A 461,373-nucleotide genomic window follows, 5' to 3' on the forward strand; every position below is an offset into this window, starting at 1 on the left:
TTGTCACGCACCGTACTCACACCATACCCGATGAGAATGGCCGGTACAATGGTAGCTTTAAAAACTTTGGATTTATAAAAAGGCGCCTTTTCTTTCGGGGCGAAAAGAGGGTCCTGGTATTTCTGAAGCGTATCGGTTTGCTGGGCCTGCAGGTTGGTGCAGCAAAACAGGATTATAAACAAAACAGAAAGCCACCAGCGGTAAAGATGTTGCATAAGCAGGTCTGAGAATTAATCGGTAGTATTATCCTTAAAGCGTGAATTTCCGGAAATGGTTACTGCCAAAAAGGAGGAAAGCCGAAATTGCATAAAATTCCGAAATGCCCGTAATGCTAATCACTTGACTTTCTCTGAAAATTACATGAAAGAGCCGCAACTGGTATAGTTTACCTGGCGCAAGTATTAAGCAAAGCGTCACTTGGGCCTGAAGAACAAAAGCAAGTCTCCAGACTTGCGTAACAGGGGGAGTTCAGAAATCCGATTTTTGTCCATTATAAGTAAATAAACAAATTTATTTTAAACTACTACCATTGTCATTCAGTTAGAAATTGATGGAATTGAAGCACAGAAATCACAAGTTTTTTAAAGAATGACAGCAAGGAAAATCCTAACCGGTGATACTAAATTGTTCACTTACATCCTTTTAAAACCCCTTCCAGTTATTGCTCACCTATTATATAAAAAGAGGCTGCCTTAGTTTTGAGACAGCCCCCTTTCATTTCTGATTCAGGTACAATTATTTTTCAATCACTAACTTCTTAATCCAGGTTTTGCTGCCGTCGGTTAATTGCAGCAGGTAGATCCCGTTTCGCAAGCTTCTTAATTGCAGTTCTTCGTTAATGATCCCTTGGGCATTTGCCAGTAAGCGCTTCTTGTAGAAAGGCCTGCCAATGGAATCAAAGATCGTCAGGTTAACGGCATGGGTTCCCTGCTGGCGGAATTCCAGTTTGGTTTTTCCGGCCGAAGGGTTCGGGTAAAGCCTGAAGCCTTCCGGCTGTTCTGGTAGGGAAGCGGGCTGATAATTATAAGCGGCAGAAGTATCGGAAATGCATAAGGCATTCCAGACGATTACCTGGTACATTCCATATTCTTTCGGTTTAATTCCCGGTGCATTGGCAGTTAAAGCCTTGCCGTTCAACAGCCACTGGTAAGCTGTACCGTTTACCGAACTTCCCAGGCTGTCCAGGTTTATCAGGTTGATAACCGGTTTAGCCGGTGCTGCCAGGATGGTAACGGTAGTAGAAGCCGAAGCCAGACAGCCATTCATGGTGTAAGTATAAACCAAAGGATGCTTACCAGCACCGGCTGCCGTTAAGTTAAAGTTGTTGCCAGTTAAAGCATTGCTTCCTGACCAGGTACCGCCGGCCGGCGAACCCCTTAAGGTCAGCATGCTTTCTGAAATACAAACGGTAGTGTCTTTTACGGCTGCAATTACCGGGTTCGGTTTTACGATTATCCTAACCGAATGAGTACTGGAGCAGCCGGTGGCAAAATCGGTAACCGTTAACACTTTAATTAAAGTGTCTGCCAGAGGATTGAAGTTGGTAAAAATAAAGGTTGGGTTCGAAAGCTGGCTGTTGCTCAAACCATTTGCCGGTGACCAAATATAGCCATAACCCGGTGTCGGTGAACTGCCCAGAGTAATCGTTTCGCCGGAACACATAATCTGGTCAGAGCCGGCGGAAGCAACCGGAGTTGGTTTAACTGTGATTTCGATTGAATCTTTTACCGTACAGCCATTACTGGTGAAGGTATAAACCAGCTTATGCAATCCGGCTCCGGCTGTTAGTGGATCGAAGGTATTTCCGCTCACGTGCGGACTTCCGCTCCAGGTACCGCCCGCAGGCGTTGGTGTAAGCTGGTAGAGCCCGGAGTTCGCGCAAACAGAAGCGTTAGCTCCGGCTGAAACTACCGGTACCGGTTTCACAATGATTTGTACCGTATCGGTGCTGCTACAGTTGGTAGCCAAGTTCGTTTTAGTTAGCACTTTTAGTAAGGTATCCGCCTGAACGGTATGATTTGATTGGGTAAAAGTCGGGTTGGAAATAAACGGACTAGTTAACCCGGCTGCTGGTGACCACCTGTAAGAAAAGCCCGGTACGCCGGAAGTTCCTAGTGCAACTGGCTCACCTGAACAAACCAGGGTGTCGTGACCGGCAAAAGCAGCAGGAGCAGGAAGAACCGTAAGTTTAACCGAATCTGTAACCGAACAGCCGTTCAGATTAAAGGTATATGCCAGCCTGTTTATTCCGGGAGTCGCCGCTGCCGGATCGAAAGCAGTGCCTGAAATGCCGGCACTACCGGTCCAGGTTCCACCCAAAGGCCTGCCGTTCAGTTGGTAAATACCTGCATTGGCGCAAAGCGAAGCATCTGGTCCTGCATTTACTACCGGCAGCGGATTTACCGTGATTTGTACCTGGCTGGTAGATGTACAACCGGTGGAAGTGTTCGTTACCGTCAGGGTTTTTACAAAAGTAGCAGGAGAGGTTAGATTACTGTTTGTAAATACCGGTTGCGCTGCCGCCGGGTTATCGAGGAAGGTTCCCGGCGACCATTGGTAAGTATAACCAGCCACGGCCGGAACTCCCAAAGTAACCGAACTTCCTGCACAAATGGTGGTGTCGCGGCCTGCACTTGCCAACGGCGTAGGAGTAACAGTTATAAAGGTAGAATCGGAGCGGGTACAGCCATTTTGCTGAATATTGTAAACTAACTTATGTCTGCCCAAACCGGCCATAAAGGGATCGAACAAACCAGTGGCGATTATCCCGTTTCCCGTCCAGGTGCCGCCCGCCGGACTGGCAGAAAGCTGCATCGGCAACCGGTCGGCGCAAACCGACTGGCTGGCTGGCAGCGTGATCGGAGCGACACCCTTCACTACTATTTTCAGGTAACTGGTACTAGTACAGCCATTCACCAGATCGGTTACGTGCAGCACTTTCACCACCGTATCGTTCTGGGCATTCGGGTTTATGCCGGTAAACACCGGATTCGCGATAAGCGGATTGCTTAATCCGGCCACTGGCGTCCAGGCGTAGCTGAAGCCGGCATTCGGCGTCATTCCGATCTGTACTGAACTTCCGGAACAAATGGTTTGGTTCCCACCGGTTAGGGCAGGAGGCGAAGGCATTACTTTCACTTTGCGGGTTTCAGTAGCCGTACAACCATTCTGGGTTAAGGTATAGGTAATGGTATGGTTGCCGGAAAGCGCCGGAATGAACGTATTTCCGAAAACAAGTCCTCCGGAGAAGGTGCCGCCGGCTACAGCAGGAGTCAGAGTAATGGATTGGGTAGAAGCACAGTAAACGCTATCCAAACCGGCAAAAAAAGTATTCGGCCGCGGCTTCACGATAACTTTCAAAATAGCTGGTAAGCTCTCGCAACCGGTAGTGGTCTGGGTTAGGTAATAATTGGTAGTATCGGTAAGTTGCGGCGGGGTAAAAGTAATGCCAGAATGCACCAGCTGCTTTAATTGTGCATCGGCGTACCAGCGGAGATTGGAACCTGTAGCCCGAAGTGGTGCGATTGTTTCTCCATGGCAGTATTCTGGCGGCTTTACAAACTGTGGCGGGTTAGGAATGGCATTGACCGATAAAGGCATAGTTACCGGACTTGTATATGCAGGAGAAGTTGCAATAACGCGGATCTTGTACAGGCTGCTTTTTTTACTGTTAGCCGGCAACGTAATGGTAAAGGTATCGGAAACGGCCGTGGCTTTCGAGCCAACAATAATAGGATTCAGGAAATTGAAATTACCCGCCGAATCGCTAAGCTGTGCCTGCAGCACATTGGCCGCGTTAAACTGGCCAAAAATTTCGAAAGGCAGTTTGAACTGATTGCCGGCACAGAATATACTTAAAGCCGGAGGAATCAGCACCACCGAACGAACGGAGTTGCTTTTCACGCAAATGGTAAAGTCGCCGTTGGTTATTTCCTGGTTATAAGCATACACTCGCACGTAATAGGTTCGCCCTACAATGGTTCCGGCAAATTTTATCACTTCATTTCCCCCGGCAATGGCCGTATCGCGGCACATTACCGAATTTGGGGCGTTGCACGAGCCTGAAAGCAGTTCAGCTACCAGGTCGGCATCGCCGGCATTGGTTACGGTTATGGTATTTTCCGGACCTAAAGCAGTGAACTTGTACCACACATCTGTAGCCGCTGTTCCGCTGCAGCCTCTTAAAGATTCCGTGGCATTTAAAACAGTGCCGGCAACCGGATTGCAAACTGTATCTGCTGCCAGCGTAATTGCGTTCACGCAATGGTCATTAATTGGCGGCAAAGGTCTTTCCTGCACACAGATGCTGAAGTTGCCGCTGCCGTAACCCGGACCTTGATTGTACACCCGCACAAAATAGGTCTGGCCTACGGTTAAGCCGTTCACATCCAGGTTTTCTGTTAAGCTTATGCCCGTATTATCGGTACAGGTTATAGGCGTTATGCTGCCGCAGGTTCCGTTAAACAGTTCTACTACCGGGTCGAAGCCGATGGCACCTTTTACCTGCACCCGGTGGCTCTGGCTGGTAGCCGTAAATTTATACCAGGCATTGTCGTCGGCGGTGCCGGAACAACCCTGTAAATTTGGTTCAGCAAAAGAGCCGGTAGTGGTGCCGTTCACCGCATTGCAAACGTTTGGCGCATTAACCGGAAGCGTAACGGCTCCGCCGCAGGTGCTGTTGATTACTTCCGGAATGCTGGTAACACAAATGCTAAATTCCCCGCTTCCATTATTCCTGAACAGGTAATTGACTACCCGTAAATAATAAATCTGGCCGGGATTTAATTTATAAAAATTCTTCGTGAAAACCGTGTCCTCATTCCAATCCGGGCAACCCATCGATTTCAGGGCGCCGCAGGTATCCTGGTACATTTCTACACCCGGCCGGAAAGTTGCAGTCGCGGAAGCTGAAATCGTAACGTTCCGGCTGGCTGGCGCGGTAAATTTATACCAGACATCCTGGTCGGACATAGTGGTGTAGCAGGTCTTAGGAGTTGCAACGGCCATAGCTAAATTGCCCTTCACCGGCGTGCATACCGCATTAACCGGCAGTGAGATGGCGCCTGCACATTCATCGTTGGAAGGGTAAACAGCCGGTTCGATCAATAAGCGGAACGAACCACAAACCGGATCGTTCGGACCGGCCCATTTATCGACAACAATGTAATAATCTCCGTTGGTGGTAAAGGTAAAGTTCGCGCTGGCGGTAGTATCCGAGCCGGTGGTAAGTGGTAAATGGGCGGTTGTAAAAGGGCAAGCTTTATTAATCCTGATCACCTTCCAGCGTTCGGGGCCTGCTATGGTAATTTTGTAAGTAACCGGCGCATTGGCAATGCTCAGTTTGTAAACCATATCTTCCCCGAATCCATAATTGGAAGGAATTGCAGGATTGGTTCGGGAATCCAGGGTAAGAACACCATAATCGTTGCCTTTGCCGCAGGTGCTCTGCAGGCCGCTGTTAAAAGGAACAGCAGGAATAGGAACCGCATTGGCACAGGTAGAACCGGGAGGTTGCGGCGCTGCGCCGTCGGTAAGGCAAATAGTAAAATTGCCTGAAATTCCGAACCCTACCCGCTGCTCGAACACCATTATAAAGTAGGTTTGCCCCACTACCAGGTTGTTCGCATTTATTATTTTGGTTCCTGAAGGGTTAACTGAAGTTTCGCACTTAAAAGCGGTAAAATTGGTGCAGGTTCCGGTTAAAATGCTTACTCCCGGCCAATAACCGGCAGAGCCCTGAACGGTTATGGAATGATTTGTACTGGTGGCTACAAACTTATACCAGACATCATCATCGTTTTCATCGAAATAATAGTATGGTGAACTGCAGATACCGGCCCCGGGGTTTCTTCTTGCCCCGGCAGAGTTGCCGCTTACGGGCATACACACCGATCCGGAAGAAAGCAATATGGCGTTTGCACAGGCATCATTCACCGGCGGCGTTATCGGGTTTACGGTTAAATTAAATTCGCCGCATTCACCTGGATTAGCCTGGTTAATTTGTTCATAGTCTTCCACCACCACATAATAAGTGCCGTTGGCCGTAAAATTATAGACCTCACTAACGGTAGAATCCCGGTCCGCCGTTAAAGTTGACGGCTCACGATAATTAAATTCGAAATATTCTCCTTCTACACAGTTTGATGGAGAGAAGGCCGGGCTTGGACAACCGGCATAAACACCTACTAATTTTTGAGTGCCTGTACTGGTAAGGGAAAGCTTATACATAGCCGGGGCGTTGGTAACCTCCATTTTAAAAACCAGGTCTCTAAATGGCTTATACCGTAACCTGCAGTTTCCATTATAATCGTTGTTGGCATTACAGGTGGTAAAAGTGCCGCTGTTAAAGGGGTAAGAATTTATCGGAATGGCATTGCTGCAAAGATCCCCCTGAACCGGAGCCTGCTCTTCCTGCACGTAAACCGTAAACTTATCGTAATAAATACCCTGTTGTTGCTCAAAGACCCGGAAGTAGTAGGTATTGCCCGGTATCAGGTTGGAGGTATGGATCTCCCCCGTATTTGGCCAGAAAGTAGGGGTAGCGCAAACCAGCGAGTTCAGGCTTCCGCAGGTACCGTTATATAATTCCAGGCTGGGTATAAATGAAGACATTTCTGCAGCCTGCCCGTTTACGTCCAGGCCGGTTACTTTAATAAACTGGTAAGCCGAGGTAGCCGTAAATTTGAACCACACATCGTCGTTGGGGAAGGTATACCCTACAGAACCGGTACAAGCCGGCAAAGACTGGGTAGCGCCGGAAGTGGTGGCGAATTGCGGCACCGGCGTGGCATTTACCGGCTGAACCGGCAAGGTTATAGCTCCGCTACATTCATCATTTTCAATGTATTCGGTTACACAAATAGAAAACCTGCCGCTACCCCAGCTCGACCGGCTATCATACACGCGCAGGTAATACGTCTGGCCAATAATTAAGCTATCTGCATTTATATCGTAGATTCCAACGCCAGAATAACTTGCCTCAAGATTGGAAAGATTGTTACAGGTGCCGGAAAATAATTGAACAACATCATCATAACTCCCCATTGAGCCCGGCTCCAGAACAATTTTATGTTTCGTGCTTTTTGCAACAAAACTGAACCAGACATCATCGTCGGCTACTGTAGGCTTGTTTCTATTAACCGGGGGAAACGTAATTCCGGGCATTGATTGGGTGGCATAAGCCGAAGTGGCGTTGTAAGGTATGCAGGTTTTTCCTACGGTTAAGCTAATGGCATTTATGCATTCGTCGTTTATCGGTGGTTTTGGAATGGGTAAAATGCTTAAATTAAAGTTGCCGCAGGCGCTGCCGCTCCCAAATTTATCGACCACGAAATAATAAGTGCCGTTGGAATTTAAGGTTATCGTACTGCTGTCGTTGCTTATCGGGCTGTCACCTACAAAGTTACCCGGAGCAACTGCAGGGGTAGGGCAATCCTGGAAAACAGATACCGCATATCTTTCACCCGGGCTAACATTTTGGTCCAGCTTTACCAAATACGAAACCGGGGCATTGGTAACAACCAGCTTGTACACCATTTCTTCCCCCGTAATGACATAATTTAAAAAATTGCCCCGGTAAAAATCGCCTTTGCCGCAAGTAGTCTGCACCCCGCTGGTAAACGGAATGGCCGGAATATCAACCGCGTTCTCACAAAGCGCCCCGTCTGGCAGGGTCCGGTTTTTTACGCAAATGGTAAAGGGCTGACTGGTGGTGACATTGCCGGTAGTATATACCCGGATGAAATAGGTTTTGCCCGGCACCAGCGGTGCCAATTCCATCGTATGACTTGAACCTATCGTAATCTTGCATTTCAAACTGGTCAAGCTATTGCAGCTGTTGCCGGAGAATGCTTCTACGGAAGCGCCGGATGATCCGGTGGTAACCACTGTCACGTCGTGGGCAAGCCCGGTGGCCGTAAATTTATACCAAACGTCTTTTGCGGTCCCGGAAAAGCCGCCGCAGGGTGGCAGGGATTGCGTAGCGTTCAGCAGGTTGCCGGAAACAGTCGAGCAGGTATTTCCCGGAAAGAGTTCTTCCGCTCCCTCGCAATAATCATTATTCGGATCCGAAACGCAGATGGTGAAAGTGGAAGTTCCGGCACCGGCTTTGTAATGATAAACCCGCACATAATAGGTGTTCCCGATAATCAGGTTGGCGGGCTGCGCGGTTTCGGCTTGTCCGTTCGAAGCTACATCGGTACAAACCAGGGAATTCAGGTTGCCGCAACTGCCGGAAAATACTTCCAGCACCGCATCGTAACCGGCGCTGGGGGTAACTTTTACGGCGTGCTGTTTTCGGGTAGCCACAAATTTAAACCAGACATCATCGTCGGCCACCCCGCCGGTGCCGCAAGCCAGCATCGATTGGGTGGCGCCGACAGAGCCGCCGCTTACCGGGGTGCAGGCCTGGTTGGGTGTTATTAAAAAAGCCCCGGAGCAGTTGTCGTTGGCCGGCACGGCCTGAGCTGCTGCCTTCATTGAAAAAATTAAAGGTATAAGGAATACCAGTAAAATGCTCTGCCAATATTTGTACTTTTTTCCAGTGAGGGGTAGCGCTTTTTTCATGCTTCGTGTTTTGCGTTTGCAGAAAGAGTTTCTCAAAATAGCAGACAGCGGGAATTGCTAAACGGTTGTATGGCGTTCCTGAAAAATTATTTAACCATTCATAAAAGAAAATACTTTATTTTCCAGCTTTGGCTGTAAAACCATACCGTTTAGGTTCTCGGCGAACATTTACGAACCCGGACTTTTTATTTGCAATTTTATTTTCTGACCAGTGAAAACTTCATGTTGATTTTAGAGCCTGCAAAGTCTAAAAGAGCTGCTCACTGATAAAGAAAGCAGTCCATTAGATTTTAATTCAGGTACAATTATTTTTCAATCACTAACTTCTTAATCCAGGTTTTGCTGCCGTCGGTTAATTGCAGCAGGTAGATCCCGTTTCGCAAGCTTCTTAATTGCAGTTCTTCGTTAATGATCCCTTGGGCATTTGCCAGTAAGCGTTTCTTGTAGAAAGGCCGGCCAATGGAATCAAAGATCGTCAGGTTAACGGCCTGGGTTCCCGGCTGCCGGAATTCCAGCTTGGTTTTACCAGCCGAAGGGTTCGGGTAAAGCCTGAAGCCTTCCGGTTGTAGGGGTAGGTCAACGGGCTGGTAATGATAAGCGGCAGATGTATCGGAAATACATAAGGCATTCCAGACTATTACCCGGTACATGCCATATTCTTTCGGTTTTATTCCCGGCGCATTGGCAGTTAAAGCCTTGCCGTTCAACAGCCACTGGTAAGTTGTACCGGTTACCGAACTTCCCAGGCTGTCCAGGTTTATCAGGTTGATAACCGGTTTAGCCGGTACTGCCTGAATGGTAACGGTAGTAGTTGTCGAAGCCGGGCAGCCGTTCTGGTTAAAAGTATAAACCAGCGGATGTTTACCCGCACCGGCAGCCGTTAAGTTAAAGCTGTTGCCATTCAAAGCATTGCTTCCCGACCAGGTACCGCCAGACGGCGATCCGCTTAGCGTCAGCATCCCGGCCGAAATACAAACGGTAGTGTCTTTTACCGCTGCAATTACCGGGTTCGGTTTTACGATTATCCTAACCGAATCGGTACTGGAGCAGCCGGTGGCAAAATCGGTAACCCTTAACACTTTAATCAGAGTATCTGCCAGTGGATTGAAGTTGGTATGCGTAAAGGTTGGGTTCGAAAGCTGGTTGTTGCTCAAGCCTGTTGCCGGTGACCAAATATAGCCATAACCCGGAGTTGGTGAACTGCCTAATGTAATGGTTGCGCCGGAACATATAATCTGGTCAGAGCCGGCCAAAGCTACCGGAGTTGGTTTAACCATAATTTCGATTGAATCTTTCACCGTGCAGCCATTACTGATGAAGGTATAAACCAGCTTATGTAATCCGGCTCCGGCTGTTAAAGGATCGAACGTATTTCCGGTCACGTGCGGACTACCGTTCCAGGTGCCACCAGCAGGCGTTGGTGTAAGCTGATAGAGCCCGGAGTTCGCGCAAACAGAAGCATTAGCTCCGGCCGAAACTACCGGTACCGGTTTCACAATGATTTGTACAGTATCGGTGCTGCTGCAATTGGTAGCCAGGTTCGTTACGGTAAGCACTTTAATTACGGTATCTGCCTGAACGGTATGATTTGATTGGGTAAAAGTCGGGTTGGAAATATTCACATTGTTCAGGCCGTTTGCTGGTAACCAGCTGTAAGAAAAGCCGGGTAACCCTGCTGAACCAAGCTGAATTGTTTCCCCGGAGCAAATTGTGGCATCGGCGCCAGCATTTGCCACCGGTGCAGGCCGGACTGTAACGAGCAGAGAATCGGTAACGGTACAGCCATTCGCCGAAAAAGTATAAGCTAAGTGGTGAAGCCCAATAGTTGCCACAGCCGGGTCAAAAACGGAACCGTTTACCGCCGGGCTGCCGGACCAGCTGCCGCCTGATGGCGTTGGAGCTAACGGAACAGGACCTGCATTCGAGCAAACCGTTAGGTCACTTCCCGCCGAAACTACCGGCATCGGTTTTACAATGATGGTAACCGAATCGCGGCTTATGCAACCGGTAGCAAAATTGGTAGCCGTCAGCACTTTCACAAGCGTATCGTTCTGAACGGTATGGTTAGGCAATGAAAAAGCAGGGTTGGAAATAAACGGATTGCTTAAACCGGTTACCGGCGACCATTGGTAAGCAACTCCCGAAACCGGGGCAGTTCCTAATGCAATTCCTTCACCGGAACAGATCGTTGAATCTTTTCCGGCAAAGGCCATTGGTGCAGCCAATACCGTAATATTCACCGAATCCGTAACCGCGCACCCATTCAGATCAAACGTGTAAGCCAACCTGTTTATCCCGACAGGGGCCATAGCCGGATCGAAAGCAGTACCTGAAATGCTGGCGCTTCCGGTCCAGGTTCCGCCTAAAGGCCTGCCGTTCAGCTGGTAAATTCCTGCATTGGCGCAAAGCGAAACATCGGGTCCGGCATTTACCACTGGCAACGGATTTACCGTGATCTGTACCTGGCTGGTAGATGTACAACCGGTGGAAGTGTTCGTTACGGTCAGAGTTTTTACAAACGTAGTTGGAATGCTAACAGCAATAGACTGGAATACCGGTTGGGCCGCCGCTGGGTTATCGAGGAAGGTTCCCGGCGACCATTGGTAAGCATAGCCTGCAACCACCGGAACTCCCAAAGTAACCGAATTGCCTGCACAAATGGTGGTATCGCGGCCTGCACGGGCCAACGGCGTAGGAGTAACAGTTACAAAGGTAGAATCGGAGCGGGTACAGCCATTTTGCTGAATGGTATAGATCAATTTATGTCTGCCTAAACCTGCCATGAACGGATCGAACAAACCAGTGGCGCTTATTCCGTTTCCTGACCAGTTACCGCCCACCGGACTGGTAGAAAGCTGCATCGGTAACCTATCGGCGCAAACCGACTGGCTGGCAGGAAGCGTGATCGGGGCAACGCCTTTCACTACTATTTTCAGGTAACTGGTACTGGTACAGCCATTCACCAGGTCGGTTACGTGCAGCACTTTTACCACCGTATCGTTCTGGGCATTCGGGTTTACACCGGTAAACACCGGATTGGCGATAAGCGGATTACTTAAACCGGCAACCGGGGTCCAGGCGTAGCTGAAGCCGGCACTCGGCGTCATCCCGATCTGCACCGAACTGCCGGAACAAATTGTCTGGTTCCCGCCGGTCAGGGCAGGGGGTGAAGGTTTCACTTTCACTTTCCGGGTTTCGGTAGCGGTACAACCATTCTGGGTTAAAGTGTAAGTAATGGTGTGGTTGCCCGAAAGTGCCGGTATAAACGTATTTCCGAAAACCAGTCCTCCGGAGAACGTGCCCCCGGCTACCGTAGGGGTAAGGGTGATGGGTTGGGTAGAAGCACAGTAAACACTATCTAAACCGGCAAAAAAAGTGTTCGGCCGCGGCTTCACAATTACTTTTATTATAGCTGGCAAGCTTTCGCAACCGGTAGTGGTCTGAGTAAGGTAATAGGTAGTGGTATCGGTGAGTTGCGGCGGCGTAAATGTAAGGCCCGAATGCAGCAGTTGGTTTAATTGCGCATCGGCGTACCACCGAATATTGGAACCCGTAGCCCGGAGCGGAGCAATGGTTTCTCCCAGACAATATTCCGGCGGCGCAACATAACTAGGGGCATTCGGGATGGCATTTATCGTGACCGGAACCTGTACCGGACTGGTATAAGCCGGCGAAGTACCTATGATCCGGATCTTATACAGGCTGCTTTTCTTACTATTAGCCGGCAACGTTATATCCAGGGTATCGGAAACTGCCGTAGCAATGCTTCCAACTATTACCGGAGAGGAACTGAAATTACCGGCTGAGTCGCTGAGTTGTGCCTGGAACGTATTGGCAAAAGTAAACAACCCGAAAACCTGGAAAGGCAACCTGAATTTCTCGCCGGCGCAGAATACACTCAGGGCTGGAGCAACCGGAATAACCGACCGCACCGAATTCGTTTTCACGCAGATCGTAAAATCACCGTTCGTAATGGCCTGGTTGTACGCATACACCCGTACATAATAAGTATTCCCTACGGTAGCCCCCGCAAACTTAATTATTTCATTGCCGCTGGCAACAGCAGTATCGCGGCACATAACGGAATTTGGTGCCGAACAAGAATTGGAGAGCAACTCAGTTACCAGGTCGGCGTCGCCGGTATTCGTTACGGTTATGGTATTTTCCGGACCCAGGGCCGTGAATTTGTACCACACATCCGTAGCCGCCGTGCCGCTGCAACCTCTTAAAGATTCCGTAGCATTTAAAACAGTACCGGTAACCGGGTTACAAATAGTATCTGCCGCTAAGGTTATAGCGTTCACGCATTGGTCGTTGATGGGCGGAAGTGGCCTTTCCTGCACGCAGATACTGAAGTTGCCACTGCCGTATTCCGGTAACTGGTGATACACCCGTACGAAATAGGTCTGGCCGATGGTTAAGCCGTTAACATCCAGGTTCTCCGTTAAGCCCACTGTCGTATTATCTGCACAAGCTACCGGCGTAAAGGTACCGCAGGAACCGGTAAACATTTCCACTACCGGGTCGAAGCCGATGGCACCTTTTACCTGCACCCGGTGGTTAGCCTGGGTTGCCGTAAATTTATACCAGGCATTGTCGTCGGCGGTGCCGGAACAGCCCTGTAAACCCGGTTCGGCAAAAGAACCGGTGGTGGTGCCATTCACCGCATTGCAAACATTCGGGGCATTAACCGGAAGCGTAACGGCCCCGGAACAAATGCTGTTGGCCACGATTGGATAATCGGTTACGCAAACTTCAAAATCAGGATCCCGGGTTATATACGTTGCGTTATTCAAAACCCTGAAATAATACGTTTGGCCGGGTACAAGCTTAAAGTAATTCAGGGTAAGGGTGCTATCCATATTCCAATCCGGGCAACCCATCGATCTTAAGGCGCCACAGGTATCCTGGAACATTTCTATCTGGGGCTGGATGCTGGTTTTAGCCGATACAGAAATACGAACGTTTCGGGAAGCCGGGGCGATGAATTTATACCAGGCATCCTTATACCGGTCAAAGGAACCACAATAGGTAGGCTTAGAGACCGTTGCCAGCGCCAGGCTGCCTCTGGTAGGAGAACAGGTGGTAGTTACCGGCAGCAGAATAGCCCCACTACATTCATCATTCGGAAAATAAACGGGCTGATCGATCTTAATGCGGAATACATCACAAACCGGATCATTTGGAGCTGCCCATTTATCGGTAATAATGTAATAAGTGCCGTTTCTGGTAAAAGTATAATTGGCATTTGCCGAAGTATCGGGGCCGGTTGCCAGGGCATCGAAAACGCCGTTAAAAAGATCGATCGGGCAGGCGTCGTAGATCCGCATAACCTTCCAGCCGGTAGGAGAAGAAAGCGTGAAATTATAAGTTACCGGGGCATTCGTAATAGTAAATTTGAAGACCATATCTTCTCCGTAACCATAAAAACCAGGTTGCCCCTGATAACTGCTTACTAAAGAACCGAAGAACCCATAGTTGTTTCCTTTGCCGCAGGTAGTTTGCAGGCCGCTGTTATACGGGAGGCTCGGAATGTTGACCGCATTTTCACAAACTGATCCCATCGGGCGGGGTGCCCCATCCGTAACGCAAATGGTAAAGTTGCCGGTGGTGCCATAACCTGGTCGTTGGTCGAATACGTTTACATGATAAGTGGTACCTGGAACGAGGTTTTCCGCCTGAATGATCCGCGTTCCTCCCGGGTTAAATCCCGGATCGCAATAAAGCGGCGTTAAACCAGTACAACTTCCCCGATACAATTGCCCCCCTGCCCAGAATCCGCCACCCGTTCCTTTAATGGTAATGGTATGGGAGGGGCTGGTAGCTACAAACTTATACCAAACATCATCGTCGGTAAAACCAGGCCTCACCGAACCACAGGTTACGGAACCCGGAAGATTACTGGCCCCGGCGGTGGTACCAAAAACCGGGGTGCAACCCGCTCCGGTTTGCAATAGAACAGCGTTGGCACAGTTATCATTTACCGGAGCAGATACTGGCGTTACCTTAAGGTTAAAGGTGCCGCAGGTACCCGTTGCATTAGAGGCAAAATCTTTAGAGTCTTCAACCACAATATAATAATTGCCGTTCTGGGTAAAGGCAAAGATCTCATGAATAATAGAATCATTGTCACTCAGGTTCGTTATAGCAGCGTACTTCGATCCTTGAAAATACCTTCCGGAAAAGCAATTGCCGCGTGGTGCCGACGGGTTGGGGCAACCGGAAAATACCGCCAGGCTTTTTACGGTACTTTGGCTGGAAAGCGAAATTTGATAAGAAACCGGTGCATTCGTGATCTCCAGCTTAAATACCATTTCCTCATCTAAACTGCCGCCGCTACCACCGCATAAAGTGTTGTAATCATTACCGGAACCGCAGGTAGTTTGGGTACCGCTGTTAAAAGGAATACTACTGATTGGAATCGCGTTGCTGCACATTGCACCCGGAACAGGCGCTAACTTTTCCTGAACGTAAATGGTGAATTTATCATAGGAAATATCATCAGAGGTGTCGAATACCCTTAGGTAATAAGTGTTTCCCGGTATCAGGTTAGTGGTATTTATTTCACCTATTGTAAGCCAGTTGAGGGAGGCACATATAAGGGAATTCAGCGAGCTGCAGGAACCATCGAAGAGTTCCAGGTTTGGCCGGAAATTAAACTGACCAACCTGCCCGTTTTTATCTAACCCAACTACTTTAATGAGCTGGTAAGCGGAAGTAGCGGTAAATTTAAACCAGACATCATCGTTCGGGAATACAAAGCTGCCGTTGCCCCCGCAGGCCGGCAGCGACTGGGTGGAAACGGCACTGGTAGCCAATAGCGGAGTAGGGGTTGCGTTTAAAGGTTGTACCGGCAGGGCAATGGCGCCGGCGCATTCGTCGTTCTCTATCAGTTCGCTTACGCAAATGGAAAAACTACCGCTTTGCCATCCCACATTCCGGTCGTAAACCCGGATGTAATACGTTTGCCCGACCACCAGATTGGTAGCATCGATATCGAACATAATGCCGCTGGAACTATACTTGGTTTTTAAGGAAGTAAGATTGCTGCAGGAACCGGAAAATAACTCCATCACCCCGTTAAATTGGAAGGCGTTAACGCCATCCAGCACAATTTTATGGTGCGGGCTTTTCGCAACAAAACTAAACCAGACATCATCGTCGGCTACGGTAGGGTGGCGTAACGGCGAAGGGAATCTTACCCCTGGCAGCGATTGGGTGGCGTAGGCAGAAGTTCCGTTAAAAGGTATGCAGGTTTTACCCACCGTTAAGCTAATGGCATTGATGCATTCGTCATTTACCGGAGCTTTTGTGTTGGGTAGGATCTCTAGATTAAATTCGCCGCAGGGGGTTGTATTTTTTACCCGGTCTACCACAAAATAATAAATGCCATTGGTTTTCAGGGTAACCGTGCTGCTATCTACGGTTAAAGGGCTGTCTCCTACAAAGTTTATGGGACCAAAAGCAGGGTTGGGGCAATCTTTAAAAACCGCCACGCCCAGGGCATCTGCTCCGGCATTCAGTTTGTTTAATTTTACCAGGTAAGAAACCGGCGCATTGGTAACATTCATTTTAAAGATCATCTCTTCCCCGGTAAACTGGGGCTCCAGAAAGTGGCCGCTGAAATAATCGCCTTTTCCGCAGGTAGTTTGCGTACCACTGTTAAAGGGGACAGCCGGAATGTCGATGGCATTTCCGCAGGAGGCGCCCGCCGGTAAGGTCCGCTCTTTTACGCAAATGGTAAAGGGTCTGCTGGAAATAACGCTGGAAGTTGTAAAGGCCCGGATGTAATAAGTCTGCCCCGGAACCATGGACCCTAGTTCCATGGTATAGCCGTTCGTATTGATGGAGGTCCGGCATTTGATCGAGCTTAAGCTGTTGCAGAAATTGCCGGAAAATACTTCCATGGCCAGGTTAAAGGAATTTCCCGGCTGAATCGTAATATCATGCGCAAGCCCGGTGGCAATGAATTTATACCAGATATCGCTTACCGCACCTGTACCGCCACAAGCTGGAAGCGATTGCGTGGAATTTATAAGGTTGCCGTTTACCGGGTTGCAGGAATTGGCCGGAATTAATTCGGTCGCCCCGTCGCAGAAATCATTTACCGGATCGGAAATACAGATGGTAAAGCTGCCCGACCCGGATCCGGATTTATAGTGGTAAACCCGGATGTAATAAGTATTTCCCGGTACCAGGTTGGCAGGTTGGGTCATTTCAATTTGCCCGGTTGTGGCTTCATCGGTACAGGAAATAGAATTCAGGTTGGTACAGCTTCCGGAAAACAATTCCAATACCGCATCGAAGCCGGCGCTGCCGGTAACTTTAATGGCATGTTGTTTTTTAGTGGCTACAAACTTAAACCAGACATCATCGTCGGCCACGCCACCTGCCCCGCAAGCCAGTAAGGATTGGGTAGCTCCCGTTGAATTGCCGTTTACCGGGGTGCAGGCCTGGTTGGGCGTTAATAAAATAGCGCCTGCACAATCATCGTTGGCAGGAATGGTTTGCGCCGCAGCCTGAACCGATAAAATAAACGGTATTAAAAAAGCTAGTAATAAGGGGCCGCATTTCTTGGTGTGAACAGATAGGGTGAGTAGCAGTGCTTTCATGCAGTTTTATTTTAGACCAGGGATAAGTAGATCCTCTCAAAACAAGCAGACAAGCAAAACAACCGGATGGTTGTATGGCATTATAACTTTTATAACCCTTTCCGGAGGAATTTTGCTTTTAAATTTCCTCTTGCTTCTTTGGAAGAAATTTTGCCTAACTTTTTTTAAGCGTGCAGGTAAATATAACAATAGTGTTGTGAAATACCACCCTGTTAAGAAAATGGAATGCCACTGCCTGCCTTGAACTTCCGTAAAAGCTGCCGCGCATACGTTTAAAAAAAATAAAGGTTTATGAAAAGAATGGCTTAAACTTGTGAACGCATATTTCTTTTTATTTAACCTGATAAAATGTTACCATGGAAGTACTTAAAAGAAATAACGTTACCGTAACGGGCAGGGGAGAAACGCCAATGCTGTTTGCGCATGGCTACGGCTGTGACCAGAACATGTGGCGCTATATCACGCCGGCCTTCGAAAACAACTACAAGATCATCCTCTTCGACCATGTTGGCTTCGGAAATTCCGATGTATCGGATTACACTACCCAAAAATACCACTCCCTGCAAGGCTATGCCGACGATATGCTGGAGATCTGCCGGGCTTTAAACCTGAAAGATGTTATTTTTGTCGGCCATTCGGTCAGCGCTATTATTGGCGTACTGGCTGCCATTAAAGCCCCGGAAATTTTCCAGAAACTGGTACTCATCGGCCCGTCGCCGCGCTACATAAACGACCCGGGTTATACCGGCGGCTTCGGTCGCGAACAAATAACCGGCCTGCTCGAATCCCTGGACAGCAATTACCTGGCCTGGGCCGCGGCCATAGCGCCCCTGATCATGGGCAACGCCGGCCGCCCGGAACTGAGCGAAGAACTGGCAGCCAGCTTCTGCCGGAGCCACCCCGAAATAGCCCGCAATTTTGCCTACCTCACGTTCCTTTCCGATAACCGCGCCGACCTGCAAAAACTTCAGACCAAATCGCTGATCCTGCAGTGCCAGGAAGATGTGATCGCGCCAATGGAAGTAGGGCAGTACATGCACCAGAACCTAAAGGACAGTGATTTGGTGGTATTGAATGCCACCGGGCATTGCCCGAATTTAAGCGCGCCGGAAGAAACCATTGCTGCCATGAAAGCATTTTTACAGGCCGAAACGGTAGCTAAATAAGAGAAAAAGTACGTTCAGGTCCTATTCTGAAAATGGAGGAAAGGTGTTGCGATGAACAAAAAGGAATTAAAGAAGGCGAATGGCGATGTATTTTTCCAGGCGGAGCGCAAGGCCGGTAATTCCTATATTCAGGTAAACTGGATCGGTATTCAGTCCTTAGAAACCATTATGATGGGGGCAGGGCAGCTGCTGAACATGCTCCGGGAATTACCCTGCTCGGCCATTCTGAACAACAACCTGGAGTTGATTGGCCCCTGGGAAGATGGCGCTTTTTACCTGGGCAGCAGCTGGGCGCCCAAAGCCCGGAACCTGGGCGTAGAATATTTTGCGCACGTTTTAGCACCCGGCATTTACGGCAAAAGGTCCTTTCAGCGGTTCGATCAACTCGCCCGGCACCAGTTCCGGATCGAGACCTTTGAAACAAACAAGGAAGCCGAAACCTGGCTACAGGAGTAATTTTGTAGGCTATCTTTTCAATATCCTGGTCCTGGAGAGCGCCAGTAAAACAGCTTGTCGCGGTTAGCAGAAACGCAAATGCTATGGTTTACTGCTCAAAAACTGCTCGGTTTATTCACTCTTTTCAATTCATTACTTGCGTTTGGTATAGCTCACCGATTCGTCAGTTAAAGCAGACGGCAATGAAGGGGTGCTATTGAAGTTTAGCGTTAGGGCATTCATTTTAATCAGCTTTTAAATCCTTTCATAAAGCTCAGTCAGTGGTTGTTTATGCTGGATATGGTTTTATTCTTTGATGTTAAATTGCCAGGTTCTTCCTCTCACTGTTGTTACGTGTTTTTACTATAACCGTCAGGGTAAGCCAATTTATTTGGTCATCCCGGGCAAAAGTGAGCGCGAGGGGAGCGCGAAACCTGCGAGCGTAGCTCTGAGGGAGCGTATAAGGCCAGAGGTTAAAGTTTAATCGGTAAAACAAATCTAGCTACGTTCGCTTTGTCATAGAAGTATTTAAAAGTTTCTTCGACAAGCTCAGAATGACCTGAATTCTTCTTAGCCTTACAGCTATGGATCTTTTACCATTAACAATATTTTAGCCTGCTTTTACCAGACTAGTAATTCTTTATGAGGCTCTTGGAAATCCTTACAGCAGAAAAAGCTATAGAACACGCCTGAAAAAGTAAGCCCCACTCAATTCCCGGAAAATATTTCTTCGACCTTGCAACAAATTATCCCTTCAGCCAATCTTACTTTCAGAAAACGAAATATACCGGAGGCTGCAGCTCCGGTATATTTCTGAACCTTATTATTTAAGCTACAACTATGAAAAAGAATACTTTAAACATGGCCGGAGCGCTGCGGAGCGGAGTCGCTATGCTGGCTTTCCTGGTAACCGCTTCCTTGTCGGGTTGCGAAAGAGGCTGCGGCGATATTGAGCCCACACCCGATATTTTACCTTGCGAAACCCTGGTTACCGTAGAATCGGCTTCCTGTGCGAGCGGCGCTTTTCAAAACCAATGGCTGAAACTCGATAACGGGGAGTGGCTGCAGCCATTCGAAAACCAGACCCATATTACCGGCATTCAGCCCGGCCAGCGTTACCGGATCGGCTACGAAGTTATGAAACGCGACAAACGCTACGACGGCCAGGTAGTTTGCTTAGCCCTGCCGCCGGCCGGAAAAGCTATCCGTATACTGTGCATGACGCCGGTAGATGATACGGGTGCCGGTTGCGATACCTACGTAACGGCCCGGAAAGTAAACTGCAGCGTAGGCGCCTGGCAGGATACCTGGCTGCAACTCGATAACGGCCGGTACCTGCAGCCCTGGCACAACGGTACCGGCGTAGCCCAACTAAGCGAAGGAGCCCGCTACAAGATCGGCTACAGCCAAATGGCCAAAGATTCCCGTTACGACAACGTGGTTGTTTGTGCAGCAATGCCTACCGATACCATGGCCTGGCACCCGACCGTAGTTTCGGTAAACTGCCTGGAAGCAGTTACTGCCGCCGGCGCTACCGGAAAGTAATAAATTCCGGAAATCAGTAACCGGATTGTCTGAACACGATTTTAGGGATTATTAAGATGAACAGGATTCGATTCCGAAAGGAAATAATTCGAATTCAGAAGCGAGGCTTGCTCAAAAACGAGGAGATTGCGGAAGACCGGTGAAAGCTTTGAAATGAAAGCTGAGCTTAAATCAGCAGTTTCGGCTACCTTTTAATTTCTCTTCTTGTTCTTTCCGCTCCGAGCTTTGATCTGTAGTAACTCTTACGGCGAAAAATCATGTAAATCAATTTAATCCTTAAAATCGTGTTCAGAAAAAAACGCCTGCACCTATTGCAGGCGTTTTCTTTTCGACCGAAGCGCTTACCTGATCATTTGCCGCCGATTTTACCTTCAATCCCTTTGTTAAAGGCTTTGATAAAAGCGTTCCGGAGTAAGTTCTTAAACGTTTTCCAGTTGTCGGTATCCGGGTGGTTTACGTTGCCTTCTATGGGAACCACGGTCGCGATCTGGCCAACTTTTTTATCGGGGTTATTTTTGTCTTTTTCTTTGTTTTCCAGTACCCGGCCCAGTAATCCGATCACGGCTTCTTTGGCCGCGCTAAGAACGCCGCCTTCTTCTTTGTCTTTCTTCCAGTTAAGCACTTTCACGTTCTCGAAGAAGGGTTTAAAGTAGCCTTTCAGATAGCCGTTGGTTATCTCCATTTCGGTGTACATGTCCATATTGCCGGCTTCTACGTCGAACTTACCATACTCTTTAATGAAGCCGTTCAGACTGGTCAGGTTCACGCCGGTAAGCGAAGCGTTCAGGTTCAGGTCCGGGATTTTCTTTAAGGGATTTACCTGCATATCGCCTTTTAATTTGCCGCCGCCAATGGAAGTTCCGGAAAATACGACGCTGGCCGGAAGCTTTTTGGCCACTTTTTCTACGTTGGCCAGGTTGAAAGCTGTAAGCTGCAGGTTCTGCACGTGAAATTTAACGTCCGGACTGGCAGAAAAATCCATGTACGCCACGCGGCCGTTATTTACCGTCAGGCGGTTGATGGTAATGGGCATTAAGTCTTTTACGGTTTTGGTCCAGTGCTCGCGGGTGGGTTCATGGGCCGGGGCTGCGCCTTCCACCACGTTAATTACCGGGTTTTCCAGAACAACTTCTCCCACCAGACGCCCTTTAAACAAAGATTTCCATTCAATGGAAAGATCGGTGCACTTGATCCGGAGGAAGGGGTAGTTTTTGTTGCCTTTTTCTTCAATTAAATAAAGGCTGTCGAGAGAGTAAGCGCCGCGGTAAAGGGCAATGTCCACATCGGTCACGTAACCGGTATAGCCCGGAAGTTCATCCAGCGTCTTATTTACGTAATGCTTTACAAGGGTAGGAAGGAACAGCCGGAAAATAACCAGCAACAGCACGATCGTCAGCAGGATTTTGGTGGTATTGCTTAGCGTTTTAAACATCGGAAACAGATGAATTAAATTAAAACCAGCATAAATGCAGTTCTATACGCGAAGCAGCGATAAATTGATTATGAAGGTAGTATTCCCGCTGTTTAGCGAAGCGCAGCTTGCAGGAAGGAAATAAAAATCCCGCCAATTCCAAGGTTGATTCATTCTATCTAACGACTATCCCCTTGAGGGGATTATAGGGGTGTTAAAACGTTATTTGATAAAATCAGCAGGTGTAAACACCCCTCATACTCCCCTCAAAGGGAGAATCAGCCAGAATGAAATAGTCCTACCGCAAGTCCGGGAATTACCAGAATTTGGGGATTTTAATTTAAAGAACCCTATCGGATGAAGATTTTTTACCGGAAAAACCTCGCATGCTGAAGCAGCTTTCCGTTTTAAAGGCGGTAAACTATTTGGTGCCTTCCAGTTCAAACGTAACGCCTTCCACCGTTTTGGTTTGCTTTTCGATGGGTCGGTCTAAAATGATTTTCAGGCCCTTGCGGGTTTGTTCCAGTTCCATGGAAGCATAGTTGCCGGAGGCGTCGGTAAAGCTGGTTTCGAAGAGCTGCGTGGTATCCTGCGGGCCGGCTAATTTGTACACGTAGCGGTATTTATCCAGACCCGTAAGGTACATTTCGTAAACCAGCGATTTGCCTTTTACTTCGGTAAGTACTTCGCTCCGGATCTTATCGGTTTTCTCCAGTCCTTCGCAACCGGTTATCATCGAAAAAACAAAAGTAAGGAGCAGGAGGGATTTAAAGGTTTTCAGCATTGGTTTGGGTTTAATGAATATCCGTATTTTTCGTTTGGTGCATAAAGTTCTAATTTACCCAAAAAAGCCGGATTCTCCGGAAATGGTTGTCTTTTAATATGCAGAAGAAAGCGAACATTATATACATACCACCAGCCAGCTTTGCACCAGAACTTGTTCGGGGAGTTTTCACCCATAAATTGAAATTTAGGTCAACGCTAAGCAGAATCTGCCTAAATTAGGAGCCCGGTAGCTGGTTAAACTTTTCTAATAAATCAGCTCTTTACCCGTTTTAGTTTAAAAATCTTTGCTCTCATAAATGGAAATTCTTATCCTGATCCTGCTTACCATGCTGAACGGCTTTTTCGCCCTTTCCGAACTGGCCATTATCTCCGTTAACAAGAACAGGATCGCCCAGAAAGCAAAACAGGGCAGCAAAAGCGCGAATACGATTGTAGAATTACTCCAGTCGCCGGAAAATTTTCTGTCGGCGATCCAGGTAGGCATCACCCTGATCGGGATTATTTCCGGTGCTTACGGCGGGGCCGCCCTTTCCGACGACATGGAGCAGTGGCTTTCCGGGAACAGCTATCTGGCGCCTTATGCCGGCACCCTTTCCATCGTACTGGTAATTGGCCTTATTACCTATTTTTCCATCGTGATCGGGGAGCTTATTCCCAAAACCATTGCCCTGAGCAATGCCGACAATATAGCCCTGGTTGTAGCGCCAACCATAAAAGTCTTCACCAAATTTACCAAACCGCTGGTACGGCTGCTTTCCGGTTCTACCACGCTTTTTATTAAAGTAATAGGCATTAAAGAGCCAACGGAAGAAAAGATGTCGGAAGAGGAGTTGCGGCAGATCATTAAAACGGCCGGCAAGCAGGGACTGCTTGCCAACGAAGCGATCCAGTTACACCAGAACATTTTTACCTACGCCGAACAACGGGCCAAGAATTTACGCACCCACCGCATGGACGTAGAATTTATTGACATTAACCAGCCGGTGGAGGAGATAAAAGAAATCATAAAACGAAGCGCGCATTCCAAATTTCCGGTAGGGGACGGGAGTTTCGACAACATCATCGGCATCCTGACGGCGAAGCGGTTTTATGAGTTTCTGGCGGAAGAAAGCGATAAGCCGCTCATGAGCATTTTGCAGGCGCCGATCTATATTCCCGAAACCATGCGCGCCAATGCCGTGCTGAACATTTTCCGGAACCAGAAGCAGTATTTAGGCATTGTGATCGATGAATTCGGCTCCATAGAAGGCATTATTACCCTCCACGACATTCTGGAAGCCATTGTAGGCGACCTGCCGGACCTGGACGAACACGACGAGCCGGACATTGTGGTCCGCGAAGACGGCTCGCTGCTGATTAACGGCACCATGGAAATTTACGAGCTGAACCGCCACCTGAAGCAGGAGGTTTTTCCGAGAGATTCCGATAATTACGTAACCATTGCCGGTTTTATTTCCTACACCCTGGGCAAGCTTCCGTCGGTGGGCGATAAACTGGTAATTAACGGTTATGCCCTGGAAATTATGGATATGGACGCCCACCGGGTAGATAAGATTTTGCTGAAGCAAGTAGAAGAGGCGGAGGGGCAGTAACAAATCATCGCGCAAGTTTAGCGAAGCGCAACTTGCGGGATTTTAAACTGGAGAAAGTTTTACTTTCTATTATTCTACAAGAGTAGCCGCAATATCGTCTGCCAGTTTCAGAGAATTATCGTAACTATTATTCGACAGAACCACAATCGTTTTTTGCAGATCGGCAAATCGCATAATGATGCATAAATAGCCCGGCCAGCTTCCGGTATGATAGACAAGCCGCTCGGTTTTCTGCCCGTCATTTAAAATAAACCCATACCCGTAATAGGAAGGCTGACCATTATTAAGCCTGTGCGGGGTGAACGCTTTTGCTAAATTTTGTTTACTGATCAGCGTGGGTTTTAGTAATTCATTTTCCCAGAGAATTAGATCCCGCGTGCAGGAATTTACTGTTCCATCGCCGGTAATAGCATCCTGGTAGATTACCTGCTGAAATTCTTTGGTGCTGTCGGGTACCACGTACCTGTTCAAACTATTGGAATATACGTAACCATAAGCATAATTCTCGATTTTCTCATTTTTGGATCTTCGGGTGTTGTAAACCCGGGTATGCTCCATTCCGAGTGGTTTAAAGATGGCCGACTCTAAAAAGCCTGCATAGCTAAGTCCGGAAGCCTTTTCAATGATTACCGAAAGAACCAGATAACCGGTATTGCTATACATAAAGCTTTCATTGGGCTGCGCGAGCACTTTGGGTTTATGCTTTTTCAGGAGTTCAATTACATCGTAGTTGGTTGCGAATTTCGATTTATCCCAGACCTTTGAAAGGAGTTTATCATAATCCGGTAACCCGGAGGTATGCGTAAGCAGATTTTCTATGGTGATGTTTTTATAAGGGAAATCAGGAATAAATTGCTGGACCGGATCCGTTAATTTTAGTTTTCCCTGTTGCTCAAGCAAAAGAATGGCTACTGCCGTGAATTGTTTGCTGCAGGAGGCCAGTTCATAAAGAGTGGTATCATTCAGGCTATTTTTTAAATGAAGATCGGAATAACCGAAATGCTTCTGATAAACCGACCGGCCGCTATCTAGCACCATTACGCTGCCGTTAAATTTATGGGTTTTACTTTTCCGGTACTTTTGCTTTACGAGGGAATCTATGCCAGCTTCCAGTAAAGCTGCACTTACAGGGTTAACCGGTCTTTTCTTTCGGTAGACAAATGGCGGAGAGGTAAAGCCCATGCCTTCAATTTTGCCCTTTTCATTAAAAAAGAAATACATAAACAGCCGCGCTGCAGGATCTTTTTCCATGCGCAACTTGGCGGTATACTCATATTTGGAGGAATAGGTAACCGTGTCGATTTCAGCCTTTCCGTATTTCTTGAACAAAGGCTCGAATTCATTCTTCAGGCTTTTTTCCGGAATAATCACTTTACCCAGCAGCATCCAGGGGGCTTTCATGGCTTTGTAGTTGTGGTTGTTATATCCGTCCAGCACCTGCCGGATAGCGCTTAACCGCACTTCCTTTTCATTCGTTTGAGCTTTAACCTTATAAAGGGAAAGAAAGAAAAACAGCGCCAGTAAAATAAATTTTGCCATATACCTGATTTGGATACAGGTAAAGCTAACATAATTCTCCGGATCTCCCAACAAGCTACAGCAGCGTGGTGGCTTGTTGGGTTTTTAGCCGGTTTGTAATGGCAGAAGCATTGGCTGGTTCAGGAAAGTGCGGAGCAGTTACACGGAGAGTGGCATTACCTGGCAGGCAGCTCTATTTGCCTTGCAGGCAAGGTATTTACAATCTTATTAAGGGGGGCATAAGTTGCGCTTCGCTGAACTTGCGGGATGGAAGCCACGTCCTTTAAACAGTAAACCAACTTATCTGATTAAAAGGCGTACCTTACATCAATACCAGAAATCCCTTCTCTAACGGCATCCTAAAAAATCCTTCGGAGCTGTTTTTCAGACCTCTTTCTGCCTTACTTCTTAACCAAATTACTGTTTTGGCCGGTTGGTCAATCTCTGAACTTTCCTTTTTAAAAAAATACGTATGATCTTAACTCCCGAAAATTTAGTGCCCAACAAAGAAAATGAAGGGAGATTCCAGAGCCTGATGGAAGCCAGTTTAGACCCTCTGGTTACCATTAGTTTAGACGGTAAGATCATGGATTTTAATGTAGCGCTGACCAATATTACCGGCGTAACCAGAGAGAATTTGACCGGCTCCGATTTCTTCGGCTATTTTATTGAACCGCTCAATGCCCGCGAAATTTACCAGAAGGTTTTTGCCGAAGGCTCCGTTACCGATTCTCCGCTTACCATCCGCCATACCGATGGCAAACTGACCGATGTGCTTTTTAACGGCGCCGTTTACCGCGACGACAAGGGCACCGTACTGGGCGCCGTAATTGTAACCCGCGACATTGCCGAACAAAAATGGGCTACCGAATTACGCATTGTAAACAAAGAGCTGGCTTTTCAGAACAACGAAAAAGAAAAACGGGCTCAGGAATTAAGCATTGCCAATACGGAACTGGTCTTCCAGAACGAAGAAAAAGAAAAAAGAGCCGATGAATTAAGCATTGCCAACAAAGAACTTGCTTTTCAGAACGACGAAAAAGAAAAGCGCGCGGCCGAACTGGTAATTGCCAACAAGGAACTCGATTTTCAGAAAGGCGAAAAAATTAAAAGGGCCGCCGAACTTCGCGTAGCCAATTACGCGCGGGGCCTGATCGAAGCCAGCCGCGACCCTTTAATGACCATAAGCCCGGAAGGAAAAATTACCGACATGAACCAGGCTACGGCCAACGTGATCGGGATTGCGCGGCAAGACCTGATCGGTTCGGATTTCTTTAATTACTTTACCGAACCCGCCATGGCGCAACAGGTTTACCTGGAAGTATTCGCCCAGGGGGCGGTAGCCGATCTGCCCTTAACGCTATGCCGCAACGACGGAAAACTGACCGATGTATTGTTCAACGGTTCGGTTTATAAAAACGACGAAGGCAAGGTAATTGGCGTAGTGGTGGTGGCCCGCGACGTAACCGAACAAAAACGCATTGCCACCGAACTGGTAGAAGCCAAAACTGCCGCAGAACAGGCTTACAAAATTGCCGAAGAAGCCAAAGCCAAAGCGGAAGATGCGGTAAAAACCAAGCAGCAATTCCTTTCCAATATGAGCCACGAGATCCGGACGCCGATGAACGCCATTGTCGGGTTTACGAAAGTGGTTCTGAAAACCGAACTCACCGAAAAGCAGAAGGAATACTTAACTGCTATTAAAAATAGCGGCGACGCCCTGATCGTGCTCATAAACGACATCCTGGACCTGGCCAAAGTAGATGCCGGCAAAATGACCTTCGAGCAGATCCCGTTTAAATTGGCAACTTCGCTTTCTTCCATGCTGCATTTATTCGAAACCAAGATCCTGGAAAAGAATTTAAAGCTGGAAAAGCAATACGATCCGCGCATTCCGGAAGTGCTCATCGGCGACCCGGTGCGTTTGCACCAGATCATTTTAAACCTGGTGAGCAACGCCGTGAAATTCACTTCCGAAGGGAAAATTACGGTGCAGGTAAAAATGGTATCGGAAGACGCCGAAAAAGCGACCGTTAAATTCTCCGTATCGGATACCGGCATTGGCATTAAAGCCGAAAAACTCGGTCATATTTTCGACGATTTTCAGCAGGCCACCAGCGGCACTTCCCGCATATACGGCGGAACCGGCCTGGGCCTGGCCATTGTAAAGAACCTGGTAGAACCCCAGGGCGGCACCTTAACCGTAGAAAGCAAACCGGACGAGGGCTCTACCTTCAGTTTCGAGCTTACTTTCCAGAAAACCCAGGAAAAAGCGGAGCTCGAACTGATCCCGGAAATGGAACTGGAAGCCGAATTTAAAGATGCGCGCATTCTGGTGGTGGAAGACATTGCCCTGAACCAGCTATTAATGAAAACGCTGCTCGAAGATTTCGGCTTTAAAATGGACGTAGCCGGAAACGGCCGTATCGCGCTGGAAATGCTGAAGGATTGCGATTACGACATTATTCTGATGGACCTGCAGATGCCGGAAATGAACGGTTTTGAAGCCACCGACTATATCCGGAACACCCTGAATTGCCACGTGCCCATTATTGCCCTTACTGCCGACGTAACGACGGTAGACGTGGAAAAATGCAGGGCCGTGGGCATGAACGATTACATCTCGAAACCGGTAGACGATAAACTGCTTTACAGCAAAATAGTTAAGTTTCTGAAGCAGGCGGGCAGGCAAAAGAAAGCGGGCATAACGTACAAGGATGACCTGCCAACACAGCAGCCGAAATGCGTGAATTTCGATTACCTGAAACGGATCACCAAGAATAATACGCGCATGATGGAAATGATCGGATTGTACCTGGAAGAAATTCCGCAACTGGTACAATCCATGCAGCAAGCCATTGCCGGTAAAGACTGGGAAAACCTGAAACTCGCCACCCACTCCCTCATTCCCACGTTTGCAACCATGGGCATAAACCCGGAGTTCGAAGACATGGCCAAAGCCATTCAGGCGCTGGCCGGCAACCTGATCGCCGAAAATGCGGGGCAGGAGGTAAGCGACGAAACCATGGGCATGCTCACTTCTTTGTACCAGAAAATAGAAACAGTATGCCTGAAGGCCGCAAAAGAGCTGGAAGAAGAAATGCTGAAGCTGGCCGAATTGGTTTAAAGCTGAAGGTACGTTAATAGTAAAATCCCGCAAGTTCAGTTTCTGAAGTTGCGGGATTTTTTGTTTACTCATTTTATGATTCCCAGGAATCCCGCAAGTTTAGCGAAGCGCAACTTGTGGGCCCCCTTCGGTAAGTTTGTAAATACCTTGCCTGCAAGGCAAACAAACCGCTATCTATGAAATCGGTAGCTTTTTACACAAAAATACTGCTGGGTTTGTGCAGACGCAATGCTTCCGCCTTTACAAACTGGCTAAATAAAAATCCCATAAGTTGCGGCTGTTCCTAAACTTGCAGGAGGGGTACAAATAAGCCATTCTTAAGAAGAATAAGCCCGCCTAATTACAGGTTTTAAGTTGAAAAAACAGTTTTGCACCGGCATCAAAAAGTTTATTAGGAATATTGCTGTTAACTTGCACCGGGTTATAAACAGGTTTGCCTGAATTTTTGCGGATATGAATGTAAGGAAACGGAATAATATTTCGGTAAACGGAAAGGGGAAGCAGCCGATGCTGTTTGCGCATGGCTATGGCTGCGACCAGAATATGTGGCGTTTCATCACCCCGGCTTTCGAAGACGAATACAGGATCGTGCTTTTCGACCATGTGGGCTTTGGTGAATCGGAAGCCGACGATTATGCTGCCGAAAAATACAATTCTTTGCAAGCGTATGCCGACGATGTATTGGAGATCTGTGAAGCGCTGGAATTGCAGGATGTTGTGTACGTAGGCCATTCGGTAAGCGCCATGATCGGCATGCTGGCTGCCATTAAGAGACCAGGTATCTTCAGCCAGTTAGTTTTAGTAGCTCCCTCGCCTTGCTACATTAACTACGACGGCTACCGGGGCGGTTTTTCAGAAGCCGAAATAACCGGTATGCTCGAAGCCCTCGACAGCGATTTCTTTAGCTGGTCCTCGAATATCGCGCCGCTTATAATGGGCAGTTCCGGTTTGCCTGAGCTTACCGATGAACTGACCGAGAGCTTTTGCCGAAGTAATCTCGCGATTGCGAAGAATTTTGCCCGCATCATGTTTCTGGCCGATAACCGCCGGGAACTAACCAACGTCCGGACGCCTTCGCTGATTTTGCAATGCTCCGAAGATGCGGTTGCTCCCTTGGAAGTAGGGGAGTACATGCACCGCAATATGCCCGCCAGCAAACTGCAGCTCCTGGCAATGAACGGCCACAGCCCCCACCTGACCGCCCCCCAGGAAACCATAACGGCCATAAAAGCTTTTTTGGAAAAAGGGTAGGGGTATATTAAAGAAAAGCGCCATGCTTCCGCTTTTACAAACCGGCTAAAACACCCTCCAGGTTAAAGTTGACTCCTGAATCCGGGCGTTAGAAACTTACCGGTTTAATTTCCAGGATTTGATTTTTAAATTTGTAAGCGTAAATTGTTTAATTAAATTTAACGATACTTTAAACAAAATCCGGGAAATTCCATTTATATAAAAAGAGCGGCAAGTAAGACCAGGGTAAGCCTCCGTACGACCGGACCAGTTTAAAAGGAAGTAAAGATTAATGTAATACCATGTTGCATGACGCGGAGGAAATAATAGCAAAGCAGGCAGATGAGCTTTACCAGGACGGGGTAATTCTTATTCAGCTTTTCAAAGACCTGAACGTCCTGCAACTAACGTTTAAAGTTCAGCCAGATCCGGCTCAGTTCCGGCATGCCTATCAGCTTGCCATTGGTACTGCCATAGGAAAAGGCGTGAAAGGCTGGCTTACCGATGCGCGCCAAATTACCCGGATGCTTCCCGAAAACCAAGTTTGGCTGAAACAGCAAATGGCGCCCCTGCTGCAGGCCGGTTTACAGAAGTTTGCGATCCTGATGACCCCGGAATGTTTCGTAATGACCAATCCCGACAAAGTATACAACAAACCAACTTCAGGTCCCGAGAATCCAACTGCCGATAAAATCAAAGTGCATTTCGATCGGGAAGAAGCCTTTAAGTGGTTGGTGCAGTAGATCCGTTCAACCTGCGCTTAAACTATGATTTTTATAACCAGCCGTAAGCACTATGATATCATTGGTTGCTACAGTTTAACAGAGTGATGTAGTGCCGAAACTTGGCTAGTTGGTTCTACCTGATTACAAGTCTGATTTAACAAATAAAGATATAAGATTAGATAGATTAACCAGCTATTTAAATTAGTCGTAGGAATGTAGAGAATTAATCAATATTTCACAATGGCTGATTATAAAGCTGAAAAAATAAAGGTTCCGAAATTTGAGGAAAGCCAAGGTTTCTATACTACAAAAGAGCGGAGTTTATTAATGGCTAAAATTAAGAGTAAAAACACTAAACCCGAATTAGCTTTAAGGAAAGGATTATGGAAAGCAGGTTTTCGTTATAGAATTAATTACTCAAAGCTGCCTGGAAAGCCTGATATAGCGAGTAAAAAATACAAAATTGCAATTTTCGTTGATGGGGAGTTTTGGCACGGCTATAATTGGCAAAAAGAGAAAGAAAGCATTAAAGCCAATAGCGGTTATTGGATTCCTAAGATTCAACGGAACATGCAGCGTGACCAAGAAAACAATGAAAAACTTAAATTGCTAGGGTATAAAGTATTTCGCTTTTGGGAGCATGAAATACGGATGAACCTTAATGGCTGCATAATTCAAATTGTCGATTTTATCCGGAAAGTAGATAAGTAATTTATTTCCCTGAAGCAATTTCAATTTTCAGGCTTGGGTCCGTTTCGTATTTATCAATTATAGAGTTGTAATTTTCAATCAGTTTTTCGATGTGAGCCTGCCGAGAATTCCTATCAAACCAGCTTCTCTCGTGGATATTAGACACAATGAACTGGTAAAAATCAATAATATCTATCCGGTCTTTGATGTTTAAGTCTTCGGCAATTCCTTCTGCAATCAGTACGCCGCTCTCTAAAGTTACGATCAAAGGCTTGCGATTGGCATTTAAGTTTTCGCGGCATTTTAGCATCAGGTTTTCAGTGGGCCTTGTCGTAACGTGAATACTTACTTCTCCGATATCGAAATCGCCGGTTCTGCCAGCATCTTGGTCGTTATTGCTGGAGCAGTTATGAATTACTGTTTCATCTCCTTTAATAAGTTCTAGCTTAGCCCCAACCAAGTGTTGAAGCATTATACCCAAATACTTTACGCCCACAACCTGGCGTTGCCTTTCTATAGCCTGTGTAGTGAGGTTTTGGATAATAGATTTAATGCTTTGTGAAGCATCCAGATTTAAGGAAAAAGGAGCAGCATCAAAATAATTCTGAACTTTTTCAACCCAAAATGCTTCTATTTCTTCCCAATTTATTTTATTGCCAGATTCGTGCGCCGCGTTCAGAAAAGCGATATAAGCCCTCATATTCTCAATGCTTCCTCTGCTGGTTCTGGCACCTTCGCTTGCTAAAATACGCTCTATACCTTGCTCTTTTAAAATCTTTTTTAAGTTCGGGCCGCCCAGTCCTTTAACCTGACCGCCTCTTTCGGTCAAAAAATCTTCAGCTTTTAATGGGAAATCTAGATTTTTAAACGCCTTAGTAAGTTGAACAGCAACGCTTAAAGGCCCCTTGGTATTAAAATTGTTGTTTTTATAAAATTCTTCAAGAAGCTCTTTCATAGGATATTTGCGAATTAATTGTTCGTTCAGTATATGGGTTTGAAGTTGTATTATGCGCTAATATCCGCTCAAAAATTTTTTTGGATAAATAATGCACTACCGGTACTGCCACGCCATCGCCTACAAGGTGGTATGCATCATTATATTTAATGGGAAGCTGATAAGTATCAGGCAGACCCATTAACCGTGCTCCTTCCCTCGGTGAAAGCAGCCTTGATCTAACCTGATTGCCTTCCACTAGCAATATTATCTGCCGTGAAGAGCCGCCGCCAGGAGTTCTCAAACATCCGGAAACCTGGTCGAAACGAACTTCAGCTCTTTGCTGGCTTTTTCCGTATTTATCTTTGCGCGTTCTCCGGTAAATGCCTCCTACAGTTTTTTGGCCAGAAAACATAGCGTTTTTCACTTTGGCCAAATTCACTGGCGACATTAATTTTAGCAATGCTTGAGTTTCTTCGGGGGTATGCCAAGTGACGCCAATCGGTTCATCTTCAATTATATCAATAAAGTTTTTCTCCCGTTTTTCCGGATATGGAATATGCCACCAAACCCAGTTTTGTTTAATTGCAGATGGTAATTTTTTATATGATGCAACCAAATTCTCAGGGTGCCATAAACCGTTAAAATAACTTGTAGCAAGTTCTTTCGGAATGACAATGTCTTCCCGAATACCAATGACAAAAAGCCGCTTTCGGGATTGTGGAACGAACAATTGAGCATCGATTACAATTGCCCCGAACTTGTAATTTAAGCTTGCAAATGCGGTGGCTATAGCAGTAAAATCGCTTCCTTTGTTTGATGTGATTGCGCCCGTAACGTTTTCTAAAACCACTATTTTAGGAGCACGATTTTCTGAGGCCAAGTTTGTCATTAAAGACCAAAAATGCCAAAATGTGCCAGACCTGGTTTTGGTTTCATTATCGGGTGTACCTATTCCGTTCCCGTTTCCGGCTAAAGAAAGATCTTGGCAAGGGGAAGATGCCCAGGAAAGATCAGCGCATCCAGGCAGTTGGCTAACATCAATATTCGCAATATCGCCAATTACCAGATCTTCACTGCCCCAATTCTGTTGATATGCTCTGCCTTTCATTTCATCGAAATCGTTCGCGAAACTACAATTCCAGGTATTTCCTAATCCTGCACGAGCCATACCGCCACCAGCGAAAAATTCATAGAAAGTAGGCAAAATCAGCTATTTTAAAGATAAATAAATTTAGTTTACTATATAGCTTAGCCTAGGAGTAGGCTTGCTATTATCTACGTAAATTTAAAAAGAGTTTTCCAACTTGTCTACCTTCTAAGAATATTTAAAGCTATAAGCCTTTCCCCCCTGCAATCAATCACCCCCAAAACTGACATCCGTCATATTTCCCCCCAAGGCCCTGAAGTAATTTTGTAATGTTAGCTGAAGGCTCCTCCGGGCCCGCAAAACGGTACTTACAAGTCCCGAAAAACCCCGGAAACAAGGCCCAGGCAGCAACGAACCACAAAAACAGCTTCGGCCATGAACATTATCTTTCTCTTAATCTGCGTCAGCTTAACGGTAGCGATCATTTTCCTGGTCGCGTTTCTGTGGGCCGTGCGCTCCGGCCAGTACGAAGACGATTACACGCCTTCCGTGCGCATGCTTTTCGATCAGGAATTAACCAAACGCAATACTACTATTAAAGCAACCTCTAACACTAAAGCAGACACCGCACATGTTAACTGAAGTTTTAAAACCCAAACCGGGGGTTTTAGGCGGCAAGATCGGAGACAAGATCAACACGCTCGAAACCTTCTATTACGACAATAAGATTGTCCGTAATTTTGCCTGGGCCACCATATTCTGGGGCCTGGCCGGTATGCTCATCGGCGTGATCATTGCCTTCCAGCTCGCACGTCCGGAATTCAACATGGGCAACCAGTACACCACCTTCGGCCGGATCCGTCCGCTGCACACCAACGCCGTAATTTTCGCCTTCGTGGGGAACGGTATTTTCATGGGTGTTTACTACTCGCTGCAGCGTTTGCTGAAAGCCCGGATGTATTCCGATGTGCTGAGCAAGATCCACTTCTGGGGCTGGCAGCTGATCATCGTTGCGGCCGTAATTACCCTGCCGCTGGGCTTTACCAGTTCCAAAGAGTACGCGGAACTTGAGTGGCCTATCGATATTGCTATTACGCTTATTTGGGTGGTTTTCGGCTGGAACATGTTCGGTACCATTGCCAAACGCCGCGAGCGCCACATGTACGTAGGGGTTTGGTTTTACATCGCTACCTTCTTAACAGTTGCCGTTTTACACATCGTTAACTCTTATGCCATTCCGGTTGACTTCCTGAAAAGCTACTCCGGTTACGCCGGGGTGCAGGATGCGCTGGTGCAGTGGTGGTATGGCCACAATGCGGTGGCGTTCTTCTTAACCACGCCGTACCTGGGCATGATGTACTACTTCCTGCCGAAAGCCGCTAACCGTCCGGTATATTCTTACCGCTTATCCATTATCCACTTCTGGTCGCTGATCTTCATCTACATCTGGGCTGGTCCGCACCACTTATTATACACCGCCTTGCCAGATTGGGCTCAAAGCTTAGGCGTAGTGTTCTCCGTAATGCTGATCGCTCCGAGCTGGGGTGGTATGATCAACGGACTGTTAACGCTGCGCGGCGCCTGGGATAGAGTTCGCGAAGAACCGGTGCTGAAGTTCATGGTAGTAGCGGTTACCGCTTACGGTATGGCTACCTTCGAAGGTCCGATGCTTTCCCTGAAAAACGTAAACGCCATTGCGCACTTTACCGACTGGATCGTAGCGCACGTACACGTTGGCGCCCTTGGCTGGAACGGTTTCTTAACCTTCGGGATCCTGTACTGGTTAGTACCGCGCATTTTCCAGACCAACCTGTACTCTAAAAAACTGGCGAACGCGCACTTCTGGTTAGGTACCCTGGGTATCATTTTCTACGCCGTGCCAATGTACTGGGCCGGTTTCACCCAGGGCTTAATGTGGAAACAGTTCGGCGAAGGCGGTATGCTGCAATACGCCAACTTCCTGGAAACCGTGCTGCAAATTGTACCGATGTATTACCTGCGTGGTATTGGCGGTATTCTGTACCTGAGCGGTGCGTTCCTGATGCTCTACAACATCTACAAAACTGCCAAAGCCGGTTCTTTAGTAGCCGACGAAGAAGCCGAAGCGGCACCGTTAATGCCGGCCACCGTAGGCCAGCACCACGACAGCCACTGGCACCGCATCATCGAGCGCAAGCCGTTCAGAATGGCCGTTTGGGCCACCGTAGCCATCTTAATTGGTGGTCTGGTAGAAATGGTGCCAACGTTCCTGATCGACTCTAACGTTCCGACCATTGCCAGCGTGAAGCCTTATACTTCCCTGGAATTACAGGGCCGCGACTTATACATCAAAGAAGGTTGCGTGAACTGCCACACCCAGATGATCCGTCCGTTCCGTTCCGAAACCGAGCGCTACGGCGAGTACTCTAAAGCAGGCGAATTCGTGTATGACCGTCCGTTCCTGTGGGGCTCTAAACGTACCGGGCCAGATTTGCACCGCGTAGGGCAGAAGTACCCGAACAGCTGGCACTACAACCACATGCTCGATCCAACCAGCATGTCTCCAGGCTCTATCATGCCGGCTTACCCATGGTTGTTTGAGCAGGATCTGGACATTGAAGACACCCCGGCCAAGATCAAAGCCATGCAAAGTATGGGGGTTCCTTATCCGGAAGGTTACGCCGAAAAAGCCAACGATGACCTGATGAAGCAAGCCAAAGGCATTTCTGCGGACCTGGCCAAAGAAGGCATCGAAGTGAAACCGGAGAAAGAGATCGTAGCCCTGATCGCTTACCTGCAACGCCTGGGTACCGATATTAAAGTGAAAGAAGACCAAGTTCGATAGATCGATTATTCGATTGTTCGATACTCGATTGTTCGACAAAAGAAAAACTCCCCCGGTCTGTGCCCTCACAGACCAGAGCAGGGAAGCCCGAAAAAGGGTAGGGTTAAGCCCCAAAAAGTCGAACATACGAACCACGAAAATTCGAACATTCGAAAATAAAGTCGAACAATCGAATATCGAACAATCTAAAAATCCAAAAAAATGTATAAAAACGTCTTACAGAGCATCACTGGTATCGAGATTTTTCCGGTGATCTCCTTTGTCATATTCTTCGCTTTTTTCCTGGGGTTGCTGCTCTACGTGGTATTCTCCGATAAAAAGCACCTGGCGGCCATGTCGGAGCTGCCCTTACGAAACGAAAACCAACCTCAACTGGCAAACGAACTACTCCAATGAAAACGTTAAAGAAATTACTTTTAGCAGCTGCCGCCGTAGCGTTTTTCGGAGCTTCCGAAGCCTGGGCCCAGCAGGTAGATGGCAAGGCCATTTTCGAAGCCAACTGTAAAGCCTGCCACAGCATTACCGAAGACGTGGTTGGTCCGGCCCTGAAAGACGTGGACAAGCGCCGCGACCAGAAGTGGATCAACAGCTTTGTGAAGAACTCCCAGAAAATGGTGCAGGCCGGCGATAAAGACGCGGTTGCCCTTTTCGAGAAATTCAACAAAGTGCCGATGCCGTCTTTCGAAAGCGCTTTGAAAGATGCCGACATAGAAGCGGTAGTAGCTTACATCAAAACTGAAAGCGAAGCCCCGGCTAAAGCGGAAGTAGTAGCCCCGCCAACCACGCCGGCCGACCCTAAGACCGGTACCGGAAACGAGGTAAAAAGCGGCTTCAATTTTAAATCGCTGCCGGCCCACATTTTCATTGGAATCGTAATTGCGGTTTTCCTGCTTGCACTGGTAGTAATCGTCCTGATCATGACCTTTGTTTCTGCTTTACCGGTTCTGGGAAGCTTTTATAATCGTCCGGAAAACCAGAACCTGGCCATGGCCAAAGTTGTTGGCCTGTTGCGCGGAGAAACGAAATCTATTGTTGGCGAACACAAAGATATCCTGATCGAAGACCATAGCTACGACGGCATCCACGAATTCGACAACGACCTGCCGCCTTGGTGGAAATACAGTTTCTACGCTACCATTATTTTCGGCATAGCTTACCTGCTGCACTACCACGTATTTTATACCGGTAAATTGCAGGATGCCGAATACCAGGTAGAAATGGAACAGGCTGCCCTGTTAAGTGCCAACGAAGTAAGCGATCCGAACGCCAAAACCGACTTCAAAGTGCTGACCGAAGCTTCTGCCATCGAAAGCGGTAAAACGATCTACGCCCAGAACTGCGCTGCCTGTCACGGCAAAGCCGGCGAAGGCACCGTAGGCCCGAACCTGACCGACGAATTCTGGCTGCACGGCGGCGACGTGAACGACATTTTCCACACCATCAAGTTTGGAGTAACCAGTAAAGGCATGGTAGCCTGGGATAAGAAGCTGAACAAAGACCAGATCCTGGAAGTTTCCAGCTACATCCTGAGCCTGCAGGGCAGCAAACCCGCCAACGGCAAAGCTCCGCAAGGCGAGAAATACGAACCGAAGAAGTAAGTTTCGATTTGCGATTTAAGAATTACGATTTAGAAGAAAACTGCCAGATGGAAACGCCTGGCAGTTTTTTATTTAAAAGACTCTGGAAGTGCGAAAAAAAATTCCCCTCCAAATGGGGACTAAAATTCCTGCAATTTGAAGTTACTCCTTAACGCTTCAAAAATTACGCTCTTTCGGATTTGTAATCCGAAAGTAAGGGGCAGCGGATTTGTAATCCGCATTCCTGGCAGGATGAAAAAGTCTATGTGAAGGCGGATTACAAATCCGCTGCTCAAAAGTTCCGGATTACAAATCCGGAACAGCAGTTAACAGCAGGAAATCCTCTTCCTAACCCTTCAAAACGGGACCCAAACCTGCCGCACCCATGTCTTCCAATCACCTCCATCAAAAACATGACGAAAAGCATTTTTTCGATTGACCGGCAACATTCAATTTCCGGCTGAAGGATCAGAACTTTGTAAGGGAATCAGGTAAGTGATTGGTTAGCCAAAAGCATTACTGAAAAAGGAAGTTTAATGGTTTTGCCAAAATAAAAGACTTCCGTGTCCTGATCCGAATTTCTCAGTTCTTAATTAAAAACTCGCTGCCGGCGCGCACAACCGGAAAGTGATTATGAGCAACCAGGTTAACGATACCGAAGCCTACCGCGACACGATCTCGACGGTAGACAAAGACGGAAAAAGGGTATGGGTTTACCCTAAAAAACCGAAAGGCAAACTATACAATTACCGCAAGCTGGTGAGCTATGGCTTTCTGGCTTTGCTTTTTATTGGCCCCTTCCTGAAAATAAACGGTTTACCGGTACTCATGCTGAATCTGGTGGAGCGCAAGTTCATTATTTTCGGTATGATCTTCTGGCCCCAGGATTTCTTTATTCTGGTGCTGGGTTTCCTGGCCTTTGTAGTTTTTATCATTCTGTTTACCATTGTGTACGGACGCGTTTTTTGCGGCTGGATCTGCCCGCAAACCATTTTTCTGGAAATGGTTTTCCGCCGGATCGAATACTGGATTGAAGGCGACAACAACAAGCAAAAAGCGCTGAACCGCCAGGAGTGGAACTTCGAAAAGATCTGGAAGAAAACTGCCAAGCACAGCATTTTCCTGGCTATTTCTTTCCTCATTGCAAACACCCTGCTTGCCTATATTATTGGCGTAGAAAAGCTGCAGCAGATCGTAACCGATAATCCGGCCAACCACTTAGGTGGTTTAGCTTCCATGGCTGTTTTTACGGGTGTTTTTTATTGGGTTTTTGCCAGCTTTAGAGAGCAGGTTTGTACCATTGTGTGCCCTTATGGCCGTTTGCAGGGCGTGATGCTCGATAAGAAAAGCATTGTAGTAGCCTACGACTACGAACGCGGCGAACCGCGCGGCAAACTGCATAAAAACCAGGCCCGTACCGAAGGCGATTGCATAGACTGCAACCAATGCGTACAAGTCTGCCCAACCGGCATCGACATCCGGAACGGTACCCAGCTGGAGTGTATCAACTGCACGGCCTGTATCGATGCGTGTAACAGTATTATGGACCTGATCAACAAGCCGCATGGTTTGATCCGCTACGCTTCGGAAGAAGAGATTGCCGAGAAAAAGAAATTCCAGTTTACTACCCGCATGCGCGCCTATACGGCTATTCTGGTAATTTTGATGGGCGCATTTGTAACGCTGCTGGTTACCCGTAAAAACATAGATGCCACCATTCTGCGCACGCCGGGCATGATGTACCAGAAGACAGCCAACGGCAACATCAGCAACCTTTACAACATTTCGCTCATCAATAAAACGAACCAAGCTTATCCGGTTACCCTGAAATTGCTGGAGCCGCAAGGCGAAATCAGGATGGTGCGCAGCAGTCTAACCTTACCGGAACAGGGTATTACCGAAGGCGTTTTCTTTGCCGAAATTCCAAAAGGTGAACTGCACAAGATGAACACCGAGATCAAGATCGGTGTGTTCACCGGTGACCAGCTCATTACTACTAAGACTACTAAATTCCTGGGGCCGGGGAATTAAATTGTTAAATGGCATAATGGTTAAATTGTTGATTGCTGATTGAGTTTTTGAAGGTTATAGCATAGCATTCTCTTTGTCTGAATCAGAATTTTCAGGATTTTGGAATTTTCAGAATTGATAGTGTTTAAGATTTTCTTGCTAATGCATGAAGTAAGATTTTAATTCTTCTCAATTGAATCAGATTAATTGATGAAAGCGTGAATTCCATTAATTCAGATCAGTATATTCTGTTAATTCTTTAATTCTGAAAATTCTGATTCTGATTCAGACAAATAATGACCAAATGCACTATCCGGCCTGACCAATTCCATTTCCCGGCGAAGCTTTTCGTCGGAAATTTGTACCAGTTACAATTGCAGATTTCAATCAACAATGAATAATCAGCAATTAAAAAAATGACAATTCATTTAACCGCACAAAAATGAATACCACACAAACATCTCCCAGTAAAACCAGCTGGTGGCCTAAGTTCATCATTCTGGGCTACATTCTCTTCATTGCCTACATCGGCAACTTTGTAAGAATGGCCATGAGCTCCGACGTGGATCTGGTGAGCAAAGATTATTACAAACAGGAAATTGCCTACCAGCAGCACATCAACACGGTTACCAATACCAAAGCAAATAACGCCGAAATTCAGGTTACTTTAGCCGAAGCGGCCGGGCAATTGGTAATTGCTTTTCCGGAATTTTACCAGGGCCGGAAGGTAAACGGCAAGGTCAGTTTTTTCCGTCCTTCCGATGCCAAACTCGATTTCGAAACAACCCTGAATTTAAACGAAGCCCGCCAGCAATTTCTCCCGGTAGATAAACTGGAACGCGGCCTCTGGAAAGTGCGGGTAAACAGCGAAGTGAACGGCAAAAACTACTTCACCGAACAAACCATCACGCTGAAATAGGTAAGGCATTGGTATCTGGACATTAGTATCAGGACTAAATTAGGTAAGGTTCTTAAATCCGGCAGATTGCAGATTATAACTGGAACCACCTTTCAAAATAGGAGGATATTCTCAGTCTTGATCCTCTAATACAGAAGTTTGAAAATTCCGGAGGAAATGAAATTCATCTTCAAATCTCCAAATCTTCAAATTTCCAAATCAAAGAACAGCACATTAGCACATTAAAAAATTAGCACATTAAAATGATTTGGGCAGGATTTTTATTCGGCATTTTAGGAAGCTTCCATTGCGTAGGGATGTGCGGCCCGATTGCGATGGCGTTGCCGATTGGCAGGGGTGCAGGCTGGCAGTTTATCGCCGGCCGCCTCCTGTACAATGGCGGCCGCATTCTAACATATGCGCTCCTGGGCGGGCTGGCCGGTCTGTTCGGAAAGTCGCTGCAGGTGGCCGGTTTTCAGCAAACAATTTCCATCGTTTCCGGGTTACTGATTCTGGCGCTGGTGGTGCTGCCGCATTTCGGCGGAATTAAGTTTACCACCTTAATTGGTTTCGATAAAGTGCTGAAAAAAGTACAGGGTTTAATGGCCAGACAATTTCAGAAAAACAGCACCACTTCTATGGGCATTATTGGCATGCTGAACGGAATTTTACCTTGCGGTTTCGTGTACATTGCCCTGGCCGGTGCGGTAAGCGTGCCTTCGGTTGGCGGCAGCATGCTGTACATGGCTTTGTTCGGACTGGGAACGTTCCCGCTCATGTTCCTGCTTTCGCTATCCGGTAAACTGGTAAAACCGAACTTCCGGCATTTCTTCAAAAAAGCGGTTCCGTATGCTGCTACGTGTATGGCCGTGCTTTTTATTCTTCGGGGCCTGAATCTGGGAATTCCTTACCTGAGCCCGCAGGTGGTGAAGGCCGCCGGGAAAACCGAAATGGCCTGCTGCCACAAGCCCACAAAATAGATTAACCAAGCTCTTATTACTATTAACAAACTATCCTTAACAAACTACTGCAAATTTTTACTTCGTTCCTATGAAAAAGCTGCTCATTCTCACCGACCTGTCCGACCAAAGCATTAACACGTACCGCTACGGTCTGCAACTGGCCCAGGCTTCCGGCACCCAGATCATGTTGCTTTTCTGCACCGGCGAAACCTCGCTAACCACTACCGGGCAACTTACCTACCTGCAAAGATTACGCAGCTATGCCGACCGTTTTGCCAACCCAAGCGGCAGGCACATGAAATGCGAATACCAGATCGGCTGCACCGTTACGGCCGGCGAACCGGTTAAAGCCATCGGCAACCTGGTTGAGAACTGGCAACCCGACCTGCTGCTTGCCGATGACGGTTACCTGAAAAATCTGACTTCCCAGACGCCGGTACCGCTGCAAACCTTATTTCCGTGCCCGGCCATTCTGGTGCCGGCCGATGCTGTTTATAAAAAAATTAAGCAAGTAGTTTTTGCTACCGATTTTGGCGACCAGGATCCGGAAGTGGCGGAAGGCATTTGTAAGGTTGCCCGCAGCCTGGGCGCTCAGGTAACGTTCCTGCATTTTTATCCGAAAGCAGACCGCACGAAACTGGCAACCTTAACCCAACAGGCCGAAGCTTTAAAAGCGCAGCTAACCGACGTAAAAGTGCGGTTCCGCCTGATTGAAGAAGATGATCTGCTGGAAGGCCTGAACGAATATGCCGAAAATAACCGCGCCGATCTTTTTGTGCTGGCCACCCAGGATACGCATTTGCTGCAGCAGTATTTTCAGGTTACCTACCGCAAAACCCAGGCTTTTAACACCCGGGTTCCGCTTCTGAACCTGTACCAGGAACGGCAATCGCCTTGCTCGGCAGGCTGCAGTTTCTGCCACAGCCACGAAGAACACGAACAAAAGACTGCCGTGGCGGTTTAAACAGCATAGAACAGAAGGAAAAAAGCCGGCAGCTGCCGGCTTTTTTGTTTTCCCGCTAATATGATTTTTCTTCTGGTTGAAAGCTTCTGGAGTTTTGTGTGCGTATTCAGGCTATGCTACTTTATTGCGTCATCCCGAACGAAGTTGAGGGAACTATCGCATACCGAACCCGAACAATAGACATTTATCTCTACGCTCAAATGCCATAGTAGTATGCAAAAGTTTAGCTCCGCTGAATCTTCAATTTCTTCGGCTTCGCTACCCATGACATAATTAGGATTGGCAGAAATAGTCACCCAGGTCTGTGGCGCACCGACCTGCGCACTGCTAGTGCTCGACCAAATTAATTATTAAAATTAGCTTGACGGGGATCTGCTTGACTGGATTTGTAATCCCGTCTTAACCGAGCCTTGGGATTTGTTATCCCACTTTCAAAAAGTTAACCTGGTAATGCACTGTTAGAAAAAGCAGGAATGGATACGGCAGGATGGTGTCCGGTGAGGACACCGGACACGGTAAACTTTTTATGTCATTTTCACTTTCAGAAATTTTAAACCAAAATTTTTCCCTACTCGCAATGACAGCTCTTTCTCCAGGGGCTTCCAGTAATTGATGCTGGACATTTAAAAACATTTCACCGCATTTTTCCGGCGTTTCACCTAAAGTTTGATCACTTCAGCTGTAAATGTATAAAGTACCTTGCTTTGCATAGTACCTAATATTACCTTTGTGACTTTCAAAAAAAATGAGTTCTTATTCCGGAGGTCAGCTTTTGTTTGTCTAACCGCGTCTTAAATTTGCACTATGAAAAAAATTAAACTCATCCTTTGCCTTTTTTCCTGCCTGGGAATAGCGTTTACCGGCTTTGCACAAAGCTCAACTCCGCAAACCGGAAGCCTGAAAGGCAAAATCCAGGAAAGCGGTACCAGAGAGCCGGTCAGTTTTGCGACGGTAGCTCTTTTAACCCTTCCTGACTCTGCCGCGGCCGGCGGTGTTTCGGCCGATGAGCAGGGGAATTTCATTTTTCCGAAATTACCCTACGGCAAATACATCCTGAAAATCTCCATGGTAGGCTATGCCACTAAACGGATCCCGAACCTGCAGCTTTCCGAAAATAAACCGGCACTGGACTTGGGAACCATTCAGATGCTTTCCAATACCAAAACCCTTTCGGGTGTGGAAATCGTCGGGCAGAAGAACCTGGTGGAATACGGCCTGGACAAGCAGGTGCTGAACGTGGCCAAAGACCTTTCTTCGGTAGGAGGGACCGCTTCGGATGCCCTGAAAAATGCGCCTTCTGTAGCCGTGGATATCGACGGGAACGTAAGTGTGCGCGGCAGTTCGAACATAACGGTATTGGTAGACGGTAAAAATACCGGCCAGAGCGCGCAGACCATTTTAAGCCAGACGCCGGCCAGTGCCATTGAAAGAATAGAAGTAATTACCAACCCTTCAGCCAAATACGACGCCGAAGGCATGGGCGGGATCATTAATATTATTCTGAAGAAAGACGGCAAAAAAGGCCTCAATGGCAACGCAGCCCTGAACCTGGGAACCTACGATAACCACAACGCCAGCCTGAACCTGAATTATCGTTATAAGAAATTCAACTTCTTTACCGGCTACGACGGCATGCAGAACTCCCGCCGGGGTATTTACGAACTGGACCGCAGCACTACTTACCAGGCTTCAGGTAGCACTACCGAAAGCACCACGTATTTAGAGCAACGCCAAAAAGGCCGTCGTCAGTCTCAGACGCATATTCCAAAGCTGGGCTTCGATTATAATTTCTCCGAAAAAGAATCGATTACCCTGTCGGCTAAATTGTTCGGCAATTCCTGGAACGAGCGGGAAACCGTAAACAATTTCCTGCAGAATGATACCCGGCCGGAAGATATTAGCTATACCCGTCTGGGAAACACTGAAAATGGCATAGATGTAATAGATTATGCGTTTAGCTACCGCCGGGCTTTCGCCCTGAAAGGGCAGGAGGTAACTGCCAGCGCCGTGTACACCACCATTAACGGCCATTTCGATCGTTTCTACCACCAATTCAATACCGATGCCAACTGGAACAATGTTGGAGGCGACAGCCGGGAAAATTTTCTGCAGGAATTTAACGTGAAGCCCTTCTTTGCGCAGGCCGATTATGTGCACCCGATCGGGGAGAAAGGCAAAGTGGAAACCGGGGCGAAGCGTTCGCAGCGGGTATTGAATACCGAATTCCGGGGCGAAGAATTTGACTATGATAAAAATGAATTCGTGCTGAACGAGCTCACTTCAAATAAATTCGGTTACTCCGAATTCGTGAACGCCGGTTATGTAAACTACGGCAATACCTGGAAAAAGCTTAGTTATCAGGTTGGGGTTCGGGCCGAACAAACCGAAATAATTGTAACCGACAAAGGCAACGATAAGAAGTACAGGAACCCATATTTCAACCTGTTCCCAAGCGCTTTTCTGAGCCAGGAAATTAACGAAAACCTGAAGCTGCAACTCAATTACAGCCGCCGCATAAACCGCCCGAATTACGAAGCCCTGAACCCGTTTGTAAACTACTCCGACCCTTTGAATATCTGGTACGGCAACCCGTTCCTGAAACCGGAATACATCGATTCGTACGAAGGCAGTTACCTGAAATTCTGGAATTCGGGCTCGCTTACTGCCACCGGTTTTTACCGGCAGGTGCACAACGTGATCCAGCAGGTGCGCCAGGTGGTAAACGCCGATGTGGCCAACAATACCTACGTAAACCTGAACGACGGTTCTTCCTACGGCCTGGAAATGAGCGGTTCGCAGGCGCTGGCCAAATGGTTTAAACTCAGCGGCAATGCCTCGGCTTTTAATTACAAAGTTTCCGGAACGCCGCTCGGGGTGGAAGCCAACAGCAGCAAGTTCAGCTGGCTCGGTCGTCTGAATGCCAACGTTACGTTGCCGAAAAATATATCGGCCCAGGTTTCGGTGAATTACCGCAGTCCGCAGGCGTTAGCGCAGGGTACCCGGGCAGCCATTTACAACACCGATTTTTCGATTAAAAAAGATGTGCTGAACAAAAAAGGCTCCGTTACTTTCCGTGTAAGCGACATTTTCAATACCCTTAAATGGGATACCAATATTAAAGGCAAAGGCCTGGTGTATGACCTGCACATGAAACGCCAGACCCGCATTGCTACTTTAGGTTTTGCGTACCGTTTCGGCGAACAGGAAAAACGCCGCCGCACCGAAGCCGGTAACTCCCTGGAAGGCATGTTCTAAGGCCGCACTTTTTAGCGCTAAAAAGCTACTGTTATCAACTTAAAGCCCGGAAATCCTCCGGGCTTTTTTGTTGGAGCTTCTTAACATCTGGTCTCATCCGGAAGATTTACCTGAAATTTTTCAGCGCTTTGGTTGTTAGTGAGAATATTTTTTAAAAGGCTTGTTTTCAACAGGTTAAATTGATAATTTAAAAACCTGATCCTATTCCTCCTTTAGATCCGGCAGTGTTTTTAAATTTCTGGCATCAGGTTTGAATACTCAGGAATAACAGCTTGAAATTTTTTTTTCGGACGGTATTAAACCTTTTGGTTCGGAAAACATCAAAGAGCTGAATTTCAAAAACAAACGAAGAAATTTTAAAGCAAAGCAAGATGAAAAAGTTAGCATTAGCCCTGGTATTTGGAGCATTGTCGGTGGGTGCGGTTTCTGCCCAGACTACTGAGAAAAAAGCGAAGGTAAAAACCGAACGTAACGAAACGAAAATAAAACGGGAAGGCGCCGTTGCCGGTAAACACAACCGTGGCAATAAAGAAATGAAATCGCCGGAAGAGCGGGCCGACCGCCAGACCAAGGTAATGGTTGAGAAATTAGGTTTAACCAACGACCAGGCTTCCAGAATTAAGGAACTGAACCTCCGCAAAGCCCAGCAAATGCAGGCCCTGAAAGCCAAATATGGCGAACAGCGCAAAGGCATGGGAGCTGAAATGCAGGACATAAAAAATACCTGGCACCAGGACCTAAAAAATGTTTTATCGGCGGAACAATACGCAAAATTCCAGGCGCAGCAGGAAGAGCGCAAAGCTAAAATGAAGGCGCGCCGCGAAGCCGGTAAAGGCAAGAAGGAATTCAGAAAAGATTATCAGAAAAGTTAAGTAGTAAAAGTTAATTATTATAGTGTTTAGGGTGAATAAACCTGGTCTTATGGGCTAGGTTTATTTTTTTTATGATTATTAAGGCAAGCAATTTAATAAGTTTCTTGCCTACAGTATCATAACCCGTCATCTCGACGGCAGGAGAGATCTCATCAAGTTGGCAGTGCCGCGTGCTTTTGGGACTACAATTGCTACTGTTTTTTTTAAGGTAGTTGTCTGCCCTTTAACTTTTTTCAGTATGTTTTTATAGCACACTTCTGGTTCTTTTCTACCTGGAATTGTAACGTTCTTCTAATTGATACAAAACCACCCCTGCCCTTCCTTGAAAAGGAGGGGAGCTATGTTCTGCAAACCCGTTAGCCGCTGAATCTCTGTATAAAAATTACTCCGATAGGTAATTTCTGCCCATTATAGATGAATATCCTTGATTTAAAACCCCAATCCTGAAAATTCTGTAAATTCTGTAAATCCTGATTCAGACAAAGACGCTAATCAAACCCGAAGGAAAAGCAGGAATTGAGCGGGTAAATGCCTAATTTTGGTACGATGTATACGAGAGAACAAGCTTCCCAGCTCCGGCAGGCCTTCTGGACCGCCTTTGGTCAGTACATGGCGCCGGTGCTTTCGGCCGAAGGGCTGAAGGTGAACTGGCCGAATTACAAGACCGGTTTTAAAAATGTGTATTTCCGGATGCAGGCCGATAAAAAAACGGCTTCGATTGCTATTGAAATCACGCACCCGGACCCGGAATTGCAGGAAATGTTCTTTGAGCAGTTTCAGGCTTTGAAAACTCTTTTGCACGAAACCCTGGAAGAAGAATGGACCTGGGAATTACACGCCACCGACGAATACGGAAAAACGATCAGCCGCATTTACAAGGAAATTGGTCCGGTAAGCATTTTCAATAAGGAGGACTGGCCGCAACTGATCTCCTTTTTCAAGCCCCGCATTATTGCCCTGGATGCCTTCTGGACTGACGCGCAATACAGTTTCGAAGAACTCCGGTAGCCGGCATAACCACCTTATTCTCAAAATTGCTGGTTTAAGTTTATAACTTAAACCAATGATAACCTGAAGTTTTAAACTTCAGTGAGGCGATAGCCTCAAAGGAGTATTTTCTGCAAGGATTAACAATTTGCCAGAAGGAAGCGGCTCTGAAGTAGCAGGAATAATCTAACCGTTTAGTTTAACTTCGGAAAGTCGAAATCTGAAACGCCGTTATAAGAAGGTGCTCACCAGGTATCGGACGAACCATTTTCGGAGGAACCAGGTTTGCGGAAGCCGGTGCGGGAATTGAAAGGGGTACCGCGGCCTTCGAGGTGGTTGTAAAGGTCCTGCTGAAATTTAAGCTGGTCTAAAGCAAGGAATTCCTTCCACAGCAGCTGATCCCGCTCCGACATGCGGTCGGTGAGCTGCTCCAGTTGCAGGCCCTTGGCTTCCTTTACCAGGTCCTGCAGGTAAGGGTCCGACTCGAGCATGGTTTTGATCTTTAAGCGGAAATAATCGTTCAGTTCCTGGTAGCGCGCTGCATCCCAAGGTATTTGCCCTGGATTTTCCATAGAATTTGCCGTGGTTTTCTGGTTGTACGGAAAAGGCGCTTATTTAGTCAGGAAATTGGCTTTTTTAAGCGGTTCCAGCAAAACAGTAAGGCCGTTGAGTTTAATTTCGTAAAGAGTGGCCAGTTGCATGCCCAGTTTTCCGGACGGGAAGCCTTTCCGCTGAAACCACTCCAGGTACGATACCGGCAGGTCGCAAAGCAGCACATCTTTGTATTTGCCGAAAGGCATTTTGTTCCGGACCAGCTGAAGCAGAATACCGGTATCGGGTTGCATGCTACTCAAAGATTTAAGGGGTTTACTTTTTTGAATTACCAAACTTACCCGCGAATTCTTAAATTAGCAAACGGCCGGTTTTGTTAAGTTTTCAGGCCGGAAAATAAATCTGGATTTACCTTTCAGAAACTGAATTTATGCTTGTGCCGCCCTCGCCGCTTTATTCCCGCATGATCGAAGGAAAGTCCTCGGTGGCTTTGCCGGTTAATTCCTCGCATATCAACCATTCTACCAATACGGTTTTCCAGCGGCAAAATATTCATCAGGGCTATTGTTTGAAGTACGTGTGGTCGGGCCAGGAAAATTACCGGATAAACGGTAGCCAACATGCCGTAAAAACCGGTCAGTTTCTGGTAGTGGAACACGGCAGCGCGTGCGGGGTGGAAATTAAGGCCGATAAACCCGTAGAAGGTTTTTGCCTTTACCTGAATACCGAGCTGGTGCGCGATGTCTGGACAACCTTGCACCGGAAGCCCGACCACCTGCCCGAAGGCAAGGACCTGATAGCATTGCCAGCCTTTTACCAAAGCGTTTTCCAGACGGGCCATCATGTTCTGGGGGAGAAAATTGCCCAAATTGCGGGGTATATTAAGGCCGGAAAACTGCCTGCCGAGAACCTTACAGAGGAAATTTTTTATGAACTGGCATCGGGATTATGCGGGTTACAAAACGAGAAACTGCAGCAATTGAGCAACATTCCGGCCCGGAAGAAAGCCACCCGGGAGGAGCTTTACCGCCGCTTATTACTGGTGCGTGATTATGTGCACGATAACGCGGCAGCAGAATTAACCCTGGCTGAATTAGCCCACCTGGCCAGCCTTTCGGAATTTCATTTTTTGCGCACGTTCAAAGCAGTTTTCGGCGAATCGCCCTACCGTTATTTGTTGCGTTTGCGTCTGCAGCAAGCAAGAGAACAACTGCTCTCCAACAATTTAAGCGTAAGCGAAGTAGCCTTTCATTGCGGCTTTAAAGAAGTGCAGGCGTTCAGTAAGATTTTTCGGAAAATGTACGGCGTAAGTCCTTCGGCATTCAGGCAAAAATTAGCAATTTAATACCGTTCCGAATCCTTTTTATAGTTTAGGTTTATACCAAAATCCGCCTCTATGAAAAAAAATATCCTTTATCTTTTAGCTGCTGCCGGCATTTTGTTTTCAACCGAAGCCTCTGCTCAGATTTTAAAGCGGCGCGCGTTTTTAGGCGTGCAGGTTTCTGGCGTTTCCGATTCCCTTGCCAAAGCTCATAAACTGAAAAACGCCCATGGGGCACTTGTCCGGGGCGTAATTCCCAATTCTACCGCGGAAGCGTTAAAGCTTCAGCCCAACGATGTGATCCTGCAGGTAAATAAAACTGATATCCAGAACTTTATGGATGTGCCGCGGTTGGCCAAAGCCTTTCAGCCCGGCGATGCAGTTGCCCTCACGCTGAACCGCAAAGGCAAAACCGTGAAAGTGAAAGGCAAGGTGCAGCCCATGCCGTACGAAACGGCCCCAGCCAACGCCGAAGTGCGCTACGGCGAAGTGCCGCTGGCGAATAACGGTTATGCCCGCTCCATTGTGAAGAAGCCGAAAGGCAGCGGCAAATTCCCGACCGTATTTTTCATTCAGGGCTATAGCTGCAGCAGCCTCGATAACCTGCCGGAAAAAGACACGCAACGGCAGCTGATGGATGCCCTTGTGGCGCGCGGGTATGCTGTTTACCGCATGGAAAAACCCGGCATCGGCGACTCCAAGGGCGTGAAACCCTGTACCGAAATTGGCTACAAAGAAGAACTGGCGGCTTTTGCTTCCGGCCTCGACCAGCTGAAACGCTACGATTTTGTAGACCGCGACAACGTATTTCTGTTCGGCCATTCTTTAGGGGCCAATACGGCTCCGATAATTGCCGCCAACGATAAAGTGAAAGGCATTATTACCTACGGCGCGGCCGGCAAACCCTGGCTCGAATACCTGATAGAAGTTTTCCGCGACCAAAGACCCATTACGGGAACCGATTACGTGGAAGTGGATGAAGACATGAAAACCCTCTTGCCGCTGGTGTACGAATTCATGGTGCTGAAAAAAACGCCAACCGAATTGTCCCAGAACCCGGTTTACAGAGAATACTTGGAAAAGCACCTGGATTACGACGGCAAAGACCACCTTTTCGGCCGGCATTATACCTTTCTGCAGGAACTGCACGACATTCCGGGCAATAAATCCTGGAAAGATGCGGCGGCTCATACCCTGGCCATTTACGGCGAGGCAGACGTGCAGGCCATAAACGAGGTCGGCGCAAAAATGATAGCTGACGTGGTTAACAGCTATTATCCGGGCAAAGGTACCTACGAGTTCCTGCCCCGAACCGATCACGGGTTTGTGGAAGTAGGCACCAAAAAGGACTATCAGCAGATCATGGCCGGGGGTAAAGCTTCCGCCTACGCGGCCTCCCATTTCAACATGAAACTCGTTGACCTGATCGATAACTGGATGAAAGAAAAAATGCGAAAGTCGTAGGTTTTTTTTGCCATCTCTTTTCAGGTTAAAAGTCGATTGGTATAATTTAACAATTGGTTATTGCATTTCCCTCATGGAGCTCATACTGTAGAGAATAATCTTTTATTCGGTCATCTCGACGCCAGGAGAGATCTCAGGAATAAGGTAGTAAAGCCAGAATTAAAGGTACTACCATCTTGATGAGATCTCTCCTGGCGTCGAGATGACCAATAAAGAGGTTAGGATCATTTTATATACGGGTTCAGGCTATAATGCAACCTGCAGTTTTCTCTGCAAGATTAGCCCATTAGAAATGCCAGAGGTGTGTTTGTAACCGGATGAGGAAAGTAGACGCAATTTTATTCGTTTACGCCTTCTTGAAATTACTAACTTCAGTTCAAAGGTAAGTCCAAGTTGAAAACTTAGACCAGCATTTGACCAGCTAAAAGGATAATGAAACAAACCTGTCCTAAACCGTTTTCAGTCTCCCAGTTCCCGGAAAATTTCTTCTTCCTTGCGCTCCATTTCCTGCATTTCCGGCGCAAGTGGTTGAGCCAAGGCTTCCTGCAGGTCTTTTTCCTCGATCTGCTGCTGCACTTCACGGGCCTGTTTTACCAGTTCCTGAAAAAGCCGCCGTTGCTCGGCGCGTTGCGGCAGGAATTCCGGATGCCACTGCACCCCGATAATGTAATCCTGGTTTACGTTCTCGATTGCCTGTACCACCTTGTTGTGTTCCGTGGCTACGATCTCGATATTTTTTCCGGGTTCTTTTACCGCCTGGTGGTGCAGGGCATTCACTTTAAGTTGCTGCATGCCCAGGATCTCGGCTAGTTTGCTGCCGGGTTTTATGTTCACGGTTTTCACTGGAAACACGCTGGATGGGTTCGGGTCTTCGAGGTAAAAGGTGTTTATGTCCTGGTAAAGCGAACCCCGGAAATAAACGTTCAGCAGTTGGGCACCGCGGCAGATTCCCATTACCGGCAGGTCTTTTTTTACTGCCTGGTCAATTAATTGAAATTCCAGGTGGTCGCGGTCGCGGTCTATGGTCCAGACTTTTTTCCGGCTGAAGGCTTTGCGCACGAAAAACAAAACCGGAAAGTAAAGCCAGCGGGTAAAACGGCTGATGCGCTGGAAAAGGTTCTTTTTCGGGTTCTTCAGGGTTTTGTTCAGGTATTCCTCCAACACGTGCGATTGCTGGTAGGTGGTAGGGTCTACGTCCGCGCCGCCGCCTATAATGAGCGCCTGCAGGCCGTCGGCGATGCGGGGGCGGGAAGGGGTGATGCGCACGGGTTTGCCGCCGGCCAGCCGGACCGCCAGCGCCGTAAAAAGCCAGGCAATCGTGCCGCCCCGGTCCGGTCCGGTTACGCCGATGGTGGGTTTCTCCCGGTCTATTCGTATTTCCTTTTTTAAGAAAGCCACTGTGCTGTTTGTTTAGCCCATTTATGTTCAAACCCGATCAGGGTATCATCTTTCATTTTCCGGTAAGCATTACGCATTTCTGCCAGCAAGGCCGGGTTATTTGCCAGTTCTTCAATTACCACCCAGTTGTTCCATTCCAGAGCCAACGACCAGTCGGGCTGGGAAATCCGGCAGTTGGGTAAGCGGTAATGAAAGGTTCTACGGGGTTTTACTTTCCCAAGATTTGCGTACCGCTTTATTAACTCCGGTTTTAAGGCGGCAAAAAGCGGGTAAAGGTCCAGCGGGCGGTTCCGGTCGGGATTGTAGCGGTGGTAATCTGAGATCAGGGTATCCAGCTCTGGTTGGTAGTCGGGGTGGAGCACGTGCCGCACATATTCTTCCGGAAAAGGATTGATGAAAGCCGTTAACTTCTGCCGCATAAAATCGGTATGGCCAACTTCGAGTAGCCAGGGGTAAAGCACCAGGAATGCCTGCAGGTACCGGCGAATGGTTTCGGCATCGGTATCGGGTACTTCCACGTTAATGTGCGTACCGAAGGCGTTGGTTGGGAACGCTTCGGTGCCCTCGGCGTGGTGCTCGAACAAGGCTTCCCGTAGCGGTTCGAACTGGGCAATGTCGGTAATGGAAATGGGCGGGGAGGCAACTTCGTACGGAAAGAATTTGGTCATCAGGTTTTCGAGCACGGTTTCCAGAATGGCTTCCAGGTTCGTGTTGCCGAAGTGAATGTCTTCCAGTTTCAGGCCGAGTTTTTCGAAGAAGTGCCGGTAGGTTTTATTCGTTAAAAGCTGAAGGTCTATTTCCACGTTAAAATCGCCCAGGCGGGTTCCCACCACGCGTTGAGAAAACCGCTGTTCCACTTCCCGGCGGCCGCCGTAAAGCTCCTGAATTATCCCGGCCGACTCTTCGATTCCGACGTGGGCAAATTCCAGTTCGAAACCAACCTTCCGCAATTCTCCCTGGGCATTCTGAAGAACCGGCGGCTGTTTAAAGTGCGTCATAAAAAGTATCCGTTTTAGCAGGAACCAATGGGAACGTTAGACAAGAAAATAGAACGGGAAATTGGTAACGACGTTGCCGCGGAGCCCCGGTTGTTTCTACGGATTTTTCTGGCTGAACCTGAAAGTTTCCGCATAGTAGGTACTATTTCCTTTTCATACTTTTTTATGGTAGCGTTATAGTGTTTACTGACGTTAAGCAAAAAATTAAAAGGCTATGGTTTCAGCCAAAAAACTACCGGGGCCAGGCTTTTGCTTTCCAACTTTCATTGCCGGTTCCGTCAGCTAAAGCAGACGGCAATGAATTAAATTAAAATCTTATGTAATCTCAGTTATCAGGAGTTATTCTATAAATACACCTGTCATCCTGAGCGCCAGCGAAGGACCTTGTTGGCCAACAGCAGAGAAGCAAAATGTAACAGGATTGCTTCCCGCCAACTAGTTGTTTCAGAGCTACGATCGCAACTTTCGCGCTCCCTCGCGCTCACTTGTGCTCAACATGACAGCTATTTTTGAGTTTGCTTCTAAGCATCGGGCAAATTCAACTTAAAACAATGCGATTGTTACTCTTTAAGAAACTTATGGGTTAAAAGTACTGAAATCACAAGGTTCTTCCGCAATGACAGAAAAGAGATGGCTATAGTTAGAAAAACTAACCTTGTCCACTTAGTTAATTCTTAGCATCCTTAAACGCAACAGCGGCCTGGTACAAGTTTAAAAAATCATTTTTAGAGCGTTCGGCCGTTTCATCATTCCAACCCAATTTTTCCTGAAAAATGGAAAGTACGTCCGGCAATATGCCTTCGATTTTTTCCCTTTCAAAGTATAGCATTCCGGTGCGGCGGATCAGGAAGTCGGCTAAATTGGTAGCGCCTTCGGCAGTAACGGCGTACCAGATCTCGGCTTTGAGTAGCGCAATTTCAGTGTTTGCTCCCTGACTTTTAAATTTCCGGGCTTTCTCTAAAACCAGGTTGGTATTGGAGCCATAGTTCTGAATAAGTATGGGAATTCTTTCAGGTGGTAGTCCGTTTGTATTAGCCAGTTGCAGGCAGGTTGCTTCAAATTGCTTCATCTCTTTTAAATTGTGAAAGTCTCCGCCGGATAGTGTCAGGTTTTTGGTTTGTGACTTTTTCTTAAGCTGAGGGAATTTTAAGGCACGGGCTTTGTCTACTACATTTTCGGCCAGGTGGCGGTAGCCGGTCAGTTTGCCGCCAGCAACGGAGATCAGGCCGGATGCAGAAACGTAGATCTCATCTTTGCGGGAAATTTCCGAAGGTTTTTTGCCAGGATCGTAGAGCAAAGCTCTTACGCCGGCCCAGCTGGAAACCACGTCGCTTAGGTTAAGGTTGGCTTTCGGGAACATCTGGTTGATGGCCTGTAACACGTAAGCGGCATCTTCGCGGTTTACTTCCGGTTGTTCCAGGTTTCCGGTGAACGGCGTATCGGTAGTGCCCAGGTAGGTAATTTGGTTCCGGGGAACTGCAAACAGCATACGGCCGCCGGGAATATCGAAGTACACGGATTGATGCAAGGGCAATCGGTTTCTGGGAACTACCAGGTGGATGCCTTTGGTATGATATAAACCGGGACCTTTCACGGCCTGGTCCTGGGCCATGAGTTCCGTAACCCAGGGACCGGTGGCGTTGATAAAACAGGTGGCATTTACCGCATAGGTTTGTCCCGAAAGCTGGTCCTGTAAAATGGCGCCGTTCAGTTGTTTATCTGTATTGTAGGAAAAGGAAGTTAGCGCCGTATAATTCAGGCAGGTAGCCCCGTGGGCTTGGGCCGTTTTCAGCACTTCCAGGGTAAGCCGGGCATCGTCGGTGCGGTACTCGTAGAAGTAACCGGCACCTTTTAGATATTCCGGGTTCAGTAAGGGTTCCAGTTGCAGCGTTTCTTTTTTACCCAGCATCCGGTGGCGTTCAGTGGGAGAGACTTTTCCCAGGAAATCATAAAGACTGAGCCCTAAGGCGGTAGCCAGGTACCCGTAAGATGTATTTTTGAGCACGGGAAGCAGCATGGGCTCCGGCGTAACCAGGTGCGGGGCATTGTGGTGCAGGATCTTCCGTTCGCGGGCAACGGAACGAACCAGGCCGAATTCAAAATTCTTCAGGTAGCGAAGGCCACCGTGGATCAGTTTGGTGGAGCGGCTGCTGGTTCCGGCGGCAAAATCCTGCTTTTCTACCAACAGCACTTTCAGGTTCCGGGAAGCAGCATCCAGAGCAATACCTGCCCCCATAATGCCGCCTCCAATCACGATCACATCGAATTTTTCGGCAGGTAATTCCTGAAGAATTTGATTCCGGTTCAGGGTGGAAATGCCGGGAGGTTGTTGCATAAACGCTTTTAAAAAGTCCTTAAAAAGCAAGAGAGGAAGTTGTAGCTTCCTCTCTTTGTAAATAGTATGCAGGCAATATTATCTGCCCCCGCGCGGACCTCTGTCGGTTTTATCGTGGCCTTCCAACTTAACCAGTTTGTTGTAGAGGCCCAGCAGTAAGAACGGTGCCGGCCACTGGCCTACAAATAAAGCCTCTTCATCTTTTTTCATGATCTTTAAAGTGGCAGAAATAGCCATGGAACCTAATGCTGCCCATAAAAACAGGTCGGACGGTAACTTAGCCGTATAATGCTCGATCGTTGCCGCTACCGGTCCTTCTTTGTGCTCAGGGTTCATGCTATCCGCCTGGTTCTTTAAATCGTTAACAGAGTTTGCCATATTTTTTCAGGTTAATGTTAAACACTCCTGCAATACGGCGGGGTAGGTGTTATTGTTTTCTGAATTGTCTGATCCGCGGAAAAAATTTGATTAATCTTTACAAGGTGGTTGGACTATGGTTTATCGGGGGTGATCTGTTAGTAGGGGCTGGTAGTAAAAGTTTTTCTGGAAAATTCTGGCGCAAGTGTTAAGAGAAAGCGTCACCTAGGCTTAAGAACAGAAGGAAGTCTCCAGACTTCCGTGCCTTGGACCCCACCCAACAGCTAAAGCAGGGGAGGGCTTTTTTGATAAGTGAATTTATTATTCAGTTTACGCCAGTCTGGAGACTGGCTTTTGTCTTTTAAGCGCAAGTGTCGCTTTCGCATAACACTTGCGCCAGAATACCGGAAATAGAAATTTATTCAATATTTTTTTCCACTTCCTAAACTAAGTAGAAGGACTTAAATAACGGCATAACTGAAAGGTTAGAGTAAATTGTGTAACAAGTAAATCTGCTCACTTACTTATTCTGAATTATAGCTTTCTGCATATTTTTAATCCAGATACTAATATCCAGATACTAATGTCTTCTTAAATCAGGAAGTTATTCAGGGCCCGGTTAAAGCGTTCGGCTTGTTCGGTTTGGGGGTAGTGGCCGCACCGGTTAAAAAGCTGAAGTTGGGCATTGGGTAATTGGGCAGTGCCGGATCTGGCAATGGCTGCAGGGGTGGTGTGGTGTAGATACCGGTTTGGAATGAAGGGGTCCTGTTCGCCGAAAATTACCAGGGAATCGGTATGGATCTGGGGCAAAAAGTCGAAGACCGGTTCCGCCAACATGCCGCTTACCGATTTTCGCTGGGCGTTATTATCGGATGAGCCGGCGCCACCAACGTTCAAGGTGTGGCCGTAACTGGCGCTTAATTCCAGGAGCTGCCTTTCGTGGGCGGTAAATTGCTCAAAACCGGCCGGCGCTACTAATACCATTTTTTCCATGACGGCAGCTAGCCGAAGGGCCAGAATGATCCCGATCTGACCACCCATGGAGTGTCCTATCAACGAAAACGTCCGGATCTTCAGTAAGCTGAGGAAATCTGAAAGGATGGTGGCGTAATCGTGCATCCGGTAATTGAACGGGTGCACGTTGCTCTGTCCGTGGCCAGGCAGATCGGGAGCGATGCACCGGAAGGTTGGGCTCAGGGCCGGAATGGTTTGGGACCAGATCAGGGCATTATCGCCGAGGCCATGCAGAAATAGCAGTACCGGGGCGTTGGTGGGGCCGGAATCGAGGTAGGAAATGCAGGAATTGCCCGATAAGGTAGCAAGACGGTAGGCAGGAGTGTTTTTGAAACCGGGCATAGGGTTAGATAAAGCAAAGAGCCTTAACCAAAATGATCAAGGCTCTCCAAAGTTATTACACTTTTAAGTTAAAGAACAATTGCGGAAGGTTTTATTGTAAGAGCGTGTTTAAAATTCATCCCTTGCGCTGCAAATTTCCATTACCGGAACCTGCGTTCGTCTTTTTCTCGCACCATAGCGCTGCTATGCTGCTCCAAAAAGCTTTCTTCAGAACCCGGTACTGAAAACTTTCGCTTGCAAAAATGAAATTTAAACATGCTCCAGGTTGGCAGGAAGGAATATCTGAAAAATTACTTTTTATCGCGCTCTTTCAGCCAGGTGGCAACGGCCGGCGCCAGCTCTTTCTGGGACCGCGACCCTACAAAGACCCCGATGTGGCCGCCTTTGAATTTGTACAGCGTGGCATCTTTGGAGCCGATCAGGTCGTTCAGCGGGATAGAAGCTGCCGGCGGCACCAGGTTATCTTCTTCGGCATAAATGTTAAGCACCGGCATGGTAATGTTCTTCAGGTTAACGGTGTACCCGCCGATCTGTAAGGTGCCTTTTATCAGTTTATTCTGCTGATAAAGATCCTTCAGGAACTGGCGGTAGCATTCCCCGGCCTGGTCCGGACTGTCGGAGATCCATTTTTCCATGCGCAGGAAGTTCAGGATCTTTTCTTCGTTGTCCATCAGGTTAATGGCGGAAATAAATTTGGCATTCCGGCTCATAGGTTTCAGCTGGGCAAAACCGGAATTCAGGAAATCGCCGGGAACGTTGCCGTAGGTATCCACGATCTTGTCGATGTCCATATCCTTGGCCCAGCGGAAAAGCAGGCCGTCGTTCGTAGAGAAATCTACCGGCGTTACCAGCGTGATCAGGTTTTTAACTTTTTCCGGGTAAATGGCAGAATAGATCAGGCTTAAAGTGCCGCCCTGGCAAATGCCCATCAGGTTTACTTTCGGCTGACCGCTTTGCTCACAAACAAAATCCACGGCTTCGTTCATGTACCCGTTCACGTAATCGTCCAGGGTCAGGTATTTGTCCGCAGCAGTCGGGTAACCCCAGTCGATCATGTAGATATCCAGGCCAAGGTCCAGCAGGTTTTTAATGTAGCTGCGGTCCGGCTGAATGTCCATCATATCCTGGCGGTTTACGAGCGCATACGTTACCAGCACCGGCGTTTTGATAGTAGCCGGTTCGTTGCGGGAGTATCGGTAGATCTGCACCTTGTCCTGTTTCCAGACCAGTTCTTTGGGCGTGGTAGCTACGTCTATCTGTTCAATATTCTGGAGCGTTTCGTAGCCTTTGGCCAGCTTGGTTGCCATTTCGGCGTACTCGCGAACGGCGTTAGAATGGTTTACCTTTATCATGATGTTAGCTTTTTATATAGTGAACCTTATTTCCTGGCAGTAGCTTTGGCGGCTTTGTGGTGCTCCGTTGTTTCTTCGGTCTCCACTTTTTTCTGCAATTCCTTTACTGTTTTCTGCAGCGCCCGAAGTTCTTTGCGTAATTCATAGTTGTTACGGTACACTTCTTCCAGCTGGGAGCGCAATACCACCGGGTAAGGTTCCAGCATGGCTTCCATCTGGTTTTCAAACCCTTTTCTCAGGTCCAGGCTCAGCGAGATCAGTTCACCCTGCAGGCGCGAAAATTCGTCGGTAGCAAATAATTCAATAAATATCTTTTCGTTTACAGCCGACCAGTCGCCGTAGAATTCCTGGAAATTGGCGTATTCCTTATTTTCTTCGTGGCGGGTGCGCAGCAATTCCATTACCTCGTTCCAGGCTTTGCCGGCATTGGTGTAGATCAGGTATTGCATTTCGGTTTGCTTCACGCCGAAGTTCACCAGCTTTTCCTGGATCTCGAACATAGCGTCGAGCTGCTGCTGTTCGTTGCCCGGCGCCGACATGCGTACCAGAGGCAACATGTACTGGCGGAAGTTGTTGTAAAAGCTCCGGTACATTTCGGTTGTATAGCCGGTTCCGGAAGGCATCAGGCCTTCCAGCAGGTCGCGTTCCTTGCCGAAAGCATTCAGGAAAGAATCGCCCATCTGGCGGTTGGTGTGGTACCAGTTGGTTATGTATTTGGCCGATTGTTCGAATAATTGGGTCAGGTTCTGAGCAGGGGCGAAGCCGAACATCTGGTCAATCACGGCCTTATATGCCGCCGGATCGAACATTTTTGTCATATTTTCGGCATCGAAACCCGGCTTATTTATCTGCTGAAAGAAAGGCTGCCACATCTGGTACAGGCGGTTGTATAATTCGGTGCTTTGCAGCATGCTTTCGAACGCGCCTTTTGCCGTGCCCGGATTCATAAACTTTGGCAGGTCTGCCATTGATCTGGTTAATCCGCTAAAGAAGTTGCCGTAAGCATTCATCCAGTTCTGCGGGCCTTGACCGTTGGAATGTTCCGTGGTAAAGCTGTTCTGGGTTTTCAGGAAGTTCTCGTACAGGCTGCGGGAAGTTTCCATCATGCGCATGGCCACTTCGTTCTGCATCTTAAACCAGTTCTGGAAAAAGCTGCTGGCCGAAGTATTGTTTGCGGCGTTTTTGTCTTCCCGGCCATCGGCAGGAGTTACCGGCTGGCCCATGAAGGTGTTCAGGAGGTTTTTCTGATTTTCGAGCCACTCTTTGTAGAGTTCGCTGCCTTTTTCCATCATTTCGCCGCCGAGCATTGTGCCCTGCATTTTTTCGTTCAACTCCGTCCAGTTCTTGGTCATTTTGGTCTGCGCTTCCATCCAATTGTCGAAGAATGTATTCTTATTTTCCATATGATTTTGGTAAATGATTTATGCGGTTTTAAAAGAAAAACCAACTCAGATTGTTATGGCAAAGGTAAAGATAATTGCCCGCATAAGATCCTGTAAAACATGCAGTTCACTAAGCTATAGCGTATGTTCGCCAATTTCCTAACATCTTTCTGAAGCGAAAAGGCTAACATAGGGTTGTGAAAAGGAAGCAAGGTAAGTGCCTGGTTTCAAATGAACTCCTAACCAAAGCCATTATGATTCAAGAGTTAACCAAAGTAAAGGTTGAGCCCGGAGCGGTTTACACCCATATTCTTTCTTTCAGTCAGCACGACGTGAACCGTTTTGCCGAAGTTACCGGCGACCGGAACCCGATTCACCTGGACGCGGAGTATGCGGCCGGTACCATGTTCAAACGCCCGATCATGCACGGTTTTCTGGGCAGCAGCGTTTTCTCAAAAGTTTTCGGGACTTTATTTCCCGGAGAAGGTACCGTTTACCTGAAGCAAAGCATGGCCTTTGTGAAACCGATGTTCGTGGATACGCTCTACGAAGCGGTATTTACCGTGAAAGAGGTGCAGGGCGAGAAGCACCGGGCAATTATTGAAACGGTAGTAGTAGAGAAAAAATCGGGCGAGGCTACTATTAAGGGCGAAGCACTGGTGATGAACCTTGCTGCCATTAATTAAGGATTTTGTCTGAACTATGATTTATAGGATTAATATGATTTTTCGCTGGTAGTATTACTCCGTCGGCGGAGCGGATTAAAGAAAGGGAAGTTGCCGGTTAGCTGAAACTGCTACTACAAGTGTATTTTCTTTTTCTTTTAACCATAGATCCCGTTTCGCCTGAAATCGCTTTAATGCTTTTTCGAAATAAAAATCCTGTCCTTCCTATAAATCCCAAAAATCGTGTTCAGACAAACGGACTTGGGTCAGACCAATTAATAATTAATGTTACGCAAGCAGAGAAAAGTCCCCCTCCAAAGGGTAGGGCCATTTCATTCTACAGGATTCTCCCCTTGAGGGGAGCTAGAGGGGTGTTAACTACCGGTTCTTCCTTGTAGAAACAGCCCTACTGAGGCTGTCGCCTCACTGAAGTTACAAACTTCAGGCTATTTGTAGGTCCAAGTTACCGCTTCGCTTAAACTTGAACCAGTATTTTTGAGAATGAAATGGCCCTGCTCCAAAGGGGGACCACAAAAAACTTGGGTAAGACCAATAAATAATAAAGACGCTGCCGGGAAACCGGCGGCGTTTTTATTTAAGGCATGGGAATAGGCTTTGGGAATTTACCGTAGCTCACCCGGAAAGGCTTACTCGTAAAAATATTCGGAATGGCCCTGGTCTTTTAATCGCTGCAGCACCTGCTTTTGCATTTCCTGGAGGTCTTTGGTTAAAAAGGCATCTTTAGGAAGCATAAAGCTTGGGATCTCGTTTACCAGGTTGCTTAGTTTTCCCAGGTACACGTACATTTGCTGGTTCAGGAACCGGGTTGCTTCCTTTTCCAGCAGTTCACTGTCTTCCACTACTTTTATTTCCAGGGAAGTTACCCTTTTCAATTCGTTTTCGGTAAGCCGGTGCATATCCTCTAACGTATTTTTATAACTTTCCAGGGTTGCCGTAAATGTTTCCAGATTAAGCACTTTGCCGTTAGCCATCGTTTGCTGATTTTTTTTGTGTGTAACCCGGGTACTCCCGAACGCTGTCTGCTGAACTGAAAACGTAGCCGGTTTTGCTCAAATGCCGGTAGATCGGGAAGAGCTTGCCTGCAGGTTTTAGAGGGTTTTCTTACAGTACTGTTTTTTCCAGCAGTAGGTTTAAATTAAACTGTTTCAGGGCCTTTGCAATTAAATTACCCGTAGTTACCGGTTCAAAACTCCTGGCCGGGCCGTAATAAAGGATCACTTCATTTTTGCCGGAAACAGGTTTAAGGTCCCGGAGCCTGCCTTTCAGCATGAGGGTACCTTCGTATACGCCGAAACTTAATTTTATGCTGACCCTTTTTACCGGCCTCCGGGATTTCTGCATGGCCAGTACAACCGGTTCAATGATGAAAGATTGGACTTCCTGGCTGCCGGCAGCATTTTTGGCGACAATTTCATGCTCGAAAAGCTTTTCCACTTCCCGGATCAGGCGGAAATTATAATGGTTTATAAATCTGGCTTCGTAAGGTTTGGTAGGGAATTGCGTTAACATCGGCTCAGGATTTGGTCCTATAATACAACCAATTAAAGCCTTACAGGTTTCAGGTTCCTTCCAGGTTTTTATCCATTTCGGGTACCATTTATAATTTAAACGGAAAGCCGGAATAATTCCCTATGGCTTTAGTTATACTTCATTCAGCCAGGCCGAAGCGGTTTCTATGTCGATAAAAAGTAATACCTGAATATCCAGACCGGTAAATTGCAGGCTATCGAGCACCGTATGCTGGGTTTCCAGGTTTGGCGAAAGCACCCAGGCCAGGTATTTGCAGCCATGAGCAATCAGGTCTTCAACGTATTCGTCCCGGATCCATTCCGGGGTTTCGGGCCAGGCGCCGGTAACGTGGGTGTTGTCGTTCAGGATCTTATAGCAGTGGACCTCGTTCAGGGCAAGCAATACTTTCGCACAGCCGTCTATCAGGTAATCGCGGTTTATGTAACCGATCCAGTCCACATACAGCCGGTCGTTTTCCGAATCGAATTCGATCTTTATATAAGGTTCGGAAAATAATATTTTGCTGGCCACATTATCCATAATTCTGATCAAAAATTACTGCCCGGTAAGTTCCCTTTCCCTTTTTTAAGGGCAATTACCTGTTTGTACGTTTGTTTGTATATGCTATGTTTAGTTATACGGTAGTTTGCCGATTTCTACTGTAATTATAAGGTGGAAAGAAGGGAAGCCTGGAAATCAGCAATGCTTAAAATCTTACAATAGGCTTTCCTGGATACAAAGAGCCCGGGAAATTTAGTAATAAGCTAGTTGAACAACAAGCCCGTAACAGTCGATGGGAAGCTGATAAGAAAGAACAGGGAACGGTTTAAAAAGAAAAGTAAAAGTTGGAAAAAAGGGAAGCAGTAGCGCTTTATAGATACCGCCGCAAACCTGCCAACTGAGGCTCCGCAAAAATTGAAAGGCTATGATTTCAGCCAGAAAAACTATCTGGTACAAGCTTTATTCATTGACGTCTGCTTTAGCTGACGGCTTAAAGGAATTTTAATTGCGGCTTTAGCCAAACCTTTTACTTCCAACCTTAGGTTGAATCCATTTAAGAGGCTTCCCTGCTATCCGTCAGCTAAAGCAGACGGCAATGAATAAGGATCTGCAAACGGTAAGCACAGCGCTGAAAACCTGAAATGATCGAGATTTCGGAGCAAATAAGCGCAATACGCCCACTTCCTGACTTGATCGCATTCAAACTGAAGGTTTAAGAATTAGGTAAAAAAGCTATTTCCTTGGCAAAATTAGCTCATTTCCATATTTCCATATTTTCAAATCAAAGAAACAGCACATTAGCACATTAAAAAAAATCAGCACATTAATCAGTCCTCATCCTCGTAATCGAGCCCTTTAAATTTATTATACGCCTGCTGCAATTCCGAAAAAGCGTGCATATTTCCTTCCTGCCGGGAAATTTTTAAACCCTTCTGGTAAACTTCTTCGGCTTTTTCCGGTAAACCCAGGTCGTTGTACAGCTTTGCCGCGTGGTAATACGTACCAACGTAATTCGGATGTTCGGCCAGCAACAGCTCGTAATATCTCCGCGATTCGTTCATGTCCAGCTTCAGGTATTCGGTAGCCAGAGCATAAATTGTGAAGGCATCGGCCGGATCTTCCCGGTAAAATTCCAAAAGTTGCGTTAAACGGCTGGCGTTCATTTCCATTTTTTTAAATAATTACTAACTTCGCCCCAAAGTTAAACCTTATAAGCAAATAGATCGAAAAATGAAGATTTTAGTTTGCATCAGCAACGTTCCGGATACTACCACTAAAATAACCTTCACGCCCGACAATAAGCAGTTCAACACTGCCGGCGTGCAGTTTGTAATAAACCCTTACGACGAATACGCGTTAACCCGTGCTATTGAGCTGAAAGAAGCCCAAGGCGGCACAGTTACCGTGCTCAACGTAGGCGAAGCCGATACCGAAGCCAACATCCGCAAGGCGCTGGCAATCGGCGCCGACGACGCCATCCGCGTAAACGCCAAACCAACCGACGCTTTCTTTGTTGCTACTCAGATAGCTAACATTGCCAAACAGGAAAACTACGACCTGATCCTGATGGGGAAAGAATCGGTAGACTATAACGGTTTCCAGGTACACGGCATGGTAGCCGAAATGCTGGGTATTCCGTCTATTACGCCGGGCGTAAAGCTTGATGTAAATGGCAATACGGCTACGGTTCAGCGGGAAATTGAAGGCGGGCATGAGATCATCGATGCGCAATTACCGATCGTGGTTTCGGCGCAGCAGCCTATGTGCGAGCCCCGCATCCCGAACATGCGCGGCATTATGACGGCCCGTACCAAGCCGTTGAAAGTAGTTGAGCCAACCGGCAGCGCTACCAAAACTGAGATCGACGCGTTCTCGCTGCCGCCGCAGAAAACCGGCGTGAAGATGATTTCTCCGGAAAATGCCGGCGAATTAATTACCTTATTAAGAAACGAAGCTAAAGTTATATAATATATGTCAGTTTTAGTTGTAATTGAATGTGCGAACGGCGAAGTTAAAAAGTCGAGCTTAGAGGCGGCCACCTACGGCAGCAAAGTAGCACAGCAGATGGGAACCACGGCTACTGCTATAGCCATTGGCGATATTTCCGAAGAAAACCTGAAGCACTTAGGCGCGCAGGGCATTAAAAAAGTACTTTTCGATAACGATGCCCGCCTGAAGAATTTTGTGAACCTGGCCTACGTAAAAGTAATTGCTGCAGCCGCACAAAAAGAAGATTCCAAAGTAATTATCCTTTCCAATACCAATATCGGGGCGGCCATCGGTTCGCGCCTGGCGGTACGTTTAGAGGCCAGCCTGGCTACGAACGTAGTGGCGTTGCCAGAAATTTCCGGCAGCACCTTTAAAGTGAAGCGCGGCGTTTATTCCGGTAAAGCGTTTGCCGAAGTAAACCTGACTTCCGACCGTAAAATTATTGCCGTTAAGAAAAATACGATTGAAGTAGGCCACGAAGCCGGCGAAGCTTCGGTAGAGAATTTCTCTGCCTCGCTTACCGATGCCGATTTTGCTGCCGCTCCGAAAGAAGTGATCCAGCAGACCGGTGATATTTTATTACCGGAAGCCGACATCGTAGTGTCAGGTGGCCGTGGTCTGAAAGGCCCGGAAAACTGGCACCTGGTAGAAGACCTGGCGAAGGCTTTGGGCGCTGCTACAGCCTGCTCCAAGCCGGTTGCCGACGTAGACTGGCGTCCGCACCACGAGCACGTAGGCCAGACCGGTATCACCGTTTCTCCGAACCTTTATATCGCCATCGGCATTTCGGGCGCCATTCAGCACCTGGCCGGGGTTAACTCTTCTAAAGTAATTGTCGTTATTAACAAAGATCCGGAAGCGCCGTTCTTTAAGGCTGCCGATTACGGTATCGTGGGCGATGCCTTCGAGGTGGTTCCGAAGTTAATTGAAGCGGCTAAACAATTACATTAGTAGAAGCGAATAAAGAAAAACTGTGAAAAAAATTCAGCTGGAAATTTTAGGCCTTTCGTCGAGCCAGAGTCAATCGGGTTCGTTTGCCTTGGTGTTGGGAGAAAAAGACGGAAACCGCCGGTTACCGATCATTATCGGCATGTTTGAAGCGCAAAGCATTGCCATTCAGATAGAGAAAATAAACCCGAACCGGCCGCTCACCCACGATCTGTTCAAGTCTTTTGCCGAGCAAGTAGGGGTAGTGGTTCAGGAAGTTATGATCTCGGACCTGAAAGAAGGGGTGTTTTATTCGAAGATCGTGTGCACCGACGGTGTAAAGCAATTCGACCTCGATGCCCGCCCTTCCGACGCCATTGCCATTGGTTTACGTTTTAACGTGCCTATTTACACGGTAGAAAGCGTACTTTCCGAAGCCGGCATTATCCTGAGCGACCTGGAAGACGAAGACGAGGAAACGGGAGAGGAAAGCACCGAAACCAAAGCGGAATCGAAACCTGCTTCAAGCAAGAAGGAAAAGATAAACGAAGTTTCGGTAGAAGATCTGAACAAGATGCTGACCGACGCCTTGGAAAAGGAAGACTACGAACGCGCCGCCAAGATCCGCGACGAGCTGAATAAACGCGGTTAATTTATCGCTATTGAATTGATATGAAAAAGTCAGGCTGTATAGCCTGACTTTTTTGTTTGAGAAAGGATTAGGGCCAGAAATGAATAGAATAGTATGCTATAAGTATCTGGACAGAAATAACCGCATAATTTGAAAAGAACTTTTATTGTGTAATCTTCTGAAATAAAGCTGTTTATATTTTTTTAATCCAGGTACTAATATCCAGATACCAATGTCTTTTTACTTAGTATAGCAGGATATGCATTTTGCCTCTATTATTCCAGCACAATTTTTTTGGTAAATACCTGTCCCGAAGTGCTATTTAATTTAAGGAGGTAGATGCCTTTATTCAGACCGGAAGTTGAAAGCGTAGTTTTGGGCTGATCTAAAGCTATTTCCTGAACTAATTTGCCCTGTACGTTATACAGTTTCGCTTTAGCATTACGGTAGGTTGGGAAATCGATGGTTATTTGCCCCCTTGCCGGATTTGGATAGATGGAAACAGGCAGGCTTTCGGAGTCGTTTTTAACGCTTAAGGCAATGCTGCAAAGGTTGGTTAACAGTATAGGAGAGGAAGCATTAGCGGTTGTACCATTTCCCAATTGCCCGCTGCCATTAAAACCGCAGGCACTGATTGTGCCATCTGCTTTTAAGAAAAGGGAATGATCCCAGCCTGATTCTATTGCAACAACATTCGTTAAGCCGGGTACCTGCACAGCGGTGGTTTTTTGCACGGTAGTGCCATCGCCTAATTGTCCGGATGCATTGTTGCCGACCGCCCAGGCGTTTCCGTTGTTTTTAAGGAAAAGCGAATGCTGGCGGCCGGCATTAATTTTTATGATACCGGTTAAACCGCTTACCTGTACTGGCGTATTGCGTTGCGTAGTGCTGCCATCTCCTAACTGACCGTTGGAATTGGTGCCGCAACCCCAAACGGTGCCATTGCTTTTCAGAAATAGGGAATGTGTGAGAATGCCTACTGAACCCGGGCTGGCCGAAATAGCCGTAATACCGCTTAAGGATGTAACCTGAACCGGAGTCCTTCTTTTAACCGTGGTACCATCGCCTAACTCTCCGTAAATATTACTACCACATGCCCAAACCGTACCGTCGTTCTTTAAAAACAGCGAATGAAGACCGCCGGCTGCAATGGCTGTAATACCGCTTAAGGAAGGAATCTGAAAAGGAGTTGTTTTATCTGTTGTGGTACCATCGCCCAGCGCTCCGTTGCCATTGTCGCCGCAGGCCCATACTGTGCCATCGTTTTTCAGGAATAGCGAATGGGATAAGCCAGCCGAAATAGCTACCACGCCGGTAAGCGTACTAACCTGGGCCAGCGTTTTGCGATTGGTGGTTGTGCCATCGCCTAACTGGCCGTCTAAATTGCGCCCGGTACCCCAAACTGTACCATCGCCTTTTAAATATAGCGTAAAATCATCGGAGGCGGCTGCTGCTATCACGTTACTTATGCCGCTTACAGTAATGGGGGTAGAAGTAGTGTTGGGAGTTGGCCCCACCCCAAATTGCCCGGAACCATTATTGCCGGTGGCTACAGGTACTTTATTATTGCAAACGTATATCGTATGTCCTGACCCCGCTGCTATGGACTGGGCATTTGTCCGGAAACTTACGCTTATAAATGTTAGACCTGAAAGTAATAAGGAATTGTATAACGTTATTCTCATAAGGGTAGGGGTTAGGATATGGTCAAATAACAAGCTATCAGGTATGAATTTTGCCAGTTGGCAAACTTTACTCCCAATGGAAAAGAGCGTTTATGCAGGTTAATTTACATATTATGTTTTAATTCTACAAAAACTAACCACATATTAGTATTGAAATAAATAAACCAGGTTATTAAAGCCCTGTCGAATTGATATAAAAAATCAGGCTATTTCCCCAACCTGGCTTTTTGTATGAACACGATATTAAGAATCGTTTGCAGATGCGGCGTAAAGCAATTCGACCTCGATGCCCGCCCTTCCGACGCCATTGCCATTAATTTACGCTTTAACGTGCCTAATTACACAGTAGAGAGCGTACTTTCCGAAGCCGGCATTATCCTGAGCGATCTGGAGGATGAAGACGAGGAAACGGGAGAGGAAAGCACCGAAACCAAAGCGGAATCGAAACCGGCTTCAAGCAAGAAGGAAAAAATAATCGAGGTTTCGGTAGAAGATCTGAACAAGATGCTGACCGATGCCTTGGAAAAGGAAGACTACGAACGCGCCGCCAAGATCCGCGACGAGCTGAATAAACGCGGTTAATTAATCGTTATTGAATTGATATAAAAAAGTCAGGCTGCAAGGCCTGACTTTTTTGGTTAGTTTTTTTGAATTATCTTCTTTGAGCACACCATAAAGTATGTTCTCTTGAAATTGCATTCTCTGAATCTAATACAAATTCAGAAAGCTTTTCCTCTGTATTAACCCTACCAAAAGAAACTAATATAAAATTTAATTCTTGTGCAGCAGTAGTATAAGCCTGTTTTAACTCTTGATGTTGTTTTAATTGTAACCAACTTAAAGCTGATGCAGAAACGGTTGTAAAAAAACCAACAAGGTTCCAATTGCTTCCAGGATATTTAATTAAGAAAGCAACACAAATTAATGAAATTGCTTGGCAGGAGATAATTAAAATAAACCATCTATTATATCGTAATTTATTAAATTCTGCTTTTTCAGCATACCAATTCCTTTGATCCTCTATTCTATTTTTAACATAATATTGTTTTCTCTCAAGCATATTAAGACGCCTGATTTCCATCATTTTATCTGTCACAACTGGCAATGTAATAACTTTAGCGTTTAGGTTTTCATTTAAATCCTTAAATTCTGAACTTAAATCCTTTATTCGTTTTACGAAAACCTCTTTAGCTTTTTCGTCTTCTAAAGCAATTTCAAAACTTTCAGAACATGTAATGAACCTCCAAGTTAAAGTTTTACAGGATTCAGCCAAAGCCCTTCCTTGGTACCAAATATCTTCGTATTTCTTCGTTCGAATTATTAAAGTTAAAATAAGGCCAATTAAAAGGAATAACCCTGAAATGGTATATGTAATTAATTTAGGTTGAATAGATTGGTAATTATAAACTGCTAAGGAAGCAGCAATAATCATTGTAATTAAATCAAAAGCAATAATATTCTTATATGTTGATTGAGAATCTAACGATGCTTTATCAGAGGCTTGATATAGGCCAGGAAAATCTTTTAATTCCATTTGTTAATTTAATCCCAATGATTGATAAACACTTTCCGGATATATTCTACCACCATTTGATGAATTTGATTTTTTGCCTTTAAATTCTTTTGGAAAATTATCAAGTGCATATTTGATAATTTTCATTTTGAAAGGAATATGAACCGTATAAGTGTCCCTAATAATTGGTGGGCAAGTCTTATTATTTTGCAGCTTACTTCCATCCAAATTCACAGCAATAATTGGAAGTCCTAAATCTTGCGCTACCTCAATTTCCCATCGCACATATTTATATAAATTTTTTGTAGACTCACCTATTAATACAACTACTTGACAAGCATTGGCAAAACGTTTTTTTAATTTTCCTTTAATATAGTATTCATTATTAGCATTGCTTGTAAGTGTATATTCTGAATGGGCGTCTTCAAAATTGAAATCAATATGTTCAAGAGCCTTCCAACCTTTCATCCGTGCATATGCCCATTTATCTTTGTCTCCATCAAAAATTATGTAAGTTTTATCTTTATAGCTCATATTATTTATGAATTGTTCTGATGCTTGCTTTATTAATTTTGGCAATATAATAAAAAGTATATGGAATTTATGTTTAATGTTAAGTGGTTTTACGCATTAAAACGAGGCAAACCCAACAAAAAAAGTCAGGCCGATAACCCAGCCTGACTTTTTTGCCTGAACACGATTTTTTTGATTTTAAGGATATGAATCAATTTGAAATTTAAATAAAATCTTGTCTATCGTTTAAATCCTTAAAATCGTGTTCAGACAAAAACGTTACCCAGACCCAATAAAAAAGTCAGGCCGGAAACCCAGCCTGACTTTTTTACTTCAAACCATAGCGTTTTAATCTACAGATTTGCCGGGACAATATTTGAAATCAGTTCCTGCTTAATACCAGGACAGGTGTTCTGGCGTAAACAAACTGCCCCTTTTTGCTTTTTAATCTGATGCCTAAATCTATTTCTTTATTAGGGAGTTCGTTAATAATATTACTGGATTGCACTAATTGGTAAGATAAAGATGGGGTTGAGGCCATTAATAGGGAATTTGCTACGGCTGTGTTATCGGTTATATTAAATAATTCTAATTCAGCAGTATCCCCAACAACCTCTGTCGCCATTGCACTGTACAATTTAATAGAGGTCAAACCGGAATAATTGGTTTTATTAAATTTTATGAGATGAGTATATTTTGGGCTAAGTTCAAATTGGGTTTTGTTGGATGGCCAATACTCAAAAGGGAAATTTAACCGAACCTCTTTGTCCAGATTCGGGATAACTTCTTCATTTTTGCATGAAGACATTAAAACTGATACGCCAATACATAGAAAAAGGCCAATTTTTTTAATCATAGAGTTAAATTTAAAAGGTTATGCTGTTTTAGAATTTTGGTGAAAAATGATCAATCGGAATTATAAGTTAAAAGCCAAATCTGCGAAACAAGGGTAGCACTACTAAAACTATTTAACAGAGGATCTTTCATAATATTGTTCAACCTGAATATAATGACCATTTTTTTTAACAAAAAAGTCAGGCCACTTCCGCAACCTGACTTTTTACCTCAAAATAATAGGGTTTTTAGGAAGAACTGACAAAACCTTTTCTTCCCAATTATTTACTTCTGCAACCACTTCACCAACTCATCAAGCACCTGGTTGTTTATCTGGTGGCCCATTTCAAATTCATGATACGTAGGCTGAATTCCTAAACTTTGAATATACGCAGAAGCTTCGCGGGCATAGTGTACAGGCAACGTGCCATCCTGTTTGCCGTGGGCAATAAACACTTTCAGGTTTTTCAGCTCTTTGCCGGGTTTAACCGAAGGCCGTATTTCCGTTAGCAGGCGGCCGCTCAGGGAAATGATGCCGGTAACTTCGGTAGGGTGGGTCAGTCCGATGCTGTAGCTCATGATGCCGCCCTGGCTGAAACCGCCCAGATATACTTCGTCCAGCTTGTATTTCTGCTTTACCTGCCGGACAAATTGCAGGATCAGTTCGCGGCTTTGGGCTTCCTGGCTGGCATTGAATACCGGTTTGCCGGTAGAAAAATCGACTTCGTACCAGGCGTAACGGCCGGCGCCTAACGAAAACGGACCGCGCGGAGAAATTACCAGCAGGTCGTCAGGGAGGTGCGGGGCTAAACCGAAAAGGTCCTGTTCGTTGCTGCCTACGCCGTGCAAAAGAATGAGCGCCCGGCGTTTCCCGGATTCCTTTTTAGCCGGCCGTTCCAGGTAATGCAAAGCCAGTTTTTCTTCGGCTTGTGAAGGGGCTGAAGGTTGTTCGTTTAGGGAGGTCATAGCAGTTTCTGGTTTCACCTGACAGCTGAAAACGGTCAGGAGTAATAATAATAAGGTCGTCATATAAAAGTTGTTCCGGCGCATACGTTTACCCGATCTTTACCGAAGTCATGGTAAGCGAGCCGCCCACGGCTTTATCGTTGAAGAACGAAATATCGTCTTTGCTGCCTTGTAAACCTAAGGTGTAAAGCAGCGGCCAGTAATGTTCCGGAGTTGGAATGGCCAGCAGCGCTTCCTTGCCCAGGCTTTCGTATTTGATCAGCTTGTCGTGGTGGCCTTTGCGGATGAGGTCTTTGAAGGTGCCGTTAATTTGTTTGGCCCAATCGTACCCGTATTCCGCATCGTTCAGCCGGTCCCAGGCAACCATGCCCAGGTTATGCACCATATTACCGCTACCCACAATCAGTACACCTTTCTTCCGGAGCCCATAAAGTTCTTTAGCCAGGTCGTAATGGTATTGCGGGCCTTTGGTATAGTCGATGCTGAGCTGGAGCACCGGAATATTGGCTTTCGGGTACATGTGCCGGATCACCGTCCAGGCGCCGTGGTCCAGGCCCCAGTCGTGGTCTTCCACAACTTGGGTAGATTTTATAAGCGAAGCCGTTTCTTTGGCAATGCTAGGGCTACCCGGTGCCGGATATTGCACGGCAAATAATTCCTTCGGGAAACCGCCGAAATCGTGAATGGTTTTCGGGAAATCCATGGCCGTAATGCGGGTGCCTTTGCTTAACCAATGCGCCGAAACGACCAATACGGCTTTGGGCGTAGGAATTTCTTTCCCTAACTGGGTCCATTTTCGGCTGAATTCGGTGTCTTCAATCCCGTTCATAGGCGAACCGTGACCGATGAACAAGACCGGCATCAGGCTTTCCTGTTCCGATAAAACCGAGGTGAATTTATTGAAAGCTGAAAGCGTAGTAATGCCCATTGCGCCAACCGCCAGACTGCTGATGAATTTTCTCCGTTCCATAATTTTATTCCTTTAAGGTTGAATTACAAATCTGATCTTCAACTGGTTAATTGGTTATAAAATACACCAAGTTGCAGCTCTGAAATTCGTAATGTTACAAAGTTACCTTATTAAAAAAGGAATCGGATTGACAAATGATAAGAAATTGAGGCGTAATTATGAGCAGGTATTGTAAAAAAAGTTGTCATCCTGAGCAACAGCGAAGGACCTCGTCGGCGTTAAGTAGAAATGAAAATTCTGGCACCAGTTTTTGGTCCTTAGAGGGTATTGTTTTGGTACGGTGTAGTTAGTATTTCTGCTAAAAGCCAACGAGGTCCTTCGCTCGCGCTCAGGATGACAGCTGTAATTAGATGACAGGTGTAATTATTAGTTGCAAGCAGCTTTAGGTTTAAGAAGCGATCTGTTTACGGATGCGACTTAAGGTTTCCGGCGTAACGCCAAGGTAAGAGGCAATGAGTTGCAATGGCATGCGGTGTAACAAGGCCGGGTATTGCTCTAATAGCCGACGATATTTTTCTTCGGCGGTCAGGCCGATGGTGCTTTCCAGACGGCGTTGCAGGGCGATGTAGGCGTTCTGGTATAAAAGGCGGGTGTAGGTTTCGTACTTGGGTAACGTGGCTAATAATTGCTGGTGGCTGTTCCGGTCAATAAGCAGGAGCTGGCAATCTTCCAGGGCTTCGATGGTAAGTTTAGAGGGTTCCTGGGTAAAAAAGCTGTACAGATCCGCGATCCACCAGCCTTCAAAAGCGAACTGGATCACGTTTTGTGCGCCTTTGGCCGTGGTGCTGTACGAAAACAAAGCGCCTTTTTCGACAAAGGCCAGCCGGTTGCAAACTTCTCCTTCCCGGAGCAGAAATTGTTTCTTCTTAAGCTCTCCGGGAACAAAGAAGCGCCGGCAGATTTCCAGTTCTGCTTCGTCAGCACTTACTTTTTCCCGGAAAGATCTTAAAAGCAATTCAGCCATAACCAAATTTAGAACGTGTAAGTTAACAATTCGGGCAAACGCTACCAAAATCACACAAAAAAGTCAGGCCCTTTCCAGAACCTGACTTTTCTGCCTAAAATTATATCGTTTTCTACTGCTGGGGCAGCTTGCTCATATCCATAAAAAGCGCATTCCAGCGGTGGCCGTCCGGGTCGGCAAAGCCGCAACCATACATCCAGCCCTGGTGCTCGGCCGGCTGACCGAAAATGGTGCCGCCTGCTTCTCTGGCTTTGCGGGCAATTTCATCAACTTCTTCGCGGCTTTCGGCATCAAACGAAAGCAGGATCTCAGAACCTCTGGCCGTATCAGCAACCTCATGACCGGTAAAAGCCCGGAAGTTCGGCTCGGTAAAAAGCATTACCATCATTTTCTTTTCCCCGATAATCAATCCGGCTGCCTGGTCACTGTCGCCGTGGCGCGGATCGAAGGTAAAGCCCAAAGCGGTAAAAAATGCTTTGGAGCGATTAATGTCTTTTACCGGCAGGTTTATCCAGAGTTCTTTTGTCATCGTGTTTATGTTAATTTTATGAGTTCAGGTGCGCAATAATGCAGCCTGTTTTTTTAGCTTAAGTATTTCAGCGCTCAATTTAAGAATTAGTTTTTAGCGCGGCATGAAATATTTCCGAATCTTCAAGCCTGAAACGCTATACCAGCAAGCAAAAAAGTCAGGCTGCTTTCACCACCTGACTTTCTCCGCTAAAAAGATACCGATTTAAAACCTACAGCTTATCGATATCGCCGCCTTCTTCTTCAATCCGTTTGGCCGCGCGCATTAAACTGTTGGCGAAAATAAAGTCGTTCAGTTCTTTTACGTTGGTGTCCATAATGTTGTCTTTCGTGCCTTCCCAGAGCTTTAATCCGTTGTGCAGGAACATGATGTGGTCGCCAATTTCGATTACCGAGTTCATGTCGTGGGTTACGATGATAGTAGTAATGTTGTACTCCTTGGTGATCTCGTAGATGAGTTCGTCGATCTTAATAGAAGTTAGCGGGTCGAGTCCGGAGTTGGGTTCGTCGCAGAAAAGGTAGGTACAATTGGGTGCGATGGCGCGGGCAATACCCACCCGTTTCTTCATACCCCCCGAAAGCTCCGAAGGCATTTTCTTGTGTGCCGCTTCCAGACCAACCCGTTTCAGGCAGAACTCCACCCGATCCAGGCGCTCTTCCTTGGTCATATCCGGTGTAAGCATTTTCAGGGGGAATTCCACGTTTTCCTGCACGTTCATGGAGTCGAACAGGGCGCTGCCCTGAAAAAGCATCCCGATCTTCCGGCGGATCTCCTGCTTCAAATCGAGGCGGTTGTTGGTGAAAACTTTACCATCGTAGGTTATGCTTCCCAGGTCGGGCTTTACTAACCCTACAATGCATTGTAAAAGCACGCTTTTTCCGGTTCCGGAAGCGCCAAGCAGGAGGGTGGTTTTTCCGGTTTCAAAAACCCCGTCAATGCCCTTCAGTACTTGCACTCCGTTAAAAGATTTATGAATATTATGTATTTCGATCATTTTTAGTAATTAGTGATTAATGATTAGTGATTAGTATTTCTAGATCAATGATTTAAAGTGGGGTTCCGGAGAACTATTCACTAATCATTAATCACTAATCACTAAAGTAAAACTTGCGCGCATACGTAGTCGGCCAGTAAGATAGCGATGATGCTGTTGGTTACGGCTTTCGTACTGGCTTCGCCTACTTCTAACGCACCTCCCCGGGTATAAAATCCCTGATAGGAAGAAATAGAAGAGATCAGGAAGGCAAATACCACCGATTTGATCAGGGCAAAAGTGATATTGTAGGGAATAAAAGCGTCGCGAAGGCCTTCGATGTATTCCTGGGGAGTAAGCGCATTGGTAAACGTTCCGGCCACGTAACCGCCCAGAATGGAAAGCGTCATGGCTAAAATTACAAGCAGCGGGAACATGGCTATGGCCGCCAGAATTTTCGGGAATACCAGGTAAGAAGTTGAGTTGATCCCCATAACTTCCAGGGCATCTATTTGTTCGGTAATGCGCATGGTGCCCAGGCCGCCGGCAATGTTGGAGCCCACTTTTCCGGCCAGTACAATGGAGGTAATGGTTGGCGCCAGTTCCAGGATCGTCATTTCGCGCACCATAAAGCCGATGGTGGAGCGGGGAATGAGCGCATTGGTCAGGTTATAGGCGATCTGCACGCAGGTTACCGCCCCGATAAACGTCGAAACGATGGCCACAATAGAAACCGAACTGATGCCGATCAGTACGGCTTCGTCGATAAAACGGCGGGAAAGTATTTTGATCGATTCGCTACGGATGAACTGGGAAGAAAGAAATAATAAATAATTACCGAGGGTCTTCATTTAGAAGTGAATTGCTGTGTTAAAATATTGTATTCTAAGAAATGCCTATATTACGGTGAAAATTGGTAAAACAGTTTAAATATGCAAAAATATATATTGGTTACCGGCGGCACGAAAGGCATTGGCCGCGCCATCATCGAAAAATTTGCAGCCGAAGGCTTCCATATAATCACCTGTGCCCGCGGTGAACAGGACCTGGAAGACCTTAAAATCGCCATCGAGCGGGACCATACTTTTTCAAAAGTGCATTACCTGCCGGCCGATCTGGGCAAAGCCGCCGACCGTGGTAAATTCCTGAAGTACGTTCAGAAACTAAACGTAAAGGTAGAGGTTCTGGTAAACAATACCGGCATTTTTATTCCGGGCAAAATTTACGAGGAAGCTCCTGATGTGTTGCCCGCTATGATGGAAACCAACCTCTACAGTGCGTACTACATTACCAAAGGGCTGGTGCCGGACATGATTCGGAGGAAAAGCGGCCATATTTTCAATATTTGCTCTACGGCCAGCATCATGGCTTACCCCAATGGCGGCTCCTACAGCATCACCAAATTCGCCATGTACGGCATGACTAAATGCCTCCGGGAAGAATTAAAAGAGTTCGGAATTAAGGTTACCGCCGTACTGCCGGGGGCCACCTTAACTGCCAGCTGGGAAGGGGTAGACTTACCGCCGGAACGCTTCATGCGCTCCGAAGACATCGGCGATCTGATCTATTCAGCTTACTGTCTGTCGAAGAATTCGGTAGTGGAAGAACTCCTGATCAGGCCCCAATTAGGCGATATAAATTAAAAATAAGCTTTAAGTTTGATCTTAGGTAAGGTGCGGTAAACGGCTGATTTAAAATGGTTAATGGTAGTTAATTGGAAGTAAAAATGAAAGCCTAATATTTTTAGCATTTCGTTTTGCTAACCGAAAAGCTACCGTTTGCCTTCTCTTCAATTAGCTTTCAATATTTTACCTTTGCCCTCACCGGACCGGTAGATTTCCGCCGGCTGGTTCAGGTAGTAAACGTTGCCGTTACTTTCGATGTTGGCAGAAAGTCTTACGCTGGCCTGTACTTTTGCATACCCATTTCCGCCCATTTGCAGGCTGACAGTCTGGCATTTCAGTTCGGCAGCTTCCAGTTTTCCCAGGCTCATTACGTAACCGTTTAAATGTTGGTTAGCGCCTTTTAAGCTGATGTTGCCGTATTCGTACATGTCCAGCCAGACGCTCGTGGAATTAAGGGTAAGATCCAGGTCGCCGGCACCGGTCAGGTGCAGAAAAATGGTGTCGGCGGGTAAGGTGTTTTCAGAGCTTACGGTTGCCTCCCCGTCGTGAAAAACGTTGAGCAGGCTCTTTACGTGCACCCGGACTTCCAGGGGTTTGTGGTAGCTTCTTACCCAGTTGCATTTGTTTATATTGCTTAACCAGAGCTCCCCGTCTTTTACTTCGGTCAGAATATTTTTCTGCAGGTTGTCACCGGCCTTTACCTCTGCATAATGAACCGTATCGGCCACGATGGTTACTTTCAGGTTATCGAAAACTTTAATGGTGCGGAAAGAAGAAAGGGGACGGGTTTCGGTAACAATGCGGCCGGTACTTTTCAGGCAATCGAAGGCATTTTCTTTCTGGCAACCGCCCAGAGAAACGGTAGCAAAAAGGTACGAAAAAGCAAAAAGCTTCCGGAAATCCATAGAAGATGTACTATATAATGCAGCGCTATTTTTTTTATCCTGCCTGAGTTTCTAACTTCACCCCAAATTTAAGCAGATAAAAATATGGAACTGGAAGGAAAGTTAATCATAATAACCGGCGTGAGCAAAGGCATTGGGTTGGCAACGGCCCAAACGCTGCTGGAAAACGGCGCCGTGGTAGCAGGATGGGGCCGAAACAAACCCCAGTTCGAACACCCCAATTTTCACTTTTTTCAAACCAATGTACAAAGCCAGGAATCGGTAGAGAACGCTTTTCAGGAAACCACCGCCAGATTGGGATCTGAAATTGCCGGCCTCATTAATAATGCCGGATTTGGCATTGCCGGAAAATTTGAAGAGCAAAAAGTAGAAGACTGGCAGGCCATGTTCCGTACGAACGTAGACGGCATTTTCTTTTGCACGCGGCTGGTTTTGCCAGGCATGAAAAAACAAGGCTACGGCCACATTATCAATATTTCTTCCATTGCCGGCACTACTGGTATCGAGGAAATGAGCGGGTATTGTGCCACTAAGCACGCTGTACGGGGTATTTCCCAGAGTTTGTACAAAGAAGTCCGCAATTATGGGGTGAAGGTTACCTGCATTTATCCGGGTTCGGTGCAAACCAATTTCTTCGATAACATCGACTCGGTAACGGCCAACGAGAATATGATGCAACCATCCGATATCGCCTCTACTATTCTGCACGTGCTGCAATCGCCGCCCAATTACCATCACGTAGATATCGAAGTGCGTCCCCTGATGCCCAAAGGCCGGCAAAAACAGTAGGGAAAACCGCCGGAAAACTCGTAATTTCGCTTTTTGAATGATGGGTTACAGGTTCCGAATACTGGAAACCGTAATCCGGCGTTTCAAGCATAGATTTAGAAAATTTCTAATTCTTAATTTCTAATTTTTAATTAGTTAAGTGTCTGTTGAAGTAAAAAATCTGACCAAAATATACGGTACCCAACGCGCCGTAGATGATATCAGTTTCACTGTGAAAAGTGGAGAAATTGTCGGCTTTCTGGGGCCGAACGGAGCGGGTAAATCCACTACCATGAAGATCGCCACCTGCTACGTGCCGCCGACTTCCGGCCTGGTAAAAGTGAGCGGTTTCGATGTAGAAGAGAACCCGGTGGAAGTGCGTAAACACGTAGGCTACCTGCCCGAGCATAACCCGCTTTACCTGGACATGTACGTGCCCGAATACCTCGAATTTATCGGTTCCCTGCATAATCTGAGCGGCTCGGCTTTAAATAACCGTATAAAGGAGATGATCGGCCTGGTAGGATTGGAGCGCGAAAGAACCAAAAAGATCGGCGCTTTATCGAAAGGTTACCGGCAGCGGGTAGGTCTGGCACAAGCCCTCATCCACAACCCCGATGTACTTATTCTGGACGAACCCACTACCGGCCTTGACCCGAACCAGATCCAGGAGATCCGCAACGTGATCCGGAATGTAGGCCGTGAAAAAACGGTAATCTTTTCCACGCACATCATGCAGGAAGTAGCCGCCATTTGCGACCGCGTGGTGATCATTAACCGCGGAAAACTGGTAGCCGACAGCCAGGTAGCTGACCTCGAAGCCAACACCAAAGGCCAGCGCGTAACCATTGCCGAATTCGAAAACCCGGCCGACGAACGCCTGCTGAAAAACCTTCCTCAGGTAAAAGAAGTGAAAAAGCTCGAAGGCAACAGTTACCGCATCGTTTCCGACCAGAAAGACGATCCGCGTTCCGCCATTTCCCGACTCGCCCTTGAACAGAACTGGGGCCTCATCGGCCTCCGCCAGGAAGAAAACTCCCTCGAAAAGATCTTCCAGCAACTTACGAAATAGTGATTAGTGATTAAGGATTAGTGATTAGTAATCACTAATTTTTAAAATCACGGATCGCTCTTGATTTAAATTTAAAAAGTAAAAAGATGATAAGTTTTAAGAAAAGGCCTTGAGGAATTTACTAATCACTAATCATTAATCACTAATCACTAAACAGTTAATGTTTTCAATCCTTCGTAAAGAAATAAACAGCTTTCTGAATTCGCTGATCGCCTATATCGTGATCGGGGTGTTTCTGGTGGTTACCGGGCTGTACATGTGGTTCTTTCCGCAAAGCAACGTGCTCGATTACGGGTACGCCGACCTGCAGCCGCTTTTCAGCATTGCGCCCTGGGTGTTCCTGTTTTTGATCCCGGCCATTACCATGCGGTCTTTTGCCGAAGAGCGCAAGGCCGGCACCATCGAGTTGCTGTTAACCCGTCCGCTTACCGACTTGCAGATCATTCTGGGTAAATATTTTGCCTGTTTGCTGCTGGTTATTTTCGCCCTTTTGCCTACGCTTATTTATTACGTTTCGGTTTATTTTCTGGGCGATCCGGAAGGCAACATCGATTCAGCGGGCGTAGCCGGTTCCTACATCGGCCTGGTTTTCCTGGCGGCGGTGTTTACTTCTATCGGTATTTTCGCCTCCAGCATCAGCAAAGACCAGATCATTTCTTTTATCGTGGCCGTGCTGCTTTGCTTTATTGTGTACACCGGTTTCGATATGCTCGCTTCCATCGATGTATGGGGCAAGCTTTCTTACTTTATTTCGTACCTCGGCATCCAGTTTCATTACGAAACCATCAGCAAAGGCCTCATCGATTCGCGCGATGTACTGTACTTTGTAAGCGTGAGCGCCCTGATGATCTTAGCCACTAAACTTGTATTGGAGAGCAGAAAATGGTAGGGGAGAATCCAAAAAAAGTACGCAACCGGAAATGGCACGAGATCGTGCGTTTCCTCATTTTAGCCGGCATCGTTATTTTCCTGAACGTGCTGGCTTCCCAGTTTTTCTTCCGCCTGGACTTAACCGAAGATAAACGTTACAGCATTGCCCCGGCCACCAAAAAACTGCTGAGCAACCTCGACGATGTGGTGTTCGTGGAAGTTTACCTGGAAGGTGAATTCCCGGCGGGTTTTAAACGGCTGCAAAGCGCCATTAAAGAAAAGCTGGATGAATTCCGGATCTATTCCGGTCAGAACATCCAGTACAAATTCACCAACCCGAGCGCCAATCCCGACCAGAAAGCCCGCAACGAGTTTTACCTGCAGCTGGCTAAAAAAGGCCTGCAGCCAACCAACCTGAACGCCGTGGAAGGCGACAAGCGCGTGGAGAAGATCATTTTCCCGGGTGCCATCGTTTCGTTCCGGGGCAAGGAAATTCCGGTACTGTTGTTAAAAGGCAACCAGGCCGCAAGCCCGGAGCAGCGCCTGAACCAGTCGGTGGAAGGGGTGGAGTATGAGCTTGCTTCGGCTATCCGGAAACTGACGGTGAAAGACCAGAAAAAGATCGCTTTCCTGGAAGGCCACGGCGAACTGAACGTGCTGGAAGTTTCGGACATGATGAACGCCCTGAGCGAATACTACGATGTGGACCGGGTAGACCTGACCCAGCGGAATTCCCTGGACGGCTACGATGCCATTGTCCTGGCCCGGCCAACCCAGCGTTTCGGCGAACCCGATAAATTCAAGATCGATCAGTTTATTGTAAAAGGCGGTAAAGCCTTGTTTTTAATTGATCAGATGCAGGTTAACCTGGACAGCATCGGCGAGAAAGGCACTTTTTCCTTTCCTTACAATACCAACCTCGATGACCTGTTCTTCCGTTTTGGTTTCCGCGTAAATGCCGACTTAATTCAGGATATGAATTCCGGTTACATCCCTATGGTGGTTGGTATTGTAGGCGATAAGCCGCAAACCCAGATGATGCCGTGGCGGTACTTCCCGCTCATCAACAACTTCAGCAAAAGCCCGATCACCAAAAACCTAGATGCCATTTACACAAAATTCGTAAGTACCATCGATACGGTGAAAGCACCTGGTATTCAGAAAGTGCCCCTCATGTACACTTCGCGGTATTCGCGGGTTTTGCCGGCGCCGGTTCGCCTGAATTTTAACGAGGCCCGCCTGGAAGTAAACCCGAGATTGTTCAATAAAGAAAATATTCCGGTAGCCTATTTACTGGAAGGCTCTTTCCGTTCGTTATACAAAAACCGCCTGGCACCGGAAAAACAGCAGCAGGTTGGCTTCGTGGAAACTGGCAAACCGGGCAAGATCGTGGTGGTTTCCGACGGCGACCTGATCCGCAACGAGGTGAACAAAAAGACCAATACGCCTTATGAACTCGGATACGACCGCTTTGCCGGGGTGAAATTTGCCAACAAAGAGTTTGCCCTCAATGCCATGGATTATATGCTCGACGAAAGCGGCCTGATCTCGGTCCGCACCAAGGAGATCGTGCTGCGTCCGCTGGACCGTTTGCAGCTGAAAGAAGAGCGCACCCGCTGGCAATTGATCAACATCGTGCTGCCGCTGGTGGCCTTAGTGCTTTATGGCTTAACCCGTTTTTACCTGCGCAAGCGGAAATACGAAAAATCAGTTTAATTTTTTATGAGATCCCGGAATACCCTTTTATTAGTAGTACTGTTGGTTTTAGTTGGCGCCGCCGCGTATTTTTTCTCCAACAAAGGCAGCGATAAATCTACCCTGAATGTTGAAGAATCGGATTTTTCGGTTTCCGATACGGCTTCGGTTGATAAAATTTTTATTTCTTATAAAAGCGGCGAAAACCACCTGCTGGAAAGAAAACCGGATAATACCTGGATACTCGATAAAAAGTTTGAAACCCAGAAAAGACAGGTGAACATCTTGCTGGAAACCCTGAAGCGGATGGAAGTAAAACGCCCGGCCGACAAAGCTTCCCGCAACAATGTGATCCGCGATTTTGCCACCTTAGGCCGTAAAGTGGAAATTTACCAGCACGGCAAACTGGCCAAGACTTTTTATGTGGGGCAGAATACCGATAACGACCTGGGAACATATTTCATTATGGCAGGTTCAGAAGACCCTTACGTGCTTCATATTCCCGGCTTTAATGGTTTTATTAGCTCCCGCTTCGATATTTCGGAGCTGTACTGGCGCAGTGTGCCGGTTTTCCGGAGCACCCCGCAAACCCTGCAGGAACTTTCTATTGAATACACCGGCAGTGCCGCCGATAACCTGAACATCCGCAAGGAGGGAAACCAGTTCGCTGTTGCTGGCCTGCAACAACCAAACCAGGAAGACGTAAAAGCCTATCTGGAAAATTTTAAGTTCGTGAACGGCGAATATTATATTCCGGACCCGATGAAGAAATTAGCCGATTCGCTGGCCCTGAAAACCCCGGTGGCAAAAATTATGGTTAAGGATGCGGTACCGGCCCATTCACGTTCCTTCAGTTTATTTTTAAGGCCGGATGAAATAGACCGTTTTGTAGCCTTGGATGACCGTTCACGCGATATTATATCCGTTCAAACCTACGTTTTCGACCGTTTACTTATTAGACGGGAAGCTTTTGGAAAAAAATAGGTTTTAACTGTAAATTCGGTAGGAAAAAAGGCTTTTCTTCCTAACTTTGCTTTAACTAAGATAAGACCCAGGGAATGAAATTTATTGTATCTTCTTCAGCTTTACTTAAGCAGCTACAGAGTATAAACGGCGTAGTGGCTAATAATCCGGTAGTTCCCATTCTGGAAAACTTCCTTTTCGATGTAACCGACGGTTTGCTTACCATTACGGCCTCCGACCTGGAAACATCCATGATCACGGAAATTCCCGTAGAAGCCAAAGAAAATGGCCGCATAGCTGCTCCCGCCCGCATTCTGCTCGATACCCTTAAGAACCTGCCCGACCAGCCGGTTACTTTCACCATCGATGAAGAAACCTACACCATAGAGATCAGCTCTTCGAACGGCCGCTACAAGCTTTCCGGCGAAAATGCTACCGATTTCCCGAAAGTGCCGGTGGTGCGCGGCGGCAACGCCATCGAAATTCCTTCGAACGCCCTGGCCCGCGCTATTAACAAAACCATCTTTGCGGTGAGCACTGATGAGCTTCGTCCGGCCATGACGGGTATTTTCGTACAACTGAACGAAGGCAACATTACGTTTGTAGCCACCGACGGTCACCGCTTGCTGCGCTACCGCCGCAACGATGTTTCTACCGGCGAGCAGACTTCCATCATTGTGCCGCGAAAAGCCTTTAACTTACTCAAAGCTACGCTGCCGGCCGAGCCAACCTCGGTAAAAGTGGAGTTCAACAATTCCAATGCGTTCTTCAGCTTCGATAATATCCGGATGATCTGCCGCCTGATCGATGAGCGTTTCCCGGACTACGAAAACGTAATTCCGCAGCACAACCCGAACAAGTTATTGATCGATCGTTATGACCTGCTGAGCTCCGTAAAACGTATTTCCATCTATTCAAACAAAACCACGCACCAGGTACGCCTGAAAATCACCGGTTCCGAACTGGTAATTTCTGCCGAAGATCTGGACTTCTCGAACGAAGCAAGCGAGCGTTTAAGCTGTCAGTACGAAGGAGAAGACATGGAGATCGGTTTCAATGCCAAGTTCCTCATCGAAATGCTGAACAACATTGATTCCGACGAAGTAAGCATGGAGCTTTCCACGCCAAACCGCGCCGGCCTCCTAATGCCAGCCGGTATGGATGACAACGAAAACATCCTGATGCTGGTAATGCCGGTAATGCTGAACAACTACGTATAAAAACGGTAGGTTTAGAATATAAAAAAGGCCTTTGGAGAAATCCAAAGGCCTTTTTTGTTTGCGGTAATGTAGGATCGGAAATGTAGAGACGCCCAAATTGGGCGTCTCTACGGTATTGGTACGGTATTGATACGGCATCGCGATTTCCCAATTCACGCATTTCAACGGTGCGTATCCGCATCCGTTTTATCATCTCCGGGCGTAGGCAGGTTCCAATGATAACGAAGCGCTAAAATGCGTAAAGTAAAACTTACCGTTAATGCAATGATCGCCACCCAGCCGCCGGTCCCCCAATTAAAATGATCTCCCAAAACTACTATAAGAGACCCCAAAAGCGCCGCCGAGGCATAAATCTCTTTTTCCAGAATAAAAGGGACCCTGGTAAGCAGGATATCGCGCATCACGCCGCCGCCTACGGCAGTGGTAATACCTAAAAGAATGGCTACTTCGGCATTATAGCCATACGCCAGCGCCTTTTGGGCTCCCGTTACCGCAAACATCGATAAACCAACGGCATCGAAAAGCAATACCGGGCGTTTAAGCCGCTGTACTACAGAATAGAAACCTACCGTTAAACCGGCAGCGCTTATGGCCACAACCAGGTATTGCCAGTTCGTTAAACCTGCAGGGGGAATTACCCCAATACAAAGATCACGAATGATCCCTCCACCGCAGGCCACCACAAAAGCAACGGCACAGATGCCGAACAGGTCCAGGTTGCGTCTTCTGGCGGCCGTGGCCCCGCTAATGGCAAAGGCAAAAGTACCGGACATTTCCAAAACGAAATACAGGGAATGTAGCTTTTCCATTCAGATAACCAGAAACAATTTAATCGAACCAGGCGGCAGCAGCGGTAAGCATGGCCTGCAAGCCGGTTTTTAAGGTCGGGTGTAATACCGGGGCGAATTTAGGGGAATGATTGCTGGGAATAGAATTTAGTTTGTTATTCTTTATGGCTTCCCGGTATGTTTCGGGGTCCGTTCCGCCCACAAACCAGAATACGTAGGGCACCTGCCAGTTCCGGCCAAATATGCTGAAGTCTTCGCTGGCCGAAGCAGGTTTGGTTTCGTAGGCCCTGTCGCCGAACTGGGCCTGAAAGGCTGCTGCTACTTTCGCCGTGGCCGCAGCATCATTTTCGGTTATCGGGTAGCTGTCCAGCATGGTGAATTCCGGGTCGCGCGGCGCATTGGAGGCTGCGCATTCGGCGCAACAGATCCGTTTTACGGCTGAAAGGATATGGTCTTTCACCCCATCGTTAAACGTGCGGATATTTAATTTCAGGGTAGCGTCTTCGGGAATGATGTTCTCTTTGGTGCCGGCCTGCAATGCGCCGATAGTAAGTACAGCCGTTTCCGTCGGGGCTACTTCGCGGGAAATAATGGTTTGCAGCCGCATGGTGGTGGCAGCCGCCATAATTACGGGGTCGATGGAGGTTTGGGGCGAAGAACCGTGGGCACCCCGGCCAAAAATTTTAACTTTAATACTATTGCCGGCCGATAAAATAGGACCGCTCCGGTAGCCGACCCTCCCCGCTTCGCCCACCATTACGTGCTGGCCCAGAATAATATCCGGCTTTGGAAAACGGTCCATCATGCCATCGTTTATCATGCTTTGCGCCCCGAGGGCAACTTCTTCGCCGGGCTGAAAAACGGCCATTAAGGTTCCTTTCCATAAGTCTTTGTGTTCGGAAAGTAACCTGGTTATACCCATCATCCAGGTTACGTGCAGGTCGTGCCCGCAAACGTGCGACACCCCGACTTCCACGCCTTCGGCATCCCGGGCCACTTTCGTACTGGCATAAGGCAGGCCGGTATCTTCTTTAACCGGAAGCGCATCCATGTCGGCCCGGAGCATGACCACCGGTCCTTCGCCATTCTTCATAAGGCCCACCACTCCGGTTACCCCCACACCGGTCGTGACTTCGAACTGGTATTTGGCTAAGTGATCGGCCGCAATTTTAGATGTCCGGAATTCTTCCATCGACAGTTCCGGGTTTTGGTGAATGTCTTTATAGATCTCTTCCAGTTCGGGAAGCAACTGGTCTATAAAACTATCCAGTTTATCGAGGAAGGCTTTGATCTGAGAATTTTCCATAGCAAGGGCGTTATTTCAAATTAAAAATGATACTTCTGATTAAGCAGCCGCATTCTCTGGCCTGCCTTTCGGGATTGTTTTTAGAATGGCAACGATAGCGGCAACAATCATTAATACGTTAAACAGCAGCGCAATACCGGCCGCATAGCGCACATTTATATTATCGGTCCGGCCCAGAAAGATATCTGCCAGTGGCGGTATACCCTCCATTTTACCAAGCCCGTAGAAGATGGCAGCCGAAATGGCAACGCCAAATGCAGCCCCCAGGGACGAAGCCATTTTATAAATGCCCGATGCCGAACCGGCCTTATTTTCCGGAACGTTGCTAAGCGCGGCATCGGTAGAGGGCGTGGCATAAAAACCCAGCCCGATCCCAAACAAGGTAAACCCGATAAAGGAAACGATGATGTATTGCTTAGCAAGAAGGAAGGTCAGGCTGGTGAGGAGAATGCCCAGGCCGGTAATAAAACAGCCCAGCAGCATGGGCTTTCGGGGCCCCATTTTCTGAAGTAATTTTTCACCTACCCGAATGGTACTGAGTACCGCTACTAAATAACCGACCGTAATTAACCCTGATTGCAGGGAAGACAAGCCGGCTTCGGTTTGAACGAGCGCCAAAGATACCAGCAGCGTTCCGGCAGCTCCGTTGAGCAGGAAGTTAGATAGGGTAGCCCCCGAAAATGTCTGGTTACTGAAGAGCGACAGATCTACAAAACCGTTCGCACTCTTTTTTTCTATCCGGAGAAAGATAAACGTGAAAATGATAAAAAAAGCAATACCCGTAAGAACCGCGGGACTTAACCAGCCTAGAGTGGCACCTTGCCCAATTACAATATTAATGGCCAGCATGGCCACAATAAACGCGAAAAGTCCTGCCCAGTCGAAAGCTTTTTTGTCTGTTACCGTTAGTTTACTTTCCGGCGTTCCTTTTATTAACAGAAAGCTAACTATAGCCACAATTATAGACAGCACAAAGATCCAGCGCCAGCCCAACGTGGAAGCTACCAGGCCGCCAAATAAGGGGCTGAAGCCGGAGCCACCCCACGAACCGATCGACCAGAAGCTGATCGCCCGCTGCCGCGCTTTACCATCGTAATAAGCTTTCATCAGGGCCAGGGTTGCCGGCATAATACATGCTGCCGAAAGCCCTTGCAGGATGCGCCCGGCTAACAGAAATCCAGCAGTGCCCGAAGGCGAAATGACAATAAGAAAAGAACCGATGATATTGAGCAGCAAACCAATATAAGTCATTTTAACCCGGCCGATCCTATCCGCTAAGCCCCCGGCTACCACAATAAAAATCCCGGAAAACAGCGCGGTAATGCTCACCGCCAGGCTGTTCAGATCGGGGCTGATCTGCAAGTCTTCCTGCATTGCCGGAGCAATGTTCAGGGTAGTTTGTGCAAAAAGCCAGAAAGTAATAACGGCTAAGACAATTCCTAAAATAAGTTTGTCCGTCCCCTGGTAGGGTGTAGCTTTGGCTTGGGTTTGAACGGCAGATGACATTTTCACAGCATTATATGTTATTTGAACGTAAATGGCTTCAAATGAATAATGAAAAAGCAAAATAAATTACCTGTTTTATGCTGCCTTCCCCACTTACTGCCCAATTTTTCCCCTTCAGAAATTCCGCCTAAGCCTTTTATAAAGGGAAAGCCCTAGGTTCATCAATCAGATACCTAAAACCAGTTCGGTTATATTTAGACCAATTTGCCAATATGCTATCTTTCAGGCTGCCCTCTATCTTCCTTGTGCACGAAGAAACCCGGCCATTGGAGGCGTGACTCTAAGAAGCGGGATATTAAGTAAAAAGACATTGGTATCTGGATATTAGTATCTAGACTAAAAATATGCAAGAATCTATAATTCATAGGCTTACAAAATTGTTTTTTCTTTTCAGTACTCGACCAAATTAATTATTAGAATTTGCTTGACGGGGTGCTTGACGGGATTTGTAATCACTACTGTACGAAAAGCCACCAATTTATCTGATTGTCAATAGGTTAGCTTATATTGTAAAATTATATATTACACAGAATTAGCCCTTTATGAACATAAAAAATTTGTATATTATTAATTAAAACAGTCCTAGGAGGCTCTAAACCAACATTCAAAGATTCAAATCATTAATAGCAACATGTTGATTACCAGTGCATTTGATAGCTTTTCGTACAGTAGTGATTTGTAATCCCGTCTTAACCGAGCCGTGGGATTTGTAATCCCACTTTCTGAAAGTTATGTTGGTAATGCACTAGCTATGCGGTTAATTTAGTCCTGCTACTTAAATGCTACTGTGCTAAATAACCGCCGTCTATCGGGTAATAAGAACCGGTTACAAAAGAGGCTTTCGGCGAAGCCAGCCAAAGCAGCAGTTCCGCTATTTCTTCTGCTTCGCCTAAACGCCCGATGGGGTGCAGTTTAACCAGCTCTTTTATCGCGGCTTCATCTACCGATTTGGTAACCAGCGGCGTATTTATATAACCGGGCCCGATGGCATTGATGCGGATCTTTTTATCGGCATATTCCAGGGCAGATGCTCTGGTAAGCCCCACTACGCCGTGCTTTGCCGACGTATAAGCCGGTGAAAGCCTGGCACCGGCCATGCCCAGAATGGAAGATACGTTTACAATGCTGCCGCCCCGCTCCAGCATGGCAGGGATCTGATACCGCATGCCATAGAACACCCCCGATAAATTAATGTCAATTACTTTTTGCCAGGCATCTATTGGGTATTCGCCGGTTAAGCTTAAGGCGCCGCCAATACCGGCATTGTTTATAGCAATATCCAGTACGCCGTACTGCTTCATGGTTTGGCTTACCAACGCTTCATTATCTTCCGGTCGGTAGGAGTCGGCTTTTATAAAGAATGCTTCTCCGCCATCTTTTTTAATTTCTTCTACGGCACTGTTGCCATGGGCTTCATTTACATCGGAAATCACCACGCGGGCACCTTCTTGGGCAAATAATTTTGCTGCTGCTTTTCCAATGCCGGAACCGGCACCCGTAATAATGGCTACTTTGTTTTCTAACTGTTTCATGCCTTTAGATTTAAATTGAGGGAATATTTTTTTAAGATTTCCAATATGAATTCGTTCAGGCCCGTTTCCAGGTTAAATAAGAGTTAACAGTTTTACCGCCGGAAACAATGGGCGTCGCCGTGCATAAATGCAGGAGGTCGTCTTCAATTTTCACTAACCGGGGCTGGGTTTGCCCGGTCCAGTTTGGGAATAAGGAAACGAACATAGAAAGGCTAAGGCGCTGCTTTTCTTCATCAACATGGAAGGGGCCGGAGTAGGCAATGTAAGTAGAGGCTTCCGCTTTATATTCTTCGACCGTACCATTGAACCAGTCGCCGGAAGCGAAATTTTTACTAGCGGGATGCATATGTTGCGCCTACATATAGCCATCCTGGGTGTACATGATAATGCCTTTCGGTTTTTCACTCATGGGGTAGAACGGGGCAGAGCCGTCAACGGGCTTTTCGAGGTAGGAGACTAGTTTCCAGACACCGATCAATTGCTCTCTTAAGGTTTTGGCCATACGTAGTATTTATTAATTTCCTGTATGCTTTAAAAGATTTACGTGTGCTTGTCTTCCCCTTTCTTCTCCACCAGCCAGGCTTCCGCATCCTCCACCGCATTATGCGTGGAAAGGCCGAGAACCGGCTCCGCCTTAAAAGCCCTTATCGGTCCGTTAAGGTGCAGCTTGCCGGAATGCTCCACTTCTTCGTTTACTTGTTCGCTGATGCCCGTCAGGTACAATCTGCCGTTCGCGGCCTCTAACTGGGAGGCATATTCGGACAGAACTGAAACCAGAGTGGCTCCCAGATGTTTCCGGCCCCGAAGGCGTAGAATTACTACGGGGTTTTGAACGCCTGCGGGTTTGGGAAGCACATGCCCCAGGGTTCTCGCGCCCGCAAAAAACAAATCGCCATATATATTAAGCACCGTTACCTGATTCTCTTTCAGCTCTTTGGGCGCCTGGTGTTCTTCTATCGCACCGTCTTTTCGCCTTCTGAGCTGTACTAAAGTAATTTCAGTAGAAGATTGGGTTACGTAGAGGAACGCAGAAAGGAGTACGCCGATTCCCACTGCCGAAGGGATGGGCAGGATGAGGGTAGCTCCAAAGGTAACGATCATGGCCAGGTAAGATGGCCAGGATTTCCAACCCGAATTCCAGGTAGACTCGATATCGGAAAGCTTGATGCTCCGGCTACCGGCCAGAATGAGCATGGCCCCCAGGGAAGGCATGGCTGTATAGGCAACTATTCCGGAAAAAACGACTACTACCAGGGTCATGGCAATGCCTGATAAGATGGAAGCCCACCGGGTTTGTGCCTTGGCCAGTACATTTATGGCAGTAGTGCCCAACGAACCGCCTACCGGTAGGCCGTGAATAAAACCGCTGGCAATGTTGGCGGCGCCCTGGGCCACAAAATCGCGGGAGGGACTTTTGCGGGGACCACTCTTGTTAGGTACGTTCTGGCTTACGCCGGCGCCCTGGATCAGAATAACGAGGGCCACCGCTAAGGCTCCGGTAATTATATCGATACTGATGTCGGAAATAGGGGGCAACACCGGCTCTGGAAAACCGCCGCCAATATCGCCGATATCCTGCACCACCTTTACATCTCCCAGACCCAGAAAATAAACCAGCAGCGAGGGGACAGCGATGGCAATTAAAGCGAAAAATTTTTTAACCGGGGTTTTCTGCAAAAGGATGGCAAGCAGCATAGTTAAGGCTGCCATTCCTAAAGTCGGTAAATGTACCTGATTGATGTTCCAGAGCAAATTGAAGATTCGGAAAATGCTGTTCGCCCCTTTTGGTTCATACCCGGTGACTGTAGGCAGCTGGCTCATGATCAGCAAGACCGATATACCCGTGAGAAAGCCGGTCATCACCGAAAAGGAAACAAAGCGGATAAGCCGGCCCTGACCTAAGAGGCCAAGCACCGCCTGAAAAACCCCGATGAGCACGACCAGCAGCACGAACATCTTCCCCCGTTCTTCCTCCGGAAAAGCGCCGGTCGTCTGGCCTGCCATGATCGCTGAGGCGCTCGTGGCGGTTATCATCATGAGTTGCGTACTGGAAAAAAGCCCCCCAACAATCGGTCCCGCAATGCAGGCGTAAAGGCCGTATAAGGGATTTATGCCTGCCAGCAAGCCGTTGGCCATGCCATCGGGCAGACTGCTAACGGTGGTGGTAAGGCCGGCAATGCTATCCTGTTGCAGTTTGTTGCGTGGCGGTACTTTCCTGGATACATTTTGTACCGCATCCCGCAAAACAGATAACCCGGGCAGGTTAAACTCATCGTCCGGGGCCGATTTCTTGTCGACAGTAGTCCCTTCTTCCATTACACAACCTGGTTTTTAGCCCCGTACTGTTTTTGGACGCCGGCCTTATTTAACTGACCATTTATTCCTCAAAATGTTTCGCTGAAGGCTATAAGCTTACGAGCCAGATCATTTTTCTGAACGTTCTGAGTACGTTGGATTACATTGCCGGAATACCTTCCTGGCCGGGGCTAATTTACAGACTGTGCCTTAGGAGTTTTTTCGATTTTCTATTTCCGGCAGCTTATTTCTTTACATGCGTTTTTACCCATTTTTCAAAGGCCTCCATAAAGCTTCTCAGAAATTCTTTGGTAGAATCGTTGGTGAGGTTGCCATTTTCGTCGAATAATTCCCCGGCATTCCCGATGTAGGCTTCGGGTTGGGCCATGGTTGGTACATTCACAAAAGTCAGCGATTGGCGGAGGTGGTGATTGGCGCCGAATCCGCTGATGTCGCCAATGGAAACGCTTACCACTGCGCCGGGTTTTCCGTCCCAGGCGTTTTGGCCGTAAGGGCGCGACCCTACATCGATGGCATTTTTTAATACGCCCGGTACCGAACGGTTGTATTCCGGGGTCAGGAAAAGCAGGCCATCCGCCGCATGGATTTTTTCCCGCAAGGCTGTCCATTCCTTCGGTGGGGTGTCTTCCAGGTCTTCGTTGAACATGGGCAGATCCCCGATATTTACCAGTTCCAGCGATAACGATTCGGGGGCCAAGGCCATTAAGGCTTTGGCAGTTTTCAGGTTATAAGACCCTTTGCGAAGGCTTCCTACAAAAACGGCAATTTTATATTTTTCCATTGGTATATGTTTCGTTTACATTTTGAATGTTGAGCGGTATACTTTCAGCCTGACTTTTCCGGACCTATTTCCTACTGTTTACAGTACGATAACTTCTGTGCTGCAGGTTTAGAAAACGGTTTGTTCAGGGAAAAAGACAGGTACGTTTTCAATAGCTTTTACTGCACGCTCAGTCCGCCGTCTATTACCTGGGTGGTACCGGTTATGAAACGGCTGTCGTCGCTTGCCAGGAACAAAACCAGTTGGGCGATCTCTTCGGGTTTGGCATACCTGCCCAAAGGAATGGTTTTTTCCAGTTCTTTTTTGGCTGCTTCGGCCTGGCCCGGTGCAAAGCCTTCCTCCAGGGAACGCATCATCCGATTATCGACGGGGGAGGGGTGCACCGAATTCACTCTGATCTTCCGGGGCGCTGCTTCTACGGCTATGGCCCGCATAATGCCCACTACCGCGTGTTTACTCGTGATATAGGCGCTAACGTTCGGGCTACCGTTAATGCCCGCCACCGAAGAGGTGTTAATAATACTGCCGCCATCATTCATTTGCGGTAATACGTACTTTATGCCTAGCCAGGCGCCTTTTACGTTTACGGCAATTACCTTGTCGAACATCTCTTCAGGATAATCGGTAATCGGTTTTACCACGCCTTCGATGCCGGCATTATTGAAAAACACATCGATCTTGCCGAAAGCTTTTACCGTAGCCTCTACATACCGCTGTACATCTTCGGATTTTGTTACATCCGCGGCGCAATACTGAACGTTCTTGCCTCCCAGTTCTGCCACAGCTTTATGCAGGGCGTCTTCCTTCAGATCGACCAGCATTACCCTGGCTCCTTCGTCTAAAAAAAGCCTGGCGGTGGTCTGGCCGATGCTGCCGGCGCCACCGGTTATGATGGCAACTTTGTTTTCTAATTTCTTCATTTTGGCAAAGGTTAGAAGTGAAATGCGTACCTGAGTGACTGATTTATAGGTCAATCAACAGCTTGCAGCAGAATTTCTGAAAGTTTAAAATCACTTCCCGGCCTTTTAAGTAGCCTTATCTTTTCAACTGCCCGATCCCATTGTCCTAAACCAATGTGAGCTGCTTACAGCTGTTTAGGTACAAATAATACCCATAATCATTATATAAAATAGTTCAAACGGAAAATCAGATTCCGGGTTATTGAGGAGCTTTGCGGGTTTGCCGGGATACGGGTAATTTTAAGCAAACATTGGGTGGTTATCCTTTTAAGACAGTGGCTGGCAGCAATCAGGAAAGTAGAAAGCAATAATTTTAAAGTTGTTCTCTTCCCGTCAGCGTTAAAGGGCACCTTTTTCAGCTGGTTTTCGAACCAAAAACAGTACCGTTCCAAGCTGAATCTGCTTTTCCAGTCTTGCTGCCTTTCCAATCTTGCAGGCAAGCACCTTAACGCTTACCGGTCAAAAGTGACTTTAAACAATGCGTACAAAGGCAGCGCAAAAACTGTTGACTAAAGATTGAACATAATATTTAGAGGAGCCAATGGCGTTTTCAACTACTACTTGACCAATTTAATTTTTTAGAAAGTGGGATTCACGGCTCGGTTAAAACGGAATTACAAATCCCGTCAGGCAGATTCCCGTCAATCAAATTCTAGAAAGTAAATTGGTCGAGCACTACTACGGTTGTCATTCTGGAAGAACTTTGTGATTCCTATGCTCTGAACTCACATGTTTCTTTCAGGATTACAGAAAAGGAATGGATATGATTATGTAAACCAAGCTCGTCCACTTGCTTACTTTTATTAATATAATTCCATTTATTTCGCAAATTCCCTGGTTACCGGAACCTGTACCCTGCATTGATCGGCTATAACTTCGTTTTATCTTTTGAAATAAGCCATTCTGCCGTCTGGGTCTGGGACAGGGCGTATTTTTTTAGCTTTTCAAATTCTGTTTTGTTGATTTTAGAGTAGTCCTTCAGGTCGCCTTTTTTATAATCGTATAAACTTTCTTCCCCGCCAAAACGGTAGACATACAACCATTTGTCATTTAGGCAGCCAATTTTGTCGTCTGAAGAAAAATAAATGGCTTCCCGCTCTTGCTTTAACACATTTGTGCCAAGCGTGTTATTCACGTAGTTACCATTTAGAATGCCCATCAGGGTAGGGAAAATATCGATCTGGCCTATCAGGTTGTCGAAGGTTTTAGGCGTGCCCAATAATTTTGGGGCGTACAAAATAAGCGGAATATGATGATAGGAGAGCACCAGGTCGTAGGGGTTTTCTCCCACAACCAAACCATGGTCTGCCACAAAAACAAAGATGGTATTTTCAAACCATTTCGTCTTTTCGGCTTCCTTTAAAAACTTCCCGATAGACCAGTCGGCATAGGAAACGGCTTTCAGATCTTTTTGAGGGATAGGCGATTTGAAATAATCGGGTAGGATATAAGGATCGTGGTTAGAACAGGTAAGAACGGTTGCAAAAAAAGGGTGGTTTGCGTCGAACTGATCTAATTTATCCTTTGCGTAGGAAAACAAATAATCGTCGGGTACGCCAAAGGGGCCAACGGTTTTCTGAGACGGATAATCCTCGGCAGAATAAAGCTCATCGAAGTGATTATTAGGAATAAAAGCGCCCAGGTTATCGAAGCCTTCGGAGTGGGTACTAAAAAATAAATTACTGTAACCGTGTTGTTTGAGCGCCTGGGGCAGTCCGCTGAAAGTACGAATCGGGGCAGTACTCATTGGCCGGATCCTTCTCAAGGCCGGATAGGAATATAAGGTAGAAAAAATACCGTTGTTGGTATGGATCCCGGCGCTATAGGCATTCCGGAAAAACCAGGATACCCGGGTAAGACTGTCGAGCGTCGGAGTTAAATTATTTTTGTTGCCAAAGCTGCCCATGTAGTTGGCGCTCATGCTTTCCATAAGCACCAGTACCACATTGGGCTTTTTCATCAGAGAATCGCTTTTTACCGCTCTGGCAACGGGGGAAATATTAAAAAGCGGTTCCTTAATTTGCAGATATTTTGTGGTTTGGTTTAGGGCCAGCTCATCGTCCAATAATTTTACTTTGGTATTATAACTTTTCAGTAAAGTAAAAATGGGATTAAGCCCGATCTGATTTAATACTGGATCGTTGCAGTAAAAAGCATCACCCGGCCTGATCGGGTGGGAAATTTTGCCGCGCATACCCAGGAAGGCCAACATGGCAAATAAAAGAAAATAAAGGGCATAAATTAATTTCTGGTGATTCTTATTGTCGGAAAACCCGTTCTGAAAAATGAGCTTTTTGCGGCTGTATCGGAAAATGAAGTACCCGCTTAGGCCGGAAACCAGCAACGCTGCAATTAGAAAAGATAGGTTTGCCGGGTTCCCGGTTACCATATCTAAAACAATGTCCAGGTTGCCCAACCATTGTAAAGATGCTTCAGAAAGCCTGTTTTTAAAGAAATGGAAATACGGAATATCGGCAATGGTGGTAAAAACCAGCACCGGAATGGTTATGGTCAATAAAAGGATAATGAACCTCGCAATAAAATTTCCTACAACTTCATACGGCCCGGAGGTACAATAAACCCGGAGGTACAATAAAACTAAAGGTAGCGTAAGCAGATACGATAAAATTACGGTATCGAATTGAAGTCCAATTACCAGCGATTTTAAAGTTACGGCATTAAGCAATTCAATTTCGGGTCCCGCAGTATACAAAAGAAGCGTTAATCTTAAGGCGCCAAAAAGCACTAAACTTACCAGGTAAACGGGAAGTAAAAAGGAAACAAAAGGAGGGAGCGCCGTGAGGGAAGTTTTTTTATTCGGAAGTAAGGTCATTTTTAATGCTGGAACTTCAGCTATTTACAGAAAGGTATTTTTATGCCAGGAAAGTAACCGCTGCCGGAAACAATTAATTCACGAAGTAAACGCTATTTGCCGACATAATTAGTTTGAGTTAAGTAAGTGGCCAAATTTAATTACAAAATTTATTCTACCCTTTTCTGTCATTCTGGAAGAATTATGTAATTTCTGTACTTCACTTTCCTCAATTTCTTATTGAATGATAATGGTAGTAGTTTAAAATAAATTCGTCTCCTTACTTAAAAATAAATGAAGTTACGAAACCTTTTGAGGTCCCCTTTGGAGGCAGGGTTGTTTCATTTTAATAAAAATTCTCCTTGGCCTGTGTCTCACAGGCCAAAGCACTATCGTTAAAAGTCGAGTCTACTTTCCCCAGCCCTTCAGTAGCCCTTTTTGAGGCTGTCGCCTCCCTGAAGTTACAAACTTCAGATTATATATAGGTCAAAGTTATAAACTTTGACCAGCATTTTTGAGAATGAAACGGCCCTGCCTCCAAAGGGGGACTTTTCTCTTGCCTGTGCACCGTTTCTTATTACCTAGAAATGCAGTGAGCTTTCAGCTACCGGCTGGTCTTTGGAGTTTTTTAAGGTTATTTCCGGCTTTTGGCCAGCACCGCTTCATAGATCCCGATCCACTCTTCCACGGTCATTTTGGTTGCCAGTTCAGCAATTAGTTCATACGGGATCTGCTCTACTTTCTTGAACCGGATGCAGCTTTTACCCATATCCAGCTTGGTTTTTACGTGCTTGGGATATTCCGATGTAAACCATTCCAGTAATTCGGGGCTCGAATAGATGCCCATATGGTAGATCGCAATAAAATTCTTTTGGGAAGCCACACCTATAAAAGGCAGCGGGTCTTTCGGGTTGCAATGGTAACCGGCCGGATAAATGGAATGCGGTACGCCATAGCCTAGCATGCCATAACCCATAGATTCTGTAAAGCCGTCGGGCAGATTCTCGAGAAGAATACTTCTTAATTTACGCATTGCCTCTTTTCTATCGGCGGGCAAAGTTTCCAGGTATTCCAAAGCGTTAGGAGCGGTAGATTGCATAAATGATCAGGTTTAAAATTGCAGCTTTGAAATTACGGATTTGGTTCTATATTTAACAAGCTGAGCTATAAAATTGGTATGGTTTTCATTTTAAAAACCCTTGTCTGGCCAGTTATTAAAGAAGAAGCCTTCCGCATTGCAGCAGAAGGCTTCTTCTTTTACACCAAAATGGTAGCGTTTCTATCGGGTGGAAAGGTTAATGTAGATCGGTAAATGATCGGAATAACCGCCCAGGTATTTTTTACCGGCGTACGTGCGGAACGGGGTGCCTTTGAATTTTCCTTCCTGCTCCAAAATGCGGTCTTCCTGGTAAATGGTTGCCGAATTTGGTACATAATGCAGTCCTTTTTTGGTAAGCAGGCTTTTGGATAGCATCATCTGATCGATCATATCCCAATTGCCTTTGTAGTTGTAGCTGCCTTTCTTTTGCTCTGCAAATGGTGCGAACGCATTATAAAGCTGACGAGCCGGCTCAGGCTGGGTGTTGTTTACGGCATTCAGCGTTTCGGCAATCGCTTTGCTGTCCGGGGTGTCGTTAAAATCGCCCATGAGCAATACTTTGGCTTTCGGATTGCGGATCATTTCGGCATCAACTGTGCGGCGCACCAGGTCGGCAACCGCCTGGCGTTTCGGATCGCTTTCTTCTGCGCCGCCGCGTTTCGAAGGCCAGTGGTTTACCAGCACCGTAACCGTGTCGCCGGCCAGAATGCCTTTTACCTGCAGAATGTCGCGGGTTTTATCTTTGGAATTTGGCAGGGTAACCGGAATGGCTTTTTGCTCCAGCACTTTAAAAACATCGGCTTTGTAAAGCAGCGCCACGTCTATGCTCCGCTCATCCGGCCCTTCAAAATGGATAACTTCGTAGTTCCGGTCCGATAAAACGGGTTGGGCTGCCAGGTCCACGAGCACTTTGCGGTTTTCGATCTCGCACACGCCCAGGAGTTCCGGACCGTCGGCATCGCCTAAATTTTGGATAACCGAAGCCATGTTGGCCAGTTTTTTCTTGTAGCGTTCCGGGGTCCATTGCAGGTCGCTGGTCGGCAGGAATTCCTGGTCGTCTTTATTCGGGTCGTCTTCGGTATCGAACAGGTTTTCGAGATTATAAAAAGCTACTGACACTTCTTTCGGCGCCTGGGCAGCCGATTTAGCGGTAGGCGATTTCTGGCATCCGGCCAGGGCAGCAGCCAGGATCAGGCTGGCTGCAAATTTTACTGGGTATTTCATCCGTAATTTTGTTTCGAGGTGCTAATATGCGAAATTTACCCCGGAATAAACAAACCCTTACGCATATGAAAAAATCAGAGATATATTTCAGCATTGCTTTAGACGAAAACCACGTACCGGAAGCCATTAGCTGGCGCGCCACCGATGCCGGCGAAAAGATCCACTTTGCCAAAGCCATTAACATCGCCCTCTGGGACCGCCAGGAACCCGGAACCATGAAGATCGACCTCTGGACGAAGGATATGCCGGTTAATGAAATGAAACGCTTTTACATCGATACGATCGGGGCCATGGCCGAAAGTCTGAAAACGGCTACGAACGACGAAGTAATGGTAACAAAAATGCGCGCGCTGTGCGAGGAACTGGTACAGCACGTAAACCAGCAGCCTGAGTAGTAATCAGCGGTGAGTTAATAAATAGCGATTTGGTTTTATTAACTGGCGTTTAGCAATTTTGTTGAGGTCCCCCTTTGGTGGGGGTAGGGGGAGGACAGGAGAATTATCTGATCATGTTTTAAATAACGTAAAAATCCTCCCCCTACCCCCTCCAAAGGGGGACTTTTCTCTTATTGACGTAAAATCAGTTATTAAGCAAAACGCTACGGTTTTAAAACAAAAAAGCCCTGCTTTCCGGCAGGGCTTTTTTGTTTATATCGGTTTAGATTAGCGGCTGGCCATCTGATTTCCGGCAGATAGGGTCGCATCATCGTCGTTATCTGCCAGGTTGTCTTTCTCAACCTTGGCGGTTGGCTGGGACAGGTAGCCGCCCATGGCATAATCTTTATCTAATTTATAGTAGTTCGGGCGGTTGCCGTAGTATTTGGAATATTGTTCCGTGCTTAACAGGTTTTCCAGTTCCTTATCCCGGTCTTTGCAAACGCCTTTGCAGTCGTTGTCGATCTGATTCGGGTCGCCGCCTTTGGCTTCAATGGCCATCATACGGGTAACTTTATCCAGGTTAATGGCGCGTAAGGTGCGGGCCTGGTAATTGTTCAGTTTTAATTCCCGGATCATCTGATCGGTGAGGTAATTTGCCCGCTGACTGGCAGAAAGCATTTTTTTAGGTGCAGGTGCTGCTTTGGTTTCCCCCGATTTTTTATCAGCGGCTACGGTAGCAGAATTATTATTGGCTTTTTTATTCGTTCCGATCCCGGCTTCCACAGCAATCGTGTGCAAAGCAGAAGCGAAAACCAGACTTGACATTACCAGCATCTTTTTCATAAAACCCTTTCTTTACTGTTGATTCGTATGCGTTTTTCCTATAACTGAGCTTTTCCCAAAAAAGTTTAATTCCTTTTTTAACGAAGTACCATTTTTCCGTACAAAGCCGGAATGAAGGTGAAACATAATCAATTATACGGCCACCGGCGGCAAAAGTATAGTAAAAGGCTATGTTGTTACCAGAAAAACGAACCAAGATGAAATTTAGTACTGGTTATTCTCCAATATTTTAGCCCCTGCAGAGCATTTATACAAACCAATTATTCAGCAAAGGCTGGGCCTCCCGGAAGATCTTCCCTTTAATAATTACTTTATCAATAGTATCCGAACCGAAGGCATAAGGCATGTAAGCATAGCTCGGGATTTCCTGGGTAATGAACACGTTGCCTACTTTGCCCTTAGCGATGCTGCCGTGCGTTTTTTCCAGTCCCATGGCGTAAGCAGAATTAATGGTTACCGCGTTTATGGCTTCTTCCGGCAGCATTTTAAGTTTAATACAGGCCAAAGAAAGAATAAGCGGAATGCTGCCCGAAGGACAACTACCTGGATTATAGTCGGAGGCCAGGGCCAACGGCAAACCGGCTTCAATCATTTTACGGGCAGGCTGGTACGGTAATCCTAAAAAGAAAGCCGCGCCCGGCAAAAGGGTAGGCATGGTTTCGGAAGTTTTTAAAGCGGCAATCTCCGCTTCGCCAACGTGCTCTAAATGGTCTACGCTAATGGCATTGTTGGCAACCCCTACCTGAATTCCGCCGGAGGCCGATAGCTGGTTCGCATGGATTTTCGGACGAAGGCCGTACGCCAGACCGGCTTTCAGGATCCGGTCCGTTTCTTCGGGCGTAAAAAAGCCTTTGTCACAGAAAACGTCGCAATAATCGGCCAGACCTTCCGCTGCCACCTGAGGGATCATTTCGTTTACGATCAGGTCGATATACTCTTTGCGGTCCTGGTATTCTTTCGGAATGGCGTGTGCGCCTAAAAAAGTAGCTTTAATTTCGATCAGGTTCAGGGCTTTCAGGCGTTTCACTACCCGCAGGATCTTCAGCTCATCCTTTACCGTGAGGCCATAGCCGCTCTTGATCTCAATGGCGCCCGTACCCAAATTAATCACTTCGTGCAGGCGGATCATAGCACTCTGGTAAAGTTCTTCTTCCGAAGTTTCCTGTAACCTCTTGGCCGAATTCAGGATTCCGCCGCCGGCAGCTGCAATCTCTTCGTACGTTTTGCCCTTAATGCGATCCACAAATTCCTGTTCCCGGCTTCCGGCATAAACCAAATGCGTGTGCGAATCGGCAAAGCAGGGAAACACCATCCGGCCCGAAACATCCATTTCATCGATGCCATTGTAAAAACGGCTGTCGAGTTGCCGGTATTCTTCCATGGTGCCGAATTCGGCAATTAACCCGTTCCGAATAATAAGAAAGGCATTTTTTATAGTTGGTAACTGAGCCATATCCGCACCAGCCACCCAGCGGCGGGGTGTGGTTTCGGTTTGTACCAGTTCTTTTATATTGGTAAGGATCAGGTTCATTCTTTTTTAGTGATTAATGATTAGTGAATAGTGATTAGTAATTGTCTTATAAATACACCTGTCATCCTGAGCGCCAGCGAAGAACCTCGTTGGCTCCCAGTAGAAGCACCAGAAATACCGGTAATACTAAACGCCGACAAGATGTTTCGCTACCGCTCAACATGACATCTTTTTTATTTAGATAGATTATTGATGTTAAGGAATTCAAATTTAGCTTAAGTGAAAACAAAAACGGTATAGTTTTCTATAAAAAACTATACCGTTCCATAGTAAGGATCGAGATAATATCATCCAGTAGATCAGGAAAAACTAATCACTAATCATTATTCACTAATCACTAATTTAAAACTTATTCTTCCACATCATGCTTTCAACCGGTACTTCGGTTCGCTCGTTGTATTTGGCATTGGATTTTGTGTTGTACAGGTTCTCGATGCCGCCTTTCACTTCGAAATAAATAAGCTGGCCGATCGGCATGCCGTAATAAATGCGTACCGGTTGGGTAACCGAAATTTCCAGGGTCCAGGTGTTGCAGAAGCCCACGTCGCCTTTACCGGCGGTAGCATGAATATCGATACCTAACCGGCCTACGCTCGATTTTCCTTCCAGGAAAGGCACGTGCGCGTGGCTTTCGGTGTATTCGTGCGTAACGCCTAAATAAAGGGTATTCGGTTGCAGCACAAAACCTTCTTCCGGAATTTCGAAAACCTCAATCTTGTTGTGTTTGCGGGCATCGAGTACGTGATCATTGTAAGTAGCCAGGTACTTGCCTAAATGCACGTCGTAGGAATTAGTGCCCAGGCAGCTCCGGTCGAAAGGTTCTACCACAATGGTGCCTTTTTCCATTTCGGCCAGTATTTGCTTATCGGTTAAAATCATAGGGAGGGTTATTGAAAATAGCAGGCCATAAAAGCCAGAAAGTAAAGTGCAAAAATACAAAAGCCAGCTGATTTCGCTGGCTTTTTAAAAATTTAAACTACCCGTACCCGGGCTTTTTTTACCAGCACCCATTGGTCGCCGTTCAGTACAATGGTGCCGGGGGTGTCGTTTTGCAGGCGGGTTCCGGAAGTTAGATCTCCTTCGATCTCGCAAACCGGCAGTAAGTACAATTCCGGGTTCTCGAGGGCAAGCTTCTGCTGAGCCGGATTGTCTACAAATTCGAATTGCCCTTTCTTCTGGTTACTTTCACTGAGTTCCAGGGTAAATAAAGAGCGGCCGGGCACAAAGCTCCGGTTCAGTTCGTCGTTCCAGAAAAAACCGTGGCGGTCCGGTTTGGAAAGGAAGTACGTTACGGCAGCGTTATCAATATCAGCTGAAAATTCCTCCGGAGCTTCATCCCCGGAGGTGCCAACGGCTAAAGAATGACTGGCATAAGCCCGGGAATCTTCTTCGTCGTTATCTAATTCATCTTCCGTTTCTACTTCCGGATAATTCGTTGCTGGAGTATTTCTTTCTGAAATGGCCGTTACCCCAGCAGCTTTAGCAACCGGTTCAGCGACTTTTACTTCCGGTTCCAGAAAAGCGGTTTTCGGCAGGTCGTAAGGTTTTGGGTGGGTAGAAGCTAATTTTTGTTCCAGTACCGCGTTTTTGTGCAGCAATTCATCCATCTGGGCGTAAAGGCCTTCCACTTCGCGGGTTAAATTATCGAGCTGTTTTTTCGTGGCCGGGTCCGGCGCGCCGCTTTGAGCAGGCGTTACAATGGCTGCTTTTACCGGCTGGCTGCCGTCGCGTTTCTGATAATTGTTTACCACAAACGATCTTAAGCCAGGAATATCCTTGAATTTAGTTGAAGCGGCCAGTGCCAAAGCGCCTAAACTGAATAACAGGCTCATCCAGCTAAGCCAGTCGCGGCGCGGTTTGTTTTCCTGGAAAACTTCTTCCGGCGTAGCATCGGTATTGATCACGGCCTGGCTGGAGTCGGCAGCGGCATCGCCGGCCACGGTGGTGGTGCGGGCGTTTTTCTTTTTTACGATCGGGTCGGCGCTTTCCGGAATAACAGAATCGGAAGCAAAGATGCCGCGCGGTTTGCCGGCTGCATCCACAAACTGGGCAATGCCTTTCTTGTTGATCTGCTGCAGCGAACGGATCAGCTGGATCTTGTCATCTTTGGTCAGGCTGCTGATGAAGAATTCGAAATCCTTGTTGATCAGGATGTCGTTCAGGCCTTTCTCAAACGTAGCCAGGTCGTGCTTTCCTTTGCCGAATTTGTTTTTGAATCTTTCCGAAACGTCGTTATAGTTCAGGAACAGGGTCTTGAACTTGGCGTTTCCTTCAAAATCGTCGAAGGTTTTTCGGGATTTGAAGTCGGCTTGCGTAGGCGGGAATTTCTTGCGTGGGTATTTCCGGTCGTACACAAATTCAATGGTCCGGAAATTTACCTTATCTACAGTCTGGTCGAAAAGGGCTTTGTTTTTTTCGTTTATGTTCTGGTCCTGAGCCGAAGCCGTGTTCACCAGTAGGGTCAGGAAAGTAAAAAGCAGTACTAACTTATTCATCGGGTAATTAAGCAATAAAGTTTGCGGGCGCTTGTTTGTTTTCGGGTAGATCTTCTAAAGTATGCTCTCTGAAAAACGGTAGCTTTTTAATTAAAAAACCGAAAGCTTAGGCATTCAGGTGGTGGATCTCGGCCAGGGCCGCACGGTTTGCCGCCAGGTATTCATCGGCAACGGCATCGGAAATGGCCGTAGAAACGAACAGTGTTTCGTATTGCGAAGGGGCCAGGTAAATGCCTTTTTGCAGCATACTGTTAAAATATTTACCAAATAAAGTCAGGTCGGAAGTTTTTGCCGAAGTAAAATCGGTAACCGGTTGCGGGGTAAAGAAAATGCTGAACATAGAGCCTACCTGGTTGATGGTGTAGTTCAGCCCAAGTTCCTGCAGATTTGCTTTCATGCCGTTCACCATTTTATCGGAAATGCGGTTCAGTTCCGGATAAAGCGTTGCGGCGTTTTCGTTCAGGTGACGGAGCATCGCCAGACCGGCCGCCATCGCGATCGGGTTTCCGGACAAAGTACCTGCCTGGTAAACCGGACCGGCCGGCGCCACAAAATCCATAATTTCCCGGCGACCGCCATACGCACCTACCGGCATGCCGCCGCCAATAATTTTACCCATGGTGGTCATATCCGGCATCACGCCGAACAGTTCCTGGGCGCCGCCGCGGCTTAACCGGAAACCCGTCATTACCTCGTCGAAGATTAGTACAATGCCCTCTTTGGTACACAGATCGCGCAAGCCCTGCAGGAAACCTTCGGCCGGCGGAACCAGACCCATATTGCCCACCACCGGTTCAATAATAATGGCAGCTACCTGGTTTTTGGCCAGATCTACGGCGGTTTTTACCGCTTCCAGGTCGTTAAAAGCAACCGTGATCGTATCCTGGGCTACGCCCTTAGTAACGCCTGGGCTATCCGGTACGCCCAAGGTAATGGCGCCGCTGCCGGCCGAGATCAGGAAAGAATCGCCATGGCCGTGATAGCAGCCTTCAAACTTGATGATCTTGTCGCGGCCGGTAAAACCTCTGGCTACGCGAATAGCCGACATAGTAGCTTCCGTACCGGAATTCACCATGCGCACTTTCTCTACCGAAGGCACCATGTCAATGATCAGCTCAGCCATTTCCACTTCGCGGCGGGTTGGAGCGCCAAAGGAAAAGGAGTTCGGCAACGCCTCTCGGATCGCTTCTTCAATAAAATCCGGCGCGTGTCCCAGGATCATCGGTCCCCAGGAATTGATCATGTCCACGTAGCGGTTATTGTCTTCGTCGGTCAGGTAAGCGCCTTTGGCCGATTTCATAAAAATAGGATGCCCGCCAACTGCCTTGAAAGCCCGAACCGGTGAGTTTACGCCACCCGGCAGCAGCTCCTGAGCCCGTTGAAACAAAGAATCGGAAGTAGAAATAGTATGTTTTTGCATGAAAATTCAGGTAATAATTGAAAACCAATCAGAACCCGAAATTAGTACTAAAAAACCGGATGGAAAATAAGGGCCTTCAACTTTGTAATAATTCCGGCATTTAAATTAAGTTTTTTGGAAGGCTTATGCCCGGGAAGCTCTAAAGATAGGACTGTTTCATTTTCATTATCGCTGGTTCAAGTTTGAGCGAAGCGGGAACTTGGACCTATCAATAGCCTGAAGTTTATAACTTCAGTGAGGCGACAGCCTCAAACGGGACTGTTTTTGCAAAGGCAAATCGGTAGCCTTAAGGTATTCTGGGTTGCTTTTCAATTTTTGGCAGCCATATTGTCTGAACACGATTTTAAGGATTAAAAAGACAGACAGGATTTTATTTCAGGAAAGAATTAATTCGAATGCAGGAGGTGAGTAAGTTCAAAAATAGAATATTGCTATTTAAGCTCTAAGAATATTTTAAAATCTCTTTTGAGTTTCATTTACTTCAGAAGTTTCTCCTGACCTGTATTTTCCCAGTTTCTTCTTCTGCTACAAAACCGTAATTCTTTTGGTGAAAAATCAGGGGAATCATTTAATCATATAAATCATAGTTTAGACAAAAAAATGGCCCGCCAAAATGACGAGCCATAAGAAAAGATTATAACCTTAGTGCCGTTATTTAACCACCTGATTCACCAATACCAACTGCCGGTTATCGAGTTTCAGGATAGGGACGAACTGGTTATCGTTGGCGGTGCCGTAACCAAAACCCGGAGTGAGGGCGCCGGAAACCGTACCCATTTGCGGTAAAAAAGTATTGAATTTCGGGCCGTAAGCGTGTAAGAGGTTGCCGAAATCGTACAGCATCTCAAACCCGGAATAAGCGTAACTCGAAGGCGGTATATTGAAATCGGTCAGATATTCCCGGCGGAAATTCCGGACGGCCGGCGATCCCGGATTCCGGTAGCCCGGGTAAATAAAGTGGATCTCCAGGTCGTCGAGTTGCGCTAAGCTGATTTGCGGAAGCTCGAGCCAGCTTGCTTTGGCCATTACCGGCAGCTTCGGATTCTGGCTTTCTACCTGGCTAATGGTAGCAAAAGCGGCCGGCAGGTTTTCCGAAACCATGAGCAGGTGCCCGAAGGGTTTCAGGTCCACATTCTGGTAAATGGCCATCACGTTCGGGTTCTTTACGGTATTGATCTTTTTATAGAGCTTTACCGTTCCTCCGCGCGCTTCGAATTGTCTGCGGTAAGCGCGGGCAAAAAGCGTATCGTCTTTGGTGTTTTCGAAAAGGATGGCAGCAATTTTCGGCTCGAAACTATCGTAAGCGAAATCCGCTGCTTTCTGGGCCTGGGTGGTTATAGAACTCTGGTACAAAAACAGGTTCGGGGTGTTCTTTACCAGTTCAATATCGTCGGAAAGCGGGTTGACTACGTTTACCTTGTTTTTCTGGGCAAAGTCAGCCGCCTGTTTTGCCGTAGCTTTATACACCGGCCCGATCACCAGGTCCATGCTTTTCAGCTCGGGCAGGCGAAGCGTTTTACCCACCGTTGCGGTATCGGAAGAAGCTTCGTAAGCAAACAGGTTTACTTTAATGTTGTTTTTGGCAAGCGAATCCTGGGCCAGTTTCATGCCGGCGTACAGGTCCGCGGCAAACTGGTTTTTGCGACGGGTAGAAGCATCGGCATCTAAAGAAAAAGGCAGCAGCACGGCTACGTTGTATTCGTCTTTTTTACGCCCGGTGGCCAGTTTTGCCGGATCGAAAACCGACCGGTCGAGGTTGAATTTCCGGGTCAGGTTTTCCAGCGTAGTGCGGTCTTCTTCGGCGTACCAGCCGGTAGCCAGTTTTTCGGCATACACCCGCGCCAGTACTGCATCGTCGGGGAACTGTAGCAGCAGGGTTTTGAAACGGTTCTTATCACCCAGTAAACTTAAGTAGGAACGTTCCAAAGCTTCGGCATCGGCCCGGATAAAATCGGACTTTACGATCTGCAGGTTGGTTAAGGCTTTTTCGTAGTTTTTCTGATCGAAGGCAATTTTAGCAATCAGGTAATAGGCTTCTTCAATATTTCCCCAGTCCGGCGCCGTGCTGATGAGCTGCTGCAGCATGGCACTTGCTTCCTGAACTTTATTAGCCTGCAAAGCCGCTACCGCATACAAATAACTCGCTTCGGCCTTCCGCGCTCCGGTACCGCCCGGATTGGTAAGCGGCAGGAATTCGGCCATGGCCAGGTCGTATTTCTTCTGGTCGAGCAGCATCCGGCCGTTCTGGTAGCGGGTATCTTCCGGCGCAGTTTGCGCCCAAACCGGACTGCCATTCAGTAAAAGTGCTGCAAATGCGGCAGAATAAAGGAATTTCTTCATATTAAACTTCTTGCAACTCTCAGCTCCAAAATTGCGTGAACAAATGGTATAGTTTTCGGCTCAAAAACCCTGATACTTTTACAAAAATACTAAATAATGATCGGGCCGGGCATAATAATTCCGGAATCGGGAACCAAGTGAAACGAAAAATTTGGAAACAAAGCTATTCGAAACCGCTTCATTTCCAAATTTTCTAATTTCCACATTAGCACATTAAAAAATTAGCACATTAAAATGCTTATTCCCACTCAATGGTTGCCGGTGGTTTGGAGCTGATGTCGTACACCACGCGGTTCACGCCTTTTACTTTGTTGATGATCTCGTTCGAAACATCAGCCAGGAAGTCGTAAGGCAGGTGCGCCCAGTCGGCAGTCATGCCATCTACGCTGGTTACGGCCCGTAACGCTACTACGCGCTCGTAAGTTCTTTCGTCGCCCATAACGCCCACGCTTTGTACCGGCAGCAGCATGGCGCCGGCTTGCCAAACTTCGTTGTATAGGCCGGACTTTTTCAGGTTTGAAATAAACACATGGTCTACTTCCTGTAAAATAGCTACTTTATCCGGGGTGATGTCGCCCAGGATTCGGATCGCTAAACCAGGGCCAGGGAACGGATGACGGTTCAGGATATTTTCGTCGATGTGCAGGGTTTTGCCCACTAAACGAACCTCGTCTTTAAACAAGGTTTTCAGCGGTTCCACCACTTTCAGTTTCATGTAATCCGGCAGGCCGCCTACGTTGTGGTGCGATTTAATGGTTACCGAAGGACCGTTCACCGAAACTGACTCGATCACGTCCGGGTAAATGGTGCCTTGGGCGAGCCATTTGGCGTTTTCAATGCCGTGCGCTTCGGCGTCGAAAACATCGATAAACGTTTTACCGATGGCTTTGCGCTTTGCTTCCGGATCGGAAAGGCCGGCAAGGGCATCGTAGAAACGTTGTTTGGCATCTACGCCTTTCACGTTCAGGCCCATGTGCATGTAGCTGTCCAGCACGCTTTCGAATTCGTCTTTCCGGAGCAGGCCGTTGTCTACAAAAATGCAGTGCAGGTTCGGGCCGATGGCCTGGTGAATGAGCATGGCCGCCACGCTGGAATCCACGCCGCCGCTTAAGCCCAGAATTACTTTATCGTTGCCGAGCTGGCTTTTCAGGTCGTCTACGGTGCTTTGTACGAACTGGTCCGGGGTCCAGTCCTGGGAGCAGCCGCAAATGTGTACTACGAAATTGCGGAGCAGGGTTTTTCCTTCGGCCGAGTGGGTTACTTCCGGGTGGAACTGGATGCCGTAGGTTTCTTCGTCCTGAATTTTGTAAGCGGCAACCTTTACGTTCTCGGTAGACGCCAGGATCTCAAAATTATCCGGAATTTCTTTAATGGTATCGCCGTGGCTCATCCAGACCGTAGAACCGATGGTGATCTCTTTCATCAGTTTGTCGGAGCCGTGCACTTCAGAAAGGCGGGCGCGGCCGTATTCCCGGATGGTGGAAGGAAGCACCTCACCGCCTTGCTCGTGAGCCAGCAGCTGGGCGCCGTAGCAAACGCCTAATACCGGCATGTGGCCAAGAATATTGCCTAAATACGGGTTCGGGTGGTCGGCATCGCGCACCGAGCAGGGGCTGCCGGAAAGAATTACGCCTTTCACTTTCGGAGAGATAGGCGGGATCTTGTTGTAGGGGTGGATTTCGCAGTAAACGTTGAGTTCGCGGACGCGGCGGGCAATGAGCTGGGTATATTGCGAGCCGAAATCGAGGATAAGAATTTTTTCTGGCATGCGCAAAGGTAATAGAAGCGGTTGGTTATTGCCAAAAGTAGTTTAATATTTTATTTCAATTAGGGTAGAAGGCTGTTTGGTTTTTCTATGGGAAAAGCTTACCGTTTAGCCGGCAATAGCCCTGAATAGGTAGGTATCAGCCTGGCTGTAAACGTAAATATCCGGTTATATCCGGATATTTACGTTTAATTAACACGATTAAAGTTGATTTAAAGCCTGGAAAAGCAATTTCGTAAAAGTTGAGCCAGCCTTAAAAGTAAAGGCTGGTAGCCTTATTCCGGAATTTTTGGCTTGTGCCAATTTTATTTTGAGAAAATAAAAGATCTCAGGCAATAAATTTCACCCTTGTTTTAATTACAGATCGCAAGGAGGGTGGTTTTTTTAACAGAATAAGGCCAGGGATTTTGATAATTAGGTGATGCCTGTTATCTTGCTTTTGGCAAAGCCACGGCCCTGCTTATTCAATTTAAAGAAAAAAGGCCCTTGCCCGGCTAAGAATAACTACGGGTATAGTGCAGATAAGCGTAGTAGTGTTGTTTATACAGTAGTTAGCAGTAAGCTCAACCAAGAAAAGTGATTATCTAAAAAGTATGCTTAAGGAAATAATCGATAATTATGAAAGCTTTGGAGATGCTTTAATAACTGAAGTTCGATATAAATCAGATTACGATTATACCGGCCAACCGGAAGGAAGCACTGATTTGGTAGAAATTAAAATAAGTTGTTTTAATAAAAACCGAGACTACGAAAGAGAATCAATCCAAATCATTTGCAATGATATTGTACATTTTAATTTCAAAAAGTACGGAGGAATGGTTAATCAGGCCTTATTGAAAGAAGACGACGGAGTATTCACATTAGATTTTTACCCAAATCTCAAATCAAATTCACAGAGTGATGGATTAGTTCTTCAAGAAAATTTATCCTCTGAATGTATTATAAAATGTAGATTGGTTGAATTCAAAACTTAAAAAAAACCTACAGCTAACCACACCTATACGGCAGCTTCGCCGCCGCATAGCTTAGTACGTTAGCCATAAGTAGAAATTAAAATGGATAATATCATTTCAGGAATTAGAGTTAGCCAAAGAGTGGTATTAGTGACCACTAAGGAAACAGGAATTACTTTATCTTCCAGTAAAATGCTATCTGAAAATTGGGTTGAAAAATTTACTGTTAGTCTAGATGATTCAGAGAAAATAGAGAGAGTTCGTATTTCAGATGTATTGATAAAAGAAAAAGTATCTGTCCAAGATTACTTTAAAAGATTAATCAGAGATATACAATCACCTGACGAAAGAACAAGAGAATATGCCTCAGAAGTACTCTGTAACTTTATTGAATTCAATTCTGCAGGTTTTGACTTGAATTTACTTAAATCAGGAGTAGAATCAATAGTGAAGCAACTAAGAACGGAAAAGAATTCGGATGTTGAGTTAAAACTGGCAGAAGGCCTTTTTGAGTTTGTATGGTATGGGCAATTACAAATGGAAGAAGAGATAAGCCTTTTGGAAAGATTAACTGAAATTGACTCCTTTCACATTTGGAACTACATGAATGATGAAGATTATATGAAAATTTCAAAGGTGAAACAGTATATAGAAATGAATAAAAACAAGTGGCAGTCCAGGTATGATAACATTTACAAAAAATAAAATACCTGTGGCTAACCAAAGCTAAAACACACTAAAGCGTGCTTTAGCCCAGACGTTAGCCATAATAAAATGAATATTAAAAATTCTCATTGGGACAACTCAAAAATTACAAAAGTTATCTCATTAATAATTTATTGTAGCTGGTGGGTTTACGCGTTTGATTTCCTGTATAATAAGGATTATGATAATAATTATGCTGAAGCAACTGCTTCAATGGAAGTAGGCTTGATGTCTCTTTTTATAATAGTAGCTTATACTATAGGATTTTTAATTGCAGCAATAAAGGAAAGAAAAAGCAAGAAGTTGTATTGGAACATAATTTCCATACTTATTATACTTCTTATTCCTGTTGGAGGTATATTCTTATTTGAGAACTTATAAAAGAAAAATTACTTTAGGCTAACCACACCTATACGGCAGCTACGCCGCCGTATAGCCCAGTCCGTTGGAAAAAACTTAAAATTAAATACAAATGAAATTTAAAGGCTTTTTCATCCTTTCTCTGGTGCTACTTGTAAATTGTTCAAAAAAGGATTCAGGTAGCGATTTAATCAACTTAAAAGAGAAAGCCTTAAATTCAAGAAGAAAAATTACTCAAGCTTGGCAAAATGATTCTATTGGATGTGCAGGAATTAGAGGGGAAATTTTAGAAAATGAAAGCTTCCCTTTTGATTCTATAATAGGTTTAAGAACAAACCAAATATCAATGAATTTTGGAAAGCCAAACTTTATGGATAATAAAAGAAACCGTATGTTTTACTTTATTGATTGTAAATACGCTCCTCCATATTTTAACCTTGCTGATAATGAAGGAAAATTAACTAAACGGATTATTAATACTGAAGCCCAAGTATTTTACTTAGAATTCGATACGGATAGCATTATAATTGATAAGGGCGGAATGGTACCTTAATAAAAGCAATTTCCAACAAAAGCTAAAGGACATTAAAACGTGTCTTAGCCCAGACGTTGTGCGTAATTCTAAAAGACTTATTTGAATAAATATAAATTACCTTGACAGAAGGAAGACAGAGAAAATTAGATTTTTTAGCTAAAACAGGAATGTTTTCCATTGCTGGTTTCTTTTTGGCTGCCCTACCCATAATCGGTATTATTGGAATTCAACAATTACTAAATCTTATTGGCATAGAGTGCTCTATAGCGTGGGGTCTTATTTGGGTTCTAACATTCATTGGCTGTGTACTTAGCCCTATTGTTTTTATTCGTTTTATTCAACGGACAACATTAGATAATGAAGCAATTGGGAAACGATTATTAGTATTTAATATTTTGGAATACACCTTTATTCAAACCAGCTTAGGTTATTTTTTCACAAATGGACAAACCCTTTGTTATTTAAGCGACGGACAAAGCGGATTAGAATTTGTTTTCACAGGTTGGCTTGCTATTCCAATTTTGCTGATTTTAAGTTATATTTTTAATCAAGTTAGAGCAGCTAGAAAAAAGCAGGAAGAACTAGAATATCAGAATTAACAAAGAAACACTAAACACAAAAGCACCTATACGGCAGCTTCGCAGTCGCCTACCCGAGTCCGTTATAGCGCATTTATAAAATAAAAAAATTGATCGGCAGATAAGCTAAATCAGAAACGGCGGCAATTTCAAAAAGCTGCCGATCTTAATCAAATGCATTCTGCCAGCCGAATGGCTTCAGCCAGGAATTGACACAAAATGCGGGTAAACTGGAAAACTTCGACGATGTGAGGGTAATTCAGCGGCACCTGAAGCATAAAAGAAGCGAATTAGCCTGCGAGGCGGATGAAAAAGCTACCAGGCCTGCAGGCTTAATGCTCGCTGACCCGGACAGGAGTGTAATTTTAACTGATCAGCATTGGTGAAATTTAAAAACAAATTGCTGCCAATAAAAAAATACTGGAAAATAAGGCAGGTAAGCTGCATTAGCCCTTCAGCGGTTATGTAGTATAAAAGTTTATGGTGAAATTAGCGGGCAAAGAAACCTTTATATTTCATTCCAGGCAGATACATTGGCTTAACATTCAGTCAAAATATCTTACCCTACATAAACGCTGCTTTCTATAGATGAACAAAATGAAATTATTACTTCAGTGGACAGTTATTATTCCGGTATTAGCCTGGATGCTGTTTTTTTCCGGACTTATTCACGATAGTACTATTTTCCAGATCATAGCGAGCGTGCTGCTTGTTTTCAGCGTGATGTCGGCCGTGCATCATTCCGAAATTATTGCTGAAAGAGTAGGGGAACCTTACGGAACCATCATTCTGGCCATTTCGATAACCGTTATTGAAGTTTCCATTATTGTATCGCTTATGATGTCGGAAGGGCAGGAAGCTGTTTCGCTGGCCCGGGATACGGTTTATGCGGCTACCATGCTTATTCTAAACGGCATTGTCGGGCTTTGCCTGCTGATTGGGGGGCTGAAGCATTATGAGCAGAATTTCTCGAAGCCTTCGGTTACTATCGCCTTGGTTTCGTTAATATCCATTGTGGTTTTTACCCTGGTTTTTCCCACTTTCACGCAAAGCGTGGCAGGGTCTTATTATTCGGTGCCGCAACTCGTATTTGCTTCTATTGCCTGTCTGGTAATTTATTCCACCTTTTTATTCGCCCAGACCAAGCGCTACCGGCAATATTTTCTTACCATCGGCGACGATGAAGATGAAGATACCGTGGAACCGTTACCGATCAGCAACAACATGTTTTTTACCAGCCTGGTGTTTTTGATCGTTTGTTTGGGTATTGTAGTGCTTTTGGCCAAAACGCTTTCCCCAACTATCGAAAGTATCATTACCGGATTCCATCTGCCAAAAGCCTTGGTGGGGGTAATTATTGCCGCAATCATTTTACTCCCCGAAGGGATTGCTGCTATTATTGCGGCCAAAAAGAACCGGCTTCAAACCAGTATAAACCTTTCGCTGGGATCAGCCCTAGCCAGTATCGGGTTAACCATTCCGAGCGTAGCGGCAGTCTGCATTATATATGACATCCGGATCATTTTAGGGCTGGACATTAAATCGATTATCCTGTTAGGCCTTTCGGTATTTACGGTAATGCTCTCGTTAAGCGGTGGTAAAACCAATATTGTTTACGGCGTCGTGCTGCTGGTAAACCTGTTCGCGTTTATTTTCCTGATGATCTATCCGTGAAATCGTATTGAATCGTAGAGACGTTGCACTGCAACGTCTTTGCTGAAGCGTTGCAATGAGGATGTTTCATTGGAGATGTTGCAATGAGGATGTTGCATTGGAGACGTTGCATTGCAACGTCTCTACAAATACCATAAAAAAAACAACCACCTCATTGTTAGTCGTTTACTTGCAGCACGACTTTTTTCTTGCAAAAACCTAACGTTTCGCTTGCATTTCATCTAAAAGCTTTCGTATCTTTGCAACGGCAAATCGGAACGACCAGCTCCTGCTGAACTCCCCCAGGACCGGAAGGTAGCAAGGGTAGGTGGTTGAGCGGTGCGATTCTCGGTTTGCCACTTTTTTTTGCCCTTTCCTGTAGGAATTCCTTTTCCTAAAAACTTTCTCCTTTTTTCCGGTTTCCTCAATTTTAAACGTAAATTCGCGTCCGGAAAACTACTTATTTTCAAGCTTATGAAATTTTTTGTTGATACCGCGAACCTGAACGAGATCCGCGAAGCACACGATTTAGGCGTACTCGATGGCGTAACCACCAACCCGAGCCTGATGGCCAAAGAAGGCATTAAGGGCTACGATGCGGTAATGGCGCACTACAAAGCAATTTGCGAAATCGTTGACGGCGACATCAGCGCTGAGGTAATTGCTACCGACTACGAAGGCATGATCAGCGAGGGCGAAAACCTGGCGCAACTGCACCCGAACATCGTGGTTAAAGTGCCGATGACCAAAGACGGCGTGAAAGCGATCCGTTATTTCAGCCAGAAAGGTATCAAAACAAACTGCACGCTGGTATTCTCGGCCGGTCAGGCGTTATTAGCTGCGAAAGCGGGCGCTACTTATGTATCGCCGTTCGTAGGCCGCCTCGACGATGTTGCTACCGATGGTTTGCAGCTCATCGAGCAGATTGTTGGCATTTATGCGAATTACGGTTACCAGACCCAGGTACTGGCTGCTTCGGTGCGCCACGTAATGCACCTGGTACAGTGTGCCGAGATCGGCGCCGATGTGGTTACCTGCCCGCTGAACGTAATCACCGGCCTGTTGAACCACCCGCTTACCGACATCGGCTTAGCCAAATTCCTGGCTGACCACAAGAAAGTAAACGCATAGTTAGTGAATAGTGATTAATGATTAGTGATTAGTAGATTTATGATCTGGTACGGGTTATTTTTAAAATTTGACTGACGGAAATCAAAGACTATAAAATTATTGATCTTTTTACTAATCATTAATCACTAATCATTAATCACTAAATAAAATGTACATCATCAAAGTTAAGGGGAAGGCGAAGATTCCGGATTATATCCAGTTGCGCGATGAGAATTTCGTGCTGATCGCTTATTTCCGGGCCGACCGGCCGCTGAAGAACCTGGACCGCTACGGACTGGATGGCAAGGAAAACGAGCTGGCCGCTTTGATCGAATCACTGGCCTTCGGGAAACTGCAGAAGCTGGAGCTTTAAATTCCGGAGCTTTAAATTTTTGTTCCGGCAAGAGCCCGCGTGTTCATCGGACTTTCATCTATATTGTTTTCCTTGGCAGTCCTGTTTGCTGAGGCCTTTTTAAATTTTATTTGCCGGAAAACGGTAGCTTTTTAGGTTAAAAACCTTACCTTAATTTCTGGTAAGTAGCAAGACTAGAATAGCCGCATAATCTGAAAAGGAAAATGCAGCATGTATAATCTTGAATCAGACAGGCTTATGCGTTTTTGGTCTAGATACTAATATCCAGATACCATTGTCACTTTACCTAGTACCGAGTGAGAGTTTCCGGAGTCTCACTTTTTATTTTTTACAGTAATTTAAATGAGCAGCGAATTTTCAGCGAACCCAGTAGTAAGCCTGCGCGGTGTAATTATCATGCAGGATGTGCAGACAGTGCTGGACCGGGTAACTTTCGAGATCGAGAAAGGGGAATTTGTTTATCTGGTAGGTCGGACCGGCAGCGGAAAAAGTTCTTTGCTCAAAACCCTTTACGCCGATCTGCCCCTTGCCGGCGGGCAAATGAGTGTGGTTGGTTTTAACCTGAATAAACTTCCCCGGCAAAAGGTACCGTTTTTAAGAAGAAAAGTCGGTATTGTTTTCCAGGATTTTCAGTTGCTCTTCGACCGCACAGTTGCCGAAAACCTGATCTTTGTTTTAAAAGCTACCGGCTGGAAAGACAAGAAAAAAATAAAGCAACGGATCTCCGAAGTACTTATGCGGGTGGGGCTTGATGCTGCCGCCGGAAAAATGCCGCATCAGCTTTCGGGCGGGGAGCAGCAGCGCATTGTAATTGCCCGGGCTTTACTCAACGAGCCGCTTATTTTATTTGCCGATGAACCGACCGGAAACCTCGACCCGGAAGTAACCCGCAGCATCATGCAGTTATTCCTGGAAATTAACCGTTCCGGCACCGCCGTATTAATGGCCACCCACAACTACGAACTCATAAACGAATTCCCGAAAAGGATCCTGAAATGCGAAAAAGGCCGGATCTTCGATTCTGCCAAAGAGGAATTTAGCTTGCGGAATGGTTTCTGAACTTTCCATACTGATCCCGGTCTACAACTACGACGTTACCGAACTGGCCCTTTCGCTGCTGAAGCAATGCCGGCAGGTTACGAGTAACTTCGAGATCTGCTTGTACGACGATGGCTCAGAGGAGAAGTTCAGGAAAAAACACCGGCCCCTGAACAGTTACGATGAGATCCGGTACCTGGAATTACGCTATAATATTGGCCGGGCTTCGATCCGCAACCGCCTGGCTGCCGATGCAGTTTATAAAAACCTGCTATTCCTGGACAATGACAGCGCCCTTCCGGATGAGGAATTTATAAGCCGGTATTGGAATAACCCCGAAAAGGCCGATGTGCTGATCGGGGGGACTATTTACGAGGCTGAACAACCCTCGGACCTTTTTATGCTTCGCTGGCGCTACGGCAAAGCACGGGAAGAGAAAACGGCCGCCGTAAGGAACAAGCAGCCTTACCGGAGCCTTACGCTCAACAATATGCTTATCCGTAAAGATGTGTACGAGACTCACCCGCTTTACACCGGACTGGAAGGGTACGGACACGAGGATACCCGTTTTGGCTGGGAGCTGCAGAAAGCCGGGGTAAGCGTAAAGCACATCGATAACCCGGTAATTCATATGGGGCTGGAGCCGGGCGTGGACTTTATTAAGAAAACGAAACAGGCCGTAAAGAACCTGCACAAATTATACCTGGAAATGGGCGATCTGCCGGACAGCAGTTTGTTGAAAGCCTATCGCATGCTTGCCCGAGCCAAAGCGCGGAAAGCGTTTTTACTGGCTTTCAGACCCTTTAAAGCTACCGTTTTAACCAACCTCAAATCTGACGATCCGAACCTGACTTACTTCGATTTGTATAAGCTTTACCTTTTTACCAAACAGGCACTGAGCCATTCCAAGTAAAGAGACATTGGTATCCGTATATTAGAATCTGGTACCCGACCAGGTTAATTTTTAGTAAGTGGGATTACAAATCCCACAGTTCGGTTAAACGGAATTACAAATTCCGGCAAGCAAATACTAAAAACTAAGTTGGTCGAGCACAAGACTAAAAACGCATCAGGTTCTATAATTCAATATGAAACACGATGCAATTTCCTTTCAAATTATCAGGTTAGTTTTGTCTTGCTCCTACATACCAGGATTCCCATGCTATAAAATTTAGAACTCTTTCAGAAAGATCGGGACATTTTCAATCTTCATTTCAGGTAAGTAACGCTGCCACGCTATAATGCCAGTTCATTTTGTTAATGCTGGTTGTTAATGCTGGCGAAGTTGCAGGCAGATCTAAACCAGAAAGGGGCAAAAGACCGACTGTTCCCGCTTTCTGGTTTAGATTCAGTTTTTCAAGTAAAGGCTCCCGCTTTTGGAATGCCGTTATTTGTCCAGCAAAAGGTTAAGGGTTTTAACTTCCCGCGTGGTTTGCAGCCGGATAATGTAGAGACCTTTCTGCAGGTGCTTTCCGGATATTTCCGCCGAAACCTGCTGGCCTGCCAGCGTGGTGCCTTCCTTCAGGATATTAATCTGTTTGCCGTACAGGTTGTATAAGGCCAGGGTATAAGAACCGTTTTCCGTGGCTACGAAATTAACGCTTGCATTATCGCTGAAAGGGTTCGGGTAGGCGTTCAGCAACAGTTGCTGCTGCGTGCCTGTTCCGGCAAGGCGGGCTGATGCGTTTGCCGAAGCCAGTTGGCTGATTTCCGAAGCGCTAAGGGCTGTGTTGTATATTCGTATTTCATCCAGGGCTCCTTTAAATGCGCTGGTGCCATTGCTCTGTGCTCCGAGTGCAACCGGCAGCGTATTCTGGTTGATGAGCATAGGAGTTAGAACCTTACTTCTATCCAGTACGCCGTTCACATAAAGTTTGATGGTGGTTCCGTCGTAAGTGGCGGCTAGGTGAACCCAGGTGTTGCCGTCGGTAGGTATGGTAGCAAGCGAATTCAGGCGGAAGTTATCGGCCTCGGAAAGTTGGTTTATCCGGAAGAATACCTTATCGGTGCTGGTAATAGCCAGTTCATAGCCGTCTGTCTGGCCACTTAAGCCTTTCTTTATTAGCACCTGCGAACTGCCCGATCTTGCTGGTTTTACCCAGGCGGCCAGCGTGATGGCATTTCTGATCTCCAGGCTGGCGCGGGATGGGGCAGTGGCAAACTGACCGGTACCGCTTAATTGCAGGGCCAAGCCGTTCATGCCCGTTGTCCAGAGCGAACTGCCGTTCAGGAGCGCGTGGTTGGTATAGTCGGATGCATCGGATAGGGTAAGGCCTTGGCCTTCATCGGCTTTCCAGTAGGCTGCAAGGGTTGCGGTAGGGCTGCTTAGGGCAGTAGAAAAGCTCCGGGTAAGCGACCAGCTGCTGAGGCCTCCCTGATTTTCGGCTCTTACGCGCCAGTAGTAAGTAGTATTATATAGCAGGCCCGATACCTTCAGGCTGTTCCCGGAAACGCCGCGTTCATCGTAGATTGTTGCTGTGAAAGAAGGATCGGAGGCAAGCTGTACCCGGTAAGCCGTGACAGTGGAGGCTTGCTGCCAGCTAAGCAATACCTGAACCGGCTGTCCGGAAGCGTTGTTGGCAGGTGAAATTAAGACTGGTGCAGCAGGCGGTGCGGGTAATGGTTTGTCTATTCCTAAAACACCCACCACTTCGGTTTCGGTAGAGGCCAGTATTACGGTTTCGGATTTGTAGTTTTCTTTGGCGCTTGTGGCATAATTGTATACGCCCCCAATCAGGAGCATGGGGTGGGTAAAGGAAATGTTTGCCATCGGCGATTCGCGATACAGAATATCCCCGCCATTCTCTACAGAGGAATATATGATCTTCATCCGCTGGTTTGCTTCGTTCAGGATTACAATCGGGCGGGTGCCGGTTTCGGATATTTCATACAGATTGTCCCAGGCGCCGGTGGGCCGGCGGATCAGGAGTGCCAGCCGGGGGTAACCTGCTTTGTCGTAACTGGTCTTCACGGCGCAATAAAGCGTGCCGTCTTTTCCGAGTGCCAGGTTCAGGTGATCGTCGGCCATACCTCCACCGGCTACGTAAAGCGCCGACTGGGAGGCCGGAACTTCATCAGGTGCCCATGTAAGCGGTGAGTCTCCGTCGGTGTGGGTGCGGAAACCGAAACGCTTGGTATTCTGGTTCGACCAGAAAACGCCTACCTGGCCTGCGCCGGGCATGGCGATAATACCGCACAGATCATCTTTGTTGATCCCGGTTTCCAACGTAACCGGAGCGCTCCAGGTCGTATAAGGGGAGTCGCTCCAGCGCACATTTATCTTCCCCAATTCGTCTTCATAAGCATCGGAAGCAAGCCACATTCGTCCGTTCCCATCTATGTCGATTGTGGAGGTTTCTACACTCTTGTCCAGGTCTATTGATACTCTTTTGGGGTTCAGCCGCCAGGGCTTGTAGGTGTTTCTTACTGAATCGTATTCCACTGAAAAAAGGCGGGAAGACGTGCCTTTAAAAACCAGGATGTGGGTTACATCGCCGACTACTTTGCAATCGGCTTTGCCATAATCGCTGGTGGCAAGCTGCAGTACGCTGGTCCAGGTATTGCCATCGAGGCGGTAAAGGTTTATCCCGCTTTCGGTAGAGAGCACCGTCCAGTGCTTTCCTTTGTGCGACCAGACTTTAGATTGCGGCTTATCTTTGGTATTCGCTGTAACAGCTACCGTGCTCAAGGGGGTTACGGTACTAAACTGCGCACCGGCCCTAAATATTACCAGCCAAGTCAATAGATAAAAGAGTAAATGTATTTTTTTCATTTGTTTAAGAATTAGAGCGTTTCTGGAAAAATAAAAAAAATTATATTTGAAGGAGGAGCTTTTATATTATATGGCGGCGCTTTTTAAAGGTTTAAAAATTTAAATAAATAATTGGAAACGCGGATAAGGGCTGGTTATCGGCAGGTAGAGGGAGCGGGAGGATTTATTCTTATATCGTTTCTTTGGTTTGTTGCTCCTGACAAATATTCAAATCAGTTTTCGCTATATTCAGAATAATATTTTGAGATTAATACAAGTTCGGCAAGCCCCTGAATTGCAATTTTGTATCAAATAGATTTCATTGACGTGCATAAGCTTCCTCTAATGAAAGGAGAATCCCGGAAAGCATCGTTCTTTCTTCGGGGATCTTTTTATACCAGTTCTTATAAAGATTGTTCCATTTCTGTAATTACCTTGATCGCTGGTGCGAGCCTCCGGCTCGTATCGGAATTATTTGATCAGGTATTGAAAGTGATACGAGCCGGAGGCTCGCACCAGCATAAGTATTTAATGGAATTGGCTTGTGGCGATTTGGTATTACAAGCTGGCAAACGCTAACAGCGGGAATAAAAAAAACTCCGGCTCATTTCTGAACCGGAGTTTTTTGTTTAATTCTATAGCGATTTTATTTTCGGTCTTTCGTGCCGTCTACTTTATCTTCGGCTTTCTTGTAGAGATCTTTGGTTTCAGAGCCTACTTTTTTGGCAGCATCGCCGGTTTTTTCAGCGCCGGTCTTCGCAGCGTCTTTCACGTTGGAGCCTACTTTTTCGGCGGTGTTGCCGACTTTGGAAGCGCCTTCTTTACCGGCATCCTTTGCGTTGGAACCAACGCTTTCGGCCGTATTACCTACTTTACTGGCGTTTTTCATGGCCAGGTATTTGGTTTTGGCCTTGGCTATTTCGTATTTGTCTTTAGAAGAAAGTTCGTTCTGGATCGCGTTTTTACGGTCGTCCAATTCGTTCCAGGTTACTTCAACGGCTTTCCAGTCTTCGTTAGAGTAGTTCTTTTTATTGGCTTCCACCTGTTTTACGAAGTTTTCATAAGCGGCCCGGATGTTGGCAGCGGTCAGTGTATTGAGGTCGGCCGCATTTTCATTAATGTTCAGGAGCTGCGGCCGCAAGGTATTTACTTTGCCGTAAGAAGCGTACGTAGACCGGCGATGGGTCCAGGTGCTGTCGTAGCGGGCTTTCATATCTTCAATCTCGGCCCGGCGGGCTTCATCGTAATTGGAGGCGTATTTATCTACAGCTGCCACCCTTTCGTTGTAGGCCGTTTCGCGGTCTGCAATTTCTTTGTACCAGTCGCGGTCGTTAGCATATACAACGGCTGTGTCGCGTTCGGCTTCTTCCACATACGTGCGGAAATTATTGTAAGCTTCTTCGCTTACATCGGCGGTTGCATTCCCGACAGATTCTACCTTGTTTTCGGTGGTTTCACGTTCCGTTGTGGTACAGGCAGTACCTCCGAAGATCAGGCCGGAAGCTAAAAGTAAAGCCAGGGTGTTCACTCGCAAATCACTTTTCATAGTTTGTTTCTTTAGGTTAAGAATGGGGAGTTGCCTCCTATATAAAAGTGTGCTAAATAACGGTGATTCAGAGGCTTTGTTTCGGATTTGGGGACAGTAGAAGCAAGAAAGTTAGCGCAGACCGGAGGTTTTTACGGTATAATGCTACGGTTTATTAAAAATAATGCAATTAAAGAATACGGCTCCTGATGGTTTGCCACAAACGCGTGGCATCGGGCGAAGCCTTCAGAAATAAAATTAAGAAGCCGTATAAAACCACAATGGCAGCCGAACGCATTACAATGTCCAGCCACACATCTGGCAGCACCGGGATCATTGTTGACAGGGCAAACGCCAGGGTGGCAATTCCTAAAAGAAGTAAGGATTGCCAGCCAAAAGGCTGAATTTTATAAACGTACCAGACAAAGCCCAGCCGGAGAAGGTTGATGGCAAAATACGTAAGCATGGAAGCGAAGGCTGCTCCGTTAATGCCATAGATCGGGATAAAGATGTAGTTGGTGAAAATGGTTAAGGCGGCCAGAAGCACGGAAAAAAGCAGGTCGTAACGGTATTTAGGCGAGGTTAATAAAATGCTGCCGTTAATGCCCGTAGCCATATCGAAGAGGCGGGCCAGTCCCATGAAAAAGAAAACGTATTTGCCGCCGGCGTAATCCTTGGGCAGGATCGAAAAAATGTTGTCGATGTTGGCCCAGATGCCGATGAAAACCAGGCTGCAGATAACCAGGTTCACGGAAGTAACCCGTTTGTAAATGACGTCCATGGCTTTCATGTCGTTGTTTTTCCAGTAATCGGAAACCTGGGGCACCACTATTTTGAGCATGGAACGGCCGGGCACGGCAATGGCGCTGGTCACGATCACGGCCACCCGGTAAATACCCACTTCGCTCAGACTCAGGTAATCGAGGATCATAAGCGAATCGACGGTATTGATTATAGTTGCGGAAATATTGCCGGTAAACGCAAACAAACCATAGGCGATTATTTCACCAATCGGCCGGATGGAAAAAGCCTGGCGGCTGGGCCGGATAAAGAACTGTTTCAGGAATACAATGTAGACCAGCAGCACCAGCGAGGTAATTGAATTCACCCCGATAAACAAGAGAACAAACTGCTTGAAATCGATCCAGCCCAAGGCATAAACCGTTACCGAAAGCGAAATAAGCAGGCGCAACAGAAAATCCTGCACAAAGGAAGGCACTACCGTTTTATAAAGCGATTTCAGGTAGGCTTCCTGCAACATGTACAGCAACGTAAAGAATGCCAGTACCACAATGTAGTAATAATACTCCAGCAGCAGGTCGGCGTTCTTATCGGCGTAATGCGCCAGGATCTTTGGCTTGAGCAGAATAAAGAGCCCTGTCACGAGCAGGAAGCCGAGCATGGGAACCGAAAGCAGCAGGAAAAGAAAGCCGTGGTGTTGTTTTTCTTTGTTGCGGAAATGCGGAAAGAACCGTATGCTCATGTTCCCGAAACCAAGGGCCGAAAACTGGGCGAACATGGTAGCCAGCGAAACCAGCAGCGTAGTAAGGCCAACCTGTTCGGTGGTAAGGAAATTGGGCATGAGCAGAATGGTATTCACATAACCCAGCGCCATGCCGGCGTATGATATTACCGTATTCTGTATTCCCTGCTTTTGAATGATCCCCACGGATGGTCCTGAACTGTTAAGGCTGCAAATTACGGGAAATTTCCTGCCTTTTCCGAAGCACTTTTTAATCCTTCTCCGGCAGCCTTTCGGCATAGGTCTGGCAGATAGCAGCCCCGGTTTTAAAAATTGTACCCATTTGGTTAAGCTCCTGCATAATGCTTTCAAAAACTGTTAGTCCGTTATGGATATTCAGTTCAGAGAAATTTTCGTTGTGCCAGAGCAAACCAAATACACCGCCGAACTTTTGTATTTCCTGCAGCATGGGCCGGATCGTTTCCAGTACTTGCTCCGGCAGTATTTGCATGTAATTCGGGTGCCAGAGCGTAGCATCCATCAGGTGGAGCGGGATTTCCAGGAAAGGGTAGGGTTTCAGATTAATAAAATCGAAGAGCCGGAAAGGAAAACAGTATGCGTTGCGAAAGCCAAAGTGTTCAGCAAAACCAAGCGTGCTGTCGTAGTGCAGATCGGCAGACGTTAAAGCTTGCGGCGTTTTTTCCGGATCGAAGCACAGGTAATGAAATCGGTTGCCTTTTACCGACGGGTTTAGTTTAGCAGCTTCTGCTTTTAATTGATCCGAATTTTCCGAACTCCCGAAGCTGCCGTGTACAGAATTTTCAAATCCGGCGGCCGCCAGTTCTTTTATTAGTTTCTGGTATTTTGGATGCCTGATATCGTAATCGGCGTTGGGGTGACCGTTGTATTTGCCGGGTTGCGCGAGCCAGAAAAACGTGGAAGTTGCCCCGTACTTTTTTACCGTTCCGGCTACCGTTTTCAGGTTATGCCAGTGATCCTGTTCCAAAGCTTTCTGAATAACCAATTGAGCGGTTCGGAAGTAGTTTCCTTTTTGGGCCTGCTTCAATCCTTCCACCTTCCAGGCGCTTTCCAGCCGGTCTACGTCGTGCGATAAAAAGGTAGTAAAACCCGTTGGAGCATTTTCGTACTTTTTTAGCGAAATACCATACGCTTTTTCCAGCGCGGTTTTCAGGATCCCGAAATAGTAATTCACTACCGGAACGGTTACGAACTGGTGCTTGTATTGCAAACTGGCTTGGAAGGGAAATCGGTTGAACCGGTCGCGTTCTTTGGAGTAGAATTCCTGCCAACCGCTGAGAAAATAAAAAGCCGAGGCAATCAAATCCGCATGAATTTCTAACTGGTCATCGTTTTCCGAAAGCAGAGGTAAAGCAGGTTCCTGAAATAGAACCGGAAGCCGGGTACCTTCAAATTCGATCCAGGAAAGCTGCTCCGGAAACGGTACCTTCTGAGCGAAAAAAGGAAAGCCGCCCGCTGAGATTTTTAATTTCCCCTGGCCGTTGCTGCCATACAAAACTTCCAGCTTTTCCGCTTCCGGATAAAGGGAGCAAAAGTGCAGCCAGACGTAATCGAAAATGATGTTCGGGGTAAGCATAAGATATTCCTTCGGCTAAAAACCCGGTACTATAAAGTAAATTAAAAGTACCGGGTTCAAAGCCGAAAGATTAGCATTTTATTTCAGAACTGCTACAGGAGTTTTTTAAAGTGTTTAATGTGTGGTTATCTCCTAATTACTTAATCCTGAGCAGTAGCGAAGGACCTTGTTTGCTCCCGGAGAAAGCCAGAATAAATGGTCGTACTATTCGCCGACGAGTTGTTTCGCTATCGCTCAACATGACACCCTTTTTTATGAGACAGCTTCCTTATAAATTCTCCTCCGATCTGTAATTTGATCCCTTAAACGATAAACTCCGGATGGATCAGGTTTTCTAGGGTGAAGATCTCGTCCCACTTTTTTTGCGTTACCAACCGGCGCTGCACCACGGCAATATCGTGCACGGACTTACCGGTAGTAAGGGCTTCCCGGGCTATTTCGGCGGCGGTTTCGTAGCCCAGGATCGGGTTGAGCTGGGTAACGATGCCGATGCTTCGCTCCACCATTTCGTGCGTGTGTTTGGCATTGGCGGTTATACCGGTTACGCATTTTTCCCGTAGGGTATTGCAGGCATTGGTCATGTAAGAAATTGAACTGAACAAGGCAAAGGAAATTACCGGTTCCATTACGTTCAGTTGTAACTGTCCGGCTTCGGCGGCCATGGTTACCGTTAAGTCGGCGCCAATTACGTAGAATGCGGTCTGGTTTACCACTTCCGGAATTACCGGGTTTACCTTGCCGGGCATAATGGATGAGCCCGGTTGCATGGGCGGCAGGTTAATTTCAAACAAGCCGCACCGCGGGCCGGACGAAAGAAGCCGGAGGTCGTTGCAGATCTTCGATATTTTTACGGCAGTCCGTTTCAATACACCCGAAAGCTGCACGTAAGCGCCGGTGTCGCAAGTGGCTTCGATCAGGTCTTGCGCGAGCATCAAATTCATGCCGGTGATCTGGCGGAGGTGCTCGGTAACCAGTTCACCATAACCTTGAGGTGCGTTTACTTTCGTGCCAATGGCGGTGGCCCCCATGTTTATTTCCGCGATCAGCCGGCGGCTGTCTTCTATGCGGTGGAGTTCCTCCTGCAGGGTAATGGCAAAGGCGGTGAACTCATCGCCCATGCTCATGGGTACGGCATCCTGAAGCTGGGTGCGCCCCATTTTCAGCACTTTCCGGAAAGCTACGCCGCGCTCGGCAAAGGCATCGGCCAGCAAACTCAGGCTGTTGCTGTAAGAAGTTAGTTTTTTGATCAGCGCGATCCGGAAAGCAGTAGGGTAGGCATCATTCGTAGACTGGGAAAAGTTTACGTGGTTGTTCGGATGACAGAATTCGTATTGCCCTTTATTCTTGCCCATCATTTCGAGCGCGACGTTGGCAATTACCTCGTTGGCGTTCATGTTTACCGAGGTGCCTGCGCCGCCCTGGATCATATCGGTCAGGAACTGGTCGTCGAACTCGCCGGCAATTACGCGGTCACAGGCTTTAATGATGTGTTCGGCAATTTCAGGGTCTATTACCCCCAAGTCGCGGTTGGCCATGGCGGCCGCTTTTTTTACGTAGCCGAGCGCCTGTACGAATATGGGTTCGGTTTTAATGGGAATGCCGGTAATGTTAAAATTCTCGAGGGCGCGAAGGGTCTGGATGCCGTAATAAACATGCTGCGGGATTTCGCGTTCGCCAAGAAAATCGTGCTCAATGCGGGATGGAATCATAATAAAATGCTGGTTGCCAATTAGCCGTTAACGAAGAGGAAATTTTATGGTTTAAAACTATGAATAATTAAGTGCAATAGAAAATGAGGGTTTATTGATGTTAATTTCATAAAACAAAAAGTGGAAATTGTTAGCTTCCGGAAGTGCCGGCTTAAATGAATTACCAGCCGGAAAATAAATTTCAAATGAAATTTAAGGATGCGGGCATAAAAAAATCCCGGACGTTTGCTCCGGGATTTTTTTATGCATTATCGTACTATTTCAAACCAGCCTTTGTATTGCCTGCCATCCGGAAGTTTCAGGTAATAGTAATAGGTGCCGTCGGACAGATCTTTACCGGACCACTTGTTTTTGTAATCTTTTGTGCTGTAAACTTCTTTTCCCCAGCGGTTGAAAACCCTTAACTCATTTCCCGGATAAAGGTGAATATTTTCAACGGTGAAGAAATCATTTTTATCGTCGTTGTTAGGGGTTACGATGTTGTAAACCACAATATCATTTACAAAATTTACACAGTTTATATTGGACCAGGAAGTGAAACCACTGGTACCAATCGCCCTGATTCGGTAGCATTGCTTAAAGCCTTCACCGGCAATGTTTCTCAGGGTGAAAAGCGAATCTGAAGCTGGTGCGGTAGTTATCTTTTCGAACGTTCCGTTATCGGCCTTTCCATAGATCTCGTAAGCGCTTACGCCGTTTTGGCCCCAGCCCCGGTAAGTATTCCAGGTAAGCGTTGCCGTTTTACTTTTTTCATCAGCCTTGGCAATAAGCTTTATTGTATTGTGGTTAACCGAAGCACGTACCTGGGTTCCGCACTCGTTTTCACTTTCCAGTTTGTATTCATATATTTTTGAACTGGTTTCTAGTCCGGAATCGGTGTAAGATTGCTGGTTATTTGGTACCGAAGCTATTTTCCGGTATGGGTTTGTTGTGCCAGCTTCCCGGCGGAAGATTTCAACCGATTTGGTATTTACCCCGTTGCCGGTAAACGATAAGTTTAATTCAATATCCTTGTCATTAGTAGCTGTAGTAGATACAAAAACAAGTTTCGGTACAGAAACATCGAAATAAGCCTGAAGGGTAAACCGGTTGCCAATACAGTTGCCGGCCGAAGTTTCGGTTACTTCAATTTGCTTGTTTCTGGTATCATCGAAGTCGACAAAAATGGTGTTGGTGCCATTGCCCGAGGTTATCGTGCCGCCGCTTACCTGCCAGGCATATGTAGATCCGGGAAGTCCGCTTACGGAATATTGGTGGCTGTTCCGGTTGTTCTGACAAATAATAGTGGGGCCGTTTATTACCAGATTGCCGGGTAGGGGAGTTGCCGTTATGCTTTTAGAAATTAAGCGGCCCGGGCAACCGAAGCTGTTCGTTTCCACTACCGTCAGGGTATAGGTTCCGGCAGCCGGCAGATCGATTTTTACTTCGTTATCGGTATCGTTTAATACGCTTCCATTAAAGTTCCAGGCGTAAGTTGATCCGTTTCCTCCGGCCAGGGTGTAGGTATTTTGTTGAGAAAAGGCACATGCGCTTGCCGGTCCGGCAATAGAAAGAACAGTGTCCGGGGACGGATTAATGGTTACATAAAGGGTGTCGGAAACGCCGAAGCAATAAGCCAGGTTAGTAGTGCTGGTTTCGGTAACAATCAGCTTTCCGGTACCAGGTGCGTGCCAGTTTACCGTTACGCCGGTAGAGGAAGGATTAGGAGAGGTAATGGTTCCGCCAAAAGCCTGGTAGGTATAAAAAGAACCATTGGTAACGATCGGGGTCTGGTACCGGATATTCTTTGCTTCATAAAAACAAAGCTGCCGCGGCCCGACTGGTTTCTGGGTAATAAGCAACTGATTTATGATCACATCGAAAATAAGGGTATCGGAAGAGCAACCAAAACTATTTAAGGCGTAAGTTTTTACTTTACCGGTTCCGGTAGGGCCCCAGTTCACGGTAATGGCAGGTGTTCCCTGGCCGGAGGCAATTGTACCTCCTTCCACGATCCATTGGTAGGCCGTTAAACGGGGATTTTTTATATGATAATCCACTCCTAAAACCCCGGGGCAAACGGATGGGCTGCCGGCGATGCTGTCCATAACCGGTTTGGGGTTCACCCTGATAATTACCGAATCGGCTACCGAACAGCTGGTTGCTGTTGAAGTGGCGATTATAAATAATTTTACGTCTATCGGACTGGGGCCAAAGTTAGTTCCGGTAAAAATTGGGGTAGCCGTATTGGTGCCGGATAATCCGGCATTAGGAGCCCAGGAGTAAGTGTAGCCGGGAATAGCTGGCGTACCAATCTGAACTGATTTTCCGCCGCAAATGGTTTTATCCGGACCGGCATCTACGGTTACTGCCGGGTTTACAGTTACTTTAACCGAATCGGTAGTAGTACAACCGAAAAAAGTAGAAGTAACGGTATATGTTCGGGTAATTGGCACTGGCGTTAGGTTGGTTAGTCTTACCATTGGGTTGGCTATACCCGGATCAGACAAGCCAACTGAAGGGGTCCAATTATAGGTATAACCGGCGGTGACTGTTGTGCCTAAGCGGATGCTGTCTCCCGAGCAAAGCGTTACATCGTTTCCGGCGTTGGAAACTGGCAGCGGATTAACCAGAATATTTACCGTGTCGGCACTGGTACAACCTTGCGGATTTGTTACAGTCAGAACATAGGTAGCAGTAATCGGAATGTTGGAAGTATTGGTTAAAGTAAGGGTTGGGTTGGCTATAATGGCACTGGTTAAGCCAGCGGAAGGTATCCAGGAATAAGTATTACCTGCTACCGGGTTAGCGCCAAGAGTAACAGGCTGGCCGGAACAAACCACCTTATTAGTACCTGCTTCTGCTTTAGGCAACGGATTAACGGTTACGGTAACCGTATCCCTGTAAAAACAGCCGAAATATGTAACAGTTAAGATATAATCCCGGGTAATTGGGGTAGAGGTATTATTAACCAGCGTTAGGGTAGGATTTGATAGGGATGGGTCTGAAAGACCTATTGCTGGCGCCCAGCTATACGTATAGCCATTTGTTGCAGAGGTGCCTAAAACGGCACTTCCACCCGAACAGATTGAAACGTCGGCTCCGGCTTCCGGTGTTGCAGTCGGCTGCACAATTACAGTATAAGTAGAGGTAGAACTGCAGCCATGTTGATTGGTAGTGGTAAGGGTATAAACCTGCGTGATGGGTGAATTAGTGTGATTCTGCAAAATGAAAATCGGATTTGAAACAGTAGAGCTGGATAAACCGATTGCCGGGGACCAGCTGTATATTTCTCCGGGCACTGATGGATAACCAATTCCAACTGGATGTTTATTAGCGTTACATAGTGCTACTATAACATTCCCTTTTGGGTTTTGACTTGGATTGACTACTACCGTTACCTGGTCAGTACTTGTGCAGCCAGACCTGGTTGATGTTAACGTATAGGTTTGGCTAATTGGATTGGTGGTATTGTTTATTATGGTAACAATTGGGCTTGAAATATTAGCATTGGAAAGTCCGGTTGCAGGCGTCCAGGAATAGGTATGTCCAGGATCCGGGGATTTCCCGATTGAAGTAAGCTGGCCGGCGCAAACAGCTTTATCAGGACCGGCATCCGATATAGTTGCCGGATTTACGCTAACTGTGACATTATGAGATCTAAAACAACCAGATGCGTTCGTAACACCTACAGAAAATTGGTGAGTTTCTACAAAATTTGTATTATTTGTTATAGAAATAGTAGGATTAGGAATATTTGGGTTAGATAATGCAGTTGCTGGAGTCCAAGGTGAAGAAATAATCCATGAATACGTAAATGTTGAATCAGCCTGTGGGCCGATGGTTAAGGGTACACCCGAGCAGGTAACCGGGGAAAGCCAATTTCCGCCTGCTGTAAATGGCAGCGAATTAACGGTTACGGTTACCTGATCGGTAGTGCTGCAGCCATTAAAAAATGTGGTAAGCGTGTAAGAACGGGTATAAGCAGGGCTTTGAAAATTAGATTCCGTAAAAACCGGATTGGCAAAGTTGGGGTTCGATAAACCGGTGGCCGGCGACCATAAATAGGAGTAACCCGGAGTAGGACTCGCTCCCAGCTGAATATTACCGCCGGCACAAATTGCCACATCCGGTCCGGCATTTGCTATGGGTACAGGCCGGGGAGTAAAAACAACCGAATCTGTAGAAGAACAACCAGGCACATTGGTAACTCTCACGGAATACGTTCCCGGATTGGTAACGGTAATGCTTTGAGTGGTTTGTCCGGTGTTCCAGAGATAGGTGGCGGAAGGGCTTGCAGTTAAGGTTACCGGGCTTCCGGCGCAAACACTCTGATTGCCGGTTATCTGTACCTTTGCAATGGCATCCCTTGAAACCGGAATATATTCACTGCGGTAAACTTCACCTGTTTTTTCAAAAGTAAGGGTATTGAAATTTAAAATGGTGCCAGTTGATTGCCAGGTAGTAATAGCATTATGTTGCCGTTTGTAAAATACAAGAGAATCGGTGGAGCAGGTAACGGTTGCAGGCTTGTAATGCACGGAATAACCGCTGCTTGCGGAAGAAGGAAAAACGCCGAAATAGCTGTTTATTCCGGAAGGGTTTGGAATGCCGGTTGTAGAATTTGGGGCGCTGTTTACCCGGTAGATATGTATGCCGGTAAGATTTCCGCTCATATTCTTTACCAGTAAGGTGTCGCTGTTAAGGCCCGGGAGTTTCAGGGTGGTATTGGTCCAGGAAGCAGGGTAAATGTACGTGCTGGCATCGCCGATCGGAGCGCCGGAAGTACGCCATGGTGAACTTGAAAAACTGGTTAAATTACCGGAAATATTTAAGGAAGATTGATCGGTGGCGGTATTACCAGAACCTTCATCAAGTTTATAATACCCTACCAGCCCGGGCATATTGGGGGGGAGTTTCCGGCACATATTTTCCCTGATTTCCTGGGCTGTGCGAGCGGTATTCCAGAGCCGGACTTCATCGATTTCGCCATTGAAAAAATGATCGTTTACCAATTCATAATTCCCGATAGAAAGTGTTGCAGTATTACTTAAATCAGCAGAGATAACTGAGAAAGATGCACTATTTTCAAGAATACCATCAATCCAGATTTCCCAATGGGAAGAATTGTAAATTCCGGCTACATGGTGCCAGTTCCCATCGTTTACAGGAGTGGCAGATAAGCCTGAAGCTTTATATAAGTTATTCCCATCGCGGCCATATAAACCTGCTTTTCCACCGGAAATTAATAACTGAAAGCCATGGTCTGCAGGATTATTATATTTCGTGCAGATCATTTGTAATTTTGAATCAGTGGTTTTAATCCAGGCTTCCACTGTAAGTTTATTGGTAATATTCCGGTTATGGGTTCCCAGGTTTATATAACTGCTGAACCCGTTAAATTGAAGCGATTTTCCGGAGCCTGTTTGAGATTGAGAAAATAAGTCTGAAAATGGAAAAGTAAAAAAAAGTAGGAGCGTGAAAAAGTTCTTCATTATACCTTGTTGGATAAATAACAAAGGTAAAGAAAGTTTTTAAAGATCGGCTAAGGCTTTTAAAGCAAGTTCATCACTTTTTCCTTCGGTTTCGGTACCGATGGTAGCGTTGTAGTAGGCGGCTTTTTTGTATACTTCCGGCCGCTGCATTTTGTATTCCTGAAGCGCCTTAAACAGCGTATCTGAATTGGCAGCGTACAAAATCAAGCCTTGTTTTACATAGCCATAATAATCGAAGGTAAAATTGCTTTCGCCGAAGCGGTAATAAATGCCGGGAATGTTAAGTAGAGCTGCTTCCAAATGAATAGAAGAATCGGCGGCAATAATTACATCCTGGTTTTTCAGGAATTCGAATACGGTTTCGGTTTTTGGATCGGAAACGGTAGCGTTCCGGCCTAATTCATTTACAAAAGTAAAGTCACGCGTATCGCCGGGGTGGGACCGGAACGTGAAATGAAGCTCCGGAAAATGGCGGGTGAGGCTGGTTAGGGTTTCCTTTAACCCTTCGTAATGATCGAGGGTGTTTCCGGCAATGCCGATGTTTTCGGCCTTTGGTTTAAAGTTGCGGTATTGCAGGAATTTATCTGCTTTCGGCATGCCAATGAATTTTACTTCCCCGGAAATAGGGCCGCATTGTTTGTATTTGTTTAGCGCATCCTGCCCTTCGAGCAAACTTAAACTGAATTCCAGCGGCGGGAAGGCCGTGCTCACGCTGGCGTGCTGAATGTAGATGGTCGGGATGTTGAGGGTATCGGCGGCCAGGAGCATGGCCCGGGAATCGTCGTTGTGATCGTTGGCGAAAACTACGGCTTTGGGGCGGTACTTTTTCAGGTGTTTTAAGTACTGTTCGTAAAAACCGATTGAAATAAAAATAAGATCGAAAAACCGGAGTGCCTTGCGGCCATGTATTTTATACAAACCAATGAAAACCGGGAAGAAAAGCCAGAGGGTATGAAACAACTTCCACCGCAGGCTCAGCCGGTTTACCTGTTGGTTGTAGCGACCGATCTGCTTGTTTTGGCCGGCTACAAATACCGTTTCCGGGAGGTTTTCTTTCAGGAATTGCAGGGCATCGTAATTGTTCTGACTGACCACATATAGCCAGATTTTCCCGTGAAGGTCTTCGTTTTTTGGGGCTGCGCTGAAAAGATTTGATAGCAATCTGCCCCCGGTATACAAAGCCACCTTCAGAAAACGACGGAAAAAATTGTTGGGGGAAATTTTGTTCAGGGCATCCGCTGGTAAGGCCGAAAAGATAGGCTGAAACCGGATATGCAAAATATTGGCATAGCGCTGCACCGTTTTCTGAAACATAACTTATAAATTCTCCCAGGTAAGCGGCGTGCCGGCCTTCAGGTTTTGTTTAGCAGTTTTACTCAGCACCTTTTCCCAGAATTTTGGAGCCAACCCATCGCCCGGACGAATTATCCGGAGGTTTTCGGCAGTAAGCTTTTCGCCGGCGGCAATGTCTTTAGCAATGTAAATGGAACGCTTAAAAATGCGGCTTTTTTCTTCGGCTTTCTGCACGCAATACTGTACCGTTCCCATGGCCTGCCAGGCTCTTTCCGTTTCGGTAACCAGGGCTTGCAGTTCGGCCTGTTCCAGCGAGAAAGCAGAATCTACGCCGCCGTCGGCCCGGTTTAAGGTAAAATGTTTTTCTATAACGCAGGCGCCTAACGCCACTGCCGCAACCGATACCCCAATGCCCATGGTATGATCCGAAAGACCGACCGGGCAGTTATAAAGCGTTTGCATGTGCGGAATAGTGTTCAGGTTGGTGTTTTCGGGCGTGGCCGGATAGGTGCTTGTGCATTTGAGCAGCACCAGATTCTTGCAGCCATTATCGCGCAACACCTGCACCGATTCGGCAATGTCGGCCAGCGACGATACCCCGGTAGACATGATCACGGGTTTGCCGGTAGCAGCTACTTTTTTCAGCAAAGGCCAGTCGGTATTTTCGAAAGAGGCAATCTTGTAAAGCGGTACTTCCAATTCTTCCAGAAAGTCTACGGCAGTTTCGTCAAAGGGCGAACTAAAGGCGATAATGCCTTTGGCCCGGGCATGTTCGAAGATCGGTTTATGCCATTCCCAGGGCGTATAGGCTTCTTTATACAGATCGTAAAGTTCCCGGCCATTCCATAACGAATTTTCATCGGTAATGGTGAAAGCGCCTTTCAGCGTCATGGTATCGGCGGTGTAAGTTTGCAGTTTAATGGCATGGGCGCCGGCGGCGGCGGCGGCATCTACAATGGCCAATGCCCGTTCAAGCGACTGGTTGTGGTTGCCCGACATTTCCGCGATGATAAACGGTTTCTGTCCCTGGCCAATGGTATGGTTTCCGATCTGGAAAGTATTCATAAGGTTGCTTTTTACCTGTAAAAGGTTTACCGGCCCGAAGGTAAGGATTTAGAAAGAAATTTGATAAAAGTACCAGGGATTGAAATAAACCTTCCTTTTTAAAGCTACTTCTGATTTAAAAGTTCCCAGATAAAAGCGTACATGTTTGCTTTTTCGTTAACCCCGGAATACATGGTGTTTGCCCCCTGGTGCCCGGCCTTTTTTTCGGTCCGGAGCAGGATCGGGTTTTTCTGGGCCGGTCGGTTCTGCAACCGGGCGGCAAATTTATAGGAATGCAGCGGCACTACCCGGTCGTCATTATCGGAAGTCATGATCAGCATTGCCGGATAATTTACTTCTTCCTGGATGTTGTGGTAAGGGGAGTATTTATACAGCCTCCGGAATTCGGAGCTATCGCTGGCGGTTCCGTATTCATCGGCCCAGAACCGACCGGCCGTAAACTTTTCGAACCGGATCATATCCAGAGGCGCTACCACCGGCACTACCGCTTTAAATAAAGCTGGCCGCTGGATAGCTGCTGCAGCCACCACCAAACCTCCGTTCGAAGCTCCGGTAGCCGCCAGTTTAGAAGAACTGGTATAACCTGCATTAATCAAATGTTCGGCAGAGGAAATAAAATCGTTAAAAGAAGTTTGTTTATTTCGACCCCGGCCCTTTATTGCCCATTCTACTCCTAAATCGCCGCCGCCCCGGATGTTGGCGAAGGCAAAAACGCCGCCTTGTTTTACGAAGTAAACAATGGCCGGATCGAAGGACGGCGTTTCCAGGGCGCCAAAGCCCCCGTAAGCAGAAAGAATGGTGGGGTTATTGCCGTTGAGTGCCAGACCTTTTTTGTGAACCAGCAGCATCGGGATATTTACGCCGTCTTTGGCAGGAGCTTCTATCTGTTTAACTTCCAGATCGTCGATCGTATAATTTACCCGGGTTTGATCAGTTACTTTAAGTTTGTAGGTGTTTACGTTGAAGCTATAAACCAAAGGAGGGAAAAGGTACGAAGTCAGGTGGAAGAGGAATTCTTCATCATCTGCATTTCCACTGAAACCATCTACCGAAGTTCCGAGTGGAAGCTCCAGGTTATACAAAATATCGCCTTTGTAATTGAAAACTGAAACCAATGGGCGCTGGTTGGCCTGGTAAGTAGCAATTATCTTATCTTTCAGGGGAATTACATCTTCTAAAACCGCCTTCGAAAATTTAGGCGCGATGCTTCGCCATTTTAACGGATTGGCCGGGTCTATTTCCAGGATACTACCATCCTTATCTTTTTGAGCAGCCAATGCAATCAGTTTTCCCTCGTGGCTGTCCAGGATCTGAACGCCGTACCGCAGGTTGGTTAGCAGCGGTTTGAGGGCTGGTTGTTCCGCCTCGTAATCGAGGTAGAAAATATTGATTTTGCCGCCTTCTTCGTTTATTTCCTTAATTATCAGGAATCTTTCGTCGGAAGTTACATTAAACCGGAAATTCAGTTTAGGGTTGTTTCTTTCAAAGATCAGCTGATCGTCTTTCTGTTCGGTGCCGATTTTATGGTAGTAGATCTTTTGACCAAGCGTTTGGCTTAAATTGTCGGCCTGGGGGAAGGAGGAGTAAAAGAAGCCATCGTTTTTCCAGGCAATATTGGAAAACTTAATCCCTTTCAGGTGATCCTTTTTAAAGGCGCCGTTCTTTAGGGATACTACTTTAATTTCCGTCCAATCTGAGCCGTTCAGATTAAATTGAAGTGCCAGGTATTCGGAATTTTTTGAAACCGCGTAATTTCTGATGGTTATTTTATTCCGGGTATCGGTATCCATCACATTCGGGTCTACCAGAAGTCTTGGTTCTACCTGAAAGGATTCTTTGTAGTAAAGTGCCGGGGTGCCATGGGTACTGTTGTAGGCCATGGTAAAGTAATATTTACCGTGCTTTTTGGGATGATCGAAGCGGGCAAAGGAATACTTATCGATCAGCAGGAAGGTATTATGTTTGGTTTGCCACTTGTTTAAGAGGGGAAGCGCAATTTCGTTTTGGGCATTAACCCAGTTATTAACCTTCGGGCTGTTAAAGTTCTCCAGCCATTGGTAATCGTCGGTAACGGCAAATTTGTTGAAGTAGGTATCTTTTACGGGAGCCTTTTCCGTTACCGGATATGGAATGGTTTGGGAATGAGCAGCTGAAATGGATAAAATTATGCAGAGACTATAAGTAAGATTCTTAAGCATTAGAAAGTTAAAAATACCGGATCGTAACCGGAAAGCTTGTTTTAATAGAATTCAAAAGGCAAAGATAAACCTTTTGTTCTATGTTTTTAAAGCTTTGTTAAGAACTTATAAGCTTTCAATTTTGCATCGATCCCCAAATTTTTAAACCCGGCTTTTTCAAAGGCCCGTACCGAAGCCACATTCTCCGGCTGTACGTAGCCAATGGCTTCGGTAATTTCAGGGAAATACTTTTTCAGCTCCGGCAAACCAACCTGGAGCACCCGGTGGCCAAGCCCTTTCCCCCGGAATTCCGCCCCGATCTGGTAGCTTATCAGGGCAATGTCTTCCTTTAAGTCGAAGCGGAGCAGGGCGGCCGGTTTATGCTGGATTTCTGCCAGCAGGAGCAGAGCCTGGGGGTTAGTTAATTTGCCGGAAAGCCATTTCAGGTGCGTTTCGTAGGGGATTGGCTCTGCGTTAAAGGAAAATTTTCTTGCCTCCGGATCGTTGGCCCATTCGAAAAGCAGTTCGGCATCTTCAGTTTTAACTTTCCGGAACCGGAGGCCGGCCTGTAAAGCCAACCCGGAAAACAGATTTTGAAGGTTGGTTTCGGCCTGTCCGTTAAAGATTTCCTGTTGCTTCCGGATTAGTGTTTTAGCCAAGTGTTTGCTTCCGGAACCGGTTAAAACTTCATGGATTTTTTCAGCCGGTAAGGCCAGGTTTTCGGTAATCAAATAGCGGTAAAGGTCTGCCTGGTTCTCGGCGGTTTTTTCGACGAAAAGCATACCATTTACCGCACAATACTCATAAGCCACCGAGCTTGCCGAACAAAGCGCTACTGCGCATTCGGCCATTAATTCCGCCATGGCTTCGGCGTCCAGGTTTTTACGCCAGAAGGCATACGGATTTCCGGAAATAAATTTCTGAAGCGATTCGGAATTCTGGTATGCGCTGCCGGTTACAATTTCAAGCCTTAATTCAGGCTTAATTTCATGCAGTTTTTGGGCGTATTTTAAAGTGTAATTTTCCGGATCGGCACCGCCAAAACAAAGAAGCATTTTCGGTTCTTTTCTGCCTGGTTTTACCAACGTTTTTTGCGCTTCGCGAAAAGGCTTGCGAAGCAGGGCGTATGCCGGACCCAGGCACAGTTTGGTGTACGGCGCCACAGAATAGGCTTCCTTCTTCAAACCACCGGCAATATTGATAATCGCATCAGCTACAAAATAGCGGTCGTGCAGGTCGTCGAGGCAAACCAGGATGTTACCTTTAGCTTTTAATATTTGCTGGTACCCGGTTGAGAATTGGTACCCATCCAGCACAATAATTTCCTGACCGGAAAAGGAATTGCTTATCGTTTCGGCTTCCGCTAAAAGTTGGTTTTCGTTTTCGGTAGCTGCCAGTTTTTCTATCGGTTTACATACCGATTGGAGCTGATTTAGCAAGGCTTCCGAAGGTTGCTGAATCGCGAAGGTACATTCAAAATCGGCCTGTAATAATTCGGCCAGAGCCAGGGACCGGATTACGTGGCCTAAACCGATTTTACTGTTGCCGTCGGCGCGGAAAAAAAGGCGGGGTTTGGCCATAATCCAATGCTGCTGAACTTAGGGTTGAAGGTGCTAAAAATTCCGGGCAGACACAAGAAGTATCTTGTTAAATTCAGGACGGAACAGCCGGGTTGCCCTTAGCTGGTTAATTTTTTCTGTTCTATCTGCGCATTAATAGCCACTAATTCCGGATGCTGGTCGAGCAGTGTAATTATTTCCCGGCCGGTAAGCTTATCCGCCTGGTAATCTTCGATTAAAGCTTGCAGCAACTCAAAATCTTCCGGCGTATCTAACGTAATGCGGTAGTTGCTCTTATCTTCTGAATGAAGGTAATGGTAGAATTGAATGTCGCCGGTCCGGTTCTGATGGATGTAAGGCGTTACGTGCTCGAGATCTTCCGGACGGGTAGCCTCAAAAAAGGCGCGCTCCAGCAATGCATAAGAGAATATCTCGAAATCGAAACCCCGCGGAAAAGTGCGTTCAAGGGCGTTGGATAAATAGAGGGATGGGTTCCTGGTTTTTAAATAGATTTCGATACCATTTTTAACCAGTTCCGGCGCAATTAAGGGGCAATCGGAGGTTACCCGTACTACAATATCGAGTTCGTTTTCTTTGGCACAGCCATAGTACCGGCTCAGCACGTTTTGCTCATCGCCCCGATAGTAGGCTATGTCCTGCGCTTTGCAGAATTCAATTACCGGATCGTCGGAGGCATTGGTAGTGGTGGCTATATAAACGGGAAAGCCAGATTGTTTGAGGCGCTCCAAGTGGTAATGCAAAACGGACTTGCCCCCAATTGCTTTCAGCACTTTTCCCGGCAGGCGCGTGCTGGTCATCCGGGCCTGCGAAATAATACCGACTTTCAAATCCCGGTCCGGAAATTTTAAATTATTCACCCTGATATTCTTTTACTTTAATTGCTGCCGATGTGTCCTGAAAGATTTTTGCTTAACTAGCTTTTGCTTTGAACGAATGAGATCACTTTTTCTATTACATATTCCTGTTCTTCAACGGTCAGGCTAGGGTACATGGGCAGGCTCAGGCACATTTCGTAATAGGCTTCGGCCAGTGGAAAATCATCTTTCCGGAAACCAAGGTCCTGGTAGTAAGGCATTAAATGAACCGGAATGTAATGCACCTGGGCAAAGATATTTTTGGTGCGGAGGTAATCGTAAAGTTCCTTCCGGTTCTCCACCTGAATTACATAAAGATGATACGCATGAATCTGGTTTGCTGAGGAATTCTGTACGTATGCCGCCGGGTTCAGGATCTTTACGTTCTCCAGGTTTTTAAAGGCCAGGTCGTAGCGTTCGGCAATTTCCTGCCGGCGCTGTAAACCTTCATCCGCGCGGGTAAGTTGCGAAATGCCCAAAGCGGTAAGCATATCCGGCATCCGGTAATTGTAGCCTAGTTCCTGCATTTCCATGTACCAGCCGCCGTGGTTTTCGCGCATTTTGGCGGGGTCGCGGGTAATGCCATGGGTGCGAAGCAGCAACAGCTTTTCGTAAAGGGCAGGATCGTTGGTGGTGATCATGCCGCCTTCGCCGGTAGCAATATGTTTTACCGGGTGGAAGGAAAAGATGGCCAGATCGGCATACACGCCGTTGCCGCATTTCTGTTTGTTGCCGTTGGAGTCAGTAAAGTATCCGCCGGGAGCGTGGCAGGCATCTTCAATGATCCATAAACCATATTCATCTGCCAGGTTACGGAAGGCTTCCAGGTTTACCGGCATGCCGGCAAAATCGACGGGAATAAGGCCGGTGTAATATCCTTTTGGCTGACTTTCCAATTTCTGGCGTACCTTTTCAATATCGAGCAAACCGGTTTCCGGATCGATGTCGGCAAATTCTACCTCGCCGCCGCAATAGCGCACGCAATTGGCCGAAGCCGCAAACGTAATGGGGGTAGTAATAACGCGGGAATTTTCGTTTACCTCCAGGGCGAGCGCGCAAAGATGCAGGGCTGCCGTTCCGTTGGCAACGGCTACGGCATATTTCGCCCCGACATAGGCGGCAAACTTCTCCTCGAACTCCGCTACTTTCGGGCCCTGGGTCAGAAAATCCGATTGCAGCGTTTCCACCACCGCATTTATATCTTCCTGGGTAATGTGCTGCCGGCCGTAGGGAATGGGTTTCATCTTTAATAGTGATTAGTGAATAATGATTAGTGATTAGTAAGGGAATTAATGATTTGTGATTTTTCGGGTTAATAAATTACTTCCTGGAGTTGGGAATTTTTTAAAAAATTAACTAATCACTAATCATTATTCACTAATCACTAAACTGTAAAGTTCGGGTCTACGTGGAGGCGGATCTGTTCGCGGATCTGCTCTGGGGTAAGCCAGTCGTGGTTGGTGCCGGAGTTGTATTTAAAACCGGGTTCCACCATTTTACCTTTAAAGGCTTCCATGTATTCTTCTGCTGTCCATTTATTAGGCATTTGCGGAACAATTACATAATACTTATCCAGTTCAATCGTGCTTAAAGAATCGGTTTCGGTGATCATTTCTTCGTGCAGTTTTTCGCCCGGACGGATTCCTACAATTTCCTGGTCGCAGTTCGGGCCAATGGCCGTGGCAACATCGGTGATTTTGTAGGAAGGGATTTTAGGTACAAAGATCTCGCCACCCCAGGCATGTTCCAGGGCATATAATACCAGATCAACGCCTTCTTCCAGCGAAATATTGAAGCGGGTCATATCGGGGTGTGTGATCGGAAGCACGCCATCTTTCCGCTTATTTAAAAAGAAGGGAACTACGGATCCCCTTGATCCGATCACGTTCCCGTAACGCACCACCGAGAATTTCAAGGTGCGTGAACCTTTCATATTATTGGCAGCAACAAAAAGCTTGTCTGAACAAAGCTTGGTGGCACCGTACAGATTTATGGGGGCTGCAGCCTTATCGGTAGAAAGGGCCACTACTTCGGATACCCCACAATCCAAAGCGGCATTGATCACATTTTCGGCGCCGAAGATATTGGTCTTGATGCACTCCATCGGGTTATATTCGGCCGCAGGCACCTGCTTTAAAGCAGCAGCATGCACTATTATATCAATGCCTTCGCAGGCCCGGCGCATCCGCTCGGCATCGCGCACGTCGCCAATAAAATACCGGATCGCCTTGTACTTTTGGTGCGGGAAAATCTGGGCCATCTCAAACTGCTTCAGTTCGTCGCGGGAATAAATAACCAGGCGCTTAATATCCGGATATAGCTGTAAGATGGTTTCTACAAACTTTTTACCAAAGGAGCCGGTACCGCCGGTTACTAATATAGATTTATGATTGAGATCTAAATTCATGTTTAAATAATAAGGAAACGGCAGATCTGAACCTGTTCGTTGAGCTGGTTTTTTTGAATAATCTGCTTAGCTTTAAAAGATGGCAAGTTAATAAAAACTCTTAGAAAGGAATAGAGCCGGAATTTTAAAACCCTAAATTTACTGCCTCGAAATCAGTCCAAGGGTAAAGCCAATGCCACTAAAAAAGTTTGTTTTCAGTTTTCTGTCCGGAATAAATTATTTTCACCGGAATGCTTCCATCTTTCATCACCCGGAAAAACAGGTGTTGCTTCCTGCTGAATTTATAGATTTTAATAGTACCGAACAGGCTTTTTTAGAACGGTGTGCAGCCTCATTTAATTATGATTCGGATTTTTCCCGAGGGTACCGGCAGAAAGAGGTATCGCTTACCAGGCTCGCTGATGTTTCTTTACTGGCAAATTCCGGTGGCCTAGTGCTGCATAATACTTTTCCGGATAAACTCGTTACGGAGTCGGTTTTCGATCTGCGTCGGATGGCTAATTCGCCGGGCTGGCGCATGCCGGCTTTTATGCTTGCGAAGCGGAAGAAAGGAGTTTATACTTCCATCTTTCATTTACCCTGGGCGGCTACGAGCAATTACCACTGGTTTTTTGATTGTCTTCCGCGGCTTTATGCCTTGCTGCAGACCGTTAAAGAGCCCATTACACTGGTAATGCCGGAATTTGTGCCGCTTTTTCAGCAGGAAACCTTAGCGTTCTTATTGCACGATTTTTCGAATTTCAAGCTGGCTACTATCAGGAAGCACGAGAAATGGCGCTGCGAAACGTTTTATTTCCCTTCGTTCGTAGCCGATCATTACAGCGGATATTTGCCTCAACCCATTGGTCAGTTCCTGCGGGAAAAGTTGTGGGAAGGGTACAAAACCGAAGAGAAAGTGCCGCAGCGGAAGATCTTCATCAGTCGGAGCAAAGCAACAAAACGCAGGATTACAAATGAGGCTGATCTATTGCCAATATTGGAAAAGCTTGGTTTTGAAGTAGTTTTTCCGGAATACCTGACCTACCGCGACCAGGTGCTTCTGTTTTATGAAAGCCGGAATATTGTTGCTCCCCATGGTGCCGGTTTAACCAATATTTTTTTCTCGCAAAAAGCTACCGTTCTGGAGCTTCACCCACAGGATATTATGAAATCGCACTACTTTATGCTTTGCAAGGGTTTGGGCTTCGATTACCATTACCTGCTGGGAAGTGAGGCTGATTCTAAGCTGGATTTTACAGTTCCGGTGGAGGAATTTGAACAGAAGCTGGTAGAGATGCTGGAAAGTAATTAAGGTGCCTATAAGCAATTAACTAAAACCAAAAACGGTAGCTTTTCTCTCTGAAAAGCTACCGTTTTTATTTCGTCCGGATCAGGTCGGCCAGTTTCCCGGTAAGAGCTTTGCGTGAATAATGTTGGTAATTGATATTCGGCAGATCGAGATTATAGTTTACTTTCCAGTTGCGGCTCAGGGTATCGAGGTGGTCGAGCATGAGGTCGTAGGCGCTATAATGGAAAACCCGGCCTGCCCCGCATTCATCTATAATGCGGTCTGCGTCGGAACCCACCGGGCCAATGCAGATGATCTGTTTATTCGAAGCCAGATATTCAAACAGTTTACCCGGTAAAATGCAGAAGTTATTTTCTACGTCCGGAATAGCCATAAGCAAAGCCGTTGACCGCATCAGGTACTGAATAGATTCCACGTGCGGCACAAACGGCACGTATTCGACCAGATGCACCAGGTTGGCGTCTTCCACCTGTTTTTGCACTTCCGCCGAGACTTTGCCTACGAACCGGAGACTGAATTTAATTTCCGGATAGCGGCGGGCGTTTTCGGCAAAGGCCTGCAGAAAGGCTACAATGTTATAGGTGTCGGTAATGGTACCGGTATAGGTCAGGCAGAAGCGGTCGTTGGGCGGCTCGGAAGGGAACTGGAAATCTGCTTCGTCGAAACCGTTGGGCAGCACCATTATTTTATCCGAATCGATATTTACCGGTTTATTCAGGAACAGGCGTTTGGTGTCGGCGCTGGTTACCAGCAGGGCATCGGCTTTCTGAATTACTTCCCGTTCGTACTTTTCATCCAGCTTTTTAGCTAAAAAAGTATGGTTTAGATCCTTGTAATAATAAATATCCGTCCAAGGGTCGCGTAGGTCGGCGATCCAGCGTAAGCCGTATTTTTTCTGCAGTTCCAGGCCAATTAACTGGGTGGAGTGGGGCGGGGAAGAAGTAATAACGGCATCGAATTTTTCGGTTTCAAGGAGTTCGGCGCATTTTTTAAGGGCGTGCTTGTTCCAGCCAACCCTGGCATCGGGAATAAACAGGTTACCCCGCAAAAACTTAAACAATTTCTGCACCAGGCCGGTTTTTTTCTCGTTCGCAAAACCGCCGTAAGGAATCTCTTTTTTGCCCGTCAGTTTTTTATAATACTCGAAGGGTTCGCTGGTAGCGGTGCGGAAAACGCGCACATTCTCAGGAACTTCCGCCAGTAAAGAATTGTCGAATAAAGGATAGGCCCCTTCGTGTTCGCTAACGGTTACCACGGTAGGCTCTACGTTGAATTCAGGCAGGTGTTTTACAAATTTGAGGCAGCGCTGCACGCCCGCCCCACCCGAAGGCGGCCAGTAATACGTAATAAACAGTACCTTAAGCAAGGGCTGCTGATTTGTTTTTCCCGGAGGAAAAGTATTCTTATCTGTCGGAAAATTCTGTAGCATATTTGGAACGAATATACGTACCGATTTTTAAAAAAGGGCAGCACTTTCCCGATTAAATGCTTATTTTTGTTCTTTAAACTGAAACAAACGATGTTCGATAATTTAAGTACCAAGCTAGACCGTGCTTTTAAAACCCTGAAAGGCCAGGGCAGCATTACCGAGATTAACGTTGCCCAGACCATTAAGGAAGTGCGCCGCGCGCTCGTAGATGCCGACGTAAACTATAAAGTAGCCAAAACGGTAACCGATAAGATCAAGGACGAGGCCATGGGCCGCGACGTACTGATCGCGGTTTCGCCGGGCCAGTTAATGGTGAAGATCGTGCACGAAGAGCTGACCGAACTGATGGGCGGCGAAAAACAGGATATCAATATAAAAGGCGATCCGGCCATTATTTTAATTGCCGGTCTGCAGGGTTCCGGTAAAACCACCTTTACGGGTAAACTGGCCAACTTCCTGAAAAAGCAGAACCGCCAGGTATTGGTTGCTGCCTGCGACGTGTACCGTCCGGCGGCGATCGACCAGCTGAAAGTGCTGGCCGGCCAGGTAGGCGTAGATGTATATTCGAACCTGGAAGAAAAGAACCCGGTTAAAATTGCCCAGGAAGCCATTGCGCACGCCAAGCAAACCGGTAAAAAAGTTGTGATCATCGATACCGCCGGTCGTCTGGCCGTGGACGAAGCGATGATGAACGAAATTGCCGAGATCAAACGCGCCATTAACCCAACCGAAACCCTTTTCGTGGTTGATTCCATGACGGGCCAGGATGCGGTAAATACTGCCAAAACCTTCAACGAACGCATTAACTTCGACGGGGTAGTACTGACCAAATTAGATGGTGACTCCCGCGGTGGAGCTGCTTTATCTATTAGAGCCGTTGTGGAGAAACCGATCAAGTTTATTTCGACCGGTGAGAAAATGGAAGCCCTTGACCTGTTCTATCCTGACCGGATGGCCCAGCGTATTCTGGGTATGGGTGACGTGATCTCCTTAGTAGAACGGGCTCAGCAAACGTTCGACGAAGAAGAAGCTCGTCGCATTAACCAGAAGATCCGCAAAAACCAGTTCAACTTCGACGACTTCCTGTCTCAGCTGGAGCAGATCAAGAAAATGGGTGATATCAAAGACCTGGTAAGCATGATCCCGGGTGTAGGTAAAGCCATGAAAGACGTGGAGATCGATGAAAATGCTTTCAAACCGATCGAAGCCATTATCAAATCCATGACCAAAGACGAGCGTGCCAACCCGGATATTATCAGCGGCAGCCGTCGCCGGAGAATTGCCCAGGGTTCGGGAACCAGCATTCAGCAGGTAAACAACCTGATGAAGCAGTTCAACGACATGCGGAAAATGATGCGTTCGATGAACAAATTTGCCGGCAAACCGGGCGCCTTGGCGAAGCTGAAAGGCATGGCCGGAGGACGATAATTCTTGATTTGAAAATTTGAAGATTTGGAAATTTGAAAATGAATTTCCTTTAAACAAAAAAGCTGCACTTCTTATGAGGTGCAGCTTTTTTGTTTTTACGGGAGTGTTTTTGAATGGTAAGTTTGTACGAAAGGTAAGAACCCACCCTCTAACCCCTCCGAGGAGGGGAGTATCAGCTATAGTAATTAGGAGCTATCTCATAAATACCTAAACCAGTTTCTTAAATTGTACGTGGCAAATAGATTTCTTCGTAGCGTAGGATTTAAACCCTACGCTACGAAGAAATTTTAATTTATCAGATAGCTCCTAATCAAAAAAATCCTGAAGATCAAATTCCCCTCCTCGGAGGGGTAGGGGTGGGTTCTACGTTTCCGAAGCTTTCAGGCCTTAATTATAAAGAAAGCACTCAATCTGATGAAAATTTATTAAACCTTTCTCCCTAATTAATTTGCCGTACTTTTCCGCCCCGATCCCTACCGTTCAGCCCTGCTTCAGCAACCGGTCGTACATGGTAATGGAACCGGCTACAGCTACGTTCAGGCAGTTATCGCCGGGAAGCTGCACCAGTTTATGGCATTTCTGCAGGGCTTCTTTCGTTAAACCGTGATCTTCAGCTCCTAATAAATACACACATCGTGCCGGGTGCTGGAACTGCTCGATCTTCACCGCATTTTCCGCCAGCTCTATTCCCACTAACTGACAACCGTAGGGTAAATGCCGGAAAAAGTCTTCGAAGGTTTCGTAGTAATAAAACGGAATTGATTTGTAGGCGTTCAGGCTGTCGGTTTTTTGTTTAGGAACCCGTTTGCCGATGGTAAAAATAAAGCTGGCATTCAGAATAGAAGCTGAACGCCAGAGGGTACCTACATTGGTTTCGTGCTTGGGGTCCAGTACGCCTATTCCGAAATATCCTTTACTTAAATCCTTACTTTCCAAACTCCTTAGTACTCGGTTTTATCGGCTTTTGCTTCCCAGGCTTTGAATCCGGCATGTGCTTCTTCGGCCATAAACTGGATCATGGGAATACTCCGTTCGGTCATGGGTTTGTCCAGCTCATCATAAATAAACTGATCGTCGAAACCGATTTGGGCGGCATCGGCTTTGGTGTTGCCGTAGTAAACCACTTTCGGGCGGGCCCAGTAAATGGCACCCAGGCACATCGGGCAGGGTTCGCAGCTGGTATACAATTCGCAATCGTCGAGCTGGAAAGTGCCCAGTTCTTTGCAGGCTTTCCGGATGGCATCTACTTCGGCGTGCGCGGTAGGGTCGTGGGAAGAAGTTACGTTATTGTAGCCGCGGGCAATTATTTTACCATCTTTCACAATTACACAGCCAAAGGGGCCGCCAAAACCGGCTTCCATTTTTTCCACCGAAAGCTTAATGGCTTCCAGCATGAATTCTTTGTTCGGATTCATATTTCAAATTTAATAAGCCTGCTAAGTTAATAAAGCCTTCCGGATTTCAGCTGGTTTTTTAATACCATTTTTGTAAAGCGCCTTTAACAATTAAGGTTCCTTGCTGTTTTATGAGGTAGAAGTGCAGAAGCAAGTAAGTATTTTTGTGGGCAGTCTTACTAGCTTCAGGCATAAAAGGGAGGCCTGTGAAAGGGTATGCCTTGGTGATTTAATTGCTTCTTATGAAATAGCCCGATGGAAATTACCTGCTGGCAGATAATTGACTAAAGGCCGGGAAAGGAATGACCTGATCCCGGATTTATAATGCTTCTCCAACGTTTGAATCAGCCGGTGCTTTATGAAAACTATTACAATCCGGTTAACCTGCTTTTAAAAAGCAATTCCTATCAGCTTAGGCAGAACTGGAAGTTTATTTTCTGGTGGTTTAGGATGAAGGCCGTTTTCTTCCGGAAATTTAGTTGTAATTTTAACTTTTCTTCTTTTATGAACCCGATTTCCGACCCGATGGGTGAGGCCCTGGAGGCTTATATAAATGGCAATTCCAAAGCCACTATTAAAGTTATTTCCAACATTACCGAAGACGATATTATTTCCGTAGGCTATTTGTTCCGGAGTTTTGACCAGATGCCGGAACTGGAACAGCAAGCTCTGAAATTTTGCAAAGGCAGGGTGCTGGATATTGGCGCGGGCGCCGGCAGTCATGCGTTGTGGCTGCAGGAAAATGGGCTGGAGGTAGATGCGTTTGACATTTCCCCGAAAGCCGTTGCCGTAATGAAAAACCGGGGGCTCCGGAACAGCTTCGAAGCGGATTTCTGGCAATTTCAGCCATCCGAAAAATACGACACCATTTTGCTGCTGATGAACGGGGTTGGTCTGGCCGGAACGTTGGAGAAATTGCCGGAATTCCTGAACCTGCTAAAAAGTTGGTTAAATCCCGGCGGCCAGATCCTGCTGGAATCGTCGGATATTCTGTATATGTTCGAAGAGGAAGACGGTTCGGTATTGCTGAACCTGAATAGCGGCTATTACGGCGAAGTAGAATACCAGATGGCTTTCAACCGGAAAACCGGCCCGGCATTTCCGTGGCTTTTTATCGATTACGCATTACTGCATGATTACGCTACCCAAGCCGGCTTTGAGGTGAATTCCCTATTTGAAGGGGAACACGGCGAATACCTGGCAAAGCTTTCCGCTTAGGGAATAAAGCTTTCTGCTTTAAAAAACAGGCTGATAATTAAAGGAGATTCAGGGCTGGGAAAGGCTGTACATGTTGTCCGGCAGGTTACCGATACAGCCATAAATTAAAGTTCACAGAAGTACAGATCAACCAGGCTATCGTCGGAGATCAGTACGCTGGAAGGAAGCCGGCGGGTAAAATCATTCAGGCCGATTACCGAAAACAATTCATTCAGCGCCTGACTTACCCCGATCAAAACCACCCCGATCCGGTTCTGTTGTAAATTGCGGATAGTGGACACAAATGACTTCAGGCTACTAGGGGAAACATCCTCCAGGCCTTCGCAATCTACCATTACTTCTTTGGTATCTAGCAGTAAAGCTTCAAGTAAAATATCCTGCACGGTAACGGCATTTTCTGTGTCCAGTTTTCCGTTAAGGGCTACGATGTAGCTGTTTTTTTGAAGTCGGGTGAAGATCTGCATAAACAAGAGGCTGAGAATATGAAATGTAAATCGTTTTAAAAATCAGTAAAAGCCAATGATATTGTCAGTAAATGTTTGCCAGTTTATCTGGTCACCGAAGAGTATACGGATTTAACGCAAAAAGTAGATTTTCCTGCATTAATATTACTTAAAAGTTCGTAAGCGAATTTTTTAAAATGGTTAAACAGCCAATATAACCTGTGAACTTAACTAAATAATCGGTTAATGAATTCTGCTTTATAACAGCAGGGAATAGGTTTAGAATACCGGTGGTTAAACACAAAAAAAGCAACCCTGCTCGGGTTGCTTTTTTTTAATTATAATCAGGTAAAAAGCCTTTAAGCTTTCTGGTACATTACTTCTCTGATAGCTTTAACGGTGCGTTCTACGTTTGGAAGCGAGGCTTCGATCAGGGTTGGCGCGTATGGAAGCGGCACATCCTGGCAGGTAACCCGGATCACAGGAGCATCGAGGTAATCGAAGGCATTCCGTTGCACATTGTAGGTAATTTCCGAAGAGATGGAGGCCAGCGGCCAGGCTTCTTCCACTACTACCAGGCGGTTGGTCTTTCTTACCGATTTCATTATCGTTTCAAAGTCGATCGGACGAACGGTACGGAGGTCGATCACTTCGGCAGAGATATTTTCTTTCTGCAGTTCTTCGGCAGCGCCTAAGGCCACTTTCATCATTTTCCCGAAAGAAACAATAGTAACGTCTTCGCCTTCGCGTTTTACGTCGGCTACGCCAATTGGAATTAAATATTCTTCTTCCGGCACTTCGCCTTTGTCGCCGTACATCAGCTCCGATTCCATAAAGATAACCGGATCTTCGTCGCGGATAGAAGACTTCAGCAAGCCTTTGGCATCGTAAGGGTTAGAGGGAACCACTACTTTTAAACCCGGGCAGTTGGCATACCAGTTCTCGAAGTTTTGCGAGTGCTGGGAAGAAAGCATACCGGCATTACCAGTCGGACCGCGGAATACCATCGGGCAGGAATATTGGCCACCCGACATGGACATCATTTTGGCTGCCGAGTTGATAATCTGGTCGATAGCTACCAGGGAAAAGTTAAAGGTCATGAATTCAATGATCGGGCGCAGACCGTTCATGGCGGCGCCGACCCCGATACCGGCAAAACCAAGCTCAGCGATCGGCGTATCGATCACGCGCTTCGCTCCGAATTCATCGAGCATGCCCTGGCTTACTTTATAAGCACCATTATATTCAGCAACTTCTTCACCCATTAGAAAAACCCGCGGGTCGCGGCGCATTTCTTCGCTCATGGCTTCGCGAAGGGCTTCACGGAATTGTATCGTACGCATTTTATTTTCTTAAATTCTAACGAATGGTAAAATTACGATAACTCTTCCAAAATACAACCCTTAAAACCGATAATAAACCGGCATTTTCAACTTCTCACTCCTGGGCCTGGGGCCGGAACAGGAAAAAAGCGGGGGAATTTACTTTAAAGCTTCGCGAAAGGTCGGCGTACCAACAAAGTTGCGGAACTCCGGATCGTCGATGGCTTTGGCGGTGAGGCTTTTTTCCTGGCGGGTTGCCTGGTGCAGATGACTGGCAAGGGCTTCCGGTTGGTTCGTTCGGGCAGCCAGAACGGCCAGGCTGTAATGCGCCAGGGCATCGTTCGGTTTCAGGACCAGGGCTTCTTCGTAGAAGGTTTGTGCCTGTTCGTAATTGCCTTTCAGCAGGTAAATCAGGCCTTTGTTCATCAGGCTTTGGTAACTGGTTCCGGCATAAGCCAGGCTTACTACGGCCTCATCTAACCGGCCGGTTTCTATTTCCAGCGCGGCTTTATCGGCAAATACCTGCTGCAGTACCGGCACCGGGCCACCCAGTTTCAGGGCGTAATCGTAGCTTTGTAGGGCTTCCGGGTAGTTGCCGAGCAGATACTGGGCCGAACCCAGGTTGTAGAAAAGCTGAGCGGTGGGATTGCGGTGACTGGCATAGGTCAGGTTTACAATGGCTTCGCGGAGCATCTTATCGCGGGTAGTAGGTTTTACGGCCTGCTGTGCCATTTGAACATACGTTACGCCCAGGTTGTTGAAGGCCTGCCATTTCATGGTGTTTTCGGCGGCCGCCTGGTAAATGGCCAGCTTTTCGGAAAGCAACGGCGTAAGGGTAGCGGCATAGCGCAATTCTTCTTCTGTTAACTTATCGGCATCGATGCGGTTTTCTACTATTTTTCGCGAAAGCAGGTAAATTTCCGAATCTTTTTTCTGGGGCACGTTATACGTTATCCGAACATCGGCGTAGCGCAAGGCCGGGTAGATGTAAAGCTGCAGGTAATCGTAAGAATCCAGTTTGGAGAGTTGTTTTTCTTTATCGCGGAAACTTCCGGGGCCGTTTATAATATCCAGGATCTGGTTTACCTGCTCGGGCGAAAGCGCCGATAGCTGCACCTGTTTCAGGAAGCGTTCCCAGTTACGGACCACCGGCTGTACCTTAAATTTTACCGACTGGTTGGTGTTGGTGTAGGAATTTACATCGAGCTGGTGGCGCATGTATTTTTCAAATGTTTGCGCCCGCTTCCTGGCTAGCTTCGGGTCTTTCGAGTCGGCTTCTTCCGGCGAATGCCCGGTGGTAATTTCCACGGCCTGGATCTTGTAATTACTTTGCAGCAGTTCTTTCAGCACGTCCATGTTGGTTCCTAAATAATCGCGGAGTTCAGCTTTGCCTTCGTCGAAAAAGAAGGTAAGCAGTTCCGGTTCCGAAACGCCTTTCCGGTACGTGTCCGGCGCCAGCGAAACCGCGTTGGCTTTAACCGTTAGCCTGGAGGTAGTAATCACTCCTGGCGCAATTTCCCGGACTTTTCCGCGTTTTACCCTACCATTTGGTTTTACGGCTTCCGCCTGAGCCACTAGTTTTCCGGAGGCTTTTTCAGGAGTATAGGGAAAAGAAAGTTGGCGGTTTATGGTTGGGGTGCCGTTCTCGTAAATGAATTCGCCGGGAGCAAAGCGGAGCCGGGTAACGGGTTCGGTTTGTTTTTTACCGTACTGGTACGCTACCACCACATTATAAACCGGTTTTTTGCCGGTTACTTCCGCCGGGACTTTCACTTTTAAGTCGAAGGGAACAACGTTGCCGTTTACGGCCAGTACGGTCGGTTCTACGGAAATTTCCTGTCTGGCTTCGCCGGTTTTAATCATGCGGGAAAGCGTGCAGCCGGAAACGGAGAATAAAAAAAACGTACTAAGCAGGATGGAAAAAAGAAATGATTTGCGGGAATGAAGATTGTGCATAACCTGTTTTTTAGAACGCCGTATTTTTATAAATAATAAATCAGGCTGAGCCTACTTACAGAATTTTCCTGAATTGGTTTATGGATAATGCGAAAAATTTGTTAATTTAGAAGTTAAAAATAGTTAGGGAATGAAACGGTTGCAATATTTTATCGAATCTCAGGCTTTTGGCGTTTGCACCGCGTTGGGGGAAAAATTAGGCTTCGCTACCAGCAGCATCCGCTTGTCTTTCATTTATTTATCTTTTCTAACGTTCGGTTCGCCGGTAATCGTGTACCTGATCCTGGCTTTCTGGCTGAACCTTCGCAAAAGCCTCCGTCGCGAAAGGAGTACGGTCTGGGATTTTTAGTTTTTGATCTTAAAAAATCTGTCATTAAAAGGATCAGCGAAGAACCTTGCCGGCTTTTTGTATTTCTGATTTTTTCGGGGTACGCTTTTTATCCGGGTGGCTTAATTATAATCCGTTGACTGAAGTCAACGGCAATAGATATAATGGTATAAGTTAATCTGGAAGTAAGTTTTGGCTTGAGAGCTACCTGGTAATAATTAAAAAATGTGATAATTAGTTAAGGTTAGCCGCAAATAAAGCCTATCCATTGCCGTTGACTTCAGTCAACGGAACTTTCATTTTTCCTTTAGCTGACAACAACCACCCCCAACCCCTCCTTGGAAAGGAGGGGAGCTTTCATGTTCCATAGCAGATAGTTCTGCTTATTTTCCAGATACTAAATCGCTGAAACGTTTTTTGCCTTCGGCAAAGTAGGCCCATACCAGACTTCGCGGGTATATTCCATGAAGTTTCGACAAGGGTTTTTTGGTTGTTTGCAGTACCCTTTTTTGCCGCCAGTATAGCCGTTTCCGGTAGACTTCCTGGTGGGCTTTATAAATGGCTTTGGCATCTGCGGTTTGGCCGGAAACCAGGAATTTTACTGCCGATATCCAGTCCAGTAAGATCCGGATGAACATGGTGGAAAAATAATCTTCGTCGGCCAGGTTTTTAACCAGCAGGGCTAAGCCGTTGCGGTAATTCAGGAACGTTTTGCGCGGATTGGATTTGTGCAGCGTGCCGCCGCCTACGTGGTAAACTTCGCTTTGGCCGCAATAAAATATTTTCCGGTTTTTGTTCTGCAGGCGCCAGCACAGGTCAATTTCTTCCATGTGGGCAAAAAAAGCCGGCTCCAGGCCACCCAGATCATGAAAATCTGCTGCCCTTACGAACATGCAGGCACCCGTAGCCCAGAAAATTTCGGAGGTATCGTTGTACTGGCCTTTGTCTTCTTCCAGGGAATCGAAAATGCGGCCGCGGCAGAAGGGGTAGCCGAACACGTCGAACAGGCCGCCGCCGGCGCCGGCATATTCCAGCAAATGCGGTTCGTGGTACGATTTGATTTTGGGCTGACAGGCGGCAATATCCGGATTCTCCTGCATGAGGGCATGGATCGGTACTACCCAGCCGGGCGTTACCAACACATCCGAATTCAACAGGACGTAATATTCCGTATCTACCTGTTTCAGCGCCTGATTGTAACCTTCGCAAAAGCCAAAATTCTGACTTAACTCAATTAGCCGGACTTGCGGAAAGTGACTTTTAAGAAATGTTACCGAATCGTCGGAAGAAGCGTTGTCGGCCACAATTACCTCGCAACCCGGACTGTTGGCAATAACCGAAGGCAGGAATTGTTCGAGGTATTCGCGGCCGTTCCAGTTCAGGATTACAATTCCAACCGATTTGTCTGAATTATAAGCCAAAGTTGCTTGGGTCAAATCCTGGGATGTTCGGCATCAGGCCTTCGGTTTGTTTGCGAAGTTCTTCCTGGCCTTTTTCGCCGGCCTCGTCCATGGCTTTGTTTACCGCAGCTACTACCAGGTCGGAGATCATTTCGGCGTTTTCTTTCTTAAGCAGGGTTTCGTCAATTTCGATGCTGAGCAGTTTGCGCTGTCCGTTTGCCTTTGCTTTCACCATGCCGGCGCCGGATTCAGCTTCTACCGTAATGTTTTTCAGGTTATCCTGCGCTTCTTTCATTTTGGCCTGGAGCTCTTTCATTTTCCCCATCATGCCCATCATGTCGAACATAGTTTTTTCTTTTAGATTGTTCGAATTTTCGAATGTTCGAATTTTCGAATTTTTGAGTTAAAATTTAGATAGATACTGCCGTTTCCTTTAAGGTTCTCACATATCAAAAGTCGAAAATTCGAACATTCGAACCTACCGAAGCAACGTCAGGGTTCCGGTTCTTTCGATGCGTTTGCCCTGTTCGTCTATTGTACGCAATTTATAAGCATAAGCACCGATCGGGGCTTCTTTGCCGTTCATTTTGCCGTCCCAGCCTTTTTTCGGGTCGTTGCTTTCGAAAACTACCTGGCCCCAGCGGTTCAAAATTACCAAACTAAAGTTATTCTGAAAACGCCCTTTTACTTCAAAAATATCGTTCAGACCGTCGTTATTCGGCGAAAAAGCGGTTGGGATAAATATTTTTACGTCCTGAACAATGGTTTGGGTGTTGGAGTAGCTTAGTTCCCCGGCCGCGCCTTCTACTTTTATACGGTAGCGCAGGATCTGGTCGGTATCGCTTAATTTCTGGTCGTTTAAGGAAAAAGTGCCGGTAACCAATTGACTGCTTTCCGGGCTGAAATTCTCGTCCAACAGTTCCAGCGTGTAGGTTAATTGAGGGCTGCTGAAACCTACGTATTCGGTCCAGTTCAGGGTAACCGTTCGCTTCAGTTTGTCGTGTTTGGCAGTTAAAATCACCGGGCAGCTTTCGTTGCTTTCGGGGGAAAGGTTGCCACAATTATCGGTATACGTTACCTTGTAGCACACCGGGCCGGAAGCCAGGTTTTTATCCGTATCGGTGAAAAAAATGGCGTTGCTTTTCTGAGTTTGTACATACCCGCCACCGTTCCGGTTTTTGAATACAGTTTGCTCTTTTAGGGCCGTATTGGCCGTTAAGGTTAACGTGCCTTGCAGGGAATTATCCGGATTGAAGCTGGTAATCAGAGTGGCCATCCCTGGAATATCCGTAGAAACTACCGTGGCGCAGGCAGTATTGGAAAGCGAAAAAGCGTTTGCGCCTTCTAAAACTGCCAGCTCGTAGCAGTATTCCTGGCCACAGGTTACTTCACTGTCTTCGTAGGTGGTTTGGTTTGCCGGTAAATTGAAGATGGTGGAATTAGAACCTTCCTGACGGCGAAGCTGGTACGAATAGCTGCCGCCTCCGGGTGTATTACCGGAATATGAAGGCCAGGAAACTATGTTCTTTTTATTCCCCGCAACCACCTGAATCGGCTGGCTGCAGATCACCGGAATATTGGGATTGGGGTGCTGGCTTCGGCCACAGGCATCGAAAACCCGCACCCGGAAACAGTTGGCAACAGCGGTATTCAGGTTACTTAATACGACAGTTTCGGTAGCATTTCCATTAAAGTTAAGCCGGGTTTTTTCGGTGAAAATGCTACCATTTTGCCCTTCTAAACTATAGGTGTAACCGCTTTGTAAACCCATGATTTTAATTTCGATCCTGCCGCTGGCAGCAGTTTCCAGCAGATCAACGCTGCTGATGGTGGGCATAGCCGGAGCTGGAGTTGCCGTTACGGATTTTGTGGAGGAAAATCCGCAATTGCCGGCTGTATGGGTTCCGGTTACGATAATATTGTAAGTACCACCCGGGCTCTCAAAATATTTACTTTGGTTCACAGTTATCGGTTCGGGGCTCTTGTTGCCAACGGCTACGGTATAGGTGTCGTAATTCGTATCGGTTAGGGTAACCAGCACGGAATCAGGTCCGCATTGGGTGGCGGTGAAGGTTGGCTGGGGAGCTGGCTTAACCAAAAAGGTGCGCCGCATCTGAGGCTCCTGGGGATCACAGGTGGCAGTGTAAAGCTGCCCCACCACATAAAGTCCGGGAGTAGAGGGAACTTGGTAAAGTCTTCCGGGGGTATTTAGATCGGTCGGGCCAAAGATAATTGGTCCGCTGAAAGAGGCCGGTTCAAACTTGTAAAATGCCAGCGTGGTTTCTGTTCCGTTGCAGGAAAAATTCTGGAATTCCACCGTTTGCCCGGCGCACAGTTCTGTTACTTCCACGCCATTTACAATTGCTTTAAACCAGCCCTTATTCTGAGCAAAGCCATGCACCCAAAATAGGAGGAAAAGGAAGGTAAAAAGCAGCCGGCGCATTCTATTTAAAATGTGAGATTGAAGTGACGGATAAAGTTTACCGATTCTTTAATATCGTAATGCAGAATCCGGTCTTTAGTAACGAAGGAAACTTTATGGCGGTATGCTTCCAGCACGGAATTTAATTTCTCCGAAGTCTTCAGCGGTTTCCGGAATTCGATGGCTTGCGCGGCATTAAATAATTCTATGGCTAAAATGCTTTCCAGGTTTTTCACCACGCGGTAAGCTTTGGTGGCACCGTTCGAACCCATGCTTACATGGTCTTCCTGGCCGTTGGAAGAAACAATTGAATCTACCGATGCCGGCGTGCACAATTGTTTGTTCTGGCTTACAATGGAAGCGGCAGTGTATTGCGGGATCATAAAACCGGAATTTAAACCGGTTTCCGTTACCAGGAATTCAGGCAGGTCGCGCTGTCCGGAAATTAACTGGTAAGTTCTCCGTTCCGAAATATTACCCAGTTCGGCCAAAGCAATACATAAAAGATCCAGGGCAATTGCCAGCGGCTGACCGTGGAAATTTCCGCCGGAGATAATGAGGTCTTCCTCCGGGAAAACGTTCGGGTTATCGGTTACGGAATTGATCTCGGTGGTAATTACGTCACAGGTATAGCGTAACGCATCTTTGCTGGCGCCGTGCACCTGAGGAATGCAGCGGAACGAATACGGGTCCTGTACGTGCTTTTTCGGACTGGCAATAAGTTCGCTGCCTTCCAGCAGTTCCCGGAACCGCTCTGCCGTTTGCAACTGTCCGGCATGCGGACGAACTTTATGAATTAAGTGGTTGAACGGATCCAATCTTCCGGCAAAAGCTTCCAGGGAAATCGCCCCGATCACGTCGGCCATGTTGGAAAGGTGATTAGCCTGCAGGCAGCACCAAACACCATAAGCGCTCATAAATTGCGTTCCATTCAGCAAGGCTAATCCTTCTTTCGCTTTTAAAGCAATCGGTTTCCAGCTGAACATGTCCAGAATGTCTTCGCCTTTTAAGCGGTAGCCCTGGTAATTTACTTCGCCCATTCCCAAAAGCGGCAAACACAAATGCGCCAATGGCGCCAGATCGCCGGAAGCGCCCAGGGAACCCTGCTGATACACTATGGGATAAATGCCACGGTTATAAAATTGAATTAAGCGCTCTACCGTTTCCAGTTGCACCGCGCTGTGCCCATAAGCCAGACTCTGAATTTTGAGCAGCAGCATGATCTTTACCACTTCCTGCGGCACTTCTTCGCCGGCCCCGCACGCGTGGCTCATCACCAGGTTCACCTGCAATTGCTCCAGATTTTCCGCCGAAATACTCACTTTATAAAGCGAACCGAATCCAGTATTGATGCCATAAATAGGCGCATCGGAGCTCTCAATTTTCCGGTAAAGGTATTCGTGGCAGGAAACAATCTTTTGCTTTGCCTCATCCGAAAGCGCCAGGGCTTTTCCTTCGGTAATAATAGCGTTTATGTCTTCTAAAGTAAGTTCGGCAGTAGATATATGATGGACCATTGATTAATGTGCTAATTCTTTAATTTGCTAATGAGATAATTGTCTCAATATATGTTTAACCACCCCCGAACCCCTCCTTGAAAAAAGGAGGGGAGCTTTTTTTCGTAAGTGTAATTTATTTAAATTAATATTTAATTCACGTTTCCCGAAAGCTCCCCTCCTTGATAAGGAGGGGTTGTGGGTGGTAGATTTCCAGGCAGAGAAATGTCATTACTTACTTGGAATTTGCTTCTAGATAATATTTATATTTCCTGAGATCATAAGGAATTTCTTTATTCAGGAGCTTTGCCAGAAATTCTAATCTTTTTTCATTCAGTTCATAGCAATTGAACAGTAGAAAATCATCTTTATATTCTTCTTCAGGTATTAATTTGAGTAAATCTACCAGTTGAACACTTTCTAAAAGAATTTCACCTGTCATGAATTGATCCCTTTCTTTCTCAAAGAACCTAATGTAGCGTTCAACTTCTGAAAACGGATGAATATTCACAGACTTCTTTACTTCAACTTCACCAAAATCTCCTCCAATTTCAGACTTTCCTGTTCACCAGTCTGCATGTTTTTCAGGTTAAGTAGGCCGGTTTCCATTTCCTGGGAACCGATCAGGAGCACGAACGGAATGTTGTTGTTGTCGGCGTAGGTCATTTGCTTTTTCAGTTTGGCGGCTTCCGGGTAAAGTTCGGCGGCAATGCCGGCTTCGCGGAGCTTTTGCAGGATTGGCAGGGAGTAAATCTCGGCGGCTTTATCGAAGTTCGAAATTAAAACTTTTGTGCCCGAAGCTACGGTTTTATCGAACAACTGCAGCTCTTCCATTACATCGTAAATGCGGTCTACGCCGAAAGAGAAACCCACGCCGGAAACGCCCGGTAAACCGAACATGCCTGTAAGGTTATCGTAACGACCGCCGCCGGAAATGCTGCCCATCTGCACCTTATTTACCTTCACTTCGAAGATGCAACCGGTGTAGTAGGAGAGGCCACGGGCAAGCGTGGTATCCAGTTCTACTTTCGCAGTTTGAATGTTGAAATGCTGCAGGTAACTGAAAACTTCCCGGAGTTCGGTCAGGCCTCGCAATCCTTCGGCGCTGTCTACCAGTACTGGATCAAGCTGCTCTAAAATGCTATCGTTTTCGCCGGATAAACTCAGCAGCGGACGCAATCTCTCAATAGACTTTTCTGCAATACCGCGCTCGATCAGTTCTTTTTCCACGCCTTCCTGCCCGATTTTATCGAGCTTATCGATAGCCACGCAGATTTCGCCTTCGCGGCCTTTTTCGCCGATGGCTTCGGCGATGCCGGTCAGAATGCCGCGGTGGTTTATTTTAATGGTGAAATCAGTCAACCCCAAGGTTGTTAAAACCTCATCGATCATCAGCACAATTTCGGCTTCGCACAGCAGGGAGTTGGTACCTACTACGTCGGCATCGCACTGGTAAAATTCGCGGTAGCGGCCTTTTTGCGGTCGGTCTGCCCGCCAAACCGGCTGGATCTGATAACGCTTGAACGGAAAGGTAATTTCGTTGCGGTTCATTACCACGTAGCGGGCAAAAGGCACGGTCAGGTCGTAACGAAGGGCTTTTTCGGAGATCTTGCGGGTGGTTTTTTTATAGCCGTCTTCCAGGTCGTTGAGCGTAACTTTGTTCAGGAAATCGCCGGAATTCAGCACTTTAAAGATCAGCTGGTCACCTTCATCGCCGTATTTTCCGGTCAGCACGCTCAGGTTTTCCATAGTAGGCGTTTCCAGCGGCTGAAACCCGAAACGCTCGAATGTATTTTTAATTACCGAAAAGATATAATTGCGTTTTTGCAGCACTTTCGGCCCAAAATCGCGCATTCCCTTCGGTAAAGCTGGTTTTTCTTTGCTCATTCTAAAAACAATTTGCCGGCGAAGGTACGAAATCTGCTTTTAAATTCTGCCATTTCAAAATGTTGGTGATTCTGGTATACCTTTATGTCTAAAAAGTCGTAGTTTGCTTTCTGAACACGATTTCAGAGATTCGGATGATAGACAGGATTTTTTATCAGAAATGCGTGATCGGGAATGCGTGCGGACAGGTCGCGACCTGTCCCTACTGAACCTTTAAAAAATGTACGGGCGACCCTCGTGGTCGCCCCAAACGCACCACGACAAAAACCAAAACAAAAATATGAAAAACAACCAACCAGACGAATTCATGCAGGCCGCCATTGCGGAAGCAAAGCAAGGATTAAATGAAGGCGGCATCCCCATCGGCTCCGTAATTGTGCGGGACGGAAAAATTGTAGGCCGTGGCCACAACCGCCGGGTGCAGCACAACGACCCCATGGCGCACGCCGAAATCGACTGCCTTCAGAACGCAGGCCGCATTGGCAACTACAAAGACACGACTTTGTATTCTACCTTAATGCCCTGCTATTTATGCGCTGGTGCGGTGGTACAGTTCGGTATCAAAAAAGTTATTGTTGGCGAAAATAAAACCTTCCCGGGCGCGGAAGAATTTATGAAGCAGCACGGCGTGGAAATCGTGAACCTGCAGAACGAAGAATGCATCAGCCTGATGGAAAATTTCATTGAAGAAAGGCCCGAGCTCTGGAACGAGGATATCGGGGAGTAAGCTAAAGAAGTTTCGGGTTGAATAATTATGATAAGTAAATAATGCGGCTATTGAATGGCCGCATTTTTCATTCCCTAAATATTTTGGCTTAAATACAAGATAATCTATTATAATCATATAGAAAACGCTACCTTAAGAGCCGAAAAAACCAGAACTATAAATATGGAAACCGCTCAATTGATCTATCCGGAGGTGCGTAACTACGTAGCCGGCCGCTTTGTCTCTACCAATACCGATACCCTGGAAGTTGTAAGTCCCTTAGACGGGGCGCTGCTTTCCACCATGCCGCTTTCCGGCATGAACGAACTCGACGAAGCCGTGAAGGCGGCTCAAGCGGCATTTCCTGCCTGGTCAGCCATGCCCTTAAAAGAAAGGGTGCAAATATTCTACCGCTACAAAACCCTGCTTGAACAAAACCTGGAAGAACTTACCGAACTGGTGCACCGCGAAAACGGAAAGACCATGGGAGAGGCTCGCGCCGAAGTAGAGAAAAGCATTGAACTCACAGAGTTTGCCTGTTCCTTACCGCAACTGGTAGCCGGGGAAATCCTGGAAGTAAGTGCCGGGGTGGAATGCCGCCTGGAGAAAAAACCGTTAGGCGTAGTGGCCAGCATCGCCCCGTTCAATTTCCCGAACATGGTGCCGCACTGGACCATCCCGAACGCCCTTGCTTTAGGAAATTGCATGATCCTGAAACCTTCCGAAAAAGTGCCGATCTCCGCCAGCCGCATTGCTGAATTATTAACCGAAGCCGGTTTGCCGGCCGGCGTTTTCAACGTGGTGAACGGCGGTCAGGAAATCGTGGAAGCCATTTGCGACCATCCGGATATTCAGGCGGTTTCGTTTGTGGGTTCCACCAAAGTCGCCAAGATCGTTTACCGTCGCGCTACTAATAACCTGAAGCGATGCGTTGCCTTGGGCGGCGCTAAAAACCACTTAATTGTGCTGCCGGATGCCAACGTAGCCTTAACAGCAGCAGGCGTGGCTGCATCGATGTCGGGTTGCGCCGGACAGCGCTGCATGGCCGGTTCTGCCATGGTGGGCGTAGGGCCGGTAGATCCTATCATTGCTAAAATTGTAGAAGAAGCGAAGAAAATTATTCCGGGTCAGAACTTGGGTTCGGTAATTTCCAGAGAATCAAAAGAACGGATCGAAAAGTATATCTCCGAAGCAGAAGCTGCCGGTGCCAAAGTGCTGGTAGATGGCCGGAATGCCGTGGTACAAGGAAAAGAGAACGGCTACTATGTTGGCCCGACCATCATCGATTTTGTAACGCCGGATATGGCCATTGCCAAAGAAGAAGTTTTCGGTCCGGTACTGGCCATTATCCGCGCGAAAACGCTGGATGATGCCCTGCAGATAGAAAACACTTCCAATTACGGCAATGCGGCGGCGGTATTTACCCAAAGCGGCGGCCTGGCCCGGTACGTAATGGAAAATGCCAGCGCCGGCATGATCGGCGTAAACGTTGGCGTTCCTGTTCCTCGGGAGCCTTTCTCCTTTGGTGGCTGGAATGAATCAAAATTCGGTACTTGTGATATTACCGGCAAAAGCTCGATTGAATTCTGGACCCAAATGAAGAAAACTACCACCAAGTGGAATCCGGAAGCGGGGATAAACTGGATGAGTTAATTCGATTTGAAGATTTGGAAATTTGGAAATTTGGAAATATTTTGATCAAGACCAGTAGCGTAGGTTTAAACCCTATGCTACTGGTGAGTTTGAAAACCACTTGCTCTTTCGGATTTGAAATCCGAAAGTTTTGAGCGCCGGATCTGTGATCCGGTTTTCAGCTTGAATCAGCAATTCAAAATTTTAGCAACGTAAAGCGGATTACAAATCCGCAACTCTAGGCATCCATATTACAAATCCGGATGAGCTTTGAAGAAGGGTTTTGTAAAAGGTGTGAAAAAAAGAAAACGCTACCCTTTTCACGCAAAAACTCCAGCCAATTAACAATTAAACCATTTAACAATTAAACAATTTAAAAATGGAAAAGGTACTGACTTCCGAAAAGGAAGAGATCATCGATAATAATTTAAAATACACCTTATTCTCCTGGCAAAAACAAGCAGGAATAAAACCCCTGGTAATTGACCGGGCGGAAGGGGTATATATCTGGGATAAATCCGGCAAACGAATCCTCGATTTTTCTTCGCAACTGGTAAACGTAAATATCGGGCATGGGCACCCGGCCGTTGCCGATGCGGTGTTGAAGCAGATGCAGGAAGTAAGTTACGTGTATCCGGGCATGGTAACCAAAGCGCGCGGCGAACTGGCTAAAAAGCTGGCCGCGGTAGCTCCCGGAATCCTGACCAAGACCTTCTTTACGCTGGGTGGTGCAGAAGCCATTGAAAATGCAATAAAAATGGCTCGCCTGGTAACCGGCCGGCACAAGATCGTAACGCTATATCAGAGTTACCATGGGGCAACCTACGGGGCCATGACGGCTGGCGGCGATCCGCGCAAACTGCCATCCGACAGCCAGCAAATGCCGAATGTGGTGCACGTGGAAAATCCGTATTTTTATCGCGACCCGTGGCATTCTGCAACGCCGGAAGAATGCGGGGAACGGGCTGCTGAGCATTTCGAAAGGGTAGTGGGCTATGAAGGTCCGGGCAATATTGCGGCTGTAATTATGGAAGGCGAGTCCGGTTCTTCGGGCTGCATTAAATACCCGCAAGGCTATCTGAAAAAAGTAAAAACCATTTGCGAAAAACACGGCATCTTATTTATTGCCGATGAAGTGATGAGCGGTTTCGGCCGGACGGGCAAGTGGTTCGGTATTCAGCACCACGACGTAGAGCCGGATATGCTTTGCTTTGCCAAGGGCGTTACCTCCGGTTATTTACCACTTGGCGGACTGATGGTTACCGGGGAAATCGCCCGAAACTTCGACGATAAGCCGCTGCCTTTAGGGTTAACCTATTCGGCGCATCCGGTTTCGTGCGCGGCCGGCTCGGCCGTAATGGATGTTTACGAAAACGAAGGCCTTATCGAAAATGCCGCCCGAATGGGTGAATACCTGGAAAGCCGCGTGGAAGAACTCATGCAGCAGCACCCAAGTATCGGCGATTTCCGGAATACCGGTTTGCTGGGTTGCCTGGAACTGGTAAAGAACCGCGAAACGAAAGAACCGATGGCTCCCTGGAATGCGAACGCTGCCGAAATGGCCATTATGAATCAGGTACAGGCAAAGCTTTCGGAGCTTGGTATGTACACCATGGTGCGCTGGAATTTTATTTTTATTGCGCCGCCGCTAACCATAACCGAAGCCCAGATAGACGAAGGTTTGGAAATGATTTCCGAAGCCCTGAAAATTGCTGACGCTTACTGCTACTAAACAGGGTTTTGTACTTTACTGATGGGGTATTGTAACTATTGTGCTGATTCAGCGGTAGAAAGGTAATGACTTATGCTGAATTATATGAAAAAAAATAGACTCAACCAGATCGTATTAAGTGTGGTTTTTGGCTTTTCGGTTATCCTTTCGGCCTGCACCGAAAAAGATGATCCCGACCCTGACCCGGAAAATCACGCTACTTTTGCCATCGATTCCCCCCGTGAAGGAGACCTGCTTACTAGTAACAATACGTTAACAATTTCCGGCATGATAAGGGGAGAACAGGAATTGGGCGGCTACTCTATTATTATCCGGCGAAAATCGGACAGCCTGGTTATTTTTGAACGGACCCAGGTTGCACACCACACGGCATTGCCCTTTAATGAGCAATACACTACCGGTAAAGTAATTGCCCCTTCCGACCTTGAGCTGGAAGTGATTGCAAACCTGGGCAGCAATGGCCAAACAAGCAGTAAAAAAATAAACATAAGGGCTATACCATAAAAGCTTCAGGCCTTAATTATTATTATGCATATAAAGGCGAAAAAGGTTTGGGTAGGTTGCAGTTATGGTAGCATTCCGGAGCCTGTTTAAAAATTTCTCAGCATGATAATGTTCTCAAGGAAATCCTCTGTACTTTTACAGAGGATTTTTAATACCTGTGAAAATACCTGCCGTCATATTACTCACGATAGCTATTCTGCTGCAACCCCTCAGCAAAATGTTTATTGTAATGGATTACCAGGTAAATAAAAATTACATTGCCCAGGTGCTTTGCGAAAACCGATCTAAACCTAAGTCAGGTTGTAACGGAAAGTGCCACCTGGCTAAAGAGCTTAAAAAGGCCGACCAGACTGAAGAGAAGCACCCCATCCCGTTAAAAGATAAACTGGAAGTGCTTCATTTCTGCCAGCCAACTTCCGCATTTGCTTTTACCATTTTAATTTTTCCTGAAAAGGAATATCCGCATTATTTCAGCTCCGGGGTGTCGCCTCCGGTTTTCGGTATTTTTCATCCCCCCAGGTTTTTGGTTTAAAATCTATAGCGTTGAGGTTGCTTCCGGCAGCCTTAAACCTGCATGCCTGTTTTTTCCGGCAGCAGGACTTTTTTTCTATTCAATTTTTAAACCAAGAAAAACCTGATCACAATGAAAAACTTCAGACTAAAAACGGCTTTTGCTGCTTCTCTTTTAATTTTTTCCGCTGCCATTACTTCCTGCAAAGACGACGATGATACCACCATTAAGCCGACAACGAATGACATTACCCTTACCACTCCTGCCGATGGCGCTGTTGTAAATGCGGGCCAAACCGTAACCATTACCGGAAACATCACCGGTGAAAAAGAGCTCCATGGGTATAATGTCATAATCCGCCAGAAAGCAGATAGCAAGGTGTTGTTCACCAAAGAGAACCATGCCCATAGTACCAGCATTGCTATTAACGAATCATGGGCAGTAGATACGGTTGCCAAATACAAGGAATTGGAAATGGAAATTATTGCCACCCTCGACCACAGCGGCAATACCCTGACTAAAAAAACGGTTCTGCATGCGCTGCCTGCCGGAGAGCATAACCACGCTACCATTACCATTACAGCCCCGACCGAGGGTGGTATGGTATCGGCCGGTCAGGTTCTGAACGTAACCGGCAAAGTGGAAGGCATCAGCTCGCTGCACGGCTACAACATGGTTATCCGGAGCAAAGCCGATAATCAAATAGTGCACACCTTCCCGGAAAATCATGATCATTTTAAGACCATAAACGTATCCGGAACGTGGACGGTACCGGCCGTAACCGGGCATACCGAGTACGAGCTGGAAATTGTTGCCAAGTTAGATCATGACGGCACTACAATAACAAAGAAAGTCTATTTTTATGCCATGCCATAAATTAGCAAGAAAGCCCGGTCGTACTGGCCGGGCTTTTTTCTTCGGGTCAGATCAACAAAAACACGCACCAAAATTTTAATGATATGCTGAAAAAGATTGCGCTCCTCGGCCTTTTCGGCCTTCTAATAGCCGGCGCTCAGGTGGCTAAGGCCTGCGATGCCTGCGGCTGCGGGGTAGGCAGTTACCAGTTCGGGATTCTGCCGCAGCAAAGCAAGAATTTTGTAGGCATTCGGTACCAGCAGAAATCCGATAAAACCACGCCCATACATGCAGATCTGCAATCGGAAGAGTCTTTCCGGACCACCGAGATCTGGGGAAGGTTTTACCCGCTGAAAAAAGTGCAGGTGCTGGCTTTATTGCCCTATAATTTCAACGAGCAGAAAACGCTGGAAAAAACCACCCGCGTGCAAGGCCTGGGCGATGCGCTGGTACTGGTAAATTACAACCTGGTAAACAACACCGACAGCCTCTACCAGAAAGTGAAGCATAATTTATTTGTTGGCGGCGGCGTAAAACTCCCTACCGGTCATTACGAACGCAAGGTGGAGGATTCAGAACTCAATCCGAACCTGCAGCTTGGCTCCGGCAGTTTCGATTTTGTAGCCAATGCTATGTACACCGTGCGCTACGATAAAATAGGGTTGAACACCAACGCAACCTATAAATACAATACAGAAAATAAAAACGAATTCCTGTTCGGAAATAAATTCGGCGCCGGAACGGTATTGTTTGCAGTACTAAAAGTAAAGGAAACGGCCATTATGCCCAACGCAGGATTCAGTACCGAAATAACCGGGAAAGATTTTACGTACGGCGCAGAGCTGCTGGAAAGCGGCGGCTACGTAAACTTTGCCAGCGTAGGGTCCGAGTTCTATTTAACGAAACTTTCGGCAGGTTTGACGTTCCAGAAACCGGTATCTCAAAACCTGTCGGAAGGCTACGTGAAAACCGGCAACCGTTTGTTAACGCACCTTACTTTTATGTTCTAACCTCACCATAACCTTTACCTGATTCAGGGGAAGGAAATATAAAATTGAAAGCAGCCCCGGATATTTTCGGGGCTGCTTTTTTAATGGTACGTTTATTGGTAAAGACAAAAAACAGGTCCCATTTTAACACCCGACCCCGCATTAAATACTTCATTGCTACTTATAAATTTTACCACCAAGCGCTTAACTACCCCTATGAAAAAGCTTTTCTACTTATTTTTCCTTTTAGCCTTTACCAGCTGCACCATTAACGAAAGCGACACGCCCGGACCAATTGGACCTCCCGGACCGGCAGGTGCTCCCGGTCATACCAACGTAGTAAGTACCGAACCGATCCTGCTTCGAAACTGGACCTATAATACTCAATACCGCTGGTTTGCTGCCGATGTAAATGTGCCCGAACTAACGCCCGATATTGTGGATGCCGGCCTGGTAATGGTATACCAGCAAATAAACGGCGGGCAGCATCCGGTCTGGATCCCGTTGCCCGATACCTACGGCAATGTAACAACCAATTACGAATTTTATGACGGCGGCATTACCATTTACACCTTCAATGTTGACAATACCATACCGCTGGCGCCAGGCGAAAAAGTAATTCGCATAGTTGTAATTCCGCCGGGCTTAAAAAAGGCCAACCCGAATACCAACTGGCATAATTTCCAGGAAGCCAAAGCAGTATTGAAACTTGCCGATTAATTTCTGAAAAGTCCCTATAGCAGTAGACAGAGTCGTTTTTTTCTGTTTATTGCTGGTCCAGGTTTGAGGATAATGGAACTAAGTAAGCTTATTTCGCTCTGAATCCGTTCTTTCGAATTTGTAATCAATACATTAGCTCTTTCGGATTTATAATCCAAAAGCTGAGAGCTGCGGATCTGTGATCCGCTTTCCCGCAGCATCATTTGTCTGATGCAGAGCGGATTGCAAATCCGATGCTCAAAAGTTCCGGATTATAAATCCGGAACAGCAAGGGAACAGCAAGAAGTCAAAAAGAAAGCTTTCAGCAATTATCTACAACGGTATTCATTTTGCCTGAAAAAAGTAAAAGCAGCCCGAAATTTCCGGGCTGCTTTTTTATTTGCCCAAATCTCAAAAAATCTGCACCTTTAGCCGAAACAAAAACTACCGGAAACCCATGAGCACCCTGATAAAAAACGGCCGCATTGTAACGGCAGATTCCGATTTTACAGCCGATATTTTCATTGAAGGCGAAACGATATCCCAGATCGGCAAAAACCTGAACGTAAGCGCCGACGAAGTAATTGACGCTTCCGGCTTAATGGTTTTTCCCGGCGGCATCGATCCCCACGTGCATTTGAGCATGCCGTTCATGGGTACTTTTTCTTCCGACGATTATACCACCGGCACCCGCGCGGCTTTGTTTGGCGGCACCACCACCGTTATCGATTTTATCCTGCAAACCCAAGGAAAATCGCTGCGTCACGCCTTCGATGAATGGAGTGGCCGCGCCAATGGCAACGCGGTTGGCGATTATTCCTTCCACATGGCCGTTACCGATTTCAACGAAAACACGAAGCCGGAAATCAAGGAAATGGTAGAGGAGGGGATCACTAGTTTCAAAACCTTCATGGCTTACAAAGGTGCGTTAATGGTAGACGACCGCATGATGGTGGCTTTAATGGAAGAAGTGAAAAGGCAAGGCGGCATGGTTACCACCCACGCTACCAACGGCGACATGATCGATTACCTGGTTGCCAAAAACCTGAAAGCCGGCAACACCGCGCCGCTGTACCATTATTTATCGCAACCCGAAGTTACCGAAGCCGAAGCCAGCAACCGTTTCGCCGACATGGCCAATTATACCGGCGTACCCGCTTACATCGTGCATTTAACCTGCGAAGGCGCCCTGAACCACGTCCGCGACGCCGGCAAACGCAACCAGAAAGTAATGGCCGAAACCTGCATCCAGTACCTGACTTTAGATGCCAGTCTGTACGAAAAGAATTTTGAAGGCGCCAAATGGGTAATGAGTCCGCCGTTGCGCGAGAAAAAAGACCAAGCTGCGCTTTGGGCGGGCATTAATGCCGGTTTGCTGCAAGTGGTAGCTACCGACCATTGTCCGTTTTTCTGGGAGCAGAAGAAAATGGGCGAAAACGATTTCTCGAAAATCCCGAACGGTGCGCCGGGCATCGAGCACCGCGTAGAATTGCTGTTCTCGGAAGGCGTAAACAAAGGCAAAATTTCCCTGAACAAATTCGTGGAAGTCATGAGCACCAACGCCGCCAAGATCTTCGGCATGTTCCCGCAAAAAGGCTGCCTCGCCATCGGTTCCGACGCCGACATCCTGCTCTTCGACCCGAACGAAAAACACACCATTTCCGCCCAAACCCACCACATGAACTGCGACTATTCGGCCTTCGAAGGCTGGGAAGTTACCGGCAAAACCAAAACCGTATTTCTACGCGGTAAAAAAGTAATTTCCGAAAATGAAGTGCAGGTGGAGAAAGGGTATGGGAAGTTTCTGAAGCGGAAGCAGGTTAATGGGGTGATTTAGTGATGAATAAAGATTTTGGAAGTGGTGTTTTGGAAGAAGTTATTGAATTAAAGTTAAAGGTTTGGGAAAGGCTAATTTTAGGGACTTTGTCTTCCTTTTTCTTCTTTCCTTGTATTTATTTCCTGATAAAATTTATTCCTGAATTGTCGGAAATTTTTGCAGTAGGAGGAGTTAAATCTTTACTCATTCTGATTGTAGTTTTATTTTGTTTTTTGTTCGTGATCGATTTTATACTTTTTGTAAATCATTTCTTGTTTGAAGCATTTCGAACAGTTATTTTTTATAAAACATCAAAGATTTTAACTATTAGAAACTCTTGGAAGTATTCTGAAATTGATTTAAAAAATGACCAATATGATGCAATAAGGTATATTCCTCGGGCAGGCTCAAGATGGTTTCCTGGTGAGGGATATGGTAAAATTGTAATTATGAGAGGAAAAGAAAGGTTTTTCTTTTCTGAAACTATCTTAGAAGGTTCATCTTTATGGTTAACCCTTTTAAGTCTAAACTCAAAGGAAAATTTAAAGGAAGTAAAATGGCAGTTTAATTTTATCTGGTAACATACTCCAATTCTTCTTTGATTGTAGATTTTCTCACCAACAACAAAACCCATCGCTGCTAAAATGTGCTGCCAAACTAAACGATGAAAATAAAGCAACTCCATTACCTCTCCGGATTCGTAATCAGTATTTTTATCGCGCTGCATTTATTCAATCATATGGTCAGCATTTTCGGTGCAGAAAGTCACCTGGAAATGATGGAAACGCTGCGGGTTTTTTATCGCAACATTGTTGCAGAAACGCTTTTAATATGTGCGGTTATTGTACAAATTATTTCAGGATTCAACCTCTTCAGGACCAAGCGAAAAACGGCTACTACCGGATTTGAAAAACTTCAGATCTGGACCGGACTTTATTTAGCTGTTTTCTTCCTGATTCATTTGACTGCAGTTTTCAGCGGCCGGCATTTTCTGCACCTCGATACCAACTTTTATTTTGGAGTAGCCGGACTTAATTCGTTTCCTTATTCCCTGTTTTTCATACCCTATTACGGGCTTGCAATTCTTTCATTCTTTGGGCACGTTGCCTCCATTCATAGTCAAAAAATGAAAACAAGTATTTTTAACCTTAACCCATACGCACAGGCAAACGCAATTTTAGTATTCGGTTTTATTTTAACGATCGCAATCTTTTACGGATTAACCAATCAATTTAAAGGGGTAGTTATACCCAAAGAATATGAAGTGTTGATCGGGAAATAAAGGCAAAACCTTACACAAATCAGAAAGTATTCAGGCGGTTGTTGATGTTTTACAACTACCCATTTCAGCAAGAATTAAATAGGCTAATATGAGAATTCATACCACCAATTACCAAAACACTTTCATTCAGGTTGCTGACGATTGCCCGGTTACACAAGGCGATATTCCACCTGTAAAAGGAGATAAGAAATCGGTTGCCAATTTGCAGTTCGATCTGGTAAAGAATAATCCTTACAAGTATACTTCGGATGAGGTGTTTTTTCTGGTATATGCCGAACGCAATGATATTGTTGCGGAAGAATTCGAAGAAGCCAGACAGCAATTCTTTTCCAAAGGCCAACCTTGTTTCCGGGCCTCACCGCTGACAAAAAGATACGGCTGGGGCGTTCACAATGATGAAGCTGGCAGAATTGCAATTTATGGCCGTGAGACGGAAGATTATCAGAATTTCTCTGAGAATAAAGATCTGAAGATTGTCAAAGCAATGCGGACCAATAAATAACCTTTTCTGAAGATTAATGTGTGTGGCATTTCCTGCCGTTGCTGGTGTTTTTACAAACAACTAAGAACGTTGCTACTTAGAGTTGCTTTTCAAAACATCAACAACTGCAATTAGGAGGAAGTAACCAACCTACTTTTTAGCCGCTTTCTTCGCTTCCTTTTTCGCCTTCTTTTTCTTCTTCTTCGTCTCCGCTACATTTTTCAACTGCTGCACCACATCCACCGAACCCGTTTTTACAGCATGAATATCTACGCTTCCAACCACATCGCTCCGTGGTTCAATTACCATGTGGCTGGTCATGGTGTATGGGTATTCGGTTTTCCCTTCAATCATCTTAACGGTATTCTTCAGCGGTTTTTTCGTGTCGGCTTTGGCGGTTAATTGAATGGGCGTTACCGCGCGGGCTTTTATTAAATAGTCTTTGGCGATGTGCCCCTTCGAGATCATAAAATCTTTCAGCACCAGGTCGTAGTTCATTTGCCGGATGTAAAAATCAAATTCGTTCGGGTTGTCAATTTCCATGGTCATCACCATTGCCATGTTGTCCAGTCCGAAATCTTTGATCTGCATGTCTTTCACTTTCAAGCCAGGCAAAGCCGGAACCACCATATCCACTTTCTTGTCGATATCAAATGTATGTTTGCCCAGCAGCGGAATATCAGTGTAGGCTTTCATAATTACCCGCACCGGTTCGTTTTCTTTTACCTGCCGGCGCACCAGTTCGCGGGTCTTGTTGTGGTTCATGGTTACCGGAAGGGAAAGCGTCTGCACCTTGCCTTTCTTGGAACTTGTATCGAATCTTTTGTGCCCTTTGCATACCGTTTGGTCGAAGAGGCGCATTTCGTATTGCAGGCTATCTATAAAGATCGGGACCAGCCGTGAATGCACGTTCAGGTTTGCCAGCATGGTCGCGTTATCTTCGTCGATCTTCGCATCCGTAATTTTTAGGTTCTCAATTTTGGGCGTAACAGCGGCAAGCAACTTTTCCTTGGGTACCACCAGATAAGCCACCACGCCAATTAAGATCAGAATGCCGATCAACACGGCAACGAAAATCAGGAAACGCTTCATACCTTACGTTTTTAGGGAAAAACCATAGCCTTTTCCACCTTGACGGAACAGGAAGAAGGCAAAAGGTATACGCCCGTAAACGGCCTGTTACAAAGGAGAAACTACGGAAATAAGACTGGGGCATGAGCGGTATTCGTGAGAGGCCCGAAAGTAGGGGTGAGAGCCGTTTTTCCGGTTGGTTACTGAATGTTCATAGAATGAATGAAGCGTAAAGAAAGGGAACGTGTACGCCTTGCAATTCTTTGACCGGCAGAAAATGTTCGTTCACTCAATATTAACGCTTTTAAAAATATTAATTATCCAGATAAAGTTGGTTTCAAAACGGAAAATGCTATCTTTCAGAAAGTAAAACCTTAATTTTGTATTGAGTTCATCACTTACTTATTTTTCATAAATAAAATGGCACGAATTATTAAATCCGGACTCATCCAAATGAGTCTGCCAATGACGGAAGGGGAAGGCACAATTGCAGAGATCAAGGACGCCATGATCCGGAAACACATTCCATTTATTGAGGAAGCCGGCCAGCAGGGCGTGCAGATCCTTTGCTTACAGGAAATTTTCTCCACGCCTTATTTCTGCCCCGGCCAGGACACCAAATGGTACGAGTCCGCCGAAACCATTCCGGGACCTACCACTGACCTGATGGCCGAGTACGCCAAGAAATACGAAATGGTAATAGTTGTGCCGATCTACGAAAAGCACCAGGCCGGCGTATTTTATAATACCGCCGTGGTAATAGATGCCGATGGTACTATTGTTGGCAAATACCGCAAAAACCACATCCCGCAAGTGGCGCCGGGCTTCTACGAAAAATACTTCTTCAAGCCAGGCAATTTAGGTTACCCGGTTTTCGAAACCCGCTACGCGAAAGTGGGTGTGTACATTTGCTACGACCGTCACTTCCCGGAAGGCGCGCGCGCTTTAGGTCTGAACGGCGCCGAAATTGTTTACAATCCATCCGCTACAGTAGCCGGCTTGTCCCAATACCTCTGGAAACTGGAGCAGCCGGCGCATGCCGCCGCCAACGGTTATTTTATGGGTTGCATCAACCGCGTAGGCGAAGAACGCCCCTGGAACATTGGTAAATTCTACGGCACTTCTTATTTTGTAGATCCGCGCGGCCAAATCTTTGCCGAAGCTTCCGAAGACAACGACGAATTACTGGTAGCCGAGTTCGACCTCAACATGATTGACGAAGTGCGTTCTACCTGGCAGTTCTACCGCGACCGTCGTTCCGAAACCTACGCCGAGCTGACCGTTCTGTAAGGCTGAAAACGCTATAAAACCAGAAGCAAACGATTGAAATAAAAACTGTTCTTTCGTTTGCTTCTGTTTTTGGATCAGAATTTTCAGGATTCCGTGCGGACGTATTGGTGACTATTGCTGTTAATAAAAAACGGCTCTTCCGGACATCTGTGTCCGGAAGCAACCTGCCGGGGGATATCCATATCCCCGAATCCAACCACGCGAACAAGGATGTACGAAACAGAAGGAATTGTCAGGATTCCTGTAGGGACAGGTCGCGACCTGTCCGCACGCATATTGCGATAATATTTCCGTCGTTTCTCCTCCAGTCAGAAATGGCACAAAAAACCATCAGCAATTAACCAGTAAAAAGAATGGCTGAATACAAAACCCCGGTTACCGAACAGGATTTCGAGGCAAATTTTGCCCAGCTCAAACCGCTCATGAACGCTACTGAAGCATACATGGAAAGCGGCCGCTGCCTTTTTTGCTACGATGCGCCCTGCATAAATGCCTGCCCCACGAACATCGATATTCCGTTGTTCATCAAGCAGATAAATTCCGGCAATATTTCCGGCTCCGCCAAAACCATTTACGATGCCAATTACTTCGGAAATGCCTGCGGCAAAGTCTGCCCAACGGAAGTTTTGTGCGAAGGCGCCTGCGTATACAACCGTCAGGGCGTAAAACCGATCGACATTGGCCGGTTGCAGAATTATGCTACGAACTCCGTAATTTCTTCCGGAAAAGTACTTTACCCAACGGTACCGAAAAACGGTAAAAAAGTAGCCATCATTGGCGCTGGTCCGGCCGGCATCAGCTGTGCCTGCGAACTGAGCCAGTTAGGGTATGACGTTACCATTTTCGAAGCCAAAGAGCATCCTTCCGGCTTAACGGTTTACGGCGTAGCGCCTTACAAGATCACGAATGAAGAAGTGCTGGCCGAAATGGCGTATTTGCAAAAGCAGTTCAACTTCGCAGTGAAATACAATACCGCCATCGAAACTGAAGAAGATATTCTGCAACTGGAAAATGAATTCGAAGCTGTATTTATTGGCGTTGGTTTAGGCAAAACGGCTGTTTTAGGAATTCCGGGCGAAAAGCTGGAAAACTGTATTGGCGCCGTTGAGTTCATTGAAAACCTGCGCATGAACCACGCTGCGGTACAAGTGCCAGAGAAAGTTGTCGTGCTGGGCGGTGGCAATACCGCCATGGATGCTGCTTCCGAATCCGCCAGAATGGGTGCCGAAACTGTTACCCTGGCTTACCGCCGTGACCAGACTGAAATGGGCGCTTATGCCTTTGAATACGAACTAGCCAAACACGCCGGGGTAAAAGGATTATTCAACGTGCAGCCCTTGGAAATTCTGGGAACCGATAAAGTAGCCGGCGTAAAATTCATCCGCACCGAAACCCTGAACGGCAAGCTTACCACCATTCCGGGAAGCGAATTTATTTTGCCCTACGACCTGGTAATTAAAGCCACCGGCCAGGAAAAACGCAAAACCTTCCTGCAGCAGATCAAAGACTTGGAGCTCGCCCCGAACGGCCAGATTATAGTTGACGAAGCCACCTTCCAGACCACCAACCCGCGCTACTTCGCCGCCGGCGATGCCGTGAACGGAGGCAAGGAAGTAGTGAACGCCGCCAACGAAGGCAAACGCGCCGCCAAAGCAATGCACCAGTTCATCCTCGAAAGCATGGTAGCCGAAAATGCTATGGTTTCGAAGTAAAAAAGTGAAAAAAATTGCTGGTTCAAGTTTGAGCGAAGCGGTAACTTGGACCTACAAGTAACCTGAAGTTTGTAACTTCAGTGAGGCGACAGCCTCAGAGGGGCTGTTTCTACAAGGAGGAACTGGTCATTGCGCAGCTCTTTCGGATCTATTGATCCGGAAGCGAACTGTGGCGGGGCTATTGACCCGCGTTTGCCGATCAAATGCCCAAAAACGCGGATTAATAAATCCGCTACAGATGGTTTTCGGATAAAAAATATCCGAAAAAGCATTTAAACTTGAGAATGAAATTGCCCTACCCTCCAAAGGGTGACAACAATACTTCTCCCAGAGAGAAAAAATATTAATCATTAATCATTATCCATTAATCATTAACCCATGGCCGATCTTTCCATCAATTTCGCCGGTATAAAATCTCCGAACCCTTTCTGGCTGGCCTCCGCACCACCCACCAATACCGGTTACCAGGTCATGAAAGCCTTCGATGCCGGTTGGGGAGGCGCTGTCTGGAAAACCCTGGCAGTGCCGGTTATTAATACCGCCAGCCGCTACGGCAGCGTGAATTACAAGGATAAACGGATGATCGGCTTCAATAACATAGAGCTGATCTCGGACCGTCCGGTAGCCGACAACTTGCGCGAAATTGAGGAAGTAAAAAAACGCTTCCCGGAACACGCCATGATCGTATCGCTGATGTTCCAGACGAAGGAAGAATGGCACCAGATGGTTCGCGACGCTGAAAATGCCGGTGCCGACGGTCTGGAACTGAACTTCGGCTGTCCGCACGGCATGTGCGAGCGCGGCATGGGCTCGGCGGTAGGGCAGGAGCCAAAGGTGCTGCAAACCATTGTGGAGTGGGTAATGGAAGTGGCTAAAGTACCGGTTATCGTGAAGCTGACGCCGAACATCACGGACATCACCGTTCCGGCCAGAGCCGCGAAAGCAGGGGGGGCCAACGCTATTTCACTAATCAATACTATTCAGAGTTTGGTTGGGGTAGACATCGATAATTTTGTGCCTTACCCGATCGTAGACGGTAAAAGTACGAACGGCGGATATTGCGGTCCGGCAGTAAAACCGGTTGCCCTGAACATGGTTAAAAACTGCGCTCAGATTCCGGGTTACGATCTGCCGATCTCCGGCATCGGCGGCATAGAAACGTGGCGCGACGCGGTAGAATTTATGCTGCTGGGATCTTCTTCGGTGCAGGTTTGCACGGCGGTTATGCATTACGGTTTCGGCATTATTCGCGAGCTTACCGCCGGCCTGAACAATTACCTTGATGAAAAAGGCTTCAAGAGCGTGCAGGAAATTGTGGGGAAAGCCGTTCCGAACGTGCAGCCTTGGGAAAACCTGAACCTGAAGTACAACATCAAAGCCGAAATCCACGAAGAGAAATGCATCGAGTGTCAGCTTTGCTACACGGCTTGCGAAGACGGCGCCCACCAGGCCATCGGCTTGCGACCGGATTCCCGCATTCCGTACATCATCAAAGAGAATTGCGTCGGCTGTAATTTATGCTCGCTGGTTTGCCCTTCGGAAGGTTGCATTACCATGGAACGCGTAGACGACGGCACCGAATTCCTGAGCTGGAAGCAAATGGTAGCCGCCGGCGATAGCCCAACCGACTTCAACGATCCGCGGGCCGGTGGCATTAACCACCATTACAACGATCCGGACAGTGCTTTGGTGAAATCGAAGCCGCTTCATTATAAATCGAAGGAAACGGAAACGGTAGCGGAAGTTTAGAAGAAAGTATATTTGATAAAAGCTCCGGTTTCAGTAGCGCAGGGTTTAAACCCTGCGCTACTGAAACCGGAGCTTTTGCTTTAAGGCCTTTTTACTGGCATTTGTTTTTGCCGTATCAGTTTGGCTCACCCCCAATTTTCTAATGTTCAGTTCCACAATTACACGCTTAACTTCTTAAATCAGAAAAATTCAAACCGGAGTAAAGCACAACCTGATCCATAGCTGTTAAACCAAGAAAAAGATAACGCTATGGAAAAACAATTACGCATAAAATTACGGTTGCTACTGCTGGTGCTTAGTTTGGTCTCGTTTTCTGCCTGCGACAACGACGATGATGATAAACCGAACAACAACCCGGTAAATAAAACGCTGCAATTACGGGAAATGTCCGGCACGTTTGTTTCGCCGCTTGCTTTGATGGAAGCACCGGATGAAACCAACCGGTTATTTGTATTGGACCAAGTGGGCAAGATTTATGTAATCGATGCCGCAGGTACTATGATGACAGATCCTTTCCTGGACGTTTCCGCGAAAATGGTAACCCTGAATCCCCAATATGACGAACGCGGTTTGCTTGGCTTGGCCTTTCACCCGGATTACAAAACCAACGGCAAATTTTACGTGTATTACAGCGCCCCGTTAAAAGCCGGCGCACCGGCCAACTGGGACCATACCAGCATGATTTCCGAGTTCACCGTTTCTGCCGATGCGAATAAAGCCAATATGGGTTCGGAGCGGGTAGTTATGGAAATTAACAAACCTCAGGCCAACCACAACGGCGGTACCCTTGCTTTCGGGAAAGACGGTTACCTGTATATTTCCATTGGCGATGGCGGAGGAGCCAATGATGTTGGCGTTGGTCACCTTCCTGATTGGTACTTGATAAATGATGGCGGCAACGCCCAGAGAACGGATGTACTTCTAGGGAAGATCCTCCGGATAGATGTGAATAGCGGTACCCCTTATGGAATTCCTTCGGGAAATCCGCTGGTTGGTAAACCGGGTATGGATGAAATTTATGCCCTGGGCTTGCGCAATCCTTACCGTTTCTCTTTCGACAGAACCACCGGAGAACTCTTTGTGGGAGATGCCGGTCAGGACTTATACGAAGAAGTAAACAAGGTTACGCTTGGCGGGAATTACGGCTGGAACGTAAAGGAAGCCACCCACTGTTTCAGCACCGCCAATCCAAAACAGCCCTTAGCATCCTGCCCTTCCGTAGATCCGGACGGCCGGCAGTTGGTAGACCCCATTATTGAATTTGAGAATATAAAATCCTTTACCGGAGGGCTTGGCCTGGTGGTGGTTGGTGGCAATGTGTACCGGGGCAGTGCCATTCCAAGTCTGCAGGGTAAATATTTGTTCAGCAATTTTACCGCCAGCCAGACCGCACCGGCCGGCGATGTTTACGTGGCTACTTCCGGCGGCGCCACCTGGCCTTACGAAAAACTGAATTTTACGAATGCTCAGGCTCCCGGAATCGGGTATTTTGTAAAAGGCTTCGGCGAAGATAATAAAGGAGAGTTGTACGTATTGGCAAGCAAGCAATTAGGCCCCACCGGAACTACCGGGAAAGTTTTGAAAATTGTGGAAGAATAACCGTTTAGGCTGCTTGCGAAAGTTTTACCTGTGCTTCAGTTAAGGTAAGCTTTACCGATATTGAAATTACTCCAAAAAGACCGGATTTATTTAACTTCATTGCCGTCTGCTTTAGCTGACGGATACTGCGCAATGATACCCTCCTAATGTATTCCTGAGCAGAATCTTAAATAGTGCTCTACCAAGCCTTCTCTTTTCAGAGAAGGCTTTTTTATGGAAGTATTACAGGGCTTCAGGTTAAATGGATTGATGCTATGCCGCAAATAGTTAACGCGAAAGGGAATTTCAGAAAGAAACGACCCGACTGGCAATTCCGGCAAAAAAGCACTAAATTCACCTCATTAACGTTGGGGAATTACTATTACTTTTTTTATGAAGAAATTTTTGCTGGCCGGAGTGTTGATGTTGGGGGTAGAAACGCTAGCCTTTTCGCAAAAAAACCTGGTACCGAACGGTAGTTTTGAAAATACGGCCGCTACTCCCAAAAACGTAGCCCAGTTCTTTTTAGCCCAGCCTTGGTCATCCACCGCTCCCAGTCCGGAACCAGCCGATCTTTTTCATAAACAATCGCGATCCTTGGATGTGGCTGCTCCCCATAATTACATGGGCATGCAGGAACCGCGTACCGGCGAGGCCTATGCCGGTATTGCCGTGATCCGGAAAGGCAAAATCGATTACCGCGAATTCATGCAGGTTTACCTGAGCGAACCCTTACGTAAAGGTGAGCTTTACGATGCTGAGTTTTATGTAAGTTTATCCGATTTCAGCGAAATTGCTACCAACGGACTGAGTATGTATGTTAGTCACAAGGTGCCTTTACTGGCTCAGAATGGCTATCTGATGATCCGGCCCCAGATCTCAAAACCCGAATCGGAAATTATAGCCGAAAAACAGGACTGGGTGAAAGTGAGCGGCCAGTTCAAGGCCCAGGGCGGAGAAACGGTGCTAACCATCGGTAATTTTCTTTCCCCTTCCAAAACTCCGAAACAAAAAGTAAAATCGGCCCGCAAAGAAACTGACCGGGAAGCATTTGCCTATTACTATATTGACGATATTAAGCTTACCAGGGTAGGTGATAAACCGGAAGAACTGGTTGCGAAACGATCGACTTATTTCGGCGAAATTAGAGCCAAAGAACCCATCCGGCTGAGCAACATTTTCTTTCGTCCGGACGAAGCCGTACTGCTGCCGACTTCCTTTAATGAGCTGGATAAGTTGTATGAGTTCTTATCCGAAAACAAAGAAATGGCTATTCAGATAAACGGCCATACCGACATTACCAGCAATCCGGAATACAACCAAACGCTATCGGAAAACCGCGCAAAAGCCGTAAAAACCTACCTCATCCGGAAAGGCATAGACGAGCGCAAAATTAAAACCCAGGGCTACGGTGATACCAGGCCGGTGGCCACGAACGAAACCGAAGAAGGCAAACAACAGAACCGCCGGGTAGAGTTTGAGGTATTAAACTGATCTTTTTATTTCAGGCAGGGAAAACTATATCCAAATAGCACTATATACGTAGAGGAAACAATTTACAGCCGGAAAAATCCCGGCGCTGTTTTTCGTTTGCGTATGCCTAAAACCACGCTTCCCTTTTTTGCCAGGGTAACCATAACCTTACTGGGCCTGATCTTACTTACCGTTATTCTCTGGTATAGCCGCGAAATTCTGGTACCACTGGCATTTGCGGCCCTGCTGGCTACCTTACTGAACCCGGTGCTCAATGCCCTGGAACGGATGAAAATTCCCCGGCTTCTGGCAATTTCGCTTACGGTGTTGCTGGCAATTCTTATCGTGTTCGGACTGGCTTATTTTATTGCGGTTCAGTTCAGCCAGTTCAGCGAGGCGCTGCCGCAATTCAAAGCCAAGTTACTTTCCCTGGTGGCCGATTTTCAGGCCTGGCTCGAAAGCCGTTTCCGGATAAGCACGGCTAAACAGGTAGCTTACCTCCGGCAGGGTACCAGTAATTTGCTGCAAAACAGCGGGGCTTTACTCAGCACTACTTTCGGGCTGGTAACCGGGCTGGTAGTGCTTATTACCTTAATTCCGGTGTATGTTTTCCTGTTATTGCTTTACCGCAACCTGCTGGTTTATTTCATTCTCCAGGTTTTTTCCAACTACAATACCCATAAAGTAAGCACGATCCTGGATGAAATAAAGAAAGTGATCCAGAGTTACATTTTTGGCCTTTTAATAGAAGCCGCCATTGTAGCCGCCCTTAATAGTATTGCCTTGCTGTTGCTGGGGATCGATTATGCCATTTTACTGGGCGTGCTGGGTGCTGTGTTAAATATGATTCCTTACCTTGGCGGCCTGGTGGCCATTGCCCTGCCGGTTTTAATTGCCATGGCCACCAAAGAAAGCCTGTTCTACCCGCTGGCCGTTATCGGAGCGTACATGTTCATTCAGTTCATCGACAATAATATTCTGGTGCCCAAAGTGGTAGCTTCCAAGGTCCGGATAAACGCCCTTATTTCGATCCTGGCGGTATTGGTCGGGGGGGCGCTGTGGGGCATTGCCGGCATGTTCCTTTCTATACCCCTGGTAGCTATTCTGAAAATTATTTTCGACCGCATAGCCCCTTTAAAGCCCTGGGGCATGTTGCTGGGAGACGATATTCCGGATGCCGCGCTTTTGCACGCTTCTTCACAAACCGATTCGGGCATCATTATTTTAGATAAAGCTCCTGAGGAATAACCTTAAACATTCATAGCAGTATTAATCAACCCGTTTACCCGTAATAAATTTTTCAAAAATGAGTGAATTTGCTCATTACCTATTTCTAAGTCTTTCTCTGCTTACCATTGTAGCAACGGCAGTGCCGCTGGCTCCTTACGGTTTCTGGTGGATCAGGATCTTCGACTTTCCGCGATTACAGATCATTGCCCTCGGGATGGTCTGCCTTAGCGGGTACATCTATTTCAATGGCGAGCATTCTACTTTTCACCTGATGCTGGAAAGTACTTTGGTAGCTTGTATCCTTTACCAGTCCTGGCGCATTTTTCCTTACACGGTTTTTTCCCGGTACGTGGTGCTCAGGGCCGAAAAAAATGAAGAAGCGAACCAGATCAGCATTGTAGTTACGAACGTGCTCATGACCAACCGCAACTATGCCGCCTGCCTGAACATGCTCCGCAAAGCCGATCCGGACGTTATTCTGGCGGTAGAAACCGATGAGCAATGGCAGGCTAACCTGAAGGAACTGGAATCCGATTACCCGTACACAGTTTTCAAACCGCTGAATAATACGTACGGCATGCTGCTGTACTCCCGACTGAAACTTATCGATCCGAAGATCCTGTTTTTGCTGGAAGACGATGTGCCTTCGGTGCATACGGGTATTGAACTGAAGTCCGGGGTGCAGGTGGCTTTTCACGGCTTGCATCCCAAACCGCCGGCGCCTCAGGAAGCCAAAAGTTCCGTGCCCCGCGATGCGGAACTGATCCTGGTGGGGTTCGACATCAAAAAGAAACCCGGGCCTACCATTGTCGCCGGCGACCTCAACGATGTGGCCTGGTCGCATACGAGTAAATTATTCCGCCTCAACAGCGGCCTGCTCGACCCGCGGATCGGCCGCGGTTTGTATTCCACGTTCAATTCCAAATACCCGATCTTGCGCTGGCCCCTGGACCATGTTTTTCATACCCGCGATTTCCGGTTGGTTTCCCTCAAACGCCTGGAACACATCGACTCCGACCATTTCCCGATCTGCATAAAATTAAGCTACGAACCCGAAATCAAAAACGAACAGGAAAAGCCAACCGCTACCGTCGCGGAAAAAGAAGAAGCTATAGAAAAACTTGAAAAAGCCGACGAAATGAAACAAAACGGAGAGATCTGATTATTTCCACATAAACCATAAATTGTTGAGTACTACTGCTTGCTTTTGTATTATTGCAATAGCCGCTAGGCTAAAGGCAAAATCAAGTCATTCCGAGCAACGTCGAGTAAACTTATACATACAACTATGGCATTTGAGCATTCCTGAGACGGGAGTCGAAAGGACCCATTGTAGCTGCAATAAATGCCTTCCGTTCGGGTTCGGTATGCGAAAGTTCCCTCCACAAGGTCGGGATGACGCCATAAAGTAGCTTTGCCTGACGGCTATAGTGTTTTCACCAACAACCTATTCCACTCTGAGTTTACCTGACAAAAAACCGTTTTGGAGCATGTAAGGATTTTAAAATTTTATCATAAAGAAAAGGCCTGAACAGCATCCTGTTCAGGCCTTTTAAATGCTATACTTTTCAGCGCAAAAAGTACTTTATTCCTGTTGTTTCAGAATCCAGTTCACATTGTAAAGATCTTTCCGGCGGTCCATGATGTTCCGAACACTACCGCTCGTATTCAGGTCTTTCAGCAGGTCCAGATCCAGGTCAGCAATAAGGGTCATTTCGGTGTTCGGCGTAGCTTCGGCAACTACGGCATCGTGCGGGAACGCAAAATCGGAAGGAGAGAAAACCGCCGATTGCGAGTATTGAATATCCATGTTTTCGATGCGTGGAATATTGCCTACGCTGCCGGTTATTGCCACGTAACACTCATTTTCGATGGCCCGGGCCTGGGCGCATCTTCTAACCCGGAGGTAAGCGTTTTTGGTATCGGTCCAGTAAGGTACAAACAGGATCTTCATATCCATATCCGAAAGCAGGCGTGACAGCTCCGGGAACTCCACGTCGTAGCAGATCAGGATGCCGATCTTGCCAATGTCCGTATCGAACACCTTCAGTTTCTGGCCGCCGCGCATGCCCCAGTGCGCCAGTTCGTCCGGAGTAACGTGCAGTTTGTACTGCTTGTCGTACGTGCCGTCGCGGCGGCATAAATAACTTACGTTGTAAAGCTTGTTGTTGCTGTACTCCGGCATGCTGCCCGCAATAATGTTAATGTTGTAGCTCAGCGCCAGGTGGATCATCTGTTCGCGCACTTCGTCGGTATAATCGGCCAGCGCCCGGATGGCCGCCGAAGAAGTTTTTTCGTCAGACAGAGCCATGAGTGGGGCGTTGAAGAATTCCGGGAACATTACGATGTCGGCTTTGTAGGAACTTACCGTATCCACGAAAAACTCGATCTGCTGCATCATGTCTTCCAGCGAGGTAACGCTCCGCATCTGCCACTGCACGATCCCGATGCGAACCACCCGTTTGCTGCCGCCCACAATAACTTCCTGCTCTTCGTAGTACACGTTTATCCATTCCAGCAGGGTAGCGTAGGCCTTCGATTCTTTATCCTGAGGCAAATACCCTTTCAGGATCTTGCGCACGTGGAAATCGTTGGAAAGCTGAAAACTCAGGATTGGGTCGAAAATCTCTTTGTTGCGGACCTGCTCGATGTATTTACCCGGGGTAAGTTTGTCGGCGTGTTCGAGGTAACCCGGAATGCGGCCGCCGGCAATAATCCCGCGAAGGTTCAGGTTTTCGCAAATTTCCTTCCGGGCATCGTAGAGACGGCGGCCCAGGCGAAGGTTTCGGTACTCCGGGTGCACAAAAATATCCACGCCGTACAAGGTTTCCCCGTCCGGGTTATGAGTATCGAATTTCCCTTTACCGATGATCTGCTCGTAGGTATGTTTGTCGCCGTAATCGGAATATTTCACGATAATACTCAGCGCGCCGGCCACTACCCGGCCTTTGTCTTCGATGCAGATCTGGCCTTCAGGAAAATGCTTCAGCAGGGCCGAAAATTCTTTCTGGGTCCAGGAGCCGCCGAGGTTCGAATACACCATGTCCATAATTTCTTTAATGGCCTTGTAATCGGAAACGCGGAGGGTTCTTAATATAAGTTTGTGCTCGGAAACGTTGGGAGCACTCTTTTCATTTGTAGGCATAGGGTTTTAGTTTATCGCGAATTCCGGCTTAAAAGAAAGTTCCTGCCCCGGAAGCAGCGCTAATAAGTAAGGTAAACGCAAAACAAAGTAATAACGATGTTGAAACCGCTAAATTTTAAGGTAAAATTAAAGGAAAATTCGTCAGCATTTACCATGAGACGGTTGGCAAATTCCGGTTTAAGCAGGGGAGAAGACTAACGCTGCCTATTCCGTCCGTTCTAAAAAGAAAACCGTACACCATTAAAAGAAAAAACTGCTGAATTATCCTATAAGAAGTGCTTTTTGTCCGGCAAGGGAGCAAAGAAAGTCTGTTATCTTTGTAGCGTAATTCAGGATTAAATATGCAAACAATGGCTAATAAAGGCTCTAAATTATACAGCATCTTTGCAATGAAATGCCCCCGCTGCAACGAGGGCGACCTCTTTCCGCCGGGCACTTTTTACAGCCCTTCCCGATTCTCCGAAATGTATTCGGCCTGTCCTTGTTGCGGGCAAACCTATGAGCCGGAACCTGGCTTTTACTACGGGGCCATGTACGTGAGTTTTGCCATAAGCACAGCCATCTTTTTAGGGGTGCTTTTTGTGCTTTACTTTCTGGTAGATGAAATTACGTTTACCATGGTGCTTACTTCCATTCTGGTAATTGTAATCGGGTTACTGCCGGTAACGTTCCGCCTTTCCCGCTCCATGTGGCTCAATATTTTTGTGCATTACGAAGGACCCTGCAACCAGATCCGGAAAAAATAATCCGGCAGGGGTAAAGCAGCGCCGGTAACCGGAATTTCCAGTTGGCTTTTTAATATCTTTGGGCTTTCCAGCAGCGCCGGTTATGCCCGAAGATATTTTGCCCGTTTACCAGATCCAGGATTTTAATGCGCCTTCCGGGCCGGAACCTGATTTTTACGTGAAACGGTTCGAAGACCACTTGCGCGAACATTCCTTTATCCAGAAACCGCACAAACACGATTTTTACATTCTGATTGTGGTTTCGGAAGGCGCCGGAACGCACATAATTGATTTCCGGTCGTTTGAGGTAAAGGCTGGCAGCGTTTTTTTTCTGAGTCCGGGGCAGGTGCATTCCTGGCAGTTAAGTGAAGGAACACGTGGCTACGTGTTGTTTTTCAGCCAGGCCTTTTACCTTTTAGGGCATCCGCATAAAAAACTGAACCAGTTTCCTTTTTTCAACCCCTTGCTCCGGAAGCCTTTGGTCTTGCTACCGGAACCAGCCTTGCAGGAAGCAACCGGCCTGATCCGGCAAATTGAAAACGAATATCAGAACCAGGAATGGCGCAAGGAAGATATTATCCGGAACTACCTCGATATTCTACTCATAAAACTGGGCCGTTATTATAAAAGCAACCAGGAAAGTGACCTGACCCAGTCCGGTTCTTTTTACAACCTTCAGCAACTGGAAGAACTGATCGACCAGCATTTTAAAGCCCACGAACCGGTAAGTTTTTATGCCGAAAAGCTGCACGTATCGGTAAAGCATCTGAATGAACTCTGCAAGCAGGCCCTGGGCAAAACCACTTCCGAACTCATCCAGGACCGGCTCGTGCTGGAAGCGCAACGCCTCCTCATTCATTCCGGCCTGACCATTACCCAGATAGCAGCCGCGCTCGGCTTTTTCGACAATTCCTACTTTGCCCGTTTCTTTAAAAAGCACACCCGCCAAACCCCGGAACAATTCCGCCAAAGCGCCGCCTGAAACGGTATATTTTCATTAAAAAAAGCCTGCAGCCGGATTTTAACCAGGCAGCAGGCTTTTCGTTTACAGGCGCGAAATCATGGCAATTCTGCGTCTAATACCGGATTATTTTCAGCCTTCCTTTTTTTGAATATAGCGCAAGCGTCCGCTTGTGCTTGCCTGAATACCGGGTCTACTAAATGGCAAGCACAAGCGGACGCTTGCGCTATATGTGTAAATTAGTAATTACAATAAGCAATTACAGCTGAATTTCCGGAATATCGCCTTCCACGATCAGGGTTCCTTCGGTTGCTTTCTGAATGTCTTCCACGCTTACGCCCGGGGCGCGTTCCAGCAGTTTAAAGCCTTTGTCGGTTACCTCGATCACAGCCAGGTCGGTTACGATTTTCTTTACGCAAGCCAGACCGGTAATGGGCAACGTGCAGGCTTTTAAAAGTTTGCTCTGGCCGTCTTTGCTGGTATGCTGCATTGCCACGATGATGTTTTTGGCCGAAGCTACCAGGTCCATGGCGCCGCCCATGCCTTTCACCATTTTGCCCGGAATTTTCCAGTTGGCAATGTCACCTTTTTCCGAAACCTCCATAGCGCCCAGAATGGTAAGGTCCACGTGCTCCCCACGGATCATCCCAAAGCTGTCGGAGGAACTGAAAATAGAGGAACCCGGCAGGGTGGTGATGGTTTGTTTACCGGCGTTTATCATGTCGGCATCCACTTCGGCTTCGGTCGGGAAAGGTCCCATCCCCAGCAAACCGTTCTCCGACTGCAGCACCACTTCAATGCCTTGCGGAATGTAATTGGCCACCAGCGTCGGAATACCGATACCCAGGTTCACGTACATGCCGTTCTTTACTTCTTTTGCAATGCGCTTGGCAATGCCATGTTTATCAAGACTCATTACTTTCGTATTTGAAGATTTGAAAATTTGGAGATTTGAAAATGGATGATTTCAACCTCCGTTAATTTTTCATTTTTGAACTTATAATGATTTTGGAAACTATTTTCTTAATCGAAATTAATTTATGCTGAAGATTTTCCGGGTTGGGATAGGAAGGCGAATTCTGGCAAAGTAACAGCCAGTAATCAGTTTCCTCAATTTCCTTGGCCGCAATTTTAAATTTGTGAATGAAATCAGCTTTGCTTTCGGCGTTCTGTGCTTCCCGGACGTTAGCCCCGATGGAAGTACCACTTTTCAAAAGCTGATTTGCCAGTACATATTTTCTTTCTGAATCCAGTTTTTCTGCATATTGAATTATTGCAAGCGCAAATTCTAAAGTCAGTTTCAGGATCAGGTTTTCTGGAACGGCTTCCTTCATTTCCAAATTTTCAAATCTTCAAATTTCCAAATCAGGAAGGGCGCACCGTCCGCTGTTCAATCCGCTTCTCGTAGGCTTTGCCCTGGAAAATGCGCTGCACGAAAATGCCGGGGGTGTGGATCATATTCGGGTCCAGTTCGCCGGCCGGCACGAGTTCTTCTACTTCGGCAATGGTTATTTTGCCGGCGGTAGCCATCATCGGGTTGAAGTTGCGGGCGGTACCTTTGTAAATCAGGTTACCAGCCGTGTCACCTTTCCAGGCTTTTACGATGGCAAAATCCGCTTTCAGCCATTCCTCCATCAGATACATTTTGCCGTTAAATTCTCGGGCTTCTTTGCCTTCGCCAACTTCGGTACCGTAACCGGCAGGCGTGAAGAAAGCAGGAATACCGGCGCCACCCGCCCGGATGCGTTCAGCCAGGGTGCCTTGCGGGATCAGGTCTACTTCCAGTTCGCCGGAAAGCAGCTGCCGCTCGAATTCGGCGTTTTCGCCCACGTAGCTGGAGATCATTTTTTTAACCTGTTTCTTTTGCAGCAGCAGGCCAATGCCAAAATCGTCTACGCCGGCATTGTTCGAAATACAGGTCAGGTTCTTTACGCCCAGGCGAAGCAATTCCGTAATGGAATTTTCCGGAATACCGCACAGGCCAAAGCCGCCCAGCATCAGGGTCATGCCGTCCTGGATGCCGCGACAGGCTTCTTCGGCATCTTTTACTACTTTGTTGATCATAGTTCAGAAGGAAATCAGTTGTGGCAGCGAAGTTAAAGGTTTTTAGGTAATTGTACCCCCTGATTCGGGTTTGATTTTGCCGCGCGACGGATTAAGGTTTTTTGCCGGCTAAATGCTACCATTTTGAATAAGAAACCCGGTTTCGGACAGCTTTGGCCTAACCTTCGGGAGAAAACCTTCCGGAAGCTTACCTGTTCTACCTTCAAACGCAAAAGCTGATTTGAACGTGCTTGGAAATTACTTGAATGGGGAATAAGGTTGTCCGGCGTGTCCTGGAAATTGTGCTCTGGCTTACCGGTTTGCTGCTTTTAATAACCGTCACCGTCTTGCTGCTTTTGCAATTACAGCCGGTCCAGCAGCTGGCCGCCGAAAATGCAGCTGCCTACCTTTCCGGCAAGCTTCAGGCCGACGTGCGGGTAGGCCGTTTTACCACCGACTGGAAAAACAGCCTGGTTTTAAAAGACTTTTACCTGGAAGACCAACAGGGCGATACCCTAATTTATGCAGGGCGGCTCGGGTTAGACCTCGATATGTTTGGCTTGTTTTTCGGGAAAGTAAAAGTAAGGGACCTGAGAGTAGATAATGGTTTCCTCAATATCCGGTCCACCCTGCCCGATAGCGCGTATAATTTCGGGCACCTGACCAAAATGGTAGCCCACGGGCCCGAAAAACCCGTCGATACGGCCGCTACTTCCACGCTTGCGTTAAAATTCCTCACCCTTACAAATTTCCGGGTGCACGTTAGGGACGAGGTGATGGGAATTTACGGAAAGGCAAAACTCGGGACCCTGCATGTGCAGCTTGACCAGTTCGATCCTTCACGCAAAATTTACCGGACACGGCAGGTAAAGCTGGAGAATTCAGAGGTCGCATTTTTACAGACCAGGCTGCCGAAACCTGCTACCGATACCTCTGTTTTGCGCACCAGTTTCCGGGAAATCCATTTTCGGAACGTAAAAATGAATTACCGGAACAGCCCGGCGGCGCAACGCCTGAGCATGGCTTTTGGAAACCTGCAGATACTCGCTAACCAGATCGATCTGAAAAATGCCCGGATAGATCTTAAAAAATTGCGCCTGGAAAATTCTTCGGTCGCTTATTTTCACGACAAACGGATCCCCAAAACCGCCCTGGCCATAAACCCGGTCCGGACGGCTGCCCGATTGGATAGTCTGGTGCAGCAGGTACAACAAAAACCCATAAACTGGATCATTTCCCTGGAAAACCTCGACATTCGGAAAACCGGCTTCCATTATGGGAATTACAACACGCCTGTCTTACCCAAAGGAATCGATTTCAATCACCTGCAATTTTCCGGCATCAACCTGAAAGTTGATAGAGTTTACTATGGCCAGAAAGTGTTTTCGGCGGAGCTGAAACGGCTGCAATTGCTGGAAAAAAGCGGTTTTCGGGTCACCGGTTTCAAGGGCGATATTAAAATGGACAAAACCCGTTTGTTGCTCCGGGATTTCGACCTGCAGACAAGCAACAGCCGGCTTCGGGAAAGCTTTATCCTTCACTTTCCCCAGCATAAAACAAAAGCAGATTCTACCAAAACCATAGATCTTGTCCTTCGGAAATCTACGGTAGGCTACCAGGACCTTGTTTATTTTAAGCCGGAACTGGCAACCGCACGGGCGTTCCGGCAGTTTGGCAAAAAACCGTTTTCGGTAGCAGGGCAAATTCTGGGAAATACAGATCTGTTAACCCTTAAAGATCTGTCTCTAAAAGCCCGGTCCGGTTCCTCCGTTTCCTGCAGCGGCAATATCCGGAATGCAACAAACGAGCAAATAAGAAAGACGAATTTACAGATTAACCGGATGAAGGTTTCCCGGCAGGATGCCCTTGCTTTATTGCTACCCGATGCCTTTCCAAAGGGGTTTACGTTACCTGCGGGCATGGTGATTTCAGGGAAGATAAACAGCAGCGATGACCGGATCGGGTTGCAGCGTTTCCGGGTTTTGGGTTCGAATGGAATAACGTTTCTGGCCACCGGATCTGTTGAAAAAATTAGCAGCCGCCAGCAGCTCAATCTTAGCGCACTCAGCTTGGAAACCAGCCGCCAGGCTTTCCTGGAAATGCTGCCGCCGGGAAGTATTTCACCAGAAATTCAGCTACCCGACAATATGCTCTTCACGGGAAATTTTGCCGGCAGTTCGCTCGAGAATTTTCGCACCAACCAAAGCCTGGAAAGTACTTACGGGAAAGCAAAATTAGACCTGAAGACTTCGCCCAACCAACAATTCAGCGGTATTTTAGAACTGATTGATTTTAACCTGGGCAAATTTCTGAAGCAGGAAAAGAACCTGGGAAGCGCTACCGGCACCATGGAATTCCGGGGGAAAGGCCACAAGATCAAAACCATGGAGCTGCATTTTAAAGCCCGGGTTAAACGGATTGTTTACAAGCGGGGCGTTTACAGCAACATCCGCCTGGAAGGCGACCTGAACAAAAAGATCTATCAGATGAACGGCAACCTGGCCAACGCCGTGGTCCAGAACCTGGGCCACAAACTAAAAAAACTGAAGAAGATCCCGCAAAAACTTAATCCCGCCAAAATCAAACCCAAAGAAAAGTTAAAAAAACTAAACCCGCTGAACCTGTTCAAAAGGAAAAAGAAAAAGGAGGAGCAGGAGTAATTGCCTCGGTGCCTACGCAAAACCTCACAGGTTTCGGAAACCTGTGAGGTTTGGAAGCTTGCAGGTGTGTTGCTAAATAATTTAAGATAAACTTCTTATAAGGTGAATTGAATAAAATTCAAATTTTAATTAAACAGGCCTTCAGGAAATTTATACCACTTTCTGCTGTTTCTTACCGGCTTCGGAAAAACCGTATCAAAAATTGCACAAAAGTTTATCTTCCTTCCTGAATTTCCGTAGAAAGCTTAGATTTTCCTTTCGGTAAACTAAAATTTCAGGTCTTATTTCACCTTTGAATAAAACAACCCGGCGTATTTTACTGGTCCTGCTCTGGATCCTGCTCATTCCGCTTTCCCTTATTGTAGCATTGGTAATTGCTTTACAATTTCCGGGAGTACAGCAGTTTGCTGCCCAGAAAGCAACGGGCTACCTGGCCGAAACCCTTAAAACGGAAGTTTCCATTGGCCGCTTTACCACCGACTGGCGCAACAGCCTGGTGCTGAAAGAAATCTACCTCGAAGACCAGAAAGGCGATACCCTGATTTATGCCGAAAGGCTGGGAGTGGACCTGAATATTTTTGGATTGCTGAACAGTAAAATCAACATCAGTTCTGCCAAACTCGACAATGCTGTGCTGAACATCAGTGCTACCATGCCCGACAGCGTGTACAACTTCGATTTCATTATGGCTGCTTTTGCTACGGATACCACCGTAGCCCAGCCTTCCGATACCGCTGCTGCCTTTACCTATAAGATCGGGTCCATTGAGCTGAATAACATCCGCTTTGCCATGAACGACCAGGTAACCGGCAACATTGTGAAAGCGAAGATCGGGCACCTGAAAACCGGCATGGAAACATTCGATCCGGACAAAGCCATTTACGTGCTCGGCAATACTACTTTAGAGAACAGTTATGCCAACGTGCTGCAAACCAAAGTTTCCGATACACCCAGCGATTCCCTGGCCATGGATTTCGATTTCGGGCAGATCAACCTGAAAAACATTCAGCTGAACTACGAAAACAAAGTAGCCGCCCAGCGTATCCTGCTCGATGTAAAAGCCTCAGAAATTGCTTCGAACGACATCGACCTGAAGAACGCTAAAATTGACCTGGCAAAATTCGACCTTCAAAATGCCGCTTTCGCTTACTACCAGGATAAAACCGTTCCCACCGATTCCCTGGCCGTGAACCCGGTTGAAACTGCTGCCAAACTCGACAGCGTAGCAGCCAAACACCAGGGCGCGCCGGCAAACTGGGTGGTTAAACTGGGCAACCTGAATCTGGCCAACGTAACCGTAGATTTCGGGAACTATAATACGCCGGAAACCAACAAGGGCATGGATTTCAACCACCTGAAATTTACCGGGATAAACGTTGCTGCCGACGACCTTTACTACAGCGAAAATAAAATTGCCGCCGCTTTAAAGCAGTTGCAGTTGCAGGAAAAAAGCGGCTTTAAGATCACCAATTTCCAGGCGGATATCGACGTGGACTCTACCCGCGCTGCTTTTCACGAATTCGATCTGAAAACCGGGCACAGCCACCTTCGTCCGGAGTTTGCCCTGGGCTATCCTTCTTTGGCCACCATTGCCGACAACGTAGATAAAATAACGATCGATGCCGACCTGGAAAACTCCGTGATCGGCGCCCAGGATATTCTTTATTTCGCTCCGTACCTGGCCGATAACCCTTCCTTTCAAAAAATTGCCGGCCGGAGCCTGACCATCGACGGGCGTTTGTACGGCAAAGTGGAAGACCTGAATGCCGAGAACCTCCGGGTAAAAGGCCTGGCCGGAACCAGCATTAACGTGAGCGGGAACATCAAGGAAATGACCAACATCGAGAACGGTGCGCTGAACCTGAATATAAACGAATTCACCACCACCCGCACCGATTTGTTAGCCCTGCTGCCTGCCGGCACCATTCCGAAAGACATTACCCTGCCGGAGCGCATGACGATTTCGGGCCGTATCCGGGGGCGCATGAACGATCTGGAATTGCAGAATTTCCGGGCGGCGGCTTCGGGCGGGACGCTTTTGGTTGCGAGCGGCACCATCCGTAATGCGACCGATCCGAAAAAGCTCCGCATGAACCTGGACGTGAACAATTTTACTTCTACCCGGAGCGCCCTGGTGCAAATGCTGCCCAAAGGTACTATTCCGCCGGATATTCAGCTTCCGGAGAAGATGCAGGTCAGCGGGAAATTCAACGGCTCGCTGGAAGATTTTACCACCAATGCCAACATCAAAACTTCTTTTGGCAATGCGGTGGCAAACGTAAAAATGCAGCCGGGAGAACGTTTTTCCGGTACGGCCAGCCTTGCAGAATTCAACCTGGGCAAACTTCTGAAACAGGAAGCCACCTTGGGCACGGCTACCGGCAGAGCCACTTTCCAGGGAACCGGCCTGTCCCCGGAAACCATGCGCGCCACGTTTAGCGCCGATGTGCAGAAGATCGTTTACAACAAGTACGCTTATAATAATATTCACCTCGAAGGCACCGTCGACCGGAATGTTTACGCTGTAACCGGCAACATGAAGGACCAGAACCTTGCCTTTAACCTGAATGGAAATTTCAATCTGAACGGAGCCCGGCCAACCTATAAAGCAACCTTAAACCTGGACGGAGCAAATCTGAAAGCGCTGAATTTTTACCCGGAAGACCTTCGCGTACAAGGCCGGATCGTGGCTGACCTGAGCGGCGCTTCACCCAACGATATGAAAGGTACCATTTCGGTAAGCAATTTGCTCATGCGGAAGGCAAACCGGAACTACCGCTCCGATACTATGGCCATTCAGCTGAATAACAGTCCAGGACGCACCGATGTAGCCATTCAGTCGGATATTGTAACGGGTTTTTTCCGGGGAAATAATAGCGTTTCCGACCTGCCAACGGCCTTAATGAAGCACTTCGATTCCTACTTTAATTTCCAGGACGAACCGTTTCCGGCCAACCTTACTTTGCAGGATTTCGATTTCAATTTCGACCTGAAACGGCCGCGCATTTTCACGGCTTTTGTACCGGGTTTACGCCGCATCCGGCCGGGTTTTGTGAAAGGAAACTATACCGTTGCCGGCAAAAACCTGAATATCGATGCCAGTTTGCCCCGCCTGATCTACCAGAATTATACCATCGACAGCACCCTTCTGGAGCTTCGCGGCGACGCGGAAAAGATCGGCTACAACCTCCAAACCAAAAGACTACAGGATTCCACTTTGCTGATCAGGAATTTAAGCCTGGGCGGGAACGTACAGAACAATACCATTGCCACGCGCCTGAATATTGCCGAAGACAACGGCGATTCCCGGTTTGCGCTGGGAGGCATAATGAATACCATTCCGAACGGTTACCGGTTCAGTTTTACGCCGGGCGAAGTAATTATAAACCGCGAACCCTGGAATGTGGCCGAAGACAATTACCTGCAGTACCAAAACGGCAATATTTTCGCCCGGAACGTGCGGCTCGGCAAAAACGGCAGCGAACTCCTGATCAACAGCTTGGGAACCAATACAGCCAATGCGCCCCTGGAAGTGCGGTTTACGAATTTCGACCTGGCGTACCTTTCCCGGGCTGTGGAGCGCACCGACAGCCTGGTAGCGGGTAACGTGAACGGCAACCTAGTGCTCCGCGACATAACCGGCAACCTGGGCTTTACCTCCGACCTGACCATCACGAACCTGGCTTATACCGGCAACCCGGTCGGCAATATTTCTTTACAGGCGAGCAGCGCGGCCGGCGGCCGGTACAACCTGCTGGCCACGCTTACCGGCAACGGCAACAACGCTACGGTGAACGGCTATTTTGTGGCCAACGGCACTTCAAACAACCTGAACCTTACGGCCGATATCGCGTCGCTGAACCTGGCCGCCATTCAGGGTTTCTCAGCCGGTCAACTGGAAAACGTATCGGGAAATCTGAACGGCCGCCTGAGCATTACCGGAACGATGGCTCAACCGGTAATCAGAGGGGAAACTACTTTCAACAACGCGGCATTTGCCATTACCATGTATAATTCGGTTTACCGGCTGCCAAATGAAAGCATTGTTTTCGATGAGCGGGGCCTGAACTTCAGCGATTTTACCGTGCTAGATTCGGCCGGGAACAAAGCGGTGATGAACGGTACTATTTTCACGCAGAACTATACCGATTTCAGCTTCGGGCTTACGGCCACTACCAAGAACTTCCTGCTCATAAATTCTACCGCCGGCGATTATAAATTATACTACGGCCGCCTGATCGTGGACAGCGATATCCGGATACGGGGCGACCTGAACCTGCCGGTGGTAACGGCCGATGTGAAAGTGGTGGAAGGCTCGCACATGACCATGGTAATTCCTTCGGAAGAGGCGGCAAAACAGGAGCAGGAGGGAATCGTGCAGTTCGTGAACCTGCACCGGAGACGGCCGAACTCCATGATGATGGAAGAGCGCCAGGATTCGGTGCAGGAAATGGCTGTAACCGGAATAGATGTGCATGCCACCGTGCAGATTACGGACAAAACCCTGGTCTCGGTAATTATGGATGAAGCCGCCGGCGATATTCTGGAAGTTACCGGAAACGGTACATTGAACGCTGGAATCGATCCGGCCGGCAATATTACCCTTACCGGGCGCTACGACATGAACGGCGGATCCTACAAGCTTCATTTCTACGACATTGCCAGCCGGGAGCTCAACATCGGGGAGGGCAGCAGCATTACCTGGTACGGCGATCCGCTGCAGGCCAACCTCGATATTAAGGCTATTTACAACGTGAAAGCGCCGGTGCGCGAACTGGTGGCTGATCAGATAGTCGGTGAGAGTGGCACGGAACAAAATAAATACCGCCAAGTGCTGCCTTTCCTGGTTTACGTGAACCTTCGGGGCGATATGCTGAAACCGGAAATTACCTTCGACATCCAATTGCCGGAAGAAGAGCGCGCCGCTTTTGGCGGACAAATAGACCAGCGTTTACAAATGCTCCGCCAGGAACCGGCCGAGATGAACAAACAGGTTTTCTCGCTGATCGTGCTGAACCGGTTTATGGCGCCCGATCCGTTGCAATCTTCGGGCGGCGGCCTGGAGCAGACCGCCCGCAACAGCATCAGCGGTGCCCTCAGCGATCAGCTGAATAAGTTAACCAACCGTTATGCCGGCGGCCTGGGACTGGAATTAGGTTTGAACACGTACCAGGATTACTCTACCGGCGATGCCCAGAACCGTACCGACCTGAACGTTGCCGTGCGGCAGCAATTCCTGAACGACCGCCTGATCTTCCGGGTAGGAACGGACATTGGAGTAGAAGGCCGCTCGCCGAACAGCCAGCAAAACCAGCGCAGCGGTTTTACCGGCAATTTCTCGGTAGAATACCTGATCCTGCCGGATGGCCGCTTGCGCGTAAGAGGTTTTCAGCAACCATCTTACGAATTGCTGACGGAATCGGAGGTGCTGGAAACCGGGGTTGCATTGGTGTACCAGCGCGATTACAACAGTTTTGCCGACCTCTTTAAACGGGTATCCAAGGCTCAGCGGGAAGCGAAGCAGTAATCTTTTTTGGATTTGAAGATTTGAAGATTTGAAGATTTGAAAATGAATGGATGGTAATATTGCTTCTTGTAGGGTAGAATTTAGACCTAAAGTCATCAACTTAAGGGAATTCAGAAATGATTTATTCCGTCATCCCGAACGAAGTTGAGGGAACTTATGGAGCCGCATATTTAAAATTAAACGGTAAGACAAATCTTGCTACGCTCGCTTTGCCATAGAAGTATGTATAAGTTTTCTCGGCTTCGCTCGAAATGACGGAATTGACTGCATAAAGTTTAAACCCTACGCTACATACGCTACCAGAAAAAGACAACCACAGATCAAAATATTGAGCAGGTTTAGAATTCCAACGATCAACCTGCTTTCGAAAACAAACTGAACCACTTATATGGATCTTAACCGTCCGTTATACTTTTTTACCCAGAAACGCTACCTTTTCCGGCTTAAAAACCTGGCCGGAGCTTTGTTGCTTTTTGCAGTTTTAACGTTACAAGGCTGTACCGGAACGAGCAAACTTCCCGAAGGAAAAAAGCTGTATACCGGCGCTACGGTAAAACTGAAATCAGACAAACCCGTTCCAACGGAAAAAGAATTGATTCCGCAACTTGAAGCCGTTATTACCCCAAAGCCGAACGCTACTTTCCTGGGAATGCGGCCAAAAGTGGCGCTTTATAATTTTGCCGGCGGCGACCGGAAACGAAAAGGCATTATGGAATGGATCCGGACCGGGTTGGGCGAACCGCCGGTGCTTTACGATTCGGTGAACAACCGGAAAAATACGGATCTGATGATCAACCGGCTGAACAATAACGGCTATTTTAACTCGCGGGTGGAAGTAACGAAGAAGGAAAAAAAGAAAACCGTAAGCCTTACTTATACTGCCTTAGTTGCCCAGCCTTACCGCATCAGCGAAGTGATCTTCCCGTCCGGAGATTCTTCCCAGACCCGGATCCACCGCGATATTGCCGCCACCCAGCCGGGAAGCCGTTTAAAGGCCGGCGATATTTATAACCTGAATACCCTTATCTCCGAGCGGCAACGCATCGACTCTTTGCTGAAGAACCAGGGCTATTTTTATTTCGGGCCGGATTTTATATTGTTCAAAGCCGACAGTTCTTACCGCGACCATACCGTTAAGCTATACGTTACGCTAAAACCCGGCACGCCGGAAAAGGTACGTAAACCTTATACCCTGAACAAGATCATTATTTACACCGATTATACCATTGGCTACGATACCATTCCGATGAAGCCACCGGTAGTGGTGCGCGGGTACCGTTATTATCCGGACGAAAATTCCCTGCGGGCCAAAAGGCTGATGCCTTCGGTATTCCTGGAACCCGGAAAATTATATACCCGGAAAGATCACGCGCTTACGCTCAGCCGCGTGATGGGTTTAGGCATGTTCAAGTTCGTGGATATTAATTTTACCGATGCCGATTCGGTGGCCGGGACGTTGGATGCAGCTTTGCGCCTGACGCCCATGATGAACCAGTCTTTCCGGACGGAGCTTGAAACGGTTTCTAAAACCAACGGTTTTGCCGGACCGGGAATTAATGTAAGTTACCGGCACCGGAATTTGCTGCGCGGGGCAGAATTGCTGGTAGTAACGTTAAGGGCCGGCACCGAAACCCAGATCTCCAAACGCAACGATCAGACTTCTGAAAGCGGCACAAATGCTACCTTAAATGCCATAGAGTTCGGGGCAACGGCCGATTTGTATGTCCCGCGATTTATTACGCCATTCAATCTCAAGAACCTGCGGAGTGAATTTGTACCGAAAACAAGGTTCCGGCTGGCTTACGACTATCAGAACCGGACAAATTATTACCAGCTCAATGGCTATACCCTAAGCTACAGTTATATCTGGAAACCCCGAAGGAAAGTTACCCATGAAGTTACGCCCATTAACATACAGCTTACCAAATTACTGAACCAGACGCCTGCTTTTGAGGAGGTGCTAGCCCGGAACCGTTTTCTGGCGCAAAGCTTTGAGGAACAGTTTGTAATAGGGTCTATGTATTATTTCACCTACGATACCCGGCTAATACCCGGCAAGCGTGATAATGTATATTTTAATGGTGGAATAGATGCTTCGGGCAACCTGCTGGGATTGCTGACCGGCGGTTTTGGAAATGCAAAAGAAAAACCGGTAACCCTTGCCGGCACGCCTTATTCGCAATACACGAAGCTCGATTTCGACTTAAGGTATTATCATAATTTCAGGAACAATGCAGTGCTGGCTACCCGCATCATTACTGGTTTGGGTTTTCCTTATGGCAATTCTGAAACGCTTCCGTACATTAAGCAATATTTTATCGGGGGGCCGAACAGCATCCGGGCGTTCCGGGCGCGTTCCATCGGGCCGGGCATTTATGCCGATTCCACCAACAGCGGTTTCTTCGACCAGAGCGGCGACATAAAACTGGAAATGAACGTGGAATACCGCTTCGACCTTTTCCGGCCGTACGTGGAAGGCGCTTTGTTTGTGGATGCGGGAAATATCTGGTTGTCTAAGGCAATTCCTGAAAAACCCGGCGCGGAATTCCGCTTCAACCAGTTCTATAAGCAATTAGCCGTAGGAACCGGTTTCGGCATCCGCATAGACGCCCAGGTAGTGGTTATCCGCTTCGATGTGGGCATACCGGTGCGGGTGCCGCTGGAAAATGCCGCCGACCGATACGTACTTAAAATTCCGCCGCCCCGAAAAGACATGGTTTTGAATATTGCCATCGGCTACCCGTTCTAATAAATAAAGCAGCAGAACTTCCGGTCTGCTGCTTTTCTTTTTATTTCTGATTCTGAATTTTAGGTAAAACCCACTCCAAGTTCTGTTCCCCGACAGAACTTCAATTATTTAGATTTAACCTGCATGAAAGTTTTGAGGCTTTTTCTGTTAGATCAGATGCGCATTTTCTGCAGCGAAGCCAATTGCTGTTTCAGTTCTTCTTTGCTGTTCATTTCGGTTTGCAGTTCGCGCTTGATCTTCAGTTCGCGTTCGCGGGCCGCTTTTTTGTACTCGGTAAATTCCTGCTCAATATCCCGGAAAGCTTTCACTTTTTCATCGGCTATTACTTTGCTCTTTTTATAAACCGAAGCAATAACTGCCGCCACAATGCCGAGCAAAAAGATAATACCCAGCGATAAAAACAGGAAAACCTGCTTGTTCACATCCAAACCGAAAACGGAAATATTGGCAATTTCGGAGGCGTTCTGTTGAACCGCTTTTTCCTTCAGGGCATTTTCTTTTTTTAAGGCGGCAATCTGCTGGGACTGTGCCTCGATGGTGGTTTTTGCCTGGGCTAATTCGCTGACCGTATTTTTGCCGGCGCTTTGCAGGCCTTTTTCGTGTTCTTTTACGGTATTCAGCACGCCATCCCAGAAACTGTTAAGCCGGCTTACATCCACCACTTTATAAGAACGGTTATGTTCCTGGTACGAATTAGAGCTGCTTTTTAGGCGGTCGAAGTGGCTTTGCAGTGCGGGCGTTATATCGGTTGTGGCAGCCGGGCTGTTTTGCGCTTGCGAAGCAGTTACGGCGCCCATTAAGGCCAGCGATAAAAAGATTGCCTTCATTTTACTTGAGTTTAAGGGTGAGCTGAAATACTTATAATTTGTAAAATTGTTTTTACAGGCTTCCGGCAATAAAGGACCTGGTTTACTTTCCTTGCCAACCCTAAAATTGTAATTTTATTGTAAAACCGCAAATTTATTTCGGTAATTAAGTCATTTTTTGTCTTTAACAAAAATCAAAACAAAAATGAACGAACCATTCCGGTAAAATAGGCTTCCACTTTCAGTTAGTGTTGGCTTGCTGAATTATCTTTTTGAAAGTCAATAAGTAATAAGCTGAATTCTGTTCTCAGGGTTTGGTTTTGAGCCAGTTTTATTCCTTTCGATTTCCAATTTGGGTGTCCGTTAATTTAGTTCATCAGCCGGTTTTGTAAGTATTCCGGATAAAAACCGATTTATAATTTTTAGCATGTTTCCTGAATTTAGATCTCCCATTAAAATATGCAGACATTTATTTAAATTCGGTAGGGAAACAGTTCTGAAAACAAATTGTTTTGTAGCCGGTAATTCCGGCAGGTTGCCTTGCTGCTGAAATTGCTGTACCTTTAAGCATGCTTCAAACCAACGATCGCCGTAAAGCAGACGCATATTTTGCCCGCTATTCCGAAAGCCACCAGAACTCCGTTAACATCCTTATTCACTGGATTTGCGTTCCGTTGATCGCTTTTAGTTTGCTGGGTTTGGTTTGGGCCATTCCGGTGCCGCATTTCGATTTTTTAGGCAAAATGAACGGCTACATTAACCTTGCCACTTTTCTCATTGGTTTTGCTACCATTTACTATCTGCTTTTATCTTTCCGTTTAGGTTTGGCCATGATTTTTACGATCTGGATCTTTTCGGCCGGAATTATTACGCTGGAGCGCATGGCCCGCCTGCATGGCTGGCCGGAGATGTGGCAGGTTTGCCTTTCTATATTTGTGCTTGCCTGGATCGGACAATTTATCGGGCATAAGATTGAAGGCAAGAAACCTTCTTTCCTCGAAGACCTGCAATTCCTGCTCATCGGTCCGGCCTGGCTTTGGGCAAAAGTTTTTAAGAAACTTGGCTGGCGGTATTAATTGAGGTGTTTAGAAAATTATAAAATAGCCCGTAGCTTTTTCCCATGCCTTTATTTTATACTTAATAAGTAAAAGGACTGGATTAGTTTTACACTACCCATATTGTCATTCCAGATGAGAATTGTGAGTGAAAAGCACAGAAATCACAAGATTCTTCCAGAATGACAGAAAAGGATTAATTATTAATTGGTAATCTAAAGCGATCTAATATTCCTTATAGAGGTTTTTGATAGTAGGGAGATAAACTGTAAACCTTTAATTGATTATTACGAACTGCAGGACAGCATCGAACAGCCTGCTTTCTGACCGGCCCAATCAGGGCGTTTGGCGAAAAACTCGTCGGCTTTATTCGAATACGGATCTTTCAGGGCTTCCTGCAGTTTATTGAAAAGGGTATTGTCGCCGGCGGTCAATCCTTCTATGGCCTGGTGCAGCAAATAATTCCGGAGAATGAAACGCGGGTTGGCCTGGCGCATTTTAGCCTGCGAAGCTTCTCTTGCAATTGCATTGGTTTTTATGCGATCGTTGTAAGCCCCGATCAGCTTGCCTAATTTTTCGGTTTCCGTTTTATTCAGTTCGTCGTAGAGGCTTTCCATGAAATGTTCTGTTATGGCCCCGTCTTCTTTAAGGTCCAGCGGCAAATTGATGAGCAACTGGTAAAAAATGGTCATGTCCGGTTTCAGGTCTGAAAGCGTTTCCTCGAATTGAGCAATTAAGGTGGCGTCTTCGGCTTTCATTTCGTCCAGGCCCAGTTTATTCACCATCATGGCATAATATTTTTCCAGAAAGATCTCGCCGTATTTTTCCAGTTCCGCTACCAGTTCTTCGGTGCCCGGCAGTAAAGGGGCAATGGCGCTGGCCAAGCACCCTAAATTCCAGTAGGCAATAGAAGCCTGCTGCCCGAAAGCGTACCGCCGGCCGGGCAGGTCGGTGGTATTGGGCGTGAAGTTCGGGTCGTAATCGTCGAGGAAGGAGAAAGGGCCGTAATCGATCGTTAAACCCAAGATGGACATGTTGTCGGTGTTCATTACGCCGTGCACAAAACCCACGCGGAGCCATTCCACCACCATGGTAGCGGTACGTTCCACTACTTCTTTAAACCAAGGCAGAATCTTGTCTTCTCCCTGCAGGTCCGGGTAATAACGGGCAATGGTCCATTCGGCAAGTTTGCGGAGGTTATCGTGTTCTTTGCGGGCCGCCAGCATTTCAAAGTTTCCGAACCGCAAAAAGCTGGGCGCTACCCGCATGACAATGGCGCCCGGTTCGTATTGGGGATTACCGTTATAAAACATATCGCGGAGCACCGGTTCGCCGGTAGAAACCAAACTCACTGCCCGGGTAGTAGGCACTCCCAAATAATGCATTGCTTCACTCATCAGAAACTCGCGTACCGAAGACCTTAGAACTGCCCGCCCGTCGGCGCGGCGCGAATAGGGGGTAGGACCGGCGCCTTTAAGTTGCAATTCAAACGTTTTTCCATTCGGCGCTACCCATTCGCCCAGCGTAATGGCCCGACCATCTCCAAGCTGTCCGGCCCAGTTGCCGAACTGGTGCCCGGCATAGCAGGCCGCGTACGGCTGCATGTTTTCAGCTACTGCATTGCCGCCCAATACGTCGGTTTCCGGTTGGGTTTCAGGTTTTTCCATGCCCAGATCCTCTGCCAACTCCTCCGACCAGCCCAGCAAAGTCACTTTTTCCACCGGAGTAGGTACCACTTTGCTGTACAAAACGCCGGGTGTCTGGCGCGGGCGCAAATCCCCACTTTCATCGCCGGGAAAGTTATTTACAAAAGCTGCTTTATAATTGGGGGAGGTTATTTTCTTCATAAGGGGGCATTCAAATCTAATTCCTGTACGAAGGTAATTTAAATTCAACCAATAATTTTTGCCTGGAAAGGCTTGCATTAAAATCCTGTACGGACAGGGCTTGACCTGTCCCACGCATACCCGATCACGCATTCCCAAAATCATTTATCGGATATTTTTTCGCAATAATGTGGGACAGGTCAAGCCCTGTCCGTACATGGATGGCTTTAAACATGAGTGGCCTCATTCACAAATTGCCTGCATCCACATAGAAGCCCTATGGATTACAAGCTGGTCATACACAATTTCTCTGCTAATTCCTGTTCGGGTTCTTCGTAGATCAGTTCGCCTTTTTGCAGGAAGCGGTTGGTGTCGAGCAGTACTTCGTAAATGGGGGTGTGGATGTGGCGGGGGATTTTGTAAATGCGCGGATCGTGCTTATCGAAAGGTGTTTTTAGGGAGACATTATAGAAGTAAGGCATCAGGATCTTGGGCAGGCTTAGCGCAACGCGGTCTATGTAGTGCTCGGCAAAATATTCCTGAAGCCTTTCGTTTATGCTTTCGAAGAATTCTTCTGTTTCCGCTAAACGTACCCTGGAACCGGCCCGGGATTTTCCTTTGGTTTTCAGGTGCTTGATCTGGCTTACGCCCCGCTTTTTGCGCACCATGTACGCCCGGAATACTTTATGATTTAAATTGATACCATTTTCGAAATACCCGATCGCGCAACTCCCGGATTGAATCAATAGAATTATGTAATGTACTTCTTTTTCCGGAAGGGAAAGATTATTGTCAGGAGCAGGAAGCACAAGGGGAAGGCGGAAGATCAGGCGTTCGTTTTGCACTTCATCCAGGACCAGAATACGGTGCTTCTCCTGGTCATACACCCAGGGCAGGTTGGCTTGGCGGAGATTTTGCAACACCTGAAGGGATGTTTCTTTGGAGAGAAAGCGGTTCATTTAATTGGGGAGGAGCCGTGCTATCAAACCACGACTGAAGGTTTGCAAAGATAAAGGGAAAATAGTATGTTTTTCACTTAAAACTCCCGATCATTCGCTTCGCTCTTTCGGCATATTCTTTTCCTTTGGCAGTAGGGTAATGCAGCTCAATACTTTTCCAGGCATTGTTTTCCAGTTTGCGGTAGATCAGGTTCGTGAAATTCTGGTTCTGGAATTGAATGGTGAAGCTGTTTTCATGCAATTCAGCTTTCTCGATGGTTGGCAATTGGGTGGAGTGGGCTACGCTGCTATCGTTGGTGAGAGCGGCCAGTTCCCGGTCGAAGCGCTGCTTTAACGTTTCGTTCTGCAGGTTTGGAGCTCCATATACTTCCAGTTTGCTGCCGTCTTTGGAAGTAAAGTGCTGGCCTTCGCTGGTTTTGGTGGCGCCAACCCGGTTAAAGTTTCCCGGTATGTCGATGCAGAAAGAATAAAGGTTGTTGCAGTATTTATCGTAATGCTGGGCGACAGCAGAAAATCCCAGGTACAGCAGGCAGAGGAGTAGCAGGAGCTTTTTCATAGCAGTTTCAGGTTTCGAATTTAATTTTTACCGGGTTTCTCTACCGTTTTTCTGGTTTAACTATTCTGAAGCCATTGTTCGGCCTCTTCCAGGCGGGCACATACCCAGCAGGTAAAACCCCGGTTGGTGGCAATCATTTCGCCCAGTTTGTTCCGGTTCAATTGTTCAAAATGTTCGTCTACAAAGGCAACCCGTAGGCCCTGGAACTGTTTGTATTCACAGAGCTCACTTACCAGCGTAAACAGTTCCTGAGTACTGACCATGGTTTGGAAATCTTCCCAAACCAGCAGGCTCATCGGTTTGCGTTTGTCTACTTCAGCGGTAATCTCTTTCCAGAACTGGCGGGGAATTTCCAGGGAATCCGCTTCGCCGGAAACTTTGGCCAGCAGGTAGCCGGGCTTATTTTCAAATGTGAGCGTGTAGGGTAGGTTAAAGGAAAATTTTGGGGCCATAGCATTGCAGTGTACGGAAAAGGGAAGGTCCAGGATAAACAAAATGGCGGGTTTCGGCAATCACTTTTTCCCCTGAATCCATAGCGTTTCTGGTGCTTAATTTTTGTTCCATTCTGAAGGATTTTCACTAACAAAAAAAGCCGCCCCGAATGATCAGGGCGGCTTTCGCTTTTTCTATAGAAAAGATTACCAGATACGAATACGGTCTTCCGGTTTTTTGTAGAGTTTGTCTCCCGGTTTCACATTGAAGGCTTCGTACCAGGCATCCATGTTTACCGGCGTACCAATGGTACGGTACTCGCCCGGCGAGTGCGGATCGGTTACGATCAGCTGGGCAGCAGTTTCCGGCAGGATATTCGTCCGCCATACCTGGGCCCAGGAAAGGAAGAAGCGCTGATCCGGCGTAAACCCATCGATCATTTCTTTGCTCTGGCCTTGTTTGGTCATTTTAAAGGCTTCGTAAGCTGCGTTCAGACCGCCTAAATCGCCGATGTTTTCGCCGAGGGTAAATTTACCGTTCACTTTCAGGGTGTCCAGCACAGTATACTCGTTGAATTGCTTTTCCAGGGCCGAAGCTTTTTCCTTGAAGCGGCTCAGGTCCTCCGGTGTCCACCAGTTGCGGAGCGTACCGTCTTTGTCGTACTGGCTGCCGCTGTCGTCGAAACCGTGGGAAATTTCGTGGCCGATCACCGCGCCGATGCCGCCGTAATTCACCGCATCATCCGCATTCGGGTCAAAGAATGGGAACTGCAGGATACCGGCTGGGAATACGATCTCGTTCATTACCGGGCTGTAGTAGGCGTTTACCGTGGCCGGCGTCATGCCCCAACGGGTGCGGTCTACCGGTTTGCCAAGCTGGCTTACCATATCGTTATAGCCCCAAACGCTGGCATTGCGAAGGTTCTGGTAGAACGATTCGCGTTTAATTTCCAGGCCATCGTAGTTTTTCCATTTGCTTGGGTATGCCACTTTCGGGGTGAAGGCATGCAATTTGGCAAGCGCTTTTTCTTTCGTAGCCGGGCTCATCCAGTCCAGGTTTTTGATCCGGATCTCGTAGGCTTTGATCAGGTTGGCGATCATTTCATCCATCCGGGCCTTAGCAGCCGGCTGGAAGTGTTTCTTCACGTAAAGCTGACCGAGCAATTCGCCAATGGTGCCATCGGTAAGTTGCGACATGCGCTGCCAGCGCGGCGTCTGCACTTTCTGGCCGCTCAATACCTGGGAATAAGCAAAGTTAGCGTCCGTAAAAGGTTTGCTCAGGTAAGGAGCTGCTGATTTCAGCACGTTCCATTGCAGGTACGTCTGCCAGTCGGAAACCGGGGTTTGGGTAAGCAGCGTGTTGATCTCCGTGAAGAATTTCGGGTTGTTTACCAGAATGGTGTCTTCGCCGGTAACCTTCATTTTGGCCATCAGGCTTTTCCAGTCGATGTTGGACGTGGTTTTGCTTAAGCTCGCAACGGCAAATTTGTTGTAGGTTTTGTGCGGGTCGCGCATTTCTACCCGGCTCATCTGGGCTTCAGCCAGTTTCTTTTCCAGGTTGAAAATGGTTTCGGCGTGTTTCTTCGCTTTGGCCTCTTTCTCGCCGGTTAAGGTGAACAACTTAACGATGTAGCTCTTATAAGCTTCCTGAATTTTCGTGCTACGCGCATCGTTTTTCAGGTAAAAATCCCGGTCCGGCAGGGTAGTACCACCCTGGCTCAGTTGCGGGATCATTACGTTCGGGTTCTTGCGGTCCTGACCTACCCAGAAACCAAATAGGGGAGAGGCTACCCCGTTTACCCGCATTTCCGCCATCTGATCGAGCACCTGCTGGTGAGTTTTCACCTTCGATGCTTTCTTCAGGTCGTTCTTAATGGGCTTATAACCCAGTTTGTCGATTGCGGCGCTGTCCATGGCTGCCGCGTAAAAATCTCCCACTCGTTTTTCCACAGAGCCGGGAACTGCCGAAGTGTTTTTCGCGCTTTCGGTTAGGATGTTGCGTACCGCCTGGATGTTGAATTCGCGGAGCACGTTAAAGCTGCCCCAACGTGTTTCCTTTGCCGGTACCGGGTTGTTTTTGATCCAGTTGCCACTGGCATAGGTGTAAAAATCATCGCCGGGCTTCACGCTCAGGTCCATGTTGGTTCGATCGATGAAAGCCTTTTTAGTGGCAGGCGCCTCCGAGGCCGAAGAATGCGTGTTCTGCTGGGCATAAGCAGCCGGGCCGGAAGTAGTAACCAGGCCAAGCATCAACAGGGCAACCGGTTTTAGTGAGAGTTTTAATTTGGGTGTCATATAAGTTTATGGTAGAATCTCAGGTTTTCCGAAAGTAAGCCAAGGCTGTTTTCCGGGTCTCAGATTTTTTCAAACCTCTAATTTAAGGCATTGCCGAGGAAATAAAAAATCAGACGGAGCCAGGGAAGGATTATTCCGTGCAGATGAGTTGAAAAGGAGGGAAGGTAATTATTTTTCCTAGTAGGGGCCGGGCTTGTCCCTGCCCTCACGCATTCCTGATCCGGGATAGCCGATAATTATCAATTGCAATCACAAAATCAATCGCTATGAAGAAGGGCAGAAAAAGTGCCGCAATAACGTGAGGGGCGGGGACAAGCCCGGCCCCAACAGAAAATTAATAGACCCCGGAAATAATGGAAATATCCAGAAGCTTAAGCGAGCGCTTTTTTCGCTGCTTCCTGATCTTTGATCAATTGCGCTTGCAGGGCTTCGAGGCCGGGGAATTTTTGTTCGTCGCGCAAGCGGGCGACCAGTTCCAGCTGGAGTTCCTGGTGGTAAATATCGCTGGAAAAATCGAAGAAGTGGGTTTCAATGGTTTGGGTTAAACCGCCGACTGTGGGACGCATGCCTATGTTGAGCATACCTTTCAGACGCTTGCCTTTTACCGTTCCGTAAACGGCATACACGCCCCGCGCGGGAATTAATTTAAAGGGCTCGGTTACGTGTAAATTGGCGGTCCGAAAACCAAGGGTGCGGCCGAGCTTTTCACCTTCCGAAACGGTACCTGTGAGCCGGTAAAAATAGCCCAGGTACTTGTTTGCCGTTTCAATGTCGCCGGCTTCCAGGGCCTTCCGGATCTTGGTGGAGCTTACGGCTACGTGCTCTACGTCTTCGCGCGGAATTTCTTCAACTTCGAAGCCCAGGGTTGCTGCATTTTCTTTCAGGTATTCAAAGCTGCCTTCGCGGTTTTTGCCGAAATGGTGGTCGTACCCGATGATCAGTTTTTTTGTGTTTACCGCCTGAATTAAGATTTTCTGAATGAAATCACTGGAACTCAGGTTCGAGAACTCGGGCGTAAACGGAATAATAAGGAGGTAGTCGATGCCGAATTGCCGGAGCAGACTAATTTTTTCTTCGATGCTGGTAAGCAAATGAACCGGAGGCCCACCGTTGGGTAATACGTGGCGCGGGTGGGGCCAGAAGGTAATTACTACACTTTTTCCGTCCATTTCGGTAGCATTTTCCACCACCCGTTTCAGGATCTTCTGGTGACCTACGTGCACGCCGTCGAAGGTGCCGCTGGTTACTACCGCGTTGGCCAGTTGAGGAAAATGCTTCAGCTCCCGGATTACTTCCATTGTATTAAGCTCTTTACAGTAATAATTTTCTGGGATTTAGAAAAACTTCCCAATACTTTTCTCTGGTCATATCCTCCCAATGAATATATCCTTTGCGGTATTGATAGGTCTGGAATTGACACACCAAAATTAAAAATATTATAAGTGCCGAATAGCTTCTATACGCAAAGGAGTTTTGCAATCCATTTAATGTAAAAGCAAGCAGCAACATAAACAACGGAGTAAATTCCAGAAATGGCCGGCCGGAAAAGCTTCCGCCATACCACCAGCTCCACCAGGAGGATAATAAGTAGGTAAGGAAAACCAGGAAGCCAAATAAGGTTATGAACTGAAAACGGTTTTGTTTCCAAAGGAAATAACCTCCAATTAATGAAATAAAGAATAGGGGAGTATAAAGGAACAGCCCTTTTTTATAACTGAAAAGAATATCTACAAAATGAGGATTGAGAAAATTAAAGCCTTCCTCACCGTAAGAATAAACTAACCAATGTCCGGTAGTTAGTTTATAAATTATAACCTGAAGGCTTACCAGCGCCAGGAACGTTATGCCCGATGCTGTTAAGGCAAGTTTATTTGAGAAAAAACTGATCAGGCCGCTTTTTAATTTAGGAAGGCTTCCTGCCGCAAAAGGTAGGAGCAGGACTGTAATTATGTTTAAAGGCCTGATCAAAACAATTAGCGCCAGAAGTGCTGCCAGAATAATGTAGGTTTCTATTCGAGGCGAAGTAAATAGTTCCCGGCTATAGAAAAGAAACATCGTTACGAATGCCAGCGAATAGATGTGAGACATTCCCGGCTCGTTTATAACGTAATAGAATATATTGGTTCCGAATACAGTTGCAAAAAGAAGCAGGCTTGTTTCCCATTCAGAGAGGTGTAACGGGAGGAGTAGTCTTCGGAGATAAATCAAACTGACCATTAAATAGAAAATTGCAGCCAGATTTATAAAAACAAGGTAAAGTTTTGAGAATCCGTCCTGGTCGTAACCAAACCATTTGGAAAATAAATGAGCTGCATAAAAGAAAGGCAGCTGGGCAACGGCCGTACCCAGATAGTATTTATTCAGGATCGTGCCTTGTTGGTTTTGTTTAAAACTATGGATCCCTGACTTTTCCTTTAGGTTATATTTATTCTCTATATCTTCAATAAAGCCATATTGAAGATCCTGATAAATAAAAATGGCCGGAAGGTAAGCGTAATAACCGAACGCATCGTATTCCAGGATCGATTTCCAGCGTTCTTTGCCCCACTTAATATTATAAGCGCAAAAAAGTAATACCAGAGAAATAATGAGTAAACTGATAGTAGACCCTTTTTTCCGGAGCATACCGTTCAGTTTGAGTCCGGCCTCGTTTTAGCGATCCGTTCGTCCTTTATCCGCATAATATCTTCTACCGAAAGCGCATCTTCCAGTTTGTAATTGCCGATGCGGGTACGGACCAGTTTGCTCAGGTGCGCGCCGCAACCCAGTTTGGCGCCGAAATCGCGGGCCAGGCTCCGGATGTAAGTGCCCTTGGAACAAACCACTTTAAAGTCTACTTCCGGCAGTTCAATGCGGGTAATTTCGAAGGACTTTATTTCGATGTTCTTGGCTTTTATCTCGGCTTCTTCGCCGCGGCGGGCCAGGGTATAAGCCCGTTCGCCGTTCACCTTCACGGCTGAATAAATAGGCGGGATCTGGGCAATTACTCCCACAAAACCTTCGGCAGCTTGCCGTAATTCTTCCTCGGTAATATGAGCAATGTCGCAGGTGCTGTCCACTTCGGTTTCCAGGTCGAAGGAAGGGGTGGTGGCGCCGATGGTGATGGTGCCGGTGTATTCCTTTTCCTGGGCCTGAATTTCTTCGATCTTTTTGGTGAATTTCCCGGTGCAGAGAATCAGCAATCCGGTGGCCAGCGGATCTAAAGTGCCGGCATGGCCGATCTTTTTAATGCGTAAACTGTTCCGTACCTTTTTTACAAGGTCGAAAGAAGTCCAGGTTAATGGTTTATCTAATAGCAGGATCTCTCCGGCTTCAAAATCGTAGTTCATTATACTAAATTAACGTCGTAGCCCATTGCCAGCAGCACCAGAATGCCTACGCCCACAATAATGCGGTAAATTCCGAAGGCCCGGAAGCCATAACGGGTAAGAAAATTCACAAAAAACTTAATGGCTGCAATGGCCACAAAAAAAGCGATCACGTTGCCAATGGCCAGCATTTTCAGGTCTTCCGGCTTAATGGTTTCGTAGCTTTTCAGCATCTGGTAAGCCGTGATCACGAACATGGTCGGCACTGCCAGCAGGAAGGAAAATTCAGCCGAAGATTTCCGGTTGAAGCCCTGGGTAAGGCCGCCCACCATGGTAGCCGCCGCCCGCGAAACGCCCGGAATCAGGGCAAAGCACTGAAACAAGCCAATGAAGAAAGCCTGCTTGAAGGTAGGTTGCTGATCGGTATCAGGAGCACGGTCGAAGTATTTATCGATGAAGAGGAGAATAAAACCGCCGATCACCAATGAAACCGCTACCACCGTTACGTCCTTCAGCAACACATCGATTACATCTTTGAGCAGGAAACCCATGATGCCGAAGGGCAGGAAACCTACGAAAAGTTTCAGGTAAAAATCGAAGGACTGGATGAAGCGCCGCCAGTACAGGAATACCACCGAAAGGATGGCCCCAAACTGGATACTGGTAATGAAAACGCCCGTAAATTCGAACTGACTGATACCCAAAAGGCTGGATACGATGATCATGTGGCCGGTAGAAGAGATCGGGAGGAATTCCGTAAGCCCTTCTACAATTGCCAGAATTATGGTTTGCCAGAGCGCCATTTAAACGTTCGGTTTGTCTTTGTAAAAAATAGCAAAGAATTCAATCGCAAAGCCCAGCAGCACCACGATCGGACCTAAGGTAATGCCCATAAAGCCAAGGCCGTACTGCTCATTGTCCATGGTCATAATAACGAAACCGATCGCCAGCACCAATATTCCCACGAACATGATGATGAAGTTTTTCCGGCCAAAAGCAAAGTTGTTTCTGTTTTCCATAATTTAGATTGTTCGATATTCGATTGTTCGAATTTTCGAGGTTCGTATTTTAGTTTATCCGGTACTTGATCGTTCCAGTATCCGATAACATTTTCAGTTTTTAATTCAAATTAATAGCGTTTTTAGTCGAAAATTCGAATATCGAACAATCGAAAAATCGAGCCTAGTAAAGTTCATCCAGCGAGGCGCGCATGTATTTGTTTACCGCGCGGAAAGAGCTGAAAAAGCCGATCATGCTGCCCATTACGATCAGGAAAAGCATGAGGAGGATCAGTTGTTTTTCATCGCGGAGCAAAAGCAGATCCGGGAATTCGAAGTAGGCGTATTGCAGTAACAGCATCAGTAACATCGAAGCGATCAGGCCGCTGACGATGCCCTGCACTGTGGCCCGGTTCAGGAACGGCCGCTGAATAAAATAAGCTGTGGCGCCTACCAGCTGCATGCTCCGGATCAGGAAGCGTTGGGAATACAGGGCCAGTTTTATGGTATTGTTAATGAGTACCACCACTACCAGGGTTAAAATAGCGGCAAACGAAAGCAGAATGAGACTGGCTTTGCGAAGGTTTTGGTTGATAGAATTGAACAGGTTTTCTACGTATTGCACTTCAAAAACCCCATCAATGCTTTCCAGGTCTTTCTTGATTTCGCGCAATTTCGCGGTTTCGGCAAATTCCGGGTTAATGCGCAAAATATACGCGTCGCGGAGCGGGTTTTCGCCCAGAAAACTCATGAAATCTTCGCCGGTGCCTTTAATAAATTCCTTGGCGCCTTCTTCCTTCGGATAGAATTTTACCTGAGCTTCGCTTCCTTTATAGGCAATGTATTCTTTCAGGGCGAAGGTTTTCTGCAAGCGCACCAGTTGCATTTCGGTCTGGTTGCGGTCCAGGTACACCTGCATTTCCAGGTTTTCCTTCACTTTATCCGAAAGCCGGGCAGCGTGCAGCAAAAGCATGCCGAAAAGCCCGATCACGAACAAAGCCAGCGTGGTGCTGAAGATCACCATTAATTGCGGGTATCGGCCGAGTTTTTTCTTTCTGGTATTTTTGGAAACGGACTTGCTCATAGGGTATGCGAAGCCACAAATTTAAGAATATTTTTAAAAGTAGCGGCAGCTAAAAACAGAAAGCCCGGTTTTAAAACCGGGCTTTCTGTTTTTAAAAGGATAGGGCTGAAGCTTCAAAAAGTCAAAGCCTTAAATGGGCGGCGGTACGTAGCGCGGTTCATCCGAATCGATGGTTTCCCGGTGTCTTTCCCGTTCGGCCTGAATGCGCTGCAGCCTTTTTGAGAGTTTCTTCCGGCCAAACAGCTCCCGGAACGAATCGAATTGCTCGGTATGCACCAAACTGGCCGAAGAAGTGGTGAAGGTATTCAGTTCGTACTGGTTAATGGAAGAAGTAACGTATTGCAGTTTCAAACGAAGCTTGCCGTCGGGACGAAGGTAGTATTCTGCCCGCCAGTCGCCCACGGCTGCTGCCGAGGTGTTGTTTGCCGCCTGGGTATTGCCCAAACTGCTTTCGCGGCTTACCCGCAAGCGCCCTTCCAGGAAACGGTACCCGATCCGGGTCTGCAGTTCCGGGGCGCCGTTCGCATCGGTGCCGCTCAGTCCAATGTCCACTTCCAAGTTCGTATCTACCTGAGAGATCCAGTCGCTGAACTGGTTCGTAATAAATTCGCTTAAACTGGATAGAGCATCGCCGCCGGCATTCCCCAGCGCAAATTCCCCCACCGGCGATAAGCGTTTGAAAACCAGTAAGCTGAAAACCTGCCGGTTCAGTTCCTGTTCGTCGTTGCGGATGTTGGCTACAAAGGGCTGCAGCAGAGTTTCCAGCTGGGAAGGCACTTCGTTGAATTCCAGGTCGAGCTTGATTTCCGGGGTCAGCAGGTTGCCGGTCAGGCCCATGACTACGGTTACAGGGTAGCGGCGGCCATCGGCCAAAGCGGTACTGTCGGAAGTGGCCTGCATTACCTGGGCCAGCGAAACGCGCTGGGTGTAGGTGGCCGAAATGTTCAGGATACCGGCATACGGGTCGCCGTTCCAGGTAATGGTACCCCCCGGCCGCACCATAAATTCCTTGTTTACCACGTTGTAAAGCGTAAAATTATAAGCGCCCTGCACCACTTCGTAATTGCCGTACATGTTGAATTCGCCGCGGGTATCCACGTTCATCCGGATCCGGCCGTTGCCCGTGCCCCGTACAATGTCTCCGGTGCGCTCGTCGAATATTATTTCCACGTAGGCATCTTCGGTTACATCCAGGTTCATGTCCAGGTTTAAGCCCGAGAGGTCAACTTTTTGTTTTTCAACGGCTACCTTAATGCCGGTCGTGTCTTTACTGTTCTGGTTCACGAACCGGATGAAGCTCTGCCGCGAAACTTCTACCTGGTTGTTCAGCGGGATGGAAATGCGGGTTCCTTTTTCGCTCCGGGCATTTACCTTTACGCTCATGTTCTCGGTAGGCCCGAAAACGGAAACGTTACCGGTGGCAATGGCAGAGCCGTAGTACAGTTCATTTTGCTGACGGGTGGTATTGAGCACCATAAACCGCCGGAAATCTGCTTTCAGATCGAGCACCATGTTCTGGAAACCGTCGTGGTAAACCCCGCCGTTCAGGGTGGCATTGTTGCCGTAAATATCTTTCAGGGTTATTCCGCGGAACATGATACCGTTTTCGGCAAAATAAACCCGGTCGGAGAAAGAGTAAACCGTATTGAGGTAATTGAATTTAAACCGCCCGTTGTTTACTGTTGCCACCCCTTTCAGAATCGGTGCGCTCAGTTTGCCTAAGATCCGGATGCGGCCTTCCATGGTGCCGTCCATTTCCGTCATAAAGGATTTCAGGAACGGTTCTACCAGTTTTATCTGGGCATCGTCCATGGCAGCCAAAAGGTTCAGTTGCTGATCGCCGGCATTCGGATCGTAGGTGCCCGTAACGTTTACCACGCGCTTGTTGTCCCGGTCAATTCCCAGGTTCACGTTCAGCAAACTCTTGCGGCGGTCCCAGTCAGAGCTGCCGGCCACGTTCCCGATCAGCACCTCGTCGAAGAAAAGCGAATCGATGCGGAGCTGGCTGCCGACAATTACCTGGTCGTACACGTCGCGGGCAGTAAGGTCGGCATTCAGGATCCCCTTCATTTTCTGATCCATGAGCGGGTTCAGGTTCTGCAGCTCGAAATTCGCGATCTTCACCTGCAGAACCTCGTTCGGATTTTGCGAAAGGCGGCCGCCGATGCTCAGGCTCTGGTTCGCATGCGCAATTACTAGGTTTTGGAAATCGATCTCTTTGCCTTTAAATTCTACGGTATTGTTCGGTGCAATGGTCCAGGGTTTGCCCAAAATGTTTACGTTCGAATTGCTGAAAACAAACTGCACCCGGTCCGGCAGGAAAAGCAGGTCTCCGCTGATGGCAGCTTTGTTTGTGGTATTGGTTTGCGCCAGGTTAGAAGCGAACTGAATTTTCTGATTATGCCAGATGCCTTCCACAAAGAAATTATCGGTGGCGCCCAGGCTCTGGATTTTCTGATTTTTAGACGTAAAGAAAGCCTGAGCCAGTACATCCTGACTGAAAGGTAATTTGGAAGTAGAGGCTTCGAAGTTGTTACTGTACAGGTAGTTCTGTCCGTAGATCAGCGTGTCTATTTTGCCGCCCACGTTAAAAATTGCCGTCTGGCCGTTGCGGAAAGAACCAGTAATAACCGACCGGTTGGAAACCCGGAGGTTGGGTACAAAGATCTGCAGCAGCGGGTTGGCCTGTTTCAGGTTCAGGTTGAAATCGAGGCTGTATTCCTGGGGCACGTTCCGTGCATTTTTCCGGCGGTAATAATTGGCGGTAGCCGCGGCATCGTTCCGGAAATTCAGTTCGTACTCCTGTATCAGGGTTTTAATGTCTTCGGTAAGCGTGGCATAATTGAAATTCCCGGTAGTGTTAAAAGCCAGTAGTTCGGAATTCAGTTGCAGCGTACGGCCTTCCGGCGTGCGGGCCGAAACCAGGCTTAAGGTATCGATCTGAAGCGGCTTATCTTCGTAGGTCAGGGTGGTGTTGCTCAGGTTGGCCGTTCCCAGCAGGTCGTCGAGTTTGAAGCCGGTAAAGTTAAGGTCGGCGGTGGTTTTTACGCTCAGGTTCTGCGGCGTGAAATTCAGGGGCTTCAGGTTGGCGTTTTCGATGGTGGCTTTTACGTCGAAGCGCTGGTTGCCGGGCTCCAGGCTGATGGCGCCGTTGCCGCTCATCACCAGGTTCGGATCGTTCACTTGGAACTGGCCCGCAAAATTCTGCTTGCTGAATTGGCCGTTGGTGGTAATGTTGCGGTATTTGTAGTTGTTGAAATCAATGTCGCGGATGGTCGCGTCCAGCTTTACCTGGGCAGTCTGGGCATCGAAGCCAGATCCCTCCAGGCGGCCATCGATGGAAATGGTTTTCAGCACATCCGTATCGCCTATGAATTTACCCAACTGAAAGTTATTGGTTTTTAAATAGCCGCGGTAGGAAGACGCCGTTTTGTTTTTGTTCAGCTTCAGGTTTATATCCGAATTGAAGTTTCCCAAAGCGGTCTGGAAACTGCCGTTAGCCACAAAGTCGTTGTAAAAACCGATGAACTGGCCCTGTAATTTTACCGTACCCAAGCGGTCGGCATAGGCAAAGGCCTCGGCCGGAATGTAGCGTTTCAAATCGTCGGCATCGAGGGTGGAAGGTTGCAGCTTTAATTCCGCAAAGGTTTCCCGCATGTTCGGCAGGCCGGTGGCGCTTACGTTACCCACTACGTGCGTATTCTTGCCGTACACAATGTCCACATTTTTGGCATCGAAGCGGCTGGTCTTGCCTTTAATGTCCGCGGTCACGACCACTTGTTCATCCCAGTCTTTCAGCAATGGCGCAAAAAGGGCAATGTCGTCGGAGAAAACGGCGGAACTGTCGAGGCTGGCCGTTACGTGAACGCTATCGTTAAAGTCTTTAAAATTGAAGAAGTGCTTGTAATCGAAACGCACGTAATGGCGTAAATTGCTCCGGCCCACGCGCAAATCCATGTTGTCCCATTCCCAGAATTCCGGCGCAAAGGTCATTTTTACGTCCAGTTTTTTCAGGAAAGTTTTGGAAGGCGTATCGATTGCCGTCAGGCGATGAATGGTGGCTTTAATGGTATCGCCCAGAATGGCAATTTCCGAAAGCGAGCCGTTGATGTTGGCCAGCTTCATGTGCTGGTAATCGATGCCGTAATCGGAATAAGGATCGTTCTGGTTGTCGTATGTAAAATACCCATTCTGTAGCACGATCCGGTCGATGGCAAATTCAAACGGCTTTGAAACGGTGGTGGTGTCTTTTTTGATCAGTTTCCCGAGCGAATGAATAAAGGTAGACAGGTTCAGGGAATCGGTGCCTTTATATTCGATCAGGTGGGTTCGGGGATTAGTTAAGGTAAGCGTACCGATACTGAGCTTGTTCGGGTGAAAAATGGAAAACACGCTGATATCCGCATCGAGCTTGCCAATGTAGAAGAGTTCGTGGCCCCGGATATCCAGCACCCGTACCCGGTCGAGTACCACACTGGTAAAAGGCTTGATATCAACGTGCCCGATGGTAACTTTGTGCTCGATGGTTTCGGAAACGATTTCGGCCGCTTTCTGAACGGCCCGCGTTTGCACCGAAGGGATACGCAATGCCAGGAGCAGCCCTGCCGTTAAGAATAAAACGAACACAACAAGGCCCAAAGCTATTTTAAGAATAGCTTTTCCTATAACTTGCAGCCTCTTTGGTTTATGTTCTTCTTCCAACGGAAATGTTACAACCTACAATTTTAGCAATAGAATCTTCCTGCGACGATACCTCGGCCGCCATTATCCGCGGGGGCAAAATACTTGCCAATGTTGTCGCAACTCAGGCCGTGCACGAAAAATACGGCGGCGTAGTGCCGGAACTGGCCTCGCGCGCGCATCAGCAAAACATCATTCCGGTAGTGGAGCAGGCATTCCATACGGCAAATATAGCAAAAAGTGAACTCGCCGCGGTAGCTTTTACCCGTGGCCCCGGATTGCTCGGCGCTTTGCTCGTAGGAACATCGTTTGCCAAATCGCTGGCCCTGGGCTTGGATATTCCGCTCATAGAGGTGAACCACATGCAGGCGCACATCCTGGCCCATTTCATCGATGAACCCAAACCGAGTTTTCCTTTCCTGTGCCTTACCGTTAGCGGCGGCCATACCCAGCTGGTGCTAGTAAAAGACCACCTCGACATGGAAATTATCGGCCAGACCACCGACGATGCCGTAGGCGAAGCCTTCGACAAATCGGCCAAATTGCTGGGCTTGCCTTACCCCGGCGGGCCGATGCTCGATAAACTGGCAGCCACCGGCAACCCCGACCGTTTTCAATTCCCGATCGTGAACCTGCTGGGCTACGACTTTTCTTTCAGCGGTATAAAAACGGCCATTATGTATTTCCTGAAAGAGCAAACGCAACAAGATCCTGAATTTATAACGAAAAACCTGGCCGATTTATGCGCCAGCATCCAACAGGCCCTGATCAAAACCTTATTCAAGAAACTGATCCCGGCAGCAAAAGATCTGAACGTAAAGGAAATTGCCATTGCTGGCGGCGTTTCGGCCAATTCCGGCCTCCGGAAAGCGCTACAGGAACAAGGCGAAAAACTGGGCTGGAACGTGTACATCCCTGCTTTCCAGTACTGTACCGATAACGCCGGTATGATCGCCATGGCGGCCCATTTCAAATACCTGAAAGGCGAATTTTCGGATCAATACGCCAGTCCGGAGCCTAGGCTGAAGTTTTAAGAGAGGAATTTAGCTGAAAAGCTCCGTTAGCATTGGTAGCGTAGGGTTTAAACCCTACGCTACCAATGCTAACGGAGCTTTTTTTATAAAATCGATACTATTTTGGTACAGAACGGCTTTCAGATACACTAAATCAAAGTTCAGGAAAAGGTCGAAAAATTGGCAACCCGGCTAACCAGTTACTTTTCACGCAGCATCGCTACTGTTTTCTCCAGCCGCCGTTGCCGGGTTTCCGGCTTTTTAGCTTCTTCGATCCATTTTACATATTCCTTCTGGTGGGTGTACGACATTTTATCGAAGGTTTGCTTTAAATCTGGTAAATCCTGCAAGGCTGCTTCCAGATCTTCCGGAATCTGAACCGTACGGAGCTCCAGATCAGGCCAGATCCTAACCATAACTGGATCGCCAAACGTCTTGTTTATCGCCTGCCGGACTTCTTTGATGACTATAAGTATGTGCTCGTTATTACCTATGGGGGAAAGGGAACCCCGGTACGGATACCCATCAAAAGTGCAGCGGATCTTTACATTGCCTTTTTTGCCGTAAACCTCCGAAACTGAAAAGGGAAGGGTGATGTAGCTGGCATTCATGCTACCATGTTGTTCCAATACAGCTGTAAATTCCTGCAGATCCGGCGTGATGTTCATCCTAAATCAAAATAGTTCTTCCGCCTGAAGTTACAAAATGCTACGGAAAATAGCTGAAAAACTGCTTTGGTATCCTGCAATAATTCTAGGTCTGGCTCAAAACTCATGATTCATTGCCGTCTGCTTTAGCTGACGGAAACAAAGGCAATTTCCTTTATGGCTTTAGCCGAAATTTTATCAGCCATTTCTCCTGCAGATTGCATTTGGCTAAAGCCGCAATCAAAGCTACTTTAAACCGTCAGCTAAAGCAGACGGCAATGAAGTTTTTTATCCTGAAAAGTGTAGCGTTTATATACCATTCAGAAAAACTTAATGGCTGGCAAGGGGCGCTTCTTCCTTTTGGGCTTCCACCAGACGAGTATCCGGCAACTCTTCCCCACAACTGCACAAAACCTCGCGCTTCACGGGAGCTGTTTTATAATGATCCAGGGTTACTTCCTTCATGTAAATTACTTCCAGCTGTTTTACCTGATCTTCCGGCGCTACGCTTTCATTCCAGATGCGCATCATGTAATTGCAGTAATACGGGCGCATCCAGCTGGTATTCACAAATAAATAATTCTCGGAATACTTGCGCCACCGGTCGTTTTTAAAGAGGGAAACCACGGCTTCCGGTTTTTCATAGGTCAGGTCGAGGCCGTTGCGGTTCAGGTCTTTTAATTTTCCGGCGGTGGTTTTGCCTTCCAGAATGTACCAGCCATCGTCTTTAAAAACCGCCGGCGAAAACATGCCCCAATTTTGGTCTACGCGCAACCAGTAACCCAGCCAACGGACATCTTCGGGCATTTTAACCGGCCTTTGCGGCGTATTGTCGAGGTTCCACCAAATAGTATAAGCCAGAATAAAGGTTACTAGTCCTTCGCGGATATAATTTATATGCCCCAGGTGTTTCGGATTACAGCTTATGCCAAAGGAACCCTGCAGGGAAAAAGGGTAGGCCTGACGGCTGCAAAAGTCGATGGCCCGGTTGCAGAGACCCGAAACCGGCGGCAGCAACTTCCGCTCGATCCAGTCCATTTGCCTGGTCGGAATTAAGCCCAGTAAAGAGATCAGGTTTATGAGGTAAAAGAGCCCGACGAAAAGGGTAAGGCTGATGCCCAGATGCAATCCCGCCAGCGCACCAATTACCAGCATCCGGAAAAAGGAATTGTAAACCGGCACCAGCAGGAGGAAAGGTAAAAGCAGCTCGGTATAATAAACGGCAAAAGTGAGGTACTTCAGTTCATCGTAGAAGGGATAAAGCAGTTTGCCGACGGGAAGCAGGATTTGGTCCAGGCTCAGGGCGTAGTAAATGGCCGTGCCTTCCAGCCGCCATTCGGGGGCATGCTTTAACAGGGCCGTACAGAAATAAAGGAGGAAGATCTGCAAGACCAGGGCAACCGTAGCCGCACTGAAATATTGTGTATTTTCCGGCGGACAGCTTTTCCGGGTATCCAGGGAATAAAAAGTACCCCAGGGCAGGAATATCCCCCAGAACAACAGCATCCGCACCAGGTCGTCGCCGCCCTGCAAGATCATGGGGTTCCGGTTCTGGAGCGATACCAGAAAAGCCCAGCTTAAAATGGTAGCCAGCCGCGTTTTATAGCCCAGCATTAGGGCAATGGCAAATACCGCCGCCAGTATAAAATAGAGCGCCTGGATCTGCCACAAGCCACTGCTGGTATGGAAGGAAAAGAAAAATGGGTTCCAGGCGTGTTCGAACAGAACGGGCAAAGGCAGGGTGCCGGAATTCGAATAATGCGCTTCCAGATCCGTGGCGCGGGTATACAGGTCGATCAAAAGCAAAGCGCCCAGCCCGATCCGGAGCAGACCCAGAGCCCGGAGATCGAGCGTAAACGTTTTCTGAAAGTATAAACGCAGGTAATTCATCTGTCAGAAATAATTTAGCATGGTAGAATAAACAAAAGGCAAATACTTACGGGTATTTGCCTTTTTATGGAAGATTTCAAAGCATTAGCGGCCCGAAGTTGTTCCGCCGGTAGAGCCCGAAGTAGAGCCGCCACCGTCGGTAGTAGAACCTGAAGTCATGCCCCCGCCGGTAGAACCCGAAGTAGTACTACCGGTAGTAGAGCCGGAAGTGGTGCGGCCACCGGTAGTGCTTCGTCCGGTGGTGCTACCGGAAGTAGAGCCGGTGGTCATTGTACCGCTCGTGCTTCCGGAAGTAGAACCAGATGTGGAACCGGATGTGCTACGGCCACTGGTAGTACCGGAAGTACTGCCCGATTTAGCTTTGCCGGATTTGTGCTTTTCCGATTTTTTATGATTGGAAGTGGTGCCGGAAGTAGTACCGCTGGTCGAATGGCCGGATGTTGTTCCGGAGGTCATCGTGCCGCTGGTTGAACCTGACGTTGAACCAGAAGTCATGGTGCCGGAAGTTGTCCCGTTAGTTGTACTTCCATTGGTGGTTCCAGAGGTAGTGCGGCCCCCGTTCGTGCTGCCGGAAGTTGTGCCGGATGTCATACTGGTTGTGCTTCCTCCGGTGGTCCCGGAAGTAGTTCTGCCGGTTGTGCCTGAAGTGGTTCCCTGTTTAACTACGTTGCCGTTTTTAGAACCTGTGGCAGATGCCCCGGTGGAAGCAGCTGCCAGAAAAGAAAGTGCAAGAACCGAAAGGTAAATTTTCTTCATAAATTTAATTTAATAAAGTTGAACAGTAGGTTTTATGGCGAGCTGTATTACGGCGCTGCTGCCGCAGGGTTGAAGGATTTGGGTGAAGGAAGCAAAATGAATAGGGCAATTAATTGCTCATAAATGCCAAAAGGTATTCATATCTTGGTTTTTTGCCAGGGTCTTGTTAAACGTATGTTCAAATCCGTTTTTAAGGGCGCAAAGTGGCGTTATCTGGAACTGAATTGGACTTTCGGAACTTCAAAGCAACACCCTCAAGTATGAAGAAAGCGAAAGGCAGGTTCCGGTAGGTACAAGTTACAGCGCAAAGTATGAGTTCTGACAGTTCTGAAAGTAAGACCAGAAGAATAAAAGGACAGGTAGTTATTACCTGCCCTTTTTGAATGATCCGGCCTTACCGGGTGGTGGATCCGGAAGTTGTGCCTGTGGTTGTCCGGCCGCTGGTAGAACCGCTGGTGGTACCTGAAGTCATTCCGGTGGTAGAACCTGAAGTCATTCCAGAGGTTGTTCCGGAGGTAGTACCAGATGTAGTTCCAGAGGTCATGCCGCCGGTAGTACCCGAAGTCATGGACGTAGTGGAACCGGAAGTAGTACCTGATGTCATGGAAGTGGTGGAACCGGAAGTAGTACCTGATGTGGTTCCGGAGGTCATTCCAGTGGTAGAACCTGAAGTGGTACCAGAAGTAGTTCCGGAGGTCATCCCAGTTGTAGAACCTGAAGTAGTACCTGACGTCATTCCTCCGGTAGTAGTTCCTGAGGTCATGCCGCCGGTTGTACCTGAAGTCATGCCGGAAGTAGAGCCGGAGGTGGTTCCGGAGGTCGTTCTACTTGTAGTACCGGAAGTAGTTCCACTGGTGGTGCCATACCCGGTGGTCGTTCGGGTATTGGTGGTAGTGCCGTTCATGGAGCCGGAGGTGGTTCCGTTCGAACCGTTATTACTCCGGGAGCAAGCCATAAAGGCCGACGAGAAAATTACCGAAGCGCTTAAAATGGTGAGGTAGGTTTTCTTCATAGTTCTGTTTTTTAAAATAACGGGTGAAATTAAATTGCTTGAAGCATGGCTATTAGCCTTTTTGAAAGATGAGGAATTATACGGGGCAATTTTCAGGGTGTTAACCCAGAAAACCACCGGTTTATACTTAAATGCAGGTGAAAAACACGTAGTTAACAGCCTGAAACCCGGAATGTTTATATAAAAGGAACAGCGCTTTGGCTTTACTTTGACAATTGTTAATTAGCGGTTCTTTAGAAAAGCCCGGCCATTCTGAAATGTTATACTGCAATTCGTGGTAACTTGTCCGGTATTTAACTAAAAAATAAAACCGGTTCGTAAAATATTTATTTTGCTTATAACCTAAGGACGCGTAATTTGGTAAAATAAGGCAGGAAATTGCCGCCGGTTTCCTGTTCGCTCCGGAAATGAAGCTGCCGCTTTTATTCCCGGCTAAAAGAGGCAGACAACCCATTCTGAAAAACTATCCTTATGCCCGATAATCAAGCCATTATATTCTTCGACGGGGTTTGTAACCTGTGCAACGGGTTTGTGCAGTTCGTGATCCGCTACGATAAAGGAGGCTATTTCAGGTTTGCCTCGCTCCAGTCCGAAGAAGCCAGACCTTACCTGACCGGCAACGGGATCGATCCGTCGGAGCTGGGTACGGTGGTGCTGTATGAGAACGGGAAATGCTACACCCGCTCCACGGCTGCCTTACGGATCTTCAGGCGCCTTTCCGGAGCCTGGTCATTACTTTTTGCGGGTATTATCATACCGTCTTTCCTTCGCGATGTGGTGTATAATTTTGTAGCGCATAACCGTTACCGCTGGTTCGGTCAGAAGGAAAGCTGCATGTTGCCTACCCCGGAATTGAGAAGCCGGTTTCTGTAGGCGGTAGCATTCTGCAGTTTTTTTATAGGTAGGGAGTCATTTTGGCTGACCAATACCGGTTGCAGGGTACTTCCTGATTTTGATTTATTCCTGCAACACCAATTCCCTTTGCTGGGGCTGCTCATAAACCAAACCGTTTTTCCGGAATTCCCCCATCAGCAGGTCCACTACTTTGCTGTAGGACTGTACCCCATCGGTCTGGCTGTTAGCTTTCAGGAATTTGTCGTGAATATACCGGCCGGCAATTTCTATCGGATTGTCGAAGCTATTCCAGTAGTTGCGGGTTGCTTCCAGGTCACAGATAACGCCCGGGCTAAGCATTTCACGGTGCCGGTAATAAGCTGAAGAATCTTCCTGGTAAAGCCGGTTAAGCGTATAGCGCACCCCCAGTAAACTGCCCGCATACCGAAAGGCCGGTTCCGGGTGAAGCTGGCAGGCCAGAAACGCTACAAAATTGGCTTCCGACTCGGAAGCAATGCCGATCTGGTGCGCCATTTCGTGGCTAACGGTTTCGGGAAGCAGGTAAGGCGGCGGATCCATGTTCACGTAGGCTTCGCCGGTGAAAGGGAAATAAATTCCTGCAATGCCCAGATAAGACATAATTTCCGGCGCCAGCGCGCTTTTTACCGAGGGCCGTTCATAAAGTAGCTCGGGATATTTTTGCGCAAGCGGATCGTAACCCAAAGGGGCTTTCGCCAGGATCTGCTCGTGGCTGAGCGGATAAGAAAAATGGATTAAGGAATCAGAAGTGAGTTGGCGGCGGCTTTCATTAGCCATTTCAATTAGGCGTGCACTCATCTCCGCCAGTTCGGTTCGTGTAAAGTCTTTCGTATCCAGTTTTACAATTTCATGAACAGGCCGGCGGTAATAATTCAGCCCCCACATAAAGTTGAACAGAAAGTAAAATCCCGAAATAATGGTAAGGGTACCGAAACCAAAATCCAGGGCGAATTGTCTCTTCCCGATCGTTTTCTTTAAAAGTTTTTTTACGAGCCAGGCTATCCAGAACAGAATTCCGGCAATGAAGCTGTAAAGCAGAAACTGCCCCAAGGGGAAGGGAGTCCAGCCAGAGGTAATACGCAAGGCCAGACTTAGGTGCTTATAAAAGGATCCCGTATAGAACTGTTCTATCCATTCCGTATTTTTAGTTACCAGCTGTAGCAGTAACATCTGCAGCGGAAGGCTTAGAAGCAGAAACGTTTTTCCTGCTTTGCCAAGTAATATTTCCTTTTTGGTCTTCACGCTGTTGATATGCCTTTTTATAATGTAAACACTCGAATGTTGTTTTTATTACTGGCGAAGCAAATATTTTAACAAATGGATTCACCGGATTTCAGAAAAAAGCATAATGAAGTTCGCTCAGGCAAGTAAAGGCACTTGTTTTTATTCGTAAGCAGAAAGACATTCCTTTCAATTTTTAAAAAAAAATTAGTTGCTGCTGAAATTCCGGAAACATTGGGGCAGATGTTCGGTTTAGTAGCCGGAACTCAACAGATAAAGGGGAGTCAAATAACTTTTACAGGCTCGTTTCGAAGCTGGCTGACTTAGGCAACTTTAAAAAACAGGTTTATGAATATGTTTGATTACCTGTGTATTTTATTTAGTTTTTTTTTAAACCCTAAAAATAAAAGGTCGTTTAAGTACGAACGAACTTCATCTTCAACAATCTTTTTTTCAACCATAAAAAATCATTTAAAATGAGAGACAATCAGAACAACCAAGGCAGGGGCCAGGGCTCACAGTACTCCAATGATTTTCACAGCGGTTCAGGATCGTCGCAAGGCGGTTATGGCTCCCGCGGCGGAAGTAGCTACGGCGCTTCGTCCGGCGGTTACGGTTCTCATGGCGGCGGTTATGGCTCCATGGGCGGCGGCTCTTCTTATGGTGGAGGATATGGTGGCGGTTCTATGCGCGGTGACTATGGTTCCAGAGGCGGTTACGGTGGCGGCAGCATGAGCGGCGGCGGTTATGGATCACAGGGTGGTTATGGCAGCAATCAGGGTGGCTACAGCTCCGGAATGGGCAGTGGTGACTTCGGGTACAGCGGCTCTTCTTCCAGAGGATCGCATGGCCAGTCGTGGCAGGGTGGCTACGGCGGTGGCATGGGCAGCCATGATCAAGGCTCCGGCAGCTTTGGCGGGTCTAATTTTGGCGGCGGTTCCGGCATGAGCGGCGGCTATGGCTCACGGGGAAATTACGGCGGTTCCGATATGGGATCACGCGGTGGCTTCGAATCGCAGGGCGATTGGGGACATGGCAGCTATGGCTCATCCAGAGGGGGCTCTAACTTTGGCGGCTCGGGCATGAGTGGCAGCTATGGTTCCGGTTCTATGGGTGGCGGCTACGGTTCTTCTTACGGCGGCGGCTCTATGGGTGGCGACTACGGCTCCAGAGGCAGCTATGGCGGAACAGGCATGGGTTCTGGCATGGGAAGCCATGAATATGGTTCTGGTAACTACGGTGGCAGAAACATGGGCGGTTCTTCTTACGGCGGCGGTTCCGGCATGAGCGGCGGTTATGGCTCCGGTTCTATGGGCAACTATGGCGGCTCAGGAATGGGCAGGTCAGGAATGGGTGGCAGCTACGAATCAAGAGGCGGCTATGGTTCACATGGCGGTTCTTCTTACGGCAGCCGCTCCATGGGTGGCAGCAACTACGGCAACCAGGGCAGCAATTACGGCTCTTCTTCCGGCAGTGGCCGCAGCCAGTACGACGACCAGTACTAATACCACTTTACATATAAATCCAGAAAGGCCTGCAATCAAAACTGCAGGCTTTTTTCGTTTTTAGGAATATTGTTTATAGATGATTGGCCAATGCAGAAATTGAATTATTAGTAAATAGACCTAACCTGCTAAGCCAGGATTCCAAAAAGCATTTATGTGTCGGGTAAACGCAGGCTGACGAAAGAAACCAAGGATCAGCATTCCTTAATGCGTTTTAAACTAAAGCAATAGCTTGGCCTTCCTGTTAACTTCTCTTTTTTCTCTCTCTGCTCTTCATCCATAAAATTCTGTTACCTGCAATCCTGTTAATTTTTTAATCTGAGAATCCTGATTCAGACAAAAGGGCATGCATAAGGTAAGTTAACGAAAAGGCTAGGCTTTTAAGAGTAAAAACTAACAGCTTGCTGCTGAAGTAAATAAAGGATTAAATTTTCCGGGGTACAACTTTCGGGAGCAGTTCGGAGTAGGAGAGGCGGTTGCGGTTTGGGAAATTAACTCTAATTTCAGGCCGCACTGTTCTGTTCAATTCCTGTTTAAAACTTAAAATCACCAAGTGAAAATTAAAGAACGAAAAACCGTATTCAATGGCTTTTTCCGGGTTGAAAATGTGACCCTCGAACACAAAGGCAATACCCTGGAACGCGACCTGGTAATTCCTAAAAACGGGGTAGCCGCCCTGGTATTCGATACGGTAAAAAAAGAGTACATCTTAATTGAGCAATACCGCCTGCCGGCCGAAAAGCCCCTGATCGAAATTGTAGCCGGCCTGGTAGACAAAGAGCACGAAAAACCCGAAGAAACTATTGTCCGGGAAATTGAAGAAGAAACCGGTTACGAAGTAGACAAACTGGAACCGATCCGCTGTTTTTACACCACACCCGGCAGCTACGCCGAAAAGATCTGGCTGTATTATGCCGAAGTCAGCCATAAATCCGGCGAAGGCGGCGGCGTAGATTCCGAACACGAAGACATAAAAACGGTAACCTATACAGCTGAAAAACTCTTTGAAGCTGACTTTGAAGACGCCAAGACCCTGATAGCCGTGCTTTGGGAGAAAAGTAAAGCCTGTTGCTGAACTGCTTCGGTAATATTACGTACATACAGCTCTATGGCACGTTGCCACAGCAATTTTTCCATCACTTAAATTTAAAATTATGAATCGTTTTGGAAGCAATAGTTTTGAAAGTGAAAATGAGCAGTACCCGGAAAACATCCGCATCGGGATGCAGTTAGCGGATAATAACCCGCGCCGCTGGAACGAAACGCCGAATTACCACAGCAACGAACAGCGCCACGGCCATACGCCGAATTACCGGCCCGATACGCCCCGCGATTACCGCTACGAAAACCGAAACCGCGAAACAAACCAGTTCCGGGGCGATAACCCGGTAAACCCGTACAACCGTTTCGACACCGGCAACCGCCACCACGATACCAGCATCTGGACTGAGCGGAACGCTTATAAGGACAGCGATTATCGTTACCGGAGCGGCAACCGCGGCTACTGGCACGAAGACTACGACGAAATGTACGAAGGCAAACATCATGACCAGCATCCGGGAGGCATTTTACAGCACATAGGCGAAGGAATCCGGGAAGGCTGGAACAATATGTTTAACCGCGACCAGCGCAACCAGGGAGAAGAATTAAGACGCCAGGATGCGCGTTATTACGAAAACCAGAACCAGCAGCGCCGTTGGCCATCTTCCCATTGGGATGAAGACAGGCACCGCCGGCACGAACAGGAACGTAAAAACCTGGGCGCCGAATGGCATAATTCCGGACCCGACCACCGCGACGAAGATTTCCGTTTTTAACGAATTCTGATAAAACAAAAAGCCCTGCCAATTAGCAGGGCTTTTTGTTTGCTGTAGTTGTATAATTATGATAAGTAAACTGGGTCTGCTTTCGATTGATACCTAATGCGTGAGGGTTATCTACAACTATTTAAGTAAATCAAAAGGTTAAAATTCATTCACTCGTCAGTCTGCATTTTAGGCTTAAAATACCCTATTCCGTCATCTCGACGTCAGGAGAGATCTCTGGAATAAGGTAGTAAGCCAGAATAAAAGGTACTACCAACTTGATGAGATCTCTCCTGACGTCGAGATGACCGAATACTTTTTAAACACCTGTTTTTATAGGGTTTTTGGATCTTCTGCTTGACGGGATTTGTAATCCCGTCTTAACCGAGTCATGGGATTTGTAATCCCACTTTCTAAAAGTCACTATTGCTGTTTCGGACATCTCTGTCCGAAACGCATTCTGAGGCGGGCATCCTTGTCCGCGTGTAAGAATACGGGGACAAGGATGTCCGCCTCAGAATACTTTAGGACAAAGATGTCCTGAAGAGCCAATTTTTTACATTGATAGCATTGGGGTAATGGCATTTCAGCTAAATCTCACTTCTTCCCATTCCGAAACAATTCCCACATCACCTCTCCATCGGAGGCAGGCATTTTAAAGCCCAGCAATTCGGCGACCGTGGCCGGAATATCAGTCTGGTCGTAGGTGGTATTAATAATTTCGTTCTGCTTAAAATCCGGTCCGGCAGCAAAAAAGTTCAGGTGGCGGCAGCCCCGGCAACCATCGCCATGCGATACAAAACCATCGGCGCGGCCATCGGAGTGGCGGCCATGATCGTTGGTTACAATTAGCGTGGTCTGGTTTCGGTAGTTCGGATGGCTTTGTAAAAACTGCCACAACTGCCAAACATATTTGTCGCTGTTCTTAATGCCCTGCAAATATTCTTCCCATCTGTTGGAATGGCCGTAATAATCGGGGTCTTTAAAGTTTATCAGCACCAGGTTGGGTTCATCTTTTTGCAGTACCTGAATTGCCTTCCGGAAGGTAGTGGAATCGGCGCGGTAGCCGGAGCCGTTGCCGTTGTTGCCGCAATCAGTAGAGGCCAGAAATTGCCCCGCGTAAGTTTTATCCTTCGTATCGGCCAGAATTTCCAGTTTGTCTTTACTGGTTACCAGCCAGGCTTTATGGCGCGGTTGTCCGGTAGCTTCCAGCCACAACTGGAAAACAGAAGGTTTCCGGGGCAATTCGCGGCCGCCGTTGTTTATCTGCTGCCGCACGCCGGTGGTAATGGCCGCATGCCCGGAATTGGTATAGGTGTAGCCGTCATTGTAAAATTTCGTATTGATCACCCCTTCCGGGAAAAGGTCGTTTTGCAGGTGCCTTACCATCGACCGGTCTTTGGCGCCCCAGGTTTCGGTGTAACGCGGGCCGTCTACCACCACAATTACCACGTTTTTAGTCTGGTACTGCGGGGCGCCGGGGGTATTCTGTACCAGGTTTTTGGAAGTACAAGCCGGAAAGAGCAGGATCAAGAAAAAAGATAAAAACCGTATCATGAAGAAGCAAAAAAGTAAAGGGTTATGGGGCAGGCCGGGCTCCGGCAATCCGTACCAGGATAACCGGCGGTGCATTTTTGTAAGTTCCGTCCGTGATTTATAAAGCAGTTAAGGCCTGAATTTTTATCCGTATAAATATCATGCATCCGTAATTGTATCAGAATGTACTTTGTTTCGGGTTGTTTCTACCGGAAAAGGGCGCTTAGCTTAACCTGTTCCGGAAAGCCTGCGTTAAACCTGCTTAATTGAGGGGGATACGAAAAACGCCGGAGAAAGGAGAAAAAGAACATTAATGATAAACGACATTGTTGTTAATTCCTGGGAAGAACTGCAGCGGGAATTGTTCCGGAATACCTGGAATAAAAAAATTAACCGGTTCCGTTCGCCTTACGTGTACCGCGGCCTGGGCAGCAAAGATTTCGACCTGAAAACCAGTCTGATCCGGTTAGGGGGGAATTTTGCCGAACTGGAACCCCACCTCCTCCGGAATTTCAAGAAATACGCCCAGCGAAGCGCCTCCCCGGGAAGCTCGGTCTGGAACTGGCTGGCCGTGGCCCAGCACCATGGCCTGCCCACGCGTTTGCTCGACTGGACCTTTTCGCCTTACGTAGCCCTGCATTTTGCCACCGAAAATTACCACCGCTACGATACCGACGGCGCGATCTGGTGCGTGAACAACGTGGAAACAAATAAATTCCTGCCCGAAAAGCTCCGCCACGTAATTGCCGAAGAAGGCTCCAACGTTTTCACGGCCGATATGCTGGAACCGGTTTGCTCTTCGCTCAAGGAACTGGCCATTCTGAAAGAAAACGAATATGTGCTTTTCCTCGAACCGCCTTCCCTGGACGAACGCATTATTCACCAGTTTGCGCTTTTCTCCATTATGTCGAGCGCCGAAGCCGAGTTGCATACCTGGCTGCACGACCATGCCGAACTGTATTTCCGCATCATTATACCGGCCAAACTGAAATGGGAGATCCGCGATAAGCTCGACCAGGCCAACATTACCGAACGGGTGTTGTTTCCCGGGCTCAACGGCCTGAGCCAGTGGCTGAAAAGGCAATACACCACGGTGTGAAACTTAGAAACATAAACAGATAAATATAGTTTAAGCTATATAATCCTGACCCGCAACTTAATTCTGGAACAAACTTCAGTATGCTATGACTACAAAGAAAAAAAGTGACGGAGGAAAACACCCGGACCTTCCCAATAAATCGGAGAAGCCTCTTGAACAGCGCGAAGAGCTCCCGCATCCCAAAGGAATCCTGATTGCCATTGGCGGCAGCGAAAACAAAGGCGACGATCCTGAAACCGGCTCTAATCAGGACGAAAACAGAAACTTTGAAGCCTTTGGCATCCTGCAGCGCTTTGTAGAGGAGCTTAGAGGCGATAACCCGGAAATTCTGATCATCCCAACGGCCTCTTCCATTCCTGAAGAATCTGCTAAAGACTATATCAGGGCTTTTAAGCATCTGAAGATGACCAATGTAAAAGTGGCCGATATCCGGAGCCGGCTCGATGCCAGCAAACCAGAATTCCTGGAAATGGTGCGATCGGCCAAAGGCTTCATGCTAACCGGCGGCGACCAGTTGCGCTTAACTTCCTTCCTGGGCGGCACCGAATTCCTGGATATTATGAAAGACCGCTACACCAAAGAAAGAATTGTAATTGCCGGAACCAGCGCCGGCGCCGTGGCGCTTTCCACTCCCATGATCTTCCAGGGAGCCGCTAACGATTCCGGCTTTCTGAAAGGTGAAATTCACCTTGCAACCGGGCTCGAATTTTTGAAGGACGTAGCCATAGATACCCACTTTATTGCCCGCGGCCGCATTGTACGAATGGCCCAGATGATCGCCCTGAACCCCGGCGCCCTGGGCATTGGCCTGGAAGAAGACACGGCCATTGTGGTTAAAGGCAATACCGAAGTGGAAGTGATCGGAAGCGGCATTGTAACGGTAGTAGACGGCCACCCGATGAGCTTCACCAACTTACCCGACATCGCTGTTGGTGAGCCTCTGACCATGTGTGACTTTAAAGTGCATTTCCTCTCGAAAGGGGCCAAATATCACCTGCATAAGCGGTTGCAGAGTTATGTGTAAAAACGTTTTCTGCTTCAGCCTGTTGGTTAAAAATGAAGGATGGAAAATTCAAAGAAAGCAATAAAAAAGATATGTCAGATTTTATAATTGTAGTGCACGGCGGCGCCGAAAATAAAGACCGTTCGGAAATTGGCATGGAGCAGGATGCGGCTTACCGGAAAGGCATTGACAAAGCCCTTCAGGCCGGCTGGGAGATTTTAAATGAAGGCGGCACGGCCGTAGATGCCGTAGAGGCAGCCGTACGGACCATGGAAGATAATTACCTTTTCAATGCCGGCAAAGGCGGCGCTTTTTCCGATGAACATGAAAACACCTTCGATGCGGCCATAATGGATGGCAATACCCTGAAATGCGGCGCTGTAGGGGATGTAAAAAAAGTAAAGAACCCGATCACGCTGGCCAGGCTCATAAAAGATAAATCCGACCACGTTTTTTTAGTGGCTGACGGCGCGCTGGAATTTGCCCGGGAACAGGAAATGGAACTTCGCCCGGAAGAATATTTCAGAACCCACAAGCAGGAAGAAGAACTGGAAAAAGCCCTGAAAGAAAAGGGAAAAGAAAAGCCTTCGAAAGAAAAATTAATGAAAGATACCGTAGGCGCGGTGGCTTTGGACAAGCACGGCAACGTGGCCGCGGCAACTTCCACCGGCGGTCTGGCCGGGCAGCATAACGGCCGGGTAGGGGATTCACCCATCATTGGCGGCGGCACGTATGCCAACAACGAGATCGGCGCCATTTCCTGCACCGGCGACGGGGAAGGTATTATGCGCGCAAACGTAGCCCATGAAGTATACGCGCTCGTAAAATACAAGAACATGAGTTTGCACGATGCCGCCGCCCAGGCCTGTAACGTATACAAAGATAAGATCTCCGGCGACCGGAACCTGATTGCCCTGAACAAAGACGGCGCGATCGTTTTCCAGTTCGAAACCAAGCTCATGTTCCGCGGTTCCCGTATAGGCCAGGAACCGCCATATGTGGCCATCTGGAAAGAAGAATAATGGTAAGAAATTCCGAAAAAAAGCCGGCCTTATCCCCCGGTTTTTTTTATGCCGAACCGTTCTTTGAAACGCTTCACCCAGGCCGGCGTTTCCAGTTCATCTTCCATTACATAACTGAAAGGGTTAAGCGCCGGAATGTGGCTGCAAACGATCCGGATAACGGCAAAAAGCGGCTCAAACAAAATCATGCCCGGAATCCCCCAGATCAATTCCCCGATCACGATCGCAAAAATGGTCATGATGGGGCTGAGCCGGAGTTGGGCGCCCATCACCAAGGGTTCAATAAGGTTATTGTCTATTACCTGGGCTGTAATCAGGATTACTACTACCGGAACGAACATGCCCGTAGAGCCGCTTACCAGGGCCATAATAAGCGGGAAGAATGCCCCGATAAAAGCTCCTACGTACGGAATAAGGTTCGGCAGTACCGCAATAAAACTAACCAGCACCGCATTTTTAAGTCCGAGAATGGACAAGGCGATGCTGTAAAAAACGGCCACAAACAGCATGGATAAAAGCCTGCCTACCAGATACTGGCCCGAAACTTTGGTGATCTGCTCCAGCGTTTGTTTGGTTTCTTTCTGGTTTTCCGGCTTTACGATCTGTAAAATAAAGGTCTTGTATTTTTCGCGTTTCCACAGCAGGAAGAACACGTACAGCAGCACCAGCACAAAAGCCGTAATAATACCCAAAGTACCCTGCACTACCGAAGTAAAAAAACGGTTGGCCGATTGGGAAAATGCAGCGATTTGCTTTTTTACAAATGCCAGTTGCCGGTGCGGAGCCACACCAGACTGTTGCTCGATCCAGCGTTGTACCTGGTCCATGAGCTCTTGCAGCCGTTGCTGGATCTGGGGCATGTCTTCGGAAAAACTGGCTGCCTGAGCCGCAATTAAAAATACAAAGCCGGCCATAAAAAGCAGGATGATCAGCAGGCAAAGCATGGTAGACCAGAACCGGTTTATTCCCCACTGTTCGAGCTTGAGGCTAACCGGAAGCAGGAGCATGGAAATGACAATGGCAAAGCCCAGCGGAATAAAAAAAGTGCGGCCGTAATACAGCGCCGCCACAAACAGGATACCGAGTAAAAGAATGGCGTTCAGCCGGTAAAGCGAAATACTTTTCATGCGGGTGATCTTACTTGCGTACTTCTACGGCTGAATCCCTAAATATTTTCGTTTTTTAATATTTTAATCCGGCAATATTTCTGAAAGAGGGCATTTATTTACTTTTTCAGGAGGAAAACCTACCGTTTAAGTTAAGAGATTGGTAACTGGGCAAGAAGTCAAGCTAAAGGCAAAAGCTGGTCATCCTGAGCGCTAGCCGTTACTACTATGGCATTTGAGCATTCCTGAGACGGGAGTCGAAAGGACCCAACGTAGCTGTAAAAAATGCCTTTCGTTCGGGTTCGGTATGCGATAGTTCCCTCGGCTTCGCTCGGGATGACGAAAGAAAGTCCATTCCTGTCTACAATGATGTTTTCACCAAAGTCGTCAGGTTAAGATGATTTGTTGTGATTTTTGCTGTAGAGACGTAATACATTACGTCTCCATTCGGGATATTACGTCTCCATTCGTGGTACAAACAGTGGTGATTAATGCCAGAGCCAATTACAGCGTTGAAAGGCTACTAGACGTCGTATATTTGTCGCAATGCGGTGAAAGACGTAATATATAAAGACGTAATATTTTACGTCTCTACAGGGCTTCTGGCAATTAGCCTGCCTGCAAGGGTGTTTCACCTACTGTTATATGTTAGCCAACTTTTACCGGATTAATTAAATCAATTGAAGCGCTGGCAAAAAAACTCCTTTACAATTCTTAAATCCTGTTTAACTTGCCGGTTCTTGTAAACGCTAGCATTTTTCATGAAAAACCTGTTCCGGCCCGGCGATAAGAAAGTGTTTCAAAAAACGGTAATCGAAGAAGATTTTGCCCGTTTCGAAACCGGCTTGGTGCACCCCGTTTGCGCAACCTTTTCGCTGGCGCAAGCCGTAGAGTGGGCATCGCGGTTATTTGTGCTCGAAATGAAAGACGAAGACGAAGAAGGGATCGGCACCATGCTTACCATAAACCATTGCAGCCCCGCCTTTCTGCAGGAAACGATCCGCATAGAAGCAACCGTGAAAACCATGGAACGCAACGAACTGATCTGTACCTACGAAGCCAGGGTAGGAGACCGGCTGGTGGCCGAAGGCGAAACCGGGCAGAAGATCCTGAAAAAAGAAAAATTACAAAAACTATTTAACCAACCTTCCGCAGCAGATGGCCAAAGTGAAAGATAAAGAACGGATCCAGAAACACGTAAACATTGTAAACCGCCGCGCCAGCTTCGAGTACCAATTCCTGGTAAAATATACTGCCGGCATCATGCTGAAAGGAACGGAAATTAAATCGATCCGGGAAGGCAACGTAAACATGAGCGATGCCTTCTGCACCTTCCACAACGATGGCCTGTACCTGCACCAGATGCACATTGCCAAATTCACCGAAGGTACCTACAACAACCACGAGCCCACCCGCGAACGCAAACTCCTGCTGAACAAACGCGAACTGAACCAGCTGCAGAAAAAAAGCCAGGAGCAGGGCTTAACCATTATCCCGATCCGGGTGTTCATCAGTGACCGCGGCTTTGCCAAAGTGGAAATTGCCCTGGCCCGTGGTAAAAAACTCTACGACAAACGCGAAGACATTAAAGCCAAAGACCAGAAACGCGAACTTGACAGAAGCGGGTATTAATGTGCTAATGCGGTTATGTGTTAATATGTTGAGGTGGTAACATGTTAATGTATTAATGTAGTAAATTGCAAATGCGTTAATGTGTTTAAGGGCTAATTTGCTGATTTATAATGTGCTGATTGGTATATGGAATAGTGCTTAACTGATTAGGTGCTATTTCATAAATACTTCTGTCTTCCTGAAAAGGGGAAATTTTGAGCTAAAATTTCTTAAAGGGAATATTTCATTTAAAGTTGGTTTCCAGTAATGCCGTCTGCTAAATGTCATCCTGAGCACAGCGAAGGACCTCGTCGGCTTTCAGGCAATAGCTCGCTACAAAGAACTGGCAAGTTGTCTCAGAGCTACGCACGTAAGCTTCGCGCTCCTTCCTTCTCAACAGGATTCTTTATTTATGAGTTACTTTTAATTCTTTGTTGTTTTGAAAAACTAAATTTTGTTGGAAAAGCCGGTTTAGCTGGCCTTCAAATAGATATTGCTATCGTTTCCCTGGAAAAAGTGCCCTGCCAACAAAACTTTTCGTTAATGCTATATTTGGCCGCAGGGCGTTGCGTGGCGGCAAATTCTTTCACCCGGTTCCGCTACTTTATAATACCTTCAAGCTTAGTAATACCAGACCTTCTTTCGGAATATGCCTGATATCACTTCAGATTCCTGCCCTTTGCTTTACCCTCGTTTTACCAACCAGGTGTATTCCTGGCACTAGCCCATATAGAGTTGTTGGTTTACGATCAGCACTTTTTCTTCGGGCAATAACAAATAGCCGTAATCGTAGCAGAAATAATAGGTACTGCCTTTTTGGGTGCGGTACACACTGGTAAAGTGCCGGAAATCGAAACCGGCCAGTTCCAGCACCTGTCGCCGCAGAGTGGTTTTGCCTTCCGGACTGGCCTTGTGGAGTATTTGCCGGTTCGTCCGCAATACCTGGTTTACCTGCTTCATGTACCTTTCGGCTTTATCCTCCGTTTTTCGGCTGTTTCGGGCATTGGCCCGGCACTGGTCGGTGCAATACTGTTTATCGGATCGCCCTGAAATGGGTATTCCGCAATGCAGGCAAGCTTTCTTTTTCTTTTCCATAACCGGATATATCCGGATACTTCCGGATATATCCGGATTGTTTACGGCTATAATTGCAAAAGGTGTTACCTTGCCCCAATGGACTTAAAGCAACCTTCCTTCCGGCATTGCGGCGAAAATACGGTGTTTCTGAACCAACTGGAGCACGCAGGTAAAAAATACATCAGGCTGTGGTACAAGCCTAACCGGTTTATTACCGAACGCCTTAAAAGCGCCTCCTGGGTAAAATACAGCCAGACCTACAAATGCTTTGTAATGCACCATTCGCCCCAAACCATTGAGCTTACGCACATGTGTTTTCAGGGCCTGGCAGCAGTCAGCACTCGGTACCTGTACCGCCCTAAACGGCTTCGGCCCGACAAGCAAACCCCGGTGCTGGCGGCCGGAAGCCTGATACCGGTGCTAACCAAAGTGACCGATCTGCCGGTGGTGCGACTGCAGGCCCTGCTTACCGAAAGCGGCACCCTGCTTGGTATAACCTTTAAATACAACGAGGCCATTTATAGCCGTTTAAAAAACAGCAAGGTAGCTAAGTGGCAGCCTGCACAAAAGTGCTTTGCCATACTGCCGGGAGCGCCTAATATTAAAGTGCTGCTCACTGAGCTCTGCCGGCTGGCCCACATCTGGCTAAGCCAGGACCTAAAAGTACAGGACATGGCCTTGCTGCGGGAGCTCTGGGAGCAGACCTATGAAAAAGGCCCACAGTATATCAGCTGCCCGCTACCTTACCTGGAAAAACTTTTTCTGTTAAACTACAGCCCCAGCACCATTCGCACCTACCACGGCCTGTTGCTGCGCTTCCTTAACAGCCATGCCATACGGGGGCTGGAGGAAATAAACGCTTTTACCGAGGAAGGTCTGAACCAGTACCATCGCGCCATGGTGCAAACCCAGACCCATTCCTGCTCTTTGGTAAATCAGAGTATAAATGCGATAAAGTTTTATTACCAACGGGTGCTGATGCGCCCCGAAGTGCAGCTGAACAACATAGAGCGGCCCGAAAAGCCCGAACGCCTTCCCACCGTGCTGAGTAAAGATGAAGTAAGTCGCATTCTAAAGGCCACCGAGAACCAGAAGCACCGCTGCCTGATGCAGCTGCTTTACGCCGGTGGCTTGCGCATAGGAGAGGTTATAAATTTGAAAATAACCGATGTGCAAAGCGCCCGTAACCTGCTACTGATCCGGGGCGGTAAAGGCAAAAAAGACCGTACCACGCTGCTCTCGCAAAAACTACTGGAAAGCCTGCGCGAATATTATAAAGCTTACCGGCCCAAAGAGTGGTTGTTCGAAGGGCAAAATGGCGGGCAGTACACCGTAGCAAGCGTTCGCAACGTTTTCCGCGGTTGCCTGGAACGCGCCAGCGTAAAAACCAAGGCCACGCCCCACACTCTGCGCCATTCCTTTGCTACCCACTTGCTGGAGCAGGACACTGACCTACGTTACATCCAAGTGCTTCTGGGGCATCGCAACAGCAAAACAACTGAAATTTACACCCACGTTACCACCCACTCCCTGGAAAAAATAACCAGCCCCTTGGATAATCTGTAACAAAGCTATATATTGGCCATACCCATGCTACCTGACCTGCATCTTATTAAAAAACGGCATTATTACCTGGCTAAAATCTGGTAAACCAACCTTCGCCCAAATTGCAGATAAGCGTAGTAGTGTTTTATATACAGTAGTTAGAGCACAATTATAGAGAAAAGAATTGATCGGCAGACAAGCTAAATAAGAAACGGCGGCAAGTTTAAACAGCTGCAGATCTTATTCATAAGCATTCTGCCAGCCGGCCAGCTTCAGCCATGGATTGACGCAAAATGCGTGATAGTATAATCCGAAAAAAAGAATTTCTTCGAAGTCTGGATAATTAAAAATGGTAGGAATTCCGGCAGAAAAAGTCAGTAGAATGGTAGGGAAACCTGCTCAAAAACTCTGAAGCACTTGCCTGGAAACGGAAGAAAAAAGAAAAAATCGGGCTCTAACCAAAGCTATACGTCAGGCGGGTTTTGTTACCAAACCTAAATTGTTTAACTTTCTGCAAACGGCTAGGCGGCAGGAAAGTGATCAGCAAGAAAAATCCCCGCCCGTCGCATAGCCGAGACGTTAGCTATAACTTTTAATTTATGATGAATAAAATAAATAGGTTTACCTCTAAATATGGGAGCGTAGTTATGATCTCTGTAGGTATCTTATTTATTTGTATGGGTTTATATTTTCAGTTTAACGATATTCAGGATTTTGAAACCTATAATCACAGGAGTAGGACGATAACAAAAACTCCAAATTACATCAGTTATTTTATTGGTATTGGGGCAATTCTAATAGGAATTAAAAATAAGTGGATCTTTAAGAAAAAGCCAAAGTTTAAAGATAGGCAAGGGAAATTAATAATGTTAAAGTCTGAAAATGATTTGACGGATACAAAACATAAAAGGAGAAAAAATAAGGTTATCAAATTGGACAATGATATTACCTTACGAATTGATAAAGAATAGCTTTAGCTAACCAAAGCTAAAAATTAGCTATGCCATTTTTTAGCCCAACCGTTGGTAAAAATTAAAATAAATGAAAATTATCCTTATTCTGCTATTAAACTTAATTATCACGCTAATAACCAATTGTCAGAATGTTGATTTAAAATATGTGCATTCTTCACTTAAGCAAGCAGTAAAGGAATTACAAGCACAAGATATAGATACAGTGTTTATTTACCATGCCTATTGTACTGGATGTGAAAGTAGTAATAGTACAACAAACTGTAATGGTTTTATGGATGCAAGAATACTTTGGAAAAAACAAGGTAAGTCTTATTCACAAAATGTATTCTGTGATGGAATGAAAACCAAACCAATATTAACTAATTCAAAGGCTTTTAATTTCTTCTTGAATAATGTAAATACTCTAACCGAAAGAAGAACTCTGCCTAAAGGTAGATTCTATCCGCCCGTTCCTGTTCACCATTATGGAGAGGACTTTTATTTAGTTATAAAACAGAAATGGTACAATACGAACTTGAGGGAGCCCCAAAGAGAAAATAAACACTGGAAGCAATATAGCTGGATAGAACCAACAATTAAACTTTCTGACTTGAATAAAGCTGAAGTAAACAAAAAATAACTTTTACCAACACTGTGTATAACAAACCTTTGCTACGCTGCGGCTTGTCATACACGCGGCCCGTTGTGTGCTATAAAAACAATATAAAAATGGCTCTTGATTTTTACCGACTTGACAACAAAGAATACCTATTTGGATTAGAAGACAAACAGTTTGAAGAGCTAAGTGGAATCTTTACAGATTTTCAATATCAAACAGGTCTGATAATTGACCAGAATGGCGACTTTAAAATGACAGTAGAAAACCAAGAAGCTATCATTAGTATTATAGACCGATATATCGACAAGAATGATTTGAATAAGAACAAATCTAAAACTTTAACAATTATAGAATTTAGGACACATCTAAAAGATTGCTCTCAGAGAAAGTTAGAGTTACAGTTGATTGGAGATTAAAAAAAAATGAAGAATTACAACACACAACCACACCTATACGGCAGCTACGCCGCCGCATAGCCCAGTCCGTTAGCAATAAGTTAGATTATGAATAAGAATATATTTGAATTAGCCGCAGAGGCAATGGAAGAAGAACAGCATAAAGCTTATCTAGGTTATCCAGCCTCGATGAAATATCTTCTTCTGAGCACTTCTACTGATTCTAAAATTATTGGAAGAAAGTGGCCACAAACAGATTACATTGACCTCTCGCTCGCTCACCAGCTTAAATACCACAATCTGCACCCGGGCACAATCGCATTCGATAAAATTGAGCTTTACAAATCTTCAAAATTAACGGACTTAATTAGCACGGCAGCTATCTCGGCCCATGCCTTTGTATTAAGCAAAAAAGCCCTCGACGTGTTTAGGTACTTTAAATTAGGCAACCATAAAATATATCCAGCAACTGTTTACCACAAACAAAACGCTCACGAGTACGGCATTTTACATTTCGTCAATGACTTGCACGGCGGATTGGATTTTAGCAAATCTAAATTCTATGTTGCTAACCTCCTCGGTGGATACGAATTTGACATAGATGTTACTGATGAGGAAGATTATAAAAACAAACAACAGCTTGTAAAAACAGCCCAATACCCGAATACTAAGAAGTGGTGGTTTGTGCGACTGAAGTGGGGAGTATTTAAAAAAGGAGTTTCTCAACCAGATATATTCAACATCTCAAGTAGCAATATAGAGCCATATGTAAGTTATGACCTTGCTCAAGCAGTCGTTGAAAACGGATTAACTGGTTTTGAGTTTAAAAGGGCATATAATTTACAAGATTAGAAGAAAACCAGTTGCTAACAAGGTATTCACAAAACCCTTGCTCCGCTACAGGCTTTGCAAATACTAAACGTTAGGCATAAGTACAAATTAAAATTTAAATGAATAAGAAGAGGTATATCGATTATATCATTCTTAAACTTCTCGAACACTTTCCTGATATAGCTGATAATTTAAAATTAAAAAGTGGTAATAATTCTGATATTGAATTATCCAGTAAAAGAGGCAAGATTAAATTATTGATTTTTATAGTAGAAGATGAGAATGAAGTAACTGTAGGTTTTCAAGCCGGGGAAGAACAATTTGGTTGGCATGTACATATGGACATGTTCGGTGCGAAAAATATAGAAGAAATGATAAACGTTGCAATTGAGTTAGTAAAAGAAATAATTAGTGATCAACAAGTAATTATTTATACAAGTGATTTTGGATATTTCATAAGTGGAACTGAACAACAGCTTAAAGAATTGCAAGAGGAAGAAGGCGTTGAGTTTTACTATTGGAGTGAATTATAAAATCCTTAAGCCTAACAAGGTATTTACAAAACCTTTGCTACGCTTCAGGCTTTGCAAATACTAGACGTTAGGGTTAATAAAAACAATGAAAAAACTATACATTCTATCAATGGTATTACTCCCTTTTGCTTCCTGCAGCCAAGATGAGAAACCTTCTGATAAAGCTTTTAAGGTTTTTAATGAGGGGGTGAAATTTTCTCTTGATGCTGGAAATGCTGCTTCTATAAATGATTATGAAAAAGCAAGTCAACTGAATAAGAAGGCCATAGAAAAATTTAAAGAAACTCTAACAATAGATTCTACACATTCTTGGGCAGTCAGTGCTCTTGCCCATAGTCAGTACTTGGAAAAAAATTATAGAGAGGCAATTCCTAATTTCGAAAAAGCTATTAAAGTGCAACCAAATTTTGCTGTTAACTATCAGGAAATGGGAATGTGTAAAATCAATTTAGGTGAAATTGAAGATGGCAAAAGGGATTTAGTTAAAGCATTTTCTTTAGACCCATCGGTAGAGCTGAAAACCAATACAATATTAGATCTGCAAGATATTGGTAGATTAGCTTTCGATTACGGGGATGGTTATATTAACCAAGGGGAAAAAGATAAAGGAGAAGGTTATAAAAGGTTTGCGATAGCTGTATTCTTGCTAGCCTTCGATTTTGATAAAAATAAAGAATCTGCTAAACTAGTTTCTGATTATGCTTTAAAAATCGGTGACAAAGATTTGTCAGAGAAGTTCAAATTGATTGCACAATAAAATTACTTACCCTAACCACACCTATACGTCAGCTTCGCCGCCGCATAGCCAAATCCGTTAGCAATAATTAAAAGTCATAAATCCTTCGTAAAAATGATTAGAAATACAAGTGTATTGTTCTTTTTTTTATTTGCTTCGGTGCTCAATTGTGGAAGCAAATCGAAAAGGAACCAAAACTTTTATGGTTGGTATTATGCCCCAAAATCAGATATATCGATTGATTTATTACCACCAAATATTTATAAGTTAAAAGAAACAAAGGCAATGGACTTTGATAATTTTATAGAATATGAATTATCTACAGGTACATTTCAAAAAGTTAATAATGAATTAAGGCTGAAAGAGAGTAAGACAGAAAAATATATGTCCTTAATTATTTCTAATGATGAAATTTTGGTAGCGAAAAACGTAAAAAAGTTGAAGCCAAAGGATACGCTAGTAGTTGGAATGAAGTACTATAATAATGGCAATAAAAAATTTCAAGGCAAGTGGGAAAATTATAGAAAAGAATATTCTTGGCAATATTGGGACGAGAATGGTAACGAGAAATATTACATTAACTTTAAAAATGGGATACCGATTGATACGGTAAAGCCAAGGAAAAAATAAGTGTTCCTAACACTGTATTTAGAAAACCTTTGCTTCGCTGCAAGCTTTCCAAATATCAACCGTTAGCGTTAATTTGAAACTAAATAATGAAATTAAAGAATTCTATTTTTTTAGTCTTTACTATACTCTTGGTTAATTGTAAATCCAGAAACGAAGAAAAATCAGTTGATATTGGATTAATGGGAATAAAAGAAAGCCAGGCACCAGAGGTACCTATTAATTCAAAAAAAACTGGTTTACAAGCAGACTTAGAGAAATACGATGGCTTTTATAGTTCAAATGAAAGCACTGATGGAAAAATAACTCCTGAGAATTTACCTAAAGAACTAATCAATTACAAAAAGGCTAATATAAAATCTTTCAATATAGAATACTTAGATAGATTGAATAGTGGTTTCATTTTAACATACAATATTGATTACAGTGGCTATAATGCCTTAGTAGTTTCAACTTTAGACCAGAATTATAATTTGGTTGATTACCGAACATATCCAAATGGACAAGGTTTTAAAGATTTTAAAAAAGATACAATTTCGCTTCTTACTTATATATAAGACCTTAATTACGGTGGAGCTTATGCATCCTAATCCAGACAATGAACCTGAATTTTCGACTGACGGAATTAGCAAAGAAGAATTAGAAATATCAGAAGCCTTAAAATTGAAAAACAGACGCTAACAAAAGCTAAAAAACATTAAAACGTGCCTTAGCCCAGAACGTTAGCGGTAATCTACTGATTCAATCAGAGTACATCAAAAAAACAGTTTACTTTAGAAGGAAGTTTAGAATAGAATTTTAGCATTACTACCAGCTATGAACAATTCAACCACCCACCACCTGCGTATCGCAAACATGACCTTTGCTTCGGTTTACCCGATGTACCTGGCTAAAGTAGAGAAAAAAGGCCGAACGAAAGATGAATTACACCAGGTCATCGAATGGTTAACCGGCTACGATAACGCCAATCTGCAGAGGCTGATCGAAGATAAAGCCACGTTCGAAACGTTTTTCCAGAACGCATCTTTAAACCTCAATGCGAACCTGATCACGGGCATGATCTGCGGCTACCGGATTGAGGAAATTGAGAATCCGTTAACGCAGCAGGTCCGGTATTTAGATAAGCTGGTAGATGAACTGGCAAAAGGCAGAAAAATGGAGAAGATCCTGCGCGCTTCATAGGTTACCGGGAGGCTTTAAAATTCCAACTGGCTTTGAACAAAAAACAAGTTCCAATATTTTCAAATCCCCAAATTCCTTACCTTTGCATTTCCAAACCTTCAAATTTTCAAATCTCCCAATTTAACCAGTGGACTACGGAATCTGCAGCCTTAGCAATGCCCCGGTCAGAAGCGAACCTTCCGATAAAGCCGAATTGGTAACCCAGCTTTTTTTCGGCGAATGCTACCAGGTGTTGCAGACGGAAGGGAACTGGCTTCAGATCCAGATCGCGGCCGACAATTACCTGGGCTGGATCGATTTCAAGCAGCACTTTGCGGTTACCTACGATTATTTCCTGGAATGGAAAGCCACCCCTCACCCACGCAGCCTCGATATTGTGCAAACCGTAAGTTCTGCCAGCAGTGTAACTCCGGTCCTGATCGGCAGCTTACTTCCTTTTTTCGATGGCATTACGTTACGGGTAGGGCACGAAAAACTGGTTTATAACGGCCGGGCCAGTAACCTGAATACTGAATACCGGCCGGCATTCTTAACTAAAATTGCCAATACCTTCTTAAAAGCGCCTTACGTTTGGGGCGGAAAATCCATTTTCGGGATCGATTGCTCCGGCTTTACCCAGCAGGTAATGGGCATTTGCGGCCTTCAGCTCCCGCGCGATGCCTGGCAGCAGGTGGCTTTAGGCGAAGAAGTGCATTTCGTCAGCCAGTCGCAGGTAGGGGATATCGCTTTTTTTGAAAACGCCGAAGGCCGCATCATCCACGTCGGAATCTTACTCGAAAACCAGCAGATCATCCATGCCCACGGCGAAGTCCGCATCGACCAGCTGGACCACTACGGCATCTACAACCACCAGCGTAAACGCTATTCCCACAAGCTTCGCCTGATCAAACGGTTGTTTCCAGCGGGGTAAATCATTGCCGCTTTTGCTTTTTTATTGGCTTTTACTCCTGAACCGGTTAAGGCTTTTTCTGCCCGTTTCCGTACCGTTTTTGCCTTAATTCTGAGCATTCAAATGGCTTACGTATTTCAGCAGGGTGCGTTTGGCCACCGGCAGCAGCGATTGTTCGAACGGGCAGGCCACTTTGGCAATAATGGCGAAGGTAGCCGGGTTGGGCAGGTCCTTGTTCTTTTTAGCTAGTTTTATTTTCAGGTTCTCGTAGGTATCGGTCAGGCCGCGGCGCAGGGTTTCCAGGTGCGCCAGGTGCAGGCCCCGGTAATTTTCGTAGGCATTTTCGAAGATAGATAACTGGTACTGGTACAGGCGCGTTTCCCGGTCAAAGCTGTTTTCTACAAAGAGGTACCCGGCATCGTGGTAAATAGGCGTAATGCCCACCGGCGTAATTTCCAGGTTGCTTTCAATGTAGTTGTAAATTTCACGGCCTTCGGTTAAGGCATGGCCCAAACGGGGCGTGGCAAAATCCAGGATCTCTTCGATCTCTTTCATGGTTTCGTCGTCTTCAACCAGTTTTTCGTAGATCAGTTCCAGCTTTTCGAAATCGGCCCGGCTGATGCGTTGCGGAAACTGCTCGTAAACCAGTTTTTTGTGTTCCCGCACCTGTTGCAGGTTGCGGTAGTGGAGCATCAGGTCAGAAAAGTCCGGGAAAAGGCGCTTGGCGGCAAATTCTTTTTTTACGTTCGCCAGGTAATCGAGCAATAAATATTTTTTGTACTCAAAATCGATCAAACCACTGGTCAGCCAGTTTTCAGGGAGCTTTTTCATATAAGCAACTTTATAGTTTTATTGGTATTTATAATAACGTTTTGCTTGTTTAATCTGTTGTATTGGGTTTTTACGGAAAAATCGGAACGAGGTGGTGCAAATTTGGCCTGGCACAGTTTTTCACCTGGTACGCCGTTATTTTTGCCGGAACGGTAGGTAAATAGGATTAAAAACCGAAAATGCGTGTTTGTTTTTCGATAAGTCCCTCGGTTACGTACCTTTACGTAAAAAAAGCTTTTCCTCATGGCTGAAATTAATTCCGCTACCGATTACTATAATTCCCTGCCGGAAACCCAGCGCCCGCTTGCCGAATCGTTAAGGCTGCTCATTCTGGAAGCCGCGCCGGAACTGACCGAAAGCCTGAAATGGGGGTTCCCTTCTTACGGGGAGAAAAAGAATATCTGCTACCTGGCGGCCAAAGCCAAGCACATAAACCTGGGTTTTTACGATGCCTCCAGGCTTTCCGATCCGGAAACCCTGCTGGAAGGAACCGGTGCGAAAATGCGGCACGTAAAGATCCGGAAAGAAGCAGACCTGAAACCGGATGTCCTTCGGCAGCTTATCCGCGAGGCCGTGCTGCATGGCAATAATTAAGCACCCGTTCACGTTCCCCAAACCTGACCGGTTAAACCCATTTCAAGCGCTATGAAAATCCTGCTCGTTGAAGACGAACCCAAAGTAGCCTCCTTTATCAAAAAAGGGCTGGAAGAACAATCCTACGAAGTAAGCCAGGCCTTCGACGGTTTTTTTGGCCGGAAACTGGCGCTGGAAAATGATTACGACCTCATTATTCTGGATGTAATCTTACCCCAGCTGAACGGCCTGGAGGTTTGCCGCGAGATCCGGAAACATAACCCCTCCGTTTCCATCCTGATGCTCACGGCCCTGGGCAACACCGACGATAAAATTACGGGCCTCGATTCCGGTGCCGACGATTACCTGGTAAAGCCTTTCGAGTTCAAGGAGCTGCTGGCGCGCATCCGGGCCTTAACCCGCCGCGCTTCCGAATCGCCTACGGGGGAAGTGTTGCGCATGGCCGATCTGGAAATGAACCTCGCCCGGAAAACGGTTACCCGCGCCGGTCAGCCGATCAGTTTAACGGCCCGTGAATTTTCCCTCCTCTATTTCCTGCTCCGCAATCGCGACCGCGTGGTTTCCCGGGTCGATATCATCGAGCAGGTCTGGGAAACTTCTTTCGATACCGGCAGCAACGTGATCGACGTGTACATCAACTTCCTCCGGAAAAAGATCGACAAGGATTTTTCCCCGAAACTCATTCACACGCTCGTGGGCATGGGCTACGTCATGAAAGAGCAGGAATAATGAGCATCCGGAATAAATTAACCCTGCAGTTCGCCGGCATTTTTGCCATTATCCTGATTTTATTTTCCCTCACGGTCTATTATTTCACGTCGCTTTTCCGGGCCAACGATTTCTTCAACAGCCTCGAGGAAAGAGCCACCGCCACGGCGCTTTTCGTGCTCGAAACCGACGAAGTAAGCCCGGCCGAACATCAACTCTACACCCGGGAATATTACCGTTCGCTGCCAGAAGAAATAGTGCAGGTGTACGACAGCCAGGGGCATTTGATCTTTGCCGAAGGGGAAGGGGATCTGCATATCACGCCGGATTTATTGAATAAACTGAAAGAGCAGAAAATCGTCCGGATCGGGCAGGACAACCGGCAGGTGCTGGGCATGCTTTATAAAGATAACCAGGGCGAATTTGCCGTTTTTGCTTCGGGCATTGACTGGTACAGTTTAACCAAACTCAGCACCCTCAAAAAGATCCTGATAACCGGGGTTTGTTTTGCCATGTTGGTGGTAATGGTTGCCGGCTGGCTGTTTTCGCGGAGCGCCTTGCGCCCCATTGCCAGGGTCATCAGGGAAGTGGAAAGCATCAATGCATCGGACTTGCACCGGCGCCTGTCGTACCCTGACGGCAAAGATGAGATCTGGTTTCTGGCCCACACCTTCAATAAAATGCTCGACCGCCTGGAAAATGCTTTCGAAATGCAGACCACCTTTGTTTCCAGCGCTTCGCACGAACTCCGCACCCCTTTAACGGCCATGATGGGGGAAATTGAAGTGGCTTTAATGAAGAACCGGGAACCGGCAGAATACCACCGGGTACTGGAATCGATCCTGGACGATGCCCGGATCCTGGCCCGTCTTTCCAATGGTTTGTTGCAGATCGCCCAAGCCAGTACCGATGAGTCGAAGATCCGAACGAAACCGCTTCGCTTCGACGAACTTATCTGGTCGGCCCAGGAAGAAGCCCAGAAACGGCACCCCCAGATCAGGTATGAACTTGATTTCGAAAACTATCCGGAAGATGAGGAAGCGCTGATGGTAAACGGCAATGAATCTTTGCTGCAGGTAGCGTTCCTGAACGTGTTTGAAAATGCCGGTAAATTTTCGCGGCCGGGCCAGAAGGTTACGGCCCTGCTTTCGCGGGTGCGCCAAGGCTTTACCGTACTGGTAAAAGATCAGGGCGTTGGCATTCAGAAAGATGATCTGGTAAATGTATTCGTACCGTTTTTCCGGGCCCACAACGTGCGCGAAATTTCCGGACACGGCATTGGCCTTCCGCTGGCCGAACGCATTCTGAAGCTGCACAAAGGTACCATTCAGGTGCACTCCCGGATAGGCGAAGGAACCGAAGTTTTTATTTACCTGCCGGCCCGTCGCTGAATTTTAATCTCATTTTAATACCGTTTTAATTTGGCCTTAATCACCTTGTTCTAAGTTTGCCCTGTCTTCAGAATTATTGTCCCGCGATGGGATGGTTAAAATAGAAACAGGAAATTTATGAGTTCAATCGTTAGAAATTTAAGGACGAACCTGAAAAAGGACCTCCCGGCAGGTCTGGTTGTTTTCCTCGTGGCATTGCCGCTGTGCCTGGGGATTGCACTGGCCTCCGGAGCTCCGGCGCTTTCCGGCATTATTACCGGTATAATAGGCGGAATTATAGTGGCGTGTTTAAGCGGTTCGGCGCTGAGCGTGAGCGGACCGGCCGCCGGCTTAACCGTGATCGTGCTGAACGGCATTACCGACCTGGGCAGCTTTGAAAGTTTTCTGGTGGCGGTAGTAATTGCCGGTGCGCTGCAGCTGGTGCTCGGTTATGCCAAAGCCGGTATTATCGGGTTGTACTTCCCTTCGTCGGTAATTAAAGGCATGCTGGCGGCAATCGGTTTAACGCTTATTTTAAAGCAGATTCCGCATTTTATCGGCTTCGATCAGGAGGCTTTCAGTGAAATGAATGCTGCTGCCGGCGCTCAGGAAAATTACCTGACCGGCCTTCTGAACGCCTTCACCCATATTCAGGAAGGCGCTTTAATTATCGGGGTGGTTTCCCTGGCAATTATTTTGTTCTGGGACAATGTGCTGGCGCCAAAGTTCAGCTCGCTCAAACTCATTCCTTCCGCTTTAATTGCTGTATTTGTGGCCATCGGCTTAAACCTGCTGTTCCGGAACGCCTTTCCCGGGCTGCTGCTCCAAAAGGAGCACCTGGTAAACCTTCCTGCTATTAACAGTACCAATGCCCTGATGAGTAACCTTCGCTTGCCGGATTTCAGCCAATTAATGAACCCCCAGGTGTACGTAGTGGCTATCACCATTGCCATCGTGGCCAGTCTGGAAACGCTGTTAAGCATTGAGGCGGTAGATAAATTGGACCCGCAAAAGCGCATCACGCCGCCAAACCGCGAACTGAAAGCCCAGGGCGTGGGTAACCTGCTGAGCGGTTTACTGGGCGGTTTGCCGATGACAGCGGTAATTGTAAGGAGCTCCGCCAACCTGAATGCCGGCGCCCAAACCCGGATTTCGGCTGTATTCCACGGCGTGCTGCTGCTTTTAAGTTTGCTGTTGCTTTCCAATATCCTGAATTTAATACCTTTGTCGGCGCTGGCGGCCGTGTTGCTGGTAGTGGGTTATAAACTTACCAAACCGGTGCTCTATAAAATGCAGATCAAACTGGGTGCCCAGCAATTCATACCGTTTATCGTTACCATTCTGGCAATTTTATTTACCGATCTGTTAAAAGGCATTGGTATTGGTTTGGTGGTAGGCGTGTTCTACATCCTGAAAGCCAATTACAAATCGCCTTACTTCTTTAAAAAGGAAAATTATTTGGGCAAGGAAGTTATCCGCCTGAAACTAAGCGAACACGTTTCCTTCCTGAATAAAGCCAGCATTGTGCTTACCTTAGACCATCTGCCGGCCTACAGCCACGTGATCATCGACGGGGAACGCTCCGAAGTGATCGATTACGATGTGCTGGAGGCGATCCAGGAATTCAAAACCAAAGCCTTTCAAAAGAACATCACCCTCGAGTTGGTGAATATCCCGGAAGTTCAGGTTGCTTCTGCTCATTAATCCTTAAAAAACTTAACCAGAAATATATGTCGTTAAATCAGTTATTAGAAAGAAATAAGGCCTGGGTAGCGGAGAAAACTTCCGAAGACCCGGACTTCTTTTCCCGATTTGCCAATGGGCAGGCCCCGAATTACCTGTTTATTGGTTGCTCCGATAGCCGCGTTTCGGCCAACGTGATCTGCAATACCGGCCCGGGCGAAATGTTTGTGCACCGCAATATTGCCAACCTGGTAGTGCACACCGATATTAACCTGCTTTCAGTGCTGCAATATGCCGTAGAAGTGCTGAAAGTAAAACACGTGATCGTTTGCGGTCATTACGGGTGTGGCGGTGTAGCAGCCGCTATGAGCGACAAACAGTTCGGCCTGATCGATAACTGGCTTACCAGTATCAAAGACGTGATGCGCCTGCACGAAACGGAGTTAAGCTTTGTAAAAGACGAAGAAGCCCGGTTTAAGCGCATGGTAGAACTGAACGTGATCGAGCAGGTGCACAATCTGGCAAAAACCAATATTATTCAGAATGCCATGCGCTCCGAAAACCCGCCCGAACTGCACGGTTTGGTTTATGACATCCGGGAAGGTTTGCTTCGCGACCTGAAAGTGGATATCATTGATTTCGATCGTTTCAAGCATATTTATGAATCTAAAATGGTTTAAGCTTAGGTTTTAATGCTTTAGCCAGTTTTTCTTAGAAGATATTTAAACTTCGTTTTGGCAGGCGAAAACTTCTATTACCGGAACCTGCATTTACCTCTTTCTCTCACCCTGGAGCTGCTAAACGGCTTCGGGAAGGTATTTGCAGCATCCGGCGCTGAAATTTTAGCCTGCAAATGCGAAGTTTAAAAATACTCTGAAGCACAAAAGCCCCGGAAATATTTTCCGGGGCTTTTGTTTGTTTGCTAAGTCAGATATTTACTTTATCTGATTACCATTCATAATCGCGGTTGGAAGAAGAACCGTAGTTATAAGGCGGGCGGTTTTCGTAAGAGGAGCTGCCGGTTGAACCATAACGGCTGCGTTCCTGATAACGGCGCTCTTCGTCCTCATCGTTGCCTACAAAGCGGTCCCAAACATTGCTTATTTTGTGGCCGATGTTTCCCAGGAATCCTTCATCTTCATCCCGGTCCGGACGGCGTGATTCATAACCGCGCTCGTTCTCGTAACGATTCCCGAAAGAAGATGGGCTATCGTAGCTATCGGAATAGCGGTTCTGGTAAGCATTGCCGTGGCTGTAGAAAGAATGATGCGGGTGCGTCTGGCCGGAAATGCCGCGGTTCTGGTCGTCGGTCATGCGGTTCCAAGCGTTGCTGGCCCGGTCGCCCCAACGGTCCATCTGGTTACCCACGCGGTTCTGCCAGTTGTTGTTCCGGTCGAAATCGGAGCGGTTCTGGTAGCGGCCGCCATACGTGCCGGAATCGGTGTGGGTGCCATAAGCGCCGGCCACACCCTGGCCGAAACGCTGGTTCTGATTTCCCTGGTTCACCCAGCTGTTGCCCATATTCTGGGAACGGCCCTGGCTTTGTCCGTAGCGGTTAGAGTAGTCCATATTGCTACGGGACTGGTTCCGGTTCTGGCTGATGTTGGAGCTGCCGGTGCCATAGTAACCTGGATCGGTAGAATAATTATGCTCGGAAGAACCGGTATCGCGGCTGGATCTTCCGTAAACGCTGCTGCCCCCCCGCGGATTGCTTTGGGAGCCGCCGTAAAGATTTCTGTTGGAGTTCTCATCACCTGAGCGGTACGAATTAAAAGAGTCGTAACCGATATTCTCGTAATTTCTCATTGTTTTTACGGTTTAAAAGTGAATGATCTGATTATGCTTTGTGAAAGCAGTGCAATCCTTTACGGAACTTTCAAACCCAGGTTTATTCCTTCTTAGCGCTTATACAGCCTTTATTGGAAAAGTAATACGGACTTTCGGGAAGTGCTCCTATTTTCAAAAAAAATCTTCAATAATTTATATGCCGGTTGTTAGCCTTTAAAATGATCCATGGAATAAAATGCTGGTGTTATGATTGGAATGGCACAATCTGCCTGATAAATCCGGGAGAAAAGAGGCCTGAAAGAACTAATTTACGCCCAAAGCGGTTATACCAACTTCCATACGGGAGGCAGCGCTACGGAAAATAAATTGAGTAGGTTGCGAAAAAATCAAAGATTGTTTTAAAATTTATATATTTAGTTATTAAAGTACAAAACTTTTCTTTGAAGAATACATGTTTGGGAAGGGAAATCAAAACAAACTAAACGAAGAATATATGAAGTTTCGTAGCATGACTGTAGCATTTGCTGTTTTAACGATGGTAGGTTGCAAAAACATTTTTGAAGACAACGATCTGAAAGTAGATGGTTCTACACCATATCAGGTAGGTCTGGCTCCGGCAGCGAATAGTACATATCAGGCTTCCGAACCGTTTAAGATCTCAAGTGAAGTTACCGATAAAGACAACGTAGCCGAGGTTGAAGTTAATTTAGTTCGCCTGGCTTCGGATGCCAAAGGAAGCGAAAACGTGGTAAACTTTAAGCGTTTCCCGGACAATAAAGCGTTTAAATTAGATACTACCTTAGCTCCGAATTCACTGGCGCCGGGTCAGTACCAGCTTATTATCCGCGCTAAAGATAAAAGAACCAATGAAGGCACGAAAGAAGTAATGTTCTCTGTGCAATAAGTATACATAATTACCGGTTTTAATCTGGTTTCAGAAAAGCAGCCCCGCCAATTAGCGGGGCTGCTTTTTTATTTGGGGCTATTATAAGTCGGAAAATGGCCCCGAAAAGCGTATATTTGTAATTGTCTTTAAAAAAATAAATCCCTTTAAGCCTTGAAAGTTTGCATTGCCGAAAAGCCAAGCGTTGCCCGCGAAATTGCTGCCGTACTGGGCGCTAAAACCAAAAAGGACGGTTATTTTGAAGGGAACGGCTACCAGGTAACCTGGACCTTCGGGCATTTCTGCCAGTTGCGCGAACCGGAAGATTACCGTCCGGAATGGAAACGCTGGACCCTGCACGAACTGCCCATGGTGCCGGAAAAATTCGGGATCAAGCTCATTCAGAATAAAGGGGTTGAGCAGCAGTTCAAGGTGATCAGGAAACTGCTGGATGAGGCTACCGAAGTGATAAATTGCGGGGATGCCGGCCAGGAAGGGGAGGTGATCCAGCGGTGGGTGCTTACCGAGGCCAAATACACCCGGCCTTTTAAACGCCTCTGGATCTCGTCTCTTACCGAAGAAGCCATTCGCCAGGGTTTTGAGAAACTGAAAGAAGGCAGCGAGTTCGACCTGCTTTACCAGGCCGGCAAAAGCCGCGCCATCGGCGACTGGCTGCTGGGCATAAACGCGACCCGCCTTTTTACCATAAAATACGGGCAGGGCCGTCAATTGCTTTCTTTAGGCCGGGTGCAGACGCCAACCCTGGCCATGATCGTGAACCGCTACCACGAGATCCGGAACTTCAAGCCGGAGCCTTTCTGGGAATTAAAGACCCGTTACCGCGATACCGTTTTCAGTTCTGCCAAAGGGAAATTCCAGAAAGAAGAAGCCGCTCAGAAAATTCTGGATGAAATTAAGCCGGCCGAACTGGTAATTACGAACGTGGAGATCAAGAAAGGCATCGAAAGTCCGCCGCGTTTGTTTGACCTTACTGCTTTGCAAATTGAATGCAACAACAAACTGGGCCTTTCGGCGGATGAAACCCTGAAAACGGTACAAAGTCTTTACGAAAAAAAGGCGGTTACCTACCCAAGGGTCGATACTACGTTCCTGCCGGACGACATGTACCCGAAAATTCCGGAGATTATGAGCGGTTTGCCGGCAACGTACCAGGCCCTGGCTTCGCCTTTGCTGCAAACCAAGATCCGGAAATCCACCAAAGTATTCAACAACAATAAAGTAACCGACCACCACGCCATTATTCCGACCGGTTCCGGGGCGGGTAATTTGTGGGGTGCGGAAGGCAATGTATTTGATATTATTACCCGCCGGTTCCTGGCCGCTTTTTACCCGGATTGCCAGGTAAGCAATACTACCGTAGATGCCGAAGTAGCTACTCACCAGTTCCGGGCCAAAGGTAAGCAGATCCTGGAACCAGGTTGGCGCGTGGTTTACGACAAAGACGAACCGAAAAAAGAACAGCAGCCGGAAAAAGAAGGCGAGGAAGAACTGGCCATTTTACCGGCTTTTACCAAAGGCGAAAGCGGTCCGCACGAGCCCTGGCTTGATAAAAAAATGACCAGCCCGCCGAAGGATTTTACAGAAGCTACTTTGCTTCGGGCCATGGAAACCGCCGGCAAGCAAGTAGAAGACGATGAGCTGAAGGAAGCCCTGAAGGAAAACGGGATTGGACGGCCATCCACGCGGGCGGCTATTATTGAAACGTTATACAAGCGCCAGTACATCCGCAAAGACAAGAAAAAGATCATTCCTACCCAGGTTGGTATCGACCTGATTGGCGTAATTCAGAACCCGACGCTTACGTCCGTGGAGCTTACCGGCCAGTGGGAAAGAAAACTCCGGCAGATTGAAGGCGGTACGGTGAAGGCTACTGATTTCATGGCCGAACTGCAGCAACTGGTGCAGGAAATTGCGCGGGAAGTAAAGACCGACGGCCGGATGATGAAAATTGAAGCCCCCGCCGATACGCCGCCGGCCACTAAAAACGGTAGCGATAAGACTGAAAAACCCGCCAAAGTTGCAAAAACTACTAAAGTTGAAAAAACGGAGAACTCAAGTGCAGTAGGGGAGATGGGGAATTGCCCGGCATGTACGGAAGGAAAAGTACTGAAAGGGAAACAGGCTTACGGTTGTTCCCGCTGGAAGGAAGGTTGTAAATTCCGGATGCCCATGGATTGGCACGGCAAAACGCTTACCGATAAACAGGTAGTGAGCATTCTGAAAAACAAAAAGCCGGTATTGAAGGGTTTACTTGCGGAAAACGGCGATAAGTTCGAAGCTGCTTTGTACCTGGATGAACGGTTTGAATTACAGTTCGAGAAAGTGGCTTCGGGTCCGCCGGCCGATCCGTTTGAAAGCTGTCCGGCCTGTAAACAAGGTAAAGTATTGAAAGGGAATGCCGCCTACGGCTGCAGCCGCTTCCGCGACGGTTGTACCTTGCGCTTGCCGTTCGAATTGGCCGGAAAAAAGCTGACCGAAAAACAAATTTCGGAATTGTTGCTGAAAGGTAAGACGAGTAAAATCAAAGGCTTTACTTCGCCTAAAACCGGAGATAAATTCGAAGCCCAACTGGTGCTGAACCCGGAAGGCAAGGTGGTTTTTCAGTTCTAAAAGCTACCATTTTTCCGTTCAAACAATTTCATTTTAGAATCCGGCTTCCCCTAAGAGGCCGGATTTTTTTGTGCAGGTTGTAAATACTGTGAGCAATAGGCTTCTTATATATTTTTACATTAATATATTGGAAAAGTTAAAATTTAATGCTGCCTATTAAAGCACCTTTTAGAATGCTGAATTAATGTAAACATTTGTGAAACAATTAGTTGTAATTAAATTTAGTGGCGAATGTAACTTCGTGGTAAAATATTGGTATAGCAGGATATAAGAAAATCTCTATTTTGTTAGCATCTATGCAAATCAATTTCCTTCGAAAACAGCTTTTAATAAGTTGCTTTCTTTTACTCTTCGCCGGTACATCCTGTGAAAAGTTTGAATTCAGTCCGAATGAAGTGAGACTGGAAAAAAGCGAGCAGGACCTGACCCGGAAAAATATGGAACGGATCCAGGCGCTGCACCTGGAGCAGCAGTCTTCCTTCCGTTTTGCTGTTATTTCCGATACCCAGCGCTTTTATGACGAACTGGACGAAACCGTAACCGCCCTGAACAAACGCAACGATCTCGCTTTTGTAGTGATTAACGGTGATATTACCGATTTTGGCATAGTAAAGGAATACAAGTGGATCAATGAGCGCATGCAGAAAATCAGCATCCCGTACCTCACCATTATCGGAAATCACGACTGCCAGGGCAATGGCAAGGAAATTTATAAAACCATGTATGGCCCCATGGATTATACCATGAGCCTTGGCCGCAACCGGTTCGTATTCATCAATACCAATTCTCTGGAATTTACTCACCCGGTTCCGGACCTGAATTTCTTCCGGAGCGCCCTGCAGGATACGGCCAATTTCGACCAGGCCTTCGTATTTTCCCATATTGCACCCAACGACAACGATTTTGATAATTCCCTGGAAGCAGAATTTGTCCGGATCTCCCGCGAAAACAAAGTTAAAGTTTCCCTTCACGGCCACCGGCACGGGTACGAAGCGCCCGAAAAAATTTATGGCGACGAAGTAGAGTATGTAGTAGTGGGAAGCGTAGAAAAAAAGGGCTACGAAGAAATAACCGTTACCGGCAAACAGATCGAACTTAAACGCATTCTTTATTAATCCCTGTTCCAGATGAAATTCCGCTACCTGTTATTTGTCATTCTGTTTTCATTCCTGACCAGCGCTAAAGCCGTAGCCCAGGATTCGCATACCACCAATACCGAAAGAAAATGGTACCTGCCGGACCACGCCGTAATTCAGTTTGCCGGCAACATTGGCTTGCTTTCCATAGGACCGGGCTACAGTTACGCTAAAGATAAGGTAAATACCGACGTTTTGTATGGATATGTACCAGCCTTCGAATCGCATTCCGGCATCCACTTGCTAACGGCCAAAACTTCGTACCGGCCTTTCCTGATCGATCTTTCCAACGGTTTTCTGCTGGAGCCCTTAAAAGTAGGAGCCGGCGTGAGTTATTCCTACGGTTCCCAGTTTTACACCACCTGGCCGAAGCGCTACCCGGACCGGTATTACTGGTGGGCTTCCAGTTTGCGTTTTACGCCTTTTATCGGGTCTACCATCAGTACTAAAATCGGAAACGACCATACAATAATAAAGCGCGTGCAACTTTATGGGGAATTAGGCAGTACCGACTTAGATATTGTAAGTAAGTTAGATAATAAAAGCCTGCCGCTTTGGGATGTAATTAATATAGCCATCGGCAGTAAAGTTGTTTTTTAAGATCCGGAACCTTCACGAAAACGAAAATGGGATTACACACGCAACAATGGGCACTCATATTCTTCGGTCTGGCCGCCTCGGTTGGTCTTTTTATGTTGCTGCGGTATTACCGGAAACTGCCAAGGCGTAATCTCACCATGCTTATTCACGGCATATTGGCTGCCGCCGGTATCTGCCTGCTTTTCTATTCCAGCGCCTTTGAGCGTAACGCTGATGTGCCTTACCTGAGCATTTTCTTTTTTATTTTAGCAGTTTTCGGCGGCATAACCATGGCCATGTGGGATAAGATCATGAACCGGAAATTGCCTCGTTTTTTTCCGCTCTTTCACGCCGGAGCAGCGATGTCGGGAATAATATCGCTTATTATTCACCTCCTGAACCATTGATGCAGGCCGGAATTCTCAAATCAGTGCTTACCTTCGTTTTTTGTAACCGGTTTTTTAGAAGCTATCTCAAAAATTTACCTGTCATCGTGAATAGGGAAAATTTTGGGTGAAATTTCTTAAAGTGGATATGACATCAAAAGTTGGTTTCCAATGGTGGTGCCGTCTGCTAAATGTCATCTTGAGCACAGCCAAGGACCTCGTTGGCTCTCAGTTCCAACGCCAGATTCAACGTTTTACCCATAGCCTACAAGTTGTTTCGCTATCGCTCAACATGACAATCATTTTTGAGATAGCTTCTGGTTGAAGTAAATTGCTTAATTATGGGCTCCTGTATATTTTTAGTCCAGATACTAAAATCCCGAATCCAATGTCTTTTTACGTAATTAAACAGCGCCTTCTTTATGCCTCCATCTATTGGTAAGATCCTGGTTTTTGTGGGTTTGGGAATTGCAGTTTTAGGATTGCTTTTCTGGTTTGCGGGCGATAAACTGAACTGGTTTGACCGGCTGCCCGGCGATGTGCGTTACGAAAGCCGCAACGTGCGCATTTATTTTCCCTGGGTAACGATGCTGCTGCTCAGCATTCTTTTCAGCCTGGTTATGTGGCTTATCCGTAAGTTCTTCTGATTTATCTGATTTTTTATTCTGAACCTTTTATAATCCTGCAACCAGGCTTCCGCTCCAATTACCTCGCTATGAAACTTCAAACCCTGCTTCTTCTTTTTTTGTTGTTTACGGCGGCGTTTTTCGGTTGCACATCTGAAAACCGGAATGAAGCGAAAACAGAACGTACGCCTGACGACAAGTTTGACGGTGACAAGCGGCGCTGGGTGGAGAAATTCTGGAAACTAGATCCGGTTTGGGCTACTTCGCAAGGGTATCATAAATACGACAGTGTGCTGGTAATTCCGGATGCCAGAAAGCGCGAAGCCATGCTGGTAACGTATCAGAACATGCTTTCGGAATTGAAGCGTTATAAGCCGGAAAAACTTTCGGTGCAGAACCAGATCGATTACCGTCTGCTCGATAATTTCCTTCACTATAATTTCTGGCTGCTGAAAGATTTCCGGAGCTTTGAATGGGATCCCTCGGTTTATAACCTGGGCAGCAGCGTGGCCGAAATCCTGAATGGACGTTACGACAGCCTTTCGAACCGTTTAAGGGCCATTTCCCTGAAGATTGCCAAAGCCCCGGTGTATTACGAAACCGCAATTGCTACGCTGCAAAAACCTACCCTGGAGCATACCCAACTGGCCATTTTGCAAAACAGGGGCGGGGCCGAAGTTTTTGGCCCAGCCATGCTCGATTCGATAGCCAAATCGAACCTGAAACCGGCAGAAAAGGACTTGTTGAGCCAGCGCATTGCCACCGCCAAACTGGCTATAAACGGCTATGTACGTTATTTAGAAAACCAGGTGCTGCCTACGCTCCGGAACGATAAAGGCCGGAGTTTCCGCCTTGGCAAAGAGCTATACGATCAGAAGTTTCGGTACGAGATTCAGGCCTCCAATTCTCCGGAAGAAATTTACCGCAAAGCCCAGGCGCATAAACAGGAACTTCATCGGCAAATGATCAAGCTCAGCCGCCAGCTCTGGCCGAAGTATTTTACCGAAGCCCCGCCTACCGATAGCCTGGAAATGGTACGCAAAATGGTAGGAAAACTCTCGGAAAAACACGTATCCCGCGATTCGTTTGTCGTGGCAATCCGGAACCAGATCCCACAACTGGAGCAATTCGTATCGGCCAAAAAGCTGCTTACCCTTGATCCGAGCCGGCCTTTAAAAGTGCGGGAAACGCCCCTGTACATGCGCGGCGGCGGGGCAGGAGCATCCGTTTCCGCCCCTGGGCCGTACGACCAGAAAGCCGATACGTATTACAACGTAACGCCGCTGGATGATTATTCCCCTGCCCAGGCCGAAAGTTACCTCCGGGAATACAACAACTACACCCTCCAGATCCTGAATATTCACGAAGCCATTCCCGGGCATTATACCCAACTGGTTTACGCCAACAAAGCACCTTCCATTATTAAAGCCATCCTCGGGAACGGTGCCATGATAGAAGGCTGGGCGGTATACGCCGAGCGCATGATGCTGGAAAACGGGTATAAGAACAGTCCGGAAATGTGGCTGATGTACTATAAATGGAACCTGCGCACCACCCTGAATACCATTGTCGATTACGGCGTGCACGTGCTTGGTTTTACCGAAAAACAGGTACTGGATCTGCTCCAGAAAGAAGGTTTCCAGGAAGCAGCCGAAGCCCAGGGCAAATGGACGCGGGTGAAACTGAGCCAGGTGCAGCTTTGCAGCTATTTTACCGGCTATACCGAAATCTACGACCTGCGCGAAGAACTGGAGAAAAAGCAAGGCAAAAACTTTAACCTCCAGAAATTTCACGAACAGTTTTTAAGCTACGGTAGCGCCCCGGTAAAATACATTCGTGAGCTGATGCTGCAGGAGAAGAAAAATTAAGAATAATAAAATTAAGATGCCTCGGTTCAAACTGCACAAAGACCTTTTCGGATTACTATTTTTTCTACTGACCCTGCTGGTACTTTTTTTGTTTTTTCGGTAGGATAAAACAGTAGGGTATAGGCCTGGAAAACCAATTGCAAAAATTAACTACTTTTGGACGGACAACAGACCCGCTTCAAAAGTATGTTCTTTCTTCTTTCCAAAATCCTGGATTTTTTGCTGCAACCCATAATCTGGATCATCCTGGTGCTGGCTGCGGGTTTGCTTACCAGGAATCCGGTCCGCAAAAAACGGCTGCTGGTAATCGGTTTTTGTTTGCTGCTTTTCTTTAGTAATCCGTTCATTATCAACGAAACCTGGCTGGCCTGGGAGAAACCGCCTGTACCGGTTAAAGAGGTTCCGATTTATGATGCCGCCATTGTACTGACAGGTATAACCTTACAGGATAAATCGCCGCACGACCGGGTCTATTTTGAAAAAGGAGCAGACCGGATCCTGCACGCCCTGATGCTGTATAGAAAAGGCCGGTTTGGAAAAATCATTATCAGCGGAGGTTCGGGATCCATCCGGCAACAGCAGGCCTCCGAAGCCGATGAATTGCGTAATGTTCTCCTGCAGGCCGGTGTGCCCGATTCCAGCATTATTGTTGAAAATAAAAGCCGCAACACCCGCGAAAATGCCTTGTTTACAGCCGAAATCCTGAAAACTAAACCGGAACTGCAGAAACTGCTTTTAATTACCTCGGCGTTTCACATGCGGCGCGCGGCGGGCTGCTTTGAAAAGGCCGGACTACAGCCCGACCTTTTTCCTGCCGATTATTACAGCACCGACCGGCTATATACCCCTGATTACCTGATCCTGCCCTCCGAAATCGCTTTGGCCGACTGGAAGCGCCTGATCCGGGAAATGACAGGGTTTGTGACGTATAAATTGCTCGGGTACTGCTAAGCCAGCCAGATACTTTTCTGGTTCACAAATTCCCGGATCCCTACGTACGATAATTCCCGCCCGTAACCCGATTTCTTGATTCCGCCAAACGGCATTTCCGGGCTCGAAGCCACCAGCGCGTTTATAAATACTGCACCCGATTCCATCCGCCTTGCCAACTCCTGGCCTTTTTTGTGGTCGTTTGTCCAGATTGAAGCGCCCAGGCCGAAGCGGGAATCATTGGCGATCCGGAGCGCGTCTTCGGCGTCTTTGGCTACCATTACGGCTGCCACCGGACCGAACATTTCTTCTTCGTAGGCCGGCATGCCGGGTTTTACATTTTTCAGGATCATGGGCTTGAACCAGGCAGAATCGTTTTCGGCGTGGCCGCCGTCCAGCACTTTTTCTGCGCCCTGGGCTACCGATTTTTCGACTTGTTTCTGCAGGCTTTCCGCCAGGTCTTTGCGCGCCAACGGGCCAAAGTCAGCTTCATCCGAAGCAGGGTCGCCGGATTTCAGGTTTGCCATTTTTTCTTTCATTTTCCGGATGAATTCTTCGGCAACGGGTTCTTCCACTATAAAGCGTTTAGCGGCAATGCAGCTCTGACCGGTGTTGATCATCCGAGATCTCACCGCGTTTTCAGCAGCTAACTCCAAATCGGCATCCTGAAGCACGACAAAAGCATCGGAGCCGCCCAGTTCCAGTACGGTTTTCTTTATTTCTTTGCCCGCTACCGAAGCCACGTGCGCCCCGGCGCCCTCGCTGCCTGTAAGCGTTACGGCCTTAATGCGTTCATCCTTGATCAGCACATCCACGCCGTCCGATTCTACGAGCACCGTCTGGAAAATGCCTTCCGGGAAACCGGCTTTGGTGAAAATTTCCTGAATGGCCAGGGCGCATTGCGGTACGTTGGAAGCATGTTTCAGAATACCCACGTTGCCGGCCATAATAGCCGGGGCGGCAAACCGGAACACCTGCCAGAAAGGGAAATTCCAGGGCATAATGGCTAAAATAATTCCGAGCGGCTCATAGGCAATGTAGCTTCGGGTAGCGCCGGTTTTTATCAGTTCATCAGCCAGAAAAGTTTCAGCATTGGCCGCATAATACTCACAAGCCAAAGCACACTTTCGAACTTCGCCGCGCGATTGCTGAATGGGTTTGCCCATTTCGGCGGTTATGATCCGGGCGTATTTTTCGGTATTGCCGGCAAGTTCACCTTGTACAAAGCGCATCAGTTCGGAGCGGTGCGTGAAATTAGAATGCCGCCAGGTTTGAAACGCTTTTTCGCCTTTAGCCAGCATGGTTTCTATTTCGGCTTCAGTGTGCGGGTCAAAGGTTTTTTCAACTTTGCCGGTAGCCGGGTTCAGGGTTTGTATCGCCATCGTTTTGATTGTTGATTGCTAATTGTTGATTGCTAATTGCTGATTGTTAATTGTTGGTTGCTGATCGTTGATTGGTAATTGCAGGAAAAAACGAATTTAGATTTTTTCGATTAAAAATTACCGTTGTTGATGGAGGAAGTTACTTGACCTAATATAGAATTAAACAATCAGCAATCAACAATCAACAATTAACAATCAGCAATCAACAATTTATTAAAAACAGTACCGTTTCGGGCACAAAAAGTTTATGTGTATCTTTAAGCCTAAAGCAAACCTACCATGGAAAACACGTATTACAATCCCGCCGACCTGGCCAAATTTGGCAATATCTCGGAGCTTCAGCCGGAAATGGGCAATAAATTTTTCAGCTATTATGCCGAAGTTTTTAAAGAAGGCGCCCTGACCGAACGTGAAAAATCGCTGATCGCTTTAGCCGTAGCACACGCCGTGCAGTGCCCGTACTGCATCGATGCCTATACCACCGATTCGCTGCAGAAAGGCGCGGACGAAAACCAGATGATGGAAGCAATTCACGTGGCCGCGGCCATAAAAGGGGGAGCAACCCTGGTGCACGGCGTGCAGATGATGAATAAGCTGAAGGAAGTTACCATGTAATTGATGAAGTCTTTAAAAGCCCAGGAAGTACCTTTAGCCGATACCGGATTTCAGCTGAACGTGCTGAATTCCACATTTTCTGAACAAAAACAATTTCCGAAGTTCCGCGATAAGCTGGCGGCCCATAATCTGTACCCGCTGAAACCGACCGGAATCCAAATTTTTCAGGTGAACCTGGGCAAGATGTGCAACCAGGTTTGCCGCCATTGCCACGTAGATGCCGGACCGGACCGCAAAGAGATCATGACCCGCGAAACCATGCTGGAATGCCTGGAGGCCCTGGCGCAAACCGATATTCCGGTGGTGGACATTACGGGCGGCGCGCCTGAAATGAATCCGGATTTCCGCTGGTTTGTGGAAGAAGTGTCCCGTTTAGGCCGCAAAGTAATGGTGCGCTGCAACCTGACCATTATTCTGGCAAACCCGAAATACCACGATCTGCCGGTGTTTTTTAAGCTTCACCAAGTGCAGGTGGTTTCTTCGCTTCCTTATTTTTCGGCCACCCGCACCAATGCCCAACGCGGCGAAGGCGTGTTCGAAAAATCGGTAAAGGCCCTGCAAATGCTGAACGCCGTTGGGTACGGCAAGGAAGGTTCGGAATTGATTTTAGACCTGGTGTTTAATCCTTCGGGCGCCTTTTTGCCGGGAGGCCAGGCCGGTCTCGAAAAAGAATTCAAGCGCCGCCTGAAACTGGGTTTTGACATCGATTTCAATAACCTTTTTGTTATCACGAACCTGCCCATCAGCCGTTTCCTCGATTACCTGATCGAAAGCCGGAACTACGAAACCTACATGGATAAACTGGTAACGGCCTTTAACCCGGCAGCAGCCGAAAATGTGATGTGCCGCAATACCATTTCGGTAGGCTGGGACGGTTTTCTTTACGATTGTGATTTCAACCAGATGCTGGAGCTGAAGGTGAATTCCCAAGCCGGCAACCACATCCGGGATTTTGATTTGACTTCGCTGAATAACCGGGAAGTAGTGCTGAACCAGCATTGCTACGGCTGCACGGCAGGAGCCGGCTCAAGCTGTGGCGGCGAAACGGTAGCCTGATATGAACCAAGAAAATGCCCTTATTATTTTCGTCCGGAATCCGGAATTAGGCAAGGTGAAAACCCGGCTGGCTGCTACCATTGGGGAGGAAAATGCTTTAAGGGTTTACAAAGAATTGCTTCGGCATACCCGTGACATTACCCAAAACCTGCCGGTCCGGAAACTGCTTTTTTTTACCGGTTCCCCTGATCCTGCTTTCTGGCCTTCGGAAATTTATGAGCCCTACCGGCAGGAGGAAGGCGATCTGGGGTTTCGGATGGAAAAAGCTTTTGAGCAGGCTTTTGCGGAAGGCGGCAGGAAGGTAATTATTATCGGCAGCGATTGCCATGAGCTACAGGAAGAAAATATTTCAGAAGCTTTTGAAAAACTGAATTCCCATAAGGCCGTAATTGGTCCGGCAGCGGACGGCGGGTATTACCTGCTTGGTTTTTCGGCCCTGAATCGTAGTGTTTTTCAGCATAAGACCTGGAGCACTGATACCGTTTTTCATGATACGATCCGCGATTTTGACCGGGAAGGTTTAACGTATGCAGTCTTACCGGTACTGCACGATGTAGATGAAGGAAAAGACCTGAATGAAGTGTTGAGAAGTTTAATTTACGGCTGAAATGAAAAAGATTCTGGAAACGGAGCGGTTAGTTTTAAGAGAAATTGAGCCAACCGATGCGGAAGTGCTTTACAACCTGAACCTGGATCCGGAAGTCATCCGCTATACCGGTGATTCGCCATTTGCGAGCGTAGCGGAAACCGAGACGTTTCTGACAAATTACGCCGATTACCGGAAGTTTGGTTACGGCCGCTGGGGCGTGATCCGGAAGGAAGATGATGAATTTTTAGGCTGGTGCGGTTTAAAATACCACCCGGATGAAAATTATACTGATCTGGGTTATCGATTCTTTAGAAAGTTCTGGGGTTTTGGTTACGCCACCGAAGCTGCCAAAGGATGTTTAGCCTATGGTTTCAATAAGCTGAATCTGGATTACCTGATTGGCACGGTGATGCACGAGAACTTGTCCTCCGTAAACGTACTGGAAAAAGCGGGCCTGCAATACTGGAAAGAGGACTTATGCGAAAAACATCCGGCCCAGGTTTACAGAATAAATAAAGCTGAATTTCAGAATTTACAACCTTAAATTACCTTTTGCAGGAGGCTTTGCTTTTTGCGGATTTAACAAATATGGAAAAACGATTAACCCAGGCTACCCTCGATTTTATAAAAGACCTGCAGCAGAATAACGAGCGCGGCTGGTTTCAGGAAAACAAAGGCCGTTACGAAGCCGCGCGTCAGGATTTCCTGGAGCTGGTGCAAAATGTAATTGATGGCGCTTCGAAGTTTGAACCGGCGCTGAAAGGGCAGGAAGCGAAAGACACCATGTTCCGGATTTACCGCGACATCCGCTTTTCCAACAACAAAACCCCTTACAAAGATCACCTGTGCGCATACCTGGCCGAAGGCGGCCGCAAAACCATAAATCCCGGTTACTACCTGCACATCAACCCGAATAACCAGTCGTTTCTTTCTATGGGCCTCTGGATGCCACCGGCCCCGGAATTAAAAGCCGTGCGCCAGGAAATTGATTATAATTACGAAGAGCTGAAAGGGATCGTAGAAGCCCCGGCTTTCAAGAAATACTTCAAAGAATTTGGCGGCGAAAAGCTGAAAACCAACCCCAAAGGCTACGATTCCGATAACCCGGCCATCGACTGGTTGCGGCACAAAAGCTGGAGCGTAAGCTATCCCTTATCCGACGAACTGTTGCTAAGCAACAAGCTTTCCGATACGCTGATCAGCCTGATGAAAACCGCCAAACCGATGATCGATTTCTTTATGCGCCCGCTGCAGGATTTGAATGAGGGTGGGGAGAAATAGGGGGTTCTGTAATTGAAATTAGGCCTACAAAGTTGATTGTTTTCAGTATGAAATTGTCTGAACACGATTTTAAGGATTGATTGGATAGATAGGATTTTTATACCGAATTGAGTAACTCTTTGGGCAAAATCATCATACCTTTCATATAAATCATACGAATCATAGTTCAGACAACTTTATCTGCGTAAAAGCAATGAAGAACTAATGATAAACTTCTACGCATTTTAAAGATAGTTCCTGAAACTTGTCCGTACCCAGACCGACTGGAATTCCGCCTAAACAGCCTCCGGAACCGGTTGGTTTTTCAGGTGGAAACGGTAGCGATTTTCAAGCAAAAGCGCCGTAGCAACGCCCAGGTATTCCAGGCCAACCAACCAGTAATTTTCAGTGTAAGAAGCGGTCTGGTAAGCAGCGTAGGAAAGGACTGCCAAACCCGACCACACCAAAGCATACCGAGAATGAGCAAGCACGCTGAGCGCAACCAGCGTAGTGATGTACCAGGGATGCACAATGGTAGCCAGTAGAAAGTAAATTGTTAAGCCGGTGAGCAATTGTTTCGGTAAAGTTGCAAAATCATTATTCCCGGAGCGGAAAGCCAACGCTAAAATGCTTATGAAGGTAATGACCGAAAGCAAAGGGCCGATGAAAGCGATCTGGTTGTAGCCGTAAAGGTAGAGGCCGATCTCCCGGAGTAAATAATAAACGCTGGCATTAAACTCAAACTTCTGAAAGTAGAGGTTCAGGCTGTTGGAGAAGTGGGCAATCAGTTCAGCATTCAGGAAAGGCAGAAATAAAAGCAGGCAGGTTGCGCCCACGGTACTGCAGTAAAGCAGCCAGTTTTTTAAACCTAACAGGCGGAACAGAAAAGGGAGCAGGATCAGGGGAAGCAATTTGGAGCAAACCGCAAAAGCTAAACTCAGGGCGGAAAGGTGGTAGCGATTCCGGTTTAAAAAGTAAAAAGCAGCCAGGGTAAAAAAGATCATCAGCGCTTCGAAGTGCAGGTTGCCGGTCAGTTCCACAATTACCAATGGGTTCAGTACGTACCACAACGCGTTTTCTTTTCGCTGTCCAAGCTGGCTCAGTAATTTCGGCAGCAGGAGCAAGGTGCCTGCTTCGGCCGCTAAAATAAAGAGCCGCATTACGATGATTCCGGATAAATTGTTTTCCGAAAACAACCAACCGGCCAAAGCAAAAATGAACTGACAAACCGGCGGATAAACAGAAAAATAATGCGGGGAATTCAGGCCGGCATAGAGCGCCTGGTTTAAACCCGGAATGCCGGAGAAATTTTGTTCGTGGTAAAAACCGGGCAGGTGCAGGAAGGGGTTTTCGCCGGCTGTCAGCAAACGCCCGTCCCAGAGAAAACGGAAATAATCGTCGGATAAGGCCGGTAAACTGAACAGGAAAATTACTCTGAATGCCATTCCAAGCCAGAGCCCGGTCTTTAAGTTCAGGTTTCGCGAAAGCAGTACATAAGCCGAAAATGCTAAGAAAAACAGCAAAAAAAGTTTTCCAAATTCCTGCCGCGGTAATTCGTAGCCCAACAGGTAATAAGCCAGGCCCGACAAGGTAGCTCCGGAAATCAACGCCCAACGATTTTGCAGCAGGTTGTTCATCGGGTAAAGGAATGACGGAGGGAGTAATAAAACACCAAACTATAACCAACGGCCAGCATTCCGTGGAAAAACAGGAAGCGGTATTGTTCGTGCATCAGGCCGTAAAATACCGAAAACCAGAAAGCTATGGCCAGCATGCCTTCCAGCAAAGTTATGAGGGAAAGACCGGACAAGCGGTAAGGGTTGGTTTTCCAGCTTCCGGAAATACCAGTCAGGCTGTATTTTGGCGTCCGGACGAAAGGCGTTTTCAGGCCCAGAAACCCCTGACTAACCGCCAGCGCATTGTGCAACGACAAGCCCATGGAAACGGACAGGAAAAGCGGGAAGCGGAACAGAAATACGCGTTTCGGCAAAGCAGGCTGCGCGAAGCGGAAGGAAACAAAATAGTACACGCTAAGCAGCAAAAATCCTGTCAGGAAAATGCCGGTGCTTCGGAGAATAAAGGCGCTGCTTTCGGAATTGGTTTGCAGGAAAAGTAAGGGCAAACTTAATAGTGAAGCCAGGAACAGGCTGATGAAAACGCTGCTGTTAAGTAAATGGAAAAGGCCGTGCCAGCGCGTAGCAGCCGGAATGCTGGCTTGCCAGAGCTTTTTGAAGTGCTTGCGGGAGGTTTCAGCGGCGCCCTTGGTCCAACGGTATTGTTGCGATTTCAGGGCCGGCAGGTCGGCAGGCAGTTCGGCAGGTACCACCTTGTTTTCGAGGTACAAAAATTCCCAGCCTTTTAGTTGCGCGCGGTAACTCAGGTCGAGGTCTTCCGTGAGCGTATCGCTTTCCCAGCCGCCCGCCGATTCGATGCACTGGCGGCGCCAAACCCCGGCCGTGCCGTTGAAGTTTATAAAATGCCCGCCAAAATTTCGGCCGCTTTGCTCAATGGAAAAATGGGCATCAAGTCCGAAAGCCTGCAGTCTGGTCAGCAAAGAGCTCTCTTCGTTCAGGTGGCCCCAGCGAGTTTGCACCACGCCGATCTCAGGTTTGTGAAAGGCCGGAATAGTTTGTTTCAGAAAGTCCGGCTCCGGTACAAAATCGGCATCGAAAATGGCAATGAATTCGCCGGTGGCCTGGTAGAGTCCGTATTTTAAAGCGCCGGCTTTGTAGCCTTCGCGGTTCCTTCTCCGGACCTGGCTAATATTAATGCCTTGCGCCTGATAAGCAGCTACTTTTTGAGCTACAATCTCTACTGTTTCGTCCGTAGAATCGTCGAGTACCTGGATCTGCAGTTTTTCGCGCGGGAATTCCAGAGCCGTTACAGCTTCCAGCAGGCGTTCCACCACGAAGCGCTCGTTGTAGATCGGCAGCTGCACCGTTACGGCGGGCCATTCGGCAGGCGGGGGGTAGAAGGCCTTGCCGGCACTTTTCCGGGAGCGGAGAAAAAGGACGGTAAGGTTTAACTGCAGCAGGCTGTAGCAGAAAATAAAAAGCAGGCAAAGCCCGTAGAGCAACAGCAATAAAATTTCCAGGCCTTCGGTAATCATCTGGAACAAATATCGGAATTAACGGCCAATGCCCGAAGCTTCTTTTTGAAATCCGGAAGGCTTTGGGGTTCCACAGGTTTTATTTATCGGGTAAAGCAGGCAGAAGGAAAAAGAACGCTGGTTCAGACATCTGTGTCTGAAACCTATTCTGTTGCAGACATCTGTGTCCGCTTCTATGAATACGGGGACACAGATGTCCCCTGCAGGTTGCTTCCGGACAGAGATGTCCGGAAGAGCGCTATGTGAGCACTTTGGGCTTTTGTAAATCGCAATGGCCTTAGCGGTAGCGGAAAATGGTGTAGAGAATTTTATAGCCGGCCAGTACCGTTCCTTTCACCGTTCCCGAGATTTTGGAATACCCGATGCGCTTGCGGTAAGGCACGGCCACTTCGGTGCAGCGGAGCTTTTGTTTGGCGGCTTTCAGCTGCATTTCTACCGTCCAGCCGTAGGTCTGGTCCTGCATGTTCAGATTAACTAAATTTTCGTAGCGGATTGCCCGGAAAGGCCCCAGATCGGTAAAATGCACCTGGTAAAACAGTTTCAGTAGTTTGGTAGCCAGCCAGTTTCCGAACACTTGCGGAACGGTCATGGAACCGGCTTCCCGGTTGCCCAACGCCCGCGAACCGATCACCAGATCGGCGCGGTTTTCCAGAATAGGCTGCAGAAGTTCGGGCATTTTTTCGGGGTAATCGGAATAGTCGCCATCCAGGAAAACCACGATGTCGGGTTTTTCGGTTGCCGGTTTCTGCTGCAGGTATTCCAGGCCCTTTAAGCAGGCATTGCCGTAGCCCAGAAGCGGCTGAAACAAAACGGTAGCGCCGGCAGTTCTAGCCGCACCGGCCGTATTATCTTTCGAATTATTATCGACCACCACTACTTCCGCTACCAGGCCGGAAGGAATATCGCGGATTACTTTCTGAATGGAATGTTCTTCGTTGTAGGCGGGGATAATAACGTGGATGCGCGGCATAAAGCAAGGTCTTGCTGCAAAGATGCTCAATTAAAAGGAAATTCCGGCCTTTGCCCAATTTGCTTAACCGGCCGGCGTTATATTTTCGTAAAAACGAACCTGATATAATCCGTACTTTTGAACAAACCGTTTTTAAAATTCAATTACCTGAAACAATGCTGAACAAAGGAGAAAAAGCGCCCGATTTTAATTTACTCGATGCCAACGGCGATGTTTTTCATTTATATGACAAGCTGAAGGAAGCCAGCGTAGTGCTGTACTTTTACCCCAAAAACGACACCCGCGGCTGCACCGCCGAAGCCTGCTCGTTCCGCGACCAGTATGAAGTGTTCAAAGAAGCCGGCGCCGAAGTGGTAGGCGTAAGTTCCGACGATATTCAGTCGCACCAGAAGTTTTCTCAGAAGCACGGTTTGCCCTTTATTCTGCTAAGCGATAATGGGGGTAAGATCCGGAAAATGTACGACGTGCCCCGAACGTTGGGTTTGATCCCCGGCCGGGTAACCTACGTGATCGATCAGAATGGCATTATCCAATACGCTTTCAATTCCCTGATAAAACCGCTGGAACACGTAGCCGGCGCGCTGGATGTACTGAAAAGCCTACCCAAAACCGCTTGAATACTTTAATCATGAAGAAATTATTATGAAGAAGTCCATCCTGACCTTTTTACTCGTTTTAGGTAGCGTTTTTTACCTGCTTCAGCCAGTTCTGGGGCAGAAGCAACCGGAAAAAGCCGTGGTTTACGATGCCGTGCTTTCACAATATGCGTATCCGTATCTGGTAAAATTCATGGATCTGAAACTGGAAGGGCAGGCTTGCCGCATGGCGTACATGGATGTGGCGCCGAAAGGAAAAGCAACCGGGAAAACGCCGGTACTGCTGCTACACGGAAAGAACTTCTTCGGGGCGTATTGGCGGAACACCATCAAATTCCTGAGCGACCAGGGTTACCGGGTAATTGTGCCGGACCAGATCGGTTTCGGAAAATCGACCAAAGCAGACCTGCATTACAGTTTTCATTTACTGGCTCAAAATACCAAGAAGCTGCTCGATACGCTCGGCGTGAATAAAGTGGTAGTAGTCGGTCATTCCATGGGTGGTATGGTAGCTACCCGCTTCACGTTGATGTACCCGGAAACGGCCGAAAAAATGGTGCTCGAAAACCCGATCGGTCTGGAAGATTACCGGCCAGCCGTGCCTTTCCAAACCTTAGACGAAACGTATGCGAATGAACTGAAAAACTCCGAAAGCGCGATCCGGAATTACTTTAAAACCTATTTCCCGGTCTGGAAACCCGAATACGACGAATGGGTAAAGGTGCCGGCCGCCCAGATCAATGGCCCGGATTTCAAGCAAGTGGCCCTGGCTTCCGCTGAAACTTTCGAAATGATCTACCAGCAGCCCGTAAGCTACGAATTTCCAAATGTAAAGGCTCCAAGTTTGCTCATCATCGGTCAGGAAGACCGCACGGTAGTGGGTAAAGCCCTGATCAAAGACAAGCAAAAGCTGGCGCAAATGGGCCAGTACCCGCAATTAGGCAAGAAAACCGCCCAAGCCATCCCCAACGCCAAATTGGTAGAAATGCCCGGCATCGGCCACATCCCGCACCTGGAAGTTCCGGATAAATTCCACGATGCCTTGCTGAAATTCCTTAAGGAGAAGTAAGGTAGATTTGGAGATTTGGAAATTTGAAGATTTGGAAATGGGGAATTAAAAATGGGTAAAGGTCCAGTTCATCGCGCAAGTTTAGCGGAGCGTAACTTGTGTGTAATTCATTGGTCTGTTTGTAACTGACCTTGCCTGCAAGGCAATCAAAGCGGCTGCTATGAAATACTCAAATATTTGATCAGATACTTCCGCCAGTTACAAACTGGCTAATTGAAAAAGTCACAAGTTGCGGCTCCGCCTAAACTTGCAACATATTTTACTCCTTTATCCTCTTTGCTTAACGGTAGTTAGGTGTTGCTGCATTTCCACATCTTCAAATCTTCAAATTTACAGAATCCGTAAGCTTTCGGCATGAATGAAAGAAGTGGGTTCATAGCGGCCTTCCGGCTTTTTATTTTCGAGCTTCAGTACGCCGCGAGGGCAAACGGTGGCGCACATGCCACAGCCTACACAAGCCGCCCGGATGATAGGTTTTCCCTGCTGGGCGTACCATTTCACGTCTATGCCCATTTCGCAATAGGTGGAGCAGTTGCCGCAGGAAATGCACTGGCCGCCGTTGGTGGTAATGCGGAAGCGGGAAAAATGCTTCTGGAGCCAGCCAAGGTAAGCGGCCAGCGGACAACCAAAGCGGCACCAGACCCGGGAACCAAGCAGAGGGTAGAAGCCCACGCCTACCACGCCTGAAAAGATCATCCCGATAAAAAAGCCATAGGTATGCGCAAAGCCGCCAGAAAGACTGCCTAATATGCCTCCTTTGTAATAAGAGTTTAACCAAAGAAGGGCAGTGGTGAGGGTGATAAAACCCAGAACCGGGTAAATGATGGCTACTTCTAACTGCCAGGCTTTGCGCGATTTATTGGAAAGTTGGCGGAAGGGATCGCCGGCGGTTTCGGCCAGGCCGCCGCAACCGCACACCCAGCTGCAATACCAGCGTTTCCCGAAGAAATAGGTAAGGATCGGCGTGGCCAGAAACGATAGAGAAACTGTCCAGAAGAGCATGAAGGTGGTTAAACCTCCCGGATGTTTTTGCAGATTTTCGAACGAAACCGGGAAAAGGTAATCGTATTTGAGGGGCCAGAAGTAACTGAAGTAAAATTCCGGTTCTTTAAAAAGCGCTAAAACGTTGGGTAAAATAAAAGCCAGCACCAGTTGAAAAAACATGATGGAAACCGTGCGCCATTTATGATAGGGGCTGCTTTGGTATTTCAGCAATGCCCGAACTCCCATGATCAATATTGCAAGCGTGTAAAGCCCTCCGTACAGAAACCACTCATCGGCTTGCCGGCCGCGGAGGAGGAAGCTCAGCGGATCGAAAATCCGGATCAAGCCGGTTAAATATTCCGGAAACCAGAAAAGGACTATGTAGAAAGCCGTAAGTATGATTCCTAAAAGCCAGGCAGCTGATCTTCGGGCCGAGAATTGGTTAAACCAGACGTAATGCTGCAGGTTAGCGGAGTCGGTGTTGCGGAATTTCAGGTAAATATACCAGATGCTTCCCAGGGTAAAGAGACCAAATCCGGTGGCGGAAAGAACAGATATAAAGTAGCTTTTCAGAAATAAAGGCAGCAACGCCATAAGTAGACCTGCCCAGGTCAGAACCAAGGGCAAGGCAGCTTTTTTACTGAACCAGGCAGTTTTTTCGGAAAAATCCATAGCCTTTAGTGGTGATGGTGGTGATCGTCGGGTTTGGCAAAAACGTTACGAAGATAGCCGCCAACAAACAGGATTGCCCAGCACAAATACAGCATCTCGAAGTCAGGAATTACTTTGTGGACCGCGTTCAGCACCAGGTGCGCCAGCAGCGTCATGACCAGTCCGGTGACGGCGATCACCTGAAAGGAATTCATTTCGCGCAGGTTGTAAAGTTTTCGTAGACTCATAATTTCAGAAGTTTTCAGCGCCTGTTGAGTTAAAATTTAAAACTGAAAGCGGATGTTTTTTTGAAGATTCGGATTGCCTTCAATTCCCGGACTTGTATACGTGCTGTATGCTTTTTTCGTGGCGGCGGTGAAACTCCGGATCAAAGTTAGCTTCTTTTAAATGCTTCATTACATATTCCAGTGGTTTTTGCTCCCGGATCCAGGTTTCGCAGACTTCCTGCCGGTAACGCACATTCAGCAGCACAAAACCCGTGACTGTTTTTAATTCATCTTTCAAATAATTAATGCGGATGCTGGCCGTGCCGGCTTCGTTCTGCCAGAAAAGCGAACTTTCCTCCGTATTCACTTCCGGGTTTACCGAGCCATAAGTCTGAAATTCCAGGTCGAAAAACTTAGCTGAATTAAAAGGAACGCCTCGTTCATAAGGAACCTGATGGCCGCAGATATTATATCCGGCGGTTTCGCCCTGAATCCGGCCGGTGTACCAGATCTGCTCGATCCGGTTTTCGGCAAACGCCAGTTCGGCACAATCGCCGGCGGCAAATACCTCCGGAATATTCGTTTCCAGAAATTGGTCAACCAGAATGCCTTTTTGCGTATTTATACTACCGTTTTTTACCAGCTCCAGGTTTGGTTGTACGCCGGTAGCAATTCCTACAAATGTGCAGGGAATGCGCTCCTGTTCATTCGTGATAGCCGCACATACCCATCCTTCAGAATCCTGTTCCAGTTGTTCCAAAGTAGTTTTAAACAGAAGATTGATACCCTTTTGCTCCAGTCTTTTCCGAACCATTTCGGCTTCTGCTTTCGGCAGGTTTTTCCCCCAGTAATGCGCGTCGCGAATTAAGATTGTGGTATCAATGTTTCTTGAATGCAGCATTTCGGCCAGTTCTACGGCAATTAACCCGCCACCAACCAGAATGGCCTTGCCTCCTCTTTGTGTCGCTTTTTCGATCTTAGCCAAATCTTCCAGATCGTAGAAACCGTGCACGCCTTTACTTTCCTGTCCGGGCCAGTTGTAAAAAGCCGTTTGGGAGCCGGTTGCCAGCAGCAGTTTGTCATAAGCCAGGGTTTCGCCGGAGGCCAGGATAAGGGTTTTTTCTTCAAATTCTATACGGTTTACCCAAGCATGTCTTAATTCTATCCGATTTTCCTGCCAGAACCAGTCTTCGTAAGGCTTGATATTTTCGTAGCGGAGCTGGCCCAGGTAAAGGTACATAAGGGCGGTACGGGCATAAAAATGTTCGTTCTCGCCGGAAATAACGGTAATGCAGTAATCGGAAAGTTTGCGAATGGTAATAGCCGCGGTAACGCCGGCAATGCCGTTTCCGATAATGATTACGTGCTTGCTGCTATTTTCCTGAGTTTTCACAAATAGTTCTTATTACCGGAAGCAAATAAAGCAAAAGTCCCGGAAGAATTTACTTTCCGGGACTTTTGCAGCAACATTAAAAAGTACATTAATCAGTTACTTCAATGGCAATGGCATTGTTTGGTTTAATCGTGTTTGTTTTCATAGTCAGTCCGGCATAGGTATAGGGCTGGTCTTTTTTATAGTGCTGGTAAGCGGCAAACTGTTTTTTATTAAAAGAATTGAAAAGCAGGGAATGGTATTCTTCCTCGATCTGGTCTAAGCGCATATCCAAATAACGCGGGTCCTGTTCCCGGAGCTTGCTCAGGGCTTCAATTTTTTCCAGGCGCTGCAGGTTGAACTGGTACAACTTCTGATGATCTTTATCGTCGAGTTTCAGCTTAGCGGCCATTAGGCGGGTTTGTTTTTCCGCCAGTTCCGGTGCTGTTTGCGCAAACAACATATTTGTTCCCAGGAATAAGAACAGGGCCAGCATGTGAGTAAGTATTTTTTTCATATTAGAAGATTTAGCAGAGTTGATGATTTTCAGATACCTTAATTTCTCCCTTATTTACGGATGAGGCAATTTTGAGTTGAAGGTTAAAATTGCATTTTATTTAAATTGCAGCTTAATTATGGAAAATAAGTAATAAATAGATTGGAATATTCTTATGATACTAAAATGTTCTGTTCAGACTCCGAAAGTAAAATTAGTTCAGCCTATGCTGTACTATGGAGGCGGAAAACTCCGGAAAAGAAAGGCTTGCCCAGAAATGAAAAACGGACTTAACTTCTGGCGCGTATAACGGTTTACACCAATTGATTTTTAATTTTATGGAAAATTCAGAAGAGCAGCCGTTTGATAATAACGAAAAGAACAAATCGGATGTCGAGTTTAAAAAAGACCAGGCTAACGGCAATTTAGGGGACCCGACCGCGAAACGGAATATTGGTCCGAATGGCATTCAGCAACGACCCAACCAAAAAGATGAACTGGATAACCTGCACATCGGCGGCAACGAAGTTACCGGTTACGGCGATAATCTTCCAGCGGCCGATGCCGGCGAAAATGCGGCCGGGCCGGGCTTTGAAGCCGAGGGAGATGAGTACACCAATGATCATCCGGTTAAAGAAGAATAATTTTTTCTAGTTTATAATTTATTCGTTACCTAAAGAAAAAGCCCGCTAATAGTAAATATTAGCGGGCTTTTTTTATGCAGGCAAGTAATCTGCTTTTATTTCTTTTCTTCATCAGAGAAAGCGGTGAAGCTAGCATTGCTTTCTTTGTAAGCGGCATAAGATTCCAGTTGTTTTGGATTCAGGAAAGCACGCAACTCAGTTTCGAAAGAATTTTGCAGCTCATTCAGTTTCATTTCCCGCATGGCAACATCGTTGCTGTACATGCTGGTGATCTGGGCTGCTTTCGAAAATCTTTCGCGGTTCAGCGCTTTCAGTTTAATATATTCAGATTCATTTAAGCCTAACTGGGCCGACATTTCGCGGGTGGTATTTGCTACGCGGCTGTCGAGGTTGCCGGACTGGGCAAATGCAGAACCGGAAGTTAAAGCTAAAATAAGGGCGAAGGTAAAGATTAAGTTTTTCATAATAATAAGGTTTTTATGGTTGCTGTGGATAGATTATTTATAATTCTAATTCAGTTAATGAATTGCATTTATTCCTTTAACGGGGTAGTTGATAAGGTGTTTCAGTAAAGTAAATAAAATTGTATTTTAAAATTAAAAAGCGGGTTTATGTTGTGCAAACGTTGTATAAATCCGATTTTTGTAAAATAAAGGTTTTTATCTTTATTTGGAATTAAGATTGTATTTCGGGTATAGGTATTTCGTGTGTATTATACTTGCTGTGTTAGCAAAATATAATTCCGGAAAAGTTACTCGCCAGAGGTTGCAATTACCGGCAATTCCGCTTTCAGGCTTTTCTGAATGGCAAGGTAGTTTTCCAGTTGTTTCGTGTTCAACAGGCTTTCAATTTTCTGGTTACAGGCATTGTCCGCTTCGGTTAACTTTCTGAACATCATCTCAACATCGTTGCTGTACATATCCCGGATCATTACTTCGGAAGCCAGTTTTTCTGTCAGGTAAGTTTTAACCTGAATGTACTCCGATTCATTGAGTTCTATCTGGTTAGCCATTCTCCGAGCCATATCGGCGGCTTTGGTTTTTACCTGCTCATCGAGGCCTGCACCCTGGGCAGATATTAAAATAAAGGCAAAAAGGGCGGAAGTAATTAGTTTTTTCATATTTCTTAATTATCAGGAGTGAAATCCTTTAATTTTGTTTCTGTTTCTAATTTATAGTCCTTTAACGGCTCGGAAACAGCGCTAGTTGTCTGAAAATTAAATTAAAATATAAATAAACTAATTTGCCTCTAGTATTATTACGGTCTTGTTTAAGTGAGTTTTATCACATTCTTAAATGTGTAGCACAACAGGATGCCGGGTAAAGTTAAATTTTACCAACTCCTTGTTTGTTCGTGTTATTTTAATTGGGTAGACAAGAAAAATCCGGGAAGGGTTGTATGGCCGGTGAAATTTGTGTCAAGTTTTTACTTAAGGTCAATCTTATACCACTGGAAAGATTATTCGCCATCTGGAAGTAAAGGTGAGGCATACCTAATAAAAGTATGTTGCGTAAATACAGGTAACTATTCTTAAACTGATAAAGCATGCAACAAAAATTCCGTTCATTCCTGTGGCTGGGCTTAGGCGCCGGAGCCTTCCTGGCATATAAAGCAATATCCGGAAACGGCAGGAGGTACTCGTTTAGAGATAAAGTGGTAGTAATTACCGGCGGCTCCCGAGGACTAGGTTTGGTTATAGCCCGGATGCTGGCCAAAGAAGGCGCAAAGCTGGCCATCTGTTCCCGCACCGGACCCCAACTGGAAAGCGCCGCGGCAGAATTGCGGGAGTACGGCATTGAGGTATTGGCCATTCCCTGCGATCTGACGATTCAGGGGGAAGCAACACGCTTCATAGACCAGGTTCAGGAGCTTTTTGGCCGAATAGATGTGCTGATAAACAATGCCGGCGTTATACAGGTTGGCCCCCTAGAAGATATGAAAGTGGAAGATTACAGACTTGCCATGAACACGCATTTCTGGGCGCCGCTTTACACCATGCTGGCCACGGTTCCCGGTATGCAAGCCCGCGGGGAAGGCAGAATTGTAAACATTGCATCGGTGGGCGGGAAAGTGAGCGTGCCGCATATTGTACCATACAGCGCCAGTAAGTTTGCGCTCGTTGGCCTTTCCGAAGGCTTCCGGAACGAGCTGCAAAAGGATAATATATTGGTTACCACCGTAAACCCAGGTTTATTCCGTTCCGGCAGCCCGGTAAATGTGCTGGTAAAAGGGCAAACCAAAAAAGAATACGCCATGTTTGCCACCATGGGCGCCAACAGCCTCACGTCTTCGAGCGTGGAAAATACCGCGCGCCAGGTAATTGAAGCCTCCCGGTCCGGGGAAGCGGAAGTGGTAACCAACCTCCCGGCCAGGTTCCTGATCTTATCGAACAACCTCTTTCCCGAACTCACGGCTAAGACCATGGGATTTGCCAATAAGTTTCTGCCTGACCCGGTGGCCGATGTAAACAGAATGGCCCGCGGAGCAGAAAGCGATTCAGACCTGATTCCGGAGCATTTACGGGAACGAACCTGGAAAGCCGCCGCCCGGAATAATGAGATCTGAGTTGAAGACCCAGGAATAAGCTAAGCAGTTATTAGTTTAGTTTTTCCTTTTTGTCATCCTGAAAGGATCTTGTGATTTCTGGGTTAATAACGAAGAATTTCATTCTGGAGGATAAACGTGGTAATTCCATAAATTAGCCTTCAAACTTCTTTAAGGAAAACAATAAGGTTTTCAGCTGAAAAACTCAAACCGTTACAAAAAAGCGAGGCAGCCTTACCGGGCAATCCGGATGCAGCTTCGCTTTTTCGTAAGGCTTCGCCCGGAGATTTCAACTCCTTCTTTTTATACTTCGGGTAGGAATAGCGCTTAAAGGATCTTCGGGCCAATGATGTTTCGGATATCGGCCCCGCAAATCTTTTCTTACCTCAAAATACCCCGAATTCCAGAAACTTCGCAAGTCTTTGGTTACCTGCACCGGACGGGAAGCCGGCGAAAGCAAATGAATAAGCAAAGGCACTTTCCCTCCGCCGATCCGGGGCGTATCCAGTAATCCGAAAACCTCCTGCAACCGTACCGCCAAAACCGGAGAAGCCGGATCGGTGTAATCCAGCGGAATGCGGGAGCCGCTGGGAACATCCAGGTGGGTAGGGGCTAACCTGTCGAGTTCGGTGCGCTGTTCCCAGGGAAAAAATGCTAGCAAAATTTCGAAAAAATCCAGTCTGGCTATTTCATCCAACGATTTCAATCCGACTAAATGCGGCAGCAGCCATTCGTCCGCGGTTTCTTCCAGGTTTTCGTTCGCTAAGTCGGGCCAGGCATCCGGGAAGTAATGATGCAGGAATGCCAGTCTCTGCCGAAGCTTTTTAGCCGCGTCTGACCAAGGCAGCCGTTCAATTCCCCGTTCCAGCAAAGCCTTTATCATTACCTCCGCTACCAGTTCCGGATCGGGTTTGCTTAAACTGGTTTCTTCCAGTACCAGCGCGCCTAAACTGGTAAGCTGGCGGGCCACGATCCGGTTAGAGTTAACATCAAACTTTATTTCCTGGGTCTTTTCCAGCTGGGCGGCAAAGTGCTTTAAAATCTCGGCTTTGGAAATCGGGGCAGCCAGTTGAATTCGGGGATGTTGTCCGGCATCTAACTGGGCAATGGCATAAAATTCCGCTTCCCCGAATTGCTCGGTTGCCAGTTGCGCCTTTTGTCCGCTGATCAGGCGTACCTTGCCGGAGGTCTCTCGCTGGGCGAGGCGGTCCGGATAAGCAAGGGCGGTAAGCAGACCGGCAGCATCCGGGTTTAAACCTGCATCCTGAATTTTTAGTCTTTGGCGGAGGCTTTTCGCCTGTTCCCGGATCCTTCGGAGCACATTTTCCTCGATTACAAAACCGGGGGTATGCGGACGTTGTCCGTTCAGGATCTCGAGTCTTAGCTGCAGGTCAGGTTGTTCGTTCCGATAACTTTCCAGTGGTTTCAGCATGTCGCGCTCTCCCAGCAAAGCCGCTAAGCTGCAGGCAGTCGGCCCTTCGTTCACTTCCTGGCCTTTAATTACCAGATGGCCAAGCCGGGGCGCTAAACCCAAAGTAGCAATACTTCGGCCGTGCGGGGTAGGTTGCCCGTTCGGGCTTAAAGCCTCCAGCCTTATCAGCAGATCTTTGGCCTGGGCAATGGCTGCCGGGTGGGGCAGGTCAAGCCAATGCAGCGTAGTAATGTCCCTGGTGCCCCAAATGGCCAGCTCCAGTAACAGGCCGCTCAGGTCGGCTTCGCGGATCTCCGGCGGCAATTGGGGTAATAAATGCAACTGATCGGCAGCAGACCACAACCGGTAGCAAATGCCGGGACCAAGCCTGCCGGCGCGGCCCCGCCGTTGGTCGGCGGCGGCGGCGGATACCGGGATGGTAGCCAGGGCAGTTAAGCCGGTACGCGGTACAAATTTCGGAACCCGGGAAAAGCCGCCGTCAATCACTATGCGCACGCCTTCTATGGTTAAACTGGTTTCGGCAATGCTGGTGGCCAGCACTACTTTCCGCCGGCCAGCAGGAGCAGGCTGAATGGCTGCTTGTTGCTGGGGCAGCGGCAGTTCGCCGTGCAGCAAATGCAGATCGGTGGTTTCGGGCAAGGAATTTTCCAGCAGGCCGGCTGCTTTTTTTATTTCCCCGATCCCGGGCAGGAAAACCAGGATATCGCCTTCCGGATAATTTTTCAGGGCCTGCCGGATCGCTTTGGGAACTGCCGTCGCTAATTTAGCGGCGGGCCGGGAATCCAGGGCAGCTACTTCGGCAGGCGTGAGGTAAACCGTATCTACCGGGTACATTTTGCCTTCGCTGCTTATAACGGGCGCTTCCAGCCATGCCCCGATTCCTTTAGCATCCAGGGTGGCGCTCATGACCAGAAGCCGTAAATCGGGGCGCAATACCTGCTGGGCATCCAGGGCTAAAGCCAGGCCAAGGTCTGCCTGCATGCTTCGCTCATGAAATTCATCGAATATGATCGCGGCAATCCCTTCCAGCGTAGGGTCATCCTGCAACATCCGGGTAAGAATGCCCTCGGTAACTACTTCTATGCGCGTTTGCTCCGATATTACTTTTTCCAGCCTTACCCGGTAACCTACCGTTTTCCCTACTGGTTCATCTAAAAGCTGGGCCATGCGTTGGGCTGCTGCGCGGGCTGCCAGCCGCCGAGGCTCCAGCATTAAGATCCGGTTATCTTCCCGCCAGGAGGCATTTAAGAGCGCCAGAGGTACCAGGGTGGTTTTACCGGCTCCAGGAGGAGCCTCCAGAATGGCCCGGTTCGAGGAAGCCAATGCAGCCCCAAGTGCTGGAAGTACCGCTTTAACCGGAAGATCGGGCAGGAATTCGAATGGCATAAGTTTTAAAGAGAAAGCTACTGGCAATATTATTTAAAGGAAGTACCAAAAATACCGTTAATTCAGTAAACCGGCAGTAAGCAGCACGTGAGTTTGAAGCGAAGCACTTTTTACTGGGAAATTGTTACTGTTTTTCATTAAGGATAACCTTCGGAATAGCGGCCAGAACAGGACCAGGTAAACGGATTTAAATACCTAAATTTAAGGAACCTGGTTTCTTAAAAAAAATATTTCGGAATCGGGCCAGTGGTTCTTTCTGAATTTCCATTTTGCCGTTAAGAATTAAAAAAGGGAAATTGAAAGCCTTAGGCAAAACCTATGAAAAAACGCAATCCATATTATATAATAGGAACCATCGGTTTGTTACTAAACTTTCTGGCTACCATAATTCTGAGCTATGCCGTAGATCCTTACTTTGCTTCCATTTTCACGGCTTTCTTCCCGGTCTGGATCATTATTCTGGTGGTTGGTTACCGGAAAGCGCACCCGCGGCCATAAGGAAATTGCCACTAAAAGAAAACAAAAATGCGGCCCTTTAAAAGAAGCCGCATTTTTTATAAGTTAACTTTATTTCCGATTAGAACGGAAGATCGTTGTCCGCTTCGTCCATTACGAAGGTGGAAGCAGCCGGCTGGGCGGCATTGTTGCTGCGCGGTGCGCTGCTGTTGCCAGCGGAAGCACCGTTAGCGGCTTCTACCCGCCAAGCACCTAAATTGGTGAAGTACATGGTTGTACCGTTCTTGGTAAAAGGTTTACCGGAAAGGTTAAAAGCTACCTTCACTTCGTCACCTACATTGAATTGGTCTAACAGGTTGCATTTATCCTGGGTAAGCTGGAATTTTATGAATTGGGTGTAAGCGCCATCTGGAATCTCAAGCACAAACTCGCGTTTGCGGAATTTCTCACTTACCTGTTGTTCGTCAAAAATCTCGTGTAATTTGCCTTGGGCGTCGTAAGCCATAATCCTTCTATTTTATTGATTTTTATATATACAAATATACGAAAAACCGGCCATATTAATTCCATTTCAGCTGCCTTATTATTGCTTAATTCCCTGCTTTTTAAACTAACCTTTTCAGTTTTAATTATTTAAATTTTATCTTCCGGGGTATGGGTTGCTGTACCGGAACAGGATTTTAAAAGAAGCCTGCCACCTAACTTCTTTATTTGCGTATGGGGGCAAACGGTACGTATTTAAGCTTAAAAACCACTTATGAATAATTTTGCAATTGCCCTTCATGGCGGCGCCGGCACCATTACGCGCCAGGTAATGACCCCGGAAAATGAAGCCAATTACCGGAAAGCCCTGGAAACTGCTCTTATGGTTGGTTCAGGACTTTTAACGGCCGGTAAATCCGCCCTGGAAGCTGTGGAGGCCACGGTGGCCTGGCTGGAAGATTGCGACTTGTTTAATGCCGGCAAAGGCTCGGTTTTTACCAAAGCCGGCAAGCACGAAATGGATGCTGCCATCATGTGCGGTCGAACGCTGGCAGCCGGTGCAGTGGCCGGCGTCCGGAACGTTAAAAACCCCGTGAAGCTGGCGCATTGCATTTTGCAGAATTCGGACCATGTAATGCTGGTATACCCGGGAGCGGAAGAATTTGCCCGCAAGTACCACCTCGGTTTCGAACCGGACGAATATTTCTACACCCAACAACGCTACGAACAGTGGCAGGAGATCCGCGATTCCGACATTTTTATGCTGGACCACACCGAAGATATTCCGGCGCCAGTTCAGCCCCCTTTGCCGGATAATAAAGAAAAGAAGTTCGGAACGGTTGGGGCAGTAGCGTTGGACAAGGCCGGCAACCTGGCGGCTGCCACTTCTACGGGCGGTATGACGAACAAAAAATTTAACCGTATCGGCGATTCTCCGATCATTGGCTCCGGAACGTATGCCAACAACGCAACCTGTGCCATTTCCTGCACCGGCCACGGGGAATACTTTATGCGGGCGGTGGTTGCTTACGATATTTCCTGCTTAATGGAATATAAAGGGCTTTCGCTTCAGGAGGCCTGCAAAATAGTGGTAAACGAGAAACTGGTAAAACTTGGCGGAGAAGGCGGATTAGTGGCTGTAGATGCCAAAGGCAATATTGCCCTGCCATTTAATTCGGAAGGCATGTACCGGGCCTGCCGGGTTAACCAGGAACCGGCTTTCATCGGCATTTACGGCGATTGATGAAGCGAGCTAGTACACATTCAATTTAATTTATAGAATTTGCTTGACGGGATTTGTAATCCCGTCTTAACCGAGCCGTGGGATTTGTAATCCCACTTTCTAAAAATTAAATTGACTGTGTACTAGTGGAGCAGGGTGTTTCATTCTCAAAATTGCTGTTATTTAGTGTACAAGTGAGCACGGGTGTGCGGAACTTGCGAACGAAGCTCTGAAACAAATTGTCGGCTACTGGTCTGGCTTTGGAACTAAGAGCCAACGAGGTCCTTCGCTTTCGCTCAGGATAACAAGCTTATTTATTAGATAGCTCCTCAGCTTGGTTTGGCTTTAATGTTTTGAAAAATTCAGACCGAAAACAGTATCATTTTAACCAGAAAATCAGAAACAAATATTCTCATTACAGCTTTAATAACGCAATTCCGGCGGTGCCTGGGAGTTGAGCCATTCCTGATGGTCTTCGAAATCGGCATAGAATTCCCGGGTACTCATATCGTACACGTTGCCTTTAGCCAGCACGTGTAATTCTACGTTTTCGATGGAAAGGGGAGTGCCTTTGTCTACCCGGGGCGCATTGTTGTGCTGAATGTGGTGTCCGTCGATAATGATCACCAGGTTGGAGCCGATTGTTTCAATAAAATGGCCTTTGGTGATCAGTACGCCGGTGTCTTCGCCCAAACCAATGCCGATTACTTTGTCATGCAGGGCAACCGCTTCTATGAGCCGGCCAAAACGCCCGCGTTTTACAAAGTGCGAATCGATGATCACCCCCCGGATCAGGCCTAAGCCCGTTCCCATTTTCACGGAACCTTTCAGCAAAGCATTGGCTACACTTCCGCCCCGGACCATGATTTCAGACATGGCCATGGCCCCGGCGCTGGTGCCCGCAATTACAAAGTTTTCTTCCTCCAGGTACCGCAATTTCAATAAGTCCAGAAAATCAGTATTCAGGAACATTTGCGTGATTCGGGACTGGTCGCCGCCGGTAAACATCACGCCGTCGGCTGACTTTAACCGCTCGAGGTATTCCGGTTTTCGGGCTTCTTCTTCCGAATCGATGTGCATGAAACCGATATCTTCGATGTTCAGCAGTTTAAAAGCATTTAAATACCGGTCGCCAACTTCCAGCGGAATAAGCGAAGCCGTGGTGATTATTTCTATGCGCGGGGTTTTCTTTTTCAGTTCCTGCAGGAAGCGTTTCAAAATTCCCAGTTCGAAAAAATTTAGCCGGTAAAATCGTTTGGCGCGCGGATTCGGATAAGTGCCCTTGTCTTCGTTTCCGCCAATTGCCATTAATTTTCCTTTCGGTAGTGCGGTACTCATGTGCGTGTTTTATTTGAAAACCTATATACGAAATTCAGGAAAGGAGTTACTTAAAGTTTGAAAGGCACAGGAAGTTGGATATCTGTAACTAGGCTCAGAATCTTAAATTGCCTGAAATAAACAAGCAGATTTAGAGGTCTTTGAAAGCTACCCGATTAGGAAAGGCCAGTTTATGTTGCCTGATGTTCCGCAAAACAGGTTGTCTGAACACGATTTCAGGGAATTATTGGAAAGACAGGATTTTTATTTCAAAAAATGATCCAGGAGAAAAGATATGGATGTTCCGAGAAAAACTGCGCGTAAGCCCAAACCCGGAAAAGGAGTGGATACTGATATTTCGCTTAACGCTGCAGGTAGTACTATCCGTTTTACTTCTTTTTTTCTTCCCACGTCACTCTTAGCGTATTTTTTGCAGAAGATCCTGAAAATCCCTCCATCCTGAAAATCCTGATTCAGACAATAAAAGAAAAAAAATATTCTTAAAACTGAAAACCTGAAAACAAAACCTGACAGGTCTGGTTGTAAAGGAGGTCGTAATTTATGGCTGGTTCAATTTTCCACCTTAATCATAAAATATTATGCAACTAAAAACCTTAACCGATTTACTCATTCACGATTTAAAAGACCTTTACAACGCGGAGCAGCAATTATTGGTGGCTATGCCTAAAATGATGGACAAAGCAACTGCCCCGGCGTTAAAAAATGCCATTAACCAGCACTTCAAAGAAACCCAGAACCAGGTAACCCGCCTCGACAAAGTGTGCCAGATCCTGGGTACCGATGGCAAAGGCTTAAAATGCAATGCTATGGAAGGCCTTATCCGGGAAGGGCAGGAATTTATGAAAGAAGATGCCGATCCGGCCGTTATGGATGCCGGTATCATCGGTATTGCCCAGCGCATCGAGCATTACGAAATTGCCGGCTACGGTACAGTTTGCACGTATGCGAAGATCTTAGGCCTGAAAGATGTGCTTCCGTTGCTGAAAGAAACCCTCGACGAAGAGAAATCTACGGACGAAAAACTAACGGCCATTGCCGAGGAAATGGTAAATCCGGTAGCCCGGTAAGCAACCTGGAAAGAATAAAAAAGCCGGCCTGATAATTTATCAGGCCGGCTTTTTTATTCAAAAACGGTACTATTTTTTAGCTAAAAGTTCATCGATGGTAGCCGTAGAAACGGCATGGTAATTCGTCCGGGCTTTTTTGTAGATCGCCTGGGCACGTTCTCTGCCTTCCGGGCTTTCTAATAAAGCCTTGTAAAGCGGGATCAGGAATTTGCGACGGCCAACGTGCGTGAGGAAGTTTTCCAGGGCTTTGTCGGCGGGGCGGTAATTATTTTTAACGGCAATTTCGAGCCAGGCTGCCAGAATTTCGGAGTTGCCTGAATTGGTGAAATTAAAAGCCTTGTCCAGTTCCTGCATTTGCTCCGGAGTCAGCTTAGCGGGCAATTGGCGGAGAAAGTGCAGCCATTCGTGGCTCGACCAGTCTTTGGTGCTTATTTCTTTTGCTGGTTTGCCTTTCTGCCAGTCGGTGGCAGCCTGGGCAGCTTTTTCAAAACGGGTTGAAGAAATTGGAATGGCCCCGGCCGGAATACCAGGCTGGTAGATCCAGGCTTCCAGGTTTATTTTTTTTGCCAGTTCCGCATCGCCTTTAATCAGCTCCTTGTTCAGGAAATTCACAAAACTTTCCGTAGTTGTGGTCTGGAAAGCAAACTGGTTGAAGTACTTGTTCAGGAATTGGTCGAATTTATCGCGGCCTACGGCATTTTCTATATTCAGCAGGAAGTAATTTCCTTTTTCGTACGCAATATCGGTCAGGCCTTCATCCGGATCGCGGCCTTCCAGTTCCAGGCGAAGGCGGGTGTCCGGTTGGTCTGAGCCCAGTTCCTCCAAGGTGCGGTGCAAGTCCTGGTGTCCCAAAACTTTCAGCATATCCGAGTATTCTTCGCCGTACATAGCTTCCATAATGCGGCGCTCAAAATAAACCGTAAAGCCTTCGTTCAGCCAGAAATCGTTCCAGGTAGCGTTCGTAACCAGGTTGCCCGACCACGAATGGGCCAGTTCGTGCGCCACTAAACTTGTAAGCGATCGGTCGCCGGCCAGAATGGTGGGTGTAACAAAGGTAATGCGCGGGTTTTCCATGCCGCCGAAAGGGAAACTCGGCGGAAGCAAAAGCAGGTCGTAGCGGCCCCAGCGGTATTTGCCGTAGATCTTTTCGGCCGTTACCAGCATTTTGTCCAGCTCCGCAAACTCATAAGCCGCAGCCTCCAGCGATACCGGTTCCGCGTAAATGCCGGTGCGGTTGCTAAGGGGTTTAAAAGCCAGGTCGCCCACCGAAAGCGCCATTAAATAGGAGGGTATCGGCTGATCCATTTTAAAGGTGTAAACCCCGTCGGCTGATTTCTTTTGCGGATTTTCGGCGCTCATTACGGCCAGCATCTCTTTCGGCGCTTTTACTTTGGCGTTATAAGTAAACCGAACGCCCGGGCTGTCCTGGCACGGGATCCAGGTGCGCGCCAGAATGGCCTGGGACTGGGTAAACAGGAAAGGGTGCACTTTGCCGGCGGTTTGTTGCGGACTGAGCCATTGCAAAGCTGCCGCCTCCGGCGATGTTTCATACTCGATGGTAATGGCTTTGGTATCGGGGTTTAACTGAATTTCAAGAGGTTGCCCGAACGTAGGCTGGTTTTCGCCCAGAGAAAAAGCAAGGTCCTGTTTTTTAGTTGTATCGAACACATTCCGGATCTTCAGGTTGCGGCTGTCGAGAATGATCTTGTCGGTATCTTTTTTCCGGTCGAGCTGGTAGGTGGCTTTGCCGCGGATAATTTTCTGGTCGAAGAGCACTTCAATATCCAGGTCGAGGTGCTTTACGGCTACTTCCGCCGGGTTCGAATAACTGTGCACATCCCGGGCAGGGGTGGCAAGCGCAGTTTCCTGGGTGGTTTCCATTTTATTTTCTTTCATAGGTTTAGTATTACAGCCGTGCAAATGCAGCGCTGCCACGGCCGAAAGCAGCACAAGTGTCGTGCGGGAGTTCATATTCTTAAAAGCTTGTTGCAGGCAATTTATTAAAATCTAAGCAGAATTTGGGGGTGCCTGTCTTATTCAGACGTAAAACGGGAAGGAATATTTTATTTAACTTATAAAAGGGTAGGATTTTTCGGTTAAAAAGTAATTATGCCCTTGTTCCCGAAAGCCGAAAGGTAGTAATCCCGAACATTCTTTTCGTTTCAGGAGTAATTAAAAGGCAAATTAACCCATCATACACCAAACTGCTTCTACAAACCATTTATGCAATCCTGCTTTCCGAATATGAGTTACGCTTTCAGATTAAAATTTCTGTTTATTTTACCCTTTTTGCTGGTGCTGTTTGTTTCCTGTGGACAGCAAAGTAATAAGAATGAGGAAAATAACGAAAAAGCTTCCACTTCCGACAGCCGTTCGGCGAAAGGCAAAGTGGTGGTAATGGACAGTGTTTTTATTATCAGTTATGTAAGAAGTGTGCCGGAGTTTAAAGAGCACGAAAAACTGGTGCGCCTTTTTTACCGCGACCGGGGCTTTAAACTGGCCTGGTTTAAAAACGGCGAACTGGTGCCTCAGGCAAACAAATTTAAGGAAGTGATTAGCAAAGCCGACCAGGAAGGCCTGAACCCGGATAATTATAAACTGAAGAACTTCGACCAGATGTACAAGGCGTATGTCGAAACGAAGGACGAAGCCACCCAAACCAAACTGCAGCAGGAACTCGATATAGCCTTAACTGCTTCTTATTTTCACTACGGCACCGATTTTTACAAAGGCATGGTAAACCCGCGCAAAGTGAGTTCTATTGACTGGAAAGTTAAAAAGAACAAGATCAAGCTGAACAAGGCGCTGCAAACCATCCTGAAAGAGCGGGAAAGCAAATACCCGTATTACGAATTTGCCCCGCTTCACCCGGAGTACGACCGTTTGCGCACCGCCCTCAAAAAATACCGCGACCTGCAGCAATTCGGTGAATGGCCAAAGGTGGAAGAAGTAAAGAAACTGAAGCCTAACGATGTTTCGCCTCAGGTAGCCGTTCTCCGCAAACGCTTACTCATGGAATATGAGCCGCAAAAAGCCAAGACTTTAAACGGGCAGAACGATACCCTTTACGATGCCAACCTGGAAGTACTGGTAAAGAAATTCCAGGAACTTAACGGCCTGAAAGCGGATGGCGTTATTGGTCCGGCCACGGTAAAGCTGTTGAATATTCCTTTGGATGACCGCATCGATCAGCTTATCATCAATATGGAGCGCTGGCGCTGGATCCCGAAAAAATTTGAAGATAAGTACATCTTCGTAAACATTCCGCGCTATACCATGCACGTGATCGAAAACGGCAAGGAAGTACTGACCATGAAAGTGATCGTGGGCAAGTCGATGCACTCTACCCCGGTGTTCAGCGATAAGCTGGAGTACGTGGTTTTCTCTCCGTACTGGAACGTGCCGAACTCCATTGTGGAGAATGAAATAAAGCCGAACATGCTCAAGAATCCGAATTTCCTGGCTTCTCAGAACATGGAAATTGTTTCGGGCCAAGGCAAAAACGTAAAGCAGGTTTCGCCATCCAGCATCGACTGGAATTCGGTTACGGCCAAGAACTTTAAATTACTGATCCGCCAGAAGCCCGGCCCTAAAAATGCGCTTGGCCCGGTAAAATTCCTGTTCCCGAACGAATACAACGTTTACCTGCATGGTACCCCTTTCGAGAACTTATTTAACCAGGATCAGCGCGGTTTCAGCCACGGCTGTATCCGATTGGAAGATCCGGCCAGCCTGGCAGAGTACCTGTTAAAGGACCGGCCGGAATGGGATCCGGAAGCAATCCAGCAGGCCATGGCAACGGGAGAAGAACAATGGGTTACCCTGAAAGCCAAGGTGCCGGTTTACATTGTTTACTTTACCAGTTGGGTAGATAATACCGGCAATGTGCACTTCTACCAGGATCTCTATAACCACGACGAAGACCTGAAAAAAGAGTACTTCGGTTAAGAATTAAAAATAGTATAAATAAAAGGCCCGGGCAATCTCATGGATTGTCCGGGCCTTTTTGTTTTTTCCTGGCCCGAAGCTCTTCGGCAGTAACTTGTTCTTTTGCCGGTCATGCATAGGCAAGTAAGAGGCATGTAAGAATAATTAAATTTGAAATGTTGCTTGTTCCTGAGCCGGTTATAAAAGGTTAACCTGAAATTATAAGCTGGCATTAAAAAAAACGGAAGGAAGAAATTTTAAAAAATTTAAATATGCTTTCGGAGACCTGCATAAAAGACCAGGTTAAGCAACTAAGAAAAGCTTGCCGGCAACTTGTCTTCAGGCAAAATTTTCCGGTAAGTAACCTTCTGTCATTAAGTCATAGCCGTAAGGAATTCGCTTTTGTCGGTTAATGACTTCGGGTTCAAAGCCCGCCAGATCAGATAAAACCTGAAACGAGGGTTAAACCATTTGAATTTGGCTGTTTACTTTTGTAAATACATTTGTAAATTGAGTTTACAAATGTATTTACAAAAGTAAATAAGTATTTAAAAATTGGGTATGTAGTTTATAATGTGAAGCTAATAGCCCTAAAATTAAAGGAAAGGTTGAATAGAGGTGCGGTTTTGTATCTACCGGATTTTGGAACCGGAAAAACTTTTGTTTATTTGTAAGTTGTAACTGGAAAGTATTTAATCTGTAAATTTTGCTCGAACGCATTAAGAAGATTGCCTCCCATTGGCAGCTTAGCCCAACTGCTTTGGCCGATAAGATCGAAGTCTCGCGGCCGGTAATAAGCCATATCCTGACCGGGCGTAACCGGCCCAGCCTGGAGGTTGTACAAAAGATAGCCCTTCATTTTCCGGAACTGAACCGCAACTGGCTGCTGACCGGCGAGGGCAAGATGCTCGCATCCGAAGTAAAAGCAAGCGAATCAGAAAGCCAGGTTCAGCAAGATGTTACTCCTTCTGCAATTGCTAGGGAAATAACACCGAGTAGTGAAAAGAATGAAAAAATACAAAGTGCTGAACCGGTTAATAAGGATTCAGCTCCTTCCCGAACGGTAACCAAAACGTTAAAAAAAGTGCTGCTTTTCTATTCCGATAATTCTTTCGAAGAGTATAACCCCTGATCCTGAAATTGAATTAAAGAAATAAATAAGCAAAGTCGTTGGGGCGAATCTTGCGTAAGGAACCGACCTTTATAACTTTCGCCTGCAAGGAGAACAGGGGAAGCGAACAAAGGTTTACCATATTTATAAAGGCGATAGGGTTGGTGATTGCTGCTAAGGTTTAACCTGTATTACATAAAGCTGGTTTAAATTAAAGCAGAAACTTAGTGAATGCCTTAACCGGGGCGGTTTTCTGCTGTTTTTATAATAAAAGCACTGACCTTCTGCCTGGGCGCTCCGGCATCCTGACTTCACGATACAGCTAAGAATTTTTTTTATTTTTGCTCTCAATTCAGCTCTCACAAATTATATGCAAACCGAATTACAGGATAACATAAAGAAGGTGGATGTACTGGCTTTTTTGTTAGAAATTAAGGAGAAGGTGCATTCCGTAGACGAATTATTGGATGCCCTGCAGGCTGAGAATAGGCGCATAGAAGATTACGGTCAGTTCAATATTGACCGGCTGCTTGAGATCAGTACTTACCAATGGCAGCTCGAACAGGTGGAGATGAAATTGAAAGCGCCGTCGCTTATTAAAATTACGTTTGCCCAGGAAGGAGAGAAGACCATTCAGCCCAAAACCGAAGAGGAAAAGATTGAAGCCTTGCTGATCGGCCTGATCATGAAGTTTTTGCGCGAAAGCGATAATGCAGGGGATCAGGGCAATGGAGGGTTCAACCTGATTAACCCCTGATCTTTTCGGAAGAATTACTTTCCATGAACCATTCCAGCGCCTCGTTAGTATCGGCTTTGTACTGGAAGGAATAAGGCGGGTTTGTTTTTTTAAGCAGGTTGGTTATCAGCAGCGAAATATTGGTTTCGTAATGAAAATGATAGCTGGCGATCCGGGCTATTTTGCGCACGTTGGTTTTAGGTAGTTCCGATCCGTAAAAGTTCAGATGCCAGTTGTCGAGCCTTATGGGAAAACGGTCCGAATCCCGGGCATCAACAATCCAGTTTTCGATGTGCAGCTTTTGAGTAAACTTTAAGACCTCCGTCATTGCGGCTTTGTAATCGCTGTTACAAACCGAGCCTCCCAGATTAATTTCCAGCGCCTTAAACTTCTCCAGCAAGTGAACATCGATGTTCCCTTGCTGGAAAATAAGCTTTGATTGACACGAGATGAGGTGCATAAGCAACATACGGTTCATAGTTAAATCAAAGATGCAGACTATTTATTGTTAAAACAATAGCACTGCATTAATTTAATGCTATTTTTAAGACGTTCCTGCAGAATTGCCCGTTTAAGCTGACTTTAAATTTCAATTGGCCTTACGGTTATGTTCAGGTTATTTATAAACAGCGACATGCTTTCCTTTTTTAGTTTAGTTACTTGCAAACTGCCTTTTCGAAATATAGAATTATTATTTAAAAGCTGTTTCAGGTGATTATAGATTTGTACGAAATTCGTTGAAAAAGATATAATTTTCTCAAATTAATACCGATGGTATTGAAAAAGTCTTATTTGAAGGTAGCAGCTTTTTCGGTGAAACAGGAGAGGGATTCCGTTGACTAAAGTCAACGGCAGTGGATATAATATATTAAGGGATCCAAGTTTTGAAGGAACTACCTGATAATGGTCTGAAACCGCTTTAAATAATAAAGATTACCTGTAATAAAGATTACCTGCCGTACAGATTATCCATTCCCGTTGACTTCAGTCAACGGGATTCAGTTACGGCCGGTTAAAAAGGGTAGGGAAATGCATAAAAAAAGCCCCTCAGTTTCCTAAGAGGCTTTTTGCGGTCCGGACGGGACTCGAACCCGCGACCTCCGCCGTGACAGGGCGGCATTCTAACCAACTGAACTACCGGACCATTTTCAAAACTTCTTCATTTCAGCAATTTCGGCTTGTTTGTTCCGTTTTGATGATGCAAATGTAGAAGGATGATCTTTACCTGCCAAATGTTTTGGAAAACTTTTTTTTAAAGGGCTCATTTCCAGCTAAATTATTTTTTAACCATATTAATCTTGCCCGGAAATTCCTTCACTAACAGGATTCTTTTACCTTTGCAGGATAAATTTTAAGGAAAAACTATGCTCTTGGATTTTGAACAACCAATTGCCGCCCTCGAAGGCAAGTTGCAGGAAATGAAAAAACTGGCTGATGAAAGCCAGGTGGATGTTTCGGAGGCGGTAAAAGCCTTAGAAGAAAAAATAAAGAACCTAAAAAAGGAAACATATGCCAACCTTACCCGCTGGCAACGGGTTCAGCTTTCGCGCCACGCCGACCGGCCTTATACCTTGGATTATATCCAGGGCATGGCCGAGAAATTCATTGAGCTGCACGGCGACCGCAACGTGGCCGACGACAAAGCCATGGTAGGCGGTTTCGGGGAGCTCGACGGACGTACGGTCATGTTCATTGGTCAGCAGAAAGGCCGCAACACCAAGCAGCGCCAGATGCGTAATTTCGGCATGGCGAACCCGGAAGGATACCGCAAAGCCTTACGCTTAATGCGGATGGCCGAGAAATTCGGAAAACCGATCGTTACCCTGATCGATACGCCGGGTGCATTCCCGGGCCTGGAAGCTGAAGAGCGTGGCCAGGGCGAAGCCATAGCCCGAAACCTGAAAGAAATGTTCACCCTGAAAGTGCCGGTAATCTGCATTGTGATCGGGGAGGGGGCTTCCGGCGGCGCGTTGGGTATTGCCATCGGCGACCGCGTGTTCATGCTGGAAAACACCTGGTATTCGGTTATTTCGCCGGAAAGCTGTTCTTCTATTTTATGGCGGAGCTGGAACTACAAAGAACAAGCTGCCGAAGCCCTGAAACTAACCGCTCCGGACATGCTGAAATACAAACTGGTAGACGGCATTATTAAGGAACCGCTTGGTGGTGCGCACACCAACCCGGAGAAAATGGTTAAAACGCTGAAGAAAAAGATCTTGGAAACGCTGGATGAACTCGAAGCCATGGACGCCGACGAGCGAATCTCCCAACGGATCGATAAATTCTCGAACATGGGCGTGGTAAACGAACTGTCCGGCGGCATTGAGAACAACTACACCATCATTTAATTCTGAAAACGGATACAGCAGCTAGTCAAAAAGTTGCTGTATTTATTTTAATCAGGATAACTCCCGTCCGGAAAACCGTACAGGTTTCCGGAAAAAAAGTCGAACAATCGAATATCTAATAATCGAACAATCGAGCCATGAATTTGCACGTAATTGATACCGGATTTTTTAAGCTGGATGGCGGCGCCATGTTTGGCGTGGTGCCGAAAACGCTCTGGCAACGCACTAATCCGGCCGACGAAAATAATTTGTGTACCTGGGCCATGCGCTGCCTTTTGATCGAAGACGGCAACCGCCTGATCCTGATCGATAACGGTATTGGGGACAAACAGGACGCGAAGTTCTTCAGCCATTATTACCTGCACGGCGATGCCTCCCTGCATGGCTCTTTAAAGAAGGCGGGTTTTTCAGCCGAAGATATTACCGATGTTTTCCTGACCCACCTGCACTTCGACCACTGCGGCGGTGGCGTGAAATACAAAAAAGACGGCACCGGTTTCGAGCTTACCTTCCCGAACGCCACGTACTGGAGCAACAAAGACCACTGGAAATGGGCAACAATCCCGAATGCCCGCGAAAAAGCCAGCTTCCTGAAGGAGAACATTCTGCCGATGCAGGAAAGCGGTCACCTGAAGTTCATCGATCCGAACGAGCCTTCGCCAATCCCGCAATTCGATATCCTGTACGTAGACGGCCACACCGATAAAATGATGCTGCCGGTAATTCCTTACAAAGACCGCACGCTGGTGTATACCGCCGACCTGCTGCCTTCCGTCGGGCATTTGCCGCTGCCTTACGTAATGGGCTACGATACCCGTCCGCTTTTAACGTTGGCCGAAAAGGAAGCTTTTCTGAACACGGCTGCCGCAAATAAATACGTACTCTTTTTCGAGCACGACTCGGTAAACGAATGTTGCACGGTTACGGAAACCGAAAAAGGCGTAAGGCTGGAAAAAACCTTTAAGCTTTCGGAAGTATAATGCCAGGCCAGATCCGCGTTGGACTTTCTTTTTCCGGCGGCGCTGCCCGGGGCATATCGCACTTAGGCGTGCTGAAGGCTTTGGAAGAGATTGGCGTGCCGGTTACCGTAATGTCTGGAACCAGTTCGGGCGCTATTGTGAGCGTTTTTTATGCGGCCGGTTACAAACCCGAAGAAATTCTGAAGCTGGTACAGGAAACGAACATTGCCCGGCTCATGCGTCCCGCCTTTACGCGCTTCGGCCTGATGACCCTGGACGAGGTGGAAAAAGTGTTCCTGAAGTACCTGGGTGATATTTCGTTTGAAGACCTGCAGAAAGAAGTGATCATTACGGCTTCGGATGTTAACCAGGGCATAGTAGTATATTTTTCGGAAGGAAAACTCATTAAGCCTTTGCTGGCTTCCTGTTCGGTACCCTTACTTTACAAAGCCATCGAATATCAGAATCATTTGCTTTTGGACGGGGGCCTGCTGAACAACATGCCTGTAGAGTGCCTGACCGATAGAAGCGATTTTGTAATTGGCGTGCATTGCAACCCGCTGAACCACCAGGCAAAAATTTCTTCAGTACGTGGCATGATCGAACGGACTTTTCACCTGGCCATTAACAACAATGTGCAGGCCCGCTTCAAATTCTGTGACCTGCTCATCGAGCCGCCGGAACTGAAGAATTACCGCATCCTGGAGTATTCAAAAGCGGAAGAATTGTTTAAAGTCGGGTATGAGTACACCTTGTCTTTAGCCGATAAACTCAGGCCGCTTATTCCGCAATAATTAGTATATTCGTTTTTACTTTTTCCATAGAAAAACCTACTGTTTTAAGACCTTCTGAAAAGAACTTTTATGGCAACAACTATTACCGATATTTCCAAGAAAGGCAAAACGCCGACTGGCACCGAACTGAACACCAAAGGCTGGATCCAGGAGGCGGCTTTGCGCATGCTTTATAACAATCTCGATCCGGATGTGGCGGAACGGCCAGAAGACCTGGTGGTTTACGGCGGCACCGGAAAAGCAGCCCGCAACTGGGAAGCCTTCGACCTGATCGTAAAAGCGCTGAAAGACCTGGAAGAAGACGAAACGCTGTTGGTACAAAGCGGAAAACCCGTAGGCATTCTTCCAACGCACAAAGATGCCCCGCGCGTACTGATCTCCAACTCCATGCTGGTGCCGCACTGGGCCAACTGGAAAAACTTCCGCGAACTGGAAGCCAAAGGCCTGAGCATGTACGGCCAAATGACCGCCGGTTCCTGGATCTACATCGGCTCCCAAGGCATTGTGCAGGGAACTTACGAAACGTTTGCCGAAGTAGCCCGTCAGCATTTTAATGGTACGCTGAAAGGCACGCTGAACGTAACGGCCGGTTTAGGCGGTATGGGTGGAGCGCAGCCCCTGGCTATTACCATGAACGAAGGCGTATGTTTAGCCGCCGAAGTGGAAGAATGGCGCATCCGCAAACGCCTGGAAACCCGCTACCTCGACAAAATGACCCATTCCATTGAAGAAGGCATTGAGTGGGCGCTGGATGCCAAAGCCAAAGGCGAAGCCATTTCCATTGGTGTAGTTTGCAACGCGGTAGACCTGCTGCAGGCTTTGATCGATAAAAATATTACCCCGGATACCTTAACCGACCAGACTTCGGCGCACGACGCTTTAGTAGGTTATTTCCCGGAAGACATGAGCGTGGAAGAAGCCAATGTGCTGCGTCAGCAGGATCCGGAGCAATACGTTTCGCGTTCCCTCGATACCATGGCCCACCACGTGCGTCAGATGCTGGAACTGCAGAAACGCGGCGCTATTACCTTCGATTACGGCAATAACCTCCGCGGCCAGGCCCACGACCTGCGCGGCGTAGAGAATGCCTTCGATTTCCCGGGCTTCGTACCGGCTTATATCCGCCCGTTATTCTGCGAAGGTAAAGGCCCGTTCCGCTGGGTAGCTTTATCCGGCGATCCGGAAGATATCCGGGTTACGGACGAGGTATTACTGGAGCTTTTCCCGGAAAACAAATCTTTGGCCCGCTGGATCAAGATGGCTCAGGAGCGCATTGCGTTCCAGGGCTTGCCGGCGCGCATTTGCTGGTTAGGGCAGGGCGAGCGCGAAATTGCCGGTCTGGCCTTTAACAAACTGGTACGCGAAGGCAAAGTAAAAGCCCCGATTGTGATCGGCCGCGACCACCTCGATACCGGTTCAGTTGCTTCGCCGAACCGCGAAACCGAAGCCATGAAAGACGGTTCCGATGCCATTGCCGACTGGCCGGTACTGAACGCCATGATCAACACGGCGGGCGGTGCGAGCTGGGTATCGTTGCACCACGGCGGTGGCGTGGGTATTGGCTATTCTATTCATGCGGGTATGGTAATTGTAGCCGATGGAACGGAGGAAGCCGAAATAAGATTGAAGCGCGTTTTGCACAACGATCCGGCCATGGGCGTGCTGCGTCACCTCGATGCCGGTTACGACATTGCTGCCGATACAGCCCGCAAGCATCGCCTGAATCTGAAAGACCGGTTAAACAAATAAACACAGAAATGGTTTTAAAAAGCAGCTCTAAAAGGCTGCTTTTTTTATTTCATTATTTTGAAGGGCGGTGTTTGTTAAGGTAATTCCGTGGAGATTTCCTGTTTTGAAAATAGGGTTTAAAAAAGCATAGTAAAAAAGCTATAGATTTTCGTCTGTAATTAAAGTTATGCGTATAAGGTGAAAAAATAACCTAAATATATATGCATAAATTTACGCTGCTCCTTACACTCTTCCTTTTCGGGTTTAACCTGGCCTTTGCCCAGGAAAACAGAAGTTCGCTGATCAATGCCAAAATCAAAGACGGTTCCATTATGCTGGGCGGCAGCCTGGGGGCTTCTTACCAGAAATATTCCCACGACAACCGCATCACCAAGAAAAAAGAAAGCGGCGACCTGATCACGGCGCGGCTGAACACCAAATCGGGGTATTTCTTTTTACCGGACTTTGTGGTTGGTTTAAATCTGGCTTTTGAGCACACCAACATAAACGTGGATTCTACCCGTTATGGCGATAGCAAAACTACATACGTACTGGCCGGGCCCTTTGTGCGCTACTATTTTAACAGCGGTATTTTCCTGGAGGGGAACGTGAATGCCGGAGTGTTTTCGATAAAAGGCGGTAACAAATCGGATATAAAGAATGCTCTGGTAGGGATTGGCTACGCTTATTTCCTGAACGACCGGATCGCCATAGAACCGCAACTTTCTTTTAAATACGAAATGAGCCGGATCGATAATGCTGATTACAACCAGGTAGATCACCATTTTGGCCCCGAATTCAACATCGGTATTCAGGCGTATCTCTGGTCTCCGACCCGTGTTTTGCCTACAAAGTAAAAACCGTATGAAAACAAACGAAAAAGTCAGGCCCGTAAGCCTGACTTTTTTTGTGCTAAGCTGTAGCATTATTTTCTAACTTTGCTTCCTATTTATTTACAGGAATGTTCGGAAAGTTTTTAGCAAAAGTAATTTTTAAAGTAGCCGGCTGGAAACAGGTGGGTACCGTGCCGTCGGAAGTACAAAAATGCATCATGGTGGCCGCGCCGCATACCAGCAACTGGGATTTTATTTATGCCCGCGGCGCTTTTTATTTAATGGATCTGCCCGTAAAATTTACCATAAAATCGGAAGCGATGGTAGGCCCCTTGGGCTGGCTATTAGATAAAATGGGTGCCTTACCGGTAAACCGCAAAAAGAACAACAGCCTGGTAAATGCCATGATCGATCTGTTTAACGAACGGGAGCAGTTGGTAATTTTGGTAACGCCCGAAGGTACCCGTAAATACCAGCCACGCTGGCGCAAAGGGTTCTACCACGCCGCTTTCGGCGCCGGCGTTCCCATTGCTTTAGGATATTTGGATTACAAGAAAAAAGAAGCCGGTGTAGGTCCTTTATTTTACCCTACCGGCGACGTAGATGCCGATATCGAAAAGATCAAAGATTTCTACCGGACGGTTACCCCAAAGTATCCGGAGAATGGGGTGCGGTAGTTTTGGGGGTGAAGGGATAGCATTTTAATTTATGCAATAAAATTTAGTTTTTTGAAAATGCGTAAGTTAATTATTTGCCTGCAGTTGGTTTGTACCATAACGACTTTAACCAATGCAGGTTTATTAACTTACATTGCTGTCTTTATTTACAGAAATCCATTTTGGTATTTGACTGTTTCCGGAACTGCATTTCAAAATATAATTTTCGATTATTCCTTTCCTATTGGGCTATTCTCATTCATAATTTCTTTGATTTTATTTTTTACGTATAAATTGAAATTTGATTTAAGGTTTTACTTATTGATCTTTCCATCAATTACTTGGTTTATTTATTTTTTAATATTTGCATTTATTCAAATTCCATATTTTTTTTAGAAGCTTCTGGAAATGGCGTGTATTAGTTTTTGGGGTAGAAGGGATGGCGTTTTCTAAGTCTTTATTGCTTCTGGTTAAAAAATAATGTAAAACAAAACAGCTGTACTTATAAAATGGTACGGTGTCGCCCCTAAAAACTACCTGCAAAACTACTACATACTATTCCTGCCCATGCTGAGTAAAGTCTATTTGATTGATGACGATGAGATATGCCTGCTTACATCGGAATTTATTTTTACGGAAAGCCGCTACACCGATGGCTGTTCGTTTTTCAAAGACCCGCGCGAAGCGCTTGCCGTTTTAAGGCAGGATCTGGAAAGCGGGACCCTGCCGGAAATTATCATTTTAGACCTGCACATTCCGGAAATGAATGGCTGGGAATTTCTGGAAACGCTGAAACCATTCGAAGCACAACTTCGCAACAAATGTTTTATTTACATGCTCACTTCTTCAGCCGATGAAGCCGAGTTAGCGCAGGCTCAGAATTGCGGCCTGGTTTACGAATTATTGCAAAAGCCATTCACGCCCCAGAAACTGGATGAAATTATTCGCGACATTGTGTTCATGCGCAATAAATACGCCTGATCCGGCGCTGTACCAATGATTCCAACTGACTAAAATTCCGGCGCAAACTTAATTGTAAACGTGGCGCCTTCGTTTGGTTTGCTTTCAACTGAAACCTGCCCGCCAAGCGCGGTTACGTGGCTATGTACCAGGTACAAGCCAATCCCTTTACTATCCGCATGCTCATGAAATTTCTGGTGCAGCCCGAAGATGCGGTCGCCGGTTTTTTCCAGATCGAAGCCTTGCCCGTTATCTGCTACTATCAGTTTCTTAAGGCCGTTTTGCTTTTCCGAATAAATGGAGATATCCGGGAATTTGGCTGGTTGCGCGTATTTAATGGCGTTGGTGATCAGGTTCAGGAAAATGCTTTGCAGGTAAACTTTATTGAAGCGCACCGTTTTCACTTCCGAAAAATTAATGCGTATGGTAGCTTTTGCGGTCTGAACAAGCGAACCAATGGATTGTAAAACTACCTGCAGATTTTCTTCCAGGCTAATTTCCTCCACCTGTGCGTGCAGTTTGTTTTTCTCGCGCAGCAAATCCAAATAATTATCCATCGACTGCTTTAATTGGTGCCCCGACATTTTCAGGACTTCCAGAAATTTAGCGGTTTTCGCATCTTTCACATTCGAAATATCAAGTAAACTGAAAATGGAAAGCAGGTTGTTTACCGGCGAACGCAGATCGTGGGAAGTCGTGTAATTGAATTGCTTCAGTTCTTTGTTTATCCGCGTAAGATCGGCCAGCAAAGCATTGCGTTCGGCTTCCTGGCGTTTTTTGTGCGTAATGTTTTTGGCAATGGCAAAGATCAGCTGGTCGCTTTCTATGGGTTGGGATGTCCAGGAAAGCCATACGATAGCCCCGGCTTTGGTAACGTACCGGTTCTCGAAATTATTGAGCGGTTTTGCCTTGGTAAGTTCCTGCCGTACCTCCGATGTGTGCCATTGATCTTCCGGATGCACAAAATCGTTGATGGGGCGGGCGTATAATTCATCCAGGGAGTAACCGAGCAATTTGGGAACGGCCGCGTTTATCTTCTTAAAATAACCATCGAAACCGGCAATGCATAGCAGATCAGGCGAAAGTTCGAAGAAGCGTTCGTACTTAAAAGTAGCGTCGGGCATAAGGATCTAAACTGAATTTGCGCGGCTCAATTTATTAAATACTTTCAGCTTTTGCGATTCAGGTAGGAGTGTTATCTTTATATTTGATACTGGACAAAGGCCTAGAATCTTACCAGACGGTTACGCCGAAGTAACCTGAGAAAGGATTGCGGTAGTTTTAGGAGTTGAAGGGATAGCGTTTTAATAATTTATGAGTTATAGAGTTTTTCTAATCGGATTAATTTTTCTGCTTCTAAACCTGAATTGTAAAATCCTACAATCTAATCAAGCAGAACAGAAACCTCAATTTGATTACTTTATTGATGGCAAAACAATAACAATACAATTGCTTTCAGATTTATTTAAGGAAAATGGCAAACGATTAAATCTTTTCGTAAGGGCTGCCGGAAATTTACCCAATAATCTTTCAATTAAGAAAGAAGAAGTCTATGTTGTTTATATAAAGAAAGACAATACTCCAAGTTGGTCTGAAACAACAAAACTAAAAAATGATTCTTCTATTATAATTTTCTCCTATCCTAATGAGATATATAAAAATTCTAGAATGCTATTCCGATTGAAATACAGCATATACCAGAATGATAAGTTTATAAAAACTGGATATGATGAAACTGTTTTTATATTTTAGTCAATAAAAAAAGAGCATCTAAATGCTCCTTTTTTATTTAGGACGTTGGAGTTGAAAACACTAATAATGGAAGGAATTTTAGCTTTCCTCAAGTTTTAAAATTTGATATTGAATAATTCCTTTAATTATTTCCTGCATTGATTTTTTAGGAGTATTTAATGGAAAGTCTTCTTTAGACAAATTAATATTGTTATTGTGTTTATTTACTATAATTAAATTTCTGTCGGGATTAGGATATATGCTAAGAGCGGGAGAAAAATAATCATTCTCTGGATGTTTACTTGTAATACTAATTACAATCGTAGGTAATTCCTTTTCTTTAAATGTCTGAGTATTTATAATGAACAATTTCCAATAGACAGTATCACCAAATTTTAAAATATAAAAGAAACTTTCATGTGTTGCGTTAAAAATAACTGAAGGAAATGGATGCTTTGTAATTATTTCTATTTTTCCATTCTTGGAGTGTTCATTATATGCAGCAACAATTGATTCTAATTCATTAAAAAAACCGCTGTAAAATTTTTTCCATTCATTATTGTAAGTAAGTTTTTTCTCTTCAAAACCTAAGTTGCTTTTTTGATATTCTAACTTGTAAAGGTCTTTATTACTAGAAAACTCTGAAGCCCACTGAGAATATTCATTCTTTAGCTCAGCAATTTTTTCTTCTTTTTCACTTTGTGGAATATCCTCTTTTCGAATTGATTTTAATTCATTGTTAAATTCAGAAAATTTCTGATTTAATTCTTCTTTATCTTTTTTACTATCAATTGAAGGTCCGTAAAAAGTTAAAAAGGTACCAATGGCAATAAAGATTATACCTATTATAGTTATCCAATTCATTTAAATAATTTGAGATATTAAATCAAAACTTAAACTTGCACAAGTTAAAGTATTCTCTTCAACTAACAACGAACAAATAAAAACTAAAATACTCTAAGCCAACTGCCTCAAATCCACTGGAATCAAGCTACTCACCCCAGGTTCCTTCATCGTAACGCCGTACATCACATCCGTAGAAGCCATCGTGCGTTTGTTGTGGGTTACCACGATGAACTGCGAACTGTCGGAGAATTTCCGGATGATGTTGTTGAACTTGTCGATGTTGGCGTCGTCGAGCGGGGCATCTACCTCGTCGAAGATACAGAACGGCGCTGGCTTGAGCAGGTAAATGGCAAACAGCAGGGAAATGGCCGTTAAGGTTTTCTCGCCGCCGGAAAGCTGGTTGATCGTGAGCGGACGTTTGCCTTTCGGGCGCGCCATGATCTCGATCTTCGATTCCGTCGGGTTGCTCGGGTCTACCAGGATCAGGTCGCAGCTGTCGTCTTCGGAGAACAGGCTGCGGAACACGCGGTTAAAGTTCTCCTTGATCTCCAGGAACGACGCCATAAACTTATCCTTCGCCACCGTATCGATCTCCTCAATAGTTTTTACCAGAATTTCCTTCGCGTTCAGCAAATCCTGGCGTTGCGTACGGATGAAGGTATTGCGTTCCTCAATTTCCATATAAGCCTCGGCCGCCATCGGGTTCACCGGACCAATATTGTCGAGCTGCTGCTTTACTGTCTGGATGTTCTTGCTCAGTTCTTCGGTCTCGATTTCCAGCGGCTCTACGGAGTTTTGCAGGTCTTCCGACGTTAAATTAAATTCCGCGGAAAGGCGTTCCAGCACTGCTACCAGTTTCAGCTTGGTTTCGTTTATGGTGTTTTGCATTTGCATCATCAGGTCGTTGCCGAGCTGCTGGTTGCGCTGCATTTCCCTCAGTTGCTTTTCCTTCAGATCTATTTCGCCGCGCAGGGTAAAGTATTGCTTCTCAACTTCTTCCTGTTGCTTGGCAGCGGCATCTTTTTCCGCCATTAAACCAACCAGCGCATCCGAATTTTCTTCTACAAAGGCTTCCGAATTTTCGATCTCGATCTGGGCACGCTCCAGTTCTTCCTGCTGCTGCTGAATTCTTATGGTGCTGTTCTCGAGGTTTTTCTGCTTGTAAATAATTTCCTGCTGCAAACTGCTCAGGCGGTTTTTCAGCTGGTGGTAGGTAATATTCTCCTGGTTGAAAACCGCGTTCAGGTTCCCGATTACTTCGTTTTGCTTGTTAATCTGGTCAGTTAAGTTGCCGATGTTCTCTTCCAGGTTTTCCAGTTCTTCCTTACCGGCTTCCGCTTCGGGGCGCATCTCCTGGAAACGGTAGCGCAGGTCGTTCAGGCGTTCCTGCATTTCTTCTTTCTGCGCCAGCTGGTTTTTGCGGTTCAATAAATACTGTTCCTGCCGGATGCGCACGCCCATCAGTTCCTGCTGCATTTCGGCCACTTTTTTCTCCATTTCGCGTACCGTTTGCGGCGCTAAAGCAGCTTTCAGGTTTTGCAAAACGAGCTGTTTGGTGTTTACCAGGCTTTTCTGCAATTCGGTTTTCTGTTGCAGTTCGGTAAGTTCTTCCGCCAGTTTTTCCAGGTTCTGCGCCCGGCCAATTCTGTTCCCATCGAACAAACCAACCGAACCACCCGAAACCGAAAGCGGTTTTTTAATGATCGAGCCGTCGTTCAGAATGTAAGTGCGTCCGTCGCCGGAAAAGAAACTCGCGTCGTGTTCGTTGCTGATGAACACGTCGTTGAGCATGTAGCGCAGCAGTTCGTCGTATTTCAGATCCGCCGAAACCACTTCGTACGCCGCCACCAGTTTGCCTTCCGAAACCGTCGGTTCCATCTCCATTTCGGCAATTTCCGACAGGATAATGAAGTTGGCGCGCCCTTTATTCTGGTTGTTCAACAGCTGAATGGCCTGCAGCGCATCTTCCGGCGTATCTACCACGAAGAAGTTCATATAAGGCTCCAAATAACTTTCGATCAGGGCTTTATATTCCTGCTGCACCAGAATGAGGTCGGAGAGGAGCGGTGCCGGATTATCCCAATCCTTCGATTTCACCAGGAATTTAATGGCATCCGGAAACCCTTCCAGGTTATCGACCAGCGATTTGGTAAGCTTGTATTGGTTGTTTTTCGAATCGGTTTTGCGGCTCAGTTCGGCTAGTTCCGTTTTTTCGGTTTGAATTTCGATCTCCAGGTTGTTGATGTCGGTGCGGATCTGTTCCTGCTCAGCAATGAATTTTTCCAGCTCCGCATTTTTTTCCGAAAGCTCGAATTGCAGGTCGGCTAAATTCTCTTCGAATTGCCGCGCCACGTCTTCTTCCGAACCCGAAAGTTGGTCCAGTTTCTCGATCTCGTTCTGCAAATTCACGATCTGCACCTGGGCAATTTCCAAGTCCTTGTTCAGGTTGAAAACCGTTTGCTGCTTCGTTTTATACCGCGCCGAAACTTCCTGAAACTGGTTTTGCAGGTTGTTTTTGTAAGTAGTCGCTTCGTTGATATGCACGCGCTGCGCCTGCGTTTGCTCTTCCGCCGCCAGGAAATTTTCCTGCACCGCTTCCACTTCGCCTTCCAGTTGTTCAATGGAGCTTTGCGTCTGGCTCAGGTTTACTTTGTCCTGCGCGAGCTGCTGCTGTAAATTCAGCACGCGTTCTTTCAGATAACCACAACGTTCGCTTTTCAGCTTTATATCGGCTTCTAATTGACGAATTCTGTACGTCTGGTCGTTGATGTTTTTCTGGCTCGCGCTCAGGTTTTGCTGGGTTTCGTCGAGCTGGTTTTTAAGCGCCTGCAGTTGTTCTTCAGTCTGGTTCAGGAGTTCCGAAATGTCGGTTTTCTGCGTACTTTCCTTTTCCAGTTCCTTCTCCAGACGCTCCAGCGTGCTCTGGTGCTGCTCCATGCTGCGGCGTGCATACTCCAGGCTGTATTTTTTATAATCTTCCTTCAGCTTAAAATATTTGTCCGAAATTTTCGCCTGGCGCTCCAGACTTTTCAGGTTTTTCCCGATCTCAAACAGCACGTCTTCCACGCGTTCCAGGTCGGCATCGGTTTCTTCCAGCTTCTTCAGGGTCTGCTTTTTCCGGACCTTGAACTTGGAAATACCGGCCGCTTCTTCGAACAAAGTACGGCGCGAATTTTCCTTGTCGTTCAGAATTTCGTCCACCATTTTCAGCTCAATGATAGCGTAAGAATCGGAGCCGATACCGGTGTCGAGGAACAGGTCGTTGATATCTTTGAGGCGGCAGGTTACGCCGTTGAGCAGGTATTCCGAATCGCCGGAGCGGTGGTAGCGGCGCGTAACCGTAACCTGCGAATATTCGCTCGGCAGAATGCCTTTGTCGTTGTCGAAGGTAAGGGAAACCTCCGCCATTTGCACCGGCTTGCGGTTTTTGGAGCCGTTAAAGATCACGTTCTCCATTTTGTCGGAGCGCAGATTCCGGGTTTTCTGTTCACCCAGCACCCATCTTATCGCGTCCACAATGTTGGATTTTCCGCAACCGTTCGGCCCCACAATTCCGGTAATTCCGTCGTTGAAGTTTAAGGTTACCTTGTCGCCGAAGCTCTTAAATCCTTTAATTTCTAATTTTGATACCTGCATTCTTGTTCAATTTACCCCGCCTAACTGCTAAAACAGGGGAGGGCTTTGGATCGCTTGCTTTGCTGAAGGAGTTTTTTAGGGTTTCTTCCTACTATTTTTTCGTTTCCATTATTTCGACCAGTGGGAGAAATCTACTGAGTAAGGTAGTGCCGTTTATTCAGGCTTTCCAACCAAATTTCGGCGATTTGGCTACGCCTAACCTGCAGTTTCTCCTGACGTCGAGATGACCGAATAATTCAAGTCATTCCGAGCACAAGTGAGTGCGTGAGCACGAAACTTGCGAGCCCAGCTCCGAGGACACTTATGGGGCCATTATCGAATCATGGCTTTATAAGATCCCTCAACTTCGTTCGGGATGACAAAAAATGTGTCTTCAGCAAAACACATTAACTAACAAATTTAAGGTTTTTTCGGGAGAAATAATTCAGAAATTGCTTTGCAATGGGCATTTATCACGTAAAAAACAGTATCTTTTGGGAGCAAAAAAGTAAAGCGGTTTATGGAAGGAATTAAGTTCATAATTTTCGGGCTGGTTGCCGTGGTTTGGTTGGCGATCTGGATCATCCGGATGTTCCGCAATGCTTTTAACCAGCCGGCCGCTAAAGATGTGAAGCCTTTTAAGCCGAAACCGCAGGCTTCGCTGGAAGAGATGATCCGGCAGCACCAGCCAAAAACGGAAGAGGAAATCCTGGAGCGTTCGGTTCCCCGGCCTGCCCGGAGCCTGGAAGTGCCGGAAGGCAGCCGGAGATCATTGGAAACTTTAAAGCCAATGGGGCGCTCTCAGGAAAGTGTTCTGGGCGAAACAACCCGGCAGCGGGAAGATATTGTGCGTAGCCGGAGGGAGCAATTTGGTTATCAGAAAAGAGAGCAGAAACCGGTTTCGGTGTATGCGCAAATGCTCCGGAGTCCGGAAAATGCTCGAAATGCGGTGGTGCTGGCGGAGATTTTGAAGCGGAAGTTTTAGGAAAAATGGTTATACATAGGGCAAATAGATTTTTAAGTTTTATTCTATTTGTAGGCTTCTCAGCTTTCTTTGTGTTCAATTTTATCTATAGTTTAACTCAGGATTTTATTGGTGCTTTATTCCAATTGGGCTTTGCCACTCTTGTCATTTTGCCTTTCATCCTACTTTCATCTATTGTAGTTCAAAAGAATTCCAGATTTAAGAGTAAGCTTAAAATAATTTTAAACAGCTTTCTTCTATTTTTTATTTTACCGGGTTTAATTTTACTCTATTCGGGCGTTTTAAACACCCTTCCATTAATTTTAATAGGGTTTGTAACAATTGGGTTTATTCTATTTTTAAGAAACTTAAATCTGAAATTATTAATAGTTAATATTTTGGGCTTATCTTTTTTCGCTTTTATTATAGGAAAATTATTTATGGTGTATTTGCAACATAGCCTTTACTAAATTTTATAAAAGCCTAAAAATACAACTACGTTAAGTTCACAATACTAGATCACGGATGCGCAGCCACCCAAACTTCCCCATCAGCAAACACTTCTTTTTTCCAGATCGGTACGGTTTCCTTTAGAGTATCGATAAGGTAACGACAGGCATCGAAGGCGGCAGCGCGATGGGCGGCCGAAACGGCAATGATCACGGGAATTTCGCCAACCTGTAAAACACCGGTGCGGTGGTGTACCGAAATTCTATGTATAGGCCATTTTACCAGTGCGTTTTCACAGATCTTCTGCAATTCTTTTATGGCCATGCGTTCGTAGGCTTCAAACTCCAACCGGAGCACTTCTTTGCCTTTGGTAGCGTTGCGCACAGTGCCAATAAATACGTCGATGCCGCCGCAAGCCGGGTCCATTACCCAATCAAGACAGGTTTTAACATCAAGCGGTTTTTCGGATAACTGAATGTCGATCATAGGAAGTTTTAACCGCCACTTACCGGGGGAATGATGGCAATTTCATCGGTGGCAGATAAGGTTTGTCCAGGCTGGGCATATTCGTCGTTTACGGCAATCATATACGAAGCCAATTTTTGTAGCCGGGGGTATTTTGCTTCGAGTTGAGTTTTCAGGCCCGAAACGGTAGCATTTTCCGGAATCTCCACAACGGTCTGCGAACCGCCGAAAATATCGCGGGCAATACCAAAAGCCAGTATTTTCAAATGCATCATTTTTTATAAAGGGTACGCCAGATTTCAATCGAGCTTTATTCATTGCCGTCTGCTAAAGCAGACGGCAATGAAAGTTGGTAATCCAAACCCCGAACCTACTGGTTTTTCTGTAAAATAAAACATTTAAGACTTGCTTACCGTCATTTTCTTATTTAAACCAGGGCAGGTGCTTGAACAAAACCTCCAGACCGGCTACCAAAACCAGCAATGCCGTAAGTCTTCTAACTACCAGCGCATTAAATTTCAAAGTTCCTAAGCGCGAACCGATCTGACCGCCCACAAATACGGCCAGACAAAACAGCCCCAAAAGGCTAGGATCTAAATCCGGGGGCAAATGTAAAAGCTGCCCGGTAATTCCGGCAATAGAATTTACCAGAATAAAAACGCTGGCCGTAGCCGCAATCTTTTTTGAAGTATCCCAGTGCAGCAGGTTAAGCAATGGAGCTAAAAAAATACCGCCGCCAATTCCAACCATACCTGACAGAAACCCAATAGCACCACCTAAAACAGTATTCTGCAAAAAATGGAATTTGTTTTCCGGTGACTGTACTATAGCATTTTCCGGTTTGCTTCGAAACCATAGCAGAATTGCGGCAGCCAATAAACTGAAACCCAGCAGCAGGTAAAAGGTTTCCTTGCTCATCTTGAGCGAGGCTCCCAGGAAAGCCATGGGTACGCTGGTCAGGGTTAAGGGCAGGATCTTTTTCCAGTTAATTTGGCGGTGCCGGATAAAAAAGAAAGTGCCGCCGGTTACCACTATAATATTGCAGCATAAGGCAATAAGCCGCATTTCCTGGAACGGGAGGGCATAAAGCGCCAACACAGCAAGGTAACTGGAGCCGCCCCCGAACCCCACCGAAGCATAAACCAAGGCAATGGTAAAAAAGAACAACAGTAATTCTGGGTGCTGCATTTAAAAAAAGCATAACAAGTCGGAGAACAAGATGGCAGGAAATTTTCGTGAATGGAAATAATGGAGGCAGTTTCCGGAGAAAAGATTTCTGAAAATTAAAAGCATCAGGCTGAAAGGAATTTGGCTGAAGCAGAAAAGGGAATAGGAGTGCACAATTCCGCTTCATTGCCGTCTGCTTTAGCTGACGGGTAAGGAAACCAATATTCGGCTTTAGCCAAACCATTTTATCAAAGGGAATGGTTTTACGCTAAAGTCCATTCAATTTTTATGCCCTTGGAACTGGCTTATTTTTCCCCAATAAACCCTTACCAATTTATCTTTCAGGCTCACTAAAAAATCATTGAAACAATTTTCTTCTAACTGTTCTTTAGGAGTTAAGGGAACGGGTAGAGACGATATCTTCCGGATTTCAGAGCTGGCCCGATACCAATTATTTTCGGAATTTAAAGCCCATAAGTATATGGTTGTAGTTATTACAGGCGCTTCGAGCGGCATTGGCCGGGCAACGGCTCTCAGGTTTGCAGGAAAAGGCTGGTCGGTGGTACTGGCAGCACGGTTTGCTTCCGGGTTGAAAGAAGTGGCCGAAGAGTGCCGGCAATTGGGAGGGCAGGCACTGGCTGTTCCTACCGATGTAGCTCAGGAAAATGAAGTAGATGCTCTGGCGGAAGCGGCGATAGCAACCTTCGGGGGCTTCGATGTATGGGTGAACAATGCGGCCGTTGGCTTGTTTGGGCGCTTCGAAGAGATCCCGATGGAAGACATCCGGCAGCTGATGGAAATAAATGTTTACGGGTATATTTACGGGGCAAGGGCAGCGATCAGGCATTTTAGAGAGACGGGCGAAGGCACTTTGATCAATATTTCTTCCATGGTTGCGTTGGTAGGGCAACCGTTCAGCCTTCCGTATTCCATCAGCAAGTTTGCCGTTCGTGGCCTGAGCATCAGCCTGACCCAGGAGCTGGCCGATCAGAAGAATATTCACGTTTGCTGTGTTTCCCCGGCCGTGATCGATACCCCGATTTTTCAGCATGCGGCCAATTACATGGGGCAGGCGGTGCAGCCCCCCAAGCCCGTTATTCCGGCCGAAGATGTAGCCAAAGCCATTTACAAGCTTACCAAAAATCCAAGGGAAGAGGTGATTGTCGGTACCATGGCGAAACTTATGAAAGCCCAGCGATTGACCTTGCCGGCCGATCTTTTCGATGAAATGCACCAGAAACTTGTCCGCGACCAGCACTTTCAGAAGCGCGAAAGTAAACCGTCTGAGGGTAATTTGTTTTCGCCTATTACCAACTGGAACCGGATAGATGGCGGTTGGATAAAAACCAAACCTAAAAAAATGAATAGAAAAAGGGTTAGTAATACTGCCAGAAATGCCTCGCTCTGGGGAACCTTGTTGCTTGCCGGGGCTTCCGTGGCAGCCGCCTGGATTGCCAGAGGTTCTTAAACTTTCGATGGGAATGGCTTCGTTTAATCAGATTTGAAGCTATTTCAAGATAGGTGTCATGTTGAGAGTACAAGTGAATGCGAAACTTACCAGCGTAGCGCTGAAACAACTCGTCGGCTATTGGTAAGGCTGATTAATCTAGCTCGGGTGCTGAGAGCCGACGAGGTCCTTCGCGATCGCTCAGGATGACACCTGTTTTTAAGATAGCTTCTACTAAAACTGAACGGATGCTTCAGGTTGGCTCCCGGAAATTTTTTAAGCTTTCGGGAGATATTTTGTTCCGGTGGAAGCGAAAAGAAGGGGCATAAAAAGCAGGAATTACAAAGACCGTTTATTTATTTTAATGCAACCAAGGCGTTGCCTTAGGCCTTGTTTTTCCCTTTCCGGGTTCTTTTTTCCAGCACCGCGATCCGTTCATCAAATTGCTGCCGGAGTTCCGGAATAAAGGTTAATGGATTATCGTAAGTTTTCAACACTTCAAAAAGCTGGGAGGTTTTTATTTCGTTCAGAGCCGCAAGTAATTCCTGTTGTTTTTTCTGCAGGTAATCAAGAAGGGCTTCCGGATTAGCAACTGTTTCCGGTTTATAAGGCACGTGGCTCATGGCATTACCGCTGATGATGTGCTCGTAAAAGCCCTGCAATTCTTCCAGGTCGCCGGCGTCGTAAATTGCATTCAGTTGCACGGTTAAAGCGTTGGCTCTGTCGGAAATTTCAGGTTCTTCATTGGTAAATTTATCGGGGTGCACCTGGCGGATGGCTTCTTTGTACAGCCGCTTCAGTTCCTGTTCATCTGGCTTAGCCGCTTTTTCCGCGCTTTGAATACCGTTATCGGAGCGTCTTAATTCTTTTGGCTCGCGGTAATTTTGGCCTTTCTTTTTCTGCTCAAGCCGCTTCGCTTTTTTTGCCGCTTTCTGCTTTTTATACAGGTCGGTCAGTTCCCTTATCCGGATAATTTGCCCTTGGAGCTGTTGCCGGATCTGGGTAGTAAAGGTGTTGAGTTCGGTTTCCGCGCTTAGCAGTTCTTTTTCCAGAATAGCAATTTCGTTTTCCAGCGCTGCTATTCTTTTGTCGGCTTGCGGGGTTGGTTTGTAAAGTTCACGGGACATAAAGAATTGCTGCTTTGGAAAGGTCGTTTGCTTGAAAGGAACCCGGTTTTTTAGTTATTTTTCTACCATTTTTAGAAACTACCCTTTAAAAAAGAATGTCCTGTTGAGCGGCAGCGAAACATCTCGTCGGCGTAATCCAGTGCTGTTATGGCAAGCGTTCCTGCAACGAGCCAACGAGGTCCTTCGCTGGCGCTCAGGAGGACAAGTGTATTTAAAAGGGAATTTCTAGTCAGTTCGAAAGCCCAAAATTACCGGTTTGTAAACGAAAAATCCGCTGAAGCAGGTATTGAATTTTCTGCAGCAGCGGATTTTGCCTAAATTCTCTTCTATTCCTGGCCGGGCTAATTTTGAGTTTCCGGGGTTTTAAGCGTAATCGTTTCCGGATCGGGAAGGGTGATAAAACTTTTTATTAAAGCTACTCCGGCAGCATTACCCAGTGTAATTTCAGTTTCGGCAAAGGTGAACAGGGCGGGGTAGGTATCCGGCAGCGAAACTTGTGGCAGGGTAATAACCGGAAATTCCGCGCGTCTTAATAATTCAGAAGTTACTTTTCCGGCTCCTTCTTTTAGGCGTTTTCCGGCACCGGTCCAACCCAGTACTACCAGGTCGGCCTTTACTTTTGGAACCAGAGCTAGGGTTTCCTCCACCGGAAAACCGGGCTTCAGGATGCGGGTTACGGAAATGCCGTAGGTTTTATGCAGCTCATGGGCCAACCGGTCTATTTTCTCCTGCACCTCGTGCTCCAGTAATTCCGGATCGGCCCAGATGGTTTCTTCTTCCAGTAAGACGGCCGGGTGATAGGCATGGAACAAGATTAACCGGGCACTGGCTTGCCGGGCGAGCGCTCCGGCAAAGAGGGCCGCCTCGTGGGCATTCGGCGAGAAATCCGTACAAACAAGAATATTTTTCATGGTTCGAACTCACTTTATTTTCAACAAAGCCATTCAAAAGCATTTCGTACTTGTCTTTGTCAGAAGAATTGCTTTCTTTGAATTTCAGAGGACCTGCTATATTTCAGGACTTTACAAAATTACGACCCCAAGGTAGTTTTTCTGATGACGGCTACTAAGGCGAAGGGTGATTTTTATCATTAATTTGCCGGCAGGAGTAACTACCTTTGCGTATTAGGAACAGTACCATTTTCTTATTAAAAACTGTTGGAAAAACCAGAATCTAACTTTGAGCAGGAACTCGACAACCAGTCGCGCCTGAAAGCAATAATCGATACGGCCATCGACGGCATCATCACCATTGATGCGCACGGCATTGTCGAAACCGTGAACCCGGCGGCGGCCCGCATTTTCGGCTACCACCCGGAAGAAATAATCGGCAACAACATTAAAATGCTGATGCCGGAACCCGATAAAAGTCAGCACGACCAGTACATCGAAAACTACCACCGCACCGGTATCGGCAAGATCATCGGCAAAGGGCGCGAAGTGATCGGTCTGAAAAAAGATGGTACCAAATTCCCCTTCCTGCTCAGCATCAGCGAAGTGAAGCTTAAAAACAAGCAGATCTTCACCGGCATTGTGCACGACATTACCAATCTGAAACGCGCTGAAGAAGCGCTCCGCGAAAGCGAGAACAAGATCAATTCCATTATCCAGGCAGCCGTAGACGGTATTATCACCATCGATTCGGGCGGCATCATGGAAATGGTTAATCCGGCGGCAGCCAAGCTTTTTGGTTACCAGGCCGAAGAATTACTCGGCAAAAGTATAAACATGCTCATGCCGGAACCCGATAAAAGCCGCCACGACGGCTACATGCACAACTACGAAACAACGGGTAAAAAGAAAATTATCGGCATTGGGCGGGAGGTTACCGGCTTACGAAAAGACGGTTCTACGTTTCCGTTTTTCCTGAGCGTGAGCGAGGCCCGGGTGCAGGGGCGGCGTTTGTATACCGGCTTCGTGCACGATATTACCAAGCAGAAACTGAACGAGGAAAGGCTTCGCCGCTACGCCGCCGAACTGGAACGGAGCAACATGGAGCTGCAGGATTTTGCCTACGTTTCTTCCCACGACCTGCAGGAGCCCTTGCGCAAGATCCAGGCTTTCGGCGACCGCCTGATGATGAAGGAAAAAGAAAACCTGAGCGAACAAGGCAAAGATTACGTAGACCGCATGCTGAACGCAGCTTCGCGCATGCAGAACTTAATTAACGACCTGCTTTCATTTTCACGGCTTACCACCCAATCCAAACCCTTCGTACAAGTAAACCTCGATCAGGTGGTTTCGGAAGTGCTTTCGGATCTGGAAATTTCCATCGAGAAAACCCATGCCGAAATAATCCGGTCTCCGTTGCCAACCATAGAGGCCGACCCGACCCAGATGCGCCAGCTATTCCAGAACCTGATCAGCAACGCCATTAAATTCCGGAAGGAAAACGAAAACCCGGTCATTAATATTTACGCAAAGCACCACCAGAAAAAAGCCCACTTAACGGCCACGCCCGGCGACGAAGTCACCCAGATCTATATCGAGGATAACGGTATCGGTTTCGACGAAAAATACCTTGACCGCATCTTCAATATTTTCCAGCGCCTGGAAGGCCAGAAATACGAAGGCTCTGGCATTGGCTTGGCCATCTGCCGTAAAATTGCCATCCGGCATGGCGGCGACATTACAGCCAATAGCCAGGCCGGCGTAGGCACCCGTTTTATAATAACCTTAGCGCTGAAACAGCCGAAACTCGAACAAATTCCTGCTTTATGAGCCCCAAACAAAAATCCATCGTAATCCTGATCGCCGACGACGATGCCGAAGACCGCATGCTGGTAAAAGACGCCCTGGACGAAGGCCGCCTGAAAAACGATATCCACTTTGTAGAAAACGGCGAAGAGCTGATCGACTATTTGCATAACCGCGGCCGCTTCGCCGATAAAGAAAAGTTTCCGACGCCCGGCCTCATTCTGCTCGATCTGAACATGCCGAAAAAAGACGGTCGGGAGGCATTAAAGGAGATCAAAAATGATCCGCACCTTCGCCTAATTCCGGTGGTGGTGCTTACCACGTCCAAAGCCGAAGAAGACATTCTCCGTACTTACGACATGGGTGTAAGCTCCTTCATTACCAAACCCGTAACGTTCACTGCCCTGGTAGATGTAATGAAAACCCTGAGCAAATACTGGTTCGAAATTGTTGAGCTCCCGAAGATTGATTAAATCTTTAGATTTGAAAATTGAAAATTTGAAGATTTGGAAAAGGAGCGGAAATGATAGGGTTTTGGGTTGAAAAAGTCAGAACTATTTAATTGTAAAGGTGAAGAAAAATCTAATAATTCTATCCGTTTTACTGCTTTTGAGTTTCTTATCCTGTCAGACGAATGAAAGCATTCAAAAGGAGAAGAAAATTAGAAAGGTAGATTTCCAAGGGAAGAATTATTTAATTACTGAAGTTGATAGTTCCGCTAATATCCTATTGGAGTCTGATGAATTTTCAGGTGTAATTTTTTCAAAGGATTACAAAGTTTATGGCCACTTTTTCCCCTGGATCTCAAGGAATGATTCAAAGGAGAAAATAGTGATCCGCTTTAACCCTGTACTAGGAGATATTGTTGCGGCAGAAAGGATCTTAAAAAGATGCATTGAAATAGATAAAATTGATGCGGATGGATTGGAAATTTATGAAGGTAAAATTTATGACCTTCCCAATTACTACCGGCAATATTTCGGGGCTATCAATGAAAATGATGAAAAGATTATTTGGGTTAACTGTTTTTTAAAACCAAGTAATCTTACAAAAGGATTTAACATTCATCAGGACTGGAAAGTAAATTCAGTTGAAGTACAAGATGGAGGTAAAGCTTATTTTAATATTGAAATAAATATTACATCTGGTAAGTGCTACAATTTCTTTAGGAATTCCATAGGAGGATAAAATTTTAATATTTTTCTTACATTAACGAATTCCTTTCAGTACCAAAACTCAAAATAAAGAAGCAAAAAAGCTCCCCTCCTTAAAAAAGGAGGGGTTGGGGGTGGTTGTATTTCCAAGTAGTCTAAAAACTACTGCTCGGTTTAGAAACAGAATTAAAAAGTCTCCTTTTCAAGGAGGGGTTGGGGGTGGTTAAAAACTTTCGCCTGCTATCACCACAAAATCAGAATGCCGGATAAAATTAAAATACTGCTGGTAGACGACGACGAAGATGATTACATCATCACCCGGGATATTATTGACGATATTCCGGCCCGGAATTACCGCATCGACTGGACACCTTCCTTCAGCGAAGCCTTAGAGCTGATCGCCCAGCGCCGGCACGACATTTACCTGGTAGATTACCGCCTCGGCGCCCACGACGGCCTGGAGTTAATTACCCGCGCCCTGGAAACCGGCTGCACCGCGCCCTTTATTCTCCTCACCGGCCAGAGCGACCGCGAAACCGACGAAAAGGCCATGCGTCTGGGTGCTTCCGATTACCTTGTGAAAGGCACCATCAGCCCGAACGAACTCGAACGTTCCATCCGCTACAGCATCGAGCATGCTAAGAGTTTAGAGGAAATTCAGAAGCTGAACACCGAACTGGAGCAGCGCGTAGAAGACCGAACCCACGAACTGGCCGAAGCCATTAAAAAGCTCGAAAAATCGAACCGGAGTTTGCAGGAAGCGCAGCGGGAAATCCGCAAAGCGTTGCAGAAAGAAAAAGAGTTGCACGAGCTGAAAAGCCGGTTTGTAACCATCGCCTCGCACGAGTTCCGCACGCCGCTTAGCACGGTGCTTTCTTCGGCTTCGCTCATCGGTAAATACAAAACCACCGAAGACGACGACAAGCGCCAGAAACACGTAGACCGGATCAAGTCGGCGGTGAGCAATTTAACCAGTATTCTGAACGATTTCCTGAGCATCAGCCGCATCGAGGAAGGCAAAATTTACAACGTTCCTACTAGCTTTAACCTGGAAGTTTTCTGCCTCGAGGTTACCGACGAAATGCAGGGGTTTGTGAAGCAGGGGCAGCAGATCCAGTATCAGCATTTCGGCAGCCAGAAAACCATAAATCTCGACAAGCAGCTGCTCAAAAATATCCTGCTTAACCTGCTTTCCAATGCGAGTAAATATTCGGCCGAAGGCAAGACCATTTTCTTTACCACCGAGATCGCCGAAAATAAAATTCAGATAAAAGTGAAAGACGAAGGCATCGGCATTCCGGACGCCGACAAAGCGCATTTGTTCGATCCGTTTTTCCGGGCGCAAAACGTAACCAACATCCAGGGAACCGGCCTCGGCCTGAACATCGTTAAACGCTACGTAGACATTATGGGTGGCACGTTGAGCTACGAAAGCGAACTCGACCAGGGCACCACCTTCATTATTAATTTTCCGCACGCACCTAACCTATGAAAAAGATCCTCCTTATTGAAGACAACCAGGAAATCCGCGAGAACATTGCCGAAATCCTTACCCTTGCCAACTACCAGGTAGCCGAGGCCGAAAACGGTAAGGTAGGCGTGGAAAAAGCCAAAAAGGAACACCCGGACCTCATCATTTGCGACATCATGATGCCCCAGCTCGACGGTTACGGCGTGCTGCACATGCTGGGCAAAGATCCGGCAACGTCTTCCATTCCCTTCATTTTCCTTACTGCTAAATCTGAAAAAGACGATTTCCGCAAAGGCATGAACCTGGGTGCCGACGACTACCTGGTAAAACCTTTCGACGATCTGGAACTGCTGGATGCGGTGGAAATGCGTTTGAAAAAGAACGAAATTCTGAAGGCTGAATTCAAAAAAGACCTTGATGGCCTGAACGAATTTATTGAAGAAGCCCGCGGCCTGGAAGACCTGAACAAGTATATTTCAACAGACCGGAAAGTCTCGGTTTTCAAGAAAAAACAGTACCTTTTTTCCGAAGGAAACTACCCGAACGCGCTGTATTTTCTGAGCAAGGGAAAAGTGAAAACGTTCAAGACAAACGAAGAAGGCCGCGAGTTCATCACCGACCTGTACAAAGACGGCGACTTCATCGGCTACCTCGATTTACTCGAAGATAAAACCTACCGCGAATCCGCCGTAGCGCTGGAAGATTCCGAGATCTGCATCATTCAGAAAGACGACTTCTTTTCCCTCATCCACAACAACCGCGACGTCGCCAACAAGTTCATCAAGATCCTTTCCGGCAACTTGGCCGACCGCGAAGAACGTCTCATTAAACTGGCCTACAATTCAGTGCGCAAACGCGTAGCCGAAGCCCTGCTTTTGGTAGCCAAACAATACGAACAGGCGCCGGAAAAGAAAACCGAAATGAGCATTTCCCGCGAGAACCTGGCCAGCATCGTAGGCGCCTCCAAAGAAGCCGTTATCCGCACTCTCGCCGATTTCAAAGATGAAAAACTGGTAGACCTCAGCGGCAGCAAGATCACCATCCTGAACCAGGATAAACTGGCGAAGATGCGGAATTAACCTTCAGGTTTTACTGGCTAAAATGGTAATGTTTTAGGCGGTAAAAGTAGCTTCAAAAGCCATTAGCGAATCGTAGCGTAGGGTTTAAACCCTACGCTACGATTCGCTAATGGCTTTTTTATATTTTGTCATCCTGAGCACAGTGAAGGACCTCGTTGACATCCAGCAGAAACGCCGCTACAAGGAGCCGAAAAGCTTCTTGGTTAGCCTACAGAATGAACGTGGTTTTAATTTTCCACCGCCTTCAAACAATAAAATCCCTTTTCTGAAGTAGTTAATCTAAACACCAATCCCTAACTTCGGATAATAAAACGCAATTGATAATGAAGAAAATAAGCTTTACCCGTATTTCGGCGGTTTTCCTGCTGTTCGTGGGCAGTAGCACCCTTAATGTACAGGCGCAAATGTCCGCCAAAAAGATCGACCAGCTGGTTGAAAATACCATGAAAACGTTCGATGTGCCGGGCATTGCCGTAGCGGTAGTTAAAGACGGAAAAGTGATTCACTCGAAAGGCTACGGTGTCCGTTCGTTGAACACCAAGCAGAAAGTAGACGAAAATACGCTTTTTGGGATTGCCTCCAACAGCAAGGCTTTTGCCACCGCTTCCATTGCCATGCTGGTAGACGAGAAAAAGCTTAAATGGGACGATAAAGTAACCGACTACATTCCCGAATTTCGGATGTACAACCCTTACGTTACCGAAGAATTCACTATCCGCGATCTGGTTACGCACCGGAGCGGTCTGGGCCTGGGTGCCGGCGATTTAATGGCTTTCCCGGATTCCAATTCCTACACCATGCCGGAGATCATCCACAACCTCCGGTACCTGAAACCCGTTTCCGGCTTTCGCACCAAATACGACTACGACAACCTGCTTTACATGACTGCCGGCGAAGTGGTAGCCAAAGTAAGTGGCATGAGCTGGGCAGCTTTTGTAGAAGAACGCATGATGAAACCGCTGCAGATGACCCAAAGCGCCGCTACCTACAAACGCCTGAAAGATAAAAGCAACGTAATTGATCCCCACGCGCCGGTAAAGGGGAAAGTGCAGGTGGTTGACCGCTTTAACAGCGAAATCGGTCCGGCCGCCTGGGGCTTGTATTCCAACCTGATCGACATGAACAAGTGGGTACTGATGCAGCTGAACAAAGGCAAATTCGGCGAAGGCCAGAAAAACCGTTTGTTCAGTGAAGCTCAGCAAAATGAAATGTGGAGCCCGCAAACCCTGCTGCCGCTAAGCTCCTATAATCCTTACAACAGTCATTTTCTGGCCTACGGTTTAGGGTGGTTTGTTACCGATGTAAAAGGCACCAAACAGGTTTCACATACCGGTGGCATGCCGGGCATGGTAACCCAGGTAACACTGCTGCCGGATATGAATCTGGGTATTATTGTGCTAACGAATCAGCAGTCCGGTTCTGCTTTTACGGCTATTACGAACCAGATAAAGGACAGCTATTTAGGCATTAAAAATACTGACCGCGTAAAAGAATACAACGAGCGCCGTTTAGCCGGCGAAGCCCACGCTGCCAAAGTTGTAGCCAAAGTTGAGAACGAAATAAAAGAGCAACAGGCCAAAAAAGCTGCAACTATCGAGCCTTCTGCCATCGTAGGTACTTACAAGGACAACTGGTTCGGCGAAGTGGAGATCTTCGAAAAGCATGGAAAGACCTGGTTCAAATCGCAACGCTCGCCCAAGCTGATCGGAGAGATGCTGCCCTACAAAGCCAACACCTACATCGTAAAATGGCGCGACCGCAGCCAGGATGCCGATGCCTTCGTCATGTTCAGCCTCGACAACGACGGTAAAGCTACTAGCATTAAAATGAAGCCTATTTCCCCGCTAACCGACTTCAGCTTCGACTTCCAGGACCTGGATCTGTACCGGATAAAAGACGCTGCTGCTTCGCTTTGATTAACTATAAGGATTAAAAGCTAATAACTTATATCCGCCATTATTGGTGTTATTCCACCGTTGTTGGTGTTTTCACCATAGCCGTCATGCTAAGAAGAAAAGCTGGTTATTCCGAGCAACGTCGAGGAAACTTATACATACTTCTATGACAAAGCGAGCATAGCAAGATTTGTCTTACCGTTTAATTTTAAATATGCGGCTCCATAAGTTCCCTCAACTTCGTTCGGGATGACCCAATAAATTAGCTTAGCCTGACGGCTATGTTGTTTTCACCAACAACTTAGATGCCCCAAAAACCTGTTCCAGTCTGCAAATATGCGGCTTGAGCAGGTTTTTGTTTTTTCTTCCCTGGAAGTTGACTTAGTTTACATTACTATCCTTATCAGACATCAATAGAAATCGTCATCTCGACCGAAGGGAGAGATCTCAGGAATAAGGTAGAAAAGCCAGAATAAAAGCTAAACCAAAATGACGGGAACTTGCCTGACGTCGGGGTACCTTGAAAGTTATTTTCAACAACTACTGCAAACCCAGTGACAACAATCTGCCTCAAAATTGACAATTGTCATGTTTTCATTTACCGAATCTTCTGAACTTTGTATCGGAATTTGAAGAAATATGGAAAACCAGTTTAAAGCCCTAACCCTTTCGTACAAAAATGCCCCGATCGCCATCCGCGAACTGGTGGCTCTGAACGAAACCGGTTGCCGGAACCTGTTGCTTAAGATCAAAGAATACACTTCGGCGGAAGATGTGATGGTACTTTCTACCTGCAACCGCACCGAAGTTTATTATACCGCTGCAACCGATCTTTCCCGGGAGATCATTAAACTGATTGCCGTAGAAAAAGGCTTTATTGCTACCAAAAATATTCAGCCGTTTTTCCGCCACCTCACCGGCCAAGAAGGCATTAAACATCTTTTCCAGGTAGCTTTAGGCCTGCAATCGCAGGTAATGGGCGACGTACAGATTTTAAACCAAGTGAAGAACGCTTACCAGTGGGCCGCCGATGCCAATACCGCCGGACCGTTCCTGCACCGCCTCATGCACACCATTTTCTTCACCAACAAGCGTGTGGTAAACGAAACCGCTTTCCGCGACGGCGCTGCTTCGGTATCGTATGCTACGGTAGAACTGGTGGAAGAACTGACCCGCGAAATGAACAATCCGCGCGTGCTCATGATCGGGGTAGGGGAGATCGGGGCTGATGTTTGCCGCAACTTCATCAAATCCCGACTAAACAACATCATCATCACCAACCGCACGTTTGAGAAAGCCGAAGCCTTAGCCATTGAATGCAATGCTACGGCCGTTCCTTACGAAACGTTATGGGAAGAGATCCAGAAAGCCGATGTGGTTATTTCTTCCGTTCCCGGCGATGCCCTGTTCATCAGCAAAGAAGCCATCGAGGCCATGGGCGAATACCGCTACAAATTCTTCATCGACCTGTCCATGCCACGCAGCATCGACAATGCACTGGAAACTCTGCCGGGCGCATTCGTTTACAACATCGACAGCATCCGCAACCGTGCCACCGAAGCCCAGGAACGCCGCCTGGCTGCTATCCCGGAGGTGAAAAACATCATTGCCGAAGCTATGGCCGAATTCAAATCCTGGGCGCAGGAACTGGTAATTTCTCCGGCCATTCAGCAGTTCAAGCAAATGCTGGAAGAGATCCGGCAGCAGGAAATGGCCCGTTACCTGAAAAAGCTTTCCGATTCGGAAAAGGAACTGGTAGAAATGGTTACCAAAAGCATGATGCAGAAGATCCTGAAATACCCGGTAGTTGAACTGAAAGCTGCCTGTCAGCGTGGCGAATCCGAAAACTTACTGGAAGGCTTAACGGCTTTATTCAACCTTGAAAAGCAGGAGGCTTAAGAACTTATTTCTGCCTGGAAGTTCGCACATAAATACACCTGTCATCCTGAGCGCCAGCGAAGGGCCTCGTCGGCTTTCAGCAGTGCATTTACAATTTTAGCATTACGCCGATAGTTACGTCGCATCTGCTCAAAGTATAGAGCTACTGTACAAAAAAGTTGTACCGTAAATCAAAATTCTCTGTAGCGTAGGGTTTAAACCCTACGCTACAGAGAATTTCATTAATTCAAAGCAATTTCAAAAGATACTCTGGCCATTTTTGAGATAGCTTCAAGTTATTCTCTTACTCAAACAAATATAAATCAAGATATAGTTTTTAAAAAAGGGAAGCAGCACTACTGTTTCCCTTTTTTATTTTCTAAGCAGAAAGCTTAAAGATTAAATGACATTTATCACCAGAATCCTTGCAGCTGGTCATTTTTGCCGAAGCCAGAGCTTGGTACTTTTAACAAAAAATCGGTACTGAAAAGGCGGTAAAAATTCTGGCCATAATTCGCGGGTTACCGAACCTCCGTACTATTTAAAATCTTCCTTAACAGTTCCTGAAAATTGATCCAGTTTATGCAAAATTCTCCGCTTCATACTTTCCATATTCCCGTTATGGGCCTGGCGTTTTCCATCGATTCTCCGGTGAAAGTGGCGCCCTACGGCATTTCCTCGGTGGTATCGCTCAGCGACGATACGCTCATTGAACAGATGCGGGAATATTACAGCCGGAAGCACGAATTGCCGTATACTGCCATCACGCCGGAACAGGAAGATTACCGCGCCCGCCGCATAACTGCCTACCTCGACCTGCTCGATCAACTGGTTCAGAAGCAGATTACGGAAATCCGTCAGGAAGAATTTGCCGCTGGCTCCCGCCTTACCCAATACTTCAACTTATTACCGGATACTTCCCCGCTGAAAAAACAGTATCTCCAAATGCTCGAAACTTCAAACGACGCAGAAAAAGCATCGCAACAGGAAAGCCTTCGGTCCGCTATTCAACCCGGCAGCATCGATGTGAACATCATGACGAAGCTGGATAAAATGAATTATGCGAAAACCGGGGAAATGCTGCCTTCCGAATTTTCCGATGCTCTGGCAGCCTTGCGCGGCTTTGCCCGCAGCACGGTAGAATCATCGGTCATTTTTTCGGCGGGTATGAACATGCGGCTTTACAGTTACCTGGAGCAGTTCCCGGCCTTCTTTCCTGACCAGACCGGTTATCTGGCCAAGAAGATCATCATCAAGGTCAGCGATCACCGTTCGGCCTTTGTACAGGGAAAAATAATGGCCAAAAAAGGTTTGTGGGTTTCTGAATTCCGGATCGAATCAGGATTGAATTGTGGCGGGCACGCCTTTGCTACCGACGGCTACTTGCTGGGGCCGATCCTGGAAGAATTCCGCCAGAACCGCGAAGCCATGCAGCAGGATCTTTACGGGCTTTTTGCGGCCGCTTTAACTACCAAAGGCCTGCCGGTTCCTGCGCAAGCGCCAAAGCTCCGGATAACGGTACAGGGCGGAATCGGAACCACTGCCGAACAGGAATTCCTGTTACAGCATTACGGCGTAGATGGTACCGGTTGGGGCACCCCGTTTTTATTGGTACCCGAAGCCACTACCGTAGATGCGCAAACCATGCAAAAACTGGCGGAGGCTACGGAAAATGACCTGTACTTAAGCCCGATCTCGCCTTTAGGGGTTCCCTTTAATTCCTTGCGGAACACCAGCAGCGAAGCCCTGAAACAAAGCCGCATCGATAAAGGCAAGCCCGGCAGCCCTTGCGTTAAAAAGCATTTGGTTTCCAATTCCGAATTCACCGACCAACCCATTTGCACGGCCTCCCGGAAATTCCAGCGCCGGAAACTGGAGCAGCTGCAGTTACTGGACTTACCCGAAGCCGAGTACCAATTGGAAGCAAGTAAAGTACTGGCAAAAGAATGCTTGTGCGAAGGCCTCGCCAACACCGCTTTAATTGATTATGGCATGCCTCTAAAGCCGGCCAACAAAGGCGTAGCCATTTGCCCGGGACCCAATATGGCTTATTTTTCCGGCATTTTCAGCCTGAAGGAAATGGTAGATCATATCTACGGCCGCACCAACATCCTGAACAGCCTTTACCGGCCGCACATGTTTGTGAAAGAACTGAAAATGTACGTGGATTACTGGCAGAACCTGAAAAAGGAACAGCCGGCAATTCCTACCGATAAACAGCAAAAGTATCTTCGGACTTTCCGCGAAAACCTGTTGCAGGGCATTATCTATTACAAACAATTGCTGCCGCAAATATTCGAGCCGGAAACGGAAAGCGCCCTGCTGATGAAAGAAGAATTGTACCAGTTTGAAGAAGAATTAATGGCCGAAGAAATGGCCGTTGCCGGTTAATGAATAAAATTAGATTAAGCCGGATTTTCCGGTTCGAAACAGCTCACGCCCTGCAGGGTTACGACGGTGCCTGCCGCCGCATCCATGGCCATTCCTACAAATTAGTGGTTACCATTATAGGCGAACCTTTGCTGGATGAACTTCACCCAAAGAACGGAATGGTCATGGATTTCGGCGATCTGAAAAAAATAGTAAGCGAACAGGTGGTAAAGCCTTTCGATCATGCCCTGCTGCTGAACCAGACCGCTCCGGCTGATCTGGTAGCCCAACTCCGGAAAAATGATGAAAAACTAGTGCTTTTTCCGTATCAGCCCACCTGTGAAAACATGCTGCTTTACATCCGCGATCGCCTGCAGGAAAGCCTTCCGGACAACATCGGCCTGCACAGCCTGCAGCTTTCCGAAACCGAAAACTCCTTTGCCGAATGGTTTGCTGCCGATAATATAAGAAACTGATTCTGTCCTTAAGATCCCTTTAAAAACAACTGCCTTTAGAATTCAGGCGTTTACCGGAATAAGCTATTTTCTAGCCAATATTATTCCTGATTTAGTCTTGGGGCAACCTTTTGCCCGCTTCTTCTCGTTTGAATATTAGCTACTTATTATTTATGGGCTTTTTAAACGCAGGGGGCATGGATCACAAGGTACTCATTCTGAATCAGGATTATTCGGCAATTTCGTTATGCAGTGTTAACAAAGCATTCGTGCTTATTTATCTTGAAAAAGCAGAAATGCTGGAAAAAGCAGATAATGGTTTTCTGCGTTCGATTTCTTCCACTTTTCCTAAGCCCTCGGTTATCCGGTTGCAGCATTACGTTCACATCCCCTACAAAGGCATTTCCCTGAGCCGGCACAACATCATGAAACGCGATCATTTTCAGTGCCAGTACTGCGGAACCAGCAAAAACCTGACGCTCGATCATTTAATGCCCCGTTCCCGTGGCGGGAAATCTTCCTGGACGAACCTGATAACGGCCTGCGGCCGCTGCAATACCCGTAAAGGCGACCGAACACCGGAAGAAGCTGGTCTCACCCTGAAACAGTTGCCCAAGAAGCCAAGCCTCATTTCCTTTCTGCGGCAGCATGCCACTTCCCTGGATCACAGTTGGGCCAATTACCTGAAAGCAGACATCGTATAATTTTCACTTTTGTATGCGGAATCAATAAGGAATAATCAAATATTAAAGTATCGTGATCCTGGCATTTTTTCAGGTTATGTAATTAAGGCGACTTAACTTTATAATTCCTGATTCCTTTTTGTCCTTTAGATCCTTTCTGAAGACAGCCTTCCCCGAGGCCAGCTTCTTTTCAGTAAATGCTTCTGTTTTCGCGCAGTCTATAAATTCCACTTATCTGCAAAATGTATAGGGCATTTGCGGCTGGCACTTCGGTATTTATATTTTTACCGCCCTTACCTACAAAGCTTAAACAACGGAAATCTTTGATACCATTTGCAAGTAAGTAGCCAGACTAAAATAATCGTATAATTTGAAAGTAACTTTCATTTTGGAATATTCTGAAAGGAAGTAATTTTTATATTTTTAGTCTTGATACTAATATCCAGATACCAATGTCTTTTTACTTATTTAGATTCCTTGTTGAATGGTACTCCGGTTAAGCTTACCAGCGGCCTGAATCTGGGCTGGGCATTTTAAAACGGTAAGAGAAACGGCATAAAAAAGTGATAGATTGAAATTTCCTGAAACCTGCATAAAAAAGCCTCCCGCAATACTGCAGGAGGCTTTCGCTTTTAGATAAATTCAGGTTTACTGGATCAATACTTTGCTGATCCGGGATCCTTTCTCCGTTGTAATTTTCAGCAGGTAGGTGCCTTTGGAATACGTTTTTACATCAATTGTCCGAAGGCTTTCTTTCCCATAAATCGTTTCAGAAAGCAACTGTTGCCCGGTAAGGTTATAAAGCGTAATGCTTGCCTTCTGCTCCGGACCGCCAAGCTTTACGAAAACAAGTTCCGAAGCCGGGTTAGGATATACCTGAACGTTCAGATCGGACAGATCGCCGGCAATACCGGTATTAATTATGTTCACCGCTACGGACGGTGCAGATGGACAACCGTTTGTACTGGTGGTTACCACGGTATAAGCACCGTTAGCCGTAGCCACGTAAGTCTGGCCGGTTGCGCCTGCAATGGCAGTGCCATTTAAGTACCACTGGTTTCCGGTAGCCGCACTCGAGGTAAGGGTTCCGCCGCTCTGGGTAATGGTTGGGGTAGCCGGCAGCGGATCAACCGTTATGTTGGTAGTGGTACTGGTGCTGGTGCAATTTGCGGTACTAGTAGCTACTACCGTGTAGGCTCCTGCAGAATTTACAGTATATGTTGGCGTGTTTGCCCCAGGAATGGCAGTCCCGTTTAAGAACCACTGGTAGATTACCCCTGTAGTGGAAGAGCTTCCCGTAAGCGTAACCGTGTTACCCTGGCAAATGGTAGTAGGCCCGCCTGCCGTTATGGTAGGCGTAGCCGGCATACCATCTGTAATTGCAGTAATGGAAGAAGGTGCACTGTTGCAATTGGCAACGGTAGCAATTACTGTGTAGTTTCCGGCAGCCGTAGCAGCATAAGTAGCATTCGTGGCTCCTTGTATGGCAGAACCATTTAAATACCACTGGTAGGTTGCTCCGGAAGTGGTAGTTGCTGCTGTTAAAGTTACTGATCCGCCGCTGCAGACTCCGGTTGGTCCTCCCGCGGTTATGGTAGGCGTAGCTGGCGGCGTGTTAATGGTAACCTGAACCGGAACGCGTGCCGAAGGACAGGCCCGGGTAGAAACCGACCAGTTATAGAAGTAATAATACCTTGGAGATGTATTAACCGGGAACTGGAAATTATTTCCGGTTATGCTCACTACGCCCGGCAGGGTATAAGGGAAACTGGCCCCGGCAGTGTTGCGGTAAAGTTGTCCGGTACCGCTGTTATAAGTAAATACCCCTAAACCATAACCATTTCCGGTTGGTACATCCAGGCCTAAGAATACCGTATGCGCTCCGGCTCCTGGCAGCGTAACTGTTACTGAATCGATGCGGTTGCCGGTAAGCGTATCAAATACGCCGATGGTGGCCGTTAACGGTCCGTCGCTGAAAAGCTTCACAGAATCGATCCGGATCGGAACAAGGGCATTGAAAACGGTATAATTGGAGAAGTTTCCGTAGCCGCCGGCGCCAATGGTATTACTGGTCGGGCCAACTTTCCCGGCTGGCGCTGCCCGGAATGCCTGTACATGGTAGGTAGTACTAGCCGTCAGGTTACCGGTTGTGAAAGAACTTCCCGTACCTACTTCGTTGCCTCCCGTGGCTGCATCGTAGTACACAAAAATATCGGCGTTTGGCGCAGAGGCAGTAATGGTGGCTGTACCCGGTCCGCACCGTGAAACGTTCGCCGCGGTAACGGCTCCGGCTTGTACGGCATTAACGGTTACTGTTTTTGTATTGTCAGTCGGGTCGGCATCGTTCGGGGTATTTACAGTGGCTGCAATGGTATAAGGCCCGGCTGCGGTTAAATTAACCCTGGCGGTAAAACAATAACTTGCGGAAGCACCCGGTGCAATAGTGCCGGTAAACGTTTCAGTTACCGGGCTGGTGCCATTAACGGTAAATGAAACCGGGAAATTGGAAAGCGCAACGCCCCCGCTATTCAGAATGGTTACGCAAACCTGTTCGGTAGCGGTAAACGAACAGCTGTTTACCGGACTGGTAATGGCCAATAATTCTGCATTCGGTGCCGTGTATGGCATCAGTACCGGTTCAATGATGAGGCGGTAACCGAAGGCCAGTTGGCCGGGAACCGTTCCGCCGCCTATTGGTCCGGTAAAGAAAGTGTTGAACCGGGTCAGGGGTTCGGATTGTACGCCTAGAGGGAAATAATTAGTCGCAGATGGGGTGGCTGCCATTCCCACGTAGAAACTGGTATTTGTAAGTACCGGCGGGCTGGTAATGGTAAAGTCCTTTAAGGTATTTAAATCGGCTGTCTGAATAATATAATTGTCGGAACGGGCTATTTGTGTACCGGCAGCATCCTGAATGACCGCATAAACGGTTTTAGTCACATTATTCGGATCCGAACTGATCATAAGCCGCACCGTTGGGATGGAAACCGTTTGAGTACCGCTAAGGGTGTATTTGGCCAGTAGGGTGCCATTGGGCGCTACAGGTCTTAAAGCTGTGGAAGCAACCGGCGGATTCCCTTCCGCATAAGAAAGCGCATCGTTGGTTACCAGTTGGGCATAGGTGCCGGTGTTATTTCCGTTGTAATCATCATTCGGTACCGAAACGGTAATCGTGTTGCTTCCGGCAACGGTAGGGGTATAGCCCGGAAAAACCACAGCTGCAGTGTCGCCAGCTGCAATGCTGGCAAGGGTAGCGGTGGTATTAAACGTATTCGCCCCGGTAACGGCCAGTGAAACGGTTACATTATTCTGGGCATTTCTTCCCCGGTTTATAACCAGAGCGCTTACCACATGCGGATTAACTGCCGGAAGGATCGGCAGTTTCCCTAAGGAAAAAACCTGGGCAACCTGTAGGTCGTTAGGGGGTGGCGTGTAGCCTAACTGCAATACGGGCCTGAAGTTGCTGGCGTTGGTTAAGGTGGCTGGTAAAGCTGTACCTGTGCCGGTTATCAGTCCGTTTGTAAGGTTGGTGTTTGCATTATAAATGGCAGATGCAGCCGATTTGGTAGTGGCATTCCATTCGTAGGCCAGGTACATGTTCCCGCCGGTATAAGTGAAAGGCGTTTGCAGGGTTACGTTAAAAGCGCCGGCCGTGGTAGGAATGGTTAAAGGGCCGTTATAAACCAGTTGCATGGCCGTTGGGGTAGAAATAATATTGGCCCAGTTGCCGCCGCGGCCGTAGGTTGCGTCGGCAGTATTTACGAGGTAAATTTTAATGGTGCCGCTCGCCGCCGCGGCTGCAGGTGTCTGGATATTAAAGCCCAGGTGGGTTATGGCCGTATTCGGGATCAGGGTGAGTTCGGTGCCCAGGTATAAAGCGGCAGTTCTCTGAAAATCAACAGAGCCGTTAGGGCCCCGGTTGGAACCGGAGGTTCCATTAGCAATCGGAGGAGCCTGGACGTAGCGGGTTTGCGCCAGGGCATAGGTGCTGCTCAGGAAAAGCATTAACAGGACGGCCAGCATAATCCGGCCACTTTGGTTTTCAGGCCTGGCCACCTGTTTTTTCCTAAGCCATTGTCGAAGAGATAAACGTGTTTCCATTGTGTTTAATTTGAGGGTTTATTAATTCAAAAGGTTAAAAAGTAGACATAGCAATGCCGGCACTATTTATTAATAGCGTGAAACAGATATTGTTACTTTGGGAAAACTGCTGGCAGTTTCCCTTTCAAATGGATGGAGAGTAAAGGCAATATTCCCAAAAAGAAGATTCCGGGTTTGTACCTGGGTTTATAAAGGAGCGAGTATGTGTTATCAAAAGTAACCCTTTTTATCACAATTCCAAATTAAATTTATTAAACTTAACACGGGTGCAATAAATGGCCATACGGAAAATAAACTTTCTTGTTCGGCTTTATGCCTTCTTATTTTTTCAGTTTAGCACCTGAATTAAACATTTTTACTAATAGCAGATTTTTGTCCGGTACATATACCCGGGTTTTCCTGTCTATCTCCGTAAAGGTTATTTCGGATCATTTTCCGATGACGAAAATTGTACCATTCTTTTTTTTACTTCCAGGCACCCATTCATTGATCCGTTTGCTGAAGCAGAAGGCAAATTGATTTACCTATTGCCTTTTAGATAGCAAGCGAGTGCAAAACAGTCCGGTTTAGGACGGAAAAACTACTGCATCTTAACAGTAGATGATGCTTTTCGATTGGGTTTCTACCGGCCGGTCTGAAATTCAACCAGATAGCGCCTCCAATAGCAAGCAAATTCCAGCTTCTCATTTTACTTTCCGAATATAAAGTCGTAACTTTGCGCACCGTTCGGGTGAGCGGTTCCGGTTTTAACCGGATTATTTTAAACTATATGCCGGCGAAGGGCTCCGCTTGCCGGTGTTTAACAGGAGCAAATGCTATTATATGAGCAATCAAGTAGAAGATTTCGACTGGGACAAGTTTGAAACCTCAGGTTTCGGCGGTGGTTATTCCAAAGCTGAGAAAGCTGAAATGGAAAAAATGTATGAAGATACATTAACTACCGTTCAGGAAGAAGAAGTCATTAAAGGAACAGTTGTTGGTATCACCGATCGCGACGTGATCCTGAACATCGGTTTCAAATCAGACGGCCTGGTTCCGATCTCTGAATTCCGCGACCAGCCAGACCTTAAAGTTGGCGACGAGGTAGAGGTATTCATCGAAGATCAGGAAGATCCAAACGGTCAGCTGATCTTATCCCGCAAAAAAGCGAAAATCGTTAAAGCCTGGGATACTATTTACAAAGCCCTTGAGAACGACACCGTTCTGGAAGGTCTGGTTAAGCGTCGTACCAAAGGTGGTCTTATTATGGACCTGCACGGCGTGGAAGCCTTCTTACCAGGTTCACAGATCGACGTGAAGCCGATCCGTGACTTCGATATCTTCGTGGGTAAGAAAATGGAAGTGAAAGTTGTGAAAATCAACGCCGCTTTCGACAACGTAGTAGTATCGCACAAAGTCCTGATCGAGAAAGATCTGGAGCAGCAGCGTTCTGCCATCCTGAACAACCTGGAAAAAGGTCAGGTGCTGGAAGGCGTGATCAAGAACATGACAAACTTCGGTGTGTTCATCGATCTTGGTGGCGTAGACGGCTTACTGCACATCACCGATATCTCATGGGGCCGCATAAACCACCCTTCCGAGGTATTAGAGTTAGACCAGAAAGTAAACGTAGTAGTTCTGGATTTCGACGACGACAAGAAACGTATTTCTCTGGGTATGAAGCAGCTTACGCCGCACCCTTGGGATGCTCTTTCTACTGACATCGAAGTTGGTTCACGCGTGAAAGGTAAAATTGTTAATGTAGCTGATTACGGTGCGTTCTTGGAAATTCTGCCAGGTGTAGAAGGTCTGATCCACGTTTCTGAAATGAGCTGGTCTCAGCACCTGCGTAACCCACAGGATTTCATCAAACAAGGCGATGAGATCGAAGCAGTGGTGTTAACGCTGGATCGCGAAGAGCGCAAAATGTCTTTAGGCATTAAGCAACTGACCGAAGATCCTTGGACCAAAGAAGATGTTCTGACCAAATACGGCGTAGGCACGAAACACACAGGTGTGGTTCGTAACCTGACCAACTTCGGTCTGTTCATTGAGCTGGAAGAAGGCGTAGACGGTCTGGTACACGTATCTGACCTTTCTTGGACGAAGAAGATCAAACATCCTTCTGAGTTCGTGAAAGTGGGTGAGAACTTAGACGTAGTAGTTCTGGAATTAGACGTTCCGAACCGTCGTTTAGCGTTAGGCCACAAGCAGCTGGAAGAAAACCCTTGGGATACTTTCCAGTCTGTATTCACAGTAGGTTCGGTACACAAAGCTACTATCATCGAGAAATCTGATCGTGGCGGCGTGTTAGAGTTACCTTACGGCATCGAAGGCTTCGCTTTCCCTAAAAACCTGGTGAAAGAAGATGGTTCTGTTGCAGAAGTTGGCGAACAGCTGGATTTCAAAGTAATGGAATTCTCCAAAGACGATCGTAAGATCATCCTTTCTCATACCAACGTTTATTCTGACCCGAAAGAGGATGCTGTTAAAGCTGACAAATTCACGAAGAAGAAACCAACCGGTGAGAAGAAAGAAGTGAAAGCTGACAAAAAAGGAACTGATAAAGGAGAGAAATCTACTTTAGGTGACTTAGATGCACTTTCTGCCCTGAAAGACAGAATGATGAGCGACGAGAAAGAAGCCGGCGTTCAGAAACTGGAAGCTGCTGCAAAAGCAAAGAAAGCTTCTACGGATGAAACTGCTTCTGAAGAAACTGAAGGTTAATTCCTGAAATTCTGAATAAAGAAAAACCCGGCCAACAGGTCGGGTTTTTTTATGCCTGAAACCTAGCGTTTTAGCAAAAAGGCACGAAAATTCTTGCCCGATTGTTTGAAATAATGCGAAGAAGGTGTATGTTTGCATCATCAAAACGGTGACGTGGCCGAGTGGCTAGGCTCAGCTCTGCAAAAGCTGCTACAGCGGTTCGAATCCGCTCGTCACCTCTGAATATTGAAAAGCCCTGCATAGGAAACTGTGCAGGGCTTTTACTTTTTTCTGCCTTTCCGATAGCATTTCTAAGAAATTTATAATAACATTGAAAATGATTTGCTTGTAATATTTCTCCTTAGATCTTATGCAGAATATGAAAAAGGCAATGCTACTATTAGCGCTGGTCTTAACAAGTGGCTTTGGTTTTGCTCAGAAAGGCCAACAGACTGTTGGTTTGTTAATGGGTGTCAATCGGCTTACTTATTTTGAATTTTACGATAATGAATTCCGTGACGGGCCCTTTACGGAATCAGAATTTTCACCCTTAGCCGGTGTTTATTATGATTATAATATCAGCAACCGGCTTGGAATTAACCTGGCTACCCGGTTTTTAGTCAGTAAAACTGAATATGACTGTTCCGAATGTCGCTTTATAGATGCGCCTGCTTTCCCGTTAAAAAGTATAACCAAGCTGTCATACCTGGAAATACCTGTTAATCTGGCTTTAAATCTTAATAAGAAAGAAACAGCTTCATGGAAGTCCTATGTCTTATTTGGCTATACTCATAGCCGGTTAATTCAGGCAAAGCGAACCGACCTTAGTACAGGTAAGGAGGAAAAGCTGGATATTTCTGCTGATTTCCGTACCAACCATTATTTAAATGCCGGGTACGAGGTCAGACATACCATTAAAGACAAATATGAGCTTGCTTTTAATCCTTACTTTCAATTTGATTTCTTAGGGGCGCCAACTAGAAATTTTTTGGGCTTACAGGTTAAAATCGGAAAAAGCTGGAATAGGTAATTGGGGTTGTTTACAAGAAAGGTTGACTTGCAGAATTTTTTGAAGATGCTGCCATTTAATTTGAAATTATACCTGATTGCTGCAACGGCTATGTACAGCCTGGCGTCTTAAGGCAAGAATAAGATACCTTATGAAGAAGATAATTTTAGGATTATGCTTTTGCATCTCCAGCTTAGCCGGTTTTTCGCAAAAAGGACAACAAGTCTTAGGCGTTCAATTTGGTGGCATGGTTCCAACAACCGGAATGTTTAATGAGTACAGGCCATACAGGCCGCAGGTTTCGCCGGTTGCTGGAATTGCATACGATGTAAACTTCACCCGAAGAGTAGGAATAAGCGTGGCAGGCCTTTACCGGTACTCGCCCGAACAAATGGGCAGTTATAGCAGTAGGATTTTCGACGATGGATTGGGATATATTCATAATCCTTATTTCCTGAAAGATTTTTCGTACCTGGAAGCTCCCGTAAATTTGGCCCTGAACCTGGATTGGAAAGAAACGACTGCTTTTAAAACCTACTTCGTTCTTGGTTACACTTACAGCCGGTTAATTCATTATAACGTTACAGATTCCAAAGGAAAAAATATTCCGGACCTTATACCAAAGCATTATGGTTTACAGCGGGATTTTCATTACCTGAATGCCGGGGTGGAAATCCGCCATAATTTCAAAGAAAAATACGTGCTGGCCTTCGGTCCGCAGGTTCGATTCCTGATAAACGAGTATTCCGACGTAGGATATTTAGGCTTTAATCTGAAGGTAGGGCGGGTTTTATAAGCTGATCGTTCCGGCCATCAAAATCAGTTTAAGGAAGTAGCCCTTTACTTTTTTAACTCAGGCAACGCTTAAATTGCTAATAGCGTCTTTATAGTAATTGATCTTATTATGAAGAAGCTGGCCTTTTTGATCTTGTTTTACTTTATTGCTGCTTTTGCCTTCGGATAAATCGGTAGGTTTTAAGCCGGAAAAGTACCGTATGCTGCAAATTCAATCGCTTTTCAAAAAGGCTGAATTTACCAAGGAAAAGAACAGCTTTCAGAATAAAGATCAGCGTGTAAATTAAAGTATATTTAAAGCATAATCTTTCCTATACAAGAATAAAAAAGCCGCCCTGAATTAATCAGGACGGCTTTTTTGATTTAAACGCTACCGTTACTTATTTCAGCGTAAAAGTAGTTTTACCGATCAGGTGACCTTCGGCGTACAGTTCAATAATGTGCTGGCCGCGCTTGTATTCGGCGCCTTTCGCGTACACAAAAGATACTTCCTGGCCGGAGTTATCGAACAGGATGTCGCGCTTGGCGGTGTAGAACGTTTCCTGGCCGTTAACCGCGAAAGTACCGGAACCCATAGCAAGGTTATACAGGGCAGCGCCGTCCGGTTCGATCAGACGCATCATAATTTCCTTATTTTCCTTTTCGGCTACTTCGTTTTTCGCCAGGCGGAAAGCCACTTTAATTTTATCTACGCGCTTGGCCCGGAATTCCTCATCCGAATCTTCGCGCTCTTTGCCTTTCTGGTTAATGGTGGTTACCTTAATATACTGGGCTTCCAGGCGGGAGGCCAGCGCCACTTTTTCCGACAATACCTGGTTCGTGCGGCGAACAGTGGTAATGGTATCGGAAAGCTGGTTCTGACGGGTTTTCAGGGTATTGTTTTCGCCGTAAAGCACTTCGTTGTCTTCCTTCAGGCGGGCAATTTCCTCATCTTTCTTCTTCAGCTGGATCTCGAAATTAGCAGCACGTTCTTTGAATTTCTTCTGATCGGCAATGCTAAAGCTGCCATTGCGGAAAGAGCGAAGTTTTTTCAGGTCGGCTTCCAGGGATACCATTTTAGCCTGCAGCGAATCGTTGGAAAGGCCCATGGCCTGCAGTTCCTGGTTCTGGCGTTCGAAATCTGCTTTCAGAGTTTCGTATTGTTTAATACGGTCTTCCAGTTCGGTGTTCTTTAACCGGATGGTTTCTTCCTGCTGGTCGATTTTTTGTTTGGTCTGATGCTGCATGTAAAACAGAATGCCGTTAATACTCAACAGCACCAGAATAAGCCCAACAACCAGGAATTTACGGTTACTGTTGCGCTCAGTAGATTGATCACTCATAAAAGTTTGTTTTTAGTGGATTTTAGTTCAATTTGCAATTCACCAGCTGCAAAAATACAGCTATCTGCTGCACTTGCAAGGCTGTTTATGAAATACTTAGCTTTAGACTTTGTTTATGAAAACGAATTTAGACAGTAATTATTGGCAAAACCGCTACGAAGAATTGCAGACCGGCTGGGACCTCGGCGCCGTTTCCCCGCCCTTAAAAGCCTACTTTCAGCAGCTTTCGAACAAAGAACTGAAATTACTGGTTCCGGGTTGCGGCAATGCCTACGAAGCGGAATATTTATGGCAAAACGGGTTCCGGAATGTTTTTGTTGCCGACCTTGCCGAAGCTCCTTTAGCAGCCTTAAAAGCCCGTATTCCGGACTTCCCCGAAGCCCAATTATTGCACCAGGATTTCTTCCTGCTGCAGGATACTTTCGACCTGATAATAGAACAAACCTTCTTTTGTGCCATCGAGCCGCGAATAAGACCCGATTATGCCATAAAAGCTTTTGAATTGCTTAAGCCCGGCGGGAAACTGGTAGGTTTGCTTTTTAATACCGAATTCCCCCAGGCAGGACCGCCCTTTGGCGGCACCGAAAACGAATACCGCACATATTTCGAACCCTTCTTTCATTTCCGTACCTTTGCCACCGCTACCAATTCCATAAAACCCCGCGCCGGAAAAGAATTGTTCATGATCCTGGAAAGGAAGGGGATTTGAGGATTTGCAAATGTGGAGATTTGAAGATTAGAAAATTTGGAAATGAGGTAATGTGTGAAAAAGGAAATCACGGCCTATTACACTATCAAGTTAATTACTAGAATTTGCTTGACGGGATTTGTAATCCCGTCTTAACCGAGTCGTGGGATTTGTAATCCCACTTTCTAAAAATTAACTTGAATATGTACTAGGTAGATTACCTGATTTTCGATTTCATTCCATGGCCATTTTTTCTTCTGCTAACAATATTAATAATATATATTCCAGAAAGCCACGTTAATTATCTAATCATTAGTTACTAATCACTAATCATTATTCACTAATCACTAAAAATGAATATTCCCAATTTAAGAAATACAGAATCCGGAAACTTCTTTTTAATGGCTGGACCATGCGCCATTGAAGGCGAAGAAATGGCCCTGGAAATTGCTGAACGTATTAAAACTATTACGGACCGCCTGCAGATCCCTTTTATTTTTAAAGGTTCCTACCGCAAAGCCAACCGTTCCCGCCTCGATTCCTTTACCGGCATCGGCGACGAAAAAGCCCTGAAAATTTTGCGGAAAGTAGGAGAGACCTTCCAGGTGCCAACCGTAACCGATATTCACGAAAGCTCGGAAGCTGCCATGGCGGCTGAATACGTGGATGTATTACAAATTCCGGCTTTCCTTTGCCGGCAGACCGACCTGTTAGTAGCTGCTGCCAAAACCGGTAAAACCGTGAACGTGAAAAAAGGCCAGTTCCTTTCCGGCGAAGCCATGCAATTTGCCGTGGGTAAACTCCGCGATTCCGGCAACGAAAACATCATCCTGACCGACCGTGGCAACTCTTTTGGTTACTCTGATATGGTAGTCGATTTCCGCAATTTACCGATCATGCAAAGTTTCGGCGTACCGGTAGTTATGGACGTAACGCATTCGTTGCAACAGCCTAACCAGACTTCCGGCGTTACCGGCGGCCAGCCTGCTTTAATTGCCACCATTGCCAAAGCCGCCATTGCGGTAGGAGTAGATGGCTTGTTCATCGAAACGCACCCTACCCCGGCTACCGCCAAATCGGACGGCGCCAACATGCTGGCCCTGGATAATCTGGAAGCCCTTCTGACCCAATTGGTAAAGATCCGGCAGGCGATCAGATAAAATATATTCCAATTATTTTTCTGAAACAATAGCCTTTTCAATAAAAAACCGCAGCACCTTAAATGCTGCGGTTTTTTATTGAAGGTCTAAAGTCTAATATCTATTGTCTAAAAGTCTGATTTCAATACCAAATGGTAAAATATTCTTTCACCTGACTTTTTCGGAAGAAAACGATACCGATCTGAAACAAATCCAGCGAAACAGTAACTTCGGGCATGGCTGAGATCTCTTTCCAGGCGCGTTCCATTTCCGGGCTCCAGTAAATATCGTCTATTATAAAAACGGATTCTTCGTGGGCTTTGGCCAGGCATTGCCGGAAATAACGCATGGTAGGTTCGTAGCGGTGGTTGCCGTCGAAGTAAACAAAATCGAGTTTCTCTACTTTTTTTAGCTGCTCGGTTAGCGTTTCGTCTAAATTTCCTTCTATTAGCTGCACGTTGCCGAGTTTTAATTGCCGGAGATTGTCAGCAGCAATTTTAGCGGTTTCCGGGCAACCTTCAAAGGAATAAACGGTCGTGTTGCGGCGGGCAGAAGCCAGGTAGGCGGTGGTGAGTCCTAAAGAAGTGCCGAGTTCAAAAATGGTTTCCGGGGCAAAGCGGTTTACCAGCCGGAACAGGAGCTGGGCATATTTGGCCGGTTTGGCCGCGGTTTTAGCAATATCCTTTATTTTCCGGACGGAACCGGCATTTGTGCGGGAACCCGCGCCGAAGTCTTTCACGGAAATTTCCCGGTCATCGTCCAGCAGGTTGGCCCGAAGGTCTTCGATGAGCAGAAAAGCATGGTATTGGCCGCGGTGCAGGATTACATTATGCTGCAGGTCGAAAACGAACGGCGAATGAATGCCGTGCAGGCGGGTAGAGCGAAGCCGGTATTGCGCAAAGCGAAGCGCCAGGCGAAAAGGAATCACCAAACTTTTAATTTAATTTATAAGGAACAATCAGAACGAACTCCGGAATATTAACGGTGAATTGCTTGCCGTCTACCAGGCGTTCCATGGTATAGTTACCGAGCATCTTACCAATGCCGGTCTTTAAATTGCAGCCCGAAACGTACTGGTGCGAATCGCCGGGTTCGAGCACCGGTTGCTGGCCCACCACGCCTTCGCCTTCCACCTCCCGAACCGTGCCATTAGAATCGAAGATCTGCCAGTAGCGGCGGAGTAATTTTACGGTAAACTCGCTGTTATTCTGAATGGTAATTTTGTACGCGAAAACAAAATGTTGCTGCCCCGGGCTGGAATAGTCCGGGAGATAATTCGTAGTAACTGTTACTTGAACGCCTTGAGTAGTTTGGGTATCCATAAAAATGCAGCGTAAAATTTTGTCTTCTTAACAGCTCTTTTCCGGGATAAGTTTACGTAATATTACGCGGTAAACAAATAATTGGTACTGATTTATCCGTGAAAGGTAAAAACTAGCTTATGAATGTAAAGATAGAAGAAAGCTGGCAAAAAGTATTGCAGGACGAATTCGAAAAACCTTACTTTAAAGAACTTATTCAGTTTGTAAAACAGGAATATGCCACTACTCAGGTATATCCGCCCGGCAAACAAATCTTCCACGCTTTCGAAGAATGCCCCTTCGATAAAGTAGAGGTGGTAATATTAGGCCAAGACCCGTATCATGGCCAAGGACAAGCAAACGGGTTGGCTTTTTCGGTAAACCACGGAATAAGAACGCCGCCTTCCCTAAGAAATATTTTCAAGGAAATAAAAGACGATCTGGGCAAGGAAATTCCGGACAACGGCAACCTGGAACGCTGGGCCGAGCAAGGCGTTTTACTGCTGAATGCCACCCTAACCGTACGAGCCAATACAGCGGGTTCGCACCAGAATAAAGGCTGGGAAACGTTTACCGACGCCGCCATTAAGAAAGTATCGGACCTGAAGGAGAACGTGGTATTTATGCTTTGGGGCGCCTACGCGCAAAAGAAAGGCGCCATCATCGACGCAACCAAGCACCTGGTCCTGAAAGCCGCGCACCCTTCCCCATTTGCCGCCGACAAAGGCTTCTTCGGAACCCACCACTTCAGCAAAGCCAACGCTTATTTAAAAGAGCATGGCAAAAAGGAAATAGACTGGTGAATTAAATGGTTAAATTGTTTAATGGTTAAATTGTTTAATGGTTAAATTGTTGATCGTTCAATTCCTCCGTAGCGTAGGGTTTAAACCCTACGCTACGGAGTGAACAGTTTATGAACTGCCGATTATTAATTCTAAAACACTATGATTTTAGCCTTAAAAACTAAAACATAAAAAAAGCGCTGAGGATTTCAGCGCTTTTCTTTTTATGTCCTGATTAACCAACAATTTAACCATTTAACAATTTAGCCATTTAACTTAATCAATCACTTTAAAGATCCGGTTCCAGCGGATGCGGCCGGAAACACCACCATTCGGGTCCATCGACATCCAAACCAGCACGGCTTTGCCTACGATGTGGTCTTCCGGTACAAAACCCCAATAGCGGGAATCGGCGGAATTATGGCGGTTGTCGCCCATCATGAAATAGTAATTCTGATTGAAAGTATATTCCGTGATCGGCTTTCCGTCTAAGCTGATAATGCCATTTTCGTAGCTTACGTTTTTATTGCCTTCATATTTGCGGATCACCGGCTCGTAAATCGGGGTGTTTTCCGGGGTAAGCTTTATGGTCAGGCCTTCTTTCGGGAGCATGATCGGGCCGTAGTTGTCGCGGTTCCATTTCAACAGGGTGGGAGCGTGCGGGTAAACTTCCGGATCGGCATTGCCGGGTACGTCTTTGTCGAGGTGAATGGCTTTGATAAAATCCATGCCTTCGAACTGTTTGGCTTGTTGCGGCGTGCAATCTACCACGTAACCACCTTGTATCGGCGAAATACCGGCTAAACTAATACCCAGGTTCCGGAAAAAGTCGGCATCCAGCATGCTACTGGTTTCGATCAGGTAGCGATTCTGCATGCCTTCCGGATTTTCCAGCGGTTTGCCGTTAATGTAAACCTGCATCTCCTTAATTTCAAGTACATCACCGGCAATACCTACGCAACGCTTAATGTAGTTGGTGCGCAAATCCGGCGGGTGCTGCTCTTCAAATGGCACGTTAAACACCACCACATCGTTATTCTTCACGTGGGAAAAACCCGGCAAGCGGTATTGTTTCAGCTGAATAAGATCGGAATAGGAGGGAATGTTGGTACCCCAGATAGTCTGGTGCGTAAGCGGAACCTGCAGCGGCGTAATTGGCGTGCGCGGACCGTAGTGCAACTTGCTTACAAAAAGGTAATCGCCCACGAGCAGCGAACTTTCCATGGATGGGGTCGGGATAGTATATGCCTCGAAGGTTGCCCAGCGGATTAAAGTAGCCGCTACTACGGCAAACAGAATGGCGTCACCCCATTCCCGGAAGAAGCCTTTTTTAACGGGTGGTTTGGTATCCTTTTTTTTCCAAAAAGTTACACTCATATTTTCTGGTTTATAAGTTCAACAGGTCCTTCATGCCGAATACCCCTTTTCTGCCCGGCAGCCATTCGGCCGCCATCAGTGCGCCGGAAGCAAAACCGGTGCGGGAATGTGCTACATGGCTCAGCTCAATTTCATCGATGGCCGTTGCATAACGCACTACGTGGGTTCCTATTACATTTTCCAGGCGTTCGGAAATGATAGGAAGTTTTTCATCAGTAGCATTTTCTTCCAGCGCCCAGCCATTCAACTCCGGATAGCTTTTCAGAATGCCTTCTGCTGCCGTAATAGCCGTTCCGCTGGGTTTGTCTACTTTTTGCAGATGATGAATTTCCTTGATCTGTACCGCATAGTCGGGGTATTGCTGCATTCGCGAAGCAATATATTCATTAAAATGAAAAAACAGGTTAACACCGATGCTGAAATTAGAAGCATAAAAGAAACTTCCGTTATTTTCCTTGCATGATTCCGAAGCTTCGGCAAACCGGTTTTGCCAGCCGGTAGAACCTGAAACCACCGGGATCCCGTTTTTCAGGCAGTAGGAAATATTGTCGAAAGCAGCTTCCGGATGGGTAAATTCAATGGCTACGTCGGTATTGGTGGAATTGAATCCGGAGAGTTGGCCGGCGTTTTCATGGGTAAGTTTTCCGACAATTTCGTGACCTTTGGCCAAAGCCAGTTCTTCGATGGTCTTACCCATTTTGCCGTAACCGATCAGCAGTATTTTCATTATTTTTTTAGTCGGAGGTTAAGCGATAAAGCCGGAACCGGCGCCTGTCCCAGTGCTGCATATTGTACCGCCGGCTGCACGTTCAGGCTCAGGTCATCGCTGATATCGAATTCGTTTAGATGGGCGCCTACGTTCGCTTCCATTACGTTCAGGCCGTAAGCAATAAAAGCAAAAATGATGGTAAGATCGCGGTTCCGGCGGTAAAAATCGCGGTTATTGCGCAAGGTCTGCTGAGTTTCCGGAATCGGCGAAACGGTATTCGGATCGTTATCGATCGTGGTCAGGTAAGCTTCGAGGTACCGCTTATATTGCCGGTTGTTTTCTATTATAAAGTAGCCCAGGGTTCCGCCCACGGCATATACTACAGGTACTTTCCAGTAATCTTTATTGTAGAACTGCCCCGCGCCCGGAATAATGGCAGAATAGATTGCAGCCCGTGCAGGTTTGCTTAAGCCAGGTTTGTTGACTTTCGGGGGCGTAACGTCGGCGTTTTTGGTAACTACCGTGGTAGTATCAGGAACAGAAACGGTTTGGGCTTTTACCGAAACGCTAGAATGAACGAGGCAAAAAGTAAATAACCCAAACAGTGCTGCGCGTACCTGCATAAAAACGTTAGTAGTTAAGAATTTCCAAAATCCGGTTCAGGTCGTCGGTCGAAACGAACGGGATCTTGATCTCGCCTTTACCTTCCGGAGATGTTTTTACGAGAATCTTCGTACCAAAGTGACTGGAAAGACGGGTTTCCACGCGTTTTACTTCCGCTTCGTACTCGGCCGGAATATCGGCGCGGTCTACGGTTTCTTTTTTAGGCTTGGAAAGGTTGCGTACCAGTTCTTCTACTTTACGCACGGAAAGTTCTTCGGCAACGGCTTTTTTATAAACTTCCAGCTGCAGGTCCACATTCTCGATGTTGATCAAGGCGCGGGCGTGACCCATGGAGATCTGGTTGTCGCGCAAGCCGATCTGGATATCCGGCGGCAATTTTAACAGGCGGAGGTAATTGGTAACGGTTGTCCGTTTTTTACCTACGCGGTCGCCAAGTTCTTCCTGTTTCAGGTTACATTCCGAAAGCAAACGCTGGTAGCTTAAGGCAATCTCGATGGCATTCAGGTTTTCGCGCTGAATGTTTTCGATCAGGGCCATTTCCAGCATCTGCTGGTCGTCGGCTTTGCGGATATAGGCCGGAATGGTTTCTAAACCAGCCAATTTGGAAGCCTGGAAACGACGTTCCCCGGAAATCAGCTGAAAAGTATTGGCATCGAGCTGACGCACCGTGATCGGCTGAATAATGCCCTGAACTTTAATGGATTCGGCAAGTTCTTCTAACGCGGTTTGGTCGAAGTGCGTGCGGGGCTGAAACGGGTTCGTTTCGATCTGGGATAAAAGGATCTCTGCGATGGTATTTACTTCGTGTAAGATTTGAGGATCTACTTTCTTATCGTAACTGCCTTCGATCAGGGCATTCAGACCCCGGCCGAGGCCGCCTTTTTTCTTTACCGGAATTTTATTCTCAGACATTAATTTTAGATTATTCGATTATTCGATATTCGATTGTTCGACCAAATCCTTTCAATTTGAAAAGATGGCTCATTCAGGTCAACAGGTTTACAAGAGTCCGAATTCCCGAAAATCGAAAAATCGAACCTCGAACAATCGAATATTCTTTTCTACTTTGCCAGTACGGCGTTTTTCTCTACAATTTCGCGGGCCAGGTTCAGGTAGCTGATGGCGCCTTTGCTGTCGGCATCGTGTAAAATGGCCGGCAAACCGAAGCTCGGCGATTCGCTCAGCTTCACGTTCCGCGGGATGATGGTATCGAACACCATTTGCTGAAAATGCAGCTTTACTTCTTCCACCACCTGGTTCGAAAGGCGCAAGCGCACATCGTACATGGTAAGCAAAATGCCTTCAATTTCCAGGTCGGTGTTCAGGCGCGACTGAATGATCTTGATCGTGTTCAGGAGTTTACCCAGACCTTCCAAAGCAAAATATTCGCATTGTACCGGAATAATTACCGAATTGGCTGCCGTAAGGGCGTTTACCGTGATCAGACCCAAGGAAGGGGAACAGTCGATGATGATGAAGTCGTAGCGGTCGGAAATTTTCTTCAGCGCTTCCTTCATCTTTTCTTCCCGGTTCGGCAGGTTTATCATTTCCACCTCAGCGCCCACCAGGTCGATGTGCGAAGGTACCAGGTCCAGAAAATCTATATTCGATTTAATGATGATGTCTTCCACGTTCAGGCCATCTACCATGCATTCGTAAATGCTCTTGGAAATATCGCCCGGATCGAAACCGATACCGGAAGTGGCATTGGCCTGGGGATCGGCGTCTACCAACAGGGTTTTGAATTCTAAAGCAGCCAAACTGGCCGCCAGGTTTATAGCTGAAGTTGTTTTACCAACACCACCTTTCTGATTTGCTACAGCAATTATTTTTCCCATCTTAAATCTTTCTTCTGCACTTAAACTTAAATTGTAATGGTCTGGCCTATTTCCATAAAGATCAGGTCTTTATGTGCGTTTTTGGCCGACTTTGCTACCGTTTCCTTTTCAATCCTGATTGGCGGGAAGGTATCGTAATGCATGGCAACAATGTGTTTGGCTTTTACCCATTCACCGGCAATCAGGGCGTCTTCCGGGCCCATGGTGTAATGGTCGCCAATCGGGAGGAGGGCATAATCTACTTCGTACTGCTCACCGATAATTTTCATGTCGTAGGTCAGGGCGGTGTCGCCGGCAAAATAAATGGTTTTACCTTCGGCCTGCACCACGTAACCGGCCGGGTTACCGCCGTACGAACCATCTGGCAGGGAACTGGAATGAACGGCCGTTACCATCTTTACGGTGCCGAAAGGCAAACGCAAGGTGCCGCCGATGTTCATCTGGATGGAATCCGTAAGGTCTTTTTTGGCATACCAATCGGTAATTTCGGGCTGGGCTACAATTTTGGCGTTATTCTGCCTGGCCAGCGTAGCCGTATCGGCCAAATGGTCGCCGTGCGCGTGCGAAAGCAGGATGTATTCAGCTTTAATGCTTTTCAGATCGATGTGCTTCGCCAAAGGGTTCGGCGAAATGAACGGGTCGAAAAGAATACCGGTTTCGCCGGTTTTTAAAAGAAAGCACGAATGGCCGTAATAGGTTAGCTCCATAAAATTTTTAGCTTCAATCCACCGTTATAACGGGAATATGCTTTAAACTTGCACAAAGATAAAAGAATTGAAAGTAAAGTTTTCAACAAAAGTTTTCAACAAACTGGGTATAAATGGCGTGTTACCAGCGGCTATCTGTGCCTTGTTTTTTAGCTGTAATTCCGAAAAACAACAGCAAACCGAAAAGCGCGTTTTTCGCTACAACCAGCCCGAAGCCCTGAGTTCGCTCGATCCGGCCTTTGCCCGTAACCAGGCCAATATCCGGGCCATGACCCAACTCTATAACGGCCTTATTGCCCTGGACGATGAACTGAAGCCGGCCCCGGACATTGCCCGCCGCTGGGAAGTATCGCCCGATGGTCTTCGTTACACCTTTTACCTCCGTCCCGATGTAAGGTTCCACGACAGCCCGGTATTTCCGAACGGCAAAGGCCGGAAAGTTATTGCCCGGGATTTCGTGTACAGTTTTTACCGCATTCTGGATCCGGCCACCGCGAGTACAGGCGCTTGGATCTTCAGCGGCAAGGTACTGGAAAAGGCTAAAGGAATGGTTTCAGATACGGCCTTTAAAGCGGTAAACGACAGTACGTTAATAATTAACCTGAACGAGCCTTTTATTGCTTTTACGGAGCTATTGAGCATGCCTTATGCCTTTGTAGTGCCCCAAGAAGCCGTTCAGAAATACGGGAAAGATTTCCGGGAACACCCGGTAGGAACGGGGCCGTTTAAGTTTCACCTCTGGGACGAAGGAAATGCGCTGGTATTCCACCGGAACCCAAATTACTGGAAAAAAGATGCCGTTGGCAAACAGTTGCCTTACCTCGATGCCGTGCAGATCTCTTTTATTACCGACAAGAAAATGGAGTTCATTAATTTTCAGCAGGGCAAGCTCGATTTTCTTTCCGGCATTAAAGAAGGAACCCGCGATATTATTCTGCAGCCAGACGGGTCTTTACAGCCCGATTTTGCCGGAAAATTCCGGGTGCAGAAAGTGCCCTACCTCAATACCGAATACATCGGCTTCCAGCTCGACCAGACAAACCTGAGGACGCCGGCAGTGTCGGATAAGCGGGTGCGGCAGGCCCTGAACTATGCCATCAATAAAAAGGAGATGATCCGGTACTACCGCAATGGCCTGGGCAAGCCCGGAACTTCAGGCATAGTGCCGGCCTCGCTACCTTCCTTTAACGACAGCATTGTAAAAGGCTATACCTACGACCCGAAAAAGTCGCGGGAGCTTTTGGCGGCAGCCGGCTACAATCATCAGAACCCTTTCTCCATTAAATTAAGTACCGTTTCGGAACATAAAGAAATTGCCGAGTACCTACAGAAGAAATGGAGTGAGGTAGGGGTGAACTGTGCCATTGAAATAAACCAGGCTTCGGCGCACCAGGAAATGTCGGATAACGGCCGTTCGGCTTTCTTTATGAAATCCTGGCTCGGCGATTACCCGGATGCGGAAAATTACCTGGCTTTGTTTTACAGCAAGAATTTCTCCCCGGCCGGGCCGAATAAAACCCATTTTAAAAATGCCCGCTACGACCAGCTATACGAACAGGCCAAACTGGAGCAGAACCTCGAAAAACGCTGGAAACTCTACCAGGAAATGGACAAGATCGTGGTGGAAGAATGCCCGGTTATCGTGCTGTTCTACGACGAAGTGCTGATGCTTTCGCAAAACAATGTGGAAGGCTTAATGGCTAATCCGATGAATACCCTGAAGTTGGAAACGGTAAGGAAGAAGTAAAAAAGCCTGTAAAGCAGAAAAGCCACTCTACCAGGAGTGGCTTTTTTTTTTGTATGTATTTTTAATAGCGCAAGCGTCCGCTTGTGCTGCAGGGACTGCAGGTCAGTAATTCAGGCAGGCACAAGCGGACGCTTGCGCCATAATCTGCCATAATCTTTACCCTCGATTGAATTCTGTACTTTCGTTTAGAAATTAATCCCTTTTTGGCGGACCGAAATCTACGTTCAGGTTCGATTCTACCAAATGTGCCAGGTCTTTCAGATAGCTTTCAAATTCCGGGCTGCCGCCTTCTGTGTAGGTAACCTTTTTAGGTTTGCTGATTTTGTACATGGTCAGTTCCCTTGCCGGAAAATCAGGGATAAGCGATTCGTAGCGGTCTTTCATCTGGAAGAAACCGGTTGCTTCCCCGCGTTTTACCAGGCTTTTTACGTCATCTTTTTTCAGCCTGAAATGGGTTGTTTTCGGTTCCTGGCCGGGTTGGGTGTATTTAACCTCCACTTTGCCGTTGCTGAAGAATTGGGCTTTGTAAACCGGACAAAAACCAAAGCAGGGCTTTTTCTCGAAGATCAGTACCGTTTTATCTTTTTCGGCCGCCGAAAGCAAGCTGGAGTTTGGATCGAATTTCGGAACCAGCCAGATAAACAACAGCGGGAACAGGAGGGCAAAAAAGAGGTGCTGGAGACGGAAAAGCTTCATATAATAAATGCTTGCTTCAGGTAAAACAGGATTGCAGGAACTTGGTTTCAAAACTGCCAAAGCCCTATGTATGAAGTTACGGAAATAAAAAAGCCTTTCCAATTCCGGAAAGGCTTTTTACATTTAATTTGTTCGTGGAAGAATTATTTCTTCGATTTTTTCTGTTTCGCTTTTTCAGCTTCTTTTTCAGCGGCAATCCGCATAGCTTCCTGCATCCGCTGGGCAAAACCACCCGGCTTTTTGTCTTTTAGCTTCGTTTTGTTTTCTTCCAGGCGCTGGCGGATCTTGTCGTCGTCTACAAACTTCCGGATTACAGCCTGCTGGCCGAAGGTTACCAGGTTCGATACGAAGTAGTAGAAGCTCAGGCCGGCCGGCATGGAGTTTACAATAAACATGAAAATGAACGGCATCAGGTAGCTGTAGAACTTCATTGGTCCCTGCATGGTGCTTACCTGGTTGTTTCCCCAGGTATACAGAATGGTAGAAGCCGTCATTAGCAAGGTGAACATACTTACGTGGTTGCCATAGAAAGGAATGGTGAATGGCAATTTGGCAAATACATCGTAGGTAGAAAGGTCATGCGCCCACAGGAAGGCTTCCTGCCGGAGCTCGATCGAGTTCGGGAAGAAGCTGAACATGGCAAACAGAATCGGTATCTGCAGCAGCATCGGAATACAGCCGCTCATCGGGTTTACGCCTACGCTGGAGTACAGCTTCATGGTTTCGGACTGCTGTTTCTGCATGTCGTCGCCGTATTTTTCCTTGATCTCGTCTATTTCCGGCTTCATTACTTTCATCTTCGCCATAGACAGGTAAGACTTGTAAGTAAGCGGCGTCAGGATCAGTTTTATCAGCAGTACCAGAATTACGATAATAATGCCGTAGCTCGCAATGTGGTTCTCAAGCAAATGAAACACCGGGATCACCACAAAACGGTTAATGTAGCCAAACACACCCCAGCCCAATTCAAGGTTTTTCTCGAATTTGTCGGAAACGTGTTTTAAAACCGAGTAATCGTTCGGGCCGAAATAATACGTGAATTGGGCACCGCCCAGAACATCCTTTTGAGGAATGGCCAAAGCCGAAACAAAGGTTTTCACTTCCGAAGAATCGGCTTCATTCAGCGAGCTGGTAAACTGGCCACTTTCGAACTGGTTTTTAGCAATGATACCTGCCGTGAAGAAGTTCTGCTTGTTGCCCATCCATTTAACCGGCTCCGGCGATTTCTCTTCTTCGGTGCTGTTGGTTTTAATGATCGTAACGTCCTCATCCATCGTCATGAAGTTCAGGGAAGAGTGGTTACGGTTCTGGGCCAGGTCCATTTCCAGTTTTTTCAGCCGGTCTTTCCAAGTAAAGGTCAGGGGTTGGTTTGCGGCCAGTAATTGTTCTACGCCTTTAAAATTCAGGTCATAACCTAGCAGGAAGGTGCCTTCGGTCAGGCTGTAGGTTTGTTCCACATACTGGCCTTCACCTAACGTAGCGCGGAAAGAAATTGCCTGCGTTTTCCCGGTTTTCCCGTTGGTAGTAGAAACCGGAGTTGGCGTAAAGTACAGGTCCGAAAGCTTAATTTCTTTGCCCTCGCGGGTTTTGAAGGCAATATCGGTCGCGCTGCTTTCCTTATCGAACAGGTAAAGCGGTTTTTTATCAAAGGTCAGGTAATTTTTCAGCAACACTTCGTTTACCTGGCCGCCTTTGGTGGTAAGCCCAACTTTCAGGTTTTCGTTCTCTAATACTACCGTTTGTTCGGTGCCGGTAGCAGCAGCGCCAAAGGTTCCCATTGCAGCCTGACGGCTAGCCATGGCTGCCGAATCGAGCGGGGCTGCCGCCGGTTGCGTGGCAGTAGTGGTAGCCGTGGTCTGGGCCGGCTTTTTCTCTTGCTGCACCTCGTCTTTGGGCGCAAAAAAGAACATGTAAACTAATAAGAGCGCGGATATAAGGAATAATCCGACGGCTTGGTTACGATCCATATATTAAATTAAAGTACTAGGCTATTCTTTTTGGTTTTGGTGTATTGAATGGCTGCTTTTATAAATTTCACAAAAAGCGGATGCGGGTTTTGCACGGTGCTTTTCAGCTCCGGGTGGTATTGCGCCGCCACAAACCAGGGATGGTTTTGCAGCTCGATCACTTCCACCAGGCCGGTTTCCGGGTTTATGCCCGAGGCGATCATGCCGTTCTCTTCAAAAGCCTGCAGGTATTTGTTGTTGAACTCGTAGCGGTGGCGGTGGCGTTCGGTTATCTTGTTTTTGCCGTAGGCCGAAAATGCTTTGGAGCCTTTCTTCAGTTCACAGGTATAAGAGCCCAGCCGCATGGTACCGCCCATTTGGGTGATCTCCTTCTGGTCTGCCATCATATCTATAACCGGATTTTTGGCCTCAGGTTCCATTTCCGTTGAAGTGGCATCTTTGATATTCAGCACGTTACGCGCGAATTCGATGGCTGCCGCCTGCATGCCGAGGCAAATGCCGAAGAACGGAATGTTGTTTTCGCGGGCGTAGCAAATGGTCTGGATCTTGCCTTCAAAACCGCGCTGGCCAAAGCCGGGAGCAACCAGAATGCCATCGAGGTTTTGGAGCTGGGAAGCTACCGTTTCCTTATCGATGAGTTCGGCATGGAAGGTTTTCAGTTTTACTTTGCATTCGTTTTGCGCACCGGCATGAATAAACGCCTCGATGATGGATTTATAAGCGTCCGGCAGCTCCACGTATTTCCCGATCAGGCCGATGGTAACTTCTTCGGTCGGGTTTTTCAGGCGGCCAAGGAATTCTTTCCAAGAATCCAGGTCCGGATCCTGCGCGCCGCCGGTAAGTTTCAGTTTCTTGATTACGCGTTCGTCCAGCTTTTCTTTTTTCATCAGGAGCGGCACGTCGTAAATGGTTTCCGCATCCAGGCTTTCGATTACCGAATTAACCTGCACGTTGCAGAACAAAGCGATCTTCTTGCGCATTTCGCTCGGGATCGGGTATTCGGAGCGGCAAACCAGGATGTCCGGATTTACGCCGGCTTCGGAAAGCGCTTTAACCGAGTGCTGGGTAGGCTTGGTTTTCAGTTCGCCGGCCGCTTTCAGGTAAGGGAGCAAGGTAAGGTGAATTACCAGGGAATCGTTCGGCGGCAGTTCCCAGCGGAGCTGCCGTACCGATTCAATGAATGGCAATGATTCGATATCGCCTACGCAACCGCCTATTTCGGTAATTACCACGTCAAATTCGCCGGTCTGGCCTAAAAGCAGCATCCGCCGTTTAATTTCGTCGGTAATATGAGGAACTACCTGTACGGTTTTTCCCAGGTAAGCGCCCTGGCGTTCCTGGGTAATTACGTGGTTATAAATTTTGCCGGTAGTAACGTTATTGGCCTGGGAGGTAGGAATGTTTAAGAAACGTTCGTAATGCCCCAGGTCCAGGTCGGTTTCGGCTCCGTCGTCGGTAACGAAACATTCGCCGTGTTCGTACGGGTTTAGCGTGCCCGGATCGATGTTAATATAGGGGTCGAATTTCTGAATGGTTACGGAAAAGCCTCTGGCTTGCAGAAGTTTAGCCAGGGATGCTGAAATGATGCCTTTACCTAAGGAAGATGTAACACCGCCGGTTACGAAAATGAATTTTGAAGCCACAAGTTTGCTGTTTGTCTTATGGACTGCAAAGTTAACCTTTAAATCCGAAATAACCCGAAATTACTTTTAATTGCGAGGACGCCTGTACTGGTATAATATCCTGTTTCCGGGAAAATTAATATTCCTTTCGCCGAATAAGGATCGTAGCCAGACAAAAACCGGCCTTTTGATTTAAATCTTTCCTAAAAAATACCCCCTTAGTAATTGAGAAAAAACCGTTACAGTATTTTATCAGAAAGTTAAAGAAAGTTTCAGGTGCTTTTAGAGCATAGTGAAGTTAATTTTTAGAGAGTGGGATTACAAATCCCACGGCTCTGTTAAGACGGGATTACAAATCCCGTCAAGCAAATTCTATATTTTAAATAGACTGTGTACTAGTTTATAAGTTGATGAAAACACGATAGATCAGTTTTAGGTACTTTATTGCGTCATCCCGAACAACGTTGAGGGAACTTATGGAGATTACAATGACAAAGCGAGCGTAGCAAGATTTGTCTTACCGTTTATTTTAAATAGGCGGCTTTATAAGTTCCCTCGGCTTCGCTCGGGATGACCAAATAATTTAAATCAGCCTTTCCCAAATTAGAAAACCCAGCTATTGGCATAATTATCAATTCCCAAATTACCAGATCAACACATTAACACATTATCAAATCAGCACATTAGCAAATTAGCACATTACCCCATTTTCAAATCTTCAAATCTCCAAATTTTCAAATCACCAAGGCTAATACGGTTTTTTTGGCGGGTAATACGGAAACTTAGTTAAGGCTGTAACCGTAAGGTTGCGGTAGTGGTATAATATTAGAAAAATGGTATTTATTTTCGGCAAAAAGGTAAAACCCGGAATCAGAAACTGCCGTACCGCGTGAAAAATTCACATAAACGCATCACCACACGAACACCATTACAAATCACTCTTCATGAAAGTTGTAGAACAGCGCATTATGCGCGGACCGAACTATTGGTCGGTTAAACATCCTAAGATTATCGTATTAAAAGTTGATTTAGGGAACGTTGCAGAAGTAAAAACAAATGAAATACCCGGCTTTGCCGATCGCCTCGAGGCCTGGTTTCCGGGAATGTACAAGCACCGTTCTACCGAAGATATTGACGGTGGTTTCTTTAAAAAAGTCCGTGAAGGCACCGATCTCAGCAAAGTTATTCAGCACGTTGCCCTCGAGTTGCAAACCATGGCCGGCATGGACAGCGGATATGGCCGATCCTGTCCGGCCGAAGAGCCGGGAACGTACACCGTAATTTTTTCTTACCAGGAAGAACAAGCCGGGGAATATGCCGCCAATGCTGCCATCCGCGTTACCAGGGCCCTGGTTGCCAATGAGCACTACGATGTTCAGAAAGAAGTGGCAGAATTACACGAAATTCGCGAATCCGCCCACTTTGGACCAAGCACTCAATCTATTGTAGACGAAGCCGTTAGCCGGGGTATTCCTTACCTGACCATTCCCGATACTTCCATTATTCAGCTGGGCTACGGCGTAAACCAGAAACGCATTCAGGGTACTTTAACCTGCAGTACCGGCATGTTTGCCGTAGAAATTGCCGGCGATAAGGACCTGACCAAACGCATGCTGCATGATTCGGGGGTGCCGGTACCGCATGGAGTAATTATTTACGACGAAAAAGAGCTAGATGACGCCATTGAAAAGGTAGGCTACCCGCTGGTTACCAAACCACTCGACAGCCATCAGGGAAAAGGCGCCAGCATCAACATCAACCAGTACAAAGATGCCTTAACCGGCTTTAAAGAAGCTCAGAAATACTCCAAAGCGGTTATTGTAGAGCGGTTTATTGCGGGTTACGACTACCGTTTGCTGGTAATAAACGGCAAGTTTGTAGCCGCTGCCAAACGCACGCCGGCGGCTGTAACCGGCAACGGAATCTCCACCATCCGGGAACTGATCGAAGAGGTTAACAAGGATCCTCGCCGTGGGGTAGGCCACGAGAAGGAGCTCACCATGATCCACATCGATAAGGACACGGAAATGATCCTGGAAAATAAGGGCTTGACTTTAGACAGCGTAATTCCGGCCGGGGAGGAGCTCTTCCTGAAAACCACCGCTAACCTGAGCACCGGTGGTACGGCGATGGATGTAACCGACCTGTGCGACGAATACAACATTTTAATGGCCGAACGGATTGCCGGTATTATTGGCCTGAATGTTTGCGGCATAGACGTAATGACCACCGATATTGCCATTCCGCTGAACGAAGCCGGCGGGGCCGTAATTGAAGTGAATGCAGCGCCGGGTTTCCGGATGCACATTTCGCCGACCGAAGGGCTGGCGCGCAATGTGGCCGAGCCCGTGATCGATATGCTTTTCCCGGCAACCTGCAAGCCAAGTATTCCGATCGTTGCCATTACGGGTACCAACGGCAAAACCACTACTTCGCGCCTTATTGCCCACATGGTGAAATACATGGGCTACCGCGTAGGCTTTACCACCACCGACGGCATTTACATTCAGGAAAAACGGTTGGTGAAAGGCGATACCACCGGACCGGTAAGTACGGAATTTGTGCTTCGGGACCCGACCGTGAATTTTGCCGTGCTGGAATGCGCCCGCGGCGGTATGTTACGTTCGGGTTTAGGCTTCCGGACTTGTGACGTAGGCATAGTAACGAACGTAGCGGCCGACCACCTGGGCCTGGGTGGCATTAACACGGTGGAAGACATGGCCAAGGTGAAATCGGTAATTCCGCGCACGGTCCACAAAGACGGGTATGCCGTACTGAATGCTGACGACGACCACACCTATAAAATGGCCGATGGGCTCGATTGCAAGGTAGCATTTTTTAGCCTGGACGAAGAAAATCCGCGCATTCTGGAACATATTGCCAAAGGCGGCCTGGCGGCAGTTTATGAGAACGGCTACATCAGTATTTATAAAAATACCTACAAGATCCGGATAGACCGCGCGGCCGATATTCCGTTAACTTTTGGCGGCCGTGCCTTGTTTAATATTCAGAATGTGCTGGCAGCAGTATTGGCCGGTTACGTTAGCAAGTTCGATATCGACGATATTAAAATGGCACTACGTACTTTCATTCCTTCGGCTTCTAAAACTCCGGGACGAATGAACCTGTTCCAGTTCCCGAACTTTGAAGTGCTGGTAGATTATGCGCATAATGCCGCCGGTTTAAGAGCCGTTGGGGAATTCCTGAAGCGCACCGACGCCACCACTAAGATCGGGGTAATTGCCGGCATCGGCGACCGCCGCGACGAAGACACCCGCGAGCTTGGAAGGCTGGCCGCTGAATTCTTCGATGAAATCATTATCCGCCATGACCGGGACCTGCGCGGAAGAACCGGCGAGGAACTGAATACGCTGATTAAGGAAGGAATTGAAGAAGTGGATCCGAATAAAAAGGTGTTTGAGATCAGCAACGAAATGAGAGCCATTGCCTTCAGCCTGGAACATGCCAAACGCGGTTCATTTGTTTCCATCTTTACCGACGATGTTTCCGAAGCTATTAAAATGGTAGAGAATTTCAAAACGATTCAGGACCGCCGGGTGCTGGTAGATTAAAAAGAATTTATTTGTTTGATTGATTGATCGGAAAGGCCGTTCCTGGGTAGGGGCGGTTTTTTTATCTCCTTGTTTTTTTGGCTTTCAGGAATACCGTTCGGGAAAGGAAATTACGGGCTTTTGCAAAGGTTCCTGGGTGAGAATTCTATATTAAGTAGCAAGACTAAAATAACCGTATAATTTTCAAGGAACTTTAATTAGGCAATCTCCTGCATATAAACTTTTATATATTTTTAGTCCAGATACTAATATCAAGATACTAATGTCTTTTTACTTTGAATGAAAATATTTATGTCTGAAAACGAATTAAAACGATAGGGTTTACGACCGGAAAACTCAGGCTTCTTTCCGGGGCTCCTCCTGCAGGTCGGCGTTCGGTTGGATGGCAATATAGGTCTCTGCTTCTTCCCGGCTGTGTACAATAGGAATAAGCGTATCGAGGCCCAGAATTGCGAAAACGTGTTTGATCTTGGTATTGAGCCCGAAAAACAGCAACTCAATCTTTTCTTCGGCAAGCGTTTGCAGGTGGGAGAGAAAAACGCCCAGCCCTGCCGAAGAAATGTAATTGATCTGAGTCCCGTCTATCCAGATCTGGCTGGGTTTTTCGCTGATCAACAAACTCAGGGTCTGATCTACCTTCACGGCATTGCTGGCATCCAGTTCGCCGTAAAGTTTTACAATGCTAATATTTTCCAGCTTCTCGGTCTCGATCTTCATTGTTGCCTGGTTTAATGGTGGCGTCTGTTTTCATTTCGGCGTTGTGCGTGCCCGGTTAATTTCAGAGCGGAAAACCATTGTTTCCGGCTCCGGTAAAAGGGCTGCTAGCAGCGGATTGTATCTTAATTAAACTCCAAAATGCATAATTGTTAGAATACCTTTTTGTAAAATATTGTGAAACCGGAATTATTTCTAGGCTAAGTGGGGCTTTCGGCAAGGCGACAACGCTAAGCCAGCAGGCAGAAAAGCCCGATAATTAAGATGCGGTAACCGGTGAAACACAGGGGCTCGCTTCCCGTTTTACCGTTTTGGCTAGTTTCTTCCGGCTAAGTGCGCATTCTCCAGAAACAAATCTTAACATTATAGGTTTGCTGCACTGTTAATCGCAGGCGGTTTGCTTTTTTCGAAACGGGTTCCCCGGAAATTGCAATAAAGTGCGCTGCTTTTTTTTAATTTAAATCCCATAAAAAGAAGTTACCGGATAAAAGAACGGCGGATTGAAATAATAGAAAGGCCTTCGCTTTTGCTTTTTGATCTGGAAATTTATTATAGTGCCTGAAATCAAAATCAATTTGGGATTATAAAGTAACGCAAATGGAAGAAAGTCCGGAACCTTGCCTGAGTATCCGATTTTAAACAAGTTATTATGAAAAAAGACCTGCAAATATGCTGCGATTAATACGGAGCTAATTTGTGACATTAATACGGTAATTTGTACAAATCTAAAGTCCTAATTTCGCACTCCTATAAACTTACCTGCTGCTTCAGGTGTTAACAAAAAGCGCCTAAACCGACCTTTACTTTAATCAGAAAAGAAACAAACTTAATTTGTGCATTATGAACAGATCTATGGACGTGGATGTGAAAGTGATCAATATTGCATTAGTTGATGATCATAAAATTGTACGGGATGGTATAAAAGCCTTACTGAAAGATGAAAATATAAACGTAATAGGAGAGGCCTCGAACGGAGCCGCACTGATTAAACTGCTGGAAGAAATTACGCCCGACCTGATCATAATGGATATGAATATGCCGGAGCAGGACGGTTTCCTGACCATGCAGAAGATCAGGGAAAAGAACCCGGAGCAAAAAGTAATGGTGCTTTCCATGCACGACAATGAAAAGTATGTGGCCAGAATGCTGCAACTGGGGGCTAGCGGTTATGCCCTTAAAAATATCGGGAAGGAAGAACTGGTTTGCGGCATCCGCCTGATAGAAACCGGAAATAAATTTATTTGTACCGATCTTTCCATGTCCTTTTTGGGTAAGCTGGTGCATACGCCTACAACCCAGAGTATCTCTAACAACCATCAGGAAAAAAAGGGTGCCGAATTGTCGCAACGCGAAATTGAAGTATTGCGCCTGATTGCCGAAGGTTTGACCAATGCCGAAATTGCCGACAAGCTTTTCACCAGCAAGCGGACCATTGAAAGCCACCGCCAGAATATTATTGAAAAAACCCAGGTAAAAAATACGGCCGCCTTAATCAAGTATGCCCTGACCCACGGCCTTATCGATTAACTTGCGCTTTTTCTAAAATCGGATATTCCTCCCAGCCTTTTCTAGATTAAAATTTGAAGACTTTATAAGGTGGAAGTTGGTTGGCTGATGTTTACGGTAAAGCAAGATTGAACCAGTAAAATACTACTTCTGAAGTGTAAAATAAAAAGCCCCGGAATTGCTTCCGGGGCTTTTACTTTTTTGGCCTGAAAGGCTATCGTTTTTAGTTCACGTTTGGCAGGTAGTTGTAGTTCTTGCCGAATTCCAGCATCTGTTGGGTAAAGTCTTTCGGGTAATCGATCTTTACGTCTACCATTTTACCACCCTGCATTACCGGCGTTAACTTTGGCTGAATAAAACCGGAATAAGGCGGAATGTTCAGTTTGGCATAACGCGCCAGTACTTCTTTGTGTAATTCCGGATCTACTTTTACGCCGTAAGTTTCGATCAGGTATTCCGCTTTTTTGTAATCGCCTTCGGAAGTGATGCGCTGCAATTCTTTCAGTTGCTGGCCAAAAATGTTGTGGAGCTTGTTGTAATCGTTAATTACGAAGTAGGTTTTACCGTCGCGGGTTTTCTTTTCGATCACGTTGTCTTTCTTACCCATTTCGTAAGCCCATTTGGCAATCATCTGGCGGTTACGCATGTGCGCTTCTTCCACGTCTTCGCCCAAGGCTAAGCGAGAAAGCTGGGTCATCATGCCGTTGCGGATGTAACCGTCGTACTCGGCCTTGCCTACTTCCAGGCTCGGCATTACCCCGATCTCGATCAGCTTCGGATCCATTACATAGTACAGCGCAACTAAGTCGGCGCGGCCTTCTTCAATGGAAGAAGCGTAGCTTTTCAGCGTTTGTTTTGGCGTGCCAACACCTGCATTAATTTGTCCGGAAGCGTGACCGATCACTTCGTGCATATCGGTGTGCAGGTCGCCGGCCAGGCTGCTGTATTTTTTAGAACGCTCAATTTCTTCCGGGTTCCAGGCAAATTCGGAGAGGGCGCTGCCTTTGGCGCCGGCCTGGTTGTAGGCATGAACAATATTGCCCAGGTTCACCGATTTGGAGCCATGCTCTTTCCGGATCCAGTTTGCGTTTGGCAGGTTAATACCGATCGGGGTAGAAGGAGCGGCATCGCCGGCTTCTACTACTACCGTAATTACCTTCGCGGTAATTCCCTTTACGTCTTTCTTTTTATGCTCCGGCATCAGCGGCGAATTGTCTTCAAACCACTGGGCCTGGTCGCCGATAGCTTTAATGCGCTTGGTAGCTTCCATATCTTTAAACGAAACCACCGATTCGTAAGAAGCACGCATGCCCAGCGGGTCTCCGTAAACTTCAATAAAGCCGTTCACCACATCGATCGGGGAAGTTACATCGTTTACCCAGGCAATGTTGTAATCATCCCAGGTTTTCAGGTCGCCGGTTTTGTAATATTGGATCAGTTTTGCCAGCGATTCTTTTTGCGCCGGGTCGGTAGCCACATTCTGGGCTTTTTCCAGCCAGCCTACAATTTTGGAGATAGCCGGATCGTACATGCCGCCTATTTTCCACACTTTTTCCTTGATCACGCCTTTCTCCTTTACCAGCTTGGAGTTCAGGCCGTAAGAAACCGGACGCGGATCGTTCTTGTTTTCTTTCTTGGCATAAAAGGCTTCCACTTCCTTCTGGGTAACGCCTTCGTAGAAGTTATTGGCTGAAGTAGCGACCAGATCCTGACCGGCAGCCTGATTTACCCGCTTAGGCGCAATTTTCGGATCGAACATGATCGGAGAGATCCATTTTACAAAAGCGTCTTTGGTTTCGCCCTGGTTCAGCGGCAATTTGGCATCCGGCGAATTCTTCACCAGCTCCGCAAAATAAGTTTGGCTGAATTCCGGCTGAATTTTCAGGGTAGAGTAGTGGTGGTGAATACCGTTCGAGAACCAAACCCGTTTGGTATAGGTCATGAATTTCTTGAAATCCTCGCTGTTGCGGTCGCCTTTGTAGTTTTCGGCAAGCGCATCGAGAGTACGGCGAATGCGAAGGTTATGCTTGTAGTTCTGGTCGTAAATAATGTCACGGCCGGCAAGGGCTGCTTCGTATAGGTAATAAAGCAGTTCTTTTTCCTGAGGAGCCAGTTGCTCAAAGCCCGGCACCTGGTAACGCAAAATGCGAATGTCGGCAAACTGATCGGCAATGTATTCGAAGTTGTCGACCGGAATTTCGGATTTGGTTAAATTTCTGTTTGAATTTTCACCCTGGTTTGGTGCATTGATCTTAGCCACTTCGCTTTCCGGAGCAGCAGCTTTCGAATCAGCCTTCGAAGACGTTGTTGGCGTTGCCGACTTCGAGCATCCGGCTAAAAGCATACCGGCAATTATAAGGGCAGAAGCCGAGTTTTTAGTGATTTTCATACGTGAAGTTAAACGGGAGAATTATTGTTTCCTTTACAAATGAAAGCAATTGCAATTTATTATACAAAGCTCACGGATATTTACTTGCATTTCGCCCACAAACGGACAAACCGGACAAATGATACATGCTAAAGCTCTAAAGTTTCGGGACCCATAGATTTCCTTCATGGCCGCCATTAGAAGCGATTCCATAAATTTGTTTGTCATGTTGAGCGACAGCGAAACAACTCGTCGGCTACTGGTAAAAACGTTAAATCTGGCTTTGGTGCGGAGAGCCAACGAGGTCCTTCGCTATCGCTCAGGATGACAGCCATTTTAAGATAGCTTCTAATCAAATTACCGGCGTTGAAGTACTACTTTCCAAAAACGGTAAATTCAGCACTTGCCGGAAAAAGAACGACAATCGTTTTCAAATAAAGGTGAAAAGGGTAGTAGTTTTTGGAACTTAAAACCTGCTGTTCAGGCTGTAAGTTTGCGCCAGTTTCACCGATTGGTTCCGGTCCATTTTACCGGAAGGCGTGCGTTTAAACTCAGGTAGGTAAAGAAATAATTTCGGCACTTCGTAACGGGTTAATAAGCTTTGCAAAATGTCCCGTAATTGCGATTCCCGGATCTGGTCCAATGGCTGTTGCTCGATAACGGCTACTACTTTTTCTCCCAGTTTTTCATCGGGCAAAGCGGAAATAAAACTGTTTACAACCAGGCCCATCTGTGCTAAAGCAGTTTCCAGTATCTGCTCCACTTTTTCGGCCTGAATTTTTACGCCCCCGGAATTAATTACGAAATCGACCCGGCCCAGCCACTCAAACGTTTCCTGATCGAGGAGCTGCACCTGGTCATTCGTTACAATGGTTTCCTGATTTGTAACTTCGCCGGAAATTGTTAAACAACCACGCTCATCGGTACCTAGCTTTATGCCCGGTAAAGCTTTAAAATAAGGCGACGCCTCCAAACCGTTCAACCGGCGAAGCGCCACATGCGAAGCCGTTTCCGTCATGCCGTAAGTATGGTAAACGGGTGCGGTAATATGCTGAAGCTTTGCCTGCAGGGAATTTGAAACTGCCGCGCCGCCTATCAAAATAGCCTTCATCTGGTTAAAAAACGGTAGGCTCAGGGGCGAAAAAGCCAGCATTTCCTGCATTTGCATGGGCACAAAAGAAGCGTATTCAAAAGCGCTCTCCGGTGGAAGAACCAACAAGGGATTGGAAGTCGGTTCTATGATCGTCAGTTGCATGTCCGCAATAAAAGCTCTGACCAGCAACATTAGTCCGCCTACAGTTTCGGTATTCAGGCAAACCAATACCCGGTCATTTTTTTCAACCTGCAACGCTTTAATAGTAGATCGGGCGCTGGCTTCGAGTTGCTGCCGGGTTAAGGTAATTACTTTAGGTGCGCCGGTTGAGCCCGAGGTCTGGATCGCAAATTCCTGGACGCCGGTAAGCCAGTCGCGACAAAGTTCCAGGGTTTTGGCCTCGTACCCGTTTATCGGAATGCTGTTCCGGAAAGAGTACGCAGCAATTTCGTCGTAGTAAAAAACTTTTCCGTTCAGCAGCAGGCTTTGCATGTTCGTTGTTCGTTGTTCGTTGTTCGTTGTTCGTTGTTCGTTGTTCGTTGTTCGTACAAATATGAACTGGTAAAGTTACGGCGGTTTTCAGAATTGGATGGAAATAAAAAAGCAGCCGGAAAAAAAACCAGGCTGCTTCATGTTTTGATAATTTCCGTTTAGAAAAACCTGGTAGCCAAAAGCTGTCCTCCGAATGTTGCAGAAACGCATAGTACTAAGCTCAGCAAAATATAGCCAAGTAACAGGCTGTTTTGATTGGTTTGCAGCATCAGCAGGTTCTCATAACTGAATGTGGAAAAGGTACTAAAACCGCCGCAAAAACCAACTGCCCAGAACAAACGGGTCAACGGCGAAATTTGCAGTTTTTGTTCGGCCATTCCAATTACCAGCCCCAGGATTAAACAAGCCAGCACGTTTACGGTAAAGGTACCCACTGGAAAAGCATACTGATGACCGGCATTCAGCCAGCGCCCCAATATGTACCGAACAACGCTTCCTAATCCACCGCCAACAAAAATTAAAAATAATTCTTTCACTTAATTAGTGATTAGTGAATAATGATTAGTGATTAGTTGATCTGAAAATTGAAAATAGTCCTTAAATAATTTTCTAGACCTGGACAATTTATTCATTATAATTTATTCTGTTTTATTCATCAACTACTAATCACTAATCATTATTCACTAATCACTATTAAGGGAATTTCGGGTATTTCGAGAAATCTGGCTGGCGTTTTTCCAGGAAAGCGTTTTTACCTTCTTTGGCTTCGTCAGATAGGTAGTACAGCAGGGTAGAATCGCCGGCTAATTGCTGAATACCTGCCTGACCATCGAGTTCGGCGTTGAAAGAGGACTTGAGCATGCGGAGCGCCAGCGGGCTTTTTGCCAGCATTTTGCGGCACCACTCCATGGTAGTTTCTTCTAATTCGGTTAGTGGCACCACTTTGTTTACCAGACCCATTTCCAGGGCTTCTTCGGCGTTGTACTGGTCGCAGAGGTACCAGATCTCGCGGGCTTTTTTCTGGCCTACAATACGCGCCAGATAAGAAGCACCAAAGCCACCATCGAACGAACCAACTTTAGGGCCGGTCTGGCCGAAACGGGCGTTTTCAGCTGCAATGGTTAAATCGCATACTACGTGCAGCACGTGGCCGCCGCCAATGGCCCAGCCGGCTACCATAGCAATTACCGGTTTCGGGATCCGGCGGATCTGCATTTGCAGGTCGAGCACATTTAAACGCGGAACGGTATCTTCGCCAATGTAACCGCCGTGGCCACGTACGCTCTGGTCGCCGCCGCTGCAGAACGCATTGCCGCCTTCGCCGGTCAGAATCACCACGCCTACGTCGGGGTTCTGACGGGCCAGTTCCATAGCATCGATCATTTCAGTTACGGTGCGCGGCGTAAACGCATTATGCACGTGCGGCCGGTTGATGCTGATCTTGGCCACGCCTTCGTGATATGTAAACAGAATTTCCTGGTATTCTTTCAGGGTTTGCCAGTTGTACTTACTTGTCATAGTTTGTCTAATATGCGTTAAACGGTAGGTTTCCGGCCGGAAAAACCAAAGCCTTTAAACCGGAAACCATTGCTGGCTCAAAAGTAAGCAATTCTCTTATTTATTACTGCCTGAAGTCCGAAAACCTGCCGGGCACAAAAAAGGCCCGGTTAAAAACCGGGCTTTTCTTTTTCATAGTTTATTTGAACGTTAATAAAGCATGTCGCGCTCGTTATTGCGCAATCGATGGTCGGCGGAGATGCGGCCGGAACCATAAAACGCATAGGAAACGAGGAGCAGCAGGGTGATGATGGATTCTATAAGGTGATAATTTTCAGTGTAAAGCCCTCTGCCGAAACTGGTGAAAAATACGGCACCGATCAGGATCGGGATCTGGATGATACAAGCCAGGCGCGTTTTCAGGCCCATGGCAATCATGGGGCCGCCGGCCAGGTGAGCAAAACCAATAAGATGGGCAAACCCGACTGCGCCGCCTTCGAAATGGCTGTGGGCAATCATTTCCTGGATCCATTTCGTATTTTGAAAGAACATGACGCCCTTGGCAAAAATGAAAATTCCGAGAGCCATCCGGAGATACTCCAGTACCAGCGGATGATGCTTTTCCGACCAGCGGTCTATATCGTCTGTCAGGTGCATAATAAAAGTATTAAAAGTTCTACAAAAGCTAACCGAAAATCATATTAGCATTTACGCAGATGCCTGACACTGAGCAGAAAATAAAAAATATTTTGAGGGAAAAGCCTTTTTAAAGGGTGAATGGTTTCGGGGTAATATTTATTCCGGCCGGAGTACTATTTATCAGCGTTCAGAAAGTCTACCAATGCAAAATCAAACCAACTAAAAATTCATTGCCGTCTGCTTTAGCTGACGGAAAATATCAGAAGCTATCTCATAAATCAAAATTTCTCTGTAGCATAGGTAGCGTAGGGTTTAAACCCTACGCTACCTATGCTACAGAGAAATTCTTTAGCCAAAACCCAATTCAAAAGCTGCTTTGGGTGTTTATGAGATAGCTTCTGGTCAGCAAAGTAGAAATCAGTTCGTTTCGAAGCTGTTTTTAAATTCCTTGAAGAAGGCAGCATTCTGTAAATTATTGGTCATGATCTCCAGGATGGCAGCGCCGGTGTTTTCATAGAATTGAGGAAGTATTTGCGCCAGTTCTTCTTCGGTCTCGCATTTAAAATAACGCATGCCAAAATCTTTTGCCGTGTTTTCCGCCTGCAATAACTGCCGGGTTTCAAAAAACTCATCGAGTTCCGGTTGGTTTGCCGGGCCATCGATCAGCCGGAAAATGCCGCCGCCCTGGTTATTGAAAATAATGATGCGCAGGTTCCCTGGTAGATAATTATGCCACAACCCGTTCCGGTCATAGAAAAAGGCCAGATCGCCGGTAAACAAGGTAGTTATTTTGCCGCTTTCCAGGGCATTTCCTACCGTGGTGCTCGTGCAACCATCTATCCCGCTGGTACCACGGTTGGCAATAACGGTGATGTTCCGGTTGGCCGGTAAACCTAGCAGATTGGCGTACCGCACAGCCATGCTGTTGGCCACGTGCAAAAGGCTGTTTTCCGGCAGGGCCAGCATGGCGTACCAGTAAGCCGAAAACTCATTGAATGGCTTGTTCAGGAAAAACTGCTGAAGGAATACTTCGGCCCGTGCGTTTTGCTTTTGCCAAAGCGCGGAGAAGGGTTTCTCACTGTTTTCGGTACCGTTTTCAATTTTAACCTGACTGAAAAAGCTGATTGGCTGGCACCGGATAATGGTAGTTAAAGCCTGAAAAGTATCGGCTACTTCGCCGGCGGGTTGAATGTGCCAATGCTGCAGGCCATGCGATTTGCGCAGGAATAGTTTCAGGTTTTTCGAAATAACCGATTTGCCAAACGTAATTACCAGGTCCGGTTGCAGTTGTTCCGTTGCCGGATTCTTGGCCGTCAGGAAAACATCGTGATGCGTAATAGCCTTTTCCGGAAAGCAGTTCGAGATGATGTCGCTGACCAGAACCGTATCGTTTCCGGCACAAAAAGTACTTATCGCCTGCTCCAGTTCCTTGTCCGGCATTTGTTGACCGGGCACCACCAGCACTTTCCTGAATTGCTTTAAGCCTTCAGTCAGGTTAGCGGCCTGTTTATCGCTTAAGGTAAAATCGTTTTCCGTTTCCCGGATGATCTTCAAATCTTTAGAGTAGCTGAAAACTTCGTCCGGGTTTGGGTAAAAAGGTTCGCGGAGCGGAATGTTTATATGCACCGGTCCTGCGGGGAAGGCATGCGCTAAATTGATGGCTTCGGAAACCATGCGGTTGGCGTGCCAGATCGCGTCTTTGTGTTGCAGGTCCGGCGGAAAATTGAAGCTTTTTTTGATGTGCTGCCCGTAAATATTGGTTTGCCGGATCGTTTGCCCGTCCAGCTGATCGATCCATTCCTGGGGCCGGTCGGCGGTAAAAACCAACAGTGGGATTTGCTGATAAAAAGCTTCAGCTACAGCCGGGGCATAATTGTAGGAAGCCGTACCCGAAGTGCAAACCAGCACCGAAGCTTTCCCGGAGATCTGTGCCATCCCCAAACCAATAAAAGCAGCTGCTCTTTCATCCGAAACTGTTTTAACCTGCATTTCCGGGTGACGGGCAAAAGCAATGGTTAAAGGTGCGCACCGCGAACCCGGCGAAAGCACCACGTTTTTCAGCTCATGCCGCGCGCAGATCTCAGCAATATCAGTAACCGGTTGCAGTATCATCTAAAGGGGTATTAAGTTGAAGCGCCGCCGAAACGGTTTGCATTTTCAATTCGGTTTCCTGCCATTCTTTAGTTGGGTCGGAGTCTACGGTTACGCCGGCGCCGGCATAAAGGATCGCCGAGTTTTCCCTGAGTTCCAGGCAACGCAGGTTAACGTAAACGGCCGTTTCGTGCTGCACGTTTACCGGACCCAGGTAGCCGCTGTAGTAGCGCCGGTTGTAGTTTTCGTGGGCGTTCAAGAAATCCAGGGCCGCTTCTTTCGGTTGTCCGCAAACCGCCGAAGTAGGGTGGAGCAGGTGCAGCATCCGGGAAGTTAAATTCGGGAATTCTTCTTCGTTCAAAGGCACGCAAAAATCAGAACGCAGGTGCAGCAGGTTGCCCGCCGCTACCGTCCGCGGACCGGTTTCTACGTATTCGCGCAGCCGGATCTTTTTAAAGCAACTGATCACGTAACGCACCACCATACTCTGCTCCTCGATTTCCTTTTGTCGCCAGATGGCATCGGCAGGGCTAAGACCGGCAGCCAGTTTTTGCGTTCCCGCCAAAGCCATGGTCCGGAAAATGTTCTTCTTGTCTTTCACCACCAGAATTTCCGGAGAAGCGCCCAGCCAGGTTCCGGTTTCCGGAGCCGAAACCAGGGAAACAAAGGCATGCGGATACTGCTTCAGCAAATTAAAAAATCCGGTAACCGGCCGGAAATGCGGCGATAATGCTACCTGAGCGCAGCGCGAAGGAACCACTTTTTCAGCATTGCCTTTTTTCAGGAAATCGATACCATTCTGAACCAGCTCTTCGTAGACGGATTTGCTGGCTGTAAACACAGGTTCGGCAGCCGAATGCCAGGTTGCAGGGGCATCCGGCTGTTGCAGTGCCTCCTGCAATTTGCCAAAGAAATTACCGCTAACCGCTTTTTCCGAAGAAGACAGAAACCGCAAATGATTTTCCCTGAAATTTCCCTGAAAAAGAAGGTCTGCTTCCAGGAAGTATGGTTTATTTTCTTCGGTTACCGTAAACGGGTGCATGATAAAACCGGCGGGCGCACTTTCCAGGTGAAATTCCTCCGGAACAGCCACCGGTGCAGCGGAAACGCAGGCGAAGAATTCTTCCTGGTTGGGCAGGCGCCAGGCGGCAAAAGCCAGGTTATGGGCAACCGCCATTTGGAAAACGGCTTCCAGCGCCTGAGGGGCGGCAATAGTAGCCAGATAAGATTCGGTATTTGAAAGCAAAGCGATTTTATTTTTTCTCGATTACGGCCATCGTAATGCGGCTCAGGCAGACCAGGTCGCCGGTTTCGGAAGTGATCCGGATCTCCCAGACCTGGGTTGTACGGCCGGCGTGCTGAACGGTAGCTTTTCCGTACACAAAACCTGATCGCACAGCTTTAATGTGGTTGGCATTAATTTCCAGACCCACGCAGGCGTATTTACTTTGGTCTACCAAAAGCGTTGCGCCAATGCTGCCCAAGGTTTCGGCAAGAGCCACCGAAGCGCCGCCGTGCAGCAAACCCATGGGCTGGTGGGTGCGGTGGTCTACGGGCATTTTACCGCAGAGGAAATCCGGACCGACTTCGGTCAGTTCAATTCCCAAATGCTCCACCATGGTGTTCTTTCGCCAGCTATTTAACTTCTCCAGCGTATTTTCCTGCTCCTGCATGCAACAAACCGTATAAAACAGACTAATATTGTAACCGAAACAAAAGTAGAAGAAAATTGACTGTTAAAAAAGTTTACCTGATCCGCCACGGCCAAACCGACTACAACCTGCAGCATATCGTGCAGGGCAGCGGGGTAGATGCCCCATTAAATGCCACCGGCCTCTGGCAGGCAGAACAATTCTACAAACATTACAGCCACGTTCCTTTCGACCGGATCTATACTTCTGCCTTGCAGCGGGCCCAGCAATCGGTAGCCAGTTTTATCCAGGACGGCTGCCAGTGGGAAGCGCACAGCGGCCTGAACGAAATTAACTGGGGCGACCGCGAAGGAACCAAAATTACCCTGGAAGAAGACCAGTACTACAACGATATGCTGGCCTCCTGGCGTTCCGGGCAAACCGATCTGGCCATTGCCGGCGGCGAAAGCCCGGAAGACGTTGCGGCGCGGCAGCTGCCCATAATAGATCTGATTAAAAACCGGGAAGATGAAAAAACAATTCTGGTTTGCATGCACGGCCGCGCCATCCGGGTTTTCCTGTGCCAGTTGCTGAATTACCCCTTAAAGTGCATGGATTTTTTCGAACACCGGAATCTGGGATTGTACGTGCTGCATTTCACCGGCAACTTTTTCCGGATTGCCGAGCATCTGAATGTGGAGCATTTGAAAGAGTAGGGACAGGGCTTGACCTGTCCGCACGTTATTGCGATAAGAATTCCTGTCCGCATGTTATTGCGATAAGAATTTCAGTTTTTTAATCATTAAAAATCAAACAATATCAGACCGGGAATGCGTGCGGACAGGTCAAGCCCTGTCCCTACATTTCTTCTCAAAAACCATAAAACCTGCAAATCCTGAACAAAAGCACCCGGGAAGTTTGATTAAACTAATTTTCAATCTATTTTTGGGGCTGCTAATCTGAGAAACAACAATTATGGCCGAAGTAATAAGAATGCCGAAGATGAGTGATACCATGACAGAAGGTATAATTTCATCGTGGCTGAAAAAAGTGGGGGATACTGTAAAATCCGGCGACGTGCTGGCGGAGGTGCAAACCGACAAAGCTACCATGGAACTGGAAAACTACGAAGACGGCACCCTGTTATATATTGGTCCGAAAGAAGGTGACGCAGTACCCGTAGACGGCGTGCTGGCCATTATCGGCAAGCAAGGCGAAGACATCTCCGGCCTTCTGGGCGGCGAAAGCGCTAAAGCTGAAAAAACGGAAGAAAAACCTGCTCCGAAAGAAACGGCTCCAAAAGAAGCTGCCAAAGAGGAGCCGAAAGCGCCTGCAACTTCTGAAAAGAAAGAAGCCAAACCTGCTGCCAACGTGAAAGCCACCGTTATCCGGATGCCGAAAATGAGCGACACCATGACGGAAGGCGTGATCGAAAGCTGGCAAAAGAAAGTGGGCGACAAAGTAAAATCCGGCGATGTGCTGGCTGAGGTGCAAACCGACAAAGCCACCATGGATCTGGAAAGTTACGAAGACGGTACTTTACTATACATCGGCATTGAAGCCGGTCAGGCCGCCCCGATCGATTCCATTCTGGCCATTATCGGCGAAGAAGGCGCCGATTACAAGCAGTTATTAGGCGAAGGAGCGCAAACGTCTGAAAAAGAAGGTGCTTCCGGAGAAACCAAATCCGAGTCGGAAATTGAAAACGCTTTAACCGACGACAAAGCCCAGAAAGGCGCTGAAAGCCAGCCGACACAAACCACCGTACCGGCAGGTGAACATGCTGCTCCGGCCGCTTCCGAACAAGGCGGAAGGGTGAAAGCCTCGCCACTGGCCAAGAAAGTTGCCAAAGAAAAAGGCTATAACTTGTCTGAGATAAAAGGTTCCGGCGACAACGGCCGTATCGTACTCCGCGACGTGGAGAACTTCCAGCCGGCTGCTGCCGCTCCGAAAGCACAACCGCAAGCGGCTCCGGCTGCTACAACTGCTGCTGCTCCGCAAGGCGCCGCCTACGAGGAAATTCCAGTAAGCCAGATGCGCAAGATCATTGCCAAACGTCTGGCCGAAAGCAAATTCAGTGCGCCGCATTTCTACCTGACCATGGAAATCGACATGGACAAAGCGGTAGCTTCACGTACCAGCCTGAACGAAATTTCCCCGGTGAAGATCTCTTTCAACGACATGGTAATTAAGGCGGCAGCCGCTGCTTTGAAACAGCATCCGTTCGTAAATTCTTCCTGGTTAGGCGATAAGATCCGCATAAACAAACAGATCAATATCGGCGTGGCCGTTGCCGTTGAAGAAGGCTTGCTCGTGCCGGTAGTGCGCAATGCCGATCAGAAAACCCTGAGCCAGATTGCCGGCGAGGTGAAAGATTTGGGTGGCAAAGCCAAATCGAAAAAGCTGCAGCCAAGCGACTGGGAAGGCAACACCTTTACCATCTCCAACCTAGGCATGTTCGGCATTGAAGAGTTTACTGCCATCATTAATCCGCCGGATGCCTGCATCATGGCTGTAGGTGCGATCAAGCAAATACCGGTAGTGAAAAACGGTCAGATCCAGATCGGCAACATCATGAAAGTAACCCTGAGCTGTGACCACCGTGTAGTAGACGGCGCCGTTGGTTCGGCTTTCCTGCAAACCTTTAAAGGCCTGCTCGAAGATCCGATCCGGATGCTGGTGTAAATCGCTATAATTTTAAGTAAAAAAAGCCTTTCAGTGCATCTGAAAGGCTTTTTTGTTCACAAAGCCTAACATGTCAATCTTTTTCAGGTTTTCAAATAATATGGAATTGTTACTTTTAGGGAGTTTTATTTCGATAGTAATGTAATCGTTTTAATAGGTCGCCAATTATGATAGTAAGATCCCGATTAGCCGGTAGTCTTCTAATTGCTTCATCTTTTTTAATTTTTGGGTGCAAGGAAGAATCTAATAATCCAAAACTAAACCCATATCCTGTTTCCGAACCCGATACTTCAACACCACTTATGCCTGCTTCTCCCGGCACGATTAAAGCCAGAGTAAACGGTTTTGAAAAAAGCACCCTGGCAAATTCTACCGATGCGCAAACCACTTCAATTGTAAGGATGGAAATCAGCGGCGTGACCGATAAAGGTGAAATGATCAGTATCGTTTTACCAACCATTAACAAACCTGGTGTTTATGATTCTATTGCGGTAGGTCGTTACATGGTTTACTCCGGAGATAACCCAAACGACCTGGTTTGGACTGCATCTTCTGCCAAACTTACGGTTACAAAATTTGATATGGTGGAACGAAAGATATCAGGTACTTTTTCTTTTCAGGCAACACCTGCCCCTAACTCCAATTCAACGGGGATGAAAGTACTGACTGAAGGAACATTCACGGATGTGCATATCAGGTAAAATCAATTTTATTATCAAATAGAACCCTAGCTTTTAAAATAACGGTCTGTCTCATCGTTCAGACTTCCTAAGGCTACAGCATTTCTCTTATTAATGGAAGTTGACTGGCAATAATTTTTATCAGGCTCTTTGCTGAATTTACTCTAAATTTGGGTTTCTAATAGGGGCTGTAAAAGGCAGCTGCCCTTTAAATTCTGAATATATGACCAAAGTAAAAATAAGATCGACCACCGTAATCGGCGTTTACCATAACGGCGAAATGGCTGTTGGCGCAGATGGCCAGGCTTCCATGGGCAATACCGTAGCCAAAAGCAACGTAAAGAAGATCCGCAAATTACAGGACGGCAAAATTGTGACCGGTTTTGCCGGCTCCACTGCCGATGCTTTTACCTTGCTGGAGCGTTTCGAAGAAAAACTGAACGCCTACAGCAACAACATGAAGCGGGCTGCTATTGAACTGGCTAAAATGTGGCGCACCGACCGTTATTTAAGCAAGCTCGAAGCTATGATGATCGTGGCCGATAAAAGCGAACTGCTCATTATTTCCGGCACCGGCGACGTGCTGGAACCGGACAATCAGGTGGCCGCCATCGGTTCGGGAAGCAATTATGCCCTTTCGGCTGCCTTGGCTCTGAAGAAACATGCGCCGCACCTTTCCGCCGAGGAAATGGTGCGTGAAAGCCTGAATATTGCCGCCGATATCTGTGTATTCACCAATCACAACCTTACCATTGAAAAGCCTTTGGCTTAGATGCGGATAAATCAAATATAAAGGCTAAATTCGTGGTCCGGAAAGAAAAACGAAGCCAGGATTTCAGCTTAAAAAGCTACCGTTTTTTGAATTATAAGAGCGGGTATTTGGTTTGATTTCCGGGCTGAATAAGCACTAAACAATAAAGATAATAATGGAAGTAAGTAATTTCTTAAAGAAACATTTCAAGCATTTTAATGCGGCCTCTTTAATAGATGCAGCGGAAGGATATAAAAAACACCTTGCCGACGGCAACAAAATGATGATCACGCTGGCCGGTGCCATGAGTACGGCCGAGCTGGGAATTATCTTAGCCGAAATGATCCGTCAGGACAAAGTTCAGGCCATTACCTGTACCGGTGCGAACCTGGAAGAAGATATTTTTAACCTGGTTGCCCACGATTTCTACGAGCGTATTCCGCACTACCGCGACCTGACACCTCAGGACGAGCAGGATCTGCTGGAGCGCCACATGAACCGCGTAACCGATACCTGCATTCCGGAAATGGAAGCGATGCGCCGTCTGGAAAATACGGTACTGAAATTCTGGGAAAAAGCCGACCAGGAAGGTAAATCTTATTTCCCGCACGAGTTTTTCTACCAGATCTTACTTTCCGGCGAGTTGGAGCAATACTACCAGATCGATCCTAAGAACAGCTGGATGCTAGAAGCTGCTAAGAAAAACCTGCCGATCATTTGCCCGGGTTGGGAAGATTCTACCTTGGGTAACATTTATGCGGGCCACGTAATTTCCGGCGACATTAAGAATGTACATACCATGAAAACTGGTATACAGTACATGATCGAGCTGGCGGATTGGTACACCAAAACGGCAAAAGAAGAATCTACCATCGGTTTCTTCCAGATCGGTGGCGGTATTGCCGGCGACTTCCCGATCTGTGTGGTACCGATGCTACACCAGGATCTTCAGCGTACCGGTGTTCCGCTTTGGGGCTATTTCTGCCAGATCTCCGATTCTACCACGAGCTACGGTTCTTACTCCGGCGCCGTTCCGAACGAGAAAATTACCTGGGGTAAACTGGGCATCGATACGCCGAAATACGTAATTGAAAGTGATGCTACCATTGTAGCGCCGCTGATCTTCGCAATGGTACTGGATATGTAATTTGATTTACAATTGTCGATTTTAGATTGACGATTATTTAATCCTAATAAACAAAAGAGCTCCGCAACATTGTGGAGCTCTTTTGTTTCCATTGCCGTCTGCTTTAGCTGACGGGCCACATGTATTCCATTTTCGCCAGTATTTTCCGTTTTTGGTCATTCTGAGCTTGTCGAAGAAACTTTTGGAGATTACAATGACAAAGCGAGCGTAGCAAGATTTGTCTTACCGTTTAGGTTAATATGTGGCTTCATAAGTTTCCTCAGAGCTACGCTCGCAAGTTTCATGCTCCCGCATTCACTTGTGCTCGGAATGACGCAATAAATTAGCTTTGATTTGCCGTTGTTGGTGTTTTCACCAATAACGGCAGAAATACCAACCAAACGGTTTTGATCCGAATTGAACAAACAAAAAGCGCTGCAAGTTTTGCAGCGCTTTTTGTTTAAAACAGTATATTTTCAGTCTGAAAAACTAAACCAGCGTATCGCCTTTCATGCCTACTGAGTTCAGGAGTTCGTAGGTGAAAACTCCTTTCTGTACGGCCGGATCGGTTTCCGTTAATTTCTTCAGTTCTTCTTTATCCAGGGAATTGTAAATGCCTACGGCTGCTACATCGGTGTTGTCCATTACCGGCATGGAAAGCAGCATTTTGCCTTCGTTGCGAAGTTTGAATAAATGCGGTAAGTGCTCGGCCTGGATAATTTTTTGCGCTTCTTCGGAGGCAAATTGCGGGCCTTTTTTAAGCAGTAAAACCGTGTATGGTTTCATGTTGGCCATTTGCGGCAGGATGTCGGCCGGCACAAACTGGAAGTTCGGGTTTTCCATAAAAAAAATTTAATCAGGTTAATGGATCATCAAAGATAGCCATTTAACCCAAACCCGTTTCATGAGATAGCCGCAAAAGAAAGGTCAGAATTCTTGAAATCCTGACCTTCAATTTGTCTTTCTGATTAAGTTACTTCTTCCCCACAAATTCCCCAAAAGTATAGACTTCTTCTTTCAGGAATTTATCGCCCGATTTTTTGATGATGCAGAGGTTGTCGAGGTTCATGGTCCAGTCGAAGCGGAACTGGTTGAGGTAGTGCAGTACGGGAGCAAGGCTCCAGGAACTGGTATCGCCGAGCGCTAGGGTTAAATGCGGCATCCAGAGGTTGGGGTCGTAGAAATGACCGATCTGGTCGCTGAATTCGCCGATCTCCTGATGCAGGCGCGCGTGGAACCGGTTAATTTCGCGTGTACGCAGGATCGGAATATAGATAACGGGTTTGTCGCCGGGGAAAATGCCGATACCCATGGTACGCGCCGAAAGTGGTTGCGATTGTTCGGAAAGTTTCCGCAGATAATCTTTCAGGACAGACATTTTAGAGACATCGGTCGTGAGCCAGGTCAGGTGCGGATAGGGGGTAAGCTGCACGCCTTTCAGGCCGAAAATAGAATCGAGCTGAATAACGATCTTGTTAACTTTTTCCGAATATTCCTGGTCCAGCAGGGAGGCAACAGCGAGCATAATTTTACTTTCCGTTTGAAACTTTAAATAAGCGAGAAAGATTTCAGATTGCAACCGAAAAGTACATCTTTTTCTTTTTAACCCAGGAAAATAACCAGTTTACGGCCTTTTTGTTAAACAATGCTGTTAATATTCTACCGGGGTGTATTTAACAAGGTACCAGGTTAACCGATCGTCCCGAAAAGGTTTATAACCGCTAAACCAGCATGTTGGTGAATCTGAATGATTATAACGGTGGCGTTTGGATTAATATTATGAATTTCGCGGGAAAGGCAAAAAAAGATAAAGGTGTGAAAATTATGTTTAGAAAGTTAATGTGAAACTTACATAGTTTTGGAAATAATTACAAGCTAATACCCCGTAGCGTAGTAGGGTCGTTCATTCTGGCTAATGACTATCCCCTTGAGGGGATCATAGGGGTGTTAACACGATATTTGATAAATATCAGCAGGAGTAAACACCCCTCTAACTCCCCTCAAGGGGAGAATCCGCTAGAATGAAACAATCTCCCCGTAGCGTAGGGTTTAAACCCTACGCTACGGGGGGTACTGATTTATAGAATGCATTTAATATTAATAGATTCACTTCCAGGTAAAAGCTGATAATTCCGAAATTCCAACATATAGAAACAGATGGGAATTAGGGCAGCACTTTTTTCGTTGTAGAACATAGCCTTTAATCGGCAGGTAGGGCAGGTGCGGCAATTCAGCACAAATACCTACCTTTGCTTTTTCATTTTTACCGCATCTATGATCTCTGTAAATAACCTTGAATTTCATTTTGGCAGCCGTGTACTTTACGAGGACGCCAACCTGCACATAAAACCGAAAGATAAGATCGGCCTGATAGGGCTGAACGGTACCGGTAAATCTACCTTCCTTCGGGTATTAGTAGGTGAATACAAACCCGATGCGGGCAGCATTCAGATGAGCAAGGATACCACCATCGGCTTCCTGAACCAGGACCTTTTGAGCTACGATACGCACGAAAGCATTCTGAGCGTGGCCATGCAGGCGTTTGAACAGGCGCTGAAGTTACAGAAGGAAATAGACGAGGTGCTGCACCAAATGGAAACCAATTACCAGGATGCGCACGTGGAGAAACTGGCCAAATTGCAGGACCAATTCGATGCGCTGGATGGGTACAACATTCAAAGCAAAGCGGAAGAAATCCTGGAAGGACTGGGTTTTACCACCGAAGAACTGCAACGGCCGCTGAAAACGTTTTCCGGTGGCTGGCGCATGCGCGTGATGCTGGCTAAAATCCTCTTACAGAAACCTTCGCTGCTTTTACTCGATGAGCCTACCAACCACCTGGACTTACCTTCCATCAAATGGTTGGAAAGTTATTTGGAAGGGTATGAAGGCGCGGTAATTATCGTATCGCACGACCGGGAGTTCCTGGACAAGACCACGAACATGACGGTAGAAGTTTCGCAGCAAAAACTGAACGTGTATGCCGGTAATTATTCGTTTTATTTAGAGGAAAAAGAACTCCGCAACGAAATTCAGAAAGGCGCCTACGAAAACCAGCAGGCTGCTATTCGCCAGACCGAACGGTTCATTGAGCGTTTCAAGGCCAAAGCAACCAAAGCGAAACAGGCGCAAAGCCGGATGAAAGCTCTGGAACGCATGGAGCGCATCGAAGATGTGGCCTCGGATGCGCCAAAGGTAAATTTTAAGTTCCAGTTCAGCGTGGAGCCGGGCCGCCATATTTTGCGCCTGGAGCACATGAGTAAAAAATACGGCGACAAAATCATTTTCCGCGATACCAACGTGAATATTGAGCGCGGCGATAAAATTGCCTTGATCGGAGCGAACGGGAAAGGTAAATCGACGCTCATGCGCATTGTAGCCGGTACCGAAGCGGTTGACGGCAAAAGACAGTTAGGGCACAACGTGATCATGGCATTTTATGCCCAGCACCAGTTGGAAAGCCTGAACGTGGAAAACGAAATTCTGCAGGAACTGACCGAGGCCGGCAGCAAACGCAACGAAATGGAATTGCGCACCATTCTGGGTTCTTTCCTTTTCACCGGCGACCAGGTTTTTAAGAAGATCAAAGTGCTTTCGGGGGGAGAGAAATCGCGGGTGGCTTTGGCGAAAACGCTGATCTCGGAAGCCAACTTCCTGCTGCTCGATGAGCCTACGAACCACCTCGATATGCAGTCGGTGAACATCCTGATCCAGGCGCTTGACCAGTACGAAGGCACGTTTGTGGTAATTTCTCACGACCGTTTCTTTGTAGAGAATGTGGCCAACAAGATCTGGTACATCGAGGATTATCAGTTGAAGGAATACCCGGGCACGTACCACGAATTCGAGTATTTTATGGAGCAGAAGGAAAAGGAGCGGAAGCAGAATGCCGTGAAACCGGAAAAATCTGCACCCAAAGAAGAACCGAAAAAGCCTGCGTTCAGTGCTAACGGGAATTCCCAGCAACTACAGAACGACCTCAAAAAAGCGAACAAGCAACTGAAAGAGCTGGAAGACCAGGTTTCTAAACTGGAGCAGGAGCTGGCACGATACGAAGCCCAACTGGCCGATCCGGACATTTATGCTAACGCCGACAAGCTGAAAGATACCACCAAGAAATTTGATCAAACCAAAAAGGAACTGGACGCCAAAAGCAAGCTCTGGGAAAATGCCATGGAGCAGGTAGAAGAATTAGAAGGACAACTTAAGGGTTAAATTGTTAATTGTTAATTGCTAAGCTGATTATTGAGGTTTATTCAAAAAATTAATGTCGCTGTTTCAAGTTTTTAACTTGGACATGAATCCCATTGCTTGTCGGGATTTGTAATCCCGACTTAACCGAGCGGTGGGATTTGTAATCCCACTTTCTAAAACTTAACTTGGTCATGCACTACTTAAGCAATACAAAATTTCAAATAGCGCAATGATTTCCGTTGCGCTATTTCTTTTTAAAATAATCTGTAATTTCAGCGTTATTATTACCACTTGCTGCTTCTTTCACCTGAAAACAAACCGATGACTTTTTCTTTCCGAAACTATACCCTTCTGGCTTCTCTGGGAATGGCTTTGCTGGGCTGTGTGCCCTTAGGCGAACCGATTACCGGGGAAAGCAATACCAGTACCGTTACCCGATCGCCGGAGTATTATGCCAAACGGACGCTCCGCTACGAAGATTTTATTTATTCCGACCAGATAAAAACGGTGCAGTGCTATGCCGGCACCGGCACTGCCGAAGAAGTGCTTACGGCGCCGGTAATTTCCATTGAGCAGGGCGTGCCGGTGGTGCTGGAGTTCGATGAGCTGAGTACGGATCAGAAACGTTTTAAGGTGAAGCTGGTGCATTGCGATTATAACTGGCAGCCTTCTAACCTGGCCGATATTCAGTTTGCCACCGACTACAACGAATATTACATTACCGATATCCGGCCATCAGGCAATACAAAAGTGCCGTATTTCCATTACAGGTTTGTTGTGCCGCGGGTGAAAATCTCCGGAAATTATCTGCTTTCGGTTGCCGATGAAGATGGCAGTTACGTGCTGACGCGCCGCATTATGGTGTACGAAAATGTGGTGGCTGCCAGCCTGAAACCAACGCTTTCGGCAGGGGTGGGGGAACGGTTTTCGATGCAGCAGTTTGACATTAATATCTTGTATCCGAAATACAGCCTGGTTAATCCGACCCAGGAAGTGAAGATCGTTTTGCGGCAGAACCAGCGCTGGGATAACGCCAAATTCAACATCCGTCCGACCTACGTGCATGATGCGCAACGCCGCCTGGAGTACACCTTTTTTGATGCACGCAACAATTTTTTCGGCCTGAATGAATTCCGGGTTTTCGATACCAGAAGTTTGCGCTACACGGGCTTTAACCTGGCTTCCATAAACCGCGAGGCCGACCCGACCGAAGTATTACTGCAGGTGCAGAAGAACCGCTCCAAAGAAGCGTATGCGCGTTACCCGGAAATAAATGGCAAGTATATTATTGAAAACCGGGAATACGGCAGCGGCAACACCGAAGGCGATTATGCCTGGGTGAATTTCCAGTTAAAAGCCGACGAAAAAGCACCGGGCGACGTTTACGTATTCGGTCAGCTAAGTGAGTGGAAATTACAGGAACAATTCAGAATGAATTACGAACAGGATAAACAACTTTACACCGGCCGCGCGTTGCTGAAGCAGGGCTACTACAACTTTATGTTTGCCCTGAAAACCGGCGCGAATTTACCGGATGAACGCTACTTCGAAAACAGCTTCGCCGATACCGAAAACTTCTACGATTTGCTGGTGTATTACCGTCCGCCGGGAGGCCGCGCTGATCTGCTGATTTCCTATGTGGCGCAACATGTGAATAGTAACCGGTAGTTTGGGAATTTGGAGATTTGAAGATTTGGAAATTTGAAGATGAGATTTCCTTAAAAACTAAAAAGCCAGCCTTATTTTTTGGGGCTGGCTTTTACTTTTCTTATTTAGATTCAGATTTCTCCTCCTCTATTTTGATTCTAGTTTTATAACTTGTGTAGGATGTAAAAATCAGAATTGTAATATTTGAGATGATGGTAAATGCCCCAAGTAATATGAATTCTGAATCTGCCCTATCTGAAGCAAAATCATAAATTTTTGCACCTATGAAAGTCATTATTGTAGCCATGATTATTGCAGCTACTTTCCAGTTTCTTTTCTGGTTCAAATAAAAAACAATGCTAAAAAATAAGGCTGAAAATATTCCTGCAAAGGCTATCAAAGTAGCTGTATCTTCTGCTGTCTCAACTACTCGTAGCTGACCTTGTGCAACCGTGATATTTGAGATGAGAAAGAAGGCGAAGGTAAATTGCAGAATTATTTTTTTCGATTTTGGCTTTTGTCGCATTTAAGGTCCTTAAGGAGAAGATGAATGTTTAAATATAAATCACAATTAGATTTAAAACAAAGCCCATAAAAAACTAAAAAGCCAGCCTCATTTCTGAAGCTGGCTTTTGCTTTTTTAGCTGAAATAGTTACCGTTTCTGGTTAGTCGGGATGGCCGGATTTGAACCGACGACCTCCAGCACCCCATGCTGGCGCGATACCGGGCTACGCTACATCCCGAAGGTTTCCGGCTGCTAATTTGCTGAACTTTTCGGCCGGAAACAATACCGTTTACTTAAAATTTTCGGGCTTAAACGTTGAAACGGAAGTGCATGATATCACCGTCCTGCACCACGTACTCTTTGCCTTCCACGGCCATTTTACCGGCTTCTTTAATTTTGGCTTCGGACTTGAATTCTTGGTAATCTTTCAGCTTAATAACCTCTGCGCGGATAAAGCCTTTTTCGAAATCAGAGTGGATTACGCCGGCGGCAGCAGGCGCTTTCCAGCCTTTCTGGATCGTCCAGGCGCGTACTTCTTTAACCCCGGCGGTGAAATAGGTAATCAGGTTCAAGATGGAATAAGAAGCGCGGATCAGTTTATTTAAACCCGATTCTTTTAAGCCATATTCTTCCAGAAACATCTGCTTTTCTTCTTCGTCTTCGATCTCAGCGATCTGAGATTCGATGGCGGCAGAAATTACAACTACTTCGGCGTTTTCGTCTTTTACGTGCTCCTTCAGCGCATCAACAAATTGGTTACCGGAGTTGATCGAAGCTTCGTCTACGTTGGCCGCATAAATTACCGGTTTAATGGTAAGCAGTTTCAGGTCTTCCACCGCTTCCAGGTCTTCTTCGGTTACATCTAAAGAGCGGGCATTTTTACCGTCTTCCAGGTGCGCTTTGAATTTCTGTAAACTGGCCAGTTCCTTCTTGGCTTTGGCATCGCCGGCCTTGGCGGTACGCTCCACTTTCTGGATCTTTTTATCTACCGATTCCAGGTCTTTGATCTGCAATTCGGTATCGATAACGTCTTTGTCGAAAACCGGGTCTACGCCACCGGCCACGTGCACAATATTCGGGTCGTCGAAACAGCGGATCACGTGAATGATAGCATCTACTTCGCGGATGTTGGCCAGGAATTTATTGCCCAGACCTTCGCCTTTAGAAGCGCCCTTTACCAGACCGGCAATGTCTACGAACTCGATAATGGTTGGCAGCACACGCTCCGGGTGCACCAGCTCTTCCAGGATCTGCAGGCGGTCGTCCGGCACGGTTACTACGCCTACGTTCGGCTCGATGGTACAGAAAGGATAGTTGGCAGATTCAGCTTTGGCGCTGGAAATGGCGTTAAATAAGGTAGATTTTCCTACGTTCGGCAGCCCGACAATTCCGCAGCGAAGTCCCATAATATTTTATTTGTGTTTTGTTCTTGTTTGAAATAGTGGTTTTGGAAACCGGGCGCAAAGATACGGTTTATTTGAGAATTGCTGATTGTAAATTGTTGATTGATTTTTCTATCGGTTATAGAAACTATGTGTCCTTAATTCGTTTGTTGTCCCCTGAAATACCTCCTATTTACTTCAAAAGGAATAAACGATGAAACAATTAAAGTTTTGTCAGGGGACCATGGCATATACACATCCTAAAGAACCAACATCACCTCGGTCTGTGCCCCCACAGACCGAAGCAGAGGCCTTAAAATTAGCAACGGTTTTGCTATCTAAACTATAAAGAAGTTCGAAATTCCGCCATTTCCGGGCAAAGCGTTTATTATGCATTAATGAGAAGGTAGCTCTTTAATCTTTACCTGCAGTGCTTCGGTCTGTGAGGGCACAGACCGAGGTGAAAGGTGCTGTATCCAATGGCTGTCCCCTGACAGTTATCTTATCTAAATCAAAAAGGAAATTAACGATGAAGCAAATAAAGTTCTGTCAAAGGACAGAATTTGGAGTCCGAAATTCTATCCAAACAACATGAATAAACTTTAAGCATCGCACCGGTGTATTTACTTTAAAAGTATTGTCCTGAAGATCCTTTAATCCCGGAAATCCTGATTCTGAAATTAAAAAAAAGCCCCGGTAAAAACCAGGGCTGTAAAATTTCGGATTCATAGTTTAGGGGGAGCACTATTCCCATTTCAGTTCTTCGTCGAGCATGGCTTCGGCGGGCTCGTTTTCCAGACGCTCCAGTTCAGCGAGGTCTTCTTCGGAAAGGAGATTGGTTTTTACGTGGTCGATGGTGCCTTGCAGGGCTTCCATGAACTTGGCGAAGTCTTCTTTGTATAAGAAGATCTTGTGTTTCTCGTAAGAGTATGTATCGTTGTTGAACTTGCGCTTACTCTCCGTAATAGTCAGATAGAAGTCGTTGGAACGCGTTGATTTTACATCAAAGAAGTAGGTGCGTTTACCGGCTCTTATTCGTTGCGAATAAATTTCTGCTTTTTCGTTGTTCTCTTCCACAGGGCTTTATTTAGATACATTTATTTTATCTGCTAAAAATAGAAGATAAGTTTGAACAATAAAAATTTTTCGCGGAAATTTAAAGCAATTTAACACCTTATTTAAGTTGCTTACACCGTTATAATCGTAGCGTTTAAAGTAAGTAGTTCGTTTTCAAAGGTATAAACATGGCTCAACAAATAGATTTAGCAACGGTAAGGCAGTTTGGTAACATGGAGTTTCTGGCCCGGCAATTGGTGGAAGGCTTTATCACGGGCCTGCATAAATCGCCTTATCACGGGTTCTCGGTAGAGTTTTCGGAACACCGGCTTTACAACAGCGGCGAAAGCACGCGCCACATCGACTGGAAAGTTTTTGCCCGCACCGATAAATTATTTGTGAAGCGCTACGAAGAAGAAACCAACCTTCGCTGTCATATTCTGCTCGACGTTTCGCCTTCGATGTATTACCCGGAAGAAAGCAACGGCAAATTAACATTCAGTGCCTTGGCAACCGCCGCGCTGGCAACCATGCTGCAAAAACAACGCGACGCAATCGGGTTGGTAACTTTTTCAGATAAAGTGCATTTGCAAACGCCGGTAAAATCTACCGGTTCCCATGTGCATACCCTATTAATTGCATTGCAGAATTTGCTGAACCAGCCGCGGCCCACCGGTCAGACGGATGTGGCTACGGTCTTGCACCAGATCGCACAACAAATTCCGAAGCGTTCTTTGGTTATTATTTTCAGCGATATGCTGAGCCGTCAGGAAGACACTACCGCCATTTTTGCCGCCTTGCAGCACCTGAAACACCAGAACCATGAGGTATTGCTTTTTCACGTAATGGACCGGAAAACGGAGGAAGCTTTTGAGTTTTCGGAGCGGCCTTATTTGTTTGTGGACGTAGAAAGCGGGGAGGAGCTGAAGTTACAGCCAAGTCAGGTTCGCGAAAGCTACAAAGCAGCCGTAGAGAAATTCCGGCACGAACTAGAGCTGAAATGCGGGCAGTATAAGATCGATTTTATTGCCGTGGATATTAACGAGCCTTTTGACAAAGTGCTTTACGGGTATCTGGTGAAGCGGGGGAAAATGAAGGGGTGATTTTTGCTTCAGCACCTGAAATACAACCACCCCCAACCCCTCCTTTTTTAAGGAGGGGAGCTTTTACTTTCTGCATTAAGTTAATTTCTACGCCTTTGAATCTACCGTTTACCTGCTTATGCCTTAATTCCTTCTTGCTATTAAATACAACCGTAAAATATACGGTATGAAGTAGCTCCCCTCCTTAAAAAAGGAGGGGTTGGGAGTGGTTGTATTTCCATGCACGAAAGCAAAATCCTACCCCGGCATATTATCCAGGCTTTTCCAGAGGTATTTGCAGGCGAGGGTACGGTAAGGTTTCCAGTTTTCGGCAATTTCGAACATGCGGGTGCGGAGCGCTTTCTTTTCTTCGGTTAAACCATACTGTTTTTTCATTGCGTTCTGTATGCCCAGATCGTCGGCGGGAAAAACATCCGGACGTTCCAGCGCAAACATTAAGAGCATTTCAGCAGTCCAACGACCAACGCCTTTTATTTTAGTGAGGTGTTTTATTAGATCTTCATCTTCGAGGTGGGCAATTACTTCCGGTTCCAGTTCTCCGCTTTGTTTAAATTCCGCTACTGCCCGCACGTAACCAGCTTTTTGTCCGGAAAGTCCTACGCTCCGGAGGATTTCAGTGGGTTGCAGAAGAACTTCTTCGGGGTGCGGGTATTGGGTTGGAAACAAATTCAGGAAGCGCTGGAAAATAGTGGCAGCGGCTTTTACCGAGAGTTGCTGCCCGACAACCGAGCGCAGCAGCGTATGGTAAAAATCGGGTTCCGGATGCGGGATAATTGGTGGTAAGGTATTTATCAGATTCTCTATTACCGGATCGGTGCGCAGGTGCTGGATTGCTGCTTCGTAGGCCATTACTTTTTAACGGGAAATTGATACTGTTTTTAAAGAAGATTGAAAATAAAGGAGGCTGAAGATTTATTTGCGGTCGCTGTTCAACGCGATCTTCCAGGGCTTTACTGAAACTTTCAGGAGTCCGCTTTTTACGCAAGGGTCATTAAAAGCAATGGATTCAGCTTCCTGCTGGTTTGTTGCTGCCAGAATCATTAGTGCGCCGGTATTATCGGTAAACGTACTTGTTTTCAATAACTGATCCGATTCCAAAAAGTCTTCCATGTATTCGGCGTGCCGGGAGATTTCCGGTTGTTTGAAAAAGGGCCGGTCTTTTACCCAGTTTTTACCCGGGGAGTGGTGCAGCACGTAATAAACCTCCGGCGTAACCGAATCCTCCGACTTCGACTTTACCGGTTTGGAAAATTTAACTCCCAATAGTAGCAGGGTAAATAGCATTGCCGGTAACAGCCATTTCGTTTTCATCGGTTACAAATTGCAGGTTTGAAGCTGCTAAATATAATAAATTTATAATATTGTTGACTTTTTTATTTTTCTGTTTGAAAGGATGATTGATTAAAGTTTCCTTTAATGTATTCAGAATTTTAAAAGGGAGGTTAAGCAATCGGAAAAAAGGCTAACCCATGGCCCAGGTTTAGGCGGAGCTACAATTTGTGATTTTTTTCTTAGCCGGTTTGTAAAGGCGGAAGCTGCTGCTCTACACTTCCAGAATTTCAAAGCAGCAGCTTTGGTTATAGCAGCCGGATTAATTGCCTTGCAGGCAAGGTCTTTACAAACTGACCGATAAACTACACAAGTTAGGCTCCGCTACACTTTTGAGATGAGTATAAAAAAATAGGGTATGTATAGCAGCAGAAGCTAATTCAGGCTTTTCAGTACCCGGATCGTTTGCTCCAGCATTTTATCGGTGAAATTGAGGTGGGTTACGAAGCGGATCTGCATGGGGCCAAAGCCGGAGGCCAGTACGTTTTCGGCGCCAAGTTTCGCCAGGAATGCATCGGGCGTATATTTTTCGTTTAGTTTGAAGATGACGATGTTGGTTTCTACCGGTAATATATCGGCTACAAAATTGCAGGTTTTCAGGGCTTCTTCCAGCTGTTTGGCGCGTTTGTGGTCGTCGGCCAGGCGGTCTAAATTATTTTCCAGAGCAAAAATGCCGGCAGCGGCTAAATACCCCGCCTGGCGCATGCCGCCGCCCAGGGCTTTGCGAATGCGGCGGGCTTTTTTAATGTGGGCTTCCGAACCAACAAGCACCGAACCAACCGGCGTGCCGAGGCCTTTGGAGAAGCAAATAGAAATAGTATCGAAGTACTGGCCGTGCTGGGCCGGGGTTTCGTTGGCAGCAATTAAAGCGTTAAAAACGCGGGCGCCGTCGAGGTGCAGTGCTAAATTATGGGTGCAGCAAAGTTCGGCAATAGGGGCAATTTCAGCGGCCGTATAATAGGAGCCGCCGCCTTTGTTGGAAGTGTTTTCGAGCGAAACCAATCTGGTGATGGGGTAATGAATGTTGTCGGGGCGGATGTTTTCGGCAATTTGCTGAGCAGTGATTTTACCACGAACGCCGGGCAAGAGGCAAACCGAAGCGGCCGAATTAAAGGCAATGCCACCGCCCTCGTAATTATAGATGTGCGCGGTCTGGTCACAGATCACTTCCGAAAGTGGTTCGGTGTGCAGCTTAATAGCGATCTGATTGGCCATGGTGCCGGAAGGGCAGAAGAGTCCGCCTTCTTTGCCAAAGAGCTGAGCGGTAGCTTTTTCCAGGGTGATTACCGTAGGGTCTTCGCCATAAACATCGTCGCCGACCTCGGCCTGAAACATGAATTCCAGCATGGCCGGGGTAGGTTTGGTAACGGTATCGGAGCGGAGATCGATTAAATTCATATGTTTTTCGGTAGATTTAGTTTTAAAATTAAAAATATTCTGTTACTTTTGCGTTCCAATTTTAACTATTGAAAGATGGCTATTACAAGATTAAAAAGAAAAGACCGTAAAAATAAAGCTAGAGCAAATAACAAGCAGACAGTAATTAAGCAATTACTACGCGTGCCGGTTATCAAGAACGTAGATCCGGAAGAACTGAAAGCTCAGTTCGGCAAAAACTCCGGTGGGGTAGTGAACCGCGCGAAAGAAGCCATCTCTGAAGCGGCAAGCACCGTTGCTCATAAAGTTGAAGACGTAGTTGAAGCTGTAAAAAGCAAAGTAGACGACGTATTGCACTCCGGCGAAGAGAAATCTGCTGAGTAATTTTTGCTGTTAAAGCTTTGGTCGTTTTAATCTGATTGGCTTTAGCAGTTTTTAGTGTAATTACCATACTGTTTTCATAAAAAGTAAGGTGTGCCTGTTCCGGCACACCTTTTTTGCGTTTCAGCCTACCCTTTTTCCGAGTTCCACTACCTGCAGGTTCTCAATTTTGCCGGCGTTTATTTCAAACAGCATCATGGTGCGGACTTTATGAAAACCGTGCCGCCCGGCTGCGCCCGGGTTTAAGTGCAGCAAACCTAATTTTTTGTCGGGCATTACTTTCAGGATGTGCGAGTGGCCGGTAATAAAAAGCTTCGGCGGATTTTGCTGAATTTCATTTCTGATGTCGGGGTGGTATTTGCCGGGGTAGCCGCCGATGTGGGTCATAAGCACGTCCAGGCCTTCTACTGTGAAGCGGTTTACCTTGGGGTGGATCTGGCGGATGGTTTGCTCATCGATGTTGCCGTACACGCCGCGTAGTGGTTTTAAACTGGCCAGGGTATCCGAAACTTCCAGGTTGCCGAAATCGCCGGCGTGCCAGATCTCGTCGCAGGCGCTGAGGTGGTGCAGGATGCGGTCGTCGAGGTAGGAGTGGGTGTCGGAGAGGAGGCCGATTTTCATGGGTTTGTCTTGTTAGGAATTGCAAAGTTAGTTGTTTACTTTAAGTAAAATTTTCTGAAAAAATTATAGAATAATTACAACTGGATTAATGGATATACTTTCAAAAGATTACAGAGCTGTTACTTCACCATTTTATAATATTAATGTTTTCGAATATTGGGGTGACTGCTATGAATCCGTCTTTATTTTATTTAAACCATTTTTTAAGTTTAAATCAAGTTCGAAATTTAACAGGAAGGAAATTTTTAAGAACGAGAAATTGGGGGAATATTGGGGATATTATCATTAAAAATGAATGTTTTCCTGTGAAATGGCAGAAGGTTAAAGAAGATGTTGGTTTTTCAGACTTTAAAGAAATTAACGATGCACTAACAGGAGCGATCGACTACCCTGAAAATAGAATTAAACTGAATACATACATTGAAACTCAGGAAATGCTTTATCCTGAAGAAGATGTTTTTAGTTTTTTTCAGGTAGAAGATATTTTGAATAGTTTGAAGTTTTTAGGTTATAAAAACCTAATAATAGGCCCTGAATTTCCAGAAACAGAAACAACTCGTGCCAGTGATGAAATTACCATCTATTCAACGGATACTGATCCTTCAAACCTTTTATATAGTAAAAATATCTATACATCAGACAGAAAAATACTATTTACCACTGCCTTCGATTTACATTACGGGTTCATTTGCTCAGATCGGGAAATTATTGAAAAATTAGTACATAAGTTTCAATTTGAAGGTTTTTTCTGTGACCAGAACACTATGACCTGGTGGGCAAGGATAAATTCTAAAGTTGAAAAGATGGAATAATTATTAGTAGTTAACCTATTTCCATTTCTCCGGGAAATTCGCTATATTACTCTGAATTCCACCAGATTAATAATTTTATGAAATGGGCATTTACCATCAGGCAGAAGATGAAGGCGGCTTTTATGTTGGGTACGGTCTTTCTGCTTGTATTTGCAAAAAACTGGCTCGATGAACGCAATGTTTCCGAGCTGGGTAGTTCCTTCTCCTCCGTTTACGAAGACCGCTTATTGGCCGAAAGTTATATTTACCGGCTTTCCGACCATTTGTACCAGAAGAAAATTATGCTGGATAATTGCAACAGCCAGGAGAATATCGGCAACCTGCAGGCTAAGATCGGGCAGCACAACGCGGCAATCAATGCCATAATCCGGGACTACGAAAAAACCAAACTAACCGAATCGGAATCTACATATTTCAGCGACTTTAAAAAGAACGTAGCAGCCATTGAAGCCCTGGAGGTAAGCTACCTGCATGCTCCCGGAGCCGGTCCATCAGAAACTAAAACCCGGATGGATAAGCGGTATGAAGTAGCAACGTCCAACCTGCACCAGCTTTCCGGCATTCAGCTTGCGGAAGGTAAACTGCTGAACGAAAAGTCGAAAAAGATCATTGCCGGTTCTTCTATTCTTACGCAATTTGAGTTGGTAGTCCTGATCGGGATAGGGTTGCTTATTCAGGCGCTGATCTTTGCTGCCCGCTCGGCTGTCCCGAAAAAGCCGCAACAGCATTTCAGCCTGAATTAAACGTTTGTCTGAACACGATTTTTAGGATTTTTAGGATTGACAGGATTTTTTTTTAAAAGGAAGTTATGGAGTCCGAATGACGCAGTATTGGCTTGAGCGCTGTTTGTTACTCTAAACAATAAAGACACAAGCTATTTCCCTACATCCTGACCTAAAGAAAATATCTGACCTTAAGTGAACAAAAAAACCGGACAGTAATGCCCGGTTTTTTTGTTTAAAACTATACTGTTTCTGGCTAAATTAGACGCCCCAGACTTCCGGCGCTTCCCGCCAGCTTTTCAGGCTTTCGAAGGCTTCGGTTTTAATGTAGCCTTTTTCGGCGGCTACTTCGGCCAATATACTGTAATTGCTGAGGGTAATTAACGGAATGCCGGAAGCTTCGAAGTTTTCAGTAGCTTTACCGAAACCGTACGTGAAGATTGCCGCCATGCCCATAACTTCCGATCCGGCAGCCTGCACGGCTTTGGCGGCTTTCAGGGAGCTTCCGCCGGTAGAGATCAGGTCTTCAAGCATTACTACTTTTTGGCCCGGTTTCAGGTGGCCTTCGATCTGGTTGCCCATGCCGTGGCTTTTGGGTTCCGGACGCACGTAAATGAAGGGCAGGCCAAGTTCATCGGCTACCAGAGCGCCTTGGGCGATGCCGGCTGTGGCTACGCCGGCAATCACGTCGGCATCGGGAAAATTGCTTTTTATGGCTTGGGCCAAAGCCTTTTTGATATAAGTACGTATAGCAGGATGCGAAAGCGTTACGCGGTTGTCGCAATAGATCGGCGAGTTCCAGCCGGAGCTCCACTTAAAGGGCTGTTCCGGACGAAGCCTTACGGCGCCGGTCTCCAGCAGGTATTCCGCAATTTTACGGGCAGTATCGGTGTTTTCCATAGGCGAAATTAAAAAATAATATTTCCGGATTTTTAAATACACGCATTTTTGTTTCCGGATTTTTTTATTGATTTGTAAAATTATAATTACTCCGCAAAAACATTACCCAATGAACGTCTTTATAAATGACATTCCATTAATTTTAAAGAAAGCCGGCGAAAAAGTCTACAAACACCACTATGACCTGGTTTTAGATGCGGATGAATATTTTAACTCGAAAACCCTGATCGGCGACGTGCTCATCCGGGATGCCAACGAACAGCTGATCGACCGGATCGTGCGTTTGATGGAAGTTAAAAAACTTAAGAAGCTCGATTCCCTTACTTTAATTACCGATAAAAAACGGCGCATTGTAGACCATTTAAAAGACCAGTTCAAGATCGTGAAAGCGGCCGGCGGTCTGGTTATTAAAGACGGCAAGATACTGATGATCTACCGCTTGGGTAAATGGGACCTGCCGAAAGGTAAAATGAAGAAAACCGAGGATGTGCGGGATGGCGCGATCCGGGAGGTAGAGGAGGAGTGCGGCATTACGGTACAGGTAATAGACGAACTGCCGAATACCTGGCATTCTTACGCCTACAAAGGCAACAAGATCCTGAAAAAGACCAGCTGGTTTTTAATGGCCTGCACCGACGATTCCTTTATGAAACCCCAAGCTGAGGAATTCATCGAGGAAGTTCGCTGGATGACGCCCGAAGAAGTGAAAGAGGTTTTAAAGGATACTTATGGCTCTATAGAGTTCGTGATGAATTATTATTTGAAGTCTCTGAAAGCCGGAAAGGAATAAAATCGTCTACGTTGCCACCGTATGAGTGAATTTCGCGGATAATGGTGGAGCTGATGGCTGCCAGGTGCGGGGACGTGATGAGGAATACAGTTTCCAGATCTTTGTTCACGTGCCGGTTGGCCTGCGCAATGGTGTTTTCGTACTCGAAATCGGTGGTGTTGCGTAAGCCTCGGAGCAGGAACTGGGCGCCTACCTGGCGGGCAAAATCGGCGGTCAGGCCTTTGTAGGATTGCACCGAAATATTTGGCTGGTCTTTGAAAACGCCGGCAATTATGCCTTCCATTTCCTCTACTTCCCAGGCGCGTTTCTTATTGCTGTTGTTCCCGATCGCGATCACGATTTCATCGAACAAGGCTGCACCTCTTTGCACGACATCGAGGTGGCCGTTGGTGAAGGGGTCGAAGGATCCGGGGAATATGGCTATACGTTTCATGGGCTGTTTAAAAGAAACAAGTAAACTAAAGCCCGAAGGTAATGGTTTTTGAGTTTTTCAGCTATTTCACTACTATTTTTTTGACGATTTGGGTATGGTTAGAAAATACTGCTAAAAAATAAATTCCTTTTGTTAAATTGTTCGTGCTGAAATTCTCTGTGATGCTGCCGTTCTTTGGAGAGAGAATTCGCTTCTCTATTTGCTGGCCTAAACTATTAGATAAGGTAGCAGTTACAATTTGATTTGTGCTAAATTGAAGGTTAATGCCAGTTTCAGAATAAGTGGGATTCGGATATATGGAAAGGTGGGATAGGTTGGTCGGTTTGGATATATTAGAAATGGTTCTGGTGTAATAAGGAGTCCCTAACTTTAAAATCCAGAAATCCCAAACACCTTTATTGAATGAAGTTTTATCACCAGAATAATCAGACATTGAATACCCCGCTAAAAGGTATTCCTCAGACGCGATTTCAATTACAGAACTTAAATTATCAGCTAAGGAGCCACCTATGGTTTTGTCCCAAAGGATATTTCCATTACCGTCAACTTTAACTAACCAGAAATCATTATCGCCAATATTAGCATCCAATTTTGTATTTGAAATTCCAGAGGCTGAAATGCCGGCAAGCAAATAGTTGCCATCCTTTGTCTTTATAATTTTCTGAATTGCATCATAGTTAGCGCCTCCGAAAGTTTTATCCCAAAGTTTATTCCCTAAGCTATCTATTTTTATTAGCCAAAAATCAGAATCGCCAAGATTGGCTGCATTTTTATTGCCTGAAGCATCTGAATAAGAATAGCCTCCTAAAAGATACCCACCATCAGGAGTTTGGATAATGCTGTGCACTTCATCAAGTTTATTACCTCCAAAGGTTTTATCCCATTGTTTAACTCCCAGTGAATTCGTTTTTACAATCCAGATGTCGGTTCGCCCTCTGCTTGTTTGAGTTCTATCACCAGAATTTGCCGAATTATCTGCAGAAGAACCGCCAATTATATATCCGCCATCATTGGTTTGTTGCACATTATTAAACCATTCAACACTGCTCCCTCCAAAGGTTCTATCCCATTGTTTAGTACCATTACTATCTATTTTTACAATCCAGTAATCCGAATTTCCTCTACTTACTTCTGATTTTTCTCCTGATATTCCAGATTCTGACCATCCACCTAAAATAAAGCCTCCATCAGAGGTAGGATTCATAGATTTAAAATATTCAGATGAATTTCCACCGTAAGCTTTATCCCAGAGTTTATTTCCATTCTGGTCTAATTTTAATAACCAAAAGTCCTCTACTCCCCTTGATGGTTCTGATTTATCATTAGTAATTCCTGAACCGGAAAACCCTCCAACTAAATAGCTTCCATCAGATCTTTGAAACGCGTTAAAAGCACGTTCCTGGCCACTTCCTCCAAATGATTTATCCCACTGTTTATTTCCAAAAGCATCAGTTTTAATGATCCAATGGTCAAAACCTCCTTGAAATACAGAAGATTTATCTCCGTTTTTTGAAGAGGCAGAATAACCTGAAATTAAATAGCCGCCATCATTTGTTGAAATAATATCATTGGGAATGTCTAAATCATTTCCACCAAACGATTTGTCCCATTGAACCGTAGGAATTTGAGCTGATACGTTTAAAATTACCGAACAAAAGATAGAAATTAAGACAGCTCTGCATAAAGTTTGCGTTTTCATTACATCATTATTTATCAGTTTACGAAAATCAATTTACATTAACAAAGTTCTAATGTAACGACAATCGTTTAATAAACAATAATTTATGAAAGATATATTTACCTACCTCACTCGCAAATATGCAGGCTGTAGAGGTCGAAGAAGCGGTGGTTGAAGAGGTCGTCGAATTTGTAGCTGTAGGAAACGTTAACTGGCTTTTTGCCGAAGTTTACGTTCCGGACGTATTTGCGCAAAATGGTGAATAAGGCGGAGTCGTGGGTGAGGTCGCCCCAGACTGTTACCGGATCCTGGTCGGGATTCAGTTTTTGCTCCTGCATTACCAGCAAGGTGTAGTAAATAAAATCTTCAGGCGAGGCAAAATGGAACTGGTTACAGAATTCCAGCTTGTTTTCCTGCACCAGCAGAATGCTCAGGTAATTTTGCTCTACGAATAAATAGGTCTTCTTCTGCAGGCTTCGCTCATGCTGACACAAAACGCCTTCAATAAGGGGGCTGGTCTGGTGCATGAACTGCAGTTTTTTCCGTTTAAAGGTTTCTTCAAACCACTTTTCCAGGAAGGCATCGAGCGTGAAAATGCTGATCGCTTCTATTTTCGGATGCCGGTAGGTCAGGATCTTATCGTGGAATTCGTCGATCTCACAATGCAGGTTCAGGTAATGCTGGGCAGCGGAAGGCTCGAACAGGGTTTCCGGAATAAAGGTGAAATTCTGGTTTTTGATGGCTACCCGGATCTCGTTCCACTTATGACCCGTCAGGAAAGGATGGTCTTCTACTAGTAAGTTTAACTGTTCGGTAAGTTGCAGCTGACTGAAAACGGCCGTTAATTCGTAGTCTTCCAGGGCAATGAATTTGTTTCGTTGCGCATCGGAAACGGCCAGACGAATATGCTTTAAGCTCAGGCTGAAATACAGATTCAGCGGTCCGGTTTCGCCGGAGAGCATCGCCTCGTCGGTCACTTTCTGTACCTGCCGGTAATGAATGGTTGATTTGTTCAAGGTAGTGGTTTAATCTTCCTTCAAAAAACCGGAAAATTTCTGAAAAAGACTACTGAAAACTGTGTTTTTAATGTGCTGATGTGCTAATTTGATAAGGAGTTAATTGGATAATGTTTTAATGGTTTGATTTGCTGCTTTAGTGATAAATGCTGGTTTGTAAGATCATAATTCAGAAATTTATTTAAATGACCTATTCGAAATAACCTTTCCTTATCTGAACCATTACGAAACTCATTAATTCATCTCAACTTCATACCATTAACCTATTTTGCATTAGCCCACAAGCCCATTAGAACACCATCAAATTAACACATTAACCGATTAACACATTAGCACATTAAAGAAACCGATTCTGGGGAATGAAGAGGTCGTCGAAGTCTACGAGTTCGTGGAAAATGCTGTGTTTGGCACCAAGGGGGATCTTGCTGAGTTCGGAAAAGGTTTTGAAGCTTACCTCGGTGATGATCTGATCGGCTTCGGAGTGTTCCGGATCGGTACCTTTTTTTAAGGTGCCGCCGGTAATTTCTACCTGGAAAAACAGTTCGAGGGCGTGCAGGGGAGGGCGGAGGAATTCGTTCAGGAAAAGGAAGCGGCCGGGTTTTACTTCCAGGCCGGTTTCTTCGGCAAATTCCCGTTTCAGGCAATCCCGAACGGTTTCGCCGTAAGCCAGGCCGCCGCCGGGTGGCGCCCAGAAATCCGTGCCTTTAACCAAGCCGCGGTGACAAACCAGTAAAATGGCGTTGTTCTGCAAACAGACGCCGCAGACACGAACCCGCAATTTTCCGGTGTAATACTCGTTTTTTATTTCCATAGTTTGGTAAGCGGTAGTTAAGGCACTAATTTCGGGCATGATTAAAACCTATAATCCGGATTTCAAAAATACCATAAACGAAAAACTTAACCGGCAGTTTTTTATGCAAATGCTCGGTTTTCAAATAACCAGCATCGAAGAGGGTCAAATTGAAGGCGAATTGGTGCTGCAGGATGCGCATAAGCAACATAAAGGCTTTGTGCACGGCGGCGTAATTGCCACGGTAGCCGACATTGTGGCCGGTTTTGCCGCGGTGAGCCTGGTTCCTAAAGACCACCATGTAGTTACGGTAGAATTAAAAACTTCTTATTTAAATCCGGGCCTCGGCGAGAAACTTTTTGCCAAAGGCTGGGTGTTGAAACAGGGACGGAAGCTGAACTTTTGCGAAGCCGAAGTTTACAGCATTGCCGGCGGAAATGCACCGGTTCTGATTGCCAAAGCATCGGCCACCATGGCCACGCTTACGCCGGAAGACATAAAGAGATAAATTGTAGATTGCTGATTGTTAATTGCTGATTGGTTATTGAATTTGAATTTATTTCAAAGCATAGTAGCGTAGGGTTTAAACCCTACGCTACTATGCTTTGAAAACTTGCTACTTATTCAGCCATTTTGCTAACGTTTTCCTGATACCCGATACTTGCTACCTGTTACCCCATAATGCGACCCGAAGAACTTTTACGTGCGAATTTTCCCTTTGAACCAACTTCCGATCAGACCCGTCTGTTCAAGAAGATGGATGCTTTTCTGCTGAATAAATCGGACGTGAAAGATGTTTTTTTGCTGAAGGGTTTTGCGGGAACAGGTAAAACTACGGTGCTGGGTGCGCTTGTAAAAATTCTGAATCGCTTCGGTTACAAATACGTGCTGCTGGCGCCAACTGGTCGGGCAGCTAAAGTAATGTCGAACTATTCGGGCAAGCCGGCTTCTACCATTCATAAAAAGATCTACCGGCAAACATCCAATCCTTTTTCCGAAGGGCTTTCTTTTACCCGGCAACCCAATAAGAATACCGATACCATTTACATTGTGGATGAGGCCTCGATGCTTTCGGATGAGAGCGGTTTCGGGGAGAATGGCTTGCTGCAGGACCTCATGAATTACGTTTTCGAGAAAAAGAACAACAAACTTTTACTTGTAGGCGACACCGCTCAGTTGCCCCCGGTCGGGCAAGCGCTGAGTCCTTCTCTGGATGCGGCTTACCTGACCACGAATTTCCGGTGCCAGGTACACGAGATCGAAATGAAGCAGGTAATGCGCCAGGCGGAGGCATCGGGTATTCTGATGAATGCTACGAACTTACGGGAGCAACTAAGCCAGGATGCCGCCAACCTGAAGCTCCGGACAGGGGGGTATAAAGATATTTACCGGATGACGGGCGAAAAACTGGAAGACGGTTTGCGCTACGCGTACGACAAATTCGGGATTGAAAACACCACGGTTATTTGCCGTTCGAATAAGAATGCGAATTTGTATAACCAGCACATCCGGCGGCAGATCTTTTTTCACGAAGACGAAATTTCTGCGGGTGATTATTTGATGATCGTAAAAAATAATTACCATTGGTTGCCGAAAGATTCGGAGATCGGGTTTATGGCCAACGGCGATTTTGTGGAGATCCGGAAAATAATCCGCTACGAAGAAATGTATGGTTTCCGCTTTGCCGATGTGCAACTGCGCTTTGTAGATAACCCGAACGAAGAGGAAGTGGAAGTGAAAATCATGCTCGATACGTTGTATTCGGAAGCCCCGGCGCTGCCGGCTGACCGGAATAAGGCCCTATATGCGGAAGTCCTGAAAGATTATTCGGACCTGGGAACGAAACGGGAGCGGGCACAACAAATGAAAAAGAACCCTTATTTGAACGCTTTACAGGTAAAATTTGCTTATGCATTAACCTGCCATAAAGCTCAGGGCGGACAATGGCAGGCCGTTTTTGTGGATCACGGGTATTTGAAAGAAGAAATGATCTCGCCGGAATTTACCCGGTGGCTTTATACGGCTGTAACCCGTTCATCCGAAGAGCTTTACCTGGTGAATTTTTATTCGGGATTATTGAGTTAACAAAATTTGTTTCCGTAAAAATATTTACCTGGCAAGATTATTGAATTCCTGATTTAACAACTATATTTGCTTTATAACCCTTTAATTTGTTCAACTTCGTATGAAAAAGTTATTCATTCTTGCTGTTTCCATGACGCTGGCCATGTCGGCGGCTACAGCGCAAACAAAGCCTGCTGCTACCAAATCTGCCTCATCTAAAAAAGCTACTACTGCCGGTCCGGTAATTACGTTTGCTGAAAAAAGCCACGATTTCGGTAAAATCAACCAGGGCGATGTGGTAGAGTACACTTTTAAATTCAAAAATACCGGTAACCAGCCTTTAGTACTTTCTAACGTTTCGGCTACCTGTGGTTGCACCGTGCCAGAATGGCCGAAAGAGCCGATCGCTCCGGGCAAAAGCGGCTCCATTAAAGCTACTTTCAACAGCGCCGGTAAACTTGGTCAGCAAAATAAAGTGATCACCGTAGAGTCGAACGCTACCAACAGCCCGGCACAGGTTTCGATCATTACTGACATTCAGGAAAAAGCGGCCGGTTCTTCTATGGCGAAGCCTGCTGCTGCACCGTCTGTAAATAAAAAATAAACCCGATCTGATTTCGGTACAAAAAAGCCCGCTGCAATTATGCAGCGGGCTTTTACTTTTTTAAAGGTTTTGCAACCGTTTTTAATGTTGTTTGGCGATTGCATATAGCAGGCAAAGCCAACCGGCTATCATCAGGGTTCCGCCAATAGGCGTGATGGCGCCCAGCCAGGTAATGCCGGAAAGGCAAAGAATATAAAGTGAGCCGGAAAAGATCAGGATGCCGCCTACAAAGCAAAGACCTGCCCACCGCATAGCCGGGTGATTTACATGATACATTAGCACGCCCAGCAGCAGCAAGGCTAAGGCATGGTAGAACTGATATTTAACCGCTGTTTCAAAAGTTTCGAGGCGGTTGGTTTGCGTGAGCAGGTTTCTGAGCGCATGCGCACCGAATGCGCCGATCATTACGGAAAGGGCACCAAAGAAGCTGCCGGCTATTAAGATTGCTTTTTGATTCATGTTTTCGTTGTTAGTTATTCGTTGTTCGTTGTTTGGGTTCAGGATGAAATGAAAATCAGGTTGAAGAATGTACCTAATTTTACATCCTCAAATTTTCAAATTTCCAAATCTTCAAATTTTAAATATTCCCATAATTCCGATTACCGAAGATGGCGCTGCCTACGCGGATAAAGGTGCTGCCGGCGGCAATGGCTAATTCGTAATCGGAGCTCATGCCCATGGATATTTCTTTGAAAACAGCATCGGTGGGGAAGAATTGTTGTTTCAGGTTTTCAAATATGGTTCTCAGGTGAGCGAATTCTTTGCGAAGTTGATCCTCATTTTCGGTGTTGGTGGCAATGCCCATTACGCCGGTAAGCTGAACATGCTGCATATTTCTATAGCTTTCACTTTGCAGGATTTCATTGGCTTCAGCTTCAGAAAGGCCGAATTTTGTTTCTTCTTCGGCGATATGGAACTGCAACAGGCAATTGATCTTCCGGTTATGTTTGGCGGCCTGTTTTTCAATTTCTTCCAGCACCTTTAAACTGTCTACCGATTGAATGGTGTGCACGAAAGGAGCAATATATTTTACCTTATTGGTTTGCAAATGCCCGATCATGTGCCATTCAATATCCTGCGGCAGGTTAGGTTGTTTGGCAGCCATTTCCTGCGCCTTGTTCTCCCCGAATATCCGCTGACCGGCATCGTAAGCTTCCTGAATTAATGCCTCCGGATGGGTTTTGGAAACGGCAATTAAGCGGCAGTTGGAACCTTCGAGTTTTTTATTGAAAAAGGCTATCGATTCGGCAATGGTCATGGTTTGTGAATGGTTGTCTGAGAGATTGGTTGTTTTGCTTATTGGTAGAATTTATCCTGCTGCCAATTTAAGGGATTATTGGCAATATAGTTCTGAATGGTTTCAAAGGATTTTGCATCGCGGATAATATGATCGTGAAAACGGGCTTGCCAGCCAAAATCGGCATGATAGTTCCGGGCATGTTTAGCGACTACCGATTTACAGGAACGTACAATGGTAGATACCGAACCCGATTTAGGTGATATTTTTGCCATTTGTTCGTTTTTGACTGCATTGGCTGTTCGGTTAACGGTGGTAGAGACGTTGCATTGCAACGTCTCTACGGTATCGGATTTTACGGTATCCGGATTATTCAAACCGGTTTATTACGTCATTCCTAATACCTAATCCTCCAATGCATTCGTCAGGAACGTGTTTTTGGTAAACATCCAAGCCAGGAAAAACAGGATGGCGAAACGCAGATAAACCGGGTAGTATTCCTGGGTGTTGCGGTAGCGGGTTTCTTTTATCGGTATTTTTTCGAGCCTGTCGATGGTTTTAAAAATGTCCTGCAGGGCGTTCTGGTTTTCGGCCCGGAAAAAACTGCCGTTTCCGATCTGGGCAATTTCGCGCATGTTGGTTTCGTCGAGGCGGGTTTCTACGTAGGTGGTATTGCCGAAAACATCGGTGCCGTAGGGAACGGTACCGTCGGCGCCTACGCCAATGGTGTAGATCTTTATGCCGAAAGCGCTGGCCATTTTGGCGGCAATGGTCGGGTCGAGGTTGCCGGCGGTGTTTTCGCCGTCGGAAATTAAAATGGCCACTTTCGATTTGGCATTGGAGTCGCGCATCCGGTTTACGGCTACGGCCAGGGCGCTGCCAATAGCGGTACCATCGTTGGGGATCATACCGAGCTTTATGGTTTGCAGGTTGGCGCGGAGCAGGTCGTAATCGGTCGTAAGCGGGGCTAAGGAATAGGCGTCTCCGGCAAAAACCACAATTCCTATTCTATCCTGAAAACGGCCATTTATAAAATCTTCCGCCACTTTTTTAGCGGCTTCCAGTCGGTTCGGCCGGAAATCTTTCAGTTCCATGGAGCCCGAGGTATCCAGGATGAGCATAATATCGATGCCTTCGGCGTACTGTTCTACCTGTTCGGAAGTTTTCTGGGGCCGCGCTAAAGCAGCCAGTACCAGAACAATGGCCAGGGTAAAAAGAATGCTCGGGATTATGCGCAATAAGCTGCTCCATTGCCGGATCGGTTTACTTTCGAAGAGGGCAATATCGGTTTTCCGGCGGAACCTGAGCTTTAAAAGATTGAACAGGAGGAAGAACACCGGAGCCGCCAGGATCAGGTAGAGGTAAAATGGCCGGGTCCATTCCATACCCATTAAAGTGGATGGCGAAAACCAGTTGAGGGAAAACCAATCCGGAAAATTATCGGGCAGTTGCAGCATGGAGGGTTTTCGCTTTTATAATTTCGTAACGACGGTCGGCAAAGTGATGAAGCAGGTAAAAAGCCGTAAGCGTATCCGAAATTTTATCGGATAGGATGTTGCCGTAAATCGCCCGGTCGAAGAGCTTCAGGGCCGTAGTTACGTCTTCATCGTTATCGTAATAATTCACAATTTCTTTGGTGGTAAAGCTGTTAATGGCCGTGTCTTCGAGTTCAGTTAAATGGTTTTTCCAGAGCGTTATAGCCTTTTCCATGTTCACCAGGTCGGCCGATTTATGGAACCGGTCGATAAACATATTGTAACGGCTAATGAACTGGGTATGCTTTTTCTGCATCACGTATAACCGGTAGCGGGTAAGAATTTTCTTCCGGAAAATAAACCATAAGCTGCCGAACACAACAAGTAAAACACTAAGGCCTGCCACGAGGTAAGGGTAATTGAAGCGCTCTTCGATGGGCTGTAGGGCCAGGTTTTCCTGCAAAGCCAAAGGTTCCGGCACCTGCTTAACAACTTCCTGCAATTTTATGGTGGAAGGCTGACCAAACAACCGAATGGTATCGTTTTTCTGCAGGAGAAATACGGGCAGGTTAAGCTGCTGCTGCGGGGTAATATTAAAGGTGCGAAGCAGGAAAACGGTACTGTCGGTGCTTACCGAACCAATGGTACGGGTCGGGAAAGTTTCTTTGCGGATAAATTCGAAAGGGGCAAAACGGTAGCCGGAATCAGGGAAAACCACCTCCAGTTCGGGCGCATGTTTATAGACTAAGGTATACTTCACCGGTTCGCCTATTTTTACGGAAGGCTGCAGAAATCTGCCCACGGGTTTCTCCGGCGGGGCGGCAGCCAATAAAAACGGTACTAAAAACAGTATAAAAAGCTTAGGCACTTTTCCGGGTCTTTCTCCTTAACTGGAACAAATTTACTAATTGCAGCACATAATCGCCGGACGTATCAATGGCCAAATAATCGGCTTTGTTCCTGCGGCAGATCTGCTGCAGCTTTTCGCGGTTGGCCTCCAGGTCGTGCAGGTATTTTTCCCGGAAAGAGAGCGCCGAAGTATTAACCCAGGAAACCAGGCCGGACTCGGCATCGCGGATCGGAATAATGCCCAGGGAAGGAAATTGCTGTTCCCGCTGATCCATGAGCTGCACCACGATCAGGTCGTGCTTGCGGGCCAGCATTGCTACTTCTTTTTCGTAGTTCCGGTCGATAAAATCGGAAATAAGCAGCAGCATGCTTCGCCGCTTAATAATGCTGAGCGCCGTTTTAATGCCCGCCGCCAGGTTTGTTCTGCTTGATTGCGGCTTAAGATCGTACAGGGTTTTGATAATGGCGTAAGCATGTGAAATTCCTTTACCCGGCCGTACGTATTTTTCTTTCTGGTCGGAAATACAGATCAACCCAAGCTGGGCCGACTGCCTCACCGCTGTTAAGGCCAGGATGCCGCAAATCTCTTTCCCGATGTCGAGCTTCCGCTGTTTTTCCGGACCGATGTTTTGCGAACCGCTCACGTCCAGGATCAGGAACACGGATTGTTCTTTTTCTTCCTTGTAGGTTTTAATGAAGGTGCCGTGCCCTTTCGCCGATACGTTCCAGTCTATAGAACGCACATCGTCGCCGTACTGGTATGCCCGCACATCGTCGAATTCGAGGCCGGTTCCCTTAAAAACCGAGTGAAAATCGCCCTGCATTTGGGTATCTATCACTTTGCGGATGCGGAGTTCAAACTTTTGCAGCTTTTTCAGCAGTTCTTTCATGTAATTCAGGCCGCAACTTAGCGTTTTTAAAATTAGAATTTATTCCGGTAATTTACATTCGTGAAACAGCATTTTTTACTTTTTACCTTGCTTGCGCTCGTTAGCTGCGCCGAGAAGAAGCCGCAAAAACCTGCAGGTTTGGTGGCCCCCGGAAAGTTAACGAGCATTTTAGCCGATATTCATATTGCCGAAAGCAGGGTAGAGGAGATGCGCGTGCACCCCGATACCGCCAAAGTAGTTTTTAACCGGCTGCAAAAGGAAATCTTTCAGAAACAAGGCGTTACTGAAACAGAATTCAACAAAACGTATAATTACTACCAGGACCACGTGGCCGAGCTGGATAAGGTCTACGAAGCGCTGGTAGATACCTTAGGCATGCGGGAGGTAAGGCTGAACTCAAAAGCAGGAGGAGCGCCAACGCCTGCCCCGGAGCCAAAACCGGATTCGTTGATTCCGTAGTATCTTTGATTTTTTTGTCATCCTGAGCGTCAGCCAAGGACCTCGTCTGCTTAAAGCGTAAATGATTTTTCTTGCTTCAAACCTACCGTTTTCCAGTCATTTCGACGTTAGGAGAAATCTTATCAAGTTTGTAGTAAAATTAGCTATTGGGGTTGCTGCCATTGTTGGTGCTTTCGCCATAGTTGGCTGTTGAGGGAAAATTACATTTCCTGATGTAGAGAAGTAATATATTACGTCTTTTCCGGACATCTTTTTCCGGTATTGCGCTAAATTATTGCTTCCCACTTTACTCCGATAATTTTTCGTCTCGTTTCAACCTTGTAGTGGAATTTCCAACGAAATATTGCGGCAGATTCTCCGAATGGAGACGTAATATATTACGTCTCTACAGGGCTGTATTTCAATAGATTTGATTCTAATACAACCTGCTTCCGTTCGGCACTTTTCCGGCGGGTTGCGCCAGTACTACATTCCCATTTTCGTCAGGGAAGCCGGTTACGAGTACTTCCGACATGAACTTGCCAATCTGGCGGGGCGGGAAATTGGTGACACAAATAACCTGTTGGCCGGGCAATTCTTCGGCTTTATAATTTACGGTGATCTGGGCGCTCGATTTTTTTATTCCCAATTCTCCCAGATCCACCCAGAGCTGGTAGGCAGGTTTTCGGGCTTCGGGAAAAGGTTTGGCATCTACAATGGTTCCGGCCCGGAGTTCCACTGCTTCAAATTCATCCCAGGAAATCGTTTTCATCTTTAAGATTAAAATTTTAGCAAAGCAAGTTAGTTAAAATTTACCGGTCCTGGTTTTTGCGTTTGAAAGCCTATCGTTTTTAAGGATAAGTAACCAAAGGGCATTCAGGTCGTACCAAGGCAGGAACTGCATTTATAACAGCTGCTTCCTTACTTAACAACCTAACCGGAATAAAACTATGCTAAAATCTGACAGCGGTACCACCGTTTCCTGCTGGATGCCGGAAGTGAAAATGCCGCAAACCACTTCCCTCGACGAAGACATTACTTGTGATGTATGTATTGTAGGCGCCGGCCTGGCGGGAATTACCACCGCTTATATGCTGCAGCAGGAAGGCAAATCGGTAGTGGTGCTCGATAAAGGGCCGATCGGTGGCGGCGAAACCGGCCGTACCACCGCGCACCTTTCCGATGCCCTCGATGACCGCTACGATGTGCTGATAAAGGTGCACGGAGAAACCGGCGCTCGTTTAGCCTTCGAAAGTCACGCGGCGGCCATCGATAAAATAGAGGAAATCGTAAAAAAGGAAAACATCGATTGCGACTTCCAACGGCTGGACGGTTATTTGTATTTGCTACCTTCCGATAAAGAAGAAGAACTGGATAAAGAGTTGGCGGCAACGCACCAGATCGGCTACACCGAAGTTACCAAACTGCAGAATAACCCGGTACCAACGCTTTCCTCCGGACCGGTACTTTGCTTTCCGGAGCAAGGGCAGTTTCACCCGTTGAAGTACCTGGCGGCATTGGCGCAGATCATTCTGGATAAGGGCGGCTTTATTTTTACCGGTTCCCAGGTGAATGAATTTGAAAGCGGGGTAGTGGTAAGAGCGCGTACCACCGATAATTTTACCGTTACTGCCAACCAGTTAGTGGTTTGTACCAACACCCCGGTAAACGATTGGGTTACCATGCACACCAAGCAGGCGCCTTACCGGACCTACGTACTGGGTTTCCGGATCCCGCACGATTCCATTCCGCTGGGTTTGTACTGGGATAATTCCGATCCGTACCATTACATCCGTACCATGCGGGGAAAAGCGGCGGAAGGTGTAATTGAACACGACTTGCTGATAGTTGGCGGCGAAGACCATAAAACCGGGCAGGAACATAATCCGGAAGAACGGTTTAACTGTCTGGAAGAATGGAGCCGTAAGCATTTCCCAATGGTGCAGCAGATTGAGTACCGCTGGTCAGGGCAGGTGCAGGAACCGGTAGATTATCTGGCCTATATCGGTAGAAATCCGGGTGACGGCGAAAAAGTCTTTATTGTAACCGGCGATTCCGGCCACGGCATGACCCATTGCACCATTGGCGGGATGCTGATCACGGACCTGATCATGGGCCGACAAAATCCATGGGAAACTTTGTATGATCCGTCACGCATTTCGCTTAACACCAATACCACCGGCGAATTCCTGAAAGAAAACCTGAACGTGGCCAAACAATATACCGATTGGGTAACGCCCGGCGATGCGCCAACCGCCGAAAGCCTATTGCCGGAATCAGGTTGCGTGATCAGGAAGGGAGCGGCAAAAGTGGCGGTGTACTGCGATAAGGACGGCGTACAACATGAAAGATCGGCGGTCTGCCCGCACCTGGGTTGTATTGTGCACTGGAACCAAGTAGAAAAATCCTGGGATTGCCCCTGCCATGGATCGCGGTTCGATGCTTTGGGAAAAGTGATTAGCGGTCCGGCTTTAAGTGATCTGGGGCCGGCTTAAGGGGTTAATTCCTAAACGAATTTTTTAAAGCAAGTTCTATAAACGAAAAAACCTGCCTCCATTATCGAAGCAGGTTTTTTCGTCTAAAATATACCGTTTAATCTTTTTCTTTATAAGCTTCGAGGCTGGTGAGCTCGTCGGTTATTTTATCGGCCCAGACCTTCATCTGGTCCGGTTTCAGGCCGTGGTCGGTTTCTTTGTCGTAAAGGTCTTCCTGGTTTTTCCATTCTTCAAACAACCGGTTGGTAACTTTATTTATTTCTTCCGGATTAGAACAAGGATCTTTCAGGGCCAGTAATTCTTTGCGGAGCCGGCGGGCATAAATTTCGGTAATGTCGAAATGCAGTTGCTCGTGAAAAAGCAGGCGGTCCGATTTCTTATTTTTCGACCAGGATTCTCCGGTAACGAACACCGATTCTACTTTTACTTTCAGTTCTCCTTTTTCGCATTTGGCCTTCATATCGATGTTGGTGGCCGTCATGGCGTGAAGCGGATCTTTGTCGTCGGCTTTGGCTTTAAAATCGTCCCAGGTAAGTTTGCGGGAAGCTTTCCAGGAAATTTCTTCTGTAATCATGGTAACCGGATTCAGGAACATGAATATCCAGCTGAAAATGAAAGTTAAGTGGGTAAGAGAGAACATAGTTGCTTATGGCTTAGGCTTTTCCAGTCTGGAAGCATAACGCAAAAGAACTAAAAAAATGTTCAGTGTGCGCCGGTTAATTTCCGGAACCTGAGGAAAAGCAACAGGGCGGCTATGGTAAGCCCCACCAGTAAACCCGTCCAGACGCCATAAATTCCCAGCTCAAAGGTAAAACCTAATAGGTAGCCTAAAGGAAGCGCCACCACCCAATACGCAACCAAAGAGATTGCGCTCGGGATGCGCACATCCTGCAGTCCCCGTAAAACGCCCAGTCCAACCACTTGTACGCCGTCCGAGATCTGGAAGAACGCCGCAATGATGAGCAAACCGGCCGCTAGTTGCATTACCTCCATATCCGGGTTTTCGGCCGCATACCAGTACGGAATTTCTTTATGCAGCAAGATAAAGAGCAAACCGCAGAAAGTCATGAAGGCGCCGCCCAGGATCAGGTTGCTGTAACCGGCTTTGCGGAGTTCTTTAAAATCGCCTTTGCCCGCCTGCATGCCAACGCGAATAGTGCCGGCGGCCGCCAGACCACTGGCCATCATGTACGTAACGGAAGCAATGCTCAAGGCGATCTGGTGCGCGGCCTGGGCCTGAATACTGATCCACCCGGCCATGATGGTGGAAAAACTGAACGCACCTGATTCAAAGATCATTTGTACTGAAATTGGAAAACCTATTTTGGTAAGCCGTTGCAGGTGGCCGATCTTTAAGTATTTTTTCCTGAAGTGAATGCTGTATTTTTTGAGTTCGGGTAACCGGAAAATTAAAATCCAGATGGCCGTGGCCATTAAACAACGGGATACCAGCGTAGCGTATGCTGCCCCATTTATGCCGAGTTCCGGCAAACCTAATTTACCGTAAATGAGCAGGTAATTCAGGATCACGTTCAGAATATTGGCGCCTATCGTAATGAGCATGGGTAGTTTGGTTATCGATAAACCTTCGGCAAATTGCTTTACTCCCTGAAAGATCATGAGCGGAATAAGAGAAACCAACAGAATGTTAAAAAAGGGGATTGCTTTGTTCACCACTTCGGCGGGCTGGTTGAGGTAATGAAGGAAAGAAGAACTGTTTAAGCCCACAACCGCCAGCAGCACCCCGAACCAGGTACATAAAACGGTGCCATTAACCAAAAGCAGCGATATGCGGGAATGATTTTTTTTCTCTACCGAAGCGGCTACCAGCGGCGTAATGCTGAAAGATAACCCCAGGCCGCAAACCATGATCACCACAAAAACGCTGTTTGCCAGGGCGGCCGCGTCCAGTTCGATGGTGCCGAGCTGGGCAACCATAATATTATCGGCCAGGCTAACCAGAATGTGACCTAACTGACTTAATACCACCGGGTAAGCTAAGGAAAGGTTTGCCTTGAAATGAGATTTGTATTCGGAAAAGAACATGTAAAAGGGTAAGTAAAGAATGCAAAAATACAAGCTTTTCCAGTAATAAGCAGAGTGACCCGGCCTGGCGTTCCTTAAACCGCGAAATATTAGTCGTTGGCAGCTACGTTAAGAAGTTGTTCCGGAAAGGAAATTCTCCAGCCTTTGCAGCGCTTCCTGTAAGTCGGAAGGCGTAACGGCAAACGTAATGCGCACAAAACCCGGCAGGCCGAACCGTTCGCCCGGCACGAATTCCAGTTTCAGTTCCTGCTGCAGGAGTTCGCATAATTTAGCCGTAGAAGTAAGCCCCGGTTTTTGGAGTTTTTCCTGCTGAAGCAGCCTGCTCAGATCGGCGAATACGTAGTAAGCGCCTTCCGGCCGGAAATAAGAGATTTCTTTTCGGCCCGAAAGCCAGTTGCAAAGGATTTCGCGATTTTGCGTGAGTTCTTTTATGCGCCCCGGCAAATAATCACTCGGGGTTTCCAGGGCAGCCACCGCGCCGGCTTGTATGAAAGGATTTACCCCCGAAATGGTAGCGTGCTGGTAATGAACGGCTTTATTTATAATCTCAGGCGGCGCCACCATATACCCGATTCGCCAGCCGCTCATGCCGTAATTTTTGGAGAACCCGTTCACCACTAAATGTTTATTTTGCGGATCTTCGAACTGCAGCAGTGAAGGTGTTTCCCGGTTATCGAACACGATCTGGTCGTAAATTTCATCGCTCAGGATCTTTATTTCCGGGTACTTTTGCAGCACCTGCAGCCAGCCTGAAATTTCCGTTTTGGAGTAGATCTTTCCGGAAGGGTTGCCGGGGTTTGAGAAAATAAATAACCTGGTTTTCCCGGTTATGTGGCTTTCCAGGAGTTCCGGTTGCAGGGTATAGTTTTCTTCCGGTAAGGTTTCCAGATAAACCGGTTTGGTGCCGGTAAGCCGGAACATTTCCTCGAATCCGAACCAGCTGGGTTTCAGCAACAGCACTTCATCGCCGGGCTGCAACAGTATCGAAAACAGGTTAAAAAGTGCCTGTTTGGTGCCGGAGGTGATAAGCACATTTTCTGCCGAAATTTTCACCCCTTTTTCATCCGGGTACAACCTGGCAACTGCCTCGCGTAAAGCCGGTAGCCCTTCCGTTTCGCCATAAAACGTTTCGTTTTCTTTTAAAGCGTTAATGGTAGCCTCAATAGCCGCCGGCGGACTGTTAAAATGCGAAGCGCCGGAAGCCAGGTTCAGGTATTTCATGACGGTAGGTAATACTGCAGGTTAATTTTGTGGGGCAAGTTAGAAAATCCGGTAACAGTACGGTAGCGATTTTCTCCCGGTAAATTTGCTGGGCTTCATAAGGAATTGATTTACGGATAAAAGCAGGCTGAAAGATGGTAAGATTATGAAGATGCCATTTAAACTATTGCGTCATCCCGAACACAAGTGAGCGCGAGAAAGCGCGTAACTTGCGAGCGGAGCTATGAGGGAACTATCGCATACCGAACCTGTTGAAGGAATTTCTTGCTATGCTCGCAATTCCATAGTAGTAACCAATAGTTCCCTCGGCTTCGCTCGGGGTAACCTGTTTTTGTCTTTTGCTTGACTTCTCGGCTTTCAAATACCCTATACTACCCTGAAAAGGACATCTGCAAAATAATGTTGTTCGTCGGTAAAGAGCTGTTCGGTTTCAAAGCCGCTTTTACGGCCGAGTTCCTTTATCATATCTACCGAATATTTATGCGAGTTTTCCGTATGGATCGGTTCCCAGGCTTTAAACGAAACCGTATGGTTCAGGTAGGAAAACGTAACGGTCTGGTTTCTTTTGCTTACAAGGTAACTTTTTACCACGCCGGCAATCGGGTCGTAATCGGTGAAATGTTCGAATTGCTCCGGCTCGAAGTTGGCGCCCAGTTCCCGGTTCATGCGTTTCAGCAGGTTCAGGTTAAAGGCGGCCGTTACGCCGGACGCATCGTCGTAGGCCTGCCGGATCACGCGCGGGTCTTTCTGCAGGTCGAAACCAACCAGGATCTTATCTTGCGGGCTTAAATATTTTCTTATTTCCTGCAGGAATTTCAGGTCGCCGTTATCTTCGAAATTGCCGATGTTTGAACCCAGAAACAGCACTACTTTCCGTCCCGGTTTATTCCGTTTGAGCCAATGCAGCGCTTTGAAATAATCGCCGGTAAAACCTACGGTTTTCAGATCTGGTAATTCTGAACTTAAAGCGCTTTGCAGTTGGTTTATGGCGTCGCCGGAAATATCTACCGGAATGTACTCAAAACGGGCTTTGGCTTGCAGCAATTGGCGGAGCAGGATCTTGGTTTTAAGGCCGTCGCCGGAACCTAATTCCACTAAGTGAAAGAAATCCGATGGATTAAAAAAGTTAATGATCTCGGCTTTTTGCTTTTTCAGAATGCTGAATTCCGTGCGGGTAGGGTAGTACTCGGGCAACTCCATGATCTGCTGAAATAATTTGCTGCCGGCCCCGTCGTAGAAATATTTGGAAGACAAGGTTTTTGGCGAGCCGGCAAACCCGGCTTTTACGTCGTCGGCAAATTCAGTATTGAAAGCGGGTTTGGTGCCGCTTTCTGTTTCGGGAGTCGCATTGGTGTTCGGGTTCAGTAACAGATCCATAAGCTTAGGTTATTCCGCCAGGCGGATTCCGGAGAATTGCCAGCGTTTATCGGGGTGAAAAAAATTGCGGTATGTTGCACGGATGTGGCTGGCTGGAGTGGCACACGAGCCGCCGCGCAAAACCATCTGATTGATCATAAATTTGCCGTTGTATTCGCCCAGCGCGCCCGGCGCCTTGCTGAACCCCGGGTACGGATGGTAAGAACTGTAAGTCCATTCCCACAGATTGCCGAGCAAATGGCTGCAGGTTTCATCGTTGTCCGCCGGCAAGGGGGCGAAGTTTTGGCTTTCCAGAAAATTTCCCTTTTTAACTTCCGGTACAAACTCCCGGCAGGCAATTTCCCATTCAAATTCGGTGAGCAGCCTTTTTCCGGCCCAGTTAGCAAAGGCGTTGGCTTCGTAAAAACTCAGGTGCGTAACCGGAGCATTTAAATCAATTTCCTGCAGGCCGTGCATGGTAAAATGCTGCCAGACGTCGTCGGTTTTAAGCCAGTAAAGCGGCGCCTGCCATTGTTCCTGGGTGGCCAGTTCAAACCCTTCGCCCAGCCAGTGCCGGAAATCCTGGTAGCCGCTGTCCTGCATAAATTGAAGGAACTCGCCATTGGTTACCAACTGGTTGCGGATCCTGAAATCATCTACGTAAACCTGATGCACGCCCAGTTCATTATCGAAACAAAAGCCCTGACCCTTGTAACCGATCTCGTAAACGCCACCTTTTACTTGCAGCATATCGGGGTTTCTAGGGGCTGAAGCTACCGTTTTGGGTTTCTCCGGTAAATAAGCCGGCAGCAGCGGATTAGTACTCAGGATGTATTTGATGTCGGTTACCAGCAGTTCCTGGTGTTGCTGTTCGTGCTGCAGGCCAAGCTCAATCACCGGCGCTGCTTCGGCTAAGTTTTTTTCCGGTGCAGTGGCCAGAAATTCCTGCATGTGCTCGTTTACGTAAGCCCGGTAGCGGTAAATCTCGTCAAGGCCCGGGCGCGAAAGGGTGCCGCGCTGGTTGCGCAAAACCCGGCTGCCGATGCTGTTGTAATAGGAATTGAAAAGGAAATTATACTTCGGGTGAAAAACCCGGTAACCGGGCTGGTATTGCTGCAATACAAACGTTTCGAAAAACCAGCTGGTATGCGCCAGGTGCCACTTGGGCGGACTTACGTCTACAATGGGCTGAACGACAGTGTCTTCCGGGAGCAGCGGCCGGCAAAGGTCTTCGGTTTGCGCGCGAATGCCCGAAAAACGGGCCGTTAAAGTGGGAGTGGCGGTTTCGGCCGGCAAAAGCATATACTTCAGGTTTGAATAAAAGCTTCTATTTTAAACTCCATTCAGGCCGAAAGGTTATCATTTTTAATCCACATGGCCTTTAAATGCTGCACACAGGTTAGCTATTCCCGTGAAACAAAGCTACTTTTAAGCCCCGAAGCCATTCCTTTTTGCCTATGCCTTTTCAGCTCCAGTACCACCGCCACGACCTGCAATTTAAGTTCGCTGCCCGCACTTCCCGCGGCAGCCTGACCACCCACACCGTTTATTACCTGAAGCTCTCGAATTCAGATGAACCCGGAATTTTTTGTTACGGCGAAGCCGCCCCATTGGCCGGCCTGAGCGTAGACCACCGGCCCGATTTTGAAAACCGCTTAGCTGCCCTTTGCCGGACTTTTAACACCCAAAACCTTACCCTTCCGGAGGCGGTTGAAACCTGGTTTGCCCACCAGGATCTGGTAACTTGGCCGGCTCTGAAATTCGCCTTCGAAACGGCCTGGCTCGATTATAAAAACGGTGGCCGGAAAATGCTTTTCGATACGGGCTTTTCGCGCGGCGAAACCGGCATTCCCATTAACGGCCTGATCTGGATGGGCGACGAAGCATTTATGCAGGAGCAGATCGAACAGAAATTAAACCAAGGCTTCGATTGTCTGAAACTTAAGATAGGTGGCCTCGATTTTCAAACCGAACTCAGGATTTTAAAGTCGATCCGGGAAGTTGCCAACCAGGATAAATTAACGATCCGGCTCGACGCCAACGGCGCTTTTAAACCCGAAGAAGCTTTAGAAAAACTGGAAAAACTGGCAGCGTATCATATTCATTCCATTGAGCAACCCATAAAACCGAACCAGCCTTTTGCCATGCGGAATATTTGCGCTAAAAGTCCCATTCCGGTTGCGCTGGACGAAGAACTGATCGGGGTGGCGCTGCCGGCAAAACGGCGGGGTTTGCTGCAATACATCCAGCCGCAATACATCATTTTAAAACCAACTTTAGTGGGTGGCCTTTCAGATTGCCGGAAATGGATAAGCTTGGCCGAAAAAATGGACATCGGCTGGTGGATCACTTCGGCACTGGAATCGAATATCGGCCTGAATGCCATTGCGCAATTTACTTCCACTTTCGAGAATCCTATTCCGCAAGGCCTGGGAACCGGGCAGCTTTACCACAACAATATTCCTTCGCCGCTGGTTATTGAGCAGGGGAAACTGTTTTACAAAACCGGTGGAGCCTGGGACATAGGGTTTTAGGTTTAGATATTTGGTATGGGATTCGGAATAGCTGAATCAGGTTAATTTTTAGCCAGGCTTTTAGCCCGACAAGTTATTTAACGGTTGGGCAATTTATCCATTCAAATCCTCCCTAACTTTCTGTAACTTGAGCCCTGATAAAACAAGGGCTTTTTGCAAAAACTTTCACCAAGAATCGAAATGCATCAGTTTTCAAAACAGTTTGCCTCTTCCTTAAAAAACCTGCTCCTGATCGTGCTGGCCGGGTTTGCGCTGCAATCCTGTAAAGTGGGCGAAGATGATCCGGGCATTTCTTTTCGTTCCCGCGATGCCCGCTTAAAAGCCAACTGGAAACTGGAAACGTTAGAAACCAATTACCAGATCAGTTCGGTAGACCAGAGCGGCTTTCCGGTGCTAACGGCCATTACGCTGGCGTACGACGGCTACAACATGAATACCCGGACCACGGTGAACGGAAATGTAATTTCAGATTCGACCTTCGGTTACAGTTATCAGCTTACCATCGACGATGATGGCGAAACAAATTACAAGAATACCTATATTGTTGGTTTCGTCGGGTTCAATTCCTCCGGGGACGATAACTGGTACTGGCTGAATACCGATGAAAAAAAGTCGCGCGTTTATTTAGGCATGGCCGTGCAGGGGCCACTTACTGCCGGTATACCCTTGTCGCCTAACAGCGTGGCTTTAACTACCCTGGTAAACGATTTTGCCGTGGATGGTTTGCGCAACAAAGAGCTAAAGCTTTCCTTTAGTAAAAGCGGAAGCCAAACCTCGATTTCCGGTTTTCAGCAAGTAAAAGTATCCGGAAAACTTCGATTCACTGCCAAATAGCCGGTTCCTCAGAACCGGTTTTTTTATTTCAGAGATATTATTTTTCAGCCTTGAAACACTTTAACGAAACCATTATTCAAACCATCCGGGAGCAGGCTGCTTCTATAGAAACAAACGGCAAACTTCCGGATGATGTCCTGCAATATATTTATGAGCACCGGCTGTTTAAATTGTTTTTACCGGAAGCGCTGGGTGGCCGGGAATTGTCTTTACCGGAAGCGGTAGAAATTTTTGAGGAAGCTTCGCAAATTGATGGGAGCTTTGGCTGGCTTGTAACTATCGGCTCCGGCGGCGATTTCTTTTCGGCTTACCTTTCGGAAGAAGTTTCTGCCGAATTATTCGGTCCTGCCAATGCTGTGGTGGCTGGAAGCGGCGGCATTACCGGCGTAGCAAAACCTACCGATGGCGGCTATCTTGTTAACGGGCAATGGCAGTATTGTAGCGGCGCGCACCACGCTACCATTTTTACCGGCAACTGCCGCATAGAAGGTAATTCCGGAAAGAAGGAAGAGATTTTAAGCTTTACTTTTTTACCCGAACAGGTTACCATTTTAGAGGATTGGCGCGCCTTCGGAATGAAAGGAACGGGAAGCCACTCCATTAAGGTCCAAAATGCTTTCGTGCCTTTAAACCGCACGTTCGATCTGCAACAAGCTCCCCGAGTTTCAGACTACAAGATTTACCGGTACCCTTTCTTTCAGTTCGCTGAAGTATCATTTGCCGCGGTTGCGCTGGGTGTAGCCGGCCATTTCCTGCAGGAAGCTTTCAATGCGCTGGAAGAAAACCGGAACCGCCGCAAAGATGCCTCCCCGGAACGCTATGAATTTATCCGCAAAAAGTTCGAAGAGGCGCACCATCGTTTTAACCAGGTCAGGAGCGAGTTTTATGTTGCCGTAAATACTTCCTGGAATGAGCTGGAAACCTCCGGACAACTGACCGAAACCATGCAGGACCTTGTATCGAAAAGCAGCAAAAAAGTAGCCCGAATTACCACGGGCGCGGTGCACGAAATTTTACCTTATTTAGGCATGGCAGCCGTAACGGAAACCAGCTTAATCAACCGGCTATTCCGCGATTTGCATACCGTTTGCCAGCACACCGTTTTGGTGAGCTACGAAGATTAAGTAAAAAGACATTGGTATCTGGATATTAGTATCTGGACTTTATATTTAAAATGGCTGTTATTCAAAAGATTTCACAATTGAAGTTTCTTTCAAGTGACGTGTTTATTTTAGTCCTGCTACTTAATACGGTCAAATTACTAACAGAAATTACGCAAGTAGGAGAAAAGTCCCCCTTTGGAGGGGGTAGGGGGAGGACAGGAGATTTATCTGATTATTTTTTTAATCAAATAACGTGAAATCCTCCCCCTGCCCCCTCTAAAGGGGGACTTTTCTCCTACTTGCGTAAACTCAATTTCTAAGCATTTGTAGGTAAAAATTACCTTATTCCAGAAACCGTCGTTTGAGCATTTCAGCCACCTTGGCAAGTCCGGTACTGGCCTTTTCTTCGATTAGGTGCAGATCCCGCCGCGAAGGCATTTCCGGAAGTTTCACATCTACCACGTAGATAGGCGAAAGCTTCGGCACGTAACTCACCAAACCGGCTGCCGGGTAAACTACTAAGGAAGTGCCCACCACAATAAAAGCATCGGCTTGCAGGGCTTCTTCCATCGCTTTTTCGATCATCGGAACGGCTTCGCCAAACCAGACGATATTGGGCCGTAGTTGCGAGCCTTTTTCGCAGGTATCGCCCAGCTTCAGTTCCCAGCCTGTAATCGGGTAGATCAGGTTTTCATCCACCGAACTCCGGCTTTCAAACAGTTTGCCGTGCAGGTGCATTACTTTATTGGAGCCGCCACGTTCATGCAGGTCATCCACGTTTTGCGTCACCACGGTTACATCAAAATCCTGCTCCAGCTCCGCCAGAATTTCGTGTCCGCGGTTCGGCTGTGCCAGGTGCGCATTCTTCCGGCGCTGGTTATAGAAATCCAGTACCAGTTCCGGGTTTTTGCGCCAGCCTTCCGGCGAAGCCACTTCCATTACATCGTGCCCTTCCCACAAGCCGTTTGCATCGCGGAAAGTAGCAATGCCGCTTTCTGCACTAATGCCCGCACCGGAGAGTACTACAATTTTTTTCTTTGCCATAGGTTAGTAGTTGGTTTCAGGTAGAAACTATCAGGTAGCAAGATAAAAAATGGATTTGAGAAGGTCTGAGATTCAGAAGAAAACGCTACAATTTTCCGTCAAAAAGTATGATAAAAAAAAAGCCCCAGCAATATACATTTTGCTGAGGCTTTAATTTTAATGTCATCCTGAACGCCAGCGAAGGACCTCGTCAGCTAATTGCCGAAAAGCCGGAAATAACGCTTCTGCAAACCGCCGATAAGTTGTTTCGCGATCGCTCAACATGACCGTTACTTTTTATAAAGCAACGGTAAGTTACTTCTTCGCTTTTGAAGTTGTAGCTTTAGCTTTCGTAGCGGTTGTCTTAGCAGCAGTTTTGGTTGCAGTCGCTTTCTTTGCCGGCGCTTTTTTAGCTGCCGGTTTATCAGCCGTATCCTTCGCCGGTTCAGCCTTTTTACCGAATCTGCCGCGGGCAGGTTTATCCGGTGTAGCCGCTGCTAACTCTAAACATTCTTCCAGCGTCAGGTCTGCCGGTTCTTTGCCTTTCGGAATTTTTACGTTCTTTTTACCGGCTACAATATAAGGTCCAAAACGTCCGTTCAGCACTTGGATCTCCGGATTTTCCGGGAAACTCTTGATCAGTTTTTCTGCATCGGCTTTCCGTTTCGCCTGGATCAGTTCAATGGCTTCTTCCATATTCACGGTAAACGGATCGAGGGTTTTCGGCAGCGAATAGAATTTGCTGTCGTGCTTGATAAACGGACCAAAACGCCCGATTGCCGCCGTCATGTCCTTGTCTTCAAACGTACCTACCACGCGCGGCAGCTTAAATAATTCCAGGGCATCTTCCAGCGTAATGCTTTCCAGAAACTGGCCTTTGCGCAAGCTGGCGTAGATCGGTTTTTCGCCGGTTTCCGGGTTCTCTTCGCCTAATTGTACAAACGGACCGAAACGGCCTAAACGTGCGCTAACTTTCTTGCCGTTTTCCGGGTGTACGCCCAGTTCCCGCGCCCCGCTTACCGACGAACGTTCGATATTTTCGGAAGACGTGATTTTTTCGTGGAATGACCCGTAGAAATTCTCGATCATCTTGTTCCACTGCTTTTTGCCGTTCGCAATCTCATCGAATTCCTCTTCGGCTTTGGCCGTGAACTGGTAATCGATAATGCTCGGGAAATGCTCTACCAGGAAATCGTTCACCACCATGGCTGTATCCGTCGGGAAAAGCTTGGCTTTTTCGGCGCCGGTAATTTCCGTTTTTGTGGCTTCCGAAATGGTATTATTTTCGAGCGTAAAAGTCTTGAAAGGGCGTTCTTTGCCTTCGCGGTTATCTTTTTCGATATAGCCGCGTTTCTGAATAGTAGAAATAGTAGGCGCATAGGTAGAAGGACGACCGATACCCATTTCCTCCAGTTTCTTTACCAGACTCGCTTCCGTGTAGCGCGGCAACGGCCGGCTGAAACGCTGCGTGCCATTAATGCGGATCGCTTTCAAAGCCTGACCAATGCTCAACGGTGGAAGCATGCCTTTTACATCTTCGTCGCCGCCGTCTTCTTCGTCTTTGCTTTCGATGTAAACCTTCAGGAAGCCTTCAAATTTTATTACCTCACCGGTGGCTACAAACTTGGCATCCTGGGTTGAAATACCAATGGTAGCCGTAGTTTTCTCAATCTCAGCATCGGCCATTTGCGAAGCAATCGCGCGTTTGCGGATCAGTTCGTAAAGCCGCTGTTCGTTGCGGTCGCCGCTTACTTCAATAGCGCCAAAATCGGTCGGACGGATGGCTTCGTGCGCTTCCTGGGCTCCGGCGCTTTTGGTTTTATAATGCCGTGTCTGAGCGTATTGCGCCCCGAAAGCCCGGGTAATTTGAGCGGCGGCAGCCTGTTGCGCTTCCACGCTTAAATTCAACGAGTCGGTACGCATGTAGGAGATCTTACCGGCTTCGTAGAGCTTCTGGGCAACCGTCATGGTTTGGGCTACCGAAAAGCTTAATTTACGGCTTGCTTCCTGCTGCAGGGTAGAAGTGGTAAAGGGAGGTGCGGGAGAACGTTTTAAAGGCTTTTTCTCCAGGTTCTCAATGGTATAATTCGCGCCGATGCATTTTTCCAGGAAGGCGCGGGCATCGGCTTCCTGCTTAAAGCGTTGCGGCAATTCGGCTTCCAGCTTTTTACCTTCCACTTCAAACAAAGCCGAAATTTTATAGGCCGATTCAGCCTTGAAGCGTTCGATCTCCCGTTCGCGCTCTACTACTAAACGCACCGCCACAGATTGCACCCGTCCGGCCGAAAGCCCGGTTTTGATCTTTTTCCAGAGGACCGGCGAAAGTTCAAAACCAACCAAACGGTCCAGCACCCGGCGGGCCTGCTGGGCATTCACCAGGTCGATGTTTATATCGCGCGGGTTGTCAATGGCGTTCAGGATCGCGTTTTTGGTAATTTCCCGGAAAACAATGCGCTTGGTTTTATCAAGGTTCAGGTTCAGGGCTTCGGATAAATGCCAGGAAATGGCTTCTCCCTCGCGGTCATCATCGCTTGCTAACCAAACCATTTCGGCTTCCTTGGCGAGCTTTTTTAATTGCGAAACAATATCTTTTTTATCGGACGAAACCACGTAGGTCGGTTTAAATCCGTGTTCTATATCAATTGCATTATTATCTTTCGGCAGGTCGCGCACGTGCCCAAAGCTCGATTTCACCACGAAGTCCTTACCCAGGTAGCCTTCAATGGTTTTGGCTTTTGCCGGCGACTCAACTATAACTAAATTCTTGGCCATCTATCCTATATATATGTATGGTCTTGCAACCAAATTTTTTCAAAGATGTATATTTTTTTCGAAATAAAAGTGGCAGCCGTTTTTTTGCCGGGCCCTTGCGCTTCTATTTTGAAGTAAATATTCAACACTAACCGCGCTAAATAGTTTTCACTTCCACATGAAGAAAACCCTGATCATTGTCCGTCATGCGCATACCTTCGATCCCGTTCCCGGTCAGGCCGATCACGAGCGCGAATTAACGCCCGAAGGCCGCACGCAAGCCCGGCAATCGGCCGAATGGCTGAAGGAGCAAGGCACCCTGCCGCGTAAAATTGTAGCCAGTTCGGCCAAACGCACCCAAGCCACCGCCGGCATCTTTGCCGGCATCCTTTTAAACGATTCTGCTGCCTATGCGCCTGAAAAAGAGCTGTTCAGGGCTTCCGAAACGGAAGTATTGGAATATGTGCAACAGCATTTCGGGCACGAAGATTCCGTGATGGTCGTGGGGCATAATCCTACGGTAACCCAGTTAGCTATACGCCTGGGCGCTACTTCAGTTTCTTATTTGCCGCCGGCGAGCGTAATCGTGCTTTCCTTCGATATTGAGAACTGGGAAGACCTGAAATTTCATACCGGCAAACTGGTGGCTAAATTCCTGCCCGACGAAGCCTGAGTTTTTTAGAAATATTTTTTTTGAAAGATCGTCGGTTTTAAGACAACCCTGCTTCGTTTTTAAACGTACTTAGCTGGGCTCTTGTGCGCGGGCGCAATTGTAACAAAAATGGTATCAGAATCATCAGAAAAAGTCTGAATGCGGGAGAGAAGTCGGGTTCATGAAAATCAGGCAAAGTATTGCAAATGTCCTATCTATTTTGGTAGTTTCGGCAATTATTGTATTCTTTCGCACTTTCCTCTACTTAAAAGAAAACAATGCCTACTAAAATTGTATCGGTGATAAACCAGAAGGGGGGCACCGGCAAAACTACCACCACCATTAACCTGGGCAGCGCCGTGGCCGCCCTGGGAAAGAAAGTACTTCTGGTCGATCTCGATCCGCAAGCCAATCTTTCTTACTCGCTGGGCATTACCGAACCGGAAGGCACCCTGGCCGATGTATTCACCGAAAACCGGCAACTTACTGAAGTGCTTACCGAACGTTCCGGCCTTAAGGTTTTGCCTGGTTCCAATGAACTTGTAGATATCGAAATTTCGTTGGTGAATCAGCCCCAAAGGGAAGCGTATCTGAAAAATATCCTGAAAGAGGCCAAAGGGTTCGATTACATCTTTATCGATTGTCCGCCTTCTTTATCCGTCCTTACTGTTAATGCCCTGGCCGCCTCCGACGAGGTGGTGATTCCCCTGCAAATGGAAGTGCTCACCTTGCAGGGCCTCGGGCAGATCCTGGCAACCATTGCCCAGGTCCGCGACACGTTTAACCCCAAACTAAAGGTTAAAGGAATAGCTGTGGTCATGTTCGATAAACGCCGGAAACTCAGCCAGGAAATTGAAGAATACCTGCACGAGAACATCGAAGAAAAAGTATTCCGAAACCGGATTCGCCTGAACGTAAAACTTGCCGAAGCGCCTTCTTTTGGCCAGAGCATTCTGGAGTATGACCGCACTTCTTACGGTGCCCGCGACTACCTGGCCCTGGCCGAAGAGTTTTTAAGCGGCAAGTAATTTTATTTTAGGGAAGCGGCTTAAAATAGGAGTGAAATATAATTTTTTAGGCAATTGGCATACTACAGATGCATTTTTTAGCTAATTTGCCCTTTGGTTGAATAGCACGCTGTAAACAAACTTATAAAAGCAAACCTGTAAAGTGTTCACACATTTTACCCTGATCATATGGCTTTAGGTAAAAACATGAAATTGAACAAAGACAAGCTGATTGGCAAAGCAGGCAAAGAAGAAACGCCGGCTATGCCTGAAAATGCAGCTTCTGTGGAGAATACCGACGCACCAGCTCCTTCGCCAAACCCGGCACCGGAAGGAAAGGCGGAAAAGGTAAGCCCTGCCGGAAATGCCGATACCAGAAAAAATACGCCTGCCACCCTTGCTGCCGATCAGAAATCAGCGCCGGAGGTGCGTAGCCGTGGCACAAGCGGTAACGGAAAGAAAACCAAGGGCGAAGAGGCGATGGATATTAATTCAGACATATACCTGAACGAACAACTAAACAAAGTTCTTTACGCACTCGATGCGTTTAAAAAGGGCGACGTTTCCGTGCGTTTGACCAAACAAAACAACGATATTTTTGCCGAGATCGCCGAAGCCTATAATTCCATGGTGGAAATGATCGGGGGTGTAGGGGGCGAGGTGTCGCGTATTTCCAAAGTTGCCGGGGTAGAGGGTAACCTGAAAGCCCGGGCTTCGGCCGAGAATGCTTCCGGTTTCTGGAAAGACATGATCAACAACATCAACGGTCTGGTAGATTCCATTGCGGTACCGGTACTCGAGGTAGGCAAAGTACTTAAAAACATTTCCCGCGGTAATCTGGATGAAACCTTCCAGATCCCGGTTTCCGGCGACTTCAAGGTCATGGCCGAAACCATTAACCGCACAATCGATAACCTGAACATCTTTGCCGGCGAGGTAACCCGTGTGGCCCTCGAAGTAGGTACGGAAGGAAAACTCGGCGGTCAGGCCTCTGTGCCAAACGTAGCCGGTATCTGGAAAGACCTTACCGACAACGTAAACTACATGGCCTCCAACCTTACCGGCCAGGTACGTAACATTGCCGAAGTTGCTACTTCCGTTGCCCGCGGCGACTTGAGCCAGAAAATTACGGTAAACGTAAAGGGCGAAATGCTTCAGCTGAAGGAAAACATCAACCAGATGGTGGACTCGCTGAACATCTTTGCTGACGAGGTAACCCGGGTAGCCCGCGAAGTGGGTACCGAAGGTAAACTCGGCGGACAAGCCAAAGTGCCGAACGTAGGCGGAGTATGGAAAGAACTGACCGACAACGTGAACACGATGGCCAGCAACTTAACGAGCCAGATGCGTGACATCGCCAACGTTGCCACCGCGGTTGCTAAGGGTGACTTAACCCAGAAAATTACGGTAAATGTAAAAGGCGAATTCCTCGAACTGAAAGAGAACATCAACCAGATGGTGGATTCGCTCAACATCTTCGGTGACGAGGTAACCCGCGTGGCGCGTGAAGTAGGAACGGAAGGAAAACTGGGAGGCCAGGCGAACGTGCCAAACGTAGCCGGTACCTGGAAAGAACTGACCGACAATGTAAACACGATGGCCAGTAACTTAACGAGCCAGATGCGTGACATTGCCAACGTTGCTACCGCGGTAGCGAAAGGAGACTTAACCCAGAAAATTACGGTAAACGTACGCGGCGAATTAGCGGAGCTGAAGGAGAACATTAACCAGATGGTGGATTCGCTCAACATCTTCGGTGATGAGGTAACCCGTGTAGCGCGTGAAGTAGGAAACGAAGGTATCCTGGGCGGTCAGGCGAATGTGCCGAATGTGGCCGGCGTTTGGAAAGCCTTAACCGACAACGTAAACTCCATGGCCGGTAATTTAACCGGTCAGGTACGGAATATTGCCGAAGTAACGACTGCCGTTGCAAATGGCGACTTATCCAAAAAGATCACGGTAGATGTTCGCGGCGAAATGTTGCAGCTAAAAGAGAACATCAACCAGATGGTGGACTCCCTCAACATCTTCGCCGGTGAGGTAACCCGCGTAGCCCGCGAAGTGGGTAGCGAAGGTAAACTGGGCGGACAAGCCGAAGTGCCAAACGTGGCCGGGGTGTGGAAAGACCTTACTGACAACGTAAACTCCATGGCCGGCAACTTAACCGGTCAGGTACGGAATATTGCCGAAGTAACCACGGCTGTTGCAAACGGTGACTTATCCAAAAAGATCACGGTAGATGTTCGCGGAGAAATGCTGCAATTGAAAGAGAACATCAACCAGATGGTGGACTCTCTGAACATTTTTGCAGGTGAGGTAACCCGGGTGGCGCGTGAAGTAGGTACCGAAGGTATCCTGGGTGGCCAGGCCAACGTGCCGAATGTAGGCGGCGTTTGGAAGGGTTTGACTGACAACGTAAACTACATGGCTGGTAACTTAACCGGTCAGGTTCGGAATATTGCCGAAGTTACTACGGCTGTTGCAAATGGTGACTTATCGAAGAAGATCACGGTAGATGTAAAAGGCGAGATGCTCCAGCTGAAGGAGAACATCAACCAGATGGTGGATTCCCTGAACATTTTCGCCGGTGAGGTAACCCGCGTGGCGCTAGAAGTGGGCACCGAAGGAAAATTAGGTGGCCAGGCCAACGTGCCGAACGTAGGCGGGGTATGGAAAGCGCTTACCGATAATGTAAACTACATGGCCGGTAACTTGACCGGTCAGGTGCGGAACATTGCCGATGTAACCACTGCCGTTGCAAACGGTGACCTCTCCAAGAAAATCACGGTCGATGTAAAAGGCGAAATGCTCCAGATGAAAAACACCATCAATACCATGGTGGACCAACTGAACGCCTTTGCTTCCGAAGTAACCCGCGTTGCCCGCGAAGTAGGTACCGAAGGAAAACTGGGCGGACAGGCCGATGTAAAAGGCGTTTCCGGAACCTGGAAAGACCTAACCGACAACGTAAACTACATGGCTGGTAACTTAACCGGTCAGGTAAGAAATATTGCCGAAGTTACTACTGCCGTTGCAAACGGTGACCTCTCTAAGAAAATTACGGTAGATGTAAAAGGCGAGATGCTTCAGCTGAAGGAGAACATCAACCAGATGGTGGACTCGCTTAACATTTTTGCCGGTGAGGTAACCCGTGTGGCCCTTGAAGTGGGTACCGAAGGAAAACTGGGCGGACAAGCATCGGTGCCAAATGTAGCCGGTGTATGGAAAGCCCTTACTGACAACGTAAACTCCATGGCTTCCAACCTGACTTCTCAGGTACGGGATATTGCTAACGTTGCAACTTCGGTTGCTCGCGGTGACCTGAGCCAGAAAATGACGGTGGATGTACGCGGTGAGATCTTGGAACTGAAAAACATCCTGAACCAGATGGTTGACTCGCTCAACATCTTCGCCGGTGAGGTAACCCGCGTGGCCCTTGAAGTAGGTACCGAAGGTAAACTGGGCGGTCAGGCTAATGTGCCGAACGTAGGCGGGGTATGGAAAGCCTTAACGGACAACGTAAACTCTATGGCTTCCAACCTTACTCTTCAGGTACGGGATATTGCCAACGTAACGACCTCGGTAGCGCGCGGCGACTTAAGCCAGAAAATTACCATCGATGTAAAAGGCGAACTCCTTCAGCTGAAAGAGAATATCAACCAGATGGTGGATTCCCTGAACATCTTTGCCGACGAGGTAACCCGCGTGGCGCTGGAAGTAGGTACCGAAGGAAAACTGGGTGGCCAGGCCAATGTGCCGAACGTAGGCGGGGTTTGGAAAGGCTTAACCGACAATGTAAACTCTATGGCTTCCAACCTGACCCTTCAGGTACGGGATATTGCCAACGTTGCGACTGCAGTTGCGCGCGGTGACCTGAGCCAGAAAATGACGGTGGATGTAAGAGGCGAAATCTTAGAACTGAAAAACATCCTGAACCAGATGGTGGACTCCCTGAACATCTTTGCGGATGAGGTAACCCGGGTGGCACGTGAGGTAGGTACCGAAGGTAAACTGGGCGGACAGGCTTCGGTGCCGAAAGTTCGGGGAACCTGGAAAGAACTCACCGACAACGTAAACACCATGGCTTCTAACCTGACCTTACAGGTACGGGATATTGCCAACGTTGCAACCGCAGTTGCGCGTGGTGATCTGAGCCAGAAAATGACGGTGGAAGTAAAAGGTGAGATCCTGGATCTGAAGAACATCCTGAACCAGATGGTTGACTCGCTCAACATTTTTGCCGGCGAGGTAACCCGCGTGGCGCTTGAAGTGGGTACGGAAGGTAAATTGGGTGGACAAGCTTCGGTGCCGAACGTAGCCGGGGTTTGGAAAGACCTGACCGACAACGTAAACACCATGGCGGCCAACCTGACCATTCAGGTACGCGGCATCATCAAGATCGTAACGGCGGTATCGAAAGGTGACCTAACCCAGAAACTGATCCTGGAAGCCCGTGGCGAAGTAGCCGACCTGGCAGCCACCATCAACAGCATGGTGGACGACCTGAACCGCCTGGCGGGTGAGGTTAGCCGGGTGGCCAGAGTAGCAGGGGTGGAAGGCAAACTGACCGAACGTGCTGCAGTGCACGGGGTAGGCGGTAGCTGGAAAGAACTCGTAGATACACTCAACGACCTGCTGGAATCCATCGTAACGCCGGTACTGGAAGTATCCCGGATCGTGCGGGCCATTTCCGAAGGTGATCTTACTCAGAAAGTGGAAATCCATACAGCCGGCGATATTCTTTCCATGTCGAATGCCTTGAACATGGCGGTAGACAACCTGAATACGCTCTTGGGCGAGATCAACGAAAGCTCGCTCGTGGTAGGTTCTTCTTCCGAAGAAATGGCAGCGAAAGGGCTGGAAATGAGCCGGATCACGGTAGATGTTTCCCTCTCTATGCAGCAAATGGCGGAAGGTGCGCAAAACCAGGCCTTAAAAACCGACCAGGCCTTTAAGCTGATCGAAGAGATCATGAAAGCAACGAAGGAAACGGCCGGTAAAGCAGACGTAGTGAACAAGGCGGCGATCCTGGGTGAGGAAACTTCCCAGCTCGGTCTGAAAACGGTAGCAGAAGTGGTAAAAAACATGGAAGAGATCTCAACCTCGGCCGCGTTAACTTCTAAAACCATCGAAGTACTGAGTACCCGTTCCCAGGAAATTTCGAAATCCCTGGGCGTAATCACCGACATTGCGGCGCAAACCAACTTACTGGCGCTTAACGCGGCCATCGAGGCGGCCCGAGCCGGCGAAGCAGGACGTGGTTTTGCGGTAGTAGCCGAAGAGATCCGGAAACTGGCCGAAGGCTCGCGGAAATCAGCCAACGAAATTGCAACGCTGGTTGAAGACGTGAAAAAAGATACTTCTTCGGCCGCAGCGGCGATCTCGACCATGGAAGGCCGCGTATTGAAAGGAAAGAATGCCACTTTCGAGGCATCCAGCGCTTTCAAAAACATTGCTACTTCCACCGGCGAATCGCTCCGTACGGCCCAGGATATCTTAACGGCAACGGAAGTTCAGAAAGCCTCCATCTCCGACGTAGTGAAATACGTGGAAGAGGTGGTAGCCATTGCGGAACAAACCGCTTCCGGTACGCAACAGGTAGCCGGAACGGCCAAGCAGCTTTCCGCTTCCATGCAGGAGCTGACCGCCTCGAGCCAGCAGCTGAACGACATTGCGGAAGACTTACAGGTAGGAATTTCGGCCTTCAAGCTGATAAATGGTAACCTGTTAATTCCGCAGGCGAAGATGGCGCGTAGAGCCCCGGTAATGCCGGTAACCGCCGCCGCAGCCAGAAGAGCAACCCCGCCACCGGCCCGTCCGGCAGCGCAAGCTCCCGAAAACCGCGCGGCTGAAGAGGCCAAGCGAACGGCTGCAAACGGACCGGCAGGAACTAAAAAAACACCTCCGAAAAAATAAGGAGAACCAAGTAAATGAATAAGCAACAGAACCCCGAAGAAATTTCCGAACAGAAGGACGTAACGGTTGAATCCACCGTCCATCTGATCGTATTCAGGTTAGGTTCAGAGGAATACGGCATCCGGATAGAGCAGGTAAAGGAAGTAACCATTACCCCCGAAATTACCCGGATGCCCAAAACTCCCGGTTTTATTAAAGGCGTGGCCAATATCCGTGGGGAGATCATTGCCATTATGGACCTGGAAGAACGCTTTCATATAAATGCCGGCGGGCCGGTAAGTGGTTTGGCATCCTCTTACACGCTTGCCATCGAAGCCAAAGATTATACCATCGGAATTATTGTGCGCGACATGCCGCAATCTTTAACCATTCCGGTGTCAAAGATCGACAAGGCGCCGGCTTTTATTCAGGACCTGAACATTAACGACAATTATATTGAAGGGATCGGGAAACTTGGCAGCCGCCTGATCATTGTGCTGGATATTTTTAAAATACTCACCCACGATGAAGTGCAGCAACTGAAAACCAGTTAAACGCTACCTTTTCCGACCTAAAAAGTAAATGCTTTAAATAGAAAACCATGAAAAAGAGAATATTAATTGTTGACGACTCCTTCTATATGCGTACCATGCTGAAAAACATGCTTACGGATGCCGGATACGAAGTAGTAGGAGAAGCCCCTAACGGCCAGACTGCCCTGGAACTTGCCAAAGAAACCAAACCCGATCTGGTTACCTTAGACGTAATTCTGCCGGATAATACCGGACTGGATGTGCTGAAAGGCATTAAGAAAGATCAGCCGGATATGAAGGTGGTAATTGTAAGTGCCGTGGGCCAGGAGGTGATCGTGAACGAAGCGATCGAGAACGGCGCGCTGGCTTATATTGTAAAGCCTTTTTCGGAAGAAAAAGTGTTGGAAACGGTAGGGAATGCTCTGAAAGAGTAGGTAGAAGGACGATAAGCATTTTTTAGCTCATCCGGAAGAAGCAGGTTTTCGTGGTACTTAATTCACCCAAGCTTAAAGTTATAATCGCCGACAGTTCCAATTACTCCCGGCTGGTGCTCTCCAACATGGTGCAGGCCCAGCCCGACCTGGAGGTATTGGATACGGCAGCCGACGGCCTTGCGCTTATGGCCTCCTTGCGCCGTCACCGGCCCGATGTGGTCCTGGCCGATTTCGGGCAGCCGGAAGATAGCCACTTTATGTTCCTGAGGCGCATGCACCAGGAAACCGGGGTACCGGTCCTGATGCTGTTCGACCAGGAAAGCAAACCGGCCAGCAATTTGGGGTTTGCCGGGTTGGGGGTGTACGATTATATTCTGAAACCGGCCCATAAGTTGCAGCCAAAACTACGGGAAGTGCAGGGCGAGATCCTAGATAAGATAAGGGCAGTGCGCAAACCCAAATTCGTTTCTACTTTTTCTTATCCGGCGTCTGCCTTTTTAGTACCAAAAAAGGAATTTATTCCGGAGAAACCGAAAGCAGTAATTGTGATCGGGGCTTCTACCGGAGGTACCCAGGCTATAGAAAAAATAGTATCCGGACTGGACGAAAAACTCGATGCTTGTGTACTGATTGCGGTGCATTTGCCTGCCGGTTTTACCCGTTCTTTTGCCAAACGATTGCAAACACTTACGCCGCTTAAAGTGGTGGAAGGTAAACTGGGAACAAGGTTGCTGAAAGGGAAAATAATTATTGCGCCGGGCGGAAAAAACATGATCGTGCTGCCGGAGATCGGGAAACAGGACAGTTTTAAAATTAATTTTGAGGCCGGTGCGGCCGATGAATTTAACCGCCCTTCGGTGGACATGCTCATGAAATCGGTGGCAAAGCATTGCGGTCCGAAATCATTGGGAATTGTGCTTACCGGCATGGGTAAAGACGGTACCGAAGGCATGGAAGCCCTGCAGAAGGCCGGTGGATTAACCCTGGCGCAGGACCAGGCTTCGAGCGTAATTTTCGGCATGGCCAAGTCGGCAATCGACAACGGGCATGTTTCTTATGTACGTTCCCTAATGCGGATACCGGCATTTATAAACAAATTTGCAGCCGAATTACCGGTTGCCGGCTTAGCTTTGCATAAAGGCAATTAATGAAATCGAGAGAACAGGAATATAAGGAAATTTTTATTGCCGAAGCGCTTGAGTACTACGACGCTTTGAGCCGCCACATCAGCGAGCTCGAAAAAGCGCCGAAGGACGAAAAGATTCTGGCTGAAATATTTCGTTTGTTGCATAACCTGAAAGCCAATGCCAAGGCTATCGGTTTTATCAATATTTCCGATGTATCGCATAAGCTAGAAACAGCTTTCGGCCTGATCCGCAACAAGGAACTTGCCTTCAGCGACAATGTGGTGAATGTACTCTTCGACGGCATCGATTTGCTGGGGGAGATGATCACCAACATCGATAACCCGAATTACAAAGAAACCAGCAACGAGGTATTGCTTCGCAACCTCGATGTAATTATTGAGTCGGCCGATGGCGCTATGCCGACGGCCGAAAACGGCCCGTTGGAAGTAACCAAAGTGCAGCGCGAATTCACTGCCAAAAACCTGTCGCTTTCCGAGCTCATTTATATCCAGATCAAAAAGCTGGACCACATGATGAATCTGGTAGGCGAGCTGATCATCGACCGCGACCGGATCTTATCAATCAGCAAGGACCTCGATAACCCGGACCTGATCTCGGTAAGTTCGCACCTGTACCGGATCACAGACGAGCTGCAATTCAGCGTAATGGATGCGCGACTGGTAAACGTGGGATCTTTGTTCAACAAGTTTCCCCGGATCGTGCGGGATATTGCCGTAGCCGAAAACAAGCAGATTCACCTCGATATAACGGGTCAGGATATCCAGATCGACCGGAATATCCTCCAAATCATTACCGATTCGCTTTTGCACCTGATGCGTAACGCCATTACGCACGGCATCGAAAACCCGGAGGTAAGAACAAAGAAAGGCAAACCTGCTTCCGGCAATGTCTGGCTTTCGGCCCAAAATGACCGCGATATGGTTAATATCAAACTTCGCGACGACGGGAAAGGCATAGACCTGAACGAAATTAAAAGTGCCATTGTAAGACAGAATTACCTGTCGGCGGATGTGGTAAAAGACTTGCGCGACAATGAAGTGCTTTCTTATATCTTTGAACCCGGTTTTTCCCTGGCCAAGGAGATCACGGAATTTTCCGGCCGGGGCGTAGGGCTGGACGTAGTAAAAAACGCCATCGATTCAATTGGCGGCCGGGTACACGTAGATTCACAGCAGGGGAAAGGCACCACCTTTACCATGCATTTGCCTACTTCCATTGCAGTTAAAGGCGCGCTGTTGTTTGAAGTAGCCGGCGGCTTTTTTGCCATTCCGCTCATGCATACCGATTCGGTGGTTTCGCTGCCGAAAAACAGACTACATGAAGTCGGCGACATGCTCGTGGCCGACATTATGAACGAAACAATTTCGATTGTTTACCTGGATGAACTTCTGAATGCGCCCGAAGGCATGATGCAGCTGGGCAATAAAAATATTCTGAAAGGCGACGAGCAAAACATTATAATTGTAACTTACAATAACCGGAAGCTGGGCCTTATTGTAGATAAGTTGCTCCGCCAACAGGATATTGTGATTAAACCGCTAAATAAACCGGTAGATAATATCGATATTTACGGAGGCGTTACCTTATTAGGTACCGGAAAGGTTTGCCTGGTGCTCGATGTACCGGCCATTACCCGATATTTTATCGGGAAGCGTTAGGAAAGTGGCCGGCAGCAAAGCGGCATTGTTTTATTAAAAAGTAAGATCCATGGAACTTCAAGTATCTGAACTGGAAAAAGACATAATAAAGGAAATTTTAAACATTGGCCTGGCCCGGGCGGCAGATTCGTTTGCCGTAATTGCCAAGGACATTGTTTTGCTCAAAGTTCCGGACTTACAACTTACCGAACCCAAAGAGATCCTGCAGCTGGTTACAAATTTCGAAGCCACGCACGTTATCATTCAGTCCGATATCAAGGGCGATTTTAACGGCTCTACGCTCATGCTTTTCTCCGACGACCAAATCGAACGGCTTAGCAAGGTGTGCCTGAACCTGGAATATAAATTCGACGGCGAACTTTCCGACATGCAGGAATCGCTTTTGCTGGAGATCAGCAACATTATTACCGGCGCCCTTGTAACGCAATTGGCCAACATTTTAAAGGCCAGCATTTACGGCTCGCCGCCCATTGCCCCGAAAGGAAATATTGCCGATTCCCTGAAGGACATTCTGGCGCATCACCCGCTGTTCCAGCCAATGGTTTTTACGGTAATTACTCAATTCACCAATTTCACCAAAGTGGTAGAATTGCCGCTCATGATCTTTTTCGATACCAAAACCTTTATCAAGATCCTGGACATTATCCGGTCCTATAGCTTTATTGAAGAAGGTAAAAAGGAATCCCTATAAACAAACGCTACTGTCAAATATTTACTTCTAAATTGTACCTCCCTGCATAGAAACGGTAGAAATTTCCTGTAAAAACCATCCTGCAAGTTTAGCGAAGCGTAACTTGTAGGTTAAAGTTTTGGTCAGTTTGTAAAGACCTTGCCTGCAAGGCAATAAAAACTGCTGCCATGAAATAGAATAGTACCTGACTAGCAGCGTCGACCTTTACAAACCGGCTGGCAGGTTAAAGCTCCTGGGTGCAACTTGCCCTAACCGTTTCTCCTGCATCCGAATCGCGGCTATTTCAGGCTAAAATTCCTCTCCGCCGGTTTTTTCTGCATTTTCCTACCATTCATTAACTTTCTAAAGCTCTATCTCAGCTCCTTTAGCGCTTCTTGCTGCCGTATTGCCACCCTCATATAAAGCAACCAGTTTAGGGAAATTACCATCAGAATTCCTTCATTATTAAGTAACAGGGCAAAGTTAGTTTTACACTACCCAAATTGTCATTCCAGATGAAGTTTATGAGTTCAGAGCACTGAATTCACAAGATTCTTCCAGAATGACAGAAAAAGAATGGTTTTATTCTGTAAACTAAATTCGGCTACTTGCTTAAAGTTTCTAACAATAAGGTATTGAATGCTGAAAGCTCCGGGTAACTAAGCTTAGAACGTAGCTTTAACACTTTGCGGAATTACCATTATTTCAATTCATTTCCCGCGGAAAACAGCCCCGGAAAATCATTCCTTTGAATATCCCCCGATATTTCGTTTTTTTGCGCTCTTATTTTAATTATATCCGCAAGGGATCTTAACAAACATATTGCGAATGGAAGCTTTAGGAAGACATATTTTGGTGGAGTTCTACAACTGTTCTCCGGAATTAATGAATGATGTGGTGCATATTGAAAAAAGCATGGTGGAAGCTGCCGAAACGGCCGGCGCCACGGTGATCAACAGCACATTCCATCATTTCTCGCCGTACGGCGTTTCCGGAGTGGTGGTAATTCAGGAAAGCCACCTGGCCATTCATACCTGGCCGGAGTTTGGTTATGCCGCCGTAGACCTTTTTACCTGTGGCGATTCGGTAAATCCCTGGGTTTCCTACCAGTTTCTGGAAAAAGCCTTCCAGGCTAGCCACGGTTCTTCCATGGAGTGCCGCCGCGGCCAGATGGGCCTTTTAGACCGCAAAGATTTTAACATCGATGCCTTGCGGAACGTTTCGGCCAAACCGTACGACCATCCGGTTAAATTCACCCGCGATGTATGGTTTACCGAACGTGACGAGAACATTGCCTTATCCCTGAAACACGACGGCCAGCTTTACAAAAAAGAATCGCCTTTTCAGAAAGTTGAGGTTTTCGCTACGCAGGCCTACGGCAACATGCTAACCCTGGACGGTATGGTAATGTGCACCCAGAAAGATGAGTACGTGTACCACGAAATGATCACCCACGTGCCGATGCTGAGCCACGGCCGGGTGAAACGCGCCCTGGTTATTGGCGGCGGCGACGGCGGTACCGTGCGCGAATTGTTGCGCCATCCGGACCTGGAAGAAGTTGTGCTGGTAGAGATCGATGCGCTGGTAATTGAAGCCTGCAAATTGCACCTGCCGGAAACGGCTTCCGCTTTCGATCATCCGAAACTGAAACTGTTGGTAGAAGACGGTATCAAATACATTAAAGAATGTGGCGATAACGCTTTCGACCTCATCATTGTAGACTCTGCCGATCCGGTTGGCCCGGGTGAAGGCCTGTTTACGGCTGAATTCTACAAGGAAGTTTACCGCTGCCTGACTGCAGACGGCATCATGGTTACGCAGAGCGAATCGCCGCGCTTCAACACCGAAGTTTTTGTAGAGATCTACGATTGCTATAAAGGCATTTTCGGAAAAGATAACGTGCATTGCTATTTAGCGGCTATTCCAACGTACCCGACCGGTACCTGGAGCTTCTCTTTCTCTTCCAAAGGAAATTCCCACCCGCTGGTATTCGACCGCGAAACGGCTGCCGAATTCTCCCGCAAGAATGACCTGAATTACTACAACGAAGAGATCCACGCGGCCGCTTTCGCGCTGCCGAACTTTGTAAAACAACTGCTTAATAAGAAATAGTATGGCTTCCGGAAAAAATAAAACTTTAAGCAAGCAGGATAAAATTGCCAGTTTCGATTTCAACGGCGTAGGCGACAGCAACGCCGGCTTATTCGGTTTGCCCTTCGATGAGAACGATGCCGAGGTGGTGATCATTCCGGTTCCCTGGGAAGTTACCGTATCCTACAGTGCCGGTACCGCCGAAGGTCCGCAGGCCGTAAAGGATGCTTCCCCGCAACTCGATCTTTTCGATCCGGAGATCCGCAACGCCTGGCAGCTGGGAATCTGGATGGAAGAAATTTCGGAAGAATGGCAAACCACCAGCACGCAACTCCGGAGCCAGGCCGAAAAATACATCGACTGGCTCGAAGATGGCAGCCCGGCCGACACCAATACCGATTATGCTAAAATGCTATCGGTAATCAATAAAAAAGGGAAAGAGCTGGCCGATTGGCTCAGAACCAGAAGCCTGAACTACCTGAAAAAAGGTAAAATGGTAGGTTTGCTGGGCGGCGATCACAGCACCCCGCTTGGCCTGATGCAGGCCCTGGGCGAAGTGCACGAAGAGTTCGGCATTCTGCACATCGATGCCCATTGCGACTTACGGGAAGCTTACGAAGGGTTTGAATATTCGCACGCTTCCATTATGTACAATGCCCTGAAAATTCCGCAACTGAAAAAGATCGTGCAGGTAGGCATCCGCGACCTGGCGCAATCGGAGGCAGAACTGGCCGAGCAATCGAACGGACGCGTGGCTATTTTCTACGATTACTTTCTGAAAGAAGGCCTGAATGACGGCAAATCCTGGAAGAAAATGTGCAAGAAGATTGTAGCCCAGTTGCCGCAGAAAGTATACATCAGCTTCGATATCGATGGCCTTGATCCGAAACTTTGCCCGGGCACGGGAACGCCGGTTCCGGGAGGCCTGGAGTTCGATCAGGCGCTTTACCTGATCAAGGCTTTGGTGCGGTCCGGCCGGGAAATTATTGCCTTCGACCTGGTGGAAGTTGGCCCCGGCGAAAGCGAATGGAACGGGAACGTAGGCGCACGACTGTTGTACAAACTTTGTAACTGGATGGCTGTTTCGCAGAAAAAACTGGAAGCGCCGATGCTGCACGCAAAGTAATTTCATTTTATAAAAACAAATCCCATAGGTTTTCAGTAAATAGGCCGTATTCTATATAGCAACTAAAACTGAACATCTATGGGATTTATCATTAAACTCTTACTTACGGCTGTGGCAGTAGTGCTTTCGGCCTATCTGCTGCCAGGCGTAAACGTGGCCGGCTTTGGTACCGCCCTGATCGTAGCGCTGGTACTGGCAGTGCTCAACGCCATTGTCCGGCCCATCCTGGTATTGCTTTCCCTGCCCATTACCTTTTTGACCCTGGGCTTGTTCCTGCTGGTTATCAATGCCCTTATTATTCTGCTTGCCGATGCTATAGTTCCCGGTTTTGAGGTGAATGGTTTTATCTGGGCGCTGATCTTCAGTATAATCCTCTCTATAATAACGACCATAATTGACCTGATTACCGGTTAGCAGAGCAAAAAAGTCCTTTGGTAAAATTAAAAGCCCCGCATAACGGGGCTTTTTTTTTATAAATTATCCTTTCTGGATCAGGCTGCCGATTGCATCCAGTTTTCGCAGGCATCAGCGCATTCCTGACAAATGCGGGCGCAATGCTGGCAATGTTCAGCTTCGTGCTTGGCGCATTCTTCGGCGCAAAGGCGGCAGATTTCAATGCATTCTTTCATTACATGGCGGGCATGGGCCGAATTCCGGGCTACAAAGCGCGCAGTAAGCATGCAGATATCGGCGCAATCGCGGTCCAGCATAATACAACCGGCCATCATTTTTACGTCATCTTCCTGCAGGCACATGGTGGCGCAGGTTTCGCAGGCGGTAATGCATTTTATAAGGATGTGCTCCAGGTTGTTGGTTTTTTCCGATTTCATAGTTTTAAGTTTTAGGTCCGGTACATTTCTACGCTGGAAGCGTACCGGGGTTCCTGTAAATATCCGGTTTGGTCCAGGTTCATTTAACATCAGAAAACATTATCTGTAATATTGGGTCAAAATGCGTAATTTTGTAAAAAAAAGAAGGCACATGACAATCCAGGCGGCTAAGCACATATTGAAGGACTATTTCGGGTACGACAGCTTCCGGCCCATGCAGCAGGATATTATTGAAAGCGTGCTGCAGAACCAGGATGTGCTGGTGCTGATGCCTACCGGGGGCGGAAAGTCGCTTTGCTATCAGGTGCCGGCATTGGTAAAACCGGGCCTTTGCGTGGTGGTTTCGCCGCTTATTGCCTTAATGAAAGACCAGGTGGAAGCGTTGCGGGAATACGGCGTAAAAGCAGAATACCTCAACAGCACCCAATCTTCCCGGGAGCAGGAGCAGATCGAAAATGCATGCCTGGCCGGAGAACTGAAATTGCTATATGTTTCGCCGGAAAAACTCCTTTCTGCCGGTTTTTTCAATTTCCTGAAACGCCTGCCGCTTAACCTTTTTGCCATCGATGAAGCCCACTGTATTTCTTCCTGGGGCCACGATTTCCGCCCGGAATATACCCAGCTGAAATTCCTGAAAGAACAATTTCCGGAAGTACCGGTAATTGCCCTCACCGCCACTGCCGATAAATTAACCCGTCAGGACATTCAGCAGCAATTAAAGCTCGAAGATCCGAAGGTATTTATTTCTTCTTTCGACCGGCCCAACATTTACCTCCAAGTTAAACCCGGCCGCGACCGCATCAAGCAGATCCTGAATTTCCTGGATGCGCACCCCGGCCAGCCCGGTATTATTTATTGCCTGAGCCGGAATGCCACCGAAAGCCTGGCTGCCAAATTACAGGCAGGTGGCTACAATGCGGCTTACTACCACGCCGGTTTACCCGCCGAAAGGCGCGCTACCACCCAGGAAAAGTTTCTACGCGACGATGTGCAGATCATTTGTGCTACCATTGCTTTCGGCATGGGAATCGATAAGTCGAACGTGCGGTGGGTAATCCATTACAACCTGCCTAAAAACCTGGAAGGTTACTATCAGGAAATTGGCCGGGCCGGCCGCGATGGGGCCAGATCGGAGGCGCTGCTCTTTTACAGCTACGCCGATGTGGCTTCTCTACGCAGCATGCTCATGGAAGGCAAGGAAGGTCAGGTTGATCTGCAAATGACCAAACTCGAACGCATGCAGCAATACGCCGAAGCCACCTTTTGCCGCCGCCAGATCCTGTTGCAGTATTTCGGCGAAACCAAAGCGGAGCCCTGCCGCAATTGCGATATCTGCCGGAATCCGCCCGCTACCTTCGACGGCACCTTGCTGGCTCAGAAAGCGCTTTCTGCCATTACCCGCGTAAAAGAAAAGGCCACCCTCGGTACCTTGATCGATGTACTCCGCGGATCCCGCAACCAGAGTATTCTGAGCAAAGGCTACGACAAGATCAAAACTTTCGGGGTTGGGCACGATGTTCCTTTCCTGGAATGGCAGAATTACCTGCACCAGATGCTGAATGCCGGCCTGTTTGAAATCGCTTATGACGAAGGGTACACTTTAAAACTGAACCCCAACAGCGAAAAGGTATTGTTTGAGCATAAAAAAGTGCCTTTGGTTAAATTCCAGCCGATCACGGCTGCTGCCCCGGCAGAAAGAGCGGTACGCACCAAGCCCAAAAAGGAACTGCAGAAAGACGAATTGTTCGACCGCTTAAAGAAACTTCGCAAGCAACTCGCCGACCAGCACAACGTGCCGCCCTACGTCATTTTTTCGGATAATACCTTGCTGGAAATGGCCGCCGAAAAGCCAACCAACCGGGTAGCCATGCTGGCTATTTCCGGGGTAGGTATGGTGAAATACGAAAACTACGGCTACGAATTTATAAACGAGATCATGCGCTTTATTTCTGACCAACAGGACCAGGGCAACAAGATCAAAGGCGCCACCCATCTGGTAACGTTCGACCTGCTGAAGCAGGGATTGAGTCCGGAGCAGATCGCAAAGCAACGGGAACTGAACCCGGTTACCATCTTTTCGCACATTGCAACTTTATACGAACAGGGCTACGAAATTAATATAAAGCAATACCTGAACGGAACAGAATACCAGGCGATTAAAGCAGCCTTTATGCAACTGGGTCCTGAAGCTAAGTTGAAAGAAATTTACGAGTACCTGCAGGAAACCTACGATTATTTTAAGATCCGGCTGGCGGCGGCAGTATTCAATAAGGAAAACAAACGTCAGGCTAACGCATAAAAAAAGCCCTGCTGTGCGGCAGGGCTTTTTACTATTTAAATTTTATTAGCAAGCTTATTTACTGGCAATTGGGTCCGGACGGCTGTCTTTGTCGCCGGTTACATAACCGTTACGCCCAATGGCGGTACCTCTTAGCAGAAGCAGACCGGCAACGTGAGGCGCTGCAACGGAAGTACCTCTACCGGTACCATAACCACCGGTTTTACCAGTAGAGGTAATACCTTCGCCTGGGGCTGCATAATCTACGGAAGTACCATAGTTAGAGAACGAGGAGAAGGCGCCATAATTATTCATAGAAGAAACGGTATACACATTCGGAGCATTTACGCGGGCCGGAGAAACAGAGCTTGCGTCTACAGCGCTGTTACCGGCCGCAATTGCAAAAAGAATACCTTTAGCAGCGGCAGATTTTACAGCATTATCCAGTGTAGCCGAAATTCCCGAGCCTAAGCTCATGTTTACCACATCGCCTGGTTTAGCGTTTGCAATTACGTGGTTAACCGCCTTAATTGCGCTGGAAGTACTTCCACGACCCAGGTCATCGAATACCCGAAGGGCTACGATAGAAGCATTGGCAGCAACCCCAACAACCCCAATGGTATTGTTTTTGGCGCCGATAATACCAGCCACACACGTTCCGTGGCCGTAACCATCTGTATAGGAAGTTATACCGGTAATAAAGCTTCTGCTTCTGGCCTTATCTACGTTAAGATCCGGATGGTCAGGGTAAACCCCGCTATCGATAACCCAGGCAGTTTTACCGGTACCATCGCCATAACCTACGCGGGCAACACCCCACGGAATGGTTTGAGCTGGCTGGGCCACCGAAGTAATAGTAGTACTCAGGGTTATTAACCGGTCTTGTTCGATAGAAGCCACATTCGGGTCATTTTTCAGGGCTTCCACCTGGGCTTTCGAAAGTCGGCCGGAGAAACCTCTTACCGCGCCTTCAAATTTTTGTTTGATGCTGGAAGGGGCAATTTTCTGATCGGCAGACATCGTCTCGATCGTTTCAGAGGCGTTTTCCCCATCTTTAAAAGTTACAATGTATTCCCCTTCAATCGCTTTACCATTTTCAGCGGAAACCGCAGCATTATCAGTTGGCTGGGTAGAAGCTGAATTATTTTCCAGGGTATCTTCTTTCTGACAGCCGGCCATTGTAAATACGGAGGCAAGTGCAAAGTAAGATACGGCTTTCTTGAATTGGTTCGCTTTCATAATCTTATATTATAAGGTTCAAAATCAGAAATAATAAAAGTTTCTAGCAAAATTGAATTAACCGCCCCTGCTGTTTTATTCTTTCTGAACTACAGCCTTACAACATCCCTGTTTAAAGGAAAAGTTCAGAATCTACAATAAGGTTCTTGGAATTAGTACAATTTTGTCACGGAAAGATGTTTAAATAGTTATATAATTTACATTTTCATAAAATTTAGGTCCTGAATATAGAAATAGCGTTTTATCCTATATAGCCTGGTTTTTCCAAAAGTCTGAGACTTATTGTTGGGGTTCATTCTTTTCATTTGAGTACAATTCATTTCGTTCAGTTTAAAGTTTATTTTTTTATTTATTTACCTTACCAGGCAGCCTTTTTAACTAAAAAATGCTAGCCAGAAAGCTTTTTTTAGCTTCTATTAAAAGAAGTAGCATAATCCGCACCTTTATGTTGTAAGAGAGATACTAACCCTTGTTGCATAAGTTTCGCGGAAAAAGCCATAAAATGAAATAGTAAAAGGTATTAGAATGACAGTGCTATCTTATTGTGGAAATTGTACAAAAGTATTATTGGTAACTGGGAACCTAATGCAGATCGAAAAAGGAATTGTTAAAATTATGCCGTCGGGAATATTTACCCGGGCGAAAGAAAATATCTAATTTTCAGCCTGCTATAAAAATTAAAGTGCTAAACTAATTAGTATTTTTTTTGGCAATTTCGTAGTTTTATGAATCAGATCCGGATTTACTCCGTTTTAACACCTGGATACTAATTTTTTTAGAACATGCTTAGCGGTAATTTAAAGAATATAAGAAAGCGGTTAGGTTTTACGCAAGCACAACTGGCTGAAAAATTAAATATAAAACGCTCTTTAATAGGAGCTTACGAGGAAGGCCGGGCGGAACCTAAACTTTCCACTCTGGTTAGTATGGCCCGCTTATTCGGCATTTCCCTCGATTCCCTTATTACCCAGGACCATAGCCAGCCCTTGCCGAACGCTATTCCACAGCCGGAAAAAAGTACGGATGGTAAATTACGGGTGCTGGCTATTACGGTTGATAAAGAGCAGAACGAAAACATTGAGCTGGTACCGCAACGCGCCAGCGCCGGCTACCTGAATGGTTACGCCGATCCGGAATTTATTGAAGACTTGCCAAAGTTCCGCCTGCCGATGCTGGCCGGTACTGGTACTTACCGCGCATTTGAGATATCCGGCGATTCAATGCTGCCTCTTGTAAGCGGAACCGTAATAGTAGGCCGTTTTGTAGAGGATTGGAGCCATATTAAAGACGGCACGCCCTGCATTCTGGTTTCGAAGCGAGAGGGCGTGGTTTTCAAAAGGCTCTATAATAAGGTGCATTCTTCAGCCTTGATGATGCTGCATTCCGATAACCCGGTTTATCCGCCTTATGAATTACCGGTTACCGATATTCTGGAGATCTGGGAAGCCAAAGCCTATATCAGCAATTCTTTCCCGATGGCCGATCTTTCGTTGAGCAAACTTTCTTCCATCGTACTCGATCTGCAGCACGAAGTAATGAAGCTGAAAAAAGCGATTTAAGTTTTAAAGGAAATTTCTGGAAGGGGCCGGCTTAATTTAGCCGGCCTTTTTTAACTTACCAGCTTTTTCCCCGTAATACCCACTGTTTAAGTTTTAAGCTTATTAAGAACTCCTACCAAAACAAATAGAACTATGGTTCAACTCATAAAATCAGCGGAAAGGCATCACGCTTCGCACGGCTGGCTGAATTCCTATTTTCTTTTCTCTTTTGCCGACTACTACGATCCAATGAACATGTCTTTCGGCCCTTTGCGAGTTTTTAACGACGATTATATTGCGCCCCGTTCCGGTTTCCCCATGCACCCGCATTCCGAAATGGAGATAGTCACCATCGTTTTAAAAGGCGAAATAACCCATAAAGATAGCATTGGCAACGAAAAAGTAATAAAAGCGGGAGAGGTGCAGCGCATGACCGCCGGTACCGGAATAACCCACAGCGAAGAAAATAAGTCCGACGAAGAGCTGCATTTATACCAGCTCTGGTTTTTACCGAACCGCCGCGGCCTGCAACCTTCTTATGAGCAAAAGAAGATGGATTTCCTGGATGCCAGCAATGAACTCGTACCGCTGGCTACCGGGCAGAAAGTACTGGAAGACGTGATCTACATGAACTCCAACTCCACGATTTATTATTCCAATCTAAATTCCGATAAGGAAATCGATTTTAAAACCTTCGATATCCGGAAAACGCTGATCTATGTAACCGAAGGCCATATGTTTGTAAACGGCATGGAGGTTCGTAGTAACGATCAGTTACGACTCGATAAACAGGACATGATAAAAATGCGGGCAGCTAAAAACACTTCCTTCGTGCTCATCGATCTGCCCGGAGTAGAAGCAAACTTCTAAATTAAAGGACATTGGTATCTGGATATTGGTATCTGGACTTTAAACCCTTAAGAGCCTATAATTCCGCATTAATCAAGATTAAGTTGTCTTTCAGGCTATATGGTTATTTTAAAATCCTGTTACTTTTAAACAATAAGAATAAGGAATAAAAAACAGTAAGGTTAAGAAAAAAAGCCCCGGAAACTCTCCGGGGCTTTTTTAATGAAGAAAATTGGATAAATATTATGAATCCAGATACTAGTATCCAGATACCAATATCCAATAAATTAAATAGAATACTTACGGCCTTTATTTTTTTCTTTAAGGTACTCCATTAAAGGAGCGAAATATTCTACCATGGCGCGAGCGCTTAATTCTTCACCGGTTTTTTCAACCAGCATCTGGCGCCAGTCAACGCTGGCTCCCGGAGCCATAATGCCTCTCAGGAACTCCCCAACTTCCTTGTTACCGTAATAATTCGTGGCCCGCGGGTCCTGCTTCAGGATGTTTTTAGCAATGTGGTCGTGCAGCTGGAACAGGATCACGTAAGACAAGGCATAATCGTAGTACTGGGCCGGATCGTCGTTGATGTGGGTTTTGGTAGCAGCATCGGTAAATTCTTCTCCCCGGGCATTGGGCGGCTGAATTCCCTGGTACTCCGAAACCAGTTGCCACCAACGTCTGTTAAATTCCTCCGGCGAAAGATCCCGGGCATACAGGTCGTGCTCAAACTCGGTCATTACGCCGGAAGCAAACGGAATGAATACCACGTAGTTCAGCGCCTCTTTCAGTAATAACTGCATATCGTCGGTTTTTGCTTTCGGGTCGATCAGGTCCAGGCCGGCCAGAAATGGCTTCTGGTTGGCGGCCAGGCCCATTAAGCTGCCCAGTGCTTCATGATACGCCCGGTTCGCGCCAGCCCTTAGTAAAACAGGTACTTCCGGGTTGGTGTAGGTTAAGTAGTAGTAAATATGGCCGTATTCGTGATGGGTGGTTTCGTACCATTCGGCATTCGGCTCAATGCTCATTAAGCTGCGCACGTCATTATCCAGGTCCATGTGCCAGGCCGAAGCGTGGTTGTTTTTCTTGTACTTTGCGGTTTTCGGCAGCGGGTAGAGGTCCGATTTTTCCCAGAAAACCTCCGGCAGCGCCGGGAAACCCAGGCTCATATAGAAACGCTCGGCTTGTTTGGCCTGCCATTCGGAACCTTTCTTTTTCAGTTCGTTATCCAGATTGAAGCCTTTAACGCTAACCATGCTGCTCCAGTCCTGGCCCCAGCGGTTAGGCAGCCAGTGAGCCGGGATTTGCTCGGGAACATTCTTTACGCCGTATTTTTTAGCCAGTTCGTAGCGGGCGTAGGTATGCAGTTCCCGGTAAAGCGGCCGCAATTCTTCGTTTATTTTCCTTACCAGGCTCATCATCTCTTCCCGGCTCATGCCGTACTCGGAAGCCTGGTAACTGAAATAATCTTCGTAGCCCAGCGCCTGCACGGTTTTGTTCCGAAGATCACGCAAGTTTATCAGGCCTTCTTTTAAACCTTTACCAACTTCTTTGCTGGTGTTCCAGGCCTGCAGGCGTTTAGCCAGGTTTTTTTCGTCCTTCAGGATGTCGTCGAGTTGGTTGGTGGTAACCGACTTGCCATTCAGCTTGTAATCGTAACCATACAATTTCTCGGTCTGGGCGGTCTGGGCTTTGATGCGTTCAGTAACCAGATCCGGAACGGTTTGCGGGTTATTGGCCGCCTGGAAAAGTACGGCTTCCAATTGCAAAACCTGCAGCCGGTCTAACATATCTTTGTGCTCCAGTAATTCGCGGGTACGTTTTATATTTTCCTCGCTGCCGGTAAAGCGGGCCATGGCTTCATTTGCCTCCTGGGTGCGCCGGGCATTGGTTTCATCGCCGGGAATGATGCGGGTATTGGAAGTCCATTCGGCTTCTGATGCGGCGGTGTATAATTTCTGGTAGGTTTCGGAATATTCTCTCAGGAATTTCTCAGCCTCACCGCGGAAATCGCGCGGTATAGCCGCTGCTGGTGGGGGCGTAGTAGTAACCGGTGGCGCACTAGGCACTTTCGACTGGCAGGAATATAAAAGCGACACTGCCAGGGCAGGTAAGATCAGTTTTTTCATATTGCAGTTATGTATGTTCGGAAACCAAATATACAAATTCTGCTAAGGAAAAGCCTGTATTTCTAATAGACCAGTAATAGCGTTTCGGTTGTTTATTGATTTTATGAATAAACAAAAAAATATGGCTTCATGCCAAAAAAGCTACTCAATCTGGCATTTAATTCCAGTATTCATTGCGTCTGCTTTCGCTGATGGATCTGTCAGCTAAAACAGACGGCAATGAACAGGTCAGTTTCAAATTTTACGTAAGTTTAGAAGGCAATTCTTCGCTTTAATTTTCGGTTGGCTCCGGAAGATCTTTTTGAACCAGGCGGGTATCGAGGGTTTTGCTCGTTTTGGCACCAAGTTTCTTGAGTAGTTCGGCTTTTTTTATCAGGTTGCCGTTTCCTTCGGAAAGCTTTTTCATGGCCAGGTTATATTTTTGCTGACTCCGTTCCAGGTTCAGGCCAATGTCTTTCATATCGTCTACAAAACCTACAAATTTATCGTAGAGCTTGCCGCTTTCTTCGGCGATACGGAGTACATTCCTTTTCTGGTTTTCCTGTTTCCAGACGCTGGCAACGGTACGCAACGTAGCCAGTAAAGTCGAGTTGGTAACGAAAACAATGTTGCGGTCCAGTGCTTCCACAAACATTTCCCGGTCTTGCTGCATGGCTAAGTTAAAAGCCGGCTCAATAGGGATGTACATGAGCACAAAATCCGGGGAATTGATGCCGTGCAAGTGCTGGTAATTTTTGCGGCTCAGATCGGAGTAATGCGTGCGAAGCGAGTTTAAATGGTTCTTTAGTTGCAGTTGCTGCACCAGTTCATCTTCGGCGCTGCAATAGGCTTCGTAAGCCACCAAAGAAAGTTTGGAGTCGATCACCAGATGCTTATCATCAGGCAGCATGATGATTACGTCCGGCCGGAATATTTTTTGTTCCGCATCGCGGCGCACGTCTTCGCGGCGATAATGAATTTCCCTTTCCAACCCGGATTTTTCGAGCAGACTTTCCAGCAGGTATTCGCCCCAGTTGCCTTGCGTTTTGCGTTCGCCTTTCAGGGCATTGGTAAGGTTCAGGGCATCCTTGCTCATTTGCTGGTTCAGGTTCACGAGCTGGGCGATCTGTTCCTTTAAAGTCGTGTTTTCGATCAGGCTTTTTTCGTAGGTCGTTTCCACCTTGGCTTCAAACTCCTTGATGCGCTCCTTTAAAGGTTCCAGAATACGCTCGATATTCTCGGCGGAAGCTTTTTTGAAGTGCTCGGAATTATGCACCAGAACTTCGTTGGATACGGTATGGAATTGCTGCAAAAAAGTAGTACGGAGGCTAGCCAGCTCTTCGGAATTTTCGCTTAGCTTTTTCTTCAGGTGGTAAAGGTCGGTTTCGGTTTTGCTGAGTTCGGTATGCAGGTTAATTACCTTCTGGTTTTCCGAACGGAATTGTAGCACGGCTTTTTCCAGTTCGGCTTTCTTTTCAGTTAGCTGGGTTTGCGCCATCGTTAAAGCCATTTCCGCTGCATTGGTTTTCTGTACCAACCCATTGATCCGGCTTTTCAATAATACATAAACCAACCCGGCAGGCAATGCCCCGGCCGCAAAAGATAACCATTCCATACCTTGAAATTACGCGAAAATATGCCTTGGAACAAGCTAAAGGGGGGATTAGTGCCATCGTGATTTCTGTTTTATTTAAATGGTAGTAGCACGGCACAAAAAATCCCTAATCTGTTAACAAAAGCGGGATTTAGTTTATATTGGTGAAAATGCCATAGTCGTCAGGCTAAGGTAATTTATTATGATTTCGGACTGTAGAGACGTAATATATTACGTTTCCATTCGGGGTACAAACGACGGCATTAAGTTGCAAATGGGTTGAGACCAGATATGATGATTTGTTGCAAAGCTGTGAAAGTGCACAATACTGTCGCAGTGTTGTGAAAGACGTAATGTATTACGTCTCTACAGGGGCATCGGAATTTAGCCTGACTGTTATGGTGTTTTCACCAACAACGGCATGAAAAAAGCCCGGCACTGCTTTCGCATACACCGGGCTTTTTTCATGCTTATGAATTTGAAAAAAATGTTTTCAAATTTTCTAATTAGCACATTAGCACATTAAAAAATCAGCACATTAATGTTATTCCTGTGGTTCCAGTTCCATTGTAGAACCATCGGGTGCTTTCAGGTCCAGTTCATCATCGTCCAGCTTGGTAACTTCGAAAGACATGGACGTAGTAGATCCGTTCGGGGTAAGCATCAGTGATTTGGCATTCTGGTCGTAGCGGTAAGTTCCCGACATGGTTTGCAGGTTTGAATTCATGGAGAAGTTACCGTTGGAGAAAAATTGCAGCACCGTACTTTTGTCTTCCTCGGTTTGGGAGACTTTACCCCCGGAAGCGTTTTTCTCTTTATGGGTTACCCATTTCCGGCTGCCGGTACCGTAAAGGTTGCTGGTGCTGCCGGCCTCATTTTTTTTCCGCAACTTAACGCGAAAACTAAAGCAAACATGTAAAAGGCCAGAAACAGGTGTTTTACTTTCATTTCTTTCATAGTTTTATTTTGATTGGTTAGCATAAAGCCCGGGCAACAGGATTATAACGCCGCTGCCGGAAATGAGTAAGGATACGGGAAGCTAACAGTTTTAGTTTATGAAAGTTTTAAACCTTCAGGAATTGCACAATTTAAATAACCATTCCGGTTAAGTAGCCGTATCGGCTAAACTGTTGAATTTTTACGATTGTATTTTAAAAACACTCGTACACAGGAATATAATCAACATTCACTTTTTAATTGCAAACAACCATGGGATTATTTGATTTCCTAAAAAAAGGCGAACAGAAGCCAGCTAATCCGGTAAAACCGGGAACCCCGCACGGCGGCATGGCAGACCCAATACAGCAAAGCAGACCAGCCCAACCGCAAGCGGCTGCTAATATGGATACTTACACGGTTAAATCCGGCGATTCGCTTTCCAAAATTGCCAAGAACTTTTACGGCGACGCCATGCAGTGGCGTAAGATCCACGAAGCGAATAAAGACAAGATCTCGAATCCGGATATGATCCAGCCGGGCTGGGTTTTGAAAATACCGAAACAGTAATCGGATTGACAATTTTTCAGACCTCCATAGCGTAAGGTTTAAACCCTACGCTATGGAGGTCTTCAGTTTCTTACCGCGCGCAAATGCCGCGGTACGGGCAATACTGGCAAACTTCCAGATCGTTGGTCTTATGGATCGGTTCTTCCGGATCGAGCATTTGCCGGATGAATTTGTGCAGGTATTTTTCCGATTCGGCCAGGAATTCTTCCGTGGTTTCAAAGCCTTCGTCGGTAAAATTGAGCTGGGCTTTCATCAACCCCTTATCTAAATTCCGGAACGATAAAATGCTGGCTTCCACTTCGGTTTTTTCCGGCAATTCCATACCATTTTCGGCGGCCATTATTGGAATTTCCGACAGGCTTTTCTCCATCAGATACCGGTACAGCCAGAGCTGCCGGACTTTTTCGTATTTCTTGTTCGAAAGGAAATGCGTTTCCAGATCTTCGGTTTTTACTTTCAGATCCGTCGGATTCACAAAGCCGGTCTTATAATCGATCACCCGGATTTTATTTCCCGTTCTATCAATTCTATCGGCTTTACCGGCCAGTTTTACTTCTACCAATTCTTCGCCCACCGGTACCTGCAGGGTAGTTTCCAGCGATTCCTCTAGTTTCAGCACTTTTAGCGGATAGGCGCCGGATTTAATTTCCAGCTCCAGGTACTTATGCAGGATCTTCAAGGCTACTTTGTAAAGCAGGTGATTCATGCCTTGTTCTGGTAAAGCTTCTAAGGTGCCACGTTTAAATTCCTGCTTCACTTTTTCGGGCAACTGCTTTAGCATTTCTTCCAGCCTGGAAATAGTGACCGGTGTACCATCCAGCATGAACGGCTGGTAGAAATCTTCCAGCACTTTGTGCACAATGTTTCCGAACTGATCGGTGCCGATCTGTTCGTCCATTTTGTTGCTTTCCTTCAGGCCGGCAACTTTGGTAAAATAGTATTGCAGGTTGCAGCGCACCCACATGTTCAGATGCGAAGGGAACAAGCCTTTTTTCAAATTCGCTTTCAGCTTGCTTAATACTGCTTCGTCTTTCTCAATTATGATGTCATGGTTGTAGCTTTTCTTCTCAGTTTGCACCACGATGCCGGTTTGTTCCGTGTATTTTATCTTCGGATTTAGGGGCGCCAGGTGGTTGGCCAGTTGCAGAATGAAGCGGCTTTTTTCGGCGGCCCCAAAAGTATCGGAAGGTTGCACGTAAAGCAGGCTTACGGTTTTGGCGCGCTGCAGCAAACGGTAAAAATGGTAGGAAGTAATGCTTTCCTGTTCCGAATACGTTGGCAAACCGAACTCCCGCAGCACGTCGTAAGGCATTAAAGAAGAATGCTTTTTCGGAGCCGGCAAGGTCTTCTCGTTTACCGACAGAATGATCAGGTTTTCAAAGTCCAGCGCGCGCGTTTCCAGCATCCCCATCACCTGAATTTCCGAGATCGGTTCGCCTTCGAAAGGTAAGCGGGTCTGACCGATCTGTTCGTAGAGAAATTTCTTAAAGCTGCGCACTGAGATCTTTTGCTGCCGGCAATCGAAAATGGAATCGAGGCGTTTTACGATGGTGAAAAGGTGGTACAGGTATTCGGTCTCCACCGGGTTGATTAGCTCGAAGCGGTAAATATCTTTCAGCAAATCGATGATCTCGAACAGGGCCGCAATAATATCATCGCAGTTTTTCCAGGGACGGAAAAGCGACTGAAAAAGCGGATGTTCTTTACCTAGCTCGATCAACGTTTGGGCCGAAAGCAGAATGCGGTTCTCTTCCAGAATCCGGGTTACCACGTTTTGTACTAGGTTTTCGTATTCCGGCTGGTCGGTTAAATTTTCGTGGAGGTAATGTTCATAGCGACGAATAAACGGGTGGCTGAGCAGTTTATTTACCGCCAGGTAATGGTAATGCTGCACTGCGTAACCCGTTTGCCCCGGCTGAATGATGCCCGTTAAATGCACATCGAAAAGCAGATCCACGAGGTTAAAAAGGGAAGTGCCTTTGAGCGTAAGCCCCATCGTAACGTTGTAATCGGTAATCTTTTCGCCGATGGAATGCAGCACCGGCAGCAGCATATTTTCGTCGGGCAGCACGATGGCTACTTCGGCATTTGGCTGTTTGCTCCTAATTTCGTCTAACAACTGACCTGCCACGCGACCCTGCATGCTGGCATTGGCCACGCCGATCACGTTAATTTCTTTTTCGGAAGTTAAGAGTTCGTTACTGCTGAAATTCCATTCCGGCAGGCTCCATTTTTTACGGTACTGGCGCAGGAAATGCCCGGCCCGGTTCGGCGAATCGGCAGCTAAGTAATACTCATCGGCATCGAAAAAAACATCGGCTTTATCGAGGCTTAAAAGCGTGCGCACGATCTTTTCTTCCGACCGGCTCAAGGCATTTAAACCAATAAAAATGTAGCGGTGGCAGGTAGTTTTTTCGGTTATTTCCTTAACGTTTTCGGCTACGTAGCGGAAGGCCATGCCGGGGTAGCTTTGTTTTTTCTTCCGTAAATTCTGCCGCAGTTTACGGTAAGTTTTCTCCAGGTTGTCCCAGAGTTTAAAGTAGTTGGCAACGGTGCTGGAAATGGGCTGACCCAGCGCTTCCGGATCCCAGCGCTCCAGGGCTTTGGCTTCGGATAGGTATTCGAAAAGCTTGTCGGTGGCTACCAGGTTCTGGTCGATGCGGTTGAAATCTTCGAGCAAAGTGCCGGCCCAGCTCACGTACTGGTCGAAGTCGAGTTTCTGGTCGAATTCCTGGATAATGTCGTAAAGTTCCAGCTGCAAGCTGATGGGCTCCACAATTTCAGCTTTGGCCAGGTTGCACACAAAATCTTCCATCGAAGAAACTTCCGGGCTCCACAACCCGTTGGATGCCAGTTTGGCCAGCGCATTTTTGAAATACAAACCCGCCCGGCGCGTTGGCACGATCACGCACAACTGGCTGATGTTGTCGGGGTATTTTTGAAGTAAAGCAGCAGCGGTATGTTGGAGGAAGGTTTGCATGAAGGGATCTCGACTTTTTCTTATCAAAATTATAGCATTTTTATTTTACCCCAACCTAAAATAAAAGACAAAATTTAAAGTTTTGAACAAAGAGAACCAATTTCGGTTTTATTTTTTTATACCTTTGTACCGGAATTAACAAGTCATTCCTGAACCTGATGCTGAAGAAGCTTTCCCTTTATCTGCTCATTTTTGCTACCTCGTTCAACGTGGCCGGCGGATACGCAGTGGCCGCTACTTTTAAAGCAGCTTCGTTTTCGGTTTGCCAGATTACCGTGGAGCAGGGCTCTAAATCTGAGACGGTCGTAAAAAAGGCGTCTTCGGATATAGTAATTGTTACCACGCCTCTAATTAAAGAAGGTGACGAAGAGAAAACCCAGAAATTTGGTTTTGATTTCGATTACGCGGTAACGGAAATTCCACACTTTTTGCCTTTACTCCGGGCGGGCCCTTCTGCCAGCAAGGTTAAACAGTATCATTATTCTATTGCAAAGGGGAAAAATACGCCACTTTTCCTGCTTAACTGTAATTTCCGGATCTAAATTATTTTATTGCTGTTGCCGTAACTGCACTTTCCAAAAGCTGCGGGCTACGGTTTTTTTGTGCCCTTTCCATTCAAAGTTTCCGTTCTACCGGTCCGTTTTAAAGGCTCCGGAAACGCATGACTTAATCTGCCAGCTTGTTATTTATTTAAATGGTTTTGCTATTCGCTTAAGCTGAATTCCCAATTCAGGTTGGGCTACGTGCAGCGATCCTGATCCGGAAAGTTTACTCTCACACTTTCTTGCCGAGTTTTAATAAGCAACAGTCAGCGCCTCGGGAATTGTCGGGTTTCGCGGACAATCCCGGTGTTGCTGGCAATTTTCCGGATCGGGCCAAACAGCAAATCCCGCAGCATTTCATTCCTAATTTTCAATCAAATCTTAATAATTAAAGCAAAATCCATGAAACGCATTTTCGTGTATTTCGGCCTGTTTCTGAGCGTAATAGCCACAGGTTGTGAATCTAACAAAGAGAAAAAAGAAGAAGAACAAACGTTTAAAGTTACCAGCCCCTTAATTCAGGACACCACCGTTACGGAGGCTTTTGTCTGCCAGATCCGCTCCATTAACCACATCGAGTTGCGGGCGCAGGAAAGAGGCTACCTGCAGAAATCTTTTGTAGACGAAGGGCAGCTGGTTAAAAAAGGACAGTTGCTGTTTCAGATCATGCCTAACCTTTACGAAGCCGAATTGCAGAAAGCCCAAGCCGAAGTAAACTTTGCCCAGATCGAGTACAAGAACGCGGCCTCGCTGGCGGGCCGGAACATTGTGGCGCCGGCCGAGCTTTCCATGGCCAAAGCCAAGTTAGACAAAGCCAAAGCCGAAGCGGCGCTGGCCAACGTGCACCTCCAATTTACCGAGATCCGGGCGCCATTCGATGGCATCATTGGCCGGTTCCGGGTACGGTTGGGAAGTTTGCTGGACGAAGGCGAACTGCTTACCGAATTGTCGGATAACAGCAACATGTGGGTTTACTACAATGTTTCCGAAGCCCAGTACCTGGATTATAAAAAGAACGTGCAGCAGGGAAACAAAACCCAGGTGCAGCTGCGCCTCGCCAACAACGAGGTCTTTCCGCATACCGGCATTGTAGAAACCATCGAAAGTGATTTCAACAACGAAACCGGTAACATTGCTTTCCGGGCTACCTTTCCAAACCCCAACGGCTTGCTCCGCCACGGCGAAACCGGCAACATTCTCATGACCATTCCGCTCAAAAACGCCATGCTGATCCCGCAAAAAACCACCTTCGAAATTCTGGATAAAAAGTACGTGTACGTGGTAGACAAAGACGGCAAGATCCGGTCCAGAGAAGTGAGCATTGCCGCCGAGTTGCCGCACATTTACGTGGTGCAGAATGGCCTTTCCAAAGACGATAAGATCCTGCTGGAAGGCTTGCGTCTGGTAAAGGAAAACGAAAAGATCCACTTCCAATTCAAGCAGCCTTTAGCGGTTATTTCCCATTTAGAACTGTATGCGGAATAAGTTAATTTTTAATAGCAGAAAACATGTTTAGTAAATTCATTCACAGACCCGTATTTGCGATCGTCATCTCGGTGGTGATCATCTTTGTGGGCGGTCTGGCCATTAAGAAACTGCCCATTTCGCAGTTTCCGGAAATTGCGCCTACTACGGTCAATATTTTCATTGCCTATCCCGGTTCCAGCGCCGACGTGCTGGTACAATCTACCCTCATTACTTTAGAGCAGGCCATAAACGGCGTGGAAGGCATGCGCTACATCGCTTCCGATGCCACCAGCGCCGGCGAGGCCACGCTTCGCATTATTTTCGAGCCGGGCACCGACCCGAACGATGCCGTAATTCGGGTAAAAACCCGCGTGGACCAGGTAATGCCGCTTTTGCCGGAACTGGTGCAGCGCGAAGGCGTGGTAATTACGCCCATTCAGCCCAGTATGCTGATGTATGTGAACCTCTATTCGAAAGAAAAGAGCATGGACGAAAAATTCCTGTTCAACTACGCCACCGTAAAAATGATCCCGGAAATTCAACGGATCAAAGGAGTGGCGCGGGCCCAGATCTTAGGTTCCCGCCGCTACGCCATGCGCGTGTGGCTGAACCCGGACCGGATGCGCGCTTACAGCATTTCGGTGGAAGAAGTAATGGAAGCGCTGGCTGAGCAAAGTATTATTGGTCGCCCCGGCCGTTTAGGACAAAGCTCAGGTATTGCTGCACAATCGTTGGAATACGTGCTGACTTACAAAGGCCGCTACAATAAACCCGTAGAGTACGAAAACATCATTGTCCGGGCGAATTCCGAAGGCGAAAGCATTCACTTAAAAGATATTGCCACGGTAGAACTAGGCAGTGAATTCTTCGATATTTATTCCAATCTGGATGGTAAAGCTTCGGCGGCCATTGTGTTAAAGCAGAACTACGGCAGTAATGCCTCTGATGTAATTGCCGAAGTAAAATCCCGCCTGGACGTGATGAAAGCCTCGTTCCCGCCGGGCATGGATTACAAGATCAGCTACGACGTTTCGCAGTTCCTGGATGCTTCCATCGAGCAGGTGTTGCATACCTTACGCGATGCCTTCATCCTGGTAGCCATCGTGGTATTCATCTTCCTGGGTGACTGGCGTTCTACTCTTATCCCAATTCTGGCGGTACCGGTTTCCTTGATCGGGGCGTTTTTCTTCTTCGGTTATTTCGGGCTTTCCATTAACCTGATCACCTTGTTTGCCTTGGTACTGGCCATTGGTATTGTGGTAGATAATGCCATTGTGGTGGTGGAAGCCGTGCACGCGAAAATGGAAGAAACGAATATGTCGCCTTACCGCGCTACCATGGCGGTTCTTGGGGAAATTGGCGGGGCGATCATCGCAATTACGCTGGTAATGGTGGCCGTATTCGTGCCGCTGGTGTTTATGTCGGGCCCGGTGGGTATTTTCTACCGTCAGTTCTCCATTACCATGGCCAGTTCCATCATTCTTTCGGCGGTAATTGCGCTTACGCTTACGCCGGTGTTGTGCGCCATGCTTTTAAAGAACAACCACGGCAAACCGAAAAGCAAAAACGTACTTTCCCGCTCCCTGGATGCCTTTAACCGCGGTTTTGAAAGATTAACGGGCAGTTATGTGCGCTTGCTGAACGCCATTGTAAGCCGCATCTGGCTCACGCTGGGCATTCTGGCCGCTTTTGGCGTGGGTATTTTCCTGATAAACAAAGTGCTGCCGGCCGGTTTCATTCCAAACGACGACCAGGGTACCATTTATGCCATCATTCAGACGCCGCCGGGCTCCACACTGGAAACTACAAACCAGGTTTCGCATAGATTGCAGAAGATCTGCGAAGAAATTGAAGGCGTAGAATCGGTATCGTCGCTGGCGGGTTATGAGATCATGACCGAAGGCCGGGGTTCGAATGCAGGTACCTGTTTGATCAACTTAAAACCGTGGTCGGACCGGAAGCACAACGTGAAGGAAATTATGGAAGAGCTGGAAGAGCATTCCAAAGGTTTGGGGGCGGTAGTGGAATTCTTCGAGCCGCCGGCCATTCCAGGGTTCGGTTCTTCGGGCGGTTTCTCCATGCGTTTGCTGGATAAAAACTCCGAAACCGATTACCACGAATTCGATAAAGTAAACAAGGAATTTATGGAAAACCTGGGCAAGCGGAAAGAGCTAACCGGTTTGTTTACTTTCTTCGCCGCCAATTATCCGCAGTACGAACTGGAAATTGACAACGAAATGGCTATGCAGAAAGGCGTTTCGATCGGCAAGGCCATGGAAAACCTGAACATTTTAATTGGTAGTACTTATGAGCAGGGCTTCATTAAATTCAACCAGTTCTTTAAAGTGTACGTGCAGTCGGATCCTAAATTCCGGCGCTTGCCTTCGGATGTGTTAAACCTGTTCGTGAAAAACGATCACGGCGAAATGGTACCTTATTCGTCTTTCATGAAGCTGAAGAAAACCCAGGGACCGAACGAAGTAACGCGCTTTAACCTTTACAATTCCGCGGCCATTCAGGGCTTGCCGGCCAAAGGCTATACCACCGCCGATGCCATTCAGGCCATTCAGGAAGTGGCGGCCAAAACGCTGCCCAAAGGATACGACATTGCCTGGGAAGGTCTTTCCTACGACGAATCGATCCGGGGAAATGAATCGCTTTACGTGTTCCTGGTGGTATTGGTGTTCGTGTATTTTGTATTGGCAGCGCAGTACGAAAGTTTCATTATTCCGCTGGCGGTAATTTTATCGTTGCCGGTCGGGGTTTTCGGGTCGTTTTTGATGCTGAAAGTAATGGGCCTGGAAAACAACATTTACGCACAGGTAGGTTTAATTATGCTCATCGGTTTATTGGGTAAGAACGCGGTACTGATCGTGGAATTTGCGGTGCAGAAAAGGCAGCAGGGTTATTCAATTGCCGAAGCAGCGATTGAAGGCGCCCGCGTACGTTTCCGCCCGATCTTGATGACTTCCTTTGCCTTTATTGCCGGTTTACTGCCGCTTATTGTAGCTACCGGCGCCGGCGCGATCGGTAACCGTACCATTGGTGCTTCGGCACTGGGCGGTATGTTGTTCGGAACGGTTTTCGGGGTAATTATTATTCCGGGCCTGTACTACATTTTCGCGAAAATGGCCGACGGCCGCCACCTGATCCGGGATGAGCACGAAACTCCTTTGACAGAAGAATATGCATATGCAGCAGAAAGTATTCCCCAGACTTTAGAAATTGAGAAGAATGTATAAAAATAGAATTTTAAAATGGGTGGGGATTACCCTGATTACCATTACCTATTCGGGCTGTAAAACGCCTGCCCTTGTAAACCGAAACGTTAATACCCATGTACCGGCTGCTTTTTCAGGCCAAAACGATACTGTTTCGGCGGCAAAAATAAACTGGAAACAGTATTTTACCGACCCGAACCTTACCGCCCTCATCGATACCGCTTTGCACAATAACCAGGAGCTGAATATTACGATGCAGGAGATCGGGATTTCCCGCAATGAGATCCGGGCCCGGCAAGGCGAATACCTGCCATCGGTAGGCATAAGAGCCGGTGGCGGGGTAGATAAAGTAGGTCGCTACACCAACATTGGGGCCATGGAAGCTACCACTGAAATTGAGCCGGGAAAGGAAATGCCGGAACCCGTACCTGACATGTATGTGGGCGCTTTTGCGAACTGGGAAGTGGATATCTGGCACAAGCTTCGGAATGCAAAAAAAGCGGCCCTAAACCGGTACCTGGCTTCGGTAGAAGGCCGGAATTTTATGGTTACCAACCTGATTGCGGAGATTGCCAACTCTTATTACGAATTGCTGGCGCTGGATAACCAACTGGCCATTGTGAAACAGAATATCCGCATACAAAGCAGTGCGCTGGAAGTGGTTAGGCAACAGAAACAGGCCGCTAAAGTAAATGAGCTGGCCGTTCGGAGGTTCGAAGCCGAAGTGCTTAAAACGCAAAGCCTGCAATACGACATCCAGCAACGGATCGTGGAAACGGAAAACCGCATCAATTTCCTGGTGGGCCGCTACCCGCAACCCATCGTCCGGGATGCCGAAGCGTTCAATAACCTGGCACCGGCTGCGGTTCAGGCTGGCGCCCCCGCGCAATTGCTGGCAAACCGCCCGGATATTAAGCAGGCGGAACTGGAACTGGCAGCGGCTAAGCTGGACGTGAACGTAGCGAAAGCGAATTTTTATCCTTCGCTGGGAATTTCGGCAGGGGTAGGGTTGCGGGCTTTAAACCCAGGCTATTTTGTAAAAACGCCGGAATCGTTGTTCTATTCGCTGGCCGGCGACTTAGCAGCGCCGCTTATTAACCGGAACGCGATAAAAGCTACGTATTACAGCGCCAACGCGAAACAGATCCAGGCGGTTCTTAATTACGAACGAACCGTGCTGAAAGCTTATCTGGAAGTAACCAATCAGATAAACCGTATCGAAAACCTCGGAAAAAGTTACGACCTGAAATCGCGGCAAGTGCAGGCTTTAACCGAATCGATCACTATTTCAACAGAGCTTTTCCGTTCTGCCCGCGCCGATTATATGGAAGTGCTGTTAACCCAGCGCGAAGCGCTGGAATCTAAATTTGAACTGATCGAAACCAAAATGCAGCAGCTGAACGCTTCGGTAAATATTTACCAGGCCTTGGGGGGTGGTTGGAAGTGATTAGTTGATTTGTAAAGTTAAAGGCTCTTTTCGTGATGGAAGGAGCCTTTTCTTATTTTAGCAAACAATCCGGTGAAAGAAGGTTTGTATTTGGTAGGGAGGGAGCAGAAATTTATTTTAATAATGAAAGAATACTATCGATAACTTTTTCTTTAAAGGTTTTAGTAATAGCTGTTTTCTTGCTTAAGATCAATGATTCATTCAGGATAAATATTTTATGAAACCGGATAAAGCTTTTGATTTCCAGTGGTGCTTCTTGGTAGTCTTCCGAGGTTAATTCGAGAGATAAACCGTCTTTTTTTACTTTTGAAGTTATTTGAATAAGAATGTAATCGCCCGTGTCGTTTACTACCTCATTCGAAATTACCAATGCAGGTCTGGGTTTAGTTTGAGTGCCATCGGTGAATGGAAAATCTACCCAAACAATATCACCTTGCTGAAAACTCATTTTTTGTAATACTTTTCGTAACGACTATCTTCTTTGCTGTTCCATTCTTCAGCTAAGGAATGTTCCGAAAGTATAGTAGTCGCATCAACCTGTTGGGTTTTTACCTCTTTGATCTTTTTTACAAAGCCAAGCTGGGAAAGGAAATTCCTTAGCTTTGAAAAATCTCCATCGTTAACCGATATTTCTATAGTTCTCATAATTGCAGCTTTTACCAAATTTACGAAATTATCAGCACTTTGGCTTAGCCTTCATCTTCCTATTTTGCGAAATTAGAAAGTACAGTCCGAGATTCTGAAGAAGTGTGATTAGATCCTTTTGTGAGTTTCCCAACTAATTCGCTTCCCAAATTAGAATCTTTGATTTCTTTTATAGCTTTTATAGTTCTTCATTTTGAAGATTGATAATCCTTTCAATCAATTCAAGTTTTATCTCTGCTAAATTCATATTAGAAGGCTTTCCCTTACTAAATGTTTTAATTGTTGTAAATTTTAAATGCTACTCTGATTTAACTAATTCATTATCTATAAACCTCTTGATCTGTTTTAAATCTTCTAAAGTAAGAAAATTGTAATTAATTGCTTGATTAGAATTAGAAGGATGGAATTGAGTTATCTTTCTGCTGAAATTCTCTTGAGATAAATTACGCATTTCATATAAAGCAGGGCCATTCATTTCTTCCTGATTTGTATGACATCCTTGACAGTATTCCTTAACTAGTGTTTCTCCCCAGTTTTTGCTCTCTGGGCTTTCCGTTTTGCCAAACCGATTTTTAAAGTAAACCAGTCTTTTACTGTCATAGAAAAAAATATCTGATAATACTTTACCAGTTTTGTCAGGAGGATAATAAGCTTTTTTCACTAAAAGGTTTTTATCCGAATCATAATACCGCCAAATATTGGCTGGTAAAGAATCATTGAATGAACCTTCAATTAATAACAGCCCTCCAGCTTTTAATTTAAAAGAGGCTTCGCTAGGTTTATTTTCTTTACAAGCAAATAAAAGGAACAAGAGAAAGATACATTTTTTCATCTCATGCAACCTACAACCCCAACCCTATCTGTTCCCCAGCCTTAGCCGGCACGAACTTCCATTGATGCACCCGTTCTTCTTCGAAATAATACAGCAAACAGGTAATATTGGTGTGCGCTAATTCGGCAAACAGCTGGGCATAGGAATTTAGGTTTTCGATGTACTCGTTCTTTTCCGGCGGCAGTTTAAAATCGATGAGCGTAACGGCGTTGGTTTTGGCATCGAACACGATGCGGTCGGGTTTGTAGCGGAGGGTGCGCACGTCCAGGATCTCTTTTTCATTTTCGAAAACCACCTCCTGGCTAAAGTAAATTTGCATCTGCGGGTGCTGCACCACGGTCTGCAAACGTTCGGTAAATTCCGGCATTTCCCTTCTGCTGATGATGCCTTGGTTTTTGAGCGAATTCAGTACCGTTTCCAGTTCGTCGGCAGTGGTAAGGCGGGAGAGGGCGTAGTGCAGGCGGCGGCTCCATTTACGTTGCTGCTGCTGAGTTTCGAAGTCGAAAATATTGTTGGCGTGCTGCTTTAGTTTCAGGCGTTTTTCCCAATCTGTGGCGTGTAGTTGGTCAAGGCTGTAATGCTCCGAAACGCTAGTGGTTTTGCCTGAAAATGTCGTGAAGTCTTCGGCCAGCGTGAACACCGGTTTGGCTACGTCCCAAAGGCCTTTGTTTACGAGGTAGGCGTGCAGGAAATAGCTGATGTTTTTCATATTGCCTTCCTTCGTGAAATCGAGTTTTTTGGCAATGAGGTAAAGCCGGTGCTCGGGGCGCGTGAGGGCCACGTACAGCATATTCAGGTTCTCGATAAAGGTGCGTTCCAGTTCAGTCTGGTACTGGTTTTTCAGGGCTGTATTTTCCAGCCGACTGCTCATTCCCACCACAGCAACCTCCAGCTTTTCGACCGGCGCATTTTCTGCATCCAGTTTCCCCCAAAGCAGCGACCGGTTCATCGGCACCACGCTCCAGTCGGCAAACGGAACAATAACTACGGGGTAGGCGAGGCCCTTGGCTTTGTGAATGCTGGTAATGGTAATGGCGTCGAGGTCTTTAGGCGTGTTGATGCTCAGTTTTTCCTTGTGCAGGTCCCAGTATTGCAGGAAATTCGCCAGGTTGTTGCTGTTGTTCAGGCTGTATTCCATTACCAGATCCAGGAAGCGGAACAGGTATTCGCATTCGTTATTTTTGCCCAGCAGATCGAGGATTCTTATCAGCTTTTCGGTTAGTTCGTACAAACTTAAATTGCCGGTTTCCTTTTCCTTCAGATCGAAGCCCAAAGCCCGCACTTTGTTGAAGAAAATTTCGGAACGCGCATCATCGGCGACGGCGGCAATTTCTTCGGTAACCCGGCTGTTTATCGGTTCTTCTTTTACAATTTTATAGATCAACACCAAGGCTTCAGCGCGCGCCAAACCATCGTCCGGACGATTAAAAATTCGGAACAGCGCAATGAGCAAATTCACCACTTCGGCGTTCTGCAACGAAAGAGAATCGGAGGAAATAATGGCGTAGCCTTTTTCTTTTAAGAATGTAGCAATTTCGCGGCTGTTGGCGTTTTTCCGGCTCAGAATGGCAATGTCTTTCAACTTATAACCATCCTTCAAAGCTTGTTTTACCAGTTGCAGCGTAATGTCGAAATTGCTTTCGGAATAGGTAATGATTTGCTGGTTTTCGTAGCCTTCAAAAAGTGTTTCGGTGCGGTTGCCAGATTGCAGATCAAGCTCGAAATTCGGGTCATCGTTGGAAGCAAAAATTACCTGCACCAGGCCGCCTTTTTCGTTCTTGCCGCCCGGCGCAATTTGCGGAAAGGTTTCGTCGTAAATGCCCTGCAACGTTTCAAATGCACGGCCTTTGTGATTGGCAATAAACCGGAAAAGTTCGTTGTTGAAATTGATGATCTGGGTGTCGGAACGGTAATTGGTGTTCAGGTTTTGCGGTCGCAAACTGTGGTCTAAGGACTGGTAACGTTCCGATAAAATGTCTTCGTTGCGGCGGTTTTTGTAAAGGTTTTGGGTTTGCCCTTTGTACAAATGCAGGATCTGCTCCAGATCACCGCCGCGCCACCGGTAAATGGCCTGTTTCGCATCGCCAACCACCAGATTGAAATGTCCGCCGGCCAGCGTGTTATCTATCAGGGGCAGGAGGTTGTTCCATTGCAACGCGGACGTGTCCTGAAATTCGTCGATGAGGATGTGGTGGTATTTTTCGCCGAGGCGTTCGTAAATAAACGGAATGGGTTCGTGCAAAACAATGTCCGTAATTTTCTTGTTGAACTCCGAAATGTGCACCAGGTTCTTGTCTTTCTTGATCTCCTGCATACACTTTTCGAGCTCATTCAGCACGCTTAGTTTGTACAGGTTCGGAATCATTTCCTTGATCAAAGCATATTCCGGACCGCGTTCAATTCTAATCGCTTCAATGCGGTTGTAGCAATCGGTTAAACCGCCGCAAATTCCCTCGATGGTCACCTTATCCAGAGCCGATGCTTTGCCGCTGTAAAACTTCCCGCTGGCAAACGTTTTGTGCGCATAAGCATACGGTTTTTCCAGGTCCACTTCCTTCGCCAAGCCTTCAAAATAGGCCGGAATGCCCAGTTTTCCGTTCGCAAATGCTTCCACCGGAATACCCGCGTTATTGATCAGATCGGCGCCTTCTTTGGCAAACGTTTGAATTTCGGTTTCAATGCCTTTTAGTTTTTTCTGAAGCTCGGTGCGAATTTTCCGAAAGTCGTCGAGTTTTAGTTTTTGCAGGGAAAGTACCGCTTCGTAGACCTGTTCGTTCAGCAGGTTCACGCCAAATTCCGCCAGTTCGGCAGGCAGGCTGTTCCAGCTTTTTCCTTCGCTTGCTTTTTCTTCGGCGTATTGTTCCAGCGTGTTGGCCAGCAGATTTCCTTCGCCATCTTTTACCTGGTCCAGCAGCATCGCTACGGCCGTGTTCAGCAAGGTTGCCGCATCCAGGTCCACTTCAAAATTGAAAGGAATATTCAGCTCGCGCGTAAACGCCTGCACCACTTTGTTCACGAAACTATCGATGGTGCTTACCGCGAAATCGGCGTAATGGAACAGGATCTGGGTGAAAACTTCCCTGGCGCGAATTCTTAAAAGATCGGTGGTATAGTTATGTCCCGGGTATTCCTGGTTCAGTTCGTCGGTTATAGCCTGCAGCAATTCTTCCGCCTTCCTTTTTTCCTTTAAATCGGTAGCGTTTTCGGGCTGAAAACTCCGAAGCGCGTGCAGGATGCGTTCCTTCATCTCGGCGGCCGCATCGTTGGTGAAGGTGATGGCCAGAATGGTGCGATAGTAGGAGGGATCGGGGGTATGCAGCGCCAGCTTCAGGTATTCTTTGGTAAGCGTATAGGTTTTGCCGGAACCGGCAGAGGAGGAATAGACTTTTAAGACAGCAGGCATAGCGTTTTCTTTTGGCGGAAATTAGAAGGCAGAACAGAAAGCTAAGTTACTTAAAATTGTTGATTGTTAATTGCTGATTGTTAATTGGAGATCCATGAAGGATGAAGATTCTATTATGTTTTTTCTACTATGTTGCCTTTCTACTATGTGGCCTGTGTCCTCACAGGACACTATATTATTTAGCTTATAAGTGTCCTGTGAGGACACAGGCCACATAGTTGTAGGTTGATCGGCAATGCATGTACAATCATAGCATAAAAGTTTGCCCCTACATTAAAGTAGAATTGCAAGGTTCTTAATCTGAAAATGGTATTCAGATTTATAAGCAAAACACTAAAGTTTTAAGGTCAAAAATCAATCAACAATCAACAATCAACAATCAACAATCAACAATTCAAAAAAGTCCTGAACTGCCAGAAGCTTTCGTTCCGGCAATCCAGGACAAGCCTAAAGTTTAACGCAAGTGGCGTATAGCGCTGAAGAACGATCAGGCGGCCTCGTTGTGCTGATTTTCGAACTTAAGCACGCGACCTGGGTTAAAGTCTTCAAGCGTGGTATGGAACATGACTTTGGCCATGGTCATGGAGTATTCGGTAAGCAGGCAGCTTTGCTGTTCGGAGTAAAGCATGTTCTGGCTCTGGTTTATGCCGGGTTTGTTCAGCTCCATGAGCTCATCGAAGCTGTTGCGCATTTTCTTAACCGCCCGGAAATACCGTTCGTTGTAATGCATGGCCACTACCTGGCAAACGGCGTAGCTGTTTTTTTGCCGTTCGGTCAGCATTTTCAGACAGAGGGCATCGTTGCTGTCTTTTTCCAGGTCCGAAACAATGGCAAAATAGACTTTCCGGGTATCCGGGTCCGACTGAAAGATCGGGTGGTTATCCATGCCATCGCAAAGCAGGCTGTAATTTTTAAATTTCAGGTTTTCAAAAACCGGATCCTTTAAAACTTTGTTGTAAATTTTAAAAGCCAGGGCTCCGGAAGCTATTAGATTGAATTCCTTTCCTTTTCTGATAATCTTGGAAATGTGTAACATACGGTAGTTTTTATAAGTTTGATTGTGTAGTACCGGTTACCAGAACAAGGAAGAAAGGGGGGAAAGCACGATTCTCAATTGCTGCTGGATAACCACGGTTTGCGAACAACCTGCCAGGCAGGTACCTTTCATGGGCGAAACATAGTTGTGAGCGTTTAAAGAAATTAAAGAGCGTTCAGTTAAAACCATTAATAAGTAACTGGAAGATCCGAAACCCAAGCCGGTTTTATTATAAATGGCAGGCCTGCTTTTTCGCTGCCGGTTATGAATTTTTATACGCTTGGCCGGAATTTATATACAAGACTCAAATTTTGAATTGGGTAAGCGCCAACTCTTTAAGGGCAAAAGCCTTAGAATAGAAAGTAAACGGTATAGCGCCGTAGCAACAACAGCTATATTTAAAATTGTTAATATGTTGGGTGAACGGCCCGGATTGCAGGGAAATATAAGAGAATCAATTCGATAACAATAATTATTTACGGCAAACGGGAATACAAATAGCAAGTCCTTAATATTTTATCGTATCTTTGCAGCTTGAAGAAGGCTAAACCCGTAAAAACCTTTCCATATTTCAGCCTTCTAACCAATCATTTATGAATAAAATTAAATTCGAAGAATTACCGTTAAGTGCTGAGATGCAGCGCGCCATTGCTGACATGGGTTTTGAGGAGGCTTCGCCGATCCAGACCGAAGCAATACCGGTAATTATGGAGGGCCGCGACGTTATTGGTCAGGCTCAAACTGGCACAGGTAAAACTGCGGCGTTCGCCATCCCTGCCATTGAGGGGATCGATGAGAATGACAGAAACGTACAGGTTTTAATATTATGCCCTACCCGCGAACTTGCCATTCAGGTTGCGGAAGAAGTTGTAAAACTTATTAAATACAAACGCCATATCAGCGTAGTGCCTATTTTCGGCGGCCAGTCTTACGACCGTCAGTTAAAAGCCCTTCGTAGCGGCGTGCAGATCGTGATCGGAACTCCCGGCCGCGTAATGGACCACATCGAACGTGGTACGCTGAAACTGGACGGCATCAAGAAGATCATTCTGGATGAAGCGGACGAAATGCTGGACATGGGCTTCCGCGAAGACATCGAGTTCGTGCTGACCAAGGTTCCGGAAGAACGCCAGACCATTCTATTCTCGGCTACCATGAGCAAGCCGATCATGGAGATCACCAAGAAATTCCAGAAGAACCCGCACATCGTAAAAGTTACCCACCAGGAACTTACCGTTACCAACATCGAGCAGGTTTATTTCGAGGTTCGCAACAACATGAAAATGGAAGTGCTTACCCGTTTGCTGGATATGTATAACGTGAAGATCGGTATCATCTTCTGTAATACCAAGCGCATGGTAGATGAGCTGGTTAGCAACCTGCAGGCCCGTGGCTACTTTGCCGACGGTTTGCACGGCGACTTAAACCAGACCCAGCGGACCAACGTAATGCAGAAATTCAAGAGCGGTACGTTAGAATTGCTGGTTGCTACCGACGTAGCCGCCCGTGGTATTGACGTAGAAAACGTAGAAGCCGTATTCAACTACGACCTGCCGCAGGACGAAGAAGCGTATGTGCACCGCATTGGCCGTACCGGCCGCGCCGGCAAATCCGGTAAAGCGTTCTCGTTTGTTTCCGGCCGCGACGTATACAAGCTGAAAGACATTATGCGCTACACCAAGGCGAAGATCCTGCAGCAGCCGGTTCCTTCTTCCGAAGACGTTAGCGAGATCCGTACCACCCTGTTCTTAGAGCAGATCAAAGAAGTTATTGCCAAAGGTAATCTTGAAAAAGCGGTATCGAAAGTTGAACGTTTATTAGCCCAGGATTTTACTTCGTTGGAAGTTGCAGCAGCGTTATTAAAGATGACGATGCGCGAAAGCAAAGCCAAGGAGAAAAGTGCCGAGGCAGCAAAGGGCATCGACGGACCGAAACCGGGTATGGAACGCATTTTTGTTACCATGGGTAAGAAAGACCGCGTGCATCCGAAAGACATTATCGATGCGCTTACCGAGCACACCAGCATTCCGGCAAACAAAGTAGGCGACATCGACCTTTACGACCGTTTCAGCTTTGTAGAAATCCCGGTGGCTTACGCTCAGGAAGTTCTTGACCAAATGGGCCGCGTTTCCATTAACGACTTCCCGGTTACCTTTCAGAAAGCCCAGAAAAAAGATGCTACGGCAGCTAACTCCGAAAGATCGGAACGCAAAGAATTCGGCGACCGTGGCGACCGTCGCGAAGGAGGCCGTTCCGGTGGCGGTTTCCGCGACAGAGATCGTGGTGACCGTGATGGCGGGGGATTCCGTGGCCGTGGCGACCGTGATGGTGGCCGGGAAAGCAAAGGCGGAGGCTCGGGCAACTGGCGCGACGAAATGAAAAAAGGTGGCGGCCGTTTCGGCGGTAAAAAAAGATCCTGGTAATTTAATTTATTAAAATATTGTAAATCAGATCCTTATTAGGTTTTCTGAAAAATATTTGAAATTATTTTAACCAAAAACGAAAAACCTGCAACCTTCTTTCTGAAACCGGCGTAAAAGCCCATAGATGAAAGTTTAATTGCAACCATTGATAGCAAAAAAGCCAGGCCATTAACGGTCTGGCTTTTTTGTTTTAAGGCGGTGGCCATTTAAAAGCATAAACTGTTTTTTCAAAAACATAAAGCCGTACGCTTTTAAACCAAAAACCGCTCTAGCGCAAGCGTCCGCTTGTGCTTGCAATTATTTGGTCTGCCATTAGAAAGCACAAGCGGACGCTTGCGCTATAATCTGCCAAAGCTCTATCTCCAAGGAATACTATATTTATAGTTTAGTTTAAGCATTAATACCCTTTCAAAAAACATGAATTCATATGCTTTTAAAATAAAAAAACCGGAGCTTACGGGCTCCGGCTTTATATTTACTTTATTTCTTGTTTCAATCCTTATGCCTGGTCGCGAAGGTTACGGATCTGATCGTGGGCTTGCTGTACCTGTTGGTATTGCTGCCCGATGATCTGGTGTAAGTTTGGCGGCAGATCGGCTGACATGGCTTTTTTGTAGGCGGCTACGGCGTAATCTTCCCCACGCTCACATTCGGCCAGAATTCGTTTTCGGTCTTTGCTGGCCAGCGCCGAAGTAAGATCGATCCAGGCGCGGTGTACGGTTCCTTCGATGGAAGAATGTTCGCTGTCGGATTTGCCCATCTTGTGCAGTTCGTTCTGCAATTCGGTGATCATGCTGTCGCGCTGCACCGAATAATTCTTGAACAGGCTTTTGAGTTCCTGGTCTTCCACATCTTCGGCTGCCGTAAAGTATCCTTTGGAGCCGTCTTTGCAGCGTTCAATTAAGTGGTGTACCACCGCAACAATGTCTTTTTCCTTATCCATATTTTTCAGACTGTTTCTGTAGTTTAAAAACCTTTACTGCAAATCTGAAAAAATGTTCGGGAATTAAACCGAAGGGTTTCAGACGGTTGCCATGTGCCGGCCGGCCAGGTAACCGGTGGTCCAGGCCGCCTGAAAGTTGAAGCCGCCCGTAATGCCGTCGATATCGAGCACTTCACCCGCAAAATACAAGCCTTTCACTTTGCGGCTTTCCAGCGTAGCCATGTCCACTTCCGAAAGCGCTACGCCGCCACAGGTTACGAATTCCTCTTTAAAGGTAGTTTTACCGCGCACTTCAAAAATGCCCCGCAATAAGGTTTCCAGTAATTTGTTCAGGCTTTTATTCGAAATATCGAGCCAGCGAAGTTCCGCCGGTATGCCGGCCTGTTCGGTAAAAGCTTTCCAGAGGCGTTGCGGCAAACCAAAGAAAGCGTTGCTGCTGATTACCTTTTTAGCGTGCAGGTTTTTAAAGGAAAGCAGCTCGGCCCGTAAAGTTTCCTCGGTAAAATCCGGCACCCAGTTTATGCTAGCGCTGAATTGATAGTTCAGGTCGTTGAGTAAACGTGCGCCCCAGGCTGATAACCGAAGCACTGCCGGCCCGCTGAAACCCCAATGCGTAATGAGCAAAGGCCCTTCGCTT

At 46.9% G+C, this 461,373-nt stretch carries 381 protein-coding genes, 3 tRNA genes, 1 other RNA gene and 1 pseudogene (2 of these 386 cut by a window edge); 195 read left to right on the plus strand and 191 right to left on the minus strand.

The genetic code is table 11. The annotated features are described in order from the left end of the window. The 3 genes from F0P94_RS01110 to F0P94_RS01120 all read right to left on the minus strand — a co-directional run. Positions 1 to 215: the 5' end (the start) of a phosphatase PAP2 family protein gene (locus F0P94_RS01110; RefSeq protein ID WP_150901856.1), read on the minus strand. Its footprint begins 604 nt before the window's first position; only the first 215 of its 819 coding nucleotides appear in the window; it begins with the start codon at positions 213 to 215; its stop codon lies off the left edge, out of view. A 520-nt stretch (positions 216 to 735) separates the two neighbouring features. Then, a complete protein-coding gene (locus F0P94_RS01115) occupies positions 736 to 8,478 on the minus strand; it encodes an Ig-like domain-containing protein (protein WP_150901857.1) in 7,743 nt (2,580 codons plus the stop codon). A gap of 392 nt (positions 8,479 to 8,870) precedes the next feature. After that, complete coding sequence (locus F0P94_RS01120; RefSeq protein WP_150901858.1) at positions 8,871 to 17,177, minus strand: T9SS type A sorting domain-containing protein; 8,307 nt, start codon at positions 17,175 to 17,177, stop codon at positions 8,871 to 8,873. 356 nt (positions 17,178 to 17,533) lie between these two features. Here F0P94_RS01120 and F0P94_RS01125 point away from each other — a divergent pair, with 356 nt between their 5' ends. The 3 genes from F0P94_RS01125 to F0P94_RS01135 all read left to right on the plus strand — a co-directional run bounded on the left by F0P94_RS01125 (position 17,534) and on the right by F0P94_RS01135 (position 20,323). Beyond that, positions 17,534 to 18,343, plus strand: coding sequence for an alpha/beta fold hydrolase (locus F0P94_RS01125; protein WP_150901859.1), 810 nt, complete (start codon positions 17,534 to 17,536; stop codon positions 18,341 to 18,343). A 51-nt stretch (positions 18,344 to 18,394) separates the two neighbouring features. Next, positions 18,395 to 18,799, plus strand: a complete 405-nt coding sequence (locus tag F0P94_RS01130) for a hypothetical protein (protein ID WP_150901860.1) — start codon at positions 18,395 to 18,397, stop codon at positions 18,797 to 18,799. A gap of 819 nt (positions 18,800 to 19,618) precedes the next feature. Further along, positions 19,619 to 20,323, plus strand: coding sequence for a hypothetical protein (locus tag F0P94_RS01135; RefSeq protein WP_150901861.1), 705 nt, complete (start codon positions 19,619 to 19,621; stop codon positions 20,321 to 20,323). 349 nt (positions 20,324 to 20,672) lie between these two features. Here F0P94_RS01135 and F0P94_RS01140 read toward each other — a convergent pair whose 3' ends face one another. Together F0P94_RS01140 and F0P94_RS01145 are read right to left on the minus strand one after the other, a co-directional pair. Continuing rightward, a complete protein-coding gene (locus F0P94_RS01140; RefSeq protein WP_150901862.1) occupies positions 20,673 to 21,755 on the minus strand; it encodes a DUF748 domain-containing protein in 1,083 nt (360 codons plus the stop codon). A gap of 400 nt (positions 21,756 to 22,155) precedes the next feature. Next, positions 22,156 to 22,518 (minus strand): hypothetical protein, encoded by a 363-nt coding sequence (locus F0P94_RS01145; RefSeq protein ID WP_150901863.1) that lies wholly within the window; start codon positions 22,516 to 22,518, stop codon positions 22,156 to 22,158. A gap of 298 nt (positions 22,519 to 22,816) precedes the next feature. Here F0P94_RS01145 and F0P94_RS01150 point away from each other — a divergent pair, with 298 nt between their 5' ends. Next, positions 22,817 to 24,112, plus strand: a complete 1,296-nt coding sequence (locus F0P94_RS01150) for a hemolysin family protein (protein WP_150901864.1) — start codon at positions 22,817 to 22,819, stop codon at positions 24,110 to 24,112. A gap of 69 nt (positions 24,113 to 24,181) precedes the next feature. Here the strand turns inward: F0P94_RS01150 and F0P94_RS01155 are convergent, their stop codons facing one another. Beyond that, entirely contained in the window at positions 24,182 to 25,651 is a 1,470-nt protein-coding gene (locus F0P94_RS01155) for a serine hydrolase domain-containing protein (protein ID WP_150901865.1), read from the minus strand. 451 nt (positions 25,652 to 26,102) lie between these two features. On the opposite strand from F0P94_RS01155, the gene F0P94_RS01160 reads away from it, so the two are divergent. From F0P94_RS01160 to F0P94_RS01175, 4 genes are all read left to right on the plus strand, one after another. Next, positions 26,103 to 28,757, plus strand: a complete 2,655-nt coding sequence (locus F0P94_RS01160; RefSeq protein ID WP_150901866.1) for a hybrid sensor histidine kinase/response regulator — start codon at positions 26,103 to 26,105, stop codon at positions 28,755 to 28,757. 453 nt (positions 28,758 to 29,210) lie between these two features. Beyond that, on the plus strand, positions 29,211 to 30,008 hold the full coding sequence (locus F0P94_RS01165; RefSeq protein WP_150901867.1) for an alpha/beta fold hydrolase: 798 nt from the start codon (positions 29,211 to 29,213) through the stop codon (positions 30,006 to 30,008). 281 nt (positions 30,009 to 30,289) lie between these two features. Continuing rightward, positions 30,290 to 30,730: a hypothetical protein gene (locus tag F0P94_RS01170; protein WP_150901868.1), complete on the plus strand. Its 441-nt coding sequence runs from the start codon at positions 30,290 to 30,292 to the stop codon at positions 30,728 to 30,730. 222 nt (positions 30,731 to 30,952) lie between these two features. After that, positions 30,953 to 31,423 carry a very short patch repair endonuclease gene (locus F0P94_RS01175; protein WP_150901869.1) on the plus strand — a complete coding sequence of 157 codons (471 nt, stop codon included), beginning with the start codon at positions 30,953 to 30,955 and terminating at the stop codon, positions 31,421 to 31,423. Position 31,424: 1 nt separating this feature from the next. On the opposite strand, the gene F0P94_RS01180 is transcribed toward F0P94_RS01175, so the two are convergent. Next, a complete protein-coding gene (locus F0P94_RS01180; RefSeq protein WP_150901870.1) occupies positions 31,425 to 32,357 on the minus strand; it encodes a DUF4928 family protein in 933 nt (310 codons plus the stop codon). After that, entirely contained in the window at positions 32,341 to 33,543 is a 1,203-nt protein-coding gene (locus F0P94_RS01185) for a DNA cytosine methyltransferase (protein WP_150901871.1), read from the minus strand. Before F0P94_RS01185 ends, F0P94_RS01180 begins: the two co-directional genes overlap by 17 nt. 318 nt (positions 33,544 to 33,861) lie before the next feature. Between F0P94_RS01185 and ccoS the strand changes: the two genes are divergently transcribed. From ccoS to F0P94_RS01240, 11 genes are all read left to right on the plus strand, one after another. Next, positions 33,862 to 34,068, plus strand: a complete 207-nt coding sequence (ccoS, locus tag F0P94_RS01190) for a cbb3-type cytochrome oxidase assembly protein CcoS (protein ID WP_150901872.1) — start codon at positions 33,862 to 33,864, stop codon at positions 34,066 to 34,068. Beyond that, complete coding sequence (ccoN, locus tag F0P94_RS01195) at positions 34,058 to 36,250, plus strand: cytochrome-c oxidase, cbb3-type subunit I (protein WP_150901873.1); 2,193 nt, start codon at positions 34,058 to 34,060, stop codon at positions 36,248 to 36,250. Before ccoS ends, ccoN begins: the two co-directional genes overlap by 11 nt. A 201-nt stretch (positions 36,251 to 36,451) precedes the next feature. Beyond that, complete coding sequence (locus F0P94_RS01200) at positions 36,452 to 36,646, plus strand: hypothetical protein (protein ID WP_150901874.1); 195 nt, start codon at positions 36,452 to 36,454, stop codon at positions 36,644 to 36,646. Then, entirely contained in the window at positions 36,643 to 37,848 is a 1,206-nt protein-coding gene (locus tag F0P94_RS01205; protein ID WP_150901875.1) for a c-type cytochrome, read from the plus strand. The genes F0P94_RS01200 and F0P94_RS01205 overlap by 4 nt, the downstream gene beginning before the upstream one ends. 612 nt (positions 37,849 to 38,460) lie before the next feature. Beyond that, the gene (gene ccoG, locus F0P94_RS01210) at positions 38,461 to 39,858 is read left to right on the plus strand and encodes a cytochrome c oxidase accessory protein CcoG (protein ID WP_150901876.1); all 1,398 of its coding nucleotides are present in this window, start codon (positions 38,461 to 38,463) and stop codon (positions 39,856 to 39,858) included. 421 nt (positions 39,859 to 40,279) lie between these two features. Next, complete coding sequence (locus tag F0P94_RS01215; RefSeq protein WP_150901877.1) at positions 40,280 to 40,756, plus strand: FixH family protein; 477 nt, start codon at positions 40,280 to 40,282, stop codon at positions 40,754 to 40,756. A 242-nt stretch (positions 40,757 to 40,998) separates the two neighbouring features. Continuing rightward, positions 40,999 to 41,715, plus strand: a complete 717-nt coding sequence (locus tag F0P94_RS01220) for a sulfite exporter TauE/SafE family protein (RefSeq protein WP_150901878.1) — start codon at positions 40,999 to 41,001, stop codon at positions 41,713 to 41,715. A 70-nt stretch (positions 41,716 to 41,785) separates the two neighbouring features. Then, the gene (locus F0P94_RS01225) at positions 41,786 to 42,661 is read left to right on the plus strand and encodes a universal stress protein (RefSeq protein ID WP_150901879.1); all 876 of its coding nucleotides are present in this window, start codon (positions 41,786 to 41,788) and stop codon (positions 42,659 to 42,661) included. An 804-nt stretch (positions 42,662 to 43,465) separates the two neighbouring features. After that, complete coding sequence (locus F0P94_RS01230) at positions 43,466 to 45,916, plus strand: outer membrane beta-barrel family protein (protein ID WP_150901880.1); 2,451 nt, start codon at positions 43,466 to 43,468, stop codon at positions 45,914 to 45,916. 371 nt (positions 45,917 to 46,287) lie between these two features. Continuing rightward, a complete protein-coding gene (locus F0P94_RS01235; protein ID WP_150901881.1) occupies positions 46,288 to 46,788 on the plus strand; it encodes a DUF4890 domain-containing protein in 501 nt (166 codons plus the stop codon). 546 nt (positions 46,789 to 47,334) lie between these two features. Then, positions 47,335 to 47,796 carry a DUF4268 domain-containing protein gene (locus F0P94_RS01240; protein ID WP_150901882.1) on the plus strand — a complete coding sequence of 154 codons (462 nt, stop codon included), beginning with the start codon at positions 47,335 to 47,337 and terminating at the stop codon, positions 47,794 to 47,796. 224 nt (positions 47,797 to 48,020) lie between these two features. Here F0P94_RS01240 and F0P94_RS01245 read toward each other — a convergent pair whose 3' ends face one another. Both F0P94_RS01245 and F0P94_RS01250 read right to left on the minus strand, forming a co-directional pair. After that, positions 48,021 to 48,347 carry a hypothetical protein gene (locus F0P94_RS01245; RefSeq protein ID WP_150901883.1) on the minus strand — a complete coding sequence of 109 codons (327 nt, stop codon included), beginning with the start codon at positions 48,345 to 48,347 and terminating at the stop codon, positions 48,021 to 48,023. Between the two features lie 39 nt (positions 48,348 to 48,386). After that, positions 48,387 to 48,620, minus strand: coding sequence for a DUF3820 family protein (locus tag F0P94_RS01250; RefSeq protein WP_150901884.1), 234 nt, complete (start codon positions 48,618 to 48,620; stop codon positions 48,387 to 48,389). 137 nt (positions 48,621 to 48,757) lie between these two features. Here F0P94_RS01250 and F0P94_RS01255 point away from each other — a divergent pair, with 137 nt between their 5' ends. Both F0P94_RS01255 and F0P94_RS01260 read left to right on the plus strand, forming a co-directional pair. Further along, the gene (locus F0P94_RS01255; RefSeq protein ID WP_150901885.1) at positions 48,758 to 49,672 is read left to right on the plus strand and encodes a helix-turn-helix domain-containing protein; all 915 of its coding nucleotides are present in this window, start codon (positions 48,758 to 48,760) and stop codon (positions 49,670 to 49,672) included. A 51-nt stretch (positions 49,673 to 49,723) separates the two neighbouring features. Continuing rightward, positions 49,724 to 51,112, plus strand: a complete 1,389-nt coding sequence (locus F0P94_RS01260) for a PDZ domain-containing protein (protein ID WP_150901886.1) — start codon at positions 49,724 to 49,726, stop codon at positions 51,110 to 51,112. Positions 51,113 to 51,571: 459 nt separating this feature from the next. Here the strand turns inward: F0P94_RS01260 and F0P94_RS01265 are convergent, their stop codons facing one another. The 7 genes from F0P94_RS01265 to F0P94_RS01295 all read right to left on the minus strand — a co-directional run bounded on the left by F0P94_RS01265 (position 51,572) and on the right by F0P94_RS01295 (position 60,311). Next, positions 51,572 to 52,510: a gamma-glutamyl-gamma-aminobutyrate hydrolase family protein gene (locus F0P94_RS01265; RefSeq protein ID WP_150901887.1), complete on the minus strand. Its 939-nt coding sequence runs from the start codon at positions 52,508 to 52,510 to the stop codon at positions 51,572 to 51,574. Further along, entirely contained in the window at positions 52,498 to 53,508 is a 1,011-nt protein-coding gene (locus F0P94_RS01270; protein ID WP_150901888.1) for an amidoligase family protein, read from the minus strand. Before F0P94_RS01270 ends, F0P94_RS01265 begins: the two co-directional genes overlap by 13 nt. 667 nt (positions 53,509 to 54,175) lie before the next feature. Beyond that, positions 54,176 to 55,843, minus strand: coding sequence for a glycerol-3-phosphate dehydrogenase/oxidase (locus F0P94_RS01275; protein WP_150901889.1), 1,668 nt, complete (start codon positions 55,841 to 55,843; stop codon positions 54,176 to 54,178). Positions 55,844 to 55,921: 78 nt separating this feature from the next. Beyond that, complete coding sequence (locus F0P94_RS01280) at positions 55,922 to 56,221, minus strand: hypothetical protein (protein WP_191906877.1); 300 nt, start codon at positions 56,219 to 56,221, stop codon at positions 55,922 to 55,924. 570 nt (positions 56,222 to 56,791) lie between these two features. Beyond that, the gene (locus F0P94_RS01285; RefSeq protein WP_150901890.1) at positions 56,792 to 57,556 is read right to left on the minus strand and encodes an alpha/beta fold hydrolase; all 765 of its coding nucleotides are present in this window, start codon (positions 57,554 to 57,556) and stop codon (positions 56,792 to 56,794) included. A gap of 290 nt (positions 57,557 to 57,846) precedes the next feature. Next, positions 57,847 to 58,908: a class III poly(R)-hydroxyalkanoic acid synthase subunit PhaC gene (gene phaC, locus F0P94_RS01290; RefSeq protein WP_150901891.1), complete on the minus strand. Its 1,062-nt coding sequence runs from the start codon at positions 58,906 to 58,908 to the stop codon at positions 57,847 to 57,849. A gap of 26 nt (positions 58,909 to 58,934) precedes the next feature. Next, on the minus strand, positions 58,935 to 60,311 hold the full coding sequence (locus F0P94_RS01295; RefSeq protein ID WP_150901892.1) for a poly(R)-hydroxyalkanoic acid synthase subunit PhaE: 1,377 nt from the start codon (positions 60,309 to 60,311) through the stop codon (positions 58,935 to 58,937). A 233-nt stretch (positions 60,312 to 60,544) separates the two neighbouring features. On the opposite strand from F0P94_RS01295, the gene F0P94_RS01300 reads away from it, so the two are divergent. Next, positions 60,545 to 60,976, plus strand: coding sequence for a MaoC family dehydratase (locus F0P94_RS01300; RefSeq protein WP_150901893.1), 432 nt, complete (start codon positions 60,545 to 60,547; stop codon positions 60,974 to 60,976). A gap of 626 nt (positions 60,977 to 61,602) precedes the next feature. On the opposite strand, the gene F0P94_RS01305 is transcribed toward F0P94_RS01300, so the two are convergent. From F0P94_RS01305 to F0P94_RS01320, 4 genes are all read right to left on the minus strand, one after another. Beyond that, complete coding sequence (locus tag F0P94_RS01305) at positions 61,603 to 61,947, minus strand: hypothetical protein (protein ID WP_150901894.1); 345 nt, start codon at positions 61,945 to 61,947, stop codon at positions 61,603 to 61,605. A gap of 130 nt (positions 61,948 to 62,077) precedes the next feature. Continuing rightward, positions 62,078 to 62,485: a hypothetical protein gene (locus F0P94_RS01310; RefSeq protein WP_150901895.1), complete on the minus strand. Its 408-nt coding sequence runs from the start codon at positions 62,483 to 62,485 to the stop codon at positions 62,078 to 62,080. A 132-nt stretch (positions 62,486 to 62,617) separates the two neighbouring features. Continuing rightward, positions 62,618 to 63,037, minus strand: a complete 420-nt coding sequence (locus F0P94_RS01315; RefSeq protein WP_150901896.1) for a hypothetical protein — start codon at positions 63,035 to 63,037, stop codon at positions 62,618 to 62,620. A gap of 776 nt (positions 63,038 to 63,813) precedes the next feature. After that, positions 63,814 to 64,155 (minus strand): tetratricopeptide repeat protein, encoded by a 342-nt coding sequence (locus tag F0P94_RS01320; RefSeq protein ID WP_317133052.1) that lies wholly within the window; start codon positions 64,153 to 64,155, stop codon positions 63,814 to 63,816. A 61-nt stretch (positions 64,156 to 64,216) separates the two neighbouring features. Between F0P94_RS01320 and F0P94_RS01325 the strand changes: the two genes are divergently transcribed. From F0P94_RS01325 to F0P94_RS01335, 3 genes are read left to right on the plus strand one after another with little or no spacing between them, the layout of a single operon-like run. Next, positions 64,217 to 64,954 carry an electron transfer flavoprotein subunit beta/FixA family protein gene (locus tag F0P94_RS01325; protein ID WP_150901897.1) on the plus strand — a complete coding sequence of 246 codons (738 nt, stop codon included), beginning with the start codon at positions 64,217 to 64,219 and terminating at the stop codon, positions 64,952 to 64,954. A 3-nt stretch (positions 64,955 to 64,957) separates the two neighbouring features. Continuing rightward, complete coding sequence (locus F0P94_RS01330; RefSeq protein ID WP_150901898.1) at positions 64,958 to 65,926, plus strand: electron transfer flavoprotein subunit alpha/FixB family protein; 969 nt, start codon at positions 64,958 to 64,960, stop codon at positions 65,924 to 65,926. A 22-nt stretch (positions 65,927 to 65,948) separates the two neighbouring features. After that, entirely contained in the window at positions 65,949 to 66,554 is a 606-nt protein-coding gene (locus F0P94_RS01335) for a bifunctional nuclease family protein (protein ID WP_150901899.1), read from the plus strand. Positions 66,555 to 66,808: 254 nt separating this feature from the next. On the opposite strand, the gene F0P94_RS01340 is transcribed toward F0P94_RS01335, so the two are convergent. Beyond that, positions 66,809 to 68,218, minus strand: a complete 1,410-nt coding sequence (locus F0P94_RS01340) for a T9SS type A sorting domain-containing protein (protein WP_150901900.1) — start codon at positions 68,216 to 68,218, stop codon at positions 66,809 to 66,811. A gap of 231 nt (positions 68,219 to 68,449) precedes the next feature. Between F0P94_RS01340 and F0P94_RS01345 the strand changes: the two genes are divergently transcribed. Then, a complete protein-coding gene (locus tag F0P94_RS01345) occupies positions 68,450 to 68,800 on the plus strand; it encodes a bifunctional nuclease domain-containing protein (protein WP_150901901.1) in 351 nt (116 codons plus the stop codon). Between the two features lie 70 nt (positions 68,801 to 68,870). Here the strand turns inward: F0P94_RS01345 and F0P94_RS01350 are convergent, their stop codons facing one another. The 9 genes from F0P94_RS01350 to F0P94_RS01390 form a co-directional block, all read right to left on the minus strand. After that, positions 68,871 to 69,752 (minus strand): DUF4231 domain-containing protein, encoded by an 882-nt coding sequence (locus tag F0P94_RS01350; protein WP_150901902.1) that lies wholly within the window; start codon positions 69,750 to 69,752, stop codon positions 68,871 to 68,873. Positions 69,753 to 69,755: 3 nt separating this feature from the next. Continuing rightward, a complete protein-coding gene (locus tag F0P94_RS01355; protein WP_150901903.1) occupies positions 69,756 to 70,265 on the minus strand; it encodes a TIR domain-containing protein in 510 nt (169 codons plus the stop codon). A 361-nt stretch (positions 70,266 to 70,626) separates the two neighbouring features. Then, positions 70,627 to 71,100 carry a hypothetical protein gene (locus F0P94_RS01360; protein WP_150901904.1) on the minus strand — a complete coding sequence of 158 codons (474 nt, stop codon included), beginning with the start codon at positions 71,098 to 71,100 and terminating at the stop codon, positions 70,627 to 70,629. 263 nt (positions 71,101 to 71,363) lie between these two features. After that, the gene (locus tag F0P94_RS01365) at positions 71,364 to 72,044 is read right to left on the minus strand and encodes an alpha/beta hydrolase (RefSeq protein WP_150901905.1); all 681 of its coding nucleotides are present in this window, start codon (positions 72,042 to 72,044) and stop codon (positions 71,364 to 71,366) included. 88 nt (positions 72,045 to 72,132) lie between these two features. Beyond that, positions 72,133 to 72,966 (minus strand): 4,5-DOPA-extradiol-dioxygenase, encoded by an 834-nt coding sequence (gene ygiD, locus F0P94_RS01370; RefSeq protein WP_150902387.1) that lies wholly within the window; start codon positions 72,964 to 72,966, stop codon positions 72,133 to 72,135. A gap of 436 nt (positions 72,967 to 73,402) precedes the next feature. After that, the gene (locus tag F0P94_RS01375; RefSeq protein WP_150901906.1) at positions 73,403 to 73,978 is read right to left on the minus strand and encodes a Crp/Fnr family transcriptional regulator; all 576 of its coding nucleotides are present in this window, start codon (positions 73,976 to 73,978) and stop codon (positions 73,403 to 73,405) included. A gap of 112 nt (positions 73,979 to 74,090) precedes the next feature. Further along, the gene (locus F0P94_RS01380) at positions 74,091 to 74,507 is read right to left on the minus strand and encodes a VOC family protein (protein ID WP_150901907.1); all 417 of its coding nucleotides are present in this window, start codon (positions 74,505 to 74,507) and stop codon (positions 74,091 to 74,093) included. Between the two features lie 211 nt (positions 74,508 to 74,718). Then, entirely contained in the window at positions 74,719 to 75,501 is a 783-nt protein-coding gene (locus F0P94_RS01385) for an ABC transporter ATP-binding protein (protein ID WP_150901908.1), read from the minus strand. A 101-nt stretch (positions 75,502 to 75,602) separates the two neighbouring features. Continuing rightward, positions 75,603 to 76,331 carry an MlaE family ABC transporter permease gene (locus F0P94_RS01390; RefSeq protein ID WP_150901909.1) on the minus strand — a complete coding sequence of 243 codons (729 nt, stop codon included), beginning with the start codon at positions 76,329 to 76,331 and terminating at the stop codon, positions 75,603 to 75,605. Between the two features lie 81 nt (positions 76,332 to 76,412). Between F0P94_RS01390 and F0P94_RS01395 the strand changes: the two genes are divergently transcribed. After that, positions 76,413 to 77,123 (plus strand): SDR family NAD(P)-dependent oxidoreductase, encoded by a 711-nt coding sequence (locus tag F0P94_RS01395; protein WP_150901910.1) that lies wholly within the window; start codon positions 76,413 to 76,415, stop codon positions 77,121 to 77,123. 146 nt (positions 77,124 to 77,269) lie between these two features. On the opposite strand, the gene F0P94_RS01400 is transcribed toward F0P94_RS01395, so the two are convergent. Further along, positions 77,270 to 78,010 (minus strand): head GIN domain-containing protein, encoded by a 741-nt coding sequence (locus tag F0P94_RS01400; protein ID WP_150901911.1) that lies wholly within the window; start codon positions 78,008 to 78,010, stop codon positions 77,270 to 77,272. A gap of 84 nt (positions 78,011 to 78,094) precedes the next feature. Between F0P94_RS01400 and F0P94_RS01405 the strand changes: the two genes are divergently transcribed. From F0P94_RS01405 to dnaN, 6 genes are all read left to right on the plus strand, one after another. Then, the gene (locus F0P94_RS01405) at positions 78,095 to 78,799 is read left to right on the plus strand and encodes an SDR family oxidoreductase (RefSeq protein WP_150901912.1); all 705 of its coding nucleotides are present in this window, start codon (positions 78,095 to 78,097) and stop codon (positions 78,797 to 78,799) included. A gap of 139 nt (positions 78,800 to 78,938) precedes the next feature. Beyond that, positions 78,939 to 79,850, plus strand: coding sequence for a gliding motility-associated ABC transporter ATP-binding subunit GldA (gldA, locus tag F0P94_RS01410; protein ID WP_150901913.1), 912 nt, complete (start codon positions 78,939 to 78,941; stop codon positions 79,848 to 79,850). Positions 79,851 to 80,010: 160 nt separating this feature from the next. After that, positions 80,011 to 80,739 carry a gliding motility-associated ABC transporter permease subunit GldF gene (gene gldF, locus F0P94_RS01415; protein WP_150901914.1) on the plus strand — a complete coding sequence of 243 codons (729 nt, stop codon included), beginning with the start codon at positions 80,011 to 80,013 and terminating at the stop codon, positions 80,737 to 80,739. After that, positions 80,733 to 82,436, plus strand: coding sequence for a gliding motility-associated ABC transporter substrate-binding protein GldG (gldG, locus tag F0P94_RS01420; RefSeq protein WP_150901915.1), 1,704 nt, complete (start codon positions 80,733 to 80,735; stop codon positions 82,434 to 82,436). Before gldF ends, gldG begins: the two co-directional genes overlap by 7 nt. 6 nt (positions 82,437 to 82,442) lie before the next feature. Further along, positions 82,443 to 83,399, plus strand: a complete 957-nt coding sequence (locus tag F0P94_RS01425; protein ID WP_150901916.1) for a hypothetical protein — start codon at positions 82,443 to 82,445, stop codon at positions 83,397 to 83,399. Positions 83,400 to 83,473: 74 nt separating this feature from the next. Continuing rightward, positions 83,474 to 84,598 carry a DNA polymerase III subunit beta gene (dnaN, locus tag F0P94_RS01430; RefSeq protein WP_150901917.1) on the plus strand — a complete coding sequence of 375 codons (1,125 nt, stop codon included), beginning with the start codon at positions 83,474 to 83,476 and terminating at the stop codon, positions 84,596 to 84,598. A gap of 161 nt (positions 84,599 to 84,759) precedes the next feature. On the opposite strand, the gene F0P94_RS01435 is transcribed toward dnaN, so the two are convergent. The 11 genes and pseudogenes from F0P94_RS01435 to F0P94_RS01485 all read right to left on the minus strand — a co-directional run bounded on the left by F0P94_RS01435 (position 84,760) and on the right by F0P94_RS01485 (position 98,921). Continuing rightward, entirely contained in the window at positions 84,760 to 85,407 is a 648-nt protein-coding gene (locus tag F0P94_RS01435) for a trimeric intracellular cation channel family protein (protein WP_150901918.1), read from the minus strand. Between the two features lie 19 nt (positions 85,408 to 85,426). Further along, positions 85,427 to 86,692 carry an amidohydrolase gene (locus tag F0P94_RS01440; RefSeq protein WP_150901919.1) on the minus strand — a complete coding sequence of 422 codons (1,266 nt, stop codon included), beginning with the start codon at positions 86,690 to 86,692 and terminating at the stop codon, positions 85,427 to 85,429. Positions 86,693 to 86,731: 39 nt separating this feature from the next. Further along, entirely contained in the window at positions 86,732 to 88,198 is a 1,467-nt protein-coding gene (locus tag F0P94_RS01445; RefSeq protein ID WP_150901920.1) for an MFS transporter, read from the minus strand. A gap of 782 nt (positions 88,199 to 88,980) precedes the next feature. Continuing rightward, complete coding sequence (locus F0P94_RS01450) at positions 88,981 to 89,730, minus strand: SDR family NAD(P)-dependent oxidoreductase (RefSeq protein WP_150901921.1); 750 nt, start codon at positions 89,728 to 89,730, stop codon at positions 88,981 to 88,983. 55 nt (positions 89,731 to 89,785) lie between these two features. Further along, positions 89,786 to 90,232, minus strand: a pseudogene (locus F0P94_RS01455) (lipocalin-like domain-containing protein). A 38-nt stretch (positions 90,233 to 90,270) separates the two neighbouring features. Further along, positions 90,271 to 92,046 carry a SulP family inorganic anion transporter gene (locus tag F0P94_RS01460; RefSeq protein ID WP_150901922.1) on the minus strand — a complete coding sequence of 592 codons (1,776 nt, stop codon included), beginning with the start codon at positions 92,044 to 92,046 and terminating at the stop codon, positions 90,271 to 90,273. Positions 92,047 to 92,269: 223 nt separating this feature from the next. Continuing rightward, a complete protein-coding gene (locus F0P94_RS01465) occupies positions 92,270 to 92,827 on the minus strand; it encodes an NADPH-dependent FMN reductase (protein WP_150901923.1) in 558 nt (185 codons plus the stop codon). A gap of 158 nt (positions 92,828 to 92,985) precedes the next feature. Further along, positions 92,986 to 93,747 (minus strand): SDR family NAD(P)-dependent oxidoreductase, encoded by a 762-nt coding sequence (locus F0P94_RS01470; protein WP_150901924.1) that lies wholly within the window; start codon positions 93,745 to 93,747, stop codon positions 92,986 to 92,988. 907 nt (positions 93,748 to 94,654) lie between these two features. Continuing rightward, positions 94,655 to 96,619, minus strand: a complete 1,965-nt coding sequence (locus F0P94_RS01475) for an LTA synthase family protein (RefSeq protein ID WP_150901925.1) — start codon at positions 96,617 to 96,619, stop codon at positions 94,655 to 94,657. A 613-nt stretch (positions 96,620 to 97,232) separates the two neighbouring features. Beyond that, complete coding sequence (locus F0P94_RS01480; protein ID WP_150901926.1) at positions 97,233 to 97,697, minus strand: DUF1801 domain-containing protein; 465 nt, start codon at positions 97,695 to 97,697, stop codon at positions 97,233 to 97,235. A 180-nt stretch (positions 97,698 to 97,877) separates the two neighbouring features. Beyond that, positions 97,878 to 98,921, minus strand: a complete 1,044-nt coding sequence (locus tag F0P94_RS01485; RefSeq protein WP_150901927.1) for an endonuclease/exonuclease/phosphatase family protein — start codon at positions 98,919 to 98,921, stop codon at positions 97,878 to 97,880. Positions 98,922 to 98,986: 65 nt separating this feature from the next. Here F0P94_RS01485 and gldC point away from each other — a divergent pair, with 65 nt between their 5' ends. Next, positions 98,987 to 99,316, plus strand: coding sequence for a gliding motility protein GldC (gene gldC, locus F0P94_RS01490; protein WP_150901928.1), 330 nt, complete (start codon positions 98,987 to 98,989; stop codon positions 99,314 to 99,316). 267 nt (positions 99,317 to 99,583) lie between these two features. On the opposite strand, the gene F0P94_RS01495 is transcribed toward gldC, so the two are convergent. The 7 genes from F0P94_RS01495 to guaA all read right to left on the minus strand — a co-directional run bounded on the left by F0P94_RS01495 (position 99,584) and on the right by guaA (position 109,695). Further along, positions 99,584 to 100,141 (minus strand): hypothetical protein, encoded by a 558-nt coding sequence (locus F0P94_RS01495; RefSeq protein ID WP_150901929.1) that lies wholly within the window; start codon positions 100,139 to 100,141, stop codon positions 99,584 to 99,586. A 247-nt stretch (positions 100,142 to 100,388) separates the two neighbouring features. Next, the gene (gene hutI / locus F0P94_RS01500) at positions 100,389 to 101,672 is read right to left on the minus strand and encodes an imidazolonepropionase (protein ID WP_150901930.1); all 1,284 of its coding nucleotides are present in this window, start codon (positions 101,670 to 101,672) and stop codon (positions 100,389 to 100,391) included. A 342-nt stretch (positions 101,673 to 102,014) separates the two neighbouring features. After that, the gene (dcd, locus tag F0P94_RS01505; protein WP_150901931.1) at positions 102,015 to 102,551 is read right to left on the minus strand and encodes a dCTP deaminase; all 537 of its coding nucleotides are present in this window, start codon (positions 102,549 to 102,551) and stop codon (positions 102,015 to 102,017) included. A gap of 92 nt (positions 102,552 to 102,643) precedes the next feature. Then, positions 102,644 to 104,167 (minus strand): hypothetical protein, encoded by a 1,524-nt coding sequence (locus tag F0P94_RS01510; protein WP_150901932.1) that lies wholly within the window; start codon positions 104,165 to 104,167, stop codon positions 102,644 to 102,646. 106 nt (positions 104,168 to 104,273) lie between these two features. Next, positions 104,274 to 105,587 carry a glutamate-1-semialdehyde 2,1-aminomutase gene (gene hemL / locus F0P94_RS01515; RefSeq protein ID WP_150901933.1) on the minus strand — a complete coding sequence of 438 codons (1,314 nt, stop codon included), beginning with the start codon at positions 105,585 to 105,587 and terminating at the stop codon, positions 104,274 to 104,276. A gap of 651 nt (positions 105,588 to 106,238) precedes the next feature. After that, positions 106,239 to 107,927: an ABC transporter substrate-binding protein gene (locus F0P94_RS01520; RefSeq protein ID WP_150901934.1), complete on the minus strand. Its 1,689-nt coding sequence runs from the start codon at positions 107,925 to 107,927 to the stop codon at positions 106,239 to 106,241. 238 nt (positions 107,928 to 108,165) lie between these two features. Next, positions 108,166 to 109,695, minus strand: a complete 1,530-nt coding sequence (gene guaA / locus F0P94_RS01525; protein WP_150901935.1) for a glutamine-hydrolyzing GMP synthase — start codon at positions 109,693 to 109,695, stop codon at positions 108,166 to 108,168. 590 nt (positions 109,696 to 110,285) lie between these two features. On the opposite strand from guaA, the gene F0P94_RS01530 reads away from it, so the two are divergent. The 11 genes from F0P94_RS01530 (at position 110,286) to F0P94_RS01580 (ending at position 117,910) form a co-directional block, all read left to right on the plus strand. Further along, a complete protein-coding gene (locus tag F0P94_RS01530) occupies positions 110,286 to 110,666 on the plus strand; it encodes a hypothetical protein (RefSeq protein WP_150901936.1) in 381 nt (126 codons plus the stop codon). Between the two features lie 81 nt (positions 110,667 to 110,747). Beyond that, positions 110,748 to 111,350 carry a hypothetical protein gene (locus F0P94_RS01535; protein ID WP_150901937.1) on the plus strand — a complete coding sequence of 201 codons (603 nt, stop codon included), beginning with the start codon at positions 110,748 to 110,750 and terminating at the stop codon, positions 111,348 to 111,350. Between the two features lie 69 nt (positions 111,351 to 111,419). Further along, positions 111,420 to 111,731 (plus strand): hypothetical protein, encoded by a 312-nt coding sequence (locus F0P94_RS01540; protein ID WP_150901938.1) that lies wholly within the window; start codon positions 111,420 to 111,422, stop codon positions 111,729 to 111,731. A 91-nt stretch (positions 111,732 to 111,822) separates the two neighbouring features. After that, entirely contained in the window at positions 111,823 to 112,263 is a 441-nt protein-coding gene (locus tag F0P94_RS01545) for a hypothetical protein (RefSeq protein ID WP_150901939.1), read from the plus strand. A 101-nt stretch (positions 112,264 to 112,364) separates the two neighbouring features. Then, the gene (locus F0P94_RS01550) at positions 112,365 to 112,844 is read left to right on the plus strand and encodes a hypothetical protein (protein ID WP_150901940.1); all 480 of its coding nucleotides are present in this window, start codon (positions 112,365 to 112,367) and stop codon (positions 112,842 to 112,844) included. 576 nt (positions 112,845 to 113,420) lie between these two features. Next, positions 113,421 to 114,497 carry a calcium:proton antiporter gene (locus F0P94_RS01555; protein ID WP_150901941.1) on the plus strand — a complete coding sequence of 359 codons (1,077 nt, stop codon included), beginning with the start codon at positions 113,421 to 113,423 and terminating at the stop codon, positions 114,495 to 114,497. A gap of 243 nt (positions 114,498 to 114,740) precedes the next feature. Beyond that, an RNA gene (gene ffs / locus F0P94_RS01560) (signal recognition particle sRNA small type) lies at positions 114,741 to 114,840 on the plus strand. 110 nt (positions 114,841 to 114,950) lie between these two features. Continuing rightward, positions 114,951 to 115,607, plus strand: a complete 657-nt coding sequence (fsa, locus tag F0P94_RS01565; RefSeq protein WP_150901942.1) for a fructose-6-phosphate aldolase — start codon at positions 114,951 to 114,953, stop codon at positions 115,605 to 115,607. A 148-nt stretch (positions 115,608 to 115,755) separates the two neighbouring features. Then, complete coding sequence (locus F0P94_RS01570) at positions 115,756 to 115,959, plus strand: fructose-6-phosphate aldolase (protein WP_150901943.1); 204 nt, start codon at positions 115,756 to 115,758, stop codon at positions 115,957 to 115,959. A 342-nt stretch (positions 115,960 to 116,301) separates the two neighbouring features. Beyond that, complete coding sequence (locus F0P94_RS01575; RefSeq protein ID WP_150901944.1) at positions 116,302 to 117,018, plus strand: cell division ATP-binding protein FtsE; 717 nt, start codon at positions 116,302 to 116,304, stop codon at positions 117,016 to 117,018. After that, positions 117,008 to 117,910: a glycosyltransferase family 2 protein gene (locus tag F0P94_RS01580; RefSeq protein WP_150901945.1), complete on the plus strand. Its 903-nt coding sequence runs from the start codon at positions 117,008 to 117,010 to the stop codon at positions 117,908 to 117,910. The genes F0P94_RS01575 and F0P94_RS01580 overlap by 11 nt, the downstream gene beginning before the upstream one ends. 474 nt (positions 117,911 to 118,384) lie before the next feature. On the opposite strand, the gene F0P94_RS01585 is transcribed toward F0P94_RS01580, so the two are convergent. Next, positions 118,385 to 120,685: a LamG-like jellyroll fold domain-containing protein gene (locus F0P94_RS01585; RefSeq protein ID WP_191906879.1), complete on the minus strand. Its 2,301-nt coding sequence runs from the start codon at positions 120,683 to 120,685 to the stop codon at positions 118,385 to 118,387. Between the two features lie 408 nt (positions 120,686 to 121,093). Between F0P94_RS01585 and F0P94_RS01590 the strand changes: the two genes are divergently transcribed. Next, positions 121,094 to 121,327 (plus strand): hypothetical protein, encoded by a 234-nt coding sequence (locus tag F0P94_RS01590; RefSeq protein WP_150901947.1) that lies wholly within the window; start codon positions 121,094 to 121,096, stop codon positions 121,325 to 121,327. A gap of 67 nt (positions 121,328 to 121,394) precedes the next feature. Here the strand turns inward: F0P94_RS01590 and F0P94_RS01595 are convergent, their stop codons facing one another. The 12 genes from F0P94_RS01595 to pseB all read right to left on the minus strand — a co-directional run bounded on the left by F0P94_RS01595 (position 121,395) and on the right by pseB (position 141,909). Further along, a complete protein-coding gene (locus F0P94_RS01595; protein WP_150901948.1) occupies positions 121,395 to 122,294 on the minus strand; it encodes a DUF6565 domain-containing protein in 900 nt (299 codons plus the stop codon). A 169-nt stretch (positions 122,295 to 122,463) separates the two neighbouring features. After that, positions 122,464 to 123,942 (minus strand): oligosaccharide flippase family protein, encoded by a 1,479-nt coding sequence (locus F0P94_RS01600; RefSeq protein ID WP_225307086.1) that lies wholly within the window; start codon positions 123,940 to 123,942, stop codon positions 122,464 to 122,466. 64 nt (positions 123,943 to 124,006) lie between these two features. Continuing rightward, positions 124,007 to 125,350: a polysaccharide deacetylase family protein gene (locus tag F0P94_RS01605; protein ID WP_150901950.1), complete on the minus strand. Its 1,344-nt coding sequence runs from the start codon at positions 125,348 to 125,350 to the stop codon at positions 124,007 to 124,009. Between the two features lie 302 nt (positions 125,351 to 125,652). Then, on the minus strand, positions 125,653 to 127,059 hold the full coding sequence (gene aspA / locus F0P94_RS01610; RefSeq protein ID WP_150901951.1) for an aspartate ammonia-lyase: 1,407 nt from the start codon (positions 127,057 to 127,059) through the stop codon (positions 125,653 to 125,655). Between the two features lie 248 nt (positions 127,060 to 127,307). After that, the gene (locus F0P94_RS01615) at positions 127,308 to 132,533 is read right to left on the minus strand and encodes a LamG-like jellyroll fold domain-containing protein (protein WP_150901952.1); all 5,226 of its coding nucleotides are present in this window, start codon (positions 132,531 to 132,533) and stop codon (positions 127,308 to 127,310) included. 39 nt (positions 132,534 to 132,572) lie between these two features. Next, positions 132,573 to 133,847, minus strand: a complete 1,275-nt coding sequence (locus F0P94_RS01620) for a hypothetical protein (protein ID WP_225307087.1) — start codon at positions 133,845 to 133,847, stop codon at positions 132,573 to 132,575. Positions 133,848 to 133,850: 3 nt separating this feature from the next. After that, positions 133,851 to 134,891: a pseudaminic acid synthase gene (gene pseI / locus F0P94_RS01625; protein WP_150901953.1), complete on the minus strand. Its 1,041-nt coding sequence runs from the start codon at positions 134,889 to 134,891 to the stop codon at positions 133,851 to 133,853. 104 nt (positions 134,892 to 134,995) lie between these two features. Continuing rightward, a complete protein-coding gene (locus F0P94_RS01630) occupies positions 134,996 to 137,089 on the minus strand; it encodes a prolyl oligopeptidase family serine peptidase (RefSeq protein ID WP_150901954.1) in 2,094 nt (697 codons plus the stop codon). Between the two features lie 86 nt (positions 137,090 to 137,175). Then, positions 137,176 to 138,648, minus strand: coding sequence for a UDP-2,4-diacetamido-2,4,6-trideoxy-beta-L-altropyranose hydrolase (gene pseG / locus F0P94_RS01635; RefSeq protein ID WP_150901955.1), 1,473 nt, complete (start codon positions 138,646 to 138,648; stop codon positions 137,176 to 137,178). A 98-nt stretch (positions 138,649 to 138,746) separates the two neighbouring features. Beyond that, positions 138,747 to 139,505 carry a glycosyltransferase family protein gene (locus F0P94_RS01640; protein ID WP_225307088.1) on the minus strand — a complete coding sequence of 253 codons (759 nt, stop codon included), beginning with the start codon at positions 139,503 to 139,505 and terminating at the stop codon, positions 138,747 to 138,749. A gap of 56 nt (positions 139,506 to 139,561) precedes the next feature. After that, positions 139,562 to 140,746 (minus strand): UDP-4-amino-4,6-dideoxy-N-acetyl-beta-L-altrosamine transaminase, encoded by a 1,185-nt coding sequence (pseC, locus tag F0P94_RS01645; protein ID WP_150901956.1) that lies wholly within the window; start codon positions 140,744 to 140,746, stop codon positions 139,562 to 139,564. 140 nt (positions 140,747 to 140,886) lie between these two features. Next, positions 140,887 to 141,909 carry a UDP-N-acetylglucosamine 4,6-dehydratase (inverting) gene (gene pseB / locus F0P94_RS01650; RefSeq protein WP_150901957.1) on the minus strand — a complete coding sequence of 341 codons (1,023 nt, stop codon included), beginning with the start codon at positions 141,907 to 141,909 and terminating at the stop codon, positions 140,887 to 140,889. A gap of 172 nt (positions 141,910 to 142,081) precedes the next feature. Between pseB and F0P94_RS01655 the strand changes: the two genes are divergently transcribed. Then, complete coding sequence (locus F0P94_RS01655) at positions 142,082 to 143,200, plus strand: glycosyltransferase family 61 protein (RefSeq protein WP_150901958.1); 1,119 nt, start codon at positions 142,082 to 142,084, stop codon at positions 143,198 to 143,200. Between the two features lie 64 nt (positions 143,201 to 143,264). Here the strand turns inward: F0P94_RS01655 and F0P94_RS01660 are convergent, their stop codons facing one another. Next, the gene (locus F0P94_RS01660) at positions 143,265 to 144,563 is read right to left on the minus strand and encodes a glycosyltransferase family 4 protein (RefSeq protein WP_225307089.1); all 1,299 of its coding nucleotides are present in this window, start codon (positions 144,561 to 144,563) and stop codon (positions 143,265 to 143,267) included. 153 nt (positions 144,564 to 144,716) lie between these two features. On the opposite strand from F0P94_RS01660, the gene ffh reads away from it, so the two are divergent. Beyond that, entirely contained in the window at positions 144,717 to 146,054 is a 1,338-nt protein-coding gene (gene ffh, locus F0P94_RS01665) for a signal recognition particle protein (RefSeq protein WP_150901960.1), read from the plus strand. Positions 146,055 to 146,534: 480 nt separating this feature from the next. On the opposite strand, the gene F0P94_RS01670 is transcribed toward ffh, so the two are convergent. Further along, positions 146,535 to 146,990: an RNA methyltransferase gene (locus tag F0P94_RS01670; protein ID WP_150901961.1), complete on the minus strand. Its 456-nt coding sequence runs from the start codon at positions 146,988 to 146,990 to the stop codon at positions 146,535 to 146,537. Between the two features lie 5 nt (positions 146,991 to 146,995). Further along, positions 146,996 to 147,469 carry a nucleoside deaminase gene (locus F0P94_RS01675; RefSeq protein ID WP_150901962.1) on the minus strand — a complete coding sequence of 158 codons (474 nt, stop codon included), beginning with the start codon at positions 147,467 to 147,469 and terminating at the stop codon, positions 146,996 to 146,998. A gap of 483 nt (positions 147,470 to 147,952) precedes the next feature. Between F0P94_RS01675 and F0P94_RS01680 the strand changes: the two genes are divergently transcribed. Next, positions 147,953 to 148,666 carry a class I SAM-dependent methyltransferase gene (locus F0P94_RS01680; RefSeq protein WP_150901963.1) on the plus strand — a complete coding sequence of 238 codons (714 nt, stop codon included), beginning with the start codon at positions 147,953 to 147,955 and terminating at the stop codon, positions 148,664 to 148,666. 104 nt (positions 148,667 to 148,770) lie between these two features. Here the strand turns inward: F0P94_RS01680 and F0P94_RS01685 are convergent, their stop codons facing one another. The 3 genes from F0P94_RS01685 to F0P94_RS01695 all read right to left on the minus strand — a co-directional run bounded on the left by F0P94_RS01685 (position 148,771) and on the right by F0P94_RS01695 (position 152,387). Continuing rightward, the gene (locus tag F0P94_RS01685; protein ID WP_150901964.1) at positions 148,771 to 149,130 is read right to left on the minus strand and encodes an STAS domain-containing protein; all 360 of its coding nucleotides are present in this window, start codon (positions 149,128 to 149,130) and stop codon (positions 148,771 to 148,773) included. Positions 149,131 to 149,468: 338 nt separating this feature from the next. Next, positions 149,469 to 150,452, minus strand: a complete 984-nt coding sequence (locus F0P94_RS01690; protein ID WP_150901965.1) for a pyruvate dehydrogenase complex E1 component subunit beta — start codon at positions 150,450 to 150,452, stop codon at positions 149,469 to 149,471. Positions 150,453 to 150,590: 138 nt separating this feature from the next. Continuing rightward, the gene (locus F0P94_RS01695; protein WP_150901966.1) at positions 150,591 to 152,387 is read right to left on the minus strand and encodes a tetratricopeptide repeat protein; all 1,797 of its coding nucleotides are present in this window, start codon (positions 152,385 to 152,387) and stop codon (positions 150,591 to 150,593) included. Between the two features lie 130 nt (positions 152,388 to 152,517). Between F0P94_RS01695 and F0P94_RS01700 the strand changes: the two genes are divergently transcribed. Then, positions 152,518 to 152,736, plus strand: a complete 219-nt coding sequence (locus tag F0P94_RS01700) for a PspC domain-containing protein (protein WP_150901967.1) — start codon at positions 152,518 to 152,520, stop codon at positions 152,734 to 152,736. 362 nt (positions 152,737 to 153,098) lie between these two features. Here the strand turns inward: F0P94_RS01700 and F0P94_RS01705 are convergent, their stop codons facing one another. The 6 genes from F0P94_RS01705 to hisS form a co-directional block, all read right to left on the minus strand. Beyond that, positions 153,099 to 154,136, minus strand: coding sequence for a glycosyltransferase family 2 protein (locus F0P94_RS01705; protein WP_225307090.1), 1,038 nt, complete (start codon positions 154,134 to 154,136; stop codon positions 153,099 to 153,101). Further along, positions 154,126 to 154,461, minus strand: a complete 336-nt coding sequence (locus F0P94_RS01710) for a YbaB/EbfC family nucleoid-associated protein (protein WP_150901968.1) — start codon at positions 154,459 to 154,461, stop codon at positions 154,126 to 154,128. The genes F0P94_RS01705 and F0P94_RS01710 overlap by 11 nt, the downstream gene beginning before the upstream one ends. A gap of 132 nt (positions 154,462 to 154,593) precedes the next feature. Beyond that, complete coding sequence (locus F0P94_RS01715; protein WP_150901969.1) at positions 154,594 to 156,558, minus strand: gliding motility-associated C-terminal domain-containing protein; 1,965 nt, start codon at positions 156,556 to 156,558, stop codon at positions 154,594 to 154,596. A 5-nt stretch (positions 156,559 to 156,563) separates the two neighbouring features. Next, positions 156,564 to 158,054, minus strand: a complete 1,491-nt coding sequence (gene hutH, locus F0P94_RS01720; RefSeq protein ID WP_150901970.1) for a histidine ammonia-lyase — start codon at positions 158,052 to 158,054, stop codon at positions 156,564 to 156,566. 214 nt (positions 158,055 to 158,268) lie between these two features. Continuing rightward, on the minus strand, positions 158,269 to 158,544 hold the full coding sequence (locus tag F0P94_RS01725) for a DUF7683 domain-containing protein (RefSeq protein WP_150901971.1): 276 nt from the start codon (positions 158,542 to 158,544) through the stop codon (positions 158,269 to 158,271). Between the two features lie 8 nt (positions 158,545 to 158,552). After that, the gene (gene hisS, locus F0P94_RS01730) at positions 158,553 to 159,920 is read right to left on the minus strand and encodes a histidine--tRNA ligase (RefSeq protein ID WP_150901972.1); all 1,368 of its coding nucleotides are present in this window, start codon (positions 159,918 to 159,920) and stop codon (positions 158,553 to 158,555) included. A gap of 280 nt (positions 159,921 to 160,200) precedes the next feature. On the opposite strand from hisS, the gene F0P94_RS01735 reads away from it, so the two are divergent. The 12 genes from F0P94_RS01735 to F0P94_RS01790 all read left to right on the plus strand — a co-directional run bounded on the left by F0P94_RS01735 (position 160,201) and on the right by F0P94_RS01790 (position 171,148). Beyond that, complete coding sequence (locus F0P94_RS01735) at positions 160,201 to 160,647, plus strand: nucleoside deaminase (RefSeq protein WP_150901973.1); 447 nt, start codon at positions 160,201 to 160,203, stop codon at positions 160,645 to 160,647. A 162-nt stretch (positions 160,648 to 160,809) separates the two neighbouring features. Beyond that, the gene (locus tag F0P94_RS01740; RefSeq protein WP_225307091.1) at positions 160,810 to 162,279 is read left to right on the plus strand and encodes a CoA-acylating methylmalonate-semialdehyde dehydrogenase; all 1,470 of its coding nucleotides are present in this window, start codon (positions 160,810 to 160,812) and stop codon (positions 162,277 to 162,279) included. Between the two features lie 358 nt (positions 162,280 to 162,637). Next, a complete protein-coding gene (locus F0P94_RS01745) occupies positions 162,638 to 163,990 on the plus strand; it encodes an aminotransferase class III-fold pyridoxal phosphate-dependent enzyme (protein ID WP_150901974.1) in 1,353 nt (450 codons plus the stop codon). Between the two features lie 84 nt (positions 163,991 to 164,074). After that, positions 164,075 to 164,494 (plus strand): hypothetical protein, encoded by a 420-nt coding sequence (locus tag F0P94_RS01750; RefSeq protein WP_150901975.1) that lies wholly within the window; start codon positions 164,075 to 164,077, stop codon positions 164,492 to 164,494. 157 nt (positions 164,495 to 164,651) lie between these two features. After that, on the plus strand, positions 164,652 to 165,026 hold the full coding sequence (locus F0P94_RS01755; protein ID WP_150901976.1) for a hypothetical protein: 375 nt from the start codon (positions 164,652 to 164,654) through the stop codon (positions 165,024 to 165,026). Between the two features lie 111 nt (positions 165,027 to 165,137). Continuing rightward, a complete protein-coding gene (locus F0P94_RS01760; protein ID WP_150901977.1) occupies positions 165,138 to 165,881 on the plus strand; it encodes a DUF4625 domain-containing protein in 744 nt (247 codons plus the stop codon). An 83-nt stretch (positions 165,882 to 165,964) separates the two neighbouring features. Beyond that, positions 165,965 to 166,870 (plus strand): hypothetical protein, encoded by a 906-nt coding sequence (locus F0P94_RS01765; RefSeq protein ID WP_150901978.1) that lies wholly within the window; start codon positions 165,965 to 165,967, stop codon positions 166,868 to 166,870. Between the two features lie 195 nt (positions 166,871 to 167,065). Continuing rightward, positions 167,066 to 167,569 (plus strand): hypothetical protein, encoded by a 504-nt coding sequence (locus F0P94_RS01770; RefSeq protein ID WP_150901979.1) that lies wholly within the window; start codon positions 167,066 to 167,068, stop codon positions 167,567 to 167,569. A gap of 436 nt (positions 167,570 to 168,005) precedes the next feature. Next, complete coding sequence (hydA, locus tag F0P94_RS01775; RefSeq protein WP_150901980.1) at positions 168,006 to 169,385, plus strand: dihydropyrimidinase; 1,380 nt, start codon at positions 168,006 to 168,008, stop codon at positions 169,383 to 169,385. 2 nt (positions 169,386 to 169,387) lie between these two features. Further along, entirely contained in the window at positions 169,388 to 169,945 is a 558-nt protein-coding gene (locus F0P94_RS01780; protein ID WP_150901981.1) for a hypothetical protein, read from the plus strand. Between the two features lie 83 nt (positions 169,946 to 170,028). Continuing rightward, the gene (locus F0P94_RS01785; RefSeq protein ID WP_150901982.1) at positions 170,029 to 170,646 is read left to right on the plus strand and encodes a hypothetical protein; all 618 of its coding nucleotides are present in this window, start codon (positions 170,029 to 170,031) and stop codon (positions 170,644 to 170,646) included. Between the two features lie 88 nt (positions 170,647 to 170,734). Continuing rightward, on the plus strand, positions 170,735 to 171,148 hold the full coding sequence (locus tag F0P94_RS01790; protein ID WP_150901983.1) for a DUF6157 family protein: 414 nt from the start codon (positions 170,735 to 170,737) through the stop codon (positions 171,146 to 171,148). 129 nt (positions 171,149 to 171,277) lie between these two features. Here the strand turns inward: F0P94_RS01790 and F0P94_RS01795 are convergent, their stop codons facing one another. Next, positions 171,278 to 172,219, minus strand: coding sequence for an LEA type 2 family protein (locus F0P94_RS01795; protein WP_150901984.1), 942 nt, complete (start codon positions 172,217 to 172,219; stop codon positions 171,278 to 171,280). A gap of 399 nt (positions 172,220 to 172,618) precedes the next feature. Between F0P94_RS01795 and F0P94_RS01800 the strand changes: the two genes are divergently transcribed. From F0P94_RS01800 to F0P94_RS01830, 7 genes are all read left to right on the plus strand, one after another. Beyond that, positions 172,619 to 173,488, plus strand: coding sequence for a nitrilase-related carbon-nitrogen hydrolase (locus F0P94_RS01800; protein WP_191906880.1), 870 nt, complete (start codon positions 172,619 to 172,621; stop codon positions 173,486 to 173,488). 353 nt (positions 173,489 to 173,841) lie between these two features. Continuing rightward, positions 173,842 to 175,200, plus strand: a complete 1,359-nt coding sequence (locus F0P94_RS01805; protein ID WP_150901985.1) for an NAD(P)-dependent oxidoreductase — start codon at positions 173,842 to 173,844, stop codon at positions 175,198 to 175,200. A gap of 378 nt (positions 175,201 to 175,578) precedes the next feature. Beyond that, the gene (gene preA / locus F0P94_RS01810; protein WP_150901986.1) at positions 175,579 to 176,949 is read left to right on the plus strand and encodes an NAD-dependent dihydropyrimidine dehydrogenase subunit PreA; all 1,371 of its coding nucleotides are present in this window, start codon (positions 175,579 to 175,581) and stop codon (positions 176,947 to 176,949) included. Between the two features lie 249 nt (positions 176,950 to 177,198). Then, the gene (locus F0P94_RS01815) at positions 177,199 to 178,548 is read left to right on the plus strand and encodes a PQQ-dependent sugar dehydrogenase (protein WP_225307092.1); all 1,350 of its coding nucleotides are present in this window, start codon (positions 177,199 to 177,201) and stop codon (positions 178,546 to 178,548) included. 372 nt (positions 178,549 to 178,920) lie between these two features. Further along, positions 178,921 to 180,021, plus strand: coding sequence for an OmpA family protein (locus F0P94_RS01820; RefSeq protein WP_150901987.1), 1,101 nt, complete (start codon positions 178,921 to 178,923; stop codon positions 180,019 to 180,021). 102 nt (positions 180,022 to 180,123) lie between these two features. Then, positions 180,124 to 181,248, plus strand: a complete 1,125-nt coding sequence (locus tag F0P94_RS01825) for an AI-2E family transporter (protein ID WP_150901988.1) — start codon at positions 180,124 to 180,126, stop codon at positions 181,246 to 181,248. A 58-nt stretch (positions 181,249 to 181,306) separates the two neighbouring features. Beyond that, positions 181,307 to 182,392: an endonuclease/exonuclease/phosphatase family protein gene (locus tag F0P94_RS01830; RefSeq protein WP_150901989.1), complete on the plus strand. Its 1,086-nt coding sequence runs from the start codon at positions 181,307 to 181,309 to the stop codon at positions 182,390 to 182,392. Positions 182,393 to 182,815: 423 nt separating this feature from the next. Here F0P94_RS01830 and F0P94_RS01835 read toward each other — a convergent pair whose 3' ends face one another. Beyond that, positions 182,816 to 184,375, minus strand: a complete 1,560-nt coding sequence (locus tag F0P94_RS01835) for a bifunctional GNAT family N-acetyltransferase/carbon-nitrogen hydrolase family protein (protein WP_150901990.1) — start codon at positions 184,373 to 184,375, stop codon at positions 182,816 to 182,818. Between the two features lie 389 nt (positions 184,376 to 184,764). Between F0P94_RS01835 and F0P94_RS01840 the strand changes: the two genes are divergently transcribed. After that, entirely contained in the window at positions 184,765 to 185,121 is a 357-nt protein-coding gene (locus tag F0P94_RS01840) for a DUF983 domain-containing protein (RefSeq protein WP_225307093.1), read from the plus strand. Between the two features lie 82 nt (positions 185,122 to 185,203). Continuing rightward, complete coding sequence (locus tag F0P94_RS01845; protein ID WP_150901992.1) at positions 185,204 to 186,082, plus strand: helix-turn-helix domain-containing protein; 879 nt, start codon at positions 185,204 to 185,206, stop codon at positions 186,080 to 186,082. Between the two features lie 238 nt (positions 186,083 to 186,320). On the opposite strand, the gene F0P94_RS01850 is transcribed toward F0P94_RS01845, so the two are convergent. The 3 genes from F0P94_RS01850 to F0P94_RS01860 form a co-directional block, all read right to left on the minus strand. After that, complete coding sequence (locus F0P94_RS01850; protein WP_150901993.1) at positions 186,321 to 186,977, minus strand: 3-oxoacid CoA-transferase subunit B; 657 nt, start codon at positions 186,975 to 186,977, stop codon at positions 186,321 to 186,323. A 61-nt stretch (positions 186,978 to 187,038) separates the two neighbouring features. After that, entirely contained in the window at positions 187,039 to 187,395 is a 357-nt protein-coding gene (locus F0P94_RS01855) for a four helix bundle protein (RefSeq protein ID WP_150901994.1), read from the minus strand. 31 nt (positions 187,396 to 187,426) lie between these two features. After that, positions 187,427 to 188,125 (minus strand): CoA transferase subunit A, encoded by a 699-nt coding sequence (locus F0P94_RS01860; protein ID WP_150901995.1) that lies wholly within the window; start codon positions 188,123 to 188,125, stop codon positions 187,427 to 187,429. Positions 188,126 to 188,370: 245 nt separating this feature from the next. Between F0P94_RS01860 and F0P94_RS01865 the strand changes: the two genes are divergently transcribed. The 3 genes from F0P94_RS01865 (at position 188,371) to tamL (ending at position 199,040) form a co-directional block, all read left to right on the plus strand. Continuing rightward, positions 188,371 to 190,764: an AsmA family protein gene (locus F0P94_RS01865; protein WP_150901996.1), complete on the plus strand. Its 2,394-nt coding sequence runs from the start codon at positions 188,371 to 188,373 to the stop codon at positions 190,762 to 190,764. A gap of 292 nt (positions 190,765 to 191,056) precedes the next feature. Beyond that, positions 191,057 to 196,291: a translocation/assembly module TamB domain-containing protein gene (locus F0P94_RS01870; protein ID WP_150901997.1), complete on the plus strand. Its 5,235-nt coding sequence runs from the start codon at positions 191,057 to 191,059 to the stop codon at positions 196,289 to 196,291. Positions 196,292 to 196,679: 388 nt separating this feature from the next. Beyond that, positions 196,680 to 199,040, plus strand: coding sequence for a translocation and assembly module lipoprotein TamL (gene tamL, locus F0P94_RS01875; RefSeq protein WP_150901998.1), 2,361 nt, complete (start codon positions 196,680 to 196,682; stop codon positions 199,038 to 199,040). Positions 199,041 to 199,192: 152 nt separating this feature from the next. Here tamL and F0P94_RS01880 read toward each other — a convergent pair whose 3' ends face one another. Continuing rightward, a complete protein-coding gene (locus tag F0P94_RS01880) occupies positions 199,193 to 199,867 on the minus strand; it encodes a hypothetical protein (RefSeq protein ID WP_150901999.1) in 675 nt (224 codons plus the stop codon). 548 nt (positions 199,868 to 200,415) lie between these two features. Here F0P94_RS01880 and F0P94_RS01885 point away from each other — a divergent pair. Beyond that, positions 200,416 to 200,922, plus strand: coding sequence for an Mpo1 family 2-hydroxy fatty acid dioxygenase (locus tag F0P94_RS01885; protein ID WP_150902000.1), 507 nt, complete (start codon positions 200,416 to 200,418; stop codon positions 200,920 to 200,922). Between the two features lie 266 nt (positions 200,923 to 201,188). Here the strand turns inward: F0P94_RS01885 and F0P94_RS01890 are convergent, their stop codons facing one another. From F0P94_RS01890 to F0P94_RS01945, 12 genes are all read right to left on the minus strand, one after another. After that, positions 201,189 to 202,748 (minus strand): protein adenylyltransferase SelO, encoded by a 1,560-nt coding sequence (locus F0P94_RS01890; protein ID WP_150902001.1) that lies wholly within the window; start codon positions 202,746 to 202,748, stop codon positions 201,189 to 201,191. Positions 202,749 to 203,011: 263 nt separating this feature from the next. Then, positions 203,012 to 203,686, minus strand: a complete 675-nt coding sequence (locus tag F0P94_RS01895) for a hypothetical protein (RefSeq protein ID WP_150902002.1) — start codon at positions 203,684 to 203,686, stop codon at positions 203,012 to 203,014. Between the two features lie 73 nt (positions 203,687 to 203,759). Then, positions 203,760 to 204,242, minus strand: a complete 483-nt coding sequence (locus F0P94_RS01900) for a hypothetical protein (RefSeq protein ID WP_150902003.1) — start codon at positions 204,240 to 204,242, stop codon at positions 203,760 to 203,762. A gap of 56 nt (positions 204,243 to 204,298) precedes the next feature. Next, positions 204,299 to 204,694 (minus strand): hypothetical protein, encoded by a 396-nt coding sequence (locus F0P94_RS01905; RefSeq protein ID WP_150902004.1) that lies wholly within the window; start codon positions 204,692 to 204,694, stop codon positions 204,299 to 204,301. A gap of 186 nt (positions 204,695 to 204,880) precedes the next feature. Next, a complete protein-coding gene (locus F0P94_RS01910; RefSeq protein WP_225307107.1) occupies positions 204,881 to 206,812 on the minus strand; it encodes a M13 family metallopeptidase in 1,932 nt (643 codons plus the stop codon). A 527-nt stretch (positions 206,813 to 207,339) separates the two neighbouring features. Then, entirely contained in the window at positions 207,340 to 208,266 is a 927-nt protein-coding gene (locus F0P94_RS01915) for a bifunctional riboflavin kinase/FAD synthetase (RefSeq protein WP_150902005.1), read from the minus strand. Positions 208,267 to 208,279: 13 nt separating this feature from the next. Beyond that, positions 208,280 to 209,056: a hypothetical protein gene (locus F0P94_RS01920; RefSeq protein ID WP_150902006.1), complete on the minus strand. Its 777-nt coding sequence runs from the start codon at positions 209,054 to 209,056 to the stop codon at positions 208,280 to 208,282. Positions 209,057 to 209,598: 542 nt separating this feature from the next. Next, positions 209,599 to 210,297, minus strand: a complete 699-nt coding sequence (truB, locus tag F0P94_RS01925; RefSeq protein WP_150902007.1) for a tRNA pseudouridine(55) synthase TruB — start codon at positions 210,295 to 210,297, stop codon at positions 209,599 to 209,601. Then, the gene (locus F0P94_RS01930; protein ID WP_150902008.1) at positions 210,297 to 211,079 is read right to left on the minus strand and encodes an undecaprenyl-diphosphate phosphatase; all 783 of its coding nucleotides are present in this window, start codon (positions 211,077 to 211,079) and stop codon (positions 210,297 to 210,299) included. The genes truB and F0P94_RS01930 overlap by 1 nt, the downstream gene beginning before the upstream one ends. Next, positions 211,080 to 211,295 (minus strand): DUF3098 domain-containing protein, encoded by a 216-nt coding sequence (locus F0P94_RS01935; RefSeq protein WP_150902009.1) that lies wholly within the window; start codon positions 211,293 to 211,295, stop codon positions 211,080 to 211,082. Positions 211,296 to 211,458: 163 nt separating this feature from the next. After that, positions 211,459 to 212,358, minus strand: coding sequence for a cell division protein FtsX (locus F0P94_RS01940; RefSeq protein ID WP_150902010.1), 900 nt, complete (start codon positions 212,356 to 212,358; stop codon positions 211,459 to 211,461). Positions 212,359 to 212,487: 129 nt separating this feature from the next. Beyond that, complete coding sequence (locus tag F0P94_RS01945; RefSeq protein WP_150902011.1) at positions 212,488 to 216,984, minus strand: translocation/assembly module TamB domain-containing protein; 4,497 nt, start codon at positions 216,982 to 216,984, stop codon at positions 212,488 to 212,490. Between the two features lie 80 nt (positions 216,985 to 217,064). Here F0P94_RS01945 and tsaD point away from each other — a divergent pair, with 80 nt between their 5' ends. Further along, positions 217,065 to 218,072, plus strand: coding sequence for a tRNA (adenosine(37)-N6)-threonylcarbamoyltransferase complex transferase subunit TsaD (tsaD, locus tag F0P94_RS01950; RefSeq protein ID WP_150902012.1), 1,008 nt, complete (start codon positions 217,065 to 217,067; stop codon positions 218,070 to 218,072). 179 nt (positions 218,073 to 218,251) lie between these two features. On the opposite strand, the gene F0P94_RS01955 is transcribed toward tsaD, so the two are convergent. From F0P94_RS01955 to F0P94_RS01970, 4 genes are all read right to left on the minus strand, one after another. After that, positions 218,252 to 218,719 carry a YdeI/OmpD-associated family protein gene (locus F0P94_RS01955; RefSeq protein WP_150902013.1) on the minus strand — a complete coding sequence of 156 codons (468 nt, stop codon included), beginning with the start codon at positions 218,717 to 218,719 and terminating at the stop codon, positions 218,252 to 218,254. Between the two features lie 309 nt (positions 218,720 to 219,028). Then, entirely contained in the window at positions 219,029 to 220,588 is a 1,560-nt protein-coding gene (locus tag F0P94_RS01960) for an HTTM domain-containing protein (RefSeq protein ID WP_150902014.1), read from the minus strand. Positions 220,589 to 220,672: 84 nt separating this feature from the next. Further along, positions 220,673 to 221,344 carry a hypothetical protein gene (locus F0P94_RS01965; RefSeq protein ID WP_191906881.1) on the minus strand — a complete coding sequence of 224 codons (672 nt, stop codon included), beginning with the start codon at positions 221,342 to 221,344 and terminating at the stop codon, positions 220,673 to 220,675. 394 nt (positions 221,345 to 221,738) lie between these two features. Continuing rightward, entirely contained in the window at positions 221,739 to 222,356 is a 618-nt protein-coding gene (locus F0P94_RS01970) for a hypothetical protein (RefSeq protein WP_150902015.1), read from the minus strand. 471 nt (positions 222,357 to 222,827) lie between these two features. On the opposite strand from F0P94_RS01970, the gene F0P94_RS01975 reads away from it, so the two are divergent. Further along, positions 222,828 to 223,229: a thiol-disulfide oxidoreductase DCC family protein gene (locus F0P94_RS01975; protein ID WP_150902016.1), complete on the plus strand. Its 402-nt coding sequence runs from the start codon at positions 222,828 to 222,830 to the stop codon at positions 223,227 to 223,229. A gap of 84 nt (positions 223,230 to 223,313) precedes the next feature. Here F0P94_RS01975 and F0P94_RS01980 read toward each other — a convergent pair whose 3' ends face one another. Beyond that, complete coding sequence (locus F0P94_RS01980; RefSeq protein WP_150902017.1) at positions 223,314 to 224,399, minus strand: DUF3810 domain-containing protein; 1,086 nt, start codon at positions 224,397 to 224,399, stop codon at positions 223,314 to 223,316. 527 nt (positions 224,400 to 224,926) lie between these two features. Here F0P94_RS01980 and F0P94_RS01985 point away from each other — a divergent pair. The 3 genes from F0P94_RS01985 (at position 224,927) to F0P94_RS01995 (ending at position 227,772) form a co-directional block, all read left to right on the plus strand. Next, complete coding sequence (locus F0P94_RS01985) at positions 224,927 to 225,955, plus strand: cell wall anchor protein (protein ID WP_150902018.1); 1,029 nt, start codon at positions 224,927 to 224,929, stop codon at positions 225,953 to 225,955. 553 nt (positions 225,956 to 226,508) lie between these two features. Next, positions 226,509 to 227,030 carry an NUDIX domain-containing protein gene (locus F0P94_RS01990; RefSeq protein WP_150902019.1) on the plus strand — a complete coding sequence of 174 codons (522 nt, stop codon included), beginning with the start codon at positions 226,509 to 226,511 and terminating at the stop codon, positions 227,028 to 227,030. Positions 227,031 to 227,109: 79 nt separating this feature from the next. Beyond that, positions 227,110 to 227,772: a hypothetical protein gene (locus F0P94_RS01995; RefSeq protein ID WP_150902020.1), complete on the plus strand. Its 663-nt coding sequence runs from the start codon at positions 227,110 to 227,112 to the stop codon at positions 227,770 to 227,772. Between the two features lie 585 nt (positions 227,773 to 228,357). Here F0P94_RS01995 and F0P94_RS02000 read toward each other — a convergent pair. Further along, complete coding sequence (locus tag F0P94_RS02000; protein ID WP_191906882.1) at positions 228,358 to 229,317, minus strand: alkaline phosphatase family protein; 960 nt, start codon at positions 229,315 to 229,317, stop codon at positions 228,358 to 228,360. 292 nt (positions 229,318 to 229,609) lie between these two features. Between F0P94_RS02000 and F0P94_RS02005 the strand changes: the two genes are divergently transcribed. The 3 genes from F0P94_RS02005 (at position 229,610) to F0P94_RS02015 (ending at position 232,420) form a co-directional block, all read left to right on the plus strand. Next, positions 229,610 to 230,395: an FRG domain-containing protein gene (locus tag F0P94_RS02005; RefSeq protein WP_150902022.1), complete on the plus strand. Its 786-nt coding sequence runs from the start codon at positions 229,610 to 229,612 to the stop codon at positions 230,393 to 230,395. Between the two features lie 85 nt (positions 230,396 to 230,480). Beyond that, positions 230,481 to 231,419, plus strand: a complete 939-nt coding sequence (locus F0P94_RS02010; RefSeq protein WP_150902023.1) for a cyanophycinase — start codon at positions 230,481 to 230,483, stop codon at positions 231,417 to 231,419. 71 nt (positions 231,420 to 231,490) lie between these two features. Next, positions 231,491 to 232,420 (plus strand): isoaspartyl peptidase/L-asparaginase family protein, encoded by a 930-nt coding sequence (locus tag F0P94_RS02015; RefSeq protein WP_150902024.1) that lies wholly within the window; start codon positions 231,491 to 231,493, stop codon positions 232,418 to 232,420. Between the two features lie 29 nt (positions 232,421 to 232,449). On the opposite strand, the gene F0P94_RS02020 is transcribed toward F0P94_RS02015, so the two are convergent. Beyond that, positions 232,450 to 233,547: an AI-2E family transporter gene (locus F0P94_RS02020; protein WP_150902025.1), complete on the minus strand. Its 1,098-nt coding sequence runs from the start codon at positions 233,545 to 233,547 to the stop codon at positions 232,450 to 232,452. A gap of 740 nt (positions 233,548 to 234,287) precedes the next feature. Here F0P94_RS02020 and F0P94_RS02025 point away from each other — a divergent pair. The 3 genes from F0P94_RS02025 (at position 234,288) to F0P94_RS02035 (ending at position 235,794) form a co-directional block, all read left to right on the plus strand. Beyond that, the gene (locus F0P94_RS02025) at positions 234,288 to 234,704 is read left to right on the plus strand and encodes a thioesterase family protein (RefSeq protein ID WP_150902026.1); all 417 of its coding nucleotides are present in this window, start codon (positions 234,288 to 234,290) and stop codon (positions 234,702 to 234,704) included. Next, the gene (gene smpB, locus F0P94_RS02030) at positions 234,685 to 235,158 is read left to right on the plus strand and encodes an SsrA-binding protein SmpB (protein ID WP_150902027.1); all 474 of its coding nucleotides are present in this window, start codon (positions 234,685 to 234,687) and stop codon (positions 235,156 to 235,158) included. Before F0P94_RS02025 ends, smpB begins: the two co-directional genes overlap by 20 nt. Before the next feature lie 246 nt (positions 235,159 to 235,404). Next, positions 235,405 to 235,794: a hypothetical protein gene (locus tag F0P94_RS02035; protein ID WP_150902028.1), complete on the plus strand. Its 390-nt coding sequence runs from the start codon at positions 235,405 to 235,407 to the stop codon at positions 235,792 to 235,794. Positions 235,795 to 235,857: 63 nt separating this feature from the next. Here F0P94_RS02035 and F0P94_RS02040 read toward each other — a convergent pair whose 3' ends face one another. Further along, entirely contained in the window at positions 235,858 to 236,232 is a 375-nt protein-coding gene (locus tag F0P94_RS02040) for a hypothetical protein (RefSeq protein WP_150902029.1), read from the minus strand. Positions 236,233 to 236,310: 78 nt separating this feature from the next. Between F0P94_RS02040 and F0P94_RS02045 the strand changes: the two genes are divergently transcribed. From F0P94_RS02045 to F0P94_RS02095, 11 genes are all read left to right on the plus strand, one after another. Continuing rightward, positions 236,311 to 237,780 (plus strand): tyrosine-type recombinase/integrase, encoded by a 1,470-nt coding sequence (locus F0P94_RS02045; protein WP_225307094.1) that lies wholly within the window; start codon positions 236,311 to 236,313, stop codon positions 237,778 to 237,780. 578 nt (positions 237,781 to 238,358) lie between these two features. Continuing rightward, positions 238,359 to 238,730 (plus strand): hypothetical protein, encoded by a 372-nt coding sequence (locus tag F0P94_RS02050; RefSeq protein WP_150902030.1) that lies wholly within the window; start codon positions 238,359 to 238,361, stop codon positions 238,728 to 238,730. Positions 238,731 to 238,800: 70 nt separating this feature from the next. Continuing rightward, positions 238,801 to 239,352, plus strand: a complete 552-nt coding sequence (locus F0P94_RS02055) for a hypothetical protein (RefSeq protein ID WP_150902031.1) — start codon at positions 238,801 to 238,803, stop codon at positions 239,350 to 239,352. An 89-nt stretch (positions 239,353 to 239,441) separates the two neighbouring features. After that, positions 239,442 to 239,747, plus strand: a complete 306-nt coding sequence (locus tag F0P94_RS02060) for a hypothetical protein (protein ID WP_150902032.1) — start codon at positions 239,442 to 239,444, stop codon at positions 239,745 to 239,747. Positions 239,748 to 239,834: 87 nt separating this feature from the next. Next, complete coding sequence (locus tag F0P94_RS02065; RefSeq protein ID WP_150902033.1) at positions 239,835 to 240,578, plus strand: hypothetical protein; 744 nt, start codon at positions 239,835 to 239,837, stop codon at positions 240,576 to 240,578. A gap of 98 nt (positions 240,579 to 240,676) precedes the next feature. Further along, on the plus strand, positions 240,677 to 241,090 hold the full coding sequence (locus F0P94_RS02070) for a hypothetical protein (RefSeq protein ID WP_150902034.1): 414 nt from the start codon (positions 240,677 to 240,679) through the stop codon (positions 241,088 to 241,090). Between the two features lie 85 nt (positions 241,091 to 241,175). Beyond that, positions 241,176 to 241,847, plus strand: coding sequence for a tetratricopeptide repeat protein (locus tag F0P94_RS02075; RefSeq protein ID WP_150902035.1), 672 nt, complete (start codon positions 241,176 to 241,178; stop codon positions 241,845 to 241,847). 93 nt (positions 241,848 to 241,940) lie between these two features. Then, positions 241,941 to 242,456: a toxin-antitoxin system YwqK family antitoxin gene (locus tag F0P94_RS02080; RefSeq protein ID WP_150902036.1), complete on the plus strand. Its 516-nt coding sequence runs from the start codon at positions 241,941 to 241,943 to the stop codon at positions 242,454 to 242,456. A gap of 86 nt (positions 242,457 to 242,542) precedes the next feature. Then, a complete protein-coding gene (locus F0P94_RS02085) occupies positions 242,543 to 243,010 on the plus strand; it encodes a hypothetical protein (RefSeq protein WP_150902037.1) in 468 nt (155 codons plus the stop codon). A gap of 259 nt (positions 243,011 to 243,269) precedes the next feature. Then, positions 243,270 to 243,635: a DUF2200 domain-containing protein gene (locus F0P94_RS02090; protein ID WP_150902038.1), complete on the plus strand. Its 366-nt coding sequence runs from the start codon at positions 243,270 to 243,272 to the stop codon at positions 243,633 to 243,635. Positions 243,636 to 243,762: 127 nt separating this feature from the next. Then, positions 243,763 to 244,545 (plus strand): C40 family peptidase, encoded by a 783-nt coding sequence (locus F0P94_RS02095; protein WP_225307095.1) that lies wholly within the window; start codon positions 243,763 to 243,765, stop codon positions 244,543 to 244,545. Positions 244,546 to 244,629: 84 nt separating this feature from the next. On the opposite strand, the gene F0P94_RS02100 is transcribed toward F0P94_RS02095, so the two are convergent. Then, positions 244,630 to 245,355 (minus strand): hypothetical protein, encoded by a 726-nt coding sequence (locus F0P94_RS02100; protein WP_150902039.1) that lies wholly within the window; start codon positions 245,353 to 245,355, stop codon positions 244,630 to 244,632. Between the two features lie 243 nt (positions 245,356 to 245,598). Between F0P94_RS02100 and F0P94_RS02105 the strand changes: the two genes are divergently transcribed. The 5 genes from F0P94_RS02105 (at position 245,599) to F0P94_RS02125 (ending at position 250,390) form a co-directional block, all read left to right on the plus strand. Continuing rightward, on the plus strand, positions 245,599 to 245,949 hold the full coding sequence (locus F0P94_RS02105; RefSeq protein WP_150902040.1) for a DUF1801 domain-containing protein: 351 nt from the start codon (positions 245,599 to 245,601) through the stop codon (positions 245,947 to 245,949). 51 nt (positions 245,950 to 246,000) lie between these two features. Further along, on the plus strand, positions 246,001 to 246,678 hold the full coding sequence (locus F0P94_RS02110; protein WP_150902041.1) for a response regulator transcription factor: 678 nt from the start codon (positions 246,001 to 246,003) through the stop codon (positions 246,676 to 246,678). After that, the gene (locus F0P94_RS02115) at positions 246,678 to 248,048 is read left to right on the plus strand and encodes a HAMP domain-containing sensor histidine kinase (protein WP_150902042.1); all 1,371 of its coding nucleotides are present in this window, start codon (positions 246,678 to 246,680) and stop codon (positions 248,046 to 248,048) included. Before F0P94_RS02110 ends, F0P94_RS02115 begins: the two co-directional genes overlap by 1 nt. A 117-nt stretch (positions 248,049 to 248,165) precedes the next feature. Beyond that, positions 248,166 to 249,731: a SulP family inorganic anion transporter gene (locus tag F0P94_RS02120; protein WP_150902043.1), complete on the plus strand. Its 1,566-nt coding sequence runs from the start codon at positions 248,166 to 248,168 to the stop codon at positions 249,729 to 249,731. Positions 249,732 to 249,757: 26 nt separating this feature from the next. Beyond that, the gene (locus F0P94_RS02125; RefSeq protein WP_150902044.1) at positions 249,758 to 250,390 is read left to right on the plus strand and encodes a carbonic anhydrase; all 633 of its coding nucleotides are present in this window, start codon (positions 249,758 to 249,760) and stop codon (positions 250,388 to 250,390) included. 268 nt (positions 250,391 to 250,658) lie between these two features. On the opposite strand, the gene F0P94_RS02130 is transcribed toward F0P94_RS02125, so the two are convergent. Continuing rightward, positions 250,659 to 251,516, minus strand: coding sequence for a hypothetical protein (locus F0P94_RS02130; protein ID WP_150902045.1), 858 nt, complete (start codon positions 251,514 to 251,516; stop codon positions 250,659 to 250,661). 490 nt (positions 251,517 to 252,006) lie between these two features. Here F0P94_RS02130 and F0P94_RS02135 point away from each other — a divergent pair, with 490 nt between their 5' ends. The 8 genes from F0P94_RS02135 to F0P94_RS02170 all read left to right on the plus strand — a co-directional run bounded on the left by F0P94_RS02135 (position 252,007) and on the right by F0P94_RS02170 (position 260,558). After that, positions 252,007 to 252,402, plus strand: a complete 396-nt coding sequence (locus F0P94_RS02135; RefSeq protein WP_150902046.1) for a hypothetical protein — start codon at positions 252,007 to 252,009, stop codon at positions 252,400 to 252,402. A gap of 153 nt (positions 252,403 to 252,555) precedes the next feature. Then, positions 252,556 to 255,012, plus strand: a complete 2,457-nt coding sequence (locus F0P94_RS02140; protein WP_150902047.1) for a type IA DNA topoisomerase — start codon at positions 252,556 to 252,558, stop codon at positions 255,010 to 255,012. Between the two features lie 395 nt (positions 255,013 to 255,407). Beyond that, positions 255,408 to 256,127 carry a metallophosphoesterase family protein gene (locus F0P94_RS02145; protein ID WP_191906883.1) on the plus strand — a complete coding sequence of 240 codons (720 nt, stop codon included), beginning with the start codon at positions 255,408 to 255,410 and terminating at the stop codon, positions 256,125 to 256,127. Positions 256,128 to 256,139: 12 nt separating this feature from the next. Next, complete coding sequence (locus tag F0P94_RS02150) at positions 256,140 to 256,748, plus strand: hypothetical protein (protein ID WP_150902049.1); 609 nt, start codon at positions 256,140 to 256,142, stop codon at positions 256,746 to 256,748. A gap of 26 nt (positions 256,749 to 256,774) precedes the next feature. Next, positions 256,775 to 257,134: a hypothetical protein gene (locus tag F0P94_RS02155; protein ID WP_150902050.1), complete on the plus strand. Its 360-nt coding sequence runs from the start codon at positions 256,775 to 256,777 to the stop codon at positions 257,132 to 257,134. 401 nt (positions 257,135 to 257,535) lie between these two features. Beyond that, positions 257,536 to 257,760, plus strand: a complete 225-nt coding sequence (locus F0P94_RS02160) for a DUF2905 domain-containing protein (RefSeq protein ID WP_150902051.1) — start codon at positions 257,536 to 257,538, stop codon at positions 257,758 to 257,760. Between the two features lie 68 nt (positions 257,761 to 257,828). Continuing rightward, positions 257,829 to 259,607: a DUF885 domain-containing protein gene (locus F0P94_RS02165; RefSeq protein WP_150902052.1), complete on the plus strand. Its 1,779-nt coding sequence runs from the start codon at positions 257,829 to 257,831 to the stop codon at positions 259,605 to 259,607. A 186-nt stretch (positions 259,608 to 259,793) separates the two neighbouring features. Then, positions 259,794 to 260,558: a YdcF family protein gene (locus F0P94_RS02170; RefSeq protein WP_150902053.1), complete on the plus strand. Its 765-nt coding sequence runs from the start codon at positions 259,794 to 259,796 to the stop codon at positions 260,556 to 260,558. Here F0P94_RS02170 and F0P94_RS02175 read toward each other — a convergent pair. Further along, on the minus strand, positions 260,555 to 261,919 hold the full coding sequence (locus F0P94_RS02175; protein WP_150902054.1) for an NAD-dependent succinate-semialdehyde dehydrogenase: 1,365 nt from the start codon (positions 261,917 to 261,919) through the stop codon (positions 260,555 to 260,557). The genes F0P94_RS02170 and F0P94_RS02175 overlap by 4 nt on opposite strands. Positions 261,920 to 262,198: 279 nt before the next feature. Here F0P94_RS02175 and F0P94_RS02180 point away from each other — a divergent pair, with 279 nt between their 5' ends. Genes F0P94_RS02180 through F0P94_RS02200 form a run of 5 tightly spaced genes read left to right on the plus strand, consistent with a single transcriptional unit; the run spans position 262,199 to position 265,460 of the window. Continuing rightward, positions 262,199 to 262,534, plus strand: coding sequence for an arsenosugar biosynthesis-associated peroxidase-like protein (locus F0P94_RS02180; protein ID WP_150902055.1), 336 nt, complete (start codon positions 262,199 to 262,201; stop codon positions 262,532 to 262,534). A gap of 3 nt (positions 262,535 to 262,537) precedes the next feature. Next, on the plus strand, positions 262,538 to 263,590 hold the full coding sequence (gene arsS / locus F0P94_RS02185; protein WP_150902056.1) for an arsenosugar biosynthesis radical SAM (seleno)protein ArsS: 1,053 nt from the start codon (positions 262,538 to 262,540) through the stop codon (positions 263,588 to 263,590). A 1-nt stretch (position 263,591) separates the two neighbouring features. After that, a complete protein-coding gene (locus tag F0P94_RS02190; RefSeq protein WP_150902057.1) occupies positions 263,592 to 264,197 on the plus strand; it encodes a TIGR04282 family arsenosugar biosynthesis glycosyltransferase in 606 nt (201 codons plus the stop codon). A gap of 1 nt (position 264,198) precedes the next feature. Then, positions 264,199 to 264,723, plus strand: coding sequence for a GNAT family N-acetyltransferase (locus F0P94_RS02195; RefSeq protein ID WP_150902058.1), 525 nt, complete (start codon positions 264,199 to 264,201; stop codon positions 264,721 to 264,723). 44 nt (positions 264,724 to 264,767) lie between these two features. Continuing rightward, positions 264,768 to 265,460, plus strand: a complete 693-nt coding sequence (locus F0P94_RS02200; protein WP_150902059.1) for a DUF2461 domain-containing protein — start codon at positions 264,768 to 264,770, stop codon at positions 265,458 to 265,460. A 275-nt stretch (positions 265,461 to 265,735) separates the two neighbouring features. On the opposite strand, the gene F0P94_RS02205 is transcribed toward F0P94_RS02200, so the two are convergent. From F0P94_RS02205 to F0P94_RS02215, 3 genes are all read right to left on the minus strand, one after another. Next, a complete protein-coding gene (locus F0P94_RS02205) occupies positions 265,736 to 267,076 on the minus strand; it encodes a hypothetical protein (RefSeq protein WP_150902060.1) in 1,341 nt (446 codons plus the stop codon). Continuing rightward, positions 267,073 to 268,548, minus strand: a complete 1,476-nt coding sequence (locus tag F0P94_RS02210) for a cellulose synthase family protein (RefSeq protein WP_225307108.1) — start codon at positions 268,546 to 268,548, stop codon at positions 267,073 to 267,075. The genes F0P94_RS02205 and F0P94_RS02210 overlap by 4 nt, the downstream gene beginning before the upstream one ends. Before the next feature lie 277 nt (positions 268,549 to 268,825). Further along, complete coding sequence (locus F0P94_RS02215; protein ID WP_150902061.1) at positions 268,826 to 269,518, minus strand: glycosyltransferase family 2 protein; 693 nt, start codon at positions 269,516 to 269,518, stop codon at positions 268,826 to 268,828. Between the two features lie 155 nt (positions 269,519 to 269,673). On the opposite strand from F0P94_RS02215, the gene F0P94_RS02220 reads away from it, so the two are divergent. Both F0P94_RS02220 and F0P94_RS02225 read left to right on the plus strand, forming a co-directional pair. Further along, the gene (locus F0P94_RS02220; protein ID WP_150902062.1) at positions 269,674 to 270,135 is read left to right on the plus strand and encodes a peroxiredoxin; all 462 of its coding nucleotides are present in this window, start codon (positions 269,674 to 269,676) and stop codon (positions 270,133 to 270,135) included. A gap of 25 nt (positions 270,136 to 270,160) precedes the next feature. Continuing rightward, complete coding sequence (locus F0P94_RS02225; protein WP_150902063.1) at positions 270,161 to 271,183, plus strand: alpha/beta fold hydrolase; 1,023 nt, start codon at positions 270,161 to 270,163, stop codon at positions 271,181 to 271,183. 330 nt (positions 271,184 to 271,513) lie between these two features. Here the strand turns inward: F0P94_RS02225 and F0P94_RS02230 are convergent, their stop codons facing one another. The 4 genes from F0P94_RS02230 to F0P94_RS02245 form a co-directional block, all read right to left on the minus strand. Beyond that, on the minus strand, positions 271,514 to 272,839 hold the full coding sequence (locus F0P94_RS02230; RefSeq protein WP_150902064.1) for a 4Fe-4S binding protein: 1,326 nt from the start codon (positions 272,837 to 272,839) through the stop codon (positions 271,514 to 271,516). A 5-nt stretch (positions 272,840 to 272,844) separates the two neighbouring features. Beyond that, positions 272,845 to 273,066: a hypothetical protein gene (locus tag F0P94_RS02235; RefSeq protein WP_150902065.1), complete on the minus strand. Its 222-nt coding sequence runs from the start codon at positions 273,064 to 273,066 to the stop codon at positions 272,845 to 272,847. 79 nt (positions 273,067 to 273,145) lie between these two features. After that, positions 273,146 to 274,438, minus strand: a complete 1,293-nt coding sequence (locus F0P94_RS02240; RefSeq protein ID WP_150902066.1) for an NAD(P)/FAD-dependent oxidoreductase — start codon at positions 274,436 to 274,438, stop codon at positions 273,146 to 273,148. A gap of 88 nt (positions 274,439 to 274,526) precedes the next feature. Continuing rightward, positions 274,527 to 274,934: a hypothetical protein gene (locus F0P94_RS02245; protein ID WP_150902067.1), complete on the minus strand. Its 408-nt coding sequence runs from the start codon at positions 274,932 to 274,934 to the stop codon at positions 274,527 to 274,529. Positions 274,935 to 275,251: 317 nt separating this feature from the next. Here F0P94_RS02245 and F0P94_RS02250 point away from each other — a divergent pair, with 317 nt between their 5' ends. After that, on the plus strand, positions 275,252 to 275,557 hold the full coding sequence (locus tag F0P94_RS02250) for a hypothetical protein (RefSeq protein ID WP_150902068.1): 306 nt from the start codon (positions 275,252 to 275,254) through the stop codon (positions 275,555 to 275,557). A gap of 95 nt (positions 275,558 to 275,652) precedes the next feature. On the opposite strand, the gene F0P94_RS02255 is transcribed toward F0P94_RS02250, so the two are convergent. Together F0P94_RS02255 and F0P94_RS02260 are read right to left on the minus strand one after the other, a co-directional pair. After that, the gene (locus tag F0P94_RS02255) at positions 275,653 to 276,021 is read right to left on the minus strand and encodes a hypothetical protein (protein WP_150902069.1); all 369 of its coding nucleotides are present in this window, start codon (positions 276,019 to 276,021) and stop codon (positions 275,653 to 275,655) included. 287 nt (positions 276,022 to 276,308) lie between these two features. Continuing rightward, positions 276,309 to 276,677, minus strand: coding sequence for a hypothetical protein (locus F0P94_RS02260; protein ID WP_150902070.1), 369 nt, complete (start codon positions 276,675 to 276,677; stop codon positions 276,309 to 276,311). A gap of 425 nt (positions 276,678 to 277,102) precedes the next feature. Here F0P94_RS02260 and F0P94_RS02265 point away from each other — a divergent pair, with 425 nt between their 5' ends. Continuing rightward, on the plus strand, positions 277,103 to 278,122 hold the full coding sequence (locus tag F0P94_RS02265; protein ID WP_150902071.1) for an SDR family NAD(P)-dependent oxidoreductase: 1,020 nt from the start codon (positions 277,103 to 277,105) through the stop codon (positions 278,120 to 278,122). A 268-nt stretch (positions 278,123 to 278,390) separates the two neighbouring features. On the opposite strand, the gene hrpB is transcribed toward F0P94_RS02265, so the two are convergent. Next, positions 278,391 to 280,919 (minus strand): ATP-dependent helicase HrpB, encoded by a 2,529-nt coding sequence (gene hrpB / locus F0P94_RS02270; RefSeq protein ID WP_150902072.1) that lies wholly within the window; start codon positions 280,917 to 280,919, stop codon positions 278,391 to 278,393. Between the two features lie 318 nt (positions 280,920 to 281,237). Between hrpB and F0P94_RS02275 the strand changes: the two genes are divergently transcribed. Further along, positions 281,238 to 281,417 carry a hypothetical protein gene (locus tag F0P94_RS02275; protein ID WP_150902073.1) on the plus strand — a complete coding sequence of 60 codons (180 nt, stop codon included), beginning with the start codon at positions 281,238 to 281,240 and terminating at the stop codon, positions 281,415 to 281,417. 79 nt (positions 281,418 to 281,496) lie between these two features. Here F0P94_RS02275 and F0P94_RS02280 read toward each other — a convergent pair whose 3' ends face one another. Further along, a complete protein-coding gene (locus tag F0P94_RS02280; protein WP_150902074.1) occupies positions 281,497 to 281,880 on the minus strand; it encodes a DUF3127 domain-containing protein in 384 nt (127 codons plus the stop codon). 252 nt (positions 281,881 to 282,132) lie between these two features. Here F0P94_RS02280 and F0P94_RS02285 point away from each other — a divergent pair, with 252 nt between their 5' ends. After that, positions 282,133 to 283,101 carry an isoaspartyl peptidase/L-asparaginase family protein gene (locus F0P94_RS02285; RefSeq protein ID WP_150902075.1) on the plus strand — a complete coding sequence of 323 codons (969 nt, stop codon included), beginning with the start codon at positions 282,133 to 282,135 and terminating at the stop codon, positions 283,099 to 283,101. Between the two features lie 402 nt (positions 283,102 to 283,503). Here F0P94_RS02285 and F0P94_RS02290 read toward each other — a convergent pair whose 3' ends face one another. Beyond that, the gene (locus F0P94_RS02290) at positions 283,504 to 284,418 is read right to left on the minus strand and encodes a cyanophycinase (protein WP_150902076.1); all 915 of its coding nucleotides are present in this window, start codon (positions 284,416 to 284,418) and stop codon (positions 283,504 to 283,506) included. A gap of 578 nt (positions 284,419 to 284,996) precedes the next feature. On the opposite strand from F0P94_RS02290, the gene F0P94_RS02295 reads away from it, so the two are divergent. Continuing rightward, positions 284,997 to 285,485, plus strand: coding sequence for a YciE/YciF ferroxidase family protein (locus tag F0P94_RS02295; RefSeq protein WP_150902077.1), 489 nt, complete (start codon positions 284,997 to 284,999; stop codon positions 285,483 to 285,485). A 69-nt stretch (positions 285,486 to 285,554) separates the two neighbouring features. On the opposite strand, the gene F0P94_RS02300 is transcribed toward F0P94_RS02295, so the two are convergent. After that, positions 285,555 to 287,456: a M1 family metallopeptidase gene (locus tag F0P94_RS02300; RefSeq protein WP_150902078.1), complete on the minus strand. Its 1,902-nt coding sequence runs from the start codon at positions 287,454 to 287,456 to the stop codon at positions 285,555 to 285,557. Between the two features lie 273 nt (positions 287,457 to 287,729). On the opposite strand from F0P94_RS02300, the gene F0P94_RS02305 reads away from it, so the two are divergent. The 3 genes from F0P94_RS02305 (at position 287,730) to F0P94_RS02315 (ending at position 291,280) form a co-directional block, all read left to right on the plus strand. Continuing rightward, positions 287,730 to 289,433, plus strand: a complete 1,704-nt coding sequence (locus F0P94_RS02305) for a L,D-transpeptidase family protein (RefSeq protein WP_191906884.1) — start codon at positions 287,730 to 287,732, stop codon at positions 289,431 to 289,433. 685 nt (positions 289,434 to 290,118) lie between these two features. Continuing rightward, positions 290,119 to 290,544 carry a helix-turn-helix transcriptional regulator gene (locus F0P94_RS02310; RefSeq protein ID WP_191906885.1) on the plus strand — a complete coding sequence of 142 codons (426 nt, stop codon included), beginning with the start codon at positions 290,119 to 290,121 and terminating at the stop codon, positions 290,542 to 290,544. A gap of 349 nt (positions 290,545 to 290,893) precedes the next feature. Beyond that, positions 290,894 to 291,280, plus strand: a complete 387-nt coding sequence (locus F0P94_RS02315; protein WP_150902081.1) for a hypothetical protein — start codon at positions 290,894 to 290,896, stop codon at positions 291,278 to 291,280. On the opposite strand, the gene F0P94_RS02320 is transcribed toward F0P94_RS02315, so the two are convergent. Beyond that, complete coding sequence (locus F0P94_RS02320) at positions 291,270 to 291,719, minus strand: hypothetical protein (RefSeq protein ID WP_150902082.1); 450 nt, start codon at positions 291,717 to 291,719, stop codon at positions 291,270 to 291,272. The genes F0P94_RS02315 and F0P94_RS02320 overlap by 11 nt on opposite strands. A 610-nt stretch (positions 291,720 to 292,329) precedes the next feature. After that, positions 292,330 to 292,403: transfer RNA gene (locus F0P94_RS02325), tRNA-Asp, on the minus strand. A 220-nt stretch (positions 292,404 to 292,623) separates the two neighbouring features. On the opposite strand from F0P94_RS02325, the gene F0P94_RS02330 reads away from it, so the two are divergent. The 7 genes from F0P94_RS02330 (at position 292,624) to F0P94_RS02360 (ending at position 299,558) form a co-directional block, all read left to right on the plus strand. Next, entirely contained in the window at positions 292,624 to 293,607 is a 984-nt protein-coding gene (locus F0P94_RS02330) for an acetyl-CoA carboxylase carboxyltransferase subunit alpha (protein ID WP_150902083.1), read from the plus strand. Positions 293,608 to 293,744: 137 nt separating this feature from the next. Then, positions 293,745 to 294,587, plus strand: coding sequence for an MBL fold metallo-hydrolase (locus F0P94_RS02335; protein ID WP_150902084.1), 843 nt, complete (start codon positions 293,745 to 293,747; stop codon positions 294,585 to 294,587). Continuing rightward, entirely contained in the window at positions 294,587 to 295,360 is a 774-nt protein-coding gene (locus F0P94_RS02340) for a patatin-like phospholipase family protein (RefSeq protein ID WP_225307096.1), read from the plus strand. Before F0P94_RS02335 ends, F0P94_RS02340 begins: the two co-directional genes overlap by 1 nt. 69 nt (positions 295,361 to 295,429) lie before the next feature. Next, positions 295,430 to 297,109 (plus strand): urocanate hydratase, encoded by a 1,680-nt coding sequence (gene hutU, locus F0P94_RS02345; RefSeq protein WP_150902085.1) that lies wholly within the window; start codon positions 295,430 to 295,432, stop codon positions 297,107 to 297,109. A 200-nt stretch (positions 297,110 to 297,309) separates the two neighbouring features. Continuing rightward, complete coding sequence (locus F0P94_RS02350; protein WP_150902086.1) at positions 297,310 to 297,945, plus strand: autotransporter domain-containing protein; 636 nt, start codon at positions 297,310 to 297,312, stop codon at positions 297,943 to 297,945. A gap of 104 nt (positions 297,946 to 298,049) precedes the next feature. Then, positions 298,050 to 298,598 carry a lysophospholipid acyltransferase family protein gene (locus tag F0P94_RS02355; protein ID WP_150902087.1) on the plus strand — a complete coding sequence of 183 codons (549 nt, stop codon included), beginning with the start codon at positions 298,050 to 298,052 and terminating at the stop codon, positions 298,596 to 298,598. Positions 298,599 to 299,144: 546 nt separating this feature from the next. Continuing rightward, positions 299,145 to 299,558 carry a response regulator gene (locus tag F0P94_RS02360; protein WP_150902088.1) on the plus strand — a complete coding sequence of 138 codons (414 nt, stop codon included), beginning with the start codon at positions 299,145 to 299,147 and terminating at the stop codon, positions 299,556 to 299,558. 29 nt (positions 299,559 to 299,587) lie between these two features. Here F0P94_RS02360 and F0P94_RS02365 read toward each other — a convergent pair whose 3' ends face one another. Then, entirely contained in the window at positions 299,588 to 300,661 is a 1,074-nt protein-coding gene (locus F0P94_RS02365) for a PAS domain-containing sensor histidine kinase (protein WP_150902089.1), read from the minus strand. A 190-nt stretch (positions 300,662 to 300,851) separates the two neighbouring features. Between F0P94_RS02365 and F0P94_RS02370 the strand changes: the two genes are divergently transcribed. Beyond that, a complete protein-coding gene (locus F0P94_RS02370) occupies positions 300,852 to 301,289 on the plus strand; it encodes a hypothetical protein (RefSeq protein ID WP_150902090.1) in 438 nt (145 codons plus the stop codon). 78 nt (positions 301,290 to 301,367) lie between these two features. On the opposite strand, the gene F0P94_RS02375 is transcribed toward F0P94_RS02370, so the two are convergent. Both F0P94_RS02375 and smc read right to left on the minus strand, forming a co-directional pair. Next, on the minus strand, positions 301,368 to 302,132 hold the full coding sequence (locus F0P94_RS02375; RefSeq protein WP_150902091.1) for a hypothetical protein: 765 nt from the start codon (positions 302,130 to 302,132) through the stop codon (positions 301,368 to 301,370). Positions 302,133 to 302,225: 93 nt separating this feature from the next. Continuing rightward, entirely contained in the window at positions 302,226 to 305,750 is a 3,525-nt protein-coding gene (smc, locus tag F0P94_RS02380; RefSeq protein ID WP_150902092.1) for a chromosome segregation protein SMC, read from the minus strand. A 499-nt stretch (positions 305,751 to 306,249) separates the two neighbouring features. Between smc and F0P94_RS02385 the strand changes: the two genes are divergently transcribed. Further along, positions 306,250 to 306,714, plus strand: a complete 465-nt coding sequence (locus F0P94_RS02385; protein ID WP_150902093.1) for a hypothetical protein — start codon at positions 306,250 to 306,252, stop codon at positions 306,712 to 306,714. Between the two features lie 498 nt (positions 306,715 to 307,212). On the opposite strand, the gene F0P94_RS02390 is transcribed toward F0P94_RS02385, so the two are convergent. From F0P94_RS02390 to F0P94_RS02400, 3 genes are all read right to left on the minus strand, one after another. After that, positions 307,213 to 307,629 (minus strand): molybdenum cofactor biosynthesis protein MoaE, encoded by a 417-nt coding sequence (locus tag F0P94_RS02390; RefSeq protein WP_150902094.1) that lies wholly within the window; start codon positions 307,627 to 307,629, stop codon positions 307,213 to 307,215. 8 nt (positions 307,630 to 307,637) lie between these two features. Continuing rightward, positions 307,638 to 307,883 (minus strand): MoaD/ThiS family protein, encoded by a 246-nt coding sequence (locus F0P94_RS02395; protein WP_225307097.1) that lies wholly within the window; start codon positions 307,881 to 307,883, stop codon positions 307,638 to 307,640. 148 nt (positions 307,884 to 308,031) lie between these two features. Further along, entirely contained in the window at positions 308,032 to 308,796 is a 765-nt protein-coding gene (locus F0P94_RS02400; RefSeq protein WP_150902095.1) for a sulfite exporter TauE/SafE family protein, read from the minus strand. A 460-nt stretch (positions 308,797 to 309,256) separates the two neighbouring features. On the opposite strand from F0P94_RS02400, the gene F0P94_RS02405 reads away from it, so the two are divergent. After that, positions 309,257 to 310,243 (plus strand): SDR family oxidoreductase, encoded by a 987-nt coding sequence (locus F0P94_RS02405; protein WP_150902096.1) that lies wholly within the window; start codon positions 309,257 to 309,259, stop codon positions 310,241 to 310,243. Positions 310,244 to 310,605: 362 nt separating this feature from the next. Here F0P94_RS02405 and F0P94_RS02410 read toward each other — a convergent pair whose 3' ends face one another. Beyond that, entirely contained in the window at positions 310,606 to 311,349 is a 744-nt protein-coding gene (locus F0P94_RS02410; protein WP_150902097.1) for a J domain-containing protein, read from the minus strand. A gap of 341 nt (positions 311,350 to 311,690) precedes the next feature. Continuing rightward, positions 311,691 to 312,260 (minus strand): universal stress protein, encoded by a 570-nt coding sequence (locus tag F0P94_RS02415; protein WP_150902098.1) that lies wholly within the window; start codon positions 312,258 to 312,260, stop codon positions 311,691 to 311,693. A 246-nt stretch (positions 312,261 to 312,506) separates the two neighbouring features. Here F0P94_RS02415 and F0P94_RS02420 point away from each other — a divergent pair, with 246 nt between their 5' ends. From F0P94_RS02420 to F0P94_RS02465, 10 genes are all read left to right on the plus strand, one after another. Next, complete coding sequence (locus tag F0P94_RS02420) at positions 312,507 to 314,069, plus strand: PAS domain-containing sensor histidine kinase (RefSeq protein WP_150902099.1); 1,563 nt, start codon at positions 312,507 to 312,509, stop codon at positions 314,067 to 314,069. Beyond that, positions 314,066 to 314,518: a response regulator gene (locus F0P94_RS02425; protein ID WP_150902100.1), complete on the plus strand. Its 453-nt coding sequence runs from the start codon at positions 314,066 to 314,068 to the stop codon at positions 314,516 to 314,518. Before F0P94_RS02420 ends, F0P94_RS02425 begins: the two co-directional genes overlap by 4 nt. A gap of 97 nt (positions 314,519 to 314,615) precedes the next feature. After that, positions 314,616 to 315,233, plus strand: a complete 618-nt coding sequence (locus F0P94_RS02430) for a hypothetical protein (RefSeq protein WP_150902101.1) — start codon at positions 314,616 to 314,618, stop codon at positions 315,231 to 315,233. Between the two features lie 225 nt (positions 315,234 to 315,458). Then, positions 315,459 to 316,691, plus strand: a complete 1,233-nt coding sequence (locus F0P94_RS02435) for an ATP-binding protein (protein ID WP_150902102.1) — start codon at positions 315,459 to 315,461, stop codon at positions 316,689 to 316,691. Further along, positions 316,688 to 317,749 carry a response regulator gene (locus F0P94_RS02440; protein ID WP_150902103.1) on the plus strand — a complete coding sequence of 354 codons (1,062 nt, stop codon included), beginning with the start codon at positions 316,688 to 316,690 and terminating at the stop codon, positions 317,747 to 317,749. The genes F0P94_RS02435 and F0P94_RS02440 overlap by 4 nt, the downstream gene beginning before the upstream one ends. Positions 317,750 to 318,072: 323 nt before the next feature. Next, on the plus strand, positions 318,073 to 319,665 hold the full coding sequence (locus F0P94_RS02445; protein WP_150902104.1) for a serine hydrolase: 1,593 nt from the start codon (positions 318,073 to 318,075) through the stop codon (positions 319,663 to 319,665). A 618-nt stretch (positions 319,666 to 320,283) separates the two neighbouring features. After that, the gene (gene hemA, locus F0P94_RS02450) at positions 320,284 to 321,543 is read left to right on the plus strand and encodes a glutamyl-tRNA reductase (protein WP_150902105.1); all 1,260 of its coding nucleotides are present in this window, start codon (positions 320,284 to 320,286) and stop codon (positions 321,541 to 321,543) included. 561 nt (positions 321,544 to 322,104) lie between these two features. Next, complete coding sequence (locus F0P94_RS02455; protein ID WP_150902106.1) at positions 322,105 to 323,913, plus strand: nitronate monooxygenase family protein; 1,809 nt, start codon at positions 322,105 to 322,107, stop codon at positions 323,911 to 323,913. Further along, on the plus strand, positions 323,913 to 324,368 hold the full coding sequence (locus tag F0P94_RS02460; RefSeq protein WP_150902107.1) for a 6-pyruvoyl trahydropterin synthase family protein: 456 nt from the start codon (positions 323,913 to 323,915) through the stop codon (positions 324,366 to 324,368). Before F0P94_RS02455 ends, F0P94_RS02460 begins: the two co-directional genes overlap by 1 nt. Positions 324,369 to 324,544: 176 nt before the next feature. Continuing rightward, on the plus strand, positions 324,545 to 325,051 hold the full coding sequence (locus F0P94_RS02465; protein WP_150902108.1) for an HNH endonuclease: 507 nt from the start codon (positions 324,545 to 324,547) through the stop codon (positions 325,049 to 325,051). A gap of 627 nt (positions 325,052 to 325,678) precedes the next feature. Here F0P94_RS02465 and F0P94_RS02470 read toward each other — a convergent pair. Next, positions 325,679 to 329,131, minus strand: a complete 3,453-nt coding sequence (locus tag F0P94_RS02470; protein ID WP_150902109.1) for an Ig-like domain-containing protein — start codon at positions 329,129 to 329,131, stop codon at positions 325,679 to 325,681. An 822-nt stretch (positions 329,132 to 329,953) separates the two neighbouring features. Between F0P94_RS02470 and rpsA the strand changes: the two genes are divergently transcribed. The 4 genes from rpsA (at position 329,954) to F0P94_RS02490 (ending at position 333,621) form a co-directional block, all read left to right on the plus strand. Beyond that, a complete protein-coding gene (rpsA, locus tag F0P94_RS02475; RefSeq protein ID WP_150902110.1) occupies positions 329,954 to 331,837 on the plus strand; it encodes a 30S ribosomal protein S1 in 1,884 nt (627 codons plus the stop codon). A gap of 147 nt (positions 331,838 to 331,984) precedes the next feature. Continuing rightward, a tRNA-Cys gene (locus tag F0P94_RS02480) sits at positions 331,985 to 332,055 on the plus strand. Positions 332,056 to 332,195: 140 nt separating this feature from the next. Next, positions 332,196 to 332,846, plus strand: coding sequence for an outer membrane beta-barrel protein (locus F0P94_RS02485; RefSeq protein WP_191906886.1), 651 nt, complete (start codon positions 332,196 to 332,198; stop codon positions 332,844 to 332,846). Positions 332,847 to 332,976: 130 nt separating this feature from the next. Continuing rightward, positions 332,977 to 333,621 carry a hypothetical protein gene (locus F0P94_RS02490; RefSeq protein ID WP_150902112.1) on the plus strand — a complete coding sequence of 215 codons (645 nt, stop codon included), beginning with the start codon at positions 332,977 to 332,979 and terminating at the stop codon, positions 333,619 to 333,621. 379 nt (positions 333,622 to 334,000) lie between these two features. Here the strand turns inward: F0P94_RS02490 and F0P94_RS02495 are convergent, their stop codons facing one another. Next, positions 334,001 to 334,942 carry a hypothetical protein gene (locus tag F0P94_RS02495; RefSeq protein ID WP_150902113.1) on the minus strand — a complete coding sequence of 314 codons (942 nt, stop codon included), beginning with the start codon at positions 334,940 to 334,942 and terminating at the stop codon, positions 334,001 to 334,003. A gap of 115 nt (positions 334,943 to 335,057) precedes the next feature. Between F0P94_RS02495 and F0P94_RS02500 the strand changes: the two genes are divergently transcribed. Both F0P94_RS02500 and kdsA read left to right on the plus strand, forming a co-directional pair. Continuing rightward, entirely contained in the window at positions 335,058 to 335,651 is a 594-nt protein-coding gene (locus F0P94_RS02500) for a methyltransferase domain-containing protein (protein ID WP_150902114.1), read from the plus strand. A 332-nt stretch (positions 335,652 to 335,983) separates the two neighbouring features. Further along, positions 335,984 to 336,790 (plus strand): 3-deoxy-8-phosphooctulonate synthase, encoded by an 807-nt coding sequence (kdsA, locus tag F0P94_RS02505; protein WP_150902115.1) that lies wholly within the window; start codon positions 335,984 to 335,986, stop codon positions 336,788 to 336,790. Between the two features lie 121 nt (positions 336,791 to 336,911). Here the strand turns inward: kdsA and F0P94_RS02510 are convergent, their stop codons facing one another. Both F0P94_RS02510 and apaG read right to left on the minus strand, forming a co-directional pair. Beyond that, positions 336,912 to 337,697, minus strand: a complete 786-nt coding sequence (locus F0P94_RS02510) for an O-methyltransferase (RefSeq protein ID WP_150902410.1) — start codon at positions 337,695 to 337,697, stop codon at positions 336,912 to 336,914. 7 nt (positions 337,698 to 337,704) lie between these two features. Then, positions 337,705 to 338,091: a Co2+/Mg2+ efflux protein ApaG gene (gene apaG / locus F0P94_RS02515; protein WP_150902116.1), complete on the minus strand. Its 387-nt coding sequence runs from the start codon at positions 338,089 to 338,091 to the stop codon at positions 337,705 to 337,707. Positions 338,092 to 338,210: 119 nt separating this feature from the next. Between apaG and ung the strand changes: the two genes are divergently transcribed. Continuing rightward, a complete protein-coding gene (gene ung, locus F0P94_RS02520; protein ID WP_150902117.1) occupies positions 338,211 to 338,873 on the plus strand; it encodes a uracil-DNA glycosylase in 663 nt (220 codons plus the stop codon). A 255-nt stretch (positions 338,874 to 339,128) separates the two neighbouring features. Here ung and lepB read toward each other — a convergent pair whose 3' ends face one another. From lepB to F0P94_RS02550, 6 genes are all read right to left on the minus strand, one after another. Further along, positions 339,129 to 340,229 carry a signal peptidase I gene (gene lepB, locus F0P94_RS02525; protein WP_150902118.1) on the minus strand — a complete coding sequence of 367 codons (1,101 nt, stop codon included), beginning with the start codon at positions 340,227 to 340,229 and terminating at the stop codon, positions 339,129 to 339,131. Between the two features lie 10 nt (positions 340,230 to 340,239). Beyond that, positions 340,240 to 340,956, minus strand: a complete 717-nt coding sequence (gene dapB / locus F0P94_RS02530; RefSeq protein ID WP_150902119.1) for a 4-hydroxy-tetrahydrodipicolinate reductase — start codon at positions 340,954 to 340,956, stop codon at positions 340,240 to 340,242. Further along, entirely contained in the window at positions 340,956 to 341,561 is a 606-nt protein-coding gene (locus F0P94_RS02535; RefSeq protein ID WP_150902120.1) for a DUF5683 domain-containing protein, read from the minus strand. Before F0P94_RS02535 ends, dapB begins: the two co-directional genes overlap by 1 nt. 7 nt (positions 341,562 to 341,568) lie before the next feature. Beyond that, positions 341,569 to 342,474 (minus strand): ParB/RepB/Spo0J family partition protein, encoded by a 906-nt coding sequence (locus F0P94_RS02540; RefSeq protein WP_150902121.1) that lies wholly within the window; start codon positions 342,472 to 342,474, stop codon positions 341,569 to 341,571. Positions 342,475 to 342,623: 149 nt separating this feature from the next. Continuing rightward, positions 342,624 to 343,400 (minus strand): ParA family protein, encoded by a 777-nt coding sequence (locus F0P94_RS02545; protein ID WP_150902122.1) that lies wholly within the window; start codon positions 343,398 to 343,400, stop codon positions 342,624 to 342,626. Positions 343,401 to 343,426: 26 nt separating this feature from the next. After that, positions 343,427 to 344,107: a metal-dependent hydrolase gene (locus F0P94_RS02550; RefSeq protein ID WP_150902123.1), complete on the minus strand. Its 681-nt coding sequence runs from the start codon at positions 344,105 to 344,107 to the stop codon at positions 343,427 to 343,429. A gap of 67 nt (positions 344,108 to 344,174) precedes the next feature. On the opposite strand from F0P94_RS02550, the gene F0P94_RS02555 reads away from it, so the two are divergent. Beyond that, positions 344,175 to 345,854, plus strand: coding sequence for an ABC transporter substrate-binding protein (locus F0P94_RS02555; protein WP_225307098.1), 1,680 nt, complete (start codon positions 344,175 to 344,177; stop codon positions 345,852 to 345,854). A gap of 192 nt (positions 345,855 to 346,046) precedes the next feature. On the opposite strand, the gene F0P94_RS02560 is transcribed toward F0P94_RS02555, so the two are convergent. The 3 genes from F0P94_RS02560 to F0P94_RS02570 form a co-directional block, all read right to left on the minus strand. Further along, positions 346,047 to 346,550, minus strand: a complete 504-nt coding sequence (locus F0P94_RS02560) for a DUF6438 domain-containing protein (protein WP_150902124.1) — start codon at positions 346,548 to 346,550, stop codon at positions 346,047 to 346,049. Positions 346,551 to 346,693: 143 nt separating this feature from the next. After that, positions 346,694 to 348,517, minus strand: a complete 1,824-nt coding sequence (gene yidC / locus F0P94_RS02565) for a membrane protein insertase YidC (RefSeq protein ID WP_150902125.1) — start codon at positions 348,515 to 348,517, stop codon at positions 346,694 to 346,696. Between the two features lie 8 nt (positions 348,518 to 348,525). Then, complete coding sequence (locus tag F0P94_RS02570) at positions 348,526 to 350,160, minus strand: CTP synthase (protein WP_191906887.1); 1,635 nt, start codon at positions 350,158 to 350,160, stop codon at positions 348,526 to 348,528. 923 nt (positions 350,161 to 351,083) lie between these two features. Here F0P94_RS02570 and cphA point away from each other — a divergent pair. Continuing rightward, positions 351,084 to 353,711 carry a cyanophycin synthetase gene (cphA, locus tag F0P94_RS02575; protein ID WP_150902127.1) on the plus strand — a complete coding sequence of 876 codons (2,628 nt, stop codon included), beginning with the start codon at positions 351,084 to 351,086 and terminating at the stop codon, positions 353,709 to 353,711. 336 nt (positions 353,712 to 354,047) lie between these two features. Here cphA and F0P94_RS02580 read toward each other — a convergent pair whose 3' ends face one another. Further along, a complete protein-coding gene (locus F0P94_RS02580) occupies positions 354,048 to 354,428 on the minus strand; it encodes an STAS domain-containing protein (protein WP_150902128.1) in 381 nt (126 codons plus the stop codon). Between the two features lie 837 nt (positions 354,429 to 355,265). Between F0P94_RS02580 and F0P94_RS02585 the strand changes: the two genes are divergently transcribed. After that, complete coding sequence (locus tag F0P94_RS02585) at positions 355,266 to 355,952, plus strand: response regulator (RefSeq protein WP_225307099.1); 687 nt, start codon at positions 355,266 to 355,268, stop codon at positions 355,950 to 355,952. Between the two features lie 202 nt (positions 355,953 to 356,154). Here the strand turns inward: F0P94_RS02585 and F0P94_RS02590 are convergent, their stop codons facing one another. The 8 genes from F0P94_RS02590 to F0P94_RS02625 form a co-directional block, all read right to left on the minus strand. Next, positions 356,155 to 358,320 carry a dipeptidyl-peptidase 3 family protein gene (locus tag F0P94_RS02590; RefSeq protein WP_150902129.1) on the minus strand — a complete coding sequence of 722 codons (2,166 nt, stop codon included), beginning with the start codon at positions 358,318 to 358,320 and terminating at the stop codon, positions 356,155 to 356,157. 445 nt (positions 358,321 to 358,765) lie between these two features. Further along, a complete protein-coding gene (locus F0P94_RS02595; protein ID WP_150902130.1) occupies positions 358,766 to 359,884 on the minus strand; it encodes an AMP-binding protein in 1,119 nt (372 codons plus the stop codon). 158 nt (positions 359,885 to 360,042) lie between these two features. Next, a complete protein-coding gene (crcB, locus tag F0P94_RS02600; RefSeq protein WP_150902131.1) occupies positions 360,043 to 360,420 on the minus strand; it encodes a fluoride efflux transporter CrcB in 378 nt (125 codons plus the stop codon). A gap of 157 nt (positions 360,421 to 360,577) precedes the next feature. Next, positions 360,578 to 361,402 (minus strand): 1,4-dihydroxy-2-naphthoyl-CoA synthase, encoded by an 825-nt coding sequence (menB, locus tag F0P94_RS02605; protein WP_150902132.1) that lies wholly within the window; start codon positions 361,400 to 361,402, stop codon positions 360,578 to 360,580. Positions 361,403 to 361,591: 189 nt separating this feature from the next. Then, positions 361,592 to 362,038 carry a DoxX family protein gene (locus tag F0P94_RS02610; protein WP_150902133.1) on the minus strand — a complete coding sequence of 149 codons (447 nt, stop codon included), beginning with the start codon at positions 362,036 to 362,038 and terminating at the stop codon, positions 361,592 to 361,594. Positions 362,039 to 362,437: 399 nt separating this feature from the next. After that, positions 362,438 to 364,132 carry a 2-succinyl-5-enolpyruvyl-6-hydroxy-3-cyclohexene-1-carboxylic-acid synthase gene (menD, locus tag F0P94_RS02615; protein ID WP_150902134.1) on the minus strand — a complete coding sequence of 565 codons (1,695 nt, stop codon included), beginning with the start codon at positions 364,130 to 364,132 and terminating at the stop codon, positions 362,438 to 362,440. Further along, positions 364,110 to 365,357, minus strand: a complete 1,248-nt coding sequence (locus tag F0P94_RS02620) for a chorismate-binding protein (protein ID WP_225307100.1) — start codon at positions 365,355 to 365,357, stop codon at positions 364,110 to 364,112. Before F0P94_RS02620 ends, menD begins: the two co-directional genes overlap by 23 nt. A 7-nt stretch (positions 365,358 to 365,364) precedes the next feature. Next, positions 365,365 to 365,784 carry a hotdog fold thioesterase gene (locus F0P94_RS02625; RefSeq protein ID WP_150902135.1) on the minus strand — a complete coding sequence of 140 codons (420 nt, stop codon included), beginning with the start codon at positions 365,782 to 365,784 and terminating at the stop codon, positions 365,365 to 365,367. Positions 365,785 to 365,840: 56 nt separating this feature from the next. Here F0P94_RS02625 and F0P94_RS02630 point away from each other — a divergent pair, with 56 nt between their 5' ends. From F0P94_RS02630 to F0P94_RS02650, 5 genes are all read left to right on the plus strand, one after another. Beyond that, complete coding sequence (locus F0P94_RS02630; RefSeq protein ID WP_150902136.1) at positions 365,841 to 366,458, plus strand: histidine phosphatase family protein; 618 nt, start codon at positions 365,841 to 365,843, stop codon at positions 366,456 to 366,458. A gap of 259 nt (positions 366,459 to 366,717) precedes the next feature. Further along, a complete protein-coding gene (locus F0P94_RS02635) occupies positions 366,718 to 368,427 on the plus strand; it encodes a pyruvate dehydrogenase complex dihydrolipoamide acetyltransferase (RefSeq protein ID WP_150902137.1) in 1,710 nt (569 codons plus the stop codon). 302 nt (positions 368,428 to 368,729) lie between these two features. Continuing rightward, positions 368,730 to 369,128 (plus strand): DUF6252 family protein, encoded by a 399-nt coding sequence (locus F0P94_RS02640; RefSeq protein WP_191906888.1) that lies wholly within the window; start codon positions 368,730 to 368,732, stop codon positions 369,126 to 369,128. 202 nt (positions 369,129 to 369,330) lie between these two features. After that, entirely contained in the window at positions 369,331 to 369,879 is a 549-nt protein-coding gene (gene hslV, locus F0P94_RS02645) for an ATP-dependent protease subunit HslV (RefSeq protein ID WP_150902139.1), read from the plus strand. A 154-nt stretch (positions 369,880 to 370,033) separates the two neighbouring features. After that, positions 370,034 to 371,005 carry a deoxyhypusine synthase family protein gene (locus tag F0P94_RS02650; protein WP_150902140.1) on the plus strand — a complete coding sequence of 324 codons (972 nt, stop codon included), beginning with the start codon at positions 370,034 to 370,036 and terminating at the stop codon, positions 371,003 to 371,005. A 468-nt stretch (positions 371,006 to 371,473) separates the two neighbouring features. On the opposite strand, the gene F0P94_RS02655 is transcribed toward F0P94_RS02650, so the two are convergent. Further along, a complete protein-coding gene (locus F0P94_RS02655) occupies positions 371,474 to 371,827 on the minus strand; it encodes a YciI family protein (protein WP_150902141.1) in 354 nt (117 codons plus the stop codon). A 130-nt stretch (positions 371,828 to 371,957) separates the two neighbouring features. Next, complete coding sequence (locus tag F0P94_RS02660) at positions 371,958 to 372,509, minus strand: 2'-5' RNA ligase family protein (RefSeq protein WP_150902142.1); 552 nt, start codon at positions 372,507 to 372,509, stop codon at positions 371,958 to 371,960. Positions 372,510 to 373,258: 749 nt separating this feature from the next. Here F0P94_RS02660 and abc-f point away from each other — a divergent pair. Both abc-f and F0P94_RS02670 read left to right on the plus strand, forming a co-directional pair. Continuing rightward, positions 373,259 to 375,199, plus strand: a complete 1,941-nt coding sequence (gene abc-f / locus F0P94_RS02665; RefSeq protein WP_150902143.1) for a ribosomal protection-like ABC-F family protein — start codon at positions 373,259 to 373,261, stop codon at positions 375,197 to 375,199. A 300-nt stretch (positions 375,200 to 375,499) separates the two neighbouring features. Next, positions 375,500 to 376,846 carry a type IX secretion system plug protein gene (locus F0P94_RS02670; protein WP_150902144.1) on the plus strand — a complete coding sequence of 449 codons (1,347 nt, stop codon included), beginning with the start codon at positions 375,500 to 375,502 and terminating at the stop codon, positions 376,844 to 376,846. A 100-nt stretch (positions 376,847 to 376,946) separates the two neighbouring features. Here the strand turns inward: F0P94_RS02670 and F0P94_RS02675 are convergent, their stop codons facing one another. The 4 genes from F0P94_RS02675 to F0P94_RS02690 form a co-directional block, all read right to left on the minus strand. Beyond that, entirely contained in the window at positions 376,947 to 377,351 is a 405-nt protein-coding gene (locus F0P94_RS02675; protein WP_150902145.1) for a hypothetical protein, read from the minus strand. 144 nt (positions 377,352 to 377,495) lie between these two features. Continuing rightward, positions 377,496 to 377,569: transfer RNA gene (locus F0P94_RS02680), tRNA-Pro, on the minus strand. A gap of 70 nt (positions 377,570 to 377,639) precedes the next feature. Next, positions 377,640 to 378,737 (minus strand): redox-regulated ATPase YchF, encoded by a 1,098-nt coding sequence (gene ychF, locus F0P94_RS02685; RefSeq protein ID WP_150902146.1) that lies wholly within the window; start codon positions 378,735 to 378,737, stop codon positions 377,640 to 377,642. Between the two features lie 720 nt (positions 378,738 to 379,457). Continuing rightward, complete coding sequence (locus F0P94_RS02690; protein WP_150902147.1) at positions 379,458 to 379,790, minus strand: DUF3276 family protein; 333 nt, start codon at positions 379,788 to 379,790, stop codon at positions 379,458 to 379,460. Between the two features lie 167 nt (positions 379,791 to 379,957). Here F0P94_RS02690 and F0P94_RS02695 point away from each other — a divergent pair, with 167 nt between their 5' ends. Then, positions 379,958 to 380,872, plus strand: a complete 915-nt coding sequence (locus F0P94_RS02695) for a DUF58 domain-containing protein (protein WP_150902148.1) — start codon at positions 379,958 to 379,960, stop codon at positions 380,870 to 380,872. A gap of 237 nt (positions 380,873 to 381,109) precedes the next feature. Here F0P94_RS02695 and F0P94_RS02700 read toward each other — a convergent pair whose 3' ends face one another. The 3 genes from F0P94_RS02700 to F0P94_RS02710 form a co-directional block, all read right to left on the minus strand. Beyond that, entirely contained in the window at positions 381,110 to 381,721 is a 612-nt protein-coding gene (locus tag F0P94_RS02700) for a DNA-3-methyladenine glycosylase family protein (RefSeq protein ID WP_150902149.1), read from the minus strand. Positions 381,722 to 381,784: 63 nt separating this feature from the next. Beyond that, entirely contained in the window at positions 381,785 to 382,183 is a 399-nt protein-coding gene (locus F0P94_RS02705; RefSeq protein ID WP_150902150.1) for a YciI family protein, read from the minus strand. A gap of 393 nt (positions 382,184 to 382,576) precedes the next feature. Further along, positions 382,577 to 383,599, minus strand: a complete 1,023-nt coding sequence (locus F0P94_RS02710; protein ID WP_150902151.1) for a threonine aldolase family protein — start codon at positions 383,597 to 383,599, stop codon at positions 382,577 to 382,579. 75 nt (positions 383,600 to 383,674) lie between these two features. On the opposite strand from F0P94_RS02710, the gene F0P94_RS02715 reads away from it, so the two are divergent. After that, positions 383,675 to 383,962 (plus strand): hypothetical protein, encoded by a 288-nt coding sequence (locus F0P94_RS02715; protein ID WP_150902152.1) that lies wholly within the window; start codon positions 383,675 to 383,677, stop codon positions 383,960 to 383,962. 120 nt (positions 383,963 to 384,082) lie between these two features. Here F0P94_RS02715 and F0P94_RS02720 read toward each other — a convergent pair whose 3' ends face one another. Beyond that, positions 384,083 to 384,580, minus strand: coding sequence for a metallophosphoesterase family protein (locus F0P94_RS02720; RefSeq protein WP_150902153.1), 498 nt, complete (start codon positions 384,578 to 384,580; stop codon positions 384,083 to 384,085). A gap of 143 nt (positions 384,581 to 384,723) precedes the next feature. Here F0P94_RS02720 and F0P94_RS02725 point away from each other — a divergent pair, with 143 nt between their 5' ends. Together F0P94_RS02725 and F0P94_RS02730 are read left to right on the plus strand one after the other, a co-directional pair. Then, positions 384,724 to 385,392 carry a DUF2711 family protein gene (locus tag F0P94_RS02725; protein WP_150902154.1) on the plus strand — a complete coding sequence of 223 codons (669 nt, stop codon included), beginning with the start codon at positions 384,724 to 384,726 and terminating at the stop codon, positions 385,390 to 385,392. Between the two features lie 77 nt (positions 385,393 to 385,469). Beyond that, on the plus strand, positions 385,470 to 386,135 hold the full coding sequence (locus F0P94_RS02730; protein ID WP_150902155.1) for an MCP four helix bundle domain-containing protein: 666 nt from the start codon (positions 385,470 to 385,472) through the stop codon (positions 386,133 to 386,135). 240 nt (positions 386,136 to 386,375) lie between these two features. On the opposite strand, the gene pyrE is transcribed toward F0P94_RS02730, so the two are convergent. After that, entirely contained in the window at positions 386,376 to 387,014 is a 639-nt protein-coding gene (gene pyrE, locus F0P94_RS02735) for an orotate phosphoribosyltransferase (protein WP_150902156.1), read from the minus strand. 109 nt (positions 387,015 to 387,123) lie between these two features. On the opposite strand from pyrE, the gene F0P94_RS02740 reads away from it, so the two are divergent. Further along, a complete protein-coding gene (locus F0P94_RS02740; protein ID WP_150902157.1) occupies positions 387,124 to 387,804 on the plus strand; it encodes an NUDIX hydrolase in 681 nt (226 codons plus the stop codon). Here the strand turns inward: F0P94_RS02740 and coaD are convergent. The 4 genes from coaD to F0P94_RS02760 all read right to left on the minus strand — a co-directional run bounded on the left by coaD (position 387,749) and on the right by F0P94_RS02760 (position 391,742). Further along, positions 387,749 to 388,237 carry a pantetheine-phosphate adenylyltransferase gene (gene coaD / locus F0P94_RS02745; protein WP_150902158.1) on the minus strand — a complete coding sequence of 163 codons (489 nt, stop codon included), beginning with the start codon at positions 388,235 to 388,237 and terminating at the stop codon, positions 387,749 to 387,751. The two genes, F0P94_RS02740 and coaD, sit on opposite strands and share 56 nt — an antisense overlap. Before the next feature lie 61 nt (positions 388,238 to 388,298). After that, positions 388,299 to 389,936, minus strand: a complete 1,638-nt coding sequence (locus F0P94_RS02750; protein ID WP_150902159.1) for a T9SS type A sorting domain-containing protein — start codon at positions 389,934 to 389,936, stop codon at positions 388,299 to 388,301. A gap of 107 nt (positions 389,937 to 390,043) precedes the next feature. Next, positions 390,044 to 390,931 carry a DUF3822 family protein gene (locus tag F0P94_RS02755; RefSeq protein ID WP_150902160.1) on the minus strand — a complete coding sequence of 296 codons (888 nt, stop codon included), beginning with the start codon at positions 390,929 to 390,931 and terminating at the stop codon, positions 390,044 to 390,046. A 337-nt stretch (positions 390,932 to 391,268) separates the two neighbouring features. Next, a complete protein-coding gene (locus F0P94_RS02760) occupies positions 391,269 to 391,742 on the minus strand; it encodes an NUDIX domain-containing protein (RefSeq protein WP_150902161.1) in 474 nt (157 codons plus the stop codon). A 37-nt stretch (positions 391,743 to 391,779) separates the two neighbouring features. On the opposite strand from F0P94_RS02760, the gene F0P94_RS02765 reads away from it, so the two are divergent. The 3 genes from F0P94_RS02765 (at position 391,780) to F0P94_RS02775 (ending at position 394,389) form a co-directional block, all read left to right on the plus strand. Further along, a complete protein-coding gene (locus tag F0P94_RS02765) occupies positions 391,780 to 392,229 on the plus strand; it encodes a PaaI family thioesterase (RefSeq protein WP_150902162.1) in 450 nt (149 codons plus the stop codon). Positions 392,230 to 392,402: 173 nt separating this feature from the next. Further along, complete coding sequence (locus F0P94_RS02770; protein ID WP_150902163.1) at positions 392,403 to 393,806, plus strand: ATP-dependent DNA helicase; 1,404 nt, start codon at positions 392,403 to 392,405, stop codon at positions 393,804 to 393,806. A gap of 100 nt (positions 393,807 to 393,906) precedes the next feature. Further along, on the plus strand, positions 393,907 to 394,389 hold the full coding sequence (locus F0P94_RS02775) for a DUF1573 domain-containing protein (RefSeq protein ID WP_150902164.1): 483 nt from the start codon (positions 393,907 to 393,909) through the stop codon (positions 394,387 to 394,389). Between the two features lie 81 nt (positions 394,390 to 394,470). Here F0P94_RS02775 and F0P94_RS02780 read toward each other — a convergent pair whose 3' ends face one another. The 6 genes from F0P94_RS02780 to F0P94_RS02805 all read right to left on the minus strand — a co-directional run bounded on the left by F0P94_RS02780 (position 394,471) and on the right by F0P94_RS02805 (position 398,840). Beyond that, positions 394,471 to 394,848 (minus strand): DUF423 domain-containing protein, encoded by a 378-nt coding sequence (locus F0P94_RS02780; RefSeq protein WP_191906889.1) that lies wholly within the window; start codon positions 394,846 to 394,848, stop codon positions 394,471 to 394,473. A 118-nt stretch (positions 394,849 to 394,966) separates the two neighbouring features. Further along, positions 394,967 to 395,647, minus strand: coding sequence for a YggS family pyridoxal phosphate-dependent enzyme (locus F0P94_RS02785; protein WP_150902165.1), 681 nt, complete (start codon positions 395,645 to 395,647; stop codon positions 394,967 to 394,969). A gap of 38 nt (positions 395,648 to 395,685) precedes the next feature. Continuing rightward, positions 395,686 to 396,003, minus strand: a complete 318-nt coding sequence (locus tag F0P94_RS02790) for a hypothetical protein (protein ID WP_150902166.1) — start codon at positions 396,001 to 396,003, stop codon at positions 395,686 to 395,688. Positions 396,004 to 396,030: 27 nt separating this feature from the next. Then, a complete protein-coding gene (locus F0P94_RS02795; protein WP_150902167.1) occupies positions 396,031 to 397,083 on the minus strand; it encodes a vWA domain-containing protein in 1,053 nt (350 codons plus the stop codon). Then, entirely contained in the window at positions 397,064 to 397,930 is an 867-nt protein-coding gene (locus F0P94_RS02800; RefSeq protein ID WP_191906890.1) for a hypothetical protein, read from the minus strand. The genes F0P94_RS02795 and F0P94_RS02800 overlap by 20 nt, the downstream gene beginning before the upstream one ends. A 31-nt stretch (positions 397,931 to 397,961) precedes the next feature. After that, positions 397,962 to 398,840, minus strand: coding sequence for a DUF58 domain-containing protein (locus F0P94_RS02805; RefSeq protein WP_150902169.1), 879 nt, complete (start codon positions 398,838 to 398,840; stop codon positions 397,962 to 397,964). A 60-nt stretch (positions 398,841 to 398,900) separates the two neighbouring features. Here F0P94_RS02805 and F0P94_RS02810 point away from each other — a divergent pair, with 60 nt between their 5' ends. Next, positions 398,901 to 399,299 (plus strand): DUF4296 domain-containing protein, encoded by a 399-nt coding sequence (locus F0P94_RS02810; protein ID WP_150902170.1) that lies wholly within the window; start codon positions 398,901 to 398,903, stop codon positions 399,297 to 399,299. Positions 399,300 to 399,714: 415 nt separating this feature from the next. Here the strand turns inward: F0P94_RS02810 and F0P94_RS02815 are convergent, their stop codons facing one another. Then, positions 399,715 to 400,050 (minus strand): tRNA-binding protein, encoded by a 336-nt coding sequence (locus F0P94_RS02815; protein WP_150902171.1) that lies wholly within the window; start codon positions 400,048 to 400,050, stop codon positions 399,715 to 399,717. A 178-nt stretch (positions 400,051 to 400,228) separates the two neighbouring features. On the opposite strand from F0P94_RS02815, the gene F0P94_RS02820 reads away from it, so the two are divergent. Beyond that, complete coding sequence (locus F0P94_RS02820; RefSeq protein ID WP_150902172.1) at positions 400,229 to 401,773, plus strand: FAD-dependent oxidoreductase; 1,545 nt, start codon at positions 400,229 to 400,231, stop codon at positions 401,771 to 401,773. A gap of 97 nt (positions 401,774 to 401,870) precedes the next feature. Here the strand turns inward: F0P94_RS02820 and F0P94_RS02825 are convergent, their stop codons facing one another. From F0P94_RS02825 to egtB, 5 genes are all read right to left on the minus strand, one after another. Then, complete coding sequence (locus tag F0P94_RS02825; protein ID WP_150902173.1) at positions 401,871 to 402,413, minus strand: DUF922 domain-containing protein; 543 nt, start codon at positions 402,411 to 402,413, stop codon at positions 401,871 to 401,873. 62 nt (positions 402,414 to 402,475) lie between these two features. Then, complete coding sequence (locus tag F0P94_RS02830; RefSeq protein ID WP_150902174.1) at positions 402,476 to 403,819, minus strand: MATE family efflux transporter; 1,344 nt, start codon at positions 403,817 to 403,819, stop codon at positions 402,476 to 402,478. A 108-nt stretch (positions 403,820 to 403,927) separates the two neighbouring features. Beyond that, a complete protein-coding gene (locus tag F0P94_RS02835) occupies positions 403,928 to 405,040 on the minus strand; it encodes a pyridoxal phosphate-dependent aminotransferase (protein WP_150902175.1) in 1,113 nt (370 codons plus the stop codon). A 366-nt stretch (positions 405,041 to 405,406) separates the two neighbouring features. Then, positions 405,407 to 406,417: an L-histidine N(alpha)-methyltransferase gene (egtD, locus tag F0P94_RS02840; RefSeq protein ID WP_150902176.1), complete on the minus strand. Its 1,011-nt coding sequence runs from the start codon at positions 406,415 to 406,417 to the stop codon at positions 405,407 to 405,409. 9 nt (positions 406,418 to 406,426) lie between these two features. Next, complete coding sequence (gene egtB / locus F0P94_RS02845; protein ID WP_150902177.1) at positions 406,427 to 407,698, minus strand: ergothioneine biosynthesis protein EgtB; 1,272 nt, start codon at positions 407,696 to 407,698, stop codon at positions 406,427 to 406,429. A 155-nt stretch (positions 407,699 to 407,853) separates the two neighbouring features. Here egtB and F0P94_RS02850 point away from each other — a divergent pair, with 155 nt between their 5' ends. The 3 genes from F0P94_RS02850 to F0P94_RS02860 all read left to right on the plus strand — a co-directional run bounded on the left by F0P94_RS02850 (position 407,854) and on the right by F0P94_RS02860 (position 410,888). Then, positions 407,854 to 408,930: an o-succinylbenzoate synthase gene (locus F0P94_RS02850; protein ID WP_150902178.1), complete on the plus strand. Its 1,077-nt coding sequence runs from the start codon at positions 407,854 to 407,856 to the stop codon at positions 408,928 to 408,930. 180 nt (positions 408,931 to 409,110) lie between these two features. Next, positions 409,111 to 409,764, plus strand: coding sequence for a hypothetical protein (locus F0P94_RS02855; protein ID WP_150902179.1), 654 nt, complete (start codon positions 409,111 to 409,113; stop codon positions 409,762 to 409,764). A gap of 50 nt (positions 409,765 to 409,814) precedes the next feature. Next, positions 409,815 to 410,888, plus strand: coding sequence for an acyl-CoA dehydrogenase family protein (locus F0P94_RS02860; protein WP_150902180.1), 1,074 nt, complete (start codon positions 409,815 to 409,817; stop codon positions 410,886 to 410,888). 321 nt (positions 410,889 to 411,209) lie between these two features. Here F0P94_RS02860 and F0P94_RS02865 read toward each other — a convergent pair whose 3' ends face one another. Further along, entirely contained in the window at positions 411,210 to 411,911 is a 702-nt protein-coding gene (locus F0P94_RS02865; RefSeq protein ID WP_150902181.1) for an SIR2 family NAD-dependent protein deacylase, read from the minus strand. 294 nt (positions 411,912 to 412,205) lie between these two features. Continuing rightward, positions 412,206 to 414,662, minus strand: coding sequence for a type I DNA topoisomerase (topA, locus tag F0P94_RS02870; protein WP_150902182.1), 2,457 nt, complete (start codon positions 414,660 to 414,662; stop codon positions 412,206 to 412,208). Between the two features lie 157 nt (positions 414,663 to 414,819). Between topA and F0P94_RS02875 the strand changes: the two genes are divergently transcribed. The 11 genes from F0P94_RS02875 (at position 414,820) to F0P94_RS02925 (ending at position 430,269) form a co-directional block, all read left to right on the plus strand. Beyond that, positions 414,820 to 415,314: a SixA phosphatase family protein gene (locus F0P94_RS02875; RefSeq protein ID WP_150902183.1), complete on the plus strand. Its 495-nt coding sequence runs from the start codon at positions 414,820 to 414,822 to the stop codon at positions 415,312 to 415,314. Positions 415,315 to 415,571: 257 nt separating this feature from the next. Continuing rightward, positions 415,572 to 416,321 carry a ParA family protein gene (locus F0P94_RS02880; protein WP_150902184.1) on the plus strand — a complete coding sequence of 250 codons (750 nt, stop codon included), beginning with the start codon at positions 415,572 to 415,574 and terminating at the stop codon, positions 416,319 to 416,321. Positions 416,322 to 416,489: 168 nt separating this feature from the next. Next, entirely contained in the window at positions 416,490 to 422,216 is a 5,727-nt protein-coding gene (locus F0P94_RS02885; protein WP_191906891.1) for a HAMP domain-containing protein, read from the plus strand. Positions 422,217 to 422,230: 14 nt separating this feature from the next. After that, positions 422,231 to 422,749: a chemotaxis protein CheW gene (locus tag F0P94_RS02890; protein WP_150902185.1), complete on the plus strand. Its 519-nt coding sequence runs from the start codon at positions 422,231 to 422,233 to the stop codon at positions 422,747 to 422,749. Positions 422,750 to 422,796: 47 nt separating this feature from the next. Beyond that, positions 422,797 to 423,162: a response regulator gene (locus tag F0P94_RS02895; protein WP_150902186.1), complete on the plus strand. Its 366-nt coding sequence runs from the start codon at positions 422,797 to 422,799 to the stop codon at positions 423,160 to 423,162. Positions 423,163 to 423,212: 50 nt separating this feature from the next. After that, the gene (locus tag F0P94_RS02900) at positions 423,213 to 424,310 is read left to right on the plus strand and encodes a chemotaxis protein CheB (RefSeq protein ID WP_150902187.1); all 1,098 of its coding nucleotides are present in this window, start codon (positions 423,213 to 423,215) and stop codon (positions 424,308 to 424,310) included. Next, the gene (locus tag F0P94_RS02905) at positions 424,310 to 425,968 is read left to right on the plus strand and encodes a chemotaxis protein CheA (RefSeq protein ID WP_150902188.1); all 1,659 of its coding nucleotides are present in this window, start codon (positions 424,310 to 424,312) and stop codon (positions 425,966 to 425,968) included. Before F0P94_RS02900 ends, F0P94_RS02905 begins: the two co-directional genes overlap by 1 nt. A 49-nt stretch (positions 425,969 to 426,017) precedes the next feature. Next, complete coding sequence (locus tag F0P94_RS02910) at positions 426,018 to 426,659, plus strand: chemotaxis protein CheC (RefSeq protein ID WP_150902189.1); 642 nt, start codon at positions 426,018 to 426,020, stop codon at positions 426,657 to 426,659. A gap of 807 nt (positions 426,660 to 427,466) precedes the next feature. Further along, positions 427,467 to 428,750 carry a polyamine aminopropyltransferase gene (gene speE, locus F0P94_RS02915; protein WP_150902190.1) on the plus strand — a complete coding sequence of 428 codons (1,284 nt, stop codon included), beginning with the start codon at positions 427,467 to 427,469 and terminating at the stop codon, positions 428,748 to 428,750. 1 nt (position 428,751) lies between these two features. After that, the gene (locus tag F0P94_RS02920) at positions 428,752 to 429,855 is read left to right on the plus strand and encodes an agmatinase family protein (RefSeq protein WP_150902191.1); all 1,104 of its coding nucleotides are present in this window, start codon (positions 428,752 to 428,754) and stop codon (positions 429,853 to 429,855) included. A 78-nt stretch (positions 429,856 to 429,933) separates the two neighbouring features. Next, a complete protein-coding gene (locus F0P94_RS02925) occupies positions 429,934 to 430,269 on the plus strand; it encodes a phage holin family protein (RefSeq protein ID WP_150902192.1) in 336 nt (111 codons plus the stop codon). Positions 430,270 to 430,346: 77 nt separating this feature from the next. Here F0P94_RS02925 and F0P94_RS02930 read toward each other — a convergent pair whose 3' ends face one another. Beyond that, positions 430,347 to 430,685 (minus strand): four-helix bundle copper-binding protein, encoded by a 339-nt coding sequence (locus tag F0P94_RS02930; protein WP_150902193.1) that lies wholly within the window; start codon positions 430,683 to 430,685, stop codon positions 430,347 to 430,349. Positions 430,686 to 430,836: 151 nt separating this feature from the next. Here F0P94_RS02930 and recQ point away from each other — a divergent pair, with 151 nt between their 5' ends. Beyond that, entirely contained in the window at positions 430,837 to 432,984 is a 2,148-nt protein-coding gene (gene recQ / locus F0P94_RS02935) for a DNA helicase RecQ (protein WP_150902194.1), read from the plus strand. A gap of 54 nt (positions 432,985 to 433,038) precedes the next feature. Here recQ and F0P94_RS02940 read toward each other — a convergent pair whose 3' ends face one another. Next, positions 433,039 to 434,202: a S8 family serine peptidase gene (locus F0P94_RS02940; RefSeq protein ID WP_150902195.1), complete on the minus strand. Its 1,164-nt coding sequence runs from the start codon at positions 434,200 to 434,202 to the stop codon at positions 433,039 to 433,041. Positions 434,203 to 434,984: 782 nt separating this feature from the next. Here F0P94_RS02940 and F0P94_RS02945 point away from each other — a divergent pair. Together F0P94_RS02945 and F0P94_RS02950 are read left to right on the plus strand one after the other, a co-directional pair. Beyond that, complete coding sequence (locus F0P94_RS02945; protein ID WP_150902196.1) at positions 434,985 to 435,761, plus strand: XRE family transcriptional regulator; 777 nt, start codon at positions 434,985 to 434,987, stop codon at positions 435,759 to 435,761. 132 nt (positions 435,762 to 435,893) lie between these two features. Further along, positions 435,894 to 436,610 (plus strand): pirin family protein, encoded by a 717-nt coding sequence (locus F0P94_RS02950; protein ID WP_150902197.1) that lies wholly within the window; start codon positions 435,894 to 435,896, stop codon positions 436,608 to 436,610. 266 nt (positions 436,611 to 436,876) lie between these two features. On the opposite strand, the gene F0P94_RS02955 is transcribed toward F0P94_RS02950, so the two are convergent. The 3 genes from F0P94_RS02955 to F0P94_RS02965 form a co-directional block, all read right to left on the minus strand. Then, positions 436,877 to 438,718, minus strand: coding sequence for a M2 family metallopeptidase (locus F0P94_RS02955; protein ID WP_150902198.1), 1,842 nt, complete (start codon positions 438,716 to 438,718; stop codon positions 436,877 to 436,879). 271 nt (positions 438,719 to 438,989) lie between these two features. Next, positions 438,990 to 440,312, minus strand: coding sequence for a DNA recombination protein RmuC (locus F0P94_RS02960; protein ID WP_150902199.1), 1,323 nt, complete (start codon positions 440,310 to 440,312; stop codon positions 438,990 to 438,992). A gap of 523 nt (positions 440,313 to 440,835) precedes the next feature. Further along, on the minus strand, positions 440,836 to 441,180 hold the full coding sequence (locus F0P94_RS02965; RefSeq protein ID WP_150902200.1) for a hypothetical protein: 345 nt from the start codon (positions 441,178 to 441,180) through the stop codon (positions 440,836 to 440,838). Between the two features lie 320 nt (positions 441,181 to 441,500). Here F0P94_RS02965 and F0P94_RS02970 point away from each other — a divergent pair, with 320 nt between their 5' ends. Beyond that, on the plus strand, positions 441,501 to 441,797 hold the full coding sequence (locus tag F0P94_RS02970; RefSeq protein WP_150902201.1) for a LysM peptidoglycan-binding domain-containing protein: 297 nt from the start codon (positions 441,501 to 441,503) through the stop codon (positions 441,795 to 441,797). Positions 441,798 to 441,867: 70 nt separating this feature from the next. On the opposite strand, the gene F0P94_RS02975 is transcribed toward F0P94_RS02970, so the two are convergent. Further along, the gene (locus tag F0P94_RS02975; protein WP_150902202.1) at positions 441,868 to 444,777 is read right to left on the minus strand and encodes a PD-(D/E)XK nuclease family protein; all 2,910 of its coding nucleotides are present in this window, start codon (positions 444,775 to 444,777) and stop codon (positions 441,868 to 441,870) included. Positions 444,778 to 444,935: 158 nt separating this feature from the next. On the opposite strand from F0P94_RS02975, the gene F0P94_RS02980 reads away from it, so the two are divergent. The 4 genes from F0P94_RS02980 (at position 444,936) to F0P94_RS02995 (ending at position 451,454) form a co-directional block, all read left to right on the plus strand. Continuing rightward, complete coding sequence (locus F0P94_RS02980; protein ID WP_150902203.1) at positions 444,936 to 445,319, plus strand: hypothetical protein; 384 nt, start codon at positions 444,936 to 444,938, stop codon at positions 445,317 to 445,319. Positions 445,320 to 445,721: 402 nt separating this feature from the next. After that, entirely contained in the window at positions 445,722 to 446,804 is a 1,083-nt protein-coding gene (locus tag F0P94_RS02985) for an efflux RND transporter periplasmic adaptor subunit (protein WP_150902204.1), read from the plus strand. Positions 446,805 to 446,827: 23 nt separating this feature from the next. Further along, positions 446,828 to 450,028, plus strand: a complete 3,201-nt coding sequence (locus F0P94_RS02990) for an efflux RND transporter permease subunit (protein ID WP_150902205.1) — start codon at positions 446,828 to 446,830, stop codon at positions 450,026 to 450,028. Next, a complete protein-coding gene (locus tag F0P94_RS02995; RefSeq protein ID WP_150902206.1) occupies positions 450,021 to 451,454 on the plus strand; it encodes a TolC family protein in 1,434 nt (477 codons plus the stop codon). Before F0P94_RS02990 ends, F0P94_RS02995 begins: the two co-directional genes overlap by 8 nt. A 112-nt stretch (positions 451,455 to 451,566) precedes the next feature. Here F0P94_RS02995 and F0P94_RS03000 read toward each other — a convergent pair whose 3' ends face one another. From F0P94_RS03000 to F0P94_RS03020, 5 genes are all read right to left on the minus strand, one after another. Further along, positions 451,567 to 451,902, minus strand: a complete 336-nt coding sequence (locus tag F0P94_RS03000; protein WP_150902207.1) for a type II toxin-antitoxin system PemK/MazF family toxin — start codon at positions 451,900 to 451,902, stop codon at positions 451,567 to 451,569. Then, positions 451,899 to 452,099: a hypothetical protein gene (locus tag F0P94_RS03005; RefSeq protein WP_150902208.1), complete on the minus strand. Its 201-nt coding sequence runs from the start codon at positions 452,097 to 452,099 to the stop codon at positions 451,899 to 451,901. The genes F0P94_RS03000 and F0P94_RS03005 overlap by 4 nt, the downstream gene beginning before the upstream one ends. Positions 452,100 to 452,397: 298 nt before the next feature. Then, positions 452,398 to 452,931, minus strand: a complete 534-nt coding sequence (locus F0P94_RS03010; RefSeq protein WP_191906892.1) for a hypothetical protein — start codon at positions 452,929 to 452,931, stop codon at positions 452,398 to 452,400. A 10-nt stretch (positions 452,932 to 452,941) separates the two neighbouring features. After that, the gene (locus tag F0P94_RS03015; RefSeq protein ID WP_150902210.1) at positions 452,942 to 456,334 is read right to left on the minus strand and encodes a UvrD-helicase domain-containing protein; all 3,393 of its coding nucleotides are present in this window, start codon (positions 456,332 to 456,334) and stop codon (positions 452,942 to 452,944) included. 487 nt (positions 456,335 to 456,821) lie between these two features. Then, complete coding sequence (locus F0P94_RS03020) at positions 456,822 to 457,370, minus strand: hypothetical protein (RefSeq protein WP_150902211.1); 549 nt, start codon at positions 457,368 to 457,370, stop codon at positions 456,822 to 456,824. A 593-nt stretch (positions 457,371 to 457,963) separates the two neighbouring features. On the opposite strand from F0P94_RS03020, the gene F0P94_RS03025 reads away from it, so the two are divergent. Then, entirely contained in the window at positions 457,964 to 459,793 is a 1,830-nt protein-coding gene (locus F0P94_RS03025; protein WP_150902212.1) for a DEAD/DEAH box helicase, read from the plus strand. Between the two features lie 499 nt (positions 459,794 to 460,292). On the opposite strand, the gene F0P94_RS03030 is transcribed toward F0P94_RS03025, so the two are convergent. Both F0P94_RS03030 and F0P94_RS03035 read right to left on the minus strand, forming a co-directional pair. Further along, the gene (locus tag F0P94_RS03030; RefSeq protein ID WP_150902213.1) at positions 460,293 to 460,736 is read right to left on the minus strand and encodes a ferritin-like domain-containing protein; all 444 of its coding nucleotides are present in this window, start codon (positions 460,734 to 460,736) and stop codon (positions 460,293 to 460,295) included. Positions 460,737 to 460,814: 78 nt separating this feature from the next. Further along, on the minus strand, positions 460,815 to 461,373 hold the end of the coding sequence (locus F0P94_RS03035; protein ID WP_150902214.1) for a BaiN/RdsA family NAD(P)/FAD-dependent oxidoreductase. 668 nt of this gene lie beyond the right edge of the window; only the last 559 of its 1,227 coding nucleotides appear in the window; its start codon lies off the right edge, out of view; its stop codon occupies positions 460,815 to 460,817.

This window comes from Adhaeribacter soli (assembly GCF_008727925.1).
Lineage (GTDB): Bacteria > Bacteroidota > Bacteroidia > Cytophagales > Hymenobacteraceae > Adhaeribacter_A > Adhaeribacter_A soli.

What these genes read in the sequence shown, in the direction of transcription:
- F0P94_RS02890 (WP_150902185.1), top strand. Translation starts at nt 422,231, where the DNA reads ATGAATAAGCAACAGAACCCCGAAGAAATTTCCGAACAGAAGGACGTA.
- F0P94_RS02045 (WP_225307094.1), top strand. Translation starts at nt 236,311, where the DNA reads ATGGACTTAAAGCAACCTTCCTTCCGGCATTGCGGCGAAAATACGGTG.
- F0P94_RS01250 (WP_150901884.1), bottom strand. Translation starts at nt 48,620, where the DNA reads ATGCAACCCGATACCGGTATTCTGCTTCAGCTGGTCCGGAACAAAATG.
- gldC (WP_150901928.1), top strand. Translation starts at nt 98,987, where the DNA reads ATGAAAAAATCAGAGATATATTTCAGCATTGCTTTAGACGAAAACCAC.
- F0P94_RS02470 (WP_150902109.1), bottom strand. Translation starts at nt 329,131, where the DNA reads ATGGAAACACGTTTATCTCTTCGACAATGGCTTAGGAAAAAACAGGTG.
- F0P94_RS02750 (WP_150902159.1), bottom strand. Translation starts at nt 389,936, where the DNA reads ATGAAAACGCAAACTTTATGCAGAGCTGTCTTAATTTCTATCTTTTGT.
- menD (WP_150902134.1), bottom strand. Translation starts at nt 364,132, where the DNA reads ATGATACTGCAACCGGTTACTGATATTGCTGAGATCTGCGCGCGGCAT.
- F0P94_RS02670 (WP_150902144.1), top strand. Translation starts at nt 375,500, where the DNA reads ATGACTTTTTCTTTCCGAAACTATACCCTTCTGGCTTCTCTGGGAATG.
- F0P94_RS02335 (WP_150902084.1), top strand. Translation starts at nt 293,745, where the DNA reads ATGAATTTGCACGTAATTGATACCGGATTTTTTAAGCTGGATGGCGGC.
- F0P94_RS01365 (WP_150901905.1), bottom strand. Translation starts at nt 72,044, where the DNA reads ATGACCTCCCTAAACGAACAACCTTCAGCCCCTTCACAAGCCGAAGAA.
- hslV (WP_150902139.1), top strand. Translation starts at nt 369,331, where the DNA reads ATGACCAAAGTAAAAATAAGATCGACCACCGTAATCGGCGTTTACCAT.
- lepB (WP_150902118.1), bottom strand. Translation starts at nt 340,229, where the DNA reads ATGAGTGTAACTTTTTGGAAAAAAAAGGATACCAAACCACCCGTTAAA.
- F0P94_RS01400 (WP_150901911.1), bottom strand. Translation starts at nt 78,010, where the DNA reads ATGGATTTCCGGAAGCTTTTTGCTTTTTCGTACCTTTTTGCTACCGTT.
- F0P94_RS02485 (WP_191906886.1), top strand. Translation starts at nt 332,196, where the DNA reads ATGAAAAAGGCAATGCTACTATTAGCGCTGGTCTTAACAAGTGGCTTT.
- F0P94_RS01170 (WP_150901868.1), top strand. Translation starts at nt 30,290, where the DNA reads ATGTTGCATGACGCGGAGGAAATAATAGCAAAGCAGGCAGATGAGCTT.
- F0P94_RS01930 (WP_150902008.1), bottom strand. Translation starts at nt 211,079, where the DNA reads ATGGCGCTCTGGCAAACCATAATTCTGGCAATTGTAGAAGGGCTTACG.
- F0P94_RS01980 (WP_150902017.1), bottom strand. Translation starts at nt 224,399, where the DNA reads ATGTTACTGCTACAGCTGGTAACTAAAAATACGGAATGGATAGAACAG.
- F0P94_RS01865 (WP_150901996.1), top strand. Translation starts at nt 188,371, where the DNA reads ATGGGGAATAAGGTTGTCCGGCGTGTCCTGGAAATTGTGCTCTGGCTT.
- F0P94_RS01345 (WP_150901901.1), top strand. Translation starts at nt 68,450, where the DNA reads ATGAACACGATATTAAGAATCGTTTGCAGATGCGGCGTAAAGCAATTC.
- F0P94_RS02190 (WP_150902057.1), top strand. Translation starts at nt 263,592, where the DNA reads ATGAACCAAGAAAATGCCCTTATTATTTTCGTCCGGAATCCGGAATTA.
- F0P94_RS02875 (WP_150902183.1), top strand. Translation starts at nt 414,820, where the DNA reads ATGAAGAAAACCCTGATCATTGTCCGTCATGCGCATACCTTCGATCCC.
- F0P94_RS02275 (WP_150902073.1), top strand. Translation starts at nt 281,238, where the DNA reads ATGAAAAAACGCAATCCATATTATATAATAGGAACCATCGGTTTGTTA.
- hisS (WP_150901972.1), bottom strand. Translation starts at nt 159,920, where the DNA reads ATGAGCAAAGAAAAACCAGCTTTACCGAAGGGAATGCGCGATTTTGGG.
- F0P94_RS02035 (WP_150902028.1), top strand. Translation starts at nt 235,405, where the DNA reads ATGCCGTCTGCTAAATGTCATCCTGAGCACAGCGAAGGACCTCGTCGG.
- smc (WP_150902092.1), bottom strand. Translation starts at nt 305,750, where the DNA reads ATGCAGGTATCAAAATTAGAAATTAAAGGATTTAAGAGCTTCGGCGAC.
- F0P94_RS02495 (WP_150902113.1), bottom strand. Translation starts at nt 334,942, where the DNA reads ATGAGTGATCAATCTACTGAGCGCAACAGTAACCGTAAATTCCTGGTT.
- F0P94_RS01785 (WP_150901982.1), top strand. Translation starts at nt 170,029, where the DNA reads ATGAAAATAAAGCAACTCCATTACCTCTCCGGATTCGTAATCAGTATT.
- F0P94_RS01165 (WP_150901867.1), top strand. Translation starts at nt 29,211, where the DNA reads ATGAATGTAAGGAAACGGAATAATATTTCGGTAAACGGAAAGGGGAAG.
- abc-f (WP_150902143.1), top strand. Translation starts at nt 373,259, where the DNA reads ATGATCTCTGTAAATAACCTTGAATTTCATTTTGGCAGCCGTGTACTT.
- F0P94_RS02085 (WP_150902037.1), top strand. Translation starts at nt 242,543, where the DNA reads ATGAAATTAAAGAATTCTATTTTTTTAGTCTTTACTATACTCTTGGTT.
- F0P94_RS01915 (WP_150902005.1), bottom strand. Translation starts at nt 208,266, where the DNA reads ATGGAAGTAATCCGGGAGCTGAAGCATTTTCCTCAACTGGCCAACGCG.
- F0P94_RS02295 (WP_150902077.1), top strand. Translation starts at nt 284,997, where the DNA reads ATGCAACTAAAAACCTTAACCGATTTACTCATTCACGATTTAAAAGAC.
- F0P94_RS03005 (WP_150902208.1), bottom strand. Translation starts at nt 452,099, where the DNA reads ATGAGAACTATAGAAATATCGGTTAACGATGGAGATTTTTCAAAGCTA.
- F0P94_RS02005 (WP_150902022.1), top strand. Translation starts at nt 229,610, where the DNA reads ATGATAAACGACATTGTTGTTAATTCCTGGGAAGAACTGCAGCGGGAA.
- F0P94_RS02355 (WP_150902087.1), top strand. Translation starts at nt 298,050, where the DNA reads ATGTTCGGAAAGTTTTTAGCAAAAGTAATTTTTAAAGTAGCCGGCTGG.
- F0P94_RS01425 (WP_150901916.1), top strand. Translation starts at nt 82,443, where the DNA reads ATGAGATCCCGGAATACCCTTTTATTAGTAGTACTGTTGGTTTTAGTT.
- pseI (WP_150901953.1), bottom strand. Translation starts at nt 134,891, where the DNA reads ATGAATACTTTCCAGATCGGAAACCATACCATTGGCCAGGGACAGAAA.
- F0P94_RS03030 (WP_150902213.1), bottom strand. Translation starts at nt 460,736, where the DNA reads ATGGATAAGGAAAAAGACATTGTTGCGGTGGTACACCACTTAATTGAA.
- cphA (WP_150902127.1), top strand. Translation starts at nt 351,084, where the DNA reads ATGAAAGTTGTAGAACAGCGCATTATGCGCGGACCGAACTATTGGTCG.
- F0P94_RS02110 (WP_150902041.1), top strand. Translation starts at nt 246,001, where the DNA reads ATGAAAATCCTGCTCGTTGAAGACGAACCCAAAGTAGCCTCCTTTATC.
- F0P94_RS01255 (WP_150901885.1), top strand. Translation starts at nt 48,758, where the DNA reads ATGCTTGTGCCGCCCTCGCCGCTTTATTCCCGCATGATCGAAGGAAAG.
- F0P94_RS01235 (WP_150901881.1), top strand. Translation starts at nt 46,288, where the DNA reads ATGAAAAAGTTAGCATTAGCCCTGGTATTTGGAGCATTGTCGGTGGGT.
- F0P94_RS02065 (WP_150902033.1), top strand. Translation starts at nt 239,835, where the DNA reads ATGAATAAGAATATATTTGAATTAGCCGCAGAGGCAATGGAAGAAGAA.
- F0P94_RS01840 (WP_225307093.1), top strand. Translation starts at nt 184,765, where the DNA reads ATGAAATGCCCCCGCTGCAACGAGGGCGACCTCTTTCCGCCGGGCACT.
- F0P94_RS01180 (WP_150901870.1), bottom strand. Translation starts at nt 32,357, where the DNA reads ATGAAAGAGCTTCTTGAAGAATTTTATAAAAACAACAATTTTAATACC.
- hydA (WP_150901980.1), top strand. Translation starts at nt 168,006, where the DNA reads ATGAGCACCCTGATAAAAAACGGCCGCATTGTAACGGCAGATTCCGAT.
- F0P94_RS01830 (WP_150901989.1), top strand. Translation starts at nt 181,307, where the DNA reads ATGAGTGAATTTGCTCATTACCTATTTCTAAGTCTTTCTCTGCTTACC.
- F0P94_RS02405 (WP_150902096.1), top strand. Translation starts at nt 309,257, where the DNA reads ATGGTTGTAGTTATTACAGGCGCTTCGAGCGGCATTGGCCGGGCAACG.
- F0P94_RS02040 (WP_150902029.1), bottom strand. Translation starts at nt 236,232, where the DNA reads ATGGAAAAGAAAAAGAAAGCTTGCCTGCATTGCGGAATACCCATTTCA.
- F0P94_RS02200 (WP_150902059.1), top strand. Translation starts at nt 264,768, where the DNA reads ATGGAAAAACGATTAACCCAGGCTACCCTCGATTTTATAAAAGACCTG.
- F0P94_RS01770 (WP_150901979.1), top strand. Translation starts at nt 167,066, where the DNA reads ATGAAAAAGCTTTTCTACTTATTTTTCCTTTTAGCCTTTACCAGCTGC.
- F0P94_RS02265 (WP_150902071.1), top strand. Translation starts at nt 277,103, where the DNA reads ATGCAACAAAAATTCCGTTCATTCCTGTGGCTGGGCTTAGGCGCCGGA.
- F0P94_RS02560 (WP_150902124.1), bottom strand. Translation starts at nt 346,550, where the DNA reads ATGAAGCTTTTCCGTCTCCAGCACCTCTTTTTTGCCCTCCTGTTCCCG.
- F0P94_RS01435 (WP_150901918.1), bottom strand. Translation starts at nt 85,407, where the DNA reads ATGGAAAAGCTACATTCCCTGTATTTCGTTTTGGAAATGTCCGGTACT.
- F0P94_RS01155 (WP_150901865.1), bottom strand. Translation starts at nt 25,651, where the DNA reads ATGGCAAAATTTATTTTACTGGCGCTGTTTTTCTTTCTTTCCCTTTAT.
- F0P94_RS02290 (WP_150902076.1), bottom strand. Translation starts at nt 284,418, where the DNA reads ATGAGTACCGCACTACCGAAAGGAAAATTAATGGCAATTGGCGGAAAC.
- F0P94_RS02180 (WP_150902055.1), top strand. Translation starts at nt 262,199, where the DNA reads ATGGAAAACACGTATTACAATCCCGCCGACCTGGCCAAATTTGGCAAT.
- F0P94_RS03025 (WP_150902212.1), top strand. Translation starts at nt 457,964, where the DNA reads ATGAATAAAATTAAATTCGAAGAATTACCGTTAAGTGCTGAGATGCAG.
- F0P94_RS01395 (WP_150901910.1), top strand. Translation starts at nt 76,413, where the DNA reads ATGCAAAAATATATATTGGTTACCGGCGGCACGAAAGGCATTGGCCGC.
- F0P94_RS02220 (WP_150902062.1), top strand. Translation starts at nt 269,674, where the DNA reads ATGCTGAACAAAGGAGAAAAAGCGCCCGATTTTAATTTACTCGATGCC.
- F0P94_RS01795 (WP_150901984.1), bottom strand. Translation starts at nt 172,219, where the DNA reads ATGAAGCGTTTCCTGATTTTCGTTGCCGTGTTGATCGGCATTCTGATC.
- F0P94_RS01340 (WP_150901900.1), bottom strand. Translation starts at nt 68,218, where the DNA reads ATGAGAATAACGTTATACAATTCCTTATTACTTTCAGGTCTAACATTT.
- F0P94_RS02795 (WP_150902167.1), bottom strand. Translation starts at nt 397,083, where the DNA reads ATGCTGCAACTGCCCGATAATTTTCCGGATTGGTTTTCCCTCAACTGG.
- F0P94_RS02435 (WP_150902102.1), top strand. Translation starts at nt 315,459, where the DNA reads ATGCCGGATAAAATTAAAATACTGCTGGTAGACGACGACGAAGATGAT.
- menB (WP_150902132.1), bottom strand. Translation starts at nt 361,402, where the DNA reads ATGACAAGTAAGTACAACTGGCAAACCCTGAAAGAATACCAGGAAATT.
- dnaN (WP_150901917.1), top strand. Translation starts at nt 83,474, where the DNA reads ATGAAATTTATTGTATCTTCTTCAGCTTTACTTAAGCAGCTACAGAGT.
- F0P94_RS02165 (WP_150902052.1), top strand. Translation starts at nt 257,829, where the DNA reads ATGAAACTTCAAACCCTGCTTCTTCTTTTTTTGTTGTTTACGGCGGCG.
- phaC (WP_150901891.1), bottom strand. Translation starts at nt 58,908, where the DNA reads ATGATAAAGGTAAACCATTCTAACGCCGTTCGCGAGTACGCCGAAATG.
- F0P94_RS01440 (WP_150901919.1), bottom strand. Translation starts at nt 86,692, where the DNA reads ATGGAAAATTCTCAGATCAAAGCCTTCCTCGATAAACTGGATAGTTTT.
- F0P94_RS01480 (WP_150901926.1), bottom strand. Translation starts at nt 97,697, where the DNA reads ATGCAATCTACCGCTCCTAACGCTTTGGAATACCTGGAAACTTTGCCC.
- F0P94_RS02945 (WP_150902196.1), top strand. Translation starts at nt 434,985, where the DNA reads ATGCTTAGCGGTAATTTAAAGAATATAAGAAAGCGGTTAGGTTTTACG.
- F0P94_RS02375 (WP_150902091.1), bottom strand. Translation starts at nt 302,132, where the DNA reads ATGAATTGGATAACTATAATAGGTATAATCTTTATTGCCATTGGTACC.
- F0P94_RS02580 (WP_150902128.1), bottom strand. Translation starts at nt 354,428, where the DNA reads ATGAAGATCGAGACCGAGAAGCTGGAAAATATTAGCATTGTAAAACTT.
- F0P94_RS02100 (WP_150902039.1), bottom strand. Translation starts at nt 245,355, where the DNA reads ATGAAAAAGCTCCCTGAAAACTGGCTGACCAGTGGTTTGATCGATTTT.
- aspA (WP_150901951.1), bottom strand. Translation starts at nt 127,059, where the DNA reads ATGATTCCATCCCGCATTGAGCACGATTTTCTTGGCGAACGCGAAATC.
- F0P94_RS01690 (WP_150901965.1), bottom strand. Translation starts at nt 150,452, where the DNA reads ATGCGTACGATACAATTCCGTGAAGCCCTTCGCGAAGCCATGAGCGAA.
- F0P94_RS02545 (WP_150902122.1), bottom strand. Translation starts at nt 343,400, where the DNA reads ATGGGAAAAATAATTGCTGTAGCAAATCAGAAAGGTGGTGTTGGTAAA.
- F0P94_RS01115 (WP_150901857.1), bottom strand. Translation starts at nt 8,478, where the DNA reads ATGAAGGCAGCAGCTCAGGCCGTGCCGGCCAACGACAACTGCTCCGGG.
- F0P94_RS01760 (WP_150901977.1), top strand. Translation starts at nt 165,138, where the DNA reads ATGAAAAACTTCAGACTAAAAACGGCTTTTGCTGCTTCTCTTTTAATT.
- F0P94_RS01285 (WP_150901890.1), bottom strand. Translation starts at nt 57,556, where the DNA reads ATGCCCGGTTTCAAAAACACTCCTGCCTACCGTCTTGCTACCTTATCG.
- F0P94_RS01995 (WP_150902020.1), top strand. Translation starts at nt 227,110, where the DNA reads ATGAATCGTTTTGGAAGCAATAGTTTTGAAAGTGAAAATGAGCAGTAC.
- F0P94_RS01695 (WP_150901966.1), bottom strand. Translation starts at nt 152,387, where the DNA reads ATGCACAATCTTCATTCCCGCAAATCATTTCTTTTTTCCATCCTGCTT.
- F0P94_RS02205 (WP_150902060.1), bottom strand. Translation starts at nt 267,076, where the DNA reads ATGAACAACCTGCTGCAAAATCGTTGGGCGTTGATTTCCGGAGCTACC.
- gldG (WP_150901915.1), top strand. Translation starts at nt 80,733, where the DNA reads ATGGTAGGGGAGAATCCAAAAAAAGTACGCAACCGGAAATGGCACGAG.
- F0P94_RS01780 (WP_150901981.1), top strand. Translation starts at nt 169,388, where the DNA reads ATGAATAAAGATTTTGGAAGTGGTGTTTTGGAAGAAGTTATTGAATTA.
- F0P94_RS02850 (WP_150902178.1), top strand. Translation starts at nt 407,854, where the DNA reads ATGCCTTTTCAGCTCCAGTACCACCGCCACGACCTGCAATTTAAGTTC.
- F0P94_RS01150 (WP_150901864.1), top strand. Translation starts at nt 22,817, where the DNA reads ATGGAAATTCTTATCCTGATCCTGCTTACCATGCTGAACGGCTTTTTC.
- F0P94_RS01510 (WP_150901932.1), bottom strand. Translation starts at nt 104,167, where the DNA reads ATGAATAAGTTAGTACTGCTTTTTACTTTCCTGACCCTACTGGTGAAC.
- F0P94_RS01890 (WP_150902001.1), bottom strand. Translation starts at nt 202,748, where the DNA reads ATGAAGAAAATAACCTCCCCCAATTATAAAGCAGCTTTTGTAAATAAC.
- F0P94_RS02125 (WP_150902044.1), top strand. Translation starts at nt 249,758, where the DNA reads ATGTCGTTAAATCAGTTATTAGAAAGAAATAAGGCCTGGGTAGCGGAG.
- F0P94_RS02455 (WP_150902106.1), top strand. Translation starts at nt 322,105, where the DNA reads ATGCAAAATTCTCCGCTTCATACTTTCCATATTCCCGTTATGGGCCTG.
- pseB (WP_150901957.1), bottom strand. Translation starts at nt 141,909, where the DNA reads ATGAATTTAGATCTCAATCATAAATCTATATTAGTAACCGGCGGTACC.
- F0P94_RS02995 (WP_150902206.1), top strand. Translation starts at nt 450,021, where the DNA reads ATGTATAAAAATAGAATTTTAAAATGGGTGGGGATTACCCTGATTACC.
- F0P94_RS02400 (WP_150902095.1), bottom strand. Translation starts at nt 308,796, where the DNA reads ATGCAGCACCCAGAATTACTGTTGTTCTTTTTTACCATTGCCTTGGTT.
- F0P94_RS02990 (WP_150902205.1), top strand. Translation starts at nt 446,828, where the DNA reads ATGTTTAGTAAATTCATTCACAGACCCGTATTTGCGATCGTCATCTCG.
- F0P94_RS01270 (WP_150901888.1), bottom strand. Translation starts at nt 53,508, where the DNA reads ATGACGCACTTTAAACAGCCGCCGGTTCTTCAGAATGCCCAGGGAGAA.
- F0P94_RS02305 (WP_191906884.1), top strand. Translation starts at nt 287,730, where the DNA reads ATGAGTTACGCTTTCAGATTAAAATTTCTGTTTATTTTACCCTTTTTG.
- F0P94_RS02705 (WP_150902150.1), bottom strand. Translation starts at nt 382,183, where the DNA reads ATGAAAACGAAATGGCTGTTACCGGCAATGCTATTTACCCTGCTACTA.
- F0P94_RS01305 (WP_150901894.1), bottom strand. Translation starts at nt 61,947, where the DNA reads ATGGCTAACGGCAAAGTGCTTAATCTGGAAACATTTACGGCAACCCTG.
- F0P94_RS01835 (WP_150901990.1), bottom strand. Translation starts at nt 184,375, where the DNA reads ATGCCTACAAATGAAAAGAGTGCTCCCAACGTTTCCGAGCACAAACTT.
- F0P94_RS02330 (WP_150902083.1), top strand. Translation starts at nt 292,624, where the DNA reads ATGCTCTTGGATTTTGAACAACCAATTGCCGCCCTCGAAGGCAAGTTG.
- F0P94_RS01750 (WP_150901975.1), top strand. Translation starts at nt 164,075, where the DNA reads ATGAAAAAAAATAGACTCAACCAGATCGTATTAAGTGTGGTTTTTGGC.
- F0P94_RS01405 (WP_150901912.1), top strand. Translation starts at nt 78,095, where the DNA reads ATGGAACTGGAAGGAAAGTTAATCATAATAACCGGCGTGAGCAAAGGC.
- F0P94_RS01215 (WP_150901877.1), top strand. Translation starts at nt 40,280, where the DNA reads ATGAATACCACACAAACATCTCCCAGTAAAACCAGCTGGTGGCCTAAG.
- F0P94_RS02500 (WP_150902114.1), top strand. Translation starts at nt 335,058, where the DNA reads ATGAAAACGAATTTAGACAGTAATTATTGGCAAAACCGCTACGAAGAA.
- F0P94_RS01860 (WP_150901995.1), bottom strand. Translation starts at nt 188,125, where the DNA reads ATGATCAACAAAGTAGTAAAAGATGCCGAAGAAGCCTGTCGCGGCATC.
- F0P94_RS02105 (WP_150902040.1), top strand. Translation starts at nt 245,599, where the DNA reads ATGGCTGAAATTAATTCCGCTACCGATTACTATAATTCCCTGCCGGAA.
- F0P94_RS02170 (WP_150902053.1), top strand. Translation starts at nt 259,794, where the DNA reads ATGTTCTTTCTTCTTTCCAAAATCCTGGATTTTTTGCTGCAACCCATA.
- F0P94_RS02465 (WP_150902108.1), top strand. Translation starts at nt 324,545, where the DNA reads ATGGATCACAAGGTACTCATTCTGAATCAGGATTATTCGGCAATTTCG.
- F0P94_RS02715 (WP_150902152.1), top strand. Translation starts at nt 383,675, where the DNA reads ATGGCTATTACAAGATTAAAAAGAAAAGACCGTAAAAATAAAGCTAGA.
- F0P94_RS02880 (WP_150902184.1), top strand. Translation starts at nt 415,572, where the DNA reads ATGCCTACTAAAATTGTATCGGTGATAAACCAGAAGGGGGGCACCGGC.
- F0P94_RS02160 (WP_150902051.1), top strand. Translation starts at nt 257,536, where the DNA reads ATGCCTCCATCTATTGGTAAGATCCTGGTTTTTGTGGGTTTGGGAATT.
- F0P94_RS01280 (WP_191906877.1), bottom strand. Translation starts at nt 56,221, where the DNA reads ATGGCAAACTCTGTTAACGATTTAAAGAACCAGGCGGATAGCATGAAC.
- F0P94_RS02855 (WP_150902179.1), top strand. Translation starts at nt 409,111, where the DNA reads ATGCATCAGTTTTCAAAACAGTTTGCCTCTTCCTTAAAAAACCTGCTC.
- F0P94_RS02350 (WP_150902086.1), top strand. Translation starts at nt 297,310, where the DNA reads ATGCATAAATTTACGCTGCTCCTTACACTCTTCCTTTTCGGGTTTAAC.
- F0P94_RS02360 (WP_150902088.1), top strand. Translation starts at nt 299,145, where the DNA reads ATGCTGAGTAAAGTCTATTTGATTGATGACGATGAGATATGCCTGCTT.
- F0P94_RS02260 (WP_150902070.1), bottom strand. Translation starts at nt 276,677, where the DNA reads ATGAAAAAACTAATTACTTCCGCCCTTTTTGCCTTTATTTTAATATCT.
- F0P94_RS02340 (WP_225307096.1), top strand. Translation starts at nt 294,587, where the DNA reads ATGCCAGGCCAGATCCGCGTTGGACTTTCTTTTTCCGGCGGCGCTGCC.
- F0P94_RS02210 (WP_225307108.1), bottom strand. Translation starts at nt 268,548, where the DNA reads ATGATTACCGAAGGCCTGGAAATTTTATTGCTGTTGCTCTACGGGCTT.
- F0P94_RS01910 (WP_225307107.1), bottom strand. Translation starts at nt 206,812, where the DNA reads ATGGACCTGAGCGTGAAGCCCGGCGATGATTTTTACACCTATGCCAGT.
- F0P94_RS02820 (WP_150902172.1), top strand. Translation starts at nt 400,229, where the DNA reads ATGCTAAAATCTGACAGCGGTACCACCGTTTCCTGCTGGATGCCGGAA.
- F0P94_RS01350 (WP_150901902.1), bottom strand. Translation starts at nt 69,752, where the DNA reads ATGGAATTAAAAGATTTTCCTGGCCTATATCAAGCCTCTGATAAAGCA.
- F0P94_RS02610 (WP_150902133.1), bottom strand. Translation starts at nt 362,038, where the DNA reads ATGCACCTGACAGACGATATAGACCGCTGGTCGGAAAAGCATCATCCG.
- F0P94_RS01800 (WP_191906880.1), top strand. Translation starts at nt 172,619, where the DNA reads ATGGCACGAATTATTAAATCCGGACTCATCCAAATGAGTCTGCCAATG.
- F0P94_RS02955 (WP_150902198.1), bottom strand. Translation starts at nt 438,718, where the DNA reads ATGAAAAAACTGATCTTACCTGCCCTGGCAGTGTCGCTTTTATATTCC.
- F0P94_RS01680 (WP_150901963.1), top strand. Translation starts at nt 147,953, where the DNA reads ATGAACCCGATTTCCGACCCGATGGGTGAGGCCCTGGAGGCTTATATA.
- pseG (WP_150901955.1), bottom strand. Translation starts at nt 138,648, where the DNA reads ATGGCCAAACCCCGCCTTTTTTTCCGCGCCGACGGCAACAGTAAAATC.
- recQ (WP_150902194.1), top strand. Translation starts at nt 430,837, where the DNA reads ATGACAATCCAGGCGGCTAAGCACATATTGAAGGACTATTTCGGGTAC.
- F0P94_RS02590 (WP_150902129.1), bottom strand. Translation starts at nt 358,320, where the DNA reads ATGAAAATCACTAAAAACTCGGCTTCTGCCCTTATAATTGCCGGTATG.
- F0P94_RS02970 (WP_150902201.1), top strand. Translation starts at nt 441,501, where the DNA reads ATGGGATTATTTGATTTCCTAAAAAAAGGCGAACAGAAGCCAGCTAAT.
- F0P94_RS02020 (WP_150902025.1), bottom strand. Translation starts at nt 233,547, where the DNA reads ATGAAAAGTATTTCGCTTTACCGGCTGAACGCCATTCTTTTACTCGGT.
- F0P94_RS02730 (WP_150902155.1), top strand. Translation starts at nt 385,470, where the DNA reads ATGAAATGGGCATTTACCATCAGGCAGAAGATGAAGGCGGCTTTTATG.
- F0P94_RS02905 (WP_150902188.1), top strand. Translation starts at nt 424,310, where the DNA reads ATGAAATCGAGAGAACAGGAATATAAGGAAATTTTTATTGCCGAAGCG.
- hrpB (WP_150902072.1), bottom strand. Translation starts at nt 280,919, where the DNA reads ATGCCATTCGAATTCCTGCCCGATCTTCCGGTTAAAGCGGTACTTCCA.
- F0P94_RS01460 (WP_150901922.1), bottom strand. Translation starts at nt 92,046, where the DNA reads ATGGAAGAAGGGACTACTGTCGACAAGAAATCGGCCCCGGACGATGAG.
- F0P94_RS01605 (WP_150901950.1), bottom strand. Translation starts at nt 125,350, where the DNA reads ATGCTTACCCCGAACATCATTTTCGATTACGTCTGGCTGCACTTTTGC.
- F0P94_RS01920 (WP_150902006.1), bottom strand. Translation starts at nt 209,056, where the DNA reads ATGTCTCACATCTATTCGCTGGCATTCGTAACGATGTTTCTTTTCTAT.
- F0P94_RS02050 (WP_150902030.1), top strand. Translation starts at nt 238,359, where the DNA reads ATGATGAATAAAATAAATAGGTTTACCTCTAAATATGGGAGCGTAGTT.
- F0P94_RS02255 (WP_150902069.1), bottom strand. Translation starts at nt 276,021, where the DNA reads ATGAAAAACTTAATCTTTACCTTCGCCCTTATTTTAGCTTTAACTTCC.
- yidC (WP_150902125.1), bottom strand. Translation starts at nt 348,517, where the DNA reads ATGGATCGTAACCAAGCCGTCGGATTATTCCTTATATCCGCGCTCTTA.
- F0P94_RS01845 (WP_150901992.1), top strand. Translation starts at nt 185,204, where the DNA reads ATGCCCGAAGATATTTTGCCCGTTTACCAGATCCAGGATTTTAATGCG.
- F0P94_RS01740 (WP_225307091.1), top strand. Translation starts at nt 160,810, where the DNA reads ATGGAAACCGCTCAATTGATCTATCCGGAGGTGCGTAACTACGTAGCC.
- F0P94_RS02740 (WP_150902157.1), top strand. Translation starts at nt 387,124, where the DNA reads ATGAACGTCTTTATAAATGACATTCCATTAATTTTAAAGAAAGCCGGC.
- F0P94_RS01965 (WP_191906881.1), bottom strand. Translation starts at nt 221,344, where the DNA reads ATGAAGAAAATTTACCTTTCGGTTCTTGCACTTTCTTTTCTGGCAGCT.
- F0P94_RS02825 (WP_150902173.1), bottom strand. Translation starts at nt 402,413, where the DNA reads ATGTTCTCTCTTACCCACTTAACTTTCATTTTCAGCTGGATATTCATG.
- F0P94_RS02700 (WP_150902149.1), bottom strand. Translation starts at nt 381,721, where the DNA reads ATGGCCTACGAAGCAGCAATCCAGCACCTGCGCACCGATCCGGTAATA.
- F0P94_RS02000 (WP_191906882.1), bottom strand. Translation starts at nt 229,317, where the DNA reads ATGATACGGTTTTTATCTTTTTTCTTGATCCTGCTCTTTCCGGCTTGT.
- F0P94_RS01145 (WP_150901863.1), bottom strand. Translation starts at nt 22,518, where the DNA reads ATGCTGAAAACCTTTAAATCCCTCCTGCTCCTTACTTTTGTTTTTTCG.
- F0P94_RS02625 (WP_150902135.1), bottom strand. Translation starts at nt 365,784, where the DNA reads ATGCAGGAGCAGGAAAATACGCTGGAGAAGTTAAATAGCTGGCGAAAG.
- F0P94_RS02155 (WP_150902050.1), top strand. Translation starts at nt 256,775, where the DNA reads ATGGGATTACACACGCAACAATGGGCACTCATATTCTTCGGTCTGGCC.
- F0P94_RS01960 (WP_150902014.1), bottom strand. Translation starts at nt 220,588, where the DNA reads ATGAATTACCTGCGTTTATACTTTCAGAAAACGTTTACGCTCGATCTC.
- F0P94_RS02285 (WP_150902075.1), top strand. Translation starts at nt 282,133, where the DNA reads ATGAATAATTTTGCAATTGCCCTTCATGGCGGCGCCGGCACCATTACG.
- F0P94_RS02805 (WP_150902169.1), bottom strand. Translation starts at nt 398,840, where the DNA reads ATGAAAGAACTGCTGAAAAAGCTGCAAAAGTTTGAACTCCGCATCCGC.
- F0P94_RS02865 (WP_150902181.1), bottom strand. Translation starts at nt 411,911, where the DNA reads ATGGCAAAGAAAAAAATTGTAGTACTCTCCGGTGCGGGCATTAGTGCA.
- F0P94_RS02015 (WP_150902024.1), top strand. Translation starts at nt 231,491, where the DNA reads ATGTCAGATTTTATAATTGTAGTGCACGGCGGCGCCGAAAATAAAGAC.
- F0P94_RS02760 (WP_150902161.1), bottom strand. Translation starts at nt 391,742, where the DNA reads ATGGAAATAAAAAACGAGTATTACACCGGAAAATTGCGGGTTCGTGTC.
- F0P94_RS01805 (WP_150901985.1), top strand. Translation starts at nt 173,842, where the DNA reads ATGGCTGAATACAAAACCCCGGTTACCGAACAGGATTTCGAGGCAAAT.
- F0P94_RS02115 (WP_150902042.1), top strand. Translation starts at nt 246,678, where the DNA reads ATGAGCATCCGGAATAAATTAACCCTGCAGTTCGCCGGCATTTTTGCC.
- F0P94_RS01220 (WP_150901878.1), top strand. Translation starts at nt 40,999, where the DNA reads ATGATTTGGGCAGGATTTTTATTCGGCATTTTAGGAAGCTTCCATTGC.
- F0P94_RS02950 (WP_150902197.1), top strand. Translation starts at nt 435,894, where the DNA reads ATGGTTCAACTCATAAAATCAGCGGAAAGGCATCACGCTTCGCACGGC.
- F0P94_RS02055 (WP_150902031.1), top strand. Translation starts at nt 238,801, where the DNA reads ATGAAAATTATCCTTATTCTGCTATTAAACTTAATTATCACGCTAATA.
- F0P94_RS02655 (WP_150902141.1), bottom strand. Translation starts at nt 371,827, where the DNA reads ATGGAAAACCCGAACTTCCAGTTTGTGCCGGCCGACATCCTGCCGCAA.
- F0P94_RS02695 (WP_150902148.1), top strand. Translation starts at nt 379,958, where the DNA reads ATGGCTCAACAAATAGATTTAGCAACGGTAAGGCAGTTTGGTAACATG.
- F0P94_RS02585 (WP_225307099.1), top strand. Translation starts at nt 355,266, where the DNA reads ATGAACAGATCTATGGACGTGGATGTGAAAGTGATCAATATTGCATTA.
- F0P94_RS01465 (WP_150901923.1), bottom strand. Translation starts at nt 92,827, where the DNA reads ATGGAAAAATATAAAATTGCCGTTTTTGTAGGAAGCCTTCGCAAAGGG.
- F0P94_RS01260 (WP_150901886.1), top strand. Translation starts at nt 49,724, where the DNA reads ATGAAAAAAAATATCCTTTATCTTTTAGCTGCTGCCGGCATTTTGTTT.
- arsS (WP_150902056.1), top strand. Translation starts at nt 262,538, where the DNA reads ATGAAGTCTTTAAAAGCCCAGGAAGTACCTTTAGCCGATACCGGATTT.
- F0P94_RS02985 (WP_150902204.1), top strand. Translation starts at nt 445,722, where the DNA reads ATGAAACGCATTTTCGTGTATTTCGGCCTGTTTCTGAGCGTAATAGCC.
- F0P94_RS01200 (WP_150901874.1), top strand. Translation starts at nt 36,452, where the DNA reads ATGTATAAAAACGTCTTACAGAGCATCACTGGTATCGAGATTTTTCCG.
- F0P94_RS02885 (WP_191906891.1), top strand. Translation starts at nt 416,490, where the DNA reads ATGGCTTTAGGTAAAAACATGAAATTGAACAAAGACAAGCTGATTGGC.
- truB (WP_150902007.1), bottom strand. Translation starts at nt 210,297, where the DNA reads ATGAACTACGATTTTGAAGCCGGAGAGATCCTGCTATTAGATAAACCA.
- F0P94_RS02910 (WP_150902189.1), top strand. Translation starts at nt 426,018, where the DNA reads ATGGAACTTCAAGTATCTGAACTGGAAAAAGACATAATAAAGGAAATT.
- F0P94_RS02225 (WP_150902063.1), top strand. Translation starts at nt 270,161, where the DNA reads ATGAAGAAGTCCATCCTGACCTTTTTACTCGTTTTAGGTAGCGTTTTT.
- F0P94_RS01355 (WP_150901903.1), bottom strand. Translation starts at nt 70,265, where the DNA reads ATGAGCTATAAAGATAAAACTTACATAATTTTTGATGGAGACAAAGAT.
- F0P94_RS02120 (WP_150902043.1), top strand. Translation starts at nt 248,166, where the DNA reads ATGAGTTCAATCGTTAGAAATTTAAGGACGAACCTGAAAAAGGACCTC.
- smpB (WP_150902027.1), top strand. Translation starts at nt 234,685, where the DNA reads ATGGCCAAAGTGAAAGATAAAGAACGGATCCAGAAACACGTAAACATT.
- pseC (WP_150901956.1), bottom strand. Translation starts at nt 140,746, where the DNA reads ATGAAACCCATTCCCTACGGCCGGCAGCACATTACCCAGGAAGATATA.
- F0P94_RS01450 (WP_150901921.1), bottom strand. Translation starts at nt 89,730, where the DNA reads ATGAAACAGTTAGAAAACAAAGTAGCCATTATTACGGGTGCCGGTTCC.
- F0P94_RS01310 (WP_150901895.1), bottom strand. Translation starts at nt 62,485, where the DNA reads ATGTTAACGCAATTCCCTACCAAACCTTACGAAGCCAGATTTATAAAC.
- F0P94_RS02250 (WP_150902068.1), top strand. Translation starts at nt 275,252, where the DNA reads ATGGAAAATTCAGAAGAGCAGCCGTTTGATAATAACGAAAAGAACAAA.
- F0P94_RS01230 (WP_150901880.1), top strand. Translation starts at nt 43,466, where the DNA reads ATGAAAAAAATTAAACTCATCCTTTGCCTTTTTTCCTGCCTGGGAATA.
- F0P94_RS02925 (WP_150902192.1), top strand. Translation starts at nt 429,934, where the DNA reads ATGGGATTTATCATTAAACTCTTACTTACGGCTGTGGCAGTAGTGCTT.
- dapB (WP_150902119.1), bottom strand. Translation starts at nt 340,956, where the DNA reads ATGAAAATACTGCTGATCGGTTACGGCAAAATGGGTAAGACCATCGAA.
- F0P94_RS01745 (WP_150901974.1), top strand. Translation starts at nt 162,638, where the DNA reads ATGGAAAAGGTACTGACTTCCGAAAAGGAAGAGATCATCGATAATAAT.
- F0P94_RS02835 (WP_150902175.1), bottom strand. Translation starts at nt 405,040, where the DNA reads ATGAAATACCTGAACCTGGCTTCCGGCGCTTCGCATTTTAACAGTCCG.
- F0P94_RS02235 (WP_150902065.1), bottom strand. Translation starts at nt 273,066, where the DNA reads ATGAGTCTACGAAAACTTTACAACCTGCGCGAAATGAATTCCTTTCAG.
- F0P94_RS01475 (WP_150901925.1), bottom strand. Translation starts at nt 96,619, where the DNA reads ATGACCTTACTTCCGAATAAAAAAACTTCCCTCACGGCGCTCCCTCCT.
- F0P94_RS02175 (WP_150902054.1), bottom strand. Translation starts at nt 261,919, where the DNA reads ATGGCGATACAAACCCTGAACCCGGCTACCGGCAAAGTTGAAAAAACC.
- F0P94_RS02710 (WP_150902151.1), bottom strand. Translation starts at nt 383,599, where the DNA reads ATGAATTTAATCGATCTCCGCTCCGATACCGTTACCAAACCTACCCCG.
- F0P94_RS02070 (WP_150902034.1), top strand. Translation starts at nt 240,677, where the DNA reads ATGAATAAGAAGAGGTATATCGATTATATCATTCTTAAACTTCTCGAA.
- F0P94_RS02025 (WP_150902026.1), top strand. Translation starts at nt 234,288, where the DNA reads ATGAAAAACCTGTTCCGGCCCGGCGATAAGAAAGTGTTTCAAAAAACG.
- F0P94_RS02675 (WP_150902145.1), bottom strand. Translation starts at nt 377,351, where the DNA reads ATGCGACAAAAGCCAAAATCGAAAAAAATAATTCTGCAATTTACCTTC.
- speE (WP_150902190.1), top strand. Translation starts at nt 427,467, where the DNA reads ATGGAAGCTTTAGGAAGACATATTTTGGTGGAGTTCTACAACTGTTCT.
- F0P94_RS01575 (WP_150901944.1), top strand. Translation starts at nt 116,302, where the DNA reads ATGAGCAGCGAATTTTCAGCGAACCCAGTAGTAAGCCTGCGCGGTGTA.
- F0P94_RS01630 (WP_150901954.1), bottom strand. Translation starts at nt 137,089, where the DNA reads ATGCTTAAGAATCTTACTTATAGTCTCTGCATAATTTTATCCATTTCA.
- F0P94_RS02770 (WP_150902163.1), top strand. Translation starts at nt 392,403, where the DNA reads ATGCGACCCGAAGAACTTTTACGTGCGAATTTTCCCTTTGAACCAACT.
- F0P94_RS01970 (WP_150902015.1), bottom strand. Translation starts at nt 222,356, where the DNA reads ATGAAGAAAACCTACCTCACCATTTTAAGCGCTTCGGTAATTTTCTCG.
- F0P94_RS01140 (WP_150901862.1), bottom strand. Translation starts at nt 21,755, where the DNA reads ATGTTTAAAACGCTAAGCAATACCACCAAAATCCTGCTGACGATCGTG.
- F0P94_RS01545 (WP_150901939.1), top strand. Translation starts at nt 111,823, where the DNA reads ATGAAATTTAAAGGCTTTTTCATCCTTTCTCTGGTGCTACTTGTAAAT.
- F0P94_RS02080 (WP_150902036.1), top strand. Translation starts at nt 241,941, where the DNA reads ATGATTAGAAATACAAGTGTATTGTTCTTTTTTTTATTTGCTTCGGTG.
- F0P94_RS02385 (WP_150902093.1), top strand. Translation starts at nt 306,250, where the DNA reads ATGGAAGGAATTAAGTTCATAATTTTCGGGCTGGTTGCCGTGGTTTGG.
- F0P94_RS01495 (WP_150901929.1), bottom strand. Translation starts at nt 100,141, where the DNA reads ATGAAAAAGATGCTGGTAATGTCAAGTCTGGTTTTCGCTTCTGCTTTG.
- F0P94_RS02320 (WP_150902082.1), bottom strand. Translation starts at nt 291,719, where the DNA reads ATGCACCTCATCTCGTGTCAATCAAAGCTTATTTTCCAGCAAGGGAAC.
- F0P94_RS02300 (WP_150902078.1), bottom strand. Translation starts at nt 287,456, where the DNA reads ATGAACTCCCGCACGACACTTGTGCTGCTTTCGGCCGTGGCAGCGCTG.
- F0P94_RS01205 (WP_150901875.1), top strand. Translation starts at nt 36,643, where the DNA reads ATGAAAACGTTAAAGAAATTACTTTTAGCAGCTGCCGCCGTAGCGTTT.
- guaA (WP_150901935.1), bottom strand. Translation starts at nt 109,695, where the DNA reads ATGCCAGAAAAAATTCTTATCCTCGATTTCGGCTCGCAATATACCCAG.
- F0P94_RS01330 (WP_150901898.1), top strand. Translation starts at nt 64,958, where the DNA reads ATGTCAGTTTTAGTTGTAATTGAATGTGCGAACGGCGAAGTTAAAAAG.
- ccoN (WP_150901873.1), top strand. Translation starts at nt 34,058, where the DNA reads ATGTTAACTGAAGTTTTAAAACCCAAACCGGGGGTTTTAGGCGGCAAG.
- F0P94_RS01685 (WP_150901964.1), bottom strand. Translation starts at nt 149,130, where the DNA reads ATGCAGATCTTCACCCGACTTCAAAAAAACAGCTACATCGTAGCCCTT.
- F0P94_RS01540 (WP_150901938.1), top strand. Translation starts at nt 111,420, where the DNA reads ATGAATATTAAAAATTCTCATTGGGACAACTCAAAAATTACAAAAGTT.
- F0P94_RS03015 (WP_150902210.1), bottom strand. Translation starts at nt 456,334, where the DNA reads ATGCCTGCTGTCTTAAAAGTCTATTCCTCCTCTGCCGGTTCCGGCAAA.
- F0P94_RS02780 (WP_191906889.1), bottom strand. Translation starts at nt 394,848, where the DNA reads ATGAATCAAAAAGCAATCTTAATAGCCGGCAGCTTCTTTGGTGCCCTT.
- egtD (WP_150902176.1), bottom strand. Translation starts at nt 406,417, where the DNA reads ATGGATCTGTTACTGAACCCGAACACCAATGCGACTCCCGAAACAGAA.
- F0P94_RS01735 (WP_150901973.1), top strand. Translation starts at nt 160,201, where the DNA reads ATGAAAAACAACCAACCAGACGAATTCATGCAGGCCGCCATTGCGGAA.
- F0P94_RS01975 (WP_150902016.1), top strand. Translation starts at nt 222,828, where the DNA reads ATGCCCGATAATCAAGCCATTATATTCTTCGACGGGGTTTGTAACCTG.
- F0P94_RS02540 (WP_150902121.1), bottom strand. Translation starts at nt 342,474, where the DNA reads ATGTCTGAGAATAAAATTCCGGTAAAGAAAAAAGGCGGCCTCGGCCGG.
- F0P94_RS02785 (WP_150902165.1), bottom strand. Translation starts at nt 395,647, where the DNA reads ATGACCATTGCCGAATCGATAGCCTTTTTCAATAAAAAACTCGAAGGT.
- F0P94_RS02365 (WP_150902089.1), bottom strand. Translation starts at nt 300,661, where the DNA reads ATGCCCGACGCTACTTTTAAGTACGAACGCTTCTTCGAACTTTCGCCT.
- hutH (WP_150901970.1), bottom strand. Translation starts at nt 158,054, where the DNA reads ATGGTCCATCATATATCTACTGCCGAACTTACTTTAGAAGACATAAAC.
- fsa (WP_150901942.1), top strand. Translation starts at nt 114,951, where the DNA reads ATGAAATTTTTTGTTGATACCGCGAACCTGAACGAGATCCGCGAAGCA.
- F0P94_RS02895 (WP_150902186.1), top strand. Translation starts at nt 422,797, where the DNA reads ATGAAAAAGAGAATATTAATTGTTGACGACTCCTTCTATATGCGTACC.
- pyrE (WP_150902156.1), bottom strand. Translation starts at nt 387,014, where the DNA reads ATGGAAAACACCGATACTGCCCGTAAAATTGCGGAATACCTGCTGGAG.
- ffh (WP_150901960.1), top strand. Translation starts at nt 144,717, where the DNA reads ATGTTCGATAATTTAAGTACCAAGCTAGACCGTGCTTTTAAAACCCTG.
- F0P94_RS01880 (WP_150901999.1), bottom strand. Translation starts at nt 199,867, where the DNA reads ATGAAGGCAATCTTTTTATCGCTGGCCTTAATGGGCGCCGTAACTGCT.
- preA (WP_150901986.1), top strand. Translation starts at nt 175,579, where the DNA reads ATGGCCGATCTTTCCATCAATTTCGCCGGTATAAAATCTCCGAACCCT.
- F0P94_RS01905 (WP_150902004.1), bottom strand. Translation starts at nt 204,694, where the DNA reads ATGGCCCCAAAATTTTCCTTTAACCTACCCTACACGCTCACATTTGAA.
- F0P94_RS02315 (WP_150902081.1), top strand. Translation starts at nt 290,894, where the DNA reads ATGCAAACCGAATTACAGGATAACATAAAGAAGGTGGATGTACTGGCT.
- ccoS (WP_150901872.1), top strand. Translation starts at nt 33,862, where the DNA reads ATGAACATTATCTTTCTCTTAATCTGCGTCAGCTTAACGGTAGCGATC.
- F0P94_RS02370 (WP_150902090.1), top strand. Translation starts at nt 300,852, where the DNA reads ATGAGTTATAGAGTTTTTCTAATCGGATTAATTTTTCTGCTTCTAAAC.
- F0P94_RS03000 (WP_150902207.1), bottom strand. Translation starts at nt 451,902, where the DNA reads ATGAGTTTTCAGCAAGGTGATATTGTTTGGGTAGATTTTCCATTCACC.
- F0P94_RS02595 (WP_150902130.1), bottom strand. Translation starts at nt 359,884, where the DNA reads ATGCAAAGCCTGCTGCTGAACGGAAAAGTTTTTTACTACGACGAAATT.
- F0P94_RS02245 (WP_150902067.1), bottom strand. Translation starts at nt 274,934, where the DNA reads ATGAAAAAAATACTTACTCACATGCTGGCCCTGTTCTTATTCCTGGGA.
- F0P94_RS01175 (WP_150901869.1), top strand. Translation starts at nt 30,953, where the DNA reads ATGGCTGATTATAAAGCTGAAAAAATAAAGGTTCCGAAATTTGAGGAA.
- F0P94_RS01935 (WP_150902009.1), bottom strand. Translation starts at nt 211,295, where the DNA reads ATGGAAAACAGAAACAACTTTGCTTTTGGCCGGAAAAACTTCATCATC.
- apaG (WP_150902116.1), bottom strand. Translation starts at nt 338,091, where the DNA reads ATGGATACCCAAACTACTCAAGGCGTTCAAGTAACAGTTACTACGAAT.
- F0P94_RS01385 (WP_150901908.1), bottom strand. Translation starts at nt 75,501, where the DNA reads ATGATCGAAATACATAATATTCATAAATCTTTTAACGGAGTGCAAGTA.
- hemL (WP_150901933.1), bottom strand. Translation starts at nt 105,587, where the DNA reads ATGCAAAAACATACTATTTCTACTTCCGATTCTTTGTTTCAACGGGCT.
- F0P94_RS02130 (WP_150902045.1), bottom strand. Translation starts at nt 251,516, where the DNA reads ATGAGAAATTACGAGAATATCGGTTACGACTCTTTTAATTCGTACCGC.
- F0P94_RS01855 (WP_150901994.1), bottom strand. Translation starts at nt 187,395, where the DNA reads ATGAAGGAAGCCGTTCCAGAAAACCTGATCCTGAAACTGACTTTAGAA.
- F0P94_RS01885 (WP_150902000.1), top strand. Translation starts at nt 200,416, where the DNA reads ATGCTTCAAACCAACGATCGCCGTAAAGCAGACGCATATTTTGCCCGC.
- F0P94_RS01620 (WP_225307087.1), bottom strand. Translation starts at nt 133,847, where the DNA reads ATGTTTCAGAAAACGGTGCAGCGCTATGCCAATATTTTGCATATCCGG.
- F0P94_RS02390 (WP_150902094.1), bottom strand. Translation starts at nt 307,629, where the DNA reads ATGATCGACATTCAGTTATCCGAAAAACCGCTTGATGTTAAAACCTGT.
- F0P94_RS02135 (WP_150902046.1), top strand. Translation starts at nt 252,007, where the DNA reads ATGACTGTAGCATTTGCTGTTTTAACGATGGTAGGTTGCAAAAACATT.
- F0P94_RS02725 (WP_150902154.1), top strand. Translation starts at nt 384,724, where the DNA reads ATGTTTTCGAATATTGGGGTGACTGCTATGAATCCGTCTTTATTTTAT.
- dcd (WP_150901931.1), bottom strand. Translation starts at nt 102,551, where the DNA reads ATGATTTTAACCGATAAGCAAATACTGGCCGAAATGGAAAAAGGCACC.
- F0P94_RS02640 (WP_191906888.1), top strand. Translation starts at nt 368,730, where the DNA reads ATGCCTGCTTCTCCCGGCACGATTAAAGCCAGAGTAAACGGTTTTGAA.
- F0P94_RS01470 (WP_150901924.1), bottom strand. Translation starts at nt 93,747, where the DNA reads ATGAAGAAATTAGAAAACAAAGTTGCCATCATAACCGGTGGCGCCGGC.
- hutU (WP_150902085.1), top strand. Translation starts at nt 295,430, where the DNA reads ATGGCAACAACTATTACCGATATTTCCAAGAAAGGCAAAACGCCGACT.
- egtB (WP_150902177.1), bottom strand. Translation starts at nt 407,698, where the DNA reads ATGCTTTTGCCGGCCGAAACCGCCACTCCCACTTTAACGGCCCGTTTT.
- F0P94_RS01325 (WP_150901897.1), top strand. Translation starts at nt 64,217, where the DNA reads ATGAAGATTTTAGTTTGCATCAGCAACGTTCCGGATACTACCACTAAA.
- F0P94_RS01275 (WP_150901889.1), bottom strand. Translation starts at nt 55,843, where the DNA reads ATGCAACAACCTCCCGGCATTTCCACCCTGAACCGGAATCAAATTCTT.
- F0P94_RS01520 (WP_150901934.1), bottom strand. Translation starts at nt 107,927, where the DNA reads ATGAAGAAATTCCTTTATTCTGCCGCATTTGCAGCACTTTTACTGAAT.
- F0P94_RS02720 (WP_150902153.1), bottom strand. Translation starts at nt 384,580, where the DNA reads ATGAAAATCGGCCTCCTCTCCGACACCCACTCCTACCTCGACGACCGC.
- F0P94_RS03020 (WP_150902211.1), bottom strand. Translation starts at nt 457,370, where the DNA reads ATGTTACACATTTCCAAGATTATCAGAAAAGGAAAGGAATTCAATCTA.
- F0P94_RS02445 (WP_150902104.1), top strand. Translation starts at nt 318,073, where the DNA reads ATGAAGAAAATAAGCTTTACCCGTATTTCGGCGGTTTTCCTGCTGTTC.
- F0P94_RS02940 (WP_150902195.1), bottom strand. Translation starts at nt 434,202, where the DNA reads ATGAAAGCGAACCAATTCAAGAAAGCCGTATCTTACTTTGCACTTGCC.
- F0P94_RS02230 (WP_150902064.1), bottom strand. Translation starts at nt 272,839, where the DNA reads ATGGATTTTTCCGAAAAAACTGCCTGGTTCAGTAAAAAAGCTGCCTTG.
- F0P94_RS01820 (WP_150901987.1), top strand. Translation starts at nt 178,921, where the DNA reads ATGAAGAAATTTTTGCTGGCCGGAGTGTTGATGTTGGGGGTAGAAACG.
- hutI (WP_150901930.1), bottom strand. Translation starts at nt 101,672, where the DNA reads ATGAACCTGATCCTTACCAATATAAAAGAACTGGTACAAACCGAAACC.
- F0P94_RS01380 (WP_150901907.1), bottom strand. Translation starts at nt 74,507, where the DNA reads ATGACAAAAGAACTCTGGATAAACCTGCCGGTAAAAGACATTAATCGC.
- F0P94_RS02195 (WP_150902058.1), top strand. Translation starts at nt 264,199, where the DNA reads ATGAAAAAGATTCTGGAAACGGAGCGGTTAGTTTTAAGAGAAATTGAG.
- F0P94_RS02415 (WP_150902098.1), bottom strand. Translation starts at nt 312,260, where the DNA reads ATGAAAAATATTCTTGTTTGTACGGATTTCTCGCCGAATGCCCACGAG.
- F0P94_RS01570 (WP_150901943.1), top strand. Translation starts at nt 115,756, where the DNA reads ATGTACATCATCAAAGTTAAGGGGAAGGCGAAGATTCCGGATTATATC.
- F0P94_RS01900 (WP_150902003.1), bottom strand. Translation starts at nt 204,242, where the DNA reads ATGAAAAAGCTCCTGCTACTCCTCTGCCTGCTGTACCTGGGATTTTCT.
- F0P94_RS01300 (WP_150901893.1), top strand. Translation starts at nt 60,545, where the DNA reads ATGATTCAAGAGTTAACCAAAGTAAAGGTTGAGCCCGGAGCGGTTTAC.
- ung (WP_150902117.1), top strand. Translation starts at nt 338,211, where the DNA reads ATGAATGTAAAGATAGAAGAAAGCTGGCAAAAAGTATTGCAGGACGAA.
- F0P94_RS01555 (WP_150901941.1), top strand. Translation starts at nt 113,421, where the DNA reads ATGAAATTATTACTTCAGTGGACAGTTATTATTCCGGTATTAGCCTGG.
- F0P94_RS01655 (WP_150901958.1), top strand. Translation starts at nt 142,082, where the DNA reads ATGCCACTAAAAAAGTTTGTTTTCAGTTTTCTGTCCGGAATAAATTAT.
- F0P94_RS02775 (WP_150902164.1), top strand. Translation starts at nt 393,907, where the DNA reads ATGAAAAAGTTATTCATTCTTGCTGTTTCCATGACGCTGGCCATGTCG.
- F0P94_RS02920 (WP_150902191.1), top strand. Translation starts at nt 428,752, where the DNA reads ATGGCTTCCGGAAAAAATAAAACTTTAAGCAAGCAGGATAAAATTGCC.
- F0P94_RS02930 (WP_150902193.1), bottom strand. Translation starts at nt 430,685, where the DNA reads ATGAAATCGGAAAAAACCAACAACCTGGAGCACATCCTTATAAAATGC.
- F0P94_RS01530 (WP_150901936.1), top strand. Translation starts at nt 110,286, where the DNA reads ATGCTTAAGGAAATAATCGATAATTATGAAAGCTTTGGAGATGCTTTA.
- ychF (WP_150902146.1), bottom strand. Translation starts at nt 378,737, where the DNA reads ATGGGACTTCGCTGCGGAATTGTCGGGCTGCCGAACGTAGGAAAATCT.
- F0P94_RS01825 (WP_150901988.1), top strand. Translation starts at nt 180,124, where the DNA reads ATGCCTAAAACCACGCTTCCCTTTTTTGCCAGGGTAACCATAACCTTA.
- F0P94_RS01320 (WP_317133052.1), bottom strand. Translation starts at nt 64,155, where the DNA reads ATGGAAATGAACGCCAGCCGTTTAACGCAACTTTTGGAATTTTACCGG.
- F0P94_RS01985 (WP_150902018.1), top strand. Translation starts at nt 224,927, where the DNA reads ATGAGAGACAATCAGAACAACCAAGGCAGGGGCCAGGGCTCACAGTAC.
- F0P94_RS01590 (WP_150901947.1), top strand. Translation starts at nt 121,094, where the DNA reads ATGAAAGGAGAATCCCGGAAAGCATCGTTCTTTCTTCGGGGATCTTTT.
- F0P94_RS01360 (WP_150901904.1), bottom strand. Translation starts at nt 71,100, where the DNA reads ATGATTAAAAAAATTGGCCTTTTTCTATGTATTGGCGTATCAGTTTTA.
- hemA (WP_150902105.1), top strand. Translation starts at nt 320,284, where the DNA reads ATGGAAAACCAGTTTAAAGCCCTAACCCTTTCGTACAAAAATGCCCCG.
- tsaD (WP_150902012.1), top strand. Translation starts at nt 217,065, where the DNA reads ATGTTACAACCTACAATTTTAGCAATAGAATCTTCCTGCGACGATACC.
- F0P94_RS02830 (WP_150902174.1), bottom strand. Translation starts at nt 403,819, where the DNA reads ATGTTCTTTTCCGAATACAAATCTCATTTCAAGGCAAACCTTTCCTTA.
- F0P94_RS02410 (WP_150902097.1), bottom strand. Translation starts at nt 311,349, where the DNA reads ATGTCCCGTGAACTTTACAAACCAACCCCGCAAGCCGACAAAAGAATA.
- F0P94_RS01535 (WP_150901937.1), top strand. Translation starts at nt 110,748, where the DNA reads ATGGATAATATCATTTCAGGAATTAGAGTTAGCCAAAGAGTGGTATTA.
- F0P94_RS01675 (WP_150901962.1), bottom strand. Translation starts at nt 147,469, where the DNA reads ATGAATCCGAACAAAGAATTCATGCTGGAAGCCATTAAGCTTTCGGTG.
- tamL (WP_150901998.1), top strand. Translation starts at nt 196,680, where the DNA reads ATGGATCTTAACCGTCCGTTATACTTTTTTACCCAGAAACGCTACCTT.
- F0P94_RS02975 (WP_150902202.1), bottom strand. Translation starts at nt 444,777, where the DNA reads ATGCAAACCTTCCTCCAACATACCGCTGCTGCTTTACTTCAAAAATAC.
- F0P94_RS03010 (WP_191906892.1), bottom strand. Translation starts at nt 452,931, where the DNA reads ATGAAAAAATGTATCTTTCTCTTGTTCCTTTTATTTGCTTGTAAAGAA.
- F0P94_RS02960 (WP_150902199.1), bottom strand. Translation starts at nt 440,312, where the DNA reads ATGGAATGGTTATCTTTTGCGGCCGGGGCATTGCCTGCCGGGTTGGTT.
- F0P94_RS01715 (WP_150901969.1), bottom strand. Translation starts at nt 156,558, where the DNA reads ATGCGCCGGCTGCTTTTTACCTTCCTTTTCCTCCTATTTTGGGTGCAT.
- F0P94_RS01595 (WP_150901948.1), bottom strand. Translation starts at nt 122,294, where the DNA reads ATGAAAAGTGATTTGCGAGTGAACACCCTGGCTTTACTTTTAGCTTCC.
- F0P94_RS02535 (WP_150902120.1), bottom strand. Translation starts at nt 341,561, where the DNA reads ATGCAGGTACGCGCAGCACTGTTTGGGTTATTTACTTTTTGCCTCGTT.
- F0P94_RS01955 (WP_150902013.1), bottom strand. Translation starts at nt 218,719, where the DNA reads ATGAACATCACGCCGGATCTGCAGGAATTTACAGCTGTATTGGAACAA.
- F0P94_RS01135 (WP_150901861.1), top strand. Translation starts at nt 19,619, where the DNA reads ATGAAAAAGAATACTTTAAACATGGCCGGAGCGCTGCGGAGCGGAGTC.
- F0P94_RS01700 (WP_150901967.1), top strand. Translation starts at nt 152,518, where the DNA reads ATGAAACGGTTGCAATATTTTATCGAATCTCAGGCTTTTGGCGTTTGC.
- F0P94_RS01295 (WP_150901892.1), bottom strand. Translation starts at nt 60,311, where the DNA reads ATGGAAAATAAGAATACATTCTTCGACAATTGGATGGAAGCGCAGACC.
- topA (WP_150902182.1), bottom strand. Translation starts at nt 414,662, where the DNA reads ATGGCCAAGAATTTAGTTATAGTTGAGTCGCCGGCAAAAGCCAAAACC.
- F0P94_RS01710 (WP_150901968.1), bottom strand. Translation starts at nt 154,461, where the DNA reads ATGTTCGACATGATGGGCATGATGGGGAAAATGAAAGAGCTCCAGGCC.
- F0P94_RS02815 (WP_150902171.1), bottom strand. Translation starts at nt 400,050, where the DNA reads ATGAAAACGATTTCCTGGGATGAATTTGAAGCAGTGGAACTCCGGGCC.
- F0P94_RS01580 (WP_150901945.1), top strand. Translation starts at nt 117,008, where the DNA reads ATGGTTTCTGAACTTTCCATACTGATCCCGGTCTACAACTACGACGTT.
- F0P94_RS01790 (WP_150901983.1), top strand. Translation starts at nt 170,735, where the DNA reads ATGAGAATTCATACCACCAATTACCAAAACACTTTCATTCAGGTTGCT.
- kdsA (WP_150902115.1), top strand. Translation starts at nt 335,984, where the DNA reads ATGAATATTCCCAATTTAAGAAATACAGAATCCGGAAACTTCTTTTTA.
- F0P94_RS02280 (WP_150902074.1), bottom strand. Translation starts at nt 281,880, where the DNA reads ATGGCTTACGACGCCCAAGGCAAATTACACGAGATTTTTGACGAACAA.
- rpsA (WP_150902110.1), top strand. Translation starts at nt 329,954, where the DNA reads ATGAGCAATCAAGTAGAAGATTTCGACTGGGACAAGTTTGAAACCTCA.
- F0P94_RS01240 (WP_150901882.1), top strand. Translation starts at nt 47,335, where the DNA reads ATGTATACGAGAGAACAAGCTTCCCAGCTCCGGCAGGCCTTCTGGACC.
- F0P94_RS01815 (WP_225307092.1), top strand. Translation starts at nt 177,199, where the DNA reads ATGGAAAAACAATTACGCATAAAATTACGGTTGCTACTGCTGGTGCTT.
- F0P94_RS02010 (WP_150902023.1), top strand. Translation starts at nt 230,481, where the DNA reads ATGACTACAAAGAAAAAAAGTGACGGAGGAAAACACCCGGACCTTCCC.
- F0P94_RS02440 (WP_150902103.1), top strand. Translation starts at nt 316,688, where the DNA reads ATGAAAAAGATCCTCCTTATTGAAGACAACCAGGAAATCCGCGAGAAC.
- F0P94_RS01120 (WP_150901858.1), bottom strand. Translation starts at nt 17,177, where the DNA reads ATGAAAGCACTGCTACTCACCCTATCTGTTCACACCAAGAAATGCGGC.
- F0P94_RS01765 (WP_150901978.1), top strand. Translation starts at nt 165,965, where the DNA reads ATGCTGAAAAAGATTGCGCTCCTCGGCCTTTTCGGCCTTCTAATAGCC.
- F0P94_RS01125 (WP_150901859.1), top strand. Translation starts at nt 17,534, where the DNA reads ATGGAAGTACTTAAAAGAAATAACGTTACCGTAACGGGCAGGGGAGAA.
- F0P94_RS02150 (WP_150902049.1), top strand. Translation starts at nt 256,140, where the DNA reads ATGAAATTCCGCTACCTGTTATTTGTCATTCTGTTTTCATTCCTGACC.
- F0P94_RS01225 (WP_150901879.1), top strand. Translation starts at nt 41,786, where the DNA reads ATGAAAAAGCTGCTCATTCTCACCGACCTGTCCGACCAAAGCATTAAC.
- F0P94_RS02765 (WP_150902162.1), top strand. Translation starts at nt 391,780, where the DNA reads ATGATTAAAACCTATAATCCGGATTTCAAAAATACCATAAACGAAAAA.
- F0P94_RS02550 (WP_150902123.1), bottom strand. Translation starts at nt 344,107, where the DNA reads ATGGAGCTAACCTATTACGGCCATTCGTGCTTTCTTTTAAAAACCGGC.
- F0P94_RS02215 (WP_150902061.1), bottom strand. Translation starts at nt 269,518, where the DNA reads ATGCCGCGCATCCACGTTATTATCCCCGCCTACAACGAAGAACATTCC.
- F0P94_RS02395 (WP_225307097.1), bottom strand. Translation starts at nt 307,883, where the DNA reads ATGATGCATTTGAAAATACTGGCTTTTGGTATTGCCCGCGATATTTTC.
- F0P94_RS01130 (WP_150901860.1), top strand. Translation starts at nt 18,395, where the DNA reads ATGAACAAAAAGGAATTAAAGAAGGCGAATGGCGATGTATTTTTCCAG.
- F0P94_RS01245 (WP_150901883.1), bottom strand. Translation starts at nt 48,347, where the DNA reads ATGGAAAATCCAGGGCAAATACCTTGGGATGCAGCGCGCTACCAGGAA.
- F0P94_RS01445 (WP_150901920.1), bottom strand. Translation starts at nt 88,198, where the DNA reads ATGTCATCTGCCGTTCAAACCCAAGCCAAAGCTACACCCTACCAGGGG.
- F0P94_RS01375 (WP_150901906.1), bottom strand. Translation starts at nt 73,978, where the DNA reads ATGGCTGAATTGCTTTTAAGATCTTTCCGGGAAAAAGTAAGTGCTGAC.
- F0P94_RS02460 (WP_150902107.1), top strand. Translation starts at nt 323,913, where the DNA reads ATGAATAAAATTAGATTAAGCCGGATTTTCCGGTTCGAAACAGCTCAC.
- coaD (WP_150902158.1), bottom strand. Translation starts at nt 388,237, where the DNA reads ATGAAACGTATAGCCATATTCCCCGGATCCTTCGACCCCTTCACCAAC.
- F0P94_RS01485 (WP_150901927.1), bottom strand. Translation starts at nt 98,921, where the DNA reads ATGAAATACCCAGTAAAATTTGCAGCCAGCCTGATCCTGGCTGCTGCC.
- F0P94_RS02090 (WP_150902038.1), top strand. Translation starts at nt 243,270, where the DNA reads ATGAACAATTCAACCACCCACCACCTGCGTATCGCAAACATGACCTTT.
- F0P94_RS02660 (WP_150902142.1), bottom strand. Translation starts at nt 372,509, where the DNA reads ATGCTCGCTGTTGCCTCCCTGCTGGACCAGGAATATTCGGAAAAAGTT.
- F0P94_RS01160 (WP_150901866.1), top strand. Translation starts at nt 26,103, where the DNA reads ATGATCTTAACTCCCGAAAATTTAGTGCCCAACAAAGAAAATGAAGGG.
- gldF (WP_150901914.1), top strand. Translation starts at nt 80,011, where the DNA reads ATGTTTTCAATCCTTCGTAAAGAAATAAACAGCTTTCTGAATTCGCTG.
- F0P94_RS02425 (WP_150902100.1), top strand. Translation starts at nt 314,066, where the DNA reads ATGAGCCCCAAACAAAAATCCATCGTAATCCTGATCGCCGACGACGAT.
- F0P94_RS02075 (WP_150902035.1), top strand. Translation starts at nt 241,176, where the DNA reads ATGAAAAAACTATACATTCTATCAATGGTATTACTCCCTTTTGCTTCC.
- F0P94_RS01390 (WP_150901909.1), bottom strand. Translation starts at nt 76,331, where the DNA reads ATGAAGACCCTCGGTAATTATTTATTATTTCTTTCTTCCCAGTTCATC.
- ccoG (WP_150901876.1), top strand. Translation starts at nt 38,461, where the DNA reads ATGAGCAACCAGGTTAACGATACCGAAGCCTACCGCGACACGATCTCG.
- F0P94_RS01615 (WP_150901952.1), bottom strand. Translation starts at nt 132,533, where the DNA reads ATGAAGAACTTTTTCACGCTCCTACTTTTTTTTACTTTTCCATTTTCA.
- F0P94_RS01940 (WP_150902010.1), bottom strand. Translation starts at nt 212,358, where the DNA reads ATGAGCAAGTCCGTTTCCAAAAATACCAGAAAGAAAAAACTCGGCCGA.
- F0P94_RS01850 (WP_150901993.1), bottom strand. Translation starts at nt 186,977, where the DNA reads ATGAGTCTTGATAAACATGGCATTGCCAAGCGCATTGCAAAAGAAGTA.
- F0P94_RS01895 (WP_150902002.1), bottom strand. Translation starts at nt 203,686, where the DNA reads ATGAACCGCTTTCTCTCCAAAGAAACATCCCTTCAGGTGTTGCAAAAT.
- F0P94_RS02490 (WP_150902112.1), top strand. Translation starts at nt 332,977, where the DNA reads ATGAAGAAGATAATTTTAGGATTATGCTTTTGCATCTCCAGCTTAGCC.
- F0P94_RS02060 (WP_150902032.1), top strand. Translation starts at nt 239,442, where the DNA reads ATGGCTCTTGATTTTTACCGACTTGACAACAAAGAATACCTATTTGGA.
- F0P94_RS02635 (WP_150902137.1), top strand. Translation starts at nt 366,718, where the DNA reads ATGGCCGAAGTAATAAGAATGCCGAAGATGAGTGATACCATGACAGAA.
- F0P94_RS02980 (WP_150902203.1), top strand. Translation starts at nt 444,936, where the DNA reads ATGCTGAAGAAGCTTTCCCTTTATCTGCTCATTTTTGCTACCTCGTTC.
- F0P94_RS02650 (WP_150902140.1), top strand. Translation starts at nt 370,034, where the DNA reads ATGGAAGTAAGTAATTTCTTAAAGAAACATTTCAAGCATTTTAATGCG.